The organism is Streptomyces sp. ICBB 8177 (assembly GCF_003144095.1).
Lineage (GTDB): Bacteria > Actinomycetota > Actinomycetes > Streptomycetales > Streptomycetaceae > Streptantibioticus_D.
The window spans coordinates 2,069,158-2,530,530 of the sequence record NZ_NSKH01000018.1; the positions used below are offsets into that span (position 1 = coordinate 2,069,158).

Genomic DNA, 461,373 nt, shown 5'->3' on the forward strand with positions numbered 1-461,373 from the left:
CCTCGCCCTGGACGCGCTCGCCGCCCTCCACGACCACCCCGTCTACCCGACCGCCCGGGGCCGCGCGGGCCTGGGCGAGTGTCAACTGCGGGCGTTCGCACCGGAGTTCCTGCCCTCCTTCCGTCCGCGCTGGGTGGCGTTGCCGAAGGACGCGGTCGTGGCGCACGGCGTGACCGGGCACCGGGTGTGGCCGACGCCCGCCCGGCTGGGCCTGCCGGACCTGGACCGCACCCATGTCGCGCTCCCTGTGCACCCCTTGACGAGGGCTCGGGAACTGCATGAAGCGCTGCGTGAGGCGGGCCTCGCCGAGCGCGCGGTGCTCGCCCGCCGCCCCCACCTCGACCTGCGGCCCACCCTGTCGATGCGCACCGGCGCGATGGCCTGCGACCCGTACACCCACCTGAAGCTGCCGCTCGCCACCTCCACGCTCGGCCTGCTCAACCGCCGCACCATCAAGCCGGGCACGCTGGTGGACGGCGCGGTGTGCCAGCGGCTGCTGGAGGCGGTGATCGCGCGTGAACCGCGCTTCGGCGGTGTGGTGCTGCTCGCCGACGAGACCGCGTACGCGCACGCAGGACACCCGTTGCTCGCCGTGCTGCTGCGCACCCTGCCGGCCGGGCTCGACGACGCGGCCGTGGTGCCGCTGGCCGCGCTGCTCGCGCCCGCGCCGGGCGGGCGGACGGTGATCGACCACCTGGCCGACCACTGGTTCGGCGGCGACCCGCTCTCGCTGCTGGACGCGGTGCTGCGGCCGCTGTTCGACTGGCAGACCACCTTGTACGGCTACGGCATCGCGCTGGAGTCGCACCAGCAGAACGTCTCCGTGGTGCTCGACCGGGACGACGCGGGCGCGGTGCGGGTCCGGCTGCTGCTGAAGGACAACGACGGCCCCCGCGTCCACACCGGACGGCTCGCCGCCACTCTCGGCGGCGCGCCGCCCGCGTTCGACGACCCGCGCGTGCTCGGCGCGGACGACGACGCGCTCGCCGCGCTGTTCACCACGATCACCGTCCATCTGTGCGCGGGTGCCTACGCGTTCGGGCTCGCGCGGGCGGGCCGGGTGCCGCTGGACGCCGCGCTGGCGGTGGTACGCGACCGGCTCGCGGAGGCGATCGGGCGGATGCCGCGGGAAGCGGGCCGGGCGCTGCGGGCGCGCACGCTGGACGCCGCGCGGTTGCCGGTGAAGGCCATGGTGACCGCGGGCACCCTGCGCACCAAGGAGCGGTCCGGGGCGGCCGACATCAACAAGCACTACACGGCGGGCCCGAACTACCTTGTGAGGTCCGCGCGTTCGTGACGACCCGCCGCCGTGGCGCCGCACCGGGGGAGCGCATAGCCGGGCGTCCCACGGACGCTTCCCGCCCTCGCCCCCCGTCTGCCTGCCCCTATCGCCGGAGTCGCTGATGCCGACCAGCCCCGCCGCCTCCCGTCCGACCGTCCCGCACCTCGCCGCTCCGGAGGCCCGCACCGCCCCCGCTCCGGAGGCCCGACCCCCCGCCCCGGAAGCCGGAGTGCTGCCCTCCGCCGACGTCGTCGTCGCCCACACCCTGCTCAACTGCCTGCTGCGCGAGGTCTCCGCACCCGGGCACCGCACGGCCGTCGCCGGCGACCACCTGCACCTGCGGCTGCCCGCGCGAGGCGTGCTGCTGCGGGTGGCGCTGCGCCGCGCCTCGCTGCTGGGCGCCCACCGCTTCACCGGCCCGGTGGCGGTCCGCGCCCGCGACGGCTGGCGGCCGGTCGGCTGGCGGCGGCTCGCGGAGTACGTGCGCGACGAGCTGGACGCGCGGACCGGCGTGGCCAACGAGGAGTTCGTGGCCCAGGTCGTCTCCAGCCACGAGGGGGTCGCGGCCGGCCTCGCCGCGCCCCGCCGAGGCCCGGAGCCCGGCGCCGATCCCCGGACCGCCCGCTACCTGGAGTCCGAACGCGCGCTGCTCTTCGGTCACCGCTTCCACCCCACGCCGAAGGCCCGTTCCGCGGACCGGACCGCGTGGCGGCGCTACGCGCCCGAAGCGGGGGCCCGCTTCCCGCTGCGCCACCTCGCGGTCCGCGCCGACCTGGTGGCGGGGGAGTGCGCCGAGCCGGGCGCGGACGCGGCGATCGACCGGCTGCGCGACGTCCCGGCCGGACACCGGCTGCTGCCCGTCCACCCCTGGCAGTACGAACTGCTGGGTGAGGCACCCTTGTTGCGTGCCGCCATCGAACGCGGTGAGGTGCTGGACCTCGGCACCGGCGGGCCGACCTTCGCGCCGACCGCGTCGGTGCGCACCCTGCACGGCGACGGCGGCTTCCTGAAGTTCAGCCTGAACGTGCGGATCACCAACTGCCTGCGCAAGAACGCCAGTTACGAGCTGTCCGGCGCGGTCGCGCTCACCCGGCTGCTGAAGCCCGCGCTGGACGACCTGGCCCGGCGCTTCCCCGGCACCGGCATGCTGCGCGAACCGGCCTACCGCTCGCTCGCGCTGCCCGGCCCGGACGGGCGGCCCGACACCGGGCTGCTGGAGGGCTTCGGCGTCATCGTCCGCGACGGCCTCGACGGCCATCTCGCGCCCGGTGTCACGCCGTTGCTCGCCGCGGCCGTGGCCGACGAGTACCCCACCAGCTCCGCGCACGTCTCCCGTCTTCCGGCCGTGACCGGCGGGCCGGGCGCGGCCCCGCGGTGGTGGGCGGCGTACCTGCGGCTGCTGCTGCCGCCGGTACTGGCCGCCTGGTTCGACCACGGCGTCGTGCTCGAACCGCACCTGCAGAACGTGCTGATCGGCGTGGACGCCACCGGCCTGCCCCGGCAGGTGCTCTTCCGCGACCTGGAGGGCACCAAGCTGCTGGCCTCCCGCCACACCGCCGCGCTCGCCGCACTCCCCGCCGACGTCGCCGGACCCATGACGTACGACGCGCGACGCGGCTGGGACCGGGTCGTCTACTGCCTGCTGGTCAACAACGTCGCCGAGACCCTGGCCGCCCTCGCGGACCTGCGCCCCGGACTCGAGGCCGCGCTGTGGGCGGAAGTCCGCGACGTGCTGCGGGAGTTCGCCGACGCGCACGGTCGGCCGCCCGCGCTGCGCCGCCTGCTCGCCGGGGAGCCGCTGCCCGCCAAGGCCAATCTGCTCACCCGCTGGCGCCGCCGTGCCGACCGCGACGCGGACTACGTACGGCTGCCCTCGCCGCTCGCCGGCGACGTGCTGTCCGGAGCGCGCTCGGCGACCGGCGGCCCCCGATGACGCCGCCGGGCCTACAGCCCCCGATGACGCCGTCGGGTCCACGCCCCCCGGTGACGCCGTCCGGCGACGACCAGCCCCCGCAGGAGCCCCCGATGCGCCCGTCCGTCCGCGACCTCGTCGCCTCCGCCGCCCCCGACGAACTGCCCGCGTACGTCTACGACGTGGCCGCGCTGCGTGAGCACGCCTCAGCCGTGCGCGCCGCGCTGCCCCCGGCCGTCGAGCTGTACTACGCGGCCAAGGCCAACCCGGCCCCCGAGATCCTCGCCGCGCTGCGGGAGGCCGTCACCGGGTACGAGGTGGCCTCAGGGGGCGAGCTGGCGCACGTGCGCGAGGCGGTCCCCGGCGCGCCGGTGGCGTTCGGCGGCCCGGGCAAGACGACCGCCGAGATCGCGGCGGCGCTGGCGGCGGGGACCGAGCGCTTCCACGTCGAGAGCGTCCACGAACTGCGGCTGCTGGCGGCGCTCGCCGACCGCGCCGGGCGCCCCGCGGACGTCCTGCTGCGCGTCAACCCGGCGGTGGACGGCGGCGCGCTGGACGGGGTGGCGCTGGCGATGGGCGGGCGGCCGACGCCGTTCGGCCTCGACCCGGACGCGGTGACCGCGTGCCTGCGGCTGCTGCGCGACCCGCAGTTGCGGAGCCTGACCCTGCGCGGCGTCCACGCCCACCTCGCCAGCGGCCTGAACGCGGATGCCCAACTCGCCGTGGCACGGCGGATCGTGACGTACGCGGCCGGCCTCTTCGTAACGCACCCCGTGCCGCACCCGGAGGTCAACCTCGGCGGCGGCATGGCCGTCGACTACGCCGACCCGGAACACCGCTTCGACTGGACCGCGTTCGGCGCCGGGCTGGCGGAAATCGCCGCAGAGCGGCCGGAGTTGACGTTGCGGATCGAGCCTGGGCGGGCGCTGACCGCGTACTGCGGCTGGTACGCGACCGAGGTGCTGGACGTCAAGCACAGCCACGGTGAGGACTTCGCGGTCCTGCGCGGCGGCACCCACCACCTGCGCACCCCGGTCACCCGGGGCCACGACCAGCCGTTCGCCCTGCTGCCGGTGGAGACCTGGCCGCACCCCTGGCCGCGCCCCGCGGCGGGCGGCGGACGGATCACGCTGGTCGGTCAACTGTGCACGCCGAAAGACGTGTTCGCCCGGCGCGTCCCGGCGACCGGGCTGCGCGCCGGGGACCGGGTGGCGTTCGCCATGGCGGGCGCGTACGCGTGGAACATCTCGCACCACGAGTTCCTGATGCACCCGCGTCCGCGCTTCCACTACGTGGGCTGAGACACCTGGAAACGTACAGCCGTGCGGGGCGGGCTCCGTCCAGCCCGCCCCGCACACCCGTCGCCGGACGCGTCAGCCGGTCAGCTCGTCCTCCGGGATCGTGATGACCCAGTGCGTCTCCTTGCGCGGCCGCAGGTAGAAGACCCAGTACAGGGCGGCGGCCGCGGTCACCCCGGCCGTGATCAGCAGGTCGCGGGCGGTCTGCTGGGCCAGCACCCACACCAGCACCGCCAGCAGCAGCGCGGGCACGACCGGCCACAGCGGCATCCGCCACACGCCCTCACGGCCCTTGTGCACGCCCCGGCGGCAGGCCAGCGCCGCCAGCGCCACGAACGCGTACAGCGCGGCCACCGCGACGCCGGTGACGCCGTTGAGGGTGTCGACCGGCACGAAGCACAGGATGGCGCCGGGCACGCCGACCGCCAGCGTGGCGATCCACGGCGAGCCGAAGCGCTTGCTGAGGTTGCCGAAGGCCCGGTTGACCGGCGCGGGCCAGGCGTTGTCGCGGGCCGAGGCGTACAGCACCCGGGAGTTCTGGATGACCATCACGATCGCCGCGTTGATGATGGCCAGCGCGATGCACAGGCTGATGAAGGTGCCGAGGGCGCTGTCGCTCCAGCGCTGCACCATCCCGGCCACGTCGCCGCCGGCCAGCGTCGTCAGGTCCGGGGCGCCCAGGGTGATGGCGACGACCGGGACCAGCACGACCGCGGCGCCGATGGCCAGCGTCCACAGCACGGTGCGCGAGACGGTGCGGCGCGGGTTCTCCATCTCCTCCGACAGGTACACGGCCGTCGAGAAGCCCTGGAGGATGAACAGGGCCGCCGCGAGCCCGGCGACGATCAGCCCGGCGGAGACCGGGGTGCTCGCCCCGTGCGCCCCGGCCATCACCGGGTGGATCAGCACCGACGCCGAGCGGTGGGTGTGGCTGAAGCCGAGGAAGGCCACCACACCGGAGGCGACGACCTCCAGCACCAGGAAGACGCCGGTGATCCAGGCGTTCGCCCGCAGGTCCAGCAGGCCCATCACGGTGGCCAGCAGCATCACCGCCGCGCCCATCACCTTCGCGTCCACGTGCACGATCGGCGCGAGGTACTCGGCGGTGCCCAGCGCGATGATCGGCGGCACGATCATCACCACGATCAGCGCCTGGATGAAGACCAGCCAGCCAGAGAACCGCCCCGTGAGCGTGCCGACCATGGCGTACTCGCCGCCGGCGCTCGGGATCAGCGTGCCCAGTTCCGAGTAGCAGAAGGCGACCGCCACGCACAGCACGACGGCGATCACCAGGGTCAGCGCGGTCCCGGTGCCCAGGGACGCGAACGACCCCGGCACGATCACGAACAGCGACGAGGCCGGGGTCAGGCAGGAGAGGGTCAGCAGCGTGCCGCCGACCACCCCGATGGAACGGTTCAGCTTGGGCGCCTCGTGCGGCGTCACGCCGGGCGTCGTGGCGGCTTGCCCGCCGCCGGAGGCGTCGGGTGCGGGCGGTCGCAGGATGTCGGTCATACGGCGTCCCATCGGGCTCACTGGGGCGGAGTGGTGCGGAGGGGGTGGGAGCGTTATCGCCTCCGTAGGGCTGGCTGCTCGTGGTGCTCGGCCGCTCCCGGGACGTCATGAGACATGTGCTGTTAACAAAGCGTCAACCCCCCTTTCGCAACGGAATCCGTTGTCAAACAGCGCTGCCGCTGATGATTTGGTCGCCCGGGAGCCGGTCCAGCCGTCCGGGCGACCGGTACGGATACCGCCGTCGGCCGGTCCGGAAAAGTCCCGGGAGGCGGCGGGCCGCCCACCTGATGGACACCCGGCCCGCGGTTAACCCTTGGCCCGGACTTGCGGTCGGACACGTAACGTTGCCAAGCTGTCGCAGTCGGTCAACCTCGATGGAGGGTCACGTGCCATTCGGTGAACAGCCCGCGTACCTCCGCGTCGCCGACGACCTGCGCGGCAAGATCCTCGCCGGCGAGCTGGCCCCGCACACCCGGCTGCCCTCGCAGGCGAAGATCCGCCAGGAATACGGCGTCTCGGACACCGTCGCCCTGGAGGCGCGCAAGGTGCTGATGGCCGAGGGGTTCGTCGAGGGGCGCTCCGGCTCCGGGACGTACGTGCGCGAGCGGCCCGAGCCCAAGCTGATCGCCCGCTCCGGCTACCGCCCCTCCTACGGGCCGACCCCGTTCCGGCAGGAGCAGGCCGACGAGGGGTGCAAGGGCACCTGGGAGTCGGTGAGCGTCCAGGAGGTCGCGAGTCCCGCCGTCGCCGCCCGGCTGCGGATCCAGCCCGGCGACAAGGTGATGTCGACCCGCTACCTGTTCCGCGCCGAGGGCGAGCCGATGATGCTCTCCACCTCCTGGGAGCCGCTGGCGCTCACCGGCCGCACGCCCGTGATGCTCCCCGAGGAGGGGCCGCTCGGCGGGCGGGGCGTGGTGGAGCGGATGGCCGCGCTCGACCTGGTGGTCGACCACGTCGTCGAGGAGGTCGGCGCCCGCCCCGGGCTGGCCGCCGAGACCGCCGAGTTGGGCGGCGTCCCCGGCCACATCGTGGTGGTGGTCCGCCGCACCTTCTTCACCGGCGACCGGCCGGTCGAGACCGCCGATCTGGTCGTCCCCGCCGACCGCTACCAGGTTACGTATCACCTTCCGGTGAAATAGCGCCCTGAGCGGCCGCTTTGCCATCTGATCGAAGGCGCGCGGTACGCTTGCGGTCTGTTGTGAAGGTCACATCTCGCCGATTATCGGAACCGGATCGCCCGACTCCCCTTTACGATGCGGAGGTTTGTGCAAGGCGACGGGGAGAAGAAAGGGGAACCAACGTTTTGTCGGGTTCCAACTACCGCCGGTCCCTCGGCACGGTCTCACTGACGGCCGTCGGCCTCGGATCGATCATCGGCTCCGGCTGGCTCTTCGGCGCCGCCAAGGCGGCCCACCTGGCCGGTCCCGCGGCGATCCTCGCCTGGGTGATCGGTGCCGTGGTCGCCTTGACCATCGCGCTGACCTACACCGAGCTGGGCTCGATGTTCCCCAAGGCGGGCGGCATGGTCCGCTACGGCCAGTACTCGCACGGCTCGCTCGCCGGCTACCTGGCGGCCTGGGCGAACTGGATCGCCATCGTCTCGGTGATCCCCGGTGAGGCCACCGCCTCGGTGCAGTACATGGCCTCCTGGAAGTGGGCCTGGGCGAAGGGCCTGTACGACGGCAAGGAGCTGACGCTCTCCGGCGTCGCGCTCGCCAGCGTGCTGCTGATCGTCTACTTCGTGCTGAACTGGTTCGCGATCTCGCTGTTCGCCAAGACCAACACCGCGATCACCGTCTTCAAGATCGTCGTGCCCACGCTGACCGCGGTCACGCTGATGCTGTCGCACTTCGACACGCACAACCTGCACCGCGCGGGCGGCTTCGCCCCCAGCGGCTGGAGCGCGGTCTTCAACGCGGTCGCCGTCTCCGGCATCGTGTGGGCCTTCAACGGCTTCCAGTCGCCGCTGAACATGGCCGCCGAGGCCCGCAACCCCAGGAAGTCGCTGCCCAAGGCGGTCATCAGCTCCATCCTGATCGCCCTGGTCATCTACGTGGCCCTGCAGATCGCCTTCCTGATGGCGGTCCCGGCGCACGACCTGAACTCCGGCGGCTGGGCGGGCCTGAACTTCGACTCGCCGCTCGCCGACCTCGCCATCGCCTGGGGCATCAACTGGCTCGCCGTCCTGCTCTACGCGGACGCGTTCATCTCCCCGTCCGGCACCGGCATGATCTACGCGGCGACCACCTCCCGCATGATCCACGGCGTCCAGGAGAACGGCCACCTGCCCAAGGTCTTCGGCCGCGTCGACCCGAAGACCGGCGTGCCGCGCCCGGCGCTCGTGCTCAACCTGGTCGTGGCCTTCGCCTTCCTCGCCGTCTTCCGCGGCTGGGGCTCGCTGGCCGCGATCGTCTCGGTCGCCACCGTCATCTCCTACATCACCGGTCCCGTGGCCGTGATGTCGCTGCGGCGGATCGCGCCCGACATGCCGCGGCCGGTGATGCTCAAGGCGATGCCGGTGATCGCGCCGATCGCCATGGTCTTCGGCTCGCTGGTGCTCTACTGGGCCAAGTGGCCGCTGACCGGCAAGGTCATCCTGCTCATGGCGATCGGGCTGCCGATCTGGGCCTGGTACGAGCTGCGCAAGCCGTGGGAGCAGCTCAAGCCGCACCTGAAGGCGGGCGTGTGGATGATCGCCTACCTCTTCGTGATGGCGGCGGTCTCCTACGCGGGCAGCAAGGACTACGGCGGCCGGGGATGGATCCCGGAGGGCGTCGACCTCGGCGTCGTCGCCGTGATCGGCCTGGTCTTCTACGTCTGGGGTCTGCGCAGCGCCTGGCCGAACCCGTCGCTGGCCGAGGCGCTGCGGGAGGCGGAGGAGTCCGCCGGTGCCGCCGCGGGCGACGACGAGGGCGAACGCGTCGCGTCCACCGCCTGACCGCGCCCACCCGTCACCCGAGGGCCCCCGCCCGGCGTACGCGCCGGACGGGGGCCCTCGGCGTGCCGGTGCCACCGCCCGGGCGGCGGTGCCGCACGGAGCCGCCCGGCGAGGCCCGTCAACTCCTGGCCGGATCACGTCCGTTCGCGGCCGAAGCGGCCCATTCGACGGCGTACGGGCGTACGCTCTGGCATATGCGGATCGCCGTTTCCTCGGACATGGATGAGCCGGTCGCCCGGGTCCTCGTCTACGAGCTGCGTCAACGCGGGCACGAGGTGTCCGCGTTCGGCGCGCTGCGCTCCGGCGACCGGGACGGCGCGGGGCGCGCGGACTGGGCCTGGTCGGCCGAGGCCGCCGCGCGGGAGGTCGCCGAGGGCCGCGCGGAACAGGCCGTCGTGTGCTGCTGGACCGGCACCGGCGCCTCGATCGCGGCCAACAAGGTGCCGGGCGTGCGGGCCGCCTTGTGCACCGACGCGTACACCGCCGACGGCGCCCGCAAGTGGAACGACGCCAACGTTCTCGCGCTGGGCCTGCGGCTGACCTCGGAGCCGCAGCTGAAGGAGATCCTGGACGCCTGGTTCGCGGGCGCGCCCAGCGGCGAGGACGAGGTCCGGGCCAACGTCGCACACGTCACCGAACTCGACGGAGGCGCCTGATGGAGGAACTCCTGTGGGCCGTCATACGCGAGGACGAGGGCGGCAACCGCTACCGCGTCGGCCGCTACGGCACCCGTGAGGAGGCCGAGCGGGTGGCCCGCCGCTTCGACGACGGCGCGGACGACCGCCGCTACGTGGTCGAACGCGTCGACCAGCGCCGGGCCTCCTGAGGTCCCCTGAGGCGGCCGGGAGCGCCGGGGCCGCCGCCAAGCGCCCGTAGGGTGGGCGCATGACGACGCGCGTGGTGGTGGGCGGTGCGGTGCTGCGCGGGGGCCGGCTGCTGGCCGCGCGCCGCAGCGCCCCCGCCGAGCTGGCCGGCCGCTGGGAACTGCCCGGCGGCAAGGTGGAACCGGGGGAGACCCCGCCGCAGGCGCTGGTGCGCGAACTGCGCGAGGAACTCGGTGTGACCGCCGAGCCGGTCGAGCGCGTCCCCGGTGCCTGGCCGCTGCGCCCGGGCCTGGAACTGCACGTGTGGACGGCGCGGCTGACCGCCGGTGAGCCCGAGCCGCTCCAGGACCACGACGCGCTGCGCTGGCTGGCCCCGGACGAGGCGGACGAGGTCGACTGGCTCGACCAGGACCGCCCCGCGGTCGCCGAGGTGGTCAGGAGGCTGGCGGCCGTACCGGGCGTCTGAACGGGTCAGTCCCCGTGCTCGCGCGCGTATACTGCGCTGATCATGGGGGTACGGGCAACTTGCCCTGTATGTCCGTTCCGGGTGTCCGTTCCTGGGGAGGTGCGCCGGATGACCACCGGGCCCGACGCGCCCCCGCCGCACGACCCGCCCCTGCCCCCGCTGCCCGACGCGAGCGGTGAGCTGACGGGGGGCCTGCTGGACGCCCTGCGCGTCGGCATCGTCATGATGGACACCCGCGGTCGCGTGGTGCTGTGGTCGCCGCTGGCCGAGGAGATGCTGGGCTGGGCCGGCGAGCACATCGTCGGCCGCCGCATCGAGCACATCATCGAGCCGGGGCGGCCCGCCGCCGACCCCGCTCCCGGCACCGCGAGCCGGTCCGCAGCCGACCCCGCTCCCCGGACCGCGAGCCGGTCCGCCGCGCCGGGCACCGAGCCGGGCCGCGACCTCGCCGACCGGCTGCTCGCCGAGCTGATGCGGGCCGGCCGCTGGGGCGGCGTGCTGCCGATGCGCCACCGCGACGGGCACACCCTCCAGGTCGAGGTGCGCGCCTCGCTGCTGGTGGACGGGGACGGCAAGCCGTTCGTGCTGGCCTCGCTCGCCGACACCCGGCTGCTGCGCGACCTGGAGCACGACCTCGCCGTCGTCGACGCGGTCTTCGACACCGCCGCCCTCGGCATCGCCATCTTCGACACCGACCTGCGCTACGTCCGGGTCAACCAGGCGCTGGCGCGGATGAACAGGCTGCCGGTCGAGGGGCATCTCGGACGCACCGTCAAGGAGGTCAGGCCGGGACGTGCCGGCGAGGAGCTGACCATGGTGCAGCGCGAGGTGCTCACCACCGGCCGCACGGTGGTCGACCTGCTGGTCCCGGGCCCCGACGGCGACGGCTACCGCTCGACCTCGTACAGCAGGATCACCGACCACGCGGGGCGGGTGCTGGGCATCTCCTGCGTGGTCATGGACGTCACCGACCGCTTCATGGCCTCCGCCAAGGTCGAGCGCACCCGGCACCGGCTCGCCGTGCTCAGCGACGTCGGCGGCGTGCTGTCGGAGCTGATGGACGTCGACCGCAGGGCGCAGTCGCTGGCCGAGGCGCTGGTCCCCGGGTTCTGCGACTACGCGGGCGTGCTGGTGGTCCGGGACATCGCGGCGGGCGGGGAACTGCCCCGCGAGCCGCTGCGGGGCGGCACCCCGCTGGTGCTGCTGGGTGTCGCGACCGGTCCCGACCAGGCCGAGGTGGCCGCGTTGCTGCGCCCCGGCGGGCGGCTGAGCTTCCCCGAGGGCTCGCCGCTGTCGGACGTGCTTGCGGGCGGTCCGGCGTGGTTCGCCGAGACCCCGGCCGACCTGCGCGGCGGAGCGTTCTCGCCGCTCGGCGACCCGCGCATCAAGGCCGCACTCGACCTGGGCGTCGGCTCCCTGCTCGCGGTGCCGCTGCGGGCCAGGGACGTGGTGCTGGGGCTGCTGATCGTCGGCCGCGCGGTCTCCCGCGACCCGTTCGACGCCGACGACCTCGCGCTCGCCTACGAACTGGCCGACCGCGCGGGCGCCGCGCTGGACAACGCCCGGCTGTACGCCCGCGAGCGGGAGGGCGCGCTGATGATCCAGCGCAGCCTGCTGCCGCAGCGGGTGCCGCGGCTGCCCGGCGTGGAGGTCGCGTTCCGCTACGTGCCGGGCAGCACCGGCGCGGAGGCGGGCGGGGACTGGTTCGACGTGGTGCCGCTGGCCGGGGGGCGGGTGGCGCTGGTGGTCGGCGACGTGATGGGCCACGGGCTGCGGGCGGCGGCCACCATGGGCCGGCTGCGCACCGCGGTGCGCACCCTGGCGGGCCTGGACATGGCGCCGGACGAACTGCTGCGCAGGATCAACGACTTGTCGGAGGACTTCGCGCCCGGCCCCGACGAGCCGATGATGGCCACCTTCGTCTACGCCGTCTACGACCCCTCCACCCGCACCTGCGTCGTCGCCACCGCCGGCCACCTGCCGCCGCTGCTGATCGACCCGGCGGCCCCGGGCGAGCACCGCGTGCGGCAGATCGAGGTGCCCCCCAACACCCCGATCGGGGTCTTCGCCGTGGAGTTCGAGTCGGCCGAGGTGGAGGTGCCGGACGGCGCCGTCCTCGTGCTCTACACCGACGGCCTGGTCGAGCGGCGCGGCGAGGACATCACCGAGGGGGTCGACCGGCTGCGGGGGATCCTCGGCCGTCCGTACGACTTCCTGGAGGACCTCTGCGACGACGTGGTGGTCGGCATGGTCCCGCAGCGCGAGCCCGACGACGTGGCGCTGATGGCGGTGCGGCTCGGCGGGCTGCCGGAGGGCTCCACCATGGCCTGGACCTTTCCCGCCGAACCCAGCGCTGTGCGGCGGGCGAGGCGGCACGTGCGTACCACACTCGCCGGGTGGGACTTGAGCGCTCTGAGCGATGTGACCGTACTCCTCGTCAGCGAACTGGTGACCAACTCGCTGCGGCACGCGCACGGGCCGATCGGGGTCCGCATGGTGCGCGGCGCCTCGCTGCTGGTCGAGGTCTCCGATCCGCTGCCGGACCCGCCCCGGGCGAGGGCGGCGGCGGACGACGACGAAGGAGGGCGTGGCATGCACCTGGTGGCCCGGGCCTCGCGACGCTGGGGGACCCGGCAGGGGCCGCTGGGCAAGACGGTGTGGTTCGAACTGGCGTTGCCGGGTAGCCGACCTGGCTGACGCCGCTGGTGAAGCCGAGATCATGCTGTGATCGGCTGGACCGTTTTTCCGACGATGTCAGTGCCGAATACTGCGTTGGTACTGGATACTCGGAAGCGGCTGGTCCGGGTCCTGTGAAGCTCCGGGGGACCTCCCCGGGCCCCAGATACGGAGGGGTCGTGCGCTGCATACGCTCCGGTGGAGGCTGCTCCGCCGTACCGCGCGAAGTTGCCGTTGGCCGGGCGGGGGCGGTCCATGCCTGACCTTCCGCGGCCCAGGGACACCGGCGCGGCTGACGAGGGCCGGCCGGATTCCGGCGCTCCGAGCAGTCCGGGCGGGCAGGGCGCGCCGCCGCGTCAAGTCTCCGTCCCCGCCTACGAGATCGCGACCTTCGAGGCGATTTTCAGCCAGTCGTCGATGGGGCTGTTCCTCGCCGACGCCGACCTGAGACTCTTCCGCGTCAACGAGCACTTCGCACGGGTCTACGGCCGCCCCGCGGAGGACTACGCGGGCCGCGCCCCGCACGACTTCCTGCCGCGTGTCGAGGCCGACCGGCTGACCGCCGCGCTGCGCCAGGTGCTCGACAGCGGTGAGCCGGTGCTCGACATGCAGGTCGTCGGCTCCAGCCCGGTGCACCGAGGCCGCCGCCGCTTCTCGGTGTCGCTGTACCGGCTGCACGACACCGACGGCGCGGTCATCGGGGTCGCCGGGGTGGCCACCGACGTGACGACCGCTCAGCGGGCGGAGCGGGAGGCCGCGCACACCCGGCGCGACCTGGCGCTGCTCAACGAGGCGGGCGCGCGCATCGGCAACTCGCTCGACCTGGAGACCACCGCCCGCCAGCTGCTCGACGTCGCCGTGCCGCACTTTTGCGACCTGGCCGCCGTCGACCTGTACAAGGCGCTGGTGTCCGGCGACGAGGACCCGGTCGGCACCGGGGACGGCAGCGCGGAACTGCGGCGGGTCGCCGGCGCGTCGGCGGTCTCCGGCGGCCCGGAGGAACTCGGCGGCGACGAGGGCGACGGCGCGGTGCAGGTCGGCGCCGTGCACCGCTACCCGTTCGGCTCGGTGGCCGCCAAGGCGCTGCGCACCGGGCAGGTGCAGTCGGTCAGCACCCCCGACGGGGGCGACGAGCAGCCGGACATGGCGGACGGCTCGGCGGGCGGCGTGGTGCGCTCCACGCTGGTGGTCCCGATGGTCGGCCGGGACACCGTGCTCGGCGTCGTGCACTTCTCCCGTGCCAAGGGCAGCGAGCCCTTCGGCGAACGCGACGTCGCGCTCGCCGCGGAACTCACCGCCCGCGCCGCGGTCTGCATCGACAACGCCCGCCTCTACCGGCGCGAGCACGAACGCGCCCTGCTGCTCCAGCGCAGCCTGCTGCCGCCGGGCAATCCGGAGGCGGCCGGCCTGGACATCGCCTGCCGCTACCTGCCCGGCAACGCGGCGGCCGAGGTGGGCGGCGACTGGTTCGACGTCATCGACCTGCCCGGTCACCGCACCGCGCTGGTCGTCGGCGACGTGATGGGCCGCGGGCTGCGCGCCGCCGTGGCGATGGGCGAACTGCGCACCGCCGTGCGCACGCTGGCCCTGCTCGACCTCGAACCGGCCGAGGTGCTCAGCCAGTTGGACGAGATCGCCCGTGGGCTGTCCGACCCCTCGGTGGGCCGCAGCCGCCGGGCCAAGGACCGCGACGCCGACGACCTGGCCGAGGTCTACCTGGCCACGTGCGTCTACGCCGTCTACGACGCGGTCACCCGACGGGTGACCATCGCCAACGCGGGCCATCTGCCGCCGGTCGTCCTCCAGCCCGGCGACCAGGCGCTGATGCTGGACGTGCCGCACGGCCTGCCGCTGGGCGTCGGCGGTGAACCCTTCGAGGAGGTCGACGTCGAACTCCCCGACGGCGCCCTGCTCGCCCTGTACACCGACGGCCTGGTGGAGTCCCGGCACCACGCGCTGGACGAGGGCCTGGAGGCCCTGCGCGACGCGCTGACCGGGGCCGCGCTGCCGCTGGAGGACGCCTGCGACCACGTGCTGGCCGAGCTGGACACCCAGCACGGCGAGGACGACGTGGCGCTGCTGATGGCCCGGGTACGGGGGCTGCCCGCCGACGCGGTGGGGGACTGGACGCTGCCGCCGCAGGGGCAGTCGGTCGCGCAGGCCCGCGAGCTGGCCCGTGCCCGCCTGGAGGGCTGGGGCCTGAGCGAACTCGTCGACACCACCGAGCTGTTGGTGAGCGAACTGGTCACCAACGCGCTGCGGCACGGCAAGGGCGACATCCGGCTGCGGCTGCTGCTCGACCGCACGCTGGTGTGCGAGGTGTGGGACTCCGGTCTGGTGCAGCCGCGCCGCCGCCGGGCCCGCGACACCGACGAGGGCGGCCGGGGCCTGCAACTCGTCAGCCTGCTCAGCCGCAGCTGGGGCAGCCGGCGCACCCCGTACGGCAAGACCGTCTGGTTCGAACTCAACCTCCCGGACGGCCAGTCGAAGGCCCCGGACCTGGCCGAGGCCCTGCTGAGCATGTACTGACGGTCTCGGCGCTCGCCGCCCCGCCCGACGCGCCCGCACCCGCCGCGCGCCGGGCGCCGGGCGGGGGCGTCAGCCGCCCCGGCGGAAGATGCGCTCCCCCAGCCACACCAGCGGGTCGTACTTGCGGTCGGCGGTGCGTTCCTTCATGGGGATCAGCGCGTTGTCCGTGATGCGGATCTGCTCGGGGCAGACCTCCGTGCAGCACTTGGTGATGTTGCAGTAGCCCAGGCCGTGCACGTCCTGGGCGGTCCTCGCGCGGTCGAGGCCGGTCTCTGCCGCGGCGTCCAGGGGGTGCATGTCGAGTTCGGCGATGCGCATCAGGAAGCGGGGGCCCGCGAAGTCGGGTTTGTTCTCCTCGTGGTCGCGCACCACGTGGCAGGTGTTCTGGCACAGGAAGCACTCGATGCACTTGCGGAACTCCTGCGAGCGCCCGACGTCCTGCTGCGCCATCCGGTACTCGCCCGGCGCCAGCCCCGGCGGCGGGACGAACGAGGGGATCTCGCGCGCCTTCGCGTAGTTGAACGACACGTCCGTGACCAGGTCGCGCAGCACCGGGAAGGCGCGCATCGGGGTCACCGTGACCGTCTCGTCCTCGGTGAAGACCGACATGCGGGTCATGCACATCAGCCGCGGCCTGCCGTTGACCTCCGCGCTGCACGAACCGCACTTGCCCGCCTTGCAGTTCCACCGCACCGCGAGGTCGTGCGCCTGGGTGGCCTGGAGGCGGTGGATGATGTCGAGGACGACCTCGCCCTCGTTCACCTCCACCTCGAAGTCCTTCAGCTCGCCGCCCTCCGCGTCGCCGCGCCAGACCCTGAAGTGCCCGGTGTAACTCACTGGCCCAGCTCCTCGTCGGTGAGGTACTTGCGCAGTTCTTCCTTCTCGAACAGGCCCAGCAGGTCGGCGCGGATCGGCGGCATGTCCCGGCGCCGCAGTCTGATCTGCCCCATGGCCGGGTCCTGCGCCGCCAACTCGTTTGCCGGGGAGGCGAGTTCGCACACCAGGTTGGTCCCGCGCCAGCGGCGGTCCATCTGCGGGTGGTCGTCGCGGGTGTGGCCGCCCCGGCTCTCGGTACGCTCCAGCGCGGCGCGCGCCACGCACTCGCTGACCAGCAGCATGTTGCGCAGGTCGATCGCCAGGTGCCAGCCCGGGTTGAACTGGCGGTGGCCCTCCACCCCGGCCCGCCGCGACCGCGTGCGCAGGGCGGCCAGCCGGGTCAGCGCCTGCGCCATCTCCTCTTCCCTGCGGATGATGCCGACCAGGTCGTTCATCGTCTGCTGGAGCTCCTGGTGCAGGGCGTACGGGTTCTCGGGCGGGGTAACGGCACCCCCGGCGTCCGCCCGCTCCGCGCTGAACGGCCGCAGCGCCTCCGCCGCCGCCGCGTCCACCTGCGCGTCCGCCACCGCGGGCCGCTCCGCCGCGGGCAGCGCCTCGGCGTACCGGGCGGCGTGCAGCCCGGCCCTGCGGCCGAAGACCAGCAGGTCGGACAGGGAGTTGCCGCCGAGCCGATTGGAGCCGTGCATGCCGCCCGCCACCTCGCCCGCCGCGAACAGCCCCGGCACCCCGGTGGTCGCCGCCGTGTCCGGGTCGACGTCGACGCCGCCCATCACGTAGTGGCAGGTCGGTCCGACCTCCATCGGCTCCGCCGTGATGTCCACGTCCGCCAGCTCCAGGAACTGGTGGTGCATGGACGGCAGCCTGCGCCGGATCTCGTCGGCGGGCAGACGGCTCGCGATGTCCAGGAAGACCCCGCCGTGCGGGGAGCCGCGGCCCGCCTTCACCTCGGAGTTGATGGCGCGGGCCACCTCGTCGCGGGGCAGCAGCTCGGGCGGGCGGCGGTGGGTGTCGGGGTCGGTGTACCAGCCGTCCGCCTCCTCCTCGGAGGTGGCGTACTTGTCCTTGAACACCTCGGGCACGTAGTCGAACATGAACCGCTTGCCGTCGCTGTTGCGCAGCACCCCGCCGTCACCGCGCACGCCCTCGGTGACCAGGATGCCCTTGACCGACGGCGGCCAGACCATGCCCGTCGGATGGAACTGCACGAACTCCATGTTGACCAGCGGCGCCCCCGCCAGCAGGGCCAGCGCGTGCCCGTCGCCGGTGTACTCCCAGGAGTTGGAGGTCACCTTGAACGACTTGCCGATGCCGCCGGTGGCCAGCACGACGGCCGGCGCCTCGATGACGAAGAAGCGCCCCGACTCGCGCTCGTAGCCGAAGACCCCGGCGACCCGCTCGCCGTCCTTGAGGACCCGGGTGACCGTGCACTCCTGGAAGACCCGCAGCCGTGCCTCGAAGTCGCCCGCGTCGGCGAAGTCCTCCTGCTGGAGCGCGACGATCCGCTGCTGGAGGGTGCGGATCAGTTCGAGACCGGTGCGGTCGCCGACGTGGGCCAGCCGCGCGTACTCGTGGCCGCCGAAGTTGCGCTGCGCGATGCGCCCGTCCTTCGTACGGTCGAACAGCGCGCCCCAGGACTCCAGTTCCCACACCCGCTCGGGCGCCTCCTGGGCGTGCAGCTCCGCCATCCGCCAGTGGTTGAGGAACTTGCCGCCGCGCAGGGTGTCGCGGAAATGGACCTGCCAGTTGTCGTGCGGGTTGGAGTTGCCCATGCTGGCCGCGATGCCGCCCTCGGCCATCACCGTGTGCGCCTTGCCGAACAGGGACTTGCAGATGACCGCCGTGCGCAGGCCCTGGCCGCGCGCCTCGATGGCGGCCCGCAGCCCCGCGCCGCCCGCGCCCACCACGACCACGTCGTAGCTGTGCCGTTCGACTGCCGTCATCGCGTCGTGCCCCTCCTAGAAGAACCGCGGGTCGGCGAACGCGCCGCTCGCGACCAGGTAGACGTACAGGTCGGCGATCGCCACACCGGCCAGCGACGCCCACGCCAGCGCCATGTGGTGGGCGTTGAGCCTGCTCACCCAGGTCCACATCCGGTAGCGCACCGGGTGCCGGGAGAAGTGCCTGAGCCGGCCGCCCACGATGTGCCGGCACGAGTGGCAGGAGAGGGTGTACGCCCAGATCAGCGCGATGTTGGCGAGCAGCACCAGGGTGCCGAGGCCCATGTGGCCCCAGTGGCCTGCCGGGTCGCGGAAGCCCAGGGCGGCGTCGTAGCTGAGGATCACCGCGAAGGCGAGCGCGAAGTAGAAGAAGTAGCGGTGGACGTTCTGCAGCACCAGCGGCAGCCGGGTCTCGCCGGTGTACTTGGCGTGCGGCTCGGCGACCGCGCACGCCGGGGGAGCGCTCCAGAAGCCCCGGTAGTACGCCTTGCGGTAGTAGTAGCAGGTCAGCCGGAAGCCCAGCGGGAAGATCAGCACGATGATCGCCGGCGAGATCCCCCACCAGGGCCCGAAGACCGCCAGGTCCGCGCCGCCGCGCACCGGCACGCAGTCGCTCGCGAGGCAGGGCGAGTAGAACGGTGAGACGTAGGGCGCCGCGTAGTAGTCGGCGCCTGCGAACGCCCGCCACGTCGAGTAGACGACGAACGCGGTCAGCACCACGACGGTGACCGTGGGCGCGAGCCACCAGCGGTCGGTGCGAAGATGCCGCGCCGGGATCGCGGCGCGACCGGGGGTGTGCACGCCCGCGGGCGGACGCGGGCGCTCGATGCTGGCCAAATCGGACTCCCGGAGCGTAGGAGCGGTCGCCGCCGCGCGGGCGGCGGAGGGGCGCCGTCAGGACCCGTTCACGGGGCGTGGCGGTCGCGCGCGCCGAGCCCTTCCTCCTCCGCGTCACTCCACAGGCTCCGGTCGTAGGGCGCGTCCGGGACCTGCACGATGTCCTGCCGCCCGCTCCCGGCCGCGCCGCGCGTCGTCTCGCGCAGCAGCGCCAGGCTCTCGCGCAGGTGGTCGGCGTCGGTACGCACCCTGCGCATGTCCAGGGTGTGGCCGACCTGCGGTTCGACCGAGGCGAGACCGCGGACCAGATCGTCGAGGTTCCGTTGGATTGCCGACAGATCATCCTGAAGAGGCATGGTTCGCACCTTATCGAGGGCCTCGTCGGAGACGGGCCAGGCCGAGGGTCGCGTGCGAGAAGTGTCGCGCGTCACACGGGGGCTGTGAAGGGGGCGTGTCGCCGGGGCGGCCCGGGAGGCGGCGGGGACGGGTCGCCCGGGCGGCCGGGCCGGGCCGCCGCGGCGGCGCGGGATGGGCCGCCCGGGTGGTGTGGGCCGCAGGGCGGCGCGTGTCGCCCCGCGTGCCCCCGGACGCCTCGCTACCAGTAGATGCGATAAGCGACAAATATCGTCATCAGCGGAGGTACGACCATGCACCGCACCCCTCGCGCCAGGCGGCGCGCCGCCGGAGCCGCTGCCGCCGCGGGCGTGCTCGCGGCGGCCGCCCTGGCCGGATGCTCCCCGTCCTCCGACGCCGACCACGTACCCGCCGCCGTCGACGTCGCCTCGGCCTCCCGGGGCGCCGTCAAGGACGGCGGCACGCTGCGCTGGGCGGTCGACGACATCCCCGGCACCCTGAACACCTTCCAGGCCGCCGCCGACCAGGAGACCTCCCAGATCGCGGCCGCCACGCTCCCGTCGCTGTTCACCGTGGACGGCGAGGGCAGGCCGCAGCGCGACGGCGACTTCCTCCAGTCGGCGAAGGTGACCTCCACCAAGCCGCAGACGGTGGTCTACCAGCTGAACCCCAAGGCGGTCTGGAGCAACGGGCGCCCGCTGTCGGCCGCCGACTTCACCGCCCAGTGGAAGGCGCTCAGCGGTGCGAACGCCGCGTTCTGGAGCGCCCACAACGCGGGCTACGACCGGATCGCCTCGGTCCGCCAGGGCAAGGACGCCCACGAGGTCGAGGTCACCTTCAAGGAGCCGATGGCGGCCTGGCAGTCGCTGTTCACGCCGCTGTACCCGAAGGAGGTCACCGGCACCCCGGACGCCTTCAACGACAGCGCCCGCGACAGCCTGAAGGTCTCGGCGGGCCCGTTCGCGGTGCAGTCGGTCGACACCTCCGCCGGGACCGCGACGCTGGCGCGCAACCCGAAGTGGTGGGGGGACCGGGCCAAGCTGAGCCATCTGGTCTTCAAGGCCGTCCCCACCGCCAGGCGCGCCGCCGCGCTCGCCGACGGCACCGTCGACGTCGCCAGGATCGACACCTCCGCGCAGGCCCGCGTCGAGGGCGAACGCGGCATCCGCGTCCACCGCACGCTCGACCCGTCGTACGCCCAGCTCACTTTGAACGGCGCCTCGGGACCGCTCGCCGACCAGCGGGTGCGGCAGGCGGTGGCCCGGGCCATCGACCGGCAGGCGATCGCCACCTACGTGCTCAAGCCCGCCGGGCTGCCCGCCAGCACCCTCGGCAACCACCTGGTGCTCGGCTCGCAGTACGGCTACCGCGACGACAGCTCCGCGGTCGGCGGCACCGACGTGAAGTCCGCGCAGGCGCTGCTGGCGGACGCGGGCTGGCAGCAGGGCCACGCGGCGCAGGCCACGCCGGGCGCGAAGGCCGCGGGCCCGCAGCCGGGCAAGCCGGCGCCGTCCGGCTCGGCGAGCGCGAGCGGCTCGGCTTCTCCTTCGGCCTCCGCCTCCGCCTCGGCCTCGCCCTCCGGCTCCGGTGCGGCCGACGGCGACGGCACCGAGGCCGCCGACGCCACCCAGTCGGCGGGCGCCGCCCAGGCCGCCGACCAGCAGGCGATCGTGCAGCCCGCGGCGGTGCGGACGAACAAGGCCGGGCACCCGCTCGCGCTGCGCTTCGTCCTGCCGCAGGACTCGCCCACCCTGGACGCGGTCGGCGACCGCATCGCCCACATGCTCGCGGCCGTCGGCGTGCGCACCGAGATCGACAAGGTCAGCGACGACAGCTTCTTCCACGACCACATCGCCTCCGGCGACTTCGACCTGGCCCTGTACGACTGGCCGGGCAGCGCCTACCCGGCCTACGACGCCCGGCCGGTCTACGGCAAGCCGGTGCCGGCCGCCGACGGCTCGCTGACCGTGCGGGAGAACTACTCGCGCGTCGGCACCGACCGCATCGACCAGCTGCTGGACCAGGCCGGCGACGAGCTGGACCAGGGCAGGGCGCAGGACCTGACCGCGCAGGCGGACGAGCGGATCTGGGCGGAGGCCGGCTCCGTGCCGCTCTACCAGCCGCCGCAGCTGGTGGCCACCCGCACCTCGGTCGCCAACGCCGGGGCGTTCGGCTTCCTCACCCCGCGCTACCAGGACATCGGCTTCCGCAAGTAGCCGTACGACCCGCGCACCCGCAGGGCCGCGACGGACCTGCGTGACCGGGTACGCACCCCGCCGGGGCGGCCGATGCCGCCCCGGCCCCGTACCATGGGGTCAGGCCGTGGCGTGACGTTGCCCGGCGGGCGCGGCCACCGGACCACGGCACGCGCCGTCATCCACGAATCCGGGAGAAGCGCCGCAGTATGCCCACGCGCCACGACATCCGCAATGTCGCCATCGTCGCCCACGTCGACCACGGCAAGACCACGCTGGTCGACGCCATGCTCAAGCAGGCCGGAGCCTTCGCCGCCCATCAGCACGTCGACGACCGCGTGATGGACTCCAACGACCTGGAGCGTGAGAAGGGCATCACGATCCTGGCGAAGAACACCGCGGTCAAGTACCACCCCAAGGGCGGCGGCGACCCGGTCACCATCAACATCATCGACACCCCCGGCCACGCCGACTTCGGCGGCGAGGTCGAGCGCGGCCTGTCCATGGTGGACGCGGTCGTGCTGCTGGTGGACGCCTCCGAGGGCCCGCTGCCGCAGACCCGCTTCGTGCTGCGCAAGGCGCTGTCCGCGCGGCTGCCGGTCATCCTGTGCATCAACAAGACCGACCGCCCCGACTCGCGGATCGACGAGGTCGTCAACGAGACCTACGACCTCTTCCTCGACCTGGACGCCGACGAGGACCAGATCGAGTTCCCGATCGTCTACGCCTGCGCCCGCGACGGCATCGCCTCGCTGACCAAGCCGGAGGACGGCACCGTCCCGGCCGACAGCGAGAACCTGGAGCCGTTCTTCTCCACGCTGCTGGAGCACGTGCCCGCGCCCACGTACGACGACGCCGCGCCGTTGCAGGCGCACGTCACCAACCTCGACGCCGACAACTTCCTCGGCCGCATCGCGCTGCTGCGCGTCGAGCAGGGCCACCTGCGCAAGGGCCAGACGGTGGCGTGGATCAAGCGCGACGGGTCGATGCAGAACGTGCGCATCACCGAGCTGATGATGACCGAGGCGCTCACCCGCAAGCCCGCCGACGAGGCCGGCCCGGGCGACATCTGCGCGGTCGCCGGCATCCCGGAGATCATGATCGGCGAGACGCTGGCCGACCCGGAGAACCCGATCGCGCTGCCGCTGATCACGGTGGACGAGCCGGCCATCTCGATGACCATCGGCACCAACACCTCCCCGCTGGTCGGCAAGGGCGGTAAGGGCCACAAGGTCACCGCCCGCCTGGTCAAGGACCGCCTGGACCGCGAGCTGATCGGCAACGTCTCGCTGCGCGTGCTGCCCACCGAGCGCCCCGACGCCTGGGAGGTGCAGGGCCGCGGTGAGCTGGCGCTGGCGATCCTGGTGGAGACCATGCGCCGGGAGGGCTTCGAGCTGACCGTCGGCAAGCCCGAGGTGGTCACCAAGGAGATCGACGGCAAGATCCACGAGCCGATCGAGCGGATGACCATCGACTCGCCCGAGGAGCACCTCGGCGCCATCACCCAGCTGATGGCCGCCCGCAAGGGCCGCATGGAGACGATGACCAACCACGGCTCCGGCTGGATCCGGATGGAGTGGATCGTGCCGTCGCGCGGCCTGATCGGCTTCCGCACCGAGTTCCTCACCCAGACCCGCGGCACCGGCATCGCGCACTCCATCTTCGAGGGCCACGAGCCGTGGTTCGGCGAGCTGCGCACCCGCAACAACGGCTCCCTGGTCGCCGACCGCGCCGGTGTGGTGACCGCGTTCGCGATGACCAACCTCCAGGAGCGCGGCGTGCTGTTCGTCTCGCCGACGACCGAGGTGTACGAGGGCATGATCGTCGGTGAGAACTCGCGCTCCGACGACATGGACGTGAACATCACCAAGGAGAAGAAGCTCACCAACATGCGGTCCTCGACCGCCGACGTCACCGAGTCGCTGGTCCCGCCGCGTCTGCTCTCCCTGGAGCAGTCCCTGGAGTTCTGCCGCGACGACGAGTGCATCGAGGTCACCCCGGAGACGGTCCGCATCCGCAAGGTCGTCCTCGACCAGAAGGAACGAGGCCGAGCCGCGGCCCGCGCCAAGCGCTGACGCTTCTCCCGCCGAGGGGGCGCATCCTGCAAGGGTGCGCCCCCTCGGTATGTCCGGGGGCGGTCGACCCGGGCCCTCGACTCGACTCACGGCGGTCTCCGTGACGCCCGTACTGCAAGCGGGCGGATATTCCGACATGAATGGGATTTTCTGACCGTATGTGAGCTGTTATGGGCCGCTCGGGGTGTGAGCTGGGTTCCTGCGTGAGACGGATCCGAGCTCCACTGTCCCGAGGGAGGCGCCGATGCCTGGAGCCACGCGCGTGAAGTGGGCGGTGTGTGCCGCGGCGGTGGCGGTCGCGGCGACCGCCTGCGGGGGAGGCGGCGGGGGCGGGGGCGGGGTCGACGGGATCGTGCGGGCCTCCTGGGGGGACCCGCAGAACCCGCTGGAGCCGGCCAACACCAACGAGGTGCAGGGCGGCAAGGTGCTGGACATGATCTTCCGCGGCCTGAAGAAGTACGACCCGCGCACCGGTGTCGCCGAGAACTGGCTTGCGAAGTCCATCACCACCACCGACCAGCGGGACTTCACCATCACCCTGAAGCCCGGCTGGAAGTTCTCCAACGGCGAGCCGGTCACCGCCCACTCCTTCGTCGACGCCTGGAACTACGGCGCGGCGCTGAAGAACAAGCAGGTCAACGCGAGCTTCTTCGCGTACATCGACGGCTACGACCAGGTGCACCCCAACTCCGGCAACCCGACCGCCACCACCATGTCGGGGCTGAGGGTCAAGGACGACGACACCTTCACCGTGCGGCTCACGCAGAAGTTCTCGACCTGGCCTGACACCCTCGGCTACTCGGCGTTCTACCCGCTGCCCCGGTCGTTCTTCACCGACCACGCGGGCTGGCTCAGGAAGCCGGTCGGCGACGGCCCGTACGAGGTCTCCTCGTACACCAAGGGCTCGCTCATGGCGCTGCGCACCTGGCACGGCTACCAGGGCCCGGACAAGGCCCGCAACGGCGGCGTGGACCTGCGGGTCTACACCGACAACAACACCGCCTACACCGACCTCCAGGCGGGCAACCTCGACCTGGTGGACGACATCCCGGCCACCCAGCTGAAGAACGTCAAGCGCGACCTCGGCTCGCGCTACATCAACCAGCCGGCCGGCATCATCCAGACCATCTCGTTCCCGATGTACGACCCGAAGTGGACCGGGGCCGACTCCGACAAGCTGCGCCAGGGCATCTCGATGGCCATCGACCGGGCCTCCATCACCAAGCGCATCTTCGACGGCACCCGCACCCCCGCCTCCGACTGGACCTCACCCGTGCTCGGCGCCAAGGGCGGCTTCAAGCAGGGGCTGTGCGGCGGCGTCTGCGACTTCGACCCGGCGCGGGCCAGGCAGCTGATCAAGGAGGGCGGCGGGCTGCCCGGCGGTCGTATGCAGATCGCGTACAACGCGGACACCGGCTCCCACAAGGAGTGGATCGACGCCGTCTGCAACAGCGTCAACAACGTGCTGGGCAACGACAAGGCCTGCGTGGGCGCACCGGTCGGCACCTTCGCCGACTTCCGCAACCAGATCACCGCCAAGTCCGAGACCCAGCCGTTCCGCGCGGGCTGGCAGATGGACTACCCGCTCATCCAGGACTTCCTCCAGCCGCTGTACTACACCGGCGGCTCCTCCAACGACTCGCACTGGAGCGACAAGGACTTCGACGCGCTGGTCGACCAGGCCAACGCGCAGTCCGACAGCGCGCAGGCGGTCATCGCCTTCCAGAACGCCGAGCGCGTCCTCGCCGCCCAGGTCCCCGCCATCCCGCTGTGGTACCAGAACGGCAACGCGGGCTACGCCTCGAACCTCTCCAACGTGACGCTCAACCAGTTCAGCGTGCCGGTCTACAACGAGATCACCGTGCACTGACCGCCGCCGGCGCGCGGCGGCAGGCGAAGTCCACCGCGCGCCGGACCCCTGCTGAAACGATCCTCCAACCCCCGCGGGGAGGCCCCATGGGACGGTACGTGATCCGGCGGCTGCTCCAGATGGTCCCGGTCTTCATCGGCAGCACGCTGCTGATCTTCGTGATGGTGTACGCGCTCGGCGACCCCGTGGCGGCCCTGTTCGGCGACCGCGCCCCCGACCCGGCCACCGCCGCCCAGATCCGCAAGGACCTCTACCTCGACCACCCGCTGTGGCAGCAGTACGTGCACTACATGGCGCAGATCTTCCAGGGGAACTTCGGCACCGCCTTCGACGGGCAGCCGGTGCTCACCCTGATGTCGACTGCCTGGCCGCTGACCATCCGCCTCACCATCGTCGCCGTCGTCGTGGAGGCCCTGATCGGTGTGGCGCTGGGCCTGTTCAGCGGGCTGCGCCGGGGGCGGACGGTGGACTCCGGCGTGCTGGTGCTCACCCTCGTCGTGGTGTCCGTGCCGACCTTCGTCAGCGGCTACGTGCTCCAGTACCTGTTCGGCGTCGAGTGGAACTTCGTGAACCCCTCGGTCTCGCCCGCCGCACCGTTCAACGAGCTGCTGCTGCCCGGCATCGTGCTGGCCCTGGTCTCGCTCGCCTACGTGACCCGGCTGACCCGCACCTCCGTCGTCGAGAACCACCGCGCCGACTACGTGCGCACCGCGATCGCCAAGGGCCTGCCGCGCCACCGGGTGGTCCTGCGCCACCTGCTGCGCAACTCCCTCATCCCGGTCGTCACCTTCATCGGCACGGACATCGGGGCCCTGATGGGCGGCGCCATCGTCACCGAGCGCATCTTCAACATCCACGGCGTCGGCTACCAGCTCTACCAGGGCATCCTGCGCCAGAACTCGCCGACCGTCGTCGGCTTCGTCACCATCCTGGTGATCGTCTTCCTGATCGCGAACCTGCTCGTCGACCTGCTCTACGCGGTCCTGGACCCGAGGATCCGGTATGCCTGAACCCTCCAGCGCCCAGGACCCGGCCGAGTCCGTCGGCAACGCCGGGGCGGGCGGCACCATGGACTTCGCCGCGGAACAGGCCGGCTCTCTCACCGCGCCGCCGCCAGGACAGGAGGACCCGCAACCACAGGACACGACGGGACGGCCGCGCAGCCTGTGGTCGGACGCCTGGCACGACCTGCGGCGCAACCCGGTCTTCGTCATCTCCGCACTCGTCATCGTCTTCCTCGTGCTGATCTCCATCTGGCCCAGGCTGATCGCCTCCGGCAACCCGCTCGCCTGCGACATCAACAGGTCGCAGGACGGCCCGGCCCCCGGCCACCCCTTCGGCTTCGACCTCCAGGGCTGCGACGTCTACACCCGCACCGTCTACGGCGCCCGCGCCTCGGTCACCGTCGGGGTGTGCGCGACGGCGGGGGCGGCCGTACTCGGCAGCGTGCTGGGCGGGCTCGCCGGGTACTTCGGCGGCTGGTGGGACGCGCTGCTCTCCCGTGTCAGCGACGTCTTCTTCGGCATCCCCATCGTGCTGGGCGGCCTGGTCTTCCTGTCCGTCGTCACCAACACCACGGTCTGGCCGGTGATCGGCTTCATCGTGCTGCTGGGCTGGCCGCAGATCGCCCGCATCGCGCGCGGCGCGGTCATCACCGCCAAACAGCACGACTACGTGCAGGCCGCCCGGGCCCTCGGCGCGAGCGACTCGCGCATCCTGCTGCGCCACATCGCGCCCAACGCCGTCGCCCCCGTCATCGTCGTCGCCACCATCGCGCTGGGCACCTACATCGCGCTGGAGGCCACGTTGTCCTTCCTGGGCGTCGGCCTGAAGCCGCCCACCGTCTCCTGGGGCATCGACATCTCCACCGCCTCCACCGAGATCCGCGACGCCCCGCACATGCTGCTGTGGCCGGCCGGGGCGCTCAGCCTCACGGTGCTGGCGTTCATCATGCTCGGCGACGCGGTGCGCGACGCCCTCGACCCCAAGTTGCGCTGAGGAGGCGGCAGATGGACACCCTGACCGAGTCCCCCCTGCTCCCACGGACCGACACCCTGCTCGACGTGCGCGACCTGCACGTGGAGTTCCGCACCCGGGACGGGGTCGCCAAGGCCGTCAACGGGGTCAGCTACACGGTGGCCCGGGGCGAGACGCTCGCCGTGCTGGGCGAGTCCGGGTCGGGCAAGTCGGTGACCGCGCAGGCGGTGATGGGCATCCTCGACTCCCCACCCGGCTTCGTCACCAGGGGCGAGATCCTCTTCCGCGGCGAGAACCTGCTGACGATGCCCGCCGACCGGCGGCGCAGGGTGCGCGGCGCGAAGATGGCGATGATCTTCCAGGACGCGCTGTCCGCCCTCAACCCGGTGCTCACCGTGGGCTACCAGCTCGGCGAGATGTTCGTGGTGCACCGGGGGATGTCGCGCAAGGACGCGCGGGCGATGGCGGTCGAGCTGATGGACCGGGTCCGCATCCCGGCCGCGCGGCAACGGGTGGGCGACTACCCGCACCAGTTCTCCGGCGGCATGCGGCAGCGCATCATGATCGCGATGGCGATGGCCCTGGAGCCCGACCTGATCATCGCCGACGAGCCGACGACCGCCCTCGACGTGACCGTGCAGGCCCAGGTGATGGACCTGCTGGCCGAGTTGCGGCAGGAGATGGGGATGGGCCTGATCCTCATCACCCACGACCTCGGGGTGGTCGCCGACGTCGCCGACCGCATCGCCGTGATGTACGCGGGCCGCATCGTGGAGACCGCGCCCGTGCACGACGTCTACCGCGCCCCGGCGCACCCGTACACCAAGGGCCTGCTGGAGTCGATCCCGCGGCTGGACCGCAAGGGCAAGGAGCTGTACGCGATCCGGGGCCTGCCGCCGAGCCTCACCGACGTGCCCCCGGGCTGCGCCTTCAACCCGCGCTGCCCGATGGCCCGGGAGCGCTGCCGTACCGAGGTGCCGCCGCTGTACCGCGTCACGGCGGAACGCGGCAGCGCCTGCCACTACTGGGAGGAGTGCGTCGGTGACGACTGACCGGCGAGGCGCCCGCGAACCCATCCTCCAGGTCAAGGGCCTGGTCAAGCACTTCCCGCTGACCCGGGGCGTGCTGTTCAGGAAGCAGGTCGGCGCGGTGCGGGCGGTCGACGGCGTCGACTTCGACCTGTATCCCGGTGAGACCCTCGGCGTGGTCGGCGAGTCGGGCTGCGGCAAGTCCACGGTGGCCAGGGTGCTGATGAACCTGGAACCGCCGACCTCGGGCCGGGTGCTGTACAAGGGCGAGGACATCACCCGGCTGTCCGGCCGCGCCCTGAAAGCGGTGCGCCGCAACATCCAGATGGTCTTCCAGGACCCGTACACCTCGCTCAACCCCCGTATGACGGTGGGCGACATCGTCGGCGAGCCCTTCGACATCCACCCCGAGGTCGCGCCGCGCGGCGACCGGAGGCGCCGGGTGCGCGAACTGCTCGACGTCGTCGGGCTCAATCCCGAGCACGTCAACCGCTATCCGCACCAGTTCTCCGGCGGCCAGCGCCAGCGCATCGGCATCGCGCGCGGCCTCGCCCTCAACCCCGAGATCATCATCTGCGACGAGCCGGTCTCCGCGCTGGACGTCTCGGTGCAGGCGCAGGTGGTCAACCTGATGGAGCGGCTCCAGCGGGACTTCGGCCTCGCCTACGTCTTCATCGCCCACGACCTGTCCATCGTGCGGCACATCTGCGACCGGGTCGCGGTGATGTACCTCGGGCGGATCGTGGAGACCGGTGGCGACGCGCAGATCTACGAGCATCCCACCCACCCCTACACCCAGGCGCTGCTGTCCGCCGTGCCGGTGCCCGACCCGGACGCCCGCGGCGGCCGCGACCGCATCCTGCTCACCGGCGACGTGCCCTCCCCGGCGGCCGTCCCCTCGGGCTGCCGCTTCCGCACGCGGTGCTGGAAGGCGGAACGGCGGTGCGAGGAGCGGACGCCGGAGCTGGCCGTGCCGCAGGCCTTCCGCGACAGCGGCACACCCGCGGAACACCCGAGCGCCTGCCACTTCGCCCAGGAACGCGTACGGGTGCTGCCGGGGGAGGAGCCGGTCAACTGAAGTCCCTCTGCGAACGGACACCTCCGCCGAGCCTGGGGGGGGCTCAGGGCCCGTGCCGGCGGCGGGGGTGCCGATCCGCCCGACCCGCCACGGCTTCACGAAGAACACCCCGCTGAGGAAACGTCAGTTGACACATCGTCGGTCATGGCTGCGAGGCGAGGTTGCGTCCGATGATGAGCCGCATGATCTCGTTGGTCCCTTCCAGAATCTGGTGGACCCGCAAATCCCGTACGATCTTCTCCAGACCGTAGTCGGACAGGTAGCCGTAGCCTCCGTGCAACTGCAGCGCCTGGTTGGCGACCGAGAAGGCCGCGTCGGTGCAGTAGCGCTTGGCCATGGCGCACAGGTCGACGGCGTTCGCGGCGCCCTCGTCCAGTGCAACAGCGGCTCGCTGGAGGAGCGCCTGGGCCGCCGCAAGCTCCGTCGCCATGTCGGCCAGTTGGAACTGGATCGTGGACTGGTCCATCAGCCGGCGGCCGAACGCCACGCGGTCCCGCAGATAGCGGACGGTGCGTTCGAACGCGCTGCGTGCGCCGCCCAGGGAGCAGGCGGCGATGCTGAGGCGCCCGCCGTTGAGAGCGTTCATCGCGATGCGGAAGCCGGTGCCTTCGGTGGCCAGGCGGTTGCGCACGGGCACCCGCACGCCGTCCAGGACGACCTGGCGCGTGGGCTGCGCTCTCCATCCCATCTTGCGTTCCTCGGGGCCGAAGGAGAGCCCCTCCATGTCCTTCTCCACGACGAAGGCGGAGATGCCTCGAGGCCCCGGCTCCCCGGTCCTGGCCATGACCAGGTACACCTGGGAGGTGCCCGCGCCGGAAATGAACTGCTTGGTGCCGGTGAGCACGTACGCATCGCCGTCGCGGACCGCCCGGGTGCGAAGAGCAGCGGCGTCCGAGCCGGCGCCAGGCTCTGTCAGGCAGTAACTGGCAAGATCGTCCGTCCGGCAGAGCCTGCCGACCCAGCGATCGCGCTGCGCCTGGTCGCCTTCGGTGTCAATCACCGTTGCGACCATGTTGTGGATGGACAGATAGGCGGCGATCGAAGGGCATCCTCCGGCCAGTGCCTCGAACACCAAAATCGCGTCGGTCCGGGAGAGCCCGGAGCCGCCGGACTCCTCGGAGACGGTGACGCCGGCCATGCCCAGGTCGGCCGCCTTGCGCAGAATGTCGACCGGAAAGTACCGGTCGAGGTCCCAGTCCACGGCATTCGGTGCGAGATACTCCGCGGCGAAATCCAGCACCGTTCTGTAGATGTCTTCCTGTTCGCCTGTCATGGAGAACACGGCGATTACCTCCCCGAGCCTGCGATGGTGGACAAAACGCCCTCTGCCTCGCCCTGGTTGAGTCCGAGGTCGTCGAGCAGGATCTGTAAGGGACCCGTGTCCCTGCCGGGGCCAGGAGAGCGGCGACCGGCTCCACCGAGCTCTTCCGAAGTCACCCGCACCTCCCCTTCTGCGGCGACCGCCACCCATGGCGCGAGGTCCGGTGCGCCGAAGGCCCTTAGGCCGGCAGCCAGCGCCTCCCGGAAGAAGTCACGCTCGACCGGAGCCAGTTGCCGGTAGAGCTCGACCGTCAGCTCACGGAAGATGACGGCGTGCCCGCTCTCGTCACGGCGGTGCATGTCGACCGTGATCCGGTTCATGGGCTGAATGCCGGAGTCCGATGACAGCCCGGAAAGGAAGCCGTTGATGGTGGTCTCGGCCGCGAGAGCGAAGGCGATGTCCGACAGGTCGCGGCGCAGACCGGTGAGCCCGGCGAGGTACTCCTCGCGCAGGTTCACCACCGACCAGTCACACGGGTCGAAGTGGAGCGAAGCGAGGTCGCGGCGGCGTCGGGTCACACCGACGGCGTTGTGGCACATCAGGATGTGGTAGTGCTCGTCGATGATGGTCTGGTGTATCGCCGAGACGGCTGCCTCGTCATGCCGTACCGGCAGATGCTCATCCAGCATCAGCCGGCAGGCGGGGAGGATGATCTCGTTCTCGATAGCCGTGGTCTTCAGGTTGTAGGCGATCCAGGCCGCCGACAGGATCCTCTGCCTGGCATCCACGTCGGCCTCGGCGAAGGCGTCGATATCGCGGAAGGGCACCAGGCGCTCCGGAAAGTCGGGGCGATCCGGGTCGAAGTGACCGTCGAGATCGAGTTCGTCCTTCTTGACCGCGACGCGCTTTCCCCACCGGCGCGACAGCTGGACAAGGAGATCTCGTTCGAAGGCGGGCTTCTTTGAGGTGCTGCTGGTCTCGGGCATGGGTTTCCTTCGTCATCAGTACAGGGGCGACGCGCTGAGGAGGTCCAGGTGCGCCCTCCAGAAGGGCGCCTTGACGGCTTCGCCCGCCGTCATCGCCCCACCGACCCAGCCCACCACCGGGCGGATGCCGTGCAGGGCGTTCACCGCCCACACCTCCAGGCCGTCCAGCTGCCGCAGCTCGGGCGCGGGCGACTCCAGTACCGTCCCGATGCCGGCCCGGGCCGCCTCGTCCAGCAGGATCCGCCGGGTGACCCCGGGCAGGATGGATGGGCTCAGCCCCGGAGCGCAGAGGACATCACCTCGCCACCACAGGAGGCTGGTCGTCGTCCCCTCCAGAACCCTGCCCTGGTCGTCCAGGAGCAGCGCCTCGTCCGCTCCGGCGGCAACGGCCTCGGCTCGCAGCGTTGCCAGTAGGTCCAGGTCCGGTCCCTTGCGCGTGGGGTGAAGCCTCCGGTCCGGGTGGGGGCTGGCCCACATCCGCAGGGCTGAGCCGGGTTCCGGGGCCGGCCGCAGCCACAGGCGCAAGCTGAACGAGCCCCGGGCGGGCTCCACCAGCTCGACCCGGGGGAACCAGCGGCCCTGCTCGGGAACGGCAGCGACCGCGGCTTCGAAGAAGCGGGCCACGTCGGACTGGGCTGGGCCCGGTCCGTCGACAACCGCGCGCAGGAACCGTTCGGCGTGCCACTCGATCCCGCGGACGCGGCCGGCATCCGCGAGCCAGGAGTCGGCCACCCGGAGGGGTGCGGCAACCGACTCACGCGCGGGGAGCGGCTCGAGCTGCTTGTCCCGTGACGACCAGCGCAGACGCTCGGCGATCACGCGGTCGGACTCCAGGCGCGCAGTGGCGCGGCGGCCTTCAACAGCATTTCCTGGTACTCCTCTTCGCGGTCGGAGTCCAGGACGATCGCGCCGCCGGCTCCGATGCTGAGCCGGTCTCCGTGCCGGACAGCGGTCCGGATGACGATGTTGAGGTCCGCGCCGCCGGAAAGCCCGAAGTAACCGAGTGAACCCGAGTAGATGCCTCGGGCCTCTGTCTCCAGGCGGTCGATGATTTCCATCGTCCGCTTCTTGGGCGCCCCCGTCATCGATCCGCCGGGGAAGCAGTGGCGGACCGCTGCGACCGGGGTGCATCTGGGGCTCAACCTGCCGCGGATGGTGGAAACGAGTTGATGGACGGTGGCGTAGGACTCCACGGCCATGAAGCGATCCACCGTCACCGTGCCGATCTCGCACACCTGACCCAGGTCGTTGCGCAGGAGGTCGACAATCATCAGGTTCTCGGCCCGCGTCTTGTCGTTCGAGGACAGCTCGGCCGCGAGCGCGGCATCACGCTCCGGGTCGCTGTCCCGGGGCGCGGTGCCCTTGATCGGCTTGCTCTCCGCCCAGTTGTCGCGGTCGATGCGCAGAAACCGCTCGGGCGAGGAGCAGAAGACTGCGGTTGGCCCATTGCGGAACAGTGCCGCGTACGGCGCCGGGTTCACCTCGCGCAGACGCAGGTAGAAGGCGAGGTCATCGTCGTCGAACGGCAGATGTGCCTTGTTGGTGAGGCATATCTCGTAGCTTTCGCCGCGAACCAACTGCCGCTGGCATTCGTCGACGCTCTCCCGGTATCCGGCCGCGTCGCGCACGAAATAGGGCTCGGCACTGTGCGCCGGCGGCTGTACACCCTCGGCTGTCGTCCGTGGCCGCGCCGACTCCTCCTGGACGGCCAGCAACTGGGTGGTGAGCGTCCCAAGCCACTCCTTGGCGTGGAGTGCGCTGTTCTCGTCGTCCTGGTGCACGGCTAGGACGTAGGTCTTGCTCTCTTGGTGGTCGACCGCTATCAGCCGGTCAGCGAAGGTCCACATCGCGTCGGCGGTCTCCGCCCGGTGGGCCTGCTGCGCACCGCAGTCAGCCTTGATCTCGTATCCGAAATACCCGACGTAGCCCCCGGTGAAGTCGAAAGGCAGATCCGGTGCGTCGACACGGCGTTCGGCCAGGCGACGGTCCAGCACCTCGAAGATGTCGCCGCTTTCCACCCGCACACCGCCGGTGTCGCGCACTGTGACGACCTTTGAGCCGGCTCGGTAGGTGAGCGTCTCGCTGAGGGGCCCGTCGGCGTCCCCCATGAACGAGAAGCGGGAGAGTCCCTCCTCGACCCGGCTGCTGTCGAGCCAGAACGAGGTGGACGAAGAGGCGAAGAGCCGGCTGTAGGCGGCGTCGGTGGGTACCGCGAACGGCAGGACGGTGGTCTGCAGGCAGTACGCCGGCCATTCCTCGTCGTTCGACTGCGGCGGACGGAGGGCACGCGCGCCTGCCGAAGTCGACGGGACCGCCGCGGCGTTGGTTCCGGTTTCGCGGGTGAGGTCACGGAAGTTGGCAACGAGCAGGCGGCCGTGCTCGGACGCGATCGACTCGGGGTGGAACTGAACCCCCCACCGCGGAAGTTCGCGATGGCGAAGGCCCATGATCACGCCGTCCTCTGCCCAGGCTGTGGCCTCGAGCTCCGGCGGGAGTGGTTCCTCGGCGCACAGGGAGTGGTAGCGCACGGCGGTGAACTCCTGAGGGACTCCGGCGAAGAGTTCCGTGCCGTCGTGCGTGATCCGCGACAGGTAGCCGTGCCGGGCCTGCGGCGCGAGTCCGACACGCGCTCCGGCCAGGTGCGCTATGGCTTGATGGCCGAGGCAGACTCCCAGGACAGGAAGATGCGTGCGGGCCAGGACGTCGGGGACGTGGCCGAGGTCTTCCCGCTTCTGCGGGCGGCCCGGCCCCGGAGAGATGACGATGTTGTCGAAGCCGCCGAAGTAGGACGAGGTGAGCACGGCGTCGTTGTTCTTGACCACTACTGGTTCAACCCCGTTCACCTCTGCGATCAGCTGGAAGAGGTTGAACGTATAGGAGTCGTGGTTGTCTATCAGCAAGGTCCGCATTGCAATTCCCCCTGGTGTGTCGGAACCGAGTTACCTGAGGCGCACCACGACGCGCACGGCCGCGAGTTCTGCGCCTTCTTGCGACGTCACCGACATGGTGATCACCACCTGCTTTTCCGCGAGTTTCTCGATGACAGACCCCGAGATATGGAATCGGGCGCCGATGTCGTCGTCCGGCAGCAGTACCGGTGACAGAAATCGTGCCTGTTGCTCCACGACAGCCGCCGGATCGCCCGTCCACGCGTTGACGACAGAGAGCGCCTTTGCCTCGGTCAGTGGGCCGTGCGCGACGACATGCGGCATCCCGACGCTTCGGGCCACCCGCTCGTTCCAATGGACACCGACAAAATCCAGCCCAGCCCCGCAGTACCGGATCTCGTCGACAAGCCGGACCTGGAAATCACGGCCGGGAATGGCCGTGCCGACCTCAACCTCCGCGTAGGAGGGCGTAACTGACGCTGTCATCGGGCCGTCGCCCCTGCCGCCGTCCCGCGCGAGATCATCTTGTCGTTGATCGTGGTGACCGGTTCACCGGATTCCGCCTCGATGCGGTGCTCCATGTGCAGCAGTTCGTGGCGCCCGATGTCACGGATCTCCTTCACCGTGGTGCTGAACCAGAGCCGGTCGCCCACGTAGATCGGGCGGTGGTGCAGGACCCGCTGATCCCCGAGAAGACACACCGGCTTCTTCGCCTTGCCCAGTGCAGGATCGGACAGCGGCCAGGTCCCCATGCGGAACCACAGAGTGGTGGCGAAGGTCGACGGCGCGTACGGGGCGGGATGCCCGAGATCCGCGGCGGCCTCCTCATCGAGGTAGGCGGGATGCATCTCGCCGATAGCCACCGCATATTCACGGATCTTCTCTCGGCTGACCTCATAGACATGGTCAGCCTTCCATGAACAGCCGATAAATTCTCGATTTAATGGCATTCTCGTGTTTCCTTTTCCTTTTCGCGGCCGGACAGCGGTAGCAGTGAGCTGCTTCGAGTGGCCACCGAATCGGGTGGTGGTCATGTGATGCGTGACCCCTGACTTCGTGGGCCAGGAAATGGTCGACGACCTTCCTCAGCTCACCCGAGCAGGCTGCGGCTGAAGGAGCTCAGTGCGTCGTTACACACGTGCATCAGGAAAGGAGTGACTCAAGCGGCGCGCCGTGCATGCAGCGTAATGGGCATGTCATGCAGGCAGCGCAATGAATGGTGGGAGTTTCGACAGGCTGGACGCGACGTGACGATGTCGACCAAAAATCCAGCCGGAGCTCCCGCCATGGAACCCCCGTGTAGTTCCCCCCGTGTAGATCCCCCGTGAACATCTGGCGCGGTAATCGTGATTCCGTGCGGCCTCAACGAAACCGTGGGGCCGGAGAACCCGTCAAGGATATGTGTTCCAGATCACATGCCTGACGTGTCGACGTCGCGGCGGCACCGAGCCCTGTTTTGGCGGAAGTTGCAGCTCAGCAGCAATCTGATGGCGAGTCAGGCTCCCTTGGTGGCCGGAAGGATGTCCGGAAGCTGGGCGGCCAGTCGGGGGAGCTTGCGGGTGGTCGCGTCGTCTGCCGCCAGTGCGGTGAAGAGCTTGGTACTGGGCGCGTCCACCACGGCGAGCTTCACGTAGTCCACGGTGAGCAGACCCAGCCGAGGGTGCATGAACTGCCGCCGCGCGGCCCGGAAGTCGCGGATGTCATGGCTGTCCCACCAGGAGCGGAATTCGGCGCTCGCCTCGCGCAGCGCCGCGGTGAGGCGGTCGAAGCGCGGGTCTCCGATGTTGCGTTCGGCGTCGGCACGGTACTGGGCCAGCAGACTCCGCGCCTGCGCGGGCCAGTCGACCAGCAGCTCTCGCAGCTTGGGCTCGGTGAAGACCAGCCAGATGATGTTGCGCTCATCGTCGTCGCGTGCCGACGGGTCGCCGATCAAACCCGCTTCGGAACGGTTCCAGGCCAGCAGGTCCCACGTGGCGTTCAAAACGTAGGCAGGGTTGGGGTCGAGCGCGTCCACCAAGCGCTGCAAGGCAGGGCTGACGCCTACGGGCGGTTCCGGCTCGGTCGGCGGCTGTTCGCCACCGAGCCACAGCAGGTGCCGGCGCTCGGCCCGGTCCAGCTTCAGCGTGCTGGCAAGACTCTCCAGCACCTGACGACTGACGGTGATGTCCCGAGCCTGCTCAAGCCACGTGTACCAGGTCACGCTCACCCCGGAGAGCTGCGCCACTTCCTCGCGCCTCAGCCCTGGAGCCCTGCGCCGGGACCCGGCGACGATGCCGACGTCGGACGGGGTCAACCTGTTCCGGCGCGACCGGAGGAACTGTGCGAGCGCGCGGCGACGGTCCTCGTGCGCCATCTGCTTCCTCCGCGTCCGCCCAACGCTCCGGGTGGTGGTCAGGACACCAGCATAATCGCTGTCTGTTCCCTGACGAGGGGCCGGGTGAAACTCGGCCCATGACTCAGACTCAGCCCCCGGACTCTCCTGCCCGTGCCCTTGACGACGCGCGGTCGGCATCCTCCGGGGCGGATGAGCCGGCATCACCGTGGCGCGCACTGTCCGTTGTACTGATCGGCGCCTTCATGGCGATCCTCGACACGTTCATCGTGCTGGTGGCGGCCCCCGCGATCCAGTCAGGCCTGCATGCCAGTGATGCCGACATCCAGCTGGTCATGGCGGGCTACCAGCTCACCTATGCCGTGGCCCTCATCACCGGCGCCCGCCTCGGTGACCTCTTCGGCCGCCGACGGCTGTTCGCGATCGGCATGAGTCTGTTCACGCTCTCCTCCGTGGCCTGCGCCGCAGCACCCAACGCCGACATGCTGATCGCGGCACGCCTGGTGCAGGGGCTGAGCGCGGCAGCGATGTTCCCGCAGGTGTTCGCGATGATCCAGGTCCTGGTCCCTGCGCAGCAGCGACCCAAGGCCTTCTCCGCCCTGGGGGCCGTGATCGGCTCATCCACCATCATCGGCCAACTCCTGGGCGGTGCGCTGATCCAAGCGAACCTCTTCGGCTCCTCCTGGCGCCCGGTGTTCTGGGTCAACGTCCCGGTCGGGTTGGTCACGCTGCTCCTGGTCGCGCGCTGGGTTCCTGAGTCCCGAGCCGCTGAGGCCCGGGGACTCGACCTTCGCGGCGCCTTCGCGCTGACCGTCGCCCTCGTCCTGCTGGTCGTCCCCCTGATCGAGGGGCGGCAGGCGGGTTGGCCGCTGTGGACCTGGCTGAGCCTGGCAGGCAGTCTCCTGCTCTTCGTGGTCTTCGCCGCGGTGGAGCGTGGTGTCGACGGACGGGGCGGTTCCCCGCTGCTGCAATTGCGCCTGCTCAAGCAGCGCCCGTTCGCGGTCGGCATGACCCTGGTCGTCATTGCCTATGCCGGCATCAACTCCTTCTTCCTCGTGCTCTCGTTGACGCTCCAGGACGGGCTCGGTCAAAGCGCGCTCGGGGCGGGCCTCGTGTACACGCCGCTGGCAGTCGCCTTCTTCGCCGCCAGCATCTCCGCCGGCCGGCTGGCCCGATACGGCCGGACGGTGCTCCAGGCCGGCGCCCTGACGAGCGGCGTCGGCTACGTCGTCACGATCTGCATCGCACTGCTTGCCGGCCACTCGCTGAGCGCCTGGGCTCTCACCCCCGGGCTGCTGCTGATCGGCGCCGGCAACGGCCTGCTGGTCACCCCGCTGCTGAACGCCGTCCTCTCCCGGATCGGCCCGGCCGAGGTCGGCATGGCATCAGGGGTGCTGTCCACCGGGCAGCAGGTGGGTGGCGCACTCGGCGTAGCAGCGATCGGAGTCATTTACTACAACTGCCTGGGGGCCGCGGCCCATCCGTCGGTGGCGGAGTTCGGTCATGCCTTCGCCATGGCCGCGCTCTTCAACGTGGGCCTCGCCGTGGCGATCTCCGCCCTGCTGCCGGTACTGCCACGGGCCAAGAGGCCGGCTTCCTGACGCAGGCCGGGCCAGACGCCTCGTCGGCGTTCGGCGGCGCCCCGACCGTTGCGTCGGAGCGCCGCGGACCGGGGGCGGTGGCCGCGAGGCTCGTGCTGTCCGATGAGGGCCCGGCGTCGTACGAACTGCCGTGGGGCTACGTCCCCCCTTCCTGCGGCGTCCCCCCTTCCAGGGCTGCCAGCGCCGGGTCCAGGACGACCGCTCGGTCGCGTACGACGGTCGGCTCCTCCGGGAAGTGGCACGCCGTCAAATGACCTTCCGCGTTGCCCTCGATCCTCACCAGCGGGGGCTCCTCCGTCGCGCACTTGTCCCGGGCCTTCCAGCAGCGGGTGCGGAAGCGGCAGCCGGAGGGCGGGTCGACGGGGGAGGGGACGTCTCCGGCGAGACGGATGCGTTCGCGCCCCTCCGCGTCCGGGTCGGGCTCGGGGGCCGCCGACAGCAGGGCGTGGGTGTACGGGTGGCGGGGGCGCTGGTAGAGGGCGTCGCGGTCGCCGGTCTCCACGATCCGGCCCAGGTACATCACCGCCACCCGCTGCGAGAAGTGCCGGACGACGGCCAGGTCGTGGGCGATGAACAGGAACGCGATGCCCCTCTCGCGCCGCAGCTCCCGCAGCAGGTTGACCACCTGCGCCTGAATGGACACGTCCAGCGCGGAGACCGGTTCGTCGGCCACGATCAGCTTCGGGGACAGCGCCAACGCCCGTGCGATGCCGATGCGTTGGCGTTGGCCGCCGGAGAACTCGTGCGGGAAGCGGTTGTAGTGCTCGGGGTTGAGCCCCACCGTCTCCAGCAGCTCGCGCACCCGCTTCTCCCGGCCGCCGGGCGGGTCGATCCCGTTGATCTCCATGGGTCCGGAGACGATCGCGCCCACCGTCTGGCGCGGGTTGAGGGACGCGTACGGGTCCTGGAAGATCATCTGGATCTCGCTGCGCACCGGGGCGAGCTGCTTGCGGGTGGCGTGCGTGATGTCCCGGCCCCGGTAGGCGATCCGGCCCGCGGTGGGCTCAAGCAACCGGGTCACCAGCCGCCCGGTGGTGGACTTCCCGCAGCCCGACTCGCCGACCAGCCCCAGTGCCTCGCCCTCGCGCACCGTGAGGTCCACGCCGTCCACCGCCCGCACCGCGCCCACCTGCCGCTTGAGCAGGAAGCCGTGGAGCACGGGGAAGTGCTTGACCAGGCCGGTCACCTCCAGCAGCGGCACGCCCGCGGGCGAGGCCTCGCCCCCGCTCACCGGACCGCTCCCGGCATCAGCTCCCGCACCCGCTCGTCCGGCAGATGGCAGGCCGAGGCCCGGCCGCCGCCGTCCGGGGCCAGCGGGGGCCGTTCGGTGCGGCAGCGGTCGTCCGGCACCTGGGCGCGGTACGGGCAGCGCGGGTGGAACGGGCAGCCCGGCGGCGGCGTCAGCAGGCTCGGCGGCGTACCGGGGATCGGCCGCAGTGGCTCGTCCGCGTCGTCCGTCATCCGCGGCAGCGACCCCAGCAGTCCCCAGGTGTAGGGATGACGCGGCGACTTGAGGATCTCGCGGACGCTCCCGCGTTCCACGCACCGCCCCGCGTACATCACCAGCACGTCGTCGCAGACCCCCGCGACCACCCCGAGGTCGTGGGTGACGAAGACGATCGCGGTGCCGCGTTCGCGTTGCAGGTCGGCCAGCAGGTCCAGGATCTGCGCCTGCACGGTCACGTCGAGGGCGGTCGTCGGCTCGTCGGCGATGAGCAGTTCGGGGTCGCAGACCAGGGCCAGTGCGATCATCGCCCGCTGCCGCATGCCGCCGGAGAAGTGGTGCGGGTAGTCGTCGACCCGGCGTTCGGGGCGCGGGATGCCGACCCGGCCCAGCATCTCGACCGCCCGCCGCCGGGCCCGCGCGCGGCTCGCGCCGGTGTGCTTGCGGTACGGCTCGGCGATCTGGCGGCCCACGGTGTGGTACGGGGACAGGGCGGTCAGCGAGTCCTGGAAGATCATCGACATGGTGTTCCCGCGCAGCCGCTCCAGGGTGCGCCGGGACGCGGAGGTCAACTCCCGTCCACCGAGCCGGATCTCGCCGCTGACCGTGGCCGTGCGCGGGTCGTGCAGGCCGAGGACGGCGAGGTTGGTCACCGACTTGCCCGATCCGGACTCGCCGACGATGCCCAGGGTGCGGCCGCGCGGCAGGTCGAAGGAGAGCCCGTCGACCGCCTTGACGACGCCGTCCTCGGTGGCGAACCGCACCCGCAGGTCGCGAACGGACAGGAACGGCTCGGCCCCGGGCGCCCCCTCGGGCGGTCCGGCGGCCCGGTCCTCGGTCGCGGTGGTCACACGCACCCTCCTCACAGCAGCCGGACACGGGGGTCGATGAAGGCGTAACTGGCGTCGATGACCACGTTGAACAGCACGATCGCGCACGAGCTGAAGAGCATCACGCCCATCTCCAGCGGCAGGTCGGTCTGGGTCACGGCGGCCACCGCGAGCTGGCCGAGGCCGTGCAGCCCGAACGTGGTCTCGGTGATGATCGCGCCGCCGAAGACCGAGCCGAGGTCGATGCCGAAGAGCGTGACGATCGGGCCCATCGCGCCGCGCAGCGCGTAGCGGAAGAAGACGTAACCGCGGCCCATGCCCTTGGCGCGGGCGGTGCGCACGTGCTCCTCCGCCAGCTGCTCGATCATCAACGACCGGGTCTGGCGGCTGTAGTTGGACCAGAAGATCACCGACATCACCAGGCACGGCAGCACCAGCCCGCCCACCGCGCCCGCCGGGTCGTGCGACCAGTCCGGGTCCGCCCCGGGATCGAGCCAGCCGAGGCGGTCGACGAGCAGGTAGATGGCGAGCGGCCCGATGAAGTAGATCTGCACCGACTGGCCCATCAGCGACACCGAACTGGCCAGCCGGTCGAACAGCGAGCCGCGCGTCCACGCCGACACCAGCCCGAGCCCGACCCCCACGGTGAGGAAGACCGCGGCGCCCCCGAGGGCCAGCGACAGCGTGGTGGGGTAGCGGCTGGACAGGATGGTCCACACCGGGGCGTCGTTGGCGAACGACAGCCCGAAGCAGGGCGCCGGGCAGTTGCCCAGCGGCAGCCTGCGGCCGGTGAAGATCCCCGCCATGTACTGCGCGTACTGCACCGGAACCGGCTTGTCGAGGCCGAGGTTGTGATGGATCAGGGCCACGTTGGCCGGGGTGCAGTTCTTGCCGCACGACAGCAGCGCCGGGTCGCTGGGCAACGTGAAGAACAGCAGGTAGGTCAGGGCGCTGATGAGGACGAGGATGACGACCGCGCCGAGGAGGCGGCGCACCAGGAATCGCAGCATGCGTCGGGCTCTTCCGTGAGGCGGCCGGTCCCGCGAGGGGCGGCGGGGGCCGGCCGCGGGCCGCGGGTCACTTCACGTAGACGGTGTTCGGATTGATCGCGCCCAGCGGGCTGTTGTACGTGACGCCGCCGAGCCCGTCGCCGTGCACGTTGAAGTACTTGTCGTACTCGTAAGGGATCACCGGGGTGTCGTTCTTGAGGATGTACTGCGCCAACTGCTGCCACTGGACGGCCTGTTGGCTCAGGTCGGTGATCTTCTCGATGCGGTCGATCGCGGCGTTCACGCGGGGGTCGTCCAGGTGCGCGTAGTCGGTGTCGCCGTCGGCGATGAGGCGGCCGTCCATGGTGGGCGGGATGACGGTGGACGCCGAAGGCCAGTCGGCGCCCCAGCCGGTGCGGTACAGGTCATAGGGGTTGTCCACCTTGGCGACCAGCGTGTAGTACGAGGTCGAGTCGATCGCGGTGGTCTGAAGCTCGATGCCGGCCTTGGCGAAGGCGCTCTGGAGGGTGCGGGCCACGGTCTGCCAGCGCGGCTGGTCGGCGTAGGCGTAGGTGAGCTTCAGGTGCGTGACCCCGGCCTGCTTGAGCAGCTCCTTCGCCCTGGCCGGGTCGCCGTTCGGCTCGGCGAGCTTGCCGAACGGGTCGGCGGCCTGGAAGCCCGCCACGGTGGGCCCGATCAGGTCGGTGGCCAGGTCGCCCTGCGGGGCGCCGCCGAGCGCGGTCTGCACCTGCCTCATCGGGAACGCGTACATCAGCGCCTGCCGCACGCGTTCGTCCTTGACCCGCGAGGTGTTGATGTCGAAGACGTCCACGAACGGCTGGTACTGGCTGACCAGCCGGGAGGCGTACTGGGCGCCGGTGGCGATCAGCGGGGTCTGGGTCGGGTCGGCCGGGGCGACCAGCGCGAGCGCGTCCTTGTCGTGCCCCGCCTGCTGCATCAGGCGCTCCGTCAACCCGGGCTGCGCGATGCCCAGTTCGACGTCCCACTCGTCCGGATAGGCGTCGCGCACCGGGTCCGTGCGCGGATCCCAGTGCGGGTTGCGCCGCAGCAGCAACTGCTTGCCCGGCTGGTAGTCGGCGATCTCGTACGGGCCGTCGGAGAACGGCGCGCTGTCGTACTTGGCACGGGTGTCCTTCGCGGGCAGCACGGGCCCGGAGCCGGACAGCGCCATCGCGTACGGGGTGTCGGGGTGCGGGGCGAGGAAGTGGAAGACGATCGTGCGGCTGTCCGGAGTGGCGATCAGCGAGTCGGGCAGCGACCTGCCGGAGTACGGGCCCTGGTACGCCTTGCGGAAGTCCTGGCCCGACAGCCAGGTCTGCACGTACTGCGGGCCCGCCGTCTCGAAGCCCGCGTACAGCCGCTCGAAGCCGTACTTGACCTGCGCGCTGGTGATCGGCGTGCCGTCCTGCCAGGTCAGCCCGGTCTTCAGGTGGTACGTCCAGGTGCGGCCGCCGTCGGAGGACTCGCCGGTGTCGGTGGCCAGGTCGCCCACCAGCGTGGTCCTGCCGGTCTTCGGGTCGATGCGGTAGTTGGTCAGCTGGCGGCTGAAGAGCTGCCCGATGATCTGCTCCTGGTTGATGTACGCCTGCGCCGGGTCCAGGTGGTTGATGCCGTCCGCCTCCAGGTCGTAGGCGGTGCCGCCCCTGCGGGCGCCCGCGACCGGTGTGGCCGGGCCCACCGAGTCGGCCGCGGTGCCCAGCGTCACCGTCTCCACGGCGGCCTTGGCACCGTCCGCCCCGCCGCCGCCCGCGCCTCCTCCTCCCGTGCCGCCGCCCGCGCTGCACGCGGACAACGTCAGCGCGGTCGCCGCCAGGATCGCGGCGCCGCACCGGGCGCGCGCCGAGCGGGCTGTGGAGTTGCGCAGTCTCATGGAAACCTCACCGGTGTCAGCGGACGGTCTTCGGATCGAGTGCGTCCCGGACGGAGTCCCCGAGCAGGTTGAAGGCGACGACGAAGACCACCATCGCGACGCCGGGGAAGAACATGTAGGTGATGTCCGACTGGTAGTACTGCGCCGCGTCCTGGAACATCAGGCCCCAGTCGGGCGTCGGCGTCTGCATCCCGACGCCGAGGTAGGAGAGCCCGGCCTCCGCCGTCACGTTGACCGGCAGCAGCAGCGTGGACTGCACCAGGACCGTGCTCCAGATGTTGGGCAGCAGCTCCCTGCGCACGATCCGCGCGGTCGAGGCGCCGCTGAGCCGGGCGGCCTCGACGTACTCCCGCTCGCGCAGGCTGAGCACCTGCGCCCGCACCAGCCTCCCCAGCGCCATCCAGCCCAGCGCGAACTGCACGATGACCAGCGCCGCGAACCGTATCCAGGTCGGCTCCGCGTTCCCGGGCCGTACGAACATCGCCACGATGACCGGGGTGAAGGCGATGAAGAACAACTGCTGCGGGAACGACATCATCAGGTCGGAGAAGCGCCCCACCACGTAGTCCGTGCGGCCGCCCAGGTAGCCCTGGAAGAGCCCCACGGCCACGCCGGCGACCACCGAGAGCACCGTCACGCACAGAGCGATGCCCAGCGAGGTGCGGATGCCGTAGACCAGCAGGGCCAGCACGTCCCGGCCGAGCCCCGGCTCGACGCCGAACCAGTGGGCGCCGTCGATGCCGCCGTTCGGCCTGATCGGCAGGCCGTAGGAGTTGAGCAGGCCGTCGTCCTGCCCGTAGAGGGTGTACGGGTTCTTCCCGTAGACCTTCGTGATCAGCGGCGCGGCCAGCGCGATCAGGACGAAGCAGGCGACGATCACGGCGCACACCACGCCGGTCCGGTCGCGCCGGAAGCGGATCCAGGCCAGCTGACGGGGGGAGCGGCCGACGGGTACCGCGCCGAGCGGACCTGATAAAGCGTCAGGATCCTTGTTCGGCCCGGTGGTTGTCGTCTCACGGGCACTGGTCATGACCGCCGTCCCCCCGCACCGAGTGGGTGGAGGCGGAGCCCGTCGCCGGGCTCCGCGGGATGAGCGGAGGGTCGCAACCCGGGTCGACGCGCGTCAAGAGGTCGTACGGGAGATTGACGAGCGGTCAGCCGGGACCGGGCGGTCGGGCAGGGGCCCCGTAGGTGGCCGGCCGAACTGCTTAACGCACCGGTAACTTGGCGGAAGCGCCGACGATATGCGGACGCCGGATCATGAATGCCGTACGGCCGTGCGGGTGCCGTTGACCGGCCGGGGCGGGAGTCCTCTCACGCCCCGGCCGGTCGTCATGCCCCGACCCCCCACGCTCGGCGCGCACATGACGAAGGCCCGCGTCCGGTGCGGACGCGGGCCTTTCGCGCGGTCGGCCGGGAGCCGCGGGCTCCCGGCCGACCGTCAGATCACTTGCTGTCCTTGCCGGCCTCGTCGGCCTTGGCGTCGGCCTTCGGCACCTCGGCCTTGGCCTCCGCCTTCGAAGCCTCCGCCTTCGGGGCGTCGGCCTTCGCGTCCGCCTTCGGGGCCTCCGTCTTCGAAGCCTCCGCAGCCGTCGCCGCCTTCTCCAGGGCCGCCAGCGCCGGGTCCAGGACGATGGCCTCCTCGCGGGCCGTGATGCTCGGCTCCTCGGGGAAGTGGCAGGCGGTCAGGTGGCCCTCGCCGTTGCCCTCGATGCGCACCAGCGGCGGCTCCTCCGTCGCGCACTTGTCCTGCGCCTTCCAGCAGCGGGTGCGGAAGCGGCAGCCGGACGGCGGGTCGATCGGCGAGGGGACGTCACCGGCGAGCCGGATGCGCTCGCGGGCGTCGGCGGCCGGGTTGATCTCCGGCACCGACGACAGCAGGGCGTGGGTGTACGGGTGACGCGGGCGCTCGTAGATCGCCCTGCGGTCGCCGACCTCGACGATCTTGCCCAGGTACATCACCGCGACGCGCTCGGAGAAGTGGCGGACCACCGCGAGGTCGTGGGCGATGAACAGGAAGGCGATGCCCATCTCCTTCTGGAGGTCCTGGAGCAGGTTGACCACCTGCGCCTGGATGGACACGTCCAGCGCCGAGACCGGCTCGTCGGCCACGATCAGCTTCGGCTTGAGCGCCAGCGCGCGGGCGATGCCGATGCGCTGCCGCTGACCGCCGGAGAACTCGTTGGGGTAGCGGTTGTAGTGCTCGGGGTTGAGACCGACGATCTCCAGCAGCTCCTGGGCCCGTTTCTTGTGGCCCTGCGGCGGGTTGATCCCGTTGAGCTTCATCGGGGTCTCGATGATCGTGCCGACCGTGTGCCGCGGGTTCAGCGACGAGTACGGGTCCTGGAAGATCATCTGGAGGTTCTGCCGGGCCTCGCGCATCTTGGCGACCGGCTTGTGGGTGATGTCCTCACCGTCGAAGACGATCTTGCCGCCGGTCGGCTCCAGCAGCCGGGTGGCCAGCCGGCCGGTGGTCGACTTGCCGCAGCCGGACTCGCCGACCAGGCCGAGGGACTCGCCCGCCTTCACGGCGAAGTCCACCCCGTCGACGGCCTTCACGGCGCCGACCTGGCGCTGGAAGATGATGCCCTGCCGGATCGGGAAGTGCATCTGGAGGCCGCTGACCTCCAGCAGGTTCTCGCCGGACGACGACTCGGCGTCCGGCGCCGGGCGCTGCTCGGCGATGGACTTGGTGGTGCTCACGACATGCTCCTGTTCGTCCGCCGCCGTCACTTCGCGGCCCGTTCCACCGTGCCCTGGATCCCAGCCTTGATGTCGTCGCTGAGATGGCAGGCGGCGATGTGCTGGTCGGTGCCGAGCACGGGCAGCAGCTCGGGCCGCTCGGTCAGGCAACGGCCGTCCGGCACCTGGTCCTTGAAGGTGCAGCGCGGGTTGAACGCGCACCCGGCAGGCAGGTTGATCAGGCTCGGCGGGGAGCCCTTGATCGGGTTGAGGCGCTGGTCCACGTCGCCGGACAGATGCGGCATGGACTGCAGCAGGCCACCGGTGTACGGGTGGCCGGGCTCCTTGAGGACGTCGTCCACGGTGCCGTACTCGATGCGGCGGCCGCCGTACATCACCAGGATGTCGTCGGCGACCTCGGCCACCACGCCCAGGTCGTGCGTGATGATGATGACCGCGGAGCCGAACTCCTCCTGGAGGTCGGAGATCAGGTCCAGGATCTGGGCCTGCACGGTCACGTCGAGCGCGGTGGTCGGCTCGTCGGCGATCAGCAGCTCGGGGTCGCACACCAGCGACATGGCGATCATCGCGCGCTGGCGCATACCGCCGGAGAACTGGTGCGGGTAGTCGCTGAAGCGGCGGTCGGGCTGCGGGATGCCGACCCGCTTGAGCATCTCGATCGAGCGCTCCTTGGCCTCCTTCTTGGAGACCTTGTGGTGCACCCGGTACGCCTCGGAGATCTGCGCGCCGACGGTGAAGAAGGGGTGCAGGGCGGACAGCGGGTCCTGGAAGATCATCGAGACCTTGCTGCCGCGCAGGGCCCGCATCTCCTGCTCCGGCAGGCCGACCAGCTCGTTGCCGTCCAGCCACACCTCACCGGAGACCTTGGCGCGCGACCCCTTGTGGAGGCCGAGCAGCGCGAGGCTGGTGACGGACTTACCGGAGCCGGACTCGCCGACGATGCCGAGCGTCCTGCCCTTCTCCAGGGTGAAGGAGACCCCGTCCACCGACTTGACGAGGCCGTCTTCGGTGGGGAAGTGCACACGCAGGTCTCGAACGTCCAGGAAGGCGGACGAGGGGCTGCTGTCCGCGGGTTGCGGCGTGATTTCGTTGGCCACTGGTATTCCTTGGCTTCCGGCGTGTAACTCAGGCGAGGCGGACGCGGGGGTCGACGATCCCGTAGACCATGTCGACGATGACGTTGAAGATGACGATCACGGCGGCGGCGAAGAGCGTGGTCCCCAGGATGACCGGGAGGTCGGAGTTGGTGACCGAGTCGACCGCCTGCTTGCCGATGCCGTTGAGGCCGAACACCGACTCGGTGATGACGGCCGTGCCGCCGATCAGCGAGGCGACGTCCATGCCGAAGATGGTGATGATCGGGGTGATCGCGGCCCGCAGCGTGTGCTTGAGGATCACCGTCTTGCGCGGCAGGCCCTTGGCGCGGGCGGTGCGGATGTAGTCCTCACCCATCACCTCCAGCACCGAGGAGCGGGCGAGCCGGGTGTAGAGCGCGAGGAAGATGATGACCAGCGTCGCCCACGGCAGGATCAGGCCGGTGAACCAGGAGACCGGGTCCTGAGTGATCGGCGTGTACGACGGCGTGGGCAGGATCTGCCACTTGTCGACCAGGGCCCACATCAGCAGCAGGCCCACGAAGTAGATCTGGAGCGAGACACCGAACAGCGCCGCGCCGACCGCGATCTTGTCGGCCGCCTTGCCCTTGCGGACCGCGGCCAGGACGCCAAGGCCGACACCGACGGTCACGAAGATCACCGCGGCGCCGAGACCCAGCGAGAGGTCGACGGGGAAGTCGCTCATCAGGATGGACAGGACGGGGGTGTCGCTCTGGAAGGAGACGCCCAGGCACGGCGCGGTGCAGTGGACGATGAGGCTCTGGTCGCCGTAGGTGCGGCCGACGAAGAGTCCCTTGAAGAACTCCCAGTACTGCGTCGCCAGACTCTGGTCCAGCCCCAGCGAGTGCTTGATCTCCGCCAGCCGGGACGGCGAACACGTCTTGCCGCAGGCCAGAAGCGCGGGATCGGTCGGCAGCGCGAAGAAGATGACGAAGGTGATCAGACTGATCACGACAAGGATGACGGCCGCTGCCAGCAGACGTCGAATCAAGTAACGGAACATGTGGTGCTGGGACCTGGCTCGAGAGCCCGGTCCTCCTCCCTCTCGCTGGATAAGCCTGCGGGGTGCGACCTGGGGCGTTGGTTGGGGGAGTGCCCCGCCGGCGGCGATCGGCCGCCGGCGGGGCGTCAGGTGCTGCGTCGGTCCGTCAGGACCCGACCTCGCGGGGTCAGGACTTGATGAAGACCTTCATCAGGTTGGGCTCGCCCAGGATCGGGTCCTGCTTGAGGCCACCGACCTTGGAGCCGAACATCTCGGGGAAGTTCATGTACATCAGCGGGACCACGTTGGCCTGCTGCATGATCTCCTTGTCCAGCGCGCCGTAGGCGGCGTTCCGCTGGTTGATGTCCGACATCTTGGACGCGGCGTCGAGCGCGGCCTCGATCTTCGGGTCGTTCAGGTACGACACGTCCTGGTTCGCCTGCGGGAGCTTGGCGATCTGGCGGCCGTCGAAGAGCACCGGCAGGACGGTCGAGGCGTTCGGCCAGTCAGCGATCCAGTCGACCCACGACATGTCGTACTGGTTCTTGGTGTTCTGGATGGTGCTGAAGTAGCTGCCCGCGTCGATCGGCGTGACGTTGACCGTGATGCCGATCTGGGACAGGGCGTTCTTCACCGCGTCGCCGAAGTGCTCCTGCGTGGTGGTGTTCTCCACGGTCAGCGAGAGCGTCATCTTCGGGTTGCCGGCCTGCTTCATCAGCGCCTTGGCCTTGGTGAGGTCACCGGCCGGGTTGGTGCTGTAGAGGTTGAACGGCTGGTAGCCGCCCATGCCCGGGTTCAGCATGGTGCTGGCGTAGTCGCCGTAGCCCGAGCCGCCGAACGCGCCGCGCACGGTCTGCTTGTTGATCGCGTACTCGATGGCCTGACGCACCCGGATGTCCTTCACACGGGTGGTGTTGATGGCCATGTAGTTGATGCCGGGCGCCTTGGAGGAGACGATCCGGTCCTTCAGAGTCGGGTCGTTGAGGACGCCCGACAGGTCGGAACCGGAGATCGGCCACTGCTGCATCGAGGTCTGCGCGTCGCCCGAGTCGGACTTCAGCAGCTGGTCGATGGCGCCCTCGTCCATGCCCATCTTGAGGTCGACCTCGTTGACGTTCTGCTGACGCAGCGGGTCGGTCGAGGCGCTCCAGTTGGGGTTGCGGACGAGGACGGCCTCCTTGTTCGGCACGTACGACTTGAGCTCGTACGGGCCGTCCGACCACACGTGGTGGTCGTAGGTGGAGGCCGTGTCGTGCGCCTTCGGCACCGCGGCCCAGGTCGGCATCGCGGTGGCCTCGTTGAAGTCCGCGACCGGCTGGTTGAGGTGGAAGACGATCGTGTACTTGTCCGGCGTCTGGATGGAGTCCAGCGACTGGCCCTTGTAGGGGCCCTTGTAGGTCGAGCCGCCGACCAGCCACTGCGAGGCGTACGGCGGGCCGCCGTTGATGTCCGGCGAGAAGACGCGCTCGACGCCGTACTTGACGTCCTGCGAGGTGACCTCGGAGCCGTCCTGCCACTTGACGCCCTGACGCAGGTGGAAGGTCCACACCTGGTCGTTGTCGCTCGGGGTGCCGGTGTTGGTGGCCAGGTCGCCCACCAGCTTCGGCGAGCTGCCGGAGACGTCCCAGTTGGTCAGCGAGCGCACCAGCAGCTCGTCCGTGCTGTCCGCCTCGGTGGTGTAGGCGCGCTGCGGGTCCAGGTGGTCGAAGTCGGCCTTTTCCAGGATGGTCAGCGTTCCGCCCTTGACCGGCTTCCCGTTGGCGCTGTTGGAACCACCGCACGCGGTGGCCCCCAAGGCCAGCGAGATCGCGGTCGCCGTTATGGCGACCATGCGCGATTTGCGCATCATCAGGAGTGCTCCTTTGCTGTCGGCTCGGTCATCCGCGCGGCCCCGGCGGGGCGTTGCGGTGACCGACTCTTGGGGGTGCGTTAGCTGCGGTTGGCCCGCGGGTCGAGGGCGTCCCGGACGCCGTCGCCGAGAAGGTTCAGCGACAGGACCAGGACCAGCAGAAGGACACCGGGGATGAAGAGGTAGGCCGGGTCCTGCAGGAAGAACTGGGAGGCGTCGGTGAGCATCGAGCCCCAGTCCGGGTTGGGCGGGACCACGCCGACGCCCAGGTAGGAGAGCGCGGCCTCGGTCGTGATGTTCTGCGGGACCGCCAGCGCGAAGGAGATCAGGATCGGCGCCCACAGGTTGGGCAGCAGCTGGCGGAAGAGGATGTGCGGCCAGCCGGCGCCCATGATGCGGGCGGCGTCGACGAACTCCCGTCCGCGCAGGGAGAGCACCTGACCACGCACCAGACGCGCGGTGTACGCCCAGGCGAACGCCGAGATGCACAGCACCAGGATGAGCAGGCGCAGGTTCTCGTTGGTACCGCCGTGGATGTTGGTCTGGAGCGCGTTCTGCAGCACCGGGGTCAGAGCGATGATGAACAGCAGCTGGGGGAAGGCCAGCATCAGGTCCATGATCCGCGACAGCAGGTTGTCGATCCAGCCGCCGAAGTAGCCGGCGGCCAGGCCGACCACGGTGCCGACCACCATGGACAGGACCGCCGAGGCGAAGCCGACCAGCAGGGAGGTGCGCAGGCCGTAGACGATCCGGGCGAACAGGTCGTAACCGGTGCCCGGCTCCACACCCAGCAGGTGGCGCATGCTGATGCCACCGAGGGAGCCGTACGGGTAGTTGCCCGTGTCGGGGTCGATCGCCTTGTTGTCCGGGGTGATGGGTCCCCAGCCACCGGCGTGCGCGATCAGCGGAGCGAATATCGCCACCAGGATGAACACGACCGAGATGATCAGGGCGACCATCGAGGTCTTGTCGCGCCGCAGGCGCTCCCAGGCGGCGCGCCCCGGGGAGCGGCCGGTGATGGCAGGGCCGCCTTCGGCCGGCGTGCCCTGTGGTGTTTCGGCCGATGGGTCCTCCATGAGCGATGTTTCGCCTGTGGTGCCGGTCGGCTGGGGTTGCATGGTCATCGTGCGGAATCCCCGGATTCAGTTCAGGAAGTTCTCGGCGCTGCGCGGTGAGGGGACTCTACGCAAGTAGGTTTTCGCCGCTCAAGAGTGGGAAGCAGGCTGAGACCAGAATGAGATCATGCGAGATTAGTCGTTGGCCGCAATTGAGGCCTTCGTCCCCTTTTGCCGGCTGACATCCCTGGGTGACCGAGCGGTAACTCTGTCCGATACGCCCCGATTAGGGTGCATAAATACCTGCCACCCCGAAGAGTGGTGTCTTTACCAGCTGTTTACGTTTCGGGGTGGAAGTGTGTGACGGTTGTGTTGCGCGAGTGTGGGTCGACAGGCCGTCAGGTCACCGTGAATAACTCTATACGGAGTTGAAAGACTGCGCTGAGTTACCGGCTTACCGCGTTTTCCATATCGCCGATTGCCGCGGTTATAGAGGTGGCCGCAACACGGTGGCCCGACGGGTCGGGTCCCTCGCTACGCCACCGACAATGCCCGTTTCAGGAAATCGACCTGGAGCAGCAGCAGGTTCTCCGCCACCTGTTCCTGCGGGGTCATGTGGGTCACCCCGGACAGCGGCAGGACCTGGTGCGGGCGGCCCGCTGCCAGCAGGGCGGACGACAACCGCAGCGTGTGGGCGGCGACCACGTTGTCGTCGGCCAGCCCGTGGACCACCATCAGCGGCCGCACCGGACCGCCTCGTGCCCAACCCGCCGGGTCGGTCAGGGAGTTGGCCGCATAGACCTCCGGTGCCGTGGCAGGGTCGCCCAAATAGCGTTCCGTGTAATGCGTGTCGTACAGCCGCCAGTCGGTCACCGGCGCCCCGGAGACCGCGGCGTGGAATACGTCGGGGCGGCGCAGCACCGCGAGCGCGGCGAGATAGCCGCCGTACGACCAGCCGCGGATCGCGACGCGCTCCAGATCCAGTGGGTACGACGCGGCCAGTGCCCGCAGCGCGTGCACCTGGTCGTCCAGGGTGACCCCGGCGAAGTCGCCCGCGACCGCCTTCTCCCATTCCGGCGAGGTGCCCGGGGTGCCCCGGCCGTCCGCCACCACCACCGCGAAGCCCTGCTCGGCGAACCACTGCGAGGTCAGGTGCGCGTCGTGCGAGGCGACGACCCGCTGGCCGTGCGGCCCGCCGTAGGGGTCCATCAGCACCGGCAGCGGCCCGTCGCCCTCGCGGTACCCGGACGGCAGCAGCACCGCCGCAGGGATGCCCCGCTCACCGGCGCGGGTCAGCATCGGGCGCGCGGTGAGCACCGGGCGCTCGGCGTACGAGGCGACGCGGGCGACCTCCCTCAGGGCCGACGGCACGCCCGCCTCACCGCGCAGCACCCGGACCTGCGCGCCCGGGCGGTCCGGTGCCGTCCCGCTCACCACGGTCGACGGCCCGCCGCGCACCGCCGCGTGCGTGCCCGCCCCGCTCGTCAGCCGGGTCACGCCCGCCGCGCCCGCGTGGTGCACGTGGATCTCGCCGACCCCGGGGTCCTGCGCGTCCCGGCCCGCCGAGGCGGTGAACAGCACGCCGTCCGCCGCGACATCGAGCACCGCCCGTACGTGCAGCCGCGCGTCCGTCACCGCCTCCTCGCCGACCACCAGCACCCGGGCGTCCTCGCGGTCCTCGATCCGCACCATGCGCCCGTCCGGCGTCCAGGCCGGCACGCCGGTGGACAACTCCAGCCAGACAGGGTCCTGTTCGGTGTGCGCGACCGCGGTGCGGCCGGTCGTGACGTCCACCGTCAGGTACGCCTGATCGCGCTGGTCGCGCGACTGCACCAGCAGCAGCGGCGGGCCGCCGGCCGACCAGTGCGCGCGGGCGAGGTACGGGTGGCGCTCGCGGTCCCAGGTCACCTCGGTACGCGAGCCGTCCAGGCCGCACACGGTGAGCGTCACCTCGGCGTTGGGCGTACCGGCGGCCGGGTAGGCGACCTCTGCCGGAGCGTCGCGCGGATTGGCGGGGTCGGCGATCCACCAGCGCCGCACGGGGGAGTCGTCGACGCGGGCGGCCAGCAGGCGATCGCCGTCCGGGGACCACCAGTAGCCGCGCGAGCGGTCCATCTCCTCGGCCGCGACGAACTCCGCCAGCCCCCAGGTGACGTGCGCCTCGCCGTCGTCCGGCCCGGCCACCACGCGGTCCCCGGAGCCGTCCGCCGCCACCACCCGCAGCGCGCCACCGCTGACGTACGCGACGTGGCGGCCGTCGGGCGAGGGACGCGGGTCGATCACCGGCGCGGCGACGGGCAGTTCGCGCACGCGGGACCCCTCGCGGGACGCGCCGCCGGCCGTGTCCGCCGTCAGGTCCGCCGTGAACAGCCGCCCCGACAGCGCGAAGGCCGCCGTGCGCACCGCGCCGTCCACCGCGTACGCCACGATCCCCGCCGAGCCCTCCCGGCTGCGTTCGCGCCGCGCGCGCTCCTCGGCCGTCAGCTCCTCCCGCGCGCCGTCCAGCAGGGCGCCGGGGTCGGCGACGAGGCGCTCGGCGGCCCCGCCCTCCCGCTCGGGCACGTCCAGCACCCACAGCCGGTTCGCCCGGTCCGTGCCGGAGCCCGAGCGCAGGAAGGCCACGCGCTCGCCGTCCGGCGAGACGGTGAGGGAGCGCGGGGCGCCCAGGGTGAAGCGCTGGGTCCTCGCGTGCTGCCTGGGGAAGGAGAGGTGATCACTCATGCGGCGAAGCGTAGGCGCCGGGCCGGGAGGGGCGCCCTCGTCCGCGTGCGGCGCTCGCCCCGGCTCGTGCGGAGCGTGGTCGTTCATCCGAACGGCGGAATGGCGCAGGCCCCGCGCAGCGAGCCCGGCGACCCCGCTGACCAGCGGAACCGTGCCCGTACGTGCGCCCCCGCGTGCTCCCGTGCCCCGAGGTGTGCGGGCTCACGGAAAGTTAGGATCGGTAGCTGTAGGTATGGGCCACGACCCGCTCCGCGACCTGGAGGTGAGCCGCTGTGGCGCTCTCGATCTCAGCGGTCCTGCTGCTGCTGGTCATCGTGCTTCTGCTGGTGAGGAAGTCCGGGTTGAAGGGCGGACACGCGGTCGTCTGCATGCTCCTCGGCTTCTACCTCGCCAGTTCCACGTTCGCCCCGACCATCCACCAGCTGACCACCAGCGTCGCCAGCATGATCGGCAACCTGAAGTTCTGAGCGCGGCCCCCGGGTGGCGGGCGGCGGACACCCCGGGTAATACGCTGCCGGGTATGACCGAGCTTCCCGCCCGGCGCCTGCTGCTCGTCCACGCGCACCCCGACGACGAGTCGATCAACAACGGCGCGACCATGGCCAAGTACGCCGCAGAAGGCGCCCACGTCACCCTGGTGACCTGCACCCTCGGCGAGGAGGGCGAGATCGTCCCGCCGCGGCTGGCGCACCTGGCCGCCGACCGGGACGACACCCTCGGCGCCTACCGGGCCGGCGAACTGGCGGCGGCCATGCGGGAGCTGGGCGTCACCGACCACCGCTTCCTCGGCGGCCCCGGCCGCTACCGCGACTCCGGGATGATGGGCGTCGCCCAGAACGAGCGCCCCGGGTGCTTCTGGCGGGCCGACCTGGACGAGGCCGCGGGACATCTGGTCGCCGTCGTCCGCGAGGTCCGGCCGCAGGTGCTCGTCGCGTACGACCCCGACGGGGGCTACGGCCACCCCGACCACATCCAGGCGCACCGCGTCGCCATGCGCGCCGCCGGACTGGCTGCGGACCCCGCCTTCCGCGCCGACCTCGGCCCGGCGCACGCGATCGACCGGGTGTACTGGAACTGCGTGCCGCGCCCGGTCGTGGAGGAGGGCTTCGCCCGGCTGCGCGCGGCGAGCCGCGAGACCGCGTTCGGGGGTGTCGCGTCGGTGGACGACGTGCCCGGCGTGGTGGACGACGCCGACGTGGCGGTCGCGGTGGACGGCACCGCGTACGCCGGTCGCAAGGCGGCGGCGATGCGCGCGCACGCCACCCAGATCACCGTGGACGGCCCCTTCTTCGCCCTCTCCAACGACCTGGGCCAGCCGCTCTTGCCGGTCGAGCACTACCGCTTGGCGCACGGGGCGGCGCCCGAGGCTCAAGGGGGGCGCGCGGACGACCTGTTCGCGGGCATTTTCACCGATTCGGTTACGGGTGGGGAGGTTTGAGAGCGATGCGCGTACTGGCTTTCGCCGGTCTCGGCGTCCTCGGGGTGGTCGTCGCCTGCGCGGGCGCGCTGGTCCAGGACGGCTGGTTCCCCGGCGGGCTGCTGCTCGCCCTCGCGGGTGCCGTCGCCCTCTTCCACGGCGGCGCCGTGGCCACCCGCAGCCGCCTGGGCGCGGCGGTGCCGGTCATCCTGTGGTTCGTCACCGTGATGTACCTGAGCGTCTCGCGGCCCGAGGGCGACTTCCTGTTCGCCGCCGGGATCGGCCCCTACGTCTATCTGCTCGGCGGGATGGTGGCCGGCGTGATCTGTGCCACGCTGCCCCGCCGTTCTCCGGGGGACACGCCCGGTGCCCGACTTGGTCGGTGATGGGCGCTGTATGACGGTCTGACAGTTCGCCGTAACGGCGGGCGCCATTCCGGTCCACGCGTCGGCCAGTATGGTGGTGCGCGCCGGCGAGCCCCCAGCGGATGGCCGCGACGGGTGGCGTAGCTAACCGGGAGAACCTGCCTTGAGCCGTGAAACTGACAGTTCGTCCTCAGGACCCCAGGGTCGCGGCGGTGCCGCGTACCCGTCCGGGACACCGCCGTACGGAACCCGCCAGTATCCCTCCGCGCACCCGCAGGAGGAGCCGCCGGGCGGTTCCGCCGGGGCACCGGGGCCGGGCGGCGCGCAGGGTGACGGCAGCGCCGACGCGGCCCCGGACGAGCCCAGGACCGAGACCACGCTGACCACCAGGATCCGGATCAACATCCCCGGGTCCCGGCCCATCCCGCCCGTCGTCGTCCGCAAGCCGGTCGGCGAGGGCGACGCGGACGGGGACGGACCGGGCGACGGGTCCGGCGGCCCGGGGAGCGCGGGCAACGAGGCCACCCAGGCGGTGCCGCGCTGGACCCCGCCGGGCGCCCCGGGCGCCGACGCCGCGCCCGCCGACGCGACGGGCGGCGGCGACAAGGAGAAGGCGGCCAGCGACTGGTTCGCCCCGCGCAAGCCCCCGACGCCCACGCCGCCCGGCGGCACGCCGGTCCCCGGCGCGGCCTCCGGTGCGGGGGCGGCGCCCGCGCCGGCCCCGGCGCCCTCGGGACCGGCCGCGCCCGGCTCCGGCCGGCCCGCGCCCGGCCAGCCCGCGATCCCCTATCTCAACGACCCTCCGGCCGCCTCCGCGCCGCGCGGTCGCGCCTTCCCCGACGACCACTGGCCGGACGGCCCCGAGGGCGACGCCGCGACGGTCAACTCGCCGCTGCCCGGCGCCGGTCCGCTCGGCGCGGGCCCCGGCGGCGACCCCTTCGCCTCCGGCGGCGACCCGTTCGCCCCCGGCAACGACCCGTTCGCGCCCCAGGCGGGCCCCGGCGCCCCCGGCCGTGGACGCGGCGGCGAATCGTTCGGCCCGGGCAGCCAGGGCCGCGGCACCCCGTTCACCCCGCCCGCGGGACCGGCGGCCGGACAGCCCGAGGGACCCGCCGGTGGACCGCCGCCCGGCAGCGTGCCGTTCCCCGGCTTCCACGCCCCGGACGCCTCGGGCCGTCCCCCCGGCGCCGACGCGGGTCCTCCCGCGCCGCCCGCCGGGCCCACCACGGGTCCGGCCACCGGGGCCATGCGGATGCCCGGCGCCGACTCGCGCGAGGGCCGCTCCGGCTACCGTCCGGCGAGCGGCGGCACCGGCGCCGACCACGTGTCCGGCGAGACGCTGGTCAGCGGCGTGCCCGCGGGCCCGGCCGGCACGCCGACCATCAAGCCGCCCTCCCCGCCCGCCGACTCCGGCGCGCCCGCGCCCAAGGCGTCCTCCAGCGCGCCCGCCGCCAAGCGCAAGGGCCGCTCCAAGCCGATGATGGCCGTCATGGGCCTGGTCGGCGTCGCCGCCGTGCTCTACGCGGCTGGCCTGGTGATGAACCACGCCGACGTGCCCAACGGCACCACCGTCCTCGGCGTCGATATCGGCGGCAAGAGCCGGGACGAGGCGGTCAAGGCGCTGGACGCCGCGGTGGGCGACCGAGGCACCGCGCCGCTGAAGCTGAGCGTCGGCGGCCGGACGGTGGAGCTCAAGCCCGCGCTCGCCGGGCTGTCCATCGACACCCAGCAGACCGTCGCGCAGGTCGCCCACCGCGACTACGACCCGGTCTCGGTGATCAGCTCGCTCTTCGGCGGCAAGACGGTCGTCAAGCCGGTCATCCCGGTCGACCAGGAGAAGCTGGACAGCCAGCTGGACACCCTGGTGCCGGGCGGCTCGGGCACGGCCACCGACGGCATGGTCAAGTTCGTCGACGGCACCCCCGTCGCGGTGGCGGGCAAGCCGTACCAGGCGGTGGACGCCGCGCTGTCGGACGCCAAGGTCACCAACGCCTACGTCCAGCGCGCCGAGACCGGCCAGGACCAGACCGTCACGCTGCCGGTCACCACCCACCAGCCGATGGTCACCCAGGCCGACCTCACGCAGGCCATCAAGACCATCGGCGACCCGGCGATGTCCGGCCGCATCACGGTGGTGGCGGGCGGCAGGTCGGTCCCGTTCAGCCCGCAGAAGTCGCTGAGCAAGATCCTCACGATCGTGGCGGTCCCCGGCACCGACAAGATGACGCTGCACATCGACCTGAACGTGTTGCAGCAGCTGTACGGGAACGCGTTCGACGGCGTGCTGCTGGAGCGCGGCAACGGCACCAAGACCGCCGTCACGCCGCAGGACGTGGCCTCCGCGATGCTGCCCGAGCTGGGCAAGACGGCCGCGGAGAAGACGGCGACCATCTCGAACGTGGCCCAGTAGCCGCCCGTACGGGACGAGACGAGGCGGCCGGGCCCTCACGGAACCGCGAGGGCCGGCCGCTTCGCCGCGCCGGTGGCGCAAGCCCCCCCCATGAAATCCATATGACATCTGTCATCCCCAGGACACGACCCCCGGCACTGCCGTCCACCCGCCCGGTGCCGGAAGCTGTATGCCATGAGCGCTACAGGGGGCACCACGAGGCCCACGGAACCACGAAGCGGGGCCGGACCGGTCGTCGCCTTCTCCGGGGTGAGCAAGACCTTCGGCCAGGTCAAGGCCGTCAACGAGCTGAATCTGACGCTGCACGCCGGTGAGACGGTCGCGTTGCTCGGGCCGAACGGCGCCGGCAAGTCGACCACCCTCGACCTGCTGCTGGGTCTGCGCAACCCCGACGCGGGCACCGTCGAGGTCTTCGGCGCGACACCCGCCCGCGCCATCGCCGGGGGCCAGGTCGGTGCGATGCTGCAAAGCGGCGGGCTGATGGAGGAGGTGAAGGTCAAGGAGCTGGTCAAGCTCGCCTGCGACCTGCACCCCCGGGCGTACCCGGTGAGCGAGGTGCTGGAGAGCGCCGGGATCACCGACATCGCCGACCGCCTGGTCAACAAGCTGTCCGGCGGCCAGGAGCAGCGGGTCCGCTTCGCGCTGGCCACCGCGGGCGCCAACGACCTGATCATCCTGGACGAGCCGACCACCGGCATGGACGTCACCGTCCGCCAGGCGTTCTGGGCCGCCATGCGCCGCCAGGCCGACTCCGGCCGCACGGTGCTGTTCGCCACCCACTACCTGGAGGAGGCCGACGCGATCGCCGACCGGGTGATCGTGTTGCACCGCGGCCGGATACTGGCCGACGGCTCGGCCGCCGAGATCAAGGCCAAGGCCGGTGCCCGCCGCGTCGTCTTCGACCTCCAGGGCCCGATCGACGAGGCCGCGCTGCGCGGGCTGCCGTTCCTCACCGCGCTGGACGTCTCGGGGCACACCGTCCGCATTCAGTCCACCGACGCCGACGCCACCGTGCACGCGCTGTACGGCCTCGGCGTCTACCCGCGCAACCTGGAGGTCTCCGGGCTCGGCCTGGAGCAGGCCTTCATCGCCATCACCGACGCCGCGTCCGCCGAGGAGGCGGTCTGATGTCCACCACGACACCCACCACGACGCCCGCCCAGCCCGCCAGGACGTCCTCCGCGATGTCCGCCACGTTCGCGTCCAGCTCGCTGATCAAGCTGGAGATCGTCCGCACCCTGCGCAACAAGCGCTTCATGTTCTTCTCGGTGATCTACCCGAGCGTGCTGTTCCTGATCATCTCGGGTCCGGCGAGCAAGACCGCGAAGGTCCCGCACACCGACCTGACGATGCAGCTGTACTACCTGGTCGCCATGGCCTCGTTCGGCGCGCTCACCGCGGTGCTGATGGGCAACAGCGAGCGGATCGCCAAGGAACGCGAGAAGGGCTGGACCCGGCAGCTGCGGCTGACCGCGCTGCCCGGGCACGGCTACGTGATCGCCAAGATCGCCTCCGCCGCGACCGTCACGCTGCCCACCATCGTGGTGGTCGAGGTGGTCGCCGCCGCCGTCAAGGACGTTCGCATGCAGGCGTGGCAGTGGGTGGCGCTGACCGTCGCGATCTGGGCGGGCAGCCTGGTCTTCGCCGCGCTCGGCGTCGCCATCGGCTACCTGGCCTCCGGCGACGCGGTCCGCCCGCTGACGATGATCATCTACTTCGCGCTGTCGATCCTCGGCGGCCTGTGGATGCCGTCCACGATCTTCCCCACCTGGCTTCAGAACATCGCCAAGTGGCTGCCCACCCACCCCTACGCGGCGCTCGGCCAGGCCATCGAGGTCGGCCACGCGCCGCACCTGCGGGACGTGCTGGTGCTCGCCGGCTACCTCGTGGTCTTCGCGGGCGGTGCGGCCTGGCTGTACCGCAAGGACACCCGGAAGGCCTGAGCGACGATGGGACGCGACGACCGCGTGGGCGGCGGGTCGGGAACGGAGCCGGAGGTCCGGGACATCGGCATGGGCATGGCCCCGGAGACCCGGCGCCAGCAGATCGTGAAGCTGTGCTGGACGCTCGTCTACCTGCTCTACATGGCCTACGCGGTCGGCGACCTCGTCTCGGGCGACCACACGGTCTGGGCGACCGTGCTGGGGTGGCTGGGCCTCGTCGCGTTCCTCGTCCCGTATCTGTACATGGTCCTCAGCCGCCGCCCGCGCGGTGAGCACCTGGCGGCGTGGCAGTGGGCGGTGCTGGGCTGGCTGTACGCCCTGGCGGTGACGCTGTCGCTGACGCTGGGCCAGGCGTGGCTGATGTTCTTCGTCTACGTGACGATCGGCTCCGGCGTGCTGCTGCCGTTCCGGCTGGCCGCGCGTGCGGTGGTCGCGGTGTCGATGAGCCTGCTGGGCGTGGGGCTGCTGCTGCACGCCAACGGCTGGCTGCTGACCGGGCTGGTGCTGCCCTCGCTGCTCGGCGGCGGGGCCATGATGGGCGTGTCGCAAATGGGCCGCACCATGCGGGAGTTGCGGGCCGCACGGGAGACGGTGGCGCATCTGGCGGCCAACGAGGAACGACTGCGGCTGGCCCGCGACCTGCACGACCTGCTCGGCCACTCGCTGTCGTTGATCACGCTCAAGAGCGAACTGGCCGGGCGCATGCTGCCGGACAACCCCGAGGAGGCCGCCCGCCAGGTCGCCGACATCGAACGGGTGAGCCGCCAGGCGCTCGTTGACGTCCGCGAGGCGGTCAGCGGCTTCCGCAGGCCCACGCTCGCGGTCGAACTGGCCGGTGTCCGCACCGCTTTGCACACCGCGGGCGTCGAGGCGCGGATCGCCCCCACCCTCCAGCAGCCCGTCGCCGTCGCCCACCCCGGCCTCGGCGCCGAGCAGGAGGGCGCGCTGGCCTGGGCGCTGCGCGAGGCGGCCACCAACGTCGTACGGCACAGCGGCGCGAGCGCGTGCGACCTGTCCCTGGACGAGGTGTGGGAGGCGGACGAGACCCGCTACCTGTGCCTGGAGGTCGCCGACGACGGCCGGGGCCCGGGCCGCGGTCACCACGCGGGCAACGGCCTGAGCGGCCTGGAGGAGCGCCTCGTGCTGTCCGGCGGCCGACTGGAGACCGGCGCGTCGCGCCGGGGCGGCTTCACGGTACGGGCGTACGTGCCGTTGCGCGCGGTCCAGGACCGCGAGGGGCCGGAACCCTCCCGCCCGCGGCCTTGAGCGGCAGGCGCCACGGGCTCAGTGTCCGCTCAGCACGGGCCCCGTTCGGGCGGAGTGCCGCGTCTGCGCCGCTGCGTGGCTTGAGGGGCAGGAGGGCGGCGGGGGGCGCTGTGCGCCCGGCCTGACCGGGGTCGCGGGTTCCTGGTCTGCCGATTAGTTGTCACGCCGTTGTCAGTGACAAGGGTTTCCGTCAACTGTGCCTGCCGAAAAGCTTGTTACCGGCAACGGGGTGACAACTAATCCGCAGAACACCTGCCGGGCGCGCAGCGCACGGCCCTCAGCGCGGCGCGCAGCGCGGGAGCCACCGCCCTCCTGCCCCTCAAGCCGCGCAGCGGCGCAGACGTGATACTCCGCAAAAACGAGCAGCCGCGCGGCGGCGCAGCCCTCACACTCCGCCCAAACGGCCGCCGCGCAGCGGCGCAGACGCGGCACTCCGCCCAGACAGGCCGGCACCCGCGCCAGGCGGCCCGTCGAACGAACCCCCTCCGGAGCGAAGTAGCCTCCAGATCAGGGGAGTTGGGCTTACGCTCAAGGCAGTCGACGAGCCGGGAAGTGCGCGTCCCCATGTCCCGGCCCAGCGCGACCATGCCCCGCGTCGAAAGGGGAAGAGGCCATGCGAAACGACGCCGGACCAGGAATCCGCTGATGTCGGGCCTAGCCTTTCTCGGCATCGTTGCCGTCGTGCTCCTCATCTCTCTGCTGCCGATGCTGATCATCAGCACGCCGAAGACCTGGTGCCGGACCTGCAAGCACCAGCGCTCCGAGCACGACGGCGGCGTCGGACGGTGCCAGGGGGACGATTTCGACGAGTGCGAACTCACGCCGACCGGACGCCGCTGCCGTTGCGCGTCCTATGTCGCCAACCGGTGAGCAGGACACGCAGAAGATCGCGTGCCGTTCCGGGAGGCGCTCCACCCGCGTCCACGAGCGTGATCGCCGCTGCTTCGCGGGCCCTCGGGGGCCGGCGGCCGCCCGTGGCGTCAGCGTGCGAACTTCGCGATGGCCTCCGGGGTGACGGGGGTGAAGAAGTTGACGAGGTTGCCGTCGGGATCACGGAGCAGCAGCGACCGGTTGCCCCACGGCATCGTGGTGGGCCCGGCGACGAAGTCGGTGACGAAGCCGGTCAGGTCCTGGTGGACGCGGTCCACGTCGTCGACGAGGAACTCGGTGATCACGCTGTGGTTGTCCGCCGGGCGGGCGGAGCCCGGGGCGAACAGCGGGACGGTGCCGGTGCCGGCGATCGCGAGGGTGGCGCCCGCGGTGGCGAGTTCGGCGAACTCCTCGGTGGCCCACGTCGCCCGCGCGCCCGTGGCCCGCTCGTAGAACGCGACGAGGCGCGCCACGTCACCGGTGATGATGCGGATCGAGACGAACTCCATGGGGATCACTCCTTGGCTGTGCTGAAGGCCTGCGACGTCGGCCTGTGCCTCGCAGCCTAGGAGGAATAGGGGACAGAACCCGCCCTGTATTCGCGTAGGCTTGTGCACGTGCCCCGACCCACCGCCCGCGTGCTGACTCTGCTGGAACTGCTCCAGTCCGGTGGCACCCGGACGGTGGCCGAACTGGCCGACCGGCTCGGCGTCGACGGGCGCACCGTGCGCCGGTACGTGGACCAGCTGCTCGACCTGGACGTGCCGGTGGAATCGGTGCGTGGCCGCTACGGCGGGTACCGGCTCGCCCCCGGGTACCGCCTGCCGCCGCTCATGCTCAGCGACGACGAGGCACTGGCCGTGCTGCTCGGCCTGGTCGCCGGCCGCCGGGCAGGGCTGACGACGGCGCAGCACACGGCGAACGAGACGGCGTCGGCGAAGATCCGGCGGGTACTGCCCAAGCACACGGCCCACCGGCTCGACACCCTCCTGGAGTCCCTGGCCTTCACCGAACGGCCCGGGCGGTCCGACACCCCGGACGCGGGGGTCCTGCTCACCGTCGCCGACGCGGTGCGCCACCGCCGACCGGTCTCGATCCGCTACACCGACCGCGACGGACGCCGCAGCGAACGCACGCTGCACGCGTACGGGATCGTCGCGCACGCGGGCCGGTGGTACGTCACGGGCGAGGACCCCCGGATCGGCGAGGACCGGACCTTCCGGCTCGACCGCGTCGCGGACGCGCGGACGCTGCCCGGCTCGTTCGAAGCGCCGCCGGTGGACACCGATCCGGCACAGCGCGTGGTGTCGGGGTTCGCCACGGCCGAGTACCGGCACGAGGTGACCTTGCGGGTCCACGGGACGGTCGAGCGGATCCGCGCCCATCTCCCGCCGAGCATCGGGGAGTTGGAGGACCTCGATCCCGCGGCGGGCCAGGACGACCCGGCGGCCGAGCGCTGGTGGCGCGTCGAGCTGCGGGCGGAACGGCTCGACTGGCTGCCTCCGCTGCTCGCCGCACTCGACCGGCCGTTCGTCATCGAGCGCCCCGACGAACTCCGCGCCCTCGTCACGGCCCTCGCCGACCGCCTCGCCTCGCACGCCCGCCGGACCTGACCGCGAGGAGCCCCACGCAGAGGGACATCCGCCCGGTTCCGCCGGCGGCGAACCCAGGCCCGACCGGGCTCGTCGATCCCTAGAGTCCCGTCTCATGAGGACGATCACCACGCGCACGGTCGCGTACCCGGCCGACGGTCTGACGATGATCGGGCACCTCGCACTCCCCGCCGGTGCCGACCGCCGCCCCGCGGTGCTGCTCGGGCCGGAGGGCATGGGGCCCAGCGACGTCGAGCGCCGCCGGGCCGACGCTCTCGCCGAACTGGGATACGTGGCGCTGGCCTTCGACCTTCACGGCGGGCGGTATCTGGATGACCCCGAGGAGATGCTGGCCCGTTGCATGCCGCTGCTCGCCGATCCCGAACGGATGCGGGACATCGGTCATGCGGCGCTCGACGTGTTGCGTGCCGAACCGCGGACCGACCCCGACCGGATCGCCGCCGTCGGCTACGGCACCGGGGGCGCCGTCGGTCTGGAACTCGGGCGCGACGGCGCCGACCTGCGCGCGATCGCGACAATCAACGCGCTGACCACGGGCCGACCGGGCGAGGCGGCGCGCATTCGCTGTCCGGTGTGGGCCGGGGTCGGGTCGCAGGACCCGATCATGCCGCCGGCGCAACGGGACGCGTTCACCGCCGAGATGCAGGCCGCGGGCGTCGACTGGCGCCTCGTGGTCTACGGCGGCGCCTTGCACGCCTTCCACCACCCGACGGTCGACCACGCCGTGCGCCCCGGCGTCGGCTACCACCCACGGCAGGCGCGGCGAGCCTGGCGCGACGTCGTCGACCTGCTCGCCGAGTGCCTGCCCGTGACGGGGGAACCGGTCAGTCCATGACGAGGGGCGCCGCCCCACTGGGCGGAGTTCGGGAACGTCGCAAACCCGCAGACGCGCCGCCGCCACGGTCAGTTCGACGACGGAAGGCAGCCTCGGTCCGCCGACGGGCCGGACACCGGCGTTTCACGGTGGTCGCTCACGCCCCCGGCCTCCACCTGCGCCGCCCCGGCGGACGGAGGGCAGGGCGCGATCCAGTACCGCACCGCCCGCTCGCCAAGGCCCTGAGCGTGCCGACCCCCGGCCGCACGCAAGCCGGGCTCGGCGTGGACCGAACCGCCCCGGCCCCCGCACCCCGACGCCGAACCGGTCGGACACGTCCGCCTCAGTTGCGCCCCGCGCCTCGGCCACCCGGCAATCCTGCGGCTGGAGGCCGCCGCTCTGAAGCCCGAGCACAAGCGGCTCGGCACGGAAGAACTGAAGGGCTCACACGACCCGTCCAGCAGGGAGCGCGAGTACGTCCGCGACCGCACCCCCGAAGGCCACGAGTCCGCGTCGCCAAGCGCCTCGTCATCACCGCCGGCGCGAAGAGGGCCTGTCGGCGGCAACGACGCATTGGCCGCCGTTGCCGCCGGTCATCGCAGCTCCCCGGTCTTGACGCTGTTCACGAACGCGGCGAAGGCGGCCACGGGGAAGGTGAGGACCGGTCCCTCCGGGTCCTTGGAGTCACGTACGGGCACGATGCCGTGGGCGGCAAGCAGGTCGGTGGCTACCTCGATGCACGCGCCGCCGTTGTCGCTGTACGTGGACTTGGACCAGCGAAGGGACTCGGTCATCGCGGGGGGTCCTTTCACACGGCGCCGAACTCTCCGGCCTTGACGCCTTCCACGAAAGCGGAGAAGGCGTCGGCCGGGAAGGAGAGAACCGGCCCGTTCGGGTCCTTGGAGTCACGGACAGGAACGATGCCGTGCGCTCCGCTGAGGTTGGCGGCCACCTCGACACACTGGCCGCCGTTGCCGCTGTACGAGGACTTGAACCAGCGGAGGGATTCGGTCGTCACGGGGTGCCCTTTCGCAACTGGTTGATCATGGCGACAGATTCCGCTTGCGAGAGCGCCTCTGCCTGTAGCTGATGGTAGGCCGCCAGGAGGTGCACCACGAACGTACTTTCCCGCTCCAGATGGCCACGATGGGTGGACTCGGCGTACGACATGAGCGATCGGTCCGGCATCGTGAGGATCGTGATGGGCAAGCTGAACGGTCTGCGCGCCCCCATAGAGAACGGCGCTACCTGGAGCACGGTGTTCGGCATCTCCGCGAAATCGAGCAGTCGGGCGAACTGGGCGTCCATAACGGCAGAGGTGCCCATCGACCGTCGGATGCACCCTTCGTCAAGCACCGTGAGGATCAGAGGTGAGGGTGATCGCAGAAGGCTGGCCTGTCGTTGTGCCGCCAGCTCGACTCGCTCCTCGGCCTGCTCGGGTGTGATCGCCTCCCTTCGCACTGCGTCCGCCTCCAACGCGGCGGCGTACTCCGCAGTTTGGAGCAATCCAGGTATGACGCCCACTTCGTACAGACGGACCTCTGCCGCCCTTGCCTCATGGGCCACGTACTCCGGGAACCCTTCGATGAGCGCCGTGTGCCGCGCCGCCCGACTCTGACGCTCGAACCTGTCGCCTGTCCCGAATGCCTTGTCAACGCTTGCTGCAAAACGACGAGTTGGTGGGCGGCGACCAGTTTCCACAGCCGAAACATGGGTGCCAGTACATCCGATACGAGCAGCCAGCTCCTCCTGCGTCCAGCCGCGCTCGTCCCGTAACGTGCGAAGACGCTGCCCGAATCGTGCACTCGGCGATTGCTCTGGATCCAGCTCTTTGCGGTTCAAGGCACCTGACCAACTCTCTGAACAAATACCGCAAGTTGAAGACGTTCCCACTCTAGGTCACGCTGAACTCGCTTGGTAGTGGAATGGCTACGGAGAGGAGTGGTCGTGTGTGACCAGGGTGTTCCGGTGGAGCCGATCGAACTCCCGTGTCCGCCTGAGCCGGGGGCGGTCGTGGTGGACGTGGCGCGGGACCGGGTGGGGGAGTTTCGTGGGGAGTGGTGCGGGCGGTGGTTCCTGCGGCCGGTGACCGGTGGGCGGGAGTGGGCCGCCAGGCCCGAGGACGTGCGGGCGGCCAGCCCGCAGCAGCGGTTACGCGCTCGGACGGCGAGGGCGAACGCCCGCAGTCGCGGCGAGGTGTTGTGAGCGGGCGGCGTCGGGTGTTCCGGTTCGTGGAGTGGACGTTGCGGCCCGACAAAGACGAGGACGCTCCTGCGGTGACGTACGCCTTGCGCTGTCTGACCCTTCGGGACGACGACAGTGAGTGCGGGGCGCGGTCGCGGGCGAGTACGGATCCGTGCGTGCCGCAGGAGTGGGCGTTCGGGCATCTGCGGGCGAACCCGGAACACACCAGCTATGCCGAGGTGATCGAACGCCCCTGGGTGATGTGGCGAGGCGGCCCGGCGTGAACGGGGGGGTACCGCTGCGAAGTGGTGGCCGACGGGCCGGTGTTCGCCACGGGGGAGCGCGTCACGTACGTGCCGGCCTCGTGGCAGACGATCTCGCCGAAGCTCGCCCTGCGGTGGCTGACGGCCCAGGCCGAACACCTCGCGCAGCGCCTGGACCCGGACCCCGCCCGGGCACCATGGACCCGCCCGGCACACACACCCCACGCAGGCGGCCTCACCGCCCTACGGCACGCCCAACAACCCGCACAACGCGAACTACTCAAGACCGGCGCCCCGTTGACCCTCGTCGTACGCGACACCGACTGCCACTGGACCCTCTCCGTGCGGCCGTTGCCCGCCCGGCCGCTGGGCGTTCGGGCTCGTGGACATGGGGCCGCGCCTCGTGAACTCCGCGACGGTGAGCGGGGGTTCGCTTCCATCAGTCGGCACGGCGTCGGGCCCGACGCCGACGGTCACCGCGCGGTGCGCGCGCTCGCCCGCCACCCTCGGCCTCCCCGCCCCTGGGGGCGGCTCGGGGACCGAGTGGGTGATATAGCGCGTAAATCGCTGAAAACGGTGATAGAACGACTGCTGTGCGTGGATCATCCCGCAGACCGCGGTTGAAGAGCGTCGCGGCGCAGATCTTCGTGTTGCAGTGGGCGATCGTCGTCCTGCTGGTGGCGACGGGTGACACGCTGCTCGTACTCCAGGCGCGTCACGCCGACGTCCAGGGCGCGCGGGACCGTTCCCTCGCCGTCGCCTCCGGCTTCGCGAAAGCGCCGGGCACGGCAGCCGCCCTGCGCACATCGCATCCGACGGCCGTGCTGGAGCCGCAGGCGCTGAGCGCTCAGCGGATCGCGGGGGTCGACTTCCTCACGGTGCTCGACCGCGACGGCGTCCGCGTCACCGATCCCCGCCGGAACCTGATCGGCACGCACGCGGCCGGCGACTTGCGCAGGGGGCTTTCCGGGCAGTCGTACACCGAGCACTTCCAGGGGCCGCCCAGCAACGCGGTCCGTGCCGTGGTGCCGGTCGTCGCGCCGGACGGCACGGTCGTCGGCCTGGTCACCGCGGGCCTGGAGACCACTACCGTGGCCGGCGCCTTCAACCGGGGGCTTCCCGTGCTGATCGCGGGCGCGGTCGGGGCGCTGGCACTCGCCACGCTGGGCGCGGCCCTGGTCAGCCGGCGCCTGAGCCGCCAGACACACGGCCTGGGCCCCGCCGAGGTCACTCGGATGTACGAGCACCACGCGGCGGTGCTCCACTCGGTCCGCGAGGGCGTGCTCGTCTTCGACGGCGACCGGCGGCTCGTGCTCGCCAACGACGAGGGCAGGCGGCTGCTCGACCTGCCGCCGGACGTCGAGTCCCGGCCGGTGCGGGACCTCGGCCTGCCCCCGGAGACCGAGGGACTGCTGGCCGGGGGACGGGAGACGAGCGACCAGGTGGTCCGCGTCGGCGACCGCATGCTCGCGGTGAACGTCCGTCCCACCGGCCGCGACGGCGGTCCGCCGGGAAGCGTCGCGACGCTGCGCGACACCACCGAACTGCGCGCCCTCACCGGCCGGGCCGAGGCCGCGCGCCGACGCCTTGAGCTGCTGTACGACGCGGGGGTGCGGATCGGCAGCACCCTGGACGTGGTCCGCACCACCGAGGAACTCGCCGACCTGGCCGTCCCCCGTTTCGCCGACGCCGTCACCGTGGACCTGCGCGAGGCGGTGCTCAGCGGTCAGGAACCCCAGGCCGACCCCCGGCCGGCGATGCGGCGGGTGACGGCCCGGGACGCGGTGGCGGGTCACGACCCGGAGCCGGTCGGCGGCGTGGTGGCCCACCCGCCCGGCACGCCGCAGGCCCGCGCCCTGGCGGAGGGTCACGCGGTGCTGGCGACCGGGGACGGGGAGCCGGGCGGATCGCTGATCTGCGTTCCGTTGCGGGCGCGCGGAGTGGTGCTGGGCCTGACGACCTTCCTGCGCCGCAGGCAGAGCCCGTTCACCGACGAGGACCTCTCCCCGGCCGAGGAACTGGCCGCCCGCGCGGCGGTGTGCGTGGACAACGCCCGCCGTTACACCCGCGAGCACACCATGGCGGTGCTCCTCCAGCGCAGCCTGCTCCCGCACGGCCTGCCCGAGCAGCACGCCCTGGACGTCGCCCACCACTACGTGCCCGCGCGGACCGGGGCCGGAGGCGACTGGTTCGACGTCATCGCGCTGCCGGGCGAGCGCGTCGCCCTGGTCGTGGGCGACGTCGTGGGGCACGGGGTGCACGCCGTCGCGACGATGGGCCGACTGCGCACCGCCGCGCGCAACTTCTGCGCGCTCGACCTGCCCCCCGACGACCTCCTGGCCCACCTCGACGACCTGGTGACGGCGATCGACCAGGAGAACACCCTGGCCGGCGGGCAGGAGGAGACCATCTCCGGGGCCACCGTCCTGTACGCGGTCTACGACCCGGTGACGGGCGGCTGCGCCCTGGCCGGCGCCGGGCATCCGCCGCCCGCGCTGGTGGCCCCCGACGGCACCGTGAGCCTCCTCGACGTGCCCGCGAACCCACCGCTGGGCCTGGGCGCCGCCACCGTCGAGATGTGCGAGCTGACGCTGGAGGAGGGCAGCCGCCTGGTGCTGTACACCGACGGCCTGCTCAGGGGCGACGGCCGGGACACCGGCCGGGGCCTGGAGCTGCTGTGCGCGACCCTCGGCCGCGCGGGCCCCGGGTGCGCGGCGACGCGCGACGCGGTGTCGGCCGCCATGATCCCGGCGAGCCCGCGCGACGACGCCGTGCTGCTGGTCGCCGGTACGCGGCGGCTCGGGGCGGACCGGGTGGCGCAGTGGGAGGTGCCGCAGGACCCGGCCGCCGTCGCGCCGGCCCGGGCGGCGTGCATGCGGCAACTGGCCGCCTGGGGGCTGGACGACGCGGCGTTCGCGGCGGAACTCATCCTCAGCGAGCTGATCACCAACGCCGTCCGCTACGGTCAACCGCCGATCACCGTACGGCTGTTGCGCGACCGCACCCTGACCTGCGAGGTGTCCGACGGCGCGGGCACCTCGCCCCGGGTGCGCCGGGCCTCGGCGCTGGACGAGGGCGGACGCGGTCTGTTCCTGGTCGCGCAGTTCGCCCAGCGCTGGGGCGTGCGGTACACGACGAACGGCAAGGTCGTCTGGAGCGAGCAGCCGCTCGGGTAGCCCCGCCCGGGCGCCCCGCCTCAGGAGCGGGGAGCCGGTGGCGGCCGTGCGCTCGTTAAGCTGCCCGCATGAGCGATGCCAAGGACGGGCCCCCGGTGCGGCTGATCAGGGTGCTGCTGGCCGAGGACCAGTCCATGGTGCGGGAGGCCCTGGCCACCCTGCTCGGGCTCGAGGACGACATCGACGTGGTGGCCCAGGTCGCGCGCGGGGACGAAGTCGTGGCGGCGGCGCGGGAGCACGACGTGGACGTCGCGCTGCTCGACATCGAGATGCCGGGGGCGACCGGCATCGACGCCGCCTGCCAACTGCGGGCCGCGCTGCCGGGCGTGAAGGTCGTCATCGTCACGACCTTCGGCCGCCCCGGCTACCTGCGGCGCGCCATGGAGTACGGCGCCGACGCGTTCCTGGTCAAGGACGCCCCCGCGGCCCAACTCGCCGACGCCGTACGGCGGGTGCTGCGCGGTGAGAAGGTGATCGACCCGACGCTGGCCGCCGCCGCGCTGGCGGAGGGCGCCGACCCGTTGACCTCCCGCGAACGCGACGTGCTGCGCGCGGCGGCGGACGGCTCGGTCAACTCCGAGATCGCCCGGGCCCTCCACCTGTCGGAGGGCACCGTGCGCAACTACCTGTCCACCGCGATCCAGAAGACCGGCTCCCGCAACCGCTCCGAGGCGGTCCGCGTCGCACGCGAGAAGGGGTGGCTGTGAGCGACCGCCTTGCCGCGCCGGTCAGTTGAGCAGCGCTCTCGTCGCCCGGGCCTGGTGCCGGATCTTCCCGGCCGCCTCGGGGTCGACCGCCTCGACCAGTTCCGCGTAGGCGTCCAGGCCGTCCGCACCCGCCAGGAAGTCGCCGCGCTGGACGAGGAGCTGGGCCCGCTCCAGCCGCAGCCGCGCCGGATGCCGGGGGAGCAGCAGGGCCAGGTCGGTCGCCCACAGGCCGACCGCGGTCTGCTCGGGGCGGGCGGCGGCCCAGGTGCGGATGTTGCCCAGTACCCGCCCGACCACGTCCAGCGGTGCTGCGGGCTCCAGCGCGCGCGGCGGCACCGGGCCGCCCGCCAGCCGTTCCGCGTCGTCACCGGTGACCGGCACGCCGCCGTGGAACGGGTCGGCCAGCACGTGGTGCCCGTGCGGGTCGCCGACGCCGACCACGAAGTGCCCCGGCAGCGCCACCCCGTAGACCGGCGCGCCCAGCCGCCTGCCGACCTCCGTCCACACCACCGACAGCAGGATCGGCAGCCCGCGCCGCCGCCGCAGCACCGCGTGCAGCAACGAGGACTCCAGCCGGTCGTAGTCCGACGCCCTGCCGTGCAGCCCGCACCGGGTGCCCAGGACCTCCGCGAGGACCGAGGCCCACTCCCGCGGCGACGGCTCGCCGCCGCCGGGCAGCCGCGCGCCCACCCGGTCGGCCAGGCGGTCCAGGCCGCGCAGGGTGTCCTCCCGCGCCTTCTCGTCGAACGCGGGGTCGGCCTGCGCGCACACCAGCAGGCACAGCGTCGCCAGGTCCGGCCGCTCGGAGCGCGCCTCGGCCGCGAAGCGCCTGCGCACCGCGGTCTCCTCCACCCCGGTCACCCCTCCGCCGCGGGATCCGCGGACTCCGCGGGCTCCGGACACCGGTAGTAGAGGTACTCGTGGTGCGTGGTGAAGCCCAGCCGGTCCCACAGGGCGCGCGCCGCGCCGTTGCCCGCCTCGACCTGGAGGTACGCGCCGGCCGCCCCCTCGGCCAGCGCCTTCGCCGCGAGCGCGGCCACCACCGCGACCGCGAGCCCCCGCCGCCGCGCCGAGGGCGCCACCTCGACCGCGCCGAACAGCGCCCACCGCCCGTCGACGACGCACCGCCCGATCGCCGACGGAACGTCCCCGCCGTCGGAGTCCGCCGAGGCGAACCACACCGACGCCCCGCCGCCCAGCACCGCCCGCGCCGCGTCGGCACGTTGACCGGTGCGCCCGTACGCCGCGAGCCAGTGCGCGTCCACCTCGCGCGCGAGCGTCACCCGCTCGGCACCGGGCAGATCGGCGAGCGGCGCCAGGGGCGCGGTGAGCAGCAGCGAACGCGCCCGGGGCGACCATCCCGCCGCCGCGAACGCCTCCGCGCCCGCCGACCCCGGCAGCGTCTGCGCGTACGCGGGCAGCCCGCGCTCCGCGTACCAGGCCCGCGCCCGCTCCACCGCCCGCCGCGCAGGCAGCCCCGGATCGCCCAGCGCCAGCACGGAGTTGGCGCGGCGCGTGAAGCCGTCGGCCGCCCGCAGCGTCCATCCGCCCAGTTCCGCGGTCTCCCGCGCGGGCCAGCCCCGGGAGGCGGCGCGCTGGAGTTCGTCCGCCGTCGCGGCGGGCGCGGCCATCGCGCGGCGGGCCGGCGCGTCCGGCACGACCTTGCCCGCGACCACGGATTCGTCCGGTATATGGACCACCTCACCGGTGCGCCGTGTGACGATCACCACACCGTCCGCCCAGGATGTGAGAACGCCGACCGCGTCGCGGAAGACCGGCCGTCCGTCCACGACCTCAGCAACCGCCCGTACCGACACCCTTTTGCCCACGTCAGAAGGGGTGATCCGAATTTCGAGCCGTCCTCCGGCCACGTAATTCACAGTGCTGTCAGCCCCCTGGAGTTCGTAAGGTGCCTGGGAACGGAGATACTAGAGGCGGGCATCGACGACGCCGCGCTCCCGCGCGAGATGAGCCCTACCGAGGAGGAACGACAGCGTGACCTACGTCATCGCGCAGCCTTGTGTCGACGTCAAGGACAAGGCGTGCATCGAGGAGTGCCCCGTCGACTGCATCTACGAGGGCCAGCGGTCCTTGTACATTCACCCGGACGAATGCGTCGACTGCGGGGCCTGTGAGCCCGTCTGCCCGGTCGAGGCGATCTTCTACGAGGACGACACGCCGGACGAGTGGAAGGACTACTACAAGGCGAACGTCGAGTTCTTCGACGAGCTGGGTTCGCCCGGCGGCGCCTCCAAACTGGGCCTGATCGAGCGTGACCACCCGTTCGTCGCCGCCCTGCCCGCGGACATCAACGCGGAGCACTGAGCGTTCCACCGGCGCACGGCCGGTGAGGCGGTCCCGCACGGCAGGCGCCGTGCGGGACCGCGGCCGTTCGGCCCGGGGAACGATCGCGTGGAGCGGGACCACGTACAGCACGACCGCGTAGAGCACAGTCGCGTACAGCACGAAGCACGCAGAGCACGAAGAGAGAAGAGCACCGTGGCGCGAGTCTCCGACCGGCTTCCCGTCTTCCCCTGGGACCGCCTGGAGCCCTACAAGGCGGCGGCAGCCGCACACCCCGACGGTGTCGTGGACCTGTCGGTGGGCACCCCGGTCGACCCGGTCCCGGCCGTCGTCCAGCGGGCGCTGACCGAGGCCGCCGACAGCCCGGGCTACCCGCTCACCTACGGAACGGCCGCGCTGCGCGAGGCGATCGCGGCCTGGTTCACCCGCCGCCTGCACGCCGCCGTGGCCCCGGCCGACGTCCTGCCGCTGATCGGCTCCAAGGAACTCGTCGGCCTGCTGCCGCTCCTGCTCGACCTGCGCGAGGGCGACCAGGTCGCCTACCCGGCGCTCGCCTACCCCACCTACGAGATCGGCGCCCTGACCGCCCGCGCCGAACCGGTGACGTACGACGACCCGGTGACCGACCTCGACCCGTCCCGGGTGCGGCTGCTGTGGCTCAACACCCCCTCCAACCCGACCGGCCGCACCCTGAGCGCCGCCGAACTGCGCCGGATCGTCGACTGGGCGCGGGAGCACGGCGTGCTGGTCGTCTCCGACGAGTGCTACGTCGAGCTGGGCTGGGAGACCGAACCGGTGTCGGTGCTGGACCCGCGAGTCTGCGGCGCCGGCCACCAGGGCCTGATCGCGGTGCACTCGCTGTCCAAGCGGTCCAACTTCGCCGGGTACCGGGGCGCGTTCCTCGCCGGTGACCCCGCGGTCGTCAAGGAACTGCTGGCGGTGCGCAAGCACCTCGGCCTCATCGTCCCGGCCCCCGTGCAGAACGCGATGATCGCGGCGCTGGGCGACCAGGCCCACGTGGACGAGCAGCGCGAGCGCTACGCCCGCCGCCGGACCGCGCTGCGCACCGCGTTCGAGGGCGCGGGCTTCCGCATCGAGCACAGCGAGGCGAGCCTGTACCTGTGGGCGACCCGGGGCGAGCCGTGCTGGGACACCGTGGGCGACCTCGCCAAGCGCGGCATCCTGGTCGCGCCCGGCGAGTTCTACGGCCCGGCGGGGCGGGAGTTCGTCCGCGTCGCCTTCACCGCGACCGACGAGCGCGTCGCGGCGGCGGTCGCCCGCCTCGGGTAGCGGCGGCGGTCACAAACGCGCCGGCGGCCCGGGTTCCGTGTCCAGCAGCGAGGAGTCCGCGGCGGCCTGGGGCGCGGGCGCGGCGTGGCAGGTGAAGCCGAGGCGCCCCAGCGCCCTGGCCACCTCGTCGGCGGTGAAGTCGCGGCGGTCCTGCCGGGTGATCACCTCACCGACCTGCTTGACGGGAAAGACGCGGCGGCCGATGGTCACCGACGCGCCGGTGACCGGTTCGGGCTTGACGCCCTTCATGGAGTGCTCGACCTCGCTCCTGACGAGATCGAAGGCGAAACGGGCGATGATGCAGCGCATGGGACCTCACCTGGCTCGGGGGGAAGGGGCGGGGACGACGTCCGTGCGGGGCACGACCGGCCCGGGACGACGCGGTGCGCTCACGCGCGGTGCGCTCACGCGGGGCGGGAGGAGCGGCGCCCGGCGTGGACGGCGCGGGTCCGCCGGCCGCGTGAGGAGGAGCCGCGCTTGGCACGCGGTTCCTCCGGCGCGCTGACGGTCACCGGGATCCCCGTGGGGGTACGGGCACCGGTGATGCGGCTCAGCTCGGCCTCCCCGGAGCGCACCCGGGCGGCGTGCGGGGTGATGCCGGCGGCGGACATCAGCCGGTCGACGTCGCGCCGCTGCTCGGGCAGGACCAGGGTCACCACGCTGCCGGACGCGCCGGCCCGGGCGGTGCGCCCGCCGCGGTGCAGGTAGTCCTTGTGGTCGCCGGGCGGGTCGACGTTGACGACGAGGTCGAGGTCGTCGACGTGGATGCCGCGGGCCGCGACGTTGGTGGCCACCAGAGCCGTGACGTGCCCGGTCCTGAACTGGTCCAGGGTGCGGGTGCGCTGGGCCTGGGACTTGCCGCCGTGCAGCGCCGCGGCGCGCACGCCGCTGCCGAGCAGGTGGCGGGTGAGCCGGTCGACGGCGTGCTTGGTGTCCAGGAACATGATCACCTTGCCGTCACGGGCGGCGATCTCGGTCGTCGTGGCGTGCTTGTCGGCGGCGTGCACGTGCAGGACGTGGTGTTCCATCGTGGTGACCGCGCCCGCCGAGGGGTCGACGGAGTGGACCACCGGGTCGTTCAGGTAGCGGCGCACCAGCAGGTCGACGTTGCGGTCGAGGGTGGCCGAGAACAGCAGGTGCTGCGCGGTGCCGGGCACCAGGTCGAGCAGGCTGGTGACCTGGGGGACGAAGCCCATGTCGGACATCTGGTCGGCCTCGTCCAGGACGGTGACGTCCACCTGGTCCAGGCGGCAGTCGCCTCGGCCGACGAGGTCGTTGAGGCGTCCCGGGGTGGCGACGACGACCTCAGCCCCGGCCCGCAGCGCGCTGGTCTGGCGGCCGATCGACACACCGCCGACGACGGTGGTCACCCGCAGCCGGAGCGAACGGGCGTAGGGCCCGAGGGCGTCCGTGACCTGCTGCGCCAGCTCCCGGGTCGGCACCAGCACCAGGGCCAGCGGTTGCCGGGGCTGCGCCCTGCGTCCCGCGACACGGCCCAGCAGTGCCAGGCCGAACGCGAGGGTCTTGCCCGATCCGGTGCGACCGCGGCCCAGGACGTCCCGGCCGGCCAGCGCGTTCGGGAGGGTGGCCGCCTGGATGGGGAACGGGACCGACAGCCCCTCGGCGGTGAGCGACGACAGCAACTCGGCCGGCATGTCGAGTTCGGCGAAGGACGTGACGGCCGGCAGTTGCGGGGTGGTCGAGACCGGCAGGGTGAAGTCGCCCTGCGGTGCGGCCGGACGCCCGGGCCGCCGGGAAGCGGCCGGGGCGCCGGAGCGTCGCCCCCCTCGGGAGCCGGAACGGGCCGGCTTGCCGGAGCCGCGGGAGCCGGCGGCGGGGGTGCGGTCGTGACGGCCGGACGTGCGGGTGGTGCGGTTCACGGGGAACCTTCCTCGATGCGGCACGTATCGAGGAAGTCCCGGCAGCCGCGGACGGCGAAAGGGACCGCAAGAACGAGCCGAATGAAAAGCGGGCGACGCGATTTCGGAAGAGCCGCGCCGGATGCCTCGAACGGGCCGGGATTTCCGGAATAGGAAGAGCGCGGAAACGCCGGTCCCTTGTCCGACGGCCGGGTGACGGCGGCCGGACGACAGGGGCCGCAGTGTGGCGGCCGTGGATCGCTCGTGAAACGCTCACGGTTCACGAGCGGGAAAAGAAACGAGCTGGGGCCCGCACCCTAGGTGCGGGCCCCAGCTGTGAGACGCGTCGGCGTCAGGCGGGAACGATGTTCTCCGCCTGCGGGCCCTTCTGGCCCTGCGTGACGTCGAAGGTCACCTTCTGGCCTTCGTGGAGCTCACGGAAGCCCTGGGTGGCGATGTTCGAGTAGTGGGCGAAGACGTCGGCGCCGCCGCCGTCCTGCTCGATGAAGCCGAAGCCCTTTTCCGCGTTGAACCACTTCACGGTGCCAGATGCCATGTTTCTCTCCTTTGAGGGGGCAGTGCCCGAAATCCACACGGTGTGGATTTCGTGTCGCCGCGATGATTACCCCTGCCCGGAAAGCACACGGGGAGATGTAAAAGTTCGCCCACTGGCCTGGCGGCCGGTGAGAGAACTTGAAGTCTGTGGGAACCACAACTGCAACTGAAATAACCGTAACACAGGTGGGGTCGCGAAGCGAGGGATCTTGCTTCGCTGTCGGGCCGAGGCGATTTCGGGTGGTGGTGATGCACGTTTGCGGCCTGGCCGCAAGGGGGCGTGCGAAGCAGGAGGGGCCCGGGAAACCGTCGGCTTCCCGGGCCCCTCGCGTCGTCACCTACGACGGCCGCGTGCTCACAGCGGCAGGCTGCTGACCGGCAGGGACTCCGCGGTGGAGTGCAGGTCCTTGGTCGGCAGGGTGTTGCCGGTCAGGCCGTGCACCGGGAGCTGGTCGGTGAGGTGGTTGTCCTTGGCGGTCTTGCTGAGCGTGCCCGTGGTCTCGCTCACCGTCTGCCGCGCGGCCGGGGCCAGGGTCTTCGCGGCGTTGCCGCCCGCCTCGTTGACGACGCCCGCGGCCTTGTGGGCGAGGCCGTCGGCCTTGCCGCCGAGGTTGGACGCGGTGTCGAGGTTGGTCAGTCCGCCCAGGTCGGGGGTGTGCGGCAGCCCGGCGGCCGACGCCGAGCCGGCGCCCAGGCCGACGACGGGGGCCGCGGCCGCGACCAGCAGGGCGGCCCGGGCGATCCGACGCTTGAGGGGGAGGGACATGGTGCTCCTTTTACGGAGGGAGGAAGACGGGACATCGGCCCGTCCGGTGGCCGGTCGCCCAGCGACCCGTCACCGTGCGGACGCCGTGACTACCGCGTGAGCCGCCGTAAAGTTGCGGCCGTTCGACGTAAAGAATTGGCAATGTGTCGCATAATAGCCTTTCGGGAGAATAGGGCATTCGTGACGGTGGGTGGACGCCCGAGGAAACGTCACACCCCTTGCGGCACAAGGGAAGGAGACCCGTGGCGCGGATCGCCGCAAAGGGGTGCCGCAATTCCCCGGCGCTCCGCATCGGCCCCCTCACGGGTTACCTCTCGCGCCTTTGCCCGGTTCTTCCGCGGACGCCGTCCGAACGCCCCCGTACGCCTGTCCGGGGTCGTCCGCACCCGCCCGGGTAGGGTCGCGGGCATGAGCACTTCCGCCCGGCCCGAGCAGGCCGTACTCGACCTGAGCCAGGACGCGGTCGCCGTCACCGCGCAGTTGGTCGACGTCCCCTCGGTCAGCCGGGAGGAGAAGGCTCTCGCCGACGCCGTCGAACACGCCCTGCGCGCCCTGCCGCACCTGACCGTCGACCGCGACGGCGAGGCGGTCGTGGCCCGCACGAACCTCGGCCGCGCCGAACGCGTCGTGCTCGCCGGGCACCTGGACACCGTGCCGATCGCCGGCAACGTGCCGTCCCGGCGGGCGGACGGCCTGCTGCACGGCTGCGGCACCACCGACATGAAGTCCGGCGTCGCCGTCCAGCTGCGCGTCGCCGCCACCGTGCCCGAGCCCAACCGCGACCTGACCCTCGTCTTCTACGACGCCGAGGAGATCGCGGCCGAGTTCAACGGGCTGAAGCGCCTGGTCGAGCGGCACCCGGACTGGCTCGCGGGCGACTTCGCCGTCCTGCTGGAGCCCACCAACGCCGAGGTGCACGGCGGCTGCCAGGGCACGCTGCGGGTCCGGGTCACCACCACCGGCAAGCGCGCCCACTCCGCCCGCAGCTGGCTCGGCGACAACGCCATCCACAAGGCCGCCCCGATCCTCGCCCGCCTCGCCGCCTACGAGCCGCGCCGCGCGCGGATCGACGGCCTGGTCTACCCCGAGGGCCTCAACGCGGTCCTCATCGAGGGCGGTCACGCGGGCAACGTCATCCCCGACTCCTGCGCGGTCACCGTCAACTACCGCTTCGCCCCCGACCGCAGCGAGGCGCAGGCGCTGGAGCACGTGCGCGAGGTGTTCGACGGCTTCGAGGTGGAGCCGACCGACTCCGCGCCCGGTGCGCTGCCCGGCCTCGCCCACCCGGCCGCCGCCGCGTTCGTCGACGTCGTCGGGACCGAGCCGAAGGCCAAGGAGGCGTGGACCGACGTGGCCCGCTTCTCCGCGCTCGGCATCCCGGCGGTCAACTACGGCCCCGGCGACCCGGCGCTCGCCCACACCCGCGAGGAGTACGTGGCCGAGGCGGCCGTGCTGGAGTGCGAGGAGCGGCTGCGGCGCTGGCTGACCGCGTAGCGCGACGGGTGTACGTAGGCTGCAAGGCAGGGCCCGGCGGGTGGCCGGGGCAGGAGGGAGTGCGACGTGGCCGATCCCAGGGACGCCGAGGCGCGGGCCGACGCGGAACGTGACGCCTCGCGGCAGGGCGGTGCGGCCCGCGACTGGGCGAGCGCCGCGCAGGAGGCCGCCGCGGCGGCCAACGCCGAGGCGGAGGCGATCTCGTTCGGGCAGGGCTGGCCCGAGCGGCAGACCGGCCCGGTCGTCAGGCGGCGCGGCCAGGTGCAGGCCAGCACCACCGACCAGCGCCTGCTGGACTCCCAGGGATCGACGGACTGGCTGCACGAGGACCCCTGGCGGGTGATGCGCATCCAGTCCGAGTTCGTCGAGGGCTTCGGCACGCTCGCCGAACTCGGGCCCGCCGTGAGCGTGTTCGGCTCGGCGCGCACCGCGACCGGCTCGGCGGAGTACGAGGCGGGGGTGCGCATCGGGCGCGGGCTCGCGGAGGCCGGGTTCGCGGTCATCACCGGCGGCGGTCCCGGCGCGATGGAGGCGGCCAACCGCGGTGCGGGCGAGGCGGGCGGCGTCTCGGTCGGCCTCGGCATCGAGCTGCCCTTCGAGCAGGGCCTCAACCCGTACGTCGACATCGGCGTCAACTTCCGCTACTTCTTCGTCCGCAAGACGATGTTCGTCAAGTACGCGCAGGGCTTCGTCGTCCTGCCGGGCGGCTTCGGCACGCTGGACGAACTGTTCGAGGCGCTGACCCTGGTGCAGACGAAGAAGGTCACCCGCTTCCCGATCGTGCTGTTCGGCACGTCGTACTGGGGCGGTCTCGTCGACTGGGTGCGCGGCACGCTGGTCGCCGAGGGCAAGGCCTCCCGCGCCGACCTGGAGCTGTTCCACGTCACCGACGACGTGTCCGAGGCGGTCGCGCTGGTCACCAAGGAGACCGCCTACTGAGACGCGCGCGTACGGGGGCGGGCGCGCGCGGGCGTCACGCCAGGCCGCGGCGGGCGACCGCGGGCGGGCGGTGGCCGGCGATGGACGCCACCATGTCCAGCACCTGCCGGGTCTCGGCGACCTCGTGCACCCGGTAGACCCGCGCGCCCAGCCACGCCGAGACCGCGGTGGTCGCCAGCGTGCCCAGCAGCCGCTCCTTGACCGGGCGGTCCAGCGTCTCGCCCACGAAGTCCTTGTTGGACAGGGACACCAGCACCGGCCAGCCGGTGCCCACCATCTCGCCGAGCCGCCGGGTGGCCTCCAGCGAGTGCCGGGTGTTCTTGCCGAAGTCGTGGCCCGGGTCGATCAGGATGCCGTCGCGGCGCACGCCCAGCGCGACCGCGCGGTCGGCCAGGCCCAGCGTCACCCGCAGGATGTCGGCCATCACGTCCTGGTAGCCGACCCGGTGCGGGCGGGTGCGCGGCTCGGCGCCGCCCGCGTGCGTGCACACCAGGCCCGCGCCGTACCGTGCGGCGACCTCGGCGAGCTTCGGGTCCACCCCGCCCCAGGCGTCGTTGAGCAGGTCCGCGCCCGCCTCGCACACCGCCTCGCCGACCTCGTGCCGCCAGGTGTCCACGCTGATCACCACGTCGGGGAAGCGGTGGCGCACCTCGGCGACGAACGCGACCGTGCGCCGGATCTCCTCGCTCGCGGTCACCTCCTCGCCGGGTCCCGCCTTCACCCCGCCGATGTCCACGATCGCGGCGCCCTCGGCCACCGCCCGCTCCACACGTTCCAGCGCGGCGTCGTCGGCGAAGGTCGCCCCCCGGTCGTAGAAGGAGTCCGGCGTCCGGTTCACGATCGCCATGATCACCGGCTCGTGGGCCCCGAACTCGCGCTTGCCCAGCCGCAGCATTGTGGTGTCCGCCCTCCTGATGTGGCCCGCTTTCCGGCCCGCTCGCGACCCTAACCCCTCCCCGGGCGGGGACCGCGCAGCACCGGTCGTGGCACGATCGTCCTCGACAGCGTCGGTCGGACCCGGGAGATCCCCCTTGTTCTGGTTCATGCTCATCGCGCTGGTCGCGGTGGTCGCCGCGGTCGCCCTCGCGGTGGTCGGCGACGGCGGCACGCTTCCCGAGGCCGAGCCGGACCGCCTGCGGGACCCGCTGCCCGCCGACCGCCCGCTCAAGGCGGCCGACCTCGAAGAGCTGCGCCTCGCGGTCTCCCCGCGCGGCTACCGGATGTCGGACGTGGACGACGTCCTCGACCGGCTCGGCGCGGAACTGGCCGAACGCGACGCGCGCATCGCCCAGTTGGAGGCCGCGCTCGCCTCGGGGCCGGGCCCCGGCGGGCACGCGGCGCACGGCGGCCCGGCCGGGCACGTCCCGCCCCCGCCCGGCCACGGCCCCGGGTTCGGCGGTGACGCCGGCCGGCCCGGCACCGGGCACGAGTGGCGGCCGCAAGGCGGTGACCCCAGCGGTGAGTGAACCGGCCGCCGGGCGCTCCCCGCTCACCGGCGACGACGGCCTGGCCCGCTGCCCGTGGGCGCTGTCCGCGCCGGAGTACCTGCCGTACCACGACACCGAGTGGGGCCGCCCGCTCCACGGCGACGACGCCCTCTACGAACGCGTCTGCCTGGAGGCGTTCCAGTCGGGCCTGTCGTGGCTGACCATCCTGCGGCGGCGCGAGGCGTTCCGCGCCGCCTTCGCCGGCTTCCGGATCGAACGCGTCGCCGCCTTCACCGACGCCGACCGCGAACGGCTGCTCGGCGACGCCGCGATCATCCGCAACCGGGCCAAGATCGACGCCGCCATCGCCAACGCCCGCGCCGCGCTGGAGGTCGACGGCGGCCTCGACCGGCTGATCTGGTCCTACGCGCCCGAGCCGGCGGGCCGCTCGGCGCCGTCCACCCTGGACGACGTGCCCGGCAGCACGCCGGAGTCGGCCGCGCTCGCCAAGGACCTCAAGAGGCGCGGCTTCCGCTTCGTCGGGCCGACGACCGCCTACGCGCTGATGCAGGCGTGCGGGCTGGTCGACGACCACCTCGCCGCCTGCCACGCCCGCCGCGCGGCCTGAGCCGCCGCGTGCCGCGCGGACCGCTCAGCGGCCCACGTACTTCGGCGGCTCCTTCTTCAAGAACGCCTCGACCGCGATCCGGTGGTCCTCGGAGGTGCCCGCCCGCTCCTGGAGTTCGTCCTCCTTGACCAGCGTCTCGATCAGCGAGTGCCCGGCGCCGTACGCCAGCGACTCCTTGATCGCCGCGTACGCCACGGTCGGGCCCTCGGCCAGCCGCCGGGCCACCGCGAGCGCGGCGGCGGGCAGTTCCGCGGCCGGGACGACCTGCTGGGCGATGCCCCACTCCAGGGCCTGCTGGGCGCTGATCGAGCGCGGGAACATCAGCAGGTCGGCGGCGCGGGCCGGGCCGACCAGCCGCGGCAGCGTCCACGAGGCGCCGGAGTCCGCGGTCAGCGCGACCCCGGCGAAGGAGGTGTTGAACGAGGCGGTGTCGGCGACCACCCGGTAGTCGGCGGCGAAGGCGAAGCCCGCGCCCGCGCCCGCCGCGACGCCGTTGACCCCGGCCACGACCGGCTTGGCCATGGTGGCGATCGCGGTGACGATCGGGTTGTAGTGCTCCTGGACGGTGTTCATCGTCCGGCCGCCCTCGGGCCGTCCGGCGCGCAGCGTCTCCACGTGCTCCTTGAGGTCCTGGCCCACGCAGAACGCCCGGCCGTTCGCGGTCAGCAGCACCGCCCGCACCGCCGGGTCGCCCGCCGCCTCGCGCAGGGTGTCGCGCAGCGCGTCCTTGGCCTCGGTGCTGAGGGCGTTCATCGCCTCGGGCCGGTTCAGGGTGATGGTGGCGAGGCCCTCGGTCACCTCGTAGAGCACGGTGTCGGCCATGGCGGTCGGTCCCCTCCGTCGCGGTTGGTGTGCGCCCAGCATGCCGGAGATCACCGCGGGCGGGATGTGACCTGCGTCAAAGAGCCGCCGCGTGCCGGGTCGCGGTCGCGCGGCGACGCCGCCGCCCGGTGATCCGGCTGACTTGCCGGAATGGACGGATTCGTGCCGTGCCCGCAGGTCCCGGCGGTGCCGGACGGCGGGCCGGGAGGGGAGGCGGCCGGTCCCCGATGTTGGTCATCGGGGACCGGCATGCGGGATAATGGCTTGGAACCAATGTGTTCGAGTCCGGTGGCGCCTGGGCCACCGGTTGCGAAGAGCTGGTTTCAGGAAGGGGAACGAGCATGGCGGCCATGAAGCCGCGGACGGGTGATGGCCCGCTCGAGGTGACAAAGGAGGGGCGGGGCATCGTCATGCGCGTTCCGCTCGAAGGCGGCGGACGGCTCGTCGTCGAGCTGACACCCGATGAGGCCGACGCACTCGGCGAGGCCCTCAAGAAGGCATGCGGCTGAATCAGGCGCGGTGAGCCGCTCGGCTCTTCGTCTCGGATCTCCACGGCCCCGGGCTTTCACGTACGCGCAGCGGCGCGTGCGTCAAAGCCCGGGGCCGTCGCCGTTCCCGCGCGCCCGCCCGCCCGGCACGCCGCTCAGCCCTTGCGCACCGCGCACAGCAGGCCGTCGTCGGTGGGCAGCAGCACCGGCACCATGGCGTCGCTGTCGCGCACCGCCCGCAGCACCTCGCGTATCTCCTGCACCTCGGTCTCCTGGTACGCGGCGTCCATCGCCCGGCCCTGGGCGAAGACCCCCTCGAAGCAGACCAGCCCGCCCGGCCGCAGCAGGCGCAACGATTCGGCCAGATAGCGTGTGTACTCCTGGCGGTCGCCGTCGCAGAAGACCAGGTCGTACCCGCCGTCCGCGAGCCGCGGCAGCACGTCCAGCGCCCGGCCGGGGATGAACCGCGCCCGGTTCGCGGCGAAGCCCGCCTCCCGGTACGCCTCCTTGGCCAGTTGCTGGCGGTCCGGCTCGCAGTCCACCGTGGTCAGCACGCCGTCGGAGCGCATCCCGTGCAGCAGGTGGATGCCGGAGACGCCGACGCCGGTGCCGATCTCGCAGACCACCCGGGCGTCCGCGGTCGCGGCCAGCATCCGCAAGGTGGCGCCGGTGCCCGGGGACACCGCGCGCACACCGGTGAGGCGCGCGCGCTCGCGGGCGCGCAGCAGCGCCTCGCCCTCGGCGACGAACGCGTCGGCGAACGCCCAGCTCGCCTGCCGGTTGCCGGTAATGGCCCTCTCCTGTTCCCCGGGTGCCCCGCCACCGCCGGGCGGGGCGGGCACATGGCCGCCCGGCGACTGTATCCGCTGCGGCCGGGAACCCGCGGAGGGGACCGTGCGTTGACGCTGGTGGGATCGGGTACGGGAGACCGCCGGTCGCCGCCGGTGGGACCGGGCCCAACAGGCCGGAGCCGGTGCAAAGTTGCTTATCCGGAGCTAACGGGCGAGGTGGATATGGTAGGGGCTCTACTGGACACCACCAGAGCCGACAGGGGAGGTGCGGCTGTCGACGGTGACCGGAAAGCGCTGTTCAGGCGCCTTCGTGGGCAGGTCGGCCAGCCGAAATCCGTGAACGAGACCGCTGACAGCTCCACCGCCGCATCCGGGGCCCCGGCCGCGACCACCACCGCGACCGCCTCCTTCGCCACGGACGGTGACACGTGGACTCCTCCTTCCTGGGAGGAGATCGTCAGCACGCACAGCGCACGGGTCTACCGCCTCGCCTACCGCCTCACCGGAAACCAGCACGACGCCGAGGACCTCACCCAGGAGGTCTTCGTCCGCGTCTTCCGGTCGCTGTCCACGTACACCCCGGGCACCTTCGAGGGCTGGCTGCACCGCATCACCACCAACCTGTTCCTGGACATGGTGCGGCGCCGTCAGCGCATCCGCTTCGACGCCCTCGGCGACGACGCGGCGGAGCGGCTCCCCAGCCGTGAGCCGTCGCCCGCGCAGCACTTCAGCGACACCCACTTCGACGCCGACGTCCAGCAGGCGCTGGACACCCTGGCGCCGGAGTTCCGGGCCGCCGTGGTGCTGTGCGACATCGAGGGCCTGTCGTACGAGGAGATCGCCGCGACGCTCGGGGTCAAGCTCGGCACCGTACGCAGCCGCATCCACCGCGGCCGGTCCCACCTGCGCAGCGCCCTGAAGCACCGCGCCCCCGTCGCCCGTCCCGGGCGTGCGGAGGCCGAGGTGCCGGTAGGAGCCGGCGGCAGCGGCGGAGCGGTGACGCGGGGGAGATCGTGAGCGGCACAGGCCAGTCAAGGAACGCCCGTGGCGCCCGGCAGTCGGCGCGGGCCGGTCTTGCGTCCGGCGTCGCCGAGGAGCACCTCGGCGACCGCCTCGCCGCGTTCGTCGACGGTGAGCTGGGCGGCGACGCCCGCGACCGCGTGGTGGCCCACCTCGCCACCTGCGACCGCTGCCGCACGGCGGCGGACGAGCAGCGGCGGCTGAAGTCCGCGGTGGCCGACGCCATCCCGCCGGCGCTGTCGGCGGGGCTGCTGGCCCGGTTGCAGGGACTGCCCGGCGCTGACCCGGGGGCGGGGCCGTCCGGCCCCGGCGGCCGCGGGCGCGGCGTCTTCGGCGGCAGCGTGCTGGGCGGCGGCCCCGGCGGCGAGGCGGACTCCCGCCTCGCGCCGACCGGCGAGCGGCTCGGCGGCTTCCCCATCCACGACTTCGGCAAGCCGTCCGGCGCCTTCGGCCGATCCGGCGCGGACTTCGGCCGCCCGTGCCACGACTTCGCGCGCCCTGGCGGCTCGGCATCCCGGGGGCGGCGCTTCGCCTTCGCCGCCGCGGGCGCGTTCTCGCTGGCCGCGCTGGCGCTGGGCGGCGCGCTGCCGCTGGACGCGGTGGTGGAGGGCGGCGGGGGCGCCGACCCGGCCACCGGGACGGCCACGACCCCGCTGAGCACCACGGGCATCGCCCAGCACGGCGCGGTCCGGCCCGGGGTGGCCTCCGTCTCGGTGGACAGCCGTCAGCTGTTCGCACCGCAGGGCGGGCGGGTCCCGGCCGGCGGCTCCTCGCCGAACGCCACCGCGCTGTCCGGTGCGGCGCTGTCCGCGTCCACCCCGACCGTGGTGCCGCCCTCGGCGCCCGAGCCGTCCGCCACGTCGCAGGCGTCCACCCCGCAGGCGCCGGGCGTGCCGTCGCCCACGCCGCCGTCCGGCGTGGCCCCCGAGCGCCCGCCGCTCGCCCAGCCCCCGCGGCACGCGGCCCACTGAGGGCGGCTGGTCCTTCCGGCCTTCGGGTCTTTCAGGCTTTCGTCCTTCAGGCCTCACGGCGGCCGGCCTCCGCTCCGGTGACGCCGCGTGCCTTCCCGGCCGCGTTGCGGCTTCCCCCGGGTCGGTGTGGGCTACGAGGTGGGCGGTGCCTCGCCGCCCAGGGGGCCCGCAGACCTAGGGGAGCGCATGAACGACGGCAAGCCCGCTCGTCCGCGCTGGTGGACGCGCCCGCGCAAGGACCGGCCCGCCCCGGCGGCGCCGCACGCCGCACCGCCTCGCCCCGGCCCGCCGCAACCGTCCGGGACCACCCCGGGGTCCCCCGGACGCAGCAACGCCCCCGTGCCGCCGTACGCGCCCGTCCCGCCCCCGCCGCACGACCCGCCGCCCGACCCCGGCACCGGCACCGTCTGGCACCGCTACGACCCCTGGGCGCCGCCCGGGCAGGCCGCGCTGCCGCCGCCGCCCGCGCCCGCCAGCGGTCCGGGGCGCCGCCGTCTGCTGCCCGGGGCGGTGCTGCTCGCGCTGGCCGCCGGGCTCGCGGGGGGTCTCACCGGTGCCGCCCTGCGCGGCGGAGGCGACTCCGGCGACGTCAGCCTGCCGCAGATGCCCACCGGCGGCGCGGGGCAGACCGCGCCGGGCACCGTCGCACGGATCGCGGCGGCGGCGCTGCCCGGGGTGGTCTACATCCACGTCAAGGGCGACGGGGTCGAGGGCACCGGCACCGGCATCGTGCTGGACACCGCCGGCCACATCCTGACCAACAACCACGTCGTCGCCCCGGCCGCGACCAGCGGCGACATCTCGGTCACGTTCAACGGCGGCGTGACCCGCAAGGCCGCCGTCACCGGCCGCGACACCGGCTACGACCTGGCCGTCGTCCAGGTCGGCGGCGTCTCGGGCCTGCGCCCGCTCACCCTCGGCGACTCCTCCGCCGTCCGCATCGGCGACCCGGTCGTCGCGATCGGCGCCCCGTACGACCTGGAGGGCACCGTCACCTCGGGCATCATCAGCGCCAAGGACCGCGCCATCACGGCGGGCGGCGAGGGCGGCGCGGGCTCCGACGTCAGCTACATGGACGCCCTCCAGACCGACGCGCCGATCAACCCGGGCAACTCCGGCGGGCCCCTGATGAACGCCCGCGGCCAGGTCATCGGCGTCAACAGCGCCATCCGTTCGGCCGACACCGGCTCCGGCGCGGACGGCGGCCAGGGCGGCAGCATCGGCCTGGGCTTCGCCATCCCGTCCGACGAGGCCCGCCGGGTCGCCCAGCAGCTGATCGACCACGGTCACGCGGTCCACCCCGTCCTCGGCGTCACCGTCGACATGCGCTACACCGGCGGTGGCGCCCGGATCGCGGCCACCGGCCCGAACGGCGCCCCCGCGGTCACCCCCGGCGGCCCGGGCGCGGCGGCGGGCCTGAGGCCCGGCGACGTGGTCACCGCGGTCGACGGCAAGCCGGTGCACACCGGCGAGGACCTGATCGTGCGCACCCGCGACCACCGGCCGGGCGAACGCGTCGCGCTGACCGTCGTGCGCGGCGGCCACCGCCTCACCCTGGACCTGGTGCTGGGCGGCGCCTCCAGCGGCTGACGGCGCCGCCGGGCCACCGCCGGGCCCGCCCGGACCGCCCCGGTGGCCCGCCGTTCCCCCACCGCTCGGGCGCGCTCCACCGAACGTTGGCCCGGCACCCTCCCGCGGCGCCGAGGGGGCCGGGTACCGTGGTGTCCTCGGATATCCACAAGGAGCTGCAGCGGTGTTCTTGGACATGGGGCCACTCGAACTGGTCACTATCGTGCTCCTTGCCGTGATCATCTTCGGTCCCGACAAGCTGCCGAAGCTGATCCAGGACCTGTCCGCGATGATCCGCAAGATCCGTGAGTTCTCCGACAGCGCCAAGGAGGACATCCGCAAGGAGCTGGGCCCGGAGTTCAAGGACTTCGAGTTCGAGGACCTCAACCCCAAGACCTTCGTGCGCAAGAACCTCCTCGACAACGACAGCCTGGGGCTGAAGGAGATCCGCAACGGCTTCGACCTCAAGGACGAGCTGTCCACGGTGACCGACGCGGTCTCCGAGAGCGGCCGTACGGTACGCGGCGCGACCGGGCACCAGGCCGCGGCCGGCGGCGCCGCCGCGTCGGACCGGCTGCGCAAGCGGCCCGCCCGCCCCGAAGCGGTCGAGCCCGGCGAGACGCCTCCGTTCGACGCGGACGCCACGTAGTCCGACCACCTGCCCGTTCCGCGCCCGCGGGGTGGCTATCCTCCTTCAGGTCGGGTCCGCCCAAGGGGTGGGGCGTGCAGGCCGGCGCACGGGCGCGGCCGACGGAACGTCAGGGCATCGAGGAGGCGCCGCGCGTATGGGGACCAAGAGTCGTGGCGGGGCGGCCGCGCCGAGCGGTGAACACGCCCCCGGCGAAACGGCCGGGCCGCAGCGGGAGCAGCGGCCGATCGAGGGATATCTGCTGGCCGACTTCCCGTGGTACGGGCTGGACGAGGCCTGGACCGGGCCGCGCTGGCTCACCCAGGTCGGTCTGAGCGCCGACGGCACCGTGGAGCACGGCTCGCTCGGCCACGGCGACGAGCCCACGCTGAAGGCCTCGTTGCCGATGGCCGATCCGGCGCCGGACGCCCAGCGGTTCGTGGTGGTCGTCACGCTGGCCCAGCGGCCGGTACGGCGCAGCGCGGACGGCACCGGGATGCTGGAGGCCACCTCGGTCTCCGCGGCGGCCTGGCTGGCCGGTGCGGGCCTGCTGTCCGGCACCTGGCCGAACCGCATGGAACGCTCGCTGCGCCAGGACTGGCTGGACCAGCAGACCGCGATCGCCTGGGAGCTGGCCGACGACCTCGACGGCCCGGCGTGGTCCACCCTGACGCTCCCGGTGGACGGCGCGCCGACGCCGTTCCGCTACCGGGAGTCGGAGTACGGGTGGGTGCTGGCCGGGACCACCGGGGACGGCGCCCACCTGGGCGCGTACGGGCGCGGCCTGAGCGCGTACGGGCTGGGTCTGGGCGTGGTCAAGGACGTGCGCGACTACGAGGCCTGACGGGCCGCCGCCCGGTGGCCGCGAGGGCCGCCGGGCGGGATGCCGTCCGCCGGCTAGAACTTGTTGCGCGGGGTGATCCCCAGCGACAGCCCGGCCAGCCCCCGCTGGCGCCCGCCGAGCTTGCCGGCGATGCTGCGCAGCGCCTCGGCGGCCGGGGAGCCCTCGTCGGACAGCACGACCGGGCGGCCGTCGTCGCCGCCCTCGCGCAGCCGCACGTCGATCGGGATGGAGCCGAGTACCGGCACGTTCGCGCCGGTGACCTTGGTCAGGCCCTCGGCGACCCGCTGGCCGCCGCCGGTGCCGAAGACGTCGACCGTCTCGCCGCAGTGCGGGCAGGGCAGGCCCGACATGTTCTCGATGACGCCGACGATCTTCTGGTGGGTCTGCACCGCGATCGTCCCGGCCCGCTCGGCGACCTCGGCGGCGGCCTGCTGAGGCGTCGTCACCACCAGGATCTCCGCGTTCGGGACCAGCTGGGCCACCGAGATCGCGATGTCACCGGTGCCCGGCGGCAGGTCCAGCAGCAGCACGTCCAGGTCGCCCCAGTAGACGTCGGCCAGGAACTGCTGGAGCGCGCGGTGCAGCATCGGGCCGCGCCAGACCACCGGCGCGTTGCCGGGGGTGAACATGCCGATGGAGATGACGCTCACGCCGTGCGCCGAGGGCGGCATGATCATGTTCTCGACCTGGGTGGGACGGCCGTCCACGCCCAGCATCCGCGGCACCGAGTGGCCGTAGATGTCGGCGTCGACCACGCCCACCTTCAGCCCGTCCGCGGCCATCGCGGCGGCCAGGTTGACGGTCACCGAGGACTTGCCGACGCCGCCCTTGCCGGAGGCCACCGCGTAGACCCGGGTGAGCGAGCCCGGCTTGGCGAACGGCACCTCGCGCTCGGCCTGTCCACCGCGCAGCGACGCCGCCAGCTCCCGCCGCTGCTCGTCGCTCATCACGTCCAGCTCGACCTCGACGCCGCTCACACCGGGCACGCGCGAGACGGCCTCGGTGACCTGCCGGGTGATGGTGTCGCGCAGCGGGCATCCCGACACGGTCAGGTAGACGGCGACCCGCACCCGGCCGTCATCGTCGATGTCCACGGATTTGACCATGCCGAGATCGGTGATCGGCTTGTGGATCTCGGGGTCGTTCACCGTCGCCAGCGCGGCGCGTACCGCGTCGGCCTCCGGTACTCCGTACGTGTCGGTAGCCATACGGACGATGGTACGGCGCCTACGGGCGCGCCCGGCCGTCACCTTCGTCACGCAGGTCGGTGTACAGGCGCTCCTCCAGCTCCTTGAGCATGTCCTGCATCTCCGAGCGGATCCAGTCGCGGGTCGCCACCTCGCCCAGGTTCATCCGCATCGCGGCGATCTCCCGGGTCAGGTACTCGGTGTCGGCGATGGACCGCTCGTTCTGCCTGCGGTCCTGCTCCAGGTTGACGCGGTCGCGGTCGTCCTGCCGGTTCTGCGCCAGCAGGATCAACGGGGCGGCGTAGGACGCCTGGAGGGAGAGCATCAGCGTCAGGAAGATGAACGGGTAGTGGTCGAACTGGAGATGACGCGGCGCGGCGATGTTCCACACCACCCAGATCACGATGACCACCGTCATCCAGACGATGAACCGCCCGGTGCCCAGGAACCGCGCGATGCGCTCGGACATCCGCCCGAACGCCTCCGGGTCGTAGGCGGGCAGCAGGCTGCGCCGGGGCGCGCGCGGCACGTCGAGGCGGGTCCTGGCGCGCGGCGGCGTGACACCCGCCCCCGCCTGCTGCTTGCCCTGCTGCTTGGCGCGCTGCTCGGCCTTGGCCCTGGCCCGCTCGGCCCTGGCCCTCAGGCGCTCCGCGCCGTGTTCGCGGTCACCGGGCATCGCGGGCCTCCTCCAGGTCCGGCACCGGCGACATCCCGCCGTGCCCGGCGGATTCCCGCCAGTCCTCGGGCAGCAGGTGGTCCAGTACGTCGTCGACGGTGACCGCGCCCAGCAGCGAACCGCTCTCGTCCACGATCGGCGCCGCGATCATGTTGTACGTGGCCAGGTAGCTGGTGACCGCGGGCAGCGGGGTGTCCGGCGGCAGCGGCCGCAGGTCGGTGTCGACCAGCGAGCCGACCAGCGCGAACGGCGGGTCGCGCAGCAGCCGCTGGAAGTGCACGACACCCAGGTACTTGCCGGTGGGCGTCTCGTCCGGCGGGCGGCAGACGTAGACCTGGGCGGCGAGCGCGGGGGACAGGTCCTGGTTGCGCACCCGGGCCAGCGCCTCGGCCACGGTGGCGTCCGGGCGCAGCACGATCGGCTCGGTCGTCATCAGACCGCCCGCGGTGCGTTCCTCGTACGACAGCAGCCGCCGCACCGGGGCCGCCTCGCCGGGCTCCATCAGCCCCAGCAGCCGCTCCTTGTCCGCTTCCGGCAGCTCCGAGAGCAGGTCGGCGGCGTCGTCGGGGTCCATCGCCTCCAGCACGTCGGCGGCGCGCTCCTCGGCGAGCTTGCCCAGGATCTCGACCTGGTCGTCCTCCGGCAGCTCCTCCAGCACGTCGGCGAGCCGGTCGTCGTCGAGGGCGGCGGCGACCTCGGCGCGGCGCTTCTCCGACAGGTGGTGCAGGACGTTGGCGAGGTCGGCGGGGCGCAACTGCTCGAAGGTGGCCAGCAGGTTGGCCGCGCCCTGGCCGTGCTCGACGGCGGCGAAGCCGGTCACCTGGGACCACTCGACGGTGAGCGTCTCGCCCCGGCGCCGCAGCGCTCCCCCCTTGCCACGCCGCACGAAGACCTTGTCGATCTCCCAGTCCCTGCGGGCGGGCAGCTGGGCCATCGACACGTCCAGGACGGTGACCTCCTCGTCGGTCTCCGTCAGCCGCACCCGGCGGTCCAGCAGCTCACCCAGCACCAGCGTCTCGGCCGCCCGCTGCTCGAAGCGCCGCAGGTTGACCACGCCGGTGGTGATGACCTGGCCGGACTCCACGCCGACCACCCGGGTCATGGGCACGAAGATCCGGCGGCGGCTGACCACCTCGACGACCAGGCCCAGCACCAGCGGCGGGCGGCCGCCGATGCGCAGCATCACCACGACGTCGCGCAGCCTGCCGACCTGGTCGCCGTTGGGATCGAAGACGGCGACGCCCGCGAGGTGGGAGATGAAGACCCGGGGGGCTCCCGCGACCATGCCGAGCCTCCGATACCTGTCCGCCTGCGTGTCCGTGTCCCTGACGTCCTCGACGCCCTCGGCGTCCTCGGCGCGCCGGGCGCCTCGGGCGCTCTCGGCACCCCGGACGCCCTGGCGCCCCAAGAGGGCTCACCCGCTCCGCGACGAGCGGCGCTCCCCACCCGAAGGGGTGCAAAGGATCAAAGGCAAGACTAGCCGCCCCAGGGTGCCTGGTCGCGACGCGCCCGCCAAGGAAAGACCAACTTCCGGCTGCCCGGTGCGACGCGCGGCAAGCCGCCTCGCCGAGGGTACCCGCGGTGTCACTCCCCGGGGTCACCCGGGCGGGCGACGACGTGCCCCCGCGGCGGGGGGCGCTCAGCGGCCGGAGCGGCGGCGGCCGAACAGCAGCCGGGGCAGTGCGGCGGGCACCGGACGGCGGGTGATGGCGGCGGTCGGCACCGGGGCGGCGGCGCCACTGCCGTCGGACATCGCCCCGGGGTGCTCGGCGGGCGGTCCGGACGGCTCCAGCCGCAGCACCCGGCACTCGCGGGCCCAGCGCTCCGTGATGGTGTCGGCGTCCGGCGCGTTGAGCCGCTTGCCCTTCAGCTCCTCGACGGCCGCCCGCCACGCCTCGCCGTGCGGCGCGAGTTCCCGGACCACGGCCGTGAAGGCGACCAGGCGGCCGCCCTTGTCCTTGCTGCGCACGGTGACCGTGGCCTCGGCGCCGTCCGCGAGCCCGCGCAGCGGCTGCTCGCCGGGGCCGCCGCCGACCAAACACACCGCGCCGTCCAGCCAGACGTGCCACAGGCCGACCGCCGGGCCTTCGGTGCCGCGCACCCACAGCAGCCCCGACTTCTTGGCCGCCTCCTCGATCAGCGCGCGTCCCAGCAGCTCGCGCCGCGCGGTCTCCGTTTCAGCCTCCGCCATGCGGGCCACCCTAGTACCGGGTCCCGGCCGAGCTGTCCGGCCGGTGGACGGTCAGTTCCGTGAGGGGGTCACGCCCCTTACGCTGAACGGGTCCTCGAACCGCTGTCCGAGCTGCTGAAGGGGTGTGCCCCACGTTGTCCGGCGCCTCGCCCGTCTCCCGGGCCCGTACGACGCGCCCGGCCGCCGGGCCGACGACCGGCCCCGGTGCGCCGGTCCCGTCGCCCCGCACCGATCTGGTGCTGCTGGCGGTCGCGGTCGCCGGGATCTCGATGTCGGCGCCGCTGGTGGCCGCCACCGCCGCGCCCGCCCTGGCCATCGCCTTCTGGCGCAACGCCATGGCGGTGGGCGTGCTCAGCCCCTTCGTGCTGCTGCGCTCGCGCGGGGAGTTGCGCCGGATGGGGCGGCGCGCGGTGCTGCTGTCGGTGGCGGCCGGCTGCGTGCTCGCGCTGCACTTCGGGCTGTGGCTGCCCAGCCTGTCGATGACCTCGGTCGCCTCCTCCACCGCGCTGGTGACCACCACGCCGATCTGGACCACGCTGATCCTGCGGCTGCGCGGGCAGCGCAGGCCGGGCCTGGTGTGGGCGGGCAGCGCGCTGGCCATCGTGGGCGTCGTGACCGTCTCCGGGGTCGACTTCTCCACCTCCGCCCGCGCCCTGGGCGGCGACGCGCTGGCGCTGGCCGGGGGCATGGCGGCGGCCGGGTACGTGCTGCTGGGCGCCGAGGTGCGGCGCACCGTCGGCACGGCCGCGTACACCTACGTCTGCTACGGCACCACGGCCGTCGTGCTGCTCGCCGCCTGCCTGCTCTCCGGCGCCTCGGTGGGCTCCGGGTACTCGGCGGACACCTGGGCCAAGCTGGTCGCGCTCACCGTCGCCGCGCAACTGCTGGGGCACTCGCTGATCAACCGGGTGGTGCGCGGCCTCGGCCCGTCCGTCACCTCCACCGCGATCCTGCTGGAGACGCCCGGCGCCGCGCTGATCGCGGCGGTCTGGCTGGGCCAGCGCCCGCCGCTCGCGGTCTACCCGGGCCTGGTGGTGATCCTCGCCGGACTCGCCCTGGTCATCCTCTCCGGCCGCCGCGAGGGCCGCGCCGCGCCGCAGCCCGACAGCGGCGTCTGACCCGGCCCCGCGCCCCTACAGCCAGCCGTTGCGGCGGAAGCCCCGGTGGATCGCCGCGCAGACGACGACCATGGCGACCAGCACCACGTAGTAGCCGTAGCGGGTGTGCAGTTCGGGCATGTGCGTGAAGTTCATCCCGTACACGCCGGTGATCATCGTCGGCACGGCGAGGATCGCCGCCCACGCGGTGATCTTGCGCATGTCCTCGTTCTGCGCGACGGTCGCCTGTGCCAGGTTGGCCTGGAGGATGGAGTTGAGCAGGTCGTCGAAGCCCACGACCTGTTCGTGCACCCGCGCGAGGTGGTCGGCGACGTCCCGGAAGTAGGTGCGCACCTGCGGGTCCACGCTCGGCATCGGGCGCTCGCTCAGCAACTGGGTGGGCCGCAGCAGCGGGCCCACCGCGCGCTTGAACTCCAGCACCTCCCGCTTGAGCTGGTAGATCCGCCCGGCCGTCTCCATCCCGCCGGAGCCGGTGGTCGAGGTGGAGAACACGTCGATCTCCACCTCGTCGATGTCGTTCTGCACGGCGGCGGCGACCGCGAGGTAGTCGTCCACCACGCGGTCGGCGATGGCGTGCAGCACCGCGCTCGGCCCCTTGGCCAACAACGCGGAATCGGACTCCAGGCGGTGCCGCAGCGAGCGCAGCGAGCCGTGGCCGCCGTGCCGCACGGTGACCACGAAGTCGGCGCCGGTGAAGACCATCACCTCACCGGTCTCCACCACCTCGCTGGTGGCGGTCAGTTCGGTGTGCTCGACGTAGCGCACGGTCTTGAAGACGGTGAACAGCGTCTCGTCGTACCGTTCCAGCTTGGGGCGCTGGTGGGCGTGGACGGCGTCCTCGACGGCCAGCGGGTGCAGGCCGAACTCCTTGGCGATACCGGCGAGTTCGGCCTCGCCGGGTTCGTGCAGGCCGATCCACACGAAGCCGTCGCCGGCCTCGCGCACCCGCGCCAGGGCCGCGGCCGGCGTCAACTGGCCCGAGGCGCGCCGCCCTTCGCGGTAGACGGCGCAGTCGACCACGGAGTCGGCCAGCGGCTCGCAGGGCCGGGCGCCACCGGCTCCGTTCGCCTTGCGGAACGCCGGGCGTACGGCCGCGCGCAGATCGCGGATCATCGACATGGGGCAGGCTCCTTCGCGGACCGGCCGCCGGACCGGTGGAAGAGGGGTCCGGGGCGTGACGGTGAGGACGAGGAAGCTCTTCCGGAACGGACCACCCGGTGCGGCGCCCGCACGGGACGCCGCCCACGGCACGAGCCGCCGTACGGGACCGCAGGGGTCCGCGGGGACCGGACGGGAACGCTGCCCCGAGCGGCGGCGGGCGAGGGGTGGGCCGGTGCGCCCGGCGGAGGGCCGGACGGCACGCGATGAGCGGGCGGTACGCGAACGGGCGATCGGCGGGAACGGCGCGTCCCGCCGGCGGGCGGACGCGGCGCGCGCCCCGGGTCGTCAGACGCGGGCGGGCTCAGGACCGGAAGAGCTGCCGGTACTGCACGGTCGACTGGGATCCATCGCAGCCCCACCTCCTCCGGCCGGTCCCCGAGCGGGGATGTCCACGCTGGTGCGGTCCGCCGTGGCGGCGGCCAGCGGTTCACCATACCAAGGCGGCCCGGCACCGGCCGCCCCCGTGGCGTGCCCCTGACGCGCTCTATGCTCCCGCTATGTCTGACGTGGTGGAGTTGGCGGAGGCACGGCTGCGCGCGGCGCTCGGCGAACCGGATGCCCGCGCGGCGGTGACCTTCCTGGGCACCGAGCGCATCGAGGTGCTGCGCTTCACCGGGGGCGGTGCAGGGCCCGACCGCGACGTGGTGCGCTACGCGACGCTCGGGATGTCGCGGGAGCCGATGAGCGATCCCACCTCGCCCACCGCCGACCCGGTGCGCGGGCCGCGTGCCGAGCTGGTGCTGTCGGTGCGCGCCGGCCGTGCCGACACCGACAAGGCGCTGCGCCCGCTGGCCGTGCTCGCCGCGTCGCCGCAGGTCGAGGGCGTGATCGTGGCGCCGGGCGGGTCACTGGACCTGGGGGAGCCGCTGTGGCCCGGGGCGCCGTTCTCCGCGGTGCTGGTGGGCGAGCCGGGCGGGCTGGTCGAGGACCTGGAGCTGGACGAGCCGATGGACCCGGTCCGCTTCTTCCCGCTGCTGCCGATGACGCCCGACGAGGCCGCCTGGAAGCGGGTGCACGGCGCCGCCGCCCTCCAGGAACGCTGGCTGGCGACGGGCACCGATCTGCGCGACCCGCTGCGCGCGGGGGTCGACCTGGGCTGACGGCGGCCGCTCGTCCACCCCGCTTTCCCGCGGGTAGGGGACGCGCGCCCGGCCCGCCCGTGTGGGCGGGTCCGCTCAGTCCGCGAACACCGCCACGCTGTCCTGGGTCGCGTGCACGGGCTCCAACTCCTCGGCCTCCTGCCGCAGTTGGCGCCGCCGCACCACCACGATGCCCGAGCCCACCAGTGCGGCGAGCCCCGCGACCAGGAACGGCACGTGCGGGTTGGTCCAGCCCGCGATCTTCGGCGCGAGGTAGGGCGCTGCGGCCGCCGCGAACCAGCGCACGAAGTTGTAGCCCGCGCTCGCCACCGGTCGCGGCGCGTCCGAGACCCCGAGCGCCAGCTCGGTGAAGACGGTGTTGTTCAGGCCGATGAACGCGCCGGAGGCGATGGTCGCCGCGATCGCGGTGGTGTGGTCGCCGTAGCCGAGCACCACCAGGTCGAGCGCGAGCAGCACCAGCGAGGTGCCCAGCACCTTCAGCGATCCGAAGCGTTCCTGCACGCGCGGCGCGACCAGCACCGAGAAGACCGCCAGCAGCAGCCCCCAGGCGAAGAAGACGCCGCCGGAGCGGTACGGGCTCATGTCGAGCACGAAGGGGGTGAAGGCCAGCACGGTGAAGAACGCGTAGTTGTAGAAGAACGCGCTCGCCGCGGCGGACGCCAGCCCGCCGTGCCCCAGCGCCCGGATCGGGTCGAGCACCGAGGTCTTGCGCGCGGGCTTCGGCTGCTCCTTCAGAAAGCAGGTGATGGCGACGAACCCGATGGCCATCAGGACGGCGGTGCCGAAGAACGGGTAGCGCCACTTGAGGTTGCCCAGGATCGCCCCGACCAGCGGCCCGCAGGCCATGCCGAGGCCCAGTGCCGACTCGTACAGCAGGATCGCCGCGGCGCTGCCTCCGGCCGCGGCGCCGACGATGACGGCGAGCGAGGTGGAGACGAACAGCGCGTTGCCCAGGCCCCACCCGGCGCGGAAGCCGACGAGTTCGCCGACCGAGTGCGAGGTGCCGGCCAGCGCCGCGAAGACCACCACGAGCGCGAGCCCGGCCAGCAGTGTCCTGCGCCCGCCGATCCGGCTGGAGACGAAACCGGTGATCAGCATCGCGAACGCGGTGATCAGGAAGTAGCTGGTGAACAGCAGGGACACCTGGCCGGGGGTGGCGTTCAGTCCCTTGGCGATGGACGGCAGGATCGGGTCGACCAGGCCGATGCCCATGAACGCGACGACGGCCGCGCCCGCGGTCGCCCACACGGCCCTGGGCTGCTTCAGCAGGCTCCGGCCGCCCTCGTCGAACGGGTCCTGCTCCGGGGTCCCCGGACGCGGGTCGGTGCGTGGCACGGTGGCTCCTCACTCCCGGGATCACGACCGGGTTCACGATGCCCTCAGATAGTTGCGCTTTACACATATTACGTCGACAGGTCGATAGATGCAAGATGCAACTACATGGCCGGAGTGCCTCCGGGCGCGCGGCGGCGTCCGTACCCAACGACCCACCGCAGATGGGTGATCGTCCTTGACGACCCCGGGCGCGGGGGAGGACCGTGGGTCGCTATGAGGGGCGAACCCAGTTGCCCGAAGTGCGGTGGCCGGGTCCGGGCGCCCGGCCTCTTCGCCGATTCCTGGCAGTGCGACGACCACGGGACGGTGTATCCGTTGCAGCCCGTGGTGCCGCCGAGCGTGGAAGCGCTCGGCGTCGCCGTGAACCGCTCCCAGGTGCCCGTCTGGATGCCCTGGCCGCTGCCGGTCGGCTGGCTGTTCACCGGGATCGCCGCCGCCGGGGACGACCGCAGCGGTGGGCGCGCGACCGCGGTGGCCTGCTCCGGGCCGGGCCCGCTGGGCGGACCGGGGGAGCTGCTGTTCGTCGCCGAGGAGCTGGGTGTCGGCCTCGGCGCCCGGTACGCGGGCATCCCCGGGCCCGACCCCGGCCCGCGGATGTGCGTGGACCAGCCGCCGCACGCCAAGGTGCTGGCCGCGGGACGCCCCACGCCGCTGTGGCACGTCGCCAACGCGCCCGCCGACCGCGCCGTCTTCGCGGGCGAGGCACGCGGGCTGTGGCTGTGGGCGGTCGCCTGGCCCGAGCAGTCCGGCCTGCTGCTCTACGACGAACTGGTGCTGACCGATCTGCGGGACGCCGGAGCCGAGGTGGACCTGCTGCCCTGCGGGGCGCTGTCGCCCAGGCTGCTCGGCCGCCCCGCGCCGCACGACGACCTCCTCGGCCCGGGGTGACGCATCCGACCCTGTCCTGGGATTTACCGGTAGCGACCGGCAGTTATCCTTGGTTTCGCAAGTGCGCCCCCATGGCGATCGCCGTCACGAATCGAAGGCAGGGAAGGAGTCCGCGTCGTGCGCATCGACCTGCACGCCCACTCCACCGCCTCCGACGGCACGGACACCCCGGCCGAGCTGATGCGAGGCGCCGCCGCCGAGGGCCTCGACGTCGTCGCCCTCACCGACCACGACACCGTCGGCGGGTACGCGGAGGCAAAGGACGCGGTCCGCGCGCTGGACGGCGCGCTCACCCTGGTCACCGGCGCGGAGCTGTCCTGCCGGCTGGGTGGCACCAGCCTGCACATGCTCGCCTACCTCTTCGACCCCGCCGAGCCGGTGCTCGCCGCCGAGCGCGAACTCGTCCGCGACGACCGGGTGCCGCGCGCCCGGGGCATGGTCGCCAAGCTGCGCGACCTCGGCGTGCCGATCACCTGGGAGCAGGTCGCCCGGATCGCCGGGGACGGCAGCGTCGGCCGCCCGCACGTCGCCTCCGCCCTGGTCGAACTCGGCGTCGTGGACACCGTCTCGGACGCCTTCACCCCCGAGTGGCTGGCCGACGGCGGCCGCGCGTACGTGGAGAAGCACGAGCTGGACCCCTTCGACGCCATCCGCCTGGTCAAGGGCGCCGGCGGCGTCACCGTCTTCGCCCACCCGGCCGCCGCCAAACGCGGCCGGACCATCCCGGAGGCCGCGATAGCGGAGATGGCCGCCGCGGGCCTGGACGGCATCGAGGTCGACCACATGGACCACGACGAGCCGACCCGCGCCCGCCTGCGCGCCCTCGCCGCCGAACTGGACCTGCTGACCACCGGTTCCAGCGACTACCACGGCAGCCGCAAGAGCTGTCGGCTCGGGGAGTACACCACCGACCCCGAGGTCTACCGGGAGATCTCCCGTCGGGCCACCGGCGCCGTGCCGATCACCGCCATCTAGCGCGGGACACCGGCTCCGCCCTCCCGGCCCGCCGCCCCGACCGGCGGGACACCCCTGCACGACCGCAAGCCCCCTCCCGTACGCCGGTGCGCCCCGCCGCGCCGCCGTAGCGAACGTCCCCGCACCGCGACCGCGAAAGCTCCCACTGAACATGTTCGACGTCACCCTCTTCGGGTCGGTCTTCGTCACGCTCTTCGTGATCATGGACCCGCCCGGCATCACCCCGATCTTCATCGCGCTCACCGGTGGCCGCGCCGCCAAGGTGCAGCGCCGGATGGCCTGGCAGGCGGTGCTCGTCGCGTTCGGCGTGATCGCCGTCTTCGCCCTGTGCGGCCAGCAGATCCTGGACTACCTGCACGTCTCGGTGCCCGCGCTGCGCATCTCCGGCGGTCTGCTCCTGCTGCTGATCGCGCTGGACCTGCTCACCGGCAAGGCGGACGAGCCGAGCCAGACCAAGGACGTCAACGTGGCCCTGGTCCCGCTGGGCATGCCGCTGCTGGCCGGTCCCGGCGCCATCGTCACCGTGATCCTCGCCGTCCAGCACGCCAGCGGCCCCAGCCAGGAGATCTCGGTGTGGGCGGCGATCGTTGCCATGCACATCGTGCTGTGGCTGACCATGCGCTACTCGCTGGCGATCATCCGGCTGATCAAGGACGGCGGCGTGGTCCTGGTGACCCGGCTGTCGGGCATGCTGCTGTCCGCGATCGCCGTGCAGCAGGTCGCCAACGGCGTCATGGGCTTCGTCCACGGCGGCAGCTGACCCCGCCCCGCCGCGCCGCCGCGCCCGGGCCCGCGTACGCGAAAGCGCCCCGTACCACGATGTACGGGGCGCTCGTTCGGCGTTCTACGCCGTGACCTACTGCTCCGCGGGGCGGATGTAGAGCCGCTGCCCGGTGGCGGCGGCCTGCTGCACGATCGTCTTGACGGAGGCGGCGTCCACGACGGTGCTGTCGACGGCGGTGCCGGTCGCGTCGTCGAGGCGCATGATTTCGAAGCGCACTGGCTTCTCCCTTCGTCCGTCCCGCGTCGGGCGCGGGGGCGAGACCTTCGGACACTCCTCCATTGGAGAGCCGCGCTGCTTCGCGGCGGCTTCGGCCGGATTGCCTGCCCGTTACATCTCGTCTCAACGAACGTAGGTAAGAAAATATTCCGTACGCTAAGGAAAAACTTTCGGCACCTAATTACTGACGGGTAGCTTGCGGGCGGATGTCCGGTGGACGAACCGCTCGCCTGCCGGCCGTCAGCCGGCCACGTCGCCCCAGAACGCGTCCAGCACCGCCGCCGTCGCCTCGGGACGCTCGGCGTTGGGGGAGTGCTCGGCGCCCTCGATCACCTCGCGCCGCGCGCCCAGCCGCTCCGCCATCGCGTCCAGCCACGGCACCGGCCACGCGTAGTCCACCGCGCCGGACACCACCAGCTTGGGCAGCGCCACCCCGGCCAGCTCGGTCACCCGGTCCGGCTCGGCCACCAGCTGGCGGCCGGTCGCGATCAGCTGCTCGGGCACGTTCGCCACCCAGCGCCGGTGCAGGAACGCGTCGAGGCCCTCGGGCATCCCGTCCGGCTGCGCGCCCCCGGCGGCGGCCGTCGGGTCCTCGGCGTCCATCGCCCGCATCGCCCGCCAGACCGTCTCCATGTCCATCGTGGCCAGCGCCTGGAGCAGCATCCCGGTGCGCCGGCGCTGCTCCTCCTCGATCGCGGCGGGACCCGAGCTCATCAGCGTCAGCGACGCCCACGCGCCCGCGTCCGCCAGCACGGCGCCGCGCGCCACCAGCCCGCCGAACGAGTGCCCGAGCAGGTGCACCGGGCCCGCGTCCAGCGCCGCCGCCTGCGCCAGCAGGTCGGCGACCAGCTCCTCGCGGGCGTACGCCGACTCCTCGCGCGGCCCGCCGGACTCGAACTGCCCGCGCCCGTCCACCGCGACGACCCGCCAGCCCGCCCGGGCCAGCGGGTCGAGCAGCGCCACGAAGTCCTCCTTGCTACCGGTGAACCCGGGCACCAGCAGCGCGGTCCCGCGCCGGGCCTCGCCCGCGTCCAGCACGGCGAACTCGCCGCGCACGGTGGGCAGCCGGTACGCCCGCGCGGACTCGGGCACATGGAGGATCGGGGGTCGGCTCATGGGGCCAGGCTAACCGCCCGCGATCAACGCGAAACGGCCCGCACCCCCGACAGGGGTGCGGGCCGACTCGTGGCGCGCGAGGCTCCGCAGGATCAGGCTTCCGTCGTCGGCTCCGCCTTGGCGGTGGCGCGGGTCCTGCGACGACGGCGGGCGGGCTTGGCCTCGCCCTCGGCCGCCTCGTGCGGTGCGGCGGACGCGGCGGGCGCGGCCTCCACGACCGCCGTGGCGGCGCCGCCGGTGCCCGCCTCGCCTGCCGCGGGGGCGCCGGAGCGGGTGCGACGGCGGCGGCGCGGCGCAGGACGGGACGCGGGGGCGTCGCCGTCCCCGGACGCCGCCGACTCCACCGCGGGCTCCGCGGCGGGCGCGGGCACGGTCGCGGCCGACTCGTCCAGCGGGGCACCGCCCCGGGTGCGACGGCGCTGGCGCGGGGCGCGCTCCCGCTTGGGGCGCTCGGCCGGGGCGGTCGCGGCGGGACCCGAGGAGGACTTGCGGCCGCGGCCGCCGGTCTCGCCCAGGTCCTCGATCTCCTCGGCGCCGAGCCCGGCCCGGGTGCGCTCGGCGCGCGGCAGCACGCCCTTGGTGCCCTCCGGGATGCCCAGCAGCTCGTACAGGTGCGGGGAGGTCGAGTAGGTCTCCTCCGGGTCGTTGAACGGCAGGTCCAGCGCCTTGTTGATCAGCTGCCAGCGCGGGATGTCGTCCCAGTCGACCAGGGTGACGGCGATACCGGAGTTGCCCGCCCGGCCGGTGCGGCCGACGCGGTGCAGGTAGGTCTTCTCGTCCTCGGGGGACTGGTAGTTGATGACGTGCGTCACGCCGTCCACGTCGATGCCGCGCGCGGCGACGTCGGTGCAGACCAGGACGTCGACCTTGCCGTTGCGGAACGCGCGCAGCGCCTGCTCGCGGGCGCCCTGGCCGAGGTCGCCGTGGACCGCGCCGGCCGCGAAGCCGCGGCGGGTCAGCTGGTCGGCGATGTCGGCGGCGGTGCGCTTGGTGCGGCAGAAGATCATCGCGAGTCCGCGGCCCTCGGCCTGCAGGACCCGGGAGACCAGCTCCGGCTTGTCCATCGAGTGCGCACGGAAGACGTGCTGCGTGATGTTGGCCACGGTCGCGCCCTCGTCGTCCGGCGCGGTGGCGCGGATGTGGGTGGGCTGCGACATGTAGCGGCGGGCGAGCGAGATGACCTGGCCCGGCATGGTCGCCGAGAAGAGCATGGTCTGCCGCTTCTTCGGCAGCATCTCCATGATCTTCTCGACGTCGGGCAGGAAGCCCAGGTCGAGCATCTCGTCGGCCTCGTCGAGCACGAGCGCGCGCACGGACTTCAGGTCCAGCTTGCGCTGGCCGGCCAGGTCGAGCAGGCGGCCCGGGGTGCCGACGACCACGTCGACGCCCTTCCTGAGCGCCTCGACCTGCGGCTCGTAGGCACGGCCGCCGTAGATGGCCAGGACCCGCACGTTGCGGACCTTGCCCGCGGTCAGCAGGTCGTTGGTGACCTGGGTGCACAGCTCACGGGTGGGCACGACGACCAGGGCCTGCGGCCCGTCGGTCAGCGCCTCGGGGGCCGCGCGACCAGCCTCGACGTCGGCGGGCACGGTGACCCGCTCCAGCAGCGGCAGGCCGAAGCCCAGCGTCTTGCCGGTGCCGGTCTTGGCCTGGCCGATGACGTCGTTGCCCGCGAGAGCGACCGGGAGGGTCATCTCCTGGATGGGGAACGGTGTGGTGATGCCGACGGCCTCCAGGGCCTCGGCGGTCTCGGGGAGGATCCCGAGATCACGGAAAGTCGTGGTGGATAGGATGCTTGCCTCTTCCATCAGCGCGGCGCCGTACGGTGAGGGGGGTCGAGCATCCGGCCGGCGTCATGCTCTGCCGTGCCGGGCGCTGACCGCGCCTTGGGTGTCGTCGTACGGCCGCGAGGGGCCGTACGAGGAGCGCGGGACCGCGGCCCTCACGTGCGCCGCGAGCGGGCCCGCCCACAGGGAGGTGGGAGGGCTGTCGGTTCGGAGCCGATCGGGCCACCGACCGGGCATCCGCATTCGTGGATGAGTCCGCCGACTCACTCGGCGGGCTCTTTTACCACTGTACCCCGGAACCGCCCACGCGTGGCGGATCGATTCTCTCGGGCTGTCGCCGGCGTGCGCCGGCGCACGCGTTCGCGCGGCCCGGCCGGGAAGGCCCCTGCGGCGCCGGTCGGGGGTTCCACGGGGGCGCGGGCGGACTATTGTGCCGAGCATGCAGACGCCTGACGAGACCTCCGAGCAGCCCGAGCCCACCGGGATCGCCGCCCAGGACTGGACGACCGCCGCCGCCGACCCGCAGTACCGGGCCGCCGTCGTCGACCTGCTCGGCGCGCTCGCCTACGGGGAACTGGCCGCGTTCGAACGGCTCGCGGAGGACGCGAAGCTCGCGCCGACGCTGGCGGACAAGGCGGAACTGGCCAAGATGGCGTCGGCGGAGTTCGCCCACTTCGAGCGGCTGCGGGGACGGCTGGCCCAGGTCGGCGAGGAGCCGACCGCCGCCATGGAGCCGTTCGCCGCGGCGCTGGACGGCTTCCACAAGCAGACCGCGCCGTCCGACTGGCTGGAAGGCCTGGTCAAGGCGTACGTGGGCGACTCGATCGCCAGCGACTTCTACCGCGAGGTCGCCGCGCGGCTGGACTCCGACACGCGGGGGCTGGTGCTGGGAGTCCTCGACGACACCGGGCACGCGAGCTTCGCGGTGGAGAAGGTGCGGGCCGCGATCGAGGCGGAGCCGCGGGTCGGCGGGCGGCTGGCGCTGTGGGCGCGGCGGCTGATGGGCGAGGCGCTGTCGCAGGCGCAGCGGGTCGTCGCCGAGCGCGACGCGCTGTCCACGATGCTGGTCGGGGGCGTGGCGGACGGGTTCGACCTCGCGGAGGTCGGCCGGATGTTCACCCGGATCACCGAGGCGCACACGAAGCGGATGTCGGCGCTCGGACTGGCGTCCTGAGCCGCGCTCGCACGCCCACCCGTCGAGGGCTCAGGGGGCCGCGCCCCCGGGCCCCTTCAGGACCTGCGCGCCTGGCGCAGGGTCAGGTGATGGGGGTTCACCAGCAGTGACAGCAGGGCCGTCGAGACCAGCAGGGCCGCCGCCAAAGGGAACAGCGGCGGCGTCGGTCCGACGATCCAGGACGTCAGGCCGCCGCCGACCAGGGCCGCCGCGGGGCCCGTCGCCAGGGTGAGGCGGTGGTTGCGGAAGCGGTCGGGGAGGCGGTGGACGGCCGTCCAGGCGACCGTCAGCCCGATGAGTGCGCTGACCAGTGACTCCCAGGCCATGGCGTCCCTCCCGCAGCCGGCGCTCACGTCCGGCACACCGTCGTAAATCCAGACGCTTCGGGTCCTACCCCGTGGCCCTGGGTACGCAAACGGCGGCCACCCGGTTCACTCCCGGATGGCCGCCGTCGATCGCCGGTTCGCGGCACGCCCTACAGCGGGCCGAAGCCCACCTTGTGCTTCGTCGGCTCACCGATCTCCACGTAGGCCAGCCGGTCGGCCGGGACCAGGACCTTGCGGCCCCGGTCGTCGGTGAGGGCCAGCAGCTTCTCGGTGCCGGACAGGGCCGCGGCCACGGCCTTCTCGACCTCCTCGGGCGACTGCTCGCTCTCGATGACGATCTCGCGCGGCGCGTACTGCACGCCGATCTTGACCTCCACGGCTCTCTTCCCTCCGATGGTGCGGCGTTGTGCGCCAACAGTAGCGTCTGCGGCGGCTCGTCAGTGCTGCTGACCTGCTGGGTCCGCGCCGTGCAGCGGGAAGCCGGCGATGCCCCGCCAGGCCAGCGAGGTCAGCAGCTGCACCGCCTGGTCGCGCGGGATGGAGCTGCCCGAGGAGAGCCAGTAGCGGGCGACCACCTGCGAGACGCCGCCGAGGCCGACCGCCAGCAGCATCGACTGCTCCCTGGCCAGGCCGGTGTCCTCCGCGATCACCTCGCTGATCGCCTCGGCGCACTGCAACGCCACCTTGTCCACGCGCTCGCGCACGGCCGGCTCGTTGGTCAGGTCGGACTCGAACACCAGCCGGAAGGCGCCGCCCTCGTCCTCGACGTACGCGAAGTAGGCGTGCATCGTCGCCTCGACGCGCTTCTTGTTGTCCGTGGTGGACGCCAGGGCCGTGCGCACCGCCTGCAACAGCGCCTCGCAGTGCTGGTCGAGCAGGGCGAGGTACAGCTCCAGCTTGCCGGGGAAGTGCTGGTAGAGGACGGGCTTGCTGACGCCCGCGCGCTCCGCGATGTCGTCCATCGCCGCCGCGTGGTACCCCTGGGCGACGAAGACCTCCTGGGCCGCGCCCAGCAGCTGGTTGCGTCGGGCGCGGCGCGGCAGACGCGTCCCACGCGGGCGCGTCTGAGTCTGCTCCGTGGCTGTCACGCCGCCTCCCAAAGTGCTTGCTCCCGTGACACCGGACCCGACATCAGGGCGGTGCCGTCGAAATGTGCGGTCTGCCGCGGTGTGCCCGCGCTGCGGACGCCATCGTACGGTTGGGTAACCGACCTGCGCGTGGCCCGGCGGCAGAATCTCATCGAGCGGCCGGTTTCGGCGCTCCACGCCCGCCCGGTTCGTACGGACTTGTCAGCGATAGTCGTCTTCGTCGAGCGGCACGGACTGCTGCTGCTCGGCGGCGTCGGCCGGATCGACGTCGTCGCGCGGGCGGGCCTGGCCCTGCTCGTCGTCCTCCAGGACCCCGGACTGCTGCTCGGCGGCGTCGGCCTCGTTGGCCTCAAGGGTCTCGTTCGGTTCTTCCGACATGGAACCTCCTGTCCCTGCTGGTCCGCGCAGGGCTGGGCCAGGACGGCCCGCCGCGCACCTCGTACTACGAGCGTACGGTCCGCGCACCGGGTCGCACCTTCCCGTGACCGCCGCCCGCCGGACATCCGGCGCGTTCGCGCCGCACGATCCCCGGGTACCCGGGAGGACGCCCACGACGCGCGCGGGGTGGCGGCCCGAGGGTGCCGGTACGTGATCGGCTCGTAATATTGAGCGCATGTCCTCCTCTGAGTCGTACGGGTCACCGGAGTCGTACGGGTCGCGCGAGCCCCGCGGGGCCGCGGGGACCCCGGGGCCGGGTGAGGCGCCCGCCGGCGCCCGGCCCGCCGGGCCGGACACCGCGGTGACCGACGCCTCCGTGGGCCACCCCGCCGCCACCGTGCCCCCCGCGGGCGGGAGCGGGGCGGACGCCGAGCGGGAGACCACCCGCACGGTGCCGGTCCCCGGCGCGACGCTCTTCGTGCGCTCCCGGCCGCCCGCGCCGCTCAACGGGGACCGCCCCGCCCCCGCGCTCTTCCTGCACGGCCTCGGCGGCTCGTCGCAGAACTGGTCGGGGCTGATGGGGCTGCTCGACGACGTACTGGACGGCGAGGCGGTCGACCTGCCCGGCTTCGGCTTCTCCCCGCCGCCGGACGACGGCGACTACTCCATCAGCGCCCACGCCCGCGCGGTCGTACGGCTGCTGGAGGCCGAAGGGCGCGGCCCGGTCCACCTGTTCGGCAACTCGATGGGCGGCGCCGTCGCCACCCGGGTCGCCGCCGCCCGCCCCGAGCTGGTGCGCACCCTGACCCTGATCTCGCCCGCGCTGCCGGAGATCCGCCCGCAGCGCACCGCCTGGCCCACCGCGCTCGCCTCGGTGCCAGGACTGCCCAGGCTCTACATGCGGGCCACCCGCGACTGGTCGGTGGAGCGCCGCACCCACGCGCTGATCTCACTGTGCTACGGCGACCCGGCGGCGTTCGGCGAGGAGGAGATGGCGGAGGCGGTGCGCGAGTACCGGCGGCGGCTGGAGCTGCCGTACTTCTGGGACGCGATGATCCGCTCCACCCGCGGCATCGTGAACGCCTACACCCTGCCCGGGCAGCACTCGCTGTGGCGGCAGGCCGAACGGGTGCTGGCGCCGACCCTGCTGGTGTACGGGGGCCGCGACAAGCTGGTGTCGTTCCGGATGGCGCGGCGCGCGGCGAAGGCGTTCCGTGACGCGCGGCTGCTGGTCATCCCGGACGGCGGTCACGTCGCGATGATGGAGCACCCGCGCTCGGTCGCCCGCAGCTTCCGTGAACTCCTGGCCGAAACCGGCGCCTGACCGAGGGATCGTCCCGTATTCGCCGCTTTTGCCTTGGGATTGTCCGGCGAACCATCAGCCTGGCTTTGACATTGCCAAAGAAATCCTTCAGTGTTGCCGTCATGTCCACGCTTCACACCGCCCCCCCGACCGCCTTCCAACTGGCGCTCATCGGTGTGACCGGACACTGCGTGGCCGACGTCCACTGTCGCTGACCCCGCCCGTCCCGTAGAGCCCCGCCGGGCCGTCCCCCTGGCCCTGGCTCCGGGACGCCCCGCGCTCGGCGTCCGCCCGCGGACAGCGTTGTCATCCGCCACGCCAGGCCCCGCGGGCCGCCGCACGCGCCCCCTCCGCAGTCCCCCCTCGCACCCGTGTGCCTCCGGCAGCAAGAAAGGCCCCTTCCCCATGTCCAGAACACCCCGCATATCCCGCCGCGCCGCCGCGGTGGCCGTCACCGTGGCCCTTGCCGGAGGGGCCGCGGCCTGCGGCCCCACCAGCGGTGACGCGGGCGCCCACGCCACCCCGCACAAGGGCGGCACGCTGACCGTCCTCAACCAGGCGCCGCAGGACAACTTCGACCCGGCCCGCCTGTACACCACCGGCGGCGGAGACATCCCCTCCCTGGTCTTCCGCACCCTCACCACCCGCGAGCGGGCCGACGGCGCCGAGGGCACCAAGGTCGTCCCCGACCTGGCCACCGACACCGGCGAGCCGTCGCAGAACGCCACCGTGTGGACGTACCACCTCAAGAGCGGCCTGAAGTTCCAGGACGGCACCCCGATCACCTCGGCCGACATCAAGTACGGGATCGAGCGGTCCTTCGCCCCCGAACTGTCCGGCGGCCCGCCCTACTTCCGCGACTGGCTGGTCGGCGCCGAGAACTACCAGGGCCCGTACAAGGACAAGCACGGCCTGGACTCCGTCGCCACGCCGAACGCCTCCACCATCGTCTTCCACCTCACCAAGCCCGAGGGCGACTTCCCGTACCTGGCGACGATGACGCAGTTCTCGCCGGTGCCGAAGGCCAAGGACACCGGCGACACGTACTACCAGCACCCGGTCTCCTCCGGCCCGTACGAGGTCACGGAGAACCAGAACAACGGCACCCACCTGGTCTTCAAGCGCAACCCCTACTGGTCGGCCGCCACCGACAGCCAGCGCAAGGCCTACCCGGACGTCATCGACGTGCAGGCCGGCCTGGACCCGGCCGTCATCAACCAGCGCCTGGAGACCAGTTCGGGCCAGGACGCCGACGCCGTCACCACCGACACCAACCTCGGCCCGGCCGAACTCGCCAAGATCAACGGCGACAAGGAGCTGAAGTCCCGTGTCGGCACCGGCCACTTCGGCCAGACGTACTACCTGGCCTTCAACCCCAAGGTGAAGCCGTTCGACAACCTCAAGGTGCGCGAGGCGATCTCCTACGCGATCAACCGCACCTCGGTGGTCAACGCGGCCGGCGGCTCCTCGCTCGCCGAGCCCGCCACCACCTTCCTGCCGAACCAGGCGACCTTCGGCTACACGCCCTACGACTGGTTCCCGGCCGGCGCCACCGGCAACCCGGCCAAGGCCAGGCAGCTGCTGAAGGAGGCCGGTTACCCCCACGGGCTCACCATCACCCTGGCCTCCTCCACCTCAGACGCCTCCTACCAGGGCCCGGCCATCGCCACCGCCGTCCAGGACGGCCTGAAGGCCGCGGGCATCACCGTCAGGATCAACCAGATCCAGGACGACAGCTACTCCTCCACCGTCGACTCGGTGAAGACCGAGCCCGGCGTCTACCTCGGCGGCTGGGGTGCCGACTGGCCGTCCGGCGGCCCGTTCCTGGCCCCGATCTTCGACGGCCGGCAGATCGTCACCGACGGCTCCAACTTCAACAACGCCCAGCTGAACGACGCCCAGGTGAACGCCACGATCGACAGGATCAACGCCATCACCGACCACGCCCGGGCGGCGAAGGAGTGGGGCGCGCTGGACGAGCAGCTCGGCCGGCAGGCCCTCACCGTGCCGCTGTTCCACCCGGTCTACGAGCGGCTGTACGGCAAGAACATCCGCAACGTCGTCATCAGCGACTGGGACGGCCGCGTGGACGTGGCCGACGTCGCGGTCAAGTAGGCGCAGACCATGAGTGCTCAGGACCTGCTGACCGGGGCGGCCCCCTCCACCGCGGGGGAGGCCGCCCCGGCCGCCGGGGCGAGGCAGGTGTGGCGACGGCTGCGTGCCCGCAAGTCCGCGACGGCCGGGATCGTGGTCCTCGCCGTGCTGCTGCTCGTCGCGGTCTGCGCGCCGCTGCTCACCGCGATCGAGGGCCAGGACCCCACCACGTACCACGACAGCCTGCTCAACTCCGCGGCCGGCGGCGTGCCCATCGGCCCGTTCGGCGGGATCAGCGGCGCGCACTGGCTGGGCGTCGAACCCGGCAGCGGGCGCGACCTGTTCGCCCGGCTCGTCTACGGCTCGCAGGTCTCGCTGCTGGTCGCGGTCGGCGCCACCCTCGTCGAGGTCGTCATCGGCGTCGTCGTCGGCCTGGCCGCGGGCCTCGGCAACAAGCTGCTCGACCAGTTCCTCGGCCACACCACCGACGTGATGCTCGCGCTGCCCTCGCTGGTCTTCGCGATCGCGCTGATGGCCGTCGTGCCCTCCGGCTTCCCGCGCCCGCTGCTGCTGACGCTCGTCATCGGCCTGCTGGGGTGGGGCGGCACGGCCCGCGTGGTGCGTGCCCAGACCCTCACCCTGAAGGAACTCGACTACGTCTCGGCGGCCCGGCTCGGCGGCTCCTCGCGCTGGCGCATCGCCCGCCGCGAACTGCTGCCCTCGCTCGCCGCGCCGGTCATCACCTACGCGGCGCTGCTGCTGCCGGCCAACGTCGCCGGAGAGGCGGGCCTGTCCTTCCTCGGCGTCGGCGTCAAGCCGCCCACCTCCTCCTGGGGCCAGATGCTCTCCTCCGCGACCACCTGGTTCCAGTCCGACCCGACGTACGTGCTGCTGCCCGCCGCCTTCCTGTTCACCACCACCTTCGCCTTCACCGTCGTCGGCGACGCGGTGCGCACCGCGCTCGACCCGCGCGCCGCCTCCCGCCTGCGGGTGGGCACCGGACGCGCGAGGAAGCGCGGGGGCGACGCGAACACGGCGTCCGCGGGCGCGAAGGGGGCCGCGGCGTGACGCGCTTCGTCCTGCGGCGGCTGATCGGCATGCTCGTCGTGCTGCTCGCCCTGTCCGTCGTCATCTACGCGGTCTTCTACCTCGCCCCCGGCGACCCCGCGCAGCTCGCCTGCGGCCTCAAGTGCTCGCCCGCGCAGGTCGCGCAGGTCCGCGAGCAGCTCGGCCTGAACGAGCCGGTCTACCTCCAGTACGCGCACTTCCTGCAAGGCATCGTCGTCGGGCGGGACTTCAGCACCGGCACCGGCGTGCTGCACTGCCACGCGCCGTGCCTGGGCGTGTCGTACAAGACCGGCGACCAGGTCACCTCGCTGATCGCCTCCCGGCTGCCGGTGACCGCCTCGCTGGCGCTCGGCGCGATGGTGCTGTGGCTGGCGCTCGGCGTCGGCACCGGACTGCTGTCCGCGCTGCGCCGCGGCCGGTTCACCGAACGCGCCCTGACCACGCTGACGCTCGCGGGCAACGCGGTACCGGTCTTCATCATCGGCCTGCTGCTGCTCCTGCTGTTCTGCGCCACCCTTCAGTGGCTGCCGTTCCCCACCTACGTGGGCCTCACGCAGAGCCCGCAGCAGTGGTTCTGGGGGCTGCTGCTGCCGTGGGTGTCGCTCGCGCTCATCGAGTCCGCCAAGTACGCCCGGCTGACCCGCTCCTCGATGCTGGAGACGCTCGCGGAGGACCACATCAGGACCTTCCGCGCCTACGGGGTGAGCGAACGCGCGCTGGTCACCCGGCACGCGCTGCGCGGCGCCCTGACCCCGGTCATCGCGCTGTCCGCGCTCGACCTGGGCACGATGTTCGGCTCCGCGGTGCTCACCGAGTCGCTGTTCGGACTGCCCGGACTCGGCAAGCTGCTGGTCTACTCGGTCGGCGTCGTGGACCTGCCGGTCGTCGTCGGCCTGGTGCTGGTCACCGGCTTCTGCGTGGTCCTCGCCAACGCCCTCGCGGACGTGCTGTACGCGGTGGCCGACCGAAGGGTGGTGCTGACATGAGCGCCGACGCCCGGACCCCCGCGGTCGCGGCCGCAACGGACGCGCCCCTGGTCGAGGTGCGCGGCCTGACCGTCGAGTTCCCGGTGGACGACGGCGGCAGCGTGCGCGCCGTCGACGGGCTGGACTTCACCCTGCGCGCCGGGCAGGCGCTCGGCATCGTCGGCGAGTCGGGCTCCGGCAAGTCCACCGTCGCCTTCGACCTGCTGGGCCTGCACCGCGGCACCGGCGCCCGCCTCGGCGGCACCGTGCGCGTCGCGGGCGTCGACCCGCACACCGCCGAGGGCGGCGAACTGACGTCGCTGCGCGGCCGGTTGGCGGCCATGGTCTTCCAGGACCCGCTGTCCGCGCTCGACCCGTACTACGCCATCGGCGACCAGATCGCCGAGGTGCTGCGCACCCACCGTCAGGTCACCCGCCGGGCGGCGCGGGCCCGCGCCGTCGAGGTGCTGGACCGGGTCGGCATCCCCGACGCGGCCCGCCGCTCCCGGCTGCGTCCGCACGAGTTCAGCGGCGGCATGCGGCAGCGTGCCCTCATCGCGATGGCGCTGGCCTGCGAGCCCAGGCTGCTGATCGCCGACGAGCCGACCACCGCCCTGGACGTCACCGTGCAGGCGCAGATCCTCGACCTGCTGCACGACCTGCGCGCCGAGACCGGCGCCGGGCTGATCCTGGTCACCCACGACCTGGGCGTGGTGGCCGGCAGCGTCGACGAGGTGCTGGTCATGAAGGACGGCCGGGCCGTCGAGCACGGCGGCGTCGCCGAGGTGCTGGGCAGCCCCCGCGAGCCGTACACCCGCGCCCTGGTCGGCGCGGTGCCCCGGCTGGACGCGGTGCGCGAGCCGGAGCCGGTGGCGGCCACGGCCGACGCGGCCGGCGGGAGCGGTGACGTGCTGCTGGAGGCGACCGGACTGCGCAAGGAGTTCGGCGGCCGGGGCGGCCGGCTGACCGCCGTGGACGACGTCTCGCTCACCGTGCGGCGCGGGGAGACGCTCGGCGTCGTCGGCGAGTCCGGCAGCGGCAAGACCACGCTGGGCCGGATGCTGGTGCGCCTGCTGGAGCCCACCGCGGGACGGCTGGTCTACGACGGCCGGGACATCGGCGGCCTCGGGGAGCGCCGACTGCGCCCGATCCGGCGCGAGTTGCAGATGGTCTTCCAGGACCCGGTCTCCTCGCTCAACCCGCGCCGCAGCATCGGCGAGTCCATCGCCGACCCGCTGCGCGCGGCGGGTTCGTTGACCGACCGCCAAGTCGTCACGCGCGTACGCGAGTTGCTGGAGCGCGTCGGGCTCGACCCGGACTGGTACCACCGCTACCCGCACGAGTTCTCCGGCGGGCAGCGGCAGCGGGTCGGCATCGCGCGGGCGCTGGCCCCCGAGCCGAAGCTGATCGTCTGCGACGAGCCGGTCTCCGCGCTCGACGTCACCACCCAGGCCCAGGTCGTCGCCCTGCTCGGCGAACTGCGGCGCGAACTGGGCCTGTCGCTGGTCTTCGTCGCCCACGACCTGGCCGTCGTACGGCAGGTCAGCGACCGGGTCGCGGTGATGCGCGCCGGACGCGTCGTGGAGCACGGCACCGCCGACCAGATCTACGACTCCCCGCAGCACGCGTACACCAAGGGGCTGCTCGCCGCCGTCCCCGTGCTCGACCCCGAGGAGTCGGCGCAGCGGCGGGCGGCCAGGCGGGCGCTGGTGCGCGGCTGACCGGCCGCCACCGCACCGGACGCGCGACCGGCCCGGCGATAGCGGCCTGAACGGGCCGACGCGCTGAAAAGTTACGGGTGTTCACCCCTTCCGGTGGTGTGGCGGACAACCGTCCGTCGCGCCACCGGCATCTCGGCATAGCGTCACCCCATCGTCTCGTCCCAGGTCACGAAGGGGGTGCTCCGATGCGCGTGGCGCTGCTCACGGAGGGTGATCGAGGTGGCGCGGAGGGCCGCACCTCCGCCTGGTGCGACCGCCTGGTGCGCCGGCTCGCCGACCACGACTTCGAGGTGTACGCGGTCGGCCCGGCGCCCGGAAAGGGCGCGCCGGGCGTTCGCAGCCTGGCGGTGGACGGCCCGCCGCCCGCCGCCAGGGCCCCGCGCGGCCGCGCCGCCCGCCGCCGCTTCCTGGACGCGTACCGGGACCTGGTCGCCGCGCTGGCGTGCGGCGAGGGCCCCGGCGGCCACGGGCCGGACGGCCGCCAGGCGGGCGGCGACCAGGAGGACGGCCACCGGTCGGACGGCCGCAGCCGTCAGGAGGACCGTTTCAGCAGCGGTCTGTACGGCCTCGCGCGGTACGCGGAGCAGGACGGCGGGCTGCCGGCCGCCCTGCGCTCGCAGGAGGCCGCCCGCGCCCTGGAGGCCGCCTGCCGGGCGCCCGGTGCCGACCGGTCGGCCGCGAGCGCGGGCCCCGCGGCGCTGCTCGCCGCCTGCGACGCGCTGGAGCGGGCCCTGCGCCCGCTGTCGGCGCCCTGGTACGGGCCCGACGCCCTCGGCGCGGCCGACCTGTGCCACGCGACCTGCGCGGGCCCGGCCGCGCTGCCCGGCCTGCTGGCCGCCCACCGCCTCGGCACCCCGCTGCTGGTCACCGAGTACGCCGTGCGCCTGCGCGCCCACTACCTCGGTGCCCGCGAACTCCCTCCGCCGGTGCGGGCGTTGACCTCGGCGTTCCACCGCCTGCTGGCCGCCGAGACCTACCGCCGGGCGGCCCTGATCACCCCCGGCGACGCCCACATCCGCCGCTGGCAGGAACGCTGCGGCGCCCCGCGCGAGCGGCTGCGCACCGTCCACCCCGGCCTGGACGCGGGGGGGTTCGCGCGGGTGGGCGAGGCGGCGGAGGCCGTGCGGGGGAGCGGCGGCGACGACGCGCACGACGGCCCCGGCCCCCGGCACGCCCCGGCACTGCTGTGGACGGGGCGCGTGGAGCCGGGCAAGGACCTCGTCGCGCTGCTGCACGCGTTCACCTCGATACGCGCGCAGGTCCCCGGCGCCCGGCTGCACATCGCCCACGGCGGCCCGGCCGACGCCGACTACCTCGCCCGCTGCCGCACGCTGGCGGCGCAGCTCTTCCCCGACGAGGCCGCCGACACCCGTACGCCGGGCGAGAACCCGGTGGTCCTCACCGACCTGTCCGCCCCCGGCGCCCCCGCGCTCGCCGACACCTACGCGGCGGCCGACCTCGTGGTGCTCTCCAGCGCCGTCGAGGGCTTCCCGGTCACCCTGGTCGAGGCGATGCTCTGCGGCCGGGCCACCGTCTCCACCGACACCGGCGCGGTCCGCGAGGTCGTCGGCGGCACCGGCCTCGTCGTCCCGCCGCGCAACCCCCGCGCGCTCGCCGAGGCCTGCGCGGCCCTGCTGCGCGACCCCGCGCGCCGCGCCCGCCTCGGCGCCGCCGCCCGCGCCCGCGCCGTCGAGCTCTTCAGCGCCGAGCAGAACGCGGCCGCCTTCCGCGCGATCTACCGCGACCTGGCCGCCGGACCGGCCCCGGTGGCCGCCGCCGCGCCGGTGCCGTTCGCCACGACGGCGGAGGCGGTGCTGCCCGCCGCCGGCATCGCGGGACCCGCACCGCGCCGCCCCGGCTGGGCCCGACCGCGGGTGCCCGCGACCGTGGGCGGTGAGCCGGCGTGACCCACGCCCCGCAGGCCCCCGGGGCCGGCGCACGCCCGGCGGGGGAGCGCTCTCGGAACGCCCTCGCCGGTGCCGACCCGGTCCGCGAACTGATGCTGCGCCACCACGACCTGTGCGCGGGCGCGGTCGACCCGCTGGAGATCGCCGCGGGCCTGGAGGCGTGCGGCGTCACCGACCGCGACGCCGCCCGCTGCCGCCACCGCGACGTCTTCTCGCTCGCCGAGGAGCTGTACGCCCGCGTCCCACGCGTCGCCGTCAGTCCCCAAGAGCGGCCTTTGGCCGTCCAGTTGACGCGTCGTCACCTCGCGTGGCACCTCCTCCCCGGCGCCGCCTGCCTCGCCGGGATCGCCGTCTCGCACGCGGCCGGGCCCCGGTGGAGCGCGGCGGCCGGGGGCGCGGCGCTGGTCGCGGTGGCCGCCGCCGCCCGCGCGGCGGTGCGGCGGGGGCCCCTGCGCGCGCCCCGCGTCCCCGGCACCGCCCTCGTCACCTGCTGGCTGCTGGCCTTCGCGCTCTACGGCCCCGCCGTCCTCGACACGCTGCTCGGGCTGTCGCGCGGCGGGCCCGGCGGACTGCTGGACCCGGTCGCCGCGTCCGGGTTCCTCGCCCGCGCGCTCGCGCTGCCGCCCGCCGCCTGGCTGGCGGTGCGGTTCGCCCGGCGCGGGCGGCGACGGCTCGCCGACAGCCACGACCTCGCGGAGTTCGGCGCCGGGATGCGCCCGGTGGCGCTCGGCGTGCTCGCCGCGTTCGCCCTGGCGCTGACCGCGCTGCTCACGTTCGCGTACGCGGCGCTGGACGGCCGCGCGGCAGGCGGTGACGGCGGGGCGGGCGCCGGCGTGGTCGGCGGGGCGGGCGGCGGCGCCCACGCGGTCGTGGCGCTCGCCGGTGCCGGGCTGCTCGGCCTGCTGCTGTTCACCGCCCAGCTCCTCGCCGTCCACGGCCACGGCCGGGCCGCGCTCGCCGGGACCGCGGCGGCCTGCGCCGTCGAGGCCGCCGCCCTCGCGCTCGCCGCCGCGGGCCGGCTGCCGGGCCTGGCCGCCGCGAGCGCGCCGCTGCGGCTGGTGGCGCGCGCCCAGGGCCCGGGCGCGGTCCAGGCGCTCGCCTGCGCGGGCGCGACGCTCGCCCTGGCCGCCTTCGCGCTCGCCGCGCTCGCGCGGGGCCGCGCCCACCACGCGCCCACCGCGTACGGACCCCCGGCCGCGGCCCCGCGCCCTGCCGGGCACGGCCGCCGCCAACTCCCCACCGCCGCTACCTCCGCCGACCGGGCAGCGGCTCGGTGAACGAGAACCTCCCAGGAGACCCCTTGAAAACGCACCACTCGCACCCGTCCACCGCGCACCAGCAGGACGGCGCCCGATGAGACTGCTGCTGCTCGGCGCCGACGGATTCCTCGGCCGCCACGTGGCCGAACGCCTGCTGGCCGACCCCGCCGTCCAGCTCACCGCGCTCGGGCGGCGCGACGACGCGGACGTGCGATTCGACCTGGCCAGCGGCAGCCCCGGCGCGCTCACCCGCTTCCTGGACGCCGTCCACCCCGGCGTCGTCGTCAACTGCGCGGGCACCACCCGCGGCGGTGCCCGCGACCTGACCCGGCACAACACCGTCGCGGTCGCCACCGTCTGCGAGGCGCTGCGCCGCAGCTCCTGCGGGGCCCGGCTGGTCCACGTGGGCTGCGCCGCCGAGTACGGCCCCTCTCCCGCCGGGTCGTCCACCGGCGAGGACGCGGTGCCGCGCCCCGGCGGCCCGTACGGTGTCAGCAAGCTCGCCGCCACCGAACTCGTCCTCGGCTCCGGACTGGACGCCATCGTGCTGCGGGTCTTCTCGCCGGTCGGCCCCGGCACGCCGCCCGCCTCGCCGCTGGGCCGCCTCGCGGAGGCGCTGCGCCGGGCGATGCAGAACGGCGACGCCGAGATCAAACTCGGCGGTCTCGGCATGCAGCGCGACTTCGTGGACGTGCGCGACGTGGCCCGCGCGGTGCACGCCGCCTCGCTGTCCGCCGCGCAGGGCGTGGTCAACATCGGCACCGGCCGCGCGGTCCGGCTGCGGGACGCGGTCGCCCACCTGGCCAGGGCGGCGGGTTACGGCGGCGCGCTGCACGAACTGGACGAGCCCGCTGGCCTGTCCGCCCCCTACCCGGACGGCTGCGGCGTCTGGCAGCAGGCGGACGTGCGCACCGCCCGCGACCGGCTGGGCTGGCGCCCGCGCATCGCGCTGGACGAGTCGCTGGCCGACATCTGGATGGAGGCGGCGTGCCGCATCTGACCGGCCGGCCGATGCCCGGCATATGAGCGCGAACCGTCTCGCGCTTCGGACCAGGTGTCTCGGAATGCCGAAGGGCGTGGCAGTGTTACGGAGACAGAACAACCCGTAAGTGAGATCGAATCACCTCGACTAACGGAGTCCCCGTGTCGCTGCCACCCCTGGTCGAGCCCGCCGCAGAGCTGACCGTCGACGAGGTCCGCCGGTACTCCCGTCATCTGATCATCCCGGATGTCGGGATGGACGGGCAGAAGCGGCTGAAGAACGCCAAGGTGCTGTGCGTGGGCGCCGGCGGACTCGGCTCCCCTGCCCTGATGTACCTCGCCGCGGCCGGTGTGGGCACCCTCGGCATCGTCGAGTTCGACGAGGTCGACGAGTCCAACCTGCAACGCCAGATCATCCACAGCCAGGCCGACATCGGCCGCTCCAAGGCGGAGTCCGCCCGCGACACCGTCAAGGGCATCAACCCGTACACGAACGTCGTCCTGCACGAGGAGCGCCTGGAAGCCTCCAACGTGATGGAGATCTTCGCCCAGTACGACCTGATCGTGGACGGCACGGACAACTTCGCCACCCGCTACCTGGTCAACGACGCGTGCGTGCTGCTGAACAAGCCGTACGTGTGGGGCTCGATCTACCGCTTCGACGGCCAGGCCTCGGTCTTCTGGTCCGAGTACGGGCCGTGCTACCGCTGCCTGTACCCGGAGCCGCCGCCGCCCGGCATGGTGCCGAGCTGCGCCGAGGGCGGCGTGCTGGGTGTGCTGTGCGCGTCCATCGGCTCCATCCAGGTCAACGAGGCGATCAAGGTGCTGACCGGCATCGGCGAGCCGCTGGTCGGCCGTCTGATGATCTACGACGCCCTGGAGATGCAGTACCGCCAGGTCAAGGTCCGCAAGGACCCTGAATGCGCGGTCTGCGGCAAGAACCCGACGGTCACCGAGCTGATCGACTACGAGGCGTTCTGCGGCGTGGTGAGCGAGGAGGCCCAGGAGGCCGCCAAGGACTCCACGATCACGCCGAAGCAGCTCAAGGAGTGGATCGACGCGGGCGAGAGCATCGAGATCATCGACGTGCGCGAGCCCAACGAGTACGAGATCGTCTCCATCCCGGGCGCGAAGCTGATCCCGAAGAACGAGTTCCTGATGGGCGACGCCCTCCAGGGCCTGCCGCAGGACAAGCGCATCGTCCTGCACTGCAAGACCGGCGTGCGCAGCGCCGAGGTGCTGGCGGTGCTGAAGAACGCGGGCTTCGCGGACGCGGTCCACGTCGGCGGCGGCGTCATCGGCTGGGTCAACCAGATCGAGCCCGACAAGCCGGTCTACTGACCGGTCCGGTCCACCTCGCGTCGAAGGGCCCGCTCCCCTCGGGAGCGGGCCCTTCGACGCTTACGGGCGGCCTCAGCCTCCGTAGGCCGCCGCCAGTGCGTGGAAGACCTTCTTGGGCTCCCAGGCCATCGACGGGTACGTGGCGCCGCGCAGGCCGCCGGGCAGGACCTTCACCACGCCGTACGAGGCCATGTCGAGGTCGTGGCGCGGATCGCCCGCCACGTGCGGCAGCTCGAACCCGGCGAAGGTGAACCAGAACGCGGCTTCCACGCCCTCGCGCTCGAAGACCTCCAGCACCTCCTGGAAGTACCGCACCTGCTCGTCCTCGTCGCGCACCGGGTCGCCGGTCAGGGACGGCGGCTCGGTGCCGCGGTCGACGATCATCCAGCCGGTGCCGCCGCGCTCGCCCGCGCCCCGGTAGCCGCAGCAGCCGAACTCGGTGACCGCGACCGGTTTGCCGTGCCGGAACATCGCCCGCACCTCGTCCCGGAAGCGGTCCGCGTTGTGCCCGCCCCGGTACGCGTCGGCCGCCACGAGGTCGAACGGCCCCCAGTCGACGTCCTCCCAGGTCCCGGCCGCGTAGGTGATCCGGCCGCCGAACCGCTGCCGCGCGTCGGCGACGACGTCGGCGAGGAACGCGTTGAGCCGGCCGGGGATGTCGCGGAACGCGGACCAGTCGCGCGGGTTGTTGGTGGTCAGCGCCGCGATCCGGTCGTAGACGGTGGCGCCGGGCAGGAACCCGGAGGCGAACAGGGACAGTTCGCAGCCGGTCACCAGCACCACCTCGGCGCCGCCGCGCCGGATCTCCTCCGCCCGCCGCGCGCAGTCGGCGAAGAACGGCCGCAGTCGGTCGGCGGTCAGCTCGCAGGGGAACGGCGCGAACCAGACCTCGAGACCGACGGCCGCCGCGTGCCGCGCGGCGGCCGTCAGCCGTTCCGGGTCTCCACCGGAGATGCGCACCGCCGTGCAGTGCAGATCGGAGGCGATGATCCGCATCTCCTGCGCGACCACGTCCGGGTCGAAGGTGGTGCGGGACAGCTCACCGCCGGGACGGAAGCCGGTGTCGTAGTTGATGCCCTTGCCGCGCATGGTCTTCCTCGGGTGGTCGCTTCGCCGTGCCGCGATCGTTTGCTGACGATGTGTCAGGCAGCCTCGGGCAGCCGGGTGTTGTCGGCGCCCGCCTTCTCCCGTTCCTGCCGCTTGGAAGCGGCGTCGGCCTCGGACTCGACCATCTTCTCCATCGGGTCCGCCGCGACCTGGCCGATCACGATGGCCGCGCCGATCGCCACGATGGTCAGCACCGTGCCCAGCCAGACCATGGTCGACACCGGCAGGGTGAAGGCACCGATGAGCCGGGCCACACACTCCACCAGCAGCGAACCGCCCCAGATCACGCTGAACAGCCGCTCCAGCCGCTGGAAACGGGTGGAGGTGGCGGCCAGGTGGTCCCACACGGCGACCTTCGCCGCCTGCCCCTTGGTGATCATCGGCTTCAGACCGGCCGACATCAGCGGCTTGGAACCGAACGCGGAGACCAGGATCGCGATCCCGATCACGCTGCTGACCCCGGAGTCCTTGGCCAGCATGATGCGCGGGTTGCCGGTGACGAAGCTCAGCGCGATACCGATCACGTTGACCGCCAGCATCAGCGCGGCCAGGCCGTTGACCCGCCGGTCCCTGATCAGGGAGAAGACGGTGCGCGCGGCCGGCACGACGCTGCTGAGCGCCAGCGACAGCACCAGGCCGACGCCGAAGCCGTCGTGCAGCGCGTAGTACGACCCCAGCGGGATCGCGATGTCGAGGACGAGGGGCATGAGGTTGTTGACCAGCTCGTTGCCGGCCGCGCCGTCGGACGTGGCGCCGGCCTGGGGGGTGACCTTGGTGGGGGACTCGGACATCTCAGCCGCCTCCGCTGTGGTGGGCTCGCGGCCTTCGCCGGGCCGCCGTCGGTTTCGCAGGACCAGGTTCGCGGAGGACGGGGCGCGTGCGGCAGTGTCGTCGCTCCATGGCTCGCCAGTACAAATGTCACAGGTCGCGCGCGGGTGGAGCGGCGCTCGAACCGGGGCGCGGGGCGGGGGAGCGGGGTCGGTTTCCGGCCATGCGCGGCGGCCCGTGCCGGTCTACAGCGCGACGAGGGTGATCTCGGTCGCCTTCACGCTCACCCAGACCTCCTGGCCGTCCGCCAGGCCCAGGTCGGCCGCGGCGGCGGTGGTGATCTCGGCGATGGCGTCCAGCCCGCGCGCCTCGCCCAGCGCGGTCGCCAGCACCCGCACCCGGCCGCCGAGCGCGGTCAGCTCCCGCACGCGCGCGGACCACACGTTGCGCGGGCTGCCCTCGGGCCGGTCCCGGTGCAGCGCGACCGCCTCAGGGCCGACCACGGCCAGCGCGGCGCGGCCGTCCGCGTCCTGCGGTGCCTCGGCGGCCACCAGCCGCGCGCCACCGGGCAGGCGCAGCTCGGCGCCCGCCAGCGTGCCGGTCCAGGCGTTGCGGCCCAGCATCCGGGCCACCCAGGGCGAGCGGGGGTGCCGGGCGACCTCGGCGGGCGGCGCGTACTGCACCTGGCGGCCGCTGTCGAGCACCAGCACCTGATCGGCGAGCGACACCGCCTCGACGGGGTCGTGGGTGACGATCAGGCACACCCCGGCGAACCCGGCCAGGTGCTCGCGCAGCGTGTGCCGCACGTGCGCCCGGGTGGTCTGGTCGAGGGCGGCCAGTGGCTCGTCCAGCAGCAGCAGCCGCGGCCGGGCCGCCAACGCCCGCGCCAGCGCGACCCGTTGGGCCTGCCCGCCGGACAGCCGGCCCGGCTTGCGGCGCGCCAGCGGCCCGACGCCGAGCCGCTCCAGCCAGTCCAGCGCCAGCGCCCGCGCCTCCTTGCGCGGCACGCCCTGCGCCCGCAGCCCGTACGCGGTGTTGGACAGCGCCGTCAGATGCGGGAACAGCGCGCCGTCCTGCGGCACCCACGCCACCCCGCGCCGGTGCGGCGCCTGCCGTGCGGCGTCCACCTCACCCAGCCGCAGCGTCTCGGTGCGCGAGAGCGGGGTCAGGCCCAGCAGCGCCCGCAGCAACGTGGTCTTGCCCGCGCCGTTCGGGCCGACGACGGCGATCGTGGTGCCGGGCGGGGCGGACAGCGACAGCCGCGTGTACCCGGTGACCTCGGCGGCCAGCGGCCACGGCGTCGCCTCGACGGGGCCCGCGGGTGCGCCGTCCGGCCGCTCGGCCAGGGCCCCGGCACCTGCCGGGCTCCCACCCGCGTCCCCGGCCGGGTCCTGCGCCCGCCCGGCGGCGGCCGGACGCGTCCCGGTCCACCGGCCGCGCAGCACCAGCAGCACCGCCATCGCCACCGCGAGCAGCAGCAGGGAGACGGCGGTGGCGCCCTGCGGGTCGTCCTGGAGCATCAGGTAGACCTGCAACGGCAGGGTCTGGGTGACGCCCGGCAGGTTGCCCGCGAAGGTGATCGTGGCACCGAACTCGCCCAGCGCCCGCGCCCAGCACAGCGCGGCGCCCGCCACCAGGCCCGGCGCCGTCATCGGCAGCGTAACCGTCCAGAAAGCGCGCAACGGCCGCGCGCCCAGCGAGGCGGCGGTCTCCTCGTAGCGCGGGTGCAGGGCGGCGAGCGTGCCCTCCAGGCTGATGACCAGGAACGGCATCGCCACGAACGCCGCCGCGACCACCGCGCCCTTGGTGGTGAACGGCAGCGTCAGGCCGAACCAGTCCTGCAGCAGGGAGCCGATGACACCGTTGCGGCCGAAGCCCATCAGCAGCGCCACACCGCCCACGGTCGGCGGCAGCACCATCGGCAGCATCACCAGCGCCCGCACCAGCGTCTTGCCGGGGAAGTCCACCCGCGCCAGCACCCACGCCAGCGGCACCCCGAACAGCAGCGACAGGCCCAGCGCCGAGAAGGACACGGTCAGCGAGAGGCTGAAGGCCTGCCGCACCTCGGGCGCGGTCAGCTCGGACCACAGGCTCGACCACGGAGTGCGCACCAGGACACCGGCCAGCGGCAGCGCGAGGAAGACGACCGCCGCCGACGCGGGGAGGGCGAGGGCGATCGGCGGACGTCCGGCCCGGCCCGCCGCCCGCCGCCTCACGCGGGGCGCGGCGGGCGGCGCTGCCGCCGGCCGGCTGCCGGTCACGGCTGCTGGAAGCCGTAGGTGCGCAGGATCGACTGGCCCTGGGAGGACGCCAGGAAGCTCACGAACGCGGCCGCGTCCGCCTTGTTCCTGGAGCTGTCCAGGGTCGCCGCCGGGTAGGAGGCGATGGAGTTCTGGCCGTCCGGGATGGTCACCGTCGCGACCTTGCCCTTGGCGCCCTCGGCGTCGGTGACGTAGACGATGCCCGCGTCGGCCTCGCCGAGTTCCACCTTGCTGAGCACGGCGGTCACCGAGGTCTCCTGGGAGACGGGGTGCACGGTGACGTGCTGGGCCTTGAGGACCTTGTCCCCGTAGTTGCCGACCGGCACCTGGGGCGCCGCCAACACCACCTTCAGGCTCGACTTCGACAGGTCGCTCAGCCCGGTGACCTTCTTCGGGTTGCCCGGCGGGGTGACGATGGTCAGCCGGTTCCTGGCGAAGACCGTCGGGCTGCCGGTCTCGGCCTCGACCCCCGCCATGGTCTTGGTGTCGGCGGTGGCCAGCACGTCGGCCGGCACGCCCTGCTTGACCTGCGCGGCCAGGTCCTGCGACCCGGCGAAGGAGAAGCGCACCGTGGTGCCCGGGTGCGCCTTCTCGTACGCGGCGCCCTCGGCCTTGAAGACGTTGTCGAGGGAGGCGGCGGCCAGCACGGTCAGCGTGACCTTCTTGCCGGAGGCCCCCGAGTCGCCGGGCGAACCCGACGCGTGGGAGGAGGACTTGCTGCCGCCGCAGGCGGCCAGCGGCAGGACGAGGGCGGCGGCCACCGCGGGCAGGGCCGCACGGCGGACGAGGGTGGAGGACATTGGAGTCTCCGTCAGGCTTCGGGACCAGCTCAGGCGCGGTCGATGTGGACGTTGGTGGACTTCACGCGGGCGATGGCTTCCATGCCCACTTCGAAGCCCAGTTCCTCGACGGCCTCGCGGGTGAGGAGGGAGACGAGGCGATGCGGACCCGCTTGGATCTCCACCTGGGCGGCGACGTCCCCGAGCTTCACGGCGGTGATGATGCCGGGGAACGCGTTGCGCACCGAGGTGTACGAGCCGTCCGAGTCCTCGGCACTCGCCTCCTCGGCGAGCGTGACCGAGAAGGCGGCGAGGTCACGGCCGTCGATCAGCCGCTTGCCCGAGTCGTCCCGGTGGGTACGGATCCGGCCCGCGTCCGCCCACCGGCGGGCGGTGTCAGGGCTGACGCCGAGCAGACGCGCTGCCTGGCCGATGGTGTAGGACCGCATGGGCATGGACGTTAGAGGCGGCCCCTCGCATCTGCAAGCAAGTTCGGTCGATGGGCCCGGCAGATGCGACGGTCGTTGTACGAATCTACGGACGATCAGCGGGGCTGGCCGCAGCGGTGGTGGCCGCGGCCCGCCGCGATCGTCACAGCGCGCCCTTGCGCGTCAGATGGGTGAAGGCCAGCCAGCCCGGCAGCACCGGCAGCCAGAACGTCACCAGCCGGAAGAGCAGCACCGCCGACAGCGCCTTGTCGCCCGGCATCCCCGCGATGGTCAGCGCACCGGACAGGGCCGCCTCGATCGCGCCGACCCCGCCGGGCGAGGGGACTGCGGACCCGGCCGCGTTCGCCACCAGGAACACCACCGCGACGCTCGCGAAGCTCATCGAGCTGAACCCGAACGACCGGATCGAGGCGTCCAGACAGGCCACGTTGACGACCGTCAGCAGGATCACGCCGCCCGCGCCGGTCGCCAGCTTCTTCGGCCGCTGGAGCATGTCCAGCATGCGCGGCACCACGCCCGCGAACAGCGAGCGCACCCGGGTGGAGACGAACTTGCGCAGCTGCGGCACCGCCGTGACCACCAGCACCAGCACCGCCGCCGTCAGCAGCCCCGCGATCACCGTGCGGGACGGCGACAACGAGGGCGCGTGCTGGGTGCCGGTCAGATAGCCGAAGGTGGCCAGCAGCAGGATGTGCCCGCCCAGCGACGCCAGCTGGGCCGCGCCCACACTGGCCACCGCAAGGCCCGGCCGGACCCCGTTGCGTTGCAGGAAGCGGGTGTTGAGCGCCACGCCGCCGACCGCGGCCGGCGCCACCAGCTTCACGAAGTTGCCCGCGACCTGCGCCATCATGGTCCGCCCGAACGGCACCTTCTCCGGCACGAAACCCAGCAGGCTCATCGACGCCGGTACGTACGTCAGCGCGGACAGCGCGAGCGCCGCCAGCACCCACGCCCAGTCCGCCTGCCCGACCAGCTGGCTCCACTGCAACTGCGCGAACTGCGACAGCAGGAAGTACGCGGCGATGGCACCGGCGATGAAACTGATCAGGGTGCGCGCCTTGAACCGCTCCAGGCGCACCGGCTGCACCGGCGCCTGCGGCCTGATCTGGAGCACCTGCTGCCGTATCTGCGACAGCAGGTCCTCCTCGCGGGCGGCCTCCAGCGCGTCCTCCATGGCGCGCTTCTCGGCGTCCTTCTCCGCCTTGCGGTGCGCCTTGGCCGCCTTGCGGTCCCGCGTCGGGTCCGGCGGCTCCGCGGGCACCTTGAAGCGCGCCGCCTCGATCACCGCCGCCCGCTCCCGCTCCGCGCGCTCCTTCGCCAGCTGCCGCAGCGTGCCCCGGGTCGAGCGGGACAGCGCGATCGGCTGGAGCAGCGGCAGGCTGTCGGCCACCGCGTCCGGGCCCAGTACCCGCACCGCCGAGGCGACCGCCCGCCGCGGTCCCACCCGCAGCGCGAACGTCGTCATCAGCTGCGCGACGTCCATCCGCAGCACCACGTCACCGGCCGCGATCTCACCGCCGCGCAGATCGGTGACGTACAGCGTCCCGGCCGGCGCCACCAGCAGCGACTCGCCCACCAGCCTGCGGTGCGCGATCCGCCGCGACTGCAACGCCCGCACCTGCTCCCAGGCGGCGTCCAGCACCTCGTCGGTGATCTCCTCGTCGGCCAGGGTGTCCAGGGAGCGGCCGTCGATGTGCTCGTAGACCAGCATCACCGCGTCCGGGCCCAGCTCGGAGGTGGCGATCAGCTTCGGCGCGTGCGCCCCGGCGGAGATCGCCGCGTACGCCAGCAGCGCCTCCTGCTCCAGCGCCTGCCGCAGCGACTGGAGGCTGCGGCGCTCGTGGACCTCGCGCAGTTGCAGGCGGCGCCAGACCCGGTAGAAGAAGCCGTGCGCTTGCTGCTCGCGGTCGACCACCGTGATGTCCAGCGGCGGGCCGTCCTCCAGCGTCACCAGGTAGCGCCGCCCCCGCTCCGACTCCGGGTCGGCGCTGTCGGCGGCGGAGTCGTCGAACCGCTGCGCGGTCACCGGCGCGAACCCGACCCGGCGCAGACCCGCCAGCAGCGTCCGGCCGGTCGGGCGCACGTTGGGCGAGCCGACGGTGTAGACCGTGCCGTACGCCACCGTCCAGCCGATGAGCACCGTGACGATGATGGAGAACGGTGTCGTGTAGCCGCCGACCAGCACCGCGAACGAGTCCAGCAGCAGCACCACCCACAGCGCCACCCGCCAGCGAGGCCGCCGCGCCATCCCGACGGCCGTCATGTACGCGATGACCGGCGCGAGATAGCCGTGCACGGGGTCGGTGATGCCGCCGCTGGGCGCGGTCTGGGTGAGCGCCTCGCGGATCGCGGCGGGCGCGGCGTCGGTCACCCACAGGTCACCGGCGAGCGAGATGCCGTGCGCCAGCACGGCGGCCAGCACACCGTCGGCGACGCGCAGCCCGTCGCGCTTGATCAGCCGCTCGACGGCGAACGCGACGGGCACGATCAGCACGGCGACGCTGGCGGTGAACCCGGCGAAGCTGATCAGGAAGTTCGGCGCGTGGTTGGTGCCGCGCGCGATGTCCTGCTCGACGCCGGAGGTCGTGCCGTGCGCGAACCCGGCGATGGCCAGCACCACGGCGATGCCGAGGACCCCCATCAGGAAGCGCAGCAGGTCCACCGGCCGGTGCACGCGCGCGGCGAGCAGCGGCTCGTCGCCGGACAGCTCGTCCACGTGCTCGACGGGCAGCGGGTTGCCGACGGCGGTCGCGCCGGAGGGCGGGCGCGCGGAGCCGTCCGCGCTGTCACCGCCGCCCCCGGAGCCGTCGTCCTCCGGGTCCTGGGTCACGTGGCCGGTGGAGTTGTCGTCACGGGTGCCGTCGGCAGGGGCCTCGGGGGCGCCGCGGCCGTCATGGCGGCCGTCGTCGGCGTCGGCGGGGGCCGGTCCCGCGGCGCGGCCGTCCGCGTCGCGCGCCGGCTCGTCCGTCACGTCAGCGTCGCCTTCGCCCGGGTGCGCGGGCAGCCCTGAACCGGCCCGGACCACCTCGGTGGAGTCCGCGCCCGCCCCTGGGGCCGTTGAGTTTTGATCTCGTATCACCAGTCACCGCCCGGAAGATGGTGGCACGGACGGGCCCCGGATGGGGGCATGAGGGTGCATTTCGAGGGACCGGGCGCCGGATGGTATGCGCCGTCGGCCCGCCGTACGCGCGCCCGGACGGTCTGTCGGTGGCATGCGGCAGGATGGCCCGGGTGAGCGACGAGCACGATGCCGAGGGGGCCGGTGAGGAAGGCGGCGAGCTGCCCGCGTACGCGGAACGGGTGCTCGACGTCGCCGAGACCATCCCGCCCGGCAAGGTGATGACCTACGGCGACGTGGCCGAATGGCTGGAGGAGGGCGGCCCGCGCCAGGTCGGCCGCGTCATGGCGCTGTACGGCGGCGCCGTGCCGTGGTGGCGGGTGGTGCGCGCTGACGGCCGCCTGCTGCCCGGACACGAGCGGAAGGCGCTGGCCCACTACCGCGAGGAGGGCACGCCGCTGCGCGACGCGGCGCGGTCCGCCGGAAAGCGCACACCCCGCCTGGACCTGGCGCGGGCCCGCTGGGACGGGACGCGCCGGTGAGCGCCCACCACGGCTGTTGCGGCTGTTCACACCATCCAGCTTCCGCCATCCGGCGCCCGGGCACCCGGTCCGCGGCCCGGACGGAGTAGCGGACGCCACGGCGCGCCGGGGACCGGACGGCGCGGGAGCGCGGCCACCGGCCCGCCGCGAGCCCGCACCACCGGCCCGCCCGGGGCTCGGGGTACCGGCGGGCGCGGGGCGTGGCGTAGCGTCGGCACCCGGCCCGGCCGCCCCGGTCGCCTTCGCCGCCTCCGGCGCACCGCCGCACGACCGCCCGCACGACCACCGCGACCACACCGCCGACCCTGACCCCGACCGCCCCCGCAACCGGAACCGGAACCGCCGATCCACGTGACCTCCCCCTCCAGTCGTACTCCTCGTGCCCGGCGCGCGCGCGTCCCGGCGGGCGGCTACCGGCTGGTCCGCACCCCGCCGCCGGCGCCGGTGCTCCCTGATCTGGACGCCCGGCAGCGGGCCGTGGTTGACCACGAGGGCGGCCCGCTTCTGGTGCTCGCCGGTCCCGGCACGGGAAAGACCACGACGCTGGTGGAGGCGGTCGCACAGCGGGTGCGCCGCGGCACCGACCCGGCACGCGTGCTGGTGCTCACCTTCAGCCGCAGGGCCGCCGGTGAACTGCGCGACCGTATCGCCGCCCGCCTGGGCGGGGCGTGCGGCACGGCGGGGGTACCGCAGGCGACCACCTTCCACTCGTACTGCTACGCGCTGGTGCGCGCCCACCAGGACCCGGAGCGCTTCGCCTACCCGCTGCGCCTGCTGTCGGGACCCGAGCAGGACGTCGCCGTACGGGAACTGCTCGCCGGGCAGGCCGAGCTGGCGCGGGCGGGACGGGCGGCCGTGCGCTGGCCGGACGACCTGCGTGCCTGCCTGACCACGCGCGGCTTCGCCGACGAGGTGCGGGCGGTGCTGGCGCGCACCCGGGAACTGGGCCTGGCGCCCGGCGAGCTGGAGGCGTTCGCGCGCCGCGCGGGGCGGCCGGACTGGCAGGCCGCCGCCGCCTTCCTCGCCGAGTACCTGGACGTCATGGGCCTTCAGGGCTCCGTCGACTACACCGAACTGGTGCACCGCGCGGTCCCGGCCGCCCGCGAGCGCGCCGGGGACTACGACGCGGTCTTCGTCGACGAGTACCAGGACACCGACCCCGCGCAGGTCCGGCTGCTGGCCGCGCTCGCCGGAGGCGGCCGCACCCTGGTGGCGTTCGGCGACCCGGACCAGTCGATCTACGCCTTCCGGGGCGCCGACGTGGGCGGCATCCTCGACTTCCCCGACACGTTCCGCCGCGCGGACGGCCGCCCGGCGCCGGTCGCCGTGCTGGGCGTCTCCCGCCGCGCGGGCGCCGGACTTCTGGCGGCGACCCGGCTGCTGACCCGCCGGATGCCGCTGACCCGGCTGCCCGCCGACGCGGTGCGCGCCCACCGCGAACTCGCCGCGACACGCGACGGCGGCCGGGTCGAGGCGCTGACCTTCCCGACCGCGGGAGCCGAGACCGACGCCATCGCCGACCTGCTGCGCCGCGCCCACCTGGAGGACGGGCTGCCGTGGCGGGAGATGGCGGTGCTGGTGCGGTCGGGGGCGCGTTCGCTGCCCGTGCTGCGGCGCGCGCTGACGTCGGCCGGGGTGCCGGTCGAGATCGACGGCGACGACCTCCCGCTGCGCGAGGAGCCCGCCGTCGCCCCGCTGCTGCTGGCCCTGCGGGTGGCCGCGCGGGCGGCGCTGGAGGAGGCCTCTCGGGCCGGGGGCGACAGCGCCGCCACGCGCGCCGAGGAACCGCAGGGGCCCGCGGACGGTGCCGCCGCGCGGGCCGAAGAGCCGCAGGCGTCCGCGGACGGTGCCGCCGCCCGCGCCGAGGAGCCGCAGGCGTCCGCGGACGGTGCCGCCGAGCGCCCGCAGGCCGCCGACGGCCTCCCCGCCTGGCTGTCCGTCGAGGACGCCCTGACCCTGCTGACCTCCCCCCTCGCCGGTCTCGACGCCGCCGACCTGCGGGCGCTCGGCCGCGCGCTGCGCGAGGAGGAACGCGCCGCCGGGCGGGCCGTGCCCAGGCCGTCGGACGTCCTGCTCGCCGAGGCGCTCGCCGAGCCGGAACGCCTGGCCGCCCACGACCCCGCCCACGCGGCCGGGGCCCGCCGCCTCGGCGACCTGCTGCGCCGCGCCCGCCGCACCCTCGCGCGCGGCGGCACCCCGCAGGAGGCGCTGTGGCTGCTGTGGGACGGCACGCCGTGGCCCGCCCGGCTGGAGCGCACCGCCCTGCGCGGCGGCGCGGCGGCCCGCAACGCCGACCGGGACCTGGACGCCGTCTGCGCGCTGTTCGAGACCGCCGCCCGGGCCGAGGAGCGCACCGGCGGCCGCGGCGCCCTCAACCTGCTCGCGGAACTCGACGCCCAGGACATCGCCGCCGACGTGCTGACCCGCCGCGCCGTGCGGCCCGACGCGGTGCGCCTGATGACCGCGCACCGCAGCAAGGGCCTGGAATGGCCGCTGGTGGTCGTCGCGGGCGTCCAGGAAGGCCTCTGGCCCGACCTGCGCAGGCGCGGCTCGCTGCTGGAGGCCGACCGCATCGGCCGCGACGGCCTGGCCGAGCCCCTGCCGCCAGGCGCGCTGCTCGCGGAGGAACGCAGGCTCTTCTACGTGGCCGCCACCCGCGCCCGCGACCGCCTCGTCGTCACCGCCGTCAAGGCCCCGGCGGCCGACGGCGACCAGCCCTCCCGTTTCCTGGCCGAACTCGGCGTCGAGCCGCGCGACGTCACCGTGCGCCCGCGCCGTCCGCTCGCCGTCGCCGCGCTCGTCGCCGAACTGCGCGCCACCACCGTCGACCCCGACGCGACCCCGGCGCTGCGGCATGCCGCCGCCGTACGGCTGGCCCGGCTCGCCGCGCTCACCGACGACGACGGCCACGCCCTCGTACCGGCCGCGCACCCGGACCGCTGGTGGGGCCTGGACGAACCGACGCACACCAGCGCGCCGCTGCGCGACCCCGCGGAGCCGGTCGCGCTGTCCGCCAGCGCGCTGGACCAGCTGGTCAACACCTGCTCCTTGCAGTGGTTCCTGGGCCGGGAGGTACGCGCGCAGGACCCGTCGAGCACCGCGCAGGGCTTCGGCAACGTGGTGCACGTCCTCGCCGACGAGGTCACGGCCGGGCGCGCCCCGGCCCGCCTCGACGTGCTCATGGAACGCCTGGACTCGGTCTGGGACGCGCTCGCCTTCGAGGCGCCGTTCAAGTCCCGCCAGGAGCGCGAGCAGGCGCGCGCCGCGCTGGAGCGCTTCCTGCGCTGGCACGTCATGGAACGCGGCCGCGAGAGCGTCGAGTCCGAGCACGCGATCGACGTCACGCTCCAGGCCGGGCCCTACGCGGTCCACGTGCGCGGCAGCGTCGACCGCCTGGAGCGGGACGCGGACGGGCGGCTGTACGTCGTCGACTTCAAGACCGGTAAGAAGGCGCCCACCGGCCCCGAGGTCGCCCGCCACCCCCAGCTCGCCGTCTACCAGCTGGCCGTGCGCGAACAGACCGGCGCCGAGCCCGGCGGCGCCGAACTCGTCCAGCTGCGGCACCCGGCCCCGAAGAAGGAGGGCGGCGAGACGCTGCCCCGCGTCCAGACCCAGCCGGCTGTCGACGGCGACTGGGCGGCGGACCTCCTCGCCGAGGCCGCCTCCCGCGTCCTGGAGGAACGCTTCGTCCCCACCCCCGGCCGGCACTGCGGCCACTGCGCCTTCCACCGCACCTGCTCGGCCCGCCCCGAGGGCAGGCACGTCGTGGAGTGAGGCTGCCGACGGCGCTCAGTCGCGCGGCCAGTTCGCGGTGTCGAGCGGGATCTGTGAGACGGGCAGCACGAAGGAGATCCCGAAGGGGTAGGACTGGGTTTCCCGGTACGTGCCGTCCCGCGGCTCACTGAAGACGTGCACCAGCCCGGGCCTGGGGTCGACGATCACGTACTCCGGCACGCCCGCCGCGGCGTAGGTGTCCAACTTGGAGCCGTAGTCGTCCCTCTTGCTGCTGTACGACACCACCTCGGCCACCAGCTCGACATCCCGGTAACCGTAACGGCCACCCAGTGCCTTGGCCGCGTTGTCGGCCACCAAGGTGACGTCGGGCGCGTACCCGTTGAGCGTCCCCGGAAAATCGACCCGCACGTCCCACAGAATCGGCGCGTCCTCGCCCCGTGCCGCTTCAAGGGCACGGGTGAACTTGCGGATGATGGTCGCGTGCGTGGCCCGCTGCGGGTTCAGGACGATCTCCCCCTCGATGATCTCCGCGCGGTAGCCCTCAGGGACGTTCATGGCCTCGATCAGTTCGAACATCTCGTCCAGCGTGGTGGACACGGCGCCCTCCCAGGTCATTTCGGGGCAGTCTAGGGGTGGTCGTACCCCATCCGCTCGGGTTGTCCGAGGTCACGGATAGCCTCCCGGTGTGTCCTCGCGCCTCACCGATCCCGAGCAGCTGAAGGAACTGCTCGGGATCCCGTTCACCCCGGAGCAGCTGGCCTGCGTCACCGCGCCGCTCGCGCCGAACGTCATCGTGGCCGGAGCCGGATCCGGCAAGACCACGGTGATGGCCGCCCGGGTGGTGTGGCTGGTCGGCACCGGGCAGGTCGCCCCCGACCGCGTGCTGGGACTGACGTTCACCAACAAGGCCGCCGGCGAGCTGTCCGAGCGCGTGCGCGCCGCCCTCGTGCGCGCCGGCGTCACCGACCCCGACCCAGCCGATCCCGACACCGCCCCCGGTGACCCGCGCATCTCCACCTACCACGCCTTCGCCGGGCAGCTCCTGACCGACCACGGCCTGCGCATCGGCCTGGAACCCGGCTCCCGGCTGCTGGCCGACGCCACCCGCTACCAGCTCGCCGCCCGCGTCCTGGCCGCCAGCCCCGGCCCCCACCCCGCCCTCACCCGCGGCCTGTCCACCCTCGCCTCCGACCTGCTCGCCCTCGACGCGGAACTGTCCGAGCACCTCACCGACCCCGCCCGGCTGATCGCGTACGACGGCGAACTGACCGCCCTGCTCGACACCCTCGACCCGGCGAAACGCGGCTACGCGTGGGTGCGCGACGTCGCCCCGGCCGTGCGCGCCCGCACCGAGCTGGCCTCACTCGTGGCCGCCTACCGCGCCCAGAAGAAGAGCCGCGACCTGGTCGACTTCGGGGACCAGATCGCGCTGTCCGCGGAACTCGCCCGCCGCCACCCGCAGGTCGGGCGGGCGCTGCGGGAGGAGTTCGGCGTCGTGCTGCTGGACGAGTACCAGGACACCTCCGTCGCCCAGCGGCTGCTGCTCGCCGCCCTCTTCGGCGACGGCACCGGCCACCCGGTCACCGCCGTCGGCGACCCGTGCCAGGCCATCTACGGCTGGCGCGGCGCCTCCGTCGCCAACCTCGACGACTTCCCCCGGCACTTCCCGCACCGCGACGGCACCCCGGCCGCCCGCCACTCCCTCAGCGAGAACCGCCGCAGCGGCGGCCGCCTGCTGGAGTTCGCCAACCGCCTCGCCGCCCCGCTGCGCGCCCGCCACGAGGGCGTCGAGGCGCTGCGGCCCGCGCCCGGCGCGGAGCGCGACGGGACGGTGCGCTGCGCCCTGCTGCCGACCCAGGCCGACGAGACCGCCTGGGTCGCCGACTCCGTGCGCCATCTGGTCGCCACCGGCACCCCGCCCGGTGAGATCGCGGTGCTGTGCCGCACCGCCGGGCAGTTCTCCGACCTGCACGCCGCCCTGGTGGAACGCGACGTGCCCGTCGAGGTCGTCGGCCTGTCCGGGCTGCTGCACCTGCCGGAGATCGCCGATCTCGTCGCCACCTGCGAGGTGCTGCACGACCCGACCGCCAACTCCGCCCTGGTCCGCCTGCTGACCGGCCCGCGCTGGCGCATCGGCCCGCGTGACCTGGCCCTGCTCGGCCGCCGCGCCCGGCTGCTGGTCCGGCACGCCGGGGGCGACGACGGCGGCGACCCGCTGGCCAGGGCCGTCGAGGGCACCGACCCCGCCGAGGTCGTCTCGCTCGCCGACGCCCTGGAGACCTTCCTCGACGCCGCCTCCTACCCCGGCGACGGACTGCCGTTCTCCACCGCCGCCCGCAGCCGCTTCGCCCGGCTCGCCGCCGAACTGCGCGACCTGCGCCGCGCGCTCGCCGACCCGCTGATGGACGTGCTGCACCGAGTGCTCGCCGTCACCGGCCTGGAGGTCGAGCTGTCCGCGTCCCCGCACGCGCTGGCCGCCCGCCGCCGCGAGACACTGCGCGCCTTCCTCGACGTCGCCGCGGGCTTCGCCTCCCTCGACGGCGATGCCACTCTGCGCGCCTTCCTCGCCTTCCTGCGCACCGCCGTCCAGTACGAGAAGGGTCTCGACGGCTCCCTGCCCGGCGGCGAGAACACCGTCAAGGTGCTCACCGCCCACAAGGCCAAGGGCCTGGAGTGGGACGTGGTCGTGGTGCCGGGGCTGGTCCGCGACGCGTTCCCCTCCGCCAAGGCGCGCGAGCTGTGGCCCACCAGCCCCCAGGTGCTGCCGCACGCCCTGCGCGGCGACGCGGCCACCCTGCCCGACGTCACCGAGTGGACCAAGCAGGGCCTCGACGCCTTCCGCACCGCCATGCGCGAGCACGACGCCACCGAGGAACTGCGCCTGGGCTACGTCACGTTCACCCGCCCGCGCTCCCTGCTGCTGGCCAGCGGCCACTGGTGGGGGCCCACCCAGAAGAAGAAGCGCGGCCCCTCCGACTTCCTGCTGGCGCTGCGCGAGCACTGCGAGGCGGGCACCGGTTCCGGCGAGATCGAGGCGTGGGCCGACGAACCGGCCGACGACGACCCGAACCCTTCGCTGGACGCCGCCCCCGACCACACCTGGCCGCTGCCGCTCGACCCCGCCGCGCTGGAACGCCGCCGGGAGGCGGCCCGGACGGTGCGGGGACTGCTGGAGGAGTGGGCGGCGGCGTCCGGCTCGCGCGAGTGCGCCGGCCGGGCCGAGGACCTCGTGGACCCCGACTGGCCGCCACCGCAGGAGCCGGAGGAGCCCGACTGGGAAGGCCACGAGGAGCTTGACAGGGAGGACGGCGCCTGGGAGGAGTGGTCCACCGAGCGCCCCCGCGTGCCCGCGGCCCGCCCGGAGGCCGACCCCGTCGCGCCCGGCCCCGTACCGGAGCCCGAGCCGCGGACCACGTCGGCGCTGCTGCCCGAGGAGGCCCGCGCCGTCGCCTCCTGGGACCGGGACCTCGACGCGCTCGCCGCCGAGCTGCGCGCGGCCCGCCGCACCGGCCGGGACGTGCCCGTGCCCGCGTCGCTCACCGCCTCGCAGCTGCTGCGGATGGCCCAGGACCCCGACGCGTTCGCAAGCGAGCTGGCCCGGCCCATGCCGCGAGAGCCGCGGCCCGGCGCCCGGCGCGGCACCCGCTTCCACGCCTGGCTGGAGTCGCGCTTCGAGGAGCTGCCGCTGATCGGCCTCGACGAGCTGCCCGGCATGGAACCGGAACCGGACGCCGAGATCGCCGACGAACGCGACCTGGAAGCCCTCAAGGAGGCGTTCGCCCACACGCCCTACGCCGACCGCGCCCCGCACGCCGTGGAGTTCCCCTTCCAGCTGACGCTGGCCGGACGCCTGGTACGCGGCCGTATCGACGCGGTCTACGCCGAGCCCGACGGCGGCTTCGAGATCGTCGACTGGAAGACCGGCCGCACCGCCGACGCCGACCCCCTCCAGCTCGCCGTCTACCGCCTGGCCTGGGCGGAACGGCACGGACTGGCGCCCGAGCAGGTCCGGGCCGCGTTCGTGTTCGTCCGCTCCGGCCGGATCGTGCGCCCGCCGGACCTGCCGGACCGCGCGGGCCTGGAGCGGCTGATGCGGGGCGAGGACGCCGGTGAGGCCTCGCGGGAGCGGCCGGCCGACCCGTTCGCGGCAGTCCTGGACGAAGCGCCCTGACCGCCCGCGGCGGCCGCCCGCAGCCCGCCGCCGGTCACGCCCGGATAGGCTCGGGGCATGAGTAGCACCCCGGACAACGGCGTCCGCGCGTACATCGACACCCACCGCGACGCCTTCCTCGACGACCTCGCGGCCTGGCTGCGCATCCCGTCGGTGTCGGCCGACCCCGAGCGCGCCGACGACGTGGCCCGCAGCGCCGAGTGGCTGGCCGCCGAGCTGAGCGCCACCGGCTTCCCCGTCGTCGAGGTCTGGCCGACCCCCGGCCTGCCCGCGGTCTACGCCGAGTGGCCGTCCGGCGACCCGGACGCGCCGACCGTCCTGGTCTACGGCCACCACGACGTGCAGCCCGCCGCCCGCGAGGACGGCTGGGACTCCGACCCGTTCGACCCGGTGGTCCGCGACGGCCGGATGTACGCGCGGGGCGCCGCAGACGACAAGGGGCAGGTCTTCTTCCACACCCTCGGGGTCCGCGCCCACCTCGCCGCCACCGGCCGCGCCGCCCCCGCCGTCAACCTCAAGCTGATCGTCGAGGGCGAGGAGGAGTCCGGCTCCCCGCACTTCGCCGCCCTGCTGCGCGAACGCGCCGACCGGCTCGCCTGCGACACCGTGATCGTCTCCGACACCGGCATGTGGGCGAAGGACACCCCGACCGTGTGCACCGGCATGCGCGGCCTCGCCGACTGCCAGGTCGACCTGTACGGGCCCGACCAGGACATCCACTCCGGCTCCTTCGGCGGCGCGGTCCCCAACCCCGCCACCGAAGCCGCCCGCCTCGCCGCCGCCCTGCACGACGAGGACCGCCGCGTCGCCATCCCCGGCTTCTACGACGGCGTCGCCGAGCTGACCGACCGCGAGCGCGAACTGTTCGCCGCCCTGCCCTTCGACGAGGCGGGCTGGCTGCGCACCGCGAAGTCCCACGCCACCCTCGGCGAGGCCGGCCACACCACCCTGGAGCGGATCTGGGCCCGCCCGACCGCCGAGGTCAACGGCATCCACGGCGGCTACGGCGGCCCCGGCGGCAAGACCATCGTGCCCTCCGGCGCGCAGTTGAAGCTGTCGTTCCGGCTGGTCGCCGGGCAGGACGCCGGCAAGGTGCAGCAGGCGGTACGGGACTGGATCGCCGCCCGGCTGCCCGCGGGCATCCGCCACGAGGTCACCTTCTGGGGCGCCACCCGCCCCTGCCTGACGCCGCTGGACCACCCCGCGCTGACCGCCCTGACCCGCGCGATGGGGCGGGCCTTCGAACGCGACGTGCTCTTCACTCGTGAGGGTGGCTCGGGTCCGGCCGCCGATCTCCAGGACGTGCTGGGCGTGCCCGTGCTCTTCCTGGGAATTTCCGTGCCGTCGGACGGTTGGCACTCGGTGAACGAGAAGGTCGAGCTGGATCTGCTCCTCAAGGGCGTGGAGACCGCCGCGTACCTGTGGAGCGACCTGGCGGAGAATTGGCGGCGGTGAGCGCGCCGCCGTGAACCGAACGCGGCGCCGGGACGCGGGTGCCGCGAGGAGAACGCGGCGCCGCCCGGCGCCACACGCGACGCCGTACGGCACGACGTCGTACCGCGTCCCGGAACGTCCACGTTTCAAGGGGAGTTGGAAGCAGCCTTGTCCGTAGCAGAAGCACCCCTGCCCATGCGGCCGCTGGCCCTCACCCGCCCGGGTGTCGACCGCGCCGCCCACCACCGGCTGGACGAGGCGTGGCTGGCGGCCGCCTGGAGCCACCCGTCCACCCGCGTCCTGGTGGTCTCCGGCGGCCAGGCCCTGGTCGAGGACACCGCTGACGGGCGCACCGAACTCGTCCTCGTCCCCTCCTTCGACGCCCCCGTCAGCGAGAACCACCGCTACTTCCTGGGCACCGACGAGAAGGGCACGCACTACTTCGCCCTGCAGAAGGACACCCTGCCCGGCCGCATGGACGACGCCGCCAGGCCCGCAGGGCTGCGCGAGGTCGGCGGCCTGCTGTCGGACCGCGACGCGGGGCTGATGGTGCACGCCGTCGCGCTGGAGAACTGGCAGCGCATGCACCGCTTCTGCTCCCGCTGCGGCGAGCGCACCGTCATCGCCGCCGCCGGGCACGTGCGCCGTTGCCCGGCCTGCGGCGCCGAGCACTACCCGCGCACCGACCCGGCCGTCATCATGCTCGTCACCGACGACAAGGACCGCTGCCTGCTCGGCCACCAGCTGCACTGGCCGCAGGGCCGCTTCTCCACCCTCGCCGGGTTCGTCGAGCCGGGGGAGTCCATCGAGCAGGCCGTGGTGCGCGAGGTCGCCGAGGAGACCGGGGTGACGGTCGGCGAGGTCTCCTACGTCGCCAGCCAGCCCTGGCCGTTCCCCTCCAGCCTGATGCTGGGCTTCATGGCCCGCGCCACCAGCTCGCAGATCACGGTGGACGGCGAGGAGATCCATGAGGCCCGCTGGTTCTCCCGCGACGACGTGCGCGAGGGCATCGAGTCCGGCGAGATCCTGCCGCCGAGCGGCATCTCGATCGCGGCCCGGCTGATCGAGCTGTGGTTCGGCGAGCCGCTTCCCACGGGGCGTAAGTAGCGGCACGAGGGCCCGACGCGTGGTGGGGCGGGGCGGGCGCGTAGCCCGGTGGGGCCGAACGCGTGACCGGGCGCGGCGGGGCGCCCGGCGGGCGTGGGCGCGCGGTGCCTACCAGGGTCCGCGCACGCCTGCGCCCCGCGTCCGGGCGGTGGGCCTGGAGGCGGGGCGCGAGGACTGGCGTCATGGGCGCGCGGGCGCGGGCACGCCAAGCCGGGGGCGGGTGCCGGTGCCGGAGTCAGACGTGCGGGCGCGGTGCCTGACGGGCGGCGACGGGACCCGGTGCCTGACGGTCGGCGACGGGGCCCGGCGGTGCCTGACCGGCGGTGTGCGAGGCCGGCGCCTGGCGGGTGGCGCGGCCGCCCGCCGGGCCGCTCAGACCGCGAGGGCCTGCTTGACCTGGGCCAGGCTCGGGTTCGTCATCACGACGTCCTCGCCACCGCCCGCCGGGACGACCAGCACGGTCGGGACCGTCTGGTTGCCGCCGTTCGCCTTCTCCACGAACGCCGCCGACTCCGGGTCCTGCTCGATGTTGATCTCGGTGTACGCGATCCCCTCGCGGTCCAGCTGGCTCTTGAGCCGCCGGCAGTAGCCGCACCACGTGGTGCTGTACATCGTCACGGTCCCCTGCATCGGTCCTCGATCTCCCTCGGCGGTCGGTGGTGCGTTCCGATTCTGGAACGCTCAACGACCGCCGTCGATTCCCGGCCCGCCGCCCTGCACAGGGCCGGCGCGCCCCGCCCTCCACAGGCCCGGTGCGCCACGCTGTCCACAGGCGCCGGCACTCCGCCGGTGTTCGTACGACCATCACACACCGCCTGTGGACAACTTTCCCGTCCGCTCCGGCGGACCTGGCAGCATGGCGGGGTGACTGCACCAACGGAAGCCTCCCTGTTCGCACCCGTCCCGGACTCCCCGGACGCGGTGCTCGAAGGGCTCGACCCGGAGCAGCGCGCCGTCGCCACCGCGCTGCACGGGCCGGTGTGCGTGCTGGCCGGAGCCGGGACCGGCAAGACCCGCGCCATCACGCACCGCATCGCCTACGGGGTGCGCGCCGGGATACTCCAGCCCGGCAGCGTGCTGGCGGTCACCTTCACCGCGCGCGCCGCGGGCGAGATGCGCGGCAGGCTCCGGCAGCTGGGCGCCGCCGGAGTGCAGGCCCGTACGTTCCACGCCGCCGCCCTGCGCCAGTTGCAGTACTTCTGGCCCCGGGTCGTCGGCGGCCCGCTGCCGCGCCTGGTCGAGCGCAAGGCGCAGCTGGTCGCGGAGGCCGCCACGCGCGGCGGCCTGCGCCTGGACAGAGGCGAGCTGCGCGACGTCACCGGCGAGATCGAATGGGCCAAGGTCACCCAGACCGTCCCCGAGGACTACGCCACCGCCGCCGCCCGGGCCGGCCGCGAGGCCCCCCGCGACCCCGCCGAGATCGCCCGCCTCTACACCACCTACGAGCAGCTCAAGCGCGACCGCGGCGTGATCGACTTCGAGGACGTGCTGCTGCTGACCGTCGGCGTGCTGCACGAGCGGCCCGACGTCGCCGACCAGATCCGCTCCCAGTACCAGCACTTCGTCGTCGACGAGTACCAGGACGTCAGCCCCCTCCAGCAGCGGCTGCTCGACCTGTGGCTCGGCGACCGCGACACGCTGTGCGTCGTCGGCGACGCGGGCCAGACCATCTACTCCTTCACCGGAGCCACCCCCGAGTACCTGCTCGGCTTCCGCGGCCGCTACCCCGGCGCCACCGTCGTGAAGCTGGTGCGCGACTACCGCTCCACCCCGCAGGTCGTCCACCTCGCCAACGGCGTGCTGTCCCAGGCCCGCGGCCGGTCCGCCGCCCACCGCCTCGAACTGGTCTCCCAGCGCCCCCCCGGCCCCGACCCCTCCTGCACCGAGTACGCCGACGAGCCCGCCGAGGCCGAGGGCACCGCACGCCACGTGCGCCGCCTGATCGACTCCGGCGTGCGACCCAGCGAGATCGCCGTGCTCTACCGCGTCAACGCCCAGTCCGAGGTCTACGAACAGGCACTCGCCGACGCGGGCATCCCCTACCAACTGCGCGGCGCCGAGCGGTTCTTCGAACGTGTCGAGGTCCGCGAGGCCGGAGCGGCCCTGCGCGGTGCCGCCCGCTTCGGCGCCAACGACACCCTGCTGGACGGCGCCGTCGACCTGCCCTCCCAGGTGCGCGCCGTGCTGTCCACCAAGAACTGGACCCAGCGGCCCCCCGCCGGATCCGGCGCCGCCCGCGACCGCTGGGAGTCGCTTGCCGCGCTGGTGCGGCTCGCCGAGGACTTCGCCGCCGCCCGCCCCGACGCCGGCCTCGCCGACCTGGTCGCCGAACTCGACGAGCGCGCCGCCGCCCAGCACGCGCCCACCGTCGAAGGCGTCACCCTCGCCTCCCTGCACGCCGCCAAGGGCCTGGAATGGGACGCGGTCTTCCTCGTCGGCCTCACCGAGGGCACGCTGCCGATCACCTACGCGAAGACCGAGGCACAGATCGAGGAGGAACGACGCCTGCTCTACGTGGGCGTGACGCGGGCCCGCTGCCACCTGTCGCTGTCGTGGGCGCTGTCGCGTTCCCCCGGCGGATACGGCGGCCGCCGCCCCACCCGCTTCCTGACCGGCCTGCGCGGCGGCCCCGGCGCCCGCCACGCCGCGCCGGGACCGTACGGCGCCGGCGGATCGGTCACGGGTCCCGCCGCGGCCGCGGGCCCGGGGCGGGCGGGACGCGACCGCACGGACGGCGGGGGAGGCACGGGCGGCGTGGAGCGCGTGCCGGGGGCGCGACGGCGCGGGCCGGTGCGCTGCCGGGTGTGCGGGCGCACGCTCTCGGAGGCCGGCGAGATCAAACTGATGCGCTGCGAGGACTGCCCCAGCGATCTCGACGAGGGTCTCCACACGCGGCTGCACGACTGGCGGCGGGCCCGTGCGAGCGAACTCGGCCAGCCCGCGTTCTGCGTCTTCACCGACAAGACGCTGCTGGCCATCGCCGAGGCCCGGCCCGAGGACGAGACGGAACTGGCCCGCATCGCGGGCGTCGGCGCCCGTAAGCTGCGCAGCTTCGGCCCGGACGTCCTGGCGCTGTGCGCGGGCCGCGAACTCGCGCCGGAAGACGCCTCGGAAGAGACCTCGGAAGACATCTCAGAAGAAGCGGGGGAACCAGAACTGGCCGGAACCCCGGATTCCAGCGAAAGCGCTGGTGTCCCTGTTACGGATTCGTCGAATAAATAGTTTGCGCGCGTCGATGGAATCCTCATAGCCTGCGTGAGCACGGTCGCTCGCGGCCCTTCCGGGGGCCGAGGAAGCCGTGATGTACTGGTCCGGGCACGCCCTGGACCACCCGCAAGACCCTGTCCCCATAAGCCGCGAGACGCCGAGAGGAGGCGAGAGACATGACCAGCATCACCGAGATCACCAAACTGACCGGTTGCCCGGCCACTGGCCTCCGCCTGTCCGGCGCCTCGTCGCTGTCCCTTGCCACCGCTGTGCGCGGCACCGGTCTGTCCGGCGCCGGCCTGTTCGGCGGCGGTCGTCTCTTCGGCGGTGCCGGCGAGCGACCGGTCCAGGCACCGGCGGCGGAAGCGGCAGTACTGGCCCTCGGCTATGCGTCCGCGGCCGACGGTGCCGGATTCCCGCAGCAGGACTGGGACAGCGCCGCCAATGGCGACACGACCGCAGTGACGAAGCACCACCGCAAGATGCGGGCCTTCCGCGGGCTCGAACCCTGGAGAGATCCAGCCTGATCCACCATCAGGTCGGCACCTTCAGGGCCGCGGAACCCGTGAACCGGGATCCGCGGCCCTTCTGTTTGTGCAGGTGAAACAGGCGAAGGGGCCTCGGAAAAGACACCGACCCGGTACCGACCACAACCCGGCCCACCGGCCGGACCGACAGACGAGGAAGACACCAGACCGTGCATTCCACCCCGCCCTCCCCGTCAGTACCGCCTTCCGAAACGATCCCCCAGCCCGCAGTGCCTCCGGAGGCCCCCTTGCTCCCCCTGACCGAGCTCGACGACGAGATCGAGCGCCTCGGCGTCCCCGTTCCCTGTCGCTCCTACGACCCCGAGGTCTTCTTCGCCGAGACCCCGGCCGACGTCGAGTACGCCAAGTCCCTGTGCCAGACCTGCCCGGTCCGCGAGGCCTGCCTCGCCGGGGCCAAGGGCCGCCGTGAGCCCTGGGGCGTGTGGGGCGGTGAGCTGTTCGTGCAGGGCGTCGTGGTGCCCCGCAAGCGGCCGCGTGGGCGTCCGCGCAAGAACGAGGTCGTGGCATGAGGCTCCGCGCCGCCACCGGAACGATCGACAACCCGATGACGCACAACCCCCAGAAGCAGGGCCCGATGACCCCGTCCGCCTACGAGACCACCCACCGCGCCGCCACCGCGGCAACCCGCCAGAACAGGACCCGTGAGATGCAACTCTTCCCAGAAGCCCTGGCCCGCGCCCATGTGCAGGAACGGCTCTACGAGGCCGAGTCCGAACGCGCCGCCCGCCGGGTGCTCACCGCTCGCCGCCTCCAGCGACGGGCCGAGCGCGCTTCGCTCAAGGCCCGCCGGGCGCTCGCCCTCGTCGTCATGCAGTAACTCGCGCGGACGCGACGGACGCGCGTGGTGACCGCAGTCGCCACCGCGTAACGATCACATAACGTCCCGGCTCCCCGCAGGAGCCGGAACCCCGGGGCCGGTCCGCCACAGGACCGGCCCCGCGGTGCGTTGTGTCCCGTTCCGCCCGGCGTACGGAGGTATCGTCTCCAGGTGGATCAGAAGACTCGCAACCCCGCTTCTGAAGAACGTCCCGCCGAACCGGACGCCGCCCCGCCCACGGTGTGCGCGCGCTGCGGCACCGCGAGCGAGCGAACACCGGTCACCTGGACCTGCTCCGTCGAAGGCGGCGTCCGCCGCTACTTCTGCGACGACTGCGCCCGCGCCCACCTGCGCAGCATCGAAGGCCGCCTCGACTCCGCGTGGTGGTAGCCGCGCCCCTCAGCCCTCGGACTCGTCCGCCGCGAAACCCGGCAGCCAGTCGAGCAGTTCGTCCCGCAACCGCACCGCGGCGTCCAGTTGGCACAGCACGCCGATCGTGCTCAGCGTCACCCGGTGGATCAGCAGGTACGACGGGGGCAGGTTCAGCTGCTTGCCCAGCTGGTACGCGGGCGAGCGCGGATCGGCCACCCGCGCCGCCTGGTTGCGCATCCAGCCGCGCCCGAAGGTGAACTCCTCCACCCCCGCCGGCTCGATGATCGGCAGCAGGTAGTCCAGCACCGCGTCCGGATCGAGGGTGATCGTCGGCCTGACGAACCCCTCCTCCCGCAGGATCGCCAGCACCGCCTCCGCGTCACCGTCCAGCGCCAGCCGCAACGACGTCCCGATCGGCAACGGCAACCCCTCCGGCAACCGGTCCACCGTCCCGAAGTCCAGCACCCCCAGCCGCCAGCCGTCCGCCGGGCCGTCGTCCACCAGCAGCCGGAAGTTCCCCGGATGCGGATCGGCGTGCAGCAAGCCGGTGCGCGCCGGACCCGCGAACAGGAAGTGCGCCAGCAACTGCCCCGCCCGGTCCCGCTCCGACTTCGTGCCCTCCGAGATCACCTCCGCCAGCGGCACCCCGTCCATCCACTCCGTCACCAGGACCTGCTCGGCCTGGTGCACCACGTCCGGCACCACCACGTCCGGATCGTCCGCGAACTCCACCGCGTGCGCGTGCTGCGCCTGCGCCTCCAACGCGTAGTCCAGCTCCTCGGAGACCCGGTCACGCAACTCCGTGATCAGCGGCTTGATGTCCATCCCCGGAATCAACGGCCCGAACAGCCTTGCCACCCGGCCCAGTTGGGCCAAATCCGACAGCAACGCCGCGCCCGCCCCCGGGTACTGCACCTTGACCGCCACCACCCGGCCGTCGTGCCACACCGCCCGGTGCACCTGCCCGATCGAGGCCGCCGCCGCGGGCTGCTCGTCGAACTCCTCGAACAACTCCCGCCAGTCCTCGCCCAGCGCCTTCGCCAGCACCTCGTGCACCGTCCGCGCGGGCATCGGCGGCGCCGCGTCCTGCAACTTCGTCAGCGCCGCCCGGTACGGCCCGGCGACCTCCTCCGGCAGCGCCGCCTCGAAGACGGACAGCGCCTGCCCGAACTTCATCGCGCCGCCCTTGAGTTCCCCCAGCACCTTGAACAACTGCTCGGCGGTGCGCTGCTGCAACTCGCTCGCCACGACATCCGCGGGGCGCCCCCCGATCCGCTTGCCGAGCCCCAGCGTGGCCCGGCCCGCGAAGCCGAGAGGCAGCGCCGCGAGCTTGGCGGTCCGAGTCACTGCCTTGCGAGGAAGATCCGACATGCGCCCCTCTTTCGTCACACCCGTGCCGCCCGCCTCGGCGCGGGGTGGTCACCCGGCCATTGTCGCGCGCCTCGCCCCGCGCCCCGCACCACACCCGCAATCCGGATGCGGCGGGGCGGGGGAGAGGACGGGGGTGAGATCGGCGAGGGAGACGGTGAGGCGAACACCTACGCACGGGCCGCCTGGTGGGGGGCTCCCCACCCCCTCCCCCTCCTCCCCGCCCCCCGCTTTCGGTGTGTCCCCGGCCCCCGGCGACAAGCGCTCCGCGCGCCCGCCCGCAGCCTGCGCCGTGCCCGCGCCCGTCCGCGCCGCGCTCGCCGCGGTCGACACCGCGCCCGCCCCCGCCCACGCCACGCCCGCGCCTGCTCCCGTCGACGCCGCGCTCGCCGCGGTCGACACCGCGCCCGCCCCCGCCCACGCCACGCCCGCGCCTGCTCCCGTCGACGCCGTGCCCGCCCCCGCCGCGCCCGCCTCCGTCATCCCTCCGCCGCCGCCATCCAGGAACGCCAGCGCGTGGGCCGCCGTCAGACCGGCCACCGCGGTCGCCAGTGCCACGTCGCAGGCCGGGACGCCGGGCGGTCGACCGGAACGCAGCTGTGCCAGGAGCCGGGGCCACGCCGGGTCCGCCCGCGCCCGGTGCAGTTCCAGGCACCCCGCGCAGCCCGTCCTGCCCGGCAGCACCAGCGGGCCGACCACCCCCGTGCTCTCGCAGACACCGGCGTACAGATGCGGGATCCCGGCCGCCATCAACGCCTCCGCCTGCGAAGGGTCGGGCGCGTAGGCGCCGAGCCCGTCCCGCGGGGCCAGTACGACCAGGGCCAGTGGCGGTTCCGGCGCGGCGCGGGCGGTCCTGGGCCTCGGGCGCGGATCCGGCGCGGCCCTGCGCATCGCACCCCGGGCGGCCGACTCCCTGCGCTCGCCCACCTGGGCCGCGCCGACCCCGGCAGGAGCGGCGTCCCACGGCTCGACCGTGCCGCCGTCCACCACGTCGACCGTGCCCACGCCCGCCGCCGACAGCACGGAGGCGACCGAGGCGCCCACCCGCCCGGCGCCGCGCACCTGGACGCGTATCGCCCGCCGGTCCGCCATCCGCCGCGCCGCCGCGCCCGGCTCCGGGTGCACCACGGACAGCGACGCCAGGTCGGGACGCAGCCGCTCCAGGGTGCCGGGGCGGCGTATCACCTCGCCCAACTCGACCGCACTGTCCGCGTCGTCCAGCACACCGCCCCGCCTCAGCTGCGCCAGCAACCGTCGCACCCGCTGCGGACCGAGTCCCAGCGCGGCGGCCTCCTGCCGGAGCAGGTCCGGCCCCCGCGTACCGTCGAGCATCCGCAGGAACCGCGCCGTCGCGTCGTCCACCGGCTCCAGCACCACGGCCCGCCCGGGATCGACGCCGAACTGCAGACTGTCCCGTGTCCGCCAGCCACGCCGCAGGGCCGGCTTGAGCAGGGGATGCATCCTGACCACCTCCGTCGCGAGGTCCGCTTCCGTGATCCGGTTGATCACGGGAACAGCATGCGGCGGGTAACCGATCGCGTGCGCAGAGTTATCCACAGGCGGCCGGGAAAGTCATCTCATCGCACCCAGTTCCCCGTACTGGCCCGGGCCCCGTACTGGCCCGGGCCCCGTACTGGCCCGGGCCCCGTACTGGCCCGGGCCCCGCGCCAGCCCGGGTCCCCGCACCAGTTCCTCGCACCGGACCGGTTCCCCGCACCAGTTCCTCGCACCGGACCGGTTCCCCGCACTGGCCCGGTTCGGCGCGTCGCGCCGGTTCCCGCACCGGACCGGTTCCCCGCGGCGATCCCTCGCATCAATCGGCTGCCGTGGGCCCTGCCCACGCAGCCCGCGCGCCTCCCCGCCCGTATCCCCCTCTGTACCGTCGTCCCATGCCCGTCACCCCGGCCGACCCCGCCCGCCCCACCGGTGCCGCCCCGACCGCCGCTCCCACGACCGAGCCCGCCACCGCACTCGCTCCCACGACCGAGCCCGCCACCGGACCCGCGCCCACGGGCGCCGCCCCGGCACCCACGACCGCCCCCGCCGACACGGCGCCCGCCACCGGCCCCGGCGACGCCGCCTCCCTCATCGAAGTCCGCCGCAGTCCGCGTCGCAGGCGAACCGTCTCCGCCTATCGCGAGGGGGAGCGGACCATCGTGCTGCTTCCGGCGCGGATGTCCGCCGCCGAGGAGAAGCGCTGGGTGGCCGTCATGCTGGAGCGGCTGGCCGCCAAGGAACGGCGCCAGCCCCGTGGCGACGACGCCCTCGCGGAACGGGCGGCGCGGCTGTCGGCGCAGTACCTCGACGGACGCGCCCGGCCCGACACCGTGCGCTGGGTGACCAACCAGAACTCCCGCTGGGGCTCCTGCACCCCCGCCGAAGGCAGCATCCGGCTCTCGCACCGGTTGCAGGGGATGCCGGACCACGTCATCGACTACGTCCTCCTGCACGAGCTGGCCCACCTGCTCGTGCCCGGCCACGGCCCTGACTTCTGGGCGCTGTTGGCGGCCTACCCGCGTACCGAACGCGCCCGCGGCTACCTGGAAGGCGTCGCCGCGGCGGCCCACCTGCCCGGGCTCTCCGAGGGCTGACCCCGCGAGCCGGCCGCCCTCAGCCCAGCACCTCGCGCGTCCGTGCGAGCAACCGCACCACCGACGTGTCCGCGACCGACGCCACCTCGTCGTAGGCGAACCACCGCAGGTCCAGCGACTCGTCGCTGATCGCCTCCACCGCACCCGCCGGGGCCAGTGCCGCGTACTGCACGTCCAAGTGCCAGGCGCACGGCGTCAGATGACGGTCGAGACGGACCGGGCCGCCGGGCAGCAGGGACAGCCCCTCGATGCCCGACTCCTCCGTCGCCTCACGCAGCGCCGCCCGCTCCAGCGTCGCGTCGGACGGCTCGCAGTGGCCGCCCATCTGCAACCACATCCGCAACTTCCGGTGCAGCGTCAGCAACACGCGTCCGCTCGACGGGTCGATCACCAGCGCGCTCGCCGTCACATGCCCGTCGCCGCACGACTTCCACATCCCGTCCGGGTGGGCGGCCAGATGCCCGAGGTAGTCCGCGCGCAGGCGCTCCTGCTCCGCCGCCTCCGACGGCTCCGCCGCCCCCAATGCCTCCGCCGCCTTCAACGGCTCCGGTGGGCCCGCGACCCGCGCGCGCCAGCCCTCCAGCACCCGCACCGCGTCTCCGTGCAGACTCCCGCCGACCGCGACCCCCCGCTCGCTCACTTCGTACCGGCCGGACCGTCTCCGGCCGGACCGTCTCCGGAAGGCCCGTCCGCGGAGGGCCCGCCCTCGCCCTGCGGCCCCTTGCCGTCTCCGTCCTCGCCGCGCGCCGCGTCGCCCAGCATCCGGTCCAGCGCGTCGAAGTCGAACGCCTCCTCCGCCTCCCGGTGCACGAAGCCGTCCGGGTCGTCGAGGTCGGCGGCGGTCGGCAGCATGTCGGGGTGCGCCCACAGCGCGTCCCGGCCGTCCACGCCGCGCGCGTCGGCCAGCGAGGCCCACAGCCGGGAGGCGTCCCGCAGCCTGCGCGGGCGCAGTTCGAGACCGATCAGCGTGGCGAACGTCTGCTCGGCCGGACCACCCGTGGCCCGGCGCCTGCGCAGCGTCTCGCGCAACGCGCCCGCGGACGGCAGGTGCGGCGCGGCGGCCGCGTGCACCACCGCGTCCACCCAGCCCTCGACCAGCGCCAACGCCGTCTCCAGACGTGCCAGCGCCGCCTTCTGCTCCGGGGTGTCCTCCGGCTGGAACATGCCCTGCTGCAACGCGTCCTGCAACGCCTGCGGGTTCGACGGGTCCAGCTGGCCCACCGCGTCCTCCAGGCGCGCGGTGTCGACCTTGATGCCGCGCGCGTAGCCCTCCACGGCGCCGAACAGGTGCGCCCGCAGCCACGGCACGTGGGCGAACAACCGCTGGTGGGCGGCCTCGCGCAGCGCCAGGTACAGCCGGACCTGGTCCTCGGGGACGCCGAGCCCGGAGCCGAACGCGGCGACGTTCGCCGGGAGCAGCGCGGCCTTCCCCGCCGGGCCCAGCGGCAGGCCGACGTCGGTCGAGCCGACCACCTCGCCCGCCAGCACGCCCAGCGCCTGGCCGATCTGGGTGCCGAACATCGCGCCACCCATCGAACGCATCATCCCGAGCAGCGGGCCCGCCATGGCCTGCATCTCCTCGGGCAGCACGCCGCCCATCGCGGTGCCGACCCGCTCCGCGACCGGGTCGACCAGCTCCTTCCACACCGGCAGCGTCGCCTCGACCCACTCGGCCCGGCTCCACGCCACAGCGCCACCGGAACCCGACGGCAGCGACGTCGTGCCGTCCAGCCACAGGTCGGCCAGGCGCAGCGCCTCCTGCACCGCGGCACGCTCGGACGCGCCCACGCTGGCGTCCTTGGAGCCGTCCTGCGCGCCCTGAGCCACCGTCTGGCGGGCGATGTCCTTGGCCATCTCCCAGTTCACCGGGCCGCCCTCGTACGAGAGCATCTGCCCGAGCTGCTGGAAGGCGGCGCCCAGGTCGTTGGGGTTGAGCGAGCCGAACATGGCCGCCAGCGGGTTGTCCGCGCCAGGACCGCCAGGACCGCCCGGACCGCCGGAGCCACCGGGCAGGCCGAAACCACCGAAGCCGCCGGGCAGCCCGCCGAAACCGAACGGATTGCCGCCCGGCCCCTGCCCCTGACCCTGGCCGGAGTCCCGGCTGCCGCCCTGACCCTGACCCCGGCCCTTGCCGTCGCCCTGGCCCTTGTCGCCGCCGGCGCCGTCACCGCCGTCGCCGCGGCCCTTGCCGGACGCCCCCTCGCCCCCGTCCTCGGGCTCCTCAGGAGGGACGCCGAATCCAAATGGGGTGTCGCTCACGGGTTTCCTCGGCTCTGTGTGTGCGGACTGTCTCTGTGCGGACTGTCTGTCTACGGTCTGTCTGGCTACGGAGTGGGTGTGTACGGAGTGGGTGTGCGGGAGGCTGTACCACCAGCGTAGACACCTCTCAGGCAGGATGGGACGCGCGCATCCCCGTCACACGTGGCGGAACCTCGTACCAAGGACAACAGTGGGAGACACCCGGTGAGTTCCCCGGAACCGCACGTTCGCTCAGGGCGGAGCAGCGCCCCGGCCTCAGGACCGGTGGTCGCCGTCACCGGCGCGGCGTCCGGCGTCGGCCACCTCCTCGCGCGGCGGCTGGCGGAGTCCGACGAGGTCAGGAAGGTCGTCGCGATCGACGAGCGGCGCGCGGAGGTGCCCGGCGTGCTGTGGCGGGTGCTGGACGTGCGCGATCCGGCCATCGCCGACCGGCTGCGCGTCGACGGCCGCCCGGTCGACGTCGTCGTCCACCTCGCGCTCGACCTCGACCTGGAGTCCGACCCCAAGGCCCGCACCGCGTACAACGTGCGCGGCACCCAGACCGTGCTGACGGCCGCCGCGGCCGCGGGCGTGCACCGGGTCGTCCTGGTCACCTCCGCCATGGTCTACGGCGCGCTGCCCGACAACGACGTGCCGCTCGCCGAGGACGCGCCGCTGCGCGCCACCGAGGAGGCGACCGGCGTCGGCGACCTGCTGGAGATCGAACGCCTCGGCCGCCGCGCCCCGCGCGCCCACCCCGGACTCAACGTCACCGTGGTGCGCCCCGCCGTCCTGGTCGGCGGCACCGACACCGCGCTGACCCGCTACTTCGAGTCGCCGCGCCTGCTGGTCGTCGCGGGCAGCCGCCCCTGCTGGCAGTTCTGCCACGTCGAGGACCTGGTCAGCGCCCTGGAGTACGCGGCGCTCGGCAAGGCGGAGGGCGAGATGGCGGTGGGCTGCGACGGCTGGCTGGAACAGGAGGAGGTCGAGGAGTTGTCCGGCATCCGCCGCATGGAACTGCCGCAGTCCGTCGCCCTGGGCGCCGCGTCCCGCCTGCACCGGCTGGGCCTGACGCCCTCCCCGGCCGGCGACCTCGCGTACACCATGCACCCGTGGGTGGTCTCCGGCAGCAGGCTGCACGAAGCGGGCTGGCGGCCGAAGTGGACCAACGAGGAGGTGCTCGCCGAACTCCTGGAGGAGGTCGCGGGCCGCCACACCGTCGCCGGGCGCCGCCTGGGCCGCAAGGACGCCGCCGCGTCGCTGGGCGCGGCGGGCGCCACGGTCGCGCTGGTCGGCACGGCCGCGCTGGTGCGCAGGGCACGCAAGCGACGCGGCATCTAGGCGGTCGGCGGCGGGCGGTTCGAAAGGACCCGCCGGGGGCTCCGGCCGGATTCCTTTGTCGGATCCACCGGAGGAGCGGCTGTATTTTCATACAGGAATCGCGTTTTCGTTTGCCCCGGGGGTGCGGCACGATGGCAGACATGGCACGTACGCACGACCCCGACGGCGGACCCCAGGACCCGATCAGGCTCCTGGCGATCCGGGACACGCCCCTGTCCGTGGACGAGGTCTTCCGCGCGGTCGGCGCCGACGCCGCGGGCGGCACCGCGCTGTTCGTCGGCACCGTACGCGACCATGACGGGCGGCCCGAGCAGGTCAGCGCGCTGTCGTACTCCGCCCACCCCAGCGCGGAGGCGGAACTGCGGCGCGTCGCCGAGAAGGTCGCCGCGGACTTCCCCGTCGCCGCGATGGCCGCGGTGCACCGCGTCGGCGACCTCGCGGTGGGCGACCTCGCGGTCGTCGTCGCCGTCTCCTGCCCCCACCGCGCCGAGGCCTTCACCGCCTGCCGCCGCCTCATCGACGACCTCAAGCGCGAGGTCCCGATATGGAAGCACCAGACGTTCGAGGGCGGCACGGAAGAATGGGTCGGGGCGTAGGCCGGCCCCTCAAGCCCGACCCCGCGCACCCCCCTCCCACCCCTCGCGCAGCGCTCCCTCACTCTTCTGCCGTACCGAACCTCACCGCTCCGGGTGCGTGCGGTTGCGTAACCGGCGCCCCGCCAGCAGCGTTGGAGCGGTGAGCAATTAATGTGCTCATAGGTCCTGCTTCGGTACGTGTGTGTGTTGTCGTCGGGAGGCCGGTATGGGGGCGTTGGCGTGGTTGCTGATTCCGGTCATCGGTGCGGTCACCGCCACCTTGTGGGCGGGCTGGGCCGGGCGCAACCGTAAGAAGGCGGGCGACAACGACTCGCTCGCCGGGTACGAGCGCTTCCGTGAGGCGATGGCGAAGTCGGCGACCGCCGGCGATCCCGGCCCGGACCAGGCCTGACCGCGCCGTCCGCCCCGGCAACTCTGACGGGCTCACCCCGCGGGCGCGTTGACAGGCAGGTCCCGTACTGTCATGGCATGCCACGCCGGACCGCGACCCTGCTGACCTCGACGCTGCTGCTGATAGCGCTGCTGTGCGTCGGGGTGCTGATCCCCGTGCCGTACTCCGAGATGTCCCCGGGGCCCACCGTCAACACGCTCGGCGACAACGACGGGCAGCCCGTGCTGCAGATCTCCGGCCACAAGACGTACCCGACGTCCGGCAACCTCAACATGACGACGGTGCGGGTGACCGGTTCCGACTACACCATGAACCTCGTCGAGGCGGTCGCCGGCTGGCTGTCCGACGACGACGTGGTCGTGCCGCACTCCACGCTCTACCCGGACAACCAGACCGCGCAGCAGGCCAACCAGGAGGACGCGGAGGAGTTCAGCCAGTCCCAGGACAGCGCGAAGGCCGCCGCGCTGAAGGCCCTGCACATCCCGGTCGGCTCGCAGGTCGTCGTCGGCGCCGTCGTCAAGGGCGACCCGGCCGAGGGCAAGCTGCACGCGGGCGACGTCATCAAGGCCGTCGACGGCACCGCCGTCACCCAGCCCGGCGACGTCGCGAAGCTGGTCACCAAGCACAAGCCGGGCCAGGACGTGGTGTTCACCGTGATCCCGGCGAAGAACGCGGGCACCTCCGGCGCCGCCACCCGGAAGGTCGCCGTGCGCACCGCCAAGGCGTCCGACAACGACCGCGCGATCGTCGGCATCCAGGCGCAGACGGCGCACACCTACCCGTTCCCGATCAACATCCAGCTCGCGAACGTCGGCGGGCCGAGCGCGGGCATGATGTTCTCCCTCGGCATCATCGACAAGCTCACCCCGACCGACCTGACCGGCGGGAAGTTCGTCGCGGGCACCGGCACCATCGACGACAACGGGAACGTCGGTCCGATCGGCGGCATCCCGTTGAAGATCATCGCGGCGCACGACGCGGGCGCCACGTACTTCCTGACGCCGAAGGGCAACTGCGCCGAGGCCTCCCAGAACCCGCCCTCCGGCATCCGCCTGGTCGAGGTCTCCACGCTCAACGACTCCCTGGGCGCTCTCACCGACATCCGCGAGGGCAAGCTGTCCGCCCTGCCGAGCTGCACCAAGGGCTGACGCGGGCCGCGTTCACGACAGCGGTGAGGGGCCCGCGCGGATCGTCCGCGCGGGCCCCTCACCACGTACCGGGAACGCGGGCCCTCATCGCGTGCCGACGGCCGGTCGGCCCTCAGTCCTCGAACGTCGCGCGCAGCGCCTCCGCCAGCCCCGGCACCAGCTCCGAGCCGGTCAGCACCTCGCGCGCCGAGTCCTTCTCGCGCAGCCGGATCGCCGACTCCCGGGTGCCGTCGCGCAGCACGCCCACCGTCAGCCGCACCTCCTGGCGTTCCGGGTGCTCGGCGACCCACGCGGCCAGCGCCTGATCGTCCAGGTCGCGCGGCATCGACGCCTCCGCGCTCGGCGGCAGCATCAGCCGCTCCACGGCCAGCGCGCAGCCCGCCACCACGTCAGGCCAGGCGATCGTCGCCAGGAACTCGTCCAGCGGCGCGCCCGCGGGGATCTCGTCCTGCTCGACCGGGGTCAGCGCCCCGGTCTCGGAGCCGTCCTCCAGCCCGAGCTGCTCGCTCAGCGCGGGCTCCTGGGAGCGCAGCCGCTCGGTGTCGACCAGGGCGAACAGCCGCGCGGGCTGGTCCCAGCCGAGGCCCGAGGCGTAGTCGTCGATCTCCAGGACGGCGCGGGTCAGGGGGGTGGCGGCGATCGGGGTGCCGTCGCCGGGGGCAGCGGGAGTGTTGGACATGGGGACCATCCTGCCCTCCCGGCCACCCGGAACGGGAACCGCGTCAGCCCTGAGTAAGTTGGCATGGGTGGGTGTCCGCACCCGGACGCCGTACGGGAGGCCGTGCGGCACGCCTGTTCGCCGACGTTTCGAGGTGCGCGCCTTGGCTTTCCACATGCCCGACCGCGAGGAGGGCCCGACCGGACCCGCCCTGGCCGTGGGCGGAACGTCGCGGCGGGTGCGGGCGCTGTTCGTGACCCTCGGCGCGCTCGCCGTGCTGGGCATGGCGTTCGTGATGTTCTCCGGCTTCTGGACCGACTGGCTGTGGTACCGGTCGGTGCGCTTCACCTCGGTCTTCACCGTCACCTGCCGGGCCCGGCTCGGGCTGTTCACCGTCTTCGGCCTGGTCATGGCCGTCGCCGTCGGACTGAACGTGCACCTGGCGCACCGGCTGCGCCCGCCGCTGGGCGCGATGTCCGCGGAACAGCAGAGCCTGGACCGCTACCGGCTGGGCATCGCCCCGTTCCGCACCTGGCTGCTGGTGGCCGTGTGCGCGGTGGTCGGGCTGATCGCCGGGGCGTCGGCCGCCGGGCAGTGGCGCACCTGGCTGCTGTACGAGCACGCGGTGCCGTTCGGCACCAAGGACCCGCGCTTCGGCCTGGACGTGTCGTTCTACACCTTCTACCTGCCGTGGTACCGCTTCCTGCTCAGCTTCGGGTTCGCCGCCGTGCTGCTGTGCCTGCTGGCGTCGGCCCTCACCCACTACCTCTACGGCGGGCTGCGCCTGGCCACCCCCGGCGGTGCCCGCGCCACCGCCGCCGCCACCGGCCACCTGTCGGTGCTGATGGGGCTGTTCCTGTCGCTCAAGGCCGTCGCGTACTGGCTGGACCGCTACGGGCTGGCCGTCAAGGGCGGCGGCATCAAGGCGGTGCCCGGCTGGAGCGGACTGCGCTACGTCGACGCGGACGCCTACCTGCCCGCCAAGACCATCCTGTGCTGCATCGCGATCATCTGCGCGCTGCTGTTCTTCGCCACCCTGTGGCGGCGCACCTGGAGCCTGCCGGTGCTGGGCCTGGGCCTGATGGCGCTGTCCGCGATCCTCATCGGCGGGCTGTACCCGGCGATCGTGCAGAAGTTCCAGGTGCAGCCCGACGAGGCGGCCAAGGAAGCGCCGTACCTGCAGAAGAACATCGACGCCACCCGCGCCGCCTACGGCATCGCGAACACCAAGGAGACCGCCTACCCGGGCACCGCCGCGTCGTCGGTGCCCGCCACGAAGCTGCGCGACGACGCCGCGGGCGCCGCCGACGTGCCGCTGCTCGACCCGGACCTGGCAGCGCCCGCCTTCCAGCAGGCACGGGCGGGCCGCGGCGCCTACGCGTTCGACTCGCCGCTGTCCGTCGACCGCGCCGCGGCACCCGGCGGCACGCAGCGCGAGACGGTCGTCGGCGTACGAGAGCTGAACTCCGACGCCGTGCCGGGCGGCGACTGGATCGACGACCACCTGCGCTACACCCACGGCTACGGCCTGGTCACCGCCGACGCCGACACGGTCACCGCCTCCGGCGCCCCCGACTTCACCGGCACCGGCGCGGGCGGCGGCGCCGTCCAGCCGCGGATCTACTACGGCGAGCAGACCACGCGGTACGCCATCGTGGACGGCCCCACCCCCGAGGCGGACGAGTCGGCCGGGACCGGCGGCAAGGGCTACCACTACACCGGCGGCAGCGGCGTGAGCCTGGCCGACCCGCTCACCCGCGCCGCCTACGCCGTCCAGCTCGGCCAGCCGCAACTGCTGTACTCCGACGCCGTCGGCAAGAAATCACGCATCCTGTACGACCGCACGCCCCAGCAGCGGGTGCGGGCGGTCGCGCCCTGGCTGACCGTCGACGACGACCCGTACCCGGCGGTGGTCGACGGCCACATCGAGTGGGTCGTCGACGGCTACACCACCAGCGACGACTACCCGTACTCCTCCCGCACCACCCTGGGCGACCCGGCCTCCGCGGGGGACGGCGACGGGGCGAGTGCCGCCTTTGACGGCCAGGTGAACTACGTGCGCGACGCGGTCAAGGCGACCGTCGACGCGTACACCGGGCAGGTCCGGCTCTACCAGTGGGACACCACCGATCCGGTCCTCAAGACGTGGACGCGCGCCTACCCCGGCACCGTGCTGCCCAGGTCCGCGATACCCGCGGACCTGATGCCCCACCTGCGCTACCCGACGGACCTGTTCACCGTGCAGCGGCAGATGCTGACCCGCTACCACGTCACCGACGCCGCCGCCCTCTTCAGCGGCGACCAGCAGCTGCGGGTCCCCGACGACCCGGCCGACAAGGGCTCCGGCGCGATCCGGCCGGCCTACCTCGACGTGCGGCTGCCCGGCAGCACCACCCAGCGCTACAGCCTCACCAGCGTCCTGACCCCTGCCGGCCGCGGCACCCTCGGCGGCTACCTCGCCGTCGACTCCGACGCGACCAGCCCCGGCTACGGCACCCTCACCCTGCTGCGGACGCCCGCGGGCGGCGCAGGACCCGGACCCGCGCAGGTGCACGACCGGCTGAGCACCGACACCGGCGTCGCCGCGCAGATCGGCGCCCTGCGCCGCGGGGGCTCGGACGTCGAGTACGGCGAGCAGGTGGCCGTGCCGCTGGACGGCGGGATGCTGTACGCCGAGCCGGTCTACGTACGCGGCGCGGGCGCCGGCGCCCCGCTGCTCAAGAAGGTGCTGGTGGCCTACGGGAACCGCACCGCGCTCGGCGACACCCTCGGCGACTCCCTCGACGACCTGTTCGGCACCACCACCTCCGGCGCCCCGCCGCCCGCCGCCACCGGCGCCTCCCAGGCCGTCCAGCAGGCGCTCGCCGACGCCCAACGGGCGTACGACGCGGGGCAGAAGGCGCTCAAGGCGGGCGACTGGACGGCGTACGGCACCGCGCAGCGGCAGCTCGGCGAGGCGCTCCAGCGGGCGCGTGCCGCCGCGTCGGACACCGGCACACCCGCCCCGACGTCGTAGAACGCCGAATACGGCCGCAGTGCGGGACAACTCCCGCGTCGTGGTACGGTTGCCGCACAACGACGCGGGGTGGAGCAGCTCGGTAGCTCGCTGGGCTCATAACCCAGAGGTCGCAGGTTCAAATCCTGTCCCCGCTACTGGAGAGGGAAGGCCCGGAAGTCCCCAGGGACTCCGGGCCTTCCCCATGTGCGGAACGGGTGCGGACTGGTGCGGGGGCTGGTGCGGAACCGTGCGCGGTCCCCGGAGCGTGTTCGAACGCGGATGCGGGGGACAGGTGCCCCAACCGCCGTTGTTTGCCATGTCGTTGTGTCGGGAAGTCGACAAAACGCTGTAGAGACCTCACAGGCTGCGGTATACCAGGTGTACGCCGGTTGCGGGTGGTGCGACGATGGATCCCATGGGGGATGGTGCGAAAGTTCTTCAGGCTCGTCCGCCGACTCGCGGCGCGAGCGCAACGACCGTGTCCGACCAGCCGGTTGAGACCGCGGTCGTCCTCGACGACGACATGCTGACGGCCCGTGAGGAAGCCGAGCTGGAGGCCCGCCACCGGCGCGCCGCGGACGCGGGGGACGCGGGCGCGTGCAGCCTGCTCGGCACCCTGCTGCTGCGCCGCGGCGACGTGGACGCGGCCGAGCCCTACCTGCGCGCCGCCGGCGCCGCCGGTGACCGGGCCGCCGCCAACAACCTGGGCGTGCTGCTGCACCAGCGCGGACTGGTCGACGAGGCCGCGGGCTGGTGGCGGGTCGCCGCCGTCGCGGGCAGCGCCGCCGCCGCCCACGCGCTCGGCCGCCACCACCGCGAGCGCGGCGACGAGAGCGGCGCCGAGTACTGGCTGCGGCAGGCCGCCGAGTCCGGCCACGCCCTCGGCGCGTACGCCCTCGCCCAGCTGCTGGAGCACCGCCGCGACGTCGCCGCGGAACGCTGGTACCGGGCCGCCGCCGAGCAGGGCCACCGCGAGGCGATCCACCGCGTCGCGCGGTACTGCGCCGAGCGTGGCGAGAGCGCCGAGGCGGAGCAGTGGTACCGGCAGGCCGCCGCCCGCGGCCACCGCGTCGCCGCCCTGCGCCTGGGCACGGTGCTGGAGGAGCGCGGCGAGGTGAAGGAGGCCGCCCGCTGGTACCTGACGGCCGCCAAGGACGGCGAGCCGCGGGCCGCCTGCGCGCTGGGCTTCCTGCTGCGCGACGAGGGCGACGTGGACGGCGCCGCCGAGTGGTGGCGGCGCGCCGCTCTCGACGGCGACGGCCGGGCCGCCAACGCGCTGGGCGCGCTGCACGCCCAGGAGGGCGAGACGCAGACCGCCGAGCGCTGGTACCGCGTCGCGCTCGAAGCGGGCGATGACAACGGTGCCTACAACCTCGGCCTGCTGTGCGCCGCCCGCGGCCGCACCGCCCAGGCCGAGCAGTGGTACCGCCGTGCCGCCTACGCCGGCCACCGCGAGGCCGCCAACGCGCTCGCCGTCCAGCTGCTCCAGCAGGGCGACGCGGCGGGCGCCGAGCCGTGGTTCTCCAAGGCCGCCGAAGCAGGCAGCGTGGACGCCGCGTTCAACCTCGGCATCCTGTGCGCGGGCCGCGACGACCACGAGGCCGCGCTCGGCTGGTACCGGCGGGCCGCCGCCGAGGGCCACACCGAGGCCGCCCTCCAGGTCGGCATCGCCCTGCAACGCGACGGCGACGCGCCGGCCGCCGAGCAGCACCTGCGCCGGGCGGCCGGCGGCGGCAGCGCGGAGGCCGCGTTCCGTCTCGGCGCCGTCCTGGACCAGGACGGCGCCGAGTGCGAGGAGTGGTACGAGCGGGCCGCCCGGCACGGCCACCGCAGGGCGCAGGTGCGCCTCGGCATGCGCGCCGCCCGCCGCGGCGACACCGTGGACGCCGCCCGCTGGTACCGGCTGGCCGCCGAGGCGGGCAGCCGTGACGGCGCGTTCAACCTGGGGCTGCTGCTGGCCCGCGAGGGCAGCGAGCCGGAGGCCGCGCTGTGGTGGCGGCGCGCCGCCGAAGGCGGCCACGGCCGGGCCGCGCTGCGTCTGGCCCTGCTGGCCGCCCGGCGCGGGGCGCTGGACGACGCCAGGACGTGGTGCGCGCGGGCCGTCGAGTGCGGCCCCGCCGAGGTCGCCGAACGCGCGGCGCGGCTGGCGGACGCCCTGCGCCAGGAGCTGACCGCCTGATCCGCGCCGGAAGGATTTGCACTGCTCAGAACGCGTCGTCTACAGTGAAGACACAACGACGCGGGGTGGAGCAGCTCGGTAGCTCGCTGGGCTCATAACCCAGAGGTCGCAGGTTCAAATCCTGTCCCCGCTACTGAACGGTGAGGCCCGGGACCGCGAGGTTCCGGGCCTCACCGCTTTTCCCGTCACACGGGCGACTTTCTCGGTAGGCGGACGCCGCCGCGAGTGCCGTCAGTGGCCCGCCTGGCCGCCCTGGCCCGCGACCGCCTCCGCCAGCAGGGAGCGGGTCGCCGCCGTGAAGTACGGGCTGTAGGAGACCGCGTCCGCGTGCGGGTCGTCGTCCGAGGGGCCGCCGCCGTTGAAGCCGCCGACGATGCCGACCAGCTCGCCCGTCCTGGCCCCCGGCCTCAGCCGCACCCACGGCCCGCCCGAGACCCCGGTGGTGTAGCCGTCGCAGTGCATCTCGCGGTACTTCGGCTGCGCGGGGGAGCGGTAGACGTCCATCGTGCAGCTCAGCTGCGCGTCGCCCGGGTTGTCGTCGTCCGGGTAGCCGGTCGTGGTCACCGACGTCAGGTGGTACGGCAGGTCCGTCGCCAGCGTGTCGGCGCCGACCGCGTCCTCGATCCGGGCCCCGTCGGGCCGCGTCACGCGCAGGAACGCGTAGTCGTAGTCCTCGTCGTGGTTGTCGGTGTAGTGCGGGTCCACCCAGATCCGGTCGACCTGCCAGGTGCCGTGCGGGTTGTCACCGCCGGTCGTGCCCGGCGCCACCGACAGGCCGGTGTTGTACGAGCCGTCGGCGAACACGCAGTGGGCCGCGGTGATCACGATGTCGCCGCCGGGGCTGTGCACCACGGCGCCGCTACACGTGGGGGTCGAGTCGCTGCCCAGCAGCCGCACCACCGACGGGTACGCCTGCCCGGCGCCCAGGTACGTGCCCTTGCGGTTCCAGTCGTCCGGGGGCGTGGGCTCGGCCGTCGCCTGGGCGCGGTGCCTGGGCTGCTGCGCCAGCGCCACCACGTGCGGGGCGTACTCCACGAGTCCGGCGGCGACGGCGAGGACACCCACCGCCGTCAGGAACGCGATCCGCGTCCGCCTGCGCCGGCCCACCCCGAACCTCCCTCAGCTCGCTGTGCTGTCGCTGTGGGGACAACGCCGTCCAGAATACGGTGCACCCCGTCGACTCGAACCAGTCTTCGGTAGAGGACCGGTATGGCCTGGGCAAAGGCGAGCAAACTCCCTTGGACGGCGGCCCGCGCCGGGAGATTCTGGAACCGGGAGCGGCGTGGGAGCGGCGGAGGCGGCATTGCTGCGCAGAGGACAGGCGCGAACGGTGCTGCGCCGCCGGGCCCCGGCAGGCGGGGCGGCGGACGGCGATCGCTGGCGAACGCTGCGCGGGTCGGCGGCGACCGGCGCTCCGGCGGCCGTCACCGCCCTGCTGACCGCCCTGCGCGCGAGCGCGGCCACCGCGGGCGCGGAGGACCGCTCCGCCGCGCTGGCCGAACTGCTGCACGCGCCCCCGCAGCTGTGGCTCGCTCTCGACCGCGCGGCCCGCGAGCCGTCGGTCGGCCCCGGCGCGTCCGCCGGCCACGCCCCGGCCCCGTACGGCCCCGCCGCCACCGCCGTCGCACCGGGCGCCGCAGGCCGCGGCCGGCCCGCGTCCGGGGCCCGCGACGACGAGCCGCTGCGGCTGCTGCTGGACTCCTTCGACCGCGACGGCCACCGCAGACAGCGCGCCGTCGAACGCCTGGCCCTCGTCGGCGGGCCGGCGGCCGCGGTGGCGCTGGCCCTGCGCGCCGACGACTGGGTGCCCGCGGTGCGCGAACGCGCCGTCGCCGCGCTGCTCGCCCATGTCGCGCCGGACGAGGCGACCGCCGCGGTACGGGTACTGGCCAGGCTGGAGCGGCGCGGCCGGGCGGGCGAGGCGCTGGCCGCCTACCGGACGGCGCTGTCGGCGCCGGAACGCCGCCGCACCGTGCGCCGCCTGGCCGCCGAACCCGACCCGTACGCCCGGCGCTTCGGCATGGCGCTCGCCCTGGAACTCGGCGAGTACGTCCGCGGCGACCTGGCCCGCGCCGCGCTGCACGACCACGACCAGGTCTGCCGTGAGCTGTGCGCGCAGGCGCTCCTCGACCTCGACCCGGACCAGGCCGGACGGCTGATGTGGGCGCGGTCGGCGGGGGTGCGGGAACTGGCGGTGGCCGCGCTGCCCGACGACGTGCCCGCCGCCCGGCTGGTGGCGCCGCTGGCCGACCGCTCCCGCGCGGTGCGCGCCCAGGCCCGCTGGAAGCTCTACCGGCGCGGCGAGCCCCCGGTCGACGTCTACCGCAAGCAGCTGCGCCGCTGCGGCCGCACCACCCACCCCCGCCTGGTCGCCGGGCTCGCCGCGGGCCTGGGGGAGTGCGGGGACGCCTGTGACCTGCCCCTGCTGGCCGTGCTCGCCGAGGACCCTTCGTGGGCGCCGGTGATCCGCCGCGCGGCGGTGCGCGCCCTCGGCAGGCTGGCCGCCGGTCCCCCGCCGTGCCCCCGGCCGCCGCACGGGACGAGGACGGCACGCGGGCAGGGCCAGGGGCTGGACGTGGCCGAGGTGCTGCGGGCGGCGGCCGGCGACCCGGCCGCGGGCGTGGCGCGCGAGGCGCTGGACGCGCTGGCCGCCACCGGGACGGCGGACCTCGCGACGCTGCTCACGGCGCTGGAGCGCCCCGAGTCGCCGGTGTGGCGGGCGGCGTTGCGCGCGGCGGAGGCGCTGGGACGCCTCGACCGGCTGGAGTTGCTGCTGCGGGCGGCGGCCGATGCCAGGCCGCAGGTCGCGACACGCGCCAGGACGAGGGTGCGCGCCTGGCTGCTCGCGCCCGCCGAGGACGGCACGGCGGCGCCGGAACGCGGACGGAGGGAGGGTCTGGAGCGGCTGCTGCGGCGGGCGCCGCTCAGCCAGGCCGACCGCGACGCGATCACCCGGGCGCTGCGGACGACACCGCCCGCGCCGTGACGAGCCGCCGGGCCGTCAGGCCCTGACGCACTCCGGGCACAGCCCGCGGTAGGTGACCTCGACCTCGGAGACCGTGAAGCCGAAGCGTTCGCTCGACGGCAGGTCGGCCAGCGGGTCGCCCGCGGGGTGGACGTCGCGGATGGCGCCGCAGCGCGAACAGACCAGGTGCTGGTGCGGGCGGTGCGCGTTGGGGTCGTAGCGCTTGGCCCGCCCGTCGGTCGCGACCTCGATGACCTCGCCGATGGTCACCAGCTCACCCAGGGTGTTGTAGACGGTCGCCCGGGAGATCTCGGGAAGGCGCGAAGCGGCTCGCGCGTGCACCTCGTCCGCGGTCAGGTGGACGTGGTCCCCGTCGAGCACCTCGGCGACCACCCGGCGCTGTGCGGTCAGCCGCCAGCCGCGTCCGCGAAGTCGTTCCAGCAGGTCACTCATGCACACCAGCCTAACAGTGCGATATCCGGACTCCGAATCCGTATGGGACGGGACTTGTTCCGGGGCTGGGCCTCATCTTGACTTGGACTCTGTCTACCGTAGGATCGAGGTCGGGGAACCGGAACGGGGGCGAGGACTACGGCAAGCGGCTGGAGGCGGCGGCACAAGGCCCTCCGCGGCCGACGGGCGTTTGCCGTATGAGGGGACCGGAGCCTCAGGCCCCGGTCCCCTCAAAGGTGCGCGCGTCCCGGGCGGCTCACACCAGCGCCGCCTGCTCCGGCGTCGCCGAGTGCCTCCCCCTGGTCCAGCAGCGGATGATGTCCCGGACCGAGACCATGCCCACCGGGGCCTCGTCCCGCACCACGATCAGGTGGCGGAAGCCTCCCCGGACCATGGCCGACGCCGCCTCCTCCAGGGTCCACGCCGGGGCCGCGAAGACCACCGACGTCGTGGTGTGGGCGTGCGCCGGCTCGCGGTCGGGGTCCAGGCCCAGGCCGATCGCGTTCAGGATGTCGCGTTCGGTCAGTATGCCGAGGCCGCAGGTGTCGGGGTCGAGCACGACCGCCGAGCCGACCCGCCGAGCCGACATCAGGGCCGCCGCCTGACGCAGCGTGTGGGTGGGGCCGATGGTGAGGACTACCGTGGTCATCGCGTCACGGACCAGCATGGGCTACCCCTGGGGAAGAGCCGTCACGGCTTCACATGTTCACAAGCCGCTCGGTCTTCATTTTCACATGTGCACAAGGAGCGCGGCAAGGGGCGCGCGGGGGCCCGATCGCCTCGGGCTGCCACCGTGAGCCCTCAGCGCGCCGCGGGCCCCCGGCCCAGGCGGGCCAGCAGTTCCTCGTGGAGCAGGCCGTTCGACGCCGCCGCGTTCTCGCCGTACGGGCCCGGGACGCCGTCCAGCGACGTGAAGCGGCCGCCCGCCTCGCGGACCACGACCGACGGCGCGGCCATGTCCCAGACGCTCAGTTCCGGCTCGGCGGCCAGGTCCACCGAGCCCTCGGCGACCATCATGTACGACCAGAAGTCGCCGTACGCCCGGGTGCGCCAGCAGGCCCGGCCCAGGTCGAGGAACGCGTCCAGGCGGCCGCGCTCCTCCCAGCCGCTCAGCGACGAGTAGGACAACGACGCGTCCGCCAGCCGGTCCACCCCGGACACCTTCAGCCGGGTCGCCGACGACAGGCTGCGGCCGGTGTACGCGCCACCGCCCTTCGACGCCCACCAGCGGCGGCCCAGCGCGGGCGCCGAGACCAGCCCGACCACCCCGTCGTCGCCCTCCGGGCCGCCCTCGCCGCGTACCGACAGCGCGATCAGCGTGGCCCACACCGGCACGCCGCGCACGTAGTTCTTGGTGCCGTCGATCGGGTCGACGATCCAGCGCCGCGCGCCGCCGCCCTCGGTGCCGAACTCCTCGCCCAGCACCGCGTCCCGCGGCCGGGCCCGCTGCAACTGGCTGCGGATCAGCTCCTCGGCGGCCTTGTCCGCCTCGCTGACCGGCGTCATGTCCGGCTTGGTCTCCACCTTCAGGTCCAGCGCCTTGAACCGCGCCATCGTCACGGAGTCGGCGGCGTCGGCCAGGATGTGGGCGAGGCGCAGGTCGTCGTAGAAGTCCGGCATGCGGTGAACAGTAGCGATCCGGCCCGCCCCGCGGCTACGCGCGCCGCCGCCGGGCGGGTCCCCGGGGGCGCCCCGGCTACTTCACCCAGCCGACCTTGGAGTAGTCGGTGAAGTTGACCAGACCGGACGCGCCGAAGTTGGCCAGGCCCGTGCGGACCGCGTCGACCTGCGGGCGCTGGAACAGCTCGACCGAGTTGCCGGCCTGCCAGATCAGCTTGTCCGCCTGGTTGTAGAGCGCCTGCGCCCTCGTCTTGTCCGTGGTGCCCGCGGCCTGCTTCAGCAGCGCGTCGATCTGCGGGGTGCTGACCGAGCCGAAGTTCTGGAAGAGGTTCTTGCCCTGCGGCTCCTGGTAGACCGACACCAGCGTCGAGGGGTACATCGAGTCGGTGTTGCGGAAGCTCACCAGGTCGAAGTTGCCGAGGTTGACGTACTTGTCGAAGAAGTCGTTGTCCGGCACCTTCTGGATGTCCACCTTGATGCCGATCTGGCCGAGCATCTGCTGGATCAACTGGGCGGTGTCCACCGTGGTCTGCGGCGAGCCCGCGCTCAGCAGGTAGCCCACCTCCAGCTTCTGGCCGTCCTTGGTGCGCGGCTTGCCCGCTCCGTTGTCCTTCCAGCCCGCCTCGTCCAGCAGCTTGCCCGCGGCCGCCGGGTCGAACTTCCCGTAGACGCCCGCGTTGTCCTGGTAGCCCTGCTGGTCGGGCATGAAGAAGTGGTTGCCCAACACGTTGATTTTGTACGGCAGTCCGGATCCGAAGGCGTCCGCGGTGGCCTGCCGGTTGATCGCCTCGCCGATCGCCTGGCGCACCCGCACGTCCTTCAGGGGCCCGTGTGCGCCGTTGATCGTGACGTGCACCTCGTCCCAGCGCGAACCGGTGCGGATCTGCGCGTCCTTGTCCTTCACCAGCCGCCGGTAGTCGTCCGGGTCCTCGGCCTGCGCCTCGTCGATCTCCCCGTTGAGGAACGCGTCGGTGATCGCCGTCTGCGCCATCGCCCGGTACACCAGCGAGCTGAGCTTGGGCCTGGTGCCCCACCACTTCGGGTCGGGGGTGAGCGTCAGGGTCTGGTCGGTCTTGTCGTACGTGGTGATGCGGAACGCGCCCGCGGTGATCGGGATCCTCTGCGTCCAGCCGTTGTTGAACTCCTGCGGCGTGGAGTACGCGGCGGCCGGGAACAGCGGGGTGAACAGCCGCTGCCAGTCGGCGTAGGGGGAGCTGAAGGTGACCTTCACCTGCTGGGGGTCGGCGCCCTGCGCCACGCCGGAGATCTGGTCGTAGCCGGAGGTGTCGGCCGCCTGGTAGGCGGTGTTGCCGCCGTTGAGCGCCTTCCACTGGGCCTGGAAGTCGCGCCAGCTCAGCTGCGTGCCGTCGGACCAGCGGGCCTTCGGGTTCAGCTGGTAGGTGACGACCTGCGGCGAGGTCGAGGTGACCTGGGCGGACACCAGGTAGTCGGGGTCCAGCCGCGGCACACCGTGCTCGTCGGTGCGGAACAGCACCGGCTCGACGTCCGCGGTGATCTCCGAGGCGTCGCCCTGCGCGCCGTCGGCGGTGTTGGAGTTGTACTGGTCGATCCACTGCTCGATCGGGAGCCGCAGCGTGCCGCCCTGCTTGAGGTCGCTGAGCGGACGGGCGTTGACGTCGGCCACGGCCACCTGCTGCTTGCCGTCCGACGAGCCGCCCGAGGACCCGCCGCACCCCGACAGCACGAGGGAGGCGGTCGCGGTGGCCGCGAGGGCGAGTGTGGTGGATCTGCGCATGACGGGTGCGTCCTTCGTCGGTTCGTGGGCCGGTGGACAGGGCTCGGCAGACCGTAGAACGCGCTCCGCCGCTGAGGCAGGTACCGCGGAACATTGTCATGGGCTCTTCACACTGCCGCAATAGGGAGCGATCATGCTGAACGGCGCGCCGCGCGTGCCGCGGTACGGACACCGCTCACCGCACACCGGACGGAACACATCGGGGGACACGCCCCCAACGCACAGGAAGGCGGCCACCGTTGGGGGTCTATCTGGCCAAGCGGCTCGGCTACTACGTCGTGCTGCTGGTGGTCGCCATCTGCCTGTCGTATCTGCTGGCCTCCGTCGCGCTCGACCCGCGCGCCTACTACGCGGGCCGCCAGCCGCCCATCTCGCCGGCCGCCGTCGACGCCCACCTCACCGCGATCGGTGTCAACGACCACACGCCGCTGATGGACCGCTTCGGCCACTGGGCGGTGCGCGCCCTGCACGGCGACCTCGGCAGGACCATCGACGGCACCTCCGTCAACGCCGAGTTCGGGCGGCGGCTCGGGGTGAGCCTGCGGCTGCTGCTGGCCGGGACGATCATCGGCACCGTGCTCGGGGTGCTGGTCGGGGCCTGGACCGCGGTGCGGCAGTACCGGCTGTCGGACCGCGTGGTGACGCTGGCGTCGTTCGCGCTGCTGTCCACGCCGGTCTTCCTGCTCGCGGTGCTGCTGAAGACCGGGGCGATCTGGTTCAACAACACCACCGGCACGCACGTCATCCAGTTCACCGGCGAGGCCACGCCGGGCCTGGGCGGCGGGTTCTGGACGGTGCTGAAGGACCGCTCGGTGCACCTGCTGCTGCCGACCATCTCCGTCGCGCTGTTCGCCATCGCCTCCTACAGCCGCTACCAGCGCAGCACCATGCTCGACGTGCTCGGCTCCGACTACCTGCGCACCGCCCGGGCCAAGGGGCTGCGCAGGCGCACAGCGCTGCTGCGGCACGGGCTGCGCACCGCGCTCATCCCGATGTCGACCTTCTTCTCCTACGGCTTCCTCGCCCTGTTCACCGGCGCCACCTTCACCGAGACCATCTTCGGCTGGCACGGCATGGGGGAGTGGTTCATCAGCGCCATCAACAACAACGACGTCAACTCCGTCGTCGCCGTCAACGTCTTCGCCGCCGTCGTGGTGCTGCTGTCCGGCTTCCTCGCCGACCTGCTGCACGCCTCGCTCGACCCGCGCGTCCGGCACGCCTGAGGAGTCAGGACCCCCCATGACCACGACCACCACCCCCGCCGTCCTCGTCGACGCCGAGGCCGTCGCCGAGCGGCCCGCCGCCTCGCGCGCCCGCGTCGTCGCCCGGCGATTCCTGCGCAACAAGGGCGCGCTGGCCGGAGCCGTCGTCCTGGTGGCGCTCTTCCTGCTCGCGTTCGCCGGACCGTACGCAACCCACTGGTCGTACGAGGCCATCGACTACACCGCGCTGCGCCAACCGCCGTCCGCACGGCACTGGTTCGGCACCAACGGGATCGGGCAGGACGTCTTCGCCCAGACCGTGCGCGGGCTCCAGAAGTCGCTGCTGATCGGGTTGCTGGTCGCGTTGTTCTCCACCGTGCTGGCCTCCCTGGTGGGCGCCTGCGCCGGGTACTTCGGCGGCTGGACCGACCGGCTGCTGATGTTCGCCGTCGACCTGCTGCTGGTCTTCCCCAGCTTCCTGATCATCGCCATCGTCTCGCCCCGGCTGCGCTCCGGCGGATGGCTGGCGTTCGTCGGACTGCTCGCCGTCTTCGGCTGGATGATCACCGCCCGGGTGGTGCGGTCGATGACGATCTCGCTGCGCGAGCGGGAGTTCGTACGGGCCGCCCGCTACATGGGCGTCGGGCCGTTCCGCGTCATCCTCCGCCACGTCCTGCCCAACGTGGCGTCCTTCCTCATCATCGACGCGACCATCGCCGTCGGCGGCGCGGTGATGAGCGAGACCGCGCTGTCGTACTTCGGCTTCGGCGTGCAGCCGCCGGACGTCTCCCTGGGCACCCTCATCGCGGACGGCACGCCCTCGGCCGTGACCTACCCGTGGATGTTCTTCTTCGCCGCCGGACTGCTGGTGCTGTTCGTGCTGGCCGTCAACCTCGTCGGCGACGGACTGCGCGACGCGATCGACCCCACGGCCGGTGGCGGCCGCGGGCGCAAGGGAGGGCGGCGATGACCGCGCTGGACCACCACCGGATCGCGGCGCCGGACGGCCCGGCCGCGCCCGTGCTCGACGTGAGCGGCCTGCGTGTCGCGTTCGACGGCGTCGAGGCGGTACGCGGCGTCGACCTCACGCTGCGCCGCGGCGAGGTGCTCGGCCTCGTCGGCGAGTCCGGCTCGGGCAAGTCCACGGTCGCGCTGGCGATCCTCGGCCTGCTCCCGGCCACCGCGACCGCGGCCGGCTCCGTGCTGCTCGGCGGCGAACAACTCGTCGGCGCCGGCGACGCCGCCCTGTCCCGCCTGCGCGGCAGCCGCATCGCCATGGTCTTCCAGGACCCGCTGTCCGCGTTCACCCCGGTCTACCGCATCGGCGACCAGATCGCGGAGGCGATCCGCGCGCACCGCGACGTCAGCCGCGCCGCCGCCCGCCAACGGGCCGTGGAACTGCTGGACCTGGTCGGCATCCCGGAACCGCGGGCCCGCGCCGACGCGTTCCCGCACGAGTTCTCCGGCGGCATGCGGCAGCGCGCGATGATCGCGATGGCGGTCGCCAACGACCCCGACGTCATCCTCGCCGACGAGCCGACCACCGCGCTGGACGTGACGATCCAGGCCCAGGTGCTGGACGTGCTGCGCACCGCGCAACGCGAGACGGGCGCGGCGATGCTCCTGGTCAGCCACGACCTGGGGGTGATCGCCGGACAGGCCGACCGGGTCGCGGTGATGTACGCGGGCCGGGTCGTGGAGACCGCGCCGGTGGAGGCGCTGTTCACCGCCCCGAGGATGCCGTACACGCTGGCGCTGATCGGTGCCGTGCCCCGGCTGGACGGGCTGGAAGTGGTGACCGGGCAGGAGGCGCAGGCCGCCGCGGGGCCGGAGGCCGTCGCGGAGCCCGGGTCCCCCGAAGGCGGCTCGGCGTCCGAAGGCGGCCCCACCTCCGGAGGCGGCTCCGCGCCCCAAGGCGGCGCCGCGTCCGGCGAGGGAGCGGCGTCCGGCGAAGGCGTCACGGCGGACGAAGGCTCCGCGCCGGACGCGGGCTCCACGTCCGGGGACGGTGACGCCCCGGTGCCCGTGGTGCGCACGACCCGCAGGGCGCTCGTGCCGATTCCCGGTGCGCCGCCCAGCCCGGGCGCGCTGCCTGCCGGGTGCGCCTTCGCGCCCCGGTGCCCGCTCGCCGAGGACGCCTGCCGTCAGGCCGAGCCCGCGCTCACCCAGGCCGGGGACGGCGGCCACCTCGCCGCCTGCCTGCGCTCCGACGCCCTCGTCGGCGCCGCGCCCGCCGACGTCTTCCCGGTGCCTCGGCTGCCCGAGCCCGCCCGCGTCGAGCGTGCCGAACGCGAGCAGGTGCTGCGCGTCGAAGGGCTGACCAAGACCTTCCCGCTGCTCAAGGGCGTCGCGTTCAAGCGCAGGGTCGGCAGCGTCTACGCGGTCGACGGCGTGGACCTCGACATCCGGCGCGGCGAGACCCTCGCCCTGGTCGGCGAGTCGGGCTCGGGGAAGTCCACGACGCTCTTCGAGATCCTCGGCATGACCGCCCCGGAGAGCGGCACCGTGGAACTGCTCGGCACCAGCGTCAGTGAGTTGACCAAGCGTCAGGTCGCCGCGTTGCGCTCCCGGGTGCAGATCGTCTTCCAGGACCCGATGGCCAGCCTCGACCCGCGTATGACGGTCGGCGACATCGTCACCGAACCGCTGCGCGCCCAGGGCGCCTCCCGGGCCGAAGCGGCCCGCGCCGTACCGGAGTTGCTGCGCCAGGTCGGCCTGGAGGCGGCGCACGCCGAGCGCTTCCCGCACGAGTTCTCCGGCGGGCAGCGCCAGCGCGTCGGCATCGCGCGCGCCCTGTCCGTCAGCCCCGACCTGCTGGTGCTTGACGAGCCGGTCTCCGCGCTGGACGTCTCGGTGCAGGCGGGCGTGCTCAACCTGCTGCACCGCCTCAAGGCCGAACTCGGCCTGTCCTACCTCTTCGTCTCCCACGACCTGTCGGTCGTGCGCAACATCGCCGACCGGGTCAGCGTCGTCTACCTCGGCCGCACCGTCGAGGCCGGCGACGTCGAGCGGGTCTTCGGGCACGCGCGGCACCCCTACACCCAGGCGCTGCTGTCCGCCGTGCCGCTGCCGGACCCGGTCGCCGAACGCCGCAGGGCCCGTGTCCTGCTGGCCGGCGACCCCCCGTCGCCGACCACCCGCCACACCGGCTGCCGCTTCCGCTCCCGCTGCCCGGTGTACGCCGCCCTGCCCGAGGCCGACCGGGCCCGCTGCCGGGACGAGGTCCCGGCGGCGCTCCCGCAGGCCGCCGACCACGTGACCGCCTGCCACTTCCCCCGGGAGCGCGAGGGCATCACCGCCCCCGCCTGATGCGGCCGCGCCTCAGCGCAGCGTGAGCTTGAACCCGATGTGGGTCGCCTCGAACCCCAGCTTCTCGTAGAAGCGGTGGGCGTCGAGGCGGGTCACGTCGGAGGTCAACTGCACCAGCGTGCAGCCGTGTTCGCGTGAGCGCGCCACGCACCACTCGATGAGTCGCGAGCCCAGGCCGGTGCCGCGTGCCGCCTCGCCGATCCGCACCGCCTCGATCTGCGCCCGGGTCGCGCCGCGCCGCGACAGGCCGGGGATGTAGGTCAGTTGCGCGGTGCCGATCACGCCGCCGTCGCGTTCGGCCACCAGCAGCGTCTGCGCCGGGTCCGCGTCCAGGGCGGCGAACGCGGCCAGGTAAGGGGCGGGGTCGTCCGGGGTCTCGCGGCTCGCGCCGAGCGTGTCGTCGGCCAGCAGCGCCACGATGGCGGTGACGTCGTCGGCGGTCGCGCGCCGGATGGTGATCTCGTCCATGCGGCGCATCCCATCATCTTCCCGGCCGCCCGCGCCACGTCCGCCGCGGCCGGGGGCGCGGCCCGGTCCGCGGCGGTGGCCCGTGGCAACGGGCGGTGGCCGCCGGTCAGCGCGTCGCGGCCACCGGCCCGGACTCCGCGTTGACGAACGCGCCGATCGCCTCCAGGACCACCTCCGGCTGCTCGACGTGCGGGAAGTGCCCGGCCTCCGCCACGGGCCGGAACGTCGCGCGCGGGAAGGCGGAGGCGAGGGCGCGCTGGTAGGCGAAGGGCGCGATGCCGTCCTGCTCGCCCGCGAGCACCAGCACGGGGACGGTGACCCGGTGCAGCCTGCCGCGCAGCTTCGGGTCGTGGCAGAACGGGTCGCCCGCGTAGACGGCGAGGGCGCGCTGGTTGGCGGCCATCACGGCCTTCTGCTCCTCGCTCAGCGTGGCCGGGTCGGGGCGGAACGCGGGGTTGTGGAAGGCGAGTTCGCCGGTCCTGACCGGTCCGAGCGCGGCCGGGTCGGCGAACCGCACCCCGGGCTCGGGCGTGATGCCCGTCGCGCCCAGCAGCGCCAGGCGGCCGATCCGGCGGCCGGTGTCGCGCAGCGCCATCTCCGCCGCTATCCACCCGCCGACCGAACTGCCGGCCACCAGCACGTCGCGCAGGCCGAGTTCGTCGAGCACGTCGAGGTAGGCGACGGCCAGGTCGGCGACGCAGTCGGCCCACTCAGGCCGGGGCGTGCCGTCGAACCCGGGGTGGGTGGGCACGATGACGCGGGCGTGCCGCGAGACCGCCGCGGCGAAGCCGCCCATCGAGCGCGGCCCGGCGCCGCCGTGCAGCATCAGGACGCCGGTGGTGGCGCCGGAGTCGCCGAGATCCTGGACGGTGACGCTCAGGCCGTCGCGCAGGTCGATCACGCGGGTGGTGGCGGTGGGAGCGGAAGTCGTCATGGTGGGGCGTTCCTTGTCGTCGTGGGTGCGGGTGGGGGCGTGCCGGCGTCGCGTCACTCGGCCGCGCCGCCCGTGGGAGTGGTGGCGTAGCGGCTCATCACCTCGGTGACCGCCCCGGGGGTCATGGCGCCGCCGCCGGAGAGCATGTCGCGCAGGTCCCGGAAGTACTGGACGTACAGGTCCGGTGTGAAGGTGTTGATCATCACCAGCGGCTGGTCGCCGGGGTTGGCGAAGGTGTGCGGGGCGCCGGGCGGGACCATGACCAGCGTTCCGGCGGGTGCCTCGTGCACGGTCTCGCCGACGGTGAAGACCGCGGCGCCGGACACCACGTAGAAACCCTCGTCGTGCTGCGCGTGGCGGTGCTGCGGCGGCCCCTCGGTGTGCGGGGGGATGGTGATCTCGGCGATGCCGAGGCGGTGCCCGGTGGTGGTGCCGTCCTCCAGGATCCGGACGCGGGCCGTGCCCAGGTCGATGACCTCACCGCCGTCCCGGGTCACCAGGGCGACCTCGGGGGCGGGGGAGGGGAGGGGTGGATCGTCGGTCATGGCCTGCTCCTGCTGTTCGTCCTGCCGCTCGTGAGAGCCGACTCTCATGAATGTAGGCACCGGAGGGCGTTCATGCAAGCCCTCTCTCATAACCAGAGTGGACTTGCTAGAGTGGTCCCATGCAGCAGCGAAGCGAACAGGCGTCGCGGCGGGGTCCCAGCGCCGGCCGCGCCAACCAGAAGCTGCGGACGCGCACCGCGATCCTGCGGGCCGCCTCCGAGCTGATGCGCGAGGGGCGGAACGTGACGATGCCCGAGGTCGCCAAGGCCGCCCTGGTCTCCGAGGCCACGGCCTACCGCTACTTCCCCGACCTGGCCAGCCTGCTGGGGGAGGCGATGGCCGGTCAGTGGCCCGCCCCCGCCGAGGCGCTGGCCCACGTGGCCGGCTCCACCGACCCGGTGGAGCGCGTCGCCGCCGCGGCCGAGCACCTGGCCCGCACCGTGCTCGCCCACGACGGCGCCCCCCGCGCCATGATCGCCGCCACCATCACCCGGCCCGAGGACGTCTCGGCCCGCCCCGCCCTGCGCCTCGGCCTGATCGACCACGCGCTCGCGCCGGTCGCCGGCACCCTCGACGCCGACGCGCTGGAGCAGCTGAAGCGGGGCCTGTCGATCGTCATCAGCGCCGAGGCCGTCTTCACCCTGACCGACCTGCTCGGGCTCGACGCGCAGGAGGCGGTGGCGAGCGTCGTGAGCACCGCGACCGCACTGACCCGCGAGGCCGTGCGGCCTCAGGCCTAGTGGGTGGCCCCCGACAGCGGCAGGCCGACGATGCCCGCGATGACCAGCGTGATCGAGACGATCTTCAGCACGTTGACCGTGTCGCCCAGGAAGACCATGCCGTAGATCGCCGTGCCGCTCGCGCCGATGCCCGTCCACACCGCGTACGCCGGACCCACGTCCAGCTTGCGCAGCGACAGCGTCAGCAGCCCGAAGCTGCCGAGCGCGAAGCAGGCGAAGGCGATGGTCGGCCACAGCCGGGTGAAGCCGTGGGAGAGCTTGAGGCAGACCGCGAACCCGGTCTCCAGCAGTCCGGCCACCACGACCAGCAGCCATGCCATGTGCGCGCCTCCGATCCCCGTCCACCGGACCGGTAGATCATCACACAGACGCCACCACGGTGAGCGGCAACCGGGCCGACCGGCGCCCTGAGTGCCCTGAGCGCGCACGCCCGGCACCCCGCCTCAGTCGCCCTCGCGGCGCTCCCGGGTCGCCAGCAGCCGCCGCAGCGAGTACAGCCGGGCGGGCTCGGCGTGCCCCGCCTCGACCCAGGCGTCCAGCGCGCAGTCCGGCTCGTCGTGGCTGCACGCCCTCGGGCACTCGGCGGTGCCCGGTTCCAGGTCGGGGAAGGCGTGGATGACGCGGGACGGATCGACGTGGTGCAGGCCGAAGGAGCGCACGCCCGGGGTGTCGATGACCCAGCCCTCGCCGTCCGGCAGCGGCAGCGCGAGCGCCGACGTCGTGGTGTGCCGGCCGCGTCCGGTGACCGCGTTGACGTGCCCGGTGGCCCGCGCGTGCTCCGGTACCAGTGCGTTGACCAGGGTCGTCTTGCCCACGCCGCTGTGGCCGACGCAGGCGGTCACCCGGCCGGCCAACCGCTCGCGCACCGCGGCCAGCGCGTCCCCGGTCAGCTCCTCACGACTGGTGACCACATACGGCACGCCCAGCGGCGCGTACGTCTCCAACAGCGGTTCCGCGGGCGCCAGATCGGCCTTCGTCAGCACCAGCAGCGGCTCAAGCCCGGCGTCGTAGGCGGCCACCAGGCAGCGGTCGATCAGCCGCGGGCGCGGCTCCGGGTCGGCCAGCGCGGTCACGATCGCCAACTGGTCGGCGTTGGCCACCACCACCCGCTCGTACGGATCGTCGTCGTCGGCGGTGCGGCGCAGCACCGAGCTGCGCTCCTTGACCCGCACGATCCGCGCCAGCGTGTCCTTGTCGCCCGACAGGTCGCCGACGATGTCCACCCGGTCGCCGACCGCGATGCCCTTGCGGCCCAGCTCGCGGGCCTTCATCGCGGTGATGTGGCGGTCCTCGACCAGGCAGGTGACCCGGCCCCGGTCCACGGTGAGCACGAAGCCCTCGGCTGCGTCCTCGTGCTTGGGGCGGATGCGGGTGCGTGGGCGGGTGCCCTTGCGGCCCGGGCGCACCCGCACGTCGTCCTCGTCGGCGTCCTTGCCGTAGCGCCGCATGGCGGGGTGTCAGGCTTCCCGTCCGGCGAGCGCGTCACCGCGCGCCGCGAGCATCCCGGTCCACAGTTCGGGGAAGTCCGGCAGCGTCTTGGCGGTGGTCGCCACGTTCTCCACCTCGACGCCGTCCACCACGAGGCCCAGCACCGCGGCGGCGGTCGCCAGCCGGTGGTCCTCGTAGGTGTGGAAGACGCCGCCGTGCAGCGGCCGGGGGCGGATGCGCAGGCCGTCCGCGGTCTCGGTGACGTCACCGCCCAGCTCGTTCAGCTCCTTGGCCAGCGCCGCGAGCCGGTCGGTCTCGTGCAGCCGCAGGTGCGCGATGCCGCGCAGCTCGGACTCCGAGTCGGCCAGCGCCGCGACCGCCGCGATCACCGGGGTCAGCTCGCCCACCTCGTGCAGGTCGGCGTCGATGCCCTGGACCCGGCCGGTGCCGGTGAAGGTCAGGCCGCGCTCGTCCAGCTCGTACGTGCCACCCATCCGGGTGAAGATCTCGCGCAGCGCGTCGCCCGGCTGCGTGGTGCGCTCCGGCCAGTCCGGAACGGTGACCCGGCCGCCGGTGACCAGCGCGGCGGCCAGGAACGGCGCGGCGTTGGACAGGTCCGGCTCCACGGTCAGGTCGCGGCCGAGCAGCGCGCTGGGCGCCACCCGCCACACGTTCTGCTCGCCGCCTCCCTCGGGGGAGTCCACCTTGGCCCCGGCCATCCGCAGCATGTCCACCGTCATCCGGATGTGCGGCAGCGACGGCAGGGTGGCGCCGGTGTGCCGCAGCTCCACGCCCTGGTTGAAGCGCGGCGCGGACAGCAGCAGCGCGCTGACGAACTGCGACGAGGAGGAGGCGTCCACCTCCACCCGGCCACCGGTGAGCGAACCGCCGCCGTGCACCGTCAACGGCAGCGCGCCGCGCCCCTCGTCGTCGATCCGGGCGCCCAGCGCGCGCAGCGCGTCGATGACGCCGTGCAGCGGGCGTTCGTGGCTGCGCGGGTCGCCGTCGAAGCGGACCGGCCCGTCCGCCAGCGCCGCCACCGGGGGCAGGAACCGCATCACGGTGCCCGCGTTGCCCACGTCCACCTGGGCGGGCCCGTACAGCCCGGCCGGGATGACCCGCCAGGCCTCGCCGCCGGTGGACTCCGCCGCGCCGGAGGCACTGTTGGGCAGCGCCTCGATGCCCACGCCCATGGCGCGCAGCGCGTCCGCCATCAGCAGGGTGTCGCGGCTGCGCAGCGGGCGGCGCAGCCAGCCCGGTTCGGAGGCCAGGGCGGCGAGCACCAGGGCCCGGTTGGTGACCGACTTGGATCCGGGCACGGTGACGATCGCGTCGACTGCGCCGGATGCGGTCGGTGCGGGCCAAAGGTCGGTGTGCGCGGGGTTCTCGGTCATGGGAAGCAACTCTAGTGGCTAGGTGAAGCGGCGAATCGTGACCGGAACGGTCGAAATCCGCCGGAAACAACGACTTGGTATGAGCCTGCGGTCACCCGTCCGCACGTGCGGCCCCGGTCGCGGGCGCGTTCACGCCCTCGGCGCAACGCCGCGCTCACCACCGGCGCACGCGCGGCTCGCAGCCCGAGCGGCCACAGGCCCACAACCCGAGCGGCCGCCGGCTCACACCCCGAGCAGCCACCGCCCGCCGCCCACCAGCGCGCACAGCGCGACCGCGTAGAAGAGCACCAGCCACATCGCCGCCGGCACGTTGGTCAGCCGGGCGAGCTGGTCGGCGTCGGAGTCCGGCGCCTGCCCGTAGCGCCGCTTGCCCTGGAGCTCGATCACCGGCCGTACCCCGCCCAGCAGCAGGAACCACACCGCCAGATACCCGAACGCGGCCTGGGTCGTCGCCCCCGTCAGCCAGGAGACCAGGAAGAACGCGCCGCCCGCGACCACCACGGTCAGCACCCCGTAGGCGTTGCGGATCATCACCAGCATCGCCACCAGCAGCGCCACCGCCCCCCACAGCAGCGCGGTGATGTGCCCCGCCGCCAGCAGCCAGGCGCCGAGCAGGCCTATCAGGGACGGCGCGGTGTAGCCCGCGGCGGCGGTCAGCACCATGCCGATGCCGTGCGGCTTGCCCCGCGAGACGGTCAGCCCCGAGGTGTCGGAGTGCAGCCGGATGCCCTCGAGGCTGCGCCCGCTCAGCAGCGCCACCAGCCCGTGGCCGCCCTCGTGCGCGATGGTGACCGCGTTGCGGGTGACGTGCCAGACGCCGCGCGGCAGCACGGCGGCGAGCGCGACCACGCCGGTCACCCCCACCAGCCAGGCCGGCGGGTGCGGCTGCGTGCCCACGACCCGGTCCCACACGTCGCTGATGTCCTTGATGTCCATGGCTCCCCTGAGAAGAACGACGCCCTTGCAACGTGTGGAGCCGGGGCATGGTGCCGGCGCCCGCGACGCCGTGGCAGTGTTGCACCCATGTGCGGGCGATACGCGGCGAGCCGGGATGCGGGGGAGTTGGCCGAGCGGTTCGGGGCGGAGCGCCGGGACCCCGCCGAGCAGCTCGCGCCGGACTGGAACGTCGCCCCGACCAAACGCGTGTACGCGGTCCTGGACCGGCCGGAGAAGGGGTCCGGATCGCCGCGCCCGGTACGGCAGTTGAGGGTGCTGCGCTGGGGGCTCGTGCCGCCGTTCGCCACCTCGCCCGAGGGCGCCGCCCGCATGATCAACGCGCGGGCCGAGACCGTGCACGAGAAGCCGTCCTACCGGCGGGCGTTCGCCGCCCGCCGCTGCCTGCTGCCCGCCGACGGGTATTACGAGTGGCTGACCGGCCCGGACGAACGGCAGCTCGAGGAGCAGGGCAAGCGCAAACGCGCGCGCAAGCAGCCGTACTTCGTCACCCCGGCCGACGGCGAGGTGATGGCGTTCGCCGGGCTCTACGAGTTCTGGCGCGACCCCGCGCTCCCGCCGGACCACCCGGACGCCTGGCGGGTGACCTGCGCGGTGATCACCACCGAGGCCGACACCGAGCCGCTGGCGGGGGCCGCCTACGAGGGCGGTCCGGCCGCGCTCGCCGACATTCACCCCCGCATGCCGCTGATCGTCACCCCCGACCGCTGGGACGCCTGGCTCGACCCGTCCCGCACCGGCGAGGAGGAGACGCGCGCCCTGCTCGTGCCGCCGCCCGCCGGGACGGTCCGCGCCTACCCTGTGACGACCGGGGTCAGCGACGTGCGCAACAACGGCCCCGAACTGCTCCAGCCGCTGCCCGCGCCCGAGGAGGCGACGCTGTTTTGACCGAGCGCGAGGGCGCCCCCGCTGAGGAGCGCGAGACGGTCGCCACCTCGCAGGGCGACGCCCGCATCACCTGGCACCGGGCAGCCCGGCCGTACGCGGTGCTGGCCGCCGGGCACGGCGCCGGGGGCGGGATCGAGGCGCGCGACCTGGTGGCGCTGGCCGCCGCGCTGCCGCCGCAGGGGGTCACCGTGGCGCTGGTCGAGCAGCCGTGGCGGGTGGCGGGCAAGAAGGTCGCCCCGGCGCCGAGGACGCTGGACGCGGCATGGACCGCGCTGTGGCCCGCGCTGGCCCGCGAAGGGCTCCCGGTGGCCGCCTCGGGCCGCAGCGCCGGGGCCAGGGTCGCCTGCCGCACCGCCAAGGGCCTGGGCGCCGCGGCCGTGGTCGCGCTGTCCTTCCCCCTCCACCCCCCGGGGAAGCCGGAGAAGTCCCGCGCGGACGAACTGCTGGGCGCCGGGGTGCCGACGCTGGTGGTGCAGGGCGGTCGTGACCCCTTCGGGCGCCCCGGGGAGTTCCCGGCCCCGGTGGCGCCCGTCGAGGTGCCGTACGGCGACCACGGCTTCGCCGTGCCGAAGCGGGCCCCCGTCACCCAGGAGGCCGCCCTGGCCCTGCTGACGGGCACCGTCGCGGACTGGCTGGCGGCCACGCTCAAGCCGTAGCGGCCACACTGCGGGCCGCAGCGGTCGCGCTCCGGCGCGTACGTACGGGCTTCGGCGCGTACGTACGGAGGCGTGCGCTCCGGCGCGGGAATGACTGGGCGGGCCGTCGCGTTGTGCCAGGCGACAGTACGCGGCGGCGGCCCGCCGGACCGCGTAGGTACCCGCTCGATCGAGGAAGGCAGCGCATGGGTTCACTCGCGTGCCAGGCCCGCTCCCAGGCTCCCTACCTGTCGTGGCCGCGGTGGGGGACCACTTCGGGCACGTCCGGCGGCGTCGAGTCGTCCGGGATATTCTCCCAATCGGGCGTCGTCGCACGAGGCGGCCGCGCCGCGGTGGTGGAGGAGGTGGGTCCGGTCACAGGGACCGACGACGGCACGACGGGCGAGCAGCCGCAGCCCCGCCCTGAATCCGAGAGCCCGCAGGAGCGCAGCGCGCGCTTCGAGCGGGACGCGCTGTCCTACCTCGACCAGATGTACTCGGCCGCCCTGCGCATGACGCGCAACCCGGCCGACGCCGAGGACCTGGTGCAGGAGATGTACGCCAAGGCGTACGCGTCCTTCCACCAGTTCCGCGAGGGCACCAACCTCAAGGCGTGGCTCTACCGCATCCTCACCAACACCTTCATCAACTCCTACCGCAAGAAGCAGCGTGAACCACAGCGCAGCGGCACGGAGGAGATCGAGGACTGGCAGCTGGCGCGGGCCGAGTCGCACATGTCGACGGGACTGCGCTCCGCCGAGTCCCAGGCCCTCGACCACCTCCCGGACTCCGACGTGAAGACGGCGCTCCAGTCGATCCCCGAGGAGTTCCGCATCGCCGTCTACCTGGCCGATGTCGAGGGCTTTGCCTACAAGGAGATCGCCGACATCATGGGGACACCCATCGGCACGGTGATGTCCCGCCTGCACCGTGGACGGCGGCAGTTGCGCGGTCTGCTGGAGGACTACGCGCGCGAGCGCGGGCTCGTTCCCGCGGGGGCCGGTGCCCCCGGCGCGGGCGAGTCGCACGAAGCGAAAGGCTCGGACACATGAGCTGCGGCGATCCGCACGAGACGGACTGCTCCGAGGTTCTCGACCACCTCTACGAGTACCTCGACCGCGAGATGCCCGAGGGCGACTGCACCAAGTTCGAGGAGCACTTCGGCGAGTGCAACCCGTGCCTGGAGAAGTACGGCCTGGAGCAGGCCGTGAAGAAGCTGGTCAAGCGCTGCTGCGGGCATGACGACGTGCCCGGGGACCTGCGCTCGAAGGTGCTGGGCCGCATCGAGATGATCCGCGCCGGGGAGATCCGGCCTGAGGCCGAGGCGTCCCGGGACCAGGCGTGCGAAGACCCCGCCAAGGCCTCGGAGCCGGAGCCCTCGAAGGCGTCGCGGGCATCGAACGCCGCACAGGCATCGAACGCCGCACAGGCCTCGAACGCCGCACAGGCCTCGAACGCCGCACAGGCCTCGAAGCCCGAGAGCGAGCCTGCCTGAGGCGTCCGGTGAGCTCGACCGGCAGCGACCCACGGACACCGCTCACCGCACCGGTACCGCGCACCACACCGGCGACGCCGGTAACACCATCACCCTTTCCGACGGGCGTGGCCCGCCATACGACGACGCATGCGCGTTCGGTGGCGTACCACGCCCGTAGGCGTACCTGAACGGCCGAGAAAACTCCCCGTAAGGGGCGAACCGGTCGGTAATGAGCGAGGTTCCGCGCCCTCGTGGTTGGATGCGCACCAGGGGAGGGGTTGACGCCCCCGCCGGCTGGCAAGGAGGAGTGGTGAGCACCGAAATCCAGGCGGAAATGGTGGCCAATGTATGGAAGGTTGTCGCTCATGAGGGCGATGCCCTGACGGAAGGCGACACCTTGGTGATTCTGGAGTCGATGAAGATGGAGATCCCGGTGCTCGCCGAGTCGACGGGCGTCGTCGCGGAACTCAAGGTGGCGGAGGGCGACGTGGTGCAGGAGGGCGACGTCCTGGCCGTCATCGGCTGAGACGGCCCGGCTCCGGCACCAAAGGACATGGAGCCACGAGGCTCCCAGCCGCAGGGCTGCGAGCCACCAGGCCCCGACCATCGGCTCTGAACCATCCGCAGCAGGCGTGGAACAGACCCAGACCAGCAACCGGCAGCAGGCGGGAATCGTGAGGATCTTCGGCAGAGTGCGGCACCGGCCCTCCACCACGTGGCGGCAGGCCACCGACCGTGCCTTCACGCTGATCGACGACGGGCGCTACGAGGACGCCGGCGCGCTGCTCACCCGCGCCGCCGACCTGGAGCCCTGGCTGCCCGAGTCCTGGTACAACCTGGCCCTGCTGCACAAGTTCCGCCACGACTGGGAGCAGGCCCGTTCCGCCGGTCTTCGCGCCGTCGCCCTGCTGGACCGCGACTCCGGCGCCCCCGACTGGTGGAACATCGGCATCGCCGCCACCGCCCTTCAGGACTGGCCGCTGGCCCGCCGCGCCTGGCAGGCGTACGGCCTGCGGATGCCGGCCGGCGAGGCCGGGGCGCCCTCGGACGCCCCGGTGACCATGGCGCTGGGCAGCGCCGCGGTGCGGTTGTCCCCCGAGGGGGAGGCCGAGGTCGTCTGGGGCCGCAGGCTGGACCCGGCCCGGCTGGAGGTCCTGAGCATCCCGCTGCCCTCCTCCGGGCGGCGCTGGGGCGAGGTGGTGCTGCACGACGGCGTCCCGCACGGCGAACGCGTCGCACCGGACGGCGGTACCTTCCCGGTCTTCGACGAGATCGAACTGTGGGCGCCCTCGCCGGTGCCGACCTGGCTGGTGCTGCTGGAGGCGGCCACCGAGGCCGACCGGGACGCGCTGGAGCGCCTCGCGGCCGACGCCGGGTACGCGGCGGAGGACTGGTCGTCGTCCGTGCGGCTGCTGTGCCGGACGTGCTCGGAGTCCCGGATGCCCACCGACGACGGCTCGGCCGCCACCCGCGACCCGCACGACCACGGCGAGCCGGGCCACCCCGGCCACCTCTCCCACCTGTCGCACCGCAGCGAGGGCGCCCTGTGGGTGCCGGAGCGGGAGTGCGGGATCGCCGCCCCGGCCGGCCTGGTGCGCGGGCTGCTGGACGGCTGGGTCGCCGACAGCCCGGACAGCCGGGACTGGCGCGATCTGGAAGAGGTCTGCTGAGCGCCGCCCGGTGGCCGTACCCTTGACAGTCGTGCCGGTCCACGGGCCGGCCCCGGTCATCACGATGTTCAGGGAAGGCGTACGGCAGACCATGACCCAGCAGGAGCAGACCGCTCAGGTGTCGGAGTTCACCGACGACACGGTGGACGCCGAGCAGCGGGAGGCGGCGCACCGGGAGCGCGGCACGGTGCGCCCGATCACCGTCGTCGGCAACCCCGTGCTGCACAAGCCGTGCGCCACGGTCACCGAGTTCGACGACAAGCTCGCCGCCCTCATCGACGACATGTTCGCCAGCCAGCGCGCCGCCGAGGGCGTCGGCCTGGCCGCCAACCAGATCGGCGTGGACGCCCGGGTCTTCGTCTACGACTGCCCCGACGACGAGGGCGTGCGGCACGTCGGCCACGTCGTCAACCCGGTGCTCGACGAGCTTCCCGCCGACCAGCGGGTGCTGGACGACTCCAACGAGGGCTGCCTTTCGGTGCCCGGCGCCTACATGGAGCTGGCCCGCCCGGACTACGCGATCGTGCGCGGCCAGGACCTGCACGGCAACCCGATCGCCGTCCACGGCCGCGGCTACTTCGCCCGCTGCCTCCAGCACGAGACCGACCACTTGAACGGCCACCTCTACCTCGACCGCCTCTCCAAGCGCGAACGCAAGGACGCCCTCCAGCAGATGGCCGAGAAGACCCCGCGCTACGAAGTCGTCCCCAACGACTGACGCCCCGGCCCGCGGCCCGCGAGAACGCCGAAGTGCCCCGGAAGGCTTTCCTTCCGGGGCACTTCGGCGTTCAACGGCCCCTGGAACCGGCGGTTCCTAGAAGTCGTCGTCGAACGACACCGTGCCCTCGACCGCCACCTGGTAGGCGGAGGCGCGGCGTTCGAAGAAGTTGGTCAGCTCCTGGACGTTCTGCAGTTCCATGAACGAGAACGGGTTGGCCGAGCCGTAGCGCACCGGCAGGCCCAGGCGGGCCAGGCGCTGGTCGGCGACCGCCTGGAGGTACTCGCGCATCGAGTCGGTGTTCATGCCCGCCAGGCCGTCGCCGCACAGGTCGCGGGCGAACTGCAGCTCCGCCTCGACCGCCTCCTCCAGCATCGCGGTGACCTGCCGGCCCATCTCGTCGTCGAACAGCTCGGGCTCCTCCTGGCGCACGGTGTCGACCACCTGGAAGGCGAAGTCCATGTGCATCGACTCGTCGCGGAACACCCAGTTGGTGCCGGTCGCCAGGCCGTGCAGCAGACCGCGCGAGCGGAACCAGTAGACGTAGGCGAACGCGCCGTAGAAGAACAGGCCCTCGATGCACGCCGCGAAGCAGATCAGGTTCAGCAGGAAGCGCCGCCGGTCCGCCTTGGTCTCCAGGCGGTCCAGCTTCTCCACCGAGTCCATCCACGTGAAGCAGAACTGCGCCTTCTCGCGGATCGACGGGATGTTCTCCACCGCCGCGAACGCCGCCGCCCGGTCGTCGTGGTCGGGCAGGTAGGTGTCCAGCAGCGTCAGGTAGAACTGGACGTGCACGGCCTCCTCGAACAGCTGCCGCGACAAGTACAGCCGCGCCTCGGGGGAGTTGATGTGCTTGTAGAGGGTGAGCACCAGGTTGTTCGCCACGATCGAGTCACCGGTGGCGAAGAACGCGACCAGCCGGCCGATCAGGTGCTGCTCACCGGGGGAGAGCTTGGCCAGGTCGGCGACATCGGAGTTGAGGTCGACCTCCTCCACCGTCCAGGTGTTCTTGATCGCGTTGCGGTAGTGCTCGTAGAAGTCCGGGTAGCGCATCGGCCGCAGCGTCAGCTCGAAGCCCGGGTCCAGCAGGTTCTTGGTGGTCGTGGTCGTGGTCGTGGTCGGGGTGGACATCACTGGCAGGCCTCGCAGGACTCGGGGTTCTCAAGGGAGCAGGCCACGGCGTCGGCCCCGGTGGTCTGCTGGGCGGGGACGGCCGCGGCTGCCGTCGCACCGCTCGCCGCGCGGGCGATCCGGGTCGCCGGGCGCGAACGCAGGTAGTACGTGGTCTTCAGGCCCTTCTTCCACGCGTAGGCGTACATCGAGCTGAGCTTGCCGATGGTGGGCGACGCCATGAAGAGGTTCAGCGACTGGCTCTGGTCGAGGTACGCGGTGCGCTCGGCGGCCATGTCGATCAGCCCGCGCTGCGGCAGCTCCCACGCCGTGCGGTACAGGTCGCGCACGTCCTCGGGGATCCAGTTCAGCTCCTGCACCGAGCCGTTGGACTCGCGCAGCGCCTCCCGGGTCTGCGCGTCCCACACGCCCAGCGCCTTCAGCTCCTCCACCAGGTACGCGTTGACCTGGAGGAACTCACCGCTGAGCGTCTCGCGCTTGAAGAGGTTGGAGACCTGCGGCTCGATGCACTCGTAGACACCGGCGATCGAGGCGATGGTGGCGGTCGGGGCGATCGCCAGCAGCAGGGAGTTGCGCATGCCGGTCGCGGCGACGCGCTCGCGCAGCGCGTCCCAGCGCTCCGGCCAGGTGCGGGCGACGTCCGGGTAGTGGTCGGGGTGCAGCACGCCGCGCGCCGTCCGGGTCTCGCTCCAGGCGGGCAACGGGCCGTGACGTTCCGCCAGGTCGGCGGAGGCCTCGTAGGCGGCGAGCATGACGCGTTCGGCGATGCGGGTGGACAGCGCCCGCGCCCCCTCCGAGTCGAACGGCAGCCGCAGCCGGAAGAAGACGTCCTGCAGGCCCATCACCCCCAGACCCACCGGCCGCCAGCGGGAGTTGGAGGCGGCGGCCTCGCCGGTCGGATAGAAGTTGATGTCGACGACGCGGTCGAGGAAGGTCACGGCGGTGCGCACGGTGGCGTCCAGCCGCTCCCAGTCCATCTCGCCGTCGGCGCCGAGGTGGGCGGCGAGGTTGACCGAGCCGAGGTTGCACACCGCGGTCTCGCCGTCGTCGGTGACCTCCAGGATCTCCGTGCACAGGTTGGACGAGTGCACGACCCGGCCCGGCTCGGCGGTCTGGTTGGCGGTGCGGTTGGAGGCGTCCTTGAAGGTCATCCAGCCGTTGCCGGTCTGCGCGAGGGTGCGCATCATGCGGGCGTACAACTGCCGCGCGGGCACGCTCCGCACCGCCAGCCCCCGCGCCTCCGCCGCGCGGTACGCGGCGTCGAACTCGTCGCCCCACAGGTCGACCAGCTGCGGGACGTCGGCGGGGGAGAACAGCGACCACTCACCGTCCGACTCCACGCGGCGCATGAACTCGTCGGGGATCCAGTGCGCCAGGTTGAGGTTGTGGGTGCGCCGGGCGTCCTCGCCGGTGTTGTCGCGCAGCTCCAGGAACTCCTCGATGTCCGCGTGCCAGGTCTCCAGGTAGACGCAGGCCGCGCCCTTGCGGCGGCCGCCCTGGTTGACGGCGGCGACCGAGGAGTCGAGGGTGCGCAGGAACGGCACGATGCCGTTGGAGTGCCCGTTGGTGCCGCGGATCAGCGAACCGCGCGACCGGATGCGGGAGTACGGCAGGCCGATGCCGCCCGCGTGCTTCGACAGCCGCGCGACCTGGTGGTAGCGCTGGTAGATCGAGTCGAGCTGGTCGAGGGGGGAGTCCAGCAGGTAGCAGGAGGACATCTGCGGGTGGCGGGTGCCGGAGTTGAACAGCGTCGGCGAGCTGGGCAGGTAGTCCAGGCGGCTCATCAGCGCGTACAGCGACAGCACGTCCTCCAGCGCCCGGCGCGAGTCGTCCTCGGCCAGGCCGCAGGCCACCCGGAGCATGAACTGCTGCGGCGTCTCGATGACCTGACGGGACGTCGGGTGACGCAGGAGGTAGCGGCTGTGCAGGGTGCGCAGGCCGAAGTAGCCGAAGCGGTCGTCGCCCTCGCGGTCGATCGCGGCGTCCAGGCGGGCGGCGTGCGCGGCGGCGAAGCCGGCGGTGCGGTCCGCGATCAGGCCCTCGCGGTGACCGGTCGCGATGGAGTCGCAGAACGTGACCACGCCCTGCCCCGCGGCCTCGTCGGCGATCGCGCGGGCCAGCAGACGGGCGGCGAGGCGGCTGTACTGCGGGTCCTCGGCGATCAGGCCGGCCGCGGCCTCGGTGGCCAGCGAGCGCAGTTCGGCGTCGTCGGACCCGGCGTGCCGGCCGCGCAGCGCGGCGGCGGCGACCCGTCCCGGGTCGGTGGCGGGCAGATCGGCGGTCAGCTCCGTCAGGGTGCGCAGCAGCGCGGTGCCGGGCCCTTCGGGCGCGTCGGGGGCGAGTGCTGAGGCGGGGTCTGCGGGCGCGATGGTCACGGCGATCTGTCTCCCTCGTAGGCGGTGGCGACGCGAGGGGGCAGGCCGCGCACGGGCATGCCGCGGCGCGTCCACCGGCCCAACCCGCGAGGCCCGGACATCTCGGCACCACTCCGACCGGCCGGGCGGAGGATGCGCTGTCGACAGGTACTCGGACTCACGGGCGTACGGCCAGGTACGCTCGCACACCGTTGCGGGACAGTCCCGGATTCCCACCGGAGTTCCCCTGCGGCGACAGCACGTCGAGCATACATCTTGTGGCTCGGAGGTTGAGCACCCCTAGATGTTGTGTCGTGTCGTGCCTCAGGCGGCGTCCTGGGCCACCCTTTCGGCCACCTGGGCGAGCGACCCGCTGGGCGTGAGGGGCGCCGGGGGGTCGGTCTCCATCCCGAGCTCGGCCACCGCGGAGGCGTACGTATTCCACCGCGGCCGCGGTGCCGCTCAGCATGGCCAGGAGGGGGCGCCGGCCCTTCGGGGCGATGCCCGGGTTGGTGTGCTCCTGGCACACCGGATCGTCCCATACGGGGCCAACGCCACACCGGTGCGCCGTCGTTCCCTCCCGCACGCGGGAGGGAACGACGGCGCACCGGTGTGGGTCTACGACTCCGCGGCCAGGGTCAGGTCGGGCTTGTGGAGGCGGGGGGTGTCGGCGTCGGCCGTGTAGTCGGCCTCCGTGGTCTCGTCCGTGCCCTCGGGGGCCCTGAACGCCTTCAGGGCCAGGGTGAGGAGTACCGCCACGGCGACGTTCAACGCGAAGGCGGTGACGCCGATGTAGCCCAGGCGGCCGATGCCGGGGACCAGTTTCGAGCTGCCGGCGAAGTGCGCCTGCGTCGGACTGGCCACCGTCCACGCCGCCCACGTGCCGTACACCATGCCCACCAGCCAGCCCGCCAGCAGCGCCCAGCGGTGGAACCAGCGGGTGAACAGGCCCGCCACGATCGCCGGGAAGGTCTGCAGGATCCAGATGCCGCCCAGCAGCTGGAGGTTGATGGCGACCGTCTTGTCCATGCTGAGCACGAAGACCAGCGCGCCGACCTTCACCACCAGCGACACCAGCTTCGAGACCCGCGTCTCCTGCTCCGGCGTGGCGTCCGGCTTGAGCAGGTCCTTGTAGACGTTGCGGGTGAACAGGTTCGCCGCCGCGATGGACATGATCGCCGCCGGGACCAGCGCGCCGATGCCGATCGCGGCGAAGGCGACGCCGGTGAACCAGGACGGGAAGACGTCGCGGAACAACTGGGGGATCGCCAGCTGGCTGTTGTAGCCCTTGACGCCCTTGCCGACGCCCTCGGCGATCGCCATGAACCCGAGCATCGCCAGCAGTCCCAGCATCAGCGAGTACAGCGGCAGGATGGCGGTGTTGCGGCGCACCACGTCGCGGCTGCGGCTGGAGAGCGTCGCGGTGACCGAGTGCGGGTACATGAACAGCGCCAGTCCGGAGCCGAGCGCCAGCGTCCCGTAGGCGAACTGGTTCTTCGCGCTGGTGATCAGCTCGCCGCGCGGCTTGTGGGTCGCCGGGTTGACGGTGGCGTACGCGTGGCCCGCCTGCGCGAAGACGTGCCCGAACCCGCCCAGCCTGATGGGGATGTAGATGATGGCGACCGCGATCACCAGGTAGATCAGCGTGTCCTTGACGAACGCGATCAGCGCCGGCGCCCGCAGCCCCGAGGAGTAGGTGTACGCGGCGAGCACGGCGAACGCGATCAGCAGCGGCAGGTCGCGCACCAGCCGGCCCGCGTGCGCGCCGCCCCCGATGCCCATCACGTCCAGCACGGCCTGGATGCCCACCAGTTGCAGGGCGATGTACGGCATCGTGGCGAGGATGCCGGTGACCGCGACGGCCAGCGACAGCCCCTTCGAGCCGTACCGCCCGCGCACGAAGTCCGAGGGCGTGACGTACCCGTGGCGGTGCGAGACCGACCACAGCCGGGGCAGGAAGCAGAAGATGAGCGGGTAGACCAGGACGGTGTACGGGACGGCGAAGAAGCCGGAGGCGCCGGCCGCGTAGACCGCCGCGGGGACGGCGACGAAGGTGTACGCGGTGTACAGGTCGCCGCCGAGCAGGAACCAGGTCACCCAGGTCCCGAAACTGCGGCCGCCCAGGCCCCATTCGTCCAGGTGCTGCGCGTTCGCGGCGCGGCGCCAGCGGGAGGCGAGGAAGCCGAGGACGGTGACCAGGAGGAAGAAGACGAGGAAGACGGCGAGCGTGACGCCGTTGACGTGATCGGCACCACCGTGCATCAGGCGTCGCCTCCCTGCCCGTTGAGGCCGTTCGCGCCCTCGGCTTCGGTGGCGGCGGCCGTTCCGACCGTCGCCACCGGCTGCCTGCGGGCCCGCTCCTCACGGCGGACCAGCACGTACGCGGCGGCGGTGAAGGCGGCGGAGACGATCACCCAGGCCATCTGGTACCAGTAGAAGAACGGGATGCCGATGAACGCGGGCGTGGCCCGCGCGTACGAACTCACCCACATCGTGGCGACGACGGGGACCGCCAGCAGGACGCCGGCGACCACCCGGGTGGGCGTGATCACCCGGCGCCCGGCGGCGGACGGCGGATCGGACACGGACATGCGGCGGCTCCCCGTGGTGTCGACGGCGTTCCCGCGCGGGACGGCGTGCGGTGCGGGACGGCTTTCCTGTGCGATGCGCAGGAAATCTAGGCCAGTGTCCGCTGCCGGGTCACCACTCGTCCGCGTATCGGTACGGAAAGTTGATCTGAATCCGCCGAACGGGCATACGGAACAGGCGGGTTGACGTCCTCCCGCGGGGAGCCGCCGGGAGGCGCGGGAACGGTCACGTTCCGTGAGGAACGGCGCCCCGCTCCGCCCTAGGGGACCGGCCGCTGGAGCCGGGCGACGAACTTGTACCTGTCACCGCGGTACACCGACCGCACCCACTCCACCGGTTCGCCCGTCGTGTCGATCGAGTGGCGCGACAGCAGCAGCATCGGCAGCCCGGTGTCGGTGCCCAGCAGACCCGCCTCACGGGGTGTGGCCAGCGACGTCTCGATGGTCTCCTCGGCCTCCGCGAGGTGGACGCCGTAGACCTCGGCGAGCGCGGTGTACAGCGAGGTGTGCTTGGCGAGGTTGCGGCGCAGGGCCGGGAAGCGCTTGGCGGACAGGTGCGTGGTCTCGATGGCCATCGGCTCGCCGTTCGCCAGCCGCAGCCGCTCGATGCGCAGCACCCGGCCGCCCGGCCTGATGTCCAGCAGGTCCGCGAGGCGGTCGTCGGCGGTGACGTAGCCGATGTCCAGCAGCTGGGACGCCGGTTCCAGTCCCTGGGCGCGCATGTCCTCGGTGTACGACGTCAGTTGCAGCGCCTGGGCGACCTTGGGCTTGGCCACGAAGGTGCCCTTGCCCTGCACCCGCTCCAGCCTGCCTTCGACCACCAGCTCCTGGAGCGCCTGGCGTACGGTGGTGCGCGAGGTGTCGAACTCGGCGGCCAGCGTGCGTTCCGGAGGCACCGGGGTGCCGGGCGGCATGGTCTGGGTGATCTCCAGCAGGTGCCGCTTGAGCCGGTAGTACTTGGGCACGCGCGCGGTGCGGGTGCCGGTGGCGTTCGTGCCGCCCTCCGGCGCGTCCGCCGCCGCGGCCGCCGGTGCTCCGGCGCCCCCCTCGGTCTCCATGGACTGTGCTCCCGACTCCTTCTCGGCTGCCGTCACCGGCTCCTCCGTCCAATCGCGGCTCACATGGTGGCACGGCCGGTTCCGCCCCGGCGGGCGGCCCGCACCCCCGCTGGCCAGGTGTCGGTCCGGTAACGGACTCCACAGCCGCTCTTATACACCCTTGACACCCCTAAAGGTCTAGGCCAAGCTCCCCGGTACTGGTCTAAACCATTAAAGACCAGGGGGGTTTCCCGGGCACTCTCGGAGGGTGACGTGATGGGCAAGCGCAGAGCGGCGATCGCCGTGTTGGGGGCCGCGGTGATGGCCGTGTCCGTGGCGGCGTGCGGATCCGGCGGCGGGGGCAGCAGCGACAAGGCGTCCGGCCCTGACGCGTTCAAGGGCAAGACGCTGACCGTGTGGGTGATGAGCGGTTCCAACCCGCCCGGGTGGACGAAGGACATCACGGCCGCCTTCGAGAAGCAGTACACCGGAGCCAAGGTCGACATCAAGGTCCAGCAGTGGGACGGCATCCAGCAGAAGCTGACCACCGCCCTGTCGGAGAGCAACCCGCCGGACGTCTTCGAGGTCGGCAACACCCAGACCCCGTACTACGCGGCCACCGGCGGCCTGAAGGACCTGTCCGCCGACAAGTCCTCGCTCGGCGGTGACTCCTGGGCCCCGTCGATGAACGCCTCGGCGGTCTACCAGGGCAAGCAGTACGCCGCCCCCTGGTACTTCGCCACCCGCGTCGTGGTCTACAACAAGAAGATCTGGGCCGGCGCCGGCATCACCAGCACCCCCAAGACCCAGGACGACCTGTTCAAGGACCTGGCCGCGATCAAGGCCAAGGGCACCCAGGACGCGTTCTACCTGCCCGGCCAGGACTGGTACGCCTTCGACGGCTTCCTGCTGGACGCGGGCGCCGACCTGGTCAAGGACAACGGCGGCAAGTACACCGCGGACCTCGACAGCCCGCAGGCGGCCAGCGCCATCAACCTGTACAAGAAGCTCAACTCCTACGGCACCGCCCCCAAGGACAAGGACGAGGCCACCCCGCAGCAGTCCGACGTCTTCGCCAAGGGCGACGTCGGCGCGTTCCTGGGCCTGGGCTGGGAGGCGGCGGGCGCCATCGCCAAGAACCCGGCCCTCAAGAACGAGGTCGGCTACTTCCCGATGCCGGGCGCGAGCGCCAACACCCCCGCCAAGGTCTTCATCGGCGGCTCCAACCTCGCCATCGCGCAGAACAGCAAGAACCCGCAGATGGCCGAGGACTTCCTGAAGCTGGCGCTCTCCGACAAGTTCGAGGGCGAGCTGGCCAAGGAGGGCGGCGTCATCCCGAACAAGACCTCGCTCGACTCCAACCTCGCGGGCAACGACTACGGCACGGTCTCGGCGACGGCGGCCACCAACGGCGGCACCACCCCGCTGATCCCCACCTGGGGCAACGTGGAGAACGCGCCCAACCCGATCACCACCTTGTTCATGACCCCCGTGCTCCAGGGCCAGGACCCGGCCGCCGCGGCCAAGAAGGCCGACGCGGAGGTCGACAACAGGCTCAACCAGAAGCAGTAGGCCGCAAGAGGGCCGGCCGGGGCGGCGGAGGAAACCGCCCCGGCCGGCCGCACGGCCCTGCGGGGACCAGCGGTTCGGCGGGATTCGGCGGGAGGAAGACAACGCAATGGCGGCGCAAACCACAGGCGCCCGGACGCGTCCCGGGCGAGGCAGGGCGCCCGACGCGCCACCGGCGGACCGCGTGCGGCGCGGCGGGAGGGGGCTCGGCGCCCGCAGCGCGCCGTACCTGCTGATCCTGCCGGCGTGCGTGGCGACGATCGCGCTGCTCGGCTATCCGCTGGTGCGCAACGTCATCATCTCCTTCCAGGACCTCAACGCCTTCCAGCTGATCCAGCACACCACCCAGTGGACCGGCTTCAGCAACTACACCGACCAGCTGAGCAGTTCCACCTTCTGGCACACCGTGCTGCGCTCGGTGCTGTTCACCCTCGCCAACGTGGCGCTGATCATGGCCTTCGGCACCGCGGTGGGCCTGCTGCTGAACCGGCTCGGCAAGCGGATGCGGCTGCTGGTGCAGCTCGGCCTGGTGCTGGCCTGGGCGATGCCGGTGGTCGCGGGCACCACCGTCTACCAGTGGCTGTTCGACTCCCAGTACGGCGTCGTCAACTGGTGCCTGGCCAAGCTCGGCTGGCACTCGATGGCCGGGTACAACTGGTTCGGCCACCAGTTCTCGACGTTCTCCGTCATCACGTTGATGATCGTCTGGCAGTCGGTGCCGTTCGTGGCGCTCAACCTCTACGCCGGACTGACCACGATCTCCGCCGAGCTGTTCGAGGCGGCCCGGATGGACGGCGCCGGTGCCTGGCGCACCTTCGGCTCGGTGACCTTCCCGATCCTCAAGCCCTTCTTCCTGGGCACCACGTTCCTCGAAGTCATCTGGGTCTTCAAGGCGTTCACCCAGGTCTACGCGCTCAACGCGGGCGGCCCCGAGGGGTCCACCGAGACGCTTCCGGTGTACGCGTTCATCGAAGGCGTCGGCAACCAGCACTACGGGATGGGTGCGGCGATCTCCACGCTCACCATCGTGATCCTGCTGGCGCTGATGTCGTACTACTTCCGCATCATGCTCAAGCAGGAGGACGACCTGTGAGGCGCTCGCTGTTCGGACGCGTCTGGCCCAACGCCGTCGCCGTCGTCCTGTTCGTCTTCTTCGTCTTCCCCGTCTACTGGATGGCGACGACGGCCTTCAAGCCGGACCTCGACATCATCAGCAAGACCCCGGTGTTCATACCGGTCCACGGCACGCTCGCCCACTTCCGCGCGGCCGTCCACGCGGCCGGCTTCTGGACGCTGGTGCGCAACAGCTTCACCGTGACCGTCTCGGCCGTGCTGCTGTCCCTGGTGGTGGCGCTGCTCGCGGCGTTCGCGGTGGCCCGGATGCGCTTTCGCGGACGCAAGGCCTTCATCCTGGTGATCATGATGGCGCAGATGGCGCCCTGGGAGGTCATGACGATCTCCGTGTACATGATCGTCCGCGACCAGAACCAGCTCGACAGCCTGCTGCCGCTGACCCTCTTCTACATGATGATGGTGCTGCCGTTCACCGTCTGGACGCTGCGCGGTTTCGTCGCCGCGGTGCCCAGGGAACTGGAGGAGTCGGCGCTCGTCGACGGCTGCACCCGATTCCAGGCGTTCGTGCGGATCGTCTTCCCGCTGCTGGCGCCGGGGTTGATGGCCACCTCGCTGTTCGGCTTCATCACCGCGTGGAACGAGTTCCCCCTCGTGCTGATCCTCAACAAGAACAGCGCCCAGACCCTGCCGCTGTGGCTGACGCAGTTCCAGACCAACTTCGGTGACGACTGGGGTGCCACCATGGCCGCCTCCACCCTGTTCACCCTGCCGGTGATCATCGTCTTCCTCTTCCTCCAGCGCCGGGCCGTCGGCGGCCTGACCGCGGGGGCGGTGAAGGGATGACGGTGGCGGCGACCGACACGGTCACCCGGGACGCGCTCGCCGTCCTGCAACCGGGCTTCACCGGGACCACCGCGCCCGACTGGGTGCTGCGCAGGCTCGGCGAGGGACTGGGCTCGGTCGCCCTGTTCGCCCGCAACGTCGTCACCCCCGAGCAGGTCGCCGCCCTCACCGCGCGAATGCGCGCCGAATCCCCGGACGTGGTGGTCGCCGCCGACGAGGAGGGCGGCGACGTCACCCGGCTGGAGGCGCGCACCGGCTCGTCCTTCCCCGGCAACCACGCGCTCGGCGCCGTCGACGACCCGGCTCTGACCCGCGAGGTCGCCCGGGAGCTGGGCCGCGTGCTGCGCTCCTGCGGCGTCACCCTCGACTGGGCGCCGTCCGCCGACGTCAACTCCGACCCCGGAAACCCGGTCATCGGGGTGCGCTCGTTCGGCGCCGACCCCGACCTGGTCGCCCGGCACACCGCCGCCTACGTCGAGGGACTCCAGTCCGCCGGGGTCGCCGCCTGCGTCAAGCACTTCCCCGGTCACGGCGACACCGCCGTCGACTCCCACCACGCCCTGCCGCGGGTCGACGCCGACCTCGCCACGCTGCGCGCCCGCGAACTCGTGCCGTTCCGCGCCGCGCTGGCCGCCGGGACGCGGGCCGTGATGAGCGCCCACATCCTGCTGCCCGCGCTGGACGCCACGCTCCCGGCCACCCTCAGCCCCGCCGCGCTGACCGGCCTGCTGCGCGCACCGGAACGCGAGGGCGGCCTCGGCTACGACGGGCTGATCGTCACCGACGGCGTCGAGATGCGCGCCATCTCCGCGACCTACGGCATCGCTCGCGGCACCGTGCTGGCGCTCGCCGCGGGCGCCGACGCGATCTGCGTGGGCGGCGGCCTCGCCGACGAGGAGACCGTGCTGCGGCTGCGCGACGCGCTGGTCGAGGCGGTGCGCGCCGGGGACCTCGCCGAGGAACGGCTCGCCGAGGCGGCCGGCCGGGTCCGCGCGCTCGGCGCCTGGGCCCGCGACCACGGCCCGGACGCGGCGGAGGGGGCCGCGTCCGGGCCGGTCGCGCCGGGCGACGTCGGACTGCGGGCGGCCCGCAGGGCGCTGCGCGTCACGAGCGAGCGCCCCTACGTCCCGCCGACCGGACCGGTGTACGTCGCCGCGTTCACGCCGGTCGCCAACATCGCGGTCGGCGACGAGACGCCGTGGGGGCTCGGCGCGGAACTGGAGCGGCTGCTGCCCGGGACGGCCACCGGCACGTACCGCGAAGCCGAGGTGACCGAGCGTGGTCTGACCGCGTTGGTCGCAAATGTGCTGGGCAGTGCGTCGGACCGTAGGATCGTCATCGTGGTTCGCGACGTCCACCGCCACGCGTGGATGGCCGACGCCCTGCACGCCCTGCTCGCCGTCCGGCCCGACGCGGTCGTCGTCGAGATGGGCGTGCCGCAGGCCCCGCCGTGCGGCGCGCCGCACATCGCGACCCATGGCGCGGCCCGCGTCTGCGGGCGGGCAGCCGCGGAGGTCATCGCCGGCAACGACGCCGGGCGCTGAGCGACGCGGACGAGAACGACACAGCTGGAGGCTCAACGCATGACCGCCCCGAATCCGACCCAGCTCGACAGCCAGCCGGGCCGGATCATGTCCGGCGAAATGGCCCAGCAGCCCGAGGTGCTGCGCCGCATCCTCGAGGAGGGCGCGCCGCGCATCCGGGCCATCGCCGAGCAGGTCGCCGCGCGCAACCCGCGCTTCGTCCTGCTGACCGCGCGCGGCACCTCCGACAACGCGGCGCTGTACGCGAAGTACCTGATCGAGGTGCTGCTCGGCAAGCCGGCCGGTCTGACCTCCATGTCCACCACGACCGCCTACGGCGCCGAGCCCGACCTGCGCGACACCCTGGTCATCACCGTCAGCCAGTCCGGCGGCTCGCCCGACCTGGTGGCGTCCACCGAGGCGGCGCGCAAGGCGGGGGCGATCACGCTGGCGGTCACCAACAACGCCGACTCCCCGCTCGCCGAGGTCTCCGAGTTCCACATCGACGTGCTGGCCGGGCCGGAGAAGGCGCTGCCCGCGACCAAGACGTACACCGCCGAACTCCTCGCCCTCTACCTGTTCGTGGAGGGCCTGCGCGGCGGCGACGGCTCGGCGGCCCAGGTGCTGCCGGAGCTGGCCGAGCGCATCCTCGCCCGGCAGGGGGAGGTCAAGGAGCTGGCGTCGCGCTACCGCTTCGCCGAGCGGCTGGTGCTCACCTCGCGCGGTTACGGCTACCCGACCGCCAAGGAGGCCGCGCTGAAGCTGATGGAGACCAGCTACATCCCCGCCCTGTCCTTCTCCGGCGCCGACCTGCTGCACGGCCCGCTGGCCATGGTCGACAACGTCTCGCCGGTGATCGCCATCGTCACCGAGGGCAAGGGCGGCCAGGCGCTGCAGCCGGTACTCGACCGGCTGCGCGGCCGGGGCGCCGACCTCGTCGTCATCGGCAGCGAGAAGCAGGTCGCCCAGGCGTCCGCGGGCTTCGTGCTGCCGACCTCCGGAGTCGCGGAGGAGGTCCAGCCGATCCTGGAGATCATCCCGCTCCAGATGCTGGCCTACGAGATCACCATCGCCCGCGGCCAGGACCCGGACGCGCCGCGCGCGCTGGCGAAGGTCACCGAGACCCGCTGACCGCGGCCGGTCGGCCGGGCCCGATCCGGCGGGCCGGGCCCGCCCCGGCCGGGCCGCGCGTCACGTCCAGCGCGGCAGGTCCCGGCCCCATCGCCCCGGCGGCCGCGCCCAGTCGCGGGGCGCGCCGTCGTAGCCGACCGGGGGCAGGGCGTACCGCAGGACCCCGCAGGGGGAAGGGGTCTCGGTGAGCCAGGCCCCCGGTTCGTACGGCTCACCGCCGCGCGGGCCGGGCCGGATGCCGTGCACGAGCCATCCCGCCGTCCCGGCCAGCGACAGCCGCACATGGCGCCCGGCCCCGGTCTCCCGGCGCAGCGACAACGCGCGCAGCACGGCCGCCGCCAGCAGGTATCCGGTGCCGTGGTCCAGCGCCTGCGCGGGCAGCACCCCCGGGCGGCCGTCCGCGCCGGCCTCCACGGCGGCGATGCCGGTGGCCGCCTGGACGAGGCTGTCGAAACCGCGCCGCCGCGCCCACGGCCCGCTCCAGCCCCACGCGTCGATCCCCGCGACGACCAGCCCCGGATGCCGGGCGAGCAGGTCGGCGGGCTCCAGGCCGAACGCGTCGAGCGCGCCGGGACGGTAACCGCTCACCACGACGTCGGCCGAGGCCAGCAAGTCCTCGAAGACCTCGCGGTCGCCGGGGTCGGCCAGGTCCAGCAGGGCCGAGCGCTTGCCCTGGCCGGTGTCGGCGTGCGCGTCCTCGTCCTCCGGCAGCCGGGGAGAGTCGATCCGCAGGACGTCGGCGCCGAGCAGCGCGAGGGTGCGGGTGGCGACCGGCCCGGCGATGACCCGCGACAGGTCCAGCACCCGCACCCCTTCGGCGGGCAGCGCGGCGGGGCCCAGCTCCCGTACCGCGCCGCCCCGGCCCAGGAGCGGGGTCTCGACCAGCGGCAGGCCCTCAGTGCGCGGCGCCCGCGCGGAAGCGGAAGCCGGTCGCGGACCGCCGTGCGGCGCGGGCGCGGGAGCGACCTCGACGGCGAGGCCTCCGGCCGCGTAGGCGGTCTCCTGGATCGCGTGAGCGGGGCGGTCCGCCAGCTCGCGGGCGAGGACGCCGGTCAGCGCCTCGTCGTCCCCGGTGTCGGGGATGCCCAGGGCGGACAGCAGACGGGCGCGGTGGTGCGGGTAGTTGGCGTGAGTGCGCACCCAGCCGTCGGCGGCGCGCCAGAAGCCGGACAGCGGGGCGAAGGTCCGCCCGGCCCGGCCGTCGATCCGCAGGTGCCGTTCGCTGACGAACGCGGTGGCCACCGCCGCCTCCCGCACGGTGACGGCGGGCGGGCTCCCGCCACCGCGCAGCGCGAGCAGTTCCGCGGCGGCCAGCGAGCAGGCGGCGACGGTCGCCCTGGCCAGTTCCCGCACCGGCAGCCGGGCCGGCAGGCAGCCGCCGGCGGTCTCGTGGGCCACCGCGCGGGCCGCGCCGGCGTCGCCGCCCAGCGCGGTCCAGGCCTGCACGGTCGTGGGGTCGTCCCGGAAGATCATCGGACCAGTGTGCCGCGGTGGGCCGCCCAGCGCGAAGGGGCCCCGAGGGAGCCGAGGATCCGCGTGGGGCCGCAAGACGCCGCGGGCGGGAAACGCCGGGCATCGGGCCGGAAAACGCCGCAGGGCGTCGGGCCGGAAAACGCCGCGGGCCGCGGCGCCGGCAAGGGACCCTCAGCCCTCGCGGCACCGCAGCCCTCAGCTGCCGTCGGCGCCGGTGGCGCGGGGTGTGCGGTCCCCGCGGCCGGGATGCCGACCGGGTGGGAGGCCGCGACGCAGTCAGGGCAGAGAGCGCCGGTGGCCTCGATCCGCCCTCCTGTGCGGGGAGGACGGAGGCTTGCCGATGTCAATTGTGGACTAGACCATTAGCGTCTGTCCATACGTCAGGAAAGACGTTCCGGCGACGCTCCGATGAACATCTGGCCACGGATGCCGCCGCCCGCAAGGGTACGCTCCCCACGTGCCCTCCATGAACGACCTCGTACGCCAGCACACCGACCTCGGTACCCCCGACCTCGAATGGCTCCACCTGCTGGTCTCCGAGTGGCAACTGCTGTCCGACCTCTCCTTCGCCGACCTGGTGCTGTGGGTGCCGACCAGGGACGGCGCCCGCTACGTGTCGGTCGCGCAGATGCGGCCCAACACCGGGCCGACCTCCTACCAGGACGACATGGTCGGCCACCTGGTGCCGCGTGGCCGCCGCCCCATGCTGGACGCCGCGCTGGACGAGGGCCGCATCGTGCGCGAGGGCGACCCGGAGTGGCGCGAGGAGGTCCCGGTCCGCGTCGAGTCGATCCCGGTGCGCCGCGAGGGCCGGGTGCTCGGGGTGATCGCCCGCAACACCAACCTGCTCACCGTGCGCACCCCGAGCCGGCTGGAGCTGACGTATCTGCAGAGCGCCTCGGACCTGGCCCAGATGATCGCCGCCGGATCGTTCCCGTTCCCCGCCGAGCAGGTCGACATGGACGCCTCGCCGCGCGCGGGCGACGGGCTGATCCGGCTCGACGCCGACGGCATCGTGCAGTACGCGAGCCCCAACGCGCTGTCCGCGTACCACCGCCTGGGGCTCGCCACCGACCTGGTCGGGCTGCACCTCGGGCAGACCACCGCCGACCTGGCGCCGTCGCGCGGGCCGGTGGACGAGGCGCTGGTCAAGCTCGCCAGCGGGTGGGCGCCGCGGGAGACCGAGGTGGAGGGCGGCGACGGCGTCATCCAGCTGCGGGCGATCCCGCTCAAGCCCAAGGGCACCCGCATCGGTTCGCTGGTGCTGCTGCGCGACGTGACGGAACTGCGCCGCCGAGAGCGCGAGTTGATCACCAAGGACGCGACGATCCGGGAGATCCACCACCGGGTCAAGAACAACCTCCAGACGGTGGCCGCGCTGTTGCGCCTCCAGGCTCGCCGCATGGACTCCGACAAGGCGCGCGGCGCGCTGGAGGAGGCGGTGCGCCGGGTCGGGTCGATCGCCATCGTGCACGAGACGCTGTCGCAGAACCTGGACGAGCGCGTGCAGTTCGACGACATCGCGGACCGGGTGATCGCGATGGTCGCCGAACTGTCACCGGGACGGGTGGCCGCCGCGCGCCGGGGCCGGTTCGGCATCCTCACCGCGGAGACCGCGACCCCGCTGTCGATGGTGCTGACCGAGCTCGTGCAGAACGCGCTCGAACACGGCTTCGGCCCCGGCCAGCGCGGCGAACTCGCGGTCACCGCGGAACGGGTGGGGGAGCGGCTGCTGGTCACCGTCGAGGACGACGGCCGCGGACTGCCCGAGGGCTTCGACCCGCAGCGCGCGGGCAACCTCGGCCTGCAGATCGTGCGCACGCTGGTGGTGGGCGAGTTGGGCGGCACGTTCGACATGCGCTCCGGCGAGACGTCCGGCACCCGCGTCCTGCTGGACATCCCCGCCCCGGCCACCACGAAGCAGTAACCGCCCCCTGGCGGGGGCGCGACCCGGGGGAGGAGGCCCACCCGCCCGGGCGGTCGGCGCGTTGCGGCGAACGGCTGTCCTGGCCGGGACGCCTGCTGCCTCCGCGCGGGGCCGCCCGGGCGCACAGCGCCCTGCCCGGCCAACGCCCCTGCCGCGATCATGAGTTGGACCCCGAAGAGGTCCCGGACAGCATCGAGCCCCGGTCGACACGTGATCGACCGGGGCTGTTGCCTACTGCCTTGTGCTACGTCTGTCTGCTGCGCGTTCGGTGTGCTGCGCGCTGCGGATCGAGAGCGGGGACGCGTTCCGCGCGTGTGCTGCGCGGCGGCGCGTCACCCGAGCACGTCGGGGCGGTGGGCGTCAGGCGCTGACGTTGCGCGCCCGGTTGCGAGCGGCGCGGCGCTTCATCGCGCGGCGCTCGTCCTCGCTGAGGCCACCCCAGACGCCGGCGTCCTGACCGGACTCCAGCGCCCACTGCAGGCACTGCTCCATGACGGGGCAGCGACGGCAGACGGCCTTGGCTTCCTCGATCTGCAGCAGGGCAGGACCGGTGTTGCCGATCGGGAAGAAGAGCTCGGGGTCTTCCTCGCGGCAAATGGCGCGATGACGCCAGTCCATGTCTGCTCCAACTCCTGGTGTGTTGCTGGCACGTTGCTTGTGAATGTGAACGCTTTCACGAATCCCCCCGTGGCAACAGGTCGGCAGCCAGGTTCTCTGGCGCGGACCACATTGGGTGAGGAAGGAGATTCGGGCTCTCAAGGGGGCCCGGTGGAGGGCCGTCCCGATCGCCAAGAAGAGCCTCGCAAACCTGGGCCGCCGATACAACCCCTTCCGGAAAGTTTTTTTTGATTCCTCGGTGTCGCCTCGGTCACAGCCGTACTTCCATGGGGTGCAAGCCAGGGTAAACGTTCGAGTGGAAGGAGTTTTGGCCCTGCCACTCACACAATCACACGCAGTGCACGGCGTACGCCTGTGAAGGTCGCGCTCGTACGCAGCCCCAGATGGTCGCCGTCCACCTGAAACGGCAGCGGCGCCTGGGATTGCAAGGTGAAGTCCGTCAGGTCGTGCAACGCGGTCACGTGCTTGCCGCGCGGTCCGCGTTCGGGTGTGGAACGCAGCAGCTGCGTCGCGTGCCGGGCCACCGCGGCGGGCGAGAGCCGGGAGAGGGCGAGCAGGTCGAGGCCGGTGTCGAAGGACGCCTCGGGGGAGGCGTAGACCGGCTTGTTGCCGAAGAAGGTCCAGGGTGAGGTGTTGCAGACTATGGCGAGCACCAGCTCGCTCATCGGTTCGCCGCCCGGTTCGCTCAGCGTGATCGTGCCGTGCCGCCGGTTCCGTTCCCCCACGAACTGCCGCATCATCTGCCGGACGTAGAGCCCGTGCGTCGAGCGCTTGCCGCGCACCCGCTGCTGTTCGACCCGGCCGACCACGCCCGCGTCGAAGCCCAGGCCCGCGCAGAAGGTGAACCAGCGGGCCGGCACCCCCTCGTCCTCGGTGCCCGGCGTCCCGCTGACCAGACCCAGGCCAACGGCGCGCTCGCGGCCCTCGCGCAGCGCGTCCAGCAGAACGCCGGTCGCCTCCACCGCGTCGTTGGGCAGGCCCAGGGCCCTGGCGAAGACGTTGGTGCTGCCGCCGGGCACGACCGCGAGTCTGGGCAGCCCGTCGGCGGGGCCGTCGTGCAGCAGTCCGTTGACCACCTCGTTGACGGTGCCGTCGCCGCCCAGCGCCACCACCAGCTCGACCTCGCCGCCGTCCGCCGCGCGGCGCGCCGCGTCCCGCGCGTGGCCGCGGTACTCGGTGTTGACGACCTCCAGCTTGAGGTCGCTCGCCAGGGCGTGGATCAGGACGTCACGGGTCCGCGCACCGGTGGTGGTGGCCTTCGGGTTGACCACGAGAAGCGCGCGCATGAGAGGAAGGGTACCTACGGCCCGGTATCGGCCCGTGCGGGAGGCTCGCGGGGCGGCGGGGCTACGCTGCTGGGGTGAGCGTCACCGAGAACCCCACCCCGTCCACTCCCGCCGCCCGCTCGGTCCGGCTGACCGCGGCGGCGGTACTGGCCGCCGTCGAGGGACTGGCGATCGCCGCCGCGGGCCTGTACATGATCGGGCTCGTGCTCTTCGGCCACCCGGCCAGCGTCCAGGAGGCGCTGATGGGGGGCGCCACCGTGCTCGCACTGGCCGCGCTGCCGCTGAGCGCCGCGTACGGGCTGCTGCGTGCCCGGCGCTGGAGCCGCGGACCCGCCCTGATCATCCAGCTGATGGCGCTGCCCTGCGCCTGGACCATGGCGCACTACGGCACCGGCCTGCTGGCGGGCGGCGTGGTGCTGGGCGCGGTCGCCCTCGCCGAGCTGGCCCTGCTGGTCCACCCGGCGGCCACCGAGGCCCTGGGCATCCGTCGCACGGCGGCGTAGGCCCGCCCGCCGCGCGACGGCCCGCCCCGTGCCGGACCGCTGGTCCCTGCGCCGGACCGGCTGCCCTGGGCGGACTACTCCTCGACCAGCAGCCGGTCGCGCAGCTGCGCCAGCGTGCGGGCCAGCAGACGGGAGACGTGCATCTGCGAGATGCCGACCTCCTGCGCGATCTGCGACTGCGTCATGTTGCCGAAGAACCGCAGCAGCAGGATCTTCTTCTCCCTCGGCGGCAGCTGCTCCAGCAGCGGCTTGAGCGACTCGCGGTACTCCACGCCCTCCAGCGCGTCGTCCTCCGCGCCGAGGGTGTCGGCGACGGCCGGGGACTCGTCGTCGGTGTCGGGGACGTCCAGGGAGAGCGTGCTGTAGGCGTTGGCCGATTCCAGGCCCTCCAGCACCTCCTCCTCGGAGATCTTCAGGTGCTCCGCCAGCTCGTGCACCGTGGGCGCCCGGCCGTGCTGCTGGGACAGCTCGCCGGTGGCCGTGGTCAGCGCCAGCCGCAGCTCCTGAAGGCGGCGCGGCACCCGGACCGCCCACCCCTTGTCGCGGAAGTGCCGCTTGATCTCGCCGACGACCGTGGGCGTGGCGTACGTGGAGAACTCCACGCCGCGCTCCGGATCGAAACGGTTCACCGACTTGATCAGGCCGATCGTGGCGACCTGGGTCAGGTCGTCCAGCGGCTCGCCGCGGTTGCGGAACCGCCGGGCCAGGTGCTCGACCAGCGGCAGGTGCATCTGCACCAGCTGGTTGCGCAGCTCGGCGCGCTCCGGGGAGCCGTCCGGGAGCCTGCTCAGCTTGACGAAGAGGGCGCGGGCCCCCGCGCGGTCCTGCGGATCGGGCAGTTCCCGCAGGTCGTGCGCGTCGTGCCCGGGGCGCTCCGGGTGCGCGGCGGGCGCGCCCTGCCCGGTGCCGGGGTCGTGCCGCTCGTCCTGGTCCATGGGCTCCGTCTGCTCCGCCGCGTCCGATCCGTCGTCGTGCGGCACGGGGTGGTGCCGCGCCTGGTTGCGCCGGGCCGGGGCGGGCTGCGCCGGCACGGCGGGCAGGCCGCCGAACCGTCCGGGGCCGGCGGCCCGGCCCGCGCCCTCCGCCGTCGTGGCGGCGGGGCGCTCCGGGACCAGCTCCCGGGGAGTCTCAGTGCTCACGGTGCTCCCCCCTTCCGTACCCGGTGGTGCGGTGCGTGCCGTGCGTTCCGCGCGTGGGACGCGTGCGGTGCGTGAGTCGGGTGCCGCGCGCGCCGGGGCGCGCGCCGTGAGTGCCGTACGTGTCGCGTGTGCCGCTACCGTCCCGCGCCGGACACCCCGGGTATGCGGCTCGCACCGCGCACTCCGGGCACCTCCGGCCCTTGCGGAACCTCAGGATTTCGGGCATCTGGGGACCTCACGACTGTCCAGGGCCGGCGCCGCGCTTCTTGTGCAGGCTGATGCTGACCGTGTTGTCGTCGGCCACGGTGGAGTCGACCTCGCCGGCCAGCGCGGACAGCACCGTCCAGGCGAAGGTGTCGCGCTCCGGGGCGCGGCCGTCGGTGGTGGGCGCCGAGACGGTCACCCACAGGGCGTCTTCGACCAACCGGAAGACGCATGACAGGACGCTGCCGGGAACGGCCTGCTGGAGCAGGATGGCGCACGCCTCGTCCACGGCGATGCGTAGGTCTTCGATCTCGTCGAGGGTGAAGTCCAAGCGGGCTGCGAGCCCGGCGGTCGCCGTCCGCAGTACCGAGAGGTAGGCACCCGCCGCGGGCAGCCGGACCTCCACGAAGTCCTTCGACCCGGGCTCGCCTGCGATCTGGGACACCCACACCTCCAAGGTGGCGCACAGTGGTTGAGCTGGATGACGGCCGGTTCACCGTGGGTGACGGTGGTCCCGGCCCCGGCGCACGGTTGGCGTGCACTCGACGCGCTCCGGGTGAACCGCGCCCGACCCGCGTCGTCCAGGGACGGTATCGCGATCCGTGCCCCGGTGTCGCCCGGACCAAGCACGGTTGTCCCCACGGAGGAGCCGGTATCGGCACCCCTGTTCCTGTCACTAATTGTAAGCCTATGAGTACGCACAGTGGCTAGGGGTCCGGGGGTCTCAATTCGACAGCGATGACGCCCCGTTGACGCTTCAGCCCGCCCCGCCGGTTCCCGCCGCCGCTCCGCCGGTTCCCGCCGCCGCGGCGTCGCCGGTTCCCGCGCCGTGGGCGCCCGCCCTCTCGCCGCGGCCGTCCGCCGGACGCGCCCGCTCCGCCAGGGTACGCAACGGCTCGCCGGTCAGGCGGTGCACCGTCCACTCGTCCATCGGGACCGCGCCGAGCGACTTGTAGAAGCCGATGGACGGCTCGTTCCAGTCCAGGACCGACCACTCGAAGCGCTGGTAGCCGCGCTCCACGCAGATCCTGGCCAGCTCGGCCAGCAGCGCCCTGCCGTGGCCCGCGCCCCGCGCCTCGGGCCGCACGTACAGGTCTTCCAGGTATATCCCGTGCGTCCCGGTCCAGGTCGAGAAGTTGCGGAACCACAGGGCGAAGCCCACCGGCTCGCCGACCGAGTCGTCCTGCGCGATCAGCGCGAAGACCGCGGGGTCGGCGCCGAACAGCGCCTCGCGCAACTGCGCCGGCGTGGCCCGCGCGGCGTCGAGCGCCCGCTCGTACTCCGCGAGTTCGCGGATCATGGCGTGGATCGCCGGAACGTCGGCGGGCGTTGCGGGTCGAATCATGCCCCCAGGCTAACCGCGCGCACCGACAACGCGGAGGGCCGGAACGGAACGGGTGCGCGCACGAGCGAACGAGGCCACCGGCGGTTCGGCGGCCACCGGCGGTCCCTGCCCGTGTCCTGCGCCGCGACCGCTCAGGTCAGCTGCTGGTCCACGTAGCACCAGCGCCAGGCCTCGCCCGGCTCGAAGGTGCGCATCACCGGGTGGCCGGTCTCCTCGTAGTGCTGAGTGGCGTGCCGCAGCGGCGAGGAGTCGCAGCAGGCCACGTGGCCGCACTCCAGGCACAGCCGCAGCTGTACGGGATGGGTGCCGGCCGCCACGCACTCCAGGCAGGTGTCCGACCCGGGCGGCGGTTCGGGGCGCGGCAGCGCGGAAACGTGCTCGCACGGCTTCATGATTTCCAGGTTAGGCAGTCCGGCGCCCGGACGGCGGCCCGGGACGGCGGGCGGGGCCGCCTGCCGGGGACGGCGGCCGGACGCGGCAGAGCACGACGAGAGCGACGAGGACGACGAGGGCGGTGCGGGCATGGCGGGCATGGCGGGAGCGTCGGGCGGGGCCGGGCTGCTGGTCCTGGTGGCCGGGAGCGCCGCGGTGGCGGGCGTGGCCCGCAGGGTCGCGGTGTCGGCGCCGCTGCTGCTGGTCGTCATCGGGCTGGCCGTCTCCTACGTACCGGGCGTGCCCGCGTACACCCTGGACCCGCACCTGGTACTGCCGTTCGTCCTGCCGCCGCTGCTGCACACCGCCGCGCTGGAGAGCTCCTACCTGGGGCTGCGCGCCAACCTGCGCCCGGTCGCGCTGCTGTCGGTGGGCCACGTGCTCTTCGCGACCGCGGTCGTCGGCGCCGTGGCGCACGCCCTCGTGCCCGGTCTGCCGCTGGCCGCCGCGCTCGTGCTGGGCGCCGTGGTCGCGCCCCCGGACGCCGTCGCGGCCACCTCCATCGCCCGCAGGGTGGGGCTGCCCGCGCGGATGGTGACGATCCTGGAGGGCGAGTCGCTGTTCAACGACGCGACCGCGATCACCGCCTACCGGGTCGCGCTGGCCGCCGCGGTGGGCGAGGGCATCAGCTGGCCGCGCGGCATCGGGGACTTCCTGCTCGCCGCGATCGGGGGCGTCGGCGTGGGCCTGGTCCTGATGGTCCCGCTGCACTGGCTGCGCACCCGGCTGACCGAACCGCTGCTGCAGAACACGCTGTCGCTGCTGATCCCGTTCGTCGCCTACGCCGCCGCCGAACGGGTGGACGCCTCCGGGGTGCTCGCCGTGGTGGTCGTCGCGCTGCACCTGGGCCACCGCTCCTACGAGGTGGACTTCGCCACCCGGCTCCAGGAGGCGGCGGTGTGGAAGATGGTGGCCTTCCTGCTGGAGTCGGCGGTCTTCGCGCTGATCGGGCTGCAACTGCGGCTCGTGGTGCGCGGGCTCGGCCCGCACGGCGTCTGGCAGGCGATCGGGTACGCGGCCGTGCTGCTCGTCGTGCTGATCGCGGCACGCTTCGTGTGGGTGTTTCCCGCGACGTATCTGCCGCGCAGGCTGATCCCGTCGATCGGGCGGCGTGATCCGGCGCCGCCCCGGTCGACGCCGCTGGTGATCTCGTGGGCCGGGATGCGCGGGGTGGTCTCGCTCGCGGTGGCCTTCTCGATCCCGCTGACCACGCACGACGGGACGCCGTTCCCCTCCCGCGACCTGCTGCTCTTCCTGGCCTTCGGGTGCGTGATCGGGACGCTGGTGGTGCAGGGCTTCACGCTGCCCGCGGTGGTGCGTGCGCTGCGGCTGCCGGGGCCCGACGCGCAACGGATCACGCTGATCGAGGCGCAGGCGCAGAGCGAGGCGTCCACGGCCGCCGAGGACCGCCTGGAGCGGATGCTGGCGCAGCCGGAGAACGCGTTGCCCGCGCCGCTGGAGGAACGGCTGCGGCGCGTCCTGGAGCGCCGCCGCAACGCGGTCTGGGAGCGGCTGGGCCAGGTCAACGAGGTCACCGGCGAGTCGGCCGACGCGACGTACCGCAGGCTGAGCCGCGAGGTGATCGCCGCCGAGCGCGACGTCTTCGTGGGACTGCGGGACGCGCGCCGCATCGACGACGAGATGCTGCGGACGCTGCTGCGCAGGCTCGACCTGGAGGAGGCGGCGGCGGAACGGCTGGAGGACTGAGGCGGCGGGCGTCAGCCGGTGATCACGGCGGCGACGCGGGTGCCCGGGGCGAACGCGCCCTCCTCGGCGAGCGTGCGCACCCCCAGCAGCATCTTCGCCACGTAGGTGAGGTCGGGGGTGAGGCCGTGCAACCGCCCGAACTCCTCGGCGAACGCGCGCAGTCGGGGCGTCACACGGGCGTAGCCGCCGCAGTGGAAGCGGGTGTCCAGGCTCCAGTCGCCGCGCGGGCCGCCGAAGGCCTCGGCCTGTAGGCGCGCGATGTCGTCGGCGAGGAAGCCGCCGCCCTTGAGCACGGGGAAGCCGATGGCGCGCCGGCCGTCGTCCAGCCCCGCCGCCAGCCCGGCCAGGGTGCCGCCGGTGCCGCAGGCGACGGCGACCACGTCGGCGTGGCCGCGCAGCTCCCGCCCGAGGTCGACGCAGCCGAGGACGGCGAGCGCGTTGCTGCCGCCCTCGGGCACGAGATGGAAGGCGCCGAACCGTTCCTCCAGACCGGCCAGGAAGTCGGGGTCGGTCTTGCGGCGGTAGGCGGCCCGGGTGACGAAGTGCAGCCGCATGCCGTCGGCGGCGGCCCGCGCGAGCGAGGGGTTGAGCGGCCGCCCGGCCAGCTCGTCCCCGCGCACGACTCCGACCGTGGCCAGCCCCAGCATCCGCCCGGCGGCGGCCGTCGCCCGAAGGTGGTTGGAGTACGCCCCGCCGAACGTCAGCAGAGCCTGGCCGCCGGACTCCACGGCGGCGGCGAGATTCAGCCGCAGCTTGCGCCACTTGTTCCCCGGCAGATCGGGGTGAACGAGATCGTCCCGCTTGAGCACCAGCCGCACCCCGACCCGAGCGAGCGCTTCGTCATGGATCTCCTGGAGGGGGGAGGGCGGTCTCTCCTCGAGGGCGGCGGGGAGGTCGGCGGTCGGTCTCACCCGTCCATTCTGACCGGCTCGTCGCCTGCGCGTCCCGCGGGCCGGTGCGTAACGCGCAGCGTCGACAGCGGCAGGGCGGCCATGCGGAGGTGACCAGCGGGACGAGCGGATCGTCCGCGCGGATCACCATTTCCGGCCCCCACGTCCGACCGCCGTCCCGAGACACCCTCATGCGCATCAGCCGACGGCTTCGCGCTCCCTGCTCCCTCGGTCCGCTTCCCCTCATGACCGCCCCTCGACTCGTCACCCGTGGACTCGTTGCGGTGATCGTCTCGTCACTCCCCGTGCCATCGCGGCGGTGCGGGCGGTGTCGGCCGGGCGTCGGGCGAGGGGCGTCAAATGGGTGTCACTGGGCGGAACTTGGCGCTAGCGTGATGCCATGACGACCATCGGGGACGCGCCCAACGACGTGTTGCGGGCCGTACGGATCGGGCTGCGGATGAGCCAGGACGACCTCGCCAGGGCGTTGCGGCGGGCGGGCGTGGAGCTGGGGGAGCCGAACGAGGCGAGCAAGCGGCTCGTGCAGCGCTGGGAGGCCGGGACCAGCCGCTCGCCGCGCCCGGTGTACGCGCGTGCGCTGGAACGGGTCACCGGCGTCCCGCTCGAAGCCCTGGGCTTCGTCCCGCAGGTGCCGATGGCCAGGGTGCGCGACGACGGATCAGGGGGCCACGACCTGTCCCCGGCGCCGGACGGCGTGGCCGCCGCATCGCCCGGGCGGCGCGCGGTGCCGCGTCCCGCCACTGAGACGTACGGCGGCGTCTGGCTGTCGCGGTACGAGTTCTACTCATCGGGCCGCGACGCCACGTTCGAGGGCAGACACCACGTGGTGCTGGTCCAGCACGGCAACCGGCTGACGGGGCGGTCGCTGCCGGAGGCGTCCTCCAACCCGGCCTCCCCGCTCGCCCTCGACCTGACGATCGACCGCAGTGTGGTCACCGGGACGTGGACGGAACGGACCGCGCGCGACGGTTACTACCAGGGCGCCACGTACCACGGCGCCGTCCAGTTGCTCGTCGGGCCCACCGGGCGCCGGATGGCGGGCAAGTGGGTCGGATTCGGAAAGGACTTCGACGTCAACACCGGTCCGTGGGAACTGCGTCTGCTCGACATGTCGGTGTCCAAGGCGACGCTGGACCGCTACAGCGTCCCGCCGGAGTGAGCCGTTGCCGCCCCTCCCACGGGATCAGTCCGCGATCGACTGGTACGCCGCCACCCAGAAGTCCCGGTGGACGTCGCTGAAGAACGGGAACTCCGCTCGCTGGGTCATCATGATGGACACCATCCGCTCGGCCGGGTCCGAGGACCAGTTGGTGCCCAGGCCGCCGTCCCAGCCGTAGCGGCCGGGGGTGGCGGCGATGCCGTCGCGGCCGGTGACCACCGAGACGCCGAAGCCCCATCCCGCGTTCGCCCAGGTGCCGGGGGCCATTTCCGAGATGCGCTTCTGATGGTCCGTAAGGTGGTCTGTCGTCATCAGGGTCACCGACGGCCGCGAGAGCACGCGTTCGCCCGCCAACTCCCCGCCGTTCAGCATCATCTGACCGAACGCCAGGTAGTCGTCCACCGTCGAGACCAGTCCCGCCGCGCCGTCCGGGAAAGCGGGCTCGGCCGCCCACTGGCTGTCGGTCACGCCGTCGTACACCTCCATGCGGCCACCTTCGCGGTGGTTGGCCATGTACGAGGTCGCCAGCCGGTCCAGGCGGTCGGCGGGGACGTGGAAACCGGTGTCCCGCATGCCCAGCGGCTCGAAGATCCGCTCCCGCAGGAAGTCGCCCAGCGCCTGCCCGCTCGCCCGCGCGATCAGCACGCCCAGCACCTGCGAACCGGTGTTGTACAGCCACCGCTCGCCCGGCTGGGCCATCAGCGGCAGTTCGCCCAGCCGCCGCATCCACTCGTCCGGATCCGGCGGCTCGGCCGGATTCGGCACCCCCGCCGCCACCCCGCGCTCCTGCGCCGCCTTCACGATGGGATGGTCGTCCGCCCCCAGCAGCAGCCCGAACCCCATCCGGAACGTCAGCAAGTCCCGTACGGTGATGGGCCGTTCGGCCGCCACCGTGTCGTCCAGCGGGGCGTCGGGCCGGGTGAGCACCCGCCGGTCCGCCAGCTCCGGCAGCAGCCGGTCGACCGGCTCGTCGAGCCGCAGCTGGCACTCCTCCAGCAGGATCATCGCGGCCACCGCGATCACCGGCTTGGTCATCGAGGAGATCCGGAAGATTGTGTCCCGCCGCATCGGCCGGGCGCCGGGCCCGAACTCCATGTCGCCGATCACGTCCACGTGCGTCTCGCCCCGCCTGCTGACGCACGTGATCAGCCCCGGCAGGTCGCCGCGTTCCACGTGCCGGGACATGATCGTGTGCATGCGCTCAAGACGCGCGGGGGACAGGCCGCCGGGGCTCGTGACGCGGGTGCCGCCGCTCTCGGCGTTCCAGGTGGTCATGCGGTGACGGGTGCCCTCGTTCACCTCCCGTCATGCGCGTCGCCGCCCGCGCCGCCCGCCGCCCCCGACACCGCGCCGCGCGGGTCGCCGGCCCGCGACAGCAGCAGCTCGCGCTCGCGGGTGTTGCGGGTCAGGGCGGCGGCGCGGGCGAACTCCGCGCGGGCCTCCTCGTACCGCCCCAGCCGCGCCAGCAGGTCGCCGCGCACGGTCGGCAGCAGGTGGTAGCCCTTGAGCGACGGCTCACCGGACAGCTCGTCGACCACCGCGAGCCCGGCCGCCGGGCCGTCCGCCATGGCGAGCGCCACCGCCCGGTTGAGCGCCACCACCGGCGACGGCGCGCGCAGCGCCAGCGCGTCGTAGAGCCGCACGATGCCCCGCCAGTCGGTCTCCCGCGCGGTGCGCGCCCGGGCGTGGCAGGCGGCGATCGCGGCCTGGAGCGTGTACGGGCCGGGGCCCGTGCCCGCCGCCGACCCGGCCGCCTCGGCGCGGGCCAGGGCCGTGAAGCCGCGCCGGATGAGCAACTGGTCCCAGCGCCCCCGGTCCTGGTCTGCCAGCAGCACCGGCTCGCCGGACGGCCCGGTGCGCGCCGCCGCGCGGGACGCCTGGATCTCCAGCAGCGCCGCGAGACCGTGCGCCTCCGCCTCGTCGGGCATCAGCGCGGCCACCAGCCTGGCCAGCCGCAACGCGTCCTCACACAGCGCGGGCCGCATCCAGTCGTCGCCCGCGGTCGCCGCGTACCCCTCGTTGAAGATCAGGTAGATGACGCCCAGCACCGACGCCAGCCGCTCGGCCCGCTCCGGCCCCCGGGGCACCTCGAACGGCACGTCCGCCTTCGCCAGCGTCTTCTTGGCCCGCACGATCCGCTGCGCGACGGTCGCCTCCGGAACGAGGAACGCCCGCGCGATCTCGTCCGTGCGCAGGCCGCCGAGCAGCCGCAACGTCAGGGCGACGCGGGCCTCGGTGGACAGCACCGGGTGGCAGGCGGTGAAGACCAGACGCAGGACGTCGTCCTCGATGGCGTCCTCGTCGAGCCGGGCGAGGTCGTCCGCGCCCGGCTCGCCCGCAGGCAGCTCACGGGCGAGGGCGGCCAGCTTGCGCGCGTAGGTGCGATCGCGGCGGAAGCGGTCCACGGCGCGGCGTCTGGCGGTGGTCGCCAGCCAGGCGCCGGGGCGGTCCGGCACGCCCGTACGCGGCCACTGTTCGAGGGCGGCGACCATCGCGTCCTGCGCCAGCTCCTCCGCGACGCCGACGTCGTGCGTGAAGCGGGCCAGACCGGCGATGAGGCGAGCGGCCTCGATGCGCCAGACCGCCTCGATCGCGGCGACGGTGGCGGAGGGCGCGCCCGGTGCTCCGGTGCGCGGGGCGGCGGCCCCGCCGGTGGTGTCGTCCGCGTCCATCGCCTCATCAGACCAGGCGGGACGGGCCGGGGCAACGCCGGGCGCGCCCCCGCGCGGCGGCACGTCGGCCGCCACGGTGGCAGGTGCGCCCGGCGTCGCGGCAGCCGTCACGTGGGAACGCGCCCGCGCCGCCCTCCGGTGGGACCGCGCGGCCGCCGTCGCCCTCAGCCGGCCGGGGGCTCCTCCACCTGCCGGACCTCACAGGTGATGTCCCAGCCCTCGTCGTGCACCGCGAGGAACCGCTTGGTCCACTCGACGGCCTCCTCCTTGGACTTCGTCTGCATGATCGCGTAGCCGCCGATGAACTCCTTGGACTCGGCGAACGGGCCATCGGTCACCGTCAGCCTCCCGTGCTCGGAACGCACCCGGACCGTCTCGGCCGGCGGACGCAGGCCCGCGGTGTCGAGCATGACCCCGGCCTTGGTGATCTCGTCCAGCAGCTTGCCCATCTCCTCCATCATCCGGGGGCTCGGCCCGCCCTCCGGGGCGCCGTTCCCGTTGATCCTGATCAGTGACATGAAACGCATGACGTCCAGCTCCTCGTGGTGTCGTCGCGGCGGGCGCGTCCCGCCTTCTGTGTACGCGTCGAACGACGGGGCGCGGGATCGACACGGCGGAGGACGTTTTTGTCTTCCGGGGAGGGCGGGCGCGTCACCCGCCCGCTCGCGCGTCCCACAGCTGCCTCGACCTCGATGCCACGACCTGGACGATCCTGGCCACAGCCGGCGCCATCGGCTGCTCGAAGCGGCGGCCGTCGCGCAGGCGCAGGGCCACGGCGCCCGCCTCCGCCTCCCGCGCGCCGACGACCGCCTGGTACGGGGCGAGCCGCGCCGCCCGCACCCGCGCCCCGAGGCTGCCCCGCTGCGGCCCGGCGACCTCGGCCCGCAGTCCCCGCTCCACACACCGCCGTGCGAACTCCTGCGCCGCCGCGTACTGCGCGTCGGACACCGGCAGCACGACCACCTGCACCGGTGCCAGCCACGCGGGCCACGCCCCGCCGTACACCTCGATCAGCCGGGCCACCGCCCGTTCCACGCTGCCGATCACACTGCGGTGCACCATCACCGGCCGCCGCCTGCTCCCGTCAGCGGCCACGTACTCCAGGCCGAACCGCTCCGGCTGGTGGAAGTCGACCTGCACGGTGGACAAGGTCGCCTCGCGCCCCGCGTCGTCCGCGATCTGCACGTCGATCTTCGGCCCGTAGAACGCGGCCTCGCCCTCCACCGCCTCGTACGCGATCCCGCACCCGTCCAGCACCTCGGCCAGCAGCGCCGCCGCCCGCCGCCACATCGCCGGACCGGCCACGTACTTGCCGCCCTCGCCGGGCAACGACAGCCGGTAGCGGGCCGGTTCGACGCCCAGCACCCCGTACGCCCGCCGGATCAGCTCCAGCGCGGCGCGGGCCTCTTCGGCAGCCTGCGCGGGGGCGCAGAAGACGTGCGCGTCGTTGAGCTGGATCGCCCGCACCCGGGTCAGCCCGCCCAGCACGCCGGACCGCTCCGAACGGAACATCGCGCCCAACTCGGCGATCCGCAGCGGCAGTTCGCGGTAACTGCGGGCACGTGATCGGTAGACCAGCGCGTGGTGCGGGCACAGGCTGGGACGCAGCACCGCCTGCTCGCCGTCGCCCAGGTCCATCGCGGGGAACATGTCGTCCGCGTAGTGCGACCAGTGCCCGGAGACCTCGTACAGCTCCCGTTTGCCGAGCACGGGCGAGTACACGTGCCGGTAGCCCGCCCGCCGTTCCTCCTCGCGCACGAACTCCTCCAGCTCGTGGCGTACGACGGCGCCGTCCGGCAGCCAGTACGGCAGGCCGGCGCCCATCAGCGGATCGCTTCCGAACAGCCCCAGTTCCCGCCCGAGCCGGCGGTGGTCGCGCGCGGGCGGCGGCCCGTCCGCCCCACGGCGGTCGTGGGATCCGGGCAGGTCGTCGTGGGATTCGGGTACGTCGTGGGATCGACGGGATCGGTCCATCAGGTGGTCTCCTCGCCGGGTCGCGGAGCGGATGACCACACGGCGAAGCCCCGGGGCACCCGCCCCGGGGCTTCGACTTCACGTCATCGTTCAGCGCGCCGGGACACTCTCCGGCGTCGTCAGGCCCAGGCCCTCACCAGCGCGCTTCATGCGACCACGGTAGCCGCGCCTTCCCACGACCGCGAACGGTTTTCCCACGCCGGCGGTCCGCCAGGCCCTGCGCCGCTCACTTCAGCGGGTTGTCCGCCACGAACCGCCGCAGCTCGGCCGCCAGCGCCGTGGGGTTGTCCAGCTGGACGAGCGTGCGGGCGTCCGGGATCTCCACGTACCGCCCGCGCGGCAGCAGTTCCGCGAGGCGCCTGCCGGTCGCGGGCGGCATCATCACGTCCCGCGCGCCCCACGCGACCAGCGCGGGACGGTCGAACCCGGGCAGGCGCCCGGCCGCCTCACGGTAGGTGTCCTTGCGCGTCGAGCGCAGGAACCGCGTCAGATCGCGGCGGATCGCCGCGTTCGTCAGCAGCGGCCCGTACCACTCGCGCACCAGCTCGTACGGGATCGGCCGGTGCGCCATCCCGCCGAGCGAGAACGGCATTCCCACCAGGAAAGGGACGCGGAACGTCTGGAGCATCAGGAGCAGCCCGCCCGGCACCGAGCAGGCCAGCTCCAGCGCCTTGCCCTGCATGCCCGGCGGGTAGTTGTCCAGCGCCTCGCACGAGGTCAGCACCAGGCGGCCGACGCGCTCGTCCCGTACGCCGACCAGGAGTTGGGCGGTGCCCGCGTCGTTCTGCACGAGGGTGACGTCGCGCAGGTCGAGGCGTTCGAGGAACTCCGCGAGCAGTCCGGCCACCCCCTGCGCCGACAGGTCGGTACCGGGCCGCACCGGCCTGCGGTGCGCGCCGATCGGCAGCACGGGCACCACGATCCGGAACTCGCCGCGCAACTCCCGTACCAGCGGGTCCCACACGGAGGCGCCGAACCCCAGCCCCGGCACGAGCACGAGGGTCTCGCGCGCGCCGCCGTCATGCTGCCCGGTGCCGGTGCCGGTGCCGGTGCCGGTGCCGGTGCCTCCCGGCTCTCCGGTGTCCGTGTAGTCGATGACGCCTGCGCTGAGTTCGATCTCGGGCATCGGACGCTGCCGCCTTCCCGCTGCAACGGACATCTCACGTGACGGATCGGTTCGTTCGCATCGTTCAGTCCGCAGCCTAGCCCCGCGGTTGTCCACCCGGTGGGATCGCCCGCCGACACCGCGAACGACCTCGCCCGGCCCCCGCAGTGCCCATCAGGGCGCTTCAGGGGCCGGGCGGCCGGCCTCACAGCGGGGGTGGGTGTCAGATGGTCGCCGCGTCGATCACGAAGCGGTAGCGGACGTCGCTGGACAGCACCCGCTCGTACGCCTCGTTGACCTGCTCCGCGCGGATCAGCTCGATCTCGGCGCCGATGCCGTGCTCCGCGCAGAAGTCCAGCATCTCCTGGGTCTCGGCGATGCCGCCGATCGCCGACCCCGCGAGAGTCTTGCGGCCGAGCATCAGCGAGAACAGGTTGAAGGCGACCGGCTCCTCGGGCGCGCCCACGTTGACCAGCGCGCCGTCCACCTTCAGCAGCGACAGCAGGGCGCCGAAGTCCATCGGTGCCGACACGGTCGAGACGATCAGGTCGAGGGTTCCGGCCAGTTCCTCGAAGGTCTTCGGGTCGCTGGTGGCGTAGTAGTGGTCGGCGCCGAGCTTCAGCCCGTCGTCCTTCTTGCGCAGGGACTGCGACAGCACGGTGACCTCCGCGCCCATGGCGTGCGCGATCTTGACGGCCATGTGCCCGAGCCCGCCCATGCCGACCACGGCGACCTTCTTGCCGGGGCCCGCGTTCCAGTGGCTGAGCGGGGAGTAGGTCGTGATACCGGCGCAGAGCAGTGGGGCGGCCACGTCCAGGGGCAGGGTGTCGGGGACGCGCACGACGAAGTTCTCGTCGACGACGACCTTCTCGGAGTAGCCGCCGTAGGTGGGCTCGCCGTCCCTGCCGACGGCGTTGTACGTGCCGACCATGCCCTTGAGGCAGTACTGCTCCAGGCCCTTGCGGCAGTTCTCGCACTCGCGGCAGGAGTCGACCATGCAGCCGACGCCCACCCGGTCGCCGACGGCGAACCTCGTCACACCGGTGCCGACCTGCGAGACCACGCCCGCGATCTCGTGGCCGGGCACCATCGGGAAGATGGCCTCGCCCCAGCCCTCGCGGACCTGGTGGATGTCGGAGTGGCAGATACCGGCGAACTTGATGTCGATCAGGACGTCGAACTCGCCGACGGCGCGCCGCTCGATGGTGGTCCGCTCCAGCGGAGCCTTGGCGGCGGGCGCGGCGTACGCAGCAACAGTGGTCATGCCGAGGGTTCTCCTAGCAGGTCTTTGTACCCGGTTTCCTGTCCATCGGGTACGGCCCCAGCCTGCCGAAAGCCGCGTGCCGTACCCAGACCACGCCTTCGCGTACGACCGCTGTGCGTACCACTGGCGGTATCAGGCTGCCGGGCGTACGACCAGTGATACTGGACGCATGGAACGCAGTGACCTCAGGGCCCCGGGCGGCGCGCAGGACGTACCGCCGCTGGCCGGACCCGCCGCCGGGGAGGCGGGGGCCGGCACGGGACAGCCGCAGGCCGGGGCCGACACCGGGGAGGCCGGGAACGCCGCGGGCCAGCCGCTGGACCGGCGGGCCGAGCTGAGCGAGTTCCTGCGCAGTCGGCGGGCCCGGCTGAAGCCGCAGGACGTCGGCCTGCCCGACTTCGGCCGCCGCCGCCGGGTGCCGGGGCTGCGCCGGGAGGAGCTGGCGCAGCTGGCCGGGGTGTCGGTGGCCTACTACACGCGGCTGGAGCAGGGCAACGGCCGCAACGTCTCGGCGGAGGTCCTGGACTCCATCGCCCGCGCCCTGAGGCTGACCGACGCCGAGCACGCGCACCTGACGCACCTGGCGAAACCGAAGACGCACAAGAAGAAGCCGGCGGGGCGGCAGCAGCAGGTCAGGCCAGCGCTGCGGGAGCTGCTCGACTCCATGGACGGCGTCCCCGCGTACGTCGTCGGGCGCCGTTCGCAGATCCTCGCCTGGAACCGGATGGCGGCGGCGGTCTTCGGCGACTGGGGACAACTGCCGCCCGCCGAACGCAACTGGGCCCGGCTGGTCTTCCTCCATCCCGCCTACCGCGACCTCTTCGTGGACTGGGAGCAGAAGGCGATCGACATCGTCTGCGCGCTGCGCATGGACGCGGGCCGCCATCCGGACGACCCGCGGCTGTCCGCCCTGGTCGGCGAACTGTCCGTCAAGAGCGAGGAGTTCAGGCGGCTGTGGGCGACCCATGACGTCAAGGAGAAGAGCCACGGCGTCAAGCACCTGCACCACGCGCTGGTGGGCCCGCTGTCCCTGCACTTCGAGTCGTTCCGCCTGACGGACGGCACGGACCAGTCCCTGCTCACCTATCACGCCGAGCCCGGCTCTCCCTCTGCCGACTCCCTCCGCCTGCTGGCCAGTTGGGGCAGCGACGTACCGGACGCCGATCCGGCGGGCTCTGCTTCGTCAGCACGCCACCTGCCCTAACGGCCGTCAGGCGTGCGGGCGTTCGGCCGGGAGGCCGTTCGCCGCCACCTCGCCCATCCGTTCGACGGCCCGTGTGAGCACCGCCGTCGACGTGGCGAAGTTCAGGCGCACATGGCCCGCGCCGCCGGTGCCGAAGGCGGCGCCCGCGCTGACGGCGACCCGGCCGTGTTCCAGGAAGGCGGCGGCCGGGCCGGTGGACGCCGCGACGTCGCCGCGCGCGGCGCTGTCGTCCGCGCCGGGGGCGTCGCGGCCGAGCGCGGTGCAGTCCAGCCAGGCCAGGAAGGTCGCCTCGGAGCGGATCCAGCCGACCGCGGGCAGGTGGGCGGCCAGCAGGTCGCCCAGCAGGCGGCGGTTGGCGTCGAGCCCGGCGAGCACCGCGTCCAGCCAGTCGTCGCCCTCCCGGAGCGCCGCGGTGTGCGCCAGCGCGCCCAGGTGGCTGGGGCCGTGCCCCACCTCCTCCGGCATCCGCGCGAGGTCGTCCGCCGCCTCGGCACCGGCGATCGCCACGGCGCATTTGAGGCCGGGCAGGTTGAACGCCTTGGACGCCGACATCAGCGAGAAGCCCGCCTCGCCCCCGGGCACGTCGAGGTACGGGGTGAAGCGCGCCCCCGGCAGCACCAGCGGCGCGTGGATCTCGTCGGCGACGACCCGCACCCCGTACCGCCCGGCGAGCGCGGCGACGGCCGTCAGCTCCTCGCGGGTGTGCGCCACGCCGGTGGGGTTGTGCGGGTTGCACAGCAGGTACGCGGCCGGCCCGCCGCGCGTCGCGGAGGCGAACGCGGTCTCCAGCGCGCCCAGGTCGAGCCGTCCGGCGCGGTCCAGCGGCGCCTCCACGACGCGCCGGTCCATGTGCTCGACGAACGCGTAGAACGGCGGGTAGACGGGGCAGTTGACGACCACCGCCCCGCCCGGCCGGGTGACCAGCCGTAGCACCTCCACCGCGCCCAGCATCACGTCGGGCACCAGCCGGGTGCGTTCCACCGCGATCCCGTGCCAGCCCCAGCGGCGCACCGCGAAGTCCCGCAGCGCCTCGGCGTACCCGGTGCCGGCCGGATAGCCGGTGTCGCCGCGCGCGACCGCGTCGCAGACCGCCGTCACGACCGGCGGGGCCGGTGCCACGTCCATCTCCGCCACCCACAACGGCAGTACGTCGGCGGGGTGCGTGCGCCACTTCATGCTGGTGCGGCGGCGCAGCTCGTCAAGGGTGAGCTGGTCGAACGGGTTGGCGTTCGCCATGGGGCTCCTCAGGCTCGCGGGCGGTGACCTCGATCGTCACTCGCGAGCCGGCTGGTGGCCACCCCCTGGGCTGTGCCTTCCCGCTCGCGCCAGGTCGTGGCACCTGTGGCACCACATGGCACCACGTGGCACCGAGTGGCGCCACGCGGTGACATTGGGGCGTCCCGCAGGCGGATGGGTGTGCAGGGTGCCGCTCTGGCTCCAGTGGGTGCCTCGCCGTTTTCGCAGCTCAGGACGGTCGTCCGCAGGATGGCATCGCATGGAACGCCATTCGGGCTTGCGGATGGCGTCATAGTGGTGCCATGATGACGCCATGGACCTCACCCCGTATGTCGACGCCCTCCGCCGCGAACTCGCGGTGGCCGCAGAAGCCGGCGGCGAGGACGCCCGCGAGCTGGCCGAACGGCTCACCGCTCCGCTGGAGTCGGCGACCCGGCTGACCATGCTCAACGTGCTGTCCGCCGCGATGGACGAGATCACCCGCGAACTGGCTCCCGGCTCGGTCGACGTACGGCTGCGCGGACTGGACCCGGACTTCGTGGTGACGCCGCCGCCGGCTTCGGACGCCCCCGGGGAGGCGCCCACCGCGTCCGCCGAACCGCCGCGGCTCCAGCCGCCCGGCGAGGACGACGAGGGCGGCACCGCTCGCGTCAACCTGCGCCTGCCGGCCCACCTCAAGGCGCGCGCCGAGGAGGCCGCGAACCGCGAGGGCCTGTCGGTCAACGCGTGGCTGGTGCGGGCGGTGTCGGCAGCGGTCGACGGCGGCGGCACGCGTGCGCGCACGCCGGAGACGGCCCGCGCCGTCGGACAGAGCTTCACCGGCTGGGTGCGCTAGCCGCGCCCGCGCCACCCGGACCCCAAAACCCCGAAAGCTTCAGCCAAAGAACACTTCACACCGCGTCCCACCAGCGGGGACGCCTTCAGGACTCACGAGGACGGTACAGCCATGCCTGCTTTCGACACTCCCGACCCGATCGCCGTCACCGCCCACGTGGGCGCCGGTTCCCTCCAGTTCACCGCCACCGACCGCACCGACACCGTCGTCGAGGTGCGGCCCCGCGATCCGAAGCGGGACAAGGACGTGCGGGCCGCCGAGCAGACCGAGGTCACGTTCGCGAGCGGCGCCCTGGTCATCAGGACGAGGGAGCGCTACCTCATCGGGCCCACCGGCTCCGTCGACGTGACGGTCGACCTGCCCGAGGGCTCTCGCGTCGACATGACCGGCTCGTGGACCCAGGTGCTCGGCGAGGGCCGGCTGGGCGAGGTCCGGGTGAAGACCTCGGGCGGGGACGTCCGCCTCGACGCGACCGGGCCGCTCCACCTGACCGCCTCGCACGGCTCCATCTCCGTCGACCGGGTCCAGGGCACGGCCGAGATCACCACCAGCTCCGGCAGCCTGCGCGTCGGCACCGTCGACGGCCCCGCCGTCCTGAAGAACTCGCACGGCACGACCACCGTCGCCGCCGCCCTCGGGGACCTGCGGGTGAGCGGCGCCCACGGCGACATCGACATCACCCGGGCCGAGGGCTCGGTCGTCGCCACCGCCGCCAACGGCACCCTGCGCGTCGGTGAAGTCTCGCGCGGCACCGTCCAGTTGGAGACCTCCTACGGCGCCATCGAGGTGGGTGTCCGCGAGGGCACCGCCGCCTGGCTCGACGTCACCTCCGGCCACGGGCAGGTGCGCAACACGCTCACCGCCTCCGGGGCCCCGCAGGAGTCCGAGGACACCGTCGAGGTCCGCGCCCGTACCCGCTACGGCAACATCGACGTGCGCCGCGCCCGAGCCTGAGCGGCCCGAACCGGCCCGAGCGGCCGTACCGGGCCTGAGAGCCGGGCCCGCCCCATCCCAGTCACCCAGCACCCAGTCATCCAAGCCTTCGAACGGGAGGACTCCATGCCTATTTCTGTCATGCCCACGCTAAATAGAGGGGGCGGCGCGCGGCATCTCACCGCCGTCTCCGCGGTCGGTCTGCGCAAGTCGTACGGCGGCAGGACCGTGCTCGACGGGATCGACCTGAGCATTCCGGCCGGGTCCGTGTTCGCCCTGCTCGGCCCCAACGGCGCCGGCAAGACCACCACCGTGCAGATCCTGTCCACCCTCCTCGCCGCCGACGGCGGCCGGGCCCAGGTCGCGGGCCACGACATCGCCACGTCACCGGACGGCGTGCGCGCCGCGATCGGGGTCACCGGGCAGTTCGCCGCCCTCGACGACCTGCTCACCGCCGAGGAGAACCTGCTCCTCATGGCCGACCTGCTGCGCCTCGGCAAGCGCGAAGGGCGCGCCAGGACCAGGGAGTTGCTCCAGCGGTTCGACATCGCGGACGTCGCGCACAAGCGGGCCGCGACCTTCTCCGGCGGTATGCGGCGCCGCCTCGACATCGCCATGACCCTGGTCGGCGACCCTCAGGTGATCTTCCTGGACGAGCCGACGACCGGGCTCGACCCGCGCAGCCGCCGCACCATGTGGGAGACGGTGCGCGAGCTGGTCGCGGGCGGCACGACGGTCTTCCTGACCACCCAGTACCTGGAGGAGGCCGACCAGTTGGCCGACCGGATCGCCGTGCTCGACGGCGGCCGGATCGTCGCCGAGGGGACGGCCGACGAGCTGAAGGCGCGGATCCCGGGCAGTCACGTGCGGTTGCGGTTCACCGACCCCGGCGAGTACGAGCGCGCGGGCACCGTCTTCCCGGACGCGGACCGGGACGGCGACAACCTCGCCCTGCGCGTGGCCGGCGACGGCGGCCTCGACGCGCTGCGCGCCCTGCTCGACCGGCTCGGGACCGCGGGCATCCGGGCCGCGGACCTCTCCGTGCACACCCCCGACCTCGACGACGTGTTCCTCGCCCTGACCGGCCGCGACGCCACCGGCACCAGCACCGCAGCCACGACCCACGCAAAGGAGACCCCCCGATGAGCACCCTCGGACTCGCCGCGCACGACTCGATGACGATGCTGCGGCGCACCCTCAAGCACGCGATCCGCTATCCCAGCGTCTCGCTCGGCAGCGCCATGACCCCGATCCTGATGATGCTGCTGTTCGTCTACGCCTTCGGGGACTCGATCGGCGCCGGGATGGGCGGCGGCCGGAGGGCGTACCTGGAGTACCTCACACCCGGTGTCATCGTCATGGGGGTGGCGGCCGGGGCGATGTCGACCTCCATCGCGATCTGCGCCGACATGACCGACGGCATCATCAACCGCTTCCGCACGATGAACATCACCCGCTCGTCGTTCATGACCGGCCACGTCGTCGGCAGCGTCATCCAGACGATGGTGAGCGTCGTCCTGGTCGTGGCGGTCGCGCTGGCACTCGGCTTCCGGTCGGCCGCGAGCCCGCTGCAGTGGCTCGCCGCCGCGGGCCTGCTGGCGGCCATCGCGTTCGCGGTGACCTGGTTTTCGGCGGCGCTCGGCCTGATCTCCAAGACCGTGGAGTCGGCAAGCAACAAGCCCCTGTTGATCCAGTTCCTGCCGTTCCTCGGCTCCGCGTTCGTGCCGGCCGGCTCCATGGCGCCGGGCCTGCGCTGGTTCGCCGAGTACCAGCCGTTCACACCGATGACCGAGGCGCTGCGCGGCCTGCTCTCCGGCTCCGCGATCGGCGACAACGGCTGGGTGTCGCTGGCCTGGTGCGCCGGGATCGCGGCGACCGGCTGCGTCTGGTCGCGCGCGCTGTTCAACCGCACGGCCAAGCGCTGAGCCCCCTGGCCCCTGAAGCCCGAACGCCCGCACCCGACCCCGAAGCGCCCAGAGGACGCCGTGGGACCGGGTGCGGGCGTGACGCGCGCGCCTGGATCAGGCCTTCTTGGTCTCCCAGAAGATCTTGTCGATCTCGGCGATGAGGTCGAGGGCCTTCTGGCCGGTCTTCGGGTCGTTGGAACCCTTGGCGGCGCTCAGCGCCTTGAGGGTGTCGTTGACCAACTGGTGCAGCTGCGGGTACTTCTCGAAGTGCGGGGCCTTGAAGTAGTCGCTCCACAGGACCGAGACGTGGTGCTTGGCCAGCTCGGCGCGCTGCTCCTTGATCAGGATCGCGCGGGTGCGGAAGTCGGCGTCCTCGTTGGCCTGGTACTTCTCCTGGACCGCCTTGACAGACTCGGCCTCGATACGGGCCTGGGCCGGGTCGTAGACGCCACAGGGCAGGTCGCAGTGGGCGCTGACCTTCACCTTCGGCGCGAACAGGCGAGAGAACATGGCTGTCCTTCCTCGTGATCGTCTTTGCAGATGGGACATTACTCCCTGAGGAGGCCCATTTCTCGGGTGCCCCCTGGTGCTTAGGACAAAAGTCTGGTGTCACTCTGGACCCGGTGGAGGATCGGACAGGAGGCGCGGCATGCGCGAGCAGGGGGCAAGGCTGCCGTTCGGGCTGGCGGAGGTCAACGGGCCTTCGATGGTGCCCACGCTGTACCACGGCGACCAGCTGCTGATCCGGTACGGGGGACAGGTGCGGGCCGGTGACGTGGTGGTGGTGCGCCACCCCCTGCAACAGGACCTGCTGATCGTCAAGCGCGCGGTGGAGCGGCGGGACGGCGGCTGGTGGGTGCTGGGGGACAACCCGTTCGCCGAGTCCGACAGCAGGATGTTCGGCGCGGTGCCGGACGAGCTCCTGGTGGCGCGGGTGCTGGGGCGGTTCCGGCCGCCGCGGGGGCTGCGGCGGTCGGTGACGGCGGCGGTGGGGTGGGCGGCGTCGGCGGTACGGCCGGTGCCGGCGCGCAGGGTCAAGGCGCGCTGAGGCGGCTTGTGGTCACCTCGATCGCGTGACGGGCGCGAAGACGTCTACCGCTCCGCCTCGGCCTCCTGCCGCTTGCGGGCCCGGTACGCCGCCACGTTGGCGCGGGTGGCGCAGCGGTCGGAGCAGTAGCGGCGGGAGCGGTTGGTCGAGGTGTCGATGTACGCGTTGCGGCACGGCGTCGCCTGACAGATGCCCAGGCGGTCCACGCCCAGGTCGGTGAGCTGGAAGGCCAGCCCCATGCACGCCGTCGCCGCGTACGCGGCCGTCGCGTTGGTGGCGTGGTCGGCCAGGTGCATGTGCCACTGCGGGCGGTCGTGCTCGTCGAGGTGGCCGTGGCCCGAGATCTGCGGGCTGACCGGGTACTCCAGCAGCAGCGCGTTCAGCAGGTCCACCGCCCGTACCTCGTCGCCCTCCGCCGCCGCCTCGAAGACCGCGCGCAGCCGGGAGCGCACCCCGCGCAGCCTGGTCACGTCCGCGTCGGTGACCCGGCGCGCGGCCTGCCGACTCGCCCCGAACAGCGCGCGCACCGCCTCTACGGAGGTCAGTTCGTCCTTCCTGCGCGCAGGCTCCTCGCTGTTGACCAGCCGCACCGCGTAGTCCGAGTAATAGGCCAGTTCCACTTGAGATCCTTACCGGCGCAGTCTAGGGTCGGGGCACGGGGAGTGCGTAATGGGCACTTCTGCTTCCAGGGTATTACACGCGGAGGGGTTCACCATGACGGCGACGACCACGGCACGCGACCCTTACTGGCAAGCATGGCAGGACAGCTGGGACCGCCAGCAGCAGTGGTACCTGCCGGACCGCGAGGAACGCTTCCGGGTGATGCTCGACCTCGTCGAGGCGGTCGCCGGGACCGCGCCGGTCGTGCTGGACCTCGCGTGCGGCACCGGCAGCATCACCGACCGCGTGCTGCGGCGCTTCCCCGGCGCTCGCTGCACCGGCGTCGACCTCGACCCCGCCCTGCTCACCATCGCCCGCGGCCACTTCGCGGGGGACGCGCGGGCCACGTTCGTCACCGCCGACCTGACCGACCCCGGCTGGCTGGACGCCCTGCCGCACCGCTCGTTCGACGCCGTGCTGACCGCGACCGCCCTGCACTGGCTGCGCGCCGAGCCGTTGCGGCAGCTGTACGGGCAGGTCGCGGGCGTGGTGCGGGAGGGCGGGGTGCTCATGAACGCCGACCACATGCCCGACGGGGGCACGCCCAGGCTCGACGAGGCGGAACGCGCGCTGCGCCACGCCCGCCAGGAGCGGGAACGCGCCGAGGGCGTCCTGGACTGGGAGGCGTGGTGGCAGGCGGCGGCCGGCGACGAACGGCTCGCGGAGGCGGTCGCCCGGCGCTTCGAGATCTACGGGAGCCACGCGGACGGGGAGGTCCAACCGCCCGAGTGGCACGTGCAGGCGCTGCGCGCGGCGGGGTTCGGGGAGGCCAGGACCGTGTGGCGGTCGGTGACCGACGCGGTGGTGCTGGGGCTGCGGTAACGGCCCCGGACGTGGCGAGGCGGGCGTGATCCCACGCCCGCCTCGCCACGTTCACCACGTCCGCCGCGGCCTGCCCGGCCGCAGGGCTACCTGCGCGCGACACCCTCCGCGCGGGCCGCCGCCGCGACCGCCTTCGTCACGGCGGGGGCGACCCGCTCGTCGAACGGGGACGGGATGACGCAGTCCGCCGCCAGCTCGTCGTGGACCACCGAGGCCAGCGCCTCCGCCGCGGCGATCTTCATGCCCTCGGTGATGCGCGAGGCGCGCACCTGGAGGGCACCGGCGAAGATGCCGGGGAACGCCAGCACATTGTTGATCTGGTTCGGGTAGTCGCTGCGGCCGGTCGCCACGACCGCGGCGTACTTGTGGGCGACGTCCGGGTGGATCTCCGGGTCCGGGTTGGCCATCGCGAAGATGAACGCGCCCTTCGCCATCGTCGCCACCGCCTCCTCGCGCACCGTGCCGCCGGAGACGCCGATGAAGACGTCCGCTCCGTCGAGCGCCTCCTCCAGGGTGCCGGTCAGTCCTGCCTTGTTGGTGAACGAGGCCAGCTGCCGCTTGACGTCCGTCAGGTCGGTCCGGCCCGCGTGCACCACACCCCTGCGGTCGGCCACCGCGACGTCGCCGATGCCCGCCTCGATCAGGATGCGGGCGATCGCCACGCCCGCCGCGCCCGCGCCGGAGATGACCGCGCGCAGCTCGCCCAGCGAACGTCCGGTCAGCCGGGTCGCGTTGCGCAGCGCGGCCAGCGTCACCACGGCGGTGCCGTGCTGGTCGTCGTGGAAGACCGGAATGTCGACCCGCTCCTGGAGCTTGCGCTCGATCTCGAAGCAGCGGGGCGCGGAGATGTCCTCCAGATTGACGCCGCCGAAGGAGGGCGCCAGCCGGGCCACCGTCTCCACGATCTCGTCCACATCGGTGGTGGCCAGCGCGATCGGCACCGCGTCCACCCCGCCGAACTGCTTGAAGAGGATCGCCTTGCCCTCCATCACCGGCAACGACGCCTCGGGGCCGATGTCGCCCAGACCCAGCACCGCCGTGCCGTCGGTGACCACCGCGACCACCTGGGAGCGCCAGGTGTACTCGTGCACCAGCTCCGGCTGCTCGGCGATGGCGGTGCAGACCTTGGCGACGCCCGGCGTGTAGGCGAGCGACAGGTCGTCGCGGTCACGCACCGGAACCGTCGCGGTGATCTCCATCTTGCCGCCCCGGTGCAGCGCGAACGCCGGATCGATGAAGTCCTGGTCTTCGTCCATGTCGCTGTCGCTCCGGGGATTGACGATCTCCGCTGCCACAATTGACCCCTTTGTCTAATTTCGTATGAGGGTACGGCCGTCGCCACCGGTCGCACACGGGTGACGGGGCCCTGGAAGAGGGGTGAAGGGTCCGTTCTACCGGAAGGAGGTTTCCGCTGACGAGTCGGTATAGGTTCCCTGCCGTGTCTGGACCCCAGGTCGAGCTGCGGGGATGCCCCGGAACGAGGCGTGCTCGACGCCGACGACGGCGGGGTGACCTGGGTGAGGGACTCGGTCTGCGGTCGCCCATCGTGGTCCGGCCTGGTGTACCGGCCCGATGAGGCTTCGGGGATCGCCCGTTCGTCGATTTTGCCACACGCCGCCGTACGGTCACGGGGTGAGTTGCGTCGCTTCCCGGGGCGGGCCCTGGAAGCCCCGCCACGCCACGGCTACGTTCATGGTCATGTTCGCCGCCTACGCCGCATCGATCGACCGCGACCAGCCGCTCAACGGCCTCGAACTGGGGGAACGCCCCGACCCCGAGGTCCGGCCCGGCTGGACCACCGTCACCGTGAAAGCCGCCTCCATCAACCACCACGACCTGTGGTCGCTGCGCGGGGTGGGGCTCGGCGAGGAGAGCCTGCCGATGATCCTCGGCTGCGACGCGGCCGGGCTCGACGAGGACGGCAACGAGGTCGTCGTCCACTCGGTCATCGGCCAGAGCGGCCACGGCGTCGGCCCCCGCGAGCCGCGCTCCATCCTGACCGAGCGCTACCAGGGCACCTTCGCCGAACGCGTAGCGGTGCCCGCCTGGAACGTCCTGCCCAAGCCGAAGGAACTGTCCTTCGCCGAGGCCGCCTGCCTGCCCACCGCCTGGCTGACCGCGTACCGCATGCTCTTCACGAACGCGAACGTGCGCCCCGGCGACTCGGTGCTGGTGCAGGGCGCGGGCGGCGGCGTGGCGACCGCGGCGATCGTGCTGGCCCGGGCGGCCGGCCTGCGGGTCTACGCGACCAGCCGCGACGAGGCCAAGCGGGCGCGCGCGGTGGAACTGGGCGCGCTGGAGGCGTACGAGCCGGGCGCGCGGCTGCCGCAGCGCGTCGACGCGGTCATCGAGACGGTGGGCGCGGCCACCTGGTCGCACTCGGTCAAGTCCCTGCGGCCCGGCGGCACCCTCGTCATCTCCGGTGCCACCAGCGGCCCGAGCCCCAAGGCGGCCGAGCTGAACCGGATCTTCTTCCTGGAGCTGAAGGTGGTCGGCTCGACCATGGGCACCAAGGACGAGCTGGAGGGCCTGCTCCACTTCTGCGCCACGACGGGCGTGCGGCCGGTGATCGACTCCGTGCTGCCGCTGGACCGGGCGCGCGAGGGCTTCGAGAGGATGGACCGCGGCGACCTGTTCGGCAAGGTCGTCCTCACCGTCTGAGAACCGCGCGCGGCGCGGCCGACCCCCGTGCGGCCGCGCCCGACGCGCGCGGTGCCCTCAGCCCTTGTCGTGCAGCAGCCGGGCGATGTGCGCGGCGGCCGTGGACAGATGGCGGCGTGCCTCGCGCAACTGCTCGGCGGTGACGCCGTGGTCGCGGGCCGCGTCGCGCACGTCGTCGCGGAAGCGGTCGAGCAGCCGCTCCAGGTCCCGGCGCGGGTCGGCGGACGGCTCGCCGGTCTCGGCGGCCCACTCCGGCCGCGGCCCCGGCTCGTCGGCGCGCTCCACGGTGACCTCGGTCCCGGACTCCCCGGCGGTCCCGCCCGCGCCGGCGTCCTGCGGCGGGCGGCCGAAGCGGCTCATCTCCCGGGTGAACTCCGCCAGTCCCTCGCGCATGGCGCTCTGCAGGTCACCGCGGCGGGCGTGGTCGCGCACCTCGTCCTGCACCTTGCGCACGATCCGCTGCATCTCCTCGACCGCCCGGGACTGCGCCTCCTTCGCCTGCTGCCGCGCGGTGCGGGCCTCCTCCTTGGCGCGGCGGCTCTCCTCCTTCGCGCGGCGCGCCTGGTCCTTCCACTCCTGCTTCCAGAAGCGGAACTCGTCGGGGCCCGCGTCCTCCACGCGGGTGCCGCCGCGCGCCTGCCGGGTCGCCTCGCGCAACTCCCGGCGCAGATCGCCCGCCACGCCCCGCGCGTCGTCGCGGATCTCGGCGGCCAGCTCCGAGACCGAGTCCCGGATCTCCTGCTCCAGGTCCACCAACTCGCCCTGCCGGGACGCCAGTTCTGCGCGGCCGGCGTCCGTGAGGGAGTAGACCTTGCGGCCCCCCTCGGTGGCATGGGTGACCAGGCCCTCCTTCTCCAGCTTGGCCAGCCGCGGGTAGACGGTGCCGGCCGAGGGCGCGTACAGGCCCTGGAATCGCTCCTCCAGCAGCCGGATCACCTCGTAGCCGTGGCGCGGCGCCTCGTCCAGCAGCTTGAGCAGGTACAGGCGCAGGCGTCCGTGCGCGAAGACGGGGGCCATGTCAGACGTCCTTCCGCAACGAGAGGGGTTCCTCGGTCTCCCGTGGCGGCCTGCGCAGCAGCGCGATGGCGCCCGAGACGGTGGTCGCCTTCAACCGCGCGTCGCCCTTGCCCACCCGGCCGGAGATGCGCTTGGCCCCCCACTGCCCGGTGACCCGCAGCTCCTCGAACGCGCAGGTGACCGCGCCGCTGGCGGTGTTGGCGTCCACCCGCGCGTCGCCCGGGTCGGGCAGCCGGATGGCGATCTCGCCGGAGACGGTGTTCAGGTGGACGTCGCCGCCGCCCGCCGGGTCCAGGTCGAGCGCCATGTCCCCGCTGACGGAGTCCGCCTTGATCCGCGCCCCCGTGCCCTCGACGACGGTGAGGCCGCCGGAGACGGTGCTGAACTTCAGGTCTCCGGAGAGCGCCTGGGCCTCCAGCGATCCGGAGACGGTGCTCGCGTCCACCGGGCCGCTCACTCCTACGAGGGTGGTGTCGCCGTTGACGCCGCGCACCGCCGTGCGGCCGCTGACGCCGGTGACCACGGCCTCGGCGGAGACCACGCCGACCTCGACCCGCGTCGCGGACGGGACGGTCAGCGAGACCACGGCGTGCCGCTTCCAGCCCTTGCGGTCGAGCCAGCCCAGCAGGCCCTTCCAGGGCAGGTCCTCGTACGCGATGGTCAGCTCGGAACCGTCCCGGGTGACGATCAGCGGCGGCCCGTCGACCTCGGAGACCTCCAGGCACGCACCGGGCTCCTCGGTGCCGACGACGTTGACCGTGCCGCCGACGATCCGCACGTGGAGATCGGTGACCGGCCCGTCGAAGGGGATCTTCTGCCGTTCCGACACGGTCCAACTCTGCGCTGACATCCAGGCCTCCCGCCGGCGACTGCTACAGCGACGCAACATATCGCGTCGTCGCTCCTCACGATATATCGCGTATCGCGCAAGTCAAGACGTCGCGTCGGGGGTCGTGGCCGCTCCTATTCGTCGTCGTCCTCGTCGTCCAGCCGGGCCAGCCAGGTGGCCAGCCGCTCCACGGGGATCTCGAACTCGGGATTGAGGTCGACGAACTCGCGCAGCCGCTCCGAAAGCCACTCGAACGTGACCTCCTCCTCGCCGCGCCGGCTCTCCAGCTCCTCGATGCCGCGATCGGTGAAGTACAAGGGGTGCTCCGCAGGTGAAGGGGGATGTTGGGGCCAGGATAGGCTGGCGCGGAGGGCGTATGCGGGGGTGGCCTGCGGCTTCACGGGGGAGTGGGGAGCGGAGCACTTCGCGAGGGGCCACTCCTGCGCCGCTGCGCGGCTTGAGGGGGGTCTCGGCGCTGCGCGCCTCAGTGTGGCCGTTCGCTGTGCTGCGGGCGGGGGACCGCCATCGTCGCCATTCCAGTCGCAGGGCCACGTTTGCGCCGCTGGGCGGCTTGAGGGGGCGCAATGGGGAGGGACCCGTCGCCGCGCGCCGAGCGAGGGCGTCCGCTGCGCGAACGGTCGGGCCGTGCGGGGCAGCGAGGACCCAGGTCCCGGGGACGCTTGTCACCCCGTTGTCTGTGACAAGGGCTTCGTCAACTGGGCTTGCCCAAAGAGCTTGTCGACGGCAAGGGGGTGACCAGCGTTCTCCGGACCATGGGCGACTCCGGCTGGTCCGTGCCGGTCGCGCAGCGGACGGCCCCCTATGGGCGCGCAGCCCCAGGGCCCCTCCCGTTCCGCCCCGTCAAGCCGCGCAGCGGCGCAGACGTGGCCCTCGGCGAGGGGGTGCGCAGGACCCGCGGGTCGTCGGCGACCCGGCGTGAGGGGGAACCTCTCGCGCCCCCGGGCCGCCGCGGGCTAGCCTGATCTTGCGTCAACTTTGCTTACGGGGTCCGTGGGTTGGAGGGCGGTGCCGATGGGGGAGCTCGCGCGGCTGATCGAATTGCCGGACGGCACGCAGGTGTGGGCCCGCATGTCGCCGGTTCCGCTGCCGGACGCCGACGGCGTGGAGGACGACTACGGCGACTACGAGGACGTCGGCGCGCTCGACGGCGCGATCGCCCGGGTACGCAACCTGCGCGCGCTGATCACCGGGGTCGCCGCCTCGGTGCGGGACGCGGCGGCGCAGGCCGCGCCCGACGAGGTCAGCGTGGAGTTCGGGGTGGAGTTCGCGGTCAAGTCCGGCGCGATCGTCAGCGTGCTGGCGGACGGCGAGGCGACCAGCGGCCTGAAGGTCACCCTGACCTGGAAGGACCGCTTCCGCGAGCCCGCCCCCGTACCGGCACAGCAGCAACAACCGCAACCGCCGCCGCCCATGCCGACGGTGCCGCCCGCGCCCGGGGGCGGCGATGCCTGACGGGGCCCGCGGGTGAGCCCGCCGTCCGAGGCCGAGAGCAGACTGCGCGAACTGGCCCGGGAGGTGTCCGTCGCCATCCAGGCCGCCCCGTACGACACCGCGCCGTTCTGGGGCAGCGGACTGCTCGTCGCGCCCGAGTGGGTGCTGACGTGCGCGCACGTGCTGGTGCGCAAGGACAGTCTGGGCCGCAAGCGCTGGGCGGGCGACCACGAGGTCGGGGTGCGGATCGGCGAGCGCACGGTCCCGGGCCGGGCGGTCTACGCGTTACCCGACCCGGACACGATGACGGCGGGACGGGAGTTCGGCGACGAGCGGGAGTACGAACTCGCCCCCGACCTCGCCCTGATCAGGCTCACCCAGCCGGTCCGGCACGGCTGCGTGTGGCTGAGCGACCGCGCGGTGCCGCCGGTCAGCGCCCGGGTCGCGGCGCTCGGCTGGCGCAGGCCGGGCGGTGAGCTGGAGCCGTGGGACGGCACCTGCACCGTCCCCGGCAACGACTCGCTGCACGTCTTCCGGCTCGGCCCCGACTCCGAGATCCCGGCCGGCGTCTCCGGGAGCCTGGTGGTCGACCTCGCGCACGGCAGGGTCGTCGGCGTGGTCAAGGCCCGCCGCCGCACCCGCGACGGCGGCAAGGCGGTGCTGCTGACGGCGCTGCGCGCGCTGACCGAGTCCCAACCGCTCGCCCCCGCCCTGGCGTTGGGCGCCGACCCGTACCAGGAGCTGGTGCGCGCCCACGACCGCTGGCACTACGAACGCCAGCAGCCCCGTGCCTCGGCCCGCGCGACCTGGATCGACGTGCAGGGGCAGTTGTCCGACGTGATCGGCGAGTGGACGCCGTTCGACCGCGCCCGCGCCCTCGGGCTGCTGGCCGAACTGCCGCCGCCCAGCAGCGCCGGTGTCGTACAGCGCCTGGTGGAGCGGGTGCTGGGGCCCGGCACCGTGCACGATCCGCTGCCGGTCGCCTGGCGGGACGGTCACGGGCTGCTGTACGAGCCGGACGACGGCAAGCAACTGCTGGCGTTCGTCACCTATCTGATGCTGGTCGCCGACGAGGTGCGGTCGCAGGACGCCGAAGGCGCCGAGCGGGTGCGGGAGTTCGCGATGAGCCGGGCGATATCGCTGCCCGCGCCGGACCGCCAGCGGCTGGTGGAGCTGGAACGCGCCGATCCCGAGCGGGACGGCGGGGGACGGCCCGCCTCGGTGCTGGTGGCGCTGGCGCCGGTGGTGTGGGAGGAGAACCTGCCGGTGCGCTTCCGCTGGGAGATCCAGTTGGTGCGCTCGGCCGAGGACCGGCAGATCACCACGGTCTGCGACGAGCGCGACGGCGTGGAGTTCGACGAGGCCGTCGCACAGGTCCAGGAACCGCTGGCGCTCGCCCTGGACCGTGCCGACCGCTCCGGCCACCCGGCCACCGTGGAGATCGCGCTGCCCGTGCACCACTTCGACACCGCCGCCCATCTGTGGGTGCCCGGTGGCGGGCTGCGCGACCGCCCGCACCGCCCGGCCCGGCCGATGGGCGCCCGCCGGCCGGTGGTGATGCGCGACGTGGAACGCGTCCCGCCCACCCCGGAGTGGCGCGAGCGGTGGGCGGGGCTCAGCAGGCGCGGCGGGCTGACCCCGTTGCCGCTCCAGGCGCTCGACCGCACGCCCGGATACGGCAAGTTGCGCAACGCGCCGCCGGAGTCGGTGCCCGTGCTGTGCGGGCCGGCCGGGCAGGGCGACGGCCTGAGCATCATGATGGACGTGCTCGACGCGGGCCACGGCGTCGCGCTGTGGCGTGGCGCGCCGCACCCGCGCGCCGAGTGCGGCCCCGACTGCGTCGCCTTCCGGCACGTGGCCGACGCGCTGCTCGCCGGGGTCGCCGACGCGGCCGGACTCCCGGAGGCGGTACGGGCGTTGCGCGCCCAGGCGCACGATCTGCGCCAGGGCGCGCCGGACGGGCGGCCGTCGTGCGCCGAGCAGTTGGTGCTGCTCTACGACGACGCCGACGCGCCGTTGCCCGATCTCGGCGTGGGGTACGGGGCTCACGCGTGAGGCGCTCCCACCCGCGTCCGGAAACCACCGTTGGAACCGCCCTGGCTGGGTACTGTCATAAGGGGGGGGTTCCGCGTGCGGTCTCCCCTTGTGTGCGTGACGGACACGTACGAGCGCGCGAGAGCGGGCGGCATGCGTGACCGCGGCGGCAGTGCCCTCGAAACCCGGGCCCCGGCCCGTCCCGCGACGAGGAGCGCGATGTGAACGAATGGCTGATCTACCGAGGCACCGGCCAGCCCCACGAGGGGATAGACCGTCTGCCCGCCCCGCCGCCGTGGCGCAATTTCGACGGTCACCCGGTGGTGAGCGCGCCGGCGCCGATCGACACCGCGTCCACCCGCAGGCTCGGCCTCCAGCAGGACCTGGCCGAGCAGTACCGGCCGCGCCCGACCGAACTGGAGCTGGTGAACGCCGCGTTGTACCTGCGCAGACCGCTGCTGGTCACCGGGGAGCCGGGCTGCGGCAAGAGCACCCTCGCCCACGCCGTCGCGCACGAGCTGGGCCTGGGCCGGGTGCTGCGCTGGCCGATCGTCAGCCGCACCGTGCTGCGCGACGGCCTCTACCAGTACGACGCCCTGGCGCGCCTGCAGGACCTCCAGCTGGCCCGTACCGCGCAGCCGGAGCAGTGCATCGGCCCCGGCTCGCAGGAGACCTCGCCCGGCGACGGCATCGGCCGCTACATCCGGCTCGGCCCGCTGGGCACCGCGCTGCTGCCCGCCGCCCGCCCCCGGGTCCTGCTCGTCGACGAACTCGACAAGAGCGACATCGACCTGCCCAACGACCTGCTCAACGCCCTGGAGGAGGGGGAGTTCGCCATACCGGAGCTGGAGCGCATCGCCGACCGCCACCCCGAGGTCGAGGTGCAGGACGACGACGGCGGCCGGGTCACCGTGCGCGGCGGGCGGATCCGCTGCCGGGCCTTCCCGTTCGTCGTGCTGACCAGCAACGGTGAACGCGACTTCCCGGCACCGCTGTTGAGGCGCTGCATCCACCTGCGGCTCGACACCCCGGACGAGGACCGGCTCGCGGCGATGGTCCGCGCCCACTTCGGGCCCGAGGCCGCCGAGCGCAACCGCGCCATCATCCAGCAGTTCCTGGACCGCAGGCCCGGCGAGCAGCGCTCCGCCGACCAGTTGCTCAACGCCATCTACCTCACCCAGCAGGCCGGGGAGGAGGACGTCGGCACGCGTGAACGCCTGGCCGACGAACTCATGCAGCCCCTCAACCGGGTGAGGTGAGCGGAGGTGACCCCCGGCTCGGACCTGTTCGCGCAGCTCGTGGCGAGGCTGCGCCGGGCGGGGATCGCCACCGACGCCGAGGGGCTCGCGGACGCGCTGTGGTTGTCGGATCAGATGGCCTCGGGTGACCCCGGTGATGCCACGCAGGGACAGGATTCGGCCACAATCGGTGACGAGTCGCCCGGTGAGGCGAGCGGTGCCGGGGCGGACGAGCCGGCGCCGCGCGGGCGTGAGGAGCCGGCGGACGGCGAGGGCGACGACGACGGCGGTGCCGACGACGGCGAGACCGGGCCGACGGTGCCGATACACGCCGTGCGCGAGACCGAGCCGATCACGCTGGACGAGGCCCTGCAGATCCGGGTGCCGGTCGCCAACGCCTTCCCCCAACTCCTCCCGCTGGAGCGGGCGTTGCGGCCCCTGCAACGCTACCGGCCGCACGCCCGGGCACGGCGCGGCAGCGAGCTTGACGAGATGGCGACCGCGGAGACCAGCGCCAGGAGCGGCCACATACTGCCGGTCTTCCGCGAGGTCAGGCGGCGTGACGCACGGCTGCTGCTGGTCATGGACGACTCGCCGTCGATGGTGGTCTGGGACCAGATGCTGGAGGAACTGCGGCTGGTCTGCGAGCAGGTCGGCGCGTTCCGCGACGTCGCCGTGCACTACCTGCGCCCCCGCCCGGACGGCGAGCCGGGCGTGGCGGCGGGACGCGGCGGCGACGAGGCGCTGTCCCCGGCCGACCGGCTGCGCGACCCGACGGGGCGCACCGTGACGCTGCTGCTCAGCGACTGCTCGGGGTTGCTGTGGGGGCGCGGCGCCGCGCAGCGGCTGCTGCACCGGTGGGCGCGTACCGGCCCGGTCGCGGTGCTCCAGCCGCTGCCCCAGCGGATGTGGCCTCGCACCCTGCTGCCCGCCGAGCCCGGCGTGCTGCGCGGGACGTCCGGCGCGGGCGGGCGCCTGGAGTTCCTGCCCCGCAGGCGCCGGACGCGGGAACGCGCGCCGGGAGCGCTCGCGGTGCCCGTGCTGTCACCGACCCGGGGCGCGCTGGGCGCCTGGGCGCACGCGGTCTCCGGCACCACCCGCTTCACCCTCGACGCCGCCGCGGCCTGGGTCCACGACCGGCACGCCGGAGCCGAACCGCCGCCGCGCCGCGAGCGCACCGCGGAACAGCTCGTGCAGGACTTCCAGGCGGTCTCCTCGCCCGCCGCCCAGCACCTGTCGGTGTACCTGTCGGCGGCGCCGCTCGCGTACCCGGTGATGCAGTTGGTGCAGCGCGCGATGATGCCGCAGACCGGTCCCATCGAGATGGCCGAGGTGCTGCTCAGCGGGCTGCTGCTGCGGCAGGAGGACACCCCGGCGGAGACCCTGCGCCGCGAGGGCGGGCCGTGGTACGACTTCGCGCCGGGCGTCGAGGAGGTGCTGCTGCGCAGGCTGGGCCTGGGCGAGGCGACACTGGTGCTCAAGCACTGCTCGCTGTACGTGGAGCGGGTGTTCGGCCGCCGGGCGCGCAACTTCCCCGCGATGGTGGTCGGTTACCTCTCCGGCGAGGGCGGGCCGCCCGACCCGGGGGAGAGCGGCGGAGTGCCGGTGCCCCGGCCGTTCGCCGAGGTGCCGCAGAAGGTGCTGCGCCGCTTCCAGCCCGGCGGCGTGGGACCGGCCGTGCTCGACGCGTACGGGCAGGACCCGGCGGCGGTGGCGGTGCCGTCGGGCGGGGTGCCGTTCGGCCATCAGGGGCGGGTGGTGGAGACGGCCCGCGAGCGGCTGGCGAGGTTCCACGAGCGGCGCACCATCCGCGACCTGTGGGAGGCCATCCGCTTGCTGCGCACCGCTCCCGACGACGAACGGCAGCCCGCCAGGACCGTGCCGCTGCGCACGCTGCTGGCCGAGTGCCTGCTGAGCCTGTGGGAGGCGCGGCAGGGCGACGACGCGCCGGCCGAGGCGGAGCGCACCGCGCGCTCGGCCGCCGAACTAGCGGACCGCGCCGCCGTGCCGGACGCCGTGGCGGGCCGGGCGCACCTGGTGCTGGGGCGGGTGCTGCGGGTCGTCGCGGGCCAGTCGCCGCCGCACTCCGCGGGCGCCGCGCGTGCGCTCGCCGAGGCCGACGCGGCCCTGACCCGCGCGGAACACCTGCTGCTGGGCGCGCCGGACGACCTGCTCGCGGCGCGGATGTGCCTGGTGGACGTGGCGAGGGAGCGCTACGCCCTCACCGGTGACCGCCATCTGCTGTACGGCGCCCAGGCGTTGCTTGACGTCGTCCTGGAGTCGTGGCCGCCGGACGGGCCGATGCCGCGCGGCCCGCTGTCGGTGCGCGGCGCGCTGCTGTCGGCGCTGGCCGAGGACGCGACGCAGCGGGACGCCACCGACGAGGCGCGGGCGTTCGCCCTCCAGTCGGTGGCGGACTTCGAGACCGTTGCGGACGCCGACGCGGCGAGCGGGCGACCCGGCGCCGGCGCCACGAGCGGTCAGCCGCCGGAGCGCGCCTCGCGGGTCGCCACGCTGCTCGACCTGGCCGCCGCCCGCGCCATGGCGGCCGCCGACCTGGGCGCCCCGGAGGTCGTGGAGGACCTGGAGCGGGCGTTGCGGTGCGCGGGCGACGACGCCGATCTGCGGCTGGAGTGCCTGCGCCGCCTCGGCCTCGCGCACGCCGCCCGCTACGCCCGCACCGCCCGGGTCACCGAACTCGCCGAGGCGGACGACGCGTTGGCCGCCGCCCAGCGCCTGGTGGCCACCGACGACCCGGCCCGCGCCGACCTGCTGGTGGACCGCGGCAGGGTGCTGGTGGAGTGGGCGGGCCGGGGCGGCGGCCTCGCGGTGGCCACCGACGCGGTACGGGTGCTGCGCGAGGCGCTGGCGCAGACGCCGGAGAGCCATCCGCTGCTGGCCGAGCGGCGGTTGCTGTTCGGCCGGGCGCTGCGCCGCCGGAACGAGGCGGGCGGCGCGCTGACCGACCTGCACGAGGCCGAGTGGATACTGGCCCGCGCCGCGCGGGCCGCCGAGGACCCGGCCCGCGCCGATCCGGCGACCGCGGCCGAGGCGTGGCTGGAGCGCGGCGACGTGCTGCTCGGGCTCGCCTCCGACGCCCCGGAGCGGCTGGACGCCGCAGCCGAGTCGTACCACCGCGCGGCCGGGCGGGCGGCGTCGGCGGGCGACCAACTGCTCGGCGCGCGCGCCCACCACTGCCGGGGAACGGTCCTGGAGCGGACGGCGGGCCCGGCGCGCGCCCTGGAGTCGTACCGCGCGGCCTGGGCGCTGTGGCAGCACGCCGGGGCGGCCAGGGGACCGCAGGCCCGCTCCACGCTGGAGCGCATGCGGGCGCTGGGCGACACCGTGTGACGAGGGCGACGTGGCGGCCGGACCGACGACCGGGTGACCGGACGACCGGGTGACGGGACGACCGGGGGGCGGGGGACACTGTGACTGCGCGACACCGCGTGCGAGGTTTCCCGGCGGCCGCCACGGGGGTATCCCGGTCCGGTCGGCTCGGCGGGCAGTGCCTCGACGGGCAGTGAGGAGTACGGCGTGATGAACCATGCGGTCGGCGCCGCGCCGGGCGGTGCCGGGGCGACGCTTCCCGAACCCGGCCCAGGGCTCGTGCCCGCCCCCGGTCGCGAGGCGCTCCCCGACTTCACCGGGGTCGACCTCGACGACCTGCTGCCGCGCGTCAGCCATCCGGCGCTGGCCGCCGTGCTGCCCGGGCTCGCGGCCCGCGGCCGACGGCCGGGTGAGGCCGCCGCGTACCACGAGGACGCTCCGGACATGCGCGCGTTGGACTGAACGACCGTGCTGACGGCTGCGGCCCCGCGTTCCGCCAGGAGCCGGTCCAGCGCTGGCCGAATTCGGTAGGCTTTGAGTCAACGATCAGGCTGAACTGGTCAGTTGTGGTCACGAAGCGTTTTTCCGCCGTGCCGCGCGGCGATGCCCGGCATGGGACCACCCGCAGGGGCCCGCCCCCGAATGGGACCACCCGCAGGGGGACGCCCGCCGGACAGGAGGTGACGCCGTGCCCGCAACCGTGCCCCTCGTTCCCTTCGCGCCCCGCGCGCCCTTCCGGCAGTTCGTGCTCAAGGTGCGGGGTCGCTGCAACCTCAGCTGCACCTACTGCTGCCTCTACCACGGCCGCGACACCGGCTGGCGGGACCGCCCGGCGCGGGTCAGCGAGGCCACCATGGCGCGCACCGCGCAGCGCGTCGCCGAACACGCCCGCGCCCACGACCTGCGGGAGCTGCGCATCGACCTGCACGGCGGCGAACCCCTGATGGCCGGCCCCGGCGAGGTGCTCGACTACACCGCCGCGATACGGGAGGCGGTCGGCCGGGACCGGGTGGTGCACGCCGCCGTGCAGACCAACGGCACGCTGCTCACCCGCTCCGGCCTGGACCGGCTCACGCGGGCGGGCATCGGCGTCGGGCTCAGCCTGGACGGCGGCACCGCCGCCCTCAACCGCAACCGCGTCGACCACGCCGGACGCCCCTCCTGGCCCGCCGCCTCCCGCGCCGCCCGGCTGCTGGCCGACCACCCCGAGGCGTACGCGGGACTGCTGTGCGCGGTCGACGTGAGCGCCGACCCGGCCGAGGTCTACCGCTCACTGCTCGCGCTGCGCCCGCCGCGGCTCGACCTGCTGCTGCCGCACGCCAACTGGTCCAGCCCGCCGCCGCGCCCCGAGGGCCGCCCGCGCTCGGCCACCCCGTACGGCGACTGGCTCGCCGCCGTCTTCGACCTGTGGTGGAACCGCGGCGCCGACGAGCCGCCGCATCCGCGGGTGCGGCTGTTCACCGAGATCGTCGGCCTGCTGCTGGGGGTGCCGAGCGCCACCGAGTCGGTGGGTCTGTCCCCCACCGTCGCCGTGGTCGTGGAGACCGACGGCTCGATCGCCCAGATCGACTCGCTCAAACTCGCCTACGACCGCGCCACCGTCACCGGGCTCGACGTCCACCACCACAGCTTCGACGAGGCGCTGGCGCACCCCGGCATCGCCGCCCGCCAGCGCGGCGCGGCCGCGCTCGCCGCCGTCTGCCGGGGCTGCCCGGTGGTGCGGGTGTGCGGCGGCGGCAACTACGCCCACCGCTACCGCGAGGGCTCCGGATTCACCCACCCGTCCGTGTACTGCGCCGACCTCGAACGGCTGATCCGGCACATCGCCGCCGCCCTGGCGTCCGCGCTGCCCCGCGGCACCGCTCGCGCGACGGTGAACTCCGCGCACGGACAGGTCATCTGACGTGGCGTCGGCCGATCGCCCGGCGCTTCGGCTATCGTGCGAGGACCACCTGTGAAAACCGTCGGAACCCCGTTGGAACCCGAGCGGCCCCCGGGCCCGCGGCCGGCGAGGTGAGGGGAGAGTCCCATGGCTCAGCGGACGCCGGACGCGCAGGAAGCCGACCACTTCACCATCAGCCACGCCGGGTACAACCGGCCCTGGGCGACCTGGATCGCCCACCAGCTCGAACGCCTCGGCCACCAGACCTCGTTGCTGCGCTGGGACCCGCCGCTGAGCGTGCCGCTGACCGACGCTCTGCGCGACCTGCTCGCCGCCCCCGGACGCGTGCTGCTGGTGCTGGACGACTGGTACTTCTCCCTCGGCCCGCGCACCGACACCGAGTGGACCCAGGCCCTGGGCGACGTGGTGCCCGCCGAGGCCGAGCGGTTCGCCGCCGTCAGCGTCGCCACCCGCGCGCTGCCGCCCACCGCCGCCGCGCTGCGCCCGGTCGACCTGCGCGACCTCGACGAGCACGAGGCGCGCCGCCGGATACTGCGCAGGCTCGGCATCGACCCGGCCACCGAGGCCGGCGAACCGGCCGGCGCCGCCGCCCCGCGCTTCCCCAACGACCCGCCCGCCGTGTGGAACGTGCCGCGCCGCAACGTGCGCTTCACCGGCCGCGACGCCGTGCTGGAGGAGATCCACCGGCGCTTCGAGGAAGGCGGCAGGGAAGGCGCCCGGCTCGCGCTGCGCGGCATCTCCGGTGTCGGCAAGAGCCAGATCGCCATCGAGTACGCGCACCGCTTCGGCAACGACTACGACATCGTCTGGTGGGCCAACGCCGGCTACCGCGCCACCGCCCGCGAGCAGTTCGCCGACCTCGCCCCGCGCCTCGACCTGCCCGCGGGCCAGGAACTGGGTGAACGCATCCGCGCCGTGCACGAGGCGCTGCGCACCGGACGCCCGTACCGCCGCTGGCTGATCGTGCTGGACAGCGCCGACGACCTCGGCCAGGTCGAGGACCTCGTTCCCGAGGGCAACGGCCACGTGCTCATCACCACCCTCACCCAGGACTGGGCCGCCGCCGGCAGCGTCACCGAGGTCCAGGTGGAGCCGTTCCGCCGTCCGGAGAGCGTCGCGTACGCCAGGCGCCGCGCGCAGCGGCTCACCGAGCGGGAGGCCGACCAGCTCGCCGAGGCCGTCCAGGACCTGCCGCTGCTGCTCAACCAGACCGCGGCCTGGCTCGCCGCCAACCCCATGCCCGCCAAGGACTACATCGAGCTGATCCGGCGCGGCGAGGCCAACCAGATCGGCATCCGCATCTCGTCGGACTACCCGATGGGATTCCAGACCACCTGGTCGATAACGCTCAACACCCTCCAGGACAAGCACCCCGAGACCGTCGAACTGCTGCACCTGCTCGGGCTGTTCTCCCCGGAGGCCATCCCGGTCCGGCTCATCGAGTCGGCCCGCCCGGACAGCCTGCCCGAGCACCTCGCCGCACTCGCCGCCGATCCCATCCGCTGGCACACCGCGCTGCGCAGGCTCTCGGAGTCCACGGCCGTGCGGATGGACTACGTGGAGGCGCACGAGTCCGAGCCGTTCGTCGACCAGGTCGCCATGCACCGGCTCTACCACGGCTTCCTGCTCTCCACCCTCAGCGAGGACCGCCGCGAGGCGCTGGCCTCGGTCGCCGCCCGGGTGCTCGCCGACGCCGACCCCCGCAACCCCACCGACACCCGCTCCTGGGCCCGCTACGCCGAACTGCTGCCGCACCTGGAGACCGCGGGCGTGCTGTCCGGCGCCGAGCCCGGCAGCCGCGAACTGGTCCTCAACTGCGTGGAGTACCTGCGGGTGCGCGGCGAGGCCCGCACCGGCCTGCGCCTGTGCGAGCAGGCGGTGGCCCGCTGGCGCCCCCGGCTCGCCCCGGACGATCCCGACCTGCTGGTCCTGGTCCACCAGCACGCCAACATGCTGCGCCGCGCCGGGCGTTACCAGGAGGCGCAGGCGATGGGCCGGGCCGTCGTCGAGCAGCTGTCCGCCGAGCGCCCGCCCGACGACCCCGACCTGCTGCGCGCCAAGAACGGCCTGGGCGGCACGCTGGTCGCCCTCGGCGCCTACCAGGAGGCGCACGACATCTTCGCCGACTCGGTCCGCGCCTGGACCGAGATCCTCGGCCCGGAGTCGATGCGCACCATGCAGGACCGCAGCAACCTCGCCAACGTCCTGGCGCTGCTGGGCCGTTACGAGGAATCGCTCGCCGCGCACCGGGAGATCCTGCTGGTGCGCGAGCGGGCGCTGCGCCCGCGCCACCACCGCACCCTGCTGTCCGCGCAGCGCTACGCCTGGACGCTGCGGCTGCTCGGCCGCTACACCGAGGCCACCTCGCGCCAGGAACTCAACGTCCGCGTGCTGCGGCAGGTCATGGACCGCTACACCCCGCAGTCGCTGTTCGCCGAGCACAACCTCGCCCTGTGCCTGCGCCGGGGCGGGGACGTCGCGCAGGCGCACGCCCTGATGTCCGGCGTGGTCGACCGCTGCGTGCAGCGGCAGGGGCCCCGGCACCCGGACACCCTGCTCGTGCAGGCCGACTACGCGACGTTCATCCGGCAGCACGGCGACCTCGACCGGGCCAGGGAGCTGGCCACCACGGTCGCCGAGCGCTACCGCGAACTGACCGGCCCCACCCACCCGTTCACCGTCGGCACCGAGGGCAACGTCGGCCTGGTGCTGCGCGCGTACGGCGAACGGGACGAGGCGCTGGCCGTCGCGGAGCGCGCGCTGCACGGCATGACCGAGGCCGTCGGCCCCGCCCACCCGTGGACGCTGGGCTGCGCGCTCAACGCCTCCGGCGCCCGCAGCCTCGCCGGGGACGAGGAGGGCGCCCTCCAGCTGAGCCGGGAGACCGTGGCGCTGGCCAAGACCTCGCTGGGCGACGCCCACCCGCTCACCCTGTCCTGCCGGGCAGCGCTCGCCGACGACCTGCGCGCGATGCGGCGCACCCAGGAGGCGTCCAAGGTGGAGACCGAGACCCTCCAGCAACTCGGCGAGACCCTCGGCCCGCAGCACCCGCACACCCTGTCGGTGCGCCGCAGGAAGCGCCCGTACTGGGACTTCGAACCGCAGCCCGGCTAGGACGACGAAGGAACGACGAGGGAGGGGCGGGGCCGTCGGCCCCGCCCCTCCCTCACCGACTGCCCGTCAGATCTCGAAGACCTCACGCACCAGCTGCTGCTGCTCCTGCTGGTGGCGCTTGGCCGAGCCCACCGCAGGCGAGGAGGAGGACGGACGCGAGACCCGGCGCAGCCGGTCCGCGTTGTCCGGCGCCGCGCCGAGCACCAGGTCGAGGTGGTCGATCAGGTTGAGCGCGATGAACGGCCACGCACCCTGGTTCGCCGGCTCCTCCTGGGCCCACACGAACTTCTGCGCCTTGGTGAACGGCGCCAGCGCGGCCTGGATCTCCGCGCCGGGCAGCGGGTAGAGCCGCTCGATGCGGATCAGCGCCACGTCGTCCGCCTTGCGGGCCTCCCGCTCCGCCTTCAGGTCGTAGTAGACCTTGCCGGAGCAGAACACCACCTTGCGCACGTCGCCCGCGTTGACCGTGTCGTCGCCGATGACCGGGCGGAAGCCGCCGGAGGTGAACTCCTCCACCTTCGAGGTCGCCGCCTTCAGCCGCAGCATCGACTTCGGGGTGAAGACGATCAGCGGCTTGTGGTGCGGGTTGTGCACCTGCCAGCGCAGCAGGTGGAAGTAGTTCGACGGCAGCGTCGGCATGGCGATCGTCATGTTGTTCTGCGCGCACAGTGTCAGGAAGCGCTCCGGGCGGGCCGAGGAGTGGTCCGGGCCCTGGCCTTCGTAGCCGTGCGGCAGCAGCAGCGTGACACCGGAGGTCTGGCCCCACTTCTGCTCGGACGCCGAGACGTACTCGTCGACGACGCTCTGCGCGCCGTTGACGAAGTCGCCGAACTGCGCCTCCCACAGCACCAGCGCCTCGGGCCGGGCCAGCGAGTAGCCGTACTCGAAGCCCATCGCCGCGTACTCGCTCAGCAGCGAGTCGTAGACGTTGAACCGGGCCTGGTCCTCCGACAGGTACAGCAGCGGGGTGTAGTCCTCGCCGGTGACCCGGTCGACCAGCACCGCGTGCCGCTGGCCGAAGGTGCCGCGGCGGGAGTCCTGGCCCGCCAGGCGCACCGGGGTGCCCTCCATCAGCAGCGAGCCGAACGCCAGCATCTCGCCGGTCGCCCAGTCGATCGTGCCGTCCTCGACGGAGGCGGCGCGGCGCTGCAGCTGCGGCAGCAGCCGGGGGTGGACGGTGACCCGCTCGGGCAGGTTGACCTGCGACTCGGCGATCCGCTTGACGACCTCCTGGGAGATCGCGGTGTCCACGTGGACCGGGAAGTCCGGCAGCGTCTGCGGGTCGGGCGCCTCGGCCGGGGTGGCCTGGGTGGCCTCGCGTACCTCGGTGAAGACCTTCTCCAGCTGGCCCTGGTAGTCCTGAAGGGCCTGCTCGGCCTCCTCCAGGGTGATGTCGCCGCGGCCGATCAGCGACTCGGTGTAGAGCTTGCGCACCGAGCGCTTCTTGTCGATCAGGTCGTACATCAGCGGCTGGGTGAACGAGGGGTTGTCGGCCTCGTTGTGGCCCCGGCGCCGGTAGCAGACCAGGTCGATCACGACGTCCTTGTTGAACGCCTGGCGGAACTCGAACGCCAGCCGCGCGACGCGGACCACGGCCTCCGGGTCGTCGCCGTTGACGTGGAAGATCGGCGCCTCGATCATGCGGGCCACGTCGGTGCAGTACATCGACGAGCGGGAGGCCGCCGGGGCGGCGGTGAAGCCGACCTGGTTGTTGATGACGATGTGCACGGTGCCGCCGGTGCGGTAGCCGCGCAGCTGCGACATGTTGAGGGTCTCGGCCACCACGCCCTGGCCCGCGAAGGCCGCGTCGCCGTGCAGCTGGACCGGCAGCACGGTGAAGTCCGTGCCCGCCTTGCCGATGATGTCCTGCTTGGCCCGTGCGATGCCCTCGACGACCGGGTCGACGGTCTCCAGGTGCGAGGGGTTGGCGGCCAGCGAGACCTTGATCTGCTCGCCGTCCAGGCCGGTGAAGGTGCCGGAGGCGCCCAGGTGGTACTTCACGTCGCCGGAGCCGTGCATCGACTTCGGGTCGAGGTTGCCCTCGAACTCGCGGAAGATCTGCGCGTACGACTTGCCGACGATGTTGGCCAGCACGTTGAGGCGGCCGCGGTGCGCCATGCCGATGACGACCTCGTCCAGCCGCGACTCGGCCGCGGAGTCGATGACCGCGTCCAGCAGCGGGATGACGGACTCGCCGCCCTCGAGCGAGAAGCGCTTCTGGCCGACGTACTTGGTCTGCAGGAACGTCTCGAACGCCTCGGCGGCGTTCAGGCGGCGCAGGATGCGCAGCTGCTCGTCGCGCTCCGGCTTGGTGTGCGGGCGCTCGACGCGGTCCTGGATCCACTTGCGCTGCTTGGGGTCCTGGATGTGCATGTACTCGATGCCGACGGTGCGGCAGTACGAGTCGCGCAGCACGCCGAGGATGTCGCGCAGCTTCATCAGGGACTTGCCCGCGAAGCCGCCGACGGCGAACTCGCGCTCCAGGTCCCACAGGGTCAGGCCGTGCTCGGTGACGTCCAGGTCGGGGTGCTTGCGCTGGCGGTACTCCAGCGGGTCGGTGTCGGCCATGACGTGGCCGCGGACCCGGTAGGAGTGGATCAGCTCGAAGACCCGGGCGGCCTTGGTGACGTCGTCGTCGTGGCCGGCGTCGATGTCCTGGCGCCAGCGCACCGGCTCGTAGGGGATGCGCAGCGACTCGAAGACGTGGTCGTAGAAGTCGCCCTCGCCCAGCAGCAGCTGGTGCATGATGCGCAGGAACTCGCCGGAGGCGGCGCCCTGGATGACCCGGTGGTCGTAGGTGCTGGTGAGCGTCATCACCTTGGAGACGCCCAGCTTGTTCAGGGTGTCCTGGGAGGTGCCCTGGAACTCCGCCGGGTAGTCCATCGAGCCGACGCCGATGATCAGGCCCTGGCCCGGCATCAGCCGCGGCACGGAGTGGACGGTGCCGATGCCGCCGGGGTTGGTCAGCGACGCGGTGACGCCGGTGAAGTCGTCCATCGTCAGCTTGCCGACGCGGGCGCGGCGCACGATGTCCTCGTAGGCCTGCCAGAACTCGAAGAAGTTCAGCGTCTCGGCCTTCTTGATCGCCGCGACGACCAGCTGGCGGTCGCCGTTCGGCTTGACCAGGTCGATGGCGAGACCGAGGTTGACGTGGTCGGGCTTGACCAGGGTGGGCTTGCCGTCCTTCTCCGTGAAGGAGTAGTTCATCGACGGCATCGTCTTGAGCGCCTGCACCATCGCGTAGCCGATGAGGTGGGTGAAGGAGACCTTCCCGCCCCGGGCGCGCTTGAGGTGGTTGTTGATGACGATGCGGTTGTCGAACAGCAGCTTGACCGGGATCGCCCGGACGCTGGTCGCGGTCGGCAGCTCAAGGCTGGCGTTCATGTTCTTGGCGACCGCGGCGGCCGGGCCGCGCAGCGTCACGTACTCCGGGCCGGACTCCGCCTCACCGGTGGGCCGCTCGGCGGCGGGCTTCGCGGGCGCCGCGGGCTTGGCGGCGGCGGGCGCGGGAGCCGGCACGGCGGCGGGCTTGGCCGGGGCCGGCTGCGCGGGAGCGGTCTGCGCCGCGGCGGGCTTGGCCGGGGCGGCCGCGGCGGGGGCCGCGGGCCGCTGCGCCGTCTGCTGTGCGGGGGCAGACGGAGCCGGGGCGGTCGCGGACACCGGGGCCTTCGGCACGGCGGCCGGGGCGGCAGCCGCCTGCGCGGGCTGCGCGGCGGTCGCGGCGCTGTTGTCAGCCCCCGGCTTGTAGTCGGCGAAGAAGTCCCACCAGGCCCGGTCTACCGAGTTCGGATCCTGGAGGTACTGCTGGTAGATCTCATCGACGAGCCACTCGTTCGCTCCGAAACCGGCGACGGGGCTCGCGCCCTGTCCGTCGGGGTCGGTCGAGACACTCGAGGTGTTGGGGGACTGTGACGACACGGCGGCAACCGCCCTCTTCCGCTTCACAAGGTGGTGGACAGCGGAAATAAAGGCTACGCCTACCGGGAGGGTCGGCGCAGGTTACGAGGGGCCGTCGTCGCGTACGTCACACTCTCGGGCGGGTTTGGCGGCGGTCTTTGGCGGGAAATCGGCATCCTTTTGGGCGCCTGCGCGCCGCCGCGGCGGTCACCCAGGCGTGGACGCGGCCTCTGCCTGCCGGATCCCGGTTTCCGGTCGAATCTCCCGTTCGAAGACCTTTCGAGAGCTTACGTCAACTGACTGACGTGCTCTTTCCCGGAAGAGTGAGGTGGATGCGGCAGCCCCGGGTGGATTCGGCCACACGGATCCGGCCACCGTGCAGCTCGACCGCCCAGCGCGCGATGGCCAGGCCGAGGCCGGTGCCGCCGTCGCTGCCCGAGCCGTGCGGGGCCTTGACGCTGCCGCGGCTGAAGCGCTCGAAGACCTTCGACCAGTGCGCCTGCGGGATGCCCGGGCCCTCGTCCAGCACCTCCAGCTCCAGGCTCTGCGGACCGGCGCCCCTGCGCGCCTTCACCGTCACCCGGCCGCTGGGCGGGCTGTGCTTGACCGCGTTGTCGACCAGGTTGGAGACCACCTGGTGCAGCCGCTCGGCGTCCGCGTAGGCGGTCAGGTCCAGCGGGTGGACGTCAAGGTGCAGGTGGACGTCGCCGCGTGAGCGCGAGTGGGACGGCGAGCCCATCGCCACGCCCGGCTTGATGCTCGCCGCCTTCAGCACCCCCGACAGGAACGGCCAGACCTCGAAGCTGCGGGCGTCGAGCGGCACCACACCGCTGTCGAGGCGCGACAGGTCCAGCAGATCGGCGACGAGGCGGCCGAGCCGCTCGGTCTGCTTCAGCGCGGTGCGCATCGTCTCCGGGTCCGCCTCGCTGACGCCGTCCACCACGTTCTCCAGCAGGGCGCGCAGGCCCGAGATGGGGGTGCGCAGCTCGTGCGAGACGTTGGCGACCAGCTCCTTGCGGTGGCGGTCGGCGCTCTCCAGGTCGGCGGCCATGCTGTTGAAGGTGACGGCCAGCTCGCCCAGCTCGTCACGGCGTCCGGTGCGCACCCGGCGGCTGTAGTCGCCCTGCGCCATCGCCCGGGCCACCGCCGTCATCTCGCGCAGCGGCGAGGTCAGCCCGGTGGAGACGAACTGCATCAGCAGCATCGAGGTGATGATCGAGAAGATGGTGATGACCCGCAGCTCGGTCTGCGACCGGATGGCCACCAGCACCAGCAGCGTGGTCAGGAAGACCGAGCTGATCACCAGCAGCCCGAGCGCCGCCTTGATCGACCGGAACGGGTCGATGGGACGCAGCCCTTCCCAGGTCCGCCTCCACAGCCCCGGCCGGTCCTCGTCGTCACGCGAGTCGTCGCGGGAAGTGCGCGCCATCCGGCGCACCGCCTTTCGCCGCCCTTACGGGGCGGGGGTCTCCAGCGCGTACCCCACACCGTGCACGGTGCGGATGCGCTCGGCGCCGATCTTGCGGCGCAGGGCCTTGATGTGGCTGTCGACGGTACGGGTGCCGGAGGCGTCGGCCCAGTCCCACACCTCGGCCAGCAGCTGCTCGCGGGAGAGCACGGCGCGCGGGGTCTGCGCCAGGCAGGCCAGCAGGTCGAACTCGGTCGGCGTCAGGTGCACGTCGTCGCCGCGCACCCGCACCCGCCGCTGGGCGTGGTCGATGGACAGGTCGCCCAGCTGGAGGGTGCCGCCGCGCGGGCTGCGGGCCGCGACCGTGGCCCTCTCCACCCGTCTGAGCAGCACGTGCACCCGGGCCGCCAGCTCCCGCATGGAGAACGGCTTGGTCATGTAGTCGTCCGCGCCGACGCCGAGCCCGACCAGCATGTCGGTCTCGTCGTCCCGCGCGGTCAGCATCAGCACCGGCACCGGCCGCAGCGCCTGCACCCGGCGGCAGACCTCCAGGCCGTCGTAGCCGGGCAGCATGATGTCGAGCACCAGCAGGTCGGGCTGCCAGGCGTGGGCGGTGTCCACGGCGGCCGGTCCGTCGCCCGCGGTGTGCACCGAGAAGCCCTCGGCGCGCAGGCGGGCCGCGATCGCGTCGGCGATCGTCGGGTCGTCCTCGACGACGAGGACACGCCGCTGGGTGGCCGGCGGTGGGGTGCCGGCTCCGGCGTTCGCGGTAGTCGTCTGTGTGTTGTCCATCGGGCCCGCCCCTACGTGGTCGCGCTGCTTGGCATGCAGCGTAAAGGGCGGGCGCGGCCTGCGGCTACGTCGGCCCTGGCGGGCGCCGGGCCAGATGCACCGCATCCGGGACACCCCGGGCAACCGGTACAGGGATGGTCTGGACCTGCGCGAATCCCGCGCCGCGCAACGCGTCCTCGAACCGTGCCGAGGGCCGGGCCGACCAGACCGCCAGCACGCCGCCCGGCGACAGCGCCCGCAGGCACCCGGCGAGGCCGCCCGGGGAGTACAGGGAGTCGTTGGAGGCGGTGACCGTCCAGTCCGGCCCGTTGTCGATGTCCAGGCACAGGGCGTCGTAGGCGCCGTCCGCGTCGCGCAGGTGGTCGAGCAGGTCGCGTTCCACGACGGTGACCCGGGGGTCCTCCAGCGCCCCGGCGGAGAACGGCGCGAGGTGCCCGGCCCGGTGCCAGTCGACGACGGCCCGCTCGCGCTCCACGACGGTGATCCGGCCCCAGCACGGCTCGGCCGCGGCCTCGGCCAGCGAGAAGCCGACCCCGAGGCCGCCGATCAGTACGGACGGACCGCCGCCGGACGGCATCGAACGGCCGCCGTCCCCTGTCAGCGCGCCGAGTGCGGCGCGGACCAGCAGGCGCTCGGAGCGTCCGTCGCGGGTGTCCATCAGGAAGCAGCCGTTGGCGATGATCTCGAAGTGCTCGCCGTGCCTGCGCAGCACCACCTCGCCGTACGTCCCCTCCCGCCGCTCGACGATCTCGGGCCCCGCATCGATCACGTCACGCATGCGCCTCAGGCTAGTCCCGCGCCCCCGCAGAACCGGCCGCCACCGGCTGATCGCTCACAGCGAACACCTCCCGGGGAACACCCTGGGCATCAGAAGCATTGAGTCCATACAGCTCAACTTCATTGCCTAGGGAGAGATCATGGCTTCAGATGCGCAGGGAACCGGCGGCCCGGTCGCGGGCGAGGTGCTGACCCTTCCCGTACTGCCGCTCGACGACGCGGTCGTGCTGCCCGGCATGGTCGTGCCGCTCGACCTGACCGACGGCGAGGTGCGCGCCGCGGTCGAGGCCGCGCAGGCCGCCGAGAGCAACCGCGCCGAGGCGTCGCGTGTTCCCGGCATCCGCTCCGGCTCCGGCCCGTCCGCGCGCAAGCCCAGGGTGCTGCTGGTGCCCCGGGTCGACGGCCAGTACGCGGCCGTGGGCACCCTCGGCGCCGTCGAGCAGGTCGGCCGCCTCGCGGACGGCGACCCCGGCGCGGTCATCCGCGGCCTGGGCCGCGTCCGCATCGGCGCCGGCACCACCGGCCCCGGCGCGGCCCTGTGGGTGGAGGGCACCGAGCTGACGGAGCCGGAGCCCACCGAGGCGCCCGGCGCCGTCGCCGAACTCGTCAAGGAGTACAAGGCGCTGGCCACCGCCTGGCTGCGCAAGCGCGGCGCCTGGCAGGTCGTGGACCGCGTCCAGGCCATCGACGACGTCTCGCAGCTCGCCGACAACTCCGGCTATTCCCCGTTCCTCACCGGTGAGCAGCGGGTCCGGCTGCTGGAGACCGTCGACCCGGTCGCCCGGCTGCGGCTGGCCATCGGCTGGCTGCGCGACCACCTCGCCGAGCAGGACGTCGCCGAGTCGATCCGCAAGGACGTCCAGGAGGGCATGGACAAGCAGCAGCGCGAGTTCCTGCTCCGCCAGCAGATGGAGGCCGTCCGCAAGGAACTGGCCGAGCTGAACGGCGACCCGGGCAACGAGTCCGAGGACTACCGCGCCCGCGTCGAGGCCGCCGACCTGCCCGAGAAGGTCCGCGAGGCCGCCTTGAAGGAGGTCGACAAGCTGGAGCGGTCCTCCGACGCCTCCCCCGAGGGCAGCTGGATCCGCACCTGGCTGGACACCGTCCTGGAACTGCCGTGGAACACCACGACCGAGGACGCCTACGACATCGCGGGCGCCCGCGCCGTGCTGGACGCCGACCACGCCGGGCTCGACGACGTCAAGGAGCGCATCGTCGAGTACCTGGCCGTCCGCAAGCGCCGCGCCGACAAGGGCCTGGGCGCCGTCCAGGGCCGTCGGGCCGGGGCGGTCCTCGCCCTCGTGGGCCCGCCCGGGGTCGGCAAGACCTCGCTGGGCGAGTCGGTGGCCCGCGCGATGGGCCGGCGGTTCGTGCGCGTCGCCCTCGGCGGGGTGCGCGACGAGGCGGAGATCCGCGGCCACCGCAGGACCTACGTGGGCGCGCTGCCCGGCCGCATCGTGCGCGCGATCAAGGAGGCCGGGTCGATGAACCCGGTGGTCCTGCTGGACGAGATCGACAAGGTGGGCTCCGACTACCGCGGCGACCCGGCCGCGGCCCTGCTCGAAGTCCTCGACCCCGCGCAGAACCACACCTTCCGCGACCACTACCTGGAGGTCGAACTCGACCTGTCCGACGTGGTGTTCCTCGCGACCGCCAACGTGCTGGAGACCATCCCGCAGCCGCTGCTCGACCGCATGGAGCTGGTCCAGCTCGACGGCTACACCGAGGACGAGAAGGTCGCCATCGCCCGCGACCACCTGCTGCCGCGCCAGCTGGAGCGCGCCGGCCTGGGCGCGGACGAGGTCGCGGTGGACGACGAGAGCCTGCGCAGGCTCGCCGGCGAGTACACCCGCGAGGCGGGCGTACGGAACCTGGAGCGCGCGATCGCCCGCACCCTGCGCAAGATCGCGGCACGCCACGAGCTGGGCGAGGCCCAACTCCCGGTCACCGTCGGCCCGGACGACCTGCGCGACCTGATCGGCAGGCCGCACCACGTTCCCGAGTCGGCGCAGGACCCGAAGGAGCGGCGCACCGCCGTGCCCGGGGTCGCGACCGGCCTTGCGGTGACCGGCGCGGGCGGCGACGTGCTGTTCGTCGAGGCGTCGCTCGCCGACCCGGAGACCGGCGGCACCGGCCTGACGCTGACCGGGCAGCTGGGCGACGTGATGAAGGAGTCGGCGCGGATCGCGCTGTCCTTCCTGCGCTCGCGCGGGGCCGAACTGGAGCTGCCGGTCGGCGACCTGAAGGACCGCGGGGTCCATCTGCACGTCCCCGCGGGCGCGGTGCCCAAGGACGGCCCGAGCGCGGGCATCACGATGACCACGGCGCTGGCGTCGCTGCTGTCGGGGCGCCGGGTGCGCGACGACGTGGCGATGACCGGTGAGGTGTCCCTGACCGGCCGGGTGCTGCCCATCGGCGGCGTCAAGCAGAAGCTGCTGGCGGCGCACCGGGCCGGGGTCACCACGGTGATCATCCCCAAGCGCAACGAGCCGGACCTGGACGACGTCCCGGCCGAGGTGCTCCAGACGCTGGAGGTGCACGCCGTCTCCGACGTGCGCGAGGTGCTGCGCCTGGCCCTGGAGCCGGCCCGCGAACACGATCGCCCGACGGTGGCCGCCGCCTGACGGCACACCGCGTCAGGCGAAGGGCGCCCGCCGCACCCCGGACGAAGGGTGCGGCGGACGCCCTGGCCTCCAGCGGATTCCGGAAGCTACCCCTCTTCCTCCGCCACCCACTCGTTGAGCCGGGCCAGCAGGCGGGCCAGGTCCGTCACGTCGGTGCGGTCCCAGCGGCTGAGCCTGCTGCGGTAGCGCTCGCGGCGGGCGTCGCGGACCGCGGTGAAGCGGGCCAGCCCCTCGGGCGTCAGCCGGACCAGGAACGCCCTGCCGTCCGCCGGGTCGGGCTCGCGACTGATCAGGCCGAGTTCCTCCAGGGCGCGCAACTGGCGGCTCATCGTCGCCTTGCCGACCCGGAAGTACGCCGCCAGGTCCGTCGCCCGTTCCGCGCCGACCTCCTCCAGCCGCACCAGCAACCCGTAGGCGGCGGCCTCCAGTTCGGGGTGGACCGCGCGGGCCATCTCGCCCGAGGAGGCGCGCGCCCTGCGGAAGAGCATGGTCAGTTCGCGCTCCAGCGCCTCCATCTCCCGCCCGGAGGGGGCGCCTTCCTCCGCCTCGCGGCGTCCGTCCGCCGGCCGCCCCGCGGGCGCGTCCTCCTCCGCCCCGGCAGGCGCGCCCCCATCACACCCGGACACCGTGTCCCCCTCGTGCCCGGCGGGGGCCCGCCCTCCGGGCTCGGCGGGAGCCTCGTGGTCCACACCACTTCGCCGTGCGCCCCGCCCGTCCTGCTCGTCTCCGGCCTTCCGCACGTCAGTGCCCTCTCCCGCTTCCCGCGGCTGAAATTTTCTTCCAGCGCCCGCCGTTGCCGCAGCTCTCCCAGTATTTCGCAGGATTAGACCATCGGCAGTGCCCGGATCCCCTTCCACCCCCGCGTTCTACGCGCGTACCTTCCGAAATGTCATGGCCACACCAAGGCACGACCCCCCTTGCCCTTGGAGGCACTCATGAACCACGCCGGACGCAGCCCCCGGCAGCCACACCCCCGCCGCAGACGCCCGAGCCCCCGGCGCGTCACCACGGTCACCGGCGCGCTGCTCTCCCTGTTCGCCCTGCTGCTCGCTCTCCCGGCCGCCGCGTCGGCCGCCACGAACGACTCCGGCTCCTCGCCGGCCTCGGTCACCACGAGCCACGACCACGTCACCCACCCGCAGCTCGACTGGGCCGGCTCGACGATCCCCTCGCACGAGGGCGGCGGCGCGCACGGCGGCACGGTCACCCCGGACGCCACGCTGACCTCCGGCATGGACGTCAGCGCCTACCAGGGCAGCGTGAACTGGACGACCGCCTGGAACAACGGCGGCCGGTTCGCCTACGTCAAGGCCACCGAGTCCACCACGTACACCAACCCGGACTTCACCCAGCAGTACGACGGCTCCTACGACGTCGGGATGATCCGCGGCGCCTACCACTTCGCGACGCCCGACACCTCCGGCGGCGCCGCGCAGGCCGACTACTTCGTCAGCCACGGCGGCGGCTGGTCCGGCGACGGCAAGACGCTGCCGCCGATGCTGGACATCGAGTACAACCCGTACGGCGCCGAGTGCTACGGGCTGAGCCAGAGCGGCATGGTCAGCTGGATCTCGGCGTTCGTCAACGAGGTGCACGCCAGGACCTCGCGGTGGGCGACGATCTACACGACCACCGACTGGTGGACCACCTGCACGGGCAACAGCTCCGCGTTCGCCGGCAACGACCCGCTGTTCATCGCCCGTTACTCCTCCAGCCCGGGCACGCTGCCCGCCGGGTGGGGCTACTACACCTTCTGGCAGTACGCCGACTCCGGGACCTTCCCCGGCGACCAGGACTACTTCAACGGCGCCTACGACCGCCTCCAGGCGCTGGCCGACGGCTGACCCGCCTCGCGCACGCGGGGGCGCCCGCCCGCACCCTTCCGTCCGGGGTGCGGCGGGCGCCCCCGCTTTCGGTCTTCGGCCGCCGCTGCGGCTGGTAGGCGGGCTACTCGCCGTGGGGCCACGGTTGTTCTCCGAGTACTGGACGGCGGTGACCGAGCGCGCGGTTCCCCGCGCCCCTCGCGCAGGTACCGGTTCCCGCCCGGCTCCTCACAGCTCGACCAGTCCCGCCGTCGCGTCGTCCGAGCGCTTGCCGCGCGGGAAGCGGGTGCCGTCGGGGTCGGCCGCCTCCTCCCGCCGCACCCGCTCGATCAGTTCGCGGGGGCCCGCCTTGCGCAGCACGGACATCGCGCCGGGCCAGTCGGTGCGGGCGAAGACGTCCACCAGGCGGGTGGCGCCGTCGGTGAGGCCGGCCAGCGCCCGCACCGACGCGCGCGGCACGGTGCCGGTGACGGCGCGCTCCGCGACGGCCGGGTCCGCCGCCGCCGTGAAGAAGCCGCCCTCGGCGTTGCGCAGCGCCTCGACCGCCCGGCCCCACTCCGCCGCCGCGGCGGCCCGCTCCGCCGAGCCGCGCGGCAGCGCCCGTACCGCCTCGCGCAGCGTGCCCACCGGCTCGGGCAAGCGGTCGAGCCGGTCGTCCACGACCGCCGTGACCTGCCCGGTGACGTCCTCGACCAGCAGCACCGAGTCCGACAGCACCAGGTGCTCCACGGTCTCGCCGTCCCATCGGGCGGCCACAACGGTTGCCTGCGGCGTGTACTTATGAGAAAGGTCACACCTTTCGGCGTGTCGTCGCGCGGTGCGTTCGATCGCCGCCGCCAGGCACTCACGCAGGGTCATGTTCCGTGCCGAAGCGGACAGTTCGAGCAGGGCGCCGCCCAGCCCGGCCACGTACCAGGGCACCCCGTGCGCGCACCCCGTGCCGTCCGGGTGCGGGGTCACGCCGTCCAGCACCACCATGACGCCGCCCAGTCCGGAGGCGGGCAGCGCGAACGACACGAAGTCCTCGTTGGGGCGGCCGGTGGACCCGGGTTCTGTGGCGGCCTCGATGCGCATGGGGCCAGTCTGCCCGAGCCTTCGTTCGAACACCTGATCCCTGCCGATCCGTGGCCGGTTCGTGGAGATCCGGTGTGTGATGCCCGGGATCCGGATTCGGGTGGGGCATCCTTCCAGGAGCCCGGCCGCTTCGCCAAACCGCCCGCGAGACGGCGGAAGTGTGCGCGACCGCGCCGAGTTGAAGGTCAACTTCCGGTTGTTGTTCACTCCTTCGGGTATCGCGCTGGGGATGGCTGCCACCCCCTCCCGCGGGGCTGCGATGGTCGGAACCATGCCGGGGTGAGACCAGAAGCGGGCGTGCGGGACAGCCGCGAGACACGCGCGCACCACGACCCGTGCGCGGCAACATACGCGTAACCACTTACGCACCGGGGGGAAGTGCCGGGTGACATCGTGTCCTGCCCGGCGCGGTGCCCAACTTGAGGTGTCGTCATTTCGGCTGCACGGAACGGCTGTACCGACGGACGAGACGGATTGCGAGAACCGGTGCGGACAACGCGGAGAGGGCGCGGTTCGGCGCGCACGCAGGCGCCGCCGGCCATGAACGGGCCGGGCGTCGCGGAACACCCCGGGCCGGCCCCCGTGCCCGGCGCGGCGGAGGGGACGGCGGCCCAGGGCGGACCCACCGGCACGTCCCGCAGGGGGCGTTCGCGCCGCCGGGTGCGGACCCGGCTGATCGCGGCGCTGCTGGTCTCGCTCGTCGCCGTCCTCGCCGCGTCCGCCCCGGGGCTGGCCGCCGCCGCGAGTGACCTCACGCAGTCGCAACGGCTGCTGAGCCTCACCCGGTTGAACACCTCCGCCATGGCCCTCTCGCACGCCCTCGCCGACGAGCGCGACGACATGGCCGCCTACGTCGCCGCCGGGCGCACCACCGCCTCCGGCCACGGGGTCAGCGAGGACGAGCGGGCCGGGGTGGACCGCCAGGCCCAGGAGGTCGAACAGGCCGCCGCCGCCCTGGACACCGGGGGCTCGGCCGACCTGGCGCGGACCACCGCGACCGTGCGCCAGGAGCTGGCCACGCTGCCGAGCGTGCGCCGCAGCGGCCTGTCCGGCACCGGCTCCGCGCGCGACGCCTTCGACGCCTACACCCCGGTCATCTCCGCGCTGGACGCGGTCGGCGGCGCGCTCGCCCGCGCCCTGCCGTCCCGCGCCGCCGACCCCGACACCAGCGCCGAGCCCGCGCTCGGCACCGTCGTGCAGCAGGCCTCCGCCGAGCACGGCCTGCTGGTCGCCGCGCTCACCGCGGGGGGCGCCTCCTCCGCGCTGGTGGCCGAGGCGCAGCAGGCGCGGGTCGCCGAGCAGGCCGCGTACGCGCAGTTCGCCGCGACCGCCTCGCCGAACGCGCGCACCCAGTACACCCAGACCGTCACCGGCACCGACGTGACCACCGCCGAGGACTACCTGCGGCAGCTCACCGACGCGCCCTACCTGTCGGCCGCCGACAACCGGCTGAAGACCTCCGACGTCGACGCCGCCCTGGCGGCCCGCATCGACCGGATGCGGGCCGTGCAGTCCTCGCTGGCCGCCGCCGACACCACCCGGCTCACCTCGCTGCACGCCGACGACATGACCGCGCTCGAACTGCGCGTCGCCCTCGTCGCGTTGTGCGGCCTGCTGGTGGTGGCCGCGGGCGTGCAGTCCTCGCGCTCGGTGGTACGGCCGCTCGCCCGGCTGCGCCGCTACGCCTCGGCCCCCGCCGGCCCGGCGCCGCTCGGCAGCCGCGACGAGTTCGCGGACGTCGCCCGCGACGTCGAACGGCTCGCGCAGGACGCCGCGTTGCTGCGTGAGCAGTCCGCCGAGCAGACCAGGGAACGCGACCGGCTGATCGGCGTACGGGCCCAGACCGCCGCGGAACGCGAGGAGATGCGCCGCGAGCACGCCGCGCTCGCCGCCCAGCACGCCGAACTGCTCGCCGAACGCGACGAACTGCTGGCCGCGGCGCGCCGCAACCACGGCGCCGCGCACGCCACCTTCGTCAACCTCAGCCTGCGCACCCTCGCCCTGGTGGAGCGCCAACTCGCCCTGATCGAGGGCCTGGAGAACCGCGAACAGGACCCGGACGAGCTGGAGACACTCTTCAAGCTCGACCACCTCGCCACCCGCATGCGGCGCAACGGCGAGAGCCTGCTCGTGCTGGCCGGGGCAGAGAACACCAGTGGCGCGATGGCCAAGCCGGTGCCGCTCATCGACGTGGTCCGGGCGGGCGTCTCGGAGATCGAGCGCTACGAGCGGGTGCGCATCCCCTTCCTGCCGCGCACCCAGCTGGTCGGCTTCGCGGCCGACGACGTCAGCCACCTGGTCGCCGAACTCATGGAGAACGCCACCGCGTTCTCGCCGCCGCAGGCCGACGTCCAGGTCTCCGGCTGGCTGCTGGAGAACGGCGAGATCATGCTCTCGGTGGAGGACCAGGGCATAGGCGTGCCGCCCGACCGGCTGGGCGAGCTGAACCGGTTGCTGGCCGACCCCGACCCGGACGAGCCCGACGCGCCGGCGGGCCTCGGGCTGTACGTGGTGGCGCGGCTGGCCGCCCGGCACGGCGTGCGGGTGCAGTTGCGCGAGCAGAAGCAGGGCGGGGTGGCGGCCGTCGTGGTCGTCCCGCGCTCGCTGGTGGTCGGTTCCGCCGATCCCGACGCGCCGGTGCCCGACCTGATCATGCCGGACGTCACCCCGGCGGTCGGCACCGAGGACCCGGCCCCGGCCGCGTCAACGGCACCGGGCCACGCGACGATCCCGGCCCAGGCGCAGGCACCGGCACCGCAGGCACCGCGCCCGTCGGCCCCGCGGCCGCAGCCGGGGCCCGCCGCCCGGCCCGCGCCGCCCGCGCCCTCGGCCGGTGACCGCATCGGCCCGCCGACCACCTCGGGCACGCCCGCCGCCGGAGTGCCCGCCGCCCACGTGCTGGACGAGCACGCCCGGCCGCCCGGCGGTGCCGCTCCCGCCGGGCGCGAGCCCACCCGCCCCCGGCACGGCCGGCACGCCGCGCCCCGGCCGGACGTCCCACCGGTGGACAGCCTGCCGGTGGCCGACGCGCCGCCCACCCAGGGACCGGGCGCCGCGGGCCCGGCGGACGCGGGGGCGTACGCCACCGGACTGCCCAAGCGGGTGCCCCGGGCCAGCGGACTCACCGGCGAGCCGCCCGCCCGGCAGCGGGTGCGGCCGGTCGACGCCGAGGCGCTGCGCCGCAGGCTGGGCGGGTTCGCCCAGGGCCTGCGCGACGGACGCCGCGACGCCGAGGCGGAGGCGACCGGGACCGTGGAGCTACCGCTGCCCGGCCCGATGCCCGGGCCGGTGCCCGGACCACGTACTACGGGGGACCGCAGCGACAGTGAACCCTCCGAGGAGGCACGCGGGTGAACACGTCGAACACGCAGGCCACGCCGATCCCGGTACGCGACAAGGGCACCGGGCGGGCTCCCCGCCCGGACGACGGCCCCCGGCACGGCGGCGCTCCCGGCGGCACCGCGCACAGCGCCGCCGCCCGCAACCTGCGCTGGCTGCTGGGCAACCTGGTCGAGGAGGTACCAGGCGTCCGCTCGGTCGCCGTGATCTCCTCCGACGGCCTGCTGCTGTGCTCGTCCGAGGCGGACGGCGACGACCCGGCCGCCCCCGGGGAGCGGGCCACCGGCCCCGGCAAGGCCGGCGGGGACCTGGCGACCGTGGTGTCGGGGCTCGCCTCGCTCACCGACGGCGCCGCCCGGCTGATGTCGGCGGGCACCGTCAAGCAGACGGTCGTCGCGATGGACAACGGCTGCCTGTTCGTCATGGCGATCAGCGACGGCTCGCTGCTGGGCGTGCACGCCTCGCCGGAGTGTGACATGAGCGTGGTCGCGTACCACATGGCGCTCTTCGTCGGCCGGGCCGGACACGTCCTGACGCCCGAACTGCGCAGCGAGCTGAGCCGTTCGGGCCGCACCGACGGCACGTCCGGCGCGCACGGCGCGTACGGCACCGCGGGCAACGACCAGGCCGACCCCAACGACCTGAGGGGAAGCGGGCGTTGATGGGACCGCACGGCCTGCCGATCCGCGGCACGGACCGCAAGCCCGCCCGGGTGCGCCCCTACGCGCTCACCGGCGGCCGTACCCGCTTCGCCCACGTCCTGCTGGTGGAGACCTTCGTCGCCACCATCGACGGGCCCGAGGGGCGGCCGGAGCTGACCTCCGGCGGCATCGGCGCCGGAGTGATGCCGGAGCTGCGGGCCATCGTCGAACTGTGCCGCAGGATGCGCTCGGTGGCCGAGATCTCGGCGCTGCTGCGCATCCCGCTCGGCGTGGTGCGCGTCCTGCTCAGCGATCTCGCGGACACCGGCCGCATCCGCGTCTACGGCTCCCCGCAGGGACCCGTCCAACCCGATCGCGCACTGCTGGAAAGGGTGCTCAGTGGACTTCGCAGGCTCTGACACGGCGGCGGCACCCGCCGCGCGGTACAAGGCTGCGCCCGTCGCGCAGGGCAGGGCGGCGGCCGCCACGGGACTGCCGCCGCTTCCCGACACCGACGAGGACATCCAGGAGTGGCAGAAGGACACCAGCCGCGCCCCGAACACCGCCAAGATCGTCATCGCGGGCGGCTTCGGCGTCGGCAAGACCACCTTCGTGGGCGCGGTCTCGGAGATCACCCCGCTGACCACCGAGGCGCTGATGACCCGCGCCAGCGAGGAGACCGACGACCTGGCGGCCACCCCGGACAAGCTGACGACCACGGTCGCCATGGACTTCGGGCGCATCACCCTCGACCAGGACCTGGTGCTCTACCTGTTCGGCACGCCCGGTCAGCAGCGCTTCTGGTTCATGTGGGACGACCTGGTGCGCGGCGCGATCGGGGGTATCGTCCTGGCCGACACCAGGCGACTGGAGGACTGCTTCCCGGCGCTCGACTACTTCGAGAGCTGCGGACTGCCGTTCATGGTCGCCGTCAACCACTTCGAGGGAACGGCCGGTCACGGGGAGGACGACGTGCGGGAGGCGCTGTCGGTGCCCGAGCACATCCCCGTGCTGGTCTGTGACGCCCGCAAGCGGTACTCGGTGGTCGAGGCCCTACTGACGCTGTGCGGACACGCGTTGAGCACGCTCCCGGAGTAAACCGGCGCCGTACCGCACCAGCCCAATCGTCCGAGGAACACCCCATGCGCAAGATACTCATCGTCGGAGCCGGCCAGTCCGGGCTCCAACTGGCCCTGGGCCTGCAGTCCCACGGCTACGAGGTCACGTTGATGACCAACCGCACCGCGGACGAGATCCGCACCGGCCGGGTGATGTCCACCCAGTGCATGTTCACCACCGCCCTCCAGCACGAACGCGACCTGGGCCTGAACCTGTGGGAGAGCCAGACCCCGCGCATCGAGGGACTCGGCGTCTCCGTGGCGGGCCCCGACGGCTCCCGCGTCATCGACTGGGTCGGGCGGCTGCGCGGCTACGCCCAGTCCGTCGACCAGCGGGTGAAGATGGCCGGCTGGATGGAGGCCTTCGCCGAGCGCGGCGGCCAGTTGGTCATCCACGGCGCGGCCGTCTCCGACCTCGACTACTTCGCCCGCCGCTACGACCTGGTGCTGGTCGCCGCGGGCAAGGGCGAGCTGGTGTCGATGTTCGGCCGCGACGCCGCCCGCTCCCCGTACGACACCCCGCAGCGCGCGCTCGCCGTCGCCTACGTGCACGGGCTCGGGCCGCGCCCGGAGCACCCCGACTACCACGCGGTGCGCTGCAACCTGGTGCCGACCGTCGGCGAGATGTTCATCATGCCGACCCTGACCACCTCGGGCCCGGCCGACATCCTGTTCTGGGAGGGCATCCCCGGCGGCCCGCTGGACGTCTTCGAGGGCGTCAAGGACCCGCGGGAACACCTGCGCCTGACGCTGGAGTTGATGGAACGGTTCCTCCCGTGGGAGTACGAGCGCACCCGCGGCGGAGTCGAACTGACCGACGCGGGCGGCACGCTGGCCGGCCGCTACGCCCCGACCGTGCGCAACCCCATCGGTGAACTGCCCTCCGGCGGCCTGGTCCTGGGCGTCGCCGACGTCGTCGTGGCCAACGACCCGATCACCGGCCAGGGTTCGAACAACGCGGCCAAGTGCGCCGCCTCCTACCTCGACAGCATCCTCGCGCACGGCGACAAGCCGTTCGACCGCGACTGGATGCACACCACCTTCGAGCGGTACTGGGACTACGCCCAGCACGTCACCAAGTGGACCAACGCGATGCTCGCCCCGCCGCCCGAGCACGTGCTGAACCTCATCGGCGCCGCCGGGCAGCTCCAGCCGGTCGCCGACCGGTTCGCCAACGGCTTCGACAACCCCGCGGACTTCGAGAACTGGTTCTTCGACCCGGAGCTGGCCCAGGCCTACCTGGCCGGCGTGAGCTGACCGCCCACCGGTCGTCCGCCGCTCAGCCGGCGCCGTGCCCGCGCGGCGCCGGCCGGGCGGGCACGGCGGGCGGTTCGGGCAGGGCGTAGGAGGCCACCGGCGGCGTCGCGGGGTCCGGCCGCACCGCGCCCAGGATCGGGTTCGCGGCGATCGGGGAGACCCTGACCCGGGCCCCGGGGTGCGGTGCCTGCACCACCAGGCCGTGGCCGATGTAGAGCGCGACGTGGGTGGCGTGCGGGAAGTAGACGACCAGGTCGCCGGGGCGCAGCTGGTTCAGCGGGACCCGGGGCAGCCGGGCCCACTGCTCCTGGCTGGTGCGCGGGATCGCCCGCCCGGCGTGCTGCCAGGCCTGCGAGGTCAGGCCCGAGCAGTCGAACGCGTTCGGCCCCTGCGCGCCCCACGCGTACGGCTTGCCCAGCTGGGCGAACGCGTAGGAGATCGCGCGGGCACCGGGCCCGGTGGGCGTGCGGGTGAGGCTGCCGAGCTTGCCCGAGGTCAGCAGGGCCTGCTGCGCCTGGTCGGCGTCCCGCTGCTCCAGCGAGTCGACCTGCGTCATCCGGGTGCCGCCGACCGCCGCGACGGTCCGCTCCACGTCCGACAGGCTGCTCTTGGCCTCGTCCCGGTCCTGCTGCTGCTGGGCGGCGAGCTTGCGGACCGCGTCCAGCGCGCTCCTGGCCTGGTCGGTGGTGGTGCTCAGGGCCTGCTCGCCGCTGCGCAGCCGCCGCATCAGCGCCACCTCGCTGTCCGCCGCGCGGCCGAGGATGTGGCTCTGGTTGAGCGCCTCGGACGGATCGCGGCTGAGCAGCAGGGCGACGTACGGGGAGACGCCGCCGCTCTGGTACTGCATGCGGGCCAGCGCCCCCGCCGCGTCGCGGGCCGCCTGGACGGCGCTGCGCGTGTCGGCCAGCCGCTTGCTCAGCGCGGCGTACTGCGTCTGCTGCTGGTCGAGCTTCTCCTTGGTGCCGTTGTACGTCTCGGTGGCCTGCTCGGCCTTCTGGTACAGCGACTGGAGCCGGGAGAGGAGTTCGGGCGTGGAGGCGCTCGCGAGATCCGGGTCGGCCGCGCCGCTGTCGGCGCCAACGGCGGCGTCTCCCGCGGCGGCCGGGTCGGTGGCGCCGGGGTCGGTGGCCGCGGAGCCGTCCGGGGCCGCGGCGCCGGGATCGGCCGCGCCGGGGTCCGTGGCGTCGGGAGTCGTGGCGTCAGGATCAGTGGCGCCGGGGTCCGTGGCGTCAGGAGTCGTGGCGTCCGGGTCCGTCGTGCCCGGGGCGGTGGCCGACCTGGTGTCCGCGGACGCGGACTGTGACGGGTCGTCGGGGGCACTCGGCGGTCCCGGGTCGGCGAGCGCGGCGGCGGGCAGCGTCAGCGCGGTGGCCGTGACGAGGCCGGCGCAGAGCAGCGCGGCGCGCGTCCACCTCCGGGATCGGCGTGCCACTGACATCCCCTCACCTCCGCTTGCTCCGCGTGGTCTTCGCTGATCATGCCCGCAGCCGCATCCTGTCATGATTCGTCATATTTTCGACAGGGCTCGATGGGGGAATCAGCGACCGCGCTTCACCCGGAGGGCGGTGGGTCGCGCAGAGGGGCTGGGCGGAGGGCGCGCGCCGGTGCCGGCGGACGGCCGGAGCGGGAAGGCGTGACCGGCGGCGCGCCCACGCAGGACGCAGCCAATCGCCCCGGCATATGACTGTCAACGTTTCCGGCGAGTACGCGGCCGGCCGACCGGTTCCCAGGAGGGCCGCCGCCGCGGGCCGTGCGCACGTGAACGGCCTGCGTGGCCACCGCGAGCCCGTCCCCCTGACCGTCGCACAGGTCATCGCCCGGCGGCGAGGAGGGATTCCGCGACGGACGTGCGTGCGTACAGGACCGAGCGGCCGGCCCGGTGGGCGGTGACCAGGCCGGCGTTGCGCAGGGCCGTGAGGTTCTGGGAGACCCCGGCCTTGGAGAACCCGGTGCGTTGAGCCAGCTCCGTGGTCGTGGCCGGGGCCTCCAGTTCGGTGAGCAGGAGGGTCCGTCTTCGCCCGAGCACGGCGACGACGGCAGCGGTGCTGGTGACGGCGCGGCGTTCCCACAGCGTGCCGGTGCCGCGAGCCCGGTAGGCGAGTTGCGGCGGGTCGGGGGGAGCGATCCGCGTGGACAGGCCTGGCCCCTTGAAGGCCGCAGGAGCCAGGAGCAGCCCGGCGCCCGCCGTCTCCCGGGACAGGGATCGCGGCGAGCGGAGCAGGCGCAGTACGTCGTCGCCCCAGCTGACCTGAGGATGCAACTCGTTCAGGAGGTGGCCGACTCCGTACTGCGAGACCTGCCGGGCACGGTGCAGGACGTCAGCCTCCAGCACCGTGCGGATCCGGGCCCAGTAGGGAGCGAGCGCCAGCTGCCAGTAGGTCTCGATCTCCTTCGCGATCCGCGCCAGACGGCTGCGCGGATCGGCGTACAGGGACCGCAGCCGGGCTCCGGCGCGGCCCTGGTGGTGTCCGAGGTGGTCGAGGTCCTGGCGGACACGGCGGGCGGGAGTGGCCACGATCGCGGCCAGCTCCTCCGCCAGCGTGGGCGCCGGACCGGCGGGCGCCGGGTTGAGGAAGTCCGGGACGTAGCCGGTGGCCGGGATCAGGTCGGCGAGCCACCCCTCGTCCAGGCCGGCAGCCGCGACCCGTGGCCGAACCTGCTCCAGCCAACGCCGGTGCACGGGATCCGCGGCACCGCAGGCCAGCATCCGCACGCTGCTCCCGACCTGCCACATCGGTGAGACGGCGAACCGCACCTGCGCCACGTCTCTCGCCGAGAACGCAAGCTCCGCCACGCCCTGAGCCCCCCGAGGATTCACCTGTACCTGAATCAATGGCGGTCACCCTAGCGTGCGGAAATCATTCCGGCATGACCTCGCAGACGATCACTGCCGCAGCATCGGGAACCTGGACGCTGGGAGACCTGACGGTCAACCGGATCGGCTTCGGAGCGATGCGCCTGCCCCAGACCGGCAAGGCGCTGGTAGCCGACGCCGCCCCGCGCGACCGGGATCAGGCGATCACCGTGCTTCGCCGCGCCGTTGAGCTCGGCGTGAACCACATCGACACCGCCGCGTTCTACTTCTCCGCGCTGCGCTCGGCCAACGAACTGATCAACCGGGCTCTGAGCCCCTACCCGGACGACCTCGTCATCGCGACGAAAGTCGGGCAGCCGCGCGACCCGTCAGGGGCGTGGCTGCCCCACGCCGGGCCGGAGCAGTTGCGCGGACTGGTCGAGGAGAACCTGCGCCAGCTCGGCCGTGACCACCTGGATCTGGTGAATCTGCGCATCGTCGGCTCAGGACCGATCGCCGAACGGTTCGGTGCGCTGGCCGAACTGCGTGAGGCCGGGCTCATCCGCCACCTCGGCCTGTCCAACGTCCACCCCCACCACCTCGCCGAGGCCCAGGCCATCGCGCCCGTGGTCTGCGTGCAGAACATGTACGGCCTCGGAGTGCGGCCGGACCAGGACGCGTTCGTCCGTGCCTGCGGCGAGCAGGGTGTCGCCTTCGTGCCGTTCTACGCGATCGCCGCCGCCGGGCGCCAAGCCGGGGCGGGCGAGAGCGACCACCCGCAGATCCTCGCCGTCGCCCGGGCGCACGGCGCCAGCCCCGCGCAGGTCCGGATCGCCTGGACGCTGCACCGCGGTCCGCACGTACTGTCCATCCCCGGCACCGGTGACCCGGACCACCTGGCGTCGAACGTGGCCGCGGGCGCCCTGCGGCTCTCCGAGGACGAGGTCGCCTTCCTCGACGACTCCCTGCACCGCCGGGAGCTCCAGGAGCCCTGAGCGGCGCTCAGGCCCCGCCGCCTCCCGCGTCCGTCCCGCCGCCCCCGGCGGGGCGTCCGGTGCGGTGGCTCCAGGGCCACCGCAGACGGCCCGACGCCGCGTCGGCCTCCGGGTCGAACTCGTAGCGCCAGCGGCTGCGGCGCGGGCGGCCCGCCGGGGCGAGGCGGTAGACCAGCACCGTGCCGGGGGCGCCGTCCTCGCCCGGGACCGGGACGCGGTAGACCTTCGGCGGCTTGCCGGTGGCGCCCACCAGCACCGCGATCACGCGCCCGTCCAGCGGCCCGCCGCGGAACTCCGTCTCCTCGCTTCGCACCCCTTCAGCATCGCACCCCCACCGGCAACGCCGTCGCCGGTGGTCCGCTCAGGCCAGCAGCCCGGAGCTGACCCACAGCCGGCGCCCGGGGCCGCGCAGCACTCCGATCTCGTCCAGGAACTCGGTGAGCCGCCGGGCGGAGCGCAGCATCACCGCGCGCCGGTGCGGACTGCGCCGGGCCTGCTCGACGGCCTCCGCCGGGTTCAGCCCCACCGACTCGTACACTTTCGGGCTGATCAGCGACGCGGCGACCACGCGGGCGGTCTCGCCGGACATCAGCCGGGTCAGCCCCGCCTCCCAGCGCGGCGCGGTCGCCATCTGGCGGCGCAGTTCCTCGCGGGCGTAGCGCACGTGGCGGGACTCCTCGACCACGTGGATGCGGGTGACCCCGCGTACCAGCGGCTGCACGCGTTCGTCCGGGAAGGTCTGCCGCTGCATCCAGTCGAGGATCTCCTCGACCAGCAGGGTCGCGGTGAACGACCCCGGTGTGGTGGAGACCGTCTTCATCAGCCGGGCCATGTTGTGGTGCAGCCGGGTCGGCCGGTAGACGGGCGTGCCGTACTTGCGCACCAGCCGGGCGAACATCATCGAGTGGCGGCACTCGTCCGCGGTCTCGGTGAGCGCGTAGCGCACGTGACGGCTGGTGGGGTCGATGTCGTAGATGTGCCGCATCAGCAGCTGCATCAGGATGACCTCGAACCAGATGCCGGTCGAGGCGAGCGAGGCGGACTCGTGCTTGCTCAGCTCGATCCGCTGCTCGTCGGACATCCGCCGCCACAGCGGGGTGTCGTACAGCGAGCACAGTTCGGGCGGCCAGAACCACCGGCCGGCCTCGAAGGGCGCGTCCCAGTCGAGTTCGGTGTCCGGGTCGAACGAGTGCCTGGCGGACGCGTCCAGCAGTCGTTCTGCGACCTGCTCGCGTTCCCTGAGCAGGCCGATTCCGTCGCGGGTCGTCGGGTCGAGCGCTGTCATACCACCGCCACCTAGGTGTTACCTCCGGTCACACTGCTATGGGACCGCCTGGCGGCACGGGGCGTCAATACCCCACGCCCACCCGGTGGAACAAGGGCGCGTGCCCTGTCGACGCCGCCACGGCCGACCTGTTGACCCCGTGCCGCCCTTCGTGTGACGCTGCGAACCGCCCACCGTGACAGCACAACTGTCAAGCAGCCTGGGCCTGTCGGGGTCCTGTGAGCGTGAGGAGGCGTCGGTGTCGACGCAGGAGCTGTACGCGAGGGGTCCCGGGGACCCCGGCTGGTCCGTGCCGGCCGCCGGCCAGGCCCGGTTCACCTGGGAGTACGACGACGGCCGGGACCGGCTGCTGGCCCTGTACCAGAAGGGCAAGGACAAGCAGTGGGACGGCGCCCGGCGCATCGACTGGGACATCGAGGTGGACCCGTACGACCCGCTGGGCGTCCCCGACGAGAACCTCACCGTCTTCGGCACCCGCTACTGGGACGCGATGAGCGAGGCCGAACGGCGGGAGCTGCGGCGGCACTTCGCCTCCTGGCAGTTCAGCCAGTTCCTCCACGGCGAGCAGGGCGCGATGGTGTGCGCGGCGCGCATCGTGGAGTCCGCGCCCGACCTGGACGCCAAGTTCTACTCGGCCACCCAGACCATGGACGAGGCGCGCCACGCGGAGATCTACGCGAGGTTCCTGCACGAGAAGGTCGGGATGCTCTACCCGATCAACGACAACCTCCAGTCGCTGCTGGGCGACACGCTGCGCGACTCGCGCTGGGACATGCCCTACCTCGGCATGCAGGTGCTCATCGAGGGCCTGGCGCTGGCCGCGTTCGGCATGCTGCGCGACACCACCGACAAGCCGCTGCCCAAGCAGGTCCTCGCGTACGTGATGCAGGACGAGGCGCGGCACGTCGCGTTCGGGCGGATGGCGCTGCGCGACTACTACAAGCAGCTGTCCGACGCCGAACTGCGCGAGCGCGAGGAGTTCGTCATCGAGGGCTGCTACCTGATGCGCGACCGGCTGCGCGGCGACGAGGTGCTGACCAACTTCGGCATCCCCGCCAAGGAGGCCGCCGAGCTGAGCGAACGGTCGGAGTACCTCCAGCTCTTCCGCAAGCTGCTCTTCAGCCGCATCGTGCCGTGCGTGAAGGACATCGGCCTGTGGGGCGAGCGGCTCCAGCGCGCCTACCTGGACATGGGCGTGTTCGAGATGGGCGACTCCAACCTCGACCTGCTGATGGCGCAGGACGAGGAGATCGCCGAGAAGCTGGACGCCGAGCGCTTCGCCGCCGAGGAGGCCGCCCGCACGCAGGAGGTCGCCGAGGCGATCCGGCAGGGCGCGGCGGCCGGCCAGGACTGACGCGGCGGCGCCTTCGGCTCACCCGCCCAGCACCGCGCGCATCACCGCCTGCGCGATCGGCGCCGCGTCGCCGCCGCCGGAGATGTCGGAGCGGTCGGCCGCCGCGTCCTCGACGACCACGGCCACCGCGACCGGCGCCACCGGTGCGTCGTTGGGGCGGGCCCAGGCGATGAACCAGGCGTACGGCGTACCGGAGTTGCCCACGCCGTGCTGCGCGGTGCCGGTCTTGCCGCCGACGTCCACCCCGGGGATGGCGGCGTTGGACCCGGTGCCCTTGGTCACCACGTCCGACATCATCCGCTGCAACTGCACCGCCGTCGACGGGTCCATCGCCTGCCCCAGCGCCCGCGGGCTCGTCGCGGTCAGGGTGCGTCCGCGCGAGTCGGTCTGCCGCGCCAGCACGTACGGGGTCATCAGCTCGCCGTCGTCCGCCACCGCCGCGGCCACCATCGCCATCTGCAACGGCGTGGCCCTGGTGTCGTACTGCCCGATCGAGGACAGTGCGAGCTGCGCGCCGTTCATCGAGGTGTCGAAGACCGACTCGCTGACGCCGGACGGGATGTGCAGCCCGGGGTCGTCGAAGCCGAAGGCGCGCGCGGTGCGCACCATGGCGTTCAGCCCGACGTCCACGCCGAGCTTGGCGAAGACCGTGTTGCACGAGACCTGGAAGGCGTAGGCGAGCGTGGCGTTCGCGCAGCCGCTCGCCTCGTTGCCCAGCCGGGTCGAGGTGCCCGGCAGGGTGTACGGGTCGGGGGAGCGGGTGGGCGCGTCGACATCCCCGACCGTGTCGGCGTCAAGCGCGGCGGCCGCGGTGACCACCTTGAACGTGGATCCCGGCGGATAGGTCTGGCGGATCGCGCGGTTGAGCATCGGCTGCGCGGGATCGGCGGTCAGGCGCGTCCAGTCGGCGGTGGCGGCCGTGCCGGTGGCCGCGAAGCCGCCAGGGTCGTAGGACGGCGAGGAGACCAGCGCGAGGATCTTGCCGGTGGCCGGTTCCAGCGCGGCCACCGCGCCCTTGCGGCCGTCGAGACCGTCGAACGCGGCCTTCTGCGCGGCGGGCAGGATCGTGGAGTACACCCGGCCGCCCGGGTTCTGCTCGCGGGCGATCGCGTTCCACAGCGGCACCCGGGCCAGTCGCGGATCGGTGCCCGACAGCACCGCGTCGCCCGCGTTCTCCAGCAGCGTCGTGCCGTAGGTCTGCGAGGCGTAGCCGGTGACCGGCGCGTACAGCGGTCCGCTGGTGTACGTGCGCGCCCAGCGCAGCGGCCCGCCGGTGCGGCGGTTGCCGGTGAGCCGGGTGGTGCCCGCGTAGATCTCCCCGCGCGGCTGGGTGTAACGGGTGAGCACGGCGCGGCGGTTGGCCGGGTTGCCGTTGTACGACGAGGAGTTGACGACCTGCACACGCGTGGCGTTGACCAGCAGCGCGAACAGCAGCAGGCCGAGGAACGCGGCGGCGTGCCGGACGTGGCGGATCACGCGGCGGCGTCCCTTCCGGCGCGAGGCCTGCCCGGCGGGGCGCCCGCCCCCGGTTCCGCCCGTACCGGGCGCGGCGCCCTGGCCGAGTCGCTCAGCCGGATCAGCAGGGCGACGATGACCCAGTTGGTGACCACCGACGAGCCGCCCTGCGCCAGGAACGGCATCGCCATGCCGGTCAGCGGGATCAGGTCGGTGACGCCGCCCGCGATCACGAAGACCTGCAACCCCAGGATCGCCGCCAGCCCCACCGCCAGCAGCCTGCCGAACGGATCGCGTACCGCGAGACCCGACCGCAGGCCCCGGGCAACCAGCAGCGCGTACAGCAGGAACAGCGCGGACAGCCCGACCAGGCCCAGTTCCTCGCCCGCGGTGGCCAGGATGAAGTCGGACTTCGCGGCGAACCCGATCAGGATGGAGTGCCCCTGGCCGAGCCCGGTGCCCAGCAGGCCGCCCGCGCCGAACGCGAACAGCGACTGCGCCAGCTGACCGGCGCCCCGGCCCGCGGCGATGCTGGCGAAGGGGTGCAGCCAGTTCTCCACCCGGCTGTGCACGTGCGGCTCCAGCCGGCCCACGGCGACCGCACCGGCCGCCGCCAGCAGCAGCCCGACCGCGATCCAGCCGCGCCGCCCGGTGGCCACGTAGAGCATCACCACGAACAGCCCGAAGAACAGCAGCGACGTGCCGAGGTCGGTCTCCAGCACGAGCACGCCGATGCTCACGCCCCACACCACCAGGATCGGCCCGAGGACCCGTCCGGTGGGCAGCTGCACCTTCCACACCAGCCTGCGCCCGGTGTACGCCAGCGCGTGGGTGTGCGCGGCCAGGTACGCGGCGAAGAAGACCACGAGCAGCACCTTGGCGAACTCCCCGGGCTGGATCGAGAAGGCCCCCAGCCGGATCCAGATCCGCGCGCCGTTGATCGCCGGGAAGCCGATCGGGATCACCAGCAGCACCAGCGCGACCGTCATCGACAGATAGCCGTAGCGGGCCAGCGCCCGGTGGTCGCGCAGCGCCAGCACCACCGCGACGAACAGCGCCACGCCGAGCGCGGACCACACCATCTGGGTGGGCGCCGCCACGTCGTGCGGGGTCTGGAGGTCCAGGCGGTAGATCAGCACCAGGCCGGCGCCGTTGAGCAGCACCGCGATCGGCAGCAGCAGCGGATCGGCGTACCGGGCCCGGCGGCGCACCGCGAGGTGGGCCGCAACGGCGAGCGCGGCGAGCGTCCCGCCGTACCCGGCGACGTTCGGCGGCACCGTGCCGTGGTGGGCCAGCCCGACGTCCACGTAGCCGTAGACGGTGATCAGCACGGCGAGCGCCAGCAGCGCCAGCTCCACGCCGCGCCGCCTGGGCAGTCGTACGGCCGGCACGGGAGCGACAGCCCGGGGAGCGCTCATGGCTCGCAACCTAGCAAGCGGTGACCGTTATGTCCGGTATGGAGGCGGTGGCGGATGCCGGGTATGGCGGGGGCGGCGGCCGGGGCGATGCGTTGCGTATGGCGGTGGCCAGAGTTTTGATGGGTGAAGGTTCTGTACGCGTTTGTTGCGTTTTACAGCTAAAGGTCGATTCATTCCTTTCCCCACACGAACGTCTTCCTTGACGGAAGGTCCTCGTATGTCATCCCAGGCAGAAGCTCCCCAAGCACCGCCGGGAACCCCGGACGCCGATCCGCTGCGGTGGTGGGGTCTGACCGTCATCGCCATCGCCCAGCTGATGATCGTGCTGGACGCCACCATCGTGAACATCGCCCTCCCCACCGCCCAGGCCGACCTGCACATCTCGGTGGCCAACCGGCAGTGGGTGATCACCGCCTACACCCTCGCCTTCGGCGGCCTGCTGCTGCTCGGCGGCCGCATCGGCGACCTGTTCGGGCGCAAACGGGTCTTCATCATCGGGCTGCTGGGCTTCGCGGTGGCCTCCGCGCTCGGCGGCGCCGCGCAAGGCCAGGAGATGCTCTTCGCGGCCCGCGCCCTGCAAGGCGCCCTCGGCGCGATCCTCGCCCCGGCCGCCCTGTCCCTGCTGACCACCACGTTCACCGAACCGTCGGAGCGCGGCAAGGCGTTCGGCATCTACGGCGCCATCGCCGGCGGCGGCGCGGCCGTCGGCCTGGTGCTCGGCGGGCTGCTCACCGAGTTCCTCAACTGGCGCTGGTGCCTGTTCGTCAACACCCCGATCGCCATCGTCGCGGCGCTGGGGGCGACCAGGACCCTGCGCGACAACCTGCCGCAGGCGGCCCGGGTACGGCTCGACTTCGTCGGCGTGCTGCTGGGCTGCGGCGGCCTGCTGGCCATCGTCTACGGCTGCACCGAGGCGGAGACCCACGGCTGGAGCTCGCCGCGAGTGCTGGGGCTGCTGTGCGGCGGCGGCCTGCTCCTGGTGCTCTTCGCGCTCTTCGAGGGCCGGGTGCGCAACCCGCTGCTCCCGCAGCGCATCGTGCGCGACCGCAACCGCGGCGGCTCGGCGCTCACCGTGGCCCTGGCGGTCATCAGCCTGTTCGGCACGTTCCTGTTCCTGACCTACTACCTCCAGACGATCAAGGGCTACTCGCCGGTGATCGCGGGTGTCTCCTTCCTGCCCATGACCGCGGGCATCGTCTTCACCTCCACCCAGGTCTCCAGCAGGCTGCTGACCCGGGTCCAGGCGCGGATGCTCATCGTGCCCGGGCTGCTGCTGGTGGCGGCCGGGATGTTCCTGCTGGTCTTCCTGCGCGCCGACAGCTCCTTCGCCGCCGTCGTGCTGCCCTCGGAGATCCTCATCGGGCTCGGCATGGGGCTGGTCTTCATGCCGTCGATGAGCGTGGCCACGTCCGGAGTGCGGCCGCAGGACGCCGGCGTGGCCTCGGCGGTGGTCAACACCGCGCAGCAGGTGGGCGGTTCGATCGGCACGGCGCTGCTCAACACCATCGCGGCCAGCGCGGCCACCGCGTACATCACCGCCCACGCGACCAGCCCGCCCGTCAGCAAGGGTCTCCAGGTCACCGGCACCGTGCACGGCTACAACGTGGCGTCGGCCACCGCCGCCTGCATCATGCTGGCGGCCGCGATCCTCGCCGCGTTCCTGATCAACCACCACCCGGACCGCTACGAGGCGGCGGCCCGCAGCCGCAGGGAGTCCGAGGCTCAGTCGGCGGCGTGAGGCGGGCAGCGAGCCGGGGCACCCGGCGTGCGGGGGGAGGGCGCCTGCGGGGCGCCGGCGCGCGGGGGAGGGCGCCCGCGGGGGCGCCGGTGTGCGCCGGTCGCGCGCCGGCCCGCCATCTCGGCGTCGCGGGATTGTCAGACCCCTGTCCTAGGGTCGGGTCATGGACAGCGAACTGGCCGACCTGCCGTACGCGGACCTGCTCCAGCCGCACACCGGCGGCCTCGACGTCGAGGGGCGCTACGACACGCTGCACTTCGACGGCCTCACGCTGCGCGGCCGGGACGCGGCGGGCTCCACGTTCCTGGAGTGCGCGGTGACGGACTGCGTGCTGGAGGAGGGCAGCCTGCGCGGCTCCCGGCTGAACGACGTGTGGCTGCGCGGCACGCGCTTCGTCGGCACGAGCCTGGTCGAATCAGGCTGGCTGGACTCCACCGCCACCTCCTGCGTCCTCGCGGGCGTGGAGGCGCACGGCGCGTCGCTGCGCCGGACGGTCTTGCGGCGCTGCAAGTTCGACTCGGTCAACCTGCGCGGGACCACCTCGCGCGAGGTCGTCTTCGAGGAGTGCGTGCTGCGGGACGTCGACTTCGGAGGCGCCTCGCTGACCGACGTCTCCTTCCCCGGCTCGTCGCTGGAGCGCCTCCACCTGGCGAAGGCCCGGCTGACCCGCGTCGACCTGCGCGGCGCCACCACGCTGGACCTGGCCGACGGCCACGAGGCGCTGCGCGGCGCGGTGATCAGCCCCGCCCAGCTGATGGACCTGGCCCCCGCGCTCGCCGCCGCGCTGGGCATACGCGTCGAGCCGTAGCCTTCCCGCGGCTTGCCCCGAGCGACGGTCCGCCTCAGCCGTCCACCCAGTTGTGGGTGCGCACCAGGTCCATCACCCTGCGCCGCACCTGGACCACCTGGCCGGCCGTCAGCGTCGGCACGCCGTCCAGCAGCGCCTCGGTCAGCTCCTGCTGGAAGTCGCGGTACGACAGCACGTCGCACAGGATCTCTTCGTCGTCATCGCGCCGGGGCGCCAGCAGGTGCACATCGGAGGCCTTCAGCCCGCGGTCGCCGTCCTCCACCTCGAAGCCCACCCGCAGCCCCGCGCGGTAGCGGTGCTTGTCCTCGCGCAGGTCGTTGGCGTGTACGAAGACGTCCTCGCCACCGTCGTCCGGGGCGATGAACCCGTACCCCCGCACGTCGTCGAAACGCACGATCTTGCCGGTGACCACCACGCCCACGCCCACTCCCGCACCCTCAACCGCCCGAGATCCGGCCCGAGCCTACTCCCCGCCCGTCCCGGCGGCACGAGCCCGGTGACGTCGCGCGGTGAGCCCCGCCGCCCCCCACACCACCACCGACGCCGCCCCGAGGGCCGCACCCAGCACGCTGACCGCCGTCCAGCCGCCCTCGTCGTAGGCGACCGGGGCGAGGGAGGAGCCGATCGCGCCGCCGATGAAGTACGTCGTCATGTAGGCGGAGTTGATGCGGCTGCGCGCCTCGGGACGCAGCCGGTAGACCTGGCTCTGGTTGGTCACGTGCAGCCCCTGCACCGCGAGGTCCAGCACCACGACGCCGACCAGCAGCCCGTACAGCCGGTGCCCGCCCAGCCACAACGGCAGCCAGGACAGCGCCAGCAGCACCGAGGTCACCGTCGTCGCCGCCGCGGCGTGCCCGCGGTCCGCGATCCGCCCGGCCGCGCTCGCCGCCAGCGCGCCGGCCGCGCCCAGCAGCCCGAACAGCCCGATCGTGCCGTCCGCGTAGTGGTACGGCGCCCCCGACAGCAGGAAGGTCAGCGCGGTCCACAGCACCGAGAAGACCGCGAACGCCAGCGCGCCCAGCACCGCCCGCAGCCGCAGCACCGGCTCCTCGCGCAGGATGCGCAACGTGGAGGCCAGCAGCGCCGGGTAGCGCAGCCCGGTCCTGGCCGGCGCGGCGGGCAGCCGGAACCACAGCGCCCCGGCGAGCAGCACCATGGCGACCGCCGCGACCACGTACACCGTGCGCCAGCCGCCGAGTTGCTCCAGGTAGCCCGCCACCGTCCTGGCCAGCAGTATCCCGAGCAGCAGCCCGCTCATCACGGTGCCGACGACCTTGCCGCGCTCGGCGTCCGTCGCCAGGTCCGCCGCGTACGGCACCAGCACCTGCGCCGTCGTCGCGCCGAGGCCGACCGCCACCGCGGCGGCCAGCAGCAGCGGCGCCGAGGGCGCGGCGGCCATCGCGGCCAGCGCGCAGGCGGTGCCGACGGCCATCACGGGCACCAGGCGGCGGCGGTTGAGCAGGTCGCCCAGCGGCAGCAGGGTGATCAGCCCGGTCGCGTAACCGAGCTGGGTGAGGGTGACGGTCAGCGCGGCGGCCGAGTGCGAGACGCCCAGCCCGCTCGCGATGGCGTCCAGGAGGGGCTGGCTGTAGTAGAGGTTCGCCACGCAGACACCGGTGGCGACGGCGAACAGCCACACGGTGCCGTGCCCGATGCGCGGCGTCCCCACCGGATCGCCGGTCGGAACGGGGGTGGTGTGCCGTGATCGGACTGGCATACGACCATGCTCGTCTTGGGGCGCGGACCGTGTCCACCGCGTTTCGCCTGCTGAACCGATCCGACACAGTCAACCACTAATCAACTCAACCCAACATCGGCCGCTCGCCGCGGGGTCGGCGTGTGGCGCGGTTCGGTATCGCAATCGTCCCAAGTCTTGACAGGGACATCGGCATGTTGGTGACATCTGACGGGTCACGTTCGATTGTGTTCTTTTCCAACCCCGCGGGGAGGGGCCATGGATCGTTTTTCGCCCACCGGCCGAGGCACGGCCACCACGGGCGGCCCGCTGTCCCGGCGCTCGCTGCTGCGCGGCGCCGCCCTCGGCGTCGGCGCGGCCGCGTTCGCGCCGCTGGTGACCGCCTGCGGCGGCAAGGGCACGCCCACCGGCGCGGCCGCCAAGACGGTGACCTTCGGTTCGAACGCCGCCGTTCCGCAGCCCAAGGGAGCCTACGAGACGCTGTTCGCCGCCGCGGGCAAGGCGACCGGGCTGACCGTCAAGCCCAACTGGGTCGACCACAACACGTTCCAGCAGAACATCTCCACCTACCTGCAGGGCAATCCGGACGACGTCTTCAACTGGTTCGCAGGCGAGCGCATGCAGTTCTTCGCGGGCCAGGGTCTGGTCAGCGACGTGGACGACGTGTGGTCGGCGATCGGCGCCAACTACACCGACGCGATGAAGGCGCAGAGCAAGGGCGCCGACGGGCACTACTACCTGGTGCCGTTCGACTACTACCCGTGGGCCGTCTTCTACAGCAAGAGCCTGTGGAAGTCGAAGGGGTACCAGGCACCCACCACGTGGGACCAGTACGTCGCGCTGGCCAAGAAGATGAAGGGCGACGGGCTGATACCCATCGCCTTCACCGACAAGGACGGCTGGCCCGCGATGGGCACGTTCGACTACCTCAACATGCGCATGAACGGGTTCGACTTCCACATCGACCTGATGCGCAAGGGCGACAAGTGGAACACCCCGCAGGTCAAGGCGGTCTTCGACCAGTGGCGTGAGCTGATCCCCTACTACTCGCCCGGCTTCCTGGGCCTGACCTGGCAGGACGGCGCGCAGCAACTCCTCAACGGCAAGGCCGGGATGATGGTCATCGGCCTCGACCAGATCGGCACCATCTTCACCGGTGACAAGGCCGACGACCTGGCGTTCTTCCCGTTCCCCGAGGTCAATCCCACGTACGGGCAGCAGGCCGTCGAAGCGCCCATCGACGGCTTCATGGTCTCCAAGTCGCCCAAGAACAAGCCCGGCGCCACCAAGCTGCTGAAGTACCTCGGCACCGCCAAGGCCCAGCAGCTGTGGCTCGGCACCAACCCGGCCGACATCGCCACCGCCAACGGGGTCGACACCAGCAAGTACACCGCCCCGCAGAACGCCGCGGTCAAGCTGATCACCTCGGCGCGCAACCTGTCGCAGTTCATGGACCGCGACACCCGCCCCGACTTCGCCGACCCGGTGATGCTCCCGGCGATCCAGAAGTTCCTCAACGATCCCAGTGACATCGGCAGCATCCTCAGCAACGTCGACAAGCAGGCCAAGTCCATCTGGGCCAGCGGGAGTTGACGCGTGAGGCAAGGGCTCGGGCGGGCGAGGACGAGGCAGGGGCCCGGGCGGGCGAGGACCACGGCGAGGACGGCGAGGAAGCGATGACGGGAGTGCGGGCCCCGGCGGCCATGCGAGGGCGGCCCCCGAAGGCCGCGGGCGGTGGCAGACGAGGGCGGCTGCGGCAGCTCACCGCCCGCGACCGGTTCACACTGACGCTGATGGCGGGCATACCCACGCTGATCACCGTGGCGTTCGTGTGGGTGCCCGCGGTCGCGTCGGTGGTGCTGTCGTTCTCCAGCTGGTCGGGGTACGGGGACTTCTCCACCATCCAGTGGGTGGGCCTGGAGAACTACCGGAACATCTTCACCATCTACCCCGAGTTCCAGCCCGCCATCGAGCACAACCTCGCCTGGCTCGCGGTGTTCTTCTGCGTTCCGGCGCCGCTCGGGCTCTTCCTCGCCGTCCAGCTCGACAAGCAGATCCGCTTCTCACGGATCTACCAGAGCATCCTGTTCCTGCCGGTCGTGCTCTCGCTGGCGCTGATCGGCTTCATGACCGAGCTGATCTTCTCGCCCACCCAGGGCCTGGTCAACAACCTCACCGGGCACGCCGACCACCACGTCATCGACTGGCTCGGCGACCCCCACCTGAACATCTGGGCGGTCATGGTGATGGCGTGCTGGCGGCAGACCGGCTACGTGATGGTGCTCTTCCTGGCCGGCCTGAAAAGCGTCGACCCGTCGCAGAAGGAGGCTGCCGCGCTCGACGGCGCCGGGGGCTGGCAGACCTTCCGCCACGTGGTGTGGCCCGCGCTGCGGCCGATCAACGTGGTCGTCCTGGTCGTCACCGTCATCGAGTCGCTGCGCGCCTTCGACATCGTCTACGTCATCAACAAGGGCACCGACGGACTGGAGTTGCTGTCGGTCCTGGTCACCGACAACATCATCGGCGAGGCCAGCCGCATCGGGTTCGGCTCCGCGCTCGCCACCATCCTGCTGGTGATCTCGCTGGTGTTCATCGTGCCGTACCTGATCTCCATGTTCCGGAAGGACGAGCGCGCATGACCGCCGTCACCACCGACCGCCCGGCCCGGCCCGGCGCCGCCGACCGCCCGGCGGCCCCCCGCCGCTCCCCGAGGGCGACCCGCGCCGCGCTGCACGTCTTCCTCGTCGGCACCTGCGTGGTGTGGCTGGCCCCGCTGATCTACGCGTTCTACACCGCGCTGCGCCCGTACGCGGACACCGCCCGCCGCGGCTACGTGTCGGTGGGCGGCTCGTACGGTGTCGGCAACTTCGAGACCGCGTGGACGCAGGCCCAACTGCCGCACTACTTCTGGAACTCCGTCGTCATCACCGTGCCCGCGCTGGTGCTGACGCTGCTGCTGTCCAGCATGGTGGCGTTCGTGGTGTCCCGCTTCTCGTTCCGCATCAACATCGCGCTGCTGATGCTGTTTACCGCGGGCAATCTGCTGCCCCAACAGGCCATCATCACCCCGCTGTTCAAGATGTACCAGCTCATCCCGCTGCCCACCTGGCTGGCTGCCTCGGGCAAGCTGGACGACTCCTTCCTGGGCCTGATCCTCATCCATGTGGCGTTCCAGACCGGCTTCTGCGCCTTCGTGCTGTCCAACTACATGCGGACCATCCCCAAGGAGCTGGGCGAGGCCGCGCTGATGGACGGCGCGTCGGTGTGGCGGCAGTACCGCCAGGTGATCCTGCCGCTGTGCCGCCCGGTGCTCGCGGCGCTCGCCACGCTGGAGTTCACCTGGATCTACAACGACTTCTTCTGGGCGACCGTGCTGATGCAGACCGGCTCCAACCGCCCGGTCACCGCCGCGCTCAACAACCTCACCGGCGAGTTCTTCGTCAACAACAACCTGATCTCCGCGGCGGCGCTGATCGTCGCGGTTCCCACGCTGGTGGTGTTCTTCGCCCTCCAGCGCCAGTTCGTCTCGGGCCTGACGCTGGGGGCGAACAAGGGGTGAGGCGCGCCGGCTCGCGCGTTCAGCTCAGCCGGACAGCCATCTGGTCGCGCACGGCGGCGACCTCGGTGGCGTACGCGGCCAGGTCGACGGACCCGGCGGCGCGCGGCTTCGCGAGGTTGTCGTAGACCAGGGCGATGGTCCCGTCGTCGGCCCAGACGCACAAAGGCGCCGGCCGGCCGGCGTTCGGGCCCTTGCGCGCGACGGCGACGCCGCAGGTCAGCGGGGAGCCACCGGAGGAGGGCGTGACATCGCGCGGAGCCACGGCGAAGGTCGTGCCGTCCGCGCCGACGGCCTGCGCGAACTGACGCCGGTCGAGGTCCGGCACGTAGACCTTCCCGTGGAACCCGTCGACGACGAGTGTCTCCTGCTGCGAGCCCGCAGGGGCGACGCGGGCGTAGTAGGCGTTCGTGGCGTGCAGGTCGGCGTAGTGCAGGGGGTCGTCGCGGTGCCCGTCCAGCGCGGCGTCCGCCCTGCCCCCGTCCGTCGTCACCAGCCGGAAGTCACCGCCCAGCAGCGTCTTCGGCGTGCTGAGGGTGTATTGGGGCGGACGGGTGTAGACGTGGTGGTAGTCGCCGGCGATCTTGTAGATGGGAAACCCGACGACTGACAGGAGCAGCCCGGCCACGACGAAGACCCAGGGATTGCGCGGTTTGCGCGGGGGCTCGGGGACGGCGAAGTACGGCTGGTGGGGCGGGTAGGGGTTGTAGTTGTAGGGGACGGGGTGGCCGTCGGGTCTGGCGGCGCTGTCGTCGGCGGCTGCCGGGGCGTCGGTGGTCGCGGTGGGCGTGGGCTGCCCGGCGGGCACGTCGGGCTGAGGCGTGGACATGCTGGAGTCGGTCCCCCCTGCTGGTGGCGCGGCATGGCGTGCGGCAACGGAACCCCCCGGCGCGACGCCATGTCATGTACGCGTTGTGATGAGGCGTACATCATGCCGTACGCCTCGATCGCGCGACATGGGGGAACGCCGGGCTCACGCCGGCCTGTGGGTCTTCCCGGAGTGTGGAAGCCCGCGCGTGCGGCAGGCATGAGGGGTGAGCGACGACGAACAGCCTTGGGCGTCCTGTCCGATGGGGTCGGTCACGCGCTGGCGGACGGCCCCTGGGTCGCGACCGTCGTCACCGAACGGCTTGGTAGCGGGCTGGAGTAGACGACGCTCGTGGTGACGGACCCCAGGGCGGCAATGCGGCCCGTGGTGCGTTCCAGGTCGCGCATCGAGCGAGCAACGACCTTGAGCACGAAGCAGTCCTCACCCGTCACATGGTGGGCCTCCACGATCTCGGGTGTGGTGTCGAGCAGGTCGTGGAACGGCTTGTAGTTGCCAGTGGGGTAGCGGAGCCGGACGAAGGCAAGGATGTCGAACCCCAGGGCCGCGGGACTCACGACGGCGGTGTAGCCGGAGACGACCCCGATTTCCTCCAGCCGGCGGACTCGTTCCGTGACGGCGCTCGGCGACATGGAGACGCCACGGGCCAACTCCGCGTAGCTGGCCCGCCCGTTGCTCTGAAGGGCTTCCAGGATGCGGATATCCGTGACGTCAAGGGAATCAGCGGCCATGGTCGATAGGTACCACGAAAGCCACGGTCAGAGGTGAGCAGTGCCGTGGATCGTGGGTTCTGGAGGCGGGGGCCGGAAGCATAGCGTGCGGCACATGACCAAGACCCAGATCAGCGCCGCCCTCCGGGTGCCGCCGGCGGCACCCGCCGAGGCCGCCGCCTTCTTCGGCGCACGCCTCGCCTTCCAGGCGGATGTGTCGGATGTCCATGCCTCACTGGAGTCCGGTGACCCCGGCTTCGTCCTCGTCGACTCACGGGGAGACGCCGCGTGGGCGCAGGCCCGGGTACCGGGTGCGGTGCACCTGCCCACCGCCGAGATCCCGGAACGCGCCGCGGGCCTGCTGGACCCCGCGGTCCCCGTCATCACGTACTGCTGGGGGCCCGGCTGCGACGGCGCGACCCGTGCGGCGCTCGCTCTCGCCCGGCTCGGCTACCGCGTCAAGGAGATGATCGGTGGCATCGAGTACTGGATACGCGAGGGACTCCCCGTCGAGGGGGCGGGCGGCGTTGAGCAGCGGGCCGCCGACCCGTTGACGGCACCGATCGGGTCCGTCGACTGCGCTTGCTAGTGGCGGCTCGGGGGGCCCAGGAACGCAGCCGGAGACGAATGACTCACGAGGGATGGTTCGTCGCGGTGAAGGCGCTCGACGACGTACCGGCCGGCCCCGCGTCGTTCAGCAGTTCTTTCGCGGCAGGCCCGACAGCATGCTTAGCCCCAGCGACGAGCGGCACAACTCACGATGGTGGCCAACGGTGGCCGTGCTCCTGCGGTTTCCTCCCAGATGGTCTTCCACCCGCTGGAAAGCTCCGGCGCGCACCGTCCGTGTGGCTGGTCCACCACACCACCGAGAAGCGACCAGTGGAACCGGCACAGCCCAACGACACCGGTGCAGTGCCGTCTTCTGGAGCGCGCATACCTCCGGAATCGTTTGTCACCCCGTTGTGTCCGGCAAGGCTTTCGTCAACCTGAATCCTTGCCGGAGACAAGGGGGTGACAAGCGTTTCCGGGAGGGGGCCGGTTCCGCGTTGAGGGCGGTGAGGCGACCGAACGGTCGGCGGCCGGAAAGACGGGGCCGCCGCCCCGCGCCACACGTCCGCTGCCCAGGGAGGACGTGAGGGCGATCATCGTTCAGAGTCGCCGGGCGAGGGTGAGGAATGCGTTCCAGGCGGGGGCGCCCTGGGGGAAGGTGGAGTTCGGCCAGTTGACCGTCTGGTCGGGCGCGCTGCTTCGGGCGCCCGACCAGGTCCTGCCTCGGTTACAGATACGGGCGGGTGATCAGCTCGATCGCGTGGCCGGCGGGGTCTTTGAAGTACACGCCTCGACCGCCGTGCTCGTTGTTGATCTCGCCTGGGCGGCGCATCTGCGGGTCGGCCCAGTGCTCGATGTCGCGATCACACAGCCGCCGATACGCGCGATCGAACAGCTCGTCGTCGAGCAAGAACGCGTAGTGCTGCATCTGGATCTCCACCGGCGGCTCGGCGAACTGCAGTAGCACGCCGTCGGTGAGCTGGATGTTGGTGAACGGGCCCCAGGACGGCGCTTCTGAAAGTTCCAACAACTCCCGGAAGAACCGGGCCGACTCGTTGCGGTCCTTGGCAGCGATGATGGTGTGGTTGAACGTGGCTGTCATTCGGCTGACCTCATGGTTGTTCGACACGGAAAACGGACTCGGGTTGCGCGAGTGCCGGGAGGTCCGCGTGCCGAACTGAGGGGGTGCCTTCTTCGCACCCACCGTGCGATCAGCCCTCCACCGGGCGGCCAATCTGTGCGTGGCGTAGCGCCGGTCCGGTGTTCACGATGGGTGACCCTACTTGATCGGACTGACCGCCACAACAGGAAGGCGATCGGCTGCGGTTGGTTCGTCAGGCGGCCTTGGCCGGGTAGTCAGTCCGTGATCGGATCGGTGAGTCGGAAGCAGGGTTCGTCTTCGGTTCGGGACGGGCCCTGCGCCAGCGGACGTAGAAGCGCCAGCGGACGTAGGAGGCGATGGCCGCGTTCTGCTCGGCGTGGCTGCGATGGTCGGTGCCGTTGAGGGCGAAGTAGCACAGGGCGGCGAACTCGGCCTCGGCCCAGTTCAACCAGAAGCACAGCCACCCTCGGAGCCGCTGTGGCTCGACTTGCGCCACGACAGGGCGCAGTCGTCGCCGGAGCTGCCGCTCTAGCTGCTCTTGAACCAGGCCAGGTCGGACGTGTCCATGGCGCTCCCTGGAGTTGGCGGGTCGCCTGCTGGCGGGGTGGGGCTCAGAACTGTTGTACGTAGGTGAGGAATTCGGACCAGGCGGTAGCGGAGAACGTGAGGTTGGGGCCGGTCTTGTCCTTGGAGTCCCGCACATGCACGGCCTCCGGGCAAGCGGCTACCTCGACGCAGTCTCCGTCTCCGCCGCTGCTGTAGCTGGACTTACGCCATGTGAGCGCAATCTCGACGCAGTCGTCGCCTGAGCCACTGCTGTGGGTGCTCTTGAACCAGACAAGTTCGGATGTGCTCATAGCGCTCCTCGTAGTTCCCTCAGCAGGCCCTCGGAGTCGACCAGCGTGAGGGCCTGTGACCGCATCCTGGCATACCTTCCCTGGAGCACGCTGATCTCCTTCGGGTCCGAGATGAACAGTCCGCCACGTTGACCCTCAACGTACGCATACCACTGTGGTTTGGCAGTCTCCAACAACTGCATGGGGCCGTCCAGCCCGGCGTGGGCTTCCCGGAGCAACGGCATGATCTGGATCTCGACGTTGCGTTGCCGGCTCACTTCGAGAACGTGGTCGATAAGTGCCCGGGTCACCTGGCCGACGCGCCCGCGCTGGCCGAGTCGGGGCGCGGGCTGCGGCTGGTCGAGGCGCTGGCGGACCGATGGGAAGTGCGGGAGCACCCGCCGGTGGGCAAGACGGTGTGCGCGGAGCTCGACCTGACGGGCGCACGGTGAGCACACCGGGCGACGCGTGGGGGAGAGGGGGCGCTGTCCCGGTTCCTGGTCATCCCCAGTGCGCGGCACCCGACCCGGGCCGACTTCAAGGCGGGCGTCTGGACCGACCAGCCAGCGCGGCAGGGCGCCGCACCGTAATCGCGTTGCCGGGCTCGCGCCGTCGTCGTTAGCGTGCGGCGGGTGAACGAGGGAAACGGCGCGCGGCCGGGGCCGGCGGACTGGCGTGAGGCGAACCGGGCGATGTGGGACGAGCGCGTCCCGATCCACGTGGCGAGCGACTTCTACGACCTGGAGGCCTTCAAGGCCGGCCGGGACGCGTTGCGTGGCTTCGAGGTGGACGAGGTCGGCGACGTGAACGGCAAGAGCCTGCTGCACCTCCAATGCCATCTGGGCACGGACACGCTGTCGTGGGCGGCGCGCGGCGCACGGGTGACGGGCCTGGACTTCTCGCCCCAAGCGGTGAGCGTGGCGAGGGAGTTGGCGAATTCCTTCGGCTGGGACGACTCGACGGCACGCTTCGTGGAAGCGGACGTGTACGACGCCGTGTCCGCGGTGGAGGGACAGCGTTACGACATCGTCTACACCGGCCTGGGCGCGCTGTGCTGGCTGCCGGACGTGCCGCGCTGGGCGCACACGGTGGCGCGGCTGCTGAACCCCGGCGGATTCCTGTACCTCTCGGAGTTCCACCCGGTGGGAACGAGCCTGTCGGAGCAGGACCCGAGCCAGTTCGCCATCGACTACTTCCACCGTGAGGCGCTGGTCTACGAGGACGGGGGCACGTACGCGGCGAAGGACGCGAAGACGCACAGCAACCGTGCGGTGGAGTGGCAGCACCCGGTCTCGGAGGTCGTGACGTCGCTCGTCGGGGCGGGCCTGCGCCTGGAGTTGCTGCGCGAATGGGATTTCACGCTGTTCGAGCACACGGCGGGCATGGTCAAGGGCCGTGACACGAGCGGCCGTTCGGGCAGCGGGGCAACGGTCTTCCGGCTCCCGCCGGGTACGCCACGCGTGCCGCTGATGTACAGCCTGCGGGCCTCGGCCGGAGGGCCCTCGGCCTGAGCGCCCCGGGCCGAGGACCCTCGGCCTGACTGCCGTCGCCCCGGACCGCCACGCGGGGTGGTGGGCCGGGGCCGGTCACCTCTGACCGCCGGCCTCCGCCGCCCGCGCAGAAGAACAGGCCGCTTCCCACGCCGCCCCGACCATGCGGAAGATCTCTTCGAGCGCCGCGTCCGGGTCCTTGGCGTCACGCGCCAGCGAGTACGCGTCGATCACGAACCGCGCGATCGTGCGGCAGGCCGTCGGAGTCGCGGCCGGCCGAGGGCCGGCGGACAGGGCCGCCGCCAGTGACTCCGCGTGACGCAGCCGCATCGACTCCTCGTACGCGCGCAGGGCGGGGGACTCGACGATCATCCGCCAGACCGGGTCGGCGTCGGCGCCGGTGCAGTGGCGCACCAGGGCCTGAATCTCGCGGCGCAGCGCGGGGACGAGCGGCTCGTCCGGGGCCCGGTCGGTGACCGCCCGGACGAGGCGTCGTTCGAACTCGTCGTCCCGCTCGAAGACCAGGGCCTCCTTCGAGGGGAAGTGGGAGAAGAGCGTGGTCACGGCCACGTCCGCCTCGGCAGCCACGTCACGGATGCCCACGGCGTCGTACCCGCGTTCCAGGAAGAGCCGCAAGGCGGTGTCGGCGATCCTCTGGCGGGTCGCGGCCTTCTTGCGCTCACGACGCCCGGTCGGCGCGGTCATGCTCGTACGCTACCAGCTATGAAACCGTAGCTGTTCCGAAAAGCTAACCGTTAGTGTTACGGTCGCCGGCATGAAGAAAGTGAGCTTCGCCGAGTTCGGCGGCCCGGAGGTCCTGCGCCTCATCGACGCCGAGGAGCCCCACGCGGGCCCCGGCCGGATACGTGTCGCCGTGCGGGCGGCCGGCGTGAACCCCGTCGACTGGAGGATCCGCGAAGGCCAGAAGCTGAGCGCCCATCCGATCGCGCTGCCCTCCGGCGTCGGACTGGACGCCGCGGGGGTGGTGGACGAGGTCGGGGAGGGCGTCGAAGGAGTCGCGGTCGGCGACCGCGTGTTCGGCGAAGGGGCTTGCGCATACGCGGAGTTCGCCGTCCTGACGGCCTGGGCGCGTATGCCCGAGGGGCTGACGTTCGAGGAGGCGGCCGGGTATCCGTCGGTGGTGGAGACCGCGTCGCGTGTCCTCCGCGAGGTGGGTGTGCGGCCCGGCCAGACGCTGCTGGTCAGCGGGGCGGCCGGGGGAGTGGGATCGGCGGTGGTGCAGTTCGCCCGCGAGCGGGGCGTCACGGTGATCGGCACGGCCGGGGCCGCCAACCAGGACTACCTGCGCGGCCTGGGAGCCCTGGCCACGACGTACGGCGAGGGCTGGGTCGAACGCGTGCGGGCCCTCGGCCCGGGCGACGCGGCGCTCGACCTGGCCGGCGCGGGCGTGATCCCCGAACTCGTCGCGCTGACCGGGGACCCGCGCAAGGTGATCACGATCGCGGACCTGTCCGCACCGGACCACGGTGTGCGGTTCTCCGGCGTGGCCGGGAGTGTGGTGGACGCTCTGGCCGAGGCGGTCGACCTGATCGCGCGGGGGAAGCTCCACATCCCGGTCGAGAAGTCCTACACCCTCGCGGAGGCGGCCGCGGCACACGCCGACAGCCAGGCGGGCCATACGCGAGGGCGGCGGGTCATCGTCGTCTGAGTTTCCCCACGAAGCCCTCCGGAACGAAGTCCTGCGGAACGATGCCCTACGGACGAAGTCCTACGGAACGAAGTCCTGCGGACGCGAAGCGCCCTCGGCGCGAACGGGGCCGCGGTCCTCGGCGTCCGCGCCGTCCAGGCTTCGCAGGGCCAGCAGGCCGCCGATGCCCGGTATGGCCGCCAGCAGGACGCGCCGCCCGGTGGAACGGGCGTCGCGCCAGGTGGCGATGACGCCGTAGAGCCAGGCGAAGCCGTGGACCGGCCCGGTCGTCGCGGCGACGGTGTGGGCGTTGAGGGTGGCCATGTTCGTCAAGAGCACGGCGAGGGTGACCAGTTCGATCGTCGCGCTGACTCGCAGCGGCTTACGGGTGGCCATGTCGTTCAGGCTCCGGTGGTCGAGCCGGGACGCACGATCATCAGTACCGTGACCGTGGCCCACAGCAGGTTGAAGACTCCCGTCAGCATCGCCAGCCGGGCGGTGGCCGTCCGGTCGAGCCGGGGTTCGCGCTCCGGCTCGGCGAGGGAGGCGAGGAGGGAGTGCTGGCGGGGCAGCACCAGCAGGCCCAGCACCAGCGCGGCGACGGTCGTCAGCAGGATGGAGGCGATCAGCCAAGGGCTGCCCAGGACGTGCATCAGGCCGGCGGTGGCGAATCCGAACACCGGCACGGCGAGCCCGGCCTGCGCGTAGACACGGCAGATCCGGTTGAGCACCCGCACCCCCGCGAGGGTCTCCTCGCCCGGGGCCGAGGCGGCCCGGCGGACCGCCGTGGGGAACATGCTCGCCGCGACGGTCACCGGGCCGATGGCGACGATGGCCGCCAGGACGTGGAGAACCAGCACGAACCGGGTCATCGGACCGCCCCCTCGCCGCGGTGCGGGAGAACGTCGGACGGGACGACGTCGGACGGGACGACGTCGGGCAGGAGGCACAACGGCCAGGTCGGCATGTCGGTACGCCTTCTCATGTGCTGGGCGGGTGGCGGCGGAGCCCCGTAGGAGGGCCACTGACCCAGGACCCTAGGAACGGGGGGCCGGTGACTCCCAGCGGCAGGAATGACAGAATCCACTGGATTCCCGCCATCCCTGCTCGGCCGCGCCGCCGTGGAACGGCGGAGAAGAGCGTGGCCGTGGTCCCGGCCGGAAGTTGAGGAGTCGTAGGTGCACACCGTCGCGGTTCTGGCACTCGACCGGGTCATCCCGTTCGACCTGTCCACGCCCCTGGAGGTCTTCGGCCGGGTCAGGCTGCCGGATGGGCGCAGGCCCTACCAGGTGCGTGTGTGCGGGGGTGGCGCGCAGGTTCCGGCGGCCGGATTCGTCATCACCGCACCCTGGGGACTGGACGGGCTGGCCGACGCCGACACCGTGATCGTCCCAGGTCGTGCGGAAGGCGCGCCTCCGCCGGGCGAGGAGGTGCTGGAGGCATTGCGCGGGGCGGCGGCACGGGGCACCAGGATCGCCTCGATCTGCGTCGGCGCCTTCGACCTCGCCCTGACCGGGCTGCTCGACGGACTGGCGGCGACCACGCACTGGATCGCCGCCTCCGATCTGGCCCGGCGCTTCCCCGCGGTCGAGGCGCGGCCCGACGTCCTCTACGTCGACAACGGGCAGTTCCTCACCTCCGCGGGCGCCTCGGCGGGGCTCGACCTGTGCCTGCACATGATCCGCCGCGACTTCGGCTCCGCGGTGGCCGCCGACGCGGCCCGGCTGGCGGTCGCCCCACTGGAACGCGAGGGGGGCCAGGCCCAGTTCGTCGTCCACCCCCAGCCGCCGGTCCCGCGGGGTTCCACGCTCGAACCGGTGCTCGCCTGGATGGAGGAGCACCTCGGTGAGGAGCTGACGCTCGACCTCATCGCCCGGCGCAGCGGCATGAGCGGACGCACGTTCAGCCGCCGGTTCCGCGAACAGACCGGCACCACGCCGCTGCAGTGGCTGCTGCGGGCCCGGGTGCGGCGGGCGCAGTTTCTCCTGGAGAACACCGACCACACCATCGACCGCATCGCCGACCAGGCCGGATTCGGTTCCCCGACCGCCTTCCGCGAGCGCTTCAAACGGGTCGCCGGCACCACACCGCAGAGCTACCGGGCAGCCTTCCGCGGCGGCGAGCACGCCTGACGAGGCTTCCCCTCGCTTCGGACGGTGGCGCGTCCGCGGCGGACGCCCGCCCACCGCGGACGCCCGCGCCGGATCGAACGCCCGCGCCCGATGCCGCCCGCCGCCGCAGGCCCGACCCCGGGCCCCGACCGTCCCCCGTCCCAGCTCTTCGGAGGACTCGCGGCGGCATTCTGTGGCGAGATCCCGTTGAGGCGTGTCATTCGAGCCCCTCTTCGTCCTGCGCACCGGTTCCTAGCCTCAAGGCGAGGCCGGTGATCGCCGGCTCCCGGCTCCCACGAAGGACACTCACATGCACGTCCAGATCGTGTTGTTCGACGGTTTCGACCCGCTTGACGCCATCGCCCCGCTCGAGGTCCTCCATGCCGGTGGAACCGCCTCAGGGGGAGCGGTCAGCGTGGAACTGGTCAGCGCCGAAGGCCCGCGCGAGGTCGTCAGCGGCGTCGGTGGCCTGACGCTGCGCACCACCGGCGTCCTCGAACCCTCCCGCCCCGGCGTGGTCCTCCTCCCCGGCGCCGCCGGGCGCGTCGGCGACCCCCAAGCGGACGACCCCGATGCCGCTGGCGACGCGGTCGCCGACGGGGGCGGCACGGCCGAAGAGGACGGGATGCGGGACGACGCCATCCCGGTCCGGCTGGCCCGCGCGCTGGAGACCGAGCTGCCGGTGCTGCTCAAGGCCGCCATGGTGGACGCACGCGTCACCGTGGCGACGGTCTGCGGCGGGTCGCTCGTACTGGCCATGGCCGGCCTCCTCCAGGACCGCCACGCCACCACCCACCACTTGGGCCTCGACCTCCTCGGCGCGACGGGTGCCCACGCCGTCCGCGCCCGGGTCGTCGACGACGGCGACCTGGTCACCGCCGCGGGGGTCACCTCAGGACTCGACCTCGGGCTGTACCTGCTGGAGCGCGAAGTGGGCCCGCGGATCGCCCACGCCGTCGAGGAGTTGTTCGCCCACGAGCGCCGCGGTGTCACCTGGCGCACCGACGGTCCCGAGCCCGCCGGCTTCTGAGTCGCCCCACCGCCCCGCACGTCACAAGCAAGGAATCGCTGCTCATGTCCACTGATATCGAAGGCATTTGGGACCTGACCATCGTCACGCCCCTCGGACGGGTGCGGCCGGTCGTCGAACTGCGCAGGCGCGACGGGGTGCTGGTCGGCGCCGCCCATGGCGCGGGCGAGGACCTGCCCCTGAACGACATCACCCTCGACGGCGACCGGCTGTCCTGGAAGCAGTCGATCACCCGCCCGATGCGCCTCGACCTGGCCTTCGCCGTCACCGTCGACGGCGACACCCTCACCGGCACCTCCAAAGCCGGCCGCCTCCCGTCGTCGAAGGTCACCGGCCGACGCCGCCCGGACGATGCCACCGTGCCCGGCGAGTCGGCTCGATGACCGCGTCCCGCACCGTCGCCGCGGCGGCGGCAGGAGGGCCCGCACTGGTGTTCCTCGTCGCGAACGCCATCGGCGGTACGCTGCCCGCGTCCGCCGCCGCGATGGTGACGGCGTCGCTCGTCCTCGCGTGGCGGCTGCGCGCCCGGCGGCAGGTGCGGCACGCGGTCGCCGGAGCCCTGCTGGCGACCGCGTGCGCGGCCGTGGCGGCCTGGACGGGGCAGGCGCGGGGGTTCTTCCTCCTCCCCATGCTGATCCCGGCCGCGGCGACGGCGGCCTGCCTGCTGTCCCTCGCGGCCGACCGCCCCTTGGCCGGCCTGGTCGCGAACAGGCTGGTGGGCGGCCCGCCAGGGTGGCGTTCGCACCGGGCGCTGTACCGCTTCTACGCGGCGGCGACGGTGGTCATCGCCCTCGTGAGCCTCGTGAGCCTGGCCGCGCAGGTGGCGCTGTACCGCTGGAGCGACGTCGCCTGGCTGGGACTCCTTCACATCCTGATGGGCCCGCTGTGGGCCTCCATCACGGCGCTCTCCATGGTGCTGTCCCGCAGAACGGTCAACCGCGAGCGGTACGCGACCGCCCCCGGCGCCCGCTGACCGCCGGAAGGCCCGCCCCTGACGGCGCGTCGGGGGCGAGGGCGCACACACAAGAAGACCCCGTACTCAGCGAGGCCGCTGATGACGGGGTCTTCGGACACCTGACCAAGAGGTGCCCCCGGCAGGATTCGAACCTGCGCACACGGCTCCGGAGGCCGTTGCTCTATCCCCTGAGCTACGGGGGCGTGTCGTTCGCGTTGCGGCGACGGGTAGAACCCTACCAGCTTCGCGACCATGCCCGTGACGGGGTTTTCGCGGGGTGTGGAGGGGCTGCGGCAGGCCCCGCCCGGAAGTGGGGGAGGCGCGCCCGGTCGGGGAAGAAGTGGGTAAAACGCGGACGCAACCGCCGGCGCGCGCCTACGCTGCTGGGTGTGCAGGGCGCGCCCGGCCGGGTGCTTGTGGTCGACGACAACAAGGTCATCCGGCAGCTGATCAGGGTCAACCTCGAGCTGGAGGGCTTCGAGGTCGTGACCGCGGCCGACGGTGCGGAATGCCTGGAGGCGGCGCACCGCGTCCGGCCCGACGTCGTCACGCTCGACGTGGTCATGCCCCGCCTCGACGGCCTGCGTACCGCCGCCCGGCTGCGGGCCGACCCGCGCACCGCCCACCTCCCCATCGCGATCGTCAGCGCCTGCGGCCGTCCCGAGATCGAGCGGGGGCAACGCGCCGGGGTCGACGCCTTCCTCGACAAGCCCTTCGACCCCGCCGTACTGGTGCGCCTCGTGCACGACCTCATGCGGCGGCGTACGGCCCGCGACGCGCCCGCTCCGGCGGCCCCCGTCGTCCGGACGTGACGGCCCGCCCCCGTCCACCCCTCGGAACCGGTTCGCCCTCCCACCCCCCACCTCACCTACGCTGGGCCTGTGACCCCCGGAGACCTCTCCCTCGCCGTCCGGCGCGCCGTGCGGTGTGCCGTCGACGACGGTGAGCTGGGGGTCGCCGTGCCCGAACGCGTCGACATCGGCCGTACCCGGGATGCCGGTGAGGGGGACTACGCGATCAGCCTCCCGCTGCGCCTGGCCAAGCCCGCGGGACTCAAGCCGCTGGACGTCGCCGACACTCTGGCCCGCAGGCTCACCGGCGCCCCCGGACTCGCGCGCGTCGCGGTCGCGCCCCCCGGCTTCCTCAACGTCACCCTCGACGCCGCCGCCCGCGCCGCCCTGCTCGCCTCGGTACGCGCCCACCCCGGCCCCCGCGCCACCCTCGACGACCTCCACCTCACGCCCGCCCACGACGGCGAACCCCGCGCCGAAGCCGTCGCCGACGCGCTCACCCGGATGCTGCGCGCCTGCGGCGCCCACGACGGGCCGCTCGCGCCGGTCCGGGTGCGCCCCGCGCCGAAGCCGCTTCCCGCGCTCACCGCCGACGCGTTGCGCTGGGCCCTCGTGCGCCCGCCCGCGGGGGACACCCCCGCCCTCGACCCGGCCGCCCTGCTCTCCCAGCGCCACGCCAACCCGCTCTTCCGCATCCAGTACGCGCACGCCCGCGCCCACGCCCTGCTGCGGGGCGGCGCCGCCCTCGGCATCACCCCCGTCGACGGCACCGCCGAACACCCCGCGGAACGCGCCCTGCTCGCCGTGCTCGCCGACCACCCCCGCGTGGTGGCCGCCGCGGCCCGCGACCGCGCGCCCGACCGGCTCGCCCGCGCCCTGGAGCACACCGCCGACGCCTTCTTCGACTTCCACGACGCCTGCCCGGCGCTCCCGCTCGGCGACGAGAAACCCTCGGCCGCCCACCGGGTGCGGCTGGCGCTCGCCGACGCCGCCGCCCCGGTGCTGGCCGGCGGCCTCGCCCTGCTCGGCATCGGCGCCCCCGACCACCTGTGACCCGACGTTTGAGGACGTAAGACCGTGAGCCGTTCCGCCCACCCCGCCGGACCCCGGTACGCCGACGTGCTGCCCGAGGGCCACTACACCGCCCCGCCCGCCGACCTCAACGCCCTCGACCCGCGCGTGTGGTCCCGTACCGTCGCCCGGGGAGAGGACGGCGTCGTCACCGTGGGTGGCGTGGGGGTCACCGAACTCGCGGAGCGCTTCGGCACGCCCGCGTACGTGATGGACGAGGCCGACTTCCGCGCGCGCTGCCGTGCCTGGCGCGAGGCGTTCGGCCGGGACGCCGACGTCTTCTACGCGGGCAAGGCGTTCCTGTCCCGCGCGATCGTGCGTTGGCTGACCGAGGAGGGACTCAACCTCGACGTCTGCTCCGAGGGCGAACTCGCCACCGCGCTCGCCGCAGGCATGCCCGCCGAGCGCATCGCGCTGCACGGCAACAACAAGTCCGCCCGCGAGATCGAGCGCGCCGTCGAGGCGGGCGTCGGCCGCATCGTCCTCGACTCCTTCCAGGAGATCGCCCGCGTAGCCGGGACCGCCGAGCGCCTCGGGCGGCGCCAGCGCGTCCAGATCCGGGTCACCGTCGGCGTCGAGGCGCACACCCACGAGTTCATCGCCACCGCGCACGAGGACCAGAAGTTCGGCATCGCGCTCGCCGAGGGGCAGGCCGCCGAGGCGGTGCGCCGGGCGATCAAGCTGGACAGCCTGGAGCTGATCGGCATCCACTCGCACATCGGCTCGCAGATCTTCGACACCTCCGGCTTCGAGGTCGCCGCCCACCGCGTCGTCGGCCTGCTGAAGGACGTACGCGACGAGCACGGCGTCGAACTGCCCGAGATCGACCTCGGCGGCGGCCTCGGCATCGCGTACACCTCGGACGACGACCCGCGCGAGCCCGCCGAGATCGCCGCCGCGCTGCGCGAGATCGTCACCCGGGAGTGCGCGGCGGCCGGGCTCGCGGTGCCGCGCATCTCGGTGGAGCCGGGGCGCGCGATCGCCGGCCCGACCGCGTTCACGCTCTACGAGGTCGGCACCGTCAAGCCGCTGCGGGGCCTGCGCACGTACGTCAGCGTGGACGGCGGGATGTCGGACAACATCCGCACCGCGCTGTACGACGCCGAGTACAGCGTCAGCCTGGTCTCCCGCGCCTCGACCGCGGAGCCGATGCTGACCCGGGTGGTCGGCAAGCACTGCGAGTCGGGCGACATCGTGGTCAAGGACGCCTTCCTGCCCGCCGACGTCGCGCCCGGCGACCTGATCGCGGTCCCGGCCACCGGCGCGTACTGCCGCTCGATGGCGAGCAACTACAACCACGCGCTGCGCCCCCCGGTCGTCGCGGTGCACGAGGGCGAGGCGCGGGTGATCGTCCGGCGGGAGACGGAGGAGGATCTGCTGCGTCTCGATATCGGCTAGCAAGATCTTGGTCTCGGATCCTGGACAAAGGACGGAAAGTCCCGTCCGGTGGGTGAGACTGGTCCCACAACGGGCCGCCGCGGCCCGGTACCGGAGCGGGCCGCCGTCGCGCGTCCGCACACGCAGGTGTTCGTAGGAATCGAGGTCGGATGATGCGTACGCGTCCGCTGAAAGTGGCGCTGCTGGGCTGTGGAGTGGTGGGCTCTGAGGTCGCGCGCATCATGACGACGCACACGCACGACCTCACAGCCCGCATCGGCGCGCCCGTGGAACTCGCCGGGATCGCCGTGCGCAGGCCGGACCGGGTGCGCCAGGGCGTGCCCGCCGACCTGATCACCACCGACGCCACCGCCCTGGTCAAACGCGGCGACATCGACGTGGTGGTCGAGGTGATCGGCGGCATCGAGCCGGTGCGCACGCTGATCACCACCGCGTTCGAGCACGGCGCGAGCGTGGTCTCCGCCAACAAGGCGCTGCTCGCGGCCGACGGTGCCACGCTGCACGCGGCGGCCGTCAAGGCGGGCGTCGACCTGTACTACGAGGCCGCGGTCGCCGGGGCGATCCCGCTGATCCGGCCGCTGCGCGAGTCGCTCGCCGGCGACAAGGTCAACCGGGTGCTCGGCATCGTCAACGGCACCACCAACTTCATCCTGGACCGGATGGACTCCACCGGCGCCGGCTACTCCGAGGCGCTGGACGAGGCGACCGCGCTCGGCTACGCGGAGGCCGACCCGACCGCCGATGTCGAGGGCTTCGACGCCGCCGCCAAGGCCGCCATCCTCGCCGGGATCGCCTTCCACACCCGCGTCACCATCGGCGACGTGCACCGCGAGGGCCTCACCGAGGTCACCGCGGCCGACATCGCGTCCGCCAAGCGCATGGGCTGCACCGTCAAACTGCTGGCCATCTGCGACCGCAGCGCCGACGGCAGGTCGGTGACCGCCCGCGTCCACCCCGCGATGATCCCGCTCAGCCACCCGCTGGCCAGCGTGCGCGAGGCGTACAACGCGGTCTTCGTGGAGGCCGACGCGGCCGGGCAGTTGATGTTCTACGGCCCCGGCGCGGGCGGCGCGCCCACCGCCTCCGCGGTCCTGGGCGACCTGGTCGCCGCCTGCCGCAACAAGCTCGCCGGCACCACGGGCGCAGGGGAGTCCGCGTACACCCGGTTGCCGGTGAGCCCGATGGGCGAGGTGGTCACCCGCTACCACATCAGCCTGGACGTGGCCGACAAACCCGGTGTGCTGGCCCAGGTCGCCACCGTCTTCGCCGAGCACGACGTGTCGATCGACACCGTGCGGCAGCAGAGCAGGGACCGCGGCGCCGACGGCGTCGCCGCGGAGGGCGCGAGCGGCGCGCGGGAGGGCGGCGAGGCCTCGCTGGTCGTCGTCACCCACCGGGCACCCGACGCCGCCCTGTCGGCGACCGTCGAGGCGCTGCGGAAACTCGACACCGTGCGCGGCGTCGCGAGCATCATGCGTGTGGAAGGGGAGTAACGAGATGAACGCTGTGGTAGACCGCCCTCGAATGTCCGGCACCCATCAGTGGCGCGGCATCATCGAGGAGTACCGGGACCGGCTTCCGGTGACCGCCGAGACCCCCGTGGTCACGCTGCTGGAGGGTGGCACCCCGCTCGTCCCCGCGCAGCTGCTCAGCGAACGCACCGGTTGCGACGTGTACTTGAAGGTCGAGGGCGCCAACCCCACCGGCTCCTTCAAGGACCGCGGCATGACCATGGCCATCTCCAGGGCCAAGCAGGAGGGCGCGCAGGCGGTCATCTGCGCCTCCACCGGCAACACCTCCGCCTCGGCCGCCGCGTACGCGGTGCGCGCCGGGATGGTGTGCGCGGTGCTGGTGCCGCAGGGCAAGATCGCGCTGGGCAAGATGGGCCAGGCGCTGGTGCACGGCTCGCGCATCCTCCAGGTGGACGGCAACTTCGACGACTGCCTCGACCTCGCCCGCGGCCTGTCGGAGAAGTACCCGGTGGCGCTGGTCAACTCGGTCAACCCGGTCCGCATCGAGGGCCAGAAGACCGCCGCGTTCGAGATCGTGGACGCCCTCGGCGACGCGCCCGACATCCACGTGCTGCCGGTGGGCAACGCGGGCAACATCACCGCGTACTGGAAGGGCTACCGCGAGTACGCGGCGGACGGCATGTCCACCGGCAGGCCCCGCATGTGGGGCTTCCAGGCAGCCGGTTCCGCGCCCATCGTGAACGGCGCGCCGGTGCGCGACCCGCAGACCATCGCCACCGCGATCCGGATCGGCAACCCCGCGTCCTGGACGTTCGCGGAGGCGGCGCGCGACGAGTCGGGCGGCCTCGTCGAAGCGGTGACCGACCGTCAGATCCTGTCCGCCTACCGCCTGTTGGCCTCCCGGGAGGGCGTCTTCGTCGAGCCCGCGTCGGCCGCCTCGGTGGCCGGGCTGCTCAAGGCGGCCGAGGAGGGCAGGCTCGACCCGGGCCAGCGCGTGGTGTGCACGGTCACCGGCAACGGCCTGAAGGACCCCGACTGGGCGGTCGCCGGCGCCCCGCAGCCCATCACCGTCCCGGTCGACGCGGACGCGGCGGCCGAACGCCTCGGCCTGGCCTGACGCCACGCCGTGCCACCCGTGCACCGGGCCGCCCCGATGGCCCGGTGCACAAGGCAGAGTGCGACACGCACCGTGCGCCCCGCGTGCGCCCTGTGTCGCCACAGAACCTTCCTTCGATAGTCTGACCCCATCGGCGCCGCAGTGCGCCGTTCCCCGGACCATGCCACCGGCATCGTCCGGCCCGTCCGCGCCACCGCTGTCCCGGGTGCCGGGCGGGACCGCCCTCATCGCGCCGTACGGCCGTCACGCCAAGGCCCCAGGGTGGTAACGCACTTGCCCTACAAGGAGAGTCATCGACCGATGGCCGGTCCCGCCTTCCGTGCCGCCGCCGTCCGCGTGCGCGTCCCCGCGACCAGCGCCAACCTCGGCCCCGGATTCGACGCCCTCGGCCTGGCGCTCGGGCTCTACGACGACGTCGTGGTCCGGGTCGCCGACTCCGGCCTGCACGTGGACATCGCGGGCGAGGGCGCCGACACCCTGGCCCGCGACGAGAAGCACCTGGTCGTACGGTCCCTGCGCACCGCGTTCGACCTGCTCGGCGGCCAGCCGCGCGGCCTGGAGGTGGTCTGCGCCAACCGCATCCCGCACGGCCGCGGCCTCGGCTCCTCCTCCGCCGCCATCTGCGCCGGGATCATCGCCGCGCGGGCGGTGACCATAGGCGGGCCCGACAAGCTCGACGACGCCGCGCTGCTGGAGCTGGCCACCGAGATCGAAGGCCACCCCGACAACGTCGCGGCCTGCCTGCTGGGCGGGTTCACCCTCGCCTGGACCGAGTCCGGCGCCGCGCGGGCCATCCGGATGGACCCGGTCGCATCCGTCGCGCCGGTGGTCTTCGTCCCCGGGAAGGCGGTGCTCACCGAGACCGCGCGGGGGCTGCTGCCGCGCACCGTTCCGCACGTCGACGCCGCCGCCAACGCGGGCCGGGCCGCGCTGCTCGTGGAGGCCCTGACCCGGCGTCCCGAGCTGCTGCTCGCCGCCACCGAGGACCGCCTGCACCAGGAGTACCGCGCCCCGGCGATGCCGCAGAGCGCGGCGCTGGTGGGCCGTCTGCGCGCGGACGGCGTCCCCGCCGTCATCTCCGGTGCCGGCCCCACGGTGCTGGCGCTGGCCGACGAGGGCTCGGCCGAGAAGGTCGCCGCCCTGGCCGGACCGGGGTGGGCCGCCAACCGGCTGGCCCTGGACACCTCGGGGGCCGGGGTCCTGCCGCTGGCGGGCGCGGGGCGGGACGGCGCCGGGGGTGCCGTTGTCTGAGGGGACGGGGGTTTGAGCCGGTGGCCCGGAAGGGAAGAACCGCTCGCGGTGGCAGCACGCCCCGTGCGAGACCGGCCGGCGGATTCCGGGGAGGCCCGGGAAGCCGCCCGGCGCGTGGTCCGGCGGGAGCGGCGGGGGCCGCCCACGTGACCGGCACCGGATCCGTCGCACGATTGCCGGGCGTGGAGAGGGGGAATATTAGTTGGATCAGGTAGTGTTAATCTCAAGTCTGCACTCGGAGCCCGATGGGCCCGGTGCTCAGTGTCCCGTCTCGGGACCACCACTCTTCCGGGAGCCTCCCACACTGCCTGAGCAGCCTGCCTTCGCAGTGCCGAGCACGCTCCGGAGTCGGCGCGAGCGCGATGCCACCCCCGTGTGACGGCGTCCGCACCGAAACCACGCAGTAATTTCTCCGCCGCCGCCAGGCGGCACACCGCCCCGGATCCGGGCAGCACACGAAAGGCCCGAATCCGGACAGCACAACCGGTCGCCGAGCCGATCTGGCCGACGCCCGCTCCAGGGAAGGACCCTTCGTGAGCGACACCACCGATCTGATGGGCGTACGCGCAGAGAACGCTGCCGCCGCGTCCGATGCCGCGCCTGCCACCGGTGCTGCCACTGGTACGGCCACCCGGCGCCGCAGGACAGGCACCGGCCTTGAGGGCATGGTGCTGGCCGAGCTGCAGCAAGTGGCCTCCGGCCTCGGCATCAAGGGCACCGCGCGGATGCGCAAGGGCCAGCTGATCGAGGTCATCAAGGAGCGCCAGGCAGGCGGTGGCACCGCCGCCGCGCCGGCCGCCGACGCGCCGGCCGACAAGCCCAAGCGCCGTGCCACCTCCCGGGCGCGCACCGGCGAGGCCCCCTCCGCCGACGCCGCCAAGGCCGGTTCGGCAGAGGGCCAGCAGCAGATCGACATCCCCGGCCAGCCCGCCGGTGACAAGCCCGCCGAGCGCCGCGCCCGCCGCGCCCCCGAGGAGCCGCAGGCCGACGCGAAGCCGGCCGCCGAGGCCCGCACCGACAAGGCCGAGCGCGCCGAGCGCGGTGACAAGGCCGACCGCGGCGCCGACAAGGCCGACCGCGCCGACCGCAAGGACGACGCCGACTCCGCCCGTTCCGAGGGCCAGGGCGACCGCGAGGGCCGCCGGGACCGCGGCCAGGGCCAGCAGGGCCAGGACCGCGGTCAGGGCGGCCAGGGCGGCAAGAACGACCGCCAGGAGCGCGGCGAGCGCCGCCAGCGCGACCGCCGCCGCGGCGAGGACGGCGGCGCCCAGGGCGGCGGCGACGGAAACCGCCAGCAGCGCGACCGCCGGGGCGACGACAGCGCCGAGGACGACTTCGAGGGCGGCCGCCGTGGCCGTCGTGGCCGCTACCGCGACCGCCGTGGCCGTCGTGGCCGCGAGGACTTCGCGAACGAGCCGCAGCTCGCCGAGGACGACGTCCTGATCCCGGTCGCCGGCATCCTGGACATCCTGGACAACTACGCGTTCATCCGCACCTCCGGCTACCTGCCCGGGCCGAACGACGTCTACGTCTCGCTCGCCCAGGTCCGCAAGAACGGCCTGCGCAAGGGTGACCACGTCACCGGCGCGGTGCGGCAGCCCAAGGACGGGGAGCGGCGCGAGAAGTTCAACGCGCTGGTGCGGCTGGACTCGGTCAACGGGATGTCCCCGGAGACCGGCCGGGGCCGCCCCGAGTTCGGCAAGCTCACCCCGCTGTACCCGCAGGAGCGGCTGCGGCTGGAGAGCGAGCCGGGCTCGCTGACCCCGCGCATCATCGACCTGGTCGCCCCCATCGGCAAGGGACAGCGTGGTCTGATCGTCTCGCCGCCCAAGGCGGGCAAGACGATGATCATGCAGTCCATCGCCAACGCCATCACGCACAACAACCCCGAGTGCCACCTGATGGTCGTCCTGGTGGACGAGCGGCCCGAAGAGGTCACCGACATGCAGCGGTCGGTCAAGGGCGAGGTCATCTCCTCGACCTTCGACCGCCCGGCCGAGGACCACACCACCGTCGCCGAGCTGGCCATCGAGCGCGCCAAGCGCCTGGTGGAGCTGGGCCACGACGTGGTCGTGCTGCTGGACTCCATCACCCGTCTGGGCCGCGCCTACAACCTGGCGGCGCCGGCGTCCGGCCGCATCCTGTCCGGTGGTGTCGACTCGACCGCGCTGTACCCGCCGAAGAAGTTCTTCGGCGCCGCGCGCAACATCGAGGACGGCGGCTCGCTGACCATCCTGGCCACCGCGCTGGTCGAGACCGGCTCGCGGATGGACGAGGTGATCTTCGAGGAGTTCAAGGGCACCGGCAACATGGAGCTCAAGCTCGACCGCAAGCTCGCCGACAAGCGCATCTTCCCCGCGGTGGACGTCGACGCGTCCGGCACCCGCAAGGAGGAGATCCTGCTCGGCAACGAGGAGCTGGCGATCACCTGGAAGCTGCGCCGGGTGCTGCACGCGCTCGACTCGCAGCAGGCCATCGAGCTGCTGCTGGACAAGATGAAGCAGACCAAGTCCAACGGCGAGTTCCTGATGCAGATCGCCAAGACCACCCCCGGCAACGGCGACTGACCGCCCGTCACCGGACCGTCGTACGCCCCCGTCACACACGTTGTGGCGGGGGCGTACGCGTGGATGGCAAGCCCCTTTCGGACCGCCCCAATGCCGCCCTGGCGACGCTGTACGACGGGTACCAGGGCACCGGCACCGCCTCGCACCCGGCCTCCCGGATCAAGGTCGGCTTCGGCTGCAACGGCTACCGCCTGAGCTGACACCCGCCTCGCGCCCGGTTCTTCCGGTACATCCGGTTGTGCGCCGGGCGCCCCGGGAGATTAACGCCACACCGCGCCCTTCCGGCGCATGGGTCCGTACCCATCCTGACCAGGGCGGATGCGGGCCCTTTCGGTTCCGGTGGGATTCCGGGGCACGGGAACCGGCCCTTGAGGATGGGACGTCGTCCCCACAGGAACAGGTCATACCTGAATCCCGGATATGGGGGCATAAGCGAACCGAGGCGAGAGGCGAAGCCCATGACGGACCAGCCCGAGCCCGGGAGCGGACAGCACGCCCCGGGCGACCGAATACCCGCCGGCCGCGGGTTCCCGCTGCGGGGCTCCGGCCGCCGCCGCAAGCCGCGCTCCAGGGGCTGGAAGATCGCCGTGTGGACCCTGGCGGGCCTGGTCGCCCTGGGCGGCGCGGGCACCGGCTTCCTGTACTACAAGCTCAACGGCAACCTCACCGGCGTCGACATCAACGCCGAGCTGGGCACCGACCGCCCGGCGGACGTGGACAACGGATCGATGGACATCCTGGTCCTCGGCTCCGACTCCCGCTCCGGCGCCAACCGCGAGTACGGCCGCGACGAGGGCGGCGCCCGCTCCGACACCGCGATGATCGTCCACGTCTACCCCGGCCACAGGAAGGCCACCGTGGTCAGCATCCCCCGCGACACCCTCGTCGACCGGCCCGCGTGCAAGCTGCCCGGCGGCGGCACCGCGCCCGCCCGCAGTGACGACATGTTCAACGACGCCTACGCCACCGGCGGCCCGGCCTGCGCGGTCAAGACGGTCGAGTCGATGACCGGGATCCGCATGGACCACTACCTCGAGGTGGACTTCACCGGCTTCAAGAACCTGGTCAACGCCATGGGCGGCGTCCCGGTCACCACGACCAGGGCCATCGACGACCCCGACAGCCACCTGGACCTCCCGGCGGGCCGGCACACCCTGGACGGCGAGCAGGCGCTCGGCCTGGTCCGTACCCGCCACGCGGTCGGCGACGGCAGCGACCTCGGCCGCATCCAGCTCCAGCAGGCGTTCGTCAAGGCGCTGATCGGCCGGGCCGGCGACGTCGGGCTGCTCACCGACCCGGCCAAGCTCTACGACATGGCCGACACCGCGACCAAGGCTCTGACCACCGACTCGGCCCTGGCCTCGGTCGGCAGGCTGGTCGGCTTCGCGCAGAGCCTGCGGGGCGTCGGCGCGGGCGGCCTGACCATGATCACGATGCCGGTGACCTACGACCCCGCCGACCCCGACCGGGTCGTCCCGCTGACCGGCCAGGACCACCAGATGTGGGCGGCCCTGCGCGCCGACAGGCCGGTCCCGGCCTCCGCCACCAAGGGCTCGGCGGGCGCGGACACCGGAGCCGGCGGCGTGGTCACCCCGCAGCCCTCCCGGTCCGCGACGGCCGGCCACTGACCCCCAGGCCTCCGTCCGCACGCCGCTGACCAGGCACGCCGTCCTCGCCGGAGGGCTCGCGGGGCTCCGGCGAGCCACGCGGAATACTTCGGGCGTCCACCCGGTTTGGGGAGTACGGGCCTGTCCTGGCAGACTGGTCCGCTGGCCCCGGTTCACGATGCGCAATCCCGCGCCTCGACCCGGAGCCCTCCCGAAACCTAGGAGCACCCTTGAAGCGCGACATTCACCCGGAGTACGTGGAGACCCAGGTCACCTGCACCTGCGGCGCCTCGTTCACCACCCGCAGCACCAAGACCGACGGCGCCATCCGTGCCGACGTCTGCTCGGCCTGCCACCCCTTCTACACCGGCAAGCAGAAGATCCTCGACACCGGTGGCCGCGTGGCCCGCTTCGAGGCCCGCTTCGGCAAGAACGCCGGTTCCGCCAAGAAGTAGCGGCCCGCACGCCGGTTCCCGGCCGTCCCCGTCGCGGGGCGGCCGGAACCGGCGTTTGTCATCCCCGCTCCATCCCTGCCCCATCCCGTTTGATCCCGCGCCATCCCGTACCCACGAGGGAACCCGAAGATGTTCGAGGCGGTCGAGGAACTGATCGGCGAGCACGCCGACCTCGAAAAGACGCTTGCCGACCCGGCGGTCCACGCCGACCAGGCGAACGCGCGCAAGCTCAACAAGCGCTACGCGGAGCTGACCCCGATCGTCGGCACCTACCGGGAGTGGAAGCAGACCGGTGAGGACATCGCGACCGCCCGTGAACTGGCCGCCGAGGACCCGGAGTTCGCCGCCGAGGTCAAGGAGCTGGACCGGCACCGCGAACAGCTGACCGAGCGGCTGCGCCTGCTGCTGGTCCCGCGCGACCCCAGCGACGACAAGGACGTCATCCTGGAGGTCAAGGCGGGCGAGGGCGGCGAGGAGTCCGCGCTGTTCGCCGGCGACCTGCTGCGGATGTACCTGCGCTACGCGGAACGCCTCGGCTGGAAGACCGAGATCCTCGACGCCAACGGCTCCGACCTGGGCGGCTACAAGGACGTGCAGGTGGCCGTGAAGGCGCGCGGCACCGTCGAGCCGGGCCAGGGCGTGTGGGCCCGCCTGAAGTACGAGGGCGGCGTCCACCGCGTGCAGCGCGTGCCCGCCACCGAGTCGCAGGGCCGCATCCACACCTCCGCCGCCGGCGTCCTGGTCACCCCGGAGGCCGAGGAGGTCGAGGTCGAGATCGGCCCCAACGACCTGCGCGTCGACGTCTACCGCTCCTCCGGCCCCGGCGGCCAGTCGGTCAACACCACCGACTCCGCCGTGCGCATCACGCACCTGCCCACCGGGCTGGTGGTCTCCTGCCAGAACGAGAAGAGCCAGCTGCAGAACAAGGAGTCGGCGATGCGCATCCTGCGCTCCCGGCTGCTGGCCGCCGCCCAGGAGGAGGCCGAGCGCGAGGCGTCCGACGCCCGCCGCAGCCAGGTGCGCACGGTCGACCGCTCGGAGCGCATCCGCACCTACAACTTCCCCGAGAACCGGATCTCGGACCACCGGGTCGGGTTCAAGGCGTACAACTTGGACCAGGTCCTCGACGGGGACCTCGACGCGGTCATCCAGGCCTGCGTCGACGCCGACTCGGCGGCCAAGCTCGCCGCCGCCCAGTGAGCGACGCCTCGTACGTCCGCCCAGGAGAAGGAGCTTAGGGCCGTGAACCTGCTGCTCGCCGAGGTGGCGCAGGCCACCCAGCGGCTGGCCGACGCCGGCGTGCCCTCCCCGCGCTTCGACGCGGAGGAACTGGCCGCGTACGTGCACGGGGTCAAGCGCGGCGAGCTGCACAACGTGCCCGACGCGGACTTCGACGCCCGCTACTGGGAGGCCGTCGCGCGGCGCGAGAACCGCGAGCCGCTCCAGCACATCACCGGCCGCGCGTTCTTCCGCTACCTCGAACTCCAGGTGGGACCCGGGGTGTTCGTGCCCCGGCCGGAGACCGAGTCGGTGGTGGGCTGGGCGATAGACGCGGTACGCGCGATGGACGTCGCGGAACCGGTCATCGTGGACCTGTGCACCGGCTCCGGCGCCATCGCGCTCGCGCTCGCCCAGGAGGTCCCGCGCTCGCGCGTGCACGCCGTCGAGCTGGACGAGGGCGCGCTGTACTGGACCCGCAGGAACGTCGAGGGCTCCCGCGTCGTGCTGCACCAGGGCGACGCGCTGACCGCGCTGCCCGAGCTGAACGGCCACGTCGACCTGGTCGTCAGCAACCCGCCGTACATCCCGCTCACCGAGTGGGAGTACGTCGCCCCCGAGGCGCGCGACCACGACCCCCAACTGGCCCTGTTCTCCGGCGAGGACGGCCTCGACACCATCCGCGGCATCGAGCGCACCGCGCACCGGCTGCTGCGCCCCGGCGGCCTGGTCGTCGTCGAGCACGCGGACACCCAGGGCGGGCAGGTCCCGTGGATCTTCAACGAGGAGACCGGCTGGGCCGACGCCGCCGACCACCGCGACCTCAACAACCGGCCCCGCTTCACGACCGCCCGGAAGGCGACCCCGTGACCGCGCGCCCCACCGCACCGCACGCCCCCCTGGAGGACCGCTGATGGCTCGCCGCTACGACTGCTCCGACGCCGCCGACCGCGCCACCGGGCTGCGCGAGGCGACCTCCGCCGTGCGCCGCGGCGAACTCGTGGTGCTGCCCACCGACACCGTCTACGGCATCGGCGCCGACGCGTTCTCCGCCGAGGCGGTCGGCGACCTGCTCCAGGCCAAGGGCCGGGGCCGCAACATGCCCTCCCCGGTGCTGGTCGGCTCGCCCAACACGCTGCACGGACTGGTCACCGACTTCTCCGAGAAGGCCTGGGAACTCGTCGACGCCTTCTGGCCCGGCGCGCTCACCCTGGTCGCCCGCCACCAGCCGTCGCTCGCCTGGGACCTCGGCGACTCGCGCGGCACCGTCGCGGTGCGCATGCCGCTGCACCCGGTCGCCATCGAACTGCTCACCGAGACCGGCCCGATGGCGGTCTCCAGCGCCAACCTCACCGGCCACCCCTCGCCGCAGACCTGCGACGCCGCGCAGGAGATGCTCGGCGACTCCGTCTCGGTCTACCTCGACGGCGGCCCGACCCCGGCGGCCGTGCCGTCCTCCATCGTGGACGTCACCGGCCCGGTCCCGCTCCTCCTGCGCGCCGGCGCGATCAGCGCCGAGGAACTGCGCAAGGTCGTGCCCGACCTTCAGGAGTCGAATTGACCGGTCCCGACGTGCGACGGGACACCCGGGACACCGAGGGCGGCCCCTTCGGCGCGGACCGCTTCCGGGTGCTGTACGTGTGCACCGGAAGCGTCTGCCGCTCGCCGATCGCCGAGCGGCTGACCCGCCTGGAGCTGCGCCGCAGGCTCGGTCCCGGGGCCGAGCAGATCGCGGTGCGCAGCGCGGGCACCTGGGGCCACGTCGGCGCGCCCATGGAGGCGCACGCGGCCACCGTGCTGACCGAGTACGGCGCCGACCCGGCCGGCTTCAGCGGGCGTGAACTGCTCGACGAGCACGTCATCGAGGCCGACCTGGTGCTCACCGCGACCCGCGACCACCGCGCCCAGGTCATCTCGATGGGCCACGCCGCGGGCCTGCGCACCTTCACGCTCAAGGAGTTCACCCGGCTGGTGCGGGCCATAGACCCCGCGACGCTGCCCGAGGGCGGCGTCATCGACCGCGCCCGCGCGCTGGTGCGGGCCGCCGCGGCGCTGCGCGGCTGGCTGCTGGCCCCCAGCGCCGAGGCCGACGAGGTCTACGACCCGTACGGCGCCCCGGTGACCGTCTTCCGGCACATCGGCGCCGAGATCCACACCGCGCTCGACCCGGTGGTCACCGCGCTCACCGGCGTACCCGCCCCCGCGCACTCCTGACGACACGCGCCCCGCCGGACCGCTGAACGGAGCACGGCCGCAGCGCGCGCCCCGCCCCGCGCGCCTACAGTTGGACCATGGCCCCGCCAGGGGCCGTACCCCAACGCACGCCGGGAGCGGCCGTTATGACGGTTGCCAGGACCACCCAGCCCGCTCGCCCGCCCGGTCGGGCCACCGCGGCCACGTACGGGCCGCAGGCGGCCGACTTCGAGGCGCTGCGCGCCCAGGACCCGGAGCTGGCCGGAGTGCTGCTGGCCGAGTACGAACGGCAGACGGCCGGGCTCCAGCTGATCGCCGCCGAGAACTTCGCCTCCCCGGCCGTGCTCGCCGCCCTCGGCTCGCCGCTGGCCAACAAGTACGCCGAGGGCTACCCCGGCCGGCGCCACCACGGCGGCTGCGAACTCGTCGACCTCGCCGAGCGGATCGCGGTGGAGCGGGCGTGCGCGCTCTTCGGCGCCGACCACGCCAACGTCCAGCCGTACTCCGGCTCCTCGGCCGTCCTGGCGGCGTACGCGGCCCTCCTGGTGCCCGGTGACACGGTGCTGGCGATGTCGCTGCCGCACGGCGGCCACCTCACCCACGGCAGCCCGGCCAACTTCTCCGGCCGGTGGTTCGACTTCGCCGGGTACGGCGTCGACCCGGTGACCGGGCTCATCGACTACGACGAGGTGCGCGACCTGGCGCTGGCCCGCCGCCCCAAGGCGATCGTCGCAGGCTCCATCGCGTACCCGCGCCACATCGACCACGCCGCCTTCCGCGCGATCGCCGACGAGGTGGACGCCTACCTCGTGGTGGACGCCGCCCACACCCTCGGCCTGGTCGCGGGCGGCGCGGCGCCGAGTCCGGTGCCGTACGCCGACGTGGTGTGCGCCACCACCCACAAGACGCTGCGCGGGCCCCGCGGCGGCCTGCTGCTGTGCCGGGCGGAGCTGGCGCAGCGGGTGGACCGCGCGGTCTTCCCGTTCACCCAGGGCGGCCCGCAGATGCACAGCGTCGCGGCGACCGCGGTGGCGCTCGGCGAGGCAGCGAGCCCCGCGTTCCGCGAGTACGCCCGGCGCACGGTGGCCAACGGCCGCGCGCTGGCCGCCGCGCTCGCCGCCGAGGACGTCACCCCGCAGACCGGCGGCACCGACACCCACCTGGTCACCGCGGACGTCACCGCGCTGTGCCCCGGCGGCGGCCTCGCCGCCCGCGGCCGGTGCGCCGCCGCCCGCGTCTACCTCGACAAGGTGCCGCTCCCCGGCGACCTGCGACCGCCCGCCCCGCCCGGCCTGGTGCGCGGTGTGAGACTCGGCACGGCGGCCGTCACCACCCAGGGCATGGGGGAGTCCCAGATGGCCGAGATCGCGTCCCTGGTGGCCCGCGCGCTGCGCGAGGAACCCGGTGTCGCCGCCGACGCCGCGGCCCTGGCCTGCGCTTTCCCGCCCTATCCGGCGGGCGGCCCCGAGCGCGCCGCGGCGCTCGGGGCGCAGCGCCCGGCGGGACGGACGTGAGCTTTGTGAAGACGAGGTGCAACCGTTCGCGGTTCCTGTGTGTCCTCACCTTTGTTCACGCTCCCCGCTCGGAGGCGAATAAGGTGTGACACCGTGCGCGAATACCTCCTGACACTCTGCGTCGCAGCGGCGGTCACCTACCTGCTGACCGGCCCGGTGCGGAAGTTCGCCATCGCCGCGGGGGCGATGCCGGCCATCCGCGCCCGCGACGTGCACCGCGAGCCCACGCCCCGGCTCGGCGGCATCGCGCTCTTCGGCGGCCTGTGCGCCGGTCTGCTGGTTGCCTCGCAGCTGACCAACCTCAGCGACGTCTTCAAGCTCTCCAACGAGCCGCGCGCCCTGCTGTCGGGCGCCGGGCTGATCTGGCTGCTGGGCGTGCTGGACGACAAGTGGGGCGTGGACGCGCTGATCAAGCTCGGCGGCCAGATGATCGCCGCCGGCGTGATGGTGATGCAGGGGCTCACCATCCTGTGGCTGCCGGTGCCCGGCGTCGGGCCGGTCGCGCTCAGCCCGATCCAGTCGACGCTGCTGACGGTGGCGCTGGTGGTCATCACCATCAACGCGGTCAACTTCGTCGACGGCCTCGACGGCCTGGCCGCCGGCATGGTGTGCATCGCCGCGATCGCGTTCTTCCTGTACGCCTACCGCCTGTGGTTCGGCTACGGCGTCGAGCAGGCGGCGCCCGCGGCCCTGTTCAGCGCCATCCTGGTCGGCATGTGCGCGGGCTTCCTGCCGCACAACATCCACCCGGCCCGCATCTTCATGGGCGACTCGGGCTCGATGCTGATCGGCCTGGTCATGGCGGCCTCCGCGATCTCGGTGACCGGGCAGGTCGACCCGGACGTGATCACCAACACCACCGGGTCGCTGCGCAGCACCGTGCACGAGATGGTCCCGGTCTACATCCCGCTGCTGCTGCCGCTCACCCTCATCGCCATCCCGGCCGCCGACCTGGTGCTCGCCGTCGTGCGCCGCACCTGGAACGGGCAGTCGCCGTTCGCCGCCGACCGCGGCCATCTGCACCACCGGCTGCTGGAGATCGGGCACTCGCACAGCCGGGCCGTGCTGATCATGTACTTCTGGTCGGCGCTGATCGCGTTCGGCACGGTGGCCTTCTCGGCCCGCTCCTCCAGCATGTGGATCCTGCTGGTCGTGGTGGTGCTGAGCGCGCTCGGCCTGGTCGTCCTGCTCTCCCCGCGCTTCAAGCCGCGCGCCCCGCGCTGGGCCGAGGGGTTCCTGCCCCCGCGCTACCGGGCTGGCGCCCGCTCGGCCGCCACGACCGCGGCGGACGCCGCCGACGCGGCGGTCCGCGAGACCGGGACGCTCACCGGGCTGCACGGCGCCACGGCGATCGGCGACCGTGCGCCGCAGACGGACCGACAGAGCGTCACCAGCATCAGGTGACGAAACAGGGCCATCCGGGCGAACCGGCTGCTCCCGACGGCGGTCAGCCGAAAGCGCTCATCTGTAACCCCCAAGTGTGACAGTGAGCACACGAGGTAGGTAAAGACCTCATCAAATAGTTTGTGATACCGTTCACGAAAGCCGGGACGTGAGCCGAAGGCCAGAGCCGATTCCTCAGCACTGGTCGCGCGGCCGCGGTCCTCTCAGCTCCCCGACCGCGGGACGGGAGGCGCCCCGCCCGGCCTTATCCTCGATCGACACGGCCCGCCGCCCGGGCCGACGCTCGTCCAGGCACGCGCCACCCGCCCCCGACCCCCGCCGGAGCTGCCCCCCATGCAGTCCAACGACGCCCGGATCCTCCGGGGCGCCGCGATCGTCGCCGCCCCGGTGGGAATCGTCGCCACTGTCGTCAGCGCGCTCGTCGCGGGCGGCAAGGGCCTGATCGGTGGTGCCGTCGCGCTCGCCGTGGTCGCCGTCTTCTTCGGCCTGGGCTCCTGGGCGGTCATGCGCCTCACCCAGGACCGGCCGCAGGCCGCGATGATGGCCGGCCTCCTGGTCTACACGGTGCAGATCCTGGTCATCGGCGTCTTCATCGTCGTCTTCAGCGGAACCACCCTCTTCAGCCCCCGGGCCTTCGGAATCAGCCTGCTGGTCACCGCGCTCGCCTGGGTGGGCGGACAGGTCAAGCAGACCCTCACCAGCCGCATGCTCTACGTCGACCCCAAGCCCTCCGTGCCGGCCAAGCGGGACGCGGACCTGGTGAAGACGGAGTCCGGCGATGGCGTATAAGGGGCGGGTAAAGCCGCTTGATCCCCATCTGCTATCGTCCGGAATCGCATCCGGCCGTGGGGGCCCCTCTGGTTCGAAGAGGGTGCCGCCCCCTCGGCCAGCGGTGTACTCGGACCCGGATCGGTTTGCGCGGCACGGGTCCCGGGTGCCCGGTCTTCGGTGCAGGCTCCTAGTGGACCGCGGTGGCTCCGCCACGCCATGTCCCCAGTGCCGACCAGCGGCTCCACCAGCCGCGCTGACACACAAGGTTGCAGTTACTTATGCGTCACGACGAAGGAGTCACGGGTGAGTGCCCACACGCTGCTCGCTGAGAGCGGATGCCACATCAACGCGCACTGTGCATTTCCCGCGCCGGGCCTCAACTCGTTCGACTTCAAGCCGATCTTCAGCATCGGGAGCGTCGACTTCACCAAGCCGATGCTCCTCGCGGTCATCTGCATGCTGATCGTCGTCGGCTTCTTCTGGGCGGCCTTCAGCAAGCCGAAGCTGGTCCCCGGCAAGCTGCAACTGGTCGGCGAGATCGGCTACAACTTCATCGCCCGCAGCATCGCGCGCGAGGTGATCGGCAAGAAGGGCGACAAGTACGTCCCCTTCCTCGCCTCGATCTTCTTCTTCGTGTGGCTGATGAACATCATGTCCATCATCCCGCTCGCGCAGTTCCCCGTCGCGTCGCGATTCGCCTTCCCCGTGGGCCTGGCGCTGCTGGTGTGGATCACCTACATGTTCCTGACGTTCAAGACCCACGGTTTCCGGGGCGGCGTCAAGAACCTGGTCTGGCTGGACAACCTGCCCAAGCCCATCGTGCCGCTGATCGTCCTGCTGGAGTTCCTGCAGAACGTCATCCTGCGCCCGTTCACCCTGGCGGTGCGGCTGTGGGCCAACATGTTCGCCGGCCACATGCTCATCGTGGTCTTCAGCGTCGCGAGCTGGTACCTGCTGACCCCGTCGATCATGTCGGCGGTCGCGGGCAGCTCCTTCGTCCTGGCGGCCGGCATGACCGCCTTCGAGCTGCTGATCCAGTTCCTGCAGGCGTACATCTTCACGCTGCTCGCCTCGATCTACATCAGCGGAGCGCTCGAAGAGGGTCACTGACCCCCGGATCGACCCCTTCACCAGACTTCCGCCGGGAAGCCCCCCAGCGGACCGCATCACACAGGAAGACAGGGAAATGTCTCTCGAGCTTGTCAACCTCGCCGCCTCCACCACCACCGCCGGCCGTCTGGGCGCCGTCGCCTACGGTCTCGCCGCGATCGGCCCGGGTGTGGGTATCGGCCTGGTCTTCGGCCACTCCATCGAGGCCATGGCCCGTCAGCCCGAGGCCATGCCCATCATCCGCACCAACATGTTCCTCGGCTTCGCCCTCTGCGAGGTGCTCGCGCTTCTCGGCCTGGTGGCGCCGTTCATCTTCCAGAAGTGAGCTAGTTACCCACCAGCCACTCGACGAAAGGTTCAGACATGATCGCCTTCCTGGCTGAGGGAGGAGCGCAGAACCCGCTCATCCCCGACACCACGGAACTGATCGTCGGCCTGCTCTGCTTCTTCATCGTCTTCGGCGTCCTCGGAAAGAAGCTCCTGCCGAACATCCAGAAGACCCTGGAAGAGCGCCGCGACGCGATCGAGGGTGGCCTGGAACGGGCGGAGAAGGCCCAGGAAGACGCCACCCGGACGCTTGAGCAGTACAAGGCCCAGCTCGCCGAGGCCCGTCACGAGGCCAACCGGCTGCGCCAGGAGGCGCAGGAGCAGGGCGCCACGCTCATCGCCGAGATGCGGTCCGAGGGCCAGCGCCAGCGCGAGGAGATCGTCAGCGCCGGCCACGCGCAGATCGAGTCCGACCGCCGCCAGGCCGCCCAGACCCTGCGGCAGGACGTGGGCCAGCTGGCCACCGAACTGGCGGGCAAGCTGGTCGGCGAGTCCCTGGAGGACCACGCCCGGCAGAGCCGCGTGATCGACCGCTTCCTCGACGAGCTTGAGGAGAAGGCCGAGGCGGCGCGATGAACGGAGCGAGCCGCGAGGCCCTGGGCGCCGCGCGCGAGCGCCTCGACGCGCTGACGGACAACACCGCCGTCGACGTGGTCGCGCTCGCCGAGGACCTGGCCGCCGTGACCGCGCTGCTCGACCGCGAGGTGTCGCTGCGCCGGATCCTCACCGACCCGTCGCAGTCCGGCGAGGCCAAGGCCGAGCTGGTGACGCGTCTGCTGTCCGGTCAGGTCCGCAGCGAGACCTCCGACCTGGTGGCCGGCCTCGTCCGGTCCCGGTGGTCCGCCCCGCGCGACCTGGTCGACGCGATCGAGGAGCTGGGCGAGAGCGCCGAGCTGATCGGCGCGCAGCGGGCCGGCGTGCTGGACGACGTGGAGGACGAGCTGTTCCGCACCGCGCGGATCATCGCCTCCGCGCCCGACCTGCGGGCCGCGCTCAGCGACCCGGCCGCGGAGGGCTCGGCGCGGGCCGGGCTGATCACCGGACTGCTGGGCGGCCGGGCGCAGCCCGTCACGACCCGGCTGGTCGCGCGTCTTGTCGCGCTGCCGCGGGGCCGTAGCCTGGAAGCGGGGCTCGACGCCCTCTCCAAGCTGGCCGCGGCGCGCCGCGGCCGGGTGGTCGCGGTGGTCACGACGGCGATCCCGCTGTCCGACCAGCACAAGCAGCGGCTCGGCGCGGCGCTCGCCAAGCTGTACGGCCGCCAGGTGCACCTGAACCTCGACGTGGACCCCGGTGTCCTCGGCGGGATCATCGTGCGGGTGGGCGACGAGGTCATCGACGGCTCCGTCGCCAGCCGCCTCGAAGAGGCGACCCGGCGGCTGGCCGGCTGACCGGCCACCAACCTAGATAGCACTGAAGCGGCCCTGGTTGGGCCGTAGCGGAGGTCCTCCGGGGACGAGCCCCGGGGCCGGGACCGCCGCGAGTAACTTCGGGCCCAACAAGGAGAGCAGGGAACCCAGATGGCGGAGCTCACGATCCGGCCGGAGGAGATCCGGGACGCGCTGGAGAATTTCGTCCAGTCGTACAAGCCGGACGCGGCCTCGCGCGAGGAGGTCGGGACGGTCAGCGTTGCCGGCGACGGCATCGCGAAGGTCGAGGGTCTTCCCTCGGCCATGGCGAACGAGCTGCTGAAGTTCGAGGACGGCACGCTCGGCCTCGCCCTCAACCTGGAGGAGCGGGAGGTCGGCGCCGTCATCCTCGGTGAGTTCAGCGGCATCGAGGAGGGGCAGACGGTTCGCCGTACCGGCGAGGTGCTGTCCGTCGCGGTCGGCGAGGGCTACCTCGGCCGCGTCGTCGACCCGCTGGGCAACCCGATCGACGGCCTCGGCGAGATCGAGACCGAGGGCCGCCGCGCCCTCGAACTCCAGGCCCCCACGGTCATGCAGCGCAAGTCGGTGCACGAGCCGATGCAGACCGGCCTGAAGGCCGTCGACGCGATGACCCCGATCGGCCGCGGCCAGCGTCAGCTGATCATCGGCGACCGGCAGACCGGCAAGACCGCCCTCGCCGTCGACACGATCATCAACCAGCGCGACAACTGGCGCTCGGGCGACCCGAAGAAGCAGGTCCGCTGCATCTACGTCGCCATCGGCCAGAAGGGCTCCACCATCGCGTCCGTGCGCGGTGCGCTGGAGGAGGCCGGCGCCCTGGAGTACACGACCATCGTCGCCGCCCCGGCGTCCGACCCGGCGGGCTTCAAGTACCTCGCCCCCTACACCGGGTCCGCGATCGGCCAGCACTGGATGTACCAGGGCAAGCACGTCCTGATCGTCTTCGACGACCTGTCCAAGCAGGCCGACGCCTACCGCGCGGTCTCCCTGCTGCTGCGCCGCCCGCCGGGCCGTGAGGCCTACCCGGGCGACGTCTTCTACCTGCACTCGCGTCTGCTGGAGCGCTGCGCCAAGCTCTCCGACGAGATGGGCGCCGGTTCCATGACCGGTCTGCCGGTCGTCGAGACCAAGGCCAACGACGTGTCGGCGTTCATCCCGACCAACGTCATCTCCATCACCGACGGCCAGTGCTTCCTGGAGTCCGACCTGTTCAACGCGGGCCAGCGGCCGGCACTCAACGTCGGTATCTCGGTCTCCCGTGTCGGTGGCTCCGCCCAGCACAAGGCGATGCGCCAGGTCTCCGGCCGGCTGCGCGTGGACCTCGCCCAGTACCGCGAGCTGGAGGCGTTCGCCGCCTTCGGTTCCGACCTGGACGCGGCCTCCAAGGCGGCCCTGGAGCGCGGCAAGCGCATGGTCGAGCTGCTCAAGCAGGGCCAGTACGCGCCGTACTCCGTCGAGGAGCAGGTCGTCTCCATCTGGGCCGGCACCAACGGCAAGCTGGACGACGTCCCCGTCGAGGACATCCGCCGCTTCGAGCGCGAGCTGCTGGACTGGCTGGAGCGCGAGAAGAAGGAACTGCTGACCAGCATCCGCGAGGGCGGCAAGATGGCCGACGAGACCATCGAGGCGATCTCCGACGCGGTCGACACCTTCAAGAAGCAGTTCGAGACCTCGGACGGCAAGCTGCTGGGTGAGGGCTGAGCATGGGCGCCCAACTTCGGGTCTACAAGCGCCGTATCCGCTCCGTCACCGCCACCAAGAAGATCACCAAGGCGATGGAGATGATCGCCGCCGCGCGCATCGTCAAGGCGCAGCGCGCGGTGGCGGCGTCGACCCCGTACGCCGATGAGCTGACCCGCGCCGTCTCCGCGGTGGCCCAGGGTGCGAACAACAAGCACCCGCTGACCACCGAGGTGGACAACCCCCGCCGTGCCGCGGTGCTGCTCGTCACGAGCGACCGCGGCCTGGCCGGCGGTTACTCCGCCAACGCGATCAAGGCCGCCGACCGGCTGTCGGAGCGCCTGCGCTCCGAGGGCAAGGAGGTCGTGCCGTACGTCGTGGGCCGCAAGGGTGTGGCGTACTACGCCTTCCGCAACCGGGACGTCGAGCAGTCGTGGACCGGCTTCACCGACAGCCCGACGTACGCGGACGCCAAGCGGGTCGCCGATCCGCTGATCGAGGCGGTCACGCGGGACACCGCCGAGGGCGGCGTGGACGAACTGCACATCGTCTTCACCGAGTTCGTCTCGATGCTGTCGCAGGCGCCGGTCGAGCGCCGGATGCTGCCGCTCAGCCTCTCCGCGTCGGAGGAGACCGAGCAGCCCGCGGGACCGCGGGCCCTGTTCGAGTTCGAGCCGTCCGCCGAGGGCGTGCTGGACGCGCTGCTGCCGCGGTACGTCGAGAGCCGGATCTACAACGCTCTGCTGCAGTCGGCCGCTTCCGAGCACGCCGCCCGCCGCCGGGCGATGAAGTCGGCGACCGACAACGCCGAGGAACTCATCAAGTCGCTCTCGCGGCTTGCCAACGCGGCCCGCCAGGCCGATATCACCCAGGAAATCAGCGAGATCGTCGGTGGCGCTTCCGCCCTCGCCGACGCGACCGCGGGGAGTGACTGACACCATGACAACCTCTGTTGAGACGGCCACTGAGGCGGTCGCCACGACGGGCCGTGTCTCGCGAGTCATCGGCCCGGTCGTCGACGTGGAGTTCCCCGTCGACGCGATGCCGGAGATCTACAACGCGCTGCACGTCGACGTGGCCGACCCGGCCAACGCGGGCGAGACCCGGACCCTGACCCTCGAGGTGGCCCAGCACCTCGGCGAGGGCATGGTCCGCGCGATCTCCATGCAGCCCACCGACGGTCTGGTCCGCCAGGCCGTGGTGACCGACACCGGCGAGGGCATCACCGTGCCCGTCGGCGACGTCACCAAGGGCCGGGTGTTCAACACCCTCGGCCAGATCCTGAACGAGCCGGAGGCGGAGTCCGAGGTCACCGAGCGGTGGGCGATCCACCGCAAGGCCCCGGCGTTCGACCAGCTCGAGTCCAAGACCGAGATGTTCGAGACCGGCCTGAAGGTCGTCGACCTGCTGACCCCGTACGTCAAGGGCGGCAAGATCGGCCTGTTCGGTGGCGCGGGTGTGGGCAAGACCGTCCTCATCCAGGAAATGATCATGCGTGTGGCCAAGCTGCACGAGGGCGTTTCCGTGTTCGCCGGCGTCGGCGAGCGCACCCGTGAGGGCAACGACCTGATCGAGGAGATGGCCGAGTCCGGCGTTCTGCCGCAGACCGCGCTGGTCTTCGGCCAGATGGACGAGCCGCCGGGCACCCGTCTGCGGGTCGCGCTGGCCGGCCTGACGATGGCGGAGTACTTCCGCGACGTCCAGAAGCAGGACGTGCTGTTCTTCATCGACAACATCTTCCGCTTCACCCAGGCCGGTTCCGAGGTCTCCACGCTGCTCGGCCGCATGCCCTCCGCGGTGGGCTACCAGCCGAACCTGGCGGACGAGATGGGTCTGCTCCAGGAGCGCATCACCTCGACCCGCGGTCACTCGATCACCTCGATGCAGGCGATCTACGTCCCCGCGGACGACCTGACCGACCCGGCCCCGGCGACCACCTTCGCGCACCTCGACGCGACGACGGTGCTCTCCCGGCCGATCTCGGAGAAGGGCATCTACCCGGCGGTGGACCCGCTGGACTCGACGTCCCGCATCCTGGACCCGCGCTACATCTCGCAGGAGCACTACGACACCGCCATGCGCGTCAAGGGCATCCTGCAGAAGTACAAGGACCTCCAGGACATCATCGCGATCCTCGGCATCGACGAGCTGGGCGAGGAGGACAAGCTCACCGTCCACCGCGCCCGCCGCATCGAGCGCTTCCTGTCGCAGAACACCCACGCGGCGAAGCAGTTCACCGGTGTCGACGGCTCGGACGTGTCGCTGGACGAGTCCGTCTCGGCGTTCAACTCCATCGCCGACGGTGAGTTCGACCACTTCCCGGAGCAGGCGTTCTTCATGTGCGGTGGCCTGGACGACCTGAAGGCCAACGCCAAGAAGCTGGGCGTCTCCTGACGCCTCGCGCCCATCACGCGTGACGAGGGGCGGGCTGGTCCCGCCCCTCTCCCGCACCCCGTTATCCTGTGACCCAACACCCGCCGTCCCCGGCGGGTGGAGACCCGAGGAGCCATCTTGGCCGAGCTGCACGTCGAGCTGGTCGCCGCCGACCGCAAGGTCTGGTCGGGCGACGCCACGATCGTCGTCGCGCGCACGGCGTCGGGCGACGTAGGCATCATGGCGGGCCACACTCCGCTCCTCAGCGTGCTGGAGTCCGACCCGGTGACCATCCGCACCACGGACGGCGGCACCGTCGTCGCCGCGGTGCACGGAGGATTCATCACGTTCTCCGACAACAAGCTCTCGATCCTCGCGGAGATCGCCGAGCTCGCCGAGGAGATCGACGTCGAGCGCGCAGAGCGGGCTCTGCAGCGCGCCAAGTCGGAGACCGACGGCGCCGCCCAGCGTCGCGCCGACGTCCGGCTGCGCGCTGTCGCGGGCGCGCGCTGACACCACGCGACCCAAGGCCGCGGACCGCTCACGAGGCGGTCCGCGGCCCGGTCGCAACGAGAGCGGTTTTTTCTCTGATACGGGTCCGGCCACGGCGGACGTGAGGCGAGGAGGTCGACGGGCATGGTCCTCGCTCTGCAGGCGTTCGGCGTGGTCGTGGCGGTCGCCGCCCTGGGCCTGTTCGTCTTCGGCCTGCGCCGCCGCCTGATCCAGCGCCCCGGCGGCACCTTCGACTGCTCGCTGCGCCTCCCCGGCGACCCCGCGGCCCAGCCGTCCGGCAAGGGCTGGGTGTACGGCGTGGCGCGCTACAGCGGTGACCGCGTCGAGTGGTTCCGGGTCTTCTCCTACGCGCCCCGGCCGCGGCGCGTCCTGGAACGCGCCGCGATCGAGGTCGTCCAGCGCCGCACCCCGCAGGGCGAGGAGGAGCTGGCGCTGCTGTCGGACGCGTACGTACTGACCTGTACGCACCAGGGACTGACCCTGGAGCTGGCGATGAGCGAGGACGCCCTGACGGGCTTCCTGGCCTGGCTGGAGGCCGCCCCACCCGGCCAGCGCGTCAACGTGGCCTGAGGCGGGCCGACGTACCTGCGCGTCACCGTGGCTGGGGGCGGGCCGACCTACCCATGCGTCACCGTGGCCTGAGGCGGGCCGACCTACCCACGCGTCACCGTGCCCGGCGCGACCTTCCCTACCCGCGCCGCCGCGTCCTCACCGCTCCCCGCCCGGCACCCACAGCACGTCCCCCCGCTCCACGTTGGCCGTCCTCGCCAGGATGCTGTGCTTTCCCGGGGGATAACCCCCGGACCCCCAGCCCGTCGTAGTCACCGGGGACTGGGAAGTCACCGCTCCCCGCCCGGCACCCACAGCACGTCCCCCCGCTCCACGTTGGCCGTCCTCGCCAGGATGAAGAGCAGGTCCGACAGGCGGTTGAGGTACTTCGCGGTGAGGGGGTTCATCTCCTCGCCGTGACTCTCCAGCGCCGCCCACGTCGAGCGTTCCGCGCGGCGGACCACCGTGCAGGCCTGGTGGAGCAGCGCCGCGCCGGGCGTGCCGCCGGGGAGGATGAAGCTGCGCAGCTTCCCCAGCGGCTCCAGGAAGCGGTCGCAGTCCGCCTCCAGCTTGTCGACGTAGGCCTGCTCGACCCGCAGCGGCGGGTACTTCGGGTCCTCGACCACCGGCGTCGCCAGGTCCGCGCCCACGTCGAACAGGTCGTTCTGCACGCGGGTCAGCACCGCCGCGACCTCCTCCGGCAGGCCCCCCAGCGCCAGCGCCACCCCGATCGCCGCGTTGGCCTCGTTCACGTCGGCGTAGGCGCCGATGCGCGGATCGGTCTTGCGGGCCCGGCTCATGTCGCCCAGGGCGGTCGTGCCGTCGTCTCCGGTGCGGGTGTAGATGCGCGTCAGATTGACCATGCGCCAGACTCTAGGTCAGGCCGTCGCACCGGGTGCGCGGGGCGCGTGCGGCGAAGAACACACCGTGACGCGGGCCTCTTCCTGCTGCGCCGGGGCGTGAACGAGCGTTAAGGTCCGGCCAACAACGTCGACAGTGGGGTGTGTCTCGTGGCGAAGAAGCTGGCCGTCATCGGAGCCGGCCTGATGGGCTCCGGCATTGCTCAGGTCTCCGCGCAGGCGGGTTACGACGTGATCCTGCGCGATGTCACCGACGAGGCGCTGGCTCGCGGCAAGGGCGGCATCGCCGCGTCCTACGAGAAGTTCGTCGCCAAGGGGAAGCTCACCGCCGAGCAGGCCGAGGCCGCCCTCGGCCGGATCACCACCACGACCGACCTGGACGCCGTCGCCGACGCCGACATCGTCGTCGAGGCGGTCTTCGAGAAGATCGAGGTCAAGCAGGAGATCTTCCGCGCCCTCGACAAGCTGGTCCGCGACGACGCGGTACTCGCCTCCAACACCTCCGCGATCCCGATCACCAAGATCGCCGCGGTCACCGAGCGCCCGGAGCGGGTCGTCGGCACCCACTTCTTCTCACCCGTCCCGCTGATGCAGCTGTGCGAGCTGGTGCGCGGCTACAAGACCAGCGACGAGACGCTGGCCACCGCGCGGGCGTTCGCCGAGGAGATCGGCAAGACCTGCGTCGTCGTCAACCGCGACGTGGCGGGCTTCGTCACCACCCGCCTGATCTCCGCCCTGGTCGTCGAGGCGGTCAAGCTCTACGAGTCCGGGGTGGCCTCCGCCGAGGACATCGACGTCGCCTGCAAGCTGGGCTTCGGCCACGCCATGGGCCCGCTGGCCACCACCGACCTGACCGGCGTGGACATCCTGCTGCACGCCACCGGCAACATCTACACCGAGTCGCAGGACGAGAAGTTCGCCCCGCCGGAGCTGATGCGGCGCATGGTCGACGCGGGCGACATCGGCCGCAAGAGCGGTCAGGGCTTCTACCGCTACTGAGTCGCGGGCCCAGGCCACTGAGTCGCGGGCCCGGGCCACTGAGTCGCGGGCCCGCCGTCGCCACGCCGTGGGCCGAGTGGACGCCGACAGGCGACGCCCACCGCCCACGGCAGCGGCGAAGCGCCGAGGCCACCGCACGCCATCACCCCATGGAGTGAATTCGGTATCGGTTCGCTCACGGACGGCAACCCCGGGGTGCGACGGATCGTCAGTTGCGTTGAGACTGAGGGGGTCACCGAACCCCGGAGCACCAATGGGAGCGCGCATGCACATCAAGGGCGACCACGCCCGGCTCGTTGTCGGGGGACGCCTCGACGTACGCAGCGCGGCGGACGCCCGGGCGGTGCTGCACACCGCGCTCGACGCCGGCCACGGTGACCTGGTGCTCGACCTGACCGACCTCGACTCCTGGGACGCCACCGGCCTGGGCGTCATCATGGGGGCCCACCGCCGCGCGGGCCGCGCCAACCGGCGGCTGGTGCTGCGTGGGGTGCCGCCGCAGATGCAGCGGCTGCTCATCGCCACCCGGCTGCACCGCATCCTCACCATCGACGGCGGCCCCCTGGACGCCGCGCCCGCCGACGAGCTCCCGGCGGACCCCCTCCCGCACGCCTGAGGCGCGCCCCGGCGCCCCGCGATCCGTCTCGTGCTCCGACTCCGCGCCCCCGCGCTCCCGAAAGCCGCATCCCGGGCGGCGCTTCGGCCCTGGTTTCCTTAGGTAGTCTGCGAAGGTTTAGGGTTCGGTTTCCGGCGTGTCGACTCCGGCGCGCCGTGGAGGGGAGCCGGACCGGTCCTGAAGGCGGACGTACGGACTTCCGTTACGACGACAGCCCGTACGCGACGCATATGGGGGCGGAGACGATGGACCCACACAACCACGGACCCCGGCAGCACCAGGCGCCCGGCCCGGCGGCCTCCGGCGGCGCGCCCGACGCGAGCGACCTGACAGCGGTGTTCGACAGCGGGGTCACGGCGGGCGGCGGTGCGGCCGGCACCCCCCGCGCCGCCGCCTCCGACGCGGCGGCCCTGGACGACGAGGCGGGCGGGCGCTCCGCGTACCGCGATCCGCTGATATCCGCCGCGGGCGGCACCGGCGCGACCACCCGCGTCGCCCAGGTCGTCGCGGGCGACCTGCTGCTCACCGTCAACCCGGTCGACGGCAGCGAGGTCGTCGGCTGCCCGCCCGCCAGGACCCCGGCCGTCGCCCGCCGCGACGCCGAGGACCGGGCCGCACGTGACCGCGCCGCCCGGCCCGCCCCGGTCACCGGCCACCCGTTCTCCGAACCGGCCCTGCTGGAGCGCGCCGAGGAGACCGACCGGCTGGTCAAGCTGGTCTCCCGGGGCCGCTCGGTCCGCGTCACCGGCCCCGCGGGCTGCGGGCGCACCGCGCTGCTCGACGCCGTCGCCGACTGCTGCGCGGGCCTCGCCCCGGACGGCGTGATCCGCCTCGCCGGCCATCGCCGCACCGTCGCCGACCTGCTGCACGACCTGTACGCCACCGTCCATACCGCCGACGCCTACCGCCCAGGGGCCGACCGGCTGCGGGACCTGGTGCGCGAGATCGGCGCCGTCGTCGTGCTGGACGACGTGGAGTTCGGCGGCGCGTCCCTGGAGTCGCTGCTGGCCGCCGCGCCGGAGTGCGCCTTCGTCATCGCCGCCACCCCCGACGTCGCCGCGCCGCTGCCCGACTCCCACCTCGAAGAGGTCTTCCTGCCCGGCCTGTCCCAGGAGGCCTGCCTCGCCCTGCTGGCCCGGGTGGCCGGCCGCGAGCTGTCCGAGGAGGAGAGCGCCTGGGCCGCCGACCTGTGGTTCGCCTCCGAGGGCCTGCCGCTGCGCTTCGTCCAGGCCGGTGCGCTGCTGCGGCAGGCCGAAGAGGCCCTCGTCCGGCCCGGCGGCACGGACCTGCCCGCCGACGGGGCGCGGGGCGAGGTACCCCCGCCGCCCGAGGGCGCGGGGCGGCTGCCGTCGCTCGCCGAGGCCGCCGCCCCCGCCGACCTGCTCGCCTCCCGGCTCGGGCCCGACGCGCAGGAGGCGCTGCGGTTCGCCGTGGCGCTCGGCGGCGAGTGCCCGCACCCCTCCCACCTGCCCGCGCTGGTCGGCGCCGAGCACGCGGACGCCGCGCTCGCCGAACTGCTCGCGGCCGGCCTGGTCACGTCCTGCGGCGCCCACTACCGGCTGGCGGCCGGCGTGCTGGGCCAGCTGACCGAGGGCGGCGTGGAGACCGGCGGCTACGCGCGAACCGCCGCCACGCACTACGCCTGGTGGACCGGCCACCCCTCGGTCCCGGCGGAACGGATCGCCGCCGAGGCGGACGCCGTGCTCGCCGCGATGGCCGCCGCCCGCGCCGCCGGTCACCACGAGTCCGCGGTAGCGCTCGCCCGCGCCGCCGCACCGCAGTTCGCGGCCGGGCTCGACTGGGGCGCGTGGGAGCGGGCGCTGCGCGCCGGCCAGGAGGCCGCCCGGCTGGCCGGGGACGTCGCGCAGGAGGCCTACTTCCACCACGAGTTGGGCGTCCTCGCGCTGTGCACCGGCAACCTGGACCGGGCCCGCACGGAGCTGGAGGCGTCGATCGGGATGCGCGGGGTGCTGGCCGACCGCCAGGGCACCATCGTGGGCCGCCGCACCCTCGCCCTGGTCACCGACCGCGCGGGCCGCCCCGCGGTGCCCGCCCCGGTACGGGCCGAGCCCCCGGCGGCCGCGCCCCCGGACCGACTCGCGAAGACCGAACGCCCCCCGCTGGTCCCGCCGACCGTGCCCATCGTGTCCGCGGCCGCCGCGACACCGCCGCACGTCGAGGACGCGGCGGTCACCGTCCTGACCCCCCGGGTCGGCGCGGGCGGACCGGCCCACAAGCGGCGCCTCCCCTACCTCGCCACCCGCCGCAACCTCGTCGCGGCGGGCGCCGGCGCGGTCCTGGTGGCCGTCCTCGGCACGGTCGTGACCCTCGGCGCGACCTCCCAGCGTGACCCCTCGACCCCGATGACCGTCAAGCCCGGCGGAGGGTCGGCGGCCCAGAACGACGACAACACGGGCCTGCCCGCCGACCCGTCCACCCCGACCACCGGCACCTCGACGACTCCGTCGACGACGGCGTCCGGCGGTCCGGCGCCGTCGCCCTCGGCCTCCGGTGGCTCCGCGAGCGGCTCGGCCACCACGAGCCCGGCCCCGGGAACGACGGGGACGAGCAGCGCGCCGTCCGGCGGCGGAAGGCCGTCGCCGTCGCACTCGCACCCGGCGCCGCCCCCGCCGACGCAGTCGTCGCCGCCCGCATCTCCCTCCCCGAGCGGAAGCCCGACGCCCACGCCGTCCCCCACGACGACCACGACGCCCACCGGAACGGACTCGGCTGGCGGCCCCGCCCCGACGACCACGGGGACCGACTCCGGCGCCCCCAGCGCGTCGGACACCGGGAGCCCGGCGGCCTCCGACAGCCCCTCGTAACCCCCTCACCAAACGACCGAGCCCCGACGCCATCAGCGGCGTCGGGGCTCGTCCGTCGCGGCGCGATTGCCGCCGGTCAGTCAGAACAGGCGCAGCTTGTCGTCCTCGATGCCGCGCAGCGCGTCGTAGTCGAGGACCGCGCAGGAGATGCCGCGGTCGGTGGCGAGCACCCGCGCCTGCGGCTTGATCTCCTGGGCCGCGAAGACGCCCTTGACCGGGGCGAGACGAGGATCGCGGTTGAGCAACTCCAGGTACCGGGTGAGCTGTTCGACGCCGTCGATCTCACCGCGCCGCTTGATCTCGACCGCGACCGTGCCGCCGTCCCCGTCACGGCACAGGATGTCCACAGGGCCGATGGCGGTGGGGTATTCGCGCCGAATCAGCGTCCACCCCTCGCCCAGGGTCTCGATGCGGTCGGCCAGGAGTTCCTGGAGGTGTGCCTCCACCCCGTCCTTGATCAGACCGGGGTCCACGCCCAGCTCGTGGGAGGAGTCGTGCAGGACCTCCTCGATGGTGATGATGAGCTGTTCGCCGGCCTTGTTGATCACCGTCCAGACCCCGTCGCCCTCCTTGAGGGTGCACGGCGGGGACATCCAGTTGAGGGGTTTGTAGGCGCGGTCGTCCGCATGGATCGACACACTGCCGTCGGCCTTGATGAGGAGGAGTCGCGGGGCCGAGGGCAGATGGGCGGTGAGCCGGCCTGCGTAGTCCACGGAGCAGCGAGCAATGACGAGACGCACGGTCGCCCACGCTACTTCAACCCGAAGCCCCGGCGCGATCCGGCCTGATGGGACGGGGGTGGACTCCTGTGACAGGCCACGCATTCGAACACAAAGCCGGGCACTTGATATGGCCTGGAGAGTGGCCGGTTGTACGCGCAAGCGCCTGGTGTGGCCGCAGCCATACGCCTACGGTGGGTAGCGGGAGTCCGTCATACGGTTGTCGCGTCTGCGGATTTCCTCCGACATCCGTCAGGCCTCGCGGGGGTGTCCCGTGGGGTCGCGAGAGGAGTACCCATGTCGCTCGACGTCTCACCGGCCCTCCTGGAACAGGCCGAGCGAGGCGAGGTCGACGAAGCCGAATTCGTCGACTGCGTCCGGACCTCCCTGCCGTACGCGTGGGAGATGATCAGTTCTCTGGTGGCACAACTCAAGGTCGACGGGGGAGAGTTCGCCGACAACCAGGTTCCGCCGCCGGACGAGCAGGCGCGTGGCCAACTGCTGAGGGCCCTGGCGAGCGACGCGATACGCGGCGCGCTGCAACGGCATTTCGGCGTCCGGCTCGCATTCCAGAACTGCCACCGGGTCGCGGTCTTCCCCCTGGACCCCGCGGTCGACCAGAGGTACGCGAAGTTCACCTCGGTGCGAGCCCAACTGCTCAACCAGTCACCGCAGTTGCGCGACTGCTGAGCGATCCGGACGGGTCCGGCCACTCCGGACCCGGTCCGCACACGATTCCCCCACCCCGCCCTTCCCACGACCCGACGCCCCTTCTTCACGCTCCCGCTGCGCGACCCGCGGCCGCAGGCGCACGACGACCCGGACGCGACCGGATCGAGTCGATCACGCCCGGCCGGTCCGTTCGCGCCGGACGGGCCGATCAGGCCAGCAGCGGGAGCACCTCACCGCCGAGCCGCGCCACGCAGGCCTCCGTCTCCGCCAGGTCTCCACTGCCCTCGGCGAGCAGGGCGAAACGGCTGATCCCGGTCCGCTCGACGGTCGCCGCGATCCGGTCCGCGCACAGCCGGGGCGAGCCCACCGGGTGCAGCGAGCACAGCAGATCGGTGTAGGCGTGCGCGTCCCGCTTGGCGCGCGGGCGCCCGTCCACCGTCACATGGGCCGCGAGCCCGTGCTGCAACCAGCCCGGCAGCGCCTTGCGCAGCGTCTCCACCGCGGCCCGCGTGGTGTCGGCGACCTGCGCGACCCCGGCCGAGACGTGCTCCGCCGCGATGGCCGCCACCTCGTCCGGATCGCGTCCGGCCGCCAGCGCCTCCCGCCGCCACAGCGCCGTCATCGCGGCCTTCTCCTCGTCCCCGCAGTGCATGCCGAGCAGCATCGGCAGCCCGCGCGCCGCCGCCAGCCGGACCGTCGCCGGTGAGGTGCAGGCGACGACCACCCGCGGCCGGGCGGGCACGCCCACGTCGTCCAGGTCGTCCGGCCGGGGGACCACCGGCACCTCGCGGAAGCGGTGGCGCGGCCCGTCCGAGCCCACCCGGGGCTCCGAGAGCCAGCGCAGCAGCAGGTCGAGCGACTCGGGGAAGTCCTCCTGGTAGGCGGCGAGTCCGGTGCCGAAGACCTCCAGGTCCTGCCAGGGGCCGCCGCGCCCGACGCCGAGGACGAACCGGCCGCCCGACGTCAGGTGGAGCAGCGCCGCCTGCTCGCCCAGCGCCACCGGGTGCGTGGTCGGCAGTACGCTGACCGCCGTGCCCACGGTGATCCGCCGGGTGCGGCCCAGCAGCAGCGCCGCGAGCGTGACCGCCGAGGGGCACACTCCGTACGGCATGAAGTGGTGCTCGGCCAGCCAGACCGAGTCGAGCCCGGCCCGCTCGGCCGCCTCGGCGGTGCGCACCGTGCGGTGCAGCGCCTCGGCGTGTCCCTGACCCGGGAACTGCGCCGAGAGCGCGAACGCTCCCACCCGTGGTGTCTCGTGCATGTCGTCCTCACCTCTCTTCCCCGCCCGTACGCCCGCGGTGCGGCGGACCGGATGCCGCCTGGCGAACGGGAGGCTCCCCCATGGGGGTTAACGCCTGACACGTGCCAAGGGCACGGTCGGCGCCGTGATTTCGTGACTGCGTGATTGTCGGACGCGTCACGGCGCGTTGTCCGCCGGTTACCGGAGCCGGTCCGGGCCGCGTAGGCTGGTGTCCGGGTCTGCCGGAACCCGCCCTGTCGCCGACTCGCCCCCGTACGAGGTGTCCCGTGTCCCCCCGCCGAAACCGCCCGCACCGGGCCGTCGCGCCCGAACCGGGCCGGGACGGTGAACGCCACGGCCTGGAACGCACCGAGAGCTGGCGCGGCGAGGAGTGGGTGATGCGCCCGGTCTCCGGCAGCGCGGGCAAGACCTACCGCTGCCCCGGCTGCGACCAGGAGATCCCGCCGGGAGTCGGCCACGTGGTGGCCTGGCCCGAGCACGCGGGCGTCGACGACCGCCGCCACTGGCACCGCGCCTGCTGGAACGCCCGGGACCGGCGCGGCGCGAAGGTGCTGCGCTCCCGCAACGCGCCGCGCCACTGAGCGAGTCGGGGCCGTCGCGCGGGCCTCGGGGCGAGGCCGTCGGGCCGTCAGGCCGACAGGCCGTCACCGGGGGGTTCGTCCTGCGGGCGCGGCAGGACCACCCGCAGCGGCTCGCGCGGCGGGCGCGGACGCCACTCGCGCGGATAGCCCACCGACACCTCCTCGAACCGCACGCCGTCGTGCCAGGTCACCCGGGGGATGTGCAGGTGCCCGTAGACCACGGCGGCGGCCCGGAACCTGCGGTGCCAGTCCGCGGTCAGCTCGGTCCCGCACCACTGCGCGAACTGCGGATAGCGCAGGATCTCGGTGGGGTGCCGCAGCAGCGGCCAGTGCCCGATCAGCACCGTGCGAACGTGCGGGGGCAGTTCGGCGAGCCTGCGCTCGGTGTACGCGACCCGCTCACGGCACCAGTCGTCCAGGCCCTCGTGCGGATCGGGGTGCAGCAGGTGCTCGTCGGTGCAGACCACGCCCGCGGCGTACGCGGCGCGCAGCGACTCCTCCTTGGTGGCCGTCCCCGGCGCCCGGAAGGTGTAGTCGTACAGCACGAACAACGGCGCGACCGCCACCGGGCCGTCCGCGTCCGGCCACAGCGGATACGGGTCCTCGGGTGTGACGACGTCCAGCGAGCGGCACACGTCGACCAGACGCGCGTAACGCGCGGCCCCGCGCAACTGGACGGCGTCGCTCGGGTGCGTCCACAACTCGTGGTTGCCCGGCGCCCACAGCACCTTCGCGAACCGCCCGGCGAGCGTCCGCAGCGCCCACTCGACGTCCTCGACCCGCTCGGCGACGTCCCCGGCCACGATCAGCCAGTCGCCGTCGTCCGAGGGCCGCAGCCCGTCGACGATCCTCCGGTTCTCCTCGTAGCCGATGTGCAGATCGCTGACGGCGAGCAGGCGGGCGGTCATCGCGGGCTCACACGTCGCGCTTGTTGATGACGGTGAACGCGCCCGCCAGCGCGACGACCGTGACCGCGGCCAGGATCCACAACGGGGTCCAGCCGTGCGGCCCGGAGTCCAGCATCGGGATGCCGTAGACGGCGGCGAGCGCGTTGGGCACCGAGTACTCGATGAGGTCGGTGCGCAGCGTCTGAAGGCTCTCGCCCGCCATGAACAGCGCGAGCAGCAACGGCAGCAGGACGACGCCCAGCATGGCGGTGATCGCGCCCGCCGAGTGCCGCAGCATCGCGCCGACCGCCAGCGCCAGCAGCCCGAGCAGCGCCACGTACAGACCGACGCCGACGGTGGCCCGCGCCCACTGGCTGCCGGACGGCGCGAGGACGCCGTTGCCGGAGATCAGTGAGGAGTCGACGGCCGCGACCAGCAGGCAGGCGACCGTGGTCAGCACGAAGGCGAGGGAGAAGAAGACCACGGCCTTGGCGGCCAGCACGCGCGAGCGGCTGGGGCAGGCGGTGAGCGTGGTGCGGATCATCCCGGTGCTGTACTCCGAGGAGATCACCAGCACGCCCAGCGTGATCACCGACAGGCTGCCGAGCAGCACGCCGAAGAAGCCGGCGGCCAGCGCCGGGAAGCCGCTCGCCTCGTGACCGCTCATCACGGAGGCGACCAGCAGCCCGATGCCGACGACCACCAGCAGCATCACCCCGAGCGTCCAGATCGTGGAGCGAACGGTGCGGATCTTGGTCCACTCGGAGCGCAGCGCGTCGCCGAAGGTGGCGTTCCGCACGGGGATCGGCGAGGCGTACGAGGCGGGCGCGCCGCCCTGCCACGGCTGGGCGCCCTGTGCGGTGGCCTGGTGGGGAGTGGTCATCGTCAGCGGTCCTCGGCGTCGGGCTGGTCGGTGGCGGGAGCGGCGGGGGCCTGCGGGGGCGCCGCGGGGGCGGCCGGCCGCGCGGGCGCGGGCGGCGCGGCGTGGTGCGGGGCCGGGGGAGCGCCGAAGCCGCCCTGCGGGGGCGGGCCCTGCGGCGCCGGGCCGGGCGGATACGCCGGAGCCTGCCCGTACGCCGGTGCCTGCGGCGGCAGTCGGCCGCCCTGCGGCGCGTACGGCTGCGGCCCGCCCTGCGGCGCGTACGGCTGCGGCCCGCCCTGCGGCGCGTACGGCTGCGGTTGCCCGTAACCCATGGCAGGCGGCGGCAGTTGACCGGGCACGGGCCGGCCCTGCTCCTGCAGACCGGCACGCGGGTCGTGCGTCGAGCGGTAGTCGACCGCGCCCTGGGTGAGCCGCATGTACGCCTCCTCCAGCGAGGCGTGGTGCGGCGACAGCTCCCACAGCCGCACGTCGGCCTGGTGCGCGAGGTCGCTGATGCGCGGCAGCTCCAGGCCGGTGACGCGCAGCGCGCCGTCCTGCTCGGGCTGCACCGCGCCGCCCGCCTCGTGCAGCGCGGCGGTCAGCTTCTCGCGGGCGCCGGGCTCGTTGGGGGTGCGCACCAGCGCGTAGCCGGTCGAGTTGCGCGCTATGAAGTCCTTGACGCCCATGTCGGCCAGCAGTTGGCCGCGCCCGATGACGATCAGATGGTCGGCGGTGAGCGCCATCTCGCTCATCAGGTGGCTGGAGACGAAGACCGTGCGGCCCTCGGAGGCCAGCCGCCGCATCAGGTTGCGCACCCAGTGGATGCCCTCCGGGTCGAGGCCGTTGACCGGCTCGTCGAAGAGCAGCACCTGCGGGTCGCCGAGCAGCGCGGCGGCGATGCCGAGGCGCTGGCCCATGCCGAGCGAGAAGCCCTTGGAGCGCTTGCCCGCGACGTCCTGGAGGCCCACCACGCCCAGCACCTCGTCGACCCGGCGGGCCGGGATGCCGGACAACTGGGCGAGGCACAGCAGGTGCTGGCGCGCGCTGCGCCCGCCGTGCACCGCCTTGGCGTCCAGCAGCGCGCCCACGTGCCGTGGCGCGTTGGGCAGTTGGCGGTAGGGGCGGCCGCTGACGGTGACCTCGCCCGCGGTCGGGGTGTCGAGGCCGAGGATCATCCGCATCGTCGTGGACTTGCCCGAGCCGTTCGGCCCGAGGAAGCCGGTCACCAGTCCCGGCCGGACCTGGAACGACAAGTTGTACACGGCGGTCTTGGTGCCGTACCGCTTGGTGAGGCCGCGTGCCTCGATCATGCTCCGCCCCTCGCTGACGACTGGGGCGCGTGCCCCCGTAACGGCTAGGAGGCTATCCAAGGTGGTTCGGTTCCTGCCAACGTCGGCAGGCCGGGTGTCCGCAGCAGCCAGCCCTCGCGCCGGAAGACCTCCGCGCCCGCCGCCCGCGCCGCGGGGTCGCCTGCCACCGTGGCCACCCAGGCGTCCGGGTCCGGCCCCAGCAGCTGACGCAACGCGGCGGACGCGCCCAGCAGCCGGCGCAGCAGCGCGGGCTGGTCCGGCGCGGTCAGCGGAGTGCGGCCGTCCAGCGCGAGCACGCCGTGCCGGTGCACGTAGAGCGCCGCCGACGGCAGCCGCGCGCCGCCCGGCAGCGTCATCGGGAAGGCGTCGCCGTCCACCGGGACCCGGTGGTAGTGCGGTTCGGTGGCGTCTACGGCCGTCAACTGCTCCGCGTCCAGCCAGCCGACGGCCAGTGTGGCGACGCGGTCGCCACTGGCGTACGGGGACGCGCTCACGTAGCCCGCGAGGCTGATGTGGGCCGAGACCCCGGCCGCGACGCCGCGCACCCGCAGCGGGCTCATCGGCACCGCCACCGGGAGTCCGGCGAGCGTCAGCTTGTGCCGGACCTGCGCCGGGCAGGCGTTGGACCCCACCGCGAGCACCGGCAGCCTCTCGTCCGTACCCGGCAGACCCGCACCGCGCAGCACGGCGTCCAGCCCCGCGTCACGTCCGCCGACCGCCCAGCTGCCGACCGGCCCGCCGTCCGCCCGCAGCGGCAGCAACTCCTCGCCCAGCAGCAGCCCCGGCCACGGAACCGGCCGCCCGGGGTAGGCCAGCGGCGACAGCACGGGCACGGCGTCCAGCCCGAGCCCCCGCAACGTGTGATCGGTCACCCGGCGAGCCTAGGGGCTTCACGCGTCCCGGCGCCGCAGCAGCCAGAAACCGCCGACCAGCGCGGCCACCACCCAGCCGACCATGATCAGCAGCCCGGCCCACGGCCCGTACGGCCGCGCGTCGCCGAGGGTGACGACCATCATCACCTTGCGGCCCGCCTGGTCCGGCAGGTAGTAGGCGACCTTCTGGGTGGCGTGGACGGCGCTGAGGATGTTGGAGACCAGGAAGAAGAACGGCATCAGGATCGACAGCGACAGCAGCGGGCTGCGCAGCATCGCGGCGCACCCCATCGCGAACAACGAGATCAGCGTCAGGTACAGCCCGCCGCCGACGACCGCGCGCAGCACCCCGGGGTCGCCGATGTGCACCCGGTGCGAGCCCAGCATCGCCTGGCCCGCGAAGAAGGTGACGAACGACGTCACCATGCCGACCACGAACACCAGCGCCGTCGCCACCGCGAGCTTGCACCCCAGGAACGTCCACCGCTGCGGCACCGCGGCCAGCGAGGTGCGGATCATGCCGGTGCTGTACTCCGTGGAGACCACCAGCACGCCGAAGACGATCATCAGCAGCTGACCCAGGCTCATCCCGGCGAAGCTGGTGTACGTCGGGTCGAAGGTCAGCTGGTCGTGCGGCGACATCTTCGAGAAACCGTTGTCGGCGAGGAACGAGATGAGCACGCCCAGCCCGATGGTGATGACGGCCGCCAGCGACAGCGTCCACACCGTGGAACGCACCGACCGGATCTTGGTCCACTCCGACCGCAGCACCGCGGGTGCCGGCACCATCTCAGACCCCCTCGCCGTCGCCGCCGGGCCGTCCGCCGCCGTGGTCGCGCCGCCACTGCTCGCCCCACGCGGGCGACCGCCCCGCGGGCGGCCCGGCGGCCGGCGCCGGCGGCTCGCCCGCCTCCCGCGCGTGGTACTCCACCGCCTGCGCGGTCAGCCCCATGAACGCCTCCTCCAGGGACGCCTGCTGGGGACTCAGCTCGTGCAGCACGAGCCGTTCGCGGGCGGCCAGCTCGCCCAGGTCGGCCGCGGTCGACCCGGTGACCTCGAACGAGCCGTCGGCAGCGGCCCGCGCCTCGATCCCGGCCGCCGCCAGCACGTCGCGCATCCGCTCCGGCTCAGGGGTGCGCACCCGCACGAAGGAACGGGAGTTGCGGGCGATGAAGTCGGCCATCGAGGTGTCCGCGAGCAGCTTGCCCTGCCCGATCACCACCAGGTGCTCGGCGGTCAGCGCCATCTCGCTCATCAGGTGGCTGGAGACGAACACCGTGCGGCCCTGCGCGGCCAGCGACTGCATCAGGTTGCGGATCCAGTGGATGCCCTCGGGGTCGAGGCCGTTGACCGGTTCGTCGAACATCAGGATGCGCGGGTCGCCCAGCAGCGCGGCGGCGATGCCGAGCCGCTGGCCCATGCCGAGGGAGAAGCTCTTGGGCCGCTTGCGCGCCACAGGCGTCAGGCCGACGGCCTCCAGCACCTCGCCGACCCGGGAGCGCGGGATGCGGTTCGCCTGCGCCAGGCAGAGCAGATGGTTGTACGCGGTCCGCCCTCCGTGCACCGCCTGCGCGTCCAGCAGCGCGCCGATGTCCTTCAGCGGCTCCTTCAGCTCCGCGTACCGTTTGCCGTCGATCCGCACGTCGCCGGCGGTGGGGTTGTCCAGACCCAGCATCATCCGCATGGTCGTCGACTTGCCCGCGCCGTTCGGCCCGAGGAAACCTGTGACGATGCCGGGCCGCACGGTGAACGTCAGATGGTCGACCGCCACCTTCTCCCCGAACCGCTTCGTCAGCCCCTGGAGCTCGATCACACCGTCCACGCTAGGCGACTACCCCGTACCACGCACGGCAAGACCCCCCGCCCGGGAGGCGAGGGGTCCGGCGTCGTACGGGCGTGCCGTGCGCGAGCTGAGCGGGGATCAGCGGCTCTGCTGTGCCGGGACGCCGCGGGAGACGGTCTCGTCCTCCGGGGCGCCGGCCGCGGCCACCGCGGCACCGGTCAGGGTGGCCAGCATCTCGCGGACGTTGGTCAGCTGGGCGTTGATGCTGTCGCGACGGTTGGTCAGCGCGGCCAGCTCACGCTCGGACTCGCTGCGGATGCGGTCGGCCTTGGCGTTGGCGTCGGCCACGATGTCCTCGGCCTGGCGCTGCGCGGTCTCCACCGTCTGGCGGGCCCGGCGCTCGGCGTCGGTGCGCAGCTTCTCCGCCTCCAGGCGCAGCTGCTCGGCGCGGTGCTCGATCTCCGCGAGCCGCTTCTCCGCCTTGGCCTGACGGGAGGCCAGGTCGCGCTCGGACTGCTCGCGGCGCTTGGCGAGGTTGGTCTCGAAGTCCGCGGCGGCCTGGGCGGCCTTGGCGCGGGTCTCCTCGAAGAGGGCGTCCGCCTCCTCGCGCTTGGCCTGGGCGTCCTTGTTGGCCTCGTTGCGCAGCTGGGTCGCCTCGTTCTTCGCCTTGTCGACGATCCGGGCGCCCTCGTCCTCGGCCTTCGCCTTGCGCTCCGCGGCGAACGACTCCGCGTCCGCGCGCACCTGGTTGGCGGCCCCCTCCGCCAGCTCACGGTGCTGCTCGGCCGCCCTGCGGGCCTCCTCGCGCAGGTCCTTGGCCTCCTCCTCGGCGAGCCGGAGGATCTTCTCGACGCGCGCGCCGAGCCCCGCGTAGCTGGGCTCGGCGTCGTTGATCTGTGCCTGGGCGTTCTGGGTCTCGAGGTGCAGCTCCTCGATGCGCTTCTCCAGCGCGGTGATCCTGGACAGAGCGCTGTCGCGGTCGGCGACGAGCTTCGTGATGCGGTCGTCCACCTGGCCGCGGTCGTAGCCACGCCGCACGAGCTCGAAGCCGAAGGGGGAGGAAGTGTCGCTCATGGGGTTCCTGTCAATCAGGCCGGTGAGGTGATAGAGGGAATCCTAGGGGTGAGGACGGCGTGTCATCGAGTCAATCCCCGTTACATCTGGAGAATGTGCGCTCAATCGAGTGGAGCCGCATCGGAACGCTTGCCACTCGAACGCGTGCTTCCGGCGCCCGCCCCCGCCTTCACGCCACCACCGGTCTCCCGGCGCTCTCCTGACTTCTTGCCACCCGCGCCGCCCGGAGCCTCGAACGACTCCAGCGCCTCCAACACGTCCTGGACCCGGGAGATTTCGGCGTTGATGTCCTCCCGGCGCCGCTTGAGCACGTCGAGTTCGCGGCGGCCCTCGTCGACGATCCGCTGCGCCTCGGCACGGGCCTCGGCCACCACCCGCTCGGCGGTCCTGGCCGCCTCGGCCTTCTTCTGCTCGGCCTCCTTGATGAGACCCTCGGCCTTCTTCACCGCCGCGATGCGGACCTTGCTCGCCTCCGACGACGCGGCGGACGCGGTCTCGCGCGCCGCCCGCTCGGCGTCGGCCACCAGCTCGCGGGCCTTGGCCTCGGCCTCCTCCAACTGCTCGGTGGCGGCGGCGACCAGCTTGTCGCAGCGCTCCCCGGCCGACTTCATCGCCTCGGAGGACTCCTTGCGGGCCCGCTCGTGCAGTTCCTCGACCTCGCTCTCCACCCGGGTGCGCAGCTCCTCGGCCCGCTCCCTTATCGACGTGGCGTCACCGCGGGCCTCGGCCAGCAGCGTGTCGGCGTCGGAACGGGACTGCTCCACCAGCGTGTTGGCCCGCGCGGTGGCCTCGGCCACCAGCCGCTCCGCCTCGGCCCGGGCGGCACCGACCATCTCGTCCGCGCGCTCCTCGGCCGCCGCGGCGGTGCGCAGCGCCTCGTCCCGCGCCTCGGTGGTGAGCCGCTCGGCCTCGGTGGCCGCCTTGCCGATCAGCTCGTCGGCCTGCTCGGCGGCCTCGGACCGCTTGCGGTTGGCGGTCTCGCGTGCCTCGTCGACGGTGCGCTCGGACTCCGCCTTCGCCGCCGCGAGCAGCCGCTCGGCCTCCGCCTTCGCGTTCTCCTCCTGCTCCACCGCCGCCGTGCGCGCCCGCTCGGCCTCGATGGTCAGCCGCTCGGCGTCCCGGGCGGCCCTGGCCACCCGTTCGTCGGCCTCCCGGCCGACCTTCTCCGCCTCGGCGACCGCGCCGGAGATCAGCTCGTCCGCCTGCTGGGCGGCCTCCGCGCGCTTGCGGTTGGCGTCCTCGCGGGCCTCGTCGCGCAGCCGGTCGGCGTCCGCGATGGCGTCCGCCACGGTCCGCTCGGCCAGCGCCTTCGCCAGCTCCGACTCCTCGTTGGCCTCGCGCCGGATGCGCACCGCGTCGGCGCCCGCCCGCTCACGCTCGGCGCCCGCGTCGGCGTGCAGCTTGTCGGCCTCCTCGCGGGCCGACGCCAGGACCTGCTGCGCGGCGTGCTCGGCGGCCGACTTCAGGCCGGCGATCTCCTCCTCGGCCTGCTCGTGCAACCCCGCCACCGCGTCGCGCACCTGCTGGGCGGTCTGCTCGGCGGCGGACACCAGCTCGGCGGCGCGCTGCTCGGCCTCGGCGACCAGCCGCTCCGCCTCGGCGCCCGCGTCCTCGACCCGCTTGCGCGCGGAGGCGAGCAACTCCTCGCTCTCCTCGCGGGCCTGACCGCGTTCCTGCTCGGCCGCGCGGCGGGCGTCGGCGAGCAGTTCCTCGGCCTCCCGGCGGCGCCTGGCGGCCTCCTCACCGGCCGCCGACAGCGCCTCCGCGGCCTCGGCGGCGGTCCGCTCGGCGGCGGCCTGCGCCTCGGTGCGCAGCCGGTCGGCGGTCTCCCGGGCCTCGGTGCGCAGCCGTTCGGCCTCGGTGGCCGCCTCGGTGCGCAGCCGCACCGCGACCGCCTCGCCCTCGGCGCGGGACGCCGACGCGTCGGACGCGGCCTCGGACCGCAGCCGGTCCGCCTCCTCCTCCGCCTCAGCGCGCAGGGTGCGGGCCCGCTCGGCGGCCTCGGTGCGCAGCCGCTCGGCCTCCTGGGCGGCCTCCTTGCGCAGCCGGTCCGCCTCCGCGGTGCCGGCGCGCAGTGTCTCGTCGGCGTCGGTCAGCCGCCGGGCCACCTCGGCGCGCTGCCGCTCCAGCTCCTCGGCGGCCTCCTCAGCCAGTCGCGCCGCCGCCTCCTCGGCGTCGGCGCGCACCTGCCGGGCGGCGTCCTGGGCGGTGTCCTTGAGCCGGCCGGCGGCCTGTTCGGCCTCGGTGCGCAGCTGCTCGGCCTCGGCCCTGGCCCGCTCCAGCGCCTCCTCGGCCTGCTTGCGCAGGGCGGCGGCCCGCTCGGAGGCCTCGCCCCGCACCCGCTCGGACTCCGCGGCGGCGCCCTGCCGCACCTCCTCGGCGTCGGAACGCGCCTTGGTCAGCAGCTCCTCCGCGGTGCTGGCCGCCTCCTCGATCTGCTGGAGCGCCTCGCGCCGGGCCTCGCCGCGGATCCGCTCACCCTCGGCGACGGCCTCGGCCCGCAGCTGCTCGGCCTCGCCGCGCAGCCTGCGCGCCTCCTCCTGCAGCTCGACGGTCCTGGCCCGGTACTCCTTGGTGTCGTCCTTCGCCGCGCCCTTGAGCTGCTCGGCGGCCTCCTCGGCCTGGGCGCTCAGCCGGTCCGCCTCGGCCTGCGCCTCGCTGCGGATGCGCTCGGCCTCCTCGGCCGCCGCCTTCCTGGTGGCCTCGGCGTCCTGCGACGCCTTGGCGAGCACCTCCTCCGCGCTGCGCGCCGCCTTCGCCAGCTGCGCCGCCGCGTCCTCGGCGGCCTGGCTGCGGGCCGACTCCTGGGCCTCGGCGATCAGCCGCTCGGCCTCGGCCCGCGCGTCGTCCCGCTGCTGCTCGGCCTCGGCCCTGATCGCCTCGGCCTCCTTGGTGGCCTCGCCGACCAGCCGGGCGATCTCGGCCCGCGCGGTGCTGGTGCGCTGCTCGACGGAGGTCTCCGCCTCCGTCAGCCGGGTCGCCGCGGTCTCCTCCGCCTCGGCGCGCAGCCGCTCGGCCTCGGCGCGGGCCTCGCGCAGCGCGCTCTCCGCCTCGGCCATGGCCCGCTCGGCGGCCCGGGTCAGCTCGGCGGCCTCCCGGCGCGCCTCCTGCGACTCGGTGCGCGCGCCGGTGCGCAGCGACTCGGCGTGGTCGGTGGCCTCCTGGGCCTGGGTGGAGGCGGCGGTCAGCAGCCGCTCGGCGTCGGCGCGGGCGCGGCGCAGGATCGCCTCGGCCTCGGCGCGGGCCTCGGTGGCGGCCGACTCCAGCCGCTCGCGGGCCTGTTCGGCGACCCGGGCGGCCTCGGCGCGGGCGCTGCTCAGCGCGCTCTCCGCCTCGGCGCGCGACTCCTCCATCAGGCGGCGGGCCTGCGCCTCGGTGCGGGACCTCAACTGCTCGGCCCACGCGACGTTCTCGTTGACGTGGTTCTCGACGGTGGCGCGGCGCTCGGCCAGCTCCTCGTCCAGCCTGCGGCGGCGGGCGACCGCCTCGGCGTGCCACTCGGACTCCAGCTGCGACTGGCGCTCGGCCTGCTCCTGGAGCATGCGCTGGGTGTTGGCCCGGGCCTCGCGCAGCTCGCGCTCGGCGTCGGCGCGCAGCTGGTCGGCCTGGATCTGCGCGTTGCGCAGGAGCTGCTCGGCCTGGTGGCTGATGTTGTCGTAGGCCCGCGGCTGGGCGAGCTGGCGGCGCGCCTCGTGCAGCTTGGCGCGCAGCACCTCGACCTGGTAGCCGAGATCGTCTGCGTGGTCGACGGCCTTGTCCCGCTCGGTCCGCAGCCGCTCCATCTCGGCCTCGAAACGAGAGAGCTGGTCGTCAGCCTCGTAGCGGTCGTAGCCCCGCACTCCGCGGTCCCATCCGTCTCCTGGACTGCTCACCCGCCAACCGGGTGAGTCTCTCCGGTGAACATAGCCATTCAGGAGAATGGTGTCAGATTCTCACCGCGTCCGGGCCGTCCCCCAGCCCCGAGGGACACAGTACCGGGGCCGGGGCCCGCGGGTCAGTGCTCTTGGGCGGCGGTCACCAGCTCGGTGAGGACTCCGTGGCAGTCCTTGGGGTGCAGGAAGGTGATGCGCGACCCCATCGAGCCGGTGCGCGGCTGCTCGTAGAGCACCCGTACGCCCTTGTCGCGGATGGCGGCGGAGTCGGCGTCGACGTCGGCGGTGCCGAAGGCGATGTGGTGCACGCCCTCGCCGTTCTTGGCCAGCCACTTGCCGACCGCGGAGTCCTCGCGGGTCGGCTCCAGCAGCTGGAGGTAGGAGGCGCCGCCGTCGGAGGTCTCGTTGATCTTGAGCATGGCCTCCCGCACGCCCTGCTCCTCGTTGACCTCGGTGTGGAACACCTCGAAGCCGTAGGTGGCACGGTAGAACTCGACAGTGGAGTCCAGGTCGAAACAGGCGATCCCGATGTGGTCGATGCGCGTCAGCATGGAACCAGTGCACCGCCGACACGCGTGGTCACGCAACGTGCGCGCCGTCACACCCTCGGGCCGGTGACCGGCGGCGGTACCCGTCAGTACATTGGCCTTAACCCTCGTTAACTCCCTTACGCAAAGGGGCCGCGCCATGACCAGCCAGGCACGCACGTCCGTGATCGTCGCAGGTGCCCGTACGCCGATGGGCCGCCTGCTCGGCAGTCTGCGCACCTTCTCCGGCGCCGACCTCGGCGGGATCGCCATCAAGGCCGCTCTGGACCGGGCCGGAATCGGCGGCGACCAGGTGCAGTACGTGATCATGGGCCAGGTCCTCCAGGCCGGCGCGGGCCAGATCCCGGCCCGCCAGGCGGCCGTCAAGGCGGGCATCCCGATGTCGGTGCCGGCCCTGACCGTCAACAAGGTCTGCCTGTCCGGCCTCGACGCCATCGCGTTGGCCGACCAGCTCATCCGGGCCGGAGAGTTCGACGTCGTCGTCGCGGGCGGCCAGGAGTCGATGACCAACGCGCCGCACCTGCTGCCGAAGTCCCGCGAGGGCCACAAGTACGGCGCCATCGAGATGCTCGACGCGATGGCGCACGACGGCCTCACCGACGCGTTCGAGAACATCGCGATGGGCGAGTCCACCGAGAAGCACAACACCCGCCTGGGCATCCAGCGTGCCGACCAGGACGAGATCGCCGCGCTGTCCCACCAGCGGGCCGCCGCCGCGCAGAAGAACGGCCTGTTCGAGGCGGAGATCACGCCGGTGGAGATCCCGCAGCGCAAGGGCGAGCCGGTGGTCTTCAGCAAGGACGAGGGCATCCGCCCGGAGACCACCGCCGAGTCGCTCGGCAAGCTGCGCCCGGCGTTCGCCAAGGACGGCACGATCACCGCCGGCACCTCCTCGCAGATCTCCGACGGCGCCGCCGCCGTGGTCGTGATGAGCAGGGCGAAGGCGGAGGAGCTCGGCCTGGAGTGGATCGCGGAGATCGGCGCGCACGGCAACGTGGCGGGCCCCGACAACTCCCTCCAGTCCCAGCCGTCCAACGCCATCCGGCACGCCCTGCGCAAGGAGGGCCTGGCCGTCGGCGACCTCGACCTGATCGAGATCAACGAGGCGTTCGCCGCGGTCGCCGTCCAGTCGATGAAGGACCTCGGCGTGACACCCGAAAAGGTGAACGTCAACGGCGGCGCGATCGCCCTGGGCCACCCCATCGGCATGTCGGGCGCCCGTATCGTCCTGCACCTGGCGCTGGAACTGCGGCGCCGGGGCGGCGGCGTGGGCGCGGCGGCGCTGTGCGGCGGTGGGGGCCAGGGCGACGCGCTGATCGTCCGGGTACCGCGCGCCTGATCACGGACCCGGCGCGGCCGGACGGCCATCGAGCCGTCCGGCCGCGCCGGTACCGGCGGGCCCGGGCAGGAAGACCTTAGGTGAGGAGCACAGTGGACGTATCGACCCTCGTCGCGCAGGCAAGGGAGGGCAGGCCGCGTGCCGTGGCCCGGCTCATCAGCCTCGTCGAAGGCGCCTCCCCGCAGCTGCGCGAGGTCATGTCCACCCTCGCCCCGCTCACCGGCAACGCCTACGTGGTCGGCCTGACCGGCTCGCCGGGCGTCGGCAAGTCCACCACGACCTCCGCCCTGGTCACCGCTTACCGCAAGCGCGGCAAGCGGGTCGGCGTGCTGGCGGTGGACCCCTCCTCGCCGTTCTCCGGCGGCGCGCTGCTGGGCGACCGGGTGCGGATGAGCGAGCACGCCTCCGACCCCGGCGTCTACATCCGCTCCATGGCGACCCGCGGTCACCTCGGCGGGCTGGCGTGGGCGGCGCCGCAGGCGATCCGGGTGCTGGACGCGGCCGGGTGCGAGGTGATCCTCGTCGAGACGGTCGGCGTCGGGCAGTCCGAGGTGGAGATCGCGGCGCAGGCCGACACCAGCGTGGTGCTGCTCGCCCCGGGCATGGGCGACGGCATCCAGGCCGCCAAGGCGGGCATCCTGGAGATCGGCGATGTCTACGTGGTCAACAAGGCCGACCGGGACGGCGCCGACGCCACCGCCCGCGAGCTCAACCACATGCTGGGCCTGGGCGAGGCGCGCGGCCCGGGCGACTGGCGGCCGCCGATCGTCAAGACGGTCGCCGCCCGCGCGGAGGGCGTCGACGAGGTGGTCGAGGCGCTGGAGAAGCACCGCGCCTGGATGGAGGAGCACGGCGTGCTCACCGCCCGCAGGCGGCGCCGCGCGGCCCAGGAGGTCGAGAACATCGCGCTGACCGCCCTGCGCGCCCGCATCGGGGACCTGCACGGCGACCGCCGGCTCGACGCCCTGGCCGACGGCGTGCTCGCGGGCGCCCTGGACCCGTACACGGCCGCCGACGAACTCGTCGCGGGCCTGACGGCCCAGGACGAGGACTGAGCCGGAAAGCCCGGGAAGCGGCCCGGGCCGGGTCGCCCAGGCCGCGGCGGCGCGTCAGCCCGTCGGCCGCGCCGCGGGCCGGCCCTTCGGCCGCACCGCGCGTCAGACCCTCGGCCGCACCGACCGCAGGCGCTTGGCGACCGGCGTCAACGCCCTTTGCAGGGACTCCAGTTCGTCCCGGGTGAGCAGGTCGATGAAGTACTCCCGCACCGACGCCACGTGATGCGGCGCCACCTTCGTCATCGTCTCCCAGCCGTGGTCGGTCAGGACCGCGAACAGGCCGCGCCGGTCGGACTCGCAGTTCTCCCGCCGCACCAGCCCGGCGTTCTCCATCCGGGTGATCTGATGGGAGAGGCGGCTCTTGGACTGGAGCGTGGACCGCGCCAGGTCGCTCATCCGCATCTGCCGGTCCTCGGCCTCCGAGAGGTTCACCAGGATCTCGTAGTCGTTGTAGGTCAGGCCGAATGGCTGAAGGTCCCGTTCCAGCTGGTAGGTGAGCAGCCGGGACACTTCCAGATGGGTACGCCAGGCGCGCTGTTCGTCGTCGTCGAGCCAGCGCGGCGCCTTCTCGGTCTCCATGACGTCAAGTCTGTCCAATTGGTTGAAACTCGGATCAATCGAATGAGTTCGACCGCGCGAGACCGGCCGACAATTGTTCGACATTACACTCCGGAGGTCACCCCTCACAATCCGGAGTGGGGTTGTCCGGCCGGAACTCCGGGCTGCCGCGGCACCACACCGGTGTCGATGCCGTCCATCAGCCGCTCACTGGACTGGAGCAGTACCTGTCCGGCACCGACGAATTCGAATTGGTGCTCCTCGCCCGAGACGCCGCCGAGTCCGGTGAGCATCCGCACGCCGCCCAGGACGCCGCGCAGATAGGCGTGGTCGTAGTGGTGGCAGGGCGAGGGGCAGTCCGCCCAGCCCACCAGGGCCTGCGGATCGACCCGGACCGGTGGTTCCACGAAGACCACCGCGCCGTTGGAGGCGGCCACGAACTTTCCCGTTCCGATGAGGGTGAGAAAACCCGGGATGATGGACTGTTTCAGCGACAGCCCCGGCTGGAAAGCCAGCAGATTGCCGGACCTGATGGTGAGATTGCCGTCCGACAGGTCGTAGGAGTTGATGTCGAAGGCCCGGTCGGCGAGGAGCATCTTGCCCTGGCCCTGCGCCACCACCCAGTCCGCGGCGTGCAGCGGGGAATGGAAATTGACCGAGATCAGCCGGTCCAGCGGGCCGTGGCCCAGACCGTGAAAGTCGATCCGGCCGTAGTAGGCGACCATTTTCCCGCGTTGCAGGAACCACTCGCCGTTCAGGTCCACGCTGAACGCGTAAGGATTGACGTTGTCGTCGCTCGGCAGCGTGTACGGGTCGAAGACCACCGGCCCGCCCGTGGCAGCGTTCACAGTTTCTCCTCCGACGCCTGCACGTACACCGCACCCTCACCCGTCAGCTCCAGCTGGAAGGTCTCGCCCGAACCGCGGCCGACCAGCTCACGCCAACCGACCGCGGCGACGAGCCTGTTGCGCACCTCACCGCGGTGCGCCACGTAGGCCTGCGGATCGACGTGCACCGCGGCGCCCGGACGGATCGGCAGCTCGAACACGCCGCCGTGTGCCAGTACGGCCACCGCGCCCGATCCGCTCAACGTGGTGGTGAACAGGCCCTGACCGGTGACCTGGCCGCGGACCACCCCCATCACACCGCCCTGGGAGCCCAGGAACATCGTGCCCTGCCGCAGCCCGCCCTCGAAGGCCAGCAGCCGGTCGGACTCCACGTGGAGCGTCTCGCCGGTCAGCTCGACCACGTGCGCGTGGTGGCCGCCGTGCCCGAACATCACGCTGCCCGAGCCCTCCACGGTCATCAGCGGCGTGGCCTCGTTCGCCACCCGGCGGCCGATCATCGAGCCGATGCCGCCCTGGCCGCCGGTGATGCGCGGGGTGAACGTGACCTGCCCGGTGTACGCGAGCATCGCGCCGCGCTGGCTGAACAGCGGCCGCCCGGGCACCACTTCGGCCCGCACCATCTTCGACGTCAGCTGGGTGAAGGTCATCTCAGACCTGCCCCGCGATCGTGGTGCGCTCGCTGGGCTGGACGTACACCAGTCCGTCGCCCTCGAAACGGATCTGGAACGACTCGCCGGACGCCTCGCCCGCGAAGGTGCGCCAGTTGACGCCGGACTGGAAGCGCTGCCGCAGGTTCCCGGTGTGCGCCACGTACGCGCCCGGGTCGACCTGGAGGGGGAAGTCGGGGCTGACCCGCAGCACGACCGCGGGGCCGTCCGAGACCAGCGCCGCCTGCCCCGTGCCCTCCACGGTCGTGGTGAACAGCCCGTGCCCCTCGCTCACCCCGCGCAGCCCGGTGAACGTCGTCCCGGTACGCAACGTGGCCTCCGTGCACAGCAGGTTGCTCGCCTCGACGTACAGCTTCTCGCCGGACAAACGCACCAGGTTGACCTCGCTCGCCCGGTCCGCGAACCAGCAGGTGCCGTGCCCCCTGACCTCCATCACCGTCATGCTCTCGCCGGTGATCCGCCGGGTCACGATGCCGCGCAGGCCGTCGCCGCCGCCGGTCAGCCGCTTGAAGGTCATCTTGCCGTCGTACGCGACCATCGCGCCGTTCTTCGCCTTCACCGCGTCGCCGGCCAGGTCGACGGCGAGCACCCTGCTGCCCTGGAGCCGGAAGAGCGCCATCTACGCCATGCTCCCGTCCCGCGCCGGCGTGCCCGCCGCGCGCTCGACCTCCAGCAGTGAGTCGCCGCGCCGCTCCTCCTCGAAGGCCCGCGCGCCGCCGCGCAGCCCGAACAGCCGCTTTGCCAGCAGGATGTAGACCACGGCGAGCGCGTTGAGCGCCAGCGTGGCGATCTTCAGGCCGCTGACCTTCTCGGTCAGCTCGTATATCTCCAGCGGCAGGAACGCGGCGGTGGCCACCACCGTCAGGTACTCCGCCCAGCGCTTGGCGAACCACAGCCCGACGCCCTCGACCAGTTCGATCAGCGCGTACGCCAACAGCGCGGCGGCGACCGCGAGCAGCGTGGAGCGCTTGTAGGTGAACGTCTTGCGGATGGTGTCGACTATGGGGGAGTGGTTGACGTCGTAGTGGAAGTGCAGGGCGACCGGCCGGAAGACCGTCAGGTCCTGCTCGAACAGCCGCTGCACCGCGTTCTGCGAGTTGCTGAACTTCCACACCGCCACCGCGACCAGCACGATGAAGACCCCGCGCACCACCCGCTCGAACGCCAGCAGCCGCAGGATCAGCAGGTCCCGCAGCGCCCGGCCGCGCGGCACCTCGGGCGCCTGGCCTGCCGGTCCCGCGCCGTGCGGCTCGCCCAGCACGAAGTCACCGCAGCGCAGGCAGCGCCAGGCGTCACCGAGCGCGGTCGACGCGTGCAGCCGCTCGCGCAGCCCCGCCTCGCTGGGCGCGTACGTCGTGTGACCGCGCCGGGCGCAGGTGCGGCGGTTCCAGTCGAGCTTCATCGGTCCCCCGGTGGGCTGTCGGCCCGCGCCCCGGCCGTCGCCGCGGTCGCGTGCCAGTGATCACTTACAGCGACGATGCTAATGGTGACCACCGACACCCCTACCCCGTTCCGCAGCCCTGGGACCGGACTGCGACAATGGGGACGCTTGTGCACCGCTTCACAAAGCCGGGCCCGTGCGGGACCGGACCGTTCGTGATCCATCGGATATGAGGACCCTCGTGGACGTGAAGACCGCCGCCGCCCTGCGCCGCCTGCGCATCATCTCCATCGCCGAGGCCATCTCGTTCCTGGCCCTGCTGATCTTCGGCTCGCTGCTCAGCCGCATCAGCAGCATCAACCTGCTCATGCCGCTCGGCCTGCTGCACGGCGCGCTGGTCGTCGTCTACTTGGTCTTCCTGGCCGACGTGTGGAACAAGGCCAAGTGGCCGATGAGCCGCGTCTGGCTCTTCCTGCTCTGGGCGGTGCTGCCGACCGGCGGCTTCTTCGGTGACCGGATGATCCGGCGCGAGGAGTCGGCCGGCGTGATCGCCGCCAGGGCCCGCAAGGAAGGCGTGGTCAACGCGTGATCGTCGCCTTCTCCGTCACTCCGCTCGGCGTCGGTGAGGACGTCGGGGAGTACGTGGCCGACGCCGTGCGGGTGGTCCGCGAGTCCGGCCTGCCGCACCGCACCGACGCGATGTTCACCTCGGTCGAGGGGGAGTGGGACGAGGTGATGGACGTCGTGCGGCGGGCGGTCGCCGCCGTCGAGGCCCGCGCCCCGCGCGTCTCCCTCGTGCTGAAGGCGGACATCCGCCCGGGCGTCACCGACGGCCTCACCGCCAAGGTGGACACCGTCGAACGCCACCTGGCGGGCTGACCGCCCGCGTCCGCCGCGGCCGTCCCGCTGCCCGCCCGCGTCCGTGCCGCAGACCCGTTGTTCGAAGAGCGAGACGAACCCTCCCGGCATGTGACCGCCCGGTAGTCTCGGTGCCGTGCCGAAGCCGCTCAGCCTCCCCTTCGACCCGATCGCCCGCGCCGACGAACTGTGGCAGCGCCGCTGGGGCGCGGTGCCCGCGATGGGCGCCATCACCTCGATCATGCGCGCCCAGCAGATCCTGCTGGGTCGGGTGGACGCCGTGGTCAAGCCGTACGGGCTGACCTTCGCGCGGTACGAGGCGCTGGTCCTGCTGACCTTCAGCAAGGCCGGTGAGCTGCCGATGTCCAAGATCGGCGAGCGGCTGATGGTCCACCCGACCTCGGTCACCAACACCGTCGACCGGCTGGTGCGCTCCGGACTGGTCGACAAGCGGCCCAACCCCAACGACGGCCGCGGCACGCTCGCGTCCATCACCGACAAGGGCCGCGAGGTGGTCGAGGCGGCCACCAGGGACCTGATGGCGATCGACTTCGGCCTGAGCGCGTACGACGCGGACGAGTGCCAGGAGATCTTCGCGCTGCTGCGCCCGCTGCGGATAGCCGCCGGCGACTTCACGCAGGAGTGACCCCGGCACCCTCCGCGAGGGGTGGTCCGGCCCGTTACCACAAGGGTGGGGGCGGCGCGGAAGGCGCCAGGAACGCCGCGTACGCTCGTGCGTCATGAAGTCTTCTGTCCTGACCCGGTACCGCGTGATGGCATATGTCACGGGTGTCCTGTTGATCCTGCTCACGCTCGCCTGCGTCGCCAAGTACGCGATGGACGTCAACGCCGCGTACGTCTGGGTCGCCATCCTCGGCACCGCCCACGGCTGGCTCTTCGTGATCTACCTGGTCTTCGCCTTCGACATGGGCAGCAAGGCCAAGATGCCGTTCATCAAGCTCCTGTGGATCCTGCTGGCGGGCACCATCCCCACGGCCGCGTTCTTCGTCGAGCGCCGGGTCACCCGGGAGCTGGAACCGCTGGTCAGCAAGGCGGCGCCGGAGCCGGTCGGCGTCTGAGCCGCCGCCGCGGGCGCCCCGAGCCGGATCCAGCCGGAACCGAGGCGCCCCGGGTCATCCTCGGTCCGCCGCGCCGCCGTGACCTCTGCCATCGACATTTACTAGGACGTCCAAGTAAATTGGGTGGCATGGATGCCGAAGCCATTGAGGAGGGCCGCCGACGCTGGCAGGCCCGTTACGACAAGGCCGCCAAGCGCGACGCCGACTTCACGACGCTGTCGGGCGACCCGGTGGAGCCGGCCTACGGGCCGCCGGCCGGCGCCGTCGTGCCCGGCTTCGAGCGGATCGGCTGGCCGGGGGAGTACCCGTTCACCCGCGGCCTGTACCCGACCGGCTACCGCGGCCGCACCTGGACCATCCGGCAGTTCGCGGGCTTCGGCAACGCCGAGCAGACCAACGAGCGCTACAAGATGATCCTGCGCAACGGCGGCGGCGGGCTGTCCGTGGCGTTCGACATGCCGACCCTGATGGGCCGCGACTCCGACGACCCGCGCTCGCTGGGCGAGGTCGGCCACTGCGGCGTCGCCATCGACTCCGCCGCCGACATGGAGGTCCTGTTCAAGGACATCCCGCTCGGCGACGTGACCACCTCGATGACGATCAGCGGCCCCGCGGTGCCGGTCTTCTGCATGTACCTGGTCGCCGCCGAGCGGCAGGGCGTCGACCCGGGCGTGCTCAACGGCACGCTGCAGACCGACATCTTCAAGGAGTACATCGCCCAGAAGGAGTGGCTCTTCGCGCCCGATCCGCACCTGCGGCTGATCGGCGACCTGATGGAGTACTGCGCCCGGGGCATCCCGGCGTACAAGCCGCTGTCGGTCTCCGGCTACCACATCCGCGAGGCGGGGGCGACGGCCGCGCAGGAGCTGGCGTACACCCTCGCCGACGGCTTCGGCTACGTCGAACTCGGCCTGTCCCGCGGCCTGGACGTGGACACCTTCGCGCCCGGGCTGTCCTTCTTCTTCGACGCGCACGTGGACTTCTTCGAGGAGATCGCCAAGTTCCGCGCGGCGCGCAGGATCTGGGCCCGCTGGATGCGCGACGTCTACGGGGCGAAGAGCGACAAGGCGCAGTGGCTGCGCTTCCACACCCAGACCGCGGGTGTCTCGCTCACCGCGCAGCAGCCGTACAACAACGTCGTGCGCACCGCGGTCGAGGCGCTGGCGGCGGTGCTCGGCGGCACCAACTCTTTGCACACCAACGCCCTCGACGAGACCCTCGCCCTGCCCAGCGAGCAGGCCGCGGAGATCGCGCTGCGCACCCAGCAGGTGCTGATGGAGGAGACCGGCGTCGCCAACGTGGCCGACCCGCTGGGCGGTTCCTGGTTCGTGGAGGCGCTGACCGACCGCATCGAGGCGGACGCGGAGAAGATCTTCGACAAGATCAAGGAGATGGGCGCCAGGGCGGTCCCGGACGGGCAGCACCCGATCGGCCCGATGACCTCCGGCATCCTGCGCGGGATCGAGGACGGCTGGTTCACCGGCGAGACGGCGGAGTCCGCCTTCCGCTACCAGCGCGCCCTGGAGAAGGGCGACAAGCGCGTCGTCGGCGTCAACTGCCACGAGGGCTCGGTCACCGGCGACCTGGAGATCCTGCGCGTCAGCCACGAGGTCGAGCGTGAACAGGTCCGCGTGCTGGCCGACCGCAAGGCCGCCCGCGACGAGGGCGCGGTGCGCGCGACGCTGGACGCGCTGCTGTCCGCCGCCCGCGACGGCGGCAACATGATCCCGCCCATGCTGGAGGCGGTCCGCGCGGAGGCGACGCTCGGCGAGATCTGCGGCGTCCTGCGCGACGAGTGGGGCGCGTACACGGAACCTGCGCGGTTCTGACCCCTTCGAGCACGGGGAACGCGGACCCGGCGACCGCCAAGTCGCGACCACCGGGCCCGCGTTCGCGCTCCGGGAGGGGGCGAGAGCCGAAACGGCGGCCTACGCGTGGGTGAGAGAACGGACCTTTACGCAGGTGGGGGAATGGGCTTCGTATTGTTCCGCCCTCCTTTGGGGCCGGAAGTAATCGCGATGGGCAGGCCCCCGTGGCGGGCGGTGTTCGTCCTTGTTCCGCTGGTGACGCCGGTGGTCCTGGCCTGTGTGCTGGCCTTGTCCGCCTCCGACGCGGAGTTGCGGATCGCCCTTGGCGTGCTCGTGGCTGTGCCCACGGGGATCTTCCAGCATTACCGCGTCTACCTGGACGAAGACCGGCTTGTCGTCAGACGGATGGTCCTGTGGCATGTGGTTCGGCTCTCGGAGCTGACTGTGGTGCGAGCACATCCAGGGCCCAGGAGCGGCCCTGTGGTTTGGCTTACCGACCGAGGGAAGAACCGTTGCACGATCGAGTTTCCACGGATCTCACTGCAACACCGCCGCCAGCTGGCCGCTGTCCTGCGGCAGTGTCTCGCCGAACAGGATGTCCGGTTGGAGGGGCCGGTAAAGAAGGTGCTCGGGAAGTACCGCTTGCCGTAACCCCGGATGCCGTCAGGCGGTGCCCGCGAGGCCGGTCAGGAGCAGGGCCGCCAGTGACGCGGCCCAGGCGGCGTCCACCGGCTCGCCGCTGACCAGGACGCGGTGGACGACCGCGCCCGCGATGACGTCGAAGATCAGGTCGATCTCGGCCGACGGGTCGGCGCCGTCGTCGGGCGGCAGTTCGCCGCGGTCCTGGGCGTGCCGCCGGCCCGCGATCACCAGGTGCTTCTGGCGGTCCACGATCGCCTCGCGGATACGGCAGCGCAGCGCCTCGTCGCCGGTCGACTCGGCGACCACGGCCATCAGCGCCGTCTTGGTCTCCGGCCGCTCCAGCAGCCGCCCGAACTGGAGCACCACGCCCTCGATGTCGGCCCGCAGGCTGCCGCGGTCGGGCAGCCGCAGTTCGTCGAAGAGGGCCGCGACCGCGTCCACCACGAGTTCGTTCTTGTTGGCCCAGCGGCGGTAGAGCGTCGTCTTGGCGACGCCCGCGCGGGACGCCACGTCGCTCATGGTCAGACCGCCCCACCCCAGGTCGACCAGCGCCTGCCGGGTGGCCTCCAGGATCGCCTCGTCGGCCTGCTGGCTGCGAGGGCGTCCGGTCCTGGTCACCCCAGGACCCTACCGTCCGGTAACGCGTGAGACAGATCACGCGGCCGTAACGTCGTCGTAACGGAGTTCTGTTGCGATGGGAGGGCCCGGACGAGTTACGCTACGACTCGTAGCGAAAGAGCGATGACCACTGGCGCCGGTGGGGACCGGGGCCTTCGCGACACGTCATGCGTCAACACGGCGATCCGAGGACGGTCTGGTGGATATCCCGCGGTCCGGCGGGGTATCGAGGGGCTGTTCACGCTTGTCCCGGTTAGGGGGGAGGATTGACCTCATGCAGCCACGGAACATGTCCATGAGCGGCGTGGTCGACCTCGCCGCGGTCAAGGCGGCCGGTGAGGCCAGGCAGAAGGCGGAAGCGGCCCGCCGGGAGAACGCCGCCCGCGGTGACGCGGGAGCCGTCACCGCCGCACAACTGGTGATCGACGTCACCGAGGAGACCTTCGAGCGCGAGGTGCTCCAGCGTTCGGCCGAAGTGCCGGTCGTCATCGACTTCTGGGCCGAGTGGTGCGAGCCGTGCAAGCAGCTCGGCCCGGTCCTGGAGCGGCTGACCGAGTCCTACGCGGGCCGCATCCTGCTGGCCCGGATCGACGTCGACGCCAACCAGCTGCTCTTCCAGCAGTTCGGTGTCCAGGGCATCCCCGCGGTCTTCGCGGTCATCGGCGGCCAGGCCATGCCCCTCTTCCAGGGTGCCGCGCCCGAGGCCCAGGTCCGCGAGGTGTTCGACCAGCTGATCGCGGTCGCCGAGCAGCGCTTCGGCATCACCGGCCTGGTGGCCGGCGGCGAGGGCGCCGAGCAGGGGGCCGCGCCCGCCGAGCCGATCGACCCCGCGCTGGCGGCCGGTCACGACGCGCTGGACCGGGGCGACCTGGCCGGTGCCGTCCAGGCGTACAAGAACGTCCTGTCCGACAACCCCGGCGACACCGAGGCCAAGCTCGCCCTCGCGCAGGCCGAACTGCTCCTGCGGGTGCGGGACCTGGACGCGCAGGCGGTGCGCAAGGCGGCGGCGGACGACCCGGCGGACACCGACGCGCAGATCTCCGCCGCCGACCTGGACGTGGTCGGCGGTCACGTGGAGGACGCCTTCGGCCGGCTCGTGGAAACCGTGCGCCGCAGCGCCGGCGACGACCGCGAGAAGGCGCGGCTGCGGCTGCTGGAACTGTTCGACGTGGTCGGCGCCGAGGACCCGAGGGTGGTCTCGGCACGCTCCGCACTCGCCCGGGTGCTGTTCTGACGGCATCTCAGGACGATTGGCGCCGCGCCGCGCACACCGGGTGACGGGGCGCTGACGGTACGGCGGTACGGTTCGCGTGTTTACGGAATCGTGATGAAGACGCCCCGTAGTTACCGGTAGTAAGTCAGGGCAATTGTTTCGTCGGACATGACCGCTTATGTCGGTCCGATTCGATCGCGGGCCGGGCACGTTGCGTGTCCGGCCCGCACCGCGTCGCCATGCCTGGGTTATCCGACCGTTACTCGCTGGTAACGATCCCCCTTGTGCCCTGGCCGGGAATGGACCACGATCGCTGACGCTCGGTCCGTTCAACCCAGCCCGGCAACCGGTCGGCGCGAAGGCGAAGGGGTCCCCACCGGGCAGGGCCGGCGGCCACCCGCCGCGGCTCTTGGACAGGGGGGTCTCTGCCCACCACGGCAGGGCCTGTCCAGCAGGTTGCGCGAGAGCGTGGCCAGTGGTTGTCGCTCGGGGGTGATCGCCGATACTTCGGACCAAGCCGTTCGCCAGCCTGCGACGGAAGACCGATGACGGCGCTCTCCTTCCCGAGGACGTAGCACTTCTCCCATCCCAGCCCGAATCCCTTGGATCCAGGCGGAGATGTACGTCCGAGAAGGAGGAAAGTCATGGAGTCACAGACGACTCGTGGCGGAACCAGATGGAAGCGGTTCGCCGTCGTCATGGTGCCCAGCGTCGCGGCGACCGCCGCGATCGGTGTGGCACTCGCGCAGGGCGCGCTGGCCGCGTCGTTCAGCGTTTCCGGCCAGGAGTTCAAGGTCAGTGCGCAGCAACTGAACGGCCAGGGCTTCCTGCAGTACGGGTCGCTCGACGCGGAGCACAACGGCACCAAGGTCCCGGTGGCCGTCTCCGCGTTCAAGTCGGCTCAGATCACCAATCTGTGCCAGTCGGTCGTCATCCCCGTCCCGGTCTTCGGCGACGTGTCGATGAAGCTGACCGCAGGCGGTAACGGCACCAAGGTCCAGGCCTCGAACCTGTACATCGACCTGGACAACCTGAACGCCGACGCCACGTTCACGAACATCAACATCGGCGTCGCGGCTGGGGACAGCTCTCAAGGCCCGGGGCTCGCCCCTTCGGACCAGAACCAGTTCACTGAGGGCTCGTTCGCCCAGGACGCGAAGTCGGCCGTCCTGACGAACGTCAAGCAGACCGCCTGGGCCACCAGCGCGGGCACGTTCAAGCTGAGCGGCCTCGCCATGCACGTCAGCAAGGGCGACAACGAGTGCTACTGACGCACTCGCTGTAAGGCGGCCGGGGTGGGGGACGCACATCCCGTTCCTCACCCGGCCGCCCCACCGAACCACCGATCGCCGGTCGCAGGGAGCTGTTTTCAATGAGCGCCGAGTCCCAAGGGCTGCGTGACCGATTCGGCAGTGGACGCCGGTCCTTCCGTACCTGGCGTGGCGAGCGCCCGTTCTGGGCGGGTCTGCTGACGCTGCTGGGCGGACTGCCGATCATGTACTTCCCCTATGCCAACCTCACCGTCGGACAGCTGACCGTACGGATGGCCACCACCGCGGGCTCCGGCTCGCTGATCATCGGCGTGCTCCTCGTCGTGCTCGGGCTCACCCTGTGGTTCCAGAAGTCGTCGCGGGTCTTCGCCGGTGTCGCCGCCATCCTGCTCGCGCTGGTGTCGCTGGTCGTCTCCAACTTCGGCGGCTTCCTGCTGGGCTTCATCCTGGCGCTCATCGGCGGCGGCCTGGCCGTCTCCTGGGCGCCCGGCACCCCGGTCACCGGAGTGCCCGCCGCCGAGGGGCCCGCAGCGCCGGGCGACGGCGGCCAGACCGCCCCCGAGCCCGCGATCGCGGGAGCCGGCGCGGACGACGAGTCGACCAACGGGAGGAACCGTGCCGGGTGACGACGTCAACCCCGAGAACCACGCCGGGGGCGGCACCCCCCGCGCGAGATCCGGGCCGCGGCACGCCGCGCCCCGGCGGTCGGTGCTGCGCCGGGTCCAGCTTCCGGCGGGCAAGGCGATAGCCCTGGCCGCGATGCCCACGGCGGTGCTGATGGGCATGGGCCTGACCCCGCGACTCGCGCAGGCGGACGAACTGCCGAAGAACCCGTTCTCCGGCGACCACTGCGTCAGCCAGTCCGACTCCCCGTCGCCGGACGCCTCGTCGTCCGCGTCGCCGTCGGACTCGCCGTCCGCCAAGCCCTCTCCCACGCCCTCGGCCTCCAAGGCGCCGGACGCGGGCAAGAGCGGCTCCGGTGACCAGGCGAAGCCGCAGCCGACCGCCTCGGCAACCCCGAGCGCCACCAAATCCGGCACGGCCAAGGCGGACACGGTCAAGGCCGACGCCGCCCAGACGGCGCCCTCGCCGAGCGCGAGCACGTCGTCCAAGTCGTCGGCGTCGTCGGAGAACCCGCTGGGCCTCGGGAGCATCCTCGGCGGCCTGCTGGGCGGGCTGACCGGGAGCCACGGCTCCGGTTCCGGCTCGACGCCCACCCCGACCGCCTCGCCCACCCCGAGCGCCACCACCCCCAGCACGTCCCCGTCCACGAAGGCGGGTTCGGGGAGCGGTAGCGGCGGCAGCGGTGTGGCCGGCACGGTGGGCAAGACCGCCCAGGGCGCGGCGAAGACCGTGACCGACGCGGCCAAGGGCGCCACGCAGGACGTCAAGAAGACCGCCGACGCCGCCACCTCGCCCAAGCCGGACGCCTCCGGCTCGGTCACCCCGGGCATGGCCTACCCCTGTCCGACCTACGACGCGAAGGCGCTCGCCGACGCGAAGCCGGCGGACACCGGGGAGTTGCTGGCCGACCAGCCCTGGACGCTCAAGACCGACATGCTCACACTGACCGGCCTGGCGTACGACGGCATCGTCACGGTGCGCACCGAGAGCGGTGCCACCAAGGACGTGCTGAAGTTCACCGCGACCGGCGTGGACATCAAGAACCTGCACCAGCTCCAGGTCGGCCCGGACGGCACCACGATCAACGTGGGCTCCGCGCCGGGCAGCACGTCGACCATCAAGAACGGCACGGTCACGATGTACACCCAGGAGCTCAAGGGCAACCTGCTGGGCCTGATCCCGGTCGACTTCACGCCCAAGAGCCCGCCGCCGCTGACCATCCCGGTCATCTTCTTCACCGACGTCACGGTGGTCCAGGCCGGCCAGTTCGGCGGCGACCTGACGGTGCCGGGCATGCACGTCTACAAGTCCTGACCCCGTACCACCGCCGAGCCGCACAGCGGCGGGCGCCACGACCCGAGGAGCGGGCCGGACGCCCGCCGCTGTTAGCTTGTACGCGATGAACGCAACCCACCCCGCCGCGCCGGCCGTGACGGTCGTCGTGATCGCCTACGACGACGCCGCGCTCGTCGCCGACGCCATCCGCTCCGCGCTCGGCCAGGGCCCCGCGGTGGCCGAGGTCATCGCGGTCGACGACCACTCCTCGGACGGTACCGCGGAGGTCATGGACCGCGTCGCGGCCGGCGACCCCCGGGTGCGGGTGCTGCGCCGGGAGACCAACAGCGGGGGCTGCGGCACCCCGCGCAACGACGGGATCGCGGCGGCCACCTCCCCGTACGTGATGTTCCTGGACAGCGACGACGTGCTGCCGCCCGGCGCGGTGGACGCGCTGCTGACCGCCGCCCGCGCCAACGACGCCGACGTCACCGCCGGCTCGTGCGTGCGCCGTGAGCTGCCCGAGGGCCGCGAGACGCCATGGCGGCCCGAACTGCACACCGAGGCACGGGTGATCGACCGCCCCGCCGACGACCCCCGGCTCGCCGACGACACCCTGTGCGTCAACAAGCTCTACCGCACGGACTTCCTCCGGGAGCGCGAACTGCGGTTCCCCGACGGCAGGTTCACCTACGAGGACTTCGTCTTCACCGCCCGCGTGCTGGCCGCGGGACCCCGGGTCGCGCTCATCCCCGCGACCGTCTACGTCTGGCACGTGCGCCGCGGAGCCGAGCGGCTGTCGATCTCGCTGGACCGGGCAGGCGTCGACAACTGGCGCGCGCGTGTCGAGGCGCACCGCCAGGTCGTCGCCGTCCACAGCGAGGCGGGCGAGGACGCACTCGTCCGTGCGGCCCGCGCGAGCTTCCTGGACCGCTCGGTGCGCATGTACGTGCGCGAACTCGGCGGACGCGGCGAGGAGTACCGCCGCGAGTGGTGGCGGCTGGCCCGCGCTTACGTCGGCGGCTTCGATCCCGCCGACGTCGCGGCGGCGCCGCTGCCCGCCCGCCTGATCGCGGGCGTCCTGCTCGCCTCCGAGCAGCCGCGCGACCTGGCGAGGCTCGCCGCGCTCGCCGCCCGCCCGCCGCGCCTGCTGCCGCCGTACGCGGCCAAGGGCTGGAGCGCCGACCTGCCGCAGGTCGGCCTGGACGAACTGGCGGACTGCCCGCTGGACGAACTGCCGTTCACCGTCGAGGCGTTGCTGGAGCCCGGCGCGCTGCGCACCCGGCTGCGCCTGCGCGTCCACGACCTGTACGGGCGGCTCGCCGCGGCCCGCCCGCTCGCCGTCGAGGTCCGCGTCCACGACCGGATCACCGGCGAGGTGCTCCAGACCCGCACGGCCGACCTGGCCGGGTACCCGGCGGGGGAGGGCTGGACCGCCGAGGCGCCGCTCGACCTGGCCGCGCTCGCCACCGGCGAACTGGCCGTGCGCGACCTGAGGTTGACCCTGCGCTGCGCGGGCGGCGAGCGCCTGGAGGCCACCCCGCAGGCCGTGCGCCGGGGCCTGCGCCGCACCGTCGTGCCCAGCGTGCGCGGCGGGGCGCTGCTGGCGCAGCCGTACGCGACCGTGGACGGCGCGCTGGCGCTCCGGCTCGCCCCCGGGGTACGCGGAGCCCTGGACGTCGTGCGGCGCCGTCTGAAGCGCCGCTAGCGGCCTTCCCGCCGGGCACGCGGAAGGGCGGCGCACCCGTGGGTGCGCCGCCCTTCGCCGTACCGGGGGGCGGGAGTTCAGCCGCGGTCGTGCCGCAGGCGCCAGCCCGCCCACGCCGAGGCGATCATCTCGTCCACGTCGTACCGGGCCGACCAGCCCAGCTGCTTCGCGATCCGCTCCGCGGAGGCCACCACTCGGGCCGGGTCGCCCGCGCGGCGCGGCTCGACCACCGGCGCGGCGTCGGTGCGGCCGGTGTGCCGCCGGATGCGCTCGACCATCTCGGCGACCGAGACCCCTTCGCCGCGGCCGATGTTGACGGTCAGGTCGCCGGTCGCGCCGTCCGCCAGCCGCCGCGCGGCAGCCAGGTGGGCGGAGGCGATGTCCTGGACGTGGATGAAGTCGCGCACGCAGGTGCCGTCCGGCGTCGGGTAGTCGTCGCCGAAGATCCGGGGCGCCTTCCCCTCGTCCAGCTTCTCGAACACCATCGGCACCAGGTTGAACACCCCGACGTCGGCCAGCTCGGGAGCCGCCGCGCCCGCCACGTTGAAGTACCGCAGGCAGACCGTGCCGATGCCGTGCGCCCTGCCCGCCGCGCGCACCAGCCACTCACCGGCGAGCTTGGTCTCGCCGTACGGGTTGATCGGCAGGCAGGGGGTGTCCTCGGTGACCAGGTCCACGTCCGGCATGCCGTAGACGGCCGCGGAGGAGGAGAAGACGAAGCGCTTCACCCCGGCGTCGGCGCACGCGCCCAGCAGCGTCTCCAGGCCCTGCACGTTATCCCGGTAGTACTTCAGCGGGTCGGCGACCGACTCGGGGACCTGCTTCTTGGCCGCCAGGTGCACCACGCCGGTCACACCGTGCTCGGCGATCACCTTGTCCAGCGCCGCACGGTCCAGCGTGGAGCCCTCGACCAGCGGGATGTCCCGGGGCAGCCGCTCCGGCAGGCCCGTCGACAGATCGTCGAGGACGACGACCCGCTCCCCGGCACCCGCCATGGTGAGGGCGACGTGCGCCCCGATGTACCCCGCACCGCCAGTGATCAACCACGTCATGCCGGCCACCCTATCGAGCGCGTCACTTCTTCTTGCCCATGTACTCCTCGTAGGCGTCCACGACCTCCTCGGTCGGGCCGTCCATGCGCATCACGCCGCCCTCCAGCCAGATCGTCCGGTCGCAGGTCTCCCTGATCGCGGCGTTGTTGTGGCTGACAAGGAAGACCGTACCGGCCTCCTCGCGCAGTTCGCGGATGCGGTCCTCGCTGCGGCGCTGGAAGCGCGAGTCACCGGTGGCCAGCGCCTCGTCGATCAGGAGCACCTCGTGGCTCTTGGCCGCGGCGATGGAGAACCGCAGGCGGGCGGCCATACCGGAGGAGTACGTGCGCATCGGCAGCGAGATGAAGTCACCACGCTCGTTGATGCCCGAGAAGTCCACGATGTCCTGGTACCGCTCGCGCACCTCGGCGTAGGGCATGCCCATCGCCAGGCAACCGAGGACGACGTTCTTCTCGCCCGTCAGGTCGTTCATCATGGCCGCGTTGACGCCCAGCAGCGAGGGCTGGCCGTTGGTGTAGACCCTGCCGCGCTCCGGCGGCAGCAGGCCCGCTATGGCGCGCAGGATGGTCGACTTGCCCGAGCCGTTGGACCCGATGAGGCCGACCGCCTCACCCTTGTACGCGGTGAACGTCACGCCCTTGACGGCGTGCACCTCGCGGATGGTGGGCGAGGTCTTGCGGCTCACCAGGCGGCTGAGCGCACCGGTGGCGCTGCCCTTGCCGGTGCCCACGCCGTGCACCTTGTAGACGATGTGCACGTCGTCCACCACCACGGTCGGCACGTGCGACGGCGGGGTGTAGATCTGCGGGCCCGGGGCTTCCTCGGTGGTCACCTCGGTCGCCGTACCCGTCACGGGGGCGTCAGCCACGGCCGTACTCCTCTTCAGCCTTCCAGAAGAACACGTACCCGGCGAAGCCGACGAGCACGGCCCAGCCCAGCGCCATCGCCCACACGTGGGGCGGCAGGCTCGCCGGGGTGACGGTGTCGATCAGTGCGTGACGCATGAGGGAGATGTAGACCAGCGCCGGATTCGCGTTCAGCAGGTGCATCACGAAGTGGGGGAACCTGGAGCTGTAGTTGCTCAGGTTGTAGAAGACGCCGGACAGGTACATCCAGGTGCGCAGGATGAACGGCATCAGCTGCGCGGTGTCGGTGGTCTTCGCGCCGATGCGGGCCATGACCATCGCCAGGCCCGCGTTGAAGACCGACTGGAGGATCAGCGCCGGGATCACCAGCAGCCAGTTCAGCGTGAACGGCACGCCGGTGACCAGCACGATGGTGCCCAGCACACCCATCGAGAAGATCAGCTGCTGCAACTGGATCACGGTGAAGGCGATCGGCAGGCAGGCGCGCGGGAAGTGCAGCGCCCGGATCAGGCCGAGGTTGTCGGAGACCGAACGGGTCCCGGAGAGCACGGCGGTCTGCGTGAAGTTGAACACGAAGATGCCGGTGCACAGGTAGGGGATGAAGTTCGGGGTGCCGCGGTTGGTGCCGAGCAGCACGCCGAAGATCAGGTAGTACACGGCCGCGTTGAGCAGCGGTGTCATCACCTGCCACGCCTGGCCCAGCCGGGCCGTGGTGTACATCGCGGTCAGCCGCGCGGTGGCGAACGAGGTGATGAAGTGCCGCCGCTGCCACAGCTGCCGCGTGTAGACGGGCAGCGGGGGCCGCGCGTTGCTGACCGAGAGGCCGTACTTCTCGGCGACTTCCTTGGGACTCAGTCCCGCGTCCGGACTGACCGGCGCTGCCGGGGACTCCACTAGTCGGTTCACGCTGGGGGCTTTCGGTTCGAGGACGTGTCCGGTTGGGCGCACAATGCCCGAAGGCGTACGGCCGTGAACGGGCTGCGGATACAGCGATGCCACGGAAGACGATACCGTGTGTCAGCGCACGCATCAGCGAGGGCAGAGGCACAGGGTAATGCTGCTCCATAGGTGCTCCGCCCCCGGGGCGGCAAGCGCTCTCCCGGCCGGCCGACTCCGCACGTCGCAGCGGGTTTCGTCACTCCGTGCGACCGGTCCGTCACACCCGTCCCGCGGTGCCGCCGGGGTGCTGACGTAAGATCTGGCCCGGAAGTTAAAAGTTGCATATGGAATATGGAATGGAGTGGCAGGGAACCACCGTTCCGAGCCTCTTCCACCGTCCGCGGCCTACCGGGAACTGCCCATCCATGATCACGTTCAGTGTCATCGTCACCGCCCGCAACGCCCAGGGCTACCTACGGGGCTGTCTTGAGAGCGTGCTCAGCCAGTCGGGCGGTGATGCGGCGCCCGGGCTCGAGGTCATCGGTGTCGATCACGGTTCCACCGACGCGACCCGGGGCATCCTCGACGACTGCGCGGAACGCGATCAGCGGGTACGGGTGGTCGCCGCCCCCGACCCCGACGGCACCAGCGGGGCCGCCCGCGCCGCCGGTGCCGCACTGTCAACCGGCGACTACGTGCTGTACCTGGGGGCCCACGACCGCCTCGCTCCCGGCGCCCTGGAGAAGCTCGCCCGGCGCATCGAGGGGATCGCCGCGGCCGACCGGCCGGACGTCCTCCTCTTCGACCACCAGCGGGTCAACTGGATGCAGCAGGCCACCGGCAGCGGTGACGGCGCCCTGTTCGTCCTCCCGGGCCGCGAGGTCTTCTCGGCGCGCACCCAGCCCGAGATCCTGCACGTCACCCCGACGCTCGCCAACCGCGTTCTGCGGGCGGACTTCCAGGACGGGCACCAGGACCTGTTCGGCATGGACGAGTACGCCGAGGTGCTGCCCGCCATCGGCGGCCTCGCGTGCGCCGAGCGCGTCGCGATCATCGACGAGGTGCTGGTGCGCCGCGTCGAGCCGGAGAACCCGCCCGCGCCCACCGGCCAGTTCAACCTGTTCCGCCAGTACGAGCGGCTGTGGGAGGTGGTCGACGCCCGCCACCTGCCGGCCGAGCACCGCGCGATCATCTTCAGCGGCATGATCCGCCGCTACCTCAAGGTGCTCGCCCAGTCGGAGCTGACCGAGGGTGAGCAGACGGAGTTCTTCCACCTGGCCTCCGAGCACTTCCACCGCTTCAAGCCCGCCGGCTACCAGCGCCCCGCCAACCTCAACGGCGTGCGGCACGCCATGCTGGAGCGCGACTCCTACTCCGGCTACCGCGCCCTGCAGTCCGCCAACCGCAAGCGCCGCAACGTGCGCACCCTGGCGGTCAGGACGAAGAAGGCGCTCGCCGAGAAGGTCAAGGCCGGCGAGTACCACGAGCAGCTGCGCCACCCGATCGAGGAGGACCTCGCGGTCTTCTCCGCCTACTGGGACCGCGGCGTGGCGTGCAGCCCCGGCGCCATCTCCGCCAAGCTCGCCGAACTCGCCCCGCACATCCGCCAGGTGTGGGTGACCCGCCGGGCCAACGTGCCGCTGCTGCCGCCGGGCACCGACTACGTGGAACCGGGCTCGCGCCGCTACTGGAGCGTGATGGCCCGCGCCAAGTACTTCGTCAACAACGTCAACTTCGCCGACGGCCTGGTCAAGCGCCCGGGCCAGATCCACGTCCAGACCCACCACGGCACCCCGCTCAAGTGCATGGGCGTCGACCAGATCCCGTACCCCGCGACCTCGCGCGGTGTGGACTACGAGGCGCTGCTCGAGCGGTGCCAGCGCTGGGACTTCAGCGTCTCGTCCAACAGCCACTCGACCGAGACCTGGGAGCGCGCCTACCCGGTGCCGTTCACCTCGCTCGACTACGGCTACCCGCGCAACGACGTCTTCTACACCGCGACCGCCGCGGACGTCGCCCGCATCCGCGAGCGCGTCGGCATCGCGCCGGGCCGCAAGGCGCTGCTGTACGCGCCGACCCACCGGGACTACGAGGCCGCCTGGGAGCCGCGGCTCGACCTGGAGCGGATGGCCCGCAACCTCGGCGAGGAGTTCGTGCTGCTGGTGCGCGGCCACTACTTCTACGACCGGGGCCTGTCGCCGCTGGAGCGGCTGCACCGGATGGGGCTGATCATAGACGTGTCCAACTACGACTCGGTCGAGGAACTCTGCCTCGCCTCCGACGCGTTGATCACCGACTACTCCTCCGTGATGTTCGACTACGCCAATCTCGACCGGCCGATGGTGGTCTTCGCCGACGACTGGGAGACCTACTCGGTCACCCGGGGCGTCTACTTCGACCTCACCACGGAGGGCCCTGGCGTCACCGCGAGGAGCCAGGACGAAGTGGAGCGGGTGTTCCGCAGCGGTGCCTGGCAGGGCGAGGAGGCGGCCGTCAGGCGGGCCGCGTTCCGGCGCAGGTTCTGCCAGTTCGACGACGGCCACGCGGCCGAGCGCGTCGTGCGCCACGTCTTCCTCGGCGAACCGAACGTGCCGCCCGTGCTCCCGCTGGAGCGCCGGACGCCGGCGCCCGCGCCGGGAGCCGTCCAGGCCGAGCCGGCCCCGTCCGTGTGAAGGGGGTGACCGTGACCGACCACCCCGCCCACCCGCAAGATGCGTCGACCGGAGGATCCATGGCCACCGCGGCCCGCCCTGACGTCACCGTGACCGTCATCGTCTACAACGACGCCGAGCGGCTGCCCCGCGCGGTTGCGTCGCTGCGCAACCAGACGCTGCGCAACATCGAGATCATCATCAGCGACGACCACTCGACGGACAACACCCCGCAGGTGGCCCGCGAACTCGCCGCGCAGGACGACCGGATCGTCTACCACCGGCTCGCCGAGAACAGCGGCGGGTGCAGCGCGCCGCGCAACGAGGCGATGGAGATCGCCCGCGCGCCGTACCTGATGTTCCTCGACAGCGACGACGAACTGCCGGCCGACGCGGTGGAGTCGCTGTTCAAGGAGCTGCGCGACGACGACACCCTGGACTTCGCCATGGGCGGCGTGGAGCGGGTGCGCACCGACACCGGCGAGGTCTCGTACTGGCACCCGCACCTGTTCGGCCGCCGCCGGATCGTGCGCGGCATCGCCCAGGAGCCGGGGCTGCTCTTCGAGCACCTGTCGACCAACAAGCTCTACCGCCGCGCGTTCATCGACCGGCACACGCTGCGCTTCCCGCTCGGCATCCACTACGAGGACCAGCTGTGGTCAGCCCAGGCCTACATGCTGGCCCGGGCCTTCGCCGTGCTGCCGCAGCCGGTCTACCGCTGGTACATCTCGCCCTACGAGGCCGTGGGCGCGCTGTCCATCTCCAACCAGCGCCACCGCATCGAGAACGTGCGCGACCGGGTCAACGTCGCCAAGCTGATCGACGCGTTCATGGTGGAGTCCGGGCACGCGGACCTGAAGACCGACAAGGACTTCAAGTTCCTCAAGCACGACCTGCGGATGTACACCGGCGACCTGCCCTACCGCGACCCGGAGTGGATCAAGCAGTTCCGCGACGAGGTCGACCCGTACCTCGACACCCTCGCCCCCGAGGCGTTCCAGCGGCTGCCGCGCGACCAGCGCGTCGTCATCCAGCTGGTGCGCGACGGCCGTTACGAGGAGGCGCAGCTGGCCTCGCGCGGCATGGGCCGGGGCGTCGCACCGCGTGAGGTCGTCACCGACGGCACCGGGCGGACCTTCTGGGGCTCGGAGATCCCCGCCGATCCCGACTCCGCCAGCGAACTGGAGATCACCGACCTCGACCTGCGCGGCCGGCCGTTCCGCACCGCGATGCTGCGGCACGAGATCACCCGGGTCACCCCCGCCTCCGGCTCCCGGCTGGAGCTGGCGGTGCGCACCTACGACCCGGGCAACCAGCTGCCGATGGGCCCGGCCGTCGCCACCGTCCACGTGGCGGGCGGCTCCAGCCGGCTCAGCACCTCCTTCCGGCTCGACCCGGTGCGCCCCGGGCTGTTCGAGGGCACCGTCGTCATCGACCTGGCCGCGGTGCCGCTGCCCAAGCACGGCTTCGCCGGGGTGCGCCACCCGGTGCTGGCGCTGACCCAGCACAAGCAGCACAACACCAGCCTCTTGCTGGCCCCGCTGGACCTGCCGCGGGTGCGCAAGAAGATCGGCTACCACGGCGGGGTGGCCGAGCACCTGGTCACCGTGGAGCCGGAGGGCCACGGCGCGGGCCGGCTCCAGATCGTCTGGGAGCGCACCGGGCTGTTCGCCCGCGTCGAGCCGTACCTGCCGGCGCTGCGCCGGGTCGCGGGACCCGGACTGCGTACGGTGCGCGGACTGGCGAAGGGCCTGCTCAAGTAGGACCGGCGCGGTACCCCACACGCAACGGGCGGGCCGGTCACGTGAACTCACGTGACCGGCCCGCCCGTTCGTCGGCGCGGCGGTGGAATCAGGTCGAGCGGACCTTGTAGAGCACCTCGCCGTGCGGCCCCCGGGCGACTCGTTCGAGCGCCGGGTCGTGCGGCGACAGACCGCCGTCCGAGGGGAAGGCGATCACCCACTTGACGTGGAACTCGCGCAGGATGGACAACTTCCGCGCGCGGGAGGTGGTCTTCTTGAAGAACAGCTTGGTGTCCTTCGTCCGCTTGGTCTGGTCCGGCAGGAAGAAGTCCGGGTAACCCGACTCCACGGTGTACGCCCCGTACGCCGGGGCCTGCCGCAGGGCGAAGTAGTCCTTTGTCATGATGGTGTCGCCCCAGGCCACGTCCTTGCGGATCCAGCCGTACCCGGCCCACAGCTTCTGCGACGGCACGTGCCGCATCGCCGACGGCATCGCCGAGCGCCCTGCCACGTAGTTGAGCGTGCCGGCCTGCGCCCAGCAGCCGACCAGCAGCGCCGCCGCGGTGACCGGTACCAGCCAGCGGCGCACCGCGGGCCCGCTCTCGCCCGCCACCTCGATGCCCAGCGCCAGCTGCGCGGAGATGAACACCGCGGGCAGGACGCGTCCGTAGGCGTACTGGCCGGTGACGTCGCCCGCGAAGTAGACGAACGCGCCCATCGCGAAGAACAGCACCAGCGGGTCGCGCTGATCGCGCCGGAAGCGCAGCCCCAGCGCGACGACACCCAGCGCCAGCAGGCCGTAGTGCGACACCAGGTGCTCGTACAGCGGCTTGTGGACGGAGTTGAGCCCGCCCACGCCCAGCAGCCCGAAGAACGAGTAGTACGGCCACACCGCGAGGATCGCGACGGCGAGCGCCACGCCCGCGCCGAGCTTGTACCAGACCGCGCGCGCCGGCAGCGGTGTGCGGCCCAGCGCGATCGCCAGCAGCCCCAGCGAGGTCACCACACCGGTGAACTGGTGACTGAGCAGCACCACCGCGAGCACCACGCCGAGCGCCAGGTAGCGCACCCAGCCCCAGTCGGCCGCCAGCGCCCTGCGCAGCAGCGCCCACAGGTGGAACGCCACACCGAGCGCGAAGCTGCTGGGGTAGGCCAGGCACAGGGCCAGCGAGGTCAGGCCGGTGAAGCCGCTCCAGGTGAACAGCCCCCAGCCGCACAGCAGCGCCAGGCAAAGGATCGACATGGCCACGGCGCCCTTGCGCGCGGTGAGCGTGCGCACGAACTGCCGTACACCGGTGACCAGCAGGACCAGGTTGATCGCGGCGGCGACGTGCAGCACCTGGAAGGTGGTCAGCCCGGTCACCTTGCCGAGCACCGCGAGGAACAGCATCCAGGGCGAGTAGTACGGGCTGGTCACGTCGGCGTTGACCAGCGGGTCGCCCGGATCCGACATGTCGTGCCGCAGACGCTCCAGGGTGGCCGCGTGGATGCCCAGGTCGCCCGCCCACGGCAGGCGCACCGCCATCACGGCGAGCAGCACGACGACCAGCAGCGAGGCGGCCCCCGCGGCCTTGCGCAGGACGTCCGGCCGGACGCCGCCGGTCCCGCGCGGCGCGCGGGAGGGGTCGTCCGGCCGCACCTCGGCCCGGTCGTCAGCGGCGGCGCGCACGGGAGTCCATCCGCAGCCGCCAGGGCAGGATCGCCGACTCCAGCTGGACGGCGAGCGTCATCTTCGAGGCGCCGATCTGCCGCTCCTCGAAGTGGATCGGGATCTCCACCCCGGTGCAACCGGAGCGCACCGCCTGGTACTTCAGCTCCACCTGGAAGCTGTAGCCGTTGCTGCGCACCTGCGACAGCCGCATCGCGGTGACGGTGTCCGCGCGCCACATGCAAAAGCCCGCGGTGACGTCCCGCAGCCCGGTGCGCAGCACGGCGCTGACGTAGGCGTTGGCCCAGCGCGACAGCAGCCTGCGGTGCCAGCCCCACTCCTCGGCCAGCCGGCCGCCGCTGACGTAGCGGCTGCCGATCACGAACCCGGCGCCGGTGGACAGCGCGGCGCCCAGCATCTGCGGCACGTACTCCACCGGGTGGCTGCCGTCGGCGTCCATCTGGAGCACGTACGCGGCGCCGTCGGCCACCGCCTGGTCCATGCCCGCCGCGTAGGCGCGGCCCAGACCGTCCTTGGCGGTGCGGTGCAGCACGCTGACCCGCACCCGGCCGCCGGTGTTGTACCGCTCGGCCAGCCGCTCGGCGACCTCGCCGGTGCCGTCGGGACTGTTGTCGTCCACCACGAGCAGCCGCAGGCCCGGCATGTCCAGGGCCATCAGCGCCTCGGCCATCCGCGGCAGGTTCTCCGCCTCGTTGTACGTGGGCATCACCACGGTGAGCGGGGTGCGGCCCCACTCGGCCGGGAGCGCCACCGGGCGGCGCAGGACGGCGGTGGGTGACTGCGCCGTCGCGGGGGTCGTTGTCGTAGTCATCAGCTCCGGGATTTTCTTCAGCGGGGTGCGGCCTTCGCGGCCGGGCGACAGGACTCAGCAGTTGGGGGAGAAACGGATCGCCGCGTCGGGCAGCGTGGTGTTGCACCACACCCGCGCACCGGCGAGCAGTTCGTTGTCGGAGCCCACCTCGGCGCCGTCGCCGACGACGGCGCCGTCCAGTACGGTACGCGCTCCGACCCGGGCGCCGGCACCCACCAGGCTGGCCCGCAGCTGGGCACCCGCCTCGATCCGGGCGCCGTCCAGCACCACGCAGCCGTCCACCACCGCGTCGGCGGCGACGTCGGCGCCCGCGCCGACGACCGTGCCGCCGGACAGCTTCGCGCCCTCGTCGACCCGGGCGCCGTCCAGCACCAGGTACTCACCGGTGCGGCCGGGCAGCGCGGGGGAGGGGACGAGGCCGCGCACCAGGTCGGCGGAGGCCTGGATGAGCGCGGCCGGACGGCCCAGGTCCATCCAGTAGGTGCGGTCGACCACGCCGTGCAGGTGGGCGCCGGAGGCCAGCAGGCCGGGGAAGGTCTCGCGCTCGACGGAGACCGGGCGGCCGGCCGGGATGGTGTCGATGACCGAGCGGCGGAAGACGTAGCAGCCCGCGTTGACCTGGTCGGTGACGATCTCCTCGGGGCGCTCCGGCTTCTCGGTGAAGGCCAGCACCCGGCCGCTTCCGTCGGTGGGGACCAGGCCGAAGGCGCTGGGGTCCTCGACCCGGGTCAGGTGGAGCGAGACGTCGGCGCCGGCCGCGCGGTGGCTGTCGACCAGGCCGGCGATGTCCAGACCGGTCAGGATGTCGCCGTTGAAGACCAGGACCGGCGCGTCGGGCGGGCAGGTCAGCGCCTCGGCGGCGTTGCGGATCGCGCCTGCGGTGCCCAGCGGCTCGGTCTCGTGGACGTAGGTGATCCGCAGGCCCAGCCGGGCGCCGTCGCCGAAGTAGGGCTCGAAGACCTCGGCGAGGTAGGACGTGGCGAGCACCACGTGGTCGACACCCGCGGCCCGCGCCCTGGCGAGCTGGTGCGCGAGGAAGGGCACTCCGGCGGTCGGAACCATCGGCTTCGGCGTGAATTCCGTAACCGGGCGCAGTCGGGAACCCTTCCCGCCGACCAGGAGGATCGCTTCCACTGACTTACCTCATTCGTTGACTGACGTTGTGCGTCGTTGGAACGTCGATGTTTCGTTGTTACGTGCGTCGTTGTGCGTCACAGCATCCCGCACCGCGCGGGGTGCCCGCCCCCGGGGGCCGCCGGTCACGGTGAGTAGCGGAACCTCAGCAGGAGTCCGACCGCGTACATCCCGGCGAACAGCGCCCCCGAGCCGTACAGCGCGCCGCGCACCAACCGTGGCAGACCGCCCACCGCGACCGCCATGGGAAGCAGCGCGATCGGCAGGAACGGCAGCAGGAACCGCGGCTTGGACAGCGGCGAGCCCGGGGTGCCCACCGCCAGCACCCACACCCCGGCGAGCGCCAGGATCAGCACCCACGGCACCGTGCGGTCCAGCACCAGCGCCAGTACCGCGACGGCGGTCAGCAGCAGCAGCGCCAGCACGGCGATGCTGCGCACGTCCACCTCGCGGTAGGTCGCCACCCGCTTGAGGAAGTGCGCGGTGCCCCGGCCGAAGTCGAAGGACTGCCCCCAGGCCTTCTCCGCCTGGAACCAGCCGTCCAGCCGTCCGACCTGGGCCCCCAGGTAGAGCCAGCTGAAGACCAGCCCCAGCGGGGCCACCAGCGCGCAGACCACCGGCTTGCCCTGCCACCGCCACCGCCTCTCGCGCACCAGCTGCCGCAGCGCGGTCACCACCACCACGCCGACCAGCACCGAGGCGGTCGGACGCAACGTGCCTGCCAGCGCCGTCAGCACTCCGGCGGCGAGCCACCTGCGGGCCAGCAGCGCCACCAGTGCCCAGATGAGCACGGCGCTGAAGCACGCTTCGGAGTACGGCACCCACAGCGCGAAGGCGTACGGGTAGCAGGCCCACAGCGCCACGCACGCGTATCCGGCGCGCCGGCCGCTCACCGAGGAGGCCAGGGTGTGGACGCCGGCCGCGGCGACCGCCGCCGCCGCCCAGGAGACCGCGACCGCCGCCCAGGTGAACGGCAGCCCGGTCAGATGGACCAGCCAGATCAGTCCCGGGTAGAGCGGGAAGAACGCGAGCGTGGACCAGGCCGGGCGGCCGTTCGGCCGGTAGCTCAGGTGGTGCGGGTAGCCGTGCTCGGCGACGCTCAGGTAGTTGGCGCTGTCCCAGCGGTGCAGTACGTGTTCCACCGAGTAGTGCAGGTGGTGGGAGAGCAGTAGCAGGACCGCGAAGCCCAGCGCGGCGATCGCCAGGTACAGACCGACCGCCCGGACGGCCTCGCGGCGGTCGAAGCGGACGGTCACCGGCTCCCGCCGGACCGCCGGCAGACGCAGCCGGGTCCGGACTCTCGCCAGGGCCCGGCCCAGTGGGCTGGTGGCGGCCTGTTCAGGGGGCGGCGGCGCAAGGTCGACCATGGATGGGCTTTCGTGCGTGGGCATACTCGGGGCGCTATCCAAGAGTGCTGCGGGAGCGGTTTGGTTCATCGACGTGACCACTCTCACCGTATTCACAGACGCGCGGCTCGTCCGGCACGACGACGCGGACCCCGGGCCGAGTGGGCCCGGGGTCCGCGTCATGGGGCGTGCCGTCAGTCCGAGGTGCCGCCGCCCAGGTGGTGGACGCGCACCAGGTTGGTGGTGCCGGGGACGCCGGGCGGGGAGCCCGCGGTGATGATCACCGTGTCGCCCTTGCCGTACGCGCTGAGCTTGAGCATCTCCTGGTCGACGAGGTCGACCATGGCGTCGGTGTGGTCGACGTGCTCGACCAGGTGGGTCTGCACGCCCCAGGTCAGGGCCAGCTGGTTGCGGGTCGCGGCGTCGGTGGTGAAGGCCAGCACCGGGACCGGGACGCGGTAGCGGGCCAGCCGCCGCGCGGTGTCACCTGATTTGGTGAACGCCACCAGCGTCTTGGCGTCCAGGAAGTCGGCCAGCTCGGCCGCCGCGCGGGCGACCGCGCCGCCCTGGGTACGCGGCTTCTTGCCCGGCGCAAGCGGCTCCAGGCCGCGCTTGAGCAGCTCGCCCTCGGCCGCCTCGACGATCCGGGCCATGGTCTTGACGGTCTCGATCGGATACTTGCCGACCGAGGACTCGGCCGACAGCATCACCGCGTCGGCGCCGTCCAGGATGGCGTTGGCCACGTCGGACGCCTCGGCGCGGGTGGGCCGGGAGGCGTGGATCATCGACTCCATCATCTGGGTCGCCACGATCACCGGCTTGGCGTTGCGGCGGCACAGCTCGACCAGCCGCTTCTGCACCACCGGGACCTTCTCCAGCGGGTACTCCACCGCGAGGTCGCCGCGGGCCACCATCACCGCGTCGAACGCGGCGACGACGTCCTCCATGTTGTCCACCGCCTGCGGCTTCTCCACCTTGGCGATGACCGGGACCCGGCGGCCCTCCTCGTCCATGACGCGGTGCACGTCGCGCACGTCCTTGGCGTCCCGCACGAAGGACAGCGCGACCATGTCCGCGCCCATGCGCAGGGCGAACCGCAGGTCCTCGACGTCCTTCTCGGACAGGGCGGGGACGTTGACCGCGGCGCCGGGCAGGTTGATGCCCTTGTGGTCGGAGATGATGCCGCCCTCGACGACCAGGCAGCGCACCTGCGAGCCGTGCACCTCGACCACGCGCAGCGCCACGTTGCCGTCGTTGATCAGCACCGGGTCGCCGGCGCTCACGTCGCCGGGCAGGCCCTTGTAGGTGGTGCCGCAGATGTGCTTGTCGCCCGCGACGTCGTCGGTGGTGATGGTGAACTCGTCGCCCGCCACCAGTTCCACGGGCCCGTCGGCGAAGGTCTCCAGGCGGATCTTGGGGCCCTGGAGGTCGGCCAGCACGCCGATGGCGCGGCCGGTCTCCTCGGCGACCTTGCGCACCCGGTGGTAGCGCTCCTCGTGCTCGGCGTGGGTGCCGTGGCTGAAGTTGAACCTGGCCACGTTCATCCCTGCCTCGGCCAGCGCCTTCAGCTGGTCGTAGGAGTCGACGGCGGGACCCAGGGTGCAGACGATTTTCGCTCGGCGCATGTGGACGATCCTATCGATATTTTGTTCCGGTCCGGAATATTCGGGGGAAACGGCTCCGGGCCGGCCGCTGTCTGTGCGGATGTCTAAGGGCGGACCAGCGAGTACGCCTGCTGGGCGATCTCCCGTTCCTCGTCGGTGGGGACGACGGCCACCGCGACCCGGCTGGTGTCGGTGGACACCAGCCGCTCCGCGCTGCCGCGCACAGCATTGCGCACCGCGTCGATCTCGATGCCGAGGGGTTCGAGGCCGTCCAGGGCGGCCTCGCGCACCGCGGCCGAATTCTCGCCCACTCCGGCCGTGAACGCGACCGCGTCCACCCGGCCGAGCACCGCGCAGTACGCGCCGACGTACTTGCGCAGCCGGTGCACGTAGACCTCGAACGCCAGCCGCGCGGCCTCGTCGCCCTCGGCCATCCGGCGGCCGATCTCGCGCATGTCGTTGTCCCCGCACAGCCCGAGCAGGCCGCTGCGCTTGTTCAGCAAGGTGTCGACCTGGTCCGGGGACAGCCCCGCGACCCGGGTGAGGTGGAAGATCACCGCCGGGTCGAGGTCGCCGGAGCGGGTGCCCATCACCAGGCCCTCCAGCGGGGTCAGGCCCATCGAGGTGTCCACGCACACCCCGCCGCGCACCGCCGAGGCGGAGGCGCCGTTGCCCAGGTGCAGCACGATCACGTTGACCTCGGAGGGGTCCTTGCCCAGCAGCCGCGCGGTGCGGCGCGAGACGTAGGCGTGCGAGGTGCCGTGGAAGCCGTAGCGGCGGATGCCGTACTCGTCGGCGACCGTGCGGTCGATGGCGTAACGGGCGGCGGCCTGCGGCATCGTCGAGTGGAACGCGGTGTCGAAGACGGCGACCTGCGGCAGGTCGGGGCGCAGGCGCCGGGCGACTTCGATGCCGGTGAGGTTGGCGGGGTTGTGCAGCGGGGCGAGCGGGATCAGGTGCTCGATCTCGGCGACCACCTCGTCGGTGATCAGGGTGGGGTCGGTGAAGCGGGTGCCGCCGTGGACCACGCGGTGGGCGATGGCGGCCAGGTCCGGGGAGTCGAGGCCCGCGCCGTGGGCGGCGAGTTCGTCCGCGACCCTCCTGAGGGCCTCGGTGTGGTCGGCGGGGCCCGCGGGCTCTCCGATGCGCTCGACGATGCCGGTGGCTTTGCGGGCCGCGTCCGCGGACATGTCGAGGAGTTGGTATTTCAGGCTGCTGCTGCCTGAGTTGAGGACGAGGACGTGGGTTGCGGTCACGTGTGTTGTTCCGGGGGTCTCGGGGGCGGGTGCGGGCCGGTGGTCGGTTGTGCCCACCCGTCCCGCCGGGGGGCACCCCCAGCGGTGGCCGGGGGAGGGACGACTGCCCACAACCCTGGTGTTACTGGTCCTGGGCCTGGATCGCTGTGATGGCCACCGTGTTCACGATGTCCTGGACCAGGGCTCCTCTCGACAGGTCGTTGACGGGCTTGCGCAGGCCCTGGAGGACCGGGCCGACCGCGATCGCGCCGGCCGAGCGCTGGACCGCCTTGTAGGTGTTGTTACCGGTGTTGAGGTCGGGGAAGATCAGCACCGTGGCCTGTCCCGCCACCGCGGAGCCCGGCAGCTTCGTGGCCGCGACCTGCGCGTCCACCGCCGCGTCGTACTGGATCGGGCCCTCCACCAGCAGGTCGGGGCGGCGCTCGCGGACGATCTCGGTGGCCCTGCGGACCTTGTCGACGTCGGCGCCGGAGCCCGAGGTGCCGGTGGAGTACGACAGCATCGCCACCCGCGGCCGCACGCCGAACCGCTCGGCGGTGACCGCGGACCTGCACGCGATGTCGGCCAGCTGGCGGTCGTCGGGGTCGGGGTTGACCGCGCAGTCGCCGTAGACCAGCACCCGGTCGGCCAGGCACATGAAGAAGACGGAGGAGACGATCGAGGCGTCCGGCGCGGTCTTGATGATCTCGAACGCGGGACGGATCGTGGCCGCCGTGGAGTGCACGGCGCCGGAGACCATGCCGTCGGCCAGGCCCTCCTGGACCATCAGCGTGCCGAAGTAGGAGACGTCGGCGACCACGTCGTGCGCCATCTCCACCGTCATGCCCTTGTGGGCGCGCAGCTTGGCGTACAGCTCGGCGAAGTTCTCCCGCAGCGGCGAGGTGACCGGGTCCACGACCCGGGCGATCGCGCCGCCGTTGTGCCCGGTGGCGTCCAGACCGAGGTTGACGCCGAGTTCCCCCGCCCGCCTGCGGATCACCTGCTCGTCGCCGAGCAGCGTCAGGTCGCACACGTTGCGGCGCAGCAGCACTTCGGCGGCGCGCAGGATGCGCTCCTCGGTGCCCTCGGGCAGCACCACGTGGCGGCGGTCGGAGCGGGCGCGTTCGATCAGCTCGTGCTCGAACATCATCGGGGTGACCCGGCCGCTGCGGGCCACCGACAGCCGGTCGGTCAGCTCGGCGGTGTCCACGTGCAGTTCGAACAGGCCGAGCGCGGTCTCCGCCTTGCGCGGGGTGGCCGCCGTCAGCTTGCCCTCCAGGCCGAACAGCTCGGCGGCGGTGGGGAACGACCCACCGGGCACCGCGATCAGCGGCGTGCCCGGGGCGAGCCGGGTGGCCAGCGCCATGATGTCGGGGCCGGGGCGCTCGTCGAGGGTGAGCAGGACCCCGGCGATCTGCGGCGAGCCCGCGGAGTGCGCGGCGAGCGATCCGACGATCAGGTCGGCGCGGTCCCCGGGCGTGATCACCAGGCACCCCGCCGTCAGCGCGGGCAGGAAAGCGGGCAGCATCGCGCCGCCGAAGACGAAGCCCAGCACGTTGCGGGCGAGTCCGGCGTCGTCGCCCAGCAGGACGTCGGCGCCGAGGGCCTGCACGATCTGCGCCACCGTGGGCGCCGACAGCGACGGCTCCTCGGGCAGCACGTAGACCGGCACCGGCAGGCGTCCGGCGAGCCGCTGGGCCGCGTCCTTCGCGGCCTGCGGCGGCACCCGGTTGGCGATCATGGCCAGTACGTCGCAGCCGGAGGAGGTGAAGGCGCGGTGGGCGTTGCGGACCTCGGCGGCGATCGAGTCCGCGTCCTGCCCGGCGCCGCCGACCACCGGCAGCAGCGAGGCACCGAACTCGTTGGCCAGCCGGGAGTTGAGCGCCAGCTCGGCGGGCAGCTGGGTGTCGTGGTAGTCCGAGCCCAGCACGAGCACCGCCTCGTACCGCGAGGACACCGCGTGGAAGCGGTCGACCAGCAGGGAGACCAGCTCGTCGGTGCCCCGCTCGGCCTGGAGCACGGCCGCCTGCGCGTAGCCGATGCCGTAGACCGTGGAGGGGTCCTGGGAGAGCCGGTAGCGGGCGCGCAGCAGCTCGAAGAGGCGGTCCGGGCCGTCACCGTGCATCAGGGGGCGGAACACTCCCACCCGGTCCACCTGCCGGGTCAGCAGTTCCATGACCCCCAGCTCGACGACCTGGCGGCCGTCGCCTCTGCCGATGCCCGTGATGTACACGCTGCGCGTCACGCGCGTTCTCCTCCTCGCCGCTCGACGCCGGCCTGGCGTCCGGTCCCTTATCGACGCTAACGCGCGCGATCGGGCCCCGCGCGCCGGGTCGCGGGTGCGTCGCGCACGTCACCACCCCAAACTTCTCATAAGGTATGAACGGTCAGGGGCAGCGGGATCGGCAGGGAGCACAGACGCCGCGGGAGGCGACCGGGATGCGCATCGGAGTCCTCACCGCGGGCGGCGACTGCCCCGGGCTGAACGCCGTCATCCGCTCGGTGGTGCACCGCGGGGTGGCCGCGCACGGCGACGAGGTCATCGGCTTCGAGGACGGCTTCCGGGGACTGCTCGAAGGCCACGTGCGGCCGCTCGACCTGGACGACGTTGGCGGCGTCCTTGCGCTCGGCGGCACCATCCTCGGCTCCTCTCGGCTGGAGCGCGCACGGCTGGCCGAGGCCGTCGAGGGCGCCCGGCAGCTCACCGCCGAGTACCGGCTGGACGCGCTGATCCCGATCGGCGGCGAGGGCACGCTGACCGCCGCCAAGATGCTGTCGGACGCGGGCATGCCGGTGGTCGGGGTGCCCAAGACCATCGACAACGACATCCGCGGCACCGACCGCACCTTCGGCTTCGACACCGCCGTCACGGTGGCCACCGAGGCGATCGACCGGCTGAAGACCACCGCCGAGTCCCACCGGCGGGTGATGGTGGTCGAGGTGATGGGACGGCACGCGGGGTGGATCGCGCTGGAGTCCGGTATGGCGGGTGGCGCGCACGGCATCTGCGTCCCGGAGCGCCCCTTCGACCCGGCCGACCTGGTCGCGATGGTCGCCGAGCGCTTCTCGCGCCGCAAGAAGTTCGCCGTGGTGTGCGTGGCCGAGGGCGCGCACCCGGCCGAGGGCACGATGGCCTACGGGCGCGGCGCGGTCGACCAGTTCGGCCACGAGCGGTTCTTCGGCATCGGCAACCGGCTCGCCGCCGAACTGGAGAGCAGGCTCGGCACCGAGGCCCGGCCGGTCATCCTCGGCCACGTCCAGCGCGGCGGCGTGCCGACGCCGTACGACAGGGTGCTGGCCACCCGGTTCGGCTGGCACGCGGTGGAGGCCGCGCACGCGGGCGCGTTCGGGATGATGACCGCGCTGCGCGGCACCGGTATCGAGATGGTGCCGCTGGCGGAGGCGGTCGCGGAGCTCAAGCGGGTGCCGCCGGAGCGGATGCGGGAGGCGGAGTCGGTCTTCTGACCGCGCCCGCGTTCACCACAGGGCGCGGGCGGCGGGCGTCACTTCATGCCGAGCAGCGTCCAGAAGCGGTCGAGGACGCCGTCCAGGTACGGGCCGCCCTTGTCCTCGGCCGAGGCCGACGCGCTCCAGCTGAGGGTGGACGCCATCAGCGCGTGGTACTCCTCGTTGATCCGGCGCAGCGCCTCCTCCACGCGTTCGCGTGGCAGCGGCACCATCGCGCAGACCGGGCCCGCGTAGGCCTGCCAGCGCACCTTCGCGGTCGAGCGCAGGTGGTCGGCGAGCTTCTCCGCGCGGCCGGTGACCGCCAGCAGGTCGGGCAGCGGGATGTCGAGCAACTGGCCCAGCAGGGCGCTCTGCCGGGCGTTGCCGCTCCAGCGTCCGCGCTCCTCCATGCGCTCGTAGTCCCCGCGCCGCATGCCGAGTTGGTGGGCGAGGTCGGGGGAGGTGATCCCGCGCGCCCAGCGCCACTCGCGCAACGTGGTGGGACGGCCCAGCAGGTCCGCCGGTGCGCACCACAACGCACCGGCCAGCGCGGTCAGTTCACGTTCGTCGGGTACGGCCTCGCCGCGCTCCCAGGCGAACACGGTGGCGGGGTGAACGCGCAGCCCGTAAGAGGCCCACATTCCATGGGAGATGTTGGCGTGTGACATTCCAAGTTGCTCGCGCAGGCGTCTCGCGGCCACAGGATCGAAGGGGGGTGGCATTCGGACAGAGTAGGGGCGACCACGGCGCGTCACGTACGGTGTGAACCTCCGAACCGGCGGCCGGTCAACGGCGCCCGGTTCGGAGGTTCCTACCGGAACCTACCGTTCACCCGGGGCGCAGCCACAGGGTGGCCAGCGGTGGCAGGGTCAGCTCGACGCTGTTCGCGCGGCCGTTCCACGCCACCGGCTCGGTCTTGACCGGCTCCGGGTTGCCGACCCCACCGCCGCCGTAGCGGGCGTCGTCGGTGTTGAGGACCTCGGTCCACACCCCTCCCGGCTCCGGCACGCCGACCCGGTAGCCGCGCCGCACGACGGGCGAGAAGTTGGTGACGTTCAGCAGCGTGCCGCCCGCGGTGTCGTGGCGGACGAAGGAGAAGACGTTGTCCTCGGCCGCGCCCGCGTCGATCCAGGAGAAGCCGTCCGGGTCGGTGTCGCACTGCCACAGCGCCGGGGTGGCGGCGTACTCGCGGTTCAGGTCGCGTACCAGGTCGCGCACGCCGCGGTGGTCGCCGGCCGCCGAGTACGTCTCGTCCAGCAGCCACCAGTCCGGCCCGTGGTCGTGGGACCACTCCGCTCCCTGCGCGAACTCCTGGCCCATGAACAGCAGTTGCTTGCCCGGGTGGGCCCACATGTAGGCCAGGTACGCGCGGTGGTTCGCGCGCCGCTGCCACCAGTCGCCGGGCATCTTGTCGACCAGCGCCCGCTTGCCGTGCACCACCTCGTCGTGCGAGATCGGCAGCACGTAGTTCTCCGAGTAGGCGTAGATCATGGAGAACGTCATCTCGCCGTGGTGGTACTTGCGGTGCACCGGCTCGTGCGCGACGTACTCCAGCGAGTCGTGCATCCAGCCCATGTTCCACTTCAGCCCGAAGCCCAGGCCGCCGTGGGCGGTGTCGCGGGTGACGCCGTCCCACGCGGTCGACTCCTCGGCGACGGTGACCACGCCCGGGTTGCGGCGGTAGACGGTCGCGTTCATCTCCTTCAGGAACGCCACCGCGTCCAGGTTCTCCCGGCCGCCGTAGACGTTCGGCGACCACTGGCCGTCCTCGCGGGAGTAGTCGAGGTAGAGCATCGAGGCGACCGCGTCCACCCGCAGGCCGTCGATGTGGAACTCCTCGCACCAGTAGACCGCGTTGGCCACCAGGAAGTTGCGCACCTCGGTGCGGCCGACGTCGAAGGTGAGCGTGCCCCAGTCGGGGTGCTCGGCGCGGCGCGGGTCGCCCGGCTCGTACAGCGTGGTGCCGTCGAAGCGGGCCAGCGCCCAGTCGTCCTTGGGGAAGTGCGCCGGGACCCAGTCCATCAGCACGCCGATCCCGGCCTGGTGCAGCGCGTCCACCAGGTGACGGAAGTCGTCCGGGGTGCCCAGCCGCGCGGTCGGGGCGTAGTAGGAGGTGACCTGGTAGCCCCACGAGCCGCCGAAGGGGTGCTCGGCGACCGGCATCAGCTCCACGTGCGTGAAGCCCAGGTCCTTGACGTAGGCGGGCAGTTGCTCGGCCAGCTCGCGGTAGGTCAGCCCCGGCCGCCAGGACGGCAGGTGGACCTCGTAGACGGAGAACGGCGCGCGGTGCACGGGGGTGTCGGCGCGGTGCGCCATCCACTCCTCGTCCCGCCAGGTGTGGTGCGCGGCGGTGACGACCGACGCGGTCGCGGGCGGCACCTCGGTGCGCCGGGCCATCGGGTCGGCCTTCATCCGCCGCTCGCCGTCCGGGCCGGTGATCTCGAACTTGTACAGCGTGCCCTCGCCGACACCCGGCAGGAACAGCTCCCACACGCCGGTGGAGCCCAGCGACCGCATCGGGTTGCCGGTGCCGTCCCAGAAGCAGAAGTCGCCGGTGACCCGCACCCCCCGGGCGTTGGGCGCCCAGACGGTGAACCGGGTTCCGGTGACGCCCTGGTGGGTCATCACCCGGGCCCCGAGCGCCGTCCACAGCTCCTCGTGCCGGCCCTCGCCGATCAGGTGCAGGTCCAGTTCGCCCAGCGCGGGCAGGAAACGATAGGGGTCCTCGGTCTCGTGCTGTGCCTCGTCGTACGTCACGAGCAGCCGGTACGCGGGGATACCGCCCGGCGGCAGGACACCGGCGAACAGTCCGCCGCCCTCGTCCCGCAGCGCGTACCGCGAGCCGTCCTCGACCACCACGACGACGGCGCGCGCGTTCGGCTTCAGCGTGCGCACCACGATCCCGTCCGGGACCGGGTGGGCGCCCAGCAGCGCGTGCGGGTCGTGGTGCTCGCCGTTCAGCAGGCGGTCCCGGTCGCCCTGGTCGAGCGGCGGCGCGGGCGGGGCGGGCAGCGGCGGCGCGGCGGCGCCGGAGGCCGGGCTGCCGGAGCCCGCGCCGAAGCCGGCCGTGCGGGTGGTGGGCGCCACCGGCGCGGTGCCGGAGGCGGGCCTGCGGCGGCCGGTGCCGGGAGCGCGCGCGGCGGCTTCCGGCTGCGTGCCGGGCACCGGCGCGGCGCCGGTCTGCGTCCTGGTCACGGGCGGGTGTTCGCGCGGTGTCACGGTCGGGCCCTCCTCATCGGTCGCGGGGGTGGTGGTCTGCTCGGTGGGAACGGGGGGCCGGCGCGCGGACCGGCGGCGGGCGCTCACGGCGCCGGGGCGGTGGCCAGCCGCTCGACGGCGGCCATCGGGATGGGGAGCCAGTCGGGCCGGTGCCGGGCCTCGTACAGCACCTCGTACACCGCCTTGTCGGTCTCGTACGCGCGCAGCAGCACCGGCGACTCGCGCGGGTCGCGGCCCGCGCGCCGGGCGTAACCGGCGCAGAACGCGGCGCGGTTGGCCTCCGCCCAGGCCGCCGCGTCCGGGTCGGCCGGATCGCGGTGCCGGGCCGCGTAGTCGAAGGAGCGCAGCATGCCCGCGATGTCCTGCACCGCGGGGCGCGGGGTGCGCCGCTCGGCCAGCGGACGGGCCGGCTCGCCCTCGAAGTCGATCAGCACCCAGCCGTCGCCCGCCGTGCGCAGCGCCTGGCCCAGGTGCAGGTCGCCGTGGATGCGCTGGGCGGCCAGCGTCAGGCCGCGCTCACCCAGCCGCGCCAGGTCCTCGAAGGCGCCGCGCAGGCCCCGCGCGTACGGCGCGAGCCGCGGCACCGCGCGGGTGGCCGCGTCCAGGCGGTCGGCCATCGCGGAGGCCAGCAGGCTGATGCGCGCGCCGGTGAGCACGGTGGTCGGCAGCGCGTCGGCCAGCGCGGTGTGCACCTCGGCGGTGGCCTGCCCGAGGGCGTGCGCGTGCGGCGTGAAGTCGTCGCCCACGCCCGCGGGCCGGCCGTCCTGCGCCGCGGTGCGGCCCGCGTCCAGCGCCCGCAGCGCGAGCGTCCAGCCGTCGACCGACCCGGGCAGGAAGCGCTGGAGCAGCCCGAGGGTCGCCGGTTCGTCGTACAGGCCCACCGCCTCGAACCAGGCGACCGGCTCGGCCACCCGCCGCGACCCGGACCGCGCCAGGGCCAGCGACAGCTCCAGGTCCGGATTGGCACCGGGGGAGACCCGCCGGAAGAGCTTCAGGATGAACGTGTCGCCGTACACCACCGAGGAGTTGGACTGCTCGGCGGTCGACAGCCTCGGCGTCAGCCCGGCCGGCAGCGCGGTGCCCGGCTCCGCGCTGAAGCGCAGCGGCCCGGTGCGGCCCGGGGCGCGCAGCCGCTCCAGCAGCAGCCCGGTCAGCCGCTGGTCGTGCAGCGCCTCGTAGACCGTCAGCCCGGCCAGCGGACCGTCCTGCGCCCGGCCCAGCAGCGCGGGCCCCAGCGACGGCGGCAGCACCTCGCGGGTGCCCAGCAGCAGTTGGTAGCAGTCGGGGGTGCCGCCCGGCTGCTGGACCTCCAGCAGCAGATGGAGCAGCCCCGGGGTGCCCAGGCGGCCGTCGCAGGGCAGCACCTCGACCGCGCTGCGCAGGGCCAGGCCGTCGATCGGGCGCCCCTTGCCGGCGAACCACCGCTGCCCGGGCAGCCATTCACGCAGCATCGGCGTGAGCGCGCCGAGCAGCGCCGTGCCCGCGCCGATGTCCCCGGCGGCGCGGGCCGCGGGGGGCGTGTGCTGGACGCGGCCCGGGGCGGTCATGGGGCCGGGGTCCGTACCTGTGCTGGGGCGAAGCCGCGAGGTGTCCGACATGACGTCCTTTCCTCGGGATACGCGCACCCGTCCGATGCGGTGGGGGACCTCAGTGAAAGGGCGCGCGGTGGCAGCTGTCCGGCGGTGCAACCGGGCGGGTCGAGGAACCATCCGTGCAGGTGGCGCAATTGGCGTACGAGGCGGCCCGGTGCGTCGCGTACGGCGCCGGGACCGGCACGGTGGAGCCTGCCCGCGCCCCGGCGGGTGAAACCGGACTCGTGTCCGAGGCGTACCTCCTGACTGGGCGTCGAACGGTCGTGGCTGGTCCCGCGGTCCGCCCGGACGCTCCGGGCGGACCGCGCGGGCCCGCTCTCCCTACTGCGCGTCCCGCCGCAGCCTGAACCAGTAGAAGCCATGGCCGGCGAGGGTCAGCAGGTAGGGGAGTTCGCCGATCGCCGGGAAGCGCACCCCGCCGATCAGCTCCACGGGATGACGACCCTCCCAGGTGTGCAGGTCCAGTTCGGTCGGCTGCGGGAAGCGCGAGAAGTTGTGCACGCACAGGACCAGGTCGTCCTTGTACTCGCGCAGGAAGGCCAGGACGGCCGGGTTGCTGGAGGCCAGCTCCGTGTAGGTGCCCAGGCCGAACGCCGGGTTCTGCTTGCGGATCTCGATCATCCGGCGGGTCCAGTGCAGCAGCGACGAGGGACTGCTCATCTGCGCCTCGACGTTGGTGACCTGGTAGCCGTAGACCGGGTCCATGATCGTGGGCAGGAAGAGCCGGCCCGGGTCGCACGAGGAGAACCCGGCGTTGCGGTCGGGCGTCCACTGCATCGGGGTGCGCACCGCGTCGCGGTCGCCCAGCCAGATGTTGTCGCCCATGCCGATCTCGTCGCCGTAGTAGAGGATCGGCGAGCCGGGCAGCGACAGCAGCAGGGCGGTGAACAGCTCGATCTGGTTGCGGTCGTTGTCCAGCAGCGGGGCCAGCCGCCGCCGGATGCCGATGTTGGCGCGCATCCGCGGATCCTTGGCGTACTCCGCGTACATGTAGTCGCGCTCTTCGTCGGTGACCATCTCCAGCGTCAACTCGTCGTGGTTGCGCAGGAAGATGCCCCACTGGCAGCCGGCCGGGATCTGCGGGGTCTTGGCGAGGATTTCCGAGACCGGGTAGCGCGACTCGCGGCGCACCGCCATGAAGATGCGCGGCATGACGGGGAAGTGGAACGCCATGTGGCACTCGTCGCCGCCCTGCTGGAAGTCGCCGAAGTAGTCCACGACGTCCTCGGGCCACTGGTTGGCCTCGGCCAGCAGCACGGTGTCCGGGTACTGCGCGTCGATCTCGGCCCGCACTCGCTTGAGGAACGCGTGGGTGGCGGGCAGGTTCTCGCAGTTGGTGCCCTCCCGCGCGTACAGGTACGGCACCGCGTCCAGCCGGAAGCCGTCGATGCCCAGGTCCAGCCAGAACCGCAGGCCCGCGATCATCTCCTCCTGCACCCGAGGGTTCTCGTAGTTCAGGTCCGGCTGGTGGGAGAAGAACCGGTGGAAGAAGTACTGCTTGCGCACCGGGTCGAAGGTCCAGTTGGACGTCTCGGTGTCGACGAAGATGATGCGGGCGTCGTCGTAGCTCTTGTCGTCGTCGGCCCACATGTAGTAGTCGCCGTACGGGCCGTCCGGGTTGGTACGGGACTCGATGAACCACGGGTGCTGGTCGCTGGTGTGGTTCATCACGAAGTCGATGATCACCCGCATGCCGCGCTGGTGGGCGGCGTCCACGAACTCCACGAAGTCCGCGAGGTCGCCGAAGTCCGGCAGCACCGCCGTGTAGTCGGAGACGTCGTAGCCGCCGTCGCGCAGCGGCGAGGCGAAGAACGGCGGCAGCCACAGGCAGTCCACGCCGAGCCACTGGAGGTAGTCCAGCTTGGCGGTGAGGCCTTTCAGGTCGCCGACACCGTCGCCGTTGCTGTCCTGGAACGACCGCACCAGGACCTCGTAGAAGACGGCGCGTTTGAACCAGTCGGGATCGCGGTCCTTTGCCGGCGTGTCCTCGAAGGTGTCCTGGACGGGCTCGTTGACGATCAATTGGGTGACCCTCCGATCGGTGAGGACGGTCGCAGCGAGAACACGTGCGCGGGCACCGTGGCCGGGTCCAGCCGCACGTAGTTGTCCCTGCCCCAGTGGTAGGTCTCGCCGGTGAGCGCGTCGCGCACCGGGGTGAACTCGTGCCAGTCCAGGCCGAGTTCCGGCATGTCCAACGACACGGTCGCCTCACGGGTGTGGTGCGGGTCGAGGTTGACGACCACCAGTACGGTGTCGTGACCGCCGTCGGCCGTCCGCGCCCGTTTCGAGTAGGCGATGACGGCCTCGTTGTCGGTGCGGTGGAACCGCAGGTTGCGCAGCCGCTGGAGCGCCGGGTGACGGCGGCGCAGCCGGTTGAGGGTGGTCAGCAGCGGGGCGAGGGAGCGGCCCTGGGCCTCGGCGCCCGCCCAGTCGCGCGGCCGCAGCTCGTACTTCTCCGAGTTGAGGTACTCCTCGCTGCCCTCCCGGTACGGGGTGCGCTCGCACAGCTCGAAGCCGGAGTAGACGCCCCAGGTCGGCGACAGCGTCGCCGCCAGCACCGCCCGGGCCTCGAACGCGGGCCGCCCGCCGTGCTGGAGGTAGGCGTGCAGGATGTCCGGGGTGTTGACGAACAGGTTGGGCCGCAGAACGTGCGCCGTCTCCTGGCTCAACTCCGTCAGGTAGTCGGTCAGTTCGTCCTTGGAGTTGCGCCAGGTGAAGTAGGTGTACGACTGCTGGAAACCGACTTCGGCCAGCGTGCGCATCATCGCCGGGCGGGTGAACGCCTCGGCCAGGAAGATCACGTCGGGGTCGGTGCGGTTGATCTCGCCGATCACCTTCTCCCAGAACACCACCGGCTTGGTGTGCGGGTTGTCGACGCGGAAGATCCGCACCCCGTGATCCATCCAGTGCCGCAGCACCCGCAGCGTCTCCTTCGTCAGACCGCGGAAGTCGGCGTCGAAGGCGAGCGGGTAGATGTCCTGGTACTTCTTGGGCGGGTTCTCCGCGTACGCGATCGAGCCGTCCGCGCGGTGGTGGAACCACTGCGGGTGCTTGGCCACCCACGGGTGGTCCGGTGAGCACTGGAGCGCGAAGTCCAGCGCCACCTCCATCCGCAGCTCCCGCGCCCGCTCCACGAAGGCGTCGAAGTCGGCGAGCGTGCCCAGGTCCGGGTGGACCGCGTCGTGCCCGCCGTCCGGCGAGCCGATCGCCCACGGCGAGCCGACGTCGTACGGGCCTGCCGTCAGCGCGTTGTTGGGCCCCTTGCGGTACGCGCGGCCGATCGGGTGAATCGGCGGCAGGTAGACCACGTCGAAGCCCATCGCGGCGATCGCCGGGAGCCGTTCCGCCGCGGTCCGCAGCGTCCCCGACACCGGCGGCTCGCCGGGCTTGAGGACGGCGCCCTCGGAGCGCGGGAAGAACTCGTACCAGGAGCCGAACAGTGCCCTGCGGCGCTCCACCTGGAGCGGCAGCGGCCGGGTGGCGCTGACCAGTTCGCGCAGGGGATGGCGGCCCAGCACCGCCAGGACCTCGGGCTCCAGGGCCGCCGCCAGCCGGTCGGCGGCGCTCCTGGCCGGGTCGCGCAGCGCGTCCACCACGTCCAGGACGACCGCCCGGCCGTCCTTCTTCGGCACGCCCGCCGCCGCCCTCTCGTGCAGCGCGGCGCCCTCGGTCAGCACCAGGTCGGTGTCGATGCCGGCCGGGATCTTAACGCTCGCGGCGTGCCGCCACGTGCTGAGCGGGTCCGACCAGGCCTCGACGGTAAAGGTCCAGCGCCCTTCGGCCGTCGGGGTGACCTCGGCCCCCCACCGGTCGGTGCCGGGGGCCAGTTCGCGCATCGGCGTCCAGGGGCCGCAGCGGCCCGCCGGATCGCGCAGCACGACGTTGGCGGCGACGGCGTCATGGCCCTCGCGGAAGACGGTGGCGGACACCTCGAACACCTCGCCCACCACGGCTTTCGCCGGGCGGCGCCCGCAGTCCACGAGCGGGCTCGGATCGAGTACCGGGATACGACCGATCATTGGCTCACCTGGGCTTACGTCGTTACGTGGTCTCGGTGCCCCCGAAGCCCTTTCTATCCGCTCGCCCGACTTCGCACTCGGCTGCATGGCCGCTCCCCACCGCGTTCACTCGGTTGGATTTGGATGGCTTCGACGGGAGACCGCGCACCGGTTCCTCCCCCGCGTGCGCGGGCCGAGGGCCGGGACCGCTCACCCCGCCTGGGGCCCGCTCGGCGAGCCCGCCGTGGTGCCGTGCGCGGGCCGCGCCACGGGTCCCCCGCACCGGCTCGCGGCCACGGCGGACCGGCCCGCGTCATGACCCGTGCCCGGGTCACCACGACCGGCCGCACACCGCGGGACCGCACCCGGCGCCCGCCCCGGGAAGCCTTCCCCACCGCGTTGCGGGAACACCCCTCAGACCGGCCCGTCCACCGGCTTCCCCCGCGGGTCGTCCCGGCTCGCCGGGGCAACGGGGGCGCGTTCGGCCGGATCGCGTGCCAAAGGTGCGCTGGTAGTGCGCCCGTGGAGACTCGACGACCCCTCCTGGAACGCCGGACGTCGGGCGAAACGGGCACGCGCGCCGCTACGGTCGTAGGCGTGAAGGCTATCCGTCGATTCACTGTCCGAACGGTCCTCCCCGAACCCCTGCGCCCGCTGGGGGAGCTGGCGCAGAACCTGCGCTGGTCCTGGCATCCGGAGACCCGCGAGCTGCTCCAGTCCGTCGACCCCGGCGGCTGGCGCGCCGCGGGCGGCGACCCGGTGCGGCTGCTGGGCGCGGTGCCCGCCGACCGGCTCGCCGCCCTCGCCAGGGACCGCAGGTTCCTGCGGCGCCTGACCGCGGCGGCCGAGGACCTCACCGACTACCTCACGGGCCCCCGCTGGTACCAGGGCGCCGACCGCGAACTGCCCCGCGCCATCGCCTACTTCTCGCCGGAGTTCGGCATCACCGCGGCCCTGCCGCAGTACTCCGGCGGCCTCGGCATCCTGGCCGGGGACCACCTCAAGGCCGCCTCCGACCTCGGCCTGCCGCTGATCGGCGTCGGACTGCTCTACCGGCACGGATACTTCCGCCAGTCGCTGTCCCGCGAGGGCTGGCAGCAGGAGCACTACCCGGTGCTCGACCCCAACGAGCTGCCGCTGACGCTGCTGCGCGAGCCCGGCGGCGACCCGGCCCGCGTCACCCTCGCCCTGCCCGGCGGCCGCACGCTGCACGCGCAGGTCTGGCAGGCGAAGGTCGGCCGCGTGCCGCTGCTGCTGCTCGACTCCGACGTGGAGGACAACGGCCCCGGCGAACGCGAGGTCACCGACCGCCTGTACGGCGGCGGCAGCGAACACCGGCTGCTCCAGGAGATGCTGCTCGGCATCGGCGGCGTGCGAGCGGTACGCGCCTACTGCCGCGTCACCGGCCACCCGGCCCCCGAGGTGTTCCACACCAACGAGGGCCACGCCGGCCTCCTCGGCCTGGAACGGATCAACGAACTCGCCCCGGAACTCGACTTCGACGCGGCGCTGGAGGCGGTGCGCGCCGGGACCGTGTTCACCACGCACACCCCCGTGCCGGCCGGCATCGACCGCTTCGACCGCGGGCTGATCGGCCGCCACTTCGGGCCCGGCGGCGAACTGCCCGACGTCGACGTCGACCGGGTGCTCGCTCTGGGCGCCGAGAGCTACCCCGGCGGCGACCCGGCGGTGTTCAACATGGCCGTGATGGGTCTGCGCCTGGCCCAGCGCGCCAACGGCGTCAGCACCCTGCACGGCGCCGTCAGCCGCGCGATGTTCGCGGGCCTTTGGCCCGGGTTCGACCCCGAGGAGGTGCCGATCCGGTCCATCACCAACGGCGTCCACGCGCCCACCTGGATCGCACCCGAGGTGTTGCGGCTGGCCGCCCGGCAGGTCGGCGGCCAGCGCACCGAGGACGCCCTGACCGTCGGCGGCGCGGAGCGCTGGGAGGCGGTCGAGTCGATCCCGGACGCCGCGATCTGGGAGCTGCGCCGCACCCTGCGCGAGCAACTGGTCGAGGAGGTGCGCGGCCGGCTGCGCGCCTCGTGGCGGCAGCGCGGCGCCGCGGACCTCGAACTCGGCTGGTGCGACCAGGTGCTGGACCCGTCCGTCCTGACCATCGGCTTCGCCCGCCGCGTGCCGTCCTACAAGCGGCTCACCCTGATGCTGCGCGACCCCGAGCGCCTGGCCGGGCTGCTGCTCCACCCGGAGCGGCCGATCCAGATCGTGGTGGCGGGCAAGGCGCACCCGGCGGACGACGGCGGCAAGCGGCTGGTCCAGGAACTCGTGCGCTTCGCCGACGAGCACCGGGTCCGCCACCGCATCGTCTTCCTGCCCGACTACGACATGGCGATGTCGCAGGCGATGCTGCCGGGCTGCGACGTCTGGCTCAACAACCCCTTGCGCCCGCTGGAGGCCTGCGGCACCTCCGGGATGAAGGCCGCGCTCAACGGCGGCCTCAACCTGTCGGTGCTGGACGGCTGGTGGGACGAGTGGTTCGACGGCGACAACGGCTGGTCGATCCCGACAGCCGATGAGGGCGCGGGCGCCGGGGCGCAGGGCGACGCCGACCGCCGCGACGACATCGAGGCCGCCGCGCTCTACCAGCTGATCGAGTCACGGGTCGCCCCCTGCTTCTACGACACCGACCGGGGGGGACTGCCGCGCCGCTGGATCGAGATGGTCCGGCACACCCTGGTCACCCTCGGCCCGAAGGTGCTGGCGAGCCGCATGGTCCGCGAGTACGTGGACGAGCTGTACGCCCCCGCCGCCAGGGCGCACCGCGCGCTGACCCCTCGGGCGGCGCGCGAGCTGAGCGCGTGGAAGGCCCGGGTGCGCGAGCAGTGGCCCCAGGTGGCCGTCGACCACGTCGAGGCCCAGCCGGCAGGCGGCACACCCGAGTTGGGGTCCTCGCTCACCCTGCGGGTCAAGGTCGCCCTCGGCGATCTGGAACCCGGTGAGGTGGACGTCCAGGCGGTCTCCGGCCGGGTCGACGAGTCCGACCGCATCACCGATCCGGTCGTGGTCTCCCTCAAACCGGCAGGTGGCCGCCCCGACCTCGACGGCCGCAGGCTGTACGAGGGCCCGTTGACGCTGGACCGCAGCGGCCCGTTCGGCTACACGGTGCGCGTACTGCCCGCGCACCCGCTGCTGGCCTCATCCGCGGAACCGGGCCTGATCGCCGTACCGCCCGAGACCACCGGGATGACGGCAGGCGTCCTGCGCTGAGCCTTCCGCCCGCCGCGCCCCGGGGGACCGTTTCCCCGGGGCGCGGCGGCGCGAGCCCCGGCTCACACCAGGCTGTCGCGCCAGGCCCGGTGCAGGCCTGCGAACTCGCCGTCGCAGCGGGTCAGTTCCGACGGCGGGCCGTCCTCCACCACGCGGCCGTCCGCCATCACCAGTACCCGGTCGGCGATCTCGACCGTGGAGAGCCGGTGCGCGATCACGAACGCCGTGCGGCCGCGCAGCACGGTGTGCATCGCGCGCTGCACCGCCCGCTCACCCGGCACGTCCAGCGAACTGGTCGCCTCGTCCAGGATCAGCACCGCCGGGTCGGCCAGCAGCGCCCTGGCGAACGCCACCAACTGCCGCTGGCCCGCCGAGATCCGGCCGCCGCGCTTGCGCACGTCCGTGTCGTACCCTTCCGGCAGCCCGGCGATGAAGTCGTGGGCGCCGATCGCCCTGGCCGCCGCCTCGATCTGCTCGGGCGTGGCGTCCGGGTCACCCAGCGCGATGTTCTCCGCGACGGTGCCGGAGAACAGGAACGCCTCCTGCGTCACCATCACCACCCCGCGCCGCAGTTCGGGCACCGCCAGCTCCCGCAGGTCCACGCCGTCCAGCGTGACCCGGCCGGACGTCGGGTCGTAGAACCTCGCCAGCAGCTTGGCCAGGGTGGACTTGCCCGCACCGGTCGCGCCGACGACGGCGACGGTCTGGCCCGCGGGCACCGCCAGGTCGAAGCGCGGCAGCACCTCGCCACCCGTGCGGTACGCGAAGCTCACCCCCTGGAACGCCACCGCGCGGCCCGGCTGCCCGCTCACCCGCTCCGGCAGCGCCCTGGACTCGGCGGGCTCGGGCACCGACGGGCTCTGCGCCAGCAGCCCGGCGATCTTCTCCAGCGAAGCGGCCGCCGACTGCCAGGAGTTGAGGAACATCCCCAGCGGGTCGATCGGCGCGTACAACCGCCGCAGGTAGAGCACGAACGCGGCCAGCACGCCCAGTTCCAGCGAACCGGCCGCCACCCGGTAGGCTCCCCACAGCACCACCAGCGCCACCGAGGTGTTGGCGATCAGCCACGAGCTGACGGTGAACCGGCCCATCTCCACGATGGCGTCGCCGTTCGCCGCCCGGTGCGCGCTGTTGAGCCGCGCGAACGCCTCGTCGTTGGCGCGCTCGCGGCGGAACGCCTGCACCGGGCGGATGCCGCCCAGCGTCTCGGAGAACCGCACGATCACCGACGCCATCGCCGCCGACCGCCGGGTGTAGACCCGCTTGGAGCGCCGCCGGAAGCGGCGGACCGAGAACACCAGCGGCACCGCCGTCGCCAGCGAGAACAGCCCCAGCTTCCAGTCGAGCCAGATCAGCACGCCCGCGATGTACAGCACGGACAGGCCGACGTTCAGCAGCTCCTGGAGGCCCTCGGTGAGCAGCTCGCGGATCGCCTCCACGTCGGAGGTGGCCCGGGCGATGATCCGGCCGGAGGTGTAGCGCTCGTGGAAGTCCAGGCCCAGCGCCTGCGCCTGCCGGAAGATGCGGCCGCGCAGCTCCAGCAGCACGTCCTGGCTGACGATCGCCGAGGACCGGATGAACGTGCGTTGCAGCCACCCGCCGAGCAGGGCGCAGCCGATGTAGCCGACCGCGGTGGCGATCAGCGGGCCCCGGTCGTGGGCGCGCAGCGCGGGCACGGCGCGGTCGATCGCGTACGCCACGACCAACGGGCCCGCCTGCACCGCGGCCTGCTGCACCAGCAGCATGATCGCGGCGCACCAGGCGCGCACCTTGTGCGGTCCGACCAGTTCGCGCAGCAGCGCCCGGGACGCCCCCGGCGGGGCGGGCAGCACGTCGCGGTCGTACGGGTCGCGCCGGGCGGGGGAGCGCCCGCCGGAGTCCGGCCGCGTGCCGTCCGGGTCCCGGGCGTCGTCGGCGCGGTCGGCCGGGGTCGTCGTGGCGGAGGTCACGCGGCGCTCCTCTCGTCGGTGCCGCCGGACATCAGCCACCGGTACTCGGCGCTGGTGGCGAGCAGTTCACGATGGGTGCCCACGGCCGCGATCCGGCCCCGCGACAACAGCGCGACGCGGTCGGCGAGTTGGACGGTCGACGGGCGGTGCGCCACGACCAGCGCGGTCGTGGTGGCCAGCACCTGCCGCAGCGCGGCCTCCACCAGCGCCTCGGTGTGCACGTCCAGCGCCGACAGCGGGTCGTCGAGCACCAGGAACCGGGGTCTGCCGACCACCGCGCGAGCCAGCGCCAGCCGTTGCCGCTGCCCACCCGACAGGCTCAGACCCTGCTCGCCGACCTGGGTCTCCACGCCGTCCGGCAGGTCGTGGACGAAGCCGCACTGCGCGATCGCCAGCGCCCGCCGCAACTCCTCGTCGCTCGCGTCCGGGGCGCCCATCAGCACGTTCTCCCGCACGCTGGCGGAGAACAGGGTGGGGTCCTCGAAGGCGGTCGCCACCAGCGAGCGCAACCGGTCGCGCCGCATCGACGCGGCGTCCGCGCCGTCCAGCGTGATCCGGCCCGCGCTCACCTCGTACAGCCGAGGTATCAGCGTGGTCAGCGACGTCTTGCCGGAGCCGGTCGCGCCGACCAGCGCCATCGTCTCGCCCGAGCGGATGTGCAGGTCGATCCCGGTGAGCAGGTCGGGCGTCCCGGCGGGCGCGTCCGGATACCGGAACCGCACCCCGCTGAACCGGATGCCGTCCGCGGCGCGGTCCGCCTCCGCCTCCGCGCAGTCCGCTGCCTGTCCGCCGTCCGCCCGCCCCTCGTCGTCCTCCGGCGCGTCGGGCGGTACGGGGGTGTCCATCACCTCGAAGTAGCGGTCGGCCGCCGTGGCCGCCTCGTTGCTGAGCGACAGCAGCCAGCCCAGTGACTCCACCGGCCAGCGCAGCGTCAGCGCGGTGGACAGGAAGGCGACCAGCGTCCCGGCCGACACCGTGCCGTCGCAGACCTGGACGCACCCGGCGACCAGGGCCGCGCCCAGCGCGACGTCGGGCAGGCCGGTGATGACCGCCCACAGGTCGCCCAGCAGCGCCGCCTTGCGCAGTTCCGTCCGGCGCAGGGCGTGCGACTGGTCGCGGAAGGCGCGGGCCTGGCTGCGGTGCCTGCCGAAGGCCTTGATGATCCGGATGCCGAGCACCGACTCCTCGACCAGCGTGGTCAGATCGCCGATCTGGTCCTGCGCCCGGCGGGCGGCCAGCGAGTAGCGCGACTCGAAGTACGAGCAGAGCACCACCAGCGGCACCACCGGGACGAGCAGGATGAGGCCCAGCGTCCACTGCTGCGTCAGCAGGATCGCGAAACCGACCACGATGGTGGCCGAGTTGACCGCGAGGAAGACCAGCGGGAAGGTCAGGAACATCCGCAGGATCTGCAGGTCGTTGGTGCCGCGCGAGAGCAGCTGCCCCGACCCCCAGCGGTCGTGGAAGGCCACCGGCAGCCGTTGCAGCCGCTGGTAGAGGTCGCGGCGCAGGTGCGCTTCCAGGCTGGCCATCGGGCGGGCCACCAGCCAGCGGCGCACCCCGAACAGCCCGGCCTCCAGCACCCCCAGCAGCAGCACCAGCCCGCCGCCGAGCCACACGCCCGCCGGGTCGTGCCGCGCGACGGGGCCGTCCACCAGCCACTTGAGGACCAGCGGGATCAGCAGCGACAGGCACGAGGCCAGCACCGCCACCCCGGCGGACCCGAACAGCCGCACCGCGACCGGCCGCACGTAGGGCCACAACCGCGCCAGCGACCGCGCCGCCGACCGCTTCCCGGCCGCCGGGCCACTCGTGTCGGCCCGATCGATCCCGTCCGCCCGCCCGCCTCCGCCGTCGTCCCGCCCGCCGCCCTCGTGGTCCTGGCCGCTTTCGCCGTCCCGCTCGCCGCGCCCGCCCTCGGTCATCGCGATGCCCCCTTCACCGTCCGAGACTAGAGGCGGGCACTGACAACGCTCATCCCGTTTTCGGCCCGGCCCGCCCGGCGTCCACCGCCTCAAGGAGCAGCACGCTGCGCTCCCGCACCGTCACCGCCTCCCCGCCCCGGTGCCGCAGCGGCGGGGTGCCGTACTCCCAGGAGGTGTCCACCACCACGTCGTACGCCGACGCCCACGGCGGCCCCGGCAGGGTGAACGCGACGGGCGCGGGGCCCGCGTGCAGGACGGCCAGGAAACTCGCGTCACGCACCCGGCGCCCCCGCGGATCGCGCCCCGGCAGGTCGCGGCCGGACAGGTACATCCCCAGCGTCGCCCTTGGCGCGAACCAGTCCCCCTCGGCCATCTCCCGCCCGTCCGGCCGGAACCATGCCAGGTCCCGCACCCCGCGCGGCGTCGGACGCCCGGAGAAGAACTCGGAGCGCCGCAGCACCGGATGGGCCCGCCGCAGCGCGACCAGCCGCGCCGTCAGGTCGGTGAGCGCCCGCCACTCGGGCTCGCGGGCGAGCGACCAGTCGACCCAGGAGGTCTCGTTGTCCTGGCAGTAGGCGTTGTTGTTGCCCCCCTGGGTGCGGCCCATCTCGTCGCCCGCCACCAGCATCGGCACCCCGGTCGACAGCAGCAGGGTGACGAGCAGATTGCGCAGCTGACGCCTGCGCAGCGCGCCGACCCCGCCGCCGACCGCCCCGCCGGCCCCGCCGCCGTCCGCCGCGCCGGCCCCGGCGCCGTACGCCGCGCCGACCGGACCGCCATCAGCACCGGCCGCACCGGCCGCGCCCGGCTCGTTCCGCGCGCCGATGCCCTCCCGCTGCGCCGGCTCGCCTTCCACCCCGCAGTTCCAGGAGCGGTTGTCGTCCGTGCCGTCGCGGTTGTCCTCGCCGTTGGCCTCGTTGTGCTTGCGCTCGTAGGAGACCAGGTCGCGCAGGGTGAAACCGTCGTGCGCGGTCAGGAAGTTGACGGAGGCGCACGGGCGCCGCCCGCCCCAGGCGTACAGGTCGCTTGAGCCCGACAGCCGGTAGCCGAGGTCGGCGAGGTCCCGGGCCGCGCCGCGCCAGAAGTCGCGTACGGCGTCGCGGTAGCGGTCGTTCCACTCCGACCACGGCGGCGGGAACGCGCCCACCTGGTAGCCGCCGGGACCGACGTCCCACGGCTCGGCGATCAGCTTCACCCCGCGCAGCACCGGGTCCTGGGCCACCGCGGCGAGGAACGGCGCGAGCATGTCGGGCGCGCCGTCGCGCGGGGAGCGGGCCAGCGCCGCCGCCAGGTCGAACCGGAAACCGTCCACGCCCATCTCGGTCACCCAGTACCGCAGTGAGTCGGTGACCAGCCGCAGGGTGCGCGGATGCCCGGTGCCGAGAGTGTTGCCGCAGCCGGTGTGGTCCACGTACCGCCGCGCGTCGTCCGCCAGCCGGTAGTACGCGCGGTTGTCGATGCCGCGCAGGGACAGCGTGGGCCCGAACTCGCCCGCCTCGGCGGTGTGGTTGTAGACCACGTCGAGGATCACCTCGATGCCCGCCGCGTGCAGCGCGCGCACCATCCGCCGGAACTCGCCGACCTGCTGCCCCCGGGTGCCGGACGAACTGTACGCGGCGTGCGGCGCGAAGTAGCCGATCGGGTTGTATCCCCAGTAGTTGCGCAGGCCCCGCCGCAGGAGGTGGTCCTCGTGCGCGAACTGCTGCACCGGCAGGAGTTCTACGGCCGTCACCCCGAGCCGCCGCAGATGGCCGATGGCCGCGGGGTGCGCCAGGCCCGCGTAGGTGCCGCGCAGTTCCGGGGGCACCTCGGGGTGGCGCATGGTGAAGCCGCGCACGTGCAGTTCGTAGACGACCGTCTCGGCCCACGGCGTGCGCGGCCGCTCCCGCCGCCAGGCACCGCCGCCGTCCGCCGCCTCCCCGCTGCCGACCACCACCGCCTTCGGCACGTACGGCGCCGAGTCCCTGCCATCGCGCACGGTGTCGGCGACCGCCTGGTCGGGCCAGTCCCGTACGTGCCCGTAGACGGCGGGCGGCAGTGCGAACTCGCCGTCCACCGCGCGGGCGTACGGGTCCAGCAGCAGCTTCGCCGGGTTCCAGCGGGCGCCGGTCCACGGGTCCCAGCGGCCGTGCACCCGGTAGCCGTACGCCTGCCCGGGGCCGACGCCGGGCAGGAAACCGTGCCAGACCTCGTGGGTGGACTCGGTGAGCGGACAGCGCGTCTCGGTGCCGTCCGCGGCGAACAGGCACAGCTCCACGGCCTCCGCGCCGCCCGCCCACAACGCGAAGTTGGTGCCCGGCACTCCGTCGGGACCGCTGCGCGGGGTCGCGCCCAGCGTCTCCGGGTCGCCCGGCCAGACCGGTGGCCCCGGCACGGCGGCCAGCACCACCGCCCCGGCGGGGCTCGGCAGTTCTTCGGCTGCGCTCGACACGTCCAGGCCTCCCGCGGCTCGACGGCACCCGGGCGCGCCCCCGCGGGACGCGTGGCCGCCCCCGGCGTCCCGTGCCGCGGACGGATCCCGTTCCTACGAGAAGTTCCTTCCCTGTTGGCCGCTCGTCGTCACAGCGTTTGCCGGGCAAACGAGTGGGCGGCCGCACGCCGCGGACCCGCGGCCATCACGCCCGCGCCGCCCGGTCGTTTGACCCGGCGTGATCAGCGCAGCGAAGCACCGCCTCCGGGCGGCCGGGGCGACGGCCGCCGCCGTGGCCCTGGCCGCGCTCTCGGCCCTCGTTCTCGCCGGCGACACCGGGCACCCGCCCGCGCCCCGGCCCCCGGTCGCCGCCCGGCCGGAACACCGCGCCATGTTCACCGGGTTCACCGGCTCCTACACGCCGGACGCCGGGGCCACCGTCGGCACCGGGATGATCGTCTCCATCGTCTTCGACCACCCGGTCGCCGACCGCGCCGCCGTCCAGCGGGCCGTCAGCGTCCGGGCCACCCCCTACGTGCCGGTGGCCGGGCACTGGTTCGGCGACCGGCGCCTGGACCTGCGGCCGCAGGCGTTCTGGGCTCCCGGCACCCGGGTCGACCTGCGCCTGCGGCTGCGCGGGGTGCGGGGCGCGCCGCACACCTACGGCACGCAGGACGAGGACGTCGTCTTCCGTGTCGGCCGCGCCCAGACCGACACCGTGGACACCGACGCCCACACCCTGACCGTGCGACGCGGCGACCAGGTCGTGCGCACCCTCGCGGTCAGCGCGGGCGGCCCGCAGCACGCCACGTACGACGGGCTGATGGTGATCAGCGAGAAGTTCCCGGTGACCCGGATGAACGGCTCGACGGTCGGCTTCGGCGGGGAGTACGACATCCCGGACGTGCCGCACGCGATGCGCCTGACCGACTCGGGCACCTTCCTGCACGGCAACTACTGGTCGCCGCCCGGGGTCTTCGGCACCGCCAACACCAGCCACGGCTGCGTCGGCCTGCGCGACGTCAAGGGCGGCGGCGCGCACACCCCGGCGGGCTGGCTGTACGCCAACTCCCTGATCGGCGACGTCGTCGAGGTGACCGGGGGCCACGGCGGCCCCGTCGCGCCCGACAACGGACTCGGCGGCTGGAACATGCCGTGGTGGCGCTGGACCGGCGAGCCCGCCCCCCGGCACCGTACCTCCGCGTCCGCCCAGGCCCACGCCTCCGCCGCGTCCGCCCAGGCCCACGCCTCCGCCGCGCCCACCCGCCCCGCGGCGACGGCTTTTGCTACGCAACGGTGACAATCCCGTGGCCGTCGGCTCATCGGCCATGTGATTGTGTGAGAACCCTGTGAGGGCCAAGTGACGTGATCCCCGGGGGGATCGGCACGACGCCGACCGGGCAGTTATGTGGGCGACGGTTCGCGCGAGGGGAGTGCAGAGGGTGAAGCGGATAGGTACGGCGGCGTCCGGGGCCCGGCGGGGTCTGCTGGCGGGGGCGGTCGGCGCGATACTGCTGCTGGCCACCGCGTGTGGCGGCCACGGCGGCACCGGTTCCGGCGCGGGGAGCTCCGGCGAGTCGGCCGCCAAGACCTCGCAGGCCGTGGTCACCGTCCTGCCGCGGGACGGCGCGACCGACGTCGCCACCAGCGGGGCCCTGAAGGTGACGGCCGCGCACGGCAGGCTCACCCAGGTCGAGGTCAAGGACGGCAAGGGCACCGAGGTGCCGGGGAAGGTCACCCCCGACGGCACCGGCTGGACGCCCGACTCCCACCTCGCCGTCTCCACCAAATACACGGTCGACGCGGTCGCCAAGGACGACCAGGGGCGCCAGTCGGCCAAGCACGCCACGTTCACCACGGTCGTGCCGAAGGACTCCTTCATCGGCTTCTTCACCCCCGACGACGGCACCACGGTCGGCGTCGGCACCGAGGTCTCCCTCAGCTTCAACCGGCCGATCGACGACACCAAGGCGGTCGAGGACGGCATCAAGGTGACCGCCTCGCCCTCCGTCCCGGTCGTCGGCCACTGGTTCGGGAACCAGCGCATCGACTTCCGCCCGGAGAACTACTGGGCGCCGGGCACCAAGGTCACGCTCAGCCTGCGCCTGGACGGCGTCCAGTCCGCCCCCGGCGTCTACGGCAGCCAGAGCAAGGACGTCCACTTCACCATCGGCCGCAACCAGGTCAGCTACGTGGACGCCTCGACCCACGAGATGCGGGTCACCCAGAACGGGCAGACGATCAAGACCATCCCGATCTCCGCGGGCAGCCCCGAACACACCACGTACAACGGCAGGATGGTGATCAGCGAGAAGGACCCGATCACCCGGATGAACGGCTCGACGGTCGGTTTCGGCGGCGAGTACGACATCCCGGACGTGCCGCACGCGATGCGCCTGACCCAGTCCGGCACCTTCATCCACGGCAACTACTGGGGCGCCGACTCGGTCTTCGGCAGCGAGAACACCAGCCACGGCTGCGTGGGCCTGCGCGACGAGAAGGGCGGCGGCGAGAACGGCACGCCCGCCGCGTGGTTCTACGACCACTCGATGATCGGCGACGTGGTGGTGGTCTCCAACTCCCACGACCACACCGTCGCCCCCGACAACGGCTTCAACGGCTGGAACATGCCGTGGTCGCAGTGGACCGCCGGCCAGTAGGCCCCCGCACCCCGCCGCACCGACCGGAACGGCCCGCCCTGGCGGGCCGTTCCGCGTTCCCGGGCGCTACGGTCACCCCATGACTGTTCACCTTGAGGCCGCCGACGGGGTCGGCGTCATCCGCCTGGACCGCCCGCCGATGAACGCGCTGGACGCCGCCACCCAGGACGCCCTGCGCGACGCGGCCACCGAGTGCGCCCGCCGCGACGACGTGCGGGCCGTCGTCGTGTGGGGCGGGGAGAAGGTGTTCGCGGCCGGCGCGGACATCAAGGAGATGCAGGCGATGGGCTACGAGGAGATGGCCCTGCGCTCCCGCGAGCTCCAGGACTCCTTCACCGCCGTCGCCCGCATCCCCAAGCCCGTCGTCGCCGCCGTCACCGGCTACGCGCTGGGCGGCGGCTGCGAGCTGGCGCTGTGCGCCGACATCCGCGTCGCCGCCGAGAACGCCAGGCTCGGCCAGCCGGAGATCCTGCTCGGGCTGATCCCCGGCGCGGGCGGCACCCAGCGGCTGGCCCGCCTGGTCGGCCCGGCGAAGGCCAAGGACCTGATCTTCACCGGCCGCCAGGTCAAGGCCGACGAGGCGCTCGCCATCGGCCTGGTGGACCGGGTCGTCCCGGCGGAGAAGGTCTTCGAGGAGGCGCACGCATGGGCCGCGCGGCTGGCCAAGGGCCCGGCGCTGGCGCTGCGGGCCGCCAAGGAGGCGGTGGACGTGGGTCTGGAGACCGACCTGGAGACGGGCCTGGCCGTCGAACGCGGCCTGTTCGCCGGGCTGTTCGCCACCCAGGACCGCGAGACCGGGATGCGCAGCTTCGTGGAGGAGGGCCCGGGCAAGGCCAAGTTCGCCTGAACGCGGCCGCCTTACGCTCGTGTGGGTGACGGAAACGGTGGCGAAGTGGTCGCGGATGCCCTTAAACAGGCCTTAAAACAACCTTAAGGAACTCCGTTTCCCGGCCGGCTCGTCACCGCCCGTCGGTGGGTGATCACAGCAGGTCAGTGCGCTCATCACGGTGAACGCCCCGCTCAGGGCCCGGGAGCGGTGCCCGGCGGGCGTGGCCGGTAACCGCCCCGTCCGGGCGGCCGGTTCCTCCGCTTCGGGCCCCAAGGCCTTCCTGACCGGCCATCATGAACTCATGGCCGGTCAGGGAGGATCCGAGCAGTCGCAGGCTTCGGGCGCCACGGCGGTGGCGGTCGCGGGAGCGGTGCCGCACGACACCGGCACCCTCGAACTGCTGGGCAACCCCTCGGTGGAGGAGGTCTGCCTCACCTCCCGCCCCGAGTCCGCCGCCACCGCCCGCCGCCTCTCCCTCGCGGTGCTGCGTGCCTGGCAGTTGGCGCCGCTGGGCGACACCTGCGAACTGCTGGTGTCCGAACTCGTCGGCAACGCCGTCCGGCACACCGGTGCCCAGACCTTCGGCCTGCGGATGCTGCGGCGGCGCGGCTGGATCCGGGTCGAGGTCCGCGACCCCTCCCGGGCCCTGCCGTGCCTGCTGCCGGTACGCGAGCTGGACGTCAGCGGCCGCGGTCTGATGCTGGTGGACCGCCTCTCCGACCGCTGGGGCGTGGACCTGCTGCCGCGCGGCAAGACCACCTGGTTCGAACTGCGGGCCCTGGAACGCTGACCGCCCGCCGCGGCACCCGGGTCAGCCCAGCGTGCTCGCCAGGCCGATCGGCTTCGGCTCGGTCTGGTGCAGGTCGAACACCAGGACCTCGTTGCCTCCGCGGCGCAGCCACGGCGCCGGGCAGTACAGCCGCCGCTGCGGGCCGAGTCGCCAGTAGCGGCCCAGGTTGGTGCCGTTGACCCAGACCACGCCCTTGGTCCAGCCCGACAGGTCGAGGTAGGTGTCGGCGGGCTCGTCCAGGTCGAGCGTGGCGCGGAAGAAGAGGCCGGGGCGGTGCGGGTCGCTCACCTTCGGGCGAAGGCCGCGCACGAACCGCTCGTCCATCGGCAGCAGGTGGGTCTCCCATCCGGTCAGCGGGTCGCCGCCGGCCAGGGTGACCGACTCCAGGATGCCCTTGCGGTCCACCAGCGCGTGGCCGTAGTTGGTGCGGCCCATGCCCTCGACCAGGATGTCCAGCACGCAGGCCGCGTCCTGGCCGGCGGGCAGGGTGAGCGGCGCGTTGCCGTTGGTCACGTTCAGGTCGCTCGCCAGGGCGTCCGGGATCCGCGGGCGCGAGAAGCCGCCCGCGTAGGCCCCGTCCACGAAGACCGTCGCGTAGTCGTGCACCCAGCGGATGTCCAGGGCGCCGCCCGCGTAGTCCGCCAGTCGCTTGCGGTACAGCACGAAGCCGGAGTTCTGCCCGTACGTCTCGAACGGCTGCGGGTGCACGGTGTCGGCGGCGGGCAGCGCGGGCGGCAGGTTGTCCCAGACCGAGGCGAACGGCCGCGGTGTGACCGAGAGTCCGGCAAGCGTCGGCACCGGGTCGGGCACGGCGGGCAGCGGCGCGGACAGGTAGCCGCCGATCAGGTCGCGGTAGGTGTCGTAGCGCGGGCCCTTGGCCCCCTGCTCGGTGACGGGGGCGCAGTAGTCGTAGCTGGTGATGTCCGGCTGGTAGTCGCCGGACAGGTCGTCGGCGTTGGCGCCCGCGAAGAAGCCGAAGCTGGTGCCGCCGTGGATCATGTAGAGGTTGAACGACACCTTGCCGTCCATCAGCCCCTTCAGCGTCCCGGAGATGTCGGAGTCGGCGCCCTGGAAGCCGTCGTCGCCCCAGTGCGTCAGCCAGCCCGGATACACCTCGCCGGCCATCGCGGGCACGGAGGGGAACGCGGTCCGCGCCTGGGCGACGGAGGGCGCGTCGCCCCCGCTGAGCGCGACGGCGCCGCCGGGGACGTTCGTGTGGTTGGCCTCCACCTGCCCGAGACCGTCCTCGGTGTAGAACGGGCCGTCCACTCCGGCCTCGATCCACGCCTGGCGGACCTCGGCCAGGTAGGTGGCGTCGTTCCCGTAGGAGCCGTACTCGTTCTCCACCTGCACCATGAGGACCGGTCCGCCGTTGGCCACGAGCAACGGCCGCACGATCCGGGCGAGTTCACGGACGTAGCGGCGGGCTGCGGCCATGTAGTGCGGGTCGTCGGCGGCGCGCACCCGCAGTTTGATGTCGGGGTACCGCAGCAGGTACGGCGGGATGCCGCCGAGGTCCCACTCGCCGCACACGTACGGGCCCGGGCGCAGCAGCACCCACATGCCCTCCTCCTGGCAGATCCGGATGAAGGAGGCGACGTCGCGGCGGTCGGTGCGGAAGTCGAAGACGCCGGGGCGCTCCTCGACGTAGTTCCACATCACGTACAGCGAGACGGTGTTCATGCCCATCGCCTTCGCCATCCGGACCCGGTGCCGCCAGTACTGAACCGGGATGCGCGCGGGGTGCATCTCTCCGCTGCGGATCTGGAACGGCTCCCCGTCCAGCAGGAAGGCGCTGCCGTCCGGGGCGAAGGAGAACGCGTGGCCGCCGGGCGACGGCGCGTTCGCGGCGAAGGCGGTCCCGGCGTTCACCGCCATCGCCGCGACCGGGCTCAGCGCGCTGACCATCAGGAAACGACGTCTGTCCACGGGTGACTCCCCAGGGGGGTGGGAATTCCGGCGGACCGGACGCTAGTTGAGCGGCCGCGTGTTTGTCTATGATGGATTCAGTGCTGATCCGATCAATTTTGTGCAGCGGTGGGGAGGTTCGGGGTCTCAGGGATCTTCGGGCCCCACAGGGGTCAGGGCCCGCGGGCATCGGGCGGCCGGGCTCGGAGTGGCTGGGCTCAGGGCTTGAGGGCGACCGCCGCGTAGCTCGCCGCCTCGGTGTCGCTGGCGGTCTCGTCGCCGGGGTCCGGGCGCCAGTGCTGGGTGGGGACGACACCGGGCTCGACGATCCGCCAGCCGTCGAGGAACCGGGCGAACTCGGCCTGGCTGCGCGCCTGCACGGGCGTGCCCGCCTCGGTGTAGACGCGCACCACCCGAGCGGTCTCCTGCGGTGCGAAGTCCGCGGTGACGTGCGTCATCGCCAGCGCGCTGCCCGGCGCGAGGGCGTCCTTGAACTCCTGCACGATCTCGTACGCCCCGAGCGCGTCGGGGACGAAGTGCAGCAGCGCGTTCAGGCTGAGCGCCACCGGCTGTGTCAGGTCCAGCGTCTCCTTCAGCCGGGTGTCCGACAGCACGGACTGCGGGCTCGTCACATCGGCCTGCACGTAGGCGGTCTGGCCCTGTGCGGTGCCGATCAGCAGCGCGCGGGCGTGGGCCAGCACGATGGGGTCGTTGTCCGCGTAGACCACGCGGGCGGCCGGGTCGGTGTCCTGGGCGACCTCGTGCAGGTTCGGTGAGGTGGGGATGCCGGTGCCGACGTCCAGGAACTGGCCGATGCCCGCCCGCGCCAGCATCCTCGTCGAGCGGTGCATGAAGGCCCGGTTGACCCGGGCGGCGGTCGGCGCCCAGGGGAACACCGCGATCGCGTGGCCCGCCGCCTCGCGGTCCGCGGCGAAGTTGGTGACCCCGCCCAGGTAGTAGTCGTACATCCGGGCCGAGTGCGGGCGGTCGACCTCCAGGTCGACCCCGTCGAAGTCCGTCATCGGCTGCCCCCAAGGTGGTGACGCGGTCGGCCGCACCGGTGGCACGCCGGGTGACGCCGGCGCCGGCGCGGGTGGCGAAGAGCCCCACCATCCTTCCCTGGCGCGAGAGTCGACAATCTTTCGCATGTCCTGAGCGGATCGTCACCGTGTGTGGTTCGCTTGCACCGGACGGTGTCCGGACCGCTGGGACGGCGGAGGGGGATCCAGTGCGCCGCGCTGTCGAGCCCGGAAGGCGGAACCTGTGCGGACGGACGAGGGCGGACGGCCCGGCGGCGGTCCCCGTGGTCGCGCCCCGGTGCCCGGCGGACGCGTCGCGGTGCGGGACGCCGGGGCGGCGGCCGACGCGCGGCTGCGGATGACGTTCGAGGCCTTCTGCCGCACCCACGAACGCGCCTGGCTCGGCCTGGCCGACGTCAGGCTCGGCAACCGCGCCGACGCCGAACTCGTCGTCGCCGCGGTCGAGCAGGAGTTACAGGCGACCTTCGGGTACGTCCTGGAACAGGCCGTACCCGCCGCGCACGCCTGGCGGTTGCTCAACCACCACGTCGCCGACTGGGCCGACGGACACGAACTGCGCGTGGAGGCACGCACGTTCGCCGCCGTGCTCACCGCGTTCGAGGAGCTCACGGGCGTCACGCCGCGCGAGGAGGCGGACGGGGCCGCCCTGTACCGGGCGATCATGGAGCTGTCCGACCGGCAGCGCGACGTCGTGATCCTCCGCCATGTCCTCGCCCTGGACGACGCCGCCATCGCCGCCTGCCTCGACCGCTCCGAGGGCGCCGTGCGCTCGATCCTGCGGCACGCCCGCGAGCGGCTGACCCGGCGGCTCGGGACCGAGGGCGCGCCCGGACGCGGGGGCGAGCGGTGAAGGCCCGCGGGGCGCCCGCGCGCACCGTCGTGGTCCGGCTGCCGGAACGGGCCCACGCCCGCCGCATCGCCGAGGCCCGCCAGAACCGCGTCACCGCGGCCCCCGTCAACCACCTCACCGACAACGAGCAGGCCCGCTTCGAGCTGGGCCTGCTGGTCGCCCTCACCCTCGACGCCCCCGAGGCCTCGCGCGGCCTGGACCTGCTGGTCAACGACCGGTACATCCACCCGGAGGGCGCCGAGGTCTTCGCCGCCCTGCTGTACGCCACCGGGCGCCGTGACGCGGCGGAGTTCTGGTGGCGGTTCGCCGCGGGCTCGGGCTGCCGCACCTCGGCGTACTGCCTGCACCTGCATCACCTGCACCTCGGCGAGGAGGGCGACGCGGACTACTGGCGCGCCTGGGCGGCCGAACTCGCGCACCGCAGGGCCCGCCCCGCCCGCCCGCGCCCTGCGCGCTCGGCCCGCCCCCTGCTGTCGGACGGCGCCCGCCGCGACATCCTCGCCCGCTGCCACCACGGCCTCGCCCCCGCGCTGCCGACCGCGGTGGAGGCGGTGATCAACCAGCTGCCGGTGGCGGAGGACAACCCCGACTTCGGCGAGATCCCCCAGCCCCATCCCCGCCTGCTGCGCGGGGCGTTGCGTCCGGACGGGGAGCGCTGAGGGGCGGTCGCAGCGCGTCGATCACCAGGTCCAGCAGGCGTTCGGTCTGCTCGGGCGCGTCGGCGGTGGCCGCGGTCAGGAAGATGCCGAGCAGCATCACGGTGACGTCGTCCGCGGCGACGTCGTCGCGGAGCACGCCCTCCTCGGCGCCACGGGCCAGCAGCGTGCCGATCGCCTCGCCGATGCGGCGGCGGGTGTCGGGGGTGGCGATACGGCCGGAGTCCCAGCCCGCTCGCAGCACGTCGGCCATACCGCGCTTGGTGGCGACGAACGCCGCGTAACGCCGCATCCACGCGCGCAGGGCGTCCACCGGCGGCGATTCGGCGAGCAGGCGCGGAACGCTGCCGGTGACGTCGTCGAGTTCGGCCGCGTAGACCGCCTCGACCAGCGCCTCGCGGGTGGGGAAGTGGCGGTAGAGGGTGCCGATGCCCACCCCCGCGTCGCGCGCGACGGCTTCCATCGGCGTCGTGTCACCGGAGGCCGTGAAGGCGGCGCGGGCCGCCGCGAGGAGCTTGTCCCGGTTGCGCAGGGCGTCGGCCCGGGCGGCACGCTTGCGCCGCCCCGGGGCGGGCCCGGGGGCCGGGGCGGACGAGGGTTCGGCGCCAGACAAAGCGGAGTGACCTCCGGTAAAGCTGCTACAGTCGACATGCGGAGGCTTCTCCGCTTACCTCATCGTCTCATGGCTCTCATGAGGGAGGACGTCTGTCATGCCCGAAGGAACCCCTGAAGGAACCCCCGAGGGAACGCCCGAACGAGGCCCCGCGGGAAGCGCTCCCCGCGCCGGCGGCACCGTGGACGTCGGCGGCCTCGCGCTGTCCCGCGTCGGCTTCGGCGCGATGCAGCTCGAACGTCTCGAAGGCGACCGGGGCGCCGCCGTCGCCCTGCTGCGGCGCGCCGCCGAACTGGGTGTGAACCACGTGGACACCGCGCAGTTCTACGGCAACGGGTTCGTCAACGAGGCGATCCGCGAGGCGTTCGCCGACGAGGACGGCGTCACCGTCGTCAGCAAGGTCGGCGCCACCCCCGACCCGGGCGGCCGCCTCCCGCTGCGCCTCGCCCAGCGCCCCGAGGAACTGCGGGCCGGCGTCGAGGACAACCTGCGCAGCCTCGGCCTCGACCGCATCCCAGTGGTCAACCTGCGCCGTGCCGACTCCGGCCCGGGGCTGCGGGCCGAAGGCGATCAGATCGTCGGCCTCGACGACCAGCTCGCGGTGATGACCGCGCTGCGCGACGAGGGCAAGATCGGCGCGATCGGCCTGAGCGCGGTCTCGCCGCAGACCGTGCGCCGAGCCCTGCCGGCCGGGATCGTCTGCGTGCAGAACGCCTACAGCCTGGTCTCCCGTGAGGACGAGGAACTGCTGCGGCTGTGCGTCGAGCAGGGCATCGCCTGGGTGCCGTTCTTCCCGCTGGGCGGCGCGTTCCCCGGCCTGCCCAAGGTGACCGACGCCCCGGAGGTGCTCGCCGCGGCCGAGTCCCTGGACGTGAGCCCCGCGCAGATCGGCCTGGCGTGGCTGCTCCACCACACCCCGAACACGATCCTCATCCCCGGCACCGCCGACCCCGCCCACCTGGAGTCCAACGTCGCCGTGGGCGACCTCCACCTGGACGCGGCGACGCTCGCCTCGCTCGACGCGGTGGAGTCCCGCACCGGCGACATCGTCCTGGACTGACCGCGCCCGAGGCACGCGCCGGTCGAGGGCCGGTGGCGGGTCAGCACTCGATGACGTTCACCGCGAGTCCGCCTCGGGCCGTCTCCTTGTACTTGACCTTCATGTCCGCGCCCGTCTCCTTCATGGTCTTGATGACCTTGTCGAGGGAGACGTGGTGGCGGCCGTCGCCGCGCAGGGACATCCTCGCGGCGGTGACCGCCTTCGCCGCGGCCATGCCGTTGCGCTCGATGCACGGGATCTGGACCAGGCCGCCGACCGGGTCGCAGGTCAGGCCCAGGTTGTGCTCCATGCCGATCTCCGCCGCGTTCTCCACCTGCTCGGGGGAGCCGCCCAGGACCTCCGCCAGACCGCCCGCCGCCATCGAGCAGGCCGAGCCCACCTCGCCCTGGCAGCCGACCTCGGCGCCGGAGATCGACGCGTTCTCCTTGAACAGCATGCCGATCGCGCCCGCCGCCAGCAGGAAGCGGATCACGCCCTCCTCGTCGGCGCCCGGCACGAAGTTGACGTAGTAGTGGAGGACGGCCGGGATGATGCCGGCGGCGCCGTTGGTGGGGGCCGTCACGACCCGGCCGCCCGCCGCGTTCTCCTCGTTGACCGCCATCGCGTACAGCGTCACCCACTCCATCGCGTGCGCCGCCGCGTTGCCCTCGGCGCGCAGCTGGCGGGCGGAGTTGGCGGCGCGGCGGCGGACCTTCAGGCCGCCGGGCAGGATGCCCTCGCGCGACATGCCGCGCTCCACGCAGGCCTTCATCACGCCCCAGATGTCCAGCAGGCCCGAGCGGATCTCCGCCTCGGTGCGCCAGGCCTTCTCGTTCTCCAGCATCAGCCCGGCGATCGAAAGGCCGGTCTCCCGCGACATCCGCAGCAATTCGTCACCGGTGCGGAACGGGTACTTCAGCACGGTGTCGTCGAGCTTGATGCGGTCTTCGCCGACCGCGTCCTCGTCCACCACGAAGCCGCCGCCGACCGAGTAGTACGTCTTCTCCAGCAGCGGGCCGCCCGAGCTGTCGTACGCGAACAGCGTCATCCCGTTCGCGTGGTACGGCAGGGAGCGGCGCCGGTGCAGCACCAGGTCGCGGTCGGTGTCGAAGGCGATCTCGTGCGCCCCCAGCAGGCTGATCCTGCCGGTGGCGCGGATGCGCTCCACGCGGTCGTCGGCGCTCTCCACGTCCACCGTGCGCGGCGACTCGCCCTCCAGGCCGAGCAGCACCGCCTTCGGCGTGCCGTGGCCGTGCCCGGTGGCGCCCAGCGAACCGAACAGCTCGGCGCGCACCGACGTGGTGTGCGCGAGCAGGCCCTCGTTCTTCAGCCGGAGCGCGAACATCCGCGCCGCGCGCATCGGTCCCACGGTGTGCGAACTGGACGGGCCTATGCCGATGGAGAACAGGTCGAAGACGGAGATGGCCACGGGTCGGACTCCCTTGTCGGCGGCTCGTGGGGGCGCGAGCGTACGTGCGTGGTGCGTGGGTGGGGGGAAAGGAACGGGCGGGCACGACGACGCCGTCCCGGCCGTCGCGTCCGCGGATCGCGGACCGGCCGGGCCCGGCGCACCCTCCAGTGTGCAGGCAACCGGCCGGTTCGCCGAGCGCGGCCCGCGCCGGATCGCGCGGCGGCGGGGCCGCGCGATCCGTACCGCGGGTCCCGGGGAAGGTCAGCCCAGGCCCGGGTAGAGCGGGAACTTCTCCGCCAGCGCGGTGACCCGGCCGCGCAGCGCCGCCACGTCGTACGACGGCTTGAGTGCCTGCGCGATCACGTCGGCGACCTCGCGGAACTCCTCGGCGCCGAAGCCGCGGGTGGCCAGCGCGGGAGTGCCGATGCGCAGGCCGGAGGTGACCATCGGCGGACGCGGGTCGTTCGGGATCGCGTTGCGGTTGACCGTGATGCCGATCTCGTGCAGCCGGTCCTCCGCCTGCTGACCGTCCAGCTCGCTGTCGCGCAGGTCGACCAGCACCAGGTGGACGTCCGTGCCGCCGGACAGCACCGAGACACCGGCCGAGCGCACGTCGTCCTCGGTCAGGCGCTCGGCGAGGATGCGGGCGCCTTCCAGGGTGCGGCGCTGCCGCTCCTTGAACTCCTCGGACGCGGCGACCTTGAACGCCACCGCCTTCGCCGCGATCACGTGCTCCAGCGGACCGCCCTGCTGACCGGGGAAGACCGCGGAGTTGATCTTCTTGGCCAGCTCGGCCGTGGACAGGATCACGCCGCCGCGCGGGCCGCCCAGGGTCTTGTGCGTGGTCGTGGTCACCACGTGCGCGTGCGGCACCGGGGACGGGTGCAGGCCCGCGGCCACCAGACCGGCGAAGTGCGCCATGTCGACCATCAGGTACGCGCCGACCTCGTCGGCGATCCGGCGGAACGCGGCGAAGTCCAGCTGCCGCGGGTACGCCGACCAGCCGGCGACGATCAGCTGCGGACGGTGCTCCTTGGCCAGCCGCTCGACCTCGGCCATGTCGACCCGGTTGGTCTCGGCGTCCACGTGGTAGGGCACCACGTTGTAGAGCTTGCCGGAGAAGTTGATCTTCATGCCGTGGGTCAGGTGCCCGCCGTGCGCGAGGTTCAGGCCCAGGATGGTGTCGCCCGGCTTGAGCAGCGCGAACATCGCGGCCGCGTTGGCCTGGGCGCCCGAGTGCGGCTGGACGTTGGCGGCCTCGGCGCCGAACAGCTCCTTGACGCGGTCGATGGCGATCTGCTCGGCCACGTCGACGTGCTCGCAGCCGCCGTAGTAGCGGCGGCCGGGGTAGCCCTCGGCGTACTTGTTGGTCAGGACCGAGCCCTGGGCCTCCATGACGGCGACCGGAGCGAAGTTCTCCGACGCGATCATCTCCAGGGTGGACTGCTGGCGGTGCAGCTCGGCGTCGACCGCCGCGGCGATCTCGGGATCGAGATCGTGCAGCGGGCTGTTGAGCAGGGACATGGGTCTCTCCTGGCTCCGGTGACGGGTGAGGTGGCGGTCGGGGTTACGTCACTCGCCCGCGAAGGCGGTGTACTCGTCGGCCGTCAGCAGGTCGGACGGCTCCTCGGAGACCCGCACCTTGAAGAGCCAGCCGGCCTCGAACGGCGCGGTGTTGACCAGCGCCGGGTCGTCCACCACATCCTGGTTGAACTCGGTGACCGTGCCGGACACCGGGGAGTACAGGTCGCTGACCGACTTGGTGGACTCCAGCTCACCGCAGGCCTCGCCCGCGGTGACGTCCTGGCCCGCCTCGGGGAGCTGGACGAAGACCACGTCGCCGAGGGCGTGGGCGGCGTGCTGGGTGATGCCCACGGTGGCCACGCCGTCCTCGACGGCGGAGAGCCACTCGTGCTCCTTGCTGTAGCGCAGCTGCTCGGGGTTGCTCATGGGGGAATTCTCCTGGATGCGTCGGGGTGGTCGCGAACGGGGTGACGGGGGCGCGGGCGGGCGTGCCCGGGCGCCCCCGGCGGGCGGCGGTACGTGCGGCTCGGCAGGCGCGGGCGCGTGCCGGCTCGGTGGGTGCGAACGCGTCCCGCGGTCAGCGGAGGCGGACCGGGGTCAGCGGGCGCGGGTCTGGGTCAGCGGGCGCGCTTGTAGAACGGGAGCGCCACGACCTCGTACGGCTCGTGGGCACCGCGGATGTCCACCGCGACGCCCTTCGTGCCGGGCTCGGCGTGCGCGGCGTCGACGTAGGCCATGGCGATCGGCTTGCCCAGCGTCGGCGAGGGCGCGCCGGAGGTGACCTCGCCGATCACCGTGCCGTCCGCCACGACCTGGTAGCCCGCGCGCGGCACCCGGCGGCCCTCGGCGACCAGGCCGACCAGCTTGCGCGGCGGGGTCGCGGCGGCCTTCTCGGCGGCGGCGGCCAGCGCCTCGCGGCCCACGAAGTCGCCGGGCTTGTCGAACTTCACGACCCGGCCCAGGCCCGCGTCGAACGGCGTCAGCGCGGTCGTCAGCTCGTGCCCGTACAGCGGCATGCCCGCCTCGAGGCGCAGCGTGTCGCGGCAGGACAGCCCGCACGGCACGAGGTCGTACGCCTTGCCGGCCTCCGTCAGCGCCGACCACAGCGCCTCGGCGTCGGCGGGGGCCACGAACAGCTCGAAGCCGTCCTCGCCGGTGTATCCGGTGCGGGCGATCAGCGCGGAGACGCCCGCGACGGTGCCGGGCAGGCCCGCGTAGTACTTCAGGCCGTCCAGGTCCGCGTCGGTCAGCGACTTCAGGATCGCGGGGGAGTTCGGGCCCTGCACGGCCAGCAGCGCGTACGCGTCGCGGTCGTCGCGCACGGCGGCGTCGAAGCCCGCGGCGCGGGCGGTCACCGCGTCCAGCACGGTCTGCGCGTTGGAGGCGTTGGCGACGACCATGAACTCCTCGTCGCCGAGCCGGTAGACGATCAGGTCGTCCAGGATGCCGCCGTCCTCGGCGCAGATCATGGTGTAGCGGGCGCGGCCCACCGCGAGCGCGGAGACGTGGCCGACCAGCGCGTGGTCCAGGGCCTGCCCGGCCTGCGTCCCGGTGACCGTGATCTCCCCCATGTGGGACAGGTCGAACAGCCCGGCGGCGGTGCGCACCGCCTTGTGCTCGTCGCGCTCGCTGCCGTAGCGCAGCGGCATGTCCCAGCCGGCGAAGTCGGTCATGGTCGCGCCGAGCGCGCGGTGCACGGCGTCCAGGGCGGTACGGCGGGACGCCGCGGGGGGAGTGGACATGGGTACGGAGGCTCCCAGGGTGACGGAGGGCATGGCGATGACGGTCCTCCCCATCTGTCATCGGAACCTGAGAGGTTCACCGCGACACCCATGCGGGGGCGCGGCTTGCACCTTGGGTGGGGCGGCCCTGACGGGCGGCCCGCTTTTCAGATCTGCCTAGACCGTGCGGTATCGGGGCCTGAGAGATTCAAGGGAGGACTTGCTCCTTCGGCGCCCCGGCGGAGTGCTGCCGGGGACTCTCCCGCACGGAGTCGAGCGGCCGGTATGCAGTTGGCGGCGTCATCATTGCACGGGATTCCGGCGCCGGGCCAGGGCAGTAAGGTTTCGCGCGGCAGGACGCGCGGTGACAGGTGGGGTGGAGATGAACGTTCCGGCGGACGACGCGACCGCAGGCACCGGAGGCTGGGCGCCCGGCCCCTACGGCGGGGGCCTGCCCGGCCCCTACGACCACGACGGCGGCCTGCCGGGCGCCCATGACGGCGGCCTGCCGGTCTCCTACGACGGCGGGCCCGCCGTGCACGAGGCGCCCGCGCCCGGCACGTATCCGCCGCCCGCCCACGACGGCCCGTACGGCGGCGGTCTCGGTGTGATGCCCACGGGCCCGTACGGCGGCGTGGAGCCCGCCGACCCCTATCTCACCCCCGAACCCGCGCTGCCGCACGGCTCCGGCTGGCCGTCCAACGAACTGGAGGAGGTGCTGACCGCCGCCCTCGGCGAGCCCGGCGCCACCCCCCGGGTCGTCGAGGTGCTGGGCCGTTCCGCGGTCTGGGTGCCGCTGCCGCAGGGCACACCGGACGCGGGCCTGCCGACGTTCCTGATGGACGGCGGGCTGTTCGTGCCGGTCTTCAGCTCGGAGGAGCAACTGCGCCGCGCCGCGCCCGGCATGGCCTTCGGCGTGCTGCCCGGCCGCGAGTTCGCCCGCGGCCTGCCGCCGCGGGTGGGCATCGCGGTCAACCCCGGCGGCGCCGTCGGCATCCCGCTGCCCGCCCCCGCGATCGGCGACCTGTGCCGCGACTCCACCGGCGCGGGCGCCCGCGTACGGCTGTGGGAGCCGGCGCCCGACGACGAGCCGGTGGACTTCCTGGCCGCCGCCGCGGGCGAGTTCGCGGTCACCCCGGTCGTGCTGTCGGCGCGGCGGGCGCTGGGGGCGGTGGAGGACCAGCCGCCCACGCTCTTCGTCGGCGTCGAACTCGACCGCTGGCAGGACCAGGACCGCGCCGCGGCGATGGACGCCATCGGCCGCGCCCTGGGCGCCGCCCCGCTGCCGTGGCCGGTGAACCTGCTGCTGCTGGACGTCGCGCAGGACCCGCTGGGGGACTGGATCCACGATCGGGTCGCGCCGTTCTTCACCCGCGACTGACCCGCGGGGGGTGAACCGGCCGGCTCCTCCCTGCGTCCTGAAGTGTCAGAGCGTCCCTCTAACCTGGGACGCACCCCTAACCTGAGGGGATGACGGGCGAACACGGACCGATGGAGCAGAAGGGGCCGATCCGACGGTGAACGCGGGCGTGGAGGACGCGCTGCGCCAGGTGGCGCCCGGCCGGTACGACACGTACGAGGCGCTGTTGCGCGCGCTGGCGGACGGCCAGGTCTGGATGCTGCTGTGGCACGGCACGCCCGGCTCCCCGGACGCCCAGTACGGGAACATGGAGGTCGACGGCCACGGCTACGCGCCGTGCGTCACCTCCGCGCAGGAACTGCTGACCTGCGGCTGGAACCGTTCGCACGAGGTGGTCTCAGGACACGAGGTCGCCGCCGAGCTGTACGGCGAGCGCTTCGGCCTGTGGCTCAACCCGCACGCGCCGGGCGGCGGCGTCGGCGTGCCCTGGCCCGACCTGCGCCGCATCGCCACCGGCCTCGACCGCACCCCGGCCGGACCGCTCCAGATCGGCGAACCGGCCCTGCCCGTCACCGGGTTCTACGGCCTGCTGGCCCAGCACGCCCAGCGCACGCCCGCGGTCCGGGCGCTGCGCGGCGCCTGGGTGCGCCCCGCGCTCGGCGAGCCGTACCTCGCGATAGGCGTCGACCTGTACGACTCGGGCCCCGCCGCCGTGGAGGCGGTGCGGGTGATGATGGGGCAGTCGGTCGGCGCGGCCCCGGACGGGGTGCGGGTCGCCACCGTCGCGCTCTCCGACGAGTTCGACCCGGTCGCCATGTGGCTGCGGGCCTGCGCCCGGCCGTTCTACGACCGCGACGCCTCCTACGGCGCCACCGCGGCGATGCCCGGCCCCGGCCCCTCCGCGGGACCCGGCGGCTGGGGCGACCCGGCGACGTACCCCACGGCCGCCTACCCGGGCCCGAACGCGCCGACCCAGTACCCCGGCGCTCCCGCGCCGTACCCGCACCCGCCCACCCAGTACCCGCCGCAGCCCCCGCAGGCCTACGGCCCGCCCACCGGCTTCGGGACGCCGCAGACCGGATACGGGGCGCCGCAGGGGTACCCGGGGCAGGCCGCGCCGCCCCCGCCCTACGGCGTCTGACCCGGCTGCGGCGCTCCGCCACTTCGAACCTCCGCGTCCAGCGCCGCGCCGACCAGCCCCAGCGGAGGGCTGCCCAGCGCCAGCAGCGCGGCGTGGAAGCGCGCCGGTGTGAACCGGGCGCCCCAGCGCTCACGCGCCCGCTCCCGCAGCGACAGCAGCGCCAGTTTGCCCCAGGTGTAGCGCCCGTACGCCGCGTCGAAGGTGCCCCGCCGGGCCTCCGAGGCCGCGGCGGCACGCGCCAGGTGGGCGTCCCGGACGAACCGCTCGGTCGCCTCGGCCACGTCCATGGCGCCGGTGTGCAGGCCGATCGCGCAGGTCAGCCGGGTGACGCGGACCAGCGCCTCCAGCGCCACCCCGATGGCGAAGCGCGGGTCGCCGGACCGGAAGCCCTCCTCGACGCACACCTCCTCCGCGTAGTGCGCCCAGCCCTCGCAGAACGCCAGGGAGTGCAGCGTGCGCCGCACGTCGGTGGCGGCGCGCCGCAGCGCCCGGCCGTGCGCGTAGTGCCCCGGCGCGACCTCGTGCGCCGTCACCGCGGGCAGGCCGGTGCGGCTGAAGAGGGTCAGCCACTCCTCGCTCTGCTCGCGCGGCCAGCCCGGGTCGGGCGGGGTGACGTGGTACCAGGACGCGGCATCCGACTCGTAGGGCGCGGCCCAGGTCATCATCGCCGACGACCAGCGGCGCGACGCGGGCGCGGGGCCGACCAGGCACTCACCGTCGAGGTAGGGCACGAGGCGCCGCTCGCGGGTGAACTCCATCAGTTCGCGGGTGAGTTCCGCGGCCTCGGGGATCACGCCCGAGGCGTCCGGGTGGTCGGCGGTCAGCTCCAGCACCAGCTCGGCGGGCTTGCGGCGCGGATCGAACGCGGCGCACGCCTCGGTCAACAGCGCCTGCATCCGCGCCCGTTCGGCCTCGGCGGCGTCCGCCAGCTCCGACAGGTCGACCACCACGCCTTCCTGACTGCCCATCAGCCGTGCCAGCGCCGCACCGCCGAGGCGGGGATCGGGGTCGCCGGTCTCCGCGGCCCGGGCCACGTGCGCCACCAGCCGTTCGTGCGCCACGAGCGCGTCGGCCGCGCCGGCGTCCCGCGCGGGATCGAGCCCGGCCGCCAGCCCCCGCACCGCCGCCAGCAGCGCGCCCGCCACCGGCGCGCTCAGCCGGTCCAGGGAGGCGATCGCCGCGTCCACCACGTCCGGCCACTGCGCCAGGTGCCGCCGCCGCGCCTCGGCCCGCTCGTGCTCGGGCGCGTAGGCGCGGTCGTAGGCGGCCAGTTCGAGGTTGGACAGGTGCAGATAGGGGTCGCGGCGGTGCAGTTCCAGCTCGGCGAACTGCACCCGTACCGCCTCCTCGAAGACGCCGAGGTGCGCCTCGTCGTGCGGGTCGGGGCGCGCCGGGGCGTCGCGCCGGGCCCGGGCCAGCGCGCCGAGTCCGCGCCGCACCCCCTCCGGCGACAGGTCCTGCGGTACGCCGTCGTACTCGTGCCGCCCCGCCATCTCCCGGACGACGGGCACCATCAGATCGCAGACCGCGCGCAGTCGGGTGTCCATGGGGGCGACGGTAGCGAGCGGCGGGCGGCGGCGGGGGCGGTTCGGGGGCGGCGGGCGCCGCCGGACCGGGGCGAACCGGGTCCGGCCAGGTAGAACTGTCCGCGTGACCCCGCACCTGCCTGTCCCGCCCGTTCCCGCCGTCGGCCTGTTCACGCCGTCCGTCCAACACTCCCTGGACGTGGCCGGCATCTTCGTCTTCGCGATCTCCGGCGCGCTGCTCGCCGTGCGCAAGAACCTCGACGTCTTCGGGATGGCCGTGCTCGCCGAGGCCACGGCGCTGGGCGGTGGCGTGCTGCGGGACCTGATCATCGGCGCGGTGCCGCCCGCCGCCTTCACCGACCTCGGCTACTTCCTGACCCCGCTCGGCGCGACGGTGCTGGTCTTCTTCCTCCATCCGCAGGTCGAACGCATCAACCGCGCCGTGATGGTCGCGGACGCGGCGGGCCTCGGGCTGTTCTGCGTGACCGGCACGACGAAGGCGCACGCCTACGGCCTCGGACTCACCTCCTCCGCCGCGCTGGGACTGCTGACGGCGGTCGGCGGCGGCGTCATCCGCGACGTGCTGGCCCAGGAGGTGCCGTCGCTGCTGCGCTGGGACCGCGACCTGTACGCGGTCCCAGCGCTGGTCGGGGCCACCATCGTGGCGCTGCTGATCCGCTTCCACGCGCTCACCGCGTTCGGCAGCGGCGCGGCGGCGGCGACGGCGTTCGTGCTGCGGTTGCTGGCGATGCGGTTCGGCTGGCGGGCGCCGCGCGCCTGGCACCGCAGGAGTACGCGGACGGAGGCGGCGGACGAGCCGTGAACGGAGCCGCCAGGGCGGGGGATATCGGGGCTACCGGCCGGTAACTTTTGGGTGTACGGTGCACCGCATGGCACAGGGAACCATCGGGGACAGCGAGTTCGACCGCGACACCGCGGTCACGGCCAGGGCCGGTGAACCCGGCGTGTTCGACGCGCGGCTGTCGGAGGGCTGGACGATCCTGCGCGCCGTCAACGGCGGCTACCTCCTCGCGCTCACCGCCCGCGCGCTCGGCGCCGTACTGCCGCACCCCGACCCGTTCACCGTCACCGCGCACTACCTCACGCCCTCCGAACCCGGCCCGGCCGTCGTACGCACCGAGGTGATCCGCACCGGCCGCACGATGTCGACCGGCGCCGCACGGCTGCTCCAGACAGACGCCGAGGGCCGCGAGGTGGAGCGGCTGCGCGTCACCGCCTCGTACGGTGATCTGGCCGCGTTGCCCGACGACGTGCGCACGACGGCGAAGCCGTTCGCCATCCCGCCCTACGAGCACTGCCCCGGGGGCGAGGACGCGCCCGGCGGCCTGCCGGTCATCTCCGGCAGCACGGAGATCGCCCGACGCCTCGACCTGCGGCTCGACCCGGCGACCGCGGGATGGGCGCTGGGCAAGCCGAGCGGGCGGGGCGAGATGCGGGCGTGGTTCGGCCTGGCGGACGGACGTGACGCGGATCCGCTGTCGCTGCTGCTGACGGTGGACGCGCTGCCGCCCACGGCGTTCGAGATGGGGTTGCAGGGGTGGGTCCCGACGGTCGAGCTGACCACCCACATCCGCCGCAGGCCCGCCCCCGGCCCGCTGCGGGTCGGCATCGTGACGCGGAACCTCGCCGGGGGCTTCCTGGAGGAGGACGCGGAGGTCTGGGACGCGGAGGACCGGCTGGTGGCGCAGTCACGGCAGTTGGCGCGCGTGCTTTTGGGGTGACGGCGGGGGTGGGGGTTGCGGCGCGCTTCCCCGCCCACCCACCCTGACCCTCGCCTGGTGGGCCCCCGCGGGGCGGAGGCCCGGCGGGGGGCCGGGCAGCGGGTCGTGGCTTGGGTGGGTGGGTGGGTGGGGAAACGCGCCGCAACCACAACCACCCCCCGCCCCGTAGAATCACCCCACCATGGCCTACCTCGACCACGCCGCCACCACTCCGATGCTCCCGGAGGCGGTTCAGGCGATGAGCGCGCAGCTCAGCCTCACCGGGAACGCCTCCTCGTTGCACGCGTCCGGGCGGCGGGCCCGCCGGACCGTCGAGGAGTCGCGTGAAGCGCTGGCCGCCGCCCTCGGTGCGCGCCCCAGCGAAGTGGTCTTCACCAGCGGCGGCACCGAGGCCGACAACCTCGCCGTCAAGGGCCTGTACTGGGCCAGGCGCGACGCCGACCCGGCCCGCACCCGGGTCCTGGCCAGCCCCGTCGAGCACCACGCCGTGCTCGACGCCGTGCACTGGCTCGCCGACCACGAGGGCGCCCGCGTCGAGTGGCTGCCGGTCGACGGTTGCGGACGGGTGCGGCCGGAGGCGTTCCGCGAGGCGGTCGAGCGCGCGCCGCACGACATCGCGCTCGCCACCGTGATGTGGGCCAACAACGAGGTCGGCACGATCATGCCGGTCGCCGAACTCGCCGACGTCGCAAGGGAGTTCGGCGTACCGCTGCACTCCGACGCGGTGCAGGCGTTCGGCCAGGCCGAGGTGGACTTCGCGGCCAGCGGGCTGGACGCGATGACGGTGAGCGCGCACAAGGTCGGCGGCCCGTACGGGATCGGCGCGTTGCTGCTGCGCCGCGAGTGCGCGCCGGTGCCGCTGCTGCACGGCGGGGGGCAGGAGCGTGACGTGCGCTCCGGGACGCTGGACGTGCCCGCGATCGCCGCCTTCGCCACCGCCGGGACGCTGGCCGCGCGGCGCAGGGCGGACTTCGTACGCGAGGTGGGGGCGCTGCGCGACCAGCTGGTGGACGCGGTGCGCGAGGCGGTCCCCGACGCGGTGCTCAACGGCGACCCCGATCCGGCCGGGCGGCTCGCCGCCAACGCCCACTTCTCGTTCCCCGGCTGCGAGGGCGACTCCCTGCTGCTGCTGCTCGACGCGCAGGGCATCGAGTGCTCCACCGGCTCGGCCTGCACCGCGGGCGTCGCCCAGCCCAGCCACGTGCTGCTGGCGATGGGCGCCGACTCCGAGCGGGCCCGCGGCTCGCTGCGCTTCTCCCTCGGCCACACCTCGACCGCGGGCGACGTCGCCGAGGTCGCCAAGGCGATCGGCCCGGTCGTGGAACGGGCCCGCAGCGCCGGACTGGTCTAGGCGGACGGCCCCGTACCCTGGAGGGGCTATGACTTTCCCTGGTGCACCCACAGGCCCCCGTGACGGCTCCCGGCTGCGCGTGCTGGCCGCCATGTCCGGCGGCGTGGACTCCGCCGTCGCCGCCGCCCGCGCGGCCGAGGCGGGCCACGACGTGACCGGCGTCCACCTCGCGCTGTCCGCCAATCCGCAGTCGTTCCGTACCGGAGCCCGCGGCTGCTGCACGATCGAGGACTCCCGCGACGCCCGCCGCGCCGCCGACGTGATCGGCATCCCGTTCTACGTGTGGGACCTGGCGGAACGGTTCCGCGAGGACGTCGTCGAGGACTTCGTCAGCGAGTACGCGGCCGGCCGCACGCCCAACCCGTGCCTGCGCTGCAACGAGAAGATCAAGTTCGCCGCGCTGCTGGACAAGGCGCTGGCGCTGGGCTTCGACGCGGTGTGCACCGGCCACTACGCGACGATCGTCACCCACGACGGCCGCCGCGAGCTGCACCGGGCGAGCGACGCGGCCAAGGACCAGAGCTACGTGCTCGGCGTGCTCGACGACCGCCAGCTCGCGCACGCGATGTTCCCGCTCGGCGACACCCTCACCACCAAGGACGAGATCCGCGCCGAGGCCGAGCGCCGGGGCCTGGCCGTCGCCCGCAAGCCCGACAGCCACGACATCTGCTTCATCGCCGACGGCGACACCCAGGGCTTCCTGGCCAAGCGGCTCGGCACCGCCGAGGGCGCCGTCGTGGACGAGGACGGCACCCGCCTCGGCAGCCACGAGGGCGCGTACGGCTTCACCATCGGCCAGCGCAAGGGCCTGCGCATCGGCACCCCCGCCCCCGACGGCAAGCCGCGCTACGTGCTGGACATCTCGCCGGTCGACAACACGGTCACCGTCGGCCCGGCCGAGGCCCTGGACGTCACCGGGCTGACCGCGATCCGCCCGCGCTGGTGCGGCGACGTGCCGCCGAGCGGGGAGGCGGCGTACACCGCTCAGCTGCGCGCGCACGGCGAGGACGTGCCCGTACGCGCCGAGGTCGTCGACGGCGAGCTGCGGGTGCGCTTCGCGCAGCCGGTGCGCGGGGTCGCGCCGGGCCAGGCGGTCGTCCTCTACGACGGCACCCGGGTGGTCGGCTCGGCGACGATCAACACGACCCAGCGGCGCGAGCGCCCGGCCGCGGCCCGCGTCTGACCGTCAACTCCCGCAGAACGAGGGCACGTTAGTGCTATCAGCCCGCACCGTCAGCTGTGTCTCGAAGCGGTACGGGGCCGTCGGCGCGCCCCCGGAGAAGTACACCGGGTACATCCCCGGCGGCGTGCCGCAGCGCACGGTGACCTCAGCGGCGTAGGCGTGGGCCAGTCGCTCCGGCGCCGGGTGCCGTGCCCGCCACCGGGCGCGCGGCCCCGCCTCGCGCAGGACGATCCGGCCGGCGAAGGCGGGCGAGGTGATCTCGTCGCCGACCACCCCCGCCGCGTTCGCGCCCAGCGCCACCCCCACGCGACCGCCGGGCCGCGTGGGGGCCACCGGCGCGAGCAGCGGCCACAGGTCCTGCGGCGACGGCCCCACCCGCGCGCACGGCGCGCCCGCGTGCCGCGCCGGTCGCGGACGCACCCCATCCCAGGGGCTCGCGCCGCAGCGCGTGACGTTCCCGTGGTGGACCGCGCCGCCGAGGATCACGAACGTCCCCGGCTGGGGTGCGGGCGCGGCGCCGGGCGGGAACACGGCGACGGCCGCCGCGGCCAGTGCGACGGCGGTACGGGGCAGAGCCACGGGCGCGGGTCCTCACGGCGGGCGATCCGGGACAAGCTGTGGAGTTCCTGTGGAGCGTAGCCCATACTGCCGGTGATGCGCGGGCCGTCGCCGCATCACCGCCGCGCGTCCGACGCGGCGTCAGCCCCCGCCGCACAGCGGGCGGGTCGTACGAAGGGAGGCCGCCGACGTGCGTCCGCTACGCCGCGTACGCCGACCGGGCCGGGAGCCCGGGCACCACGCCGGCCGTGGCCGCCGCGACCACGACCGCGATCACCCGAGGGTGACGCGCGCCCGGTTGACCGGGCCCGACGCGCGGGCCCTGGCCGGAGGGCTCGGCGCGGCCGGGCTGGTGGCGGTCGCGCTGGCCGCCCTGCCGTGTCTGGCGGGCTGCGGCTTCGGAGCCCTCGGGCAGAGCCCGGCGCCGCCGGACCACCCGCCGCCCCGGCCCGAGCACGCCTCGCCGCTGTCGTCGGTGCAGGCGGACCTGCTGGCCGCCGCACGCCAGACGGCGCACATGCCGGTGTTCGACCACGCCTCGCAGCCCGGCGAGAGCCACTGGTCGGTCGCGGGCGTCCGCTTCTTCTACGGCGGCTACACGATCCGCACCGCCTGCGTCGGCGACGGCACCCTGACCGCCACCGCGACCGGCGTCGGCACCTGGCACGCCCGGTGCGTACGCGACCGGGTCTCGGTCGACCAGGTCACCGAGTCCACGCAGGGCCGCCCGGTGGACTTCACCTTCACCGCGACGAAGGGCGTGCGCTTCGCGGTGGTGGCGCTCGGCTGACCGGGGCCCGCTCAGGGGCCTCGGGGTCCGGGGCGGGCCCGTCGTCGTTATCGTGGGCGGGTGAACATCTGCGTCTTCCTCTCCGCCGCCGACCTCGACGAGCGCTACACCGCGCCGGCCCGCGAGTTCGCCGAGCTGATCGGCAAGGGCGGCCACACGCTCGTGTGGGGCGGGTCGGACGTCGGCCTGATGAAGGTCGTCGCCGACGGCGTTCAGGCGGCCGGCGGGCGGCTCGTCGGGGTCTCGGTGGAGTTCCTGCGGGGCAAGGCCCGCGCGGGGGCCGACGAGATGATCGTCGCCGCCGACCTCGCGGAGCGCAAGGCGCAGTTGCTGGCCCGGTCCGACGCCGTCGTCATCATGGTGGGCGGCACCGGCACGCTGGACGAGGCCACCGAGATCCTGGAGCTGAAGAAGCACGGCCTGCACACCAAGCCGGTCGTCCTGCTCAACACCGCGGGCTTCTACGACGGCCTGCGCGAGCAGTTCCTGCGCATGGACGCGGAGGGCTTCCTGCCGCTGCCGCTGACCGAACTGGTCTTCTTCGCGGAGGACGGCGCGGGCGCGCTCGCGTACCTGGAGGAGACGGCAGGCATCCGCTGACGCGCGCTTGGGCGGGTACGGGGGGGCTGACCGCGCCACGGGTGCGCTGACGCGCGCCGGAGGCGGTGCCGGGGGCGCGGGGGTGCTGATGCGAGCATGGCCGGTATGTCCTCTCATCTGATCACCGGAGCCGGATCCGGCATCGGCGCGGCGCTCGCCCGGCGGCTGCTGGAGCGCGGCGACGACCTGTGGCTGCTGGCCCGCGACGCCGGACGCGCCAAGGAACTCGCCGACGCCTTCCCCGGCGCGCACACCCTCGTCGGCGACCTCGCCCAGCCGGAGCGGCTGTCGTGGGCGTTCGGCCACCAGGCGCTGCCCGAGCGGCTCGACTCGCTGCTGCACGTCGCGGGCGTCGCCGACCTCGGCGAGGTCGGCGAGCTGACCCCCAAGGTCTGGGAGCGCACGCTCGCCGTCAACCTCATGGCTCCCGCCGAGCTGACCCGCCTCGTCCTGCCCCAACTGCGCCTGTGCAGCGGCCACGTGGTCTTCGTCAACTCCGGCGCGGGCCTGTCCGCCAACGCGGGCTGGAGCGCGTACGCCGCCAGCAAGCACGGCCTCAAGGCGCTCGCGGACTCCCTGCGGCAGGAGGAGCACGGCAACGGGGTGCGCGTCACCTCCGTCTACCCGGGCCGCACCGCGACCCCGATGCAGGAGAAGCTCCACCAGTACGAGGGCAGGCGGTACGACCCGGCCGACTGGATCGACCCGGAGTCGGTGGCCTCGACCGTGCTGCTCTCCCTCGACCTGCCCAGGGACGCCGAGATCAACGACGTCACGGTGCGGCCGGGCCGCTGAGCCGGACGACCGGCGCGCCCGAGGGTGCGCCCCGCGCGCGCCGGTCGCAGCATGGAGGGAGAGGGAGAGTCCACACGGCCGTACCGTGCCGGAGGTGACCCGATGACCAGTCCCAGCCCCCGAGGCGCACTGGGCGCCGGTGGCGTCTTCTGGTCCTTCGCCCCCTGGATCATCTTCGAGGTGGTGGCGGGTCCGAGTACCTGGAAGTTCGCCGCCTTCGCCGCACTGATCGCCTCCGTGGTGCTCAACCTGCCGGACCTGCGCCAGGGCAGCGTGAAGGTGCTGAACGCGGCCGCGCTCGCGTTCTTCGCCGTGGTGTCCGTGCTGGCGCTGGCCCTCAGCCACCACGACCTGGTCTGGCTGGAGACGTACGCGCAGGTCATCTCCAACGCCGTGGTCGCCGTCGTCGCGCTGGGCTCGCTGGCCTTCGTGCCGTTCACCGAGCAGTACGCGCGCGAGTCCACGCCGCGCGAGATCTGGGGCACCCCCGGATTCACACACGTCAACCGCGTGCTGACCCTGATGTGGGGCCTGGTCTTCGCGGTCACCGCGGTGCTCGGGCTGGTCGCGATCCACGACACCGTCGACAGCGACTGGCTCAACTGGGTCATCCCGATCGCCCTGCTGGTGCTGGCCGTCAAGTTCACCAACTGGTACCCGCAGCACGTGCGCTCCCAGTCGATGGCCGCCCGGGCCAGGGTCGTCCACCACTGAGTACGGCCCCCGGTGGCCCGGCGCCGGGACCGGAGCATTCCGGACACCGCCTGACCGGCGACTACGCTTCCCGCGTGAACGACGAGAGCACCTTCGACACCAGTGCCCCCGCCGGCCCGGCCGACACGCTCCCGCGGCCGGCCCCGGGATCGGCCACCGGCGTGGGCTCGATGCCCGGCGACGACGTGCGCGAGGCGGTCCGCGTCGCGGTGGAGGCCGTTCCCACGCTGCCGTTCCTGCCGGAGCTGCCCGCCCGCGGCCCCGGCGCGGACATGATCGGGCGCACCCTCGGCATGCTGGTCGAGCTGTACGCGCGGGTCGAGCCCAGCGGCTGGCGGTTCGGCGACCGCCCGGGGCGCGACACCCGGCGGGCCCGGGCCTTCCTCGCCCAGGACCTCGACACGTTGGAGGAGTTCACGCAGGGCTATGAGGGCCCGCTGAAGGTGCAGGTCGTCGGGCCCTGGACGCTCGCCGCCTCGGTCGAGCTGCGGGGCGGGGAGGCCGCGCTGTCCGATCCGGGCGCCTGCCGCGACCTGACCGCCTCGCTCACCGAGGGCCTGCGGCTGCATCTGGCCGACCTCGCCCGGCGCGTCCCCGGCGCGCGGCCGGTGCTCCAGCTCGACGAGCCGTCCCTGACCGCCGTCCTGCTCGGCCGGATCCGCTCCGCCAGCGGCTACCGCACCCACCGGGCGGTCGACCGGGCCGTGGTGGAGGGCGCGCTACGCGAGATCGTCGAGACGGCGCGCGCGGCGGGCGCGGCGGTGATCGCGCACTCGTGCGCCCCCTCCGTGCCCTTCGGCCTGCTGCGGCGCGCCGGGGTGTCCGGCGTGTCGTTCGACTTCTCCCTGCTCACGGAGAGTGAGTGGGACACGATCGGGGAGGCGGTCGAGGCCGGAACGGTTCTGCTGGCCGGAGTGGTGCCGGGAACGGACACCGGGACGGGCGCCTCGGGCTCCTCGGGCTCCTCGGGCGCTTCGGCGGCGGGCGGCGGGGCGTCCGGCGCGGCGGCGTCCGGCACGGGCTCCGGATCGGGCACCGGTTCGACGCCGTTGTCAGACCCTGCCGGTAGCGTCAGTGGTGTCCGGTCGTTGTGGCGCGGGCTGGGGCTGTCGCCGGGGACTCTCGCGGAGTCCGTGGTGGTCACTCCGGCGTGCGGTCTCGCGGGTGCCTCCCCGGGGTACGCCCGCGCGGCGCTGACCCACTGCGCCAAGGCGGCCAGGACCCTCGTCGACGACCCCGAGTAGCCGACGACCATGACCCTGAGTGACCACGGCTTGCGCGGCCGCGGGCGGTAGAAGAGAGCGGAGGACCCGGCATGGAGATCCCGGCCCAGGCCCGAGAGCGGCACGCCGAACTGGCCGAGCAGATCGAGGAGCACCGCTTCCGGTACTACGTCAACGACGCCCCGGTCGTCAGCGACGCCGAATTCGACCGCCTGCTGCGCGAGTTGGAGGCCCTGGAGGAGGAGCACCCGGCGCTGCGCACCCCCGACTCGCCCACCCAGAAGGTGGCGGGCGCGTACGAGACCGAGTTCACCTCCGTCCAGCACCGCGAGCGCATGCTGTCGCTGGACAACGCGTTCGACGACGAGGAGCTGGACGCCTGGGCCGACCGGATCGCCGCCGACCTCGACGGCCTGGAGTACCACTTCCTGTGCGAGCTGAAGGTGGACGGCCTCGCGGTCAACCTCACGTACGAGCACGGCAGGCTGACGCGCGCCGCCACCCGCGGCGACGGCCGCACCGGCGAGGACATCACACCCAACGTGCGCACCATCGCCGACATCCCCGACCGCCTCGCGGGCGACCGGATCCCCGCCCTGGTCGAGGTGCGTGGCGAGGTCTACTTCCCGATGGAGGAGTTCGAGGCGCTCAACGAACGGCTGGTCGCCGCGGGCGACAAGCCGTTCGCCAACCCCCGCAACGCGGCGGCCGGTTCACTGCGCCAGAAGGACCCCCGGGTCACCGCCTCCAGACCCCTGCACATGGTGGTGCACGGCACCGGCGCCCGCGAGGGCTTCGACATCGACCGCCAGTCGCACGCCTACGAGCTGCTGCGCGAGTGGGGCCTGCCGACCACCACGCACGCGAAGGTGGTCGACTCGATCGCGGGCGTGCGCGAGTTCATCGCGTACTACGGGGAGAACCGGCACTCCGTCGAGCACGAGATCGACGGCGTCGTGGTCAAGGTCGACGAGGTCCCGCTCCAGGGCCGGCTGGGCTCCACCTCCCGGGCGCCGCGCTGGGCGATCGCCTGGAAGTACCCGCCGGAGGAGGTCAACACCAAGCTGATCGACATCCGTGTCGGCGTCGGCCGCACCGGCCGCGTCACCCCGTACGCGGTGGTGGAACCGGTCACCGTCGCCGGCTCCGAGGTCGAGTTCGCCACCCTGCACAACCAGGACGTCGTCAAGGCCAAGGGCGTGCTCATCGGCGACACCGTGGTGCTGCGCAAGGCGGGCGACGTCATCCCGGAGATCCTCGGGCCGGTCGCCGACCTGCGCGACGGCGGCGAGCGGGAGTTCGTCATGCCCGCCGAGTGCCCCGACTGCGGCACGGCGCTGCAGCCGATGAAGGAGGGCGACGTCGACCTGCGCTGCCCCAACGCCCGTTACTGTCCCGCCCAGTTGCGCGAGCGGATCTACTACCTCGCCGGGCGCCGCTGCCTGGACATCGAGAACCTCGGCTACGTCGCCGCCACCGCGCTCACCCAGCCGCTGGAGCCCGCCGAGCCGCCGCTGCGCGACGAGGGCGACCTGTTCGACCTGACCGTCGAGGAACTGCTGCCCATCCGCTCCTACGTGCTGGATCCGGACAGCGGCCTGCCCAAGCGCGACCCCAGGACCGGCGAGGAGAAGATCGTCACCTTCTTCGCCAACCAGAAGGGCGAGCCGAAGAAGAACACCCTCGCGATGCTGGAACACATCGCCGAGGCGAAGAACCGGCCACTGGCGCGGATCATCACCGGCCTGTCGATCCGCCACGTCGGCCCGGTCGCCGCCGAGGCGCTGGCCCGCGAGTTCCGCGACCTCGACCGGATCGCGGCGGCCGGCGAGGAGGAACTCGCCGCGGTCGAGGGCGTCGGCCCGACCATCGCCGCCTCCGTGAAGCAGTGGTTCGCCGAGGACTGGCACCGGGGCATCATCGACAAGTGGCGGGCGGCCGGCGTGCGGTTCACCGAGGAGGGTTCGGACGAAGGTCCGAGACCACTCGAAGGGCTCACCGTGGTGGTAACCGGAACGCTGTCGTCGTATACCCGAGATGGCGCGAAAGAGGCGCTCGTCAGCCGGGGAGCGAAGGTGACGGGGTCGGTTTCGAAGAAGACCGGATTCGTCGTGGTGGGCGACAACCCCGGTTCGAAGTACGACAAGGCGGTGCAGCTGAAGGTACCGATCCTCGACGAGGAGGGCTTCGGCGTGCTGCTGGAGACGGGTGCGGACGCGGCCCTGGAGGTGACGGTCAATCCGGCCGAGGGGTGAGGGCGGCTCACCCGATCGGCGCATACCAGACGGATGAGGGATGCAGGGTTCCATTCGGGCAACCCCGGGGGATCGCTGCCCGGGACCGGCTTTCCCGGCCTACTGTTGAGAGGCGCCCCTGCCGGGCATCAGTCTCACGCCGGGCGTGGCCGACCTGAGCGCGACCCCGGCTGTGAGAGGGACGGGCATGAAACCGACGGACAAGGCCGGACCGGCGCCGAGCCGGCGGCGGTCCGCCGCGCCGCCGGTGCCCCCGGTGGTGTTGCGGGCCGCGGTGGTCGCCGCCGCGGCGCTGGCGCTGATGGTGGGCGTCGCCCGCGTGGTGGCCGACGGCCACGCGCTCTTCCCCGGCCACGCCGCGGGCTGGGCCTTCGCCGTGCTGACCGGCGTCATCGTCGGCCACCTCGTCGCGCTCGGCCGCGACCGCTGGTGGGGTGGCACCGGCTCCGGCGCCGCCCTCACGCTCGCCGTCCTGCTGCTGTACGGCTGGATGCCCTCGGTGCTGATCAGCCTCGCCGTGGTCGTGCTGGTCGGCGCCGCCCGCCGGCACCGCTGGCGGCAGGCGCTGCTGCACGGCGCCGTCGACATCCTCGGCATCGGCGCGGCGGCACTGGTGCTGCGGCTGTTCGGCACCGTGCCCTCCGTGGAACGGCCCTGGCTGCCCGCCACCTGGACGTACTCCGCCATCCCGACGGTGGTGCTGGCCTCGCTGTGCTACCTGGCCGCCACCCGCACCCTGCTGTGGTTCACCGTCGCACCGTCCGGCGGCGGGCTGCCGACCGTGGCCAGGACCGCGCTGGTGCGGCAGGGCCTGGTCGGGGTGGCCCTGCTGGGCATCGCGCCGCTCATCGTCGCCGTGGCCGCGCAGATGCCGATGCTGCTGCCGCTGTTCGCGGTGCCGCTGATCGCGCTGGACTCCACGCTGTGGATCGCCCGCGCCCGCGCCGAGGAACAGCTGCGCGACCCGCTGACCGGCCTGCCCAACCGCCAGTGGCTGCTGGAGCGCACCTGGACCGCGCTGGACCACGCCGACCGGGGCGGGGTGCGGGCCGCGCTGGTCCTGATCGACCTCGACCGGTTCCGTTCGGTCAACGACACGCTCGGCCATCTCGCGGGCGACCGCCTGCTGTTGCAGATAGCGGACCGGCTGCGGCTCGCCCTGCCGCGCGGCGCGGAGGCCGCCCGGCTCGGCGGCGACGAGTTCGCCGTCCTGCTGCCCACCTGCGACTCCCCGACCCGGGCGCAGCGCGTCGCGCGCAGCCTGGTCGCCGCGCTCGGCTCCCCGCTCAACCTCGACGGGCTCACCCTCGTGCTGGAGGCCAGCGCCGGGGTCGCCGTCTTCCCCGACCACGCCGGCGACGCGGAGGGACTGCTGCGGCGGGCGGACGTGGCGATGTACGAGGCCAAGCAGGACCGCAGCGGCGTCGAGGTCTACGAGGCCACCCGCGACGGCAACACGCCCGACCGCCTCGGGCTCCTCGGCGACCTGCGGCGCGCCATCGACCACGGCGACGTCGAACTCCACTACCAGCCCAAGGTGCGCTTCGACGGCAAGGTCGCCGGCCTTGAGGCGCTGCTGCGCTGGGAGCACCCGGAACGCGGGCGGGTCAGCCCCGAGGAGTTCATCGCGATCGCCGAGTCCTCCGGGCTCATGCCGCAGCTGACGGACTACGTGCTGGAGACCGCGCTGGCGCAGGTCGCGCAGTGGCGGGGGATGGGCATCGAGGTGCCGGTCGCGGTGAACGTCTCACCGCGCGACGTGCACACCCCCGGCTTCGCCGGATCGGTCGCCGCCCGGCTCGCGCGGCACGGGGTCCCGCCGGGGGCGCTCCAGCTGGAGATAACGGAACACGTGCTGCTGGAGGAGCCGCAGCGGGCCGCGGACACCCTCGCCGGGCTGACCGGGCACGGGGTGAAGATGTCGCTGGACGACTTCGGGACCGGCTACTCGTCGCTGGTGCACCTGCGGCGGCTGCCGGTCAGCGAGCTGAAGATCGACCGGTCCTTCGTGGCCCGGCTGGTGGTGGACACCGAGGACGCGGAGATCGTGCGCTGCACGGTCGACCTCGCGCACTCGCTGGGGCTGCTGGTCGTCGCGGAGGGCGTCGAGGACGACGAGACGTGGGAACGACTGCGGGACCTGGGCTGCGACGCGATCCAGGGCTGGCTGGTGGCGGCGGCGATGCCGGCGGAGGAGACGACGGCGTGGCTGCGGGTGCGGGCCAAGTCCGGCTGGCACCGGGGGGAGGGGGTGCGGGTGCTGGGGGTGGACGCTGCGCGGGGTTGAGCTCTCGTTCCCCCCACCCACCCGCCCACCTGTCCGCCGTCCCCACCGTGTCCGTGGGGCTCCGCCCCTGCACCCCGAAACTCCGCAGCCGCGCTGCGCCTCCGCGCCCCTCCGCAGGTACGGCCCGCACCTTCCGCCCCGTTCGCGAGGCTCCGCCCCTGTACCCCGGCGGGGCTGCGCCCCTGCACTTCCGTGAGCCACCGCAGCCGGGCTGGGCCTCCGGGCCCCGGGCCCCTCCGCCGGTCCGAAGGTGCGGCCCGCACCTTCCGCCCGTTCGCGGGGCTGCGCCCCTGCACCCCCGTGAGCCACCGTCGCGGGGCTGCGGTTCGGGGCTCCGCACCCAGCCGGTCCCCACTTCCGTAGTGGGCAGTCGTCACGCAGGGCGGGACGGCTGGGCACTACGGCCCGCACCACGCCCCCCGCACCACGACCCCCGCGTCCCCTGCCCCCGCCCCCACGCCCCCCGTCATCCACGCCGCCTCCCCACCCCCGTAATCCATTGCGAGCCGGACGCTCGCGGAACCGTTTCGCGGCGGGTGCCCGTGCCGCCATAGGATTGGCGGCGGAAACTCATCGATAACTCACCAGAGGATCGCCACATGCCTGGCATCACGCGCGAGGAGGTCGCCCACCTCGGCCGGCTGTCGCGTCTGGAGCTGAAGGACGAAGAGCTCGACCACTTCGCCGGACAGCTCGACGAGATCATCGGCGCGGTGGCCCGCGTCTCCGAGGTGGCGGGCGAGGACGTCCCCCCGACCTCGCACCCCCTGCCGCTGACCAACGTCATGCGCCCGGACGTCGTCCGGCCGTCGCTGACCCCGCAGCAGGCGCTGTCCGGCGCCCCCGCGCAGGAGCAGCAGCGTTTCAAGGTGCCGCAGATCCTGGGGGAGGACTGACCGCCATGGCCGACCTGACCAGGCTCACCGCGGCCCAGACCGCGGCAGCGATCGCCTCCGGCGAGACCTCCGCGGTGGACGTCGCCCAGGCCCACCTGGACCGCATCGCCGCCATCGACGAGAAGGTGCACGCTTTCCTGCACGTCGACACCGAGGGGGCGCTCGCCGCCGCCCGCGCGGTCGACGCCAAGCGCGCCAAGGGCGAGGAACTCGGCCCGCTGGCCGGCGTGCCGCTCGCGCTCAAGGACATCTTCACCACCGAGGGCGTGCCGACCACCGTCGGCTCGAAGATCCTCGACGGCTGGATCCCGCCGTACGACGCCACCTTGACCCGCAGGCTCAAGGAAGCCGACGTGGTGATCCTCGGCAAGACCAACATGGACGAGTTCGCCATGGGGTCCTCCACCGAGAACAGCGCGTTCGGCCCGACCGGCAACCCGTGGGACCTCACCCGCATCCCCGGCGGCTCCGGCGGCGGCTCCTCCGCGGCGCTCGCGTCGTTCCAGGCGCCTCTGGCGATCGGCACCGACACCGGCGGCTCCATCCGCCAGCCCGCCGCCGTCACCGGCACGGTCGGCGTCAAGCCGACCTACGGCGCGGTCTCCCGCTACGGCATGGTCGCGTTCTCCTCGTCGCTGGACCAGGGTGGCCCGTGCGCGCGCACCGTGCTGGACGCCGCGCTGCTGCACGAGGCCATCGCCGGGCACGACCCGCTGGACTCGACCTCCATCGACGCGCCGGTTCCGGCGGTCGTCGAGGCGGCTCGCAACGGCGACGTGCGCGGCCTGCGGGTCGGCGTCGTCAAGGAGTTCGGCGGCGAGGGCTACCAGGACGGCGTGATGACGCGGTTCCACGAGTCCGTGGAGCTGCTGCGCGAGCTGGGCGCCGAGATCGTCGAGGTCTCCTGCCCGTCGTTCACCTACGCGCTGGCCGCGTACTACCTGATCGCGCCCTCCGAGTGCTCCTCGAACCTCGCCCGGTTCGACGCGATGCGCTACGGCCTGCGAGTCGGCGACGACGGCACGCGCAGCGCCGAGGAGGTCACCGCGCTCACCCGCGAGGCGGGCTTCGGCGCCGAGGTCAAGCGCCGCATCATGCTCGGCACGTACGCGCTCAGTTCCGGCTACTACGACGCGTACTACGGCAGCGCCCAGAAGGTCCGCACCCTGATCACGCGGGACTTCGAGCGCGCCTTCGGCGACGTGGACGTGCTGGTCTCGCCGACCACGCCGACCACCGCGTTCCCGATCGGGGAGCGGGCCGACGACCCGATGGCGATGTACCTCGCCGACCTGTGCACCATCCCTTCCAACCTGGCCGGCAACGCGGCGATGTCGCTGCCGTGCGGCCTGGCCCCGGAGGACGGCCTGCCGGTCGGCCTCCAGATCATCGCGCCCGCCCTGGCCGACGACCGGCTCTACCGGGTCGGCGCGGCGGTCGAGTCCGCGTTCACCGCCCGCTGGGGGCACCCGCTGCTGGAGGAGGCACCGACGCTATGACCGGAAAGCTGGACAAGGCCAAGGGATTCAAGAAGTCGCGGCCCGGCACCTACCTGTCCATCGGCACCACGCTCTTCGGCGCCGTGGGTGTCATCAAGCAGTTCCGCAGCGCGCGCGGCGAGAGCGACACGCTCAAGGTGATCGACGCGGTCGTGCGCGGCGCGGTCATCGTCACCGGCGTGGCCGTCCTGGTGCGCGAACTGCGGAACATGAACAGCGACGACGTCCTCGCCGACTGACGACGCGGGCTGAGAGGGAAATTTCCGTGACTGTCACTGACGACCTGGTGTCGTACGAGGACGCGCTCGCGTCGTACGACCCCGTCATGGGCCTTGAGGTCCATGTCGAGCTGGGCACCAGGACGAAGATGTTCTGCGGGTGCTCCACCGAACTGGGTGCCGAGCCCAACTCGCAAGTCTGCCCGACCTGTCTGGGGCTGCCCGGCTCGCTGCCGGTGGTCAACGCGGTCGGCGTGGAGTCGGCGATCAAGATCGGTCTCGCGCTCAACTGCGAGATCGCGCAGTGGTGCCGTTTCGCCCGGAAGAACTACTTCTATCCGGACATGCCGAAGAACTTCCAGACCTCGCAGTACGACGAGCCGATCGCCTTCAACGGCTACCTGGACGTCGCGCTGGAGGACGGGGAGGTCTTCCGGGTCGAGATCGAACGCGCCCACATGGAGGAGGACACCGGCAAGTCCACCCACATCGGTGGCGCGACCGGCCGCATCCACGGCGCCTCGCACTCGCTGCTGGACTACAACCGGGCCGGCATCCCGCTCATCGAGATCGTCACCAAGCCGATCGAGGGCGCGGGCGAGCGGGCCCCGGAGGTGGCGCGCGCGTACGTGGCCGAACTGCGCGAGCTGATCCGGGCGCTGGGCGTGTCCGAGGCCCGCATGGAGATGGGTCAGATGCGCTGCGACGTCAACCTGTCGCTGCGCCCGCACGGCACCGAGAAGTTCGGCACCCGCTCGGAGACCAAGAACGTCAACTCGCTGCGGAGCGTGGAGCGCGCGGCGAGGTTCGAGATCCAGCGGCACGCCGCGGTGCTGTCGACCGGCGGCACGATCGTGCAGGAGACCCGGCACTTCCACGAGGACACCGGCTCCACCACCTCCGGCCGCATCAAGGAGGAGGCGGAGGACTACCGCTACTTCCCGGAGCCGGACCTCGTGCCGGTCGCCCCGGCCCGCGAGTGGGTCGAGGAGCTGCGCGCCACGCTGCCGGAACTGCCGCGCCTTCGCCGGGCACGGCTGCGCGAGGAGTGGGGCATCTCCGACCACGAGATGCAGTCGGTGCTCAACGCCGGCGCGATCGATCTGATCGTGGCGACGGTGGACGCCGGAGCCCCGGCCGACCAGGCCCGCAAGTGGTGGATGGGCGAGCTGGCCCGCCGTTCCAACGAGGACGGCGTGGAGCTGTCGGCGCTGCCGATCACCCCGGCGCAGGTCGCCCGGGTCTGCGCGCTGGTGGCCGAGGGCAAGCTCAACGACAAGCTGGCCCGCCAGGTCATCGAGGGCGTGCTCGCCGGTGAGGGCGACCCGGACCAGGTCGTCGAAAAGCGGGGTCTGGCCGTGGTCTCCGACTCCGGCGCGCTCGGCGCGGCCGTGGACGAGGCCATCGCGGGCAACCCGGGCATCGCCGACAAGATCCGCGACGGCAAGGTCGCGGCGGCGGGTGCGCTGGTCGGCGCCGTGATGAAGGCCACACGCGGACAGGCGGACGCCGCCCGGGTGCGTGAGCTGATCCTGGAGAAGCTGGGCGTCCAGGGCTGACCTCGAAGTGCCATCCACGCCGTCACCTGCGCGGGTAAAAACGCCATAAGCGCGACAAAGATCGAAAAGCGGCCTTCTCCGTACGAGAGGGCCGCTTTTTCGTGTTCATGACTAACTATTGCCGATCTGTGATGAAGCCCACGAAAGGCGCAAAGGATCTCCCCGCCCTGTCAGAGTGGTGCGCTGTACGCGAAGTTCTTTGAGGGCCTTTCCCGCCGAAGGTCGCGCGGCGTTCACCCGCGCGACGCACCGGCGAAAGCTCCGCTCAAGACTGGAAAGCAGGGTATGGCCCTACTTGCTCGGTGGTGTGTGCGCCGCCGTCTCGTCGTGATCGCGCTGTGGGTCGCCACCTTCTGCGGCCTGACCGCGGCGGCCGTCGCCACCGGCTCCGCGTACTCCAACACCTACGACGTGCCCGGCACCGAGTCCGGCACCGCCGCCACCTTGATGGCCAAGGCGTTCCCCGGCCGCGCGGGGTCCAGCGACACCATCGTGTGGCACACCGGCCACGGCACCGTGCGGGCCGCCGCCGTCGAGCAGCGCATGACCGGGGCCCTCGACGAGGTCTCCCACCTGCCGGGCGTCACCGAGGTCACCGGCCCCTACGGCCACGCCGCCACCCCCGACCCGGCCGCCGGCCAGATCAGCCGCGACGGCCGCACCGCCTACGCGACCATCACCTTCGACGCCGACTCAGAACACCTCAGCGCCGCCCAGGTCCAGCGGGTCGTCGACACCGCCAAGGCGGCCGGCACCCACGACCTCCAGGTCGAACTCGGCGGCGACGCCATCGGCCTGACCCAGAAGACCGGCGGGCAGCTGTCCGAGATCGTCGGCGTCGCGGTGGCCGCCGTCGTGCTCTTCCTGGCCTTCGGCTCGCTCGCCGCGATGTTCCTGCCGATCGCCTCGGCGGTGGTGGCCGTCGGCACCGCCGTCATGGGCATCGAACTGCTCAGCCACGTCATGACGGTCGCCGACTTCGCCCCCATGCTCGGCACCCTCATCGGCCTCGGCGTCGGCATCGACTACGCGCTGTTCATCGTCACCCGGCACCGGCGCGGCCTGCGGCGCGGGCTCAGCGTCCAGCAGGCCGCCGAGAACGCCGTCGCCACCTCCGGCCGGGCGGTGTGCTTCGCGGGCGGCACCGTCTGCGTCGCCGTGCTGGGCATGTTCATCCTGCGCCTGAGCTTCCTCAACGGCGTCGCCGTCGCCTCCTCGCTCACCGTCCTGCTCACCGTCGCCGCCTCGGTGACGCTGCTGCCCGCGCTGCTCGGGGTGATCGGGACGCGGGCGCTCAGCCGCCGCGAGCGCGCCCGGCTCGCCGAGCACGGCCCGGCGCCCGACGTGCCGACCGGGCTCGCCGCCCGCTGGTCGGCGTTCGTCGAACGCCATCCCAAGCTGCTGGCGGGCGTCGCGGCGGCCGTGATGCTGGTGCTGGCGCTGCCCACGCTCTCGTTGCACCTGGGCACCTCCGACCAGGGCAACGACCCGGCCGGCTCGACCACCCGCACCGCCTACGACCTGGTCGCCAAGGGCTTCGGCCCCGGCGTCAACGGCCCGCTCCAGATCGTCGCCGAAACGCACGACGCCGCCGGCAAGGTCGCCCTCGCCCACCTGACCGACACCCTGCGCCACACCCCCGGCGTCGCCGACGTCACGACGCCCACCCCCGGCGCCGGCGGCATCGAGTCGCTCACCGTCGTGCCGACCACCTCACCGCAGTCGCAGGCCACCAGCCGCCTCATCACCCACCTGCGAAGCGACGTCATCCCGCTCGCCGAGCACGGCACCTCGCTGCGCGTCCACGTCGGCGGTGTCACCGCGGCCTACGACGACTTCGCGGGCGTCATCCTCGGCAAACTGCCGCTGTTCGTCGGCGTGGTGATCGCCCTGGGCGGCACCCTGCTGCTGCTCGCGTTCCGCAGCCTCGGCATCCCGCTGAAGGCCGCCGTGATGAACGTCGCCGCCGTGGCGTCCTCGTTCGGCGTGGTCGTCGCGATCTTCCAGTGGGGCTGGGGCAGCGAACTGATGGGCCTGGGCCGCGCCGGGCCGATCGAGCCGTTCCTGCCGGTCATCATGGTCTCGGTGCTCTTCGGGCTCTCCATGGACTACCAGGTCTTCCTGGTCTCCCGGATGTACGAGGAGTGGCTGGAGACCCGCGACAACCGCCGGGCGGTGCGCGTCGGCCTCGCCGAGACCAGCCGGGTCATCAACTCCGCGGCCGTCATCATGATCTCCGTCTTCCTCGCCTTCGTGCTCAGCGGCGACCGGGTGATCGCGATGTTCGGCATCGGCCTGGCGACCGCCGTCGCGCTGGACGCGTTCGTGCTGCGCACGCTGCTGGTGCCGGCCCTGATGCACCTGCTCGGCGGCGCCAACTGGTGGCTGCCCGGCTGGCTCGAGCGCAGGCTGCCGCGCCTGAGCATCGAACCACCCGGCACTGAGGCGGTCACGATGCTGCCTAAGGTGCCCGCGCCCCGGGTCGGCGAGCTGCCTAAGGCCCCCGACCCGCACTAGCCGCCCCGCCTAAGGGGCACGACCGAACGGAGATCGGGCAGTCGCCCGATGCGGCGCACCCCCCTGGGGAACGAGTCTTGAGGCAGTCGGGAACACCGGTTCCCGGCCGTCACGCGACGCCGTCTTCCCAGGGGGAACCATGTACTACCACGAGGCCCAGCTGCGCTACCGCGAGTCCGAGCTGCGCGCGGCCGCCGAACGGGCCCGGATGCTCCACGAGGCCGTGAACGCCGACTACGAGGTGGAGGCCGAATCCGCCCAGGGTCCGCGGGCCGCCAAGTCCCGCCGCCGCGGCGGCGGTTCACAGCACCACGGCCGGGCGTCGGGGGACTCGGCCGTGGCCCGGTTGCGGTCCAGACTGCGGATCGCCGCCTGAGGCGGGTGAGCGCTGTGACGGTGACCGTCGTGGACATGCCTGGACCTGCCGCGTTGTCCGACCCCTGTGGGATGCTCGGACCTGTGCAGACCCAGTCCGTGTCCCCGGTGTTCGTCGGTCGCGCGGCCGAACTGACCGCGCTTGAGACAGCGCTCGCCCGTGCCACCGCCGGCGAGCCGCAGGCCGTGCTCGTCGGCGGCGAGGCCGGGGTGGGCAAGACCCGGCTCGTCGAGGAGTTCCTGTCCGGCGCCTGCCGGTCCGGGGCGGTCGTCGCGGTCGGCGGCTGCGTCGAAGTCGGCGCGGACGGGCTGCCGTTCGCGCCCGTCGCCACCGCGCTGCGCGCCCTGCACCGCAGGCTCGGCGACGAACTGGCCCGCGCCGCCGCCGGACAGGAAGGCGAACTCGCCCGCCTGCTCCCGGAGCTGGGGGAGACCACCCGCGAGGCGCACGACCAGGAGGGCAGGGCCCGGCTGTTCGAGCTGACCGCCCGCCTGCTGGAGCGGCTGGCCGCCGAACGCACCCTGATCCTCGCCATCGAGGACCTGCACTGGGCCGACAGCTCCACCCGCGAACTGCTCGCCTACCTCTTCCGCTCGCTGGACGCCGCCCGGCTGGTCATCGTCGCCACCTACCGTTCCGACGACATCCACCGCCGCCACCCGCTGCGCCCCTTCCTCGCCGAACTCGACCGGATGCGCACCGTGCTGCGCGTCGAACTCGACCGCTTCAACCGCGACGAGGTGCACGCGCAGATAACAGGCATCCAGGGCGCCCCACCGGACAGCGCCCTGGTCGACCGGGTCTTCGCCCGCTCCGAGGGCAACGCGTTCTTCGTCGAGGAACTCGCGTGCAGCATCGCCCAGGGCTGCCGCACCGGACTGAGCGAATCGCTGCGCGACCTGCTGCTGGTACGCGTCGAGGCGCTGCCGCCCGACGCCCAGCGCGTCGCCCGCATCCTGGCCGAGGGCGGCTCCGAGGTGGAGTACGCGCTGCTCGCCAAGGTCACCGGGCTCGGAGAGGACGACCTGATCGAGGCGCTGCGCGGCGCGGTCGGCGCCAACATCCTGCTGCCCACCGCGGACGGCGACGGCTACCGCTTCCGGCACGCTCTGGTGCGCGAGGCGGTCGTCGACGACCTGCTCCCCGGCGAGCGCTCCCGTCTCAACCGCCGCTACGCGGAAGCCCTGGAGGCCGACCCCGCGCTGGTGCGCTCCGCCGAGCGCGCGGCGCGGCTGGCCAGCTACTGGTACCACGCGCACGACCCCGCCAAGGCGCTGCCCGCGGTGCTCGCCGCCGCCGTCGAGGCACGGCGGCGGTACGCGTACGCCGAGCAACTGCGCCTGCTGGAGCGGGCGTTGGAGCTGTGGGAAGAGGCTCCGAGGGAACTGCGGGAGTCCCAGGACCCGTTCGACTACGGCCTGGACGTCTACCCGGCGTGCGGCGGGGCCGACGAGGGCCCCAGCTTCACCGACCTGCTCGCCGAGACGGTCGTCGCCGCGTACCTGGCCGGTCGCCGCGAGCGGTCCCTGGCCATCAGCAAGCGCGCCCTGCGCCTGCTCGACGACGGCCGCGACCCGCTGCGGGCGGCCTGGTTCTGGACGCAGCGCTCCCGGGTGATGGAGGGACTCGGCCGCGGTGACGGCTGGGCGGAGCTGAGCCGCGCCCAGGAGCTGGTCCGCGGGCTGCCGCCGTCCGCCGTGCACGCGGAGGTGCTCGCGCTGGTCGCCGGCTGGGGCATGATCCATCAGCCGGGCCCCGACGCCTACGCGACCGCCGAGCGCGCCGTGGAACTCGCCCGCCTCGTCGGAGCCGAGGGCATCGAGCTGCACGCCCGGCTCACCCTCGGCACCCTCATGGTCGACTCCGGGGACGTCGAGGGCGGCCTCGCCGAGATGGCCGCCGTGTGCGCCAGGGTCGTCGAACTCGGCACCGTGAGCGTGCTGGGCCGCTGCCACGTGAACTACGCCTCCGCACTGGAGTCGGTGGGCAGATCGGCGCAGGCCGTGGAAGTGGCCACCGAGGGCATCGCCGTGCACAAGCGGTTCGGGTTGGTCGAGTCCCTCGCGTGGGCCTACTCGAACAAGGCCGATTCGCTGTTCGCGCTGGGACGCTGGGACGAGGCCGAGGAGTTCGCGACCAAGGCCATGCGGCTGGCCACCAACGTGATGCCCCGGGCGAGCGTCCACTTCCTGCTCGCCGACATCGCCTTCGGTCGCGGCGAACTCGACCGTGCGGAGGCGCAGTTGGCGGCCCTGCGCGAGGACGAGGAGAAGAACGGCACGCGGCCGGAGCACGCCGTGTGGAGCTCCCGCCTGGCCATCGCGCTCGCCGGCGCCCGCGGCAGGATCGCGCAGGCGCGCGAGACGCTGGGCCGGGTGGTGGAGCGGGGTTTCCCGTCCGGGGGGCACCGCTACGCCTGGCCGTTGCTGCTGGCCGCCGCCACCGCCGAGGCGGACGCGCGCGGACTGCCGGGGGCCGAGGAGGGGCGGGACGCCGTGCTGCGGCGGATCGCCAAGGCGGCGCGGGCGCTGCCGCAGCCGGTCGCGCTGTGGCGGGCGTACGGGCTGCTGGTCGAGGCCGAACTGCGCCGGGCCGACGGCCGCGACCGGGTGGCGGACTGGGCCGCGGCGGCTGCCGCGTTCGAACCGCTGGAACGCCCCCACCTGCTGGCGACCGCCCGCCACCACTGGGCGCGGGCGCTGCTCGCCGACGACCAGGCGGCGCGCGACCTCGCCGGGCGGTTGCTGGCGCAGGCGCACGAGAGCGCGGAGCGCCTGGGCGCCCGACCGCTGCGCGAGGCGGTCGAACTCCTCGCCCGGCGCGCACGCCTGCCGCTGGGGCGGATCCCGCAGGCCCCGGCGGAGGATCTGGGCCTCACCCCGCGCGAACGCGACGTCCTGCGCCTGGTCGCGGCCGGCCACAGCAACCGGCGGATAGCGGAGGAGCTGTTCATCTCCCCGAAGACGGCGAGCGTCCACGTCTCCAACATCCTGGCCAAGCTGGGCGTCTCAGGCCGAGGAGAGGCGGCGGCCCTGGCGCACCGCCTGGCCCTCTTCCCTGACGTGGAACGAGCGGCGGCGGGCTGATCGCGCGGTTCCGCGGCGGCGCAGACGTGACACTCCGCAGCACAGGACCCGTCGCGCGATCAATCCCACGACCCCCGTGCCGAAGGCAGCCCCGCCAGCTCCCGCACGTCCTCCTCCGTCAGCCGCACCCGCGCGGCCCCCGCGTTCTCCACCGCCCACCGCTCCCGCTTCGCGCCCGGCACCGGGATCACGTGCGGGCCCCGCGCGAGGACCCAGGCCAGCGCGATCTGGGCCGGCGTCGCGCCGTGCCGTTCCGCGACGCGGCGCAGGCCGACCACGATCGACTGGTTGGCGGCCATCATCTCCGCCGTGAAGCGCGGGTGCCGCGCCCGTACGTCGTCCTGCTCGAAGCCCTGCCCCGGCGTCAGCGTCCCGGTGAGGAAACCGTTCCCCAGAGGCATCGCCGCCAGGAAGCCGACGCCGCGCGCCGCGCACCACGGCAGCAGGGCCGCCGCGGCCCCCGGCGCCCACACCGACAGCTCCGCCTGCACGCACGAGACCGGGAACACCTGCTGCGCGCGCTCCAGCTGACGCAGGGCCTGCGCATACGGGGCGGACGCGGTCCTGCGGCCGCGGCCCGCGCCGCCCGGCTCCAGGACGCACAGCCCGAGCGCGCGCACCTTGCCCGCGGCGACCAGTTCGGCCATCGCGCCCCAGGTCTCCTCGACCGGCACCTCCGGGTCGACGCGGTGCAGCTGGTACAGGTCGATCACGTCGGTCTGCAACCGCCGCAGCGACGCGTCGCACGCCCTTCTCACGTAGCCGGGACGGCCGTTGGCCACGAGATGCTGCTCGCCGACGAGCAGCCCGCACTTGGTGGCGACGAACGCCTCCTCGCGCCGCTCCTTCAACACCCGCCCCAGCAGCAGCTCGTTGGTGAACGGCCCGTACATGTCGGCGGTGTCCAGCAGCGTCACGCCCGCGTCCAGCGCCGCGTGCACGGCGCGCAGCGACCGCTCGCCGTCCCGCTGCGAGGCGGTGTAGGCCCAGCTCATCGGCATGCAGCCCAGTCCCACCGCGCCCACTTCGAGAGCGGACGCACCGATCGTCCTGCGCTCCACCTGGCCTTGCCTCCTCGCATCCCCCCGCACCCGCCGGACCACGGTAACGCCCCGCCACGACACCCCCGTCCCCGGCGCCGACCCCCGCCCCTGGCTTAGCCTCGCCTCATGGCCGACTCCACCGCTGACACCGCGCCCGACCAGCACCCGACGGTCTGGCTGCCCATCCCGCCCGACCGCCTGCCGGGGCTGCCCGAAGGGCCCGAGTACCTCCACTGGGACGGCGAGGGCGACTTCCCCGGCGACCCCGTCGGCGTCGACTTCTACGTGCCGCCGTACATGAAGCCCCCGCAGGTGGTCACGCGCCCGCTGCGCCACGGCGCACGCCCGCGCGTGGTCCAGACGCTCACCGCGGGTGTCGACAACGTCCTCGACGCGATCCCGCCCGGCACGGTGCTGTGCAACGCCCGCGGCGTCCACGAGGCGAGCACCGCGGAACTCGCCCTCACTCTCACCCTGGCCTCGCTGCGCGCCATCCCGCGCTTCGTGCGCGGCCAGGACGCGGAGCGCTGGTACGCGGGCGTCTACCCGGCGCTCGCCGACCGCACGGTGCTGATCGTCGGCTACGGGGCGATCGGCGCGGCGGTCGAGGACCGGCTCACGCCGTTCGAGTGCGCCGTCGTACGGGTGGCGCGCACGGCGCGCGAGACGTCCAGGGGAGTGGTGCACGCCATCGCCGAGCTACCCCAACTGCTTCCGCACGCCGATGTGGTGATCCTCACGACCCCGCTCACCGACGCCACCCGCCACCTGGTGGACGCCGGCTTCCTGGCCCGCATGAAGGACGGCGCGCTGCTGGTCAACGTGGCTCGCGGACCGGTGGTGGAGACCAAGTCCCTGCTGGCCGAGCTGGAGTCGGGCCGGCTGCGCGCCGCGCTGGACGTCACCGATCCCGAACCGCTTCCGCCCGGCCACCCGCTCTGGCACGCGCCGGGCGTGCTGATCAGCCCGCACGTCGGCGGCAGCACCTCCGCCTTCCAGCCGCGCGCCGAGCGCCTGATCCGCGCCCAGCTGCGGCGATTCACCACCGGAGAGCCGCTGGAGAACGTCGTCACGACCGGGTGAGCGCCCCCTCGAACTCACCCACAGGCGCCGAACGAACGCGCTCCGCAACCGCCATCATCCGCCCGGTTACGCTCAGTACAGCTGCTATGTCCCTGTGTGACCGCTCTGGTGTATCGTCCCGAGCGGGGGTGCGTCGACCGGACCGCTAACGGCCGTCGACCACCGGATGAAGAGTCTGGAGAGCCCGGGCGGGACGCCGGTCCGGCCCAGGGCGCGAGGGGGATGACGGGCGATGTACGGCCTATGGACACCAACACCGGTACGCAGGAACCGACGCCTCCGCCACGCGGTGCGCGGCGGCCACCGGGTACGCGGGCGGGGTACGGCGTGAGTGCGTCGGGGGCGTTGCTGCCCGGCCCGGCGGGAGGCGGCCGGGTGGGCCTGCTGCCCCAACTCCTGGTCGCCATGGTCTGCGGCGGGTACGCGGCCGGGGCCGCGCTCGACTGGGGCACCCCGCCGCTCGCCGCGTTCATGGGCGACTTCGGGCTGGCCGCCGCGGGACTCGCCGCCTGTGTGTCGTGCCTGTGGTACGCCCGCACCGTCCCGGGGCCCAACCGCCCCGCGTGGGTGATGTTCGCCGTATCCTCCGCCATGCTCGCCGCGGGCAACGGGACCTGGGGCTGGTACGAGGTCGTGCTCGGCGTCAAGTCCATGCCGCACGTCTCGCCCGCCGACTTCTGCTTCCTGCTCTTCGCCCCGCCGGCCATAGTGGGACTGCTGGTCCTCGCCAAGCGCCCGGTGACCAGGGCCGGCTGGGTCTGCATCGCGCTGGACGCGTGGCTGATCGCGGGCTCGCTGCTGACCCTCACCTGGAGCCTGGCGCTCGCGCACGACGCCGGGCTCGACGGCCGCGGCAAGGCGCACATGGCCCTCGCGCTGGCCTACCCGGTCTTCGACATCCTGCTGGTCTCCCTGGTGCTGGCGCTGCACTTCCGCCGCTCCGCCGCCGACCGCCCCGCGGTCAACGCGGCCATCACCTCACTGGCGCTGACCGTGCTGTGCGACGCCGTCTACACCTCGCCGCTGCCGCGCCGCGACTACCATTCCGGCCAGATTCTGGACGCGGGCTGGTTCGCCGCCAGCATGCTCATGGCGTACGCGCCCTGGGTCGGCCACCGCGGCGCGCCGCCGCCGCCACCGCGCCGGGTGCGCCCCGAGCGCAAGGCCGCCGGATCGCTCGGCGCCCTCACCCCGTACCTCGCCGCCGCCGTGTGCACCCTGGGCATGCTCTACAACGTCCTCGGCGGTCACAAGATCGACCGGGTGGTGCTCATCACCGGCTGCACGGTGGCGCTGGTGCTGGTGGTCCGCCAGGGCATCATGCTCCTGGACAACATCGCGCTCACCCAGGAACTCGCCCAGAAGGAGAACCACTTCCGCTCCCTGGTGCAGGGTTCGAGCGACGTCATCATGATCGCCGCCCCCTCCGGCGTGCTGCGCTACGTCAGTCCGGCCGCCAAGGGCGTCCTGGGCCGCGACCCGGACTCCATGGTCGGCACCGAACTCGCCTCCCACATCCACCCCGAGGACCTCGGGCGGATGCTGCACGAGGTGCGCCGCTTCCTCGCCGCGCAGCCGTCCGACGAGCCCGCCACCCGCATCGAGTGCCGGGTGCGCTCCGGCGACGGCGGCTGGCTCAACGTGGAGTCCACCGTCAACCGCTACCAGGGCGGCCTGATCTTCAACAGCCGCGACGTCACCGAACGGGTGCGCCTACAGGCCCAGTTGCAGCACAACGCCTCCCACGACCCGCTCACCGACCTGCCCAACCGCGCCCTGTTCACCGAACGCGTCGGGCACGCGCTCGGCGGGCGCCGGGCCGGCGACGGCGAGGCGGCCGTGCTCTACATCGACCTCGACGGCTTCAAGGCCGTCAACGACACCGTCGGCCATCAGGCGGGCGACGAACTGCTGATCCAGGCGGCGCGCCGGTTGCAGGACTCGGTCCGGGCCGGGGACACGGCGGCACGGCTGGGCGGCGACGAGTTCGCCGCCCTCATCTGTGGCGGCACGGGCGATCCCCAGGTGCGCGAGCGGCAGATAGTGGAGATCGCGGAACGGCTGCGGCTGACGCTCTCCGAGCCGTACGTGGTCTCGGTCGGCGGCCGCAAACCGGGCGGCGACGGGCCCATGGAACACGGCGCCCCCGAAGGGCGGCGGGAGGGCAGGACGCAGGTGCGGGTCGCCGCCAGCATCGGTGTCGCCTTCGCCACCCCCGGCATCACCTCGGCCGAGCTGATGCGCAACGCGGACCTCGCGATGTACCGCGCGAAGTCGGCCGGGAAGAACCGCGTGGAGCTTTACGCGCCGCAGATGCAGAGCGAGGTGGCGCACCGCGCGGAGCTGGCCGCCCGGCTGCGCAGCGCGCTGCGCGACGGCGAGTTCACGCTGCTGCACCAGCCGGTGGTGGACCTCGACAGCGGTGACGTCGACACAGTCCAGGCACAGGCCCGCTGGCGCAGCGCGCAGGGCATCCTGTTCACGCCCGCCGAGTTCCTGCGCTTCGTGGACGCCGGGTCCGCCGACGGCGCCGAGCGCTCCGAGGTCAGCAGATGGCTGCTGGAGGAGGCCGTCGAACAGGCCGCCGCCCGGCACCGGCTGGGCCTGCGGGTGCCCGTGTGCGTGCCGGTGCCCGCGCGCAAGCTGCTCAGCCGCGAACTGCCGGTCAAGCGGCTGGAAGCGCTGCTCGACCGGCACGAGCTGCCGCCGGACGCGCTGATCGTGGAGGTCTCGGGCCACGATCCGCGCATCCCGCTGGACGAGCTGGAACGCAGACTCGGCGCGCTGCGCAGACTCGGCGTGCGGATCGCGCTGGGCGGACTGGGCACCGGGTATGCCGGGATGGTGGCGCTGCGGCGGCTGCCGGTGGACGTGCTCAAGCTGGACCGGTCCTTCACCGAGGGCGTGGTCGAGTCCGCCAGGCTGCACAAGATCACCTCGGGCCTGCTGCGGATCGCCCGCGACCTGGGACTGCGGTCGGTCGCCGAGGGCGTGGACCGGCCCGACCAGGCGGTGGCGCTGCGCGAGATGGGCTGCACCCACGGCCAGGGCATGGCGTTCGCGGGGCCGCTGGACACCCCGCGGCTGCACGGCTGCCTGCTGCGCGGGAGCTTCCCCGTCCCGGGCGGACCCGGGCGTGACGTGGTCACCGCGGGCGCCGGGGCGCTGCCGGTCAGACGAGGGGGCACGGCCGGACCCGACCCGCTGGCCAGCCCTCCCTTGCGCTCACATCATGAGACGTCCGTCCCACCCACTTGACACGTGGGCTGTGACGGGAGGATGGTCGGTGCCATGCGCACCCGAATTCTCGTACTTGGACGGCGCGTCGGCTGACCGGGGCCTCATCACCGCCCCGCGACAAGCACCGGCGCGCTTCCCCTCGCTTGCCTTCTGGCACGAGGGGTTTTTTGTTGCACTGGCACCCACCGCCCCCTCCACACCGCGACCGGGGCGGCCTCTCCGAGAAGAGACAGGCAGATGACCGAGCAGGCCACTGGGGCCCACCATCCGCAGCCGCGGGCCCGCAACGCGGCACAGCAGCCCATCACCGAGCAGGTGACGGGTGCCCAGTCCCTCATCCGTTCTCTGGAGGAAGTCGGCGCCGACACCGTCTTCGGCATCCCCGGCGGGGCGATCCTCCCCGCGTACGACCCGATGTTCGACTCGCAGCGCGTGCGCCACATCCTGGTCCGCCACGAGCAGGGCGCCGGCCACGCCGCCACCGGGTACGCGCAGGCCACCGGCAAGGTCGGCGTCTGCATGGCCACCTCGGGCCCGGGTGCCACCAACCTCGTCACCCCCATCGCCGACGCCCACCTGGACTCGGTGCCGATCGTCGCCATCACCGGCCAGGTCGCCTCCAAGTCCATCGGCACGGACGCCTTCCAGGAGGCGGACATCGTCGGCATCACCATGCCGATCACCAAGCACAACTTCCTGGTCACCGACGCCGCCGACATCCCGCGCACCATCGCCGAGGCCTTCCACATCGCCTCCACCGGCCGCCCGGGGCCGGTGCTGGTCGACATCGCCAAGGACGCCCTCCAGGCACAGACCACCTTCTCCTGGCCGCCCGTCTCGGACCTGCCCGGCTACCGTCCGGTGACCAAGCCGCACGCCAAGCAGATCCGCGAGGCCGCCCGGCTGCTCACCCAGGCCAAGCGCCCGGTGCTGTACGTCGGCGGAGGCGTGCTGAAGGCCCGGGCCACCGAGGAACTGCGCATCCTGGCCGAGTTGACCGGCGCCCCGGTCGCCACCACGCTGATGGCGCTGGGCGCCTTCCCCGACACCCACCGCCAGCACGTCGGCATGCCCGGCATGCACGGCTCGGTCTCCGCGGTCACCGCGATGCAGAAGGCCGACCTGCTGGTCGCGCTCGGCGCGCGGTTCGACGACCGGGTGACCGGCAAGACCGACACGTTCGCCCCGTACGCCAAGATCGTGCACGCCGACATCGACCCGGCGGAGATCGGCAAGATCCGCGCCGCCGACGTGCCGATCGTCGGCGACGCCCGCGAGGTGCTGGCCGACCTGATCGTCGCGGTCCAGGCCGAGCACGAGGCGGGCCACCGCGGGGACTACGCCGACTGGTGGCGGCAGATCGACTCCTGGCGCGAGACCTACCCGCTCGGCTACGACCTGCCCGAGGACGGCAGCCTCTCCCCACAGCAGGTCATCGAGCGCATCGGCCAACTCGCCCCGAAGGACACGGTGTTCGCGGCCGGGGTCGGCCAGCACCAGATGTGGGCCTCGCAGTACATCCGCTACGACAAGCCGTACACCTGGCTCAACTCCGGCGGCGCCGGGACCATGGGCTACGCGGTCCCGGCCGCGATGGGCGCCAAGGCCGGCAAGCCCGACACCACGGTGTGGGCGATCGACGGCGACGGCTGCTTCCAGATGACCAACCAGGAACTGGTCACCTGCGCGCTCAACGGCATCCCCATCAAGGTCGGCATCATCAACAACGGCGCGCTGGGCATGGTCCGCCAGTGGCAGACGCTCTTCTACAACGAGCGTTACTCCAACACCGTGCTGCACTCGGGACCGGGCGAGGGCGCCAAGCCCGCGCTCAACGGCACCCGCACCCCCGACTTCGTCAAGCTCGCCGAGGCGATGGGCTGCGTCGGGCTGCGCTGCGAGGACCCGGCCGACCTCGACGCGGTCATCGAGAAGGCCAACGCGATCAACGACCGCCCGGTGGTCGTGGACTTCATCTGCCACGAGGACGCCATGGTGTGGCCGATGGTCGCCGCCGGCACCTCCAACGACGAGGTCATGGCCGCCCGCGGGGTGCGCCCCGACTTCGGCGACATGGACGACTGAGCCGGGCCGGAAGACAACGCGAAGGAATCACGGAACATGTCCAAGCACACGCTCTCCGTCCTGGTCGAGAACAAGCCCGGCGTCCTGGCGAGGATCACCGCGCTGTTCTCCCGCCGCGGCTTCAACATCGACTCCCTGGCGGTCGGCACCACCGAGCACCCCGACATCTCCCGCATCACGATCGTCGTCAACGTGGTCGACGAACTGCCGCTGGAACAGGTGACGAAGCAGCTCAACAAGCTCGTCAACGTCCTGAAGATCGTCGAACTGGAACCGTCCTCCGCCGTGCAGCGGGAACTGGTCCTGGTCAAGGTGCGCGCCGACAACGAGACGCGCTCGCAGATCACCGAGATCGTCTCGCTCTTCCGCGCCAAGACCGTCGACGTCTCGCCCGAGGCCGTCACCGTCGAGGCGACCGGCGGCGCCGAGAAGCTGGAGGCGCTGCTGCGGATGCTGGAGCCGTTCGGCATCAAGGAACTGGTGCAGTCCGGCACCATCGCCATCGGCCGCGGCGCCCGCTCCATCACCGACCGCTCGCTGCGGGCACTGGACCGCAGCGCGTGACGCGCCGGTCCGACCGCATCGCGAGACCGTAAACCACCCCTCGCCCGCCGGGCGTACGGTGGGCGGCACAACCCGAGAACCAAGGAGAAACCCGAAGTGGCCGAGCTGTTCTACGACGACGACGCCGACCTGTCCATCATCCAGGGCCGCAAGGTCGCGGTGCTGGGTTACGGCAGCCAGGGCCACGCCCACGCGCTGTCGCTGCGCGACTCCGGCGTCGACGTGCGCGTCGGTCTGCCCGAGGGCTCCAAGTCCCGGGTCAAGGCCGAGGAGCAGGGCCTGCGCGTGGTCACCCCCGCCGAGGCGTCCGCCGAGGCCGACGTGATCATGGTCCTGGTCCCGGACCCCATCCAGGCCAAGGTGTACGCCGAGTCCATCGCCCCGAACCTCAAGGACGGCGACGCGCTCTTCTTCGGGCACGGCTTCAACATCCGGTTCGACCTGATCAAGCCCCCGGCCGGCGTCGACGTGTGCATGGTCGCCCCCAAGGGCCCGGGCCACCTGGTCCGCCGCCAGTACGAGGAGGGCCGCGGCGTGCCCTGCATCGTCGCGGTCGAGCAGGACGCCTCCGGCAGCGCCTTCGCGCTCGCCCTGTCCTACGCCAAGGGCATCGGCGGCACCCGCGCCGGCGTCATCAAGACCACGTTCACCGAGGAGACCGAGACCGACCTGTTCGGTGAGCAGGCCGTGCTGTGCGGCGGTGCCTCGGCGCTGGTGAAGGCGGGCTTCGAGACCCTGGTCGAGGCGGGCTACCAGCCGGAGATCGCCTACTTCGAGTGCCTGCACGAGCTGAAGCTCATCGTCGACCTGATGTACGAGGGCGGCCTGGAGAAGATGCGCTGGTCGGTCTCCGAGACCGCCGAGTGGGGCGACTACGTCAGCGGCCCGCGGGTGGTCAACGACCAGACCAAGGCCGAGATGAAGAAGATCCTCGGCGAGATCCAGGACGGCACCTTCGCCAAGAACTGGATCAACGAGTACAACGCCGGCCTGCCGAAGTACAACGAGTACAAGAAGGCCGACAGCGAGCACCTGCTGGAGACCACGGGCAAGAAGCTGCGCAAGCTGATGAGCTGGGTGGACGACGAGGCGTAAGGCCTCACCCGCGGTGTACGGGGCCTCCGGGGCGCTGCCCTGGAGGCCCCCGCCGCGTTGTGACCGGGAGGTTTGTCCACGCCGTACACCCACGTCCGGGTGATCCTTACGCAACGGCACAGGCAGCCGGTCACGGCGCCGATAGACTGCCGTGACAAGCGCGTCAGGCTCACAGCGTCGTGCGTCTTCCACGCGGCATGCCAGCCCCTCCCTCCCTGGAGCGGCCGAAAGGGACCGGCCGCCCACGTAGGACAAGTGAGGATCACGTGAGCACTGCTTCAGCCAGCAAGCCTGTCGTACTCATCGCCGAAGAGCTTTCGCCCGCCACGGTGGATGCCCTGGGTCCGGATTTCGAGATCCGGCACTGCAACGGGGCGGATCGTGCCGATCTGCTGGGCGCGATCGTGGATGTGGACGCGGTTTTGGTGCGTTCGGCCACGAAGGTGGACGCGGAGGCGATCGCCGCCGCGCGCAGGCTTCGGGTGGTCGCTCGTGCGGGTGTCGGTTTGGACAACGTGGATGTGTCGGCGGCCACGAAGGCCGGTGTGATGGTGGTGAACGCGCCGACGTCGAACATCGTGACGGCCGCTGAGCTGGCCTGTGGTCTGCTGGTGGCGACGGCGCGCAATATTCCGCAGGCGAACGCGGCGTTGAAGAACGGTGAGTGGAAGCGCAGCAAGTACACCGGTGTGGAGTTGGCGGAGAAGACGCTGGGTGTGGTGGGTCTTGGTCGGATCGGTGTGCTGGTGGCGCAGCGGATGTCGGCGTTCGGTATGAGGGTCGTGGCGTATGACCCGTATGTGCAGCCGGCGCGGGCGGCGCAGATGGGGGTGAAGTTGCTGTCGCTGGAGGAGTTGCTGGAGGTGTCGGACTTCATCACGGTGCATTTGCCGAAGACTCCGGAGACGCTGGGTCTGATCGGGGATGAGGCGCTGCGCAGGGTGAAGCCGTCGGTGCGGATCGTCAATGCCGCGCGGGGTGGGATCGTGGATGAGGTGGCGTTGGCGAGTGCGTTGAAGGAGGGGCGGGTCGCGGGGGCGGGTTTGGATGTGTTCTCGTCCGAGCCGTGCACGGATTCGCCGTTGTTCGAGTTCGACAATGTGGTGGCGACTCCGCATCTGGGTGCTTCGACGGGTGAGGCGCAGGAGAAGGCGGGTGTCGCGGTGGCGAAGTCGGTGCGGTTGGCGTTGGCGGGGGAGTTGGTGCCGGACGCGGTGAACGTGCAGGGCGGGGTGATCGCGGAGGAGGTGCGGCCGGGTCTGCCGTTGGCGGAGAAGCTGGGCCGGATCTTCACCGCGCTCGCGGGGGAGGTGGCGGTGCGGCTGGATGTCGAGGTGCGCGGCGAGATCACGCAGCATGATGTGAAGGTCCTCGAACTGTCCACGCTCAAGGGCGTGTTCGAGGACGTGGTCGCCGAGACCGTCTCCTACGTCAACGCACCCCTGTTCGCCCAGGAGCGCGGTGTCGAGGTGCGGCTGACCACCAGCAGCGAGTCGCCCGAGCACCGCAACCTGGTCACCGTACGCGGCACCCTCTCCGGGGGCGACGAGATCGCGGTGTCCGGCACCCTGGCCGGGCCCAAGCACATCCAGAAGATCGTCGGCGTCGGCGAGTTCGACGTGGACCTCGTCCTCACCGACCACATGGGCTTCCTGCGCTACGGCGACCGGCCCGGCGTGGTCGGCACCGTCGGCCGCATCCTCGGCGAGGCCGGGATCAACATCGCGGGCATGCAGGTCGCCCGCACCAACGAGGGCGGCGAGGCGCTGGTCGCGCTGACCGTGGACGACTCCATCCCCGCCCCCGTGCTCGCCGAGATCGCCCAGGAGATCGGCGCCACCTCGGCCCGCGCCGTCAACCTCGTCGACTGACCTTCGGCCGGCCCGTCGTCGGGCGCGTCCGACGACGGGCCGGCATCCGGCGGTCCGCCGCCCCGCCCGCTCGGAGGGCGGGCCGCCTTCCCCGCGCTCGTGCGAGCCCCAGCACAGTGGCCGCCCGAACGCAACCGTTCCGGTGGATTTCCCGTCTCTCAGGACGCCAGGGCAGCGAGGACGCCCGGCACATGGGCCACAAGGGGGCACGGCATGCGGTGGATGCGAGCGGTACCGGCGGCGCTGGGCGCCGGCGCGCTGTGCTGCGCTGTGGCGGTCGGCACCGCGACGGCAGACTCCCCCGGCACGCCGCACCCCGTGCTGCTGGTCAACGGCAACTACGACGCCCGCCCCGGTGAGCGCGTCGACGTCAACGTGCAGGGCGTCGACGAGGCGCAGGGCAAGGCGGGCGTCACCGCCACCTCGCACGCCTTCACCGGCCCCGCCCACCTGCGCTGGTACCACTCCGCGTGGGTGTCCGGCTACGACGCGCTGGTCACGCTCTCGCCGACCGCCAAGCCCGGCTCGTACCCGCTGACCGTCTCGATCGGCGACCGCGTCGTCGGCCGCGACCGGATCGAGGTCTCCCCGCGGCAGGCCCCGCGCTTCACCGTCGCCGGGGTCCCGGGCGGCCAGGTCGTCCGCCCGGGCCAGCGGATCTCGCTGCGCTACGACGACCTCTACCCCGGCCAGACCGGCACCGACTTCACCGTCTCCTCGCGGGCGCTGGCGGCCCCGGTGCGGCTGAGGCACGACGACACCACCGACTTCTACGACCCGCGCGCCTTCTCCGCCACCGCCGAGGTCCCGGCCGGCACGAAGGACGGCTCCTACGCCTTCACCCTGACCGGGCCGCGGGGCGAGCGGGCGGCGTCCGGGTCGCTGACGGTGCGTGCCGCCCGGCCCGGCGACCCCGACTACCTGGGCAAGGTGTCCGGGCCCGCGTTCTTCGCGCCGTCCGGCGACCCCGGTCAGGCCACCACGAACGGCTTCACGGTCCACGCCGGCGGCAAGGTGGACGTGCTGTGGCACGACGCGGCGCCCGACCCGGGGGAGACCGGCAGCCTCACCGCCACCTCCGCGGCCTTCGCCGCACCGGTCCGCCTCGCCCCGGACGACAGCAAGGGCGCCGACGGCGACGCGCCCCGCTTCTACGGCACCGCCGCCGTCCGCGCCGACCTGGCGCCCGGCACCTACCCGGTCACCGTCGTCAGCCACCACGGCCGGGTCCGCAGGAGCGAGTCCCTCACCGTCACGCGGCCGTTGACGCCGACCAAGGGCGTGGACGCGGGCGTGGGCGGCGGCTGGTTCGGCCTGGCCGGCGGCCTGCTGGCCCTCGGCACCGCCGCCGTCGTCACCGCCGCCCGCAAACGCCGCCCGGCCCGGGCCTGACCCGTACGGCCGTGCCCGGCCGACCCGGGGCGAATGCCGTTGGCCCGGGGCGGCCGTGGTGCTGGAATGGCCGGATGGACCGCGATCACGTGCTCAGTCTGTTCGACCGTCAGATGCGCCGGGGTGCCCGGCCCGACGACCCCACGGCCCGCGTCGAGCGGGCCGGCGACGTGGTGCGGCAGACCGGTGGGCCCGCCGCGTGGAACGGCGTGCTGTGGTCCGACCTGACCGAGCAGACCGCGGACGCGGCCATCGCCGAGCAGGTGCGGCACTTCGACGCGCTGGGCCGTGGATTCGAGTGGAAGCTGTACTCCCACGACCGGCCCGGCGACCTTGCGGCGCGGTTGCGCGCCGCGGGCTTCGTGCCGGAGCCCGCCGAGTCCCTCATGGTCGCCGCCGTCGCCGACCTGTCCGACCGGGTCGAACTGCCGGAAGGGGTGCGGCTGCGCACGGTGACCGACGCGGCTGGGGTGGACCTGGTGGCCGACGTCCACGAACAGGTCTTCCGCTCCGGCCGCTCCCGCCTGCGCCAGCGCCTGCTGTCCCAACTGGCCGCCCACCCCGGCACGGTGAGCGCCGTGGTGGCGACGGCGGGGGACGTGCCGGTCGCCGCGGCACGTCTGGAACTGCACGCGGGCACCGAGTTCGCCGGGCTGTGGGGCGGCGGCACGCTGGCGGCCTGGCGCGGACGCGGCATCTACCGGGCGCTGGTCGCCCACCGGGTCCGGCTGGCCGCCGAACGCGGCTACCGCTGGCTCCAGGTCGACGCCTCCGAGGCCAGCCGCCCGATCCTGGAACGCCTCGGCTTCGAGAGGCTCGCCACCACGACGCCGTACCGCCACGACGTCGGCTGAGCCGCCCGCGCGACTACCGCAGCCGGGCCGCCTTGAGCGCCAGGTGCAGCAGCAGGCGGTCCTCGCCGTCGTCCAGGTCGAGACCGGTCAGGTGCTCGACGCGGGAGAGCCGGTAGTAGAGCGTCTGGCGGTGGATGGCCAGCGCGGCGGCCGCCCGCCCGGCCTGGCCCGCGCAGTCGAGGAACACCTCTGCGGTGTGCGCGAGTTCGGTGTGCGCGGCGTCCAGCAGCGGGGCGACGGCCGGATCGGTGGCCGTGGGCAGCCGGGTCAGCAGCCGGTACGGGCCGATGCCCGACCAGTGCGCCACCGGGGCCAGCCGCGGCTGTGCGTGCGCCGCCCGGGCCGCGCCCGACGCCTCCCGCCAGGACTCCGGCAGCCCTTCGAGCCCGGCCCGGCGCCCGCTCACCCCGGCGGCGGCGCCCCGGGCGCGGGCCGACTCCAGCAGCCGTGCCGCCACCGTGTCCGCCGCCCTGGCCCGGGCCAGCACCGCCAGCCCGCCCGGCGGTGACGGCACCGCGCACACCGCGACCGCCCCCGGCAGGGCGCGCGGCCCGGGCAGCGGATCGGACGCCTCGTCGTCGCCGCCGTCCCACGGGGTCACGCACACCACCGCGAAGTCGTCGTCCGCGACCCGCCCCAGCGCCGCCCGCAACGCCGCGAGCGCACCCTCCCGGCGGGAGTCGGGACCGGTCAGCAGCCCCAGCAGCTCCCGCCCGGTGTCCGCCCCCGCCCGTGCCTCGGCGGCCAGCAGGGTGCCGATCCGGGCGGCCACCGCCATCGCCGCGTCCAGCGGCCGGTCGGTGCCGTCGTCCAGCAGCCACACGTAGCCGTGCACCACGCCGCGGTGGCGCACCGGCAGGCAGACGCGGGCGTGGATGCCCGCCGCCGGGTCGGCCGGGACGCGCACCGGCTCGCGCGCCCGCGCGATGCCGAACCCCTCGAACCACTCGCGCACCTGCGCGGTCGAGCGCCTGGTGAGGATGGACCGGGTGCGGATCGGGTCCATCGCGGCCTCGTCGTCGCTGTCGTGCGCGCCGAAGGCGATCAGCCGGAAGTCGCGGTCCTCCAGCGTCGCGGGCGTGCCGAGCAGCGCCGACACCTCGTCGACCAGTTCCTGGAAGTCCCCGTCACCGCGCACTGGCCCATTGTCGCTCATACATCTGTATGAGAGGCCGGTCACGGATGCGTGACACCTGTCGATGGCCCACGGTGGAGGCGAAACCTAGATTTCATCGCGTAGCCACCTGCCCCGCCGCGGGGTGCCGGCCGTCCCGCCGCAGGGCCACGCACCTTGCGTCACGCACTCGTTGGAGGAGCCCGTGCTGGGTCCCGTGTTGCTCGCCGCCTCGCGCAGCGACCGTATGCGCCGCCTGGTCGCGGCCGCTCCCGTCACCCGGCCGGTCGTGGACCGCTTCGTCGCCGGTGACGAACTGGCTCCCGCCCTGGACAGCGTCCGCGCCCTGACCGACTCCGGCCGCGAGGTCACCCTCGACCACCTGGGTGAGGACGTCACCGACCGGGCCACCGCCACCGCCACCCGCGACGCCTACCTGCGACTGCTGGACGCGCTGGGCACCGAGGGCCTGGCCGGCAAGGCCGAGGTCTCCGTCAAGCTGTCGGCGTTCGGCCAGGCGCTGCCGGTCGGCGGCCACGACATCGCGCTGGGGAACGTGCGCCAGGTGGCCCAGGCCGCCACCGCCGCGGGCACCACGGTCACCCTCGACATGGAGGACCACACCACCGTCGACTCGACGCTGGCCATCCTCGACGAGCTGCGCCAGGACCACCCCGGCACCGGCGCCGTCGTGCAGTCCTACCTCTTCCGCACCGAGGACGACTGCCGCCGCCTGGCCACCCCCGGCTCGCGGGTGCGGCTGGTCAAGGGCGCCTACAAGGAGCCCGCGTCCGTCGCCCACCAGGACAAGCGCGAGGTCGACAAGGCGTACGTGCGCTGCCTGAAGATCCTCATGGCGGGCGCCGGCTACCCGATGATCGGCTCGCACGACCCGCGGATGATCGCCATCGGCCAGCACCTGGCCCGCGAGCACGGCCGCCAGGCGGGCGACTACGAGTTCCAGATGCTCTTCGGCATCCGGGTCGCCGAGCAGCGCCGGCTGGCAGAGGCGGGCGAGCGCATGCGTATTTACGTGCCGTACGGCGCAGACTGGTACGGGTACTTCATGCGGCGGCTCGCGGAGCGCCCGGCCAACCTGGCCTTCTTCCTCCGCTCGTTCGTCCCCGGAGCCTGACCGGCACCGGGACGCCGCCTGAGCGCCCGAACGCCCGCAGCACACCCCAGCAGCACACCCCGCAGAAGGAGACCCCTCCCATGGACGCCGTGACCCAGGTCCCCACCCCGGTCAACGAGCCGGTGCACTCCTATGCCCCCGGCAGCCCGGAGCGGGCCCGCCTGGAGGCCAAGCTGAAGGAGCTGGGCGAGAACCCGGTCGACCTTCCGATGACCATCGGCGGCGTCAAGCGGATGGGCGGCGGCGAGCCGTTCCACGTCGTCCAGCCGCACAACCACGCCGCCCGCCTGGGCACCGGCCGCCACGCCACCCAGGACGACGCCCGCGAGGCGATCGACGCCGCGCTGGCCGCCGCTCCGGCGTGGCGGGCGCTGTCCTTCGACGACCGCGCCGCGATCATCCTGCGCGCCGCCGAGCTGCTGGCCGGCCCGTGGCGCGAGACCATCGCCGCCGCCACCATGCTGGGGCAGTCCAAGACCGCGCAGCAGGCCGAGATCGACAGCCCCTGCGAGCTGGTCGACTTCTGGCGGTTCAACGTCGCCTACGCCCGGCAGATCCTCGCCGAGCAGCCGGTGACCAACTCGCCGGGTGTCTGGAACCGCCTGGACCACCGCCCGCTGGAGGGCTTCGTCTACGCGATCACCCCGTTCAACTTCTCGGCGATCGCCGCCAACCTGCCGACCGCGCCCGCGCTGATGGGCAACGTCGTGCTGTGGAAGCCGTCGCCGACCCAGACCCGCGCCGCCGTGCTGCTGATGGAGCTGCTGGAGGAGGCCGGGCTGCCCAAGGGCGTCATCAACCTGGTCACCGGTGACGGCGTGGCGGTCTCCGAGGTCGCCCTCGCCCACCCGGACCTGGCCGGCATCCACTTCACCGGCTCCACCAAGACCTTCCACTACCTGTGGAAGACGGTCGGCGCGAACATCGAGAACTACCGCAACTACCCGCGCATCGTCGGCGAGACCGGCGGCAAGGACTTCGTGGTCGCCCACCCGTCCGCCGACCCCGCGGTGCTCAAGACCGCGCTGACCCGCGGCGCCTTCGAGTACCAGGGCCAGAAGTGCTCGGCCACCTCCCGCGCGTACATCCCCCGCTCGATCTGGGAGGGCGGCTTCAAGGAGTCGTTCGCCGCCGAGGTCGAGGGCCTCGCCATGGGCGACGTGACCGACCTGGACAACTTCATCGGCGCCGTCATCGACGACCGCTCGTTCGCCAAGAACAAGGCGGCCATCGACCGGGCCAAGGCCGACCCCGACACCGAGATCGTCGCGGGCGGCACCTACGACGACTCCGTCGGCTACTTCGTCCGGCCGACCGTGCTGGTCTGCTCCGACCCGCACAACGAGGTCTTCACCGAGGAGTACTTCGGCCCGATCCTCGCCGTCCACGTCTACGAGGACGAGCGGTACGACGAGATGCTCGCGCAGATGGAGTCGGTGGCGAAGTACGCCCTGACCGGCTCGGTCATCGCGAGCGACCGGGCGGCCGCCGCGCACACCATGGAGGTGCTGCGCTACGCCGCGGGCAACTTCTACATCAACGACAAGTCGACCGGCGCCGTCGTCGGCCAGCAGCCCTTCGGCGGCGGCCGCGCCTCCGGCACCAACGACAAGGCGGGCGCCGCGCAGAACCTGATGCGCTGGACCTCCACGCGTTCCATCAAGGAAGCGCTCCTGCCGCCGACCGACTACCGCTACCCCCACATGGGCTGAGCGGTCGAGGCGACTCTCCCTACCGGGCGAGGCGGCTGAAAGTAGGGGCCCGGCATCGCGAACACGCGGTGCCGGGCCCTGGCCATGGGTAGGGAGCCGCAGGTCGGAGGGGGTGCCGTCTCAGATAGTAGGAAGTCCGACTAACTGTGGAGACAGAACGGCGATCTCGCCCTAGCGTTGTAGGAAGCCGAACGTCTCGCTAGATCCAGCGATCGGCGGAGTCGAGCCGGTGCCCCACGCAGGCCACCCCTGCGGCGCCCGCTCCCCGCCCCTTCCGGCGCACCCCTCACCTTCGTTCCCGGATGGAGAAGTGCTCCCATGGACGAGACCGCCCGCAAGAACGCCGCCGAAGCCCTCCAGCGCGCCCTCGACCGCCGCGACAACGGCGGATCCACCGGCCACGAGCGCCACTGAGCGACGCCCCCCCGAGGTCGCGGCGCCGCGCTGAGCGACGCCCCCGACGAACGCCGACGAGCCGGGCCCCCGCGATCCGCGAGGGCCCAACTCGCGCGTCCCGACATGCCGTTCATCGCACCGCCCGCCCCTGATCTGTCCGGCATGTGGACCGTACGTGTCATGGGGTGGGACGCGGGCGTACAGTGCGGAGCATGTCTCGCAGCATCAGCCTCGCAGTGATCCCCGGTGACGGCATCGGCCAGGAAGTCGTGGCCGAAGGCCTCAAGGTCCTCGGTGCCGTCCTGCCGTCCGACGTGAAGCTGGAGACCACCTCCTACGACTTCGGCGCCCAGCGGTACCACGCCACCGGTGAGACCCTCACCGACGCCGACCTGGAGTCCCTCAAGCGCCACGACGCGATCCTGCTGGGGGCCATCGGCGACCCCTCGGTGCCGTCCGGTGTGCTGGAGCGCGGCTTCCTGCTCAAGCTGCGGTTCGCCTTCGACCACCACGTCAACCTGCGGCCCAGCACCCTGCTGCCCGGCGTCGCCTCGCCGCTCGCCGGGAACCCGCAGATCGACTTCGTGGTGGTGCGCGAGGGCACCGAGGGCCCGTACACGGGCAACGGCGGCGCCATCCGCACCGGCACCCGGCACGAGGTCGCCACCGAGGTCAGCCTCAACACCGCCTACGGCATCGAGCGCGTGGTGCGCGACGCGTACGCCCGCGCCCAGGCCCGCCCGCGCAGGAAGCTCACGCTGGTCCACAAGAACAACGTGCTGGTGCACGCCGGCCACCTGTGGAAGCGGATCTTCGACGCCGTCGGCGCCGAGTACCCGGACGTCACCACCGACTACCTGCACGTGGACGCGGCGACGATCTTCTTCGTCACCCAGCCCGAGCGCTTCGACGTGATCGTCACCGACAACCTCTTCGGCGACATCATCACCGACCTGGCCGCCGCCGTCACCGGAGGCATCGGCCTGGCCGCCAGCGGCAACATCAACCCCTCCCGCGAGTTCCCGTCGATGTTCGAGCCGGTGCACGGCTCGGCGCCGGACATCGCCGGGCAGGGCAAGGCCGACCCGACCGCCACCGTGCGCTCCGTCGCCCTGCTGCTGGAGCACCTCGGGTACCGCGACGAGGCCGCCCGCATCGAGGCCGCCGTCGCCGCCGACGTGGCCGCGCGCGGCACCGAGCCGCGTTCCACCTCGGCCGTCGGCGACGCGCTCGCCGCCCGAGTAGCGAGCTGACCGCCAGGAGCCCCTCAGCCGGCCCGGCAGGTCAGAGCCCCGTCAGCCGGCGCAGCACCGTCGCGCGGCGACATCACGGCTGAGCCCGGCCCCCGCGTGTGATCACGGGGGCCGGGTGCGACCATCCCTTAGGGCCGCATCACCGGAACGCCTCGCTCCGGCGCACCTCTTTCCATCCGGGCTCCCGGTTACGCGATAATCGGACGCAGGGCCGCCGTGTGAGGGGAAAGTCGGACGTCCTACTACCGCCGCGGCGGTGCGGGCGTCGGTGCGGTCCGCCACGACCTCACGGTGAAGGACACGCGACTATGACGACGCCCACGACGCCCACGATCGAACTCAAGCCCTCCTCGCATCCGCTGCCCGACGCCGAGCGGCAGGCGATCCTCGCCGACCCCGGCTTCGGCCGCCACTTCACCGACCACATGGTGACGATCCGGTGGACCGAGGGCCGCGGCTGGCACGACGCCCAGCTCGTCCCGTACGCGCCGATCTCGCTCGACCCCGCGAACATGACGCTGCACTACGCGCAGACGATCTTCGAGGGGCTCAAGGCGTACCGGCAGCCGGACGGCTCGGTGGCGACCTTCCGGCCGTACGCCAACGCCGAGCGCTTCCAGTCGTCGGCGCGGCGGCTGGCGATGCCGGAGCTGCCGCAGGAGCTGTTCGTGGCCGCCTGTGACGCGCTGGTCCGGCAGGACAAGGCGTGGGTGCCCAGCGAGGGCGAGGAGTCGCTGTACCTGCGGCCCTTCATGTTCGCCACCGAGGTCGGCCTCGGCGTGCGCCCGGCCAACGAGTACCTGTTCGTCGTCATCGCCTCCCCGGCCGGCGCGTACTTCCCCGGCGGCGTCAAGCCGGTGTCGGTGTGGGTCTCCGAGGAGTACGTCCGGGCCGCGCCCGGCGGCACCGGCGCGGCGAAGGCGGGCGGCAACTACGCGGCCTCGCTGGTCGCGCAGGCCCAGGCGATCGAGCACGGCTGCCCGCAGGTGGTCTGGCTGGACGCCATCGAGCGCCGCTGGGTCGAGGAGATGGGCGGGATGAACCTGTACTTCGTGTACGGCGACCGCATCGTCACCCCCGAGCTGTCCGGTTCGCTGCTGCCCGGCATCACCCGCGCCTCGCTGCTGCGCATCGCCGCCGACCTCGGCTACGAGGTCTCCGAAGGCCGCGTGTCGGTCGAGGAGTGGCGCGAGGCCGCCGAGAACGGCTCGCTCACCGAGGTCTTCGCCTGCGGCACCGCCGCGGTGATCACCCCGGTCGGCGCGGTCAAGTCCACCCGCGCCGACTGGCGGATCGCCGACGGCGAGCCCGGCGAGGTGACCATGCGGCTGCGCCGCGCGCTGCTGGACGTCCAGACCGGCGCGTCCCCCGACACCCACGGCTGGATGCACCCGCTGGGCTGACCGGCCGCGAGCAGGTGAGGAGGGGGCCCGCCGCCGCGGGCCCCCTCCTCACGCGTAAGCGCTCAGGCCACCACGGCGGCCGCGTCCCGGGTCCCGCCGTCCGGCGCCGGGAGGGGATGCGGCCGCTTGGCGCCGAGCAGCAGGTAGACCGCGGCGGTCACGGCCGCGGCCAGCAGGAAGCTGATGTCGATGCCGCCGGTGAAGCGCAGCAGCGGGCCGCTGTAGAGCGGGGTGTCGACCTCCAGCAGGCCGATGACCGAGCCGCACGCCCAGGCGATCACGGCGGAGACGTTCCAGCCGCCCCGGTACCAGTAGATGCCACCGCGGGTGCGCCGGTTGTAGACCTGGAGGGCGTCCGCGTCGTAGCGCCCCCGCACCCGGCGGAAGCCCAGCAGCGTGATCACCGCCCACGGGGTGCCGATCGCGGTGAGCACCAGCACGAACGAGGTCATCGCGTCCTGCGCCGCCCAGGCGAAGTGCCCGAGGTAGACCAGCGCGGTGGAGAACGCGGCCACCACGTAGGTGGCCTGGGTGCGGCTGGCCCTCGGCAGGATCGCGTCGAGGTCCAAGCCCATGCTGTAGAGCATCAGCCCCGCGTTGCCCACCGAACCGGCGGACGCGTTGAGCAGCAGGAACAGCAGGTACCAGACCGGGCAGGCGGCAACCAGCGACGTCGCGTAGTCACTGCCCGCGCCCACGCACAGGGCGGTGAAGGTGCCGAACAGCTGCGGCAGCAGCAGGCCGACGACCAGGCCGAAGCAGGTGCCGGCGAAGACCTTCGGCTGGCTGAAGCGGTGCGGTGAGACGTAGCGGGTGTAGTCGCCCAGCAGCGTGATGAACGCGATCGGCCCCGACAGCCCAGCGGAGACCGCCGACAGCAGCCAGGTGGGCCAGAAGGAACCCAGCAGGTACGGCGTGGCGTGCGGCGCATGCAGGTGGAACATGCCCGCGTACGCGATCACGCCCACGAGCAGCAGGGCGGTCAGGCCGACGGTCAGCACCCGGCTGAGCCGCAGCAGCATCCGGTAGCCGAAGACGGCCGAGGAGGCGGTGGTCGCCGCCAGCACCGCGTAGACCACCGCGTAGCTGGCGGGGCCCGTGGGCAGCCCGAGCATCCGGTGCAGGCACCCCACCACCGCGTCCCCGCCGACCCACAGCGTCAGCGCGGTGTAGCCCAGCGACAGCAGCAGGCCGATCGTCGAGCCCAGCAGTCGCCCGCGCACGCCGAAGTGGGCGCCGCTGGAGGTCGACAGGTTCGTCGCGGTACGCAGCGAGACCAGGGCGAGCGGGGCCACCAGCACGGTGCCCACCAGCGTGCCGGCCGCCAGCGAGGTGAACGACGCCCACCAGCCGAGCCCGAAGGAGACCGGCAGCCAGCCGAAGACGATCACACCGAGGGCCAGGTTGGAGCCCAGCAGGATGCTGATCACGTCACGCGGCCCGCTGGTCCGCTCCTGTTCGGGGACGGTGTCCACTCCCCGCTGTTCGATCCGCATGGCCCTGACTCCTTGAGCGCCGAACTAGTTAGAACGACGTTCAATGTGACTCGCGCATTGCGTGCAGGTCAATACTTCTCGACAAAAGGTTTGCTTGTTAGAGTGCTGTTCTAATCAGCCCCGCCGACCGACCGCCGGGGCGCCGAGTGATCGGACCGCGAAGCTGTGGAGGTGTGGCGGGATGCGGCTGACCCCGACCGAACGTGACCGCCTGCTGCTGTTCGGCGCCGCCGAACTGGCCCGCGCCCGCCGTGCCCGGGGCCTGCGGCTCAACGTGCCGGAGGCGACCGCGCTGATCGCCGACACCGTCTGCGAGGCCGCCCGGGACGGGGCCAGGCTGGCCGAGGCGATCGAGGCGGCGAGCCGGGTGCTCGGGCCCGACGACGTGCTGCCCGGCGTCGCCGACGTGATCGGCGACGTGATGGTCGAGGCGGTCTTCGACGACGGCTCCCGGCTCGCCGTGGTCACCGACCCGATCAGCGGCGCGGGCGTGGGCGAGGACGCGCCCGGCGCGGTGCTGCCCGGACCGGCCGACCCGCCGGTCGAGCCCGCGGTGCGGCTGACCGTGCGCAACACCGCGGGTGTCCCGGTCAGCGTCACCTCGCACTTCCACTTCTTCGAGGCCAACCCCCGCCTGGAGTTCGACCGCCGCGCCGCCTACGGGATGCGGCTCGCCGTGCCCGCCGGGTCCTCGGTGCGCTTCGGGCCCGGCGAGAGCGCCGAGGTGGGACTGCTGCCGATCGGCGGCGACCGGATCGCCGTCGGCTTCGCCGGGCTGGTCGACGGACCCCTGGACGCGCTCGGCGCGAAGGACGAGGCGCTGCGCCGCGCGGCGGCCTGCGGCTACCTGGGAGTGGAGGTCTCCTCGTGAAGTACGGGCATCTCGACCGGCACGCGGACCGTGCCACATCCATCGACCCGGCCGAGTACGCCGCCGTGCACGGCCCCCGCGCGGGCGACCGGGTGCGGCTCGGCGACTCCGGTCTCGTGGTGCGCGTGGAGTCGGACGCGCAGAAGCCGGGGGAGGAGTTCCTCGCCGGATTCGGCAAGACCGCCCGCGACGGACTGCACCTGAAGGCCGCCGCCGTCCGCGACACCTGCGACGTGGTCATCAGCAACGTCCTGGTGATCGACGCCGCGCAGGGCATCCGCAAGGTCTCCATCGGCATCCGCGAGGGCCGCATCCACGCCATCGGGCGGGCCGGCAACCCCGACACGCTCGACGGGGTGGACGTGGTCGTCGGCACCGGCACCACCATCGTCCCCGGCGAGGGCATGATCGCCACCGCGGGAGCCGTCGACACCCACGTCCACCTGCTGTCGCCGCGCGTGATGGAGGCCTCGCTCGCCTCCGGGGTGACCACGATCATCGGCCAGGAGTTCGGCCCGGTCTGGGGCGTCGGTGTCAACTCGCCCTGGGCGCTGCGCCACGCGTTCGGCGCCTTCGACGCCTGGCCGGTCAACATCGGCTTCCTGGCCCGCGGTTCCTCCTCCCACCCGGCGCCGCTGGTCGAGGCGCTGGCCGAGGGCGGCGCCTGCGGCTTCAAGGTGCACGAGGACATGGGCGCGCACGCCCGCGCGCTCGACACCGCGCTGCGCGTCGCCGAGGACCACGACGTCCAGGTCGCCCTGCACAGCGACGGCCTCAACGAGTGCCTGACCGTGGAGGACACCCTGCGGGTGCTGGACGGCCGCACCATCCACGCCTTCCACATCGAGGGCTGCGGCGGCGGTCACGTCCCCAACGTGCTGAAGATGGCGGGCGTCCGCAACGTCATCGGCTCGTCCACCAACCCCACCCTGCCGTTCGGCCGCGACGCGGTCGCCGAGCACTACGGGATGATCGTCTCCGTCCACGATCTCAAGCCCGACCTGCCCGGCGACGCCGCGATGGCCCGCGACCGCATCAGGGCCGGCACCATGGGCGCCGAGGACGTGCTGCACGACCTGGGCGCGATCGGCATCACCTCCTCCGACGCCCAGGGCATGGGCCGCGCGGGCGAGACGGTCCGCCGCACCCTCCAGATGGCCGCCAAGATGAAGGCCGAGCTGGGGCCGATGGAGGGCGACGGGCCGCACGACGACAACGCCCGCGTCCTGCGCTACATCGCCAAACTGACCATCAACCCGGCCATCGCGCACGGCCTGTCCCACGAGATCGGCTCGATCGAGGTCGGCAAGCTCGCCGACATCGTGCTGTGGTCGCCGCGGTACTTCGGCGCCAAGCCGCAGCTCGTGCTGAAGTCCGGCTTCCCCGCGTACGGCGTCACCGGCGACCCCAACGCGGCCACCGACACCTGCGAACCGCTGGTGCTGGGACCGCAGTTCGGCTCCTACGGGGCCACCGCCGCCGACATCTCGGTGGCCTTCGTGGCGGGCGCCGCGGCCGAGAGCGGCGACGACCGGATGCCGACCCGCCGCCGCAGGGTCGCGGTGCGCGGCACCCGCGGCATCGGCCCAGGCGACCTCGTCCTCAACTCCCGCACCGGCAGCGTCGACGTCGACCGAGACAGCGGCCTGGTCACCCTCGACGGCGACCCGCTGCGCTCCGACCCCGCCGACCGGGTCTCCCTCAACCGCCTGTACTTCCTGTGACCCTCCCCGTGACCCCGGCCCGGGCCGACCGGCCGGCGGCCCCTCCCCGTAAGGAACGATCCATGACCGCACTGCCCGCCGCCGACGGCTTCCGGATGCCCGCCGAGTGGGCGCCGCACGCCCGGACCTGGATGGCCTGGCCGTCGCCCAGCGTCACCTTCGACTCGGCCGACGACCTCGCCGCCTCCCGCGCGGCCTGGGCTGCGGTGGCCCGGGCGGTGCGCCGCTTCGAGCCGGTCACCGTCGCCGCGGCGCCCGGCGACGCGGCCGGCGCGCGGGCGCTGCTGGGCGCGGACATCGACGTCGCCGAGATCCCGCTCAACGACGCGTGGATGCGCGACATGGGCCCGACGTTCCTGGTCGGCGGGGGAGGACTGGCCGCCGCCGACTGGGTCTTCAACGGCTGGGGCGCGCAGGACTGGGCCCGCTGGGACCTCGACGCCGAGGTCGCGGGCCACGTCGCCGCGCTCGCCGGCGCCCGGGTGTACTCCTCGAAGCTGGTCAACGAGGGCGGCGGCATCCACGTCGACGGCGAGGGCACCGTGCTGCTCACCGAGACCGTCCAGCTCGACCCGGGACGCAACCCCGGCTGGACCCGCGAGGAGGTCGAGGAGGAGCTGCACGCCCACCTCGGCACCTCCAAGGCGATCTGGCTGCCGCGCGGGCTGACCGCCGACTACGGGCGTTTCGGCACCCGCGGCCACGTGGACATCGTGGCCGCCTTCGCCCGCCCGGGCGTCGTGGTCGCGCACAGCCAGCAGGACCCGGCCCACCCCGACTTCGAGGTCTCCCGCGAGGTCATCGGCAGGCTGCGGGCCTCCACCGACGCCCGGGGCCGCGCGCTGGAGGTCGTCGAGCTGCCCGCCCCCACCGTGCTCGAAGCCGACGGCGAATGGGTCGACTACTCTTACGTCAACCACTACCTGTGCAACGGCGGCGTCGTGCTGTGCGCCTTCGACGACCCGGCGGACGAACGGAACGCGGAGATCTTCGCGAAGCTGTTCCCCGAGCGCGAGGTGGTCCTCGTCGACGCGCGTGAGATCTTCGCGCACGGTGGCGGCATCCACTGCATAACCCAGCAGCAGCCCCTGGTGTGAGGACGCCGGGGCGGCGAACCCGAAAGGTCCGGCCTTGTCAGCACCGGCCGCCCGCCCGAGGCGACGCATGAAGCAGCCGCGCGAACAGGTGATGGCCGCCGCCATGGCGGCCATCGCCGACCGCGGGCTCGCCGAGCTGACCATCGCCGGGCTCGGCCGCGAGGTCGGCATGAGCAGCGGCCACATCCTGTACTACTTCGGCAGCAAGGACGAACTGCTGCTGCAGACCCTGGAGTGGAGCGAGGAACAGCTCGGCGTCGAGCGCCGCTCCGCGCTGTCGAAGCCGGTCCCGGCCCGCGAGCGCATCGACGCCTTCGTCGACCTCTACCTGCCGGACCGCCCGCGCGACCCGCGCTGGGTGCTGTGGGCCGAGGTCTGGAACCGCTCGCAGCCGGGCGAGGACGCCCTGCGCAGGCAGCTGGAGCTGGAACTGGTCTGGCACCGCGACCTGGTGGCGCTGGTCGCCGAGGGCATCTCGCGCGGCGAGCTGCGCGCCGTGGACCCGGAGCGCTTCGCGGTACGGGCGCGGGCGCTGCTGGACGGGTTCGGCACCCACCTCGTGGTCGGCCTGCCCGGCACCGACCGGGCCGAAATCCTGGGTCACGTAAAGGAGTTCCTGGACGACGCCCTGCTGTGAGCAACCGGCGGGCAAAGGGTCGGCCAAGTATCTACGCGCGTCATTCCCCATCTGACGCTCGTTCATATCGTGGACACGCGAGCGCATTACCCATGCACCTGTTCCTTGCGGACCCCCACCCCAGGAGGAAGCGTGCTGCGATCCCGCGTCATCACCACGTCCCTGGCCGCCTGTGCCGCGCTGGCACTGGCCGCCCCCTGCTCGTCCGCCGCGTCGGGCTCGTACTCCCTGATCGTCCAGCCCGACCAGGGCATCGCCCCGATCGACTCGATCATCGACTCGGCGGCCAAGAGCATCGACCTGACGATGTACGAGCTGTCCGACACCACCACCGAGCAGGACCTCGCCGCCCGCGCCAAGGCCGGCGTCACCGTCCGCGTCATCCTCGACCAGCGCGAGAAGTCCACCAACCAGGCCGCCTACACCTACCTCAAGGACAACGGCGTCGGTGTCGTGTGGTCCAGCACGACGTACTACTACACGCACGAGAAGTCGATGGTGATCGACGGCACCGAGGCCGTCGTGATGAGCGGCAACATGACTTCCGAGTACTACTCGGCGGACCGCAACTACTCCGTCACCGACACCGACAGCGCGGACGTCTCCGCCATGGAGACCGTCTTCGACGCCGACTACGCCCACAAGTCGGTCACCCCCGGCGACGGCGACCACCTGGTGTGGTCCCCGACCGACTCGCAGAACCAGCTGGTCGCCCTCATCAACGGCGCCACCCAGAACCTCTACGTGGAGAACCAGGAACTGACCGACACCGCCGTCGTCAACGCCCTGGCCGCTGCCGCCAAGCGCGGGGTCGCCGTCGAACTGGTCATGACCAACGACGCGAACCAGTACTCCAGCGAGTTCGACACCCTCACCTCGGCCGGCGCCAAGGTCAGCACCTACGCGGAGGACGCCCCGCTGTACATCCACGCCAAGGCGATCGTCGCCGACCACGGCACCTCGTCGGAGAAGGTCTTCGTGGGCTCGGAGAACTTCACCAGCACCTCGCTCAACGAGAACCGCGAGCTGGGGATCATCCTGCAGAACAGCACCATCGGCGACGGCGTCGAGACCGTGATCGCCAAGGACTTCGCCGGCGGCACGGCCTGGACGTCCTGAGACCCGGCGCGCGCCACGGCCGCCGGGCCGTGGCCCCGAACCGGGCCCAACCGGTCGGCATGACCGCATTCTGAGACGAGAGGTCCAGCGGGGGCGGTCGTATGGCAGACTGCCCCCGTGTCCTCCGCCACGATTATTGGCTAGGCGCGCCGGTCCGCAGTGACCCCCACCGCGTACAACCTCACCGCGGCGGGGACACCGTGCCCCAGACCCGCGCGCAGACCTCTCGCACCCGCGAGAGGTTTTTTCGTTTTCCGGCCATCCCGCCGGGCGGCGAGCGCGAGGCGACGGGGGCAAGTGGCATCGGGTCAACGACATACGCAGCCACCCGAGACATCCACGTCACCCGACAGGAGCCCACGACCATGACGGCCGTACCCGACGACAGCTTCCACGTCTTCGACACGACGTTGCGCGACGGCGCCCAGCGCGAGGGCATCAACCTGACCGTGGCCGACAAGCTGGCCATCGCCCGCCACCTGGACGAGTTCGGCGTCGGCTTCATCGAGGGCGGCTGGCCGGGGGCCAACCCCCGCGACACCGAGTTCTTCGAGCGGGCCCGCGCCGAGATCGACTTCCGGCACGCCGTCCTGGTCGCCTTCGGCGCCACCCGCAAGCCGGGCGTGCGCGCCGAGGACGACCCGCAGGTGCGGGCGCTGCTGGACTCGGGCGCCCCGGTGATCACCCTGGTCGCCAAGTCGCACGACCGCCACGTGGAACTCGCCCTGCGCACCACGCTGGAGGAGAACCTCGCGATGGTCCGCGACACCGTGACCCACCTGCGCGAGCAGGGCCGCCGGGTCTTCGTGGACTGCGAGCACTTCTTCGACGGCTACCGGGCCAACCCCGAGTACGCCAAGGCCGTGGTCCGCGCCGCGCACGAGGCGGGCTCCGAAGTCGTCGTGCTGTGCGACACCAACGGCGGCATGCTGCCCGCCCAGGTCTCCGCTGTCGTGCGCACCGTGCTCACCGACACCGGCGCCCGCCTCGGCATCCACGCCCAGGACGACACCGGGTGCGCCGTCGCCAACACCCTCGCCGCGGTCGACGCGGGCGCCACCCACGTGCAGTGCACCGCCAACGGCTACGGCGAGCGGGTCGGCAACTCCAACCTCTTCCCCGTCGTCGCCGCCCTGGAGCTGAAGTACGACCGCCGGGTGCTGCCCGAGGGCGCGCTCGGCGAGATGACCCGCATCTCGCACGCCATCGCCGAGGTCGTCAACCTCACGCCCTCCACCCACCAGCCGTACGTGGGCGTCTCGGCGTTCGCCCACAAGGCGGGGCTGCACGCCTCCGCGATCAAGGTCGACCCCGACCTCTACCAGCACATCGACCCCGAACTCGTGGGCAACACCATGCGGATGCTGGTCTCCGACATGGCCGGCCGCGCCTCCATCGAACTCAAGGGCAAGGAACTGGGCTACGACCTGTCCGGCGACCGCGCGCTGGCCGGACGCGTCGTGGAACGCGTCAAGGAACGCGAACTGGCCGGCTACACCTACGAGGCCGCCGACGCCTCCTTCGAACTGCTGCTGCGCGACGAGGTCGCGGGCGGCGCCGCGCGCTTCTTCCGCGTCGAGTCCTGGCGGGCCATCGTGGAGCAGCGCCCGGACGGCGCCCAGGTCAACGAGGCCACCGTGAAGCTGTGGGCCAAGGGCGAGCGCATCGTCGCCACCGGCGAGGGCAACGGCCCGGTCGACGCCCTCGACCGCGCCCTGCGGCACGGCCTGGAGCGCATCTACCCGCAACTGGCCCGCATGGAGCTGGTCGACTACAAGGTCCGCATCCTCGAAGGCCGCCACGGCACCGAGTCCACGACCCGCGTACTCGTCGCGACCAGTGACGGGGGGAAGGAGTGGTCGACGGTGGGAGTGGGCGAGAACGTCATCGCCGCCTCCTGGCAGGCCCTGGACGACGCCTACACCTACGGCCTGATCCGTGCGGGCGTCCAGCCGCAGGGATGAGCCGGCCGGCGGCGGGGAGGTCACGCCATCGTGCCGAGCCGGTCCGCGGTGACCGGCTCGGCGTACGGCTCGCCCGCCGTCCAGCGCTCCAGCTCGTCCAGTGCCGCGTGCGCCAGGCGGGACAGCTCGGTGCCAAGGGAGCCGG

General features: G+C 72.9%; 395 protein-coding genes, 3 tRNA genes, 3 pseudogenes and 2 riboswitches (2 of these 403 cut by a window edge). Of the genes and pseudogenes, 227 read left to right on the forward strand and 174 right to left on the reverse strand.

Annotation, left to right across the window (positions count from 1 at the left end; all coding sequences use genetic code 11):
* The 3 genes from CK485_RS17835 to CK485_RS17845 all read left to right on the forward strand — a co-directional run.
* On the forward strand, positions 1-1,297 hold the 3' portion of the coding sequence (locus CK485_RS17835) for an IucA/IucC family protein (RefSeq protein WP_241968390.1). Its footprint begins 455 nt before the window's first position; the window shows 1,297 of its 1,752 coding nt (coding positions 456-1,752); the start codon falls outside the window, past its left edge; the stop codon is at positions 1,295-1,297.
* 106 nt (positions 1,298-1,403) lie between these two features.
* Entirely contained in the window at positions 1,404-3,215 is a 1,812-nt protein-coding gene (locus CK485_RS17840) for an IucA/IucC family protein (protein WP_109451741.1), read from the forward strand.
* A gap of 92 nt (positions 3,216-3,307) precedes the next feature.
* Positions 3,308-4,495: a type III PLP-dependent enzyme gene (locus CK485_RS17845; RefSeq protein ID WP_109451743.1), complete on the forward strand. Its 1,188-nt coding sequence runs from the start codon at positions 3,308-3,310 to the stop codon at positions 4,493-4,495.
* Positions 4,496-4,567: 72 nt separating this feature from the next.
* Here the strand turns inward: CK485_RS17845 and CK485_RS17850 are convergent, their stop codons facing one another.
* The gene (locus CK485_RS17850; RefSeq protein ID WP_109451744.1) at positions 4,568-6,004 is read right to left on the reverse strand and encodes an APC family permease; all 1,437 of its coding nucleotides are present in this window, start codon (positions 6,002-6,004) and stop codon (positions 4,568-4,570) included.
* Between the two features lie 386 nt (positions 6,005-6,390).
* Between CK485_RS17850 and CK485_RS17855 the strand changes: the two genes are divergently transcribed.
* From CK485_RS17855 to CK485_RS17885, 7 genes are all read left to right on the forward strand, one after another.
* The gene (locus CK485_RS17855; RefSeq protein WP_109451746.1) at positions 6,391-7,143 is read left to right on the forward strand and encodes a GntR family transcriptional regulator; all 753 of its coding nucleotides are present in this window, start codon (positions 6,391-6,393) and stop codon (positions 7,141-7,143) included.
* A 164-nt stretch (positions 7,144-7,307) separates the two neighbouring features.
* The gene (locus CK485_RS17860) at positions 7,308-8,942 is read left to right on the forward strand and encodes an APC family permease (protein ID WP_109451748.1); all 1,635 of its coding nucleotides are present in this window, start codon (positions 7,308-7,310) and stop codon (positions 8,940-8,942) included.
* Positions 8,943-9,136: 194 nt separating this feature from the next.
* Positions 9,137-9,598 carry an RpiB/LacA/LacB family sugar-phosphate isomerase gene (locus CK485_RS17865; RefSeq protein WP_109451750.1) on the forward strand — a complete coding sequence of 154 codons (462 nt, stop codon included), beginning with the start codon at positions 9,137-9,139 and terminating at the stop codon, positions 9,596-9,598.
* Complete coding sequence (locus CK485_RS17870) at positions 9,598-9,768, forward strand: SPOR domain-containing protein (RefSeq protein WP_109451751.1); 171 nt, start codon at positions 9,598-9,600, stop codon at positions 9,766-9,768. Before CK485_RS17865 ends, CK485_RS17870 begins: the two co-directional genes overlap by 1 nt.
* Positions 9,769-9,827: 59 nt before the next feature.
* Positions 9,828-10,232: a (deoxy)nucleoside triphosphate pyrophosphohydrolase gene (locus tag CK485_RS17875; RefSeq protein WP_109451753.1), complete on the forward strand. Its 405-nt coding sequence runs from the start codon at positions 9,828-9,830 to the stop codon at positions 10,230-10,232.
* 108 nt (positions 10,233-10,340) lie between these two features.
* Positions 10,341-12,929, forward strand: a complete 2,589-nt coding sequence (locus tag CK485_RS17880; protein WP_109451755.1) for a SpoIIE family protein phosphatase — start codon at positions 10,341-10,343, stop codon at positions 12,927-12,929.
* A 234-nt stretch (positions 12,930-13,163) separates the two neighbouring features.
* Complete coding sequence (locus CK485_RS17885) at positions 13,164-15,437, forward strand: SpoIIE family protein phosphatase (protein WP_109451756.1); 2,274 nt, start codon at positions 13,164-13,166, stop codon at positions 15,435-15,437.
* Between the two features lie 69 nt (positions 15,438-15,506).
* On the opposite strand, the gene CK485_RS17890 is transcribed toward CK485_RS17885, so the two are convergent.
* From CK485_RS17890 to CK485_RS17905, 4 genes are all read right to left on the reverse strand, one after another.
* Entirely contained in the window at positions 15,507-16,274 is a 768-nt protein-coding gene (locus CK485_RS17890; protein WP_109451758.1) for a succinate dehydrogenase/fumarate reductase iron-sulfur subunit, read from the reverse strand.
* Complete coding sequence (locus CK485_RS17895; protein ID WP_109451760.1) at positions 16,271-18,214, reverse strand: fumarate reductase/succinate dehydrogenase flavoprotein subunit; 1,944 nt, start codon at positions 18,212-18,214, stop codon at positions 16,271-16,273. The genes CK485_RS17890 and CK485_RS17895 overlap by 4 nt, the downstream gene beginning before the upstream one ends.
* A gap of 15 nt (positions 18,215-18,229) precedes the next feature.
* Positions 18,230-19,048: a hypothetical protein gene (locus CK485_RS17900; protein ID WP_109451762.1), complete on the reverse strand. Its 819-nt coding sequence runs from the start codon at positions 19,046-19,048 to the stop codon at positions 18,230-18,232.
* Between the two features lie 68 nt (positions 19,049-19,116).
* On the reverse strand, positions 19,117-19,404 hold the full coding sequence (locus CK485_RS17905) for a hypothetical protein (protein ID WP_109451764.1): 288 nt from the start codon (positions 19,402-19,404) through the stop codon (positions 19,117-19,119).
* Positions 19,405-19,695: 291 nt separating this feature from the next.
* On the opposite strand from CK485_RS17905, the gene CK485_RS17910 reads away from it, so the two are divergent.
* The 7 genes from CK485_RS17910 to CK485_RS17940 all read left to right on the forward strand — a co-directional run bounded on the left by CK485_RS17910 (position 19,696) and on the right by CK485_RS17940 (position 29,625).
* The gene (locus CK485_RS17910; protein WP_109451765.1) at positions 19,696-21,618 is read left to right on the forward strand and encodes an ABC transporter family substrate-binding protein; all 1,923 of its coding nucleotides are present in this window, start codon (positions 19,696-19,698) and stop codon (positions 21,616-21,618) included.
* 188 nt (positions 21,619-21,806) lie between these two features.
* A complete protein-coding gene (gene typA / locus CK485_RS17915; RefSeq protein ID WP_109451767.1) occupies positions 21,807-23,672 on the forward strand; it encodes a translational GTPase TypA in 1,866 nt (621 codons plus the stop codon).
* Between the two features lie 244 nt (positions 23,673-23,916).
* Positions 23,917-25,542: an ABC transporter substrate-binding protein gene (locus CK485_RS17920; protein WP_109451768.1), complete on the forward strand. Its 1,626-nt coding sequence runs from the start codon at positions 23,917-23,919 to the stop codon at positions 25,540-25,542.
* Between the two features lie 86 nt (positions 25,543-25,628).
* Entirely contained in the window at positions 25,629-26,552 is a 924-nt protein-coding gene (locus tag CK485_RS17925; protein ID WP_109451770.1) for an ABC transporter permease, read from the forward strand.
* A complete protein-coding gene (locus tag CK485_RS17930) occupies positions 26,545-27,540 on the forward strand; it encodes an ABC transporter permease (protein ID WP_109451772.1) in 996 nt (331 codons plus the stop codon). The genes CK485_RS17925 and CK485_RS17930 overlap by 8 nt, the downstream gene beginning before the upstream one ends.
* An 11-nt stretch (positions 27,541-27,551) precedes the next feature.
* On the forward strand, positions 27,552-28,571 hold the full coding sequence (locus CK485_RS17935; RefSeq protein WP_109451774.1) for an ABC transporter ATP-binding protein: 1,020 nt from the start codon (positions 27,552-27,554) through the stop codon (positions 28,569-28,571).
* Positions 28,561-29,625 carry a dipeptide ABC transporter ATP-binding protein gene (locus CK485_RS17940; protein ID WP_109451776.1) on the forward strand — a complete coding sequence of 355 codons (1,065 nt, stop codon included), beginning with the start codon at positions 28,561-28,563 and terminating at the stop codon, positions 29,623-29,625. Before CK485_RS17935 ends, CK485_RS17940 begins: the two co-directional genes overlap by 11 nt.
* 142 nt (positions 29,626-29,767) lie before the next feature.
* Here the strand turns inward: CK485_RS17940 and CK485_RS17945 are convergent, their stop codons facing one another.
* From CK485_RS17945 to CK485_RS17975, 7 genes are all read right to left on the reverse strand, one after another.
* On the reverse strand, positions 29,768-30,898 hold the full coding sequence (locus tag CK485_RS17945; RefSeq protein WP_109453194.1) for an acyl-CoA dehydrogenase family protein: 1,131 nt from the start codon (positions 30,896-30,898) through the stop codon (positions 29,768-29,770).
* A gap of 14 nt (positions 30,899-30,912) precedes the next feature.
* A complete protein-coding gene (locus CK485_RS17950) occupies positions 30,913-31,872 on the reverse strand; it encodes a diiron oxygenase (protein ID WP_109451778.1) in 960 nt (319 codons plus the stop codon).
* Between the two features lie 15 nt (positions 31,873-31,887).
* Positions 31,888-32,691 (reverse strand): aminotransferase class IV, encoded by an 804-nt coding sequence (locus CK485_RS17955; protein WP_109451780.1) that lies wholly within the window; start codon positions 32,689-32,691, stop codon positions 31,888-31,890.
* Complete coding sequence (pabB, locus tag CK485_RS17960; RefSeq protein ID WP_109451782.1) at positions 32,688-34,781, reverse strand: aminodeoxychorismate synthase component I; 2,094 nt, start codon at positions 34,779-34,781, stop codon at positions 32,688-32,690. Before pabB ends, CK485_RS17955 begins: the two co-directional genes overlap by 4 nt.
* Positions 34,782-34,811: 30 nt before the next feature.
* Positions 34,812-35,246 (reverse strand): MaoC/PaaZ C-terminal domain-containing protein, encoded by a 435-nt coding sequence (locus CK485_RS17965; RefSeq protein WP_109451784.1) that lies wholly within the window; start codon positions 35,244-35,246, stop codon positions 34,812-34,814.
* Positions 35,243-35,794: a MaoC family dehydratase N-terminal domain-containing protein gene (locus CK485_RS17970; RefSeq protein ID WP_109451786.1), complete on the reverse strand. Its 552-nt coding sequence runs from the start codon at positions 35,792-35,794 to the stop codon at positions 35,243-35,245. Before CK485_RS17970 ends, CK485_RS17965 begins: the two co-directional genes overlap by 4 nt.
* Before the next feature lie 461 nt (positions 35,795-36,255).
* A complete protein-coding gene (locus CK485_RS17975) occupies positions 36,256-37,113 on the reverse strand; it encodes a helix-turn-helix transcriptional regulator (protein ID WP_109451788.1) in 858 nt (285 codons plus the stop codon).
* Between the two features lie 98 nt (positions 37,114-37,211).
* Between CK485_RS17975 and CK485_RS17980 the strand changes: the two genes are divergently transcribed.
* Positions 37,212-38,693 carry an MFS transporter gene (locus CK485_RS17980; RefSeq protein WP_109451790.1) on the forward strand — a complete coding sequence of 494 codons (1,482 nt, stop codon included), beginning with the start codon at positions 37,212-37,214 and terminating at the stop codon, positions 38,691-38,693.
* 136 nt (positions 38,694-38,829) lie between these two features.
* Here the strand turns inward: CK485_RS17980 and CK485_RS17985 are convergent, their stop codons facing one another.
* From CK485_RS17985 to CK485_RS18035, 11 genes are all read right to left on the reverse strand, one after another.
* Entirely contained in the window at positions 38,830-39,924 is a 1,095-nt protein-coding gene (locus CK485_RS17985) for an ABC transporter ATP-binding protein (protein ID WP_109451792.1), read from the reverse strand.
* A complete protein-coding gene (locus tag CK485_RS17990; protein WP_241968479.1) occupies positions 39,921-40,922 on the reverse strand; it encodes an ABC transporter ATP-binding protein in 1,002 nt (333 codons plus the stop codon). Before CK485_RS17990 ends, CK485_RS17985 begins: the two co-directional genes overlap by 4 nt.
* A 77-nt stretch (positions 40,923-40,999) precedes the next feature.
* Positions 41,000-41,977, reverse strand: coding sequence for an ABC transporter permease (locus CK485_RS17995; RefSeq protein ID WP_109451796.1), 978 nt, complete (start codon positions 41,975-41,977; stop codon positions 41,000-41,002).
* Between the two features lie 67 nt (positions 41,978-42,044).
* Positions 42,045-43,847, reverse strand: a complete 1,803-nt coding sequence (locus CK485_RS18000; RefSeq protein WP_109451798.1) for an ABC transporter substrate-binding protein — start codon at positions 43,845-43,847, stop codon at positions 42,045-42,047.
* 16 nt (positions 43,848-43,863) lie between these two features.
* Complete coding sequence (locus tag CK485_RS18005) at positions 43,864-44,877, reverse strand: ABC transporter permease (RefSeq protein WP_109451799.1); 1,014 nt, start codon at positions 44,875-44,877, stop codon at positions 43,864-43,866.
* A 416-nt stretch (positions 44,878-45,293) separates the two neighbouring features.
* Positions 45,294-46,550 (reverse strand): dipeptide ABC transporter ATP-binding protein, encoded by a 1,257-nt coding sequence (locus CK485_RS18010; protein WP_241968392.1) that lies wholly within the window; start codon positions 46,548-46,550, stop codon positions 45,294-45,296.
* A 26-nt stretch (positions 46,551-46,576) separates the two neighbouring features.
* A complete protein-coding gene (locus CK485_RS18015) occupies positions 46,577-47,647 on the reverse strand; it encodes an ABC transporter ATP-binding protein (RefSeq protein WP_109451801.1) in 1,071 nt (356 codons plus the stop codon).
* Between the two features lie 28 nt (positions 47,648-47,675).
* Positions 47,676-48,668, reverse strand: a complete 993-nt coding sequence (locus CK485_RS18020) for an ABC transporter permease (RefSeq protein WP_109451803.1) — start codon at positions 48,666-48,668, stop codon at positions 47,676-47,678.
* A gap of 166 nt (positions 48,669-48,834) precedes the next feature.
* Positions 48,835-50,496, reverse strand: a complete 1,662-nt coding sequence (locus tag CK485_RS18025; RefSeq protein WP_109451805.1) for an ABC transporter substrate-binding protein — start codon at positions 50,494-50,496, stop codon at positions 48,835-48,837.
* An 80-nt stretch (positions 50,497-50,576) separates the two neighbouring features.
* Complete coding sequence (locus CK485_RS18030) at positions 50,577-51,572, reverse strand: ABC transporter permease (RefSeq protein ID WP_109451807.1); 996 nt, start codon at positions 51,570-51,572, stop codon at positions 50,577-50,579.
* Between the two features lie 513 nt (positions 51,573-52,085).
* Positions 52,086-54,272 carry an alpha/beta fold hydrolase gene (locus CK485_RS18035; RefSeq protein WP_109451809.1) on the reverse strand — a complete coding sequence of 729 codons (2,187 nt, stop codon included), beginning with the start codon at positions 54,270-54,272 and terminating at the stop codon, positions 52,086-52,088.
* A gap of 272 nt (positions 54,273-54,544) precedes the next feature.
* Here CK485_RS18035 and CK485_RS18040 point away from each other — a divergent pair, with 272 nt between their 5' ends.
* The 8 genes from CK485_RS18040 (at position 54,545) to CK485_RS18080 (ending at position 62,543) form a co-directional block, all read left to right on the forward strand.
* Entirely contained in the window at positions 54,545-54,739 is a 195-nt protein-coding gene (locus tag CK485_RS18040) for a hypothetical protein (protein ID WP_109451811.1), read from the forward strand.
* Between the two features lie 53 nt (positions 54,740-54,792).
* Positions 54,793-55,710, forward strand: coding sequence for an N-acetyl-1-D-myo-inositol-2-amino-2-deoxy-alpha-D-glucopyranoside deacetylase (gene mshB, locus CK485_RS18045; protein ID WP_109451813.1), 918 nt, complete (start codon positions 54,793-54,795; stop codon positions 55,708-55,710).
* A 5-nt stretch (positions 55,711-55,715) separates the two neighbouring features.
* On the forward strand, positions 55,716-56,075 hold the full coding sequence (locus CK485_RS18050; RefSeq protein ID WP_109451815.1) for a DUF6113 family protein: 360 nt from the start codon (positions 55,716-55,718) through the stop codon (positions 56,073-56,075).
* A gap of 142 nt (positions 56,076-56,217) precedes the next feature.
* Complete coding sequence (locus tag CK485_RS18060; RefSeq protein ID WP_158288223.1) at positions 56,218-58,464, forward strand: hypothetical protein; 2,247 nt, start codon at positions 56,218-56,220, stop codon at positions 58,462-58,464.
* Between the two features lie 174 nt (positions 58,465-58,638).
* Positions 58,639-59,592 (forward strand): ABC transporter ATP-binding protein, encoded by a 954-nt coding sequence (locus CK485_RS18065; RefSeq protein WP_109451819.1) that lies wholly within the window; start codon positions 58,639-58,641, stop codon positions 59,590-59,592.
* A gap of 56 nt (positions 59,593-59,648) precedes the next feature.
* Complete coding sequence (locus CK485_RS18070) at positions 59,649-60,407, forward strand: ABC transporter permease (protein ID WP_109453198.1); 759 nt, start codon at positions 59,649-59,651, stop codon at positions 60,405-60,407.
* A 6-nt stretch (positions 60,408-60,413) separates the two neighbouring features.
* The gene (locus CK485_RS18075) at positions 60,414-61,673 is read left to right on the forward strand and encodes a sensor histidine kinase (RefSeq protein ID WP_109451821.1); all 1,260 of its coding nucleotides are present in this window, start codon (positions 60,414-60,416) and stop codon (positions 61,671-61,673) included.
* 645 nt (positions 61,674-62,318) lie between these two features.
* On the forward strand, positions 62,319-62,543 hold the full coding sequence (locus CK485_RS18080) for a hypothetical protein (RefSeq protein ID WP_109451822.1): 225 nt from the start codon (positions 62,319-62,321) through the stop codon (positions 62,541-62,543).
* Between the two features lie 110 nt (positions 62,544-62,653).
* Here the strand turns inward: CK485_RS18080 and CK485_RS18085 are convergent, their stop codons facing one another.
* Positions 62,654-63,052 carry a VOC family protein gene (locus CK485_RS18085; protein ID WP_109451824.1) on the reverse strand — a complete coding sequence of 133 codons (399 nt, stop codon included), beginning with the start codon at positions 63,050-63,052 and terminating at the stop codon, positions 62,654-62,656.
* Between the two features lie 108 nt (positions 63,053-63,160).
* Between CK485_RS18085 and CK485_RS18090 the strand changes: the two genes are divergently transcribed.
* Together CK485_RS18090 and CK485_RS18095 are read left to right on the forward strand one after the other, a co-directional pair.
* Entirely contained in the window at positions 63,161-64,156 is a 996-nt protein-coding gene (locus CK485_RS18090; protein WP_109453200.1) for a YafY family protein, read from the forward strand.
* 94 nt (positions 64,157-64,250) lie between these two features.
* Complete coding sequence (locus CK485_RS18095; protein ID WP_109451826.1) at positions 64,251-64,991, forward strand: dienelactone hydrolase family protein; 741 nt, start codon at positions 64,251-64,253, stop codon at positions 64,989-64,991.
* 572 nt (positions 64,992-65,563) lie between these two features.
* Here CK485_RS18095 and CK485_RS18100 read toward each other — a convergent pair.
* The 3 genes from CK485_RS18100 to CK485_RS18110 are packed head-to-tail and all read right to left on the reverse strand — an operon-like array spanning position 65,564 to position 66,812.
* The gene (locus CK485_RS18100; RefSeq protein ID WP_109451828.1) at positions 65,564-65,764 is read right to left on the reverse strand and encodes a DUF397 domain-containing protein; all 201 of its coding nucleotides are present in this window, start codon (positions 65,762-65,764) and stop codon (positions 65,564-65,566) included.
* Positions 65,765-65,778: 14 nt separating this feature from the next.
* Positions 65,779-65,988, reverse strand: a complete 210-nt coding sequence (locus CK485_RS18105; RefSeq protein ID WP_109451830.1) for a DUF397 domain-containing protein — start codon at positions 65,986-65,988, stop codon at positions 65,779-65,781.
* Positions 65,985-66,812 (reverse strand): helix-turn-helix transcriptional regulator, encoded by an 828-nt coding sequence (locus CK485_RS18110; RefSeq protein ID WP_109451832.1) that lies wholly within the window; start codon positions 66,810-66,812, stop codon positions 65,985-65,987. The genes CK485_RS18105 and CK485_RS18110 overlap by 4 nt, the downstream gene beginning before the upstream one ends.
* Positions 66,813-68,010: 1,198 nt before the next feature.
* Between CK485_RS18110 and CK485_RS18125 the strand changes: the two genes are divergently transcribed.
* Positions 68,011-70,593 carry a SpoIIE family protein phosphatase gene (locus CK485_RS18125; RefSeq protein ID WP_241968393.1) on the forward strand — a complete coding sequence of 861 codons (2,583 nt, stop codon included), beginning with the start codon at positions 68,011-68,013 and terminating at the stop codon, positions 70,591-70,593.
* A 68-nt stretch (positions 70,594-70,661) separates the two neighbouring features.
* A complete protein-coding gene (locus CK485_RS18130; RefSeq protein ID WP_109451840.1) occupies positions 70,662-71,300 on the forward strand; it encodes a response regulator transcription factor in 639 nt (212 codons plus the stop codon).
* Positions 71,301-71,321: 21 nt separating this feature from the next.
* On the opposite strand, the gene CK485_RS18135 is transcribed toward CK485_RS18130, so the two are convergent.
* Together CK485_RS18135 and CK485_RS18140 are read right to left on the reverse strand one after the other, a co-directional pair.
* Positions 71,322-72,152 carry a transglutaminase-like domain-containing protein gene (locus tag CK485_RS18135; protein WP_109453202.1) on the reverse strand — a complete coding sequence of 277 codons (831 nt, stop codon included), beginning with the start codon at positions 72,150-72,152 and terminating at the stop codon, positions 71,322-71,324.
* A gap of 5 nt (positions 72,153-72,157) precedes the next feature.
* Positions 72,158-73,180, reverse strand: coding sequence for a GNAT family N-acetyltransferase (locus tag CK485_RS18140; RefSeq protein WP_109451842.1), 1,023 nt, complete (start codon positions 73,178-73,180; stop codon positions 72,158-72,160).
* Between the two features lie 115 nt (positions 73,181-73,295).
* Here CK485_RS18140 and fdxA point away from each other — a divergent pair, with 115 nt between their 5' ends.
* Entirely contained in the window at positions 73,296-73,625 is a 330-nt protein-coding gene (fdxA, locus tag CK485_RS18145) for a ferredoxin (RefSeq protein ID WP_109451844.1), read from the forward strand.
* Between the two features lie 174 nt (positions 73,626-73,799).
* Complete coding sequence (gene dapC, locus CK485_RS18150) at positions 73,800-74,894, forward strand: succinyldiaminopimelate transaminase (protein ID WP_109451846.1); 1,095 nt, start codon at positions 73,800-73,802, stop codon at positions 74,892-74,894.
* A 9-nt stretch (positions 74,895-74,903) separates the two neighbouring features.
* On the opposite strand, the gene CK485_RS18155 is transcribed toward dapC, so the two are convergent.
* The 4 genes from CK485_RS18155 to CK485_RS29725 form a co-directional block, all read right to left on the reverse strand.
* A complete protein-coding gene (locus CK485_RS18155) occupies positions 74,904-75,203 on the reverse strand; it encodes an SCO5918 family protein (protein ID WP_109451848.1) in 300 nt (99 codons plus the stop codon).
* Between the two features lie 95 nt (positions 75,204-75,298).
* Positions 75,299-76,774: a DEAD/DEAH box helicase gene (locus CK485_RS18160; RefSeq protein ID WP_109451850.1), complete on the reverse strand. Its 1,476-nt coding sequence runs from the start codon at positions 76,772-76,774 to the stop codon at positions 75,299-75,301.
* A 331-nt stretch (positions 76,775-77,105) separates the two neighbouring features.
* The gene (locus CK485_RS18165) at positions 77,106-77,309 is read right to left on the reverse strand and encodes a cold-shock protein (protein ID WP_037911652.1); all 204 of its coding nucleotides are present in this window, start codon (positions 77,307-77,309) and stop codon (positions 77,106-77,108) included.
* 354 nt (positions 77,310-77,663) lie between these two features.
* A complete protein-coding gene (locus CK485_RS29725) occupies positions 77,664-78,074 on the reverse strand; it encodes an ATP-binding protein (RefSeq protein ID WP_241968394.1) in 411 nt (136 codons plus the stop codon).
* Positions 78,075-78,482: 408 nt separating this feature from the next.
* Here CK485_RS29725 and dapE point away from each other — a divergent pair, with 408 nt between their 5' ends.
* On the forward strand, positions 78,483-79,568 hold the full coding sequence (gene dapE, locus CK485_RS18175; protein WP_109451852.1) for a succinyl-diaminopimelate desuccinylase: 1,086 nt from the start codon (positions 78,483-78,485) through the stop codon (positions 79,566-79,568).
* A 198-nt stretch (positions 79,569-79,766) separates the two neighbouring features.
* On the forward strand, positions 79,767-80,507 hold the full coding sequence (locus tag CK485_RS18180) for a TIGR00730 family Rossman fold protein (protein WP_109453204.1): 741 nt from the start codon (positions 79,767-79,769) through the stop codon (positions 80,505-80,507).
* Between the two features lie 34 nt (positions 80,508-80,541).
* Here CK485_RS18180 and folP read toward each other — a convergent pair whose 3' ends face one another.
* Positions 80,542-81,402 (reverse strand): dihydropteroate synthase, encoded by an 861-nt coding sequence (gene folP / locus CK485_RS18185; RefSeq protein ID WP_109451854.1) that lies wholly within the window; start codon positions 81,400-81,402, stop codon positions 80,542-80,544.
* A gap of 136 nt (positions 81,403-81,538) precedes the next feature.
* Between folP and CK485_RS29730 the strand changes: the two genes are divergently transcribed.
* On the forward strand, positions 81,539-81,973 hold the full coding sequence (locus tag CK485_RS29730; RefSeq protein ID WP_241968395.1) for a DivIVA domain-containing protein: 435 nt from the start codon (positions 81,539-81,541) through the stop codon (positions 81,971-81,973).
* Positions 81,966-82,562 (forward strand): DNA-3-methyladenine glycosylase I, encoded by a 597-nt coding sequence (locus CK485_RS18195; protein ID WP_109451856.1) that lies wholly within the window; start codon positions 81,966-81,968, stop codon positions 82,560-82,562. The genes CK485_RS29730 and CK485_RS18195 overlap by 8 nt, the downstream gene beginning before the upstream one ends.
* A gap of 24 nt (positions 82,563-82,586) precedes the next feature.
* Here the strand turns inward: CK485_RS18195 and CK485_RS18200 are convergent, their stop codons facing one another.
* Entirely contained in the window at positions 82,587-83,384 is a 798-nt protein-coding gene (locus CK485_RS18200) for an enoyl-CoA hydratase-related protein (RefSeq protein ID WP_109451858.1), read from the reverse strand.
* Between the two features lie 341 nt (positions 83,385-83,725).
* On the opposite strand from CK485_RS18200, the gene CK485_RS18205 reads away from it, so the two are divergent.
* On the forward strand, positions 83,726-83,893 hold the full coding sequence (locus CK485_RS18205) for a DUF3117 domain-containing protein (RefSeq protein WP_107101321.1): 168 nt from the start codon (positions 83,726-83,728) through the stop codon (positions 83,891-83,893).
* A gap of 134 nt (positions 83,894-84,027) precedes the next feature.
* On the opposite strand, the gene CK485_RS18210 is transcribed toward CK485_RS18205, so the two are convergent.
* Positions 84,028-84,564 (reverse strand): O-methyltransferase, encoded by a 537-nt coding sequence (locus tag CK485_RS18210; protein ID WP_109453206.1) that lies wholly within the window; start codon positions 84,562-84,564, stop codon positions 84,028-84,030.
* A gap of 321 nt (positions 84,565-84,885) precedes the next feature.
* Between CK485_RS18210 and sigE the strand changes: the two genes are divergently transcribed.
* The 5 genes from sigE (at position 84,886) to CK485_RS18235 (ending at position 89,695) form a co-directional block, all read left to right on the forward strand.
* A complete protein-coding gene (gene sigE / locus CK485_RS18215) occupies positions 84,886-85,680 on the forward strand; it encodes an RNA polymerase sigma factor SigE (RefSeq protein WP_109451860.1) in 795 nt (264 codons plus the stop codon).
* Positions 85,677-86,654 (forward strand): zf-HC2 domain-containing protein, encoded by a 978-nt coding sequence (locus CK485_RS18220; protein ID WP_109451862.1) that lies wholly within the window; start codon positions 85,677-85,679, stop codon positions 86,652-86,654. The genes sigE and CK485_RS18220 overlap by 4 nt, the downstream gene beginning before the upstream one ends.
* A 186-nt stretch (positions 86,655-86,840) precedes the next feature.
* On the forward strand, positions 86,841-88,244 hold the full coding sequence (locus CK485_RS18225; RefSeq protein WP_109451864.1) for a trypsin-like peptidase domain-containing protein: 1,404 nt from the start codon (positions 86,841-86,843) through the stop codon (positions 88,242-88,244).
* A gap of 163 nt (positions 88,245-88,407) precedes the next feature.
* Complete coding sequence (locus CK485_RS18230; RefSeq protein ID WP_109451866.1) at positions 88,408-88,872, forward strand: sec-independent translocase; 465 nt, start codon at positions 88,408-88,410, stop codon at positions 88,870-88,872.
* 136 nt (positions 88,873-89,008) lie between these two features.
* Positions 89,009-89,695 (forward strand): hypothetical protein, encoded by a 687-nt coding sequence (locus tag CK485_RS18235; RefSeq protein WP_241968396.1) that lies wholly within the window; start codon positions 89,009-89,011, stop codon positions 89,693-89,695.
* A 53-nt stretch (positions 89,696-89,748) separates the two neighbouring features.
* Here the strand turns inward: CK485_RS18235 and CK485_RS18240 are convergent, their stop codons facing one another.
* From CK485_RS18240 to CK485_RS18255, 4 genes are all read right to left on the reverse strand, one after another.
* A complete protein-coding gene (locus CK485_RS18240) occupies positions 89,749-90,903 on the reverse strand; it encodes an Mrp/NBP35 family ATP-binding protein (RefSeq protein ID WP_109453208.1) in 1,155 nt (384 codons plus the stop codon).
* 19 nt (positions 90,904-90,922) lie between these two features.
* Complete coding sequence (locus CK485_RS18245; protein WP_109451869.1) at positions 90,923-91,558, reverse strand: DUF1003 domain-containing protein; 636 nt, start codon at positions 91,556-91,558, stop codon at positions 90,923-90,925.
* Positions 91,548-92,843, reverse strand: coding sequence for a CBS domain-containing protein (locus CK485_RS18250; protein WP_109453210.1), 1,296 nt, complete (start codon positions 92,841-92,843; stop codon positions 91,548-91,550). The genes CK485_RS18245 and CK485_RS18250 overlap by 11 nt, the downstream gene beginning before the upstream one ends.
* A 354-nt stretch (positions 92,844-93,197) precedes the next feature.
* Positions 93,198-93,749, reverse strand: a complete 552-nt coding sequence (locus tag CK485_RS18255; protein WP_109451871.1) for a hypothetical protein — start codon at positions 93,747-93,749, stop codon at positions 93,198-93,200.
* A gap of 233 nt (positions 93,750-93,982) precedes the next feature.
* On the opposite strand from CK485_RS18255, the gene CK485_RS18260 reads away from it, so the two are divergent.
* Positions 93,983-94,867 carry a DMT family transporter gene (locus tag CK485_RS18260; RefSeq protein ID WP_275124642.1) on the forward strand — a complete coding sequence of 295 codons (885 nt, stop codon included), beginning with the start codon at positions 93,983-93,985 and terminating at the stop codon, positions 94,865-94,867.
* 15 nt (positions 94,868-94,882) lie between these two features.
* On the opposite strand, the gene CK485_RS18265 is transcribed toward CK485_RS18260, so the two are convergent.
* Positions 94,883-95,986 carry a magnesium and cobalt transport protein CorA gene (locus CK485_RS18265; protein WP_109451875.1) on the reverse strand — a complete coding sequence of 368 codons (1,104 nt, stop codon included), beginning with the start codon at positions 95,984-95,986 and terminating at the stop codon, positions 94,883-94,885.
* A 539-nt stretch (positions 95,987-96,525) separates the two neighbouring features.
* On the opposite strand from CK485_RS18265, the gene CK485_RS18270 reads away from it, so the two are divergent.
* Complete coding sequence (locus CK485_RS18270; protein WP_109451877.1) at positions 96,526-97,128, forward strand: suppressor of fused domain protein; 603 nt, start codon at positions 96,526-96,528, stop codon at positions 97,126-97,128.
* 75 nt (positions 97,129-97,203) lie between these two features.
* On the opposite strand, the gene CK485_RS18275 is transcribed toward CK485_RS18270, so the two are convergent.
* Positions 97,204-98,463: an MFS transporter gene (locus CK485_RS18275; RefSeq protein ID WP_109451879.1), complete on the reverse strand. Its 1,260-nt coding sequence runs from the start codon at positions 98,461-98,463 to the stop codon at positions 97,204-97,206.
* A 213-nt stretch (positions 98,464-98,676) separates the two neighbouring features.
* On the opposite strand from CK485_RS18275, the gene CK485_RS18280 reads away from it, so the two are divergent.
* From CK485_RS18280 to CK485_RS18290, 3 genes are all read left to right on the forward strand, one after another.
* Positions 98,677-99,351 carry a DUF6758 family protein gene (locus CK485_RS18280; protein WP_109451881.1) on the forward strand — a complete coding sequence of 225 codons (675 nt, stop codon included), beginning with the start codon at positions 98,677-98,679 and terminating at the stop codon, positions 99,349-99,351.
* A gap of 117 nt (positions 99,352-99,468) precedes the next feature.
* Complete coding sequence (locus tag CK485_RS18285; RefSeq protein ID WP_109451883.1) at positions 99,469-100,326, forward strand: PHP domain-containing protein; 858 nt, start codon at positions 99,469-99,471, stop codon at positions 100,324-100,326.
* Between the two features lie 151 nt (positions 100,327-100,477).
* On the forward strand, positions 100,478-101,086 hold the full coding sequence (locus tag CK485_RS18290) for a MarC family protein (protein WP_109451884.1): 609 nt from the start codon (positions 100,478-100,480) through the stop codon (positions 101,084-101,086).
* Between the two features lie 96 nt (positions 101,087-101,182).
* On the opposite strand, the gene CK485_RS29095 is transcribed toward CK485_RS18290, so the two are convergent.
* From CK485_RS29095 to CK485_RS18300, 3 genes are all read right to left on the reverse strand, one after another.
* Positions 101,183-101,326 carry a hypothetical protein gene (locus tag CK485_RS29095; protein ID WP_199239383.1) on the reverse strand — a complete coding sequence of 48 codons (144 nt, stop codon included), beginning with the start codon at positions 101,324-101,326 and terminating at the stop codon, positions 101,183-101,185.
* A 240-nt stretch (positions 101,327-101,566) separates the two neighbouring features.
* Complete coding sequence (locus CK485_RS18295; protein ID WP_109451886.1) at positions 101,567-102,442, reverse strand: alpha/beta fold hydrolase; 876 nt, start codon at positions 102,440-102,442, stop codon at positions 101,567-101,569.
* Between the two features lie 92 nt (positions 102,443-102,534).
* On the reverse strand, positions 102,535-104,250 hold the full coding sequence (locus CK485_RS18300) for a DEAD/DEAH box helicase (RefSeq protein ID WP_109451888.1): 1,716 nt from the start codon (positions 104,248-104,250) through the stop codon (positions 102,535-102,537).
* 418 nt (positions 104,251-104,668) lie between these two features.
* On the opposite strand from CK485_RS18300, the gene CK485_RS18305 reads away from it, so the two are divergent.
* Positions 104,669-105,403: a ferritin-like fold-containing protein gene (locus tag CK485_RS18305; RefSeq protein ID WP_109451890.1), complete on the forward strand. Its 735-nt coding sequence runs from the start codon at positions 104,669-104,671 to the stop codon at positions 105,401-105,403.
* A 56-nt stretch (positions 105,404-105,459) separates the two neighbouring features.
* Here CK485_RS18305 and CK485_RS18310 read toward each other — a convergent pair whose 3' ends face one another.
* The 4 genes from CK485_RS18310 to CK485_RS29100 all read right to left on the reverse strand — a co-directional run bounded on the left by CK485_RS18310 (position 105,460) and on the right by CK485_RS29100 (position 107,195).
* Positions 105,460-105,729 (reverse strand): hypothetical protein, encoded by a 270-nt coding sequence (locus tag CK485_RS18310; RefSeq protein ID WP_109451892.1) that lies wholly within the window; start codon positions 105,727-105,729, stop codon positions 105,460-105,462.
* Between the two features lie 149 nt (positions 105,730-105,878).
* Entirely contained in the window at positions 105,879-106,106 is a 228-nt protein-coding gene (locus CK485_RS18315) for a DUF3107 domain-containing protein (protein WP_109451894.1), read from the reverse strand.
* Between the two features lie 60 nt (positions 106,107-106,166).
* Positions 106,167-106,817 carry a TetR/AcrR family transcriptional regulator gene (locus tag CK485_RS18320; protein ID WP_109451896.1) on the reverse strand — a complete coding sequence of 217 codons (651 nt, stop codon included), beginning with the start codon at positions 106,815-106,817 and terminating at the stop codon, positions 106,167-106,169.
* Positions 106,818-107,018: 201 nt separating this feature from the next.
* Entirely contained in the window at positions 107,019-107,195 is a 177-nt protein-coding gene (locus tag CK485_RS29100) for a hypothetical protein (RefSeq protein WP_199239384.1), read from the reverse strand.
* Between the two features lie 235 nt (positions 107,196-107,430).
* Here CK485_RS29100 and CK485_RS18325 point away from each other — a divergent pair, with 235 nt between their 5' ends.
* The 10 genes from CK485_RS18325 to moeZ all read left to right on the forward strand — a co-directional run bounded on the left by CK485_RS18325 (position 107,431) and on the right by moeZ (position 119,834).
* Positions 107,431-108,519 (forward strand): alpha/beta hydrolase, encoded by a 1,089-nt coding sequence (locus tag CK485_RS18325; RefSeq protein WP_241968397.1) that lies wholly within the window; start codon positions 107,431-107,433, stop codon positions 108,517-108,519.
* A gap of 101 nt (positions 108,520-108,620) precedes the next feature.
* On the forward strand, positions 108,621-108,713 hold the full coding sequence (locus CK485_RS30165; protein WP_342673486.1) for an Ms4533A family Cys-rich leader peptide: 93 nt from the start codon (positions 108,621-108,623) through the stop codon (positions 108,711-108,713).
* A gap of 190 nt (positions 108,714-108,903) precedes the next feature.
* Complete coding sequence (locus CK485_RS18330) at positions 108,904-110,613, forward strand: ABC transporter substrate-binding protein (protein ID WP_109451898.1); 1,710 nt, start codon at positions 108,904-108,906, stop codon at positions 110,611-110,613.
* Between the two features lie 9 nt (positions 110,614-110,622).
* Positions 110,623-111,660 carry an ABC transporter permease gene (locus CK485_RS18335; protein ID WP_109451900.1) on the forward strand — a complete coding sequence of 346 codons (1,038 nt, stop codon included), beginning with the start codon at positions 110,623-110,625 and terminating at the stop codon, positions 111,658-111,660.
* On the forward strand, positions 111,657-112,646 hold the full coding sequence (locus CK485_RS18340) for an ABC transporter permease (RefSeq protein WP_109451902.1): 990 nt from the start codon (positions 111,657-111,659) through the stop codon (positions 112,644-112,646). The genes CK485_RS18335 and CK485_RS18340 overlap by 4 nt, the downstream gene beginning before the upstream one ends.
* Positions 112,643-114,346, forward strand: coding sequence for an ABC transporter ATP-binding protein (locus CK485_RS18345; protein ID WP_109451903.1), 1,704 nt, complete (start codon positions 112,643-112,645; stop codon positions 114,344-114,346). Before CK485_RS18340 ends, CK485_RS18345 begins: the two co-directional genes overlap by 4 nt.
* 185 nt (positions 114,347-114,531) lie before the next feature.
* On the forward strand, positions 114,532-116,253 hold the full coding sequence (locus CK485_RS18350) for a glycosyltransferase (protein WP_109451905.1): 1,722 nt from the start codon (positions 114,532-114,534) through the stop codon (positions 116,251-116,253).
* Positions 116,250-117,530, forward strand: a complete 1,281-nt coding sequence (locus tag CK485_RS28800) for a hypothetical protein (RefSeq protein ID WP_158288224.1) — start codon at positions 116,250-116,252, stop codon at positions 117,528-117,530. The genes CK485_RS18350 and CK485_RS28800 overlap by 4 nt, the downstream gene beginning before the upstream one ends.
* 76 nt (positions 117,531-117,606) lie before the next feature.
* Complete coding sequence (locus tag CK485_RS18360) at positions 117,607-118,512, forward strand: NAD(P)-dependent oxidoreductase (RefSeq protein WP_109451907.1); 906 nt, start codon at positions 117,607-117,609, stop codon at positions 118,510-118,512.
* A 143-nt stretch (positions 118,513-118,655) separates the two neighbouring features.
* Positions 118,656-119,834, forward strand: a complete 1,179-nt coding sequence (moeZ, locus tag CK485_RS18365) for an adenylyltransferase/sulfurtransferase MoeZ (RefSeq protein ID WP_109451909.1) — start codon at positions 118,656-118,658, stop codon at positions 119,832-119,834.
* 72 nt (positions 119,835-119,906) lie between these two features.
* Here moeZ and CK485_RS18370 read toward each other — a convergent pair whose 3' ends face one another.
* From CK485_RS18370 to CK485_RS18395, 6 genes are all read right to left on the reverse strand, one after another.
* The gene (locus tag CK485_RS18370; protein ID WP_109451911.1) at positions 119,907-120,923 is read right to left on the reverse strand and encodes a hypothetical protein; all 1,017 of its coding nucleotides are present in this window, start codon (positions 120,921-120,923) and stop codon (positions 119,907-119,909) included.
* Between the two features lie 53 nt (positions 120,924-120,976).
* Positions 120,977-121,732, reverse strand: a complete 756-nt coding sequence (locus CK485_RS18375; protein ID WP_241968398.1) for a VC0807 family protein — start codon at positions 121,730-121,732, stop codon at positions 120,977-120,979.
* Positions 121,733-121,954: 222 nt separating this feature from the next.
* Entirely contained in the window at positions 121,955-123,925 is a 1,971-nt protein-coding gene (locus CK485_RS18380; RefSeq protein ID WP_109453216.1) for an ABC transporter permease, read from the reverse strand.
* A gap of 41 nt (positions 123,926-123,966) precedes the next feature.
* Positions 123,967-124,770, reverse strand: a complete 804-nt coding sequence (gene modA / locus CK485_RS29735) for a molybdate ABC transporter substrate-binding protein (protein WP_109451913.1) — start codon at positions 124,768-124,770, stop codon at positions 123,967-123,969.
* A gap of 29 nt (positions 124,771-124,799) precedes the next feature.
* The gene (locus CK485_RS18390; RefSeq protein ID WP_109451915.1) at positions 124,800-125,198 is read right to left on the reverse strand and encodes a helix-turn-helix transcriptional regulator; all 399 of its coding nucleotides are present in this window, start codon (positions 125,196-125,198) and stop codon (positions 124,800-124,802) included.
* Between the two features lie 142 nt (positions 125,199-125,340).
* Positions 125,341-127,929, reverse strand: coding sequence for a lysylphosphatidylglycerol synthase domain-containing protein (locus tag CK485_RS18395; protein WP_241968482.1), 2,589 nt, complete (start codon positions 127,927-127,929; stop codon positions 125,341-125,343).
* A gap of 491 nt (positions 127,930-128,420) precedes the next feature.
* Here CK485_RS18395 and CK485_RS18400 point away from each other — a divergent pair, with 491 nt between their 5' ends.
* A complete protein-coding gene (locus CK485_RS18400; RefSeq protein WP_342673491.1) occupies positions 128,421-128,798 on the forward strand; it encodes an MGMT family protein in 378 nt (125 codons plus the stop codon).
* Positions 128,799-129,143: 345 nt separating this feature from the next.
* Positions 129,144-132,572, forward strand: coding sequence for an ATP-dependent DNA helicase (locus CK485_RS18405; protein ID WP_109451918.1), 3,429 nt, complete (start codon positions 129,144-129,146; stop codon positions 132,570-132,572).
* 15 nt (positions 132,573-132,587) lie between these two features.
* Here CK485_RS18405 and CK485_RS18410 read toward each other — a convergent pair whose 3' ends face one another.
* Positions 132,588-133,148, reverse strand: coding sequence for a Uma2 family endonuclease (locus tag CK485_RS18410; RefSeq protein ID WP_109451920.1), 561 nt, complete (start codon positions 133,146-133,148; stop codon positions 132,588-132,590).
* A gap of 70 nt (positions 133,149-133,218) precedes the next feature.
* Between CK485_RS18410 and CK485_RS18415 the strand changes: the two genes are divergently transcribed.
* The 3 genes from CK485_RS18415 (at position 133,219) to nudC (ending at position 139,245) form a co-directional block, all read left to right on the forward strand.
* Positions 133,219-136,704 carry an ATP-dependent DNA helicase gene (locus tag CK485_RS18415; protein ID WP_109451922.1) on the forward strand — a complete coding sequence of 1,162 codons (3,486 nt, stop codon included), beginning with the start codon at positions 133,219-133,221 and terminating at the stop codon, positions 136,702-136,704.
* Between the two features lie 57 nt (positions 136,705-136,761).
* Entirely contained in the window at positions 136,762-138,159 is a 1,398-nt protein-coding gene (locus CK485_RS18420) for a dipeptidase (RefSeq protein ID WP_109451924.1), read from the forward strand.
* A gap of 174 nt (positions 138,160-138,333) precedes the next feature.
* Positions 138,334-139,245: an NAD(+) diphosphatase gene (gene nudC, locus CK485_RS18425; protein WP_109451926.1), complete on the forward strand. Its 912-nt coding sequence runs from the start codon at positions 138,334-138,336 to the stop codon at positions 139,243-139,245.
* Between the two features lie 372 nt (positions 139,246-139,617).
* Here nudC and CK485_RS18430 read toward each other — a convergent pair whose 3' ends face one another.
* Positions 139,618-139,875 (reverse strand): mycoredoxin, encoded by a 258-nt coding sequence (locus CK485_RS18430; RefSeq protein WP_109453220.1) that lies wholly within the window; start codon positions 139,873-139,875, stop codon positions 139,618-139,620.
* A gap of 234 nt (positions 139,876-140,109) precedes the next feature.
* On the opposite strand from CK485_RS18430, the gene CK485_RS18435 reads away from it, so the two are divergent.
* The 5 genes from CK485_RS18435 (at position 140,110) to CK485_RS18455 (ending at position 144,207) form a co-directional block, all read left to right on the forward strand.
* A complete protein-coding gene (locus CK485_RS18435) occupies positions 140,110-142,467 on the forward strand; it encodes an ATP-dependent DNA helicase UvrD2 (protein ID WP_241968400.1) in 2,358 nt (785 codons plus the stop codon).
* 161 nt (positions 142,468-142,628) lie between these two features.
* Positions 142,629-142,979: a hypothetical protein gene (locus CK485_RS18440; protein WP_109451928.1), complete on the forward strand. Its 351-nt coding sequence runs from the start codon at positions 142,629-142,631 to the stop codon at positions 142,977-142,979.
* A 170-nt stretch (positions 142,980-143,149) separates the two neighbouring features.
* Complete coding sequence (locus CK485_RS18445; protein WP_109451930.1) at positions 143,150-143,509, forward strand: WhiB family transcriptional regulator; 360 nt, start codon at positions 143,150-143,152, stop codon at positions 143,507-143,509.
* Positions 143,506-143,817, forward strand: a complete 312-nt coding sequence (locus tag CK485_RS18450; protein ID WP_109451932.1) for a hypothetical protein — start codon at positions 143,506-143,508, stop codon at positions 143,815-143,817. The genes CK485_RS18445 and CK485_RS18450 overlap by 4 nt, the downstream gene beginning before the upstream one ends.
* 171 nt (positions 143,818-143,988) lie before the next feature.
* The gene (locus CK485_RS18455; protein ID WP_109451933.1) at positions 143,989-144,207 is read left to right on the forward strand and encodes a hypothetical protein; all 219 of its coding nucleotides are present in this window, start codon (positions 143,989-143,991) and stop codon (positions 144,205-144,207) included.
* 9 nt (positions 144,208-144,216) lie between these two features.
* On the opposite strand, the gene CK485_RS18460 is transcribed toward CK485_RS18455, so the two are convergent.
* Both CK485_RS18460 and CK485_RS18465 read right to left on the reverse strand, forming a co-directional pair.
* A complete protein-coding gene (locus tag CK485_RS18460; protein WP_109451935.1) occupies positions 144,217-145,560 on the reverse strand; it encodes an AarF/ABC1/UbiB kinase family protein in 1,344 nt (447 codons plus the stop codon).
* Positions 145,561-146,052: 492 nt separating this feature from the next.
* A pseudogene (locus tag CK485_RS18465) lies at positions 146,053-147,018 on the reverse strand (ThiF family adenylyltransferase); the annotation flags it as partial.
* Positions 147,019-147,446: 428 nt separating this feature from the next.
* Between CK485_RS18465 and CK485_RS18470 the strand changes: the two are divergent.
* On the forward strand, positions 147,447-148,148 hold the full coding sequence (locus tag CK485_RS18470; protein ID WP_109451937.1) for a M48 family metallopeptidase: 702 nt from the start codon (positions 147,447-147,449) through the stop codon (positions 148,146-148,148).
* 19 nt (positions 148,149-148,167) lie between these two features.
* On the opposite strand, the gene CK485_RS18475 is transcribed toward CK485_RS18470, so the two are convergent.
* Together CK485_RS18475 and CK485_RS18480 are read right to left on the reverse strand one after the other, a co-directional pair.
* Entirely contained in the window at positions 148,168-148,671 is a 504-nt protein-coding gene (locus CK485_RS18475; protein ID WP_241968483.1) for an NUDIX hydrolase, read from the reverse strand.
* A 113-nt stretch (positions 148,672-148,784) separates the two neighbouring features.
* Positions 148,785-150,407: a zinc-dependent metalloprotease gene (locus tag CK485_RS18480; protein WP_109451939.1), complete on the reverse strand. Its 1,623-nt coding sequence runs from the start codon at positions 150,405-150,407 to the stop codon at positions 148,785-148,787.
* A gap of 204 nt (positions 150,408-150,611) precedes the next feature.
* Here CK485_RS18480 and CK485_RS18485 point away from each other — a divergent pair, with 204 nt between their 5' ends.
* The 4 genes from CK485_RS18485 to CK485_RS18500 all read left to right on the forward strand — a co-directional run bounded on the left by CK485_RS18485 (position 150,612) and on the right by CK485_RS18500 (position 153,862).
* Positions 150,612-151,727, forward strand: coding sequence for an SDR family oxidoreductase (locus tag CK485_RS18485; protein ID WP_109451941.1), 1,116 nt, complete (start codon positions 150,612-150,614; stop codon positions 151,725-151,727).
* A 131-nt stretch (positions 151,728-151,858) separates the two neighbouring features.
* Positions 151,859-152,323, forward strand: coding sequence for a molybdenum cofactor biosynthesis protein MoaE (locus CK485_RS18490; RefSeq protein WP_109451943.1), 465 nt, complete (start codon positions 151,859-151,861; stop codon positions 152,321-152,323).
* A gap of 205 nt (positions 152,324-152,528) precedes the next feature.
* A complete protein-coding gene (locus tag CK485_RS18495; RefSeq protein ID WP_109451945.1) occupies positions 152,529-152,714 on the forward strand; it encodes a hypothetical protein in 186 nt (61 codons plus the stop codon).
* Between the two features lie 77 nt (positions 152,715-152,791).
* The gene (locus CK485_RS18500) at positions 152,792-153,862 is read left to right on the forward strand and encodes a PDZ domain-containing protein (RefSeq protein WP_109451947.1); all 1,071 of its coding nucleotides are present in this window, start codon (positions 152,792-152,794) and stop codon (positions 153,860-153,862) included.
* Between the two features lie 112 nt (positions 153,863-153,974).
* On the opposite strand, the gene CK485_RS18505 is transcribed toward CK485_RS18500, so the two are convergent.
* The gene (locus CK485_RS18505) at positions 153,975-154,541 is read right to left on the reverse strand and encodes a PPA1309 family protein (RefSeq protein WP_109451949.1); all 567 of its coding nucleotides are present in this window, start codon (positions 154,539-154,541) and stop codon (positions 153,975-153,977) included.
* A 133-nt stretch (positions 154,542-154,674) separates the two neighbouring features.
* Between CK485_RS18505 and CK485_RS18510 the strand changes: the two genes are divergently transcribed.
* From CK485_RS18510 to CK485_RS18525, 4 genes are all read left to right on the forward strand, one after another.
* Positions 154,675-157,536: a UPF0182 family protein gene (locus tag CK485_RS18510; protein ID WP_199239386.1), complete on the forward strand. Its 2,862-nt coding sequence runs from the start codon at positions 154,675-154,677 to the stop codon at positions 157,534-157,536.
* Positions 157,537-157,599: 63 nt separating this feature from the next.
* Positions 157,600-157,673, forward strand: a tRNA-Met gene (locus tag CK485_RS18515).
* Between the two features lie 368 nt (positions 157,674-158,041).
* Positions 158,042-159,697: a tetratricopeptide repeat protein gene (locus CK485_RS18520; RefSeq protein WP_241968484.1), complete on the forward strand. Its 1,656-nt coding sequence runs from the start codon at positions 158,042-158,044 to the stop codon at positions 159,695-159,697.
* A 59-nt stretch (positions 159,698-159,756) separates the two neighbouring features.
* Positions 159,757-159,830: transfer RNA gene (locus tag CK485_RS18525), tRNA-Met, on the forward strand.
* A 98-nt stretch (positions 159,831-159,928) separates the two neighbouring features.
* Here CK485_RS18525 and CK485_RS18530 read toward each other — a convergent pair.
* The gene (locus CK485_RS18530) at positions 159,929-160,804 is read right to left on the reverse strand and encodes a trypsin-like serine protease (RefSeq protein WP_109451953.1); all 876 of its coding nucleotides are present in this window, start codon (positions 160,802-160,804) and stop codon (positions 159,929-159,931) included.
* Positions 160,805-161,000: 196 nt separating this feature from the next.
* Between CK485_RS18530 and CK485_RS18535 the strand changes: the two genes are divergently transcribed.
* A complete protein-coding gene (locus tag CK485_RS18535) occupies positions 161,001-162,683 on the forward strand; it encodes a hypothetical protein (RefSeq protein ID WP_199239387.1) in 1,683 nt (560 codons plus the stop codon).
* Positions 162,684-162,698: 15 nt separating this feature from the next.
* Here CK485_RS18535 and CK485_RS18540 read toward each other — a convergent pair whose 3' ends face one another.
* From CK485_RS18540 to CK485_RS18555, 4 genes are all read right to left on the reverse strand, one after another.
* Entirely contained in the window at positions 162,699-163,115 is a 417-nt protein-coding gene (locus CK485_RS18540) for a Fur family transcriptional regulator (RefSeq protein ID WP_109451955.1), read from the reverse strand.
* A 256-nt stretch (positions 163,116-163,371) separates the two neighbouring features.
* Complete coding sequence (locus CK485_RS18545) at positions 163,372-163,782, reverse strand: CBS domain-containing protein (protein WP_109451957.1); 411 nt, start codon at positions 163,780-163,782, stop codon at positions 163,372-163,374.
* 134 nt (positions 163,783-163,916) lie between these two features.
* On the reverse strand, positions 163,917-164,735 hold the full coding sequence (hisN, locus tag CK485_RS18550; RefSeq protein WP_109451959.1) for a histidinol-phosphatase: 819 nt from the start codon (positions 164,733-164,735) through the stop codon (positions 163,917-163,919).
* Positions 164,736-164,811: 76 nt separating this feature from the next.
* Positions 164,812-166,491 (reverse strand): ABC transporter family substrate-binding protein, encoded by a 1,680-nt coding sequence (locus tag CK485_RS18555; protein WP_109451961.1) that lies wholly within the window; start codon positions 166,489-166,491, stop codon positions 164,812-164,814.
* 239 nt (positions 166,492-166,730) lie between these two features.
* Between CK485_RS18555 and CK485_RS18560 the strand changes: the two genes are divergently transcribed.
* The 3 genes from CK485_RS18560 to CK485_RS18570 are packed head-to-tail and all read left to right on the forward strand — an operon-like array spanning position 166,731 to position 171,002.
* Positions 166,731-167,714: an ABC transporter permease gene (locus CK485_RS18560; RefSeq protein WP_109451963.1), complete on the forward strand. Its 984-nt coding sequence runs from the start codon at positions 166,731-166,733 to the stop codon at positions 167,712-167,714.
* 16 nt (positions 167,715-167,730) lie between these two features.
* Entirely contained in the window at positions 167,731-168,663 is a 933-nt protein-coding gene (locus CK485_RS18565; protein ID WP_109451965.1) for an ABC transporter permease, read from the forward strand.
* The gene (locus tag CK485_RS18570; protein WP_109451967.1) at positions 168,660-171,002 is read left to right on the forward strand and encodes an ABC transporter ATP-binding protein; all 2,343 of its coding nucleotides are present in this window, start codon (positions 168,660-168,662) and stop codon (positions 171,000-171,002) included. The genes CK485_RS18565 and CK485_RS18570 overlap by 4 nt, the downstream gene beginning before the upstream one ends.
* 12 nt (positions 171,003-171,014) lie before the next feature.
* On the opposite strand, the gene CK485_RS18575 is transcribed toward CK485_RS18570, so the two are convergent.
* From CK485_RS18575 to CK485_RS18585, 3 genes are all read right to left on the reverse strand, one after another.
* A complete protein-coding gene (locus CK485_RS18575) occupies positions 171,015-171,470 on the reverse strand; it encodes a GNAT family N-acetyltransferase (protein WP_109453228.1) in 456 nt (151 codons plus the stop codon).
* A 106-nt stretch (positions 171,471-171,576) separates the two neighbouring features.
* Positions 171,577-172,404, reverse strand: a complete 828-nt coding sequence (locus CK485_RS18580) for an alpha/beta hydrolase (protein WP_109451969.1) — start codon at positions 172,402-172,404, stop codon at positions 171,577-171,579.
* 53 nt (positions 172,405-172,457) lie between these two features.
* A complete protein-coding gene (locus CK485_RS18585) occupies positions 172,458-172,949 on the reverse strand; it encodes a cupin domain-containing protein (RefSeq protein WP_109451971.1) in 492 nt (163 codons plus the stop codon).
* 119 nt (positions 172,950-173,068) lie between these two features.
* Between CK485_RS18585 and CK485_RS30100 the strand changes: the two genes are divergently transcribed.
* Entirely contained in the window at positions 173,069-173,689 is a 621-nt protein-coding gene (locus CK485_RS30100; RefSeq protein ID WP_109451973.1) for a TetR/AcrR family transcriptional regulator, read from the forward strand.
* Here the strand turns inward: CK485_RS30100 and CK485_RS18595 are convergent.
* The 4 genes from CK485_RS18595 to CK485_RS18610 form a co-directional block, all read right to left on the reverse strand.
* Complete coding sequence (locus CK485_RS18595) at positions 173,686-174,009, reverse strand: multidrug efflux SMR transporter (RefSeq protein WP_109451975.1); 324 nt, start codon at positions 174,007-174,009, stop codon at positions 173,686-173,688. The genes CK485_RS30100 and CK485_RS18595 overlap by 4 nt on opposite strands.
* Positions 174,010-174,132: 123 nt before the next feature.
* Entirely contained in the window at positions 174,133-175,137 is a 1,005-nt protein-coding gene (gene rsgA / locus CK485_RS18600) for a ribosome small subunit-dependent GTPase A (protein ID WP_109451977.1), read from the reverse strand.
* A 9-nt stretch (positions 175,138-175,146) separates the two neighbouring features.
* A complete protein-coding gene (aroA, locus tag CK485_RS18605) occupies positions 175,147-176,511 on the reverse strand; it encodes a 3-phosphoshikimate 1-carboxyvinyltransferase (RefSeq protein WP_109451979.1) in 1,365 nt (454 codons plus the stop codon).
* 222 nt (positions 176,512-176,733) lie between these two features.
* On the reverse strand, positions 176,734-177,447 hold the full coding sequence (locus tag CK485_RS18610) for a M50 family metallopeptidase (protein WP_109451981.1): 714 nt from the start codon (positions 177,445-177,447) through the stop codon (positions 176,734-176,736).
* An 87-nt stretch (positions 177,448-177,534) separates the two neighbouring features.
* Between CK485_RS18610 and CK485_RS18615 the strand changes: the two genes are divergently transcribed.
* The 7 genes from CK485_RS18615 (at position 177,535) to def (ending at position 182,853) form a co-directional block, all read left to right on the forward strand.
* Complete coding sequence (locus tag CK485_RS18615) at positions 177,535-178,353, forward strand: SOS response-associated peptidase (protein ID WP_109451983.1); 819 nt, start codon at positions 177,535-177,537, stop codon at positions 178,351-178,353.
* Positions 178,350-179,009 carry an alpha/beta family hydrolase gene (locus CK485_RS18620; protein ID WP_109451985.1) on the forward strand — a complete coding sequence of 220 codons (660 nt, stop codon included), beginning with the start codon at positions 178,350-178,352 and terminating at the stop codon, positions 179,007-179,009. Before CK485_RS18615 ends, CK485_RS18620 begins: the two co-directional genes overlap by 4 nt.
* A 344-nt stretch (positions 179,010-179,353) precedes the next feature.
* Positions 179,354-180,040 carry a sigma-70 family RNA polymerase sigma factor gene (locus CK485_RS18625; protein WP_199239445.1) on the forward strand — a complete coding sequence of 229 codons (687 nt, stop codon included), beginning with the start codon at positions 179,354-179,356 and terminating at the stop codon, positions 180,038-180,040.
* Entirely contained in the window at positions 180,037-180,483 is a 447-nt protein-coding gene (rsrA, locus tag CK485_RS18630; protein ID WP_109451989.1) for a mycothiol system anti-sigma-R factor, read from the forward strand. The genes CK485_RS18625 and rsrA overlap by 4 nt, the downstream gene beginning before the upstream one ends.
* A gap of 292 nt (positions 180,484-180,775) precedes the next feature.
* Positions 180,776-180,991, forward strand: a complete 216-nt coding sequence (locus CK485_RS18635; RefSeq protein WP_109451991.1) for a biotin/lipoyl-binding carrier protein — start codon at positions 180,776-180,778, stop codon at positions 180,989-180,991.
* Between the two features lie 148 nt (positions 180,992-181,139).
* Complete coding sequence (locus CK485_RS18640) at positions 181,140-182,135, forward strand: hypothetical protein (protein WP_109453230.1); 996 nt, start codon at positions 181,140-181,142, stop codon at positions 182,133-182,135.
* A 91-nt stretch (positions 182,136-182,226) separates the two neighbouring features.
* Positions 182,227-182,853 (forward strand): peptide deformylase, encoded by a 627-nt coding sequence (gene def, locus CK485_RS18645; protein ID WP_109453232.1) that lies wholly within the window; start codon positions 182,227-182,229, stop codon positions 182,851-182,853.
* A gap of 96 nt (positions 182,854-182,949) precedes the next feature.
* Here the strand turns inward: def and CK485_RS18650 are convergent, their stop codons facing one another.
* The 5 genes from CK485_RS18650 to CK485_RS18670 form a co-directional block, all read right to left on the reverse strand.
* Positions 182,950-183,984, reverse strand: coding sequence for a ribonucleotide-diphosphate reductase subunit beta (locus CK485_RS18650; protein WP_109451993.1), 1,035 nt, complete (start codon positions 183,982-183,984; stop codon positions 182,950-182,952).
* Positions 183,984-186,359, reverse strand: coding sequence for a ribonucleoside-diphosphate reductase subunit alpha (locus CK485_RS18655; RefSeq protein ID WP_109451995.1), 2,376 nt, complete (start codon positions 186,357-186,359; stop codon positions 183,984-183,986). Before CK485_RS18655 ends, CK485_RS18650 begins: the two co-directional genes overlap by 1 nt.
* 124 nt (positions 186,360-186,483) lie before the next feature.
* Positions 186,484-186,621, reverse strand: a riboswitch (cobalamin riboswitch).
* Positions 186,622-186,956: 335 nt separating this feature from the next.
* Positions 186,957-188,600 carry a sodium:solute symporter gene (locus CK485_RS18660; RefSeq protein WP_109451997.1) on the reverse strand — a complete coding sequence of 548 codons (1,644 nt, stop codon included), beginning with the start codon at positions 188,598-188,600 and terminating at the stop codon, positions 186,957-186,959.
* Positions 188,600-188,929: a DUF3311 domain-containing protein gene (locus tag CK485_RS18665; protein WP_109451999.1), complete on the reverse strand. Its 330-nt coding sequence runs from the start codon at positions 188,927-188,929 to the stop codon at positions 188,600-188,602. Before CK485_RS18665 ends, CK485_RS18660 begins: the two co-directional genes overlap by 1 nt.
* 257 nt (positions 188,930-189,186) lie before the next feature.
* A complete protein-coding gene (locus CK485_RS18670) occupies positions 189,187-189,984 on the reverse strand; it encodes a GntR family transcriptional regulator (RefSeq protein WP_109452001.1) in 798 nt (265 codons plus the stop codon).
* Positions 189,985-190,239: 255 nt separating this feature from the next.
* Here CK485_RS18670 and CK485_RS18675 point away from each other — a divergent pair, with 255 nt between their 5' ends.
* From CK485_RS18675 to CK485_RS18695, 5 genes are all read left to right on the forward strand, one after another.
* A complete protein-coding gene (locus CK485_RS18675; RefSeq protein ID WP_241968401.1) occupies positions 190,240-191,535 on the forward strand; it encodes an extracellular solute-binding protein in 1,296 nt (431 codons plus the stop codon).
* A 106-nt stretch (positions 191,536-191,641) separates the two neighbouring features.
* Entirely contained in the window at positions 191,642-192,625 is a 984-nt protein-coding gene (locus CK485_RS18680; RefSeq protein WP_109452002.1) for a sugar ABC transporter permease, read from the forward strand.
* Positions 192,622-193,449 carry a carbohydrate ABC transporter permease gene (locus CK485_RS18685; RefSeq protein WP_109452004.1) on the forward strand — a complete coding sequence of 276 codons (828 nt, stop codon included), beginning with the start codon at positions 192,622-192,624 and terminating at the stop codon, positions 193,447-193,449. Before CK485_RS18680 ends, CK485_RS18685 begins: the two co-directional genes overlap by 4 nt.
* Positions 193,446-194,993, forward strand: a complete 1,548-nt coding sequence (locus CK485_RS18690) for a glycoside hydrolase family 3 N-terminal domain-containing protein (RefSeq protein ID WP_109452005.1) — start codon at positions 193,446-193,448, stop codon at positions 194,991-194,993. Before CK485_RS18685 ends, CK485_RS18690 begins: the two co-directional genes overlap by 4 nt.
* 39 nt (positions 194,994-195,032) lie before the next feature.
* On the forward strand, positions 195,033-196,103 hold the full coding sequence (locus CK485_RS18695; RefSeq protein ID WP_109452007.1) for an SIS domain-containing protein: 1,071 nt from the start codon (positions 195,033-195,035) through the stop codon (positions 196,101-196,103).
* A 60-nt stretch (positions 196,104-196,163) separates the two neighbouring features.
* Here CK485_RS18695 and CK485_RS18700 read toward each other — a convergent pair whose 3' ends face one another.
* Positions 196,164-197,576 carry a CoA transferase gene (locus CK485_RS18700; protein ID WP_109452009.1) on the reverse strand — a complete coding sequence of 471 codons (1,413 nt, stop codon included), beginning with the start codon at positions 197,574-197,576 and terminating at the stop codon, positions 196,164-196,166.
* 466 nt (positions 197,577-198,042) lie between these two features.
* Between CK485_RS18700 and CK485_RS18705 the strand changes: the two genes are divergently transcribed.
* Entirely contained in the window at positions 198,043-199,503 is a 1,461-nt protein-coding gene (locus CK485_RS18705; protein ID WP_109452011.1) for a PAS domain-containing sensor histidine kinase, read from the forward strand.
* A 360-nt stretch (positions 199,504-199,863) separates the two neighbouring features.
* Here the strand turns inward: CK485_RS18705 and CK485_RS18710 are convergent, their stop codons facing one another.
* Positions 199,864-200,121, reverse strand: coding sequence for a WhiB family transcriptional regulator (locus CK485_RS18710; protein WP_109452013.1), 258 nt, complete (start codon positions 200,119-200,121; stop codon positions 199,864-199,866).
* A gap of 320 nt (positions 200,122-200,441) precedes the next feature.
* Positions 200,442-201,407, reverse strand: a complete 966-nt coding sequence (locus tag CK485_RS18715) for a diacylglycerol kinase family protein (protein ID WP_109452015.1) — start codon at positions 201,405-201,407, stop codon at positions 200,442-200,444.
* 74 nt (positions 201,408-201,481) lie between these two features.
* Between CK485_RS18715 and CK485_RS18720 the strand changes: the two genes are divergently transcribed.
* The gene (locus tag CK485_RS18720; RefSeq protein ID WP_109452023.1) at positions 201,482-201,910 is read left to right on the forward strand and encodes a hypothetical protein; all 429 of its coding nucleotides are present in this window, start codon (positions 201,482-201,484) and stop codon (positions 201,908-201,910) included.
* Between the two features lie 74 nt (positions 201,911-201,984).
* Here CK485_RS18720 and CK485_RS18725 read toward each other — a convergent pair whose 3' ends face one another.
* The 4 genes from CK485_RS18725 to CK485_RS18740 all read right to left on the reverse strand — a co-directional run bounded on the left by CK485_RS18725 (position 201,985) and on the right by CK485_RS18740 (position 204,990).
* A complete protein-coding gene (locus CK485_RS18725; protein WP_241968485.1) occupies positions 201,985-202,890 on the reverse strand; it encodes an RNA polymerase sigma factor SigF in 906 nt (301 codons plus the stop codon).
* Positions 202,891-203,284: 394 nt separating this feature from the next.
* Entirely contained in the window at positions 203,285-203,698 is a 414-nt protein-coding gene (locus CK485_RS18730) for an anti-sigma regulatory factor (protein ID WP_109452025.1), read from the reverse strand.
* A gap of 312 nt (positions 203,699-204,010) precedes the next feature.
* Positions 204,011-204,598 carry a GNAT family N-acetyltransferase gene (locus CK485_RS18735; protein ID WP_109452027.1) on the reverse strand — a complete coding sequence of 196 codons (588 nt, stop codon included), beginning with the start codon at positions 204,596-204,598 and terminating at the stop codon, positions 204,011-204,013.
* Between the two features lie 131 nt (positions 204,599-204,729).
* Positions 204,730-204,990 (reverse strand): UBP-type zinc finger domain-containing protein, encoded by a 261-nt coding sequence (locus CK485_RS18740; protein WP_109452029.1) that lies wholly within the window; start codon positions 204,988-204,990, stop codon positions 204,730-204,732.
* Positions 204,991-205,129: 139 nt separating this feature from the next.
* Between CK485_RS18740 and CK485_RS18745 the strand changes: the two genes are divergently transcribed.
* Complete coding sequence (locus CK485_RS18745) at positions 205,130-206,737, forward strand: Na+/H+ antiporter (RefSeq protein WP_109453243.1); 1,608 nt, start codon at positions 205,130-205,132, stop codon at positions 206,735-206,737.
* Between the two features lie 11 nt (positions 206,738-206,748).
* Here CK485_RS18745 and CK485_RS18750 read toward each other — a convergent pair whose 3' ends face one another.
* Positions 206,749-207,648: a pyridoxal-phosphate dependent enzyme gene (locus CK485_RS18750; RefSeq protein WP_109452031.1), complete on the reverse strand. Its 900-nt coding sequence runs from the start codon at positions 207,646-207,648 to the stop codon at positions 206,749-206,751.
* Between the two features lie 379 nt (positions 207,649-208,027).
* On the opposite strand from CK485_RS18750, the gene CK485_RS18760 reads away from it, so the two are divergent.
* On the forward strand, positions 208,028-208,807 hold the full coding sequence (locus tag CK485_RS18760) for a helix-turn-helix transcriptional regulator (RefSeq protein ID WP_109452035.1): 780 nt from the start codon (positions 208,028-208,030) through the stop codon (positions 208,805-208,807).
* Positions 208,808-208,831: 24 nt separating this feature from the next.
* Here the strand turns inward: CK485_RS18760 and CK485_RS18765 are convergent, their stop codons facing one another.
* From CK485_RS18765 to CK485_RS18790, 6 genes are all read right to left on the reverse strand, one after another.
* Positions 208,832-210,082, reverse strand: coding sequence for a serine hydrolase domain-containing protein (locus tag CK485_RS18765; RefSeq protein WP_199239388.1), 1,251 nt, complete (start codon positions 210,080-210,082; stop codon positions 208,832-208,834).
* A 20-nt stretch (positions 210,083-210,102) separates the two neighbouring features.
* A complete protein-coding gene (locus CK485_RS18770) occupies positions 210,103-211,479 on the reverse strand; it encodes a sigma-70 family RNA polymerase sigma factor (RefSeq protein WP_109452037.1) in 1,377 nt (458 codons plus the stop codon).
* A 164-nt stretch (positions 211,480-211,643) separates the two neighbouring features.
* On the reverse strand, positions 211,644-212,006 hold the full coding sequence (locus CK485_RS18775; RefSeq protein ID WP_109452039.1) for a YciI family protein: 363 nt from the start codon (positions 212,004-212,006) through the stop codon (positions 211,644-211,646).
* Between the two features lie 124 nt (positions 212,007-212,130).
* Positions 212,131-213,453, reverse strand: a complete 1,323-nt coding sequence (gene thrS / locus CK485_RS18780) for a threonine--tRNA ligase (protein WP_109452041.1) — start codon at positions 213,451-213,453, stop codon at positions 212,131-212,133.
* Between the two features lie 226 nt (positions 213,454-213,679).
* Positions 213,680-214,579 carry an alpha/beta hydrolase gene (locus CK485_RS18785; RefSeq protein ID WP_109452043.1) on the reverse strand — a complete coding sequence of 300 codons (900 nt, stop codon included), beginning with the start codon at positions 214,577-214,579 and terminating at the stop codon, positions 213,680-213,682.
* A gap of 202 nt (positions 214,580-214,781) precedes the next feature.
* Complete coding sequence (locus CK485_RS18790) at positions 214,782-215,822, reverse strand: NAD(P)-dependent alcohol dehydrogenase (protein WP_109452045.1); 1,041 nt, start codon at positions 215,820-215,822, stop codon at positions 214,782-214,784.
* Positions 215,823-215,991: 169 nt separating this feature from the next.
* On the opposite strand from CK485_RS18790, the gene CK485_RS18795 reads away from it, so the two are divergent.
* Entirely contained in the window at positions 215,992-217,026 is a 1,035-nt protein-coding gene (locus CK485_RS18795; protein ID WP_109452047.1) for a helix-turn-helix transcriptional regulator, read from the forward strand.
* 6 nt (positions 217,027-217,032) lie between these two features.
* Here CK485_RS18795 and CK485_RS18800 read toward each other — a convergent pair whose 3' ends face one another.
* Positions 217,033-218,262 (reverse strand): aminotransferase class I/II-fold pyridoxal phosphate-dependent enzyme, encoded by a 1,230-nt coding sequence (locus CK485_RS18800; protein WP_109452049.1) that lies wholly within the window; start codon positions 218,260-218,262, stop codon positions 217,033-217,035.
* 313 nt (positions 218,263-218,575) lie between these two features.
* On the opposite strand from CK485_RS18800, the gene CK485_RS18805 reads away from it, so the two are divergent.
* From CK485_RS18805 to CK485_RS18820, 4 genes are all read left to right on the forward strand, one after another.
* Positions 218,576-219,097, forward strand: a complete 522-nt coding sequence (locus CK485_RS18805) for a toxin-antitoxin system HicB family antitoxin (RefSeq protein WP_109452051.1) — start codon at positions 218,576-218,578, stop codon at positions 219,095-219,097.
* Between the two features lie 111 nt (positions 219,098-219,208).
* Entirely contained in the window at positions 219,209-220,051 is an 843-nt protein-coding gene (locus CK485_RS18810; protein ID WP_109452053.1) for a DUF4097 family beta strand repeat-containing protein, read from the forward strand.
* A gap of 105 nt (positions 220,052-220,156) precedes the next feature.
* The gene (locus tag CK485_RS18815) at positions 220,157-221,176 is read left to right on the forward strand and encodes an ATP-binding cassette domain-containing protein (protein ID WP_241968402.1); all 1,020 of its coding nucleotides are present in this window, start codon (positions 220,157-220,159) and stop codon (positions 221,174-221,176) included.
* Complete coding sequence (locus CK485_RS18820) at positions 221,173-221,955, forward strand: ABC transporter permease (protein WP_109452057.1); 783 nt, start codon at positions 221,173-221,175, stop codon at positions 221,953-221,955. Before CK485_RS18815 ends, CK485_RS18820 begins: the two co-directional genes overlap by 4 nt.
* Before the next feature lie 96 nt (positions 221,956-222,051).
* On the opposite strand, the gene sodN is transcribed toward CK485_RS18820, so the two are convergent.
* Positions 222,052-222,447 (reverse strand): superoxide dismutase, Ni, encoded by a 396-nt coding sequence (gene sodN / locus CK485_RS18825; RefSeq protein WP_109452059.1) that lies wholly within the window; start codon positions 222,445-222,447, stop codon positions 222,052-222,054.
* A 139-nt stretch (positions 222,448-222,586) separates the two neighbouring features.
* On the opposite strand from sodN, the gene sodX reads away from it, so the two are divergent.
* Complete coding sequence (sodX, locus tag CK485_RS18830) at positions 222,587-222,985, forward strand: nickel-type superoxide dismutase maturation protease (protein WP_109452060.1); 399 nt, start codon at positions 222,587-222,589, stop codon at positions 222,983-222,985.
* 44 nt (positions 222,986-223,029) lie between these two features.
* On the opposite strand, the gene CK485_RS18835 is transcribed toward sodX, so the two are convergent.
* Positions 223,030-223,605, reverse strand: a complete 576-nt coding sequence (locus CK485_RS18835) for a CGNR zinc finger domain-containing protein (protein ID WP_109452062.1) — start codon at positions 223,603-223,605, stop codon at positions 223,030-223,032.
* A 94-nt stretch (positions 223,606-223,699) separates the two neighbouring features.
* Here CK485_RS18835 and CK485_RS18840 point away from each other — a divergent pair, with 94 nt between their 5' ends.
* On the forward strand, positions 223,700-224,467 hold the full coding sequence (locus CK485_RS18840; RefSeq protein ID WP_109452064.1) for a class I SAM-dependent methyltransferase: 768 nt from the start codon (positions 223,700-223,702) through the stop codon (positions 224,465-224,467).
* A gap of 86 nt (positions 224,468-224,553) precedes the next feature.
* Here CK485_RS18840 and CK485_RS18845 read toward each other — a convergent pair whose 3' ends face one another.
* Complete coding sequence (locus CK485_RS18845; protein ID WP_109452066.1) at positions 224,554-225,762, reverse strand: NADP-dependent malic enzyme; 1,209 nt, start codon at positions 225,760-225,762, stop codon at positions 224,554-224,556.
* A gap of 403 nt (positions 225,763-226,165) precedes the next feature.
* On the opposite strand from CK485_RS18845, the gene CK485_RS18850 reads away from it, so the two are divergent.
* Entirely contained in the window at positions 226,166-227,128 is a 963-nt protein-coding gene (locus CK485_RS18850; protein ID WP_109453255.1) for a zinc-binding dehydrogenase, read from the forward strand.
* Positions 227,129-227,185: 57 nt separating this feature from the next.
* Here the strand turns inward: CK485_RS18850 and CK485_RS18855 are convergent, their stop codons facing one another.
* The 3 genes from CK485_RS18855 to CK485_RS18865 all read right to left on the reverse strand — a co-directional run bounded on the left by CK485_RS18855 (position 227,186) and on the right by CK485_RS18865 (position 229,291).
* Positions 227,186-228,145 (reverse strand): PadR family transcriptional regulator, encoded by a 960-nt coding sequence (locus CK485_RS18855; protein WP_109452068.1) that lies wholly within the window; start codon positions 228,143-228,145, stop codon positions 227,186-227,188.
* Between the two features lies 1 nt (position 228,146).
* Complete coding sequence (locus CK485_RS18860) at positions 228,147-228,995, reverse strand: DUF4097 family beta strand repeat-containing protein (RefSeq protein WP_109452070.1); 849 nt, start codon at positions 228,993-228,995, stop codon at positions 228,147-228,149.
* A gap of 113 nt (positions 228,996-229,108) precedes the next feature.
* Complete coding sequence (locus CK485_RS18865; protein ID WP_109452072.1) at positions 229,109-229,291, reverse strand: DUF6104 family protein; 183 nt, start codon at positions 229,289-229,291, stop codon at positions 229,109-229,111.
* Between the two features lie 715 nt (positions 229,292-230,006).
* On the opposite strand from CK485_RS18865, the gene CK485_RS18870 reads away from it, so the two are divergent.
* The 7 genes from CK485_RS18870 (at position 230,007) to fxsT (ending at position 242,045) form a co-directional block, all read left to right on the forward strand.
* Entirely contained in the window at positions 230,007-230,447 is a 441-nt protein-coding gene (locus CK485_RS18870; protein WP_199239389.1) for a CU044_2847 family protein, read from the forward strand.
* Positions 230,448-230,459: 12 nt separating this feature from the next.
* Entirely contained in the window at positions 230,460-232,481 is a 2,022-nt protein-coding gene (locus CK485_RS18875) for a trypsin-like peptidase domain-containing protein (RefSeq protein WP_109452074.1), read from the forward strand.
* 200 nt (positions 232,482-232,681) lie between these two features.
* Positions 232,682-233,719, forward strand: coding sequence for a MoxR family ATPase (locus CK485_RS18880; protein ID WP_109452076.1), 1,038 nt, complete (start codon positions 232,682-232,684; stop codon positions 233,717-233,719).
* A gap of 6 nt (positions 233,720-233,725) precedes the next feature.
* A complete protein-coding gene (locus CK485_RS18885; protein ID WP_109452078.1) occupies positions 233,726-237,049 on the forward strand; it encodes an SAV_2336 N-terminal domain-related protein in 3,324 nt (1,107 codons plus the stop codon).
* 189 nt (positions 237,050-237,238) lie between these two features.
* Positions 237,239-237,490: a hypothetical protein gene (locus CK485_RS18890; RefSeq protein WP_109452080.1), complete on the forward strand. Its 252-nt coding sequence runs from the start codon at positions 237,239-237,241 to the stop codon at positions 237,488-237,490.
* 226 nt (positions 237,491-237,716) lie between these two features.
* Positions 237,717-238,931, forward strand: coding sequence for an FxsB family cyclophane-forming radical SAM/SPASM peptide maturase (locus CK485_RS18895; protein WP_199239390.1), 1,215 nt, complete (start codon positions 237,717-237,719; stop codon positions 238,929-238,931).
* A 126-nt stretch (positions 238,932-239,057) separates the two neighbouring features.
* Positions 239,058-242,045, forward strand: a complete 2,988-nt coding sequence (gene fxsT / locus CK485_RS18900) for an FxSxx-COOH system tetratricopeptide repeat protein (protein ID WP_109452090.1) — start codon at positions 239,058-239,060, stop codon at positions 242,043-242,045.
* A 66-nt stretch (positions 242,046-242,111) separates the two neighbouring features.
* On the opposite strand, the gene CK485_RS18905 is transcribed toward fxsT, so the two are convergent.
* From CK485_RS18905 to CK485_RS18920, 4 genes are all read right to left on the reverse strand, one after another.
* The gene (locus CK485_RS18905; RefSeq protein WP_109452092.1) at positions 242,112-245,963 is read right to left on the reverse strand and encodes a multifunctional oxoglutarate decarboxylase/oxoglutarate dehydrogenase thiamine pyrophosphate-binding subunit/dihydrolipoyllysine-residue succinyltransferase subunit; all 3,852 of its coding nucleotides are present in this window, start codon (positions 245,961-245,963) and stop codon (positions 242,112-242,114) included.
* Between the two features lie 271 nt (positions 245,964-246,234).
* Positions 246,235-247,371, reverse strand: coding sequence for an ATP-binding protein (locus CK485_RS18910; protein WP_109452094.1), 1,137 nt, complete (start codon positions 247,369-247,371; stop codon positions 246,235-246,237).
* 24 nt (positions 247,372-247,395) lie between these two features.
* Positions 247,396-248,142: a response regulator transcription factor gene (locus CK485_RS18915; protein WP_109452095.1), complete on the reverse strand. Its 747-nt coding sequence runs from the start codon at positions 248,140-248,142 to the stop codon at positions 247,396-247,398.
* A gap of 64 nt (positions 248,143-248,206) precedes the next feature.
* Positions 248,207-248,920: a spermidine synthase gene (locus CK485_RS18920; protein ID WP_109452096.1), complete on the reverse strand. Its 714-nt coding sequence runs from the start codon at positions 248,918-248,920 to the stop codon at positions 248,207-248,209.
* Positions 248,921-249,059: 139 nt separating this feature from the next.
* On the opposite strand from CK485_RS18920, the gene lon reads away from it, so the two are divergent.
* The gene (gene lon, locus CK485_RS18925) at positions 249,060-251,543 is read left to right on the forward strand and encodes an endopeptidase La (RefSeq protein WP_109452097.1); all 2,484 of its coding nucleotides are present in this window, start codon (positions 249,060-249,062) and stop codon (positions 251,541-251,543) included.
* An 86-nt stretch (positions 251,544-251,629) separates the two neighbouring features.
* Here the strand turns inward: lon and CK485_RS18930 are convergent, their stop codons facing one another.
* The gene (locus CK485_RS18930; RefSeq protein ID WP_109452098.1) at positions 251,630-252,058 is read right to left on the reverse strand and encodes a MarR family transcriptional regulator; all 429 of its coding nucleotides are present in this window, start codon (positions 252,056-252,058) and stop codon (positions 251,630-251,632) included.
* Positions 252,059-252,478: 420 nt separating this feature from the next.
* Here CK485_RS18930 and CK485_RS18935 point away from each other — a divergent pair, with 420 nt between their 5' ends.
* Positions 252,479-253,387, forward strand: coding sequence for a GH25 family lysozyme (locus CK485_RS18935; protein ID WP_109452099.1), 909 nt, complete (start codon positions 252,479-252,481; stop codon positions 253,385-253,387).
* A gap of 207 nt (positions 253,388-253,594) precedes the next feature.
* On the opposite strand, the gene CK485_RS18940 is transcribed toward CK485_RS18935, so the two are convergent.
* On the reverse strand, positions 253,595-254,440 hold the full coding sequence (locus CK485_RS18940) for a protein phosphatase 2C domain-containing protein (protein ID WP_109452100.1): 846 nt from the start codon (positions 254,438-254,440) through the stop codon (positions 253,595-253,597).
* Between the two features lie 540 nt (positions 254,441-254,980).
* Between CK485_RS18940 and CK485_RS18945 the strand changes: the two genes are divergently transcribed.
* The 5 genes from CK485_RS18945 to CK485_RS18965 all read left to right on the forward strand — a co-directional run bounded on the left by CK485_RS18945 (position 254,981) and on the right by CK485_RS18965 (position 260,795).
* Positions 254,981-257,794 carry a nitrate- and nitrite sensing domain-containing protein gene (locus CK485_RS18945; RefSeq protein ID WP_241968404.1) on the forward strand — a complete coding sequence of 938 codons (2,814 nt, stop codon included), beginning with the start codon at positions 254,981-254,983 and terminating at the stop codon, positions 257,792-257,794.
* 131 nt (positions 257,795-257,925) lie between these two features.
* Positions 257,926-258,441 carry a roadblock/LC7 domain-containing protein gene (locus tag CK485_RS18950; RefSeq protein ID WP_241968487.1) on the forward strand — a complete coding sequence of 172 codons (516 nt, stop codon included), beginning with the start codon at positions 257,926-257,928 and terminating at the stop codon, positions 258,439-258,441.
* Positions 258,441-258,839: a DUF742 domain-containing protein gene (locus CK485_RS18955; protein ID WP_109452101.1), complete on the forward strand. Its 399-nt coding sequence runs from the start codon at positions 258,441-258,443 to the stop codon at positions 258,837-258,839. The genes CK485_RS18950 and CK485_RS18955 overlap by 1 nt, the downstream gene beginning before the upstream one ends.
* Positions 258,840-258,912: 73 nt before the next feature.
* A complete protein-coding gene (locus tag CK485_RS18960; RefSeq protein ID WP_241968488.1) occupies positions 258,913-259,518 on the forward strand; it encodes an ATP/GTP-binding protein in 606 nt (201 codons plus the stop codon).
* Positions 259,519-259,562: 44 nt separating this feature from the next.
* The gene (locus CK485_RS18965) at positions 259,563-260,795 is read left to right on the forward strand and encodes a styrene monooxygenase/indole monooxygenase family protein (RefSeq protein ID WP_109452104.1); all 1,233 of its coding nucleotides are present in this window, start codon (positions 259,563-259,565) and stop codon (positions 260,793-260,795) included.
* 22 nt (positions 260,796-260,817) lie between these two features.
* Here CK485_RS18965 and CK485_RS18970 read toward each other — a convergent pair whose 3' ends face one another.
* Together CK485_RS18970 and CK485_RS18975 are read right to left on the reverse strand one after the other, a co-directional pair.
* Positions 260,818-262,227, reverse strand: a complete 1,410-nt coding sequence (locus CK485_RS18970; protein ID WP_158288225.1) for a C40 family peptidase — start codon at positions 262,225-262,227, stop codon at positions 260,818-260,820.
* Between the two features lie 378 nt (positions 262,228-262,605).
* The gene (locus CK485_RS18975; protein ID WP_109453259.1) at positions 262,606-263,529 is read right to left on the reverse strand and encodes an ArsR family transcriptional regulator; all 924 of its coding nucleotides are present in this window, start codon (positions 263,527-263,529) and stop codon (positions 262,606-262,608) included.
* A 134-nt stretch (positions 263,530-263,663) separates the two neighbouring features.
* Between CK485_RS18975 and CK485_RS18980 the strand changes: the two genes are divergently transcribed.
* Positions 263,664-264,584 carry an oxidoreductase gene (locus CK485_RS18980; protein ID WP_109452108.1) on the forward strand — a complete coding sequence of 307 codons (921 nt, stop codon included), beginning with the start codon at positions 263,664-263,666 and terminating at the stop codon, positions 264,582-264,584.
* A gap of 7 nt (positions 264,585-264,591) precedes the next feature.
* On the opposite strand, the gene CK485_RS18985 is transcribed toward CK485_RS18980, so the two are convergent.
* Both CK485_RS18985 and CK485_RS18990 read right to left on the reverse strand, forming a co-directional pair.
* Positions 264,592-264,897 carry a hypothetical protein gene (locus tag CK485_RS18985; RefSeq protein ID WP_109452110.1) on the reverse strand — a complete coding sequence of 102 codons (306 nt, stop codon included), beginning with the start codon at positions 264,895-264,897 and terminating at the stop codon, positions 264,592-264,594.
* A 48-nt stretch (positions 264,898-264,945) separates the two neighbouring features.
* On the reverse strand, positions 264,946-265,869 hold the full coding sequence (locus CK485_RS18990; protein WP_109452112.1) for a diiron oxygenase: 924 nt from the start codon (positions 265,867-265,869) through the stop codon (positions 264,946-264,948).
* Positions 265,870-266,107: 238 nt separating this feature from the next.
* On the opposite strand from CK485_RS18990, the gene CK485_RS18995 reads away from it, so the two are divergent.
* Positions 266,108-267,223: a ferritin-like domain-containing protein gene (locus CK485_RS18995; protein WP_109452114.1), complete on the forward strand. Its 1,116-nt coding sequence runs from the start codon at positions 266,108-266,110 to the stop codon at positions 267,221-267,223.
* An 18-nt stretch (positions 267,224-267,241) separates the two neighbouring features.
* Here CK485_RS18995 and CK485_RS19000 read toward each other — a convergent pair whose 3' ends face one another.
* Together CK485_RS19000 and CK485_RS19005 are read right to left on the reverse strand one after the other, a co-directional pair.
* The gene (locus CK485_RS19000; RefSeq protein WP_109452116.1) at positions 267,242-268,699 is read right to left on the reverse strand and encodes a penicillin-binding transpeptidase domain-containing protein; all 1,458 of its coding nucleotides are present in this window, start codon (positions 268,697-268,699) and stop codon (positions 267,242-267,244) included.
* The gene (locus tag CK485_RS19005; RefSeq protein WP_109452118.1) at positions 268,696-270,096 is read right to left on the reverse strand and encodes an FtsW/RodA/SpoVE family cell cycle protein; all 1,401 of its coding nucleotides are present in this window, start codon (positions 270,094-270,096) and stop codon (positions 268,696-268,698) included. Before CK485_RS19005 ends, CK485_RS19000 begins: the two co-directional genes overlap by 4 nt.
* Positions 270,097-270,313: 217 nt before the next feature.
* Between CK485_RS19005 and CK485_RS19010 the strand changes: the two genes are divergently transcribed.
* Positions 270,314-271,834, forward strand: coding sequence for an MFS transporter (locus tag CK485_RS19010; protein ID WP_109452120.1), 1,521 nt, complete (start codon positions 270,314-270,316; stop codon positions 271,832-271,834).
* 163 nt (positions 271,835-271,997) lie between these two features.
* Positions 271,998-272,642 carry a pentapeptide repeat-containing protein gene (locus CK485_RS19015; RefSeq protein WP_109452122.1) on the forward strand — a complete coding sequence of 215 codons (645 nt, stop codon included), beginning with the start codon at positions 271,998-272,000 and terminating at the stop codon, positions 272,640-272,642.
* A 34-nt stretch (positions 272,643-272,676) separates the two neighbouring features.
* On the opposite strand, the gene CK485_RS19020 is transcribed toward CK485_RS19015, so the two are convergent.
* Both CK485_RS19020 and CK485_RS19025 read right to left on the reverse strand, forming a co-directional pair.
* Positions 272,677-273,063 carry a cold shock domain-containing protein gene (locus CK485_RS19020; protein WP_342673487.1) on the reverse strand — a complete coding sequence of 129 codons (387 nt, stop codon included), beginning with the start codon at positions 273,061-273,063 and terminating at the stop codon, positions 272,677-272,679.
* A 42-nt stretch (positions 273,064-273,105) separates the two neighbouring features.
* Positions 273,106-274,359: an MFS transporter gene (locus CK485_RS19025; protein WP_109452124.1), complete on the reverse strand. Its 1,254-nt coding sequence runs from the start codon at positions 274,357-274,359 to the stop codon at positions 273,106-273,108.
* A 237-nt stretch (positions 274,360-274,596) separates the two neighbouring features.
* Here CK485_RS19025 and CK485_RS19030 point away from each other — a divergent pair, with 237 nt between their 5' ends.
* The 3 genes from CK485_RS19030 (at position 274,597) to CK485_RS19040 (ending at position 277,897) form a co-directional block, all read left to right on the forward strand.
* Positions 274,597-275,931, forward strand: coding sequence for an extracellular solute-binding protein (locus CK485_RS19030; RefSeq protein WP_109452126.1), 1,335 nt, complete (start codon positions 274,597-274,599; stop codon positions 275,929-275,931).
* Positions 275,932-276,041: 110 nt separating this feature from the next.
* Positions 276,042-276,977, forward strand: a complete 936-nt coding sequence (locus CK485_RS19035) for a sugar ABC transporter permease (RefSeq protein WP_241968489.1) — start codon at positions 276,042-276,044, stop codon at positions 276,975-276,977.
* On the forward strand, positions 276,974-277,897 hold the full coding sequence (locus tag CK485_RS19040) for a carbohydrate ABC transporter permease (RefSeq protein WP_109452130.1): 924 nt from the start codon (positions 276,974-276,976) through the stop codon (positions 277,895-277,897). Before CK485_RS19035 ends, CK485_RS19040 begins: the two co-directional genes overlap by 4 nt.
* 19 nt (positions 277,898-277,916) lie before the next feature.
* Here CK485_RS19040 and CK485_RS19045 read toward each other — a convergent pair whose 3' ends face one another.
* Positions 277,917-278,723 carry a hypothetical protein gene (locus CK485_RS19045; protein WP_109452132.1) on the reverse strand — a complete coding sequence of 269 codons (807 nt, stop codon included), beginning with the start codon at positions 278,721-278,723 and terminating at the stop codon, positions 277,917-277,919.
* A gap of 251 nt (positions 278,724-278,974) precedes the next feature.
* A complete protein-coding gene (locus CK485_RS19050; protein WP_109452134.1) occupies positions 278,975-279,451 on the reverse strand; it encodes an Lrp/AsnC family transcriptional regulator in 477 nt (158 codons plus the stop codon).
* 94 nt (positions 279,452-279,545) lie between these two features.
* On the opposite strand from CK485_RS19050, the gene CK485_RS19055 reads away from it, so the two are divergent.
* A complete protein-coding gene (locus tag CK485_RS19055; protein WP_109452136.1) occupies positions 279,546-280,019 on the forward strand; it encodes a rhodanese-like domain-containing protein in 474 nt (157 codons plus the stop codon).
* A gap of 687 nt (positions 280,020-280,706) precedes the next feature.
* On the opposite strand, the gene CK485_RS19060 is transcribed toward CK485_RS19055, so the two are convergent.
* The 5 genes and pseudogenes from CK485_RS19060 to CK485_RS30170 all read right to left on the reverse strand — a co-directional run bounded on the left by CK485_RS19060 (position 280,707) and on the right by CK485_RS30170 (position 282,636).
* Positions 280,707-281,081, reverse strand: coding sequence for a VOC family protein (locus tag CK485_RS19060; protein ID WP_031487478.1), 375 nt, complete (start codon positions 281,079-281,081; stop codon positions 280,707-280,709).
* A gap of 232 nt (positions 281,082-281,313) precedes the next feature.
* The gene (locus CK485_RS19065) at positions 281,314-281,529 is read right to left on the reverse strand and encodes a hypothetical protein (protein ID WP_199239391.1); all 216 of its coding nucleotides are present in this window, start codon (positions 281,527-281,529) and stop codon (positions 281,314-281,316) included.
* An 11-nt stretch (positions 281,530-281,540) separates the two neighbouring features.
* Positions 281,541-281,648, reverse strand: a pseudogene (locus CK485_RS29745) (DUF397 domain-containing protein); the annotation flags it as partial.
* A gap of 44 nt (positions 281,649-281,692) precedes the next feature.
* Positions 281,693-281,938 carry a DUF397 domain-containing protein gene (locus CK485_RS19075; protein WP_109452138.1) on the reverse strand — a complete coding sequence of 82 codons (246 nt, stop codon included), beginning with the start codon at positions 281,936-281,938 and terminating at the stop codon, positions 281,693-281,695.
* Positions 281,935-282,636, reverse strand: a complete 702-nt coding sequence (locus CK485_RS30170; RefSeq protein WP_342673488.1) for a Scr1 family TA system antitoxin-like transcriptional regulator — start codon at positions 282,634-282,636, stop codon at positions 281,935-281,937. Before CK485_RS30170 ends, CK485_RS19075 begins: the two co-directional genes overlap by 4 nt.
* Between CK485_RS30170 and CK485_RS19090 the strand changes: the two genes are divergently transcribed.
* Positions 282,610-283,428, forward strand: coding sequence for a class I SAM-dependent methyltransferase (locus CK485_RS19090; RefSeq protein WP_109453264.1), 819 nt, complete (start codon positions 282,610-282,612; stop codon positions 283,426-283,428). The genes CK485_RS30170 and CK485_RS19090 overlap by 27 nt on opposite strands.
* A 75-nt stretch (positions 283,429-283,503) precedes the next feature.
* On the opposite strand, the gene CK485_RS19095 is transcribed toward CK485_RS19090, so the two are convergent.
* Positions 283,504-284,112, reverse strand: a complete 609-nt coding sequence (locus CK485_RS19095) for a TetR/AcrR family transcriptional regulator (protein WP_109452142.1) — start codon at positions 284,110-284,112, stop codon at positions 283,504-283,506.
* A 70-nt stretch (positions 284,113-284,182) separates the two neighbouring features.
* On the opposite strand from CK485_RS19095, the gene CK485_RS19100 reads away from it, so the two are divergent.
* Positions 284,183-285,076: an NADP-dependent oxidoreductase gene (locus tag CK485_RS19100; RefSeq protein WP_109452144.1), complete on the forward strand. Its 894-nt coding sequence runs from the start codon at positions 284,183-284,185 to the stop codon at positions 285,074-285,076.
* 60 nt (positions 285,077-285,136) lie between these two features.
* Here CK485_RS19100 and CK485_RS19105 read toward each other — a convergent pair whose 3' ends face one another.
* Together CK485_RS19105 and CK485_RS19110 are read right to left on the reverse strand one after the other, a co-directional pair.
* A complete protein-coding gene (locus CK485_RS19105) occupies positions 285,137-285,451 on the reverse strand; it encodes a DUF3817 domain-containing protein (RefSeq protein ID WP_241968405.1) in 315 nt (104 codons plus the stop codon).
* Between the two features lie 5 nt (positions 285,452-285,456).
* Positions 285,457-285,927: a DUF2269 family protein gene (locus tag CK485_RS19110; RefSeq protein WP_109452146.1), complete on the reverse strand. Its 471-nt coding sequence runs from the start codon at positions 285,925-285,927 to the stop codon at positions 285,457-285,459.
* A 306-nt stretch (positions 285,928-286,233) separates the two neighbouring features.
* On the opposite strand from CK485_RS19110, the gene CK485_RS19115 reads away from it, so the two are divergent.
* The 4 genes from CK485_RS19115 (at position 286,234) to CK485_RS19130 (ending at position 289,169) form a co-directional block, all read left to right on the forward strand.
* Positions 286,234-287,187, forward strand: a complete 954-nt coding sequence (locus tag CK485_RS19115) for a helix-turn-helix domain-containing protein (protein ID WP_109452148.1) — start codon at positions 286,234-286,236, stop codon at positions 287,185-287,187.
* A 289-nt stretch (positions 287,188-287,476) separates the two neighbouring features.
* A complete protein-coding gene (locus CK485_RS19120) occupies positions 287,477-288,196 on the forward strand; it encodes a DJ-1/PfpI family protein (protein ID WP_109452150.1) in 720 nt (239 codons plus the stop codon).
* Between the two features lie 44 nt (positions 288,197-288,240).
* A complete protein-coding gene (locus CK485_RS19125; RefSeq protein WP_109452152.1) occupies positions 288,241-288,579 on the forward strand; it encodes a hypothetical protein in 339 nt (112 codons plus the stop codon).
* Positions 288,576-289,169, forward strand: coding sequence for a DUF3159 domain-containing protein (locus CK485_RS19130; RefSeq protein ID WP_109452154.1), 594 nt, complete (start codon positions 288,576-288,578; stop codon positions 289,167-289,169). The genes CK485_RS19125 and CK485_RS19130 overlap by 4 nt, the downstream gene beginning before the upstream one ends.
* Positions 289,170-289,282: 113 nt before the next feature.
* Here the strand turns inward: CK485_RS19130 and CK485_RS19135 are convergent.
* Positions 289,283-289,354: transfer RNA gene (locus CK485_RS19135), tRNA-Arg, on the reverse strand.
* A 186-nt stretch (positions 289,355-289,540) separates the two neighbouring features.
* Between CK485_RS19135 and CK485_RS19140 the strand changes: the two genes are divergently transcribed.
* The 26 genes from CK485_RS19140 to CK485_RS19260 all read left to right on the forward strand — a co-directional run bounded on the left by CK485_RS19140 (position 289,541) and on the right by CK485_RS19260 (position 315,941).
* The gene (locus CK485_RS19140; RefSeq protein ID WP_109452156.1) at positions 289,541-289,963 is read left to right on the forward strand and encodes a response regulator; all 423 of its coding nucleotides are present in this window, start codon (positions 289,541-289,543) and stop codon (positions 289,961-289,963) included.
* A 69-nt stretch (positions 289,964-290,032) separates the two neighbouring features.
* Positions 290,033-290,995, forward strand: coding sequence for an ArgS-related anticodon-binding protein NrtL (nrtL, locus tag CK485_RS19145; RefSeq protein WP_109452158.1), 963 nt, complete (start codon positions 290,033-290,035; stop codon positions 290,993-290,995).
* 24 nt (positions 290,996-291,019) lie between these two features.
* Entirely contained in the window at positions 291,020-292,411 is a 1,392-nt protein-coding gene (lysA, locus tag CK485_RS19150; protein ID WP_109452160.1) for a diaminopimelate decarboxylase, read from the forward strand.
* A gap of 149 nt (positions 292,412-292,560) precedes the next feature.
* Positions 292,561-293,904, forward strand: coding sequence for a homoserine dehydrogenase (locus CK485_RS19155; RefSeq protein ID WP_109452162.1), 1,344 nt, complete (start codon positions 292,561-292,563; stop codon positions 293,902-293,904).
* A gap of 31 nt (positions 293,905-293,935) precedes the next feature.
* Positions 293,936-295,000 (forward strand): threonine synthase, encoded by a 1,065-nt coding sequence (gene thrC, locus CK485_RS19160; RefSeq protein WP_109452164.1) that lies wholly within the window; start codon positions 293,936-293,938, stop codon positions 294,998-295,000.
* A 300-nt stretch (positions 295,001-295,300) separates the two neighbouring features.
* Positions 295,301-296,251: a homoserine kinase gene (gene thrB / locus CK485_RS19165; protein ID WP_109452166.1), complete on the forward strand. Its 951-nt coding sequence runs from the start codon at positions 295,301-295,303 to the stop codon at positions 296,249-296,251.
* A gap of 533 nt (positions 296,252-296,784) precedes the next feature.
* Positions 296,785-298,818 carry a transcription termination factor Rho gene (rho, locus tag CK485_RS19170; protein ID WP_199239393.1) on the forward strand — a complete coding sequence of 678 codons (2,034 nt, stop codon included), beginning with the start codon at positions 296,785-296,787 and terminating at the stop codon, positions 298,816-298,818.
* A gap of 59 nt (positions 298,819-298,877) precedes the next feature.
* The gene (locus CK485_RS28805; RefSeq protein ID WP_158288226.1) at positions 298,878-299,018 is read left to right on the forward strand and encodes a hypothetical protein; all 141 of its coding nucleotides are present in this window, start codon (positions 298,878-298,880) and stop codon (positions 299,016-299,018) included.
* A 258-nt stretch (positions 299,019-299,276) separates the two neighbouring features.
* Positions 299,277-300,446 (forward strand): LCP family protein, encoded by a 1,170-nt coding sequence (locus CK485_RS19175; protein WP_109452168.1) that lies wholly within the window; start codon positions 299,277-299,279, stop codon positions 300,444-300,446.
* 209 nt (positions 300,447-300,655) lie between these two features.
* Positions 300,656-300,880, forward strand: coding sequence for a 50S ribosomal protein L31 (rpmE, locus tag CK485_RS19180; protein ID WP_109452169.1), 225 nt, complete (start codon positions 300,656-300,658; stop codon positions 300,878-300,880).
* Positions 300,881-301,009: 129 nt separating this feature from the next.
* Complete coding sequence (gene prfA, locus CK485_RS19185) at positions 301,010-302,080, forward strand: peptide chain release factor 1 (protein WP_109452171.1); 1,071 nt, start codon at positions 301,010-301,012, stop codon at positions 302,078-302,080.
* Positions 302,081-302,122: 42 nt separating this feature from the next.
* Positions 302,123-302,968, forward strand: a complete 846-nt coding sequence (prmC, locus tag CK485_RS19190) for a peptide chain release factor N(5)-glutamine methyltransferase (protein ID WP_109452173.1) — start codon at positions 302,123-302,125, stop codon at positions 302,966-302,968.
* 43 nt (positions 302,969-303,011) lie between these two features.
* On the forward strand, positions 303,012-303,659 hold the full coding sequence (locus CK485_RS19195) for an L-threonylcarbamoyladenylate synthase (RefSeq protein WP_109452175.1): 648 nt from the start codon (positions 303,012-303,014) through the stop codon (positions 303,657-303,659).
* Between the two features lie 11 nt (positions 303,660-303,670).
* Positions 303,671-304,312, forward strand: coding sequence for a protein-tyrosine-phosphatase (locus CK485_RS19200; protein ID WP_109453270.1), 642 nt, complete (start codon positions 303,671-303,673; stop codon positions 304,310-304,312).
* Positions 304,313-304,437: 125 nt separating this feature from the next.
* On the forward strand, positions 304,438-305,805 hold the full coding sequence (gene glyA, locus CK485_RS19205; protein ID WP_109452177.1) for a serine hydroxymethyltransferase: 1,368 nt from the start codon (positions 304,438-304,440) through the stop codon (positions 305,803-305,805).
* Between the two features lie 93 nt (positions 305,806-305,898).
* Positions 305,899-307,209, forward strand: coding sequence for an MraY family glycosyltransferase (locus tag CK485_RS19210; protein ID WP_109452179.1), 1,311 nt, complete (start codon positions 305,899-305,901; stop codon positions 307,207-307,209).
* Positions 307,210-307,542: 333 nt separating this feature from the next.
* Positions 307,543-307,998, forward strand: a complete 456-nt coding sequence (locus tag CK485_RS19215) for a hypothetical protein (protein WP_109452181.1) — start codon at positions 307,543-307,545, stop codon at positions 307,996-307,998.
* Between the two features lie 285 nt (positions 307,999-308,283).
* Entirely contained in the window at positions 308,284-309,090 is an 807-nt protein-coding gene (atpB, locus tag CK485_RS19220) for a F0F1 ATP synthase subunit A (protein ID WP_109452183.1), read from the forward strand.
* Between the two features lie 76 nt (positions 309,091-309,166).
* Positions 309,167-309,415, forward strand: a complete 249-nt coding sequence (gene atpE / locus CK485_RS19225) for an ATP synthase F0 subunit C (protein WP_109452185.1) — start codon at positions 309,167-309,169, stop codon at positions 309,413-309,415.
* A gap of 38 nt (positions 309,416-309,453) precedes the next feature.
* On the forward strand, positions 309,454-309,993 hold the full coding sequence (locus CK485_RS19230) for a F0F1 ATP synthase subunit B (protein WP_109452187.1): 540 nt from the start codon (positions 309,454-309,456) through the stop codon (positions 309,991-309,993).
* The gene (locus CK485_RS19235; protein ID WP_109452189.1) at positions 309,990-310,805 is read left to right on the forward strand and encodes a F0F1 ATP synthase subunit delta; all 816 of its coding nucleotides are present in this window, start codon (positions 309,990-309,992) and stop codon (positions 310,803-310,805) included. The genes CK485_RS19230 and CK485_RS19235 overlap by 4 nt, the downstream gene beginning before the upstream one ends.
* A 129-nt stretch (positions 310,806-310,934) precedes the next feature.
* Entirely contained in the window at positions 310,935-312,506 is a 1,572-nt protein-coding gene (atpA, locus tag CK485_RS19240) for a F0F1 ATP synthase subunit alpha (protein ID WP_109452191.1), read from the forward strand.
* A gap of 2 nt (positions 312,507-312,508) precedes the next feature.
* Entirely contained in the window at positions 312,509-313,420 is a 912-nt protein-coding gene (locus CK485_RS19245; RefSeq protein WP_109452193.1) for a F0F1 ATP synthase subunit gamma, read from the forward strand.
* Between the two features lie 4 nt (positions 313,421-313,424).
* The gene (gene atpD / locus CK485_RS19250) at positions 313,425-314,879 is read left to right on the forward strand and encodes a F0F1 ATP synthase subunit beta (protein ID WP_109452195.1); all 1,455 of its coding nucleotides are present in this window, start codon (positions 313,425-313,427) and stop codon (positions 314,877-314,879) included.
* Between the two features lie 114 nt (positions 314,880-314,993).
* Positions 314,994-315,371: a F0F1 ATP synthase subunit epsilon gene (locus CK485_RS19255; protein ID WP_109453272.1), complete on the forward strand. Its 378-nt coding sequence runs from the start codon at positions 314,994-314,996 to the stop codon at positions 315,369-315,371.
* 123 nt (positions 315,372-315,494) lie between these two features.
* A complete protein-coding gene (locus CK485_RS19260; protein ID WP_109452197.1) occupies positions 315,495-315,941 on the forward strand; it encodes a DUF2550 domain-containing protein in 447 nt (148 codons plus the stop codon).
* A gap of 269 nt (positions 315,942-316,210) precedes the next feature.
* On the opposite strand, the gene CK485_RS19265 is transcribed toward CK485_RS19260, so the two are convergent.
* The gene (locus CK485_RS19265; protein ID WP_109452199.1) at positions 316,211-316,783 is read right to left on the reverse strand and encodes a cob(I)yrinic acid a,c-diamide adenosyltransferase; all 573 of its coding nucleotides are present in this window, start codon (positions 316,781-316,783) and stop codon (positions 316,211-316,213) included.
* Positions 316,784-316,930: 147 nt separating this feature from the next.
* On the opposite strand from CK485_RS19265, the gene CK485_RS19270 reads away from it, so the two are divergent.
* The 3 genes from CK485_RS19270 to CK485_RS28810 all read left to right on the forward strand — a co-directional run bounded on the left by CK485_RS19270 (position 316,931) and on the right by CK485_RS28810 (position 321,220).
* Positions 316,931-317,779, forward strand: a complete 849-nt coding sequence (locus CK485_RS19270; protein ID WP_109452201.1) for a 3-hydroxyacyl-CoA dehydrogenase family protein — start codon at positions 316,931-316,933, stop codon at positions 317,777-317,779.
* A 265-nt stretch (positions 317,780-318,044) separates the two neighbouring features.
* The gene (locus CK485_RS19275) at positions 318,045-318,395 is read left to right on the forward strand and encodes an STAS domain-containing protein (RefSeq protein WP_109453274.1); all 351 of its coding nucleotides are present in this window, start codon (positions 318,045-318,047) and stop codon (positions 318,393-318,395) included.
* A gap of 245 nt (positions 318,396-318,640) precedes the next feature.
* Positions 318,641-321,220, forward strand: a complete 2,580-nt coding sequence (locus CK485_RS28810; RefSeq protein ID WP_158288227.1) for an ATP-binding protein — start codon at positions 318,641-318,643, stop codon at positions 321,218-321,220.
* Positions 321,221-321,300: 80 nt separating this feature from the next.
* Here the strand turns inward: CK485_RS28810 and nucS are convergent, their stop codons facing one another.
* Positions 321,301-321,960, reverse strand: a complete 660-nt coding sequence (gene nucS, locus CK485_RS19285) for an endonuclease NucS (RefSeq protein WP_109452205.1) — start codon at positions 321,958-321,960, stop codon at positions 321,301-321,303.
* A gap of 276 nt (positions 321,961-322,236) precedes the next feature.
* Between nucS and CK485_RS19290 the strand changes: the two genes are divergently transcribed.
* Positions 322,237-322,629 carry an SCO5389 family protein gene (locus tag CK485_RS19290; protein ID WP_109452213.1) on the forward strand — a complete coding sequence of 131 codons (393 nt, stop codon included), beginning with the start codon at positions 322,237-322,239 and terminating at the stop codon, positions 322,627-322,629.
* Between the two features lie 190 nt (positions 322,630-322,819).
* Here the strand turns inward: CK485_RS19290 and CK485_RS19295 are convergent, their stop codons facing one another.
* On the reverse strand, positions 322,820-323,872 hold the full coding sequence (locus tag CK485_RS19295) for an LLM class flavin-dependent oxidoreductase (RefSeq protein ID WP_109452215.1): 1,053 nt from the start codon (positions 323,870-323,872) through the stop codon (positions 322,820-322,822).
* Between the two features lie 266 nt (positions 323,873-324,138).
* Between CK485_RS19295 and CK485_RS19300 the strand changes: the two genes are divergently transcribed.
* The gene (locus tag CK485_RS19300) at positions 324,139-324,453 is read left to right on the forward strand and encodes an ATP/GTP-binding protein (RefSeq protein ID WP_109452217.1); all 315 of its coding nucleotides are present in this window, start codon (positions 324,139-324,141) and stop codon (positions 324,451-324,453) included.
* Positions 324,454-324,500: 47 nt separating this feature from the next.
* On the opposite strand, the gene CK485_RS19305 is transcribed toward CK485_RS19300, so the two are convergent.
* The 9 genes from CK485_RS19305 to mce all read right to left on the reverse strand — a co-directional run bounded on the left by CK485_RS19305 (position 324,501) and on the right by mce (position 335,664).
* The gene (locus tag CK485_RS19305) at positions 324,501-325,361 is read right to left on the reverse strand and encodes a metallophosphoesterase (protein WP_109452219.1); all 861 of its coding nucleotides are present in this window, start codon (positions 325,359-325,361) and stop codon (positions 324,501-324,503) included.
* A gap of 7 nt (positions 325,362-325,368) precedes the next feature.
* Positions 325,369-326,223: an ABC transporter permease gene (locus CK485_RS19310; RefSeq protein ID WP_109452221.1), complete on the reverse strand. Its 855-nt coding sequence runs from the start codon at positions 326,221-326,223 to the stop codon at positions 325,369-325,371.
* A gap of 2 nt (positions 326,224-326,225) precedes the next feature.
* On the reverse strand, positions 326,226-327,512 hold the full coding sequence (locus tag CK485_RS19315; RefSeq protein ID WP_109452223.1) for an ABC transporter ATP-binding protein: 1,287 nt from the start codon (positions 327,510-327,512) through the stop codon (positions 326,226-326,228).
* Between the two features lie 44 nt (positions 327,513-327,556).
* Positions 327,557-328,384, reverse strand: coding sequence for a hypothetical protein (locus CK485_RS19320; protein ID WP_109452225.1), 828 nt, complete (start codon positions 328,382-328,384; stop codon positions 327,557-327,559).
* Positions 328,385-328,402: 18 nt separating this feature from the next.
* Positions 328,403-329,173 carry an ABC transporter permease gene (locus CK485_RS19325; RefSeq protein WP_109452227.1) on the reverse strand — a complete coding sequence of 257 codons (771 nt, stop codon included), beginning with the start codon at positions 329,171-329,173 and terminating at the stop codon, positions 328,403-328,405.
* Between the two features lies 1 nt (position 329,174).
* Positions 329,175-330,197 carry an ABC transporter ATP-binding protein gene (locus CK485_RS19330; RefSeq protein WP_109453276.1) on the reverse strand — a complete coding sequence of 341 codons (1,023 nt, stop codon included), beginning with the start codon at positions 330,195-330,197 and terminating at the stop codon, positions 329,175-329,177.
* A 108-nt stretch (positions 330,198-330,305) separates the two neighbouring features.
* Entirely contained in the window at positions 330,306-331,241 is a 936-nt protein-coding gene (locus tag CK485_RS19335) for a cellulose-binding protein (RefSeq protein ID WP_109452229.1), read from the reverse strand.
* 101 nt (positions 331,242-331,342) lie between these two features.
* Positions 331,343-335,080 (reverse strand): polarized growth protein Scy, encoded by a 3,738-nt coding sequence (gene scy, locus CK485_RS19340; protein ID WP_109452231.1) that lies wholly within the window; start codon positions 335,078-335,080, stop codon positions 331,343-331,345.
* 155 nt (positions 335,081-335,235) lie between these two features.
* On the reverse strand, positions 335,236-335,664 hold the full coding sequence (mce, locus tag CK485_RS19345) for a methylmalonyl-CoA epimerase (protein ID WP_109452233.1): 429 nt from the start codon (positions 335,662-335,664) through the stop codon (positions 335,236-335,238).
* 136 nt (positions 335,665-335,800) lie between these two features.
* Between mce and CK485_RS19350 the strand changes: the two genes are divergently transcribed.
* Together CK485_RS19350 and meaB are read left to right on the forward strand one after the other, a co-directional pair.
* The gene (locus CK485_RS19350) at positions 335,801-337,000 is read left to right on the forward strand and encodes an acetyl-CoA C-acetyltransferase (RefSeq protein WP_109452235.1); all 1,200 of its coding nucleotides are present in this window, start codon (positions 335,801-335,803) and stop codon (positions 336,998-337,000) included.
* Between the two features lie 92 nt (positions 337,001-337,092).
* A complete protein-coding gene (meaB, locus tag CK485_RS19355) occupies positions 337,093-338,055 on the forward strand; it encodes a methylmalonyl Co-A mutase-associated GTPase MeaB (RefSeq protein WP_109452237.1) in 963 nt (320 codons plus the stop codon).
* A gap of 102 nt (positions 338,056-338,157) precedes the next feature.
* On the opposite strand, the gene CK485_RS19360 is transcribed toward meaB, so the two are convergent.
* The 5 genes from CK485_RS19360 to CK485_RS19380 form a co-directional block, all read right to left on the reverse strand.
* Positions 338,158-338,634 carry a MarR family transcriptional regulator gene (locus CK485_RS19360; RefSeq protein ID WP_109452239.1) on the reverse strand — a complete coding sequence of 159 codons (477 nt, stop codon included), beginning with the start codon at positions 338,632-338,634 and terminating at the stop codon, positions 338,158-338,160.
* A gap of 104 nt (positions 338,635-338,738) precedes the next feature.
* On the reverse strand, positions 338,739-339,461 hold the full coding sequence (locus CK485_RS19365) for an AIM24 family protein (RefSeq protein ID WP_109452241.1): 723 nt from the start codon (positions 339,459-339,461) through the stop codon (positions 338,739-338,741).
* Positions 339,458-340,108 carry an AIM24 family protein gene (locus tag CK485_RS19370; protein ID WP_109452243.1) on the reverse strand — a complete coding sequence of 217 codons (651 nt, stop codon included), beginning with the start codon at positions 340,106-340,108 and terminating at the stop codon, positions 339,458-339,460. The genes CK485_RS19365 and CK485_RS19370 overlap by 4 nt, the downstream gene beginning before the upstream one ends.
* A gap of 1 nt (position 340,109) precedes the next feature.
* A complete protein-coding gene (locus CK485_RS19375; protein WP_109452245.1) occupies positions 340,110-340,748 on the reverse strand; it encodes an AIM24 family protein in 639 nt (212 codons plus the stop codon).
* Complete coding sequence (locus CK485_RS19380) at positions 340,749-341,531, reverse strand: DUF2127 domain-containing protein (RefSeq protein WP_109452247.1); 783 nt, start codon at positions 341,529-341,531, stop codon at positions 340,749-340,751.
* Between the two features lie 220 nt (positions 341,532-341,751).
* On the opposite strand from CK485_RS19380, the gene CK485_RS19385 reads away from it, so the two are divergent.
* From CK485_RS19385 to CK485_RS19410, 6 genes are all read left to right on the forward strand, one after another.
* Positions 341,752-342,099, forward strand: coding sequence for a DUF3817 domain-containing protein (locus CK485_RS19385; RefSeq protein WP_109452249.1), 348 nt, complete (start codon positions 341,752-341,754; stop codon positions 342,097-342,099).
* On the forward strand, positions 342,096-342,389 hold the full coding sequence (locus tag CK485_RS19390; RefSeq protein ID WP_109452251.1) for an MTH1187 family thiamine-binding protein: 294 nt from the start codon (positions 342,096-342,098) through the stop codon (positions 342,387-342,389). The genes CK485_RS19385 and CK485_RS19390 overlap by 4 nt, the downstream gene beginning before the upstream one ends.
* 115 nt (positions 342,390-342,504) lie before the next feature.
* Positions 342,505-343,014 (forward strand): MarR family transcriptional regulator, encoded by a 510-nt coding sequence (locus CK485_RS19395; protein WP_109452253.1) that lies wholly within the window; start codon positions 342,505-342,507, stop codon positions 343,012-343,014.
* 94 nt (positions 343,015-343,108) lie between these two features.
* Entirely contained in the window at positions 343,109-343,447 is a 339-nt protein-coding gene (locus CK485_RS19400) for a DUF3817 domain-containing protein (RefSeq protein WP_109452255.1), read from the forward strand.
* Positions 343,448-343,575: 128 nt separating this feature from the next.
* A complete protein-coding gene (locus CK485_RS19405) occupies positions 343,576-345,276 on the forward strand; it encodes a methylmalonyl-CoA mutase family protein (RefSeq protein ID WP_109452257.1) in 1,701 nt (566 codons plus the stop codon).
* A gap of 141 nt (positions 345,277-345,417) precedes the next feature.
* Positions 345,418-345,906, forward strand: coding sequence for a hypothetical protein (locus CK485_RS19410; protein WP_109452259.1), 489 nt, complete (start codon positions 345,418-345,420; stop codon positions 345,904-345,906).
* 12 nt (positions 345,907-345,918) lie between these two features.
* Here CK485_RS19410 and CK485_RS19415 read toward each other — a convergent pair whose 3' ends face one another.
* Entirely contained in the window at positions 345,919-346,515 is a 597-nt protein-coding gene (locus tag CK485_RS19415; protein WP_109452261.1) for a TetR/AcrR family transcriptional regulator, read from the reverse strand.
* Positions 346,516-346,789: 274 nt separating this feature from the next.
* Here CK485_RS19415 and CK485_RS19420 point away from each other — a divergent pair, with 274 nt between their 5' ends.
* The 5 genes from CK485_RS19420 to CK485_RS19445 all read left to right on the forward strand — a co-directional run bounded on the left by CK485_RS19420 (position 346,790) and on the right by CK485_RS19445 (position 352,606).
* Positions 346,790-347,749 (forward strand): tetratricopeptide repeat protein, encoded by a 960-nt coding sequence (locus tag CK485_RS19420; protein ID WP_109452263.1) that lies wholly within the window; start codon positions 346,790-346,792, stop codon positions 347,747-347,749.
* 623 nt (positions 347,750-348,372) lie between these two features.
* A complete protein-coding gene (locus CK485_RS19430; RefSeq protein ID WP_109452265.1) occupies positions 348,373-348,999 on the forward strand; it encodes a DUF6230 family protein in 627 nt (208 codons plus the stop codon).
* 101 nt (positions 349,000-349,100) lie between these two features.
* Entirely contained in the window at positions 349,101-349,625 is a 525-nt protein-coding gene (locus tag CK485_RS19435; protein ID WP_109452267.1) for a DUF6114 domain-containing protein, read from the forward strand.
* Positions 349,615-350,937: a hypothetical protein gene (locus CK485_RS19440; protein ID WP_109452269.1), complete on the forward strand. Its 1,323-nt coding sequence runs from the start codon at positions 349,615-349,617 to the stop codon at positions 350,935-350,937. Before CK485_RS19435 ends, CK485_RS19440 begins: the two co-directional genes overlap by 11 nt.
* An 85-nt stretch (positions 350,938-351,022) precedes the next feature.
* Positions 351,023-352,606, forward strand: coding sequence for a glycosyltransferase family 2 protein (locus tag CK485_RS19445; protein ID WP_109453278.1), 1,584 nt, complete (start codon positions 351,023-351,025; stop codon positions 352,604-352,606).
* A gap of 77 nt (positions 352,607-352,683) precedes the next feature.
* Here the strand turns inward: CK485_RS19445 and galE are convergent, their stop codons facing one another.
* The 3 genes from galE to CK485_RS19460 form a co-directional block, all read right to left on the reverse strand.
* Positions 352,684-353,658: a UDP-glucose 4-epimerase GalE gene (gene galE, locus CK485_RS19450; RefSeq protein ID WP_109453280.1), complete on the reverse strand. Its 975-nt coding sequence runs from the start codon at positions 353,656-353,658 to the stop codon at positions 352,684-352,686.
* Between the two features lie 22 nt (positions 353,659-353,680).
* On the reverse strand, positions 353,681-354,439 hold the full coding sequence (locus CK485_RS19455; protein WP_109453282.1) for an ABC transporter ATP-binding protein: 759 nt from the start codon (positions 354,437-354,439) through the stop codon (positions 353,681-353,683).
* A 79-nt stretch (positions 354,440-354,518) separates the two neighbouring features.
* A complete protein-coding gene (locus CK485_RS19460) occupies positions 354,519-355,430 on the reverse strand; it encodes an ABC transporter permease (RefSeq protein ID WP_109452270.1) in 912 nt (303 codons plus the stop codon).
* A 398-nt stretch (positions 355,431-355,828) separates the two neighbouring features.
* Between CK485_RS19460 and CK485_RS19465 the strand changes: the two genes are divergently transcribed.
* Both CK485_RS19465 and CK485_RS19470 read left to right on the forward strand, forming a co-directional pair.
* On the forward strand, positions 355,829-358,075 hold the full coding sequence (locus CK485_RS19465) for a bifunctional glycosyltransferase family 2 protein/CDP-glycerol:glycerophosphate glycerophosphotransferase (RefSeq protein ID WP_109452272.1): 2,247 nt from the start codon (positions 355,829-355,831) through the stop codon (positions 358,073-358,075).
* A 59-nt stretch (positions 358,076-358,134) separates the two neighbouring features.
* On the forward strand, positions 358,135-359,817 hold the full coding sequence (locus CK485_RS19470; RefSeq protein WP_109452274.1) for a glycosyltransferase family 2 protein: 1,683 nt from the start codon (positions 358,135-358,137) through the stop codon (positions 359,815-359,817).
* Between the two features lie 88 nt (positions 359,818-359,905).
* Here the strand turns inward: CK485_RS19470 and CK485_RS19475 are convergent, their stop codons facing one another.
* The 7 genes from CK485_RS19475 to pta form a co-directional block, all read right to left on the reverse strand.
* Complete coding sequence (locus tag CK485_RS19475) at positions 359,906-361,465, reverse strand: hypothetical protein (protein WP_241968406.1); 1,560 nt, start codon at positions 361,463-361,465, stop codon at positions 359,906-359,908.
* Positions 361,449-362,276, reverse strand: a complete 828-nt coding sequence (locus tag CK485_RS19480) for a polyprenol monophosphomannose synthase (protein WP_109452276.1) — start codon at positions 362,274-362,276, stop codon at positions 361,449-361,451. Before CK485_RS19480 ends, CK485_RS19475 begins: the two co-directional genes overlap by 17 nt.
* Before the next feature lie 54 nt (positions 362,277-362,330).
* Complete coding sequence (locus tag CK485_RS19485; protein ID WP_109452277.1) at positions 362,331-363,410, reverse strand: NDP-sugar synthase; 1,080 nt, start codon at positions 363,408-363,410, stop codon at positions 362,331-362,333.
* 125 nt (positions 363,411-363,535) lie between these two features.
* Positions 363,536-364,777, reverse strand: coding sequence for a hypothetical protein (locus CK485_RS19490; RefSeq protein ID WP_109452279.1), 1,242 nt, complete (start codon positions 364,775-364,777; stop codon positions 363,536-363,538).
* Between the two features lie 173 nt (positions 364,778-364,950).
* Positions 364,951-366,381, reverse strand: coding sequence for a pyruvate kinase (pyk, locus tag CK485_RS19495; protein WP_109452281.1), 1,431 nt, complete (start codon positions 366,379-366,381; stop codon positions 364,951-364,953).
* 83 nt (positions 366,382-366,464) lie between these two features.
* On the reverse strand, positions 366,465-367,616 hold the full coding sequence (locus CK485_RS19500; protein WP_109452282.1) for an acetate kinase: 1,152 nt from the start codon (positions 367,614-367,616) through the stop codon (positions 366,465-366,467).
* Positions 367,617-367,737: 121 nt separating this feature from the next.
* Positions 367,738-369,840 carry a phosphate acetyltransferase gene (pta, locus tag CK485_RS19505; protein ID WP_109452284.1) on the reverse strand — a complete coding sequence of 701 codons (2,103 nt, stop codon included), beginning with the start codon at positions 369,838-369,840 and terminating at the stop codon, positions 367,738-367,740.
* Between the two features lie 194 nt (positions 369,841-370,034).
* On the opposite strand from pta, the gene CK485_RS19510 reads away from it, so the two are divergent.
* On the forward strand, positions 370,035-371,060 hold the full coding sequence (locus CK485_RS19510; RefSeq protein WP_109452286.1) for an ATP-dependent 6-phosphofructokinase: 1,026 nt from the start codon (positions 370,035-370,037) through the stop codon (positions 371,058-371,060).
* 38 nt (positions 371,061-371,098) lie between these two features.
* On the opposite strand, the gene CK485_RS19515 is transcribed toward CK485_RS19510, so the two are convergent.
* The 5 genes from CK485_RS19515 to CK485_RS19530 form a co-directional block, all read right to left on the reverse strand.
* Positions 371,099-371,710, reverse strand: a complete 612-nt coding sequence (locus tag CK485_RS19515; protein WP_241968407.1) for an XRE family transcriptional regulator — start codon at positions 371,708-371,710, stop codon at positions 371,099-371,101.
* Between the two features lie 160 nt (positions 371,711-371,870).
* Positions 371,871-374,207 carry a 1,4-alpha-glucan branching enzyme gene (gene glgB, locus CK485_RS19520; protein WP_241968491.1) on the reverse strand — a complete coding sequence of 779 codons (2,337 nt, stop codon included), beginning with the start codon at positions 374,205-374,207 and terminating at the stop codon, positions 371,871-371,873.
* Between the two features lie 137 nt (positions 374,208-374,344).
* On the reverse strand, positions 374,345-375,712 hold the full coding sequence (locus CK485_RS29755; protein WP_241968492.1) for a phosphotransferase: 1,368 nt from the start codon (positions 375,710-375,712) through the stop codon (positions 374,345-374,347).
* 462 nt (positions 375,713-376,174) lie between these two features.
* Positions 376,175-377,875, reverse strand: coding sequence for a maltose alpha-D-glucosyltransferase (gene treS / locus CK485_RS19525; RefSeq protein ID WP_109452292.1), 1,701 nt, complete (start codon positions 377,873-377,875; stop codon positions 376,175-376,177).
* Positions 377,872-379,872 (reverse strand): alpha-1,4-glucan--maltose-1-phosphate maltosyltransferase, encoded by a 2,001-nt coding sequence (locus CK485_RS19530; protein WP_109452294.1) that lies wholly within the window; start codon positions 379,870-379,872, stop codon positions 377,872-377,874. Before CK485_RS19530 ends, treS begins: the two co-directional genes overlap by 4 nt.
* Positions 379,873-380,448: 576 nt before the next feature.
* Here CK485_RS19530 and glgP point away from each other — a divergent pair.
* The gene (gene glgP, locus CK485_RS19535; protein WP_109452296.1) at positions 380,449-383,079 is read left to right on the forward strand and encodes an alpha-glucan family phosphorylase; all 2,631 of its coding nucleotides are present in this window, start codon (positions 380,449-380,451) and stop codon (positions 383,077-383,079) included.
* A gap of 62 nt (positions 383,080-383,141) precedes the next feature.
* Here the strand turns inward: glgP and CK485_RS19540 are convergent, their stop codons facing one another.
* Genes CK485_RS19540 through glgX form a run of 3 tightly spaced genes read right to left on the reverse strand, consistent with a single transcriptional unit; the run spans position 383,142 to position 389,363 of the window.
* The gene (locus CK485_RS19540) at positions 383,142-385,028 is read right to left on the reverse strand and encodes an ABC transporter ATP-binding protein (protein ID WP_109452298.1); all 1,887 of its coding nucleotides are present in this window, start codon (positions 385,026-385,028) and stop codon (positions 383,142-383,144) included.
* Positions 385,025-386,953 carry an ABC transporter ATP-binding protein gene (locus tag CK485_RS19545; RefSeq protein ID WP_109452300.1) on the reverse strand — a complete coding sequence of 643 codons (1,929 nt, stop codon included), beginning with the start codon at positions 386,951-386,953 and terminating at the stop codon, positions 385,025-385,027. The genes CK485_RS19540 and CK485_RS19545 overlap by 4 nt, the downstream gene beginning before the upstream one ends.
* A gap of 49 nt (positions 386,954-387,002) precedes the next feature.
* The gene (gene glgX, locus CK485_RS19555; protein ID WP_241968493.1) at positions 387,003-389,363 is read right to left on the reverse strand and encodes a glycogen debranching protein GlgX; all 2,361 of its coding nucleotides are present in this window, start codon (positions 389,361-389,363) and stop codon (positions 387,003-387,005) included.
* Between the two features lie 238 nt (positions 389,364-389,601).
* Here glgX and CK485_RS19560 point away from each other — a divergent pair, with 238 nt between their 5' ends.
* From CK485_RS19560 to CK485_RS19575, 4 genes are all read left to right on the forward strand, one after another.
* Complete coding sequence (locus tag CK485_RS19560) at positions 389,602-390,663, forward strand: Ig-like domain-containing protein (RefSeq protein WP_241968408.1); 1,062 nt, start codon at positions 389,602-389,604, stop codon at positions 390,661-390,663.
* A 142-nt stretch (positions 390,664-390,805) separates the two neighbouring features.
* Positions 390,806-392,023 (forward strand): Ig-like domain-containing protein, encoded by a 1,218-nt coding sequence (locus CK485_RS19565; RefSeq protein WP_241968409.1) that lies wholly within the window; start codon positions 390,806-390,808, stop codon positions 392,021-392,023.
* A gap of 79 nt (positions 392,024-392,102) precedes the next feature.
* Positions 392,103-392,870: an enoyl-CoA hydratase-related protein gene (locus tag CK485_RS19570; RefSeq protein WP_109452304.1), complete on the forward strand. Its 768-nt coding sequence runs from the start codon at positions 392,103-392,105 to the stop codon at positions 392,868-392,870.
* Positions 392,871-393,153: 283 nt separating this feature from the next.
* Positions 393,154-393,642, forward strand: coding sequence for an ATP-binding protein (locus tag CK485_RS19575; protein WP_109452312.1), 489 nt, complete (start codon positions 393,154-393,156; stop codon positions 393,640-393,642).
* A gap of 21 nt (positions 393,643-393,663) precedes the next feature.
* On the opposite strand, the gene CK485_RS19580 is transcribed toward CK485_RS19575, so the two are convergent.
* Positions 393,664-395,571, reverse strand: a complete 1,908-nt coding sequence (locus tag CK485_RS19580; protein WP_199239394.1) for a beta-galactosidase — start codon at positions 395,569-395,571, stop codon at positions 393,664-393,666.
* Between the two features lie 197 nt (positions 395,572-395,768).
* Positions 395,769-396,572, reverse strand: a complete 804-nt coding sequence (locus tag CK485_RS19585; RefSeq protein WP_109452314.1) for an SAM-dependent methyltransferase — start codon at positions 396,570-396,572, stop codon at positions 395,769-395,771.
* Positions 396,573-396,813: 241 nt separating this feature from the next.
* On the opposite strand from CK485_RS19585, the gene CK485_RS19590 reads away from it, so the two are divergent.
* Positions 396,814-397,440, forward strand: coding sequence for a sigma factor-like helix-turn-helix DNA-binding protein (locus CK485_RS19590; RefSeq protein ID WP_109452316.1), 627 nt, complete (start codon positions 396,814-396,816; stop codon positions 397,438-397,440).
* Positions 397,437-398,099, forward strand: a complete 663-nt coding sequence (locus CK485_RS19595; RefSeq protein WP_109452318.1) for a hypothetical protein — start codon at positions 397,437-397,439, stop codon at positions 398,097-398,099. Before CK485_RS19590 ends, CK485_RS19595 begins: the two co-directional genes overlap by 4 nt.
* On the opposite strand, the gene CK485_RS19600 is transcribed toward CK485_RS19595, so the two are convergent.
* Positions 397,996-398,709 carry a TetR/AcrR family transcriptional regulator gene (locus CK485_RS19600; protein ID WP_109452320.1) on the reverse strand — a complete coding sequence of 238 codons (714 nt, stop codon included), beginning with the start codon at positions 398,707-398,709 and terminating at the stop codon, positions 397,996-397,998. The two genes, CK485_RS19595 and CK485_RS19600, sit on opposite strands and share 104 nt — an antisense overlap.
* Before the next feature lie 97 nt (positions 398,710-398,806).
* On the opposite strand from CK485_RS19600, the gene CK485_RS19605 reads away from it, so the two are divergent.
* Positions 398,807-399,769, forward strand: coding sequence for an aldo/keto reductase (locus tag CK485_RS19605; RefSeq protein WP_109452322.1), 963 nt, complete (start codon positions 398,807-398,809; stop codon positions 399,767-399,769).
* Between the two features lie 40 nt (positions 399,770-399,809).
* On the opposite strand, the gene CK485_RS19610 is transcribed toward CK485_RS19605, so the two are convergent.
* The 4 genes from CK485_RS19610 to gcvT all read right to left on the reverse strand — a co-directional run bounded on the left by CK485_RS19610 (position 399,810) and on the right by gcvT (position 404,425).
* Entirely contained in the window at positions 399,810-401,177 is a 1,368-nt protein-coding gene (locus CK485_RS19610; RefSeq protein WP_109452324.1) for an L-serine ammonia-lyase, read from the reverse strand.
* Between the two features lie 243 nt (positions 401,178-401,420).
* Positions 401,421-402,683 carry a serine hydroxymethyltransferase gene (gene glyA / locus CK485_RS19615; RefSeq protein WP_109452326.1) on the reverse strand — a complete coding sequence of 421 codons (1,263 nt, stop codon included), beginning with the start codon at positions 402,681-402,683 and terminating at the stop codon, positions 401,421-401,423.
* A 48-nt stretch (positions 402,684-402,731) separates the two neighbouring features.
* On the reverse strand, positions 402,732-403,109 hold the full coding sequence (gcvH, locus tag CK485_RS19620) for a glycine cleavage system protein GcvH (RefSeq protein WP_109452328.1): 378 nt from the start codon (positions 403,107-403,109) through the stop codon (positions 402,732-402,734).
* A 191-nt stretch (positions 403,110-403,300) separates the two neighbouring features.
* The gene (gene gcvT, locus CK485_RS19625) at positions 403,301-404,425 is read right to left on the reverse strand and encodes a glycine cleavage system aminomethyltransferase GcvT (RefSeq protein WP_109453287.1); all 1,125 of its coding nucleotides are present in this window, start codon (positions 404,423-404,425) and stop codon (positions 403,301-403,303) included.
* A gap of 156 nt (positions 404,426-404,581) precedes the next feature.
* Positions 404,582-404,679: riboswitch (glycine riboswitch) on the reverse strand.
* 335 nt (positions 404,680-405,014) lie between these two features.
* Here gcvT and CK485_RS19630 point away from each other — a divergent pair.
* On the forward strand, positions 405,015-405,785 hold the full coding sequence (locus CK485_RS19630; RefSeq protein ID WP_109453289.1) for an enhanced serine sensitivity protein SseB: 771 nt from the start codon (positions 405,015-405,017) through the stop codon (positions 405,783-405,785).
* Positions 405,786-405,933: 148 nt separating this feature from the next.
* Positions 405,934-406,623 (forward strand): annotated as a pseudogene (locus CK485_RS19635) (enhanced serine sensitivity protein SseB C-terminal domain-containing protein); the annotation flags it as partial.
* 269 nt (positions 406,624-406,892) lie between these two features.
* Here CK485_RS19635 and CK485_RS19640 read toward each other — a convergent pair.
* On the reverse strand, positions 406,893-408,452 hold the full coding sequence (locus CK485_RS19640) for a DUF885 family protein (RefSeq protein WP_109452330.1): 1,560 nt from the start codon (positions 408,450-408,452) through the stop codon (positions 406,893-406,895).
* A gap of 103 nt (positions 408,453-408,555) precedes the next feature.
* On the opposite strand from CK485_RS19640, the gene CK485_RS19645 reads away from it, so the two are divergent.
* The 4 genes from CK485_RS19645 (at position 408,556) to mnmA (ending at position 412,707) form a co-directional block, all read left to right on the forward strand.
* A complete protein-coding gene (locus CK485_RS19645; protein ID WP_241968410.1) occupies positions 408,556-409,254 on the forward strand; it encodes a trimeric intracellular cation channel family protein in 699 nt (232 codons plus the stop codon).
* 67 nt (positions 409,255-409,321) lie between these two features.
* Positions 409,322-410,173, forward strand: a complete 852-nt coding sequence (locus CK485_RS19650; RefSeq protein WP_109452334.1) for a thioesterase family protein — start codon at positions 409,322-409,324, stop codon at positions 410,171-410,173.
* Between the two features lie 181 nt (positions 410,174-410,354).
* Positions 410,355-411,524 carry a cysteine desulfurase family protein gene (locus CK485_RS19655; RefSeq protein WP_109452335.1) on the forward strand — a complete coding sequence of 390 codons (1,170 nt, stop codon included), beginning with the start codon at positions 410,355-410,357 and terminating at the stop codon, positions 411,522-411,524.
* 28 nt (positions 411,525-411,552) lie between these two features.
* Positions 411,553-412,707: a tRNA 2-thiouridine(34) synthase MnmA gene (gene mnmA / locus CK485_RS19660; RefSeq protein ID WP_109452343.1), complete on the forward strand. Its 1,155-nt coding sequence runs from the start codon at positions 411,553-411,555 to the stop codon at positions 412,705-412,707.
* 3 nt (positions 412,708-412,710) lie between these two features.
* Here the strand turns inward: mnmA and CK485_RS19665 are convergent, their stop codons facing one another.
* Complete coding sequence (locus CK485_RS19665) at positions 412,711-413,286, reverse strand: hypothetical protein (RefSeq protein ID WP_109452345.1); 576 nt, start codon at positions 413,284-413,286, stop codon at positions 412,711-412,713.
* Positions 413,287-413,563: 277 nt separating this feature from the next.
* Here CK485_RS19665 and CK485_RS19670 point away from each other — a divergent pair, with 277 nt between their 5' ends.
* The 14 genes from CK485_RS19670 to CK485_RS19735 all read left to right on the forward strand — a co-directional run bounded on the left by CK485_RS19670 (position 413,564) and on the right by CK485_RS19735 (position 432,080).
* Positions 413,564-414,055, forward strand: coding sequence for a hypothetical protein (locus CK485_RS19670; RefSeq protein ID WP_146214559.1), 492 nt, complete (start codon positions 413,564-413,566; stop codon positions 414,053-414,055).
* Positions 414,056-414,115: 60 nt separating this feature from the next.
* Entirely contained in the window at positions 414,116-414,655 is a 540-nt protein-coding gene (locus CK485_RS19675; protein ID WP_109452349.1) for a TIGR00730 family Rossman fold protein, read from the forward strand.
* Positions 414,656-414,760: 105 nt separating this feature from the next.
* Positions 414,761-415,450 carry an SDR family oxidoreductase gene (locus CK485_RS19680; protein ID WP_199239395.1) on the forward strand — a complete coding sequence of 230 codons (690 nt, stop codon included), beginning with the start codon at positions 414,761-414,763 and terminating at the stop codon, positions 415,448-415,450.
* A gap of 102 nt (positions 415,451-415,552) precedes the next feature.
* Complete coding sequence (locus CK485_RS19685) at positions 415,553-416,164, forward strand: hypothetical protein (protein ID WP_109452353.1); 612 nt, start codon at positions 415,553-415,555, stop codon at positions 416,162-416,164.
* Between the two features lie 170 nt (positions 416,165-416,334).
* Complete coding sequence (locus tag CK485_RS19690; protein ID WP_241968495.1) at positions 416,335-417,408, forward strand: methionine synthase; 1,074 nt, start codon at positions 416,335-416,337, stop codon at positions 417,406-417,408.
* 71 nt (positions 417,409-417,479) lie between these two features.
* Positions 417,480-419,642, forward strand: a complete 2,163-nt coding sequence (gene ligA / locus CK485_RS19695) for an NAD-dependent DNA ligase LigA (protein WP_109452357.1) — start codon at positions 417,480-417,482, stop codon at positions 419,640-419,642.
* Between the two features lie 187 nt (positions 419,643-419,829).
* Positions 419,830-421,929: a bifunctional diguanylate cyclase/phosphodiesterase gene (locus tag CK485_RS19700; protein WP_109452359.1), complete on the forward strand. Its 2,100-nt coding sequence runs from the start codon at positions 419,830-419,832 to the stop codon at positions 421,927-421,929.
* A 599-nt stretch (positions 421,930-422,528) separates the two neighbouring features.
* Positions 422,529-422,825: an Asp-tRNA(Asn)/Glu-tRNA(Gln) amidotransferase subunit GatC gene (gene gatC / locus CK485_RS19705; protein WP_109452360.1), complete on the forward strand. Its 297-nt coding sequence runs from the start codon at positions 422,529-422,531 to the stop codon at positions 422,823-422,825.
* A 5-nt stretch (positions 422,826-422,830) separates the two neighbouring features.
* Entirely contained in the window at positions 422,831-424,324 is a 1,494-nt protein-coding gene (gene gatA / locus CK485_RS19710; protein WP_109452362.1) for an Asp-tRNA(Asn)/Glu-tRNA(Gln) amidotransferase subunit GatA, read from the forward strand.
* Positions 424,321-424,563 (forward strand): hypothetical protein, encoded by a 243-nt coding sequence (locus tag CK485_RS19715; protein ID WP_109452364.1) that lies wholly within the window; start codon positions 424,321-424,323, stop codon positions 424,561-424,563. The genes gatA and CK485_RS19715 overlap by 4 nt, the downstream gene beginning before the upstream one ends.
* Before the next feature lie 26 nt (positions 424,564-424,589).
* Positions 424,590-426,101, forward strand: a complete 1,512-nt coding sequence (gene gatB / locus CK485_RS19720; RefSeq protein WP_109452366.1) for an Asp-tRNA(Asn)/Glu-tRNA(Gln) amidotransferase subunit GatB — start codon at positions 424,590-424,592, stop codon at positions 426,099-426,101.
* Positions 426,102-426,386: 285 nt separating this feature from the next.
* A complete protein-coding gene (locus CK485_RS19725) occupies positions 426,387-428,618 on the forward strand; it encodes an MMPL family transporter (protein ID WP_109452368.1) in 2,232 nt (743 codons plus the stop codon).
* A gap of 139 nt (positions 428,619-428,757) precedes the next feature.
* Entirely contained in the window at positions 428,758-428,994 is a 237-nt protein-coding gene (locus CK485_RS19730; protein ID WP_109452370.1) for a hypothetical protein, read from the forward strand.
* A 71-nt stretch (positions 428,995-429,065) separates the two neighbouring features.
* On the forward strand, positions 429,066-432,080 hold the full coding sequence (locus tag CK485_RS19735; RefSeq protein WP_109452372.1) for an AAA family ATPase: 3,015 nt from the start codon (positions 429,066-429,068) through the stop codon (positions 432,078-432,080).
* A 59-nt stretch (positions 432,081-432,139) separates the two neighbouring features.
* Here CK485_RS19735 and CK485_RS19740 read toward each other — a convergent pair whose 3' ends face one another.
* Complete coding sequence (locus tag CK485_RS19740; RefSeq protein ID WP_109452374.1) at positions 432,140-433,141, reverse strand: aldo/keto reductase; 1,002 nt, start codon at positions 433,139-433,141, stop codon at positions 432,140-432,142.
* Positions 433,142-433,249: 108 nt separating this feature from the next.
* Here CK485_RS19740 and CK485_RS19745 point away from each other — a divergent pair, with 108 nt between their 5' ends.
* The 8 genes from CK485_RS19745 to CK485_RS19780 all read left to right on the forward strand — a co-directional run bounded on the left by CK485_RS19745 (position 433,250) and on the right by CK485_RS19780 (position 445,307).
* Entirely contained in the window at positions 433,250-434,206 is a 957-nt protein-coding gene (locus CK485_RS19745) for a 2-hydroxyacid dehydrogenase (RefSeq protein WP_109452376.1), read from the forward strand.
* A gap of 327 nt (positions 434,207-434,533) precedes the next feature.
* Positions 434,534-437,464, forward strand: a complete 2,931-nt coding sequence (locus CK485_RS19750) for an EAL domain-containing protein (protein ID WP_199239396.1) — start codon at positions 434,534-434,536, stop codon at positions 437,462-437,464.
* Between the two features lie 219 nt (positions 437,465-437,683).
* The gene (locus CK485_RS19755) at positions 437,684-439,531 is read left to right on the forward strand and encodes an acetolactate synthase large subunit (protein WP_109452380.1); all 1,848 of its coding nucleotides are present in this window, start codon (positions 437,684-437,686) and stop codon (positions 439,529-439,531) included.
* A 36-nt stretch (positions 439,532-439,567) separates the two neighbouring features.
* Complete coding sequence (gene ilvN / locus CK485_RS19760) at positions 439,568-440,095, forward strand: acetolactate synthase small subunit (protein WP_109452381.1); 528 nt, start codon at positions 439,568-439,570, stop codon at positions 440,093-440,095.
* Between the two features lie 96 nt (positions 440,096-440,191).
* On the forward strand, positions 440,192-441,190 hold the full coding sequence (gene ilvC, locus CK485_RS19765; RefSeq protein WP_109452383.1) for a ketol-acid reductoisomerase: 999 nt from the start codon (positions 440,192-440,194) through the stop codon (positions 441,188-441,190).
* Between the two features lie 266 nt (positions 441,191-441,456).
* The gene (gene serA, locus CK485_RS19770; RefSeq protein ID WP_109452385.1) at positions 441,457-443,061 is read left to right on the forward strand and encodes a phosphoglycerate dehydrogenase; all 1,605 of its coding nucleotides are present in this window, start codon (positions 441,457-441,459) and stop codon (positions 443,059-443,061) included.
* A 213-nt stretch (positions 443,062-443,274) separates the two neighbouring features.
* A complete protein-coding gene (locus CK485_RS19775) occupies positions 443,275-444,453 on the forward strand; it encodes a hypothetical protein (protein ID WP_109452387.1) in 1,179 nt (392 codons plus the stop codon).
* 74 nt (positions 444,454-444,527) lie between these two features.
* Positions 444,528-445,307 (forward strand): GNAT family N-acetyltransferase, encoded by a 780-nt coding sequence (locus tag CK485_RS19780; RefSeq protein WP_109452389.1) that lies wholly within the window; start codon positions 444,528-444,530, stop codon positions 445,305-445,307.
* Positions 445,308-445,320: 13 nt separating this feature from the next.
* Here the strand turns inward: CK485_RS19780 and CK485_RS19785 are convergent, their stop codons facing one another.
* Positions 445,321-446,463 carry a helix-turn-helix domain-containing protein gene (locus CK485_RS19785; RefSeq protein WP_199239397.1) on the reverse strand — a complete coding sequence of 381 codons (1,143 nt, stop codon included), beginning with the start codon at positions 446,461-446,463 and terminating at the stop codon, positions 445,321-445,323.
* Positions 446,464-446,626: 163 nt separating this feature from the next.
* Between CK485_RS19785 and CK485_RS19790 the strand changes: the two genes are divergently transcribed.
* The 4 genes from CK485_RS19790 to CK485_RS19805 all read left to right on the forward strand — a co-directional run bounded on the left by CK485_RS19790 (position 446,627) and on the right by CK485_RS19805 (position 452,320).
* Complete coding sequence (locus CK485_RS19790; protein WP_109452393.1) at positions 446,627-447,556, forward strand: proline dehydrogenase family protein; 930 nt, start codon at positions 446,627-446,629, stop codon at positions 447,554-447,556.
* Between the two features lie 80 nt (positions 447,557-447,636).
* On the forward strand, positions 447,637-449,268 hold the full coding sequence (gene pruA / locus CK485_RS19795) for an L-glutamate gamma-semialdehyde dehydrogenase (RefSeq protein WP_109452395.1): 1,632 nt from the start codon (positions 447,637-447,639) through the stop codon (positions 449,266-449,268).
* Positions 449,269-449,876: 608 nt separating this feature from the next.
* The gene (locus CK485_RS19800) at positions 449,877-450,917 is read left to right on the forward strand and encodes a 3-isopropylmalate dehydrogenase (protein WP_109452397.1); all 1,041 of its coding nucleotides are present in this window, start codon (positions 449,877-449,879) and stop codon (positions 450,915-450,917) included.
* A gap of 308 nt (positions 450,918-451,225) precedes the next feature.
* Positions 451,226-452,320 (forward strand): branched-chain amino acid aminotransferase, encoded by a 1,095-nt coding sequence (locus CK485_RS19805; RefSeq protein ID WP_109452399.1) that lies wholly within the window; start codon positions 451,226-451,228, stop codon positions 452,318-452,320.
* Between the two features lie 62 nt (positions 452,321-452,382).
* Here CK485_RS19805 and CK485_RS19810 read toward each other — a convergent pair whose 3' ends face one another.
* Positions 452,383-453,816: a cytosine permease gene (locus tag CK485_RS19810; protein WP_109452401.1), complete on the reverse strand. Its 1,434-nt coding sequence runs from the start codon at positions 453,814-453,816 to the stop codon at positions 452,383-452,385.
* A 181-nt stretch (positions 453,817-453,997) separates the two neighbouring features.
* Between CK485_RS19810 and ureA the strand changes: the two genes are divergently transcribed.
* The 6 genes from ureA to cimA all read left to right on the forward strand — a co-directional run bounded on the left by ureA (position 453,998) and on the right by cimA (position 461,228).
* Positions 453,998-454,687 (forward strand): urease subunit gamma, encoded by a 690-nt coding sequence (ureA, locus tag CK485_RS19815; RefSeq protein WP_109452403.1) that lies wholly within the window; start codon positions 453,998-454,000, stop codon positions 454,685-454,687.
* Positions 454,688-454,728: 41 nt separating this feature from the next.
* Positions 454,729-456,411, forward strand: coding sequence for an urease subunit alpha (locus CK485_RS19820; RefSeq protein ID WP_109453293.1), 1,683 nt, complete (start codon positions 454,729-454,731; stop codon positions 456,409-456,411).
* A gap of 62 nt (positions 456,412-456,473) precedes the next feature.
* Positions 456,474-457,508, forward strand: coding sequence for an agmatine deiminase family protein (locus CK485_RS19825; protein WP_109452405.1), 1,035 nt, complete (start codon positions 456,474-456,476; stop codon positions 457,506-457,508).
* Between the two features lie 67 nt (positions 457,509-457,575).
* Positions 457,576-458,145: a TetR/AcrR family transcriptional regulator gene (locus tag CK485_RS19830; protein WP_109452407.1), complete on the forward strand. Its 570-nt coding sequence runs from the start codon at positions 457,576-457,578 to the stop codon at positions 458,143-458,145.
* A 132-nt stretch (positions 458,146-458,277) separates the two neighbouring features.
* Positions 458,278-459,264: a phospholipase D-like domain-containing protein gene (locus CK485_RS19835; RefSeq protein WP_241968412.1), complete on the forward strand. Its 987-nt coding sequence runs from the start codon at positions 458,278-458,280 to the stop codon at positions 459,262-459,264.
* A 365-nt stretch (positions 459,265-459,629) separates the two neighbouring features.
* Positions 459,630-461,228, forward strand: coding sequence for a citramalate synthase (cimA, locus tag CK485_RS19840; RefSeq protein ID WP_109452409.1), 1,599 nt, complete (start codon positions 459,630-459,632; stop codon positions 461,226-461,228).
* Positions 461,229-461,248: 20 nt separating this feature from the next.
* Here cimA and CK485_RS19845 read toward each other — a convergent pair whose 3' ends face one another.
* On the reverse strand, positions 461,249-461,373 hold the end of the coding sequence (locus tag CK485_RS19845; protein ID WP_109452411.1) for a hydroxyacid dehydrogenase. Its footprint extends 883 nt past the window's final position; the window shows 125 of its 1,008 coding nt (coding positions 884-1,008); its start codon lies off the right edge, out of view — the gene reads right to left on this strand; the stop codon is at positions 461,249-461,251.

Coding starts and splice junctions, on each gene's coding strand:
- CK485_RS17840 (WP_109451741.1), top strand. CDS start 1,404: ATGCCGACCAGCCCCGCCGCCTCCCGTCCGACCGTCCCGCACCTCGCC.
- CK485_RS17845 (WP_109451743.1), top strand. CDS start 3,308: ATGCGCCCGTCCGTCCGCGACCTCGTCGCCTCCGCCGCCCCCGACGAA.
- CK485_RS17850 (WP_109451744.1), bottom strand. CDS start 6,004: ATGACCGACATCCTGCGACCGCCCGCACCCGACGCCTCCGGCGGCGGG.
- CK485_RS17865 (WP_109451750.1), top strand. CDS start 9,137: ATGCGGATCGCCGTTTCCTCGGACATGGATGAGCCGGTCGCCCGGGTC.
- CK485_RS17870 (WP_109451751.1), top strand. CDS start 9,598: ATGGAGGAACTCCTGTGGGCCGTCATACGCGAGGACGAGGGCGGCAAC.
- CK485_RS17875 (WP_109451753.1), top strand. CDS start 9,828: ATGACGACGCGCGTGGTGGTGGGCGGTGCGGTGCTGCGCGGGGGCCGG.
- CK485_RS17880 (WP_109451755.1), top strand. CDS start 10,341: ATGACCACCGGGCCCGACGCGCCCCCGCCGCACGACCCGCCCCTGCCC.
- CK485_RS17885 (WP_109451756.1), top strand. CDS start 13,164: ATGCCTGACCTTCCGCGGCCCAGGGACACCGGCGCGGCTGACGAGGGC.
- CK485_RS17895 (WP_109451760.1), bottom strand. CDS start 18,214: ATGACGGCAGTCGAACGGCACAGCTACGACGTGGTCGTGGTGGGCGCG.
- CK485_RS17905 (WP_109451764.1), bottom strand. CDS start 19,404: ATGCCTCTTCAGGATGATCTGTCGGCAATCCAACGGAACCTCGACGAT.
- CK485_RS17910 (WP_109451765.1), top strand. CDS start 19,696: ATGCACCGCACCCCTCGCGCCAGGCGGCGCGCCGCCGGAGCCGCTGCC.
- typA (WP_109451767.1), top strand. CDS start 21,807: ATGCCCACGCGCCACGACATCCGCAATGTCGCCATCGTCGCCCACGTC.
- CK485_RS17920 (WP_109451768.1), top strand. CDS start 23,917: ATGCCTGGAGCCACGCGCGTGAAGTGGGCGGTGTGTGCCGCGGCGGTG.
- CK485_RS17925 (WP_109451770.1), top strand. CDS start 25,629: ATGGGACGGTACGTGATCCGGCGGCTGCTCCAGATGGTCCCGGTCTTC.
- CK485_RS17930 (WP_109451772.1), top strand. CDS start 26,545: ATGCCTGAACCCTCCAGCGCCCAGGACCCGGCCGAGTCCGTCGGCAAC.
- CK485_RS17935 (WP_109451774.1), top strand. CDS start 27,552: ATGGACACCCTGACCGAGTCCCCCCTGCTCCCACGGACCGACACCCTG.
- CK485_RS17945 (WP_109453194.1), bottom strand. CDS start 30,898: ATGACAGGCGAACAGGAAGACATCTACAGAACGGTGCTGGATTTCGCC.
- CK485_RS17950 (WP_109451778.1), bottom strand. CDS start 31,872: ATGCCCGAGACCAGCAGCACCTCAAAGAAGCCCGCCTTCGAACGAGAT.
- pabB (WP_109451782.1), bottom strand. CDS start 34,781: ATGCGGACCTTGCTGATAGACAACCACGACTCCTATACGTTCAACCTC.
- CK485_RS17965 (WP_109451784.1), bottom strand. CDS start 35,246: ATGACAGCGTCAGTTACGCCCTCCTACGCGGAGGTTGAGGTCGGCACG.
- CK485_RS17970 (WP_109451786.1), bottom strand. CDS start 35,794: ATGACCACCACCCGATTCGGTGGCCACTCGAAGCAGCTCACTGCTACC.
- CK485_RS17975 (WP_109451788.1), bottom strand. CDS start 37,113: ATGGCGCACGAGGACCGTCGCCGCGCGCTCGCACAGTTCCTCCGGTCG.
- CK485_RS17980 (WP_109451790.1), top strand. CDS start 37,212: ATGACTCAGACTCAGCCCCCGGACTCTCCTGCCCGTGCCCTTGACGAC.
- CK485_RS17995 (WP_109451796.1), bottom strand. CDS start 41,977: ATGCTGCGATTCCTGGTGCGCCGCCTCCTCGGCGCGGTCGTCATCCTC.
- CK485_RS18000 (WP_109451798.1), bottom strand. CDS start 43,847: ATGAGACTGCGCAACTCCACAGCCCGCTCGGCGCGCGCCCGGTGCGGC.
- CK485_RS18005 (WP_109451799.1), bottom strand. CDS start 44,877: ATGACCAGTGCCCGTGAGACGACAACCACCGGGCCGAACAAGGATCCT.
- CK485_RS18020 (WP_109451803.1), bottom strand. CDS start 48,668: ATGTTCCGTTACTTGATTCGACGTCTGCTGGCAGCGGCCGTCATCCTT.
- CK485_RS18025 (WP_109451805.1), bottom strand. CDS start 50,496: ATGATGCGCAAATCGCGCATGGTCGCCATAACGGCGACCGCGATCTCG.
- CK485_RS18030 (WP_109451807.1), bottom strand. CDS start 51,572: ATGGAGGACCCATCGGCCGAAACACCACAGGGCACGCCGGCCGAAGGC.
- CK485_RS18035 (WP_109451809.1), bottom strand. CDS start 54,272: ATGAGTGATCACCTCTCCTTCCCCAGGCAGCACGCGAGGACCCAGCGC.
- mshB (WP_109451813.1), top strand. CDS start 54,793: ATGACCGAGCTTCCCGCCCGGCGCCTGCTGCTCGTCCACGCGCACCCC.
- CK485_RS18050 (WP_109451815.1), top strand. CDS start 55,716: ATGCGCGTACTGGCTTTCGCCGGTCTCGGCGTCCTCGGGGTGGTCGTC.
- CK485_RS18065 (WP_109451819.1), top strand. CDS start 58,639: ATGAGCGCTACAGGGGGCACCACGAGGCCCACGGAACCACGAAGCGGG.
- CK485_RS18070 (WP_109453198.1), top strand. CDS start 59,649: ATGTCCGCCACGTTCGCGTCCAGCTCGCTGATCAAGCTGGAGATCGTC.
- CK485_RS18075 (WP_109451821.1), top strand. CDS start 60,414: ATGGGACGCGACGACCGCGTGGGCGGCGGGTCGGGAACGGAGCCGGAG.
- CK485_RS18080 (WP_109451822.1), top strand. CDS start 62,319: ATGTCGGGCCTAGCCTTTCTCGGCATCGTTGCCGTCGTGCTCCTCATC.
- CK485_RS18085 (WP_109451824.1), bottom strand. CDS start 63,052: ATGGAGTTCGTCTCGATCCGCATCATCACCGGTGACGTGGCGCGCCTC.
- CK485_RS18095 (WP_109451826.1), top strand. CDS start 64,251: ATGAGGACGATCACCACGCGCACGGTCGCGTACCCGGCCGACGGTCTG.
- CK485_RS18100 (WP_109451828.1), bottom strand. CDS start 65,764: ATGACCGAGTCCCTTCGCTGGTCCAAGTCCACGTACAGCGACAACGGC.
- CK485_RS18130 (WP_109451840.1), top strand. CDS start 70,662: ATGAGCGATGCCAAGGACGGGCCCCCGGTGCGGCTGATCAGGGTGCTG.
- CK485_RS18155 (WP_109451848.1), bottom strand. CDS start 75,203: ATGCGCTGCATCATCGCCCGTTTCGCCTTCGATCTCGTCAGGAGCGAG.
- CK485_RS18165 (WP_037911652.1), bottom strand. CDS start 77,309: ATGGCATCTGGCACCGTGAAGTGGTTCAACGCGGAAAAGGGCTTCGGC.
- CK485_RS29725 (WP_241968394.1), bottom strand. CDS start 78,074: ATGTCCCTCCCCCTCAAGCGTCGGATCGCCCGGGCCGCCCTGCTGGTC.
- dapE (WP_109451852.1), top strand. CDS start 78,483: ATGAGCACTTCCGCCCGGCCCGAGCAGGCCGTACTCGACCTGAGCCAG.
- folP (WP_109451854.1), bottom strand. CDS start 81,402: ATGCTGCGGCTGGGCAAGCGCGAGTTCGGGGCCCACGAGCCGGTGATC.
- CK485_RS18200 (WP_109451858.1), bottom strand. CDS start 83,384: ATGGCCGACACCGTGCTCTACGAGGTGACCGAGGGCCTCGCCACCATC.
- CK485_RS18205 (WP_107101321.1), top strand. CDS start 83,726: ATGGCGGCCATGAAGCCGCGGACGGGTGATGGCCCGCTCGAGGTGACA.
- sigE (WP_109451860.1), top strand. CDS start 84,886: ATGGTAGGGGCTCTACTGGACACCACCAGAGCCGACAGGGGAGGTGCG.
- CK485_RS18225 (WP_109451864.1), top strand. CDS start 86,841: ATGAACGACGGCAAGCCCGCTCGTCCGCGCTGGTGGACGCGCCCGCGC.
- CK485_RS18235 (WP_241968396.1), top strand. CDS start 89,009: ATGGGGACCAAGAGTCGTGGCGGGGCGGCCGCGCCGAGCGGTGAACAC.
- CK485_RS18240 (WP_109453208.1), bottom strand. CDS start 90,903: ATGGCTACCGACACGTACGGAGTACCGGAGGCCGACGCGGTACGCGCC.
- CK485_RS18245 (WP_109451869.1), bottom strand. CDS start 91,558: ATGCCCGGTGACCGCGAACACGGCGCGGAGCGCCTGAGGGCCAGGGCC.
- CK485_RS18250 (WP_109453210.1), bottom strand. CDS start 92,843: ATGGTCGCGGGAGCCCCCCGGGTCTTCATCTCCCACCTCGCGGGCGTC.
- CK485_RS18255 (WP_109451871.1), bottom strand. CDS start 93,749: ATGGCGGAGGCTGAAACGGAGACCGCGCGGCGCGAGCTGCTGGGACGC.
- CK485_RS18265 (WP_109451875.1), bottom strand. CDS start 95,986: ATGTCGATGATCCGCGATCTGCGCGCGGCCGTACGCCCGGCGTTCCGC.
- CK485_RS18270 (WP_109451877.1), top strand. CDS start 96,526: ATGTCTGACGTGGTGGAGTTGGCGGAGGCACGGCTGCGCGCGGCGCTC.
- CK485_RS18280 (WP_109451881.1), top strand. CDS start 98,677: ATGAGGGGCGAACCCAGTTGCCCGAAGTGCGGTGGCCGGGTCCGGGCG.
- CK485_RS18290 (WP_109451884.1), top strand. CDS start 100,478: ATGTTCGACGTCACCCTCTTCGGGTCGGTCTTCGTCACGCTCTTCGTG.
- CK485_RS18295 (WP_109451886.1), bottom strand. CDS start 102,442: ATGAGCCGACCCCCGATCCTCCATGTGCCCGAGTCCGCGCGGGCGTAC.
- CK485_RS18300 (WP_109451888.1), bottom strand. CDS start 104,250: ATGGAAGAGGCAAGCATCCTATCCACCACGACTTTCCGTGATCTCGGG.
- CK485_RS18305 (WP_109451890.1), top strand. CDS start 104,669: ATGCAGACGCCTGACGAGACCTCCGAGCAGCCCGAGCCCACCGGGATC.
- CK485_RS18310 (WP_109451892.1), bottom strand. CDS start 105,729: ATGGCCTGGGAGTCACTGGTCAGCGCACTCATCGGGCTGACGGTCGCC.
- CK485_RS29100 (WP_199239384.1), bottom strand. CDS start 107,195: ATGTCGGAAGAACCGAACGAGACCCTTGAGGCCAACGAGGCCGACGCC.
- CK485_RS18325 (WP_241968397.1), top strand. CDS start 107,431: ATGTCCTCCTCTGAGTCGTACGGGTCACCGGAGTCGTACGGGTCGCGC.
- CK485_RS30165 (WP_342673486.1), top strand. CDS start 108,621: ATGTCCACGCTTCACACCGCCCCCCCGACCGCCTTCCAACTGGCGCTC.
- CK485_RS18330 (WP_109451898.1), top strand. CDS start 108,904: ATGTCCAGAACACCCCGCATATCCCGCCGCGCCGCCGCGGTGGCCGTC.
- CK485_RS18335 (WP_109451900.1), top strand. CDS start 110,623: ATGAGTGCTCAGGACCTGCTGACCGGGGCGGCCCCCTCCACCGCGGGG.
- CK485_RS18345 (WP_109451903.1), top strand. CDS start 112,643: ATGAGCGCCGACGCCCGGACCCCCGCGGTCGCGGCCGCAACGGACGCG.
- CK485_RS18350 (WP_109451905.1), top strand. CDS start 114,532: ATGCGCGTGGCGCTGCTCACGGAGGGTGATCGAGGTGGCGCGGAGGGC.
- CK485_RS18360 (WP_109451907.1), top strand. CDS start 117,607: ATGAGACTGCTGCTGCTCGGCGCCGACGGATTCCTCGGCCGCCACGTG.
- CK485_RS18370 (WP_109451911.1), bottom strand. CDS start 120,923: ATGCGCGGCAAGGGCATCAACTACGACACCGGCTTCCGTCCCGGCGGT.
- CK485_RS18375 (WP_241968398.1), bottom strand. CDS start 121,732: ATGTCCGAGTCCCCCACCAAGGTCACCCCCCAGGCCGGCGCCACGTCC.
- modA (WP_109451913.1), bottom strand. CDS start 124,770: ATGTCCTCCACCCTCGTCCGCCGTGCGGCCCTGCCCGCGGTGGCCGCC.
- CK485_RS18390 (WP_109451915.1), bottom strand. CDS start 125,198: ATGCGGTCCTACACCATCGGCCAGGCAGCGCGTCTGCTCGGCGTCAGC.
- CK485_RS18400 (WP_342673491.1), top strand. CDS start 128,421: ATGGCCCGGGTGAGCGACGAGCACGATGCCGAGGGGGCCGGTGAGGAA.
- CK485_RS18410 (WP_109451920.1), bottom strand. CDS start 133,148: ATGACCTGGGAGGGCGCCGTGTCCACCACGCTGGACGAGATGTTCGAA.
- CK485_RS18420 (WP_109451924.1), top strand. CDS start 136,762: ATGAGTAGCACCCCGGACAACGGCGTCCGCGCGTACATCGACACCCAC.
- nudC (WP_109451926.1), top strand. CDS start 138,334: ATGCGGCCGCTGGCCCTCACCCGCCCGGGTGTCGACCGCGCCGCCCAC.
- CK485_RS18430 (WP_109453220.1), bottom strand. CDS start 139,875: ATGCAGGGGACCGTGACGATGTACAGCACCACGTGGTGCGGCTACTGC.
- CK485_RS18440 (WP_109451928.1), top strand. CDS start 142,629: ATGACCAGCATCACCGAGATCACCAAACTGACCGGTTGCCCGGCCACT.
- CK485_RS18450 (WP_109451932.1), top strand. CDS start 143,506: ATGAGGCTCCGCGCCGCCACCGGAACGATCGACAACCCGATGACGCAC.
- CK485_RS18460 (WP_109451935.1), bottom strand. CDS start 145,560: ATGTCGGATCTTCCTCGCAAGGCAGTGACTCGGACCGCCAAGCTCGCG.
- CK485_RS18470 (WP_109451937.1), top strand. CDS start 147,447: ATGCCCGTCACCCCGGCCGACCCCGCCCGCCCCACCGGTGCCGCCCCG.
- CK485_RS18490 (WP_109451943.1), top strand. CDS start 151,859: ATGGCAGACATGGCACGTACGCACGACCCCGACGGCGGACCCCAGGAC.
- CK485_RS18495 (WP_109451945.1), top strand. CDS start 152,529: ATGGGGGCGTTGGCGTGGTTGCTGATTCCGGTCATCGGTGCGGTCACC.
- CK485_RS18500 (WP_109451947.1), top strand. CDS start 152,792: ATGCCACGCCGGACCGCGACCCTGCTGACCTCGACGCTGCTGCTGATA.
- CK485_RS18505 (WP_109451949.1), bottom strand. CDS start 154,541: ATGTCCAACACTCCCGCTGCCCCCGGCGACGGCACCCCGATCGCCGCC.
- CK485_RS18520 (WP_241968484.1), top strand. CDS start 158,042: ATGCTGACGGCCCGTGAGGAAGCCGAGCTGGAGGCCCGCCACCGGCGC.
- CK485_RS18540 (WP_109451955.1), bottom strand. CDS start 163,115: ATGAGTGACCTGCTGGAACGACTTCGCGGACGCGGCTGGCGGCTGACC.
- CK485_RS18545 (WP_109451957.1), bottom strand. CDS start 163,782: ATGCTGGTCCGTGACGCGATGACCACGGTAGTCCTCACCATCGGCCCC.
- hisN (WP_109451959.1), bottom strand. CDS start 164,735: ATGCCGGACTTCTACGACGACCTGCGCCTCGCCCACATCCTGGCCGAC.
- CK485_RS18555 (WP_109451961.1), bottom strand. CDS start 166,491: ATGCGCAGATCCACCACACTCGCCCTCGCGGCCACCGCGACCGCCTCC.
- CK485_RS18565 (WP_109451965.1), top strand. CDS start 167,731: ATGACCACGACCACCACCCCCGCCGTCCTCGTCGACGCCGAGGCCGTC.
- CK485_RS18570 (WP_109451967.1), top strand. CDS start 168,660: ATGACCGCGCTGGACCACCACCGGATCGCGGCGCCGGACGGCCCGGCC.
- CK485_RS18575 (WP_109453228.1), bottom strand. CDS start 171,470: ATGGACGAGATCACCATCCGGCGCGCGACCGCCGACGACGTCACCGCC.
- CK485_RS18580 (WP_109451969.1), bottom strand. CDS start 172,404: ATGACGACTTCCGCTCCCACCGCCACCACCCGCGTGATCGACCTGCGC.
- CK485_RS18585 (WP_109451971.1), bottom strand. CDS start 172,949: ATGACCGACGATCCACCCCTCCCCTCCCCCGCCCCCGAGGTCGCCCTG.
- CK485_RS30100 (WP_109451973.1), top strand. CDS start 173,069: ATGCAGCAGCGAAGCGAACAGGCGTCGCGGCGGGGTCCCAGCGCCGGC.
- CK485_RS18595 (WP_109451975.1), bottom strand. CDS start 174,009: ATGGCATGGCTGCTGGTCGTGGTGGCCGGACTGCTGGAGACCGGGTTC.
- rsgA (WP_109451977.1), bottom strand. CDS start 175,137: ATGCGGCGCTACGGCAAGGACGCCGACGAGGACGACGTGCGGGTGCGC.
- aroA (WP_109451979.1), bottom strand. CDS start 176,511: ATGACCGAGAACCCCGCGCACACCGACCTTTGGCCCGCACCGACCGCA.
- CK485_RS18610 (WP_109451981.1), bottom strand. CDS start 177,447: ATGGACATCAAGGACATCAGCGACGTGTGGGACCGGGTCGTGGGCACG.
- CK485_RS18615 (WP_109451983.1), top strand. CDS start 177,535: ATGTGCGGGCGATACGCGGCGAGCCGGGATGCGGGGGAGTTGGCCGAG.
- rsrA (WP_109451989.1), top strand. CDS start 180,037: ATGAGCTGCGGCGATCCGCACGAGACGGACTGCTCCGAGGTTCTCGAC.
- def (WP_109453232.1), top strand. CDS start 182,227: ATGACCCAGCAGGAGCAGACCGCTCAGGTGTCGGAGTTCACCGACGAC.
- CK485_RS18650 (WP_109451993.1), bottom strand. CDS start 183,984: ATGTCCACCCCGACCACGACCACGACCACGACCACCAAGAACCTGCTG.
- CK485_RS18660 (WP_109451997.1), bottom strand. CDS start 188,600: ATGCACGGTGGTGCCGATCACGTCAACGGCGTCACGCTCGCCGTCTTC.
- CK485_RS18665 (WP_109451999.1), bottom strand. CDS start 188,929: ATGTCCGTGTCCGATCCGCCGTCCGCCGCCGGGCGCCGGGTGATCACG.
- CK485_RS18670 (WP_109452001.1), bottom strand. CDS start 189,984: ATGGAGACCGAGGGGGGCGCCGGAGCACCGGCGGCCGCGGCGGCGGAC.
- CK485_RS18675 (WP_241968401.1), top strand. CDS start 190,240: ATGGGCAAGCGCAGAGCGGCGATCGCCGTGTTGGGGGCCGCGGTGATG.
- CK485_RS18680 (WP_109452002.1), top strand. CDS start 191,642: ATGGCGGCGCAAACCACAGGCGCCCGGACGCGTCCCGGGCGAGGCAGG.
- CK485_RS18690 (WP_109452005.1), top strand. CDS start 193,446: ATGACGGTGGCGGCGACCGACACGGTCACCCGGGACGCGCTCGCCGTC.
- CK485_RS18695 (WP_109452007.1), top strand. CDS start 195,033: ATGACCGCCCCGAATCCGACCCAGCTCGACAGCCAGCCGGGCCGGATC.
- CK485_RS18700 (WP_109452009.1), bottom strand. CDS start 197,576: ATGATCTTCCGGGACGACCCCACGACCGTGCAGGCCTGGACCGCGCTG.
- CK485_RS18705 (WP_109452011.1), top strand. CDS start 198,043: ATGAACGACCTCGTACGCCAGCACACCGACCTCGGTACCCCCGACCTC.
- CK485_RS18710 (WP_109452013.1), bottom strand. CDS start 200,121: ATGGACTGGCGTCATCGCGCCATTTGCCGCGAGGAAGACCCCGAGCTC.
- CK485_RS18715 (WP_109452015.1), bottom strand. CDS start 201,407: ATGCGCGCGCTTCTCGTGGTCAACCCGAAGGCCACCACCACCGGTGCG.
- CK485_RS18735 (WP_109452027.1), bottom strand. CDS start 204,598: ATGATTCGACCCGCAACGCCCGCCGACGTTCCGGCGATCCACGCCATG.
- CK485_RS18740 (WP_109452029.1), bottom strand. CDS start 204,990: ATGAAGCCGTGCGAGCACGTTTCCGCGCTGCCGCGCCCCGAACCGCCG.
- CK485_RS18745 (WP_109453243.1), top strand. CDS start 205,130: ATGGCGGGAGCGTCGGGCGGGGCCGGGCTGCTGGTCCTGGTGGCCGGG.
- CK485_RS18760 (WP_109452035.1), top strand. CDS start 208,028: ATGACGACCATCGGGGACGCGCCCAACGACGTGTTGCGGGCCGTACGG.
- CK485_RS18765 (WP_199239388.1), bottom strand. CDS start 210,082: ATGACCACCTGGAACGCCGAGAGCGGCGGCACCCGCGTCACGAGCCCC.
- CK485_RS18770 (WP_109452037.1), bottom strand. CDS start 211,479: ATGGACGCGGACGACACCACCGGCGGGGCCGCCGCCCCGCGCACCGGA.
- CK485_RS18775 (WP_109452039.1), bottom strand. CDS start 212,006: ATGCGTTTCATGTCACTGATCAGGATCAACGGGAACGGCGCCCCGGAG.
- thrS (WP_109452041.1), bottom strand. CDS start 213,453: ATGGACCGATCCCGTCGATCCCACGACGTACCCGAATCCCACGACGAC.
- CK485_RS18785 (WP_109452043.1), bottom strand. CDS start 214,579: ATGCCCGAGATCGAACTCAGCGCAGGCGTCATCGACTACACGGACACC.
- CK485_RS18790 (WP_109452045.1), bottom strand. CDS start 215,822: ATGACCACTGTTGCTGCGTACGCCGCGCCCGCCGCCAAGGCTCCGCTG.
- CK485_RS18795 (WP_109452047.1), top strand. CDS start 215,992: ATGGAACGCAGTGACCTCAGGGCCCCGGGCGGCGCGCAGGACGTACCG.
- CK485_RS18800 (WP_109452049.1), bottom strand. CDS start 218,262: ATGGCGAACGCCAACCCGTTCGACCAGCTCACCCTTGACGAGCTGCGC.
- CK485_RS18805 (WP_109452051.1), top strand. CDS start 218,576: ATGGACCTCACCCCGTATGTCGACGCCCTCCGCCGCGAACTCGCGGTG.
- CK485_RS18810 (WP_109452053.1), top strand. CDS start 219,209: ATGCCTGCTTTCGACACTCCCGACCCGATCGCCGTCACCGCCCACGTG.
- CK485_RS18815 (WP_241968402.1), top strand. CDS start 220,157: ATGCCTATTTCTGTCATGCCCACGCTAAATAGAGGGGGCGGCGCGCGG.
- CK485_RS18820 (WP_109452057.1), top strand. CDS start 221,173: ATGAGCACCCTCGGACTCGCCGCGCACGACTCGATGACGATGCTGCGG.
- sodN (WP_109452059.1), bottom strand. CDS start 222,447: ATGTTCTCTCGCCTGTTCGCGCCGAAGGTGAAGGTCAGCGCCCACTGC.
- sodX (WP_109452060.1), top strand. CDS start 222,587: ATGCGCGAGCAGGGGGCAAGGCTGCCGTTCGGGCTGGCGGAGGTCAAC.
- CK485_RS18840 (WP_109452064.1), top strand. CDS start 223,700: ATGACGGCGACGACCACGGCACGCGACCCTTACTGGCAAGCATGGCAG.
- CK485_RS18850 (WP_109453255.1), top strand. CDS start 226,166: ATGTTCGCCGCCTACGCCGCATCGATCGACCGCGACCAGCCGCTCAAC.
- CK485_RS18855 (WP_109452068.1), bottom strand. CDS start 228,145: ATGGCCCCCGTCTTCGCGCACGGACGCCTGCGCCTGTACCTGCTCAAG.
- CK485_RS18860 (WP_109452070.1), bottom strand. CDS start 228,995: ATGTCAGCGCAGAGTTGGACCGTGTCGGAACGGCAGAAGATCCCCTTC.
- CK485_RS18870 (WP_199239389.1), top strand. CDS start 230,007: ATGGGGGAGCTCGCGCGGCTGATCGAATTGCCGGACGGCACGCAGGTG.
- CK485_RS18890 (WP_109452080.1), top strand. CDS start 237,239: ATGAACCATGCGGTCGGCGCCGCGCCGGGCGGTGCCGGGGCGACGCTT.
- fxsT (WP_109452090.1), top strand. CDS start 239,058: ATGGCTCAGCGGACGCCGGACGCGCAGGAAGCCGACCACTTCACCATC.
- CK485_RS18910 (WP_109452094.1), bottom strand. CDS start 247,371: ATGGCGCGCACTTCCCGCGACGACTCGCGTGACGACGAGGACCGGCCG.
- CK485_RS18915 (WP_109452095.1), bottom strand. CDS start 248,142: ATGGACAACACACAGACGACTACCGCGAACGCCGGAGCCGGCACCCCA.
- CK485_RS18920 (WP_109452096.1), bottom strand. CDS start 248,920: ATGCGTGACGTGATCGATGCGGGGCCCGAGATCGTCGAGCGGCGGGAG.
- lon (WP_109452097.1), top strand. CDS start 249,060: ATGGCTTCAGATGCGCAGGGAACCGGCGGCCCGGTCGCGGGCGAGGTG.
- CK485_RS18930 (WP_109452098.1), bottom strand. CDS start 252,058: ATGGAGGCGCTGGAGCGCGAACTGACCATGCTCTTCCGCAGGGCGCGC.
- CK485_RS18935 (WP_109452099.1), top strand. CDS start 252,479: ATGAACCACGCCGGACGCAGCCCCCGGCAGCCACACCCCCGCCGCAGA.
- CK485_RS18940 (WP_109452100.1), bottom strand. CDS start 254,440: ATGCGCATCGAGGCCGCCACAGAACCCGGGTCCACCGGCCGCCCCAAC.
- CK485_RS18945 (WP_241968404.1), top strand. CDS start 254,981: ATGAACGGGCCGGGCGTCGCGGAACACCCCGGGCCGGCCCCCGTGCCC.
- CK485_RS18955 (WP_109452101.1), top strand. CDS start 258,441: ATGGGACCGCACGGCCTGCCGATCCGCGGCACGGACCGCAAGCCCGCC.
- CK485_RS18965 (WP_109452104.1), top strand. CDS start 259,563: ATGCGCAAGATACTCATCGTCGGAGCCGGCCAGTCCGGGCTCCAACTG.
- CK485_RS18975 (WP_109453259.1), bottom strand. CDS start 263,529: ATGTGGCAGGTCGGGAGCAGCGTGCGGATGCTGGCCTGCGGTGCCGCG.
- CK485_RS18980 (WP_109452108.1), top strand. CDS start 263,664: ATGACCTCGCAGACGATCACTGCCGCAGCATCGGGAACCTGGACGCTG.
- CK485_RS18990 (WP_109452112.1), bottom strand. CDS start 265,869: ATGACAGCGCTCGACCCGACGACCCGCGACGGAATCGGCCTGCTCAGG.
- CK485_RS19005 (WP_109452118.1), bottom strand. CDS start 270,096: ATGAGCGCTCCCCGGGCTGTCGCTCCCGTGCCGGCCGTACGACTGCCC.
- CK485_RS19010 (WP_109452120.1), top strand. CDS start 270,314: ATGTCATCCCAGGCAGAAGCTCCCCAAGCACCGCCGGGAACCCCGGAC.
- CK485_RS19015 (WP_109452122.1), top strand. CDS start 271,998: ATGGACAGCGAACTGGCCGACCTGCCGTACGCGGACCTGCTCCAGCCG.
- CK485_RS19025 (WP_109452124.1), bottom strand. CDS start 274,359: ATGCCAGTCCGATCACGGCACACCACCCCCGTTCCGACCGGCGATCCG.
- CK485_RS19030 (WP_109452126.1), top strand. CDS start 274,597: ATGGATCGTTTTTCGCCCACCGGCCGAGGCACGGCCACCACGGGCGGC.
- CK485_RS19035 (WP_241968489.1), top strand. CDS start 276,042: ATGCGAGGGCGGCCCCCGAAGGCCGCGGGCGGTGGCAGACGAGGGCGG.
- CK485_RS19040 (WP_109452130.1), top strand. CDS start 276,974: ATGACCGCCGTCACCACCGACCGCCCGGCCCGGCCCGGCGCCGCCGAC.
- CK485_RS19045 (WP_109452132.1), bottom strand. CDS start 278,723: ATGTCCACGCCTCAGCCCGACGTGCCCGCCGGGCAGCCCACGCCCACC.
- CK485_RS19050 (WP_109452134.1), bottom strand. CDS start 279,451: ATGGCCGCTGATTCCCTTGACGTCACGGATATCCGCATCCTGGAAGCC.
- CK485_RS19055 (WP_109452136.1), top strand. CDS start 279,546: ATGACCAAGACCCAGATCAGCGCCGCCCTCCGGGTGCCGCCGGCGGCA.
- CK485_RS19060 (WP_031487478.1), bottom strand. CDS start 281,081: ATGACAGCCACGTTCAACCACACCATCATCGCTGCCAAGGACCGCAAC.
- CK485_RS19075 (WP_109452138.1), bottom strand. CDS start 281,938: ATGAGCACATCCGAACTTGTCTGGTTCAAGAGCACCCACAGCAGTGGC.
- CK485_RS19090 (WP_109453264.1), top strand. CDS start 282,610: ATGTGGGACGAGCGCGTCCCGATCCACGTGGCGAGCGACTTCTACGAC.
- CK485_RS19095 (WP_109452142.1), bottom strand. CDS start 284,112: ATGACCGCGCCGACCGGGCGTCGTGAGCGCAAGAAGGCCGCGACCCGC.
- CK485_RS19100 (WP_109452144.1), top strand. CDS start 284,183: ATGAAGAAAGTGAGCTTCGCCGAGTTCGGCGGCCCGGAGGTCCTGCGC.
- CK485_RS19105 (WP_241968405.1), bottom strand. CDS start 285,451: ATGGCCACCCGTAAGCCGCTGCGAGTCAGCGCGACGATCGAACTGGTC.
- CK485_RS19110 (WP_109452146.1), bottom strand. CDS start 285,927: ATGACCCGGTTCGTGCTGGTTCTCCACGTCCTGGCGGCCATCGTCGCC.
- CK485_RS19120 (WP_109452150.1), top strand. CDS start 287,477: ATGCACGTCCAGATCGTGTTGTTCGACGGTTTCGACCCGCTTGACGCC.
- CK485_RS19125 (WP_109452152.1), top strand. CDS start 288,241: ATGTCCACTGATATCGAAGGCATTTGGGACCTGACCATCGTCACGCCC.
- CK485_RS19130 (WP_109452154.1), top strand. CDS start 288,576: ATGACCGCGTCCCGCACCGTCGCCGCGGCGGCGGCAGGAGGGCCCGCA.
- CK485_RS19155 (WP_109452162.1), top strand. CDS start 292,561: ATGATGCGTACGCGTCCGCTGAAAGTGGCGCTGCTGGGCTGTGGAGTG.
- thrC (WP_109452164.1), top strand. CDS start 293,936: ATGTCCGGCACCCATCAGTGGCGCGGCATCATCGAGGAGTACCGGGAC.
- thrB (WP_109452166.1), top strand. CDS start 295,301: ATGGCCGGTCCCGCCTTCCGTGCCGCCGCCGTCCGCGTGCGCGTCCCC.
- CK485_RS19175 (WP_109452168.1), top strand. CDS start 299,277: ATGACGGACCAGCCCGAGCCCGGGAGCGGACAGCACGCCCCGGGCGAC.
- prfA (WP_109452171.1), top strand. CDS start 301,010: ATGTTCGAGGCGGTCGAGGAACTGATCGGCGAGCACGCCGACCTCGAA.
- CK485_RS19195 (WP_109452175.1), top strand. CDS start 303,012: ATGGCTCGCCGCTACGACTGCTCCGACGCCGCCGACCGCGCCACCGGG.
- glyA (WP_109452177.1), top strand. CDS start 304,438: ATGACGGTTGCCAGGACCACCCAGCCCGCTCGCCCGCCCGGTCGGGCC.
- CK485_RS19215 (WP_109452181.1), top strand. CDS start 307,543: ATGCAGTCCAACGACGCCCGGATCCTCCGGGGCGCCGCGATCGTCGCC.
- atpE (WP_109452185.1), top strand. CDS start 309,167: ATGTCTCTCGAGCTTGTCAACCTCGCCGCCTCCACCACCACCGCCGGC.
- CK485_RS19230 (WP_109452187.1), top strand. CDS start 309,454: ATGATCGCCTTCCTGGCTGAGGGAGGAGCGCAGAACCCGCTCATCCCC.
- CK485_RS19235 (WP_109452189.1), top strand. CDS start 309,990: ATGAACGGAGCGAGCCGCGAGGCCCTGGGCGCCGCGCGCGAGCGCCTC.
- atpA (WP_109452191.1), top strand. CDS start 310,935: ATGGCGGAGCTCACGATCCGGCCGGAGGAGATCCGGGACGCGCTGGAG.
- CK485_RS19245 (WP_109452193.1), top strand. CDS start 312,509: ATGGGCGCCCAACTTCGGGTCTACAAGCGCCGTATCCGCTCCGTCACC.
- atpD (WP_109452195.1), top strand. CDS start 313,425: ATGACAACCTCTGTTGAGACGGCCACTGAGGCGGTCGCCACGACGGGC.
- CK485_RS19260 (WP_109452197.1), top strand. CDS start 315,495: ATGGTCCTCGCTCTGCAGGCGTTCGGCGTGGTCGTGGCGGTCGCCGCC.
- CK485_RS19265 (WP_109452199.1), bottom strand. CDS start 316,783: ATGGTCAATCTGACGCGCATCTACACCCGCACCGGAGACGACGGCACG.
- CK485_RS19275 (WP_109453274.1), top strand. CDS start 318,045: ATGCACATCAAGGGCGACCACGCCCGGCTCGTTGTCGGGGGACGCCTC.
- CK485_RS28810 (WP_158288227.1), top strand. CDS start 318,641: ATGGACCCACACAACCACGGACCCCGGCAGCACCAGGCGCCCGGCCCG.
- CK485_RS19290 (WP_109452213.1), top strand. CDS start 322,237: ATGTCGCTCGACGTCTCACCGGCCCTCCTGGAACAGGCCGAGCGAGGC.
- CK485_RS19295 (WP_109452215.1), bottom strand. CDS start 323,872: ATGCACGAGACACCACGGGTGGGAGCGTTCGCGCTCTCGGCGCAGTTC.
- CK485_RS19305 (WP_109452219.1), bottom strand. CDS start 325,361: ATGACCGCCCGCCTGCTCGCCGTCAGCGATCTGCACATCGGCTACGAG.
- CK485_RS19310 (WP_109452221.1), bottom strand. CDS start 326,223: ATGACCACTCCCCACCAGGCCACCGCACAGGGCGCCCAGCCGTGGCAG.
- CK485_RS19315 (WP_109452223.1), bottom strand. CDS start 327,512: ATGATCGAGGCACGCGGCCTCACCAAGCGGTACGGCACCAAGACCGCC.
- CK485_RS19325 (WP_109452227.1), bottom strand. CDS start 329,173: ATGGTGCCGGCACCCGCGGTGCTGCGGTCGGAGTGGACCAAGATCCGG.
- CK485_RS19335 (WP_109452229.1), bottom strand. CDS start 331,241: ATGAGCGACACTTCCTCCCCCTTCGGCTTCGAGCTCGTGCGGCGTGGC.
- mce (WP_109452233.1), bottom strand. CDS start 335,664: ATGCTGACGCGCATCGACCACATCGGGATCGCCTGTTTCGACCTGGAC.
- CK485_RS19350 (WP_109452235.1), top strand. CDS start 335,801: ATGACCAGCCAGGCACGCACGTCCGTGATCGTCGCAGGTGCCCGTACG.
- CK485_RS19360 (WP_109452239.1), bottom strand. CDS start 338,634: ATGGAGACCGAGAAGGCGCCGCGCTGGCTCGACGACGACGAACAGCGC.
- CK485_RS19370 (WP_109452243.1), bottom strand. CDS start 340,108: ATGACCTTCACCCAGCTGACGTCGAAGATGGTGCGGGCCGAAGTGGTG.
- CK485_RS19375 (WP_109452245.1), bottom strand. CDS start 340,748: ATGGCGCTCTTCCGGCTCCAGGGCAGCAGGGTGCTCGCCGTCGACCTG.
- CK485_RS19380 (WP_109452247.1), bottom strand. CDS start 341,531: ATGAAGCTCGACTGGAACCGCCGCACCTGCGCCCGGCGCGGTCACACG.
- CK485_RS19400 (WP_109452255.1), top strand. CDS start 343,109: ATGAAGTCTTCTGTCCTGACCCGGTACCGCGTGATGGCATATGTCACG.
- CK485_RS19405 (WP_109452257.1), top strand. CDS start 343,576: ATGGATGCCGAAGCCATTGAGGAGGGCCGCCGACGCTGGCAGGCCCGT.
- CK485_RS19410 (WP_109452259.1), top strand. CDS start 345,418: ATGGGCTTCGTATTGTTCCGCCCTCCTTTGGGGCCGGAAGTAATCGCG.
- CK485_RS19420 (WP_109452263.1), top strand. CDS start 346,790: ATGCAGCCACGGAACATGTCCATGAGCGGCGTGGTCGACCTCGCCGCG.
- CK485_RS19430 (WP_109452265.1), top strand. CDS start 348,373: ATGGAGTCACAGACGACTCGTGGCGGAACCAGATGGAAGCGGTTCGCC.
- CK485_RS19435 (WP_109452267.1), top strand. CDS start 349,101: ATGAGCGCCGAGTCCCAAGGGCTGCGTGACCGATTCGGCAGTGGACGC.
- CK485_RS19445 (WP_109453278.1), top strand. CDS start 351,023: ATGAACGCAACCCACCCCGCCGCGCCGGCCGTGACGGTCGTCGTGATC.
- galE (WP_109453280.1), bottom strand. CDS start 353,658: ATGACGTGGTTGATCACTGGCGGTGCGGGGTACATCGGGGCGCACGTC.
- CK485_RS19465 (WP_109452272.1), top strand. CDS start 355,829: ATGATCACGTTCAGTGTCATCGTCACCGCCCGCAACGCCCAGGGCTAC.
- CK485_RS19470 (WP_109452274.1), top strand. CDS start 358,135: ATGGCCACCGCGGCCCGCCCTGACGTCACCGTGACCGTCATCGTCTAC.
- CK485_RS19480 (WP_109452276.1), bottom strand. CDS start 362,276: ATGACTACGACAACGACCCCCGCGACGGCGCAGTCACCCACCGCCGTC.
- CK485_RS19490 (WP_109452279.1), bottom strand. CDS start 364,777: ATGGTCGACCTTGCGCCGCCGCCCCCTGAACAGGCCGCCACCAGCCCA.
- pyk (WP_109452281.1), bottom strand. CDS start 366,381: ATGCGCCGAGCGAAAATCGTCTGCACCCTGGGTCCCGCCGTCGACTCC.
- CK485_RS19510 (WP_109452286.1), top strand. CDS start 370,035: ATGCGCATCGGAGTCCTCACCGCGGGCGGCGACTGCCCCGGGCTGAAC.
- CK485_RS19515 (WP_241968407.1), bottom strand. CDS start 371,710: ATGTCACACGCCAACATCTCCCATGGAATGTGGGCCTCTTACGGGCTG.
- CK485_RS29755 (WP_241968492.1), bottom strand. CDS start 375,712: ATGCTGCGTGAATGGCTGCCCGGGCAGCGGTGGTTCGCCGGCAAGGGG.
- CK485_RS19530 (WP_109452294.1), bottom strand. CDS start 379,872: ATGATCGGTCGTATCCCGGTACTCGATCCGAGCCCGCTCGTGGACTGC.
- CK485_RS19545 (WP_109452300.1), bottom strand. CDS start 386,953: ATGACCGAGGGCGGGCGCGGCGAGCGGGACGGCGAAAGCGGCCAGGAC.
- CK485_RS19570 (WP_109452304.1), top strand. CDS start 392,103: ATGACTGTTCACCTTGAGGCCGCCGACGGGGTCGGCGTCATCCGCCTG.
- CK485_RS19575 (WP_109452312.1), top strand. CDS start 393,154: ATGGCCGGTCAGGGAGGATCCGAGCAGTCGCAGGCTTCGGGCGCCACG.
- CK485_RS19585 (WP_109452314.1), bottom strand. CDS start 396,572: ATGACGGACTTCGACGGGGTCGACCTGGAGGTCGACCGCCCGCACTCG.
- CK485_RS19605 (WP_109452322.1), top strand. CDS start 398,807: ATGCCCGAAGGAACCCCTGAAGGAACCCCCGAGGGAACGCCCGAACGA.
- glyA (WP_109452326.1), bottom strand. CDS start 402,683: ATGTCCCTGCTCAACAGCCCGCTGCACGATCTCGATCCCGAGATCGCC.
- gcvH (WP_109452328.1), bottom strand. CDS start 403,109: ATGAGCAACCCCGAGCAGCTGCGCTACAGCAAGGAGCACGAGTGGCTC.
- gcvT (WP_109453287.1), bottom strand. CDS start 404,425: ATGTCCACTCCCCCCGCGGCGTCCCGCCGTACCGCCCTGGACGCCGTG.
- CK485_RS19630 (WP_109453289.1), top strand. CDS start 405,015: ATGCCCACGGGCCCGTACGGCGGCGTGGAGCCCGCCGACCCCTATCTC.
- CK485_RS19640 (WP_109452330.1), bottom strand. CDS start 408,452: ATGGACACCCGACTGCGCGCGGTCTGCGATCTGATGGTGCCCGTCGTC.
- CK485_RS19650 (WP_109452334.1), top strand. CDS start 409,322: ATGGCACAGGGAACCATCGGGGACAGCGAGTTCGACCGCGACACCGCG.
- CK485_RS19655 (WP_109452335.1), top strand. CDS start 410,355: ATGGCCTACCTCGACCACGCCGCCACCACTCCGATGCTCCCGGAGGCG.
- mnmA (WP_109452343.1), top strand. CDS start 411,553: ATGACTTTCCCTGGTGCACCCACAGGCCCCCGTGACGGCTCCCGGCTG.
- CK485_RS19680 (WP_199239395.1), top strand. CDS start 414,761: ATGTCCTCTCATCTGATCACCGGAGCCGGATCCGGCATCGGCGCGGCG.
- CK485_RS19685 (WP_109452353.1), top strand. CDS start 415,553: ATGACCAGTCCCAGCCCCCGAGGCGCACTGGGCGCCGGTGGCGTCTTC.
- CK485_RS19690 (WP_241968495.1), top strand. CDS start 416,335: ATGCCCGGCGACGACGTGCGCGAGGCGGTCCGCGTCGCGGTGGAGGCC.
- ligA (WP_109452357.1), top strand. CDS start 417,480: ATGGAGATCCCGGCCCAGGCCCGAGAGCGGCACGCCGAACTGGCCGAG.
- CK485_RS19700 (WP_109452359.1), top strand. CDS start 419,830: ATGAAACCGACGGACAAGGCCGGACCGGCGCCGAGCCGGCGGCGGTCC.
- gatC (WP_109452360.1), top strand. CDS start 422,529: ATGCCTGGCATCACGCGCGAGGAGGTCGCCCACCTCGGCCGGCTGTCG.
- gatA (WP_109452362.1), top strand. CDS start 422,831: ATGGCCGACCTGACCAGGCTCACCGCGGCCCAGACCGCGGCAGCGATC.
- CK485_RS19715 (WP_109452364.1), top strand. CDS start 424,321: ATGACCGGAAAGCTGGACAAGGCCAAGGGATTCAAGAAGTCGCGGCCC.
- CK485_RS19725 (WP_109452368.1), top strand. CDS start 426,387: ATGGCCCTACTTGCTCGGTGGTGTGTGCGCCGCCGTCTCGTCGTGATC.
- CK485_RS19730 (WP_109452370.1), top strand. CDS start 428,758: ATGTACTACCACGAGGCCCAGCTGCGCTACCGCGAGTCCGAGCTGCGC.
- CK485_RS19735 (WP_109452372.1), top strand. CDS start 429,066: ATGCTCGGACCTGTGCAGACCCAGTCCGTGTCCCCGGTGTTCGTCGGT.
- CK485_RS19745 (WP_109452376.1), top strand. CDS start 433,250: ATGGCCGACTCCACCGCTGACACCGCGCCCGACCAGCACCCGACGGTC.
- CK485_RS19755 (WP_109452380.1), top strand. CDS start 437,684: ATGACCGAGCAGGCCACTGGGGCCCACCATCCGCAGCCGCGGGCCCGC.
- ilvN (WP_109452381.1), top strand. CDS start 439,568: ATGTCCAAGCACACGCTCTCCGTCCTGGTCGAGAACAAGCCCGGCGTC.
- CK485_RS19775 (WP_109452387.1), top strand. CDS start 443,275: ATGCGGTGGATGCGAGCGGTACCGGCGGCGCTGGGCGCCGGCGCGCTG.
- CK485_RS19780 (WP_109452389.1), top strand. CDS start 444,528: ATGGACCGCGATCACGTGCTCAGTCTGTTCGACCGTCAGATGCGCCGG.
- CK485_RS19785 (WP_199239397.1), bottom strand. CDS start 446,463: ATGAGCGACAATGGGCCAGTGCGCGGTGACGGGGACTTCCAGGAACTG.
- pruA (WP_109452395.1), top strand. CDS start 447,637: ATGGACGCCGTGACCCAGGTCCCCACCCCGGTCAACGAGCCGGTGCAC.
- CK485_RS19800 (WP_109452397.1), top strand. CDS start 449,877: ATGTCTCGCAGCATCAGCCTCGCAGTGATCCCCGGTGACGGCATCGGC.
- CK485_RS19805 (WP_109452399.1), top strand. CDS start 451,226: ATGACGACGCCCACGACGCCCACGATCGAACTCAAGCCCTCCTCGCAT.
- CK485_RS19810 (WP_109452401.1), bottom strand. CDS start 453,816: ATGCGGATCGAACAGCGGGGAGTGGACACCGTCCCCGAACAGGAGCGG.
- ureA (WP_109452403.1), top strand. CDS start 453,998: ATGCGGCTGACCCCGACCGAACGTGACCGCCTGCTGCTGTTCGGCGCC.
- CK485_RS19825 (WP_109452405.1), top strand. CDS start 456,474: ATGACCGCACTGCCCGCCGCCGACGGCTTCCGGATGCCCGCCGAGTGG.
- CK485_RS19830 (WP_109452407.1), top strand. CDS start 457,576: ATGAAGCAGCCGCGCGAACAGGTGATGGCCGCCGCCATGGCGGCCATC.
- cimA (WP_109452409.1), top strand. CDS start 459,630: ATGACGGCCGTACCCGACGACAGCTTCCACGTCTTCGACACGACGTTG.